The 446999-nt window shown below is 68.9% G+C and carries 421 protein-coding genes, 1 tRNA gene and 6 pseudogenes (2 of these 428 running past the window's edge); 228 read left to right on the top strand and 200 right to left on the bottom strand.

Annotated features, from left to right (window positions below):
• Positions 1–494: the final stretch of an enolase C-terminal domain-like protein gene (locus PSC72_RS17260; RefSeq protein WP_274322665.1), read on the top strand. Its footprint begins 712 nt before the window's first position; 494 of the gene's 1206 nt are visible here — the last part of the coding sequence; the start codon falls outside the window, past its left edge; it ends in the stop codon at positions 492–494.
• Positions 495–496: 2 nt separating this feature from the next.
• On the top strand, positions 497–1528 hold the full coding sequence (locus PSC72_RS17255; protein WP_274322664.1) for a TIGR03560 family F420-dependent LLM class oxidoreductase: 1032 nt from the start codon (positions 497–499) through the stop codon (positions 1526–1528).
• Positions 1529–1650: 122 nt separating this feature from the next.
• Here PSC72_RS17255 and PSC72_RS17250 read toward each other — a convergent pair whose 3' ends face one another.
• Together PSC72_RS17250 and PSC72_RS17245 are read right to left on the bottom strand one after the other, a co-directional pair.
• Entirely contained in the window at positions 1651–1908 is a 258-nt protein-coding gene (locus tag PSC72_RS17250; RefSeq protein WP_274322663.1) for a hypothetical protein, read from the bottom strand.
• Positions 1909–2014: 106 nt separating this feature from the next.
• A complete protein-coding gene (locus tag PSC72_RS17245; RefSeq protein WP_274322662.1) occupies positions 2015–2218 on the bottom strand; it encodes a hypothetical protein in 204 nt (67 codons plus the stop codon).
• A 140-nt stretch (positions 2219–2358) separates the two neighbouring features.
• On the opposite strand from PSC72_RS17245, the gene PSC72_RS17240 reads away from it, so the two are divergent.
• From PSC72_RS17240 to PSC72_RS17225, 4 genes are all read left to right on the top strand, one after another.
• A complete protein-coding gene (locus tag PSC72_RS17240) occupies positions 2359–4236 on the top strand; it encodes an ABC transporter substrate-binding protein (RefSeq protein WP_274322661.1) in 1878 nt (625 codons plus the stop codon).
• 86 nt (positions 4237–4322) lie between these two features.
• Positions 4323–5318, top strand: a complete 996-nt coding sequence (locus tag PSC72_RS17235; RefSeq protein WP_274322660.1) for an ABC transporter permease — start codon at positions 4323–4325, stop codon at positions 5316–5318.
• Positions 5305–6450, top strand: coding sequence for an ABC transporter permease (locus PSC72_RS17230; RefSeq protein WP_274322659.1), 1146 nt, complete (start codon positions 5305–5307; stop codon positions 6448–6450). The genes PSC72_RS17235 and PSC72_RS17230 overlap by 14 nt, the downstream gene beginning before the upstream one ends.
• Before the next feature lie 76 nt (positions 6451–6526).
• Positions 6527–8674 carry an ABC transporter ATP-binding protein gene (locus tag PSC72_RS17225; protein ID WP_274322658.1) on the top strand — a complete coding sequence of 716 codons (2148 nt, stop codon included), beginning with the start codon at positions 6527–6529 and terminating at the stop codon, positions 8672–8674.
• 13 nt (positions 8675–8687) lie between these two features.
• Here PSC72_RS17225 and PSC72_RS17220 read toward each other — a convergent pair whose 3' ends face one another.
• Positions 8688–8993 carry an L-rhamnose mutarotase gene (locus tag PSC72_RS17220; protein ID WP_274322657.1) on the bottom strand — a complete coding sequence of 102 codons (306 nt, stop codon included), beginning with the start codon at positions 8991–8993 and terminating at the stop codon, positions 8688–8690.
• A 494-nt stretch (positions 8994–9487) separates the two neighbouring features.
• On the opposite strand from PSC72_RS17220, the gene PSC72_RS17215 reads away from it, so the two are divergent.
• Together PSC72_RS17215 and PSC72_RS17210 are read left to right on the top strand one after the other, a co-directional pair.
• On the top strand, positions 9488–10474 hold the full coding sequence (locus PSC72_RS17215; RefSeq protein ID WP_274322656.1) for an LLM class flavin-dependent oxidoreductase: 987 nt from the start codon (positions 9488–9490) through the stop codon (positions 10472–10474).
• Positions 10475–10634: 160 nt separating this feature from the next.
• On the top strand, positions 10635–13394 hold the full coding sequence (locus tag PSC72_RS17210) for a family 78 glycoside hydrolase catalytic domain (RefSeq protein WP_274322655.1): 2760 nt from the start codon (positions 10635–10637) through the stop codon (positions 13392–13394).
• A gap of 45 nt (positions 13395–13439) precedes the next feature.
• Here PSC72_RS17210 and PSC72_RS17205 read toward each other — a convergent pair whose 3' ends face one another.
• Positions 13440–14891 (bottom strand): sulfatase family protein, encoded by a 1452-nt coding sequence (locus PSC72_RS17205; protein WP_274322654.1) that lies wholly within the window; start codon positions 14889–14891, stop codon positions 13440–13442.
• Between the two features lie 167 nt (positions 14892–15058).
• Between PSC72_RS17205 and PSC72_RS17200 the strand changes: the two genes are divergently transcribed.
• Both PSC72_RS17200 and PSC72_RS17195 read left to right on the top strand, forming a co-directional pair.
• On the top strand, positions 15059–16807 hold the full coding sequence (locus PSC72_RS17200) for an RICIN domain-containing protein (RefSeq protein ID WP_274322653.1): 1749 nt from the start codon (positions 15059–15061) through the stop codon (positions 16805–16807).
• A gap of 121 nt (positions 16808–16928) precedes the next feature.
• The gene (locus PSC72_RS17195; protein ID WP_274322652.1) at positions 16929–18437 is read left to right on the top strand and encodes a family 43 glycosylhydrolase; all 1509 of its coding nucleotides are present in this window, start codon (positions 16929–16931) and stop codon (positions 18435–18437) included.
• Positions 18438–18488: 51 nt separating this feature from the next.
• Here PSC72_RS17195 and PSC72_RS17190 read toward each other — a convergent pair whose 3' ends face one another.
• Entirely contained in the window at positions 18489–19262 is a 774-nt protein-coding gene (locus tag PSC72_RS17190) for an SDR family NAD(P)-dependent oxidoreductase (protein WP_274322651.1), read from the bottom strand.
• A gap of 139 nt (positions 19263–19401) precedes the next feature.
• On the opposite strand from PSC72_RS17190, the gene PSC72_RS17185 reads away from it, so the two are divergent.
• Positions 19402–21729, top strand: a complete 2328-nt coding sequence (locus PSC72_RS17185) for a right-handed parallel beta-helix repeat-containing protein (RefSeq protein ID WP_274322650.1) — start codon at positions 19402–19404, stop codon at positions 21727–21729.
• A gap of 231 nt (positions 21730–21960) precedes the next feature.
• On the opposite strand, the gene PSC72_RS17180 is transcribed toward PSC72_RS17185, so the two are convergent.
• On the bottom strand, positions 21961–23424 hold the full coding sequence (locus PSC72_RS17180) for a family 4 glycosyl hydrolase (RefSeq protein WP_274322649.1): 1464 nt from the start codon (positions 23422–23424) through the stop codon (positions 21961–21963).
• A 168-nt stretch (positions 23425–23592) separates the two neighbouring features.
• On the opposite strand from PSC72_RS17180, the gene PSC72_RS17175 reads away from it, so the two are divergent.
• From PSC72_RS17175 to PSC72_RS17160, 4 genes are all read left to right on the top strand, one after another.
• Entirely contained in the window at positions 23593–24594 is a 1002-nt protein-coding gene (locus PSC72_RS17175; RefSeq protein WP_274322648.1) for a Gfo/Idh/MocA family protein, read from the top strand.
• Between the two features lie 158 nt (positions 24595–24752).
• Positions 24753–25787 carry a zinc-dependent alcohol dehydrogenase gene (locus tag PSC72_RS17170; protein WP_274322647.1) on the top strand — a complete coding sequence of 345 codons (1035 nt, stop codon included), beginning with the start codon at positions 24753–24755 and terminating at the stop codon, positions 25785–25787.
• Between the two features lie 942 nt (positions 25788–26729).
• The gene (locus PSC72_RS17165; RefSeq protein WP_274322646.1) at positions 26730–27926 is read left to right on the top strand and encodes an oligogalacturonate lyase family protein; all 1197 of its coding nucleotides are present in this window, start codon (positions 26730–26732) and stop codon (positions 27924–27926) included.
• Positions 27927–28271: 345 nt separating this feature from the next.
• The gene (locus PSC72_RS17160; RefSeq protein ID WP_274322645.1) at positions 28272–28577 is read left to right on the top strand and encodes a hypothetical protein; all 306 of its coding nucleotides are present in this window, start codon (positions 28272–28274) and stop codon (positions 28575–28577) included.
• Here PSC72_RS17160 and PSC72_RS17155 read toward each other — a convergent pair.
• Positions 28574–31390 carry a sugar-binding domain-containing protein gene (locus tag PSC72_RS17155; protein WP_274322644.1) on the bottom strand — a complete coding sequence of 939 codons (2817 nt, stop codon included), beginning with the start codon at positions 31388–31390 and terminating at the stop codon, positions 28574–28576. The genes PSC72_RS17160 and PSC72_RS17155 overlap by 4 nt on opposite strands.
• 60 nt (positions 31391–31450) lie before the next feature.
• Entirely contained in the window at positions 31451–32635 is a 1185-nt protein-coding gene (locus PSC72_RS17150) for a hypothetical protein (RefSeq protein ID WP_274322643.1), read from the bottom strand.
• Between the two features lie 179 nt (positions 32636–32814).
• Between PSC72_RS17150 and PSC72_RS17145 the strand changes: the two genes are divergently transcribed.
• A complete protein-coding gene (locus PSC72_RS17145; protein ID WP_274322642.1) occupies positions 32815–33492 on the top strand; it encodes a DUF4352 domain-containing protein in 678 nt (225 codons plus the stop codon).
• Between the two features lie 21 nt (positions 33493–33513).
• Here PSC72_RS17145 and PSC72_RS17140 read toward each other — a convergent pair whose 3' ends face one another.
• The gene (locus PSC72_RS17140; protein ID WP_274322641.1) at positions 33514–34191 is read right to left on the bottom strand and encodes a DUF1961 family protein; all 678 of its coding nucleotides are present in this window, start codon (positions 34189–34191) and stop codon (positions 33514–33516) included.
• 321 nt (positions 34192–34512) lie between these two features.
• On the opposite strand from PSC72_RS17140, the gene PSC72_RS17135 reads away from it, so the two are divergent.
• Entirely contained in the window at positions 34513–34713 is a 201-nt protein-coding gene (locus tag PSC72_RS17135) for a hypothetical protein (RefSeq protein WP_274322640.1), read from the top strand.
• Between the two features lie 13 nt (positions 34714–34726).
• Here the strand turns inward: PSC72_RS17135 and PSC72_RS17130 are convergent, their stop codons facing one another.
• The 10 genes from PSC72_RS17130 to PSC72_RS17085 all read right to left on the bottom strand — a co-directional run bounded on the left by PSC72_RS17130 (position 34727) and on the right by PSC72_RS17085 (position 44723).
• Positions 34727–34990, bottom strand: a complete 264-nt coding sequence (locus PSC72_RS17130; RefSeq protein WP_274322639.1) for a hypothetical protein — start codon at positions 34988–34990, stop codon at positions 34727–34729.
• 40 nt (positions 34991–35030) lie between these two features.
• Positions 35031–36185, bottom strand: a complete 1155-nt coding sequence (locus PSC72_RS17125) for an ABC transporter ATP-binding protein (protein WP_274322638.1) — start codon at positions 36183–36185, stop codon at positions 35031–35033.
• Positions 36182–37240 carry an ABC transporter ATP-binding protein gene (locus tag PSC72_RS17120; RefSeq protein ID WP_274322637.1) on the bottom strand — a complete coding sequence of 353 codons (1059 nt, stop codon included), beginning with the start codon at positions 37238–37240 and terminating at the stop codon, positions 36182–36184. Before PSC72_RS17120 ends, PSC72_RS17125 begins: the two co-directional genes overlap by 4 nt.
• 6 nt (positions 37241–37246) lie before the next feature.
• Complete coding sequence (locus PSC72_RS17115) at positions 37247–38296, bottom strand: ABC transporter permease (protein WP_274322636.1); 1050 nt, start codon at positions 38294–38296, stop codon at positions 37247–37249.
• A gap of 6 nt (positions 38297–38302) precedes the next feature.
• Positions 38303–39322 carry an ABC transporter permease gene (locus PSC72_RS17110; RefSeq protein ID WP_274322635.1) on the bottom strand — a complete coding sequence of 340 codons (1020 nt, stop codon included), beginning with the start codon at positions 39320–39322 and terminating at the stop codon, positions 38303–38305.
• A gap of 232 nt (positions 39323–39554) precedes the next feature.
• Positions 39555–39827, bottom strand: a complete 273-nt coding sequence (locus PSC72_RS17105) for a hypothetical protein (RefSeq protein ID WP_274322634.1) — start codon at positions 39825–39827, stop codon at positions 39555–39557.
• 189 nt (positions 39828–40016) lie between these two features.
• The gene (locus PSC72_RS17100; protein ID WP_274322633.1) at positions 40017–40991 is read right to left on the bottom strand and encodes an AAA family ATPase; all 975 of its coding nucleotides are present in this window, start codon (positions 40989–40991) and stop codon (positions 40017–40019) included.
• A gap of 157 nt (positions 40992–41148) precedes the next feature.
• Positions 41149–41676: a DUF7519 family protein gene (locus PSC72_RS17095; protein ID WP_274322632.1), complete on the bottom strand. Its 528-nt coding sequence runs from the start codon at positions 41674–41676 to the stop codon at positions 41149–41151.
• A complete protein-coding gene (locus PSC72_RS17090; RefSeq protein WP_274322631.1) occupies positions 41673–43682 on the bottom strand; it encodes a DUF58 domain-containing protein in 2010 nt (669 codons plus the stop codon). Before PSC72_RS17090 ends, PSC72_RS17095 begins: the two co-directional genes overlap by 4 nt.
• Before the next feature lie 51 nt (positions 43683–43733).
• Entirely contained in the window at positions 43734–44723 is a 990-nt protein-coding gene (locus PSC72_RS17085) for a DUF4129 domain-containing protein (RefSeq protein ID WP_274322630.1), read from the bottom strand.
• A 345-nt stretch (positions 44724–45068) separates the two neighbouring features.
• On the opposite strand from PSC72_RS17085, the gene PSC72_RS17080 reads away from it, so the two are divergent.
• The gene (locus PSC72_RS17080; protein WP_274322629.1) at positions 45069–46076 is read left to right on the top strand and encodes a hypothetical protein; all 1008 of its coding nucleotides are present in this window, start codon (positions 45069–45071) and stop codon (positions 46074–46076) included.
• A 211-nt stretch (positions 46077–46287) separates the two neighbouring features.
• Here PSC72_RS17080 and PSC72_RS17075 read toward each other — a convergent pair whose 3' ends face one another.
• Both PSC72_RS17075 and PSC72_RS17070 read right to left on the bottom strand, forming a co-directional pair.
• Positions 46288–48480 (bottom strand): ABC transporter substrate-binding protein, encoded by a 2193-nt coding sequence (locus tag PSC72_RS17075; RefSeq protein ID WP_274322628.1) that lies wholly within the window; start codon positions 48478–48480, stop codon positions 46288–46290.
• Between the two features lie 82 nt (positions 48481–48562).
• The gene (locus tag PSC72_RS17070) at positions 48563–49081 is read right to left on the bottom strand and encodes a hypothetical protein (RefSeq protein WP_274322627.1); all 519 of its coding nucleotides are present in this window, start codon (positions 49079–49081) and stop codon (positions 48563–48565) included.
• A 248-nt stretch (positions 49082–49329) separates the two neighbouring features.
• Here PSC72_RS17070 and PSC72_RS17065 point away from each other — a divergent pair, with 248 nt between their 5' ends.
• Both PSC72_RS17065 and PSC72_RS17060 read left to right on the top strand, forming a co-directional pair.
• The gene (locus PSC72_RS17065) at positions 49330–50010 is read left to right on the top strand and encodes a YIP1 family protein (RefSeq protein ID WP_274322626.1); all 681 of its coding nucleotides are present in this window, start codon (positions 49330–49332) and stop codon (positions 50008–50010) included.
• A 225-nt stretch (positions 50011–50235) separates the two neighbouring features.
• Positions 50236–51270, top strand: a complete 1035-nt coding sequence (locus PSC72_RS17060; protein ID WP_382261807.1) for a zinc-dependent alcohol dehydrogenase — start codon at positions 50236–50238, stop codon at positions 51268–51270.
• 665 nt (positions 51271–51935) lie between these two features.
• On the opposite strand, the gene PSC72_RS17055 is transcribed toward PSC72_RS17060, so the two are convergent.
• Positions 51936–52808, bottom strand: a complete 873-nt coding sequence (locus tag PSC72_RS17055; protein ID WP_274322624.1) for an amidohydrolase family protein — start codon at positions 52806–52808, stop codon at positions 51936–51938.
• Here PSC72_RS17055 and PSC72_RS17050 point away from each other — a divergent pair.
• Entirely contained in the window at positions 52791–53024 is a 234-nt protein-coding gene (locus tag PSC72_RS17050) for a hypothetical protein (RefSeq protein WP_274322623.1), read from the top strand. The two genes, PSC72_RS17055 and PSC72_RS17050, sit on opposite strands and share 18 nt — an antisense overlap.
• A gap of 142 nt (positions 53025–53166) precedes the next feature.
• On the opposite strand, the gene PSC72_RS17045 is transcribed toward PSC72_RS17050, so the two are convergent.
• From PSC72_RS17045 to PSC72_RS17035, 3 genes are all read right to left on the bottom strand, one after another.
• Positions 53167–54012: a fumarylacetoacetate hydrolase family protein gene (locus PSC72_RS17045; RefSeq protein ID WP_274322622.1), complete on the bottom strand. Its 846-nt coding sequence runs from the start codon at positions 54010–54012 to the stop codon at positions 53167–53169.
• Between the two features lie 185 nt (positions 54013–54197).
• Positions 54198–54959 carry an IclR family transcriptional regulator gene (locus PSC72_RS17040; protein ID WP_274322621.1) on the bottom strand — a complete coding sequence of 254 codons (762 nt, stop codon included), beginning with the start codon at positions 54957–54959 and terminating at the stop codon, positions 54198–54200.
• Between the two features lie 147 nt (positions 54960–55106).
• Positions 55107–55892 (bottom strand): TIM barrel protein, encoded by a 786-nt coding sequence (locus PSC72_RS17035; protein WP_274322620.1) that lies wholly within the window; start codon positions 55890–55892, stop codon positions 55107–55109.
• 163 nt (positions 55893–56055) lie between these two features.
• Here PSC72_RS17035 and PSC72_RS17030 point away from each other — a divergent pair, with 163 nt between their 5' ends.
• Together PSC72_RS17030 and PSC72_RS17025 are read left to right on the top strand one after the other, a co-directional pair.
• A complete protein-coding gene (locus PSC72_RS17030; RefSeq protein WP_274322619.1) occupies positions 56056–56565 on the top strand; it encodes an LUD domain-containing protein in 510 nt (169 codons plus the stop codon).
• Positions 56566–56567: 2 nt separating this feature from the next.
• Positions 56568–58787, top strand: a complete 2220-nt coding sequence (locus PSC72_RS17025) for an LUD domain-containing protein (protein WP_274322618.1) — start codon at positions 56568–56570, stop codon at positions 58785–58787.
• A 651-nt stretch (positions 58788–59438) separates the two neighbouring features.
• On the opposite strand, the gene dgoD is transcribed toward PSC72_RS17025, so the two are convergent.
• The 4 genes from dgoD to PSC72_RS17005 form a co-directional block, all read right to left on the bottom strand.
• Positions 59439–60593, bottom strand: coding sequence for a galactonate dehydratase (gene dgoD / locus PSC72_RS17020; protein ID WP_274322617.1), 1155 nt, complete (start codon positions 60591–60593; stop codon positions 59439–59441).
• Positions 60594–60694: 101 nt separating this feature from the next.
• Positions 60695–61195 (bottom strand): TRAM domain-containing protein, encoded by a 501-nt coding sequence (locus PSC72_RS17015; protein WP_274322616.1) that lies wholly within the window; start codon positions 61193–61195, stop codon positions 60695–60697.
• A 187-nt stretch (positions 61196–61382) separates the two neighbouring features.
• Positions 61383–62264 carry an NAD-dependent epimerase/dehydratase family protein gene (locus tag PSC72_RS17010; protein ID WP_274322615.1) on the bottom strand — a complete coding sequence of 294 codons (882 nt, stop codon included), beginning with the start codon at positions 62262–62264 and terminating at the stop codon, positions 61383–61385.
• 98 nt (positions 62265–62362) lie between these two features.
• Positions 62363–62596: a DUF2249 domain-containing protein gene (locus PSC72_RS17005; RefSeq protein ID WP_274322614.1), complete on the bottom strand. Its 234-nt coding sequence runs from the start codon at positions 62594–62596 to the stop codon at positions 62363–62365.
• A 156-nt stretch (positions 62597–62752) separates the two neighbouring features.
• On the opposite strand from PSC72_RS17005, the gene PSC72_RS17000 reads away from it, so the two are divergent.
• On the top strand, positions 62753–63133 hold the full coding sequence (locus tag PSC72_RS17000) for a putative zinc-binding protein (protein ID WP_274322613.1): 381 nt from the start codon (positions 62753–62755) through the stop codon (positions 63131–63133).
• Between the two features lie 6 nt (positions 63134–63139).
• On the opposite strand, the gene PSC72_RS16995 is transcribed toward PSC72_RS17000, so the two are convergent.
• Together PSC72_RS16995 and PSC72_RS16990 are read right to left on the bottom strand one after the other, a co-directional pair.
• On the bottom strand, positions 63140–64294 hold the full coding sequence (locus PSC72_RS16995; protein WP_274322612.1) for a DUF763 domain-containing protein: 1155 nt from the start codon (positions 64292–64294) through the stop codon (positions 63140–63142).
• A 257-nt stretch (positions 64295–64551) separates the two neighbouring features.
• Positions 64552–65979 (bottom strand): annotated as a pseudogene (locus tag PSC72_RS16990) (NAD(P)H-hydrate dehydratase); the annotation flags it as partial.
• 222 nt (positions 65980–66201) lie between these two features.
• Between PSC72_RS16990 and PSC72_RS16985 the strand changes: the two are divergent.
• Positions 66202–66378: a hypothetical protein gene (locus PSC72_RS16985; RefSeq protein ID WP_274322611.1), complete on the top strand. Its 177-nt coding sequence runs from the start codon at positions 66202–66204 to the stop codon at positions 66376–66378.
• 1191 nt (positions 66379–67569) lie between these two features.
• Here PSC72_RS16985 and PSC72_RS16980 read toward each other — a convergent pair.
• Positions 67570–68631 (bottom strand): mannonate dehydratase, encoded by a 1062-nt coding sequence (locus PSC72_RS16980; RefSeq protein WP_274322610.1) that lies wholly within the window; start codon positions 68629–68631, stop codon positions 67570–67572.
• Positions 68632–69024: 393 nt separating this feature from the next.
• Here PSC72_RS16980 and PSC72_RS16975 point away from each other — a divergent pair, with 393 nt between their 5' ends.
• The 4 genes from PSC72_RS16975 (at position 69025) to PSC72_RS16960 (ending at position 75124) form a co-directional block, all read left to right on the top strand.
• Positions 69025–70875 carry an ABC transporter substrate-binding protein gene (locus PSC72_RS16975; RefSeq protein ID WP_274322609.1) on the top strand — a complete coding sequence of 617 codons (1851 nt, stop codon included), beginning with the start codon at positions 69025–69027 and terminating at the stop codon, positions 70873–70875.
• A gap of 132 nt (positions 70876–71007) precedes the next feature.
• A complete protein-coding gene (locus PSC72_RS16970) occupies positions 71008–73140 on the top strand; it encodes an ABC transporter ATP-binding protein (protein ID WP_274322608.1) in 2133 nt (710 codons plus the stop codon).
• The gene (locus PSC72_RS16965) at positions 73140–74147 is read left to right on the top strand and encodes an ABC transporter permease (protein ID WP_274322607.1); all 1008 of its coding nucleotides are present in this window, start codon (positions 73140–73142) and stop codon (positions 74145–74147) included. Before PSC72_RS16970 ends, PSC72_RS16965 begins: the two co-directional genes overlap by 1 nt.
• Complete coding sequence (locus tag PSC72_RS16960; protein WP_274322606.1) at positions 74144–75124, top strand: ABC transporter permease; 981 nt, start codon at positions 74144–74146, stop codon at positions 75122–75124. Before PSC72_RS16965 ends, PSC72_RS16960 begins: the two co-directional genes overlap by 4 nt.
• A gap of 45 nt (positions 75125–75169) precedes the next feature.
• On the opposite strand, the gene PSC72_RS16955 is transcribed toward PSC72_RS16960, so the two are convergent.
• From PSC72_RS16955 to PSC72_RS16890, 14 genes are all read right to left on the bottom strand, one after another.
• Entirely contained in the window at positions 75170–75400 is a 231-nt protein-coding gene (locus PSC72_RS16955) for a hypothetical protein (protein WP_274322605.1), read from the bottom strand.
• A 984-nt stretch (positions 75401–76384) separates the two neighbouring features.
• On the bottom strand, positions 76385–77590 hold the full coding sequence (locus PSC72_RS16950) for a sensor histidine kinase (RefSeq protein WP_274322604.1): 1206 nt from the start codon (positions 77588–77590) through the stop codon (positions 76385–76387).
• Positions 77591–77689: 99 nt separating this feature from the next.
• On the bottom strand, positions 77690–78985 hold the full coding sequence (gene gdhB / locus PSC72_RS16945) for a glutamate dehydrogenase GdhB (protein ID WP_274322603.1): 1296 nt from the start codon (positions 78983–78985) through the stop codon (positions 77690–77692).
• Between the two features lie 19 nt (positions 78986–79004).
• A complete protein-coding gene (locus tag PSC72_RS16940) occupies positions 79005–79160 on the bottom strand; it encodes a rubrerythrin-like domain-containing protein (RefSeq protein WP_274322602.1) in 156 nt (51 codons plus the stop codon).
• Between the two features lie 177 nt (positions 79161–79337).
• A complete protein-coding gene (locus tag PSC72_RS16935) occupies positions 79338–81422 on the bottom strand; it encodes a RecQ family ATP-dependent DNA helicase (protein WP_274322601.1) in 2085 nt (694 codons plus the stop codon).
• An 82-nt stretch (positions 81423–81504) separates the two neighbouring features.
• On the bottom strand, positions 81505–81657 hold the full coding sequence (locus PSC72_RS16930) for a hypothetical protein (RefSeq protein WP_274322600.1): 153 nt from the start codon (positions 81655–81657) through the stop codon (positions 81505–81507).
• Positions 81654–81809 carry a DUF7837 family putative zinc-binding protein gene (locus PSC72_RS16925; RefSeq protein WP_274322599.1) on the bottom strand — a complete coding sequence of 52 codons (156 nt, stop codon included), beginning with the start codon at positions 81807–81809 and terminating at the stop codon, positions 81654–81656. Before PSC72_RS16925 ends, PSC72_RS16930 begins: the two co-directional genes overlap by 4 nt.
• A 240-nt stretch (positions 81810–82049) precedes the next feature.
• Positions 82050–84572 (bottom strand): alpha-L-arabinofuranosidase, encoded by a 2523-nt coding sequence (locus PSC72_RS16920; RefSeq protein WP_274322598.1) that lies wholly within the window; start codon positions 84570–84572, stop codon positions 82050–82052.
• A 183-nt stretch (positions 84573–84755) separates the two neighbouring features.
• The gene (locus PSC72_RS16915) at positions 84756–85622 is read right to left on the bottom strand and encodes a GAF domain-containing protein (RefSeq protein ID WP_274322597.1); all 867 of its coding nucleotides are present in this window, start codon (positions 85620–85622) and stop codon (positions 84756–84758) included.
• 367 nt (positions 85623–85989) lie between these two features.
• On the bottom strand, positions 85990–87366 hold the full coding sequence (locus PSC72_RS16910) for a BNR-4 repeat-containing protein (protein ID WP_274322596.1): 1377 nt from the start codon (positions 87364–87366) through the stop codon (positions 85990–85992).
• A 111-nt stretch (positions 87367–87477) separates the two neighbouring features.
• Positions 87478–88632, bottom strand: coding sequence for an N-acetylglucosamine-6-phosphate deacetylase (gene nagA, locus PSC72_RS16905; protein WP_274322595.1), 1155 nt, complete (start codon positions 88630–88632; stop codon positions 87478–87480).
• Positions 88629–89648 carry an SIS domain-containing protein gene (locus PSC72_RS16900; RefSeq protein ID WP_274322594.1) on the bottom strand — a complete coding sequence of 340 codons (1020 nt, stop codon included), beginning with the start codon at positions 89646–89648 and terminating at the stop codon, positions 88629–88631. Before PSC72_RS16900 ends, nagA begins: the two co-directional genes overlap by 4 nt.
• Positions 89649–90246: 598 nt before the next feature.
• A complete protein-coding gene (locus PSC72_RS16895; RefSeq protein ID WP_274322593.1) occupies positions 90247–91467 on the bottom strand; it encodes a Gfo/Idh/MocA family protein in 1221 nt (406 codons plus the stop codon).
• A gap of 206 nt (positions 91468–91673) precedes the next feature.
• Positions 91674–92456 (bottom strand): inositol monophosphatase family protein, encoded by a 783-nt coding sequence (locus PSC72_RS16890; protein ID WP_274322592.1) that lies wholly within the window; start codon positions 92454–92456, stop codon positions 91674–91676.
• A gap of 372 nt (positions 92457–92828) precedes the next feature.
• Here PSC72_RS16890 and PSC72_RS16885 point away from each other — a divergent pair, with 372 nt between their 5' ends.
• A complete protein-coding gene (locus PSC72_RS16885; protein ID WP_274322591.1) occupies positions 92829–94823 on the top strand; it encodes an ABC transporter substrate-binding protein in 1995 nt (664 codons plus the stop codon).
• A gap of 113 nt (positions 94824–94936) precedes the next feature.
• On the opposite strand, the gene PSC72_RS16880 is transcribed toward PSC72_RS16885, so the two are convergent.
• On the bottom strand, positions 94937–95698 hold the full coding sequence (locus tag PSC72_RS16880; protein WP_274322590.1) for a metallophosphoesterase family protein: 762 nt from the start codon (positions 95696–95698) through the stop codon (positions 94937–94939).
• Between the two features lie 574 nt (positions 95699–96272).
• Here PSC72_RS16880 and PSC72_RS16875 point away from each other — a divergent pair.
• The 3 genes from PSC72_RS16875 to PSC72_RS16865 all read left to right on the top strand — a co-directional run bounded on the left by PSC72_RS16875 (position 96273) and on the right by PSC72_RS16865 (position 101028).
• Entirely contained in the window at positions 96273–98813 is a 2541-nt protein-coding gene (locus PSC72_RS16875; RefSeq protein ID WP_274322589.1) for an ABC transporter ATP-binding protein, read from the top strand.
• A gap of 165 nt (positions 98814–98978) precedes the next feature.
• Entirely contained in the window at positions 98979–99974 is a 996-nt protein-coding gene (locus PSC72_RS16870; RefSeq protein ID WP_274322588.1) for an ABC transporter permease, read from the top strand.
• Positions 99961–101028: an ABC transporter permease gene (locus PSC72_RS16865; RefSeq protein ID WP_274322587.1), complete on the top strand. Its 1068-nt coding sequence runs from the start codon at positions 99961–99963 to the stop codon at positions 101026–101028. The genes PSC72_RS16870 and PSC72_RS16865 overlap by 14 nt, the downstream gene beginning before the upstream one ends.
• Positions 101029–101041: 13 nt before the next feature.
• On the opposite strand, the gene PSC72_RS16860 is transcribed toward PSC72_RS16865, so the two are convergent.
• The gene (locus PSC72_RS16860) at positions 101042–101893 is read right to left on the bottom strand and encodes a hypothetical protein (protein ID WP_274322586.1); all 852 of its coding nucleotides are present in this window, start codon (positions 101891–101893) and stop codon (positions 101042–101044) included.
• 185 nt (positions 101894–102078) lie between these two features.
• Here PSC72_RS16860 and PSC72_RS16855 point away from each other — a divergent pair, with 185 nt between their 5' ends.
• The 3 genes from PSC72_RS16855 to PSC72_RS16845 all read left to right on the top strand — a co-directional run bounded on the left by PSC72_RS16855 (position 102079) and on the right by PSC72_RS16845 (position 103392).
• Positions 102079–102285 (top strand): hypothetical protein, encoded by a 207-nt coding sequence (locus PSC72_RS16855; protein ID WP_274322585.1) that lies wholly within the window; start codon positions 102079–102081, stop codon positions 102283–102285.
• 173 nt (positions 102286–102458) lie between these two features.
• On the top strand, positions 102459–103088 hold the full coding sequence (locus PSC72_RS16850) for a YIP1 family protein (RefSeq protein WP_274322584.1): 630 nt from the start codon (positions 102459–102461) through the stop codon (positions 103086–103088).
• 82 nt (positions 103089–103170) lie between these two features.
• Positions 103171–103392, top strand: a complete 222-nt coding sequence (locus PSC72_RS16845; RefSeq protein WP_274322583.1) for a hypothetical protein — start codon at positions 103171–103173, stop codon at positions 103390–103392.
• A gap of 126 nt (positions 103393–103518) precedes the next feature.
• Here the strand turns inward: PSC72_RS16845 and PSC72_RS16840 are convergent, their stop codons facing one another.
• Positions 103519–104607, bottom strand: coding sequence for an exonuclease/endonuclease/phosphatase family protein (locus PSC72_RS16840; RefSeq protein WP_274322582.1), 1089 nt, complete (start codon positions 104605–104607; stop codon positions 103519–103521).
• Positions 104608–104833: 226 nt separating this feature from the next.
• Between PSC72_RS16840 and PSC72_RS16835 the strand changes: the two genes are divergently transcribed.
• Positions 104834–105607, top strand: a complete 774-nt coding sequence (locus tag PSC72_RS16835) for an inositol monophosphatase family protein (RefSeq protein WP_274322581.1) — start codon at positions 104834–104836, stop codon at positions 105605–105607.
• A gap of 1077 nt (positions 105608–106684) precedes the next feature.
• Here the strand turns inward: PSC72_RS16835 and PSC72_RS16830 are convergent.
• Complete coding sequence (locus tag PSC72_RS16830; protein ID WP_274322580.1) at positions 106685–108244, bottom strand: hypothetical protein; 1560 nt, start codon at positions 108242–108244, stop codon at positions 106685–106687.
• 165 nt (positions 108245–108409) lie between these two features.
• Here PSC72_RS16830 and PSC72_RS16825 point away from each other — a divergent pair, with 165 nt between their 5' ends.
• Positions 108410–109735 (top strand): NRAMP family divalent metal transporter, encoded by a 1326-nt coding sequence (locus tag PSC72_RS16825; RefSeq protein ID WP_274322579.1) that lies wholly within the window; start codon positions 108410–108412, stop codon positions 109733–109735.
• Complete coding sequence (locus PSC72_RS16820; protein ID WP_274322578.1) at positions 109732–110292, top strand: hypothetical protein; 561 nt, start codon at positions 109732–109734, stop codon at positions 110290–110292. Before PSC72_RS16825 ends, PSC72_RS16820 begins: the two co-directional genes overlap by 4 nt.
• Before the next feature lie 418 nt (positions 110293–110710).
• Here PSC72_RS16820 and PSC72_RS16815 read toward each other — a convergent pair whose 3' ends face one another.
• On the bottom strand, positions 110711–110899 hold the full coding sequence (locus PSC72_RS16815; RefSeq protein WP_274322577.1) for a hypothetical protein: 189 nt from the start codon (positions 110897–110899) through the stop codon (positions 110711–110713).
• Between the two features lie 221 nt (positions 110900–111120).
• On the opposite strand from PSC72_RS16815, the gene PSC72_RS16810 reads away from it, so the two are divergent.
• On the top strand, positions 111121–111411 hold the full coding sequence (locus PSC72_RS16810; protein ID WP_274322576.1) for a PadR family transcriptional regulator: 291 nt from the start codon (positions 111121–111123) through the stop codon (positions 111409–111411).
• A gap of 89 nt (positions 111412–111500) precedes the next feature.
• On the opposite strand, the gene PSC72_RS16805 is transcribed toward PSC72_RS16810, so the two are convergent.
• Entirely contained in the window at positions 111501–113360 is a 1860-nt protein-coding gene (locus PSC72_RS16805) for a hybrid sensor histidine kinase/response regulator (RefSeq protein WP_274322575.1), read from the bottom strand.
• A 529-nt stretch (positions 113361–113889) separates the two neighbouring features.
• Between PSC72_RS16805 and PSC72_RS16800 the strand changes: the two genes are divergently transcribed.
• Positions 113890–114840 (top strand): hypothetical protein, encoded by a 951-nt coding sequence (locus tag PSC72_RS16800; RefSeq protein ID WP_274322574.1) that lies wholly within the window; start codon positions 113890–113892, stop codon positions 114838–114840.
• A 70-nt stretch (positions 114841–114910) separates the two neighbouring features.
• Here PSC72_RS16800 and PSC72_RS16795 read toward each other — a convergent pair whose 3' ends face one another.
• Positions 114911–117466 (bottom strand): outer membrane protein assembly factor BamB family protein, encoded by a 2556-nt coding sequence (locus PSC72_RS16795; RefSeq protein ID WP_274322573.1) that lies wholly within the window; start codon positions 117464–117466, stop codon positions 114911–114913.
• 1348 nt (positions 117467–118814) lie between these two features.
• On the opposite strand from PSC72_RS16795, the gene PSC72_RS16790 reads away from it, so the two are divergent.
• Entirely contained in the window at positions 118815–119228 is a 414-nt protein-coding gene (locus PSC72_RS16790; protein WP_274322572.1) for a hypothetical protein, read from the top strand.
• Between the two features lie 362 nt (positions 119229–119590).
• Here PSC72_RS16790 and PSC72_RS16785 read toward each other — a convergent pair.
• Positions 119591–119662: transfer RNA gene (locus PSC72_RS16785), tRNA-His, on the bottom strand.
• 138 nt (positions 119663–119800) lie between these two features.
• Positions 119801–119962, bottom strand: a complete 162-nt coding sequence (locus PSC72_RS16780) for a hypothetical protein (protein WP_274322571.1) — start codon at positions 119960–119962, stop codon at positions 119801–119803.
• A 366-nt stretch (positions 119963–120328) separates the two neighbouring features.
• Here PSC72_RS16780 and PSC72_RS16775 point away from each other — a divergent pair.
• A pseudogene (locus PSC72_RS16775) lies at positions 120329–120598 on the top strand (ABC transporter permease subunit); the annotation flags it as partial.
• A gap of 159 nt (positions 120599–120757) precedes the next feature.
• On the opposite strand, the gene ptsP reads toward PSC72_RS16775, so the two are convergent.
• The 6 genes from ptsP to PSC72_RS16745 all read right to left on the bottom strand — a co-directional run bounded on the left by ptsP (position 120758) and on the right by PSC72_RS16745 (position 128691).
• Positions 120758–122467, bottom strand: a complete 1710-nt coding sequence (gene ptsP / locus PSC72_RS16770; protein WP_274322569.1) for a phosphoenolpyruvate--protein phosphotransferase — start codon at positions 122465–122467, stop codon at positions 120758–120760.
• Between the two features lie 271 nt (positions 122468–122738).
• Complete coding sequence (locus PSC72_RS16765) at positions 122739–123872, bottom strand: ABC transporter ATP-binding protein (protein ID WP_274322568.1); 1134 nt, start codon at positions 123870–123872, stop codon at positions 122739–122741.
• 141 nt (positions 123873–124013) lie between these two features.
• Positions 124014–124853, bottom strand: a complete 840-nt coding sequence (locus PSC72_RS16760) for a carbohydrate ABC transporter permease (RefSeq protein ID WP_274322567.1) — start codon at positions 124851–124853, stop codon at positions 124014–124016.
• 2 nt (positions 124854–124855) lie between these two features.
• Positions 124856–125791, bottom strand: a complete 936-nt coding sequence (locus PSC72_RS16755) for a carbohydrate ABC transporter permease (protein WP_274322566.1) — start codon at positions 125789–125791, stop codon at positions 124856–124858.
• A 6-nt stretch (positions 125792–125797) separates the two neighbouring features.
• Complete coding sequence (locus PSC72_RS16750; protein WP_274322565.1) at positions 125798–126832, bottom strand: hypothetical protein; 1035 nt, start codon at positions 126830–126832, stop codon at positions 125798–125800.
• A gap of 296 nt (positions 126833–127128) precedes the next feature.
• A complete protein-coding gene (locus PSC72_RS16745) occupies positions 127129–128691 on the bottom strand; it encodes a substrate-binding domain-containing protein (RefSeq protein ID WP_274322564.1) in 1563 nt (520 codons plus the stop codon).
• 247 nt (positions 128692–128938) lie between these two features.
• On the opposite strand from PSC72_RS16745, the gene PSC72_RS16740 reads away from it, so the two are divergent.
• On the top strand, positions 128939–130600 hold the full coding sequence (locus PSC72_RS16740) for a TCP-1/cpn60 chaperonin family protein (protein ID WP_274322563.1): 1662 nt from the start codon (positions 128939–128941) through the stop codon (positions 130598–130600).
• A gap of 62 nt (positions 130601–130662) precedes the next feature.
• On the opposite strand, the gene PSC72_RS16735 is transcribed toward PSC72_RS16740, so the two are convergent.
• On the bottom strand, positions 130663–132213 hold the full coding sequence (locus PSC72_RS16735) for a TCP-1/cpn60 chaperonin family protein (protein ID WP_274322562.1): 1551 nt from the start codon (positions 132211–132213) through the stop codon (positions 130663–130665).
• A gap of 195 nt (positions 132214–132408) precedes the next feature.
• On the opposite strand from PSC72_RS16735, the gene PSC72_RS16730 reads away from it, so the two are divergent.
• From PSC72_RS16730 to PSC72_RS16695, 8 genes are all read left to right on the top strand, one after another.
• Positions 132409–133695 carry an extracellular solute-binding protein gene (locus tag PSC72_RS16730; protein ID WP_274322561.1) on the top strand — a complete coding sequence of 429 codons (1287 nt, stop codon included), beginning with the start codon at positions 132409–132411 and terminating at the stop codon, positions 133693–133695.
• Between the two features lie 109 nt (positions 133696–133804).
• Complete coding sequence (glpR, locus tag PSC72_RS16725) at positions 133805–134578, top strand: HTH-type transcriptional regulator GlpR (RefSeq protein ID WP_274322560.1); 774 nt, start codon at positions 133805–133807, stop codon at positions 134576–134578.
• Complete coding sequence (locus tag PSC72_RS16720) at positions 134575–135456, top strand: hexose kinase (RefSeq protein ID WP_274322559.1); 882 nt, start codon at positions 134575–134577, stop codon at positions 135454–135456. Before glpR ends, PSC72_RS16720 begins: the two co-directional genes overlap by 4 nt.
• Before the next feature lie 69 nt (positions 135457–135525).
• Positions 135526–136632: a PTS fructose transporter subunit IIC gene (locus PSC72_RS16715; RefSeq protein WP_274322558.1), complete on the top strand. Its 1107-nt coding sequence runs from the start codon at positions 135526–135528 to the stop codon at positions 136630–136632.
• Between the two features lie 6 nt (positions 136633–136638).
• A complete protein-coding gene (locus PSC72_RS16710; RefSeq protein ID WP_274322557.1) occupies positions 136639–137094 on the top strand; it encodes a PTS sugar transporter subunit IIA in 456 nt (151 codons plus the stop codon).
• Complete coding sequence (locus PSC72_RS16705; RefSeq protein WP_274322556.1) at positions 137091–137360, top strand: HPr family phosphocarrier protein; 270 nt, start codon at positions 137091–137093, stop codon at positions 137358–137360. The genes PSC72_RS16710 and PSC72_RS16705 overlap by 4 nt, the downstream gene beginning before the upstream one ends.
• Positions 137360–137773: a PTS fructose transporter subunit IIB gene (locus PSC72_RS16700; protein WP_274322555.1), complete on the top strand. Its 414-nt coding sequence runs from the start codon at positions 137360–137362 to the stop codon at positions 137771–137773. Before PSC72_RS16705 ends, PSC72_RS16700 begins: the two co-directional genes overlap by 1 nt.
• Before the next feature lie 204 nt (positions 137774–137977).
• Positions 137978–138430, top strand: coding sequence for a DUF5814 domain-containing protein (locus tag PSC72_RS16695; protein WP_274322554.1), 453 nt, complete (start codon positions 137978–137980; stop codon positions 138428–138430).
• 29 nt (positions 138431–138459) lie between these two features.
• Here PSC72_RS16695 and PSC72_RS16690 read toward each other — a convergent pair whose 3' ends face one another.
• From PSC72_RS16690 to PSC72_RS16675, 4 genes are all read right to left on the bottom strand, one after another.
• Positions 138460–139143: a haloacid dehalogenase type II gene (locus PSC72_RS16690; RefSeq protein ID WP_274322553.1), complete on the bottom strand. Its 684-nt coding sequence runs from the start codon at positions 139141–139143 to the stop codon at positions 138460–138462.
• A gap of 118 nt (positions 139144–139261) precedes the next feature.
• A complete protein-coding gene (locus tag PSC72_RS16685) occupies positions 139262–139699 on the bottom strand; it encodes a CopG family transcriptional regulator (RefSeq protein ID WP_274322552.1) in 438 nt (145 codons plus the stop codon).
• A 288-nt stretch (positions 139700–139987) separates the two neighbouring features.
• Positions 139988–140617 carry an RPA family protein gene (locus PSC72_RS16680; RefSeq protein ID WP_274322551.1) on the bottom strand — a complete coding sequence of 210 codons (630 nt, stop codon included), beginning with the start codon at positions 140615–140617 and terminating at the stop codon, positions 139988–139990.
• Positions 140618–141556: a replication factor A gene (locus tag PSC72_RS16675; protein ID WP_274326194.1), complete on the bottom strand. Its 939-nt coding sequence runs from the start codon at positions 141554–141556 to the stop codon at positions 140618–140620.
• A gap of 500 nt (positions 141557–142056) precedes the next feature.
• Between PSC72_RS16675 and PSC72_RS16670 the strand changes: the two genes are divergently transcribed.
• The 5 genes from PSC72_RS16670 to PSC72_RS16650 all read left to right on the top strand — a co-directional run bounded on the left by PSC72_RS16670 (position 142057) and on the right by PSC72_RS16650 (position 145650).
• Positions 142057–142338: a DUF7091 family protein gene (locus PSC72_RS16670; protein WP_274322550.1), complete on the top strand. Its 282-nt coding sequence runs from the start codon at positions 142057–142059 to the stop codon at positions 142336–142338.
• 51 nt (positions 142339–142389) lie between these two features.
• The gene (locus PSC72_RS16665) at positions 142390–143130 is read left to right on the top strand and encodes a helix-turn-helix domain-containing protein (RefSeq protein ID WP_274322549.1); all 741 of its coding nucleotides are present in this window, start codon (positions 142390–142392) and stop codon (positions 143128–143130) included.
• A gap of 40 nt (positions 143131–143170) precedes the next feature.
• Positions 143171–143974: an alpha/beta fold hydrolase gene (locus tag PSC72_RS16660; RefSeq protein WP_274322548.1), complete on the top strand. Its 804-nt coding sequence runs from the start codon at positions 143171–143173 to the stop codon at positions 143972–143974.
• A gap of 82 nt (positions 143975–144056) precedes the next feature.
• Positions 144057–144587: a hypothetical protein gene (locus PSC72_RS16655; protein WP_274322547.1), complete on the top strand. Its 531-nt coding sequence runs from the start codon at positions 144057–144059 to the stop codon at positions 144585–144587.
• 49 nt (positions 144588–144636) lie between these two features.
• Positions 144637–145650: a mannose-1-phosphate guanylyltransferase gene (locus PSC72_RS16650; RefSeq protein ID WP_274322546.1), complete on the top strand. Its 1014-nt coding sequence runs from the start codon at positions 144637–144639 to the stop codon at positions 145648–145650.
• A 36-nt stretch (positions 145651–145686) separates the two neighbouring features.
• Here the strand turns inward: PSC72_RS16650 and PSC72_RS16645 are convergent, their stop codons facing one another.
• Positions 145687–146826, bottom strand: coding sequence for a hypothetical protein (locus PSC72_RS16645; RefSeq protein ID WP_274322545.1), 1140 nt, complete (start codon positions 146824–146826; stop codon positions 145687–145689).
• 173 nt (positions 146827–146999) lie between these two features.
• Here PSC72_RS16645 and PSC72_RS16640 point away from each other — a divergent pair, with 173 nt between their 5' ends.
• Positions 147000–147230: a hypothetical protein gene (locus PSC72_RS16640; protein WP_274322544.1), complete on the top strand. Its 231-nt coding sequence runs from the start codon at positions 147000–147002 to the stop codon at positions 147228–147230.
• Between the two features lie 2 nt (positions 147231–147232).
• The gene (locus tag PSC72_RS16635; protein ID WP_274322543.1) at positions 147233–147694 is read left to right on the top strand and encodes a hypothetical protein; all 462 of its coding nucleotides are present in this window, start codon (positions 147233–147235) and stop codon (positions 147692–147694) included.
• A gap of 5 nt (positions 147695–147699) precedes the next feature.
• Here the strand turns inward: PSC72_RS16635 and PSC72_RS16630 are convergent, their stop codons facing one another.
• From PSC72_RS16630 to PSC72_RS16615, 4 genes are all read right to left on the bottom strand, one after another.
• Entirely contained in the window at positions 147700–148485 is a 786-nt protein-coding gene (locus tag PSC72_RS16630) for an SDR family oxidoreductase (protein ID WP_274322542.1), read from the bottom strand.
• Positions 148486–148543: 58 nt separating this feature from the next.
• On the bottom strand, positions 148544–150301 hold the full coding sequence (locus PSC72_RS16625) for a lipopolysaccharide biosynthesis protein (protein ID WP_274322541.1): 1758 nt from the start codon (positions 150299–150301) through the stop codon (positions 148544–148546).
• Between the two features lie 174 nt (positions 150302–150475).
• Complete coding sequence (locus PSC72_RS16620) at positions 150476–150931, bottom strand: TRAM domain-containing protein (protein ID WP_274322540.1); 456 nt, start codon at positions 150929–150931, stop codon at positions 150476–150478.
• 140 nt (positions 150932–151071) lie between these two features.
• On the bottom strand, positions 151072–151365 hold the full coding sequence (locus tag PSC72_RS16615; protein ID WP_274322539.1) for a hypothetical protein: 294 nt from the start codon (positions 151363–151365) through the stop codon (positions 151072–151074).
• A 200-nt stretch (positions 151366–151565) separates the two neighbouring features.
• Between PSC72_RS16615 and PSC72_RS16610 the strand changes: the two genes are divergently transcribed.
• Complete coding sequence (locus PSC72_RS16610) at positions 151566–152585, top strand: NADP-dependent oxidoreductase (protein WP_274322538.1); 1020 nt, start codon at positions 151566–151568, stop codon at positions 152583–152585.
• Between the two features lie 134 nt (positions 152586–152719).
• Here the strand turns inward: PSC72_RS16610 and PSC72_RS16605 are convergent, their stop codons facing one another.
• The gene (locus tag PSC72_RS16605) at positions 152720–154090 is read right to left on the bottom strand and encodes an ATP-binding protein (protein WP_274322537.1); all 1371 of its coding nucleotides are present in this window, start codon (positions 154088–154090) and stop codon (positions 152720–152722) included.
• Between the two features lie 134 nt (positions 154091–154224).
• Between PSC72_RS16605 and PSC72_RS16600 the strand changes: the two genes are divergently transcribed.
• A complete protein-coding gene (locus PSC72_RS16600) occupies positions 154225–154449 on the top strand; it encodes a hypothetical protein (protein WP_274322536.1) in 225 nt (74 codons plus the stop codon).
• A gap of 65 nt (positions 154450–154514) precedes the next feature.
• The gene (locus tag PSC72_RS16595) at positions 154515–155654 is read left to right on the top strand and encodes a thiolase family protein (protein WP_274322535.1); all 1140 of its coding nucleotides are present in this window, start codon (positions 154515–154517) and stop codon (positions 155652–155654) included.
• Positions 155655–155816: 162 nt separating this feature from the next.
• Here PSC72_RS16595 and PSC72_RS16590 read toward each other — a convergent pair whose 3' ends face one another.
• From PSC72_RS16590 to PSC72_RS16575, 4 genes are all read right to left on the bottom strand, one after another.
• Positions 155817–157802, bottom strand: a complete 1986-nt coding sequence (locus tag PSC72_RS16590; protein ID WP_274322534.1) for a cation:proton antiporter domain-containing protein — start codon at positions 157800–157802, stop codon at positions 155817–155819.
• 105 nt (positions 157803–157907) lie between these two features.
• Positions 157908–158210 carry a hypothetical protein gene (locus PSC72_RS16585; protein WP_274322533.1) on the bottom strand — a complete coding sequence of 101 codons (303 nt, stop codon included), beginning with the start codon at positions 158208–158210 and terminating at the stop codon, positions 157908–157910.
• Positions 158211–158423: 213 nt separating this feature from the next.
• Positions 158424–158555, bottom strand: coding sequence for a hypothetical protein (locus PSC72_RS16580; protein WP_274322532.1), 132 nt, complete (start codon positions 158553–158555; stop codon positions 158424–158426).
• 89 nt (positions 158556–158644) lie between these two features.
• Positions 158645–158980, bottom strand: coding sequence for a DUF7344 domain-containing protein (locus PSC72_RS16575; protein WP_274322531.1), 336 nt, complete (start codon positions 158978–158980; stop codon positions 158645–158647).
• A 235-nt stretch (positions 158981–159215) separates the two neighbouring features.
• Here PSC72_RS16575 and PSC72_RS16570 point away from each other — a divergent pair, with 235 nt between their 5' ends.
• Both PSC72_RS16570 and PSC72_RS16565 read left to right on the top strand, forming a co-directional pair.
• Positions 159216–160985, top strand: a complete 1770-nt coding sequence (locus tag PSC72_RS16570) for a PAS domain-containing protein (protein WP_274322530.1) — start codon at positions 159216–159218, stop codon at positions 160983–160985.
• Between the two features lie 24 nt (positions 160986–161009).
• Positions 161010–163088 carry a bacterio-opsin activator domain-containing protein gene (locus tag PSC72_RS16565; protein WP_328518195.1) on the top strand — a complete coding sequence of 693 codons (2079 nt, stop codon included), beginning with the start codon at positions 161010–161012 and terminating at the stop codon, positions 163086–163088.
• Between the two features lie 16 nt (positions 163089–163104).
• Here the strand turns inward: PSC72_RS16565 and PSC72_RS16560 are convergent, their stop codons facing one another.
• On the bottom strand, positions 163105–164016 hold the full coding sequence (locus PSC72_RS16560; protein WP_274322529.1) for an MBL fold metallo-hydrolase: 912 nt from the start codon (positions 164014–164016) through the stop codon (positions 163105–163107).
• Between the two features lie 69 nt (positions 164017–164085).
• Positions 164086–164937, bottom strand: coding sequence for an alpha/beta fold hydrolase (locus PSC72_RS16555; protein WP_274322528.1), 852 nt, complete (start codon positions 164935–164937; stop codon positions 164086–164088).
• Between the two features lie 601 nt (positions 164938–165538).
• Here PSC72_RS16555 and serS point away from each other — a divergent pair.
• Positions 165539–166921 (top strand): serine--tRNA ligase, encoded by a 1383-nt coding sequence (serS, locus tag PSC72_RS16550; RefSeq protein ID WP_274322527.1) that lies wholly within the window; start codon positions 165539–165541, stop codon positions 166919–166921.
• A gap of 61 nt (positions 166922–166982) precedes the next feature.
• Here the strand turns inward: serS and PSC72_RS16545 are convergent, their stop codons facing one another.
• From PSC72_RS16545 to PSC72_RS16535, 3 genes are all read right to left on the bottom strand, one after another.
• Positions 166983–167135 (bottom strand): DUF7557 family protein, encoded by a 153-nt coding sequence (locus tag PSC72_RS16545; RefSeq protein ID WP_274322526.1) that lies wholly within the window; start codon positions 167133–167135, stop codon positions 166983–166985.
• A 124-nt stretch (positions 167136–167259) separates the two neighbouring features.
• The gene (locus tag PSC72_RS16540) at positions 167260–167592 is read right to left on the bottom strand and encodes a nuclear transport factor 2 family protein (RefSeq protein WP_274322525.1); all 333 of its coding nucleotides are present in this window, start codon (positions 167590–167592) and stop codon (positions 167260–167262) included.
• A gap of 68 nt (positions 167593–167660) precedes the next feature.
• Complete coding sequence (locus PSC72_RS16535; protein WP_274322524.1) at positions 167661–169106, bottom strand: redoxin domain-containing protein; 1446 nt, start codon at positions 169104–169106, stop codon at positions 167661–167663.
• A gap of 171 nt (positions 169107–169277) precedes the next feature.
• On the opposite strand from PSC72_RS16535, the gene PSC72_RS16530 reads away from it, so the two are divergent.
• Positions 169278–169787: a DUF367 family protein gene (locus PSC72_RS16530; RefSeq protein WP_274322523.1), complete on the top strand. Its 510-nt coding sequence runs from the start codon at positions 169278–169280 to the stop codon at positions 169785–169787.
• 60 nt (positions 169788–169847) lie between these two features.
• Here PSC72_RS16530 and PSC72_RS16525 read toward each other — a convergent pair whose 3' ends face one another.
• Positions 169848–170699, bottom strand: a complete 852-nt coding sequence (locus PSC72_RS16525) for a hypothetical protein (protein ID WP_274322522.1) — start codon at positions 170697–170699, stop codon at positions 169848–169850.
• A 266-nt stretch (positions 170700–170965) separates the two neighbouring features.
• On the opposite strand from PSC72_RS16525, the gene PSC72_RS16520 reads away from it, so the two are divergent.
• The gene (locus PSC72_RS16520; RefSeq protein WP_274322521.1) at positions 170966–172033 is read left to right on the top strand and encodes a TrmB family transcriptional regulator; all 1068 of its coding nucleotides are present in this window, start codon (positions 170966–170968) and stop codon (positions 172031–172033) included.
• A gap of 36 nt (positions 172034–172069) precedes the next feature.
• Here PSC72_RS16520 and PSC72_RS16515 read toward each other — a convergent pair whose 3' ends face one another.
• Positions 172070–173146: an enolase-like domain-containing protein gene (locus PSC72_RS16515; protein ID WP_274322520.1), complete on the bottom strand. Its 1077-nt coding sequence runs from the start codon at positions 173144–173146 to the stop codon at positions 172070–172072.
• Between the two features lie 164 nt (positions 173147–173310).
• Here PSC72_RS16515 and PSC72_RS16510 point away from each other — a divergent pair, with 164 nt between their 5' ends.
• Entirely contained in the window at positions 173311–173460 is a 150-nt protein-coding gene (locus PSC72_RS16510) for a 50S ribosomal protein L40e (RefSeq protein WP_274322519.1), read from the top strand.
• A gap of 106 nt (positions 173461–173566) precedes the next feature.
• On the opposite strand, the gene PSC72_RS16505 is transcribed toward PSC72_RS16510, so the two are convergent.
• On the bottom strand, positions 173567–174178 hold the full coding sequence (locus tag PSC72_RS16505) for an MBL fold metallo-hydrolase (protein ID WP_274322518.1): 612 nt from the start codon (positions 174176–174178) through the stop codon (positions 173567–173569).
• 149 nt (positions 174179–174327) lie between these two features.
• Here PSC72_RS16505 and PSC72_RS16500 point away from each other — a divergent pair, with 149 nt between their 5' ends.
• From PSC72_RS16500 to PSC72_RS16475, 6 genes are all read left to right on the top strand, one after another.
• Positions 174328–175449: a BMP family lipoprotein gene (locus tag PSC72_RS16500; RefSeq protein WP_274322517.1), complete on the top strand. Its 1122-nt coding sequence runs from the start codon at positions 174328–174330 to the stop codon at positions 175447–175449.
• Positions 175450–175622: 173 nt separating this feature from the next.
• Entirely contained in the window at positions 175623–177146 is a 1524-nt protein-coding gene (locus tag PSC72_RS16495) for an ABC transporter ATP-binding protein (RefSeq protein ID WP_274326192.1), read from the top strand.
• On the top strand, positions 177143–178435 hold the full coding sequence (locus PSC72_RS16490) for an ABC transporter permease (RefSeq protein ID WP_382261806.1): 1293 nt from the start codon (positions 177143–177145) through the stop codon (positions 178433–178435). The genes PSC72_RS16495 and PSC72_RS16490 overlap by 4 nt, the downstream gene beginning before the upstream one ends.
• The gene (locus tag PSC72_RS16485; RefSeq protein WP_274322516.1) at positions 178428–179522 is read left to right on the top strand and encodes an ABC transporter permease; all 1095 of its coding nucleotides are present in this window, start codon (positions 178428–178430) and stop codon (positions 179520–179522) included. Before PSC72_RS16490 ends, PSC72_RS16485 begins: the two co-directional genes overlap by 8 nt.
• 115 nt (positions 179523–179637) lie before the next feature.
• Positions 179638–179967, top strand: coding sequence for a hypothetical protein (locus PSC72_RS16480; RefSeq protein WP_274322515.1), 330 nt, complete (start codon positions 179638–179640; stop codon positions 179965–179967).
• A 139-nt stretch (positions 179968–180106) separates the two neighbouring features.
• Positions 180107–180919 carry an aldo/keto reductase gene (locus PSC72_RS16475; RefSeq protein ID WP_274322514.1) on the top strand — a complete coding sequence of 271 codons (813 nt, stop codon included), beginning with the start codon at positions 180107–180109 and terminating at the stop codon, positions 180917–180919.
• A 31-nt stretch (positions 180920–180950) separates the two neighbouring features.
• Here PSC72_RS16475 and PSC72_RS16470 read toward each other — a convergent pair whose 3' ends face one another.
• The 4 genes from PSC72_RS16470 to PSC72_RS16455 all read right to left on the bottom strand — a co-directional run bounded on the left by PSC72_RS16470 (position 180951) and on the right by PSC72_RS16455 (position 184318).
• Positions 180951–182093: a Vms1/Ankzf1 family peptidyl-tRNA hydrolase gene (locus tag PSC72_RS16470; protein ID WP_274322513.1), complete on the bottom strand. Its 1143-nt coding sequence runs from the start codon at positions 182091–182093 to the stop codon at positions 180951–180953.
• Positions 182094–182214: 121 nt separating this feature from the next.
• The gene (locus PSC72_RS16465; protein WP_274322512.1) at positions 182215–182868 is read right to left on the bottom strand and encodes a helix-hairpin-helix domain-containing protein; all 654 of its coding nucleotides are present in this window, start codon (positions 182866–182868) and stop codon (positions 182215–182217) included.
• Between the two features lie 18 nt (positions 182869–182886).
• On the bottom strand, positions 182887–183621 hold the full coding sequence (locus PSC72_RS16460; RefSeq protein ID WP_274322511.1) for a hypothetical protein: 735 nt from the start codon (positions 183619–183621) through the stop codon (positions 182887–182889).
• A 283-nt stretch (positions 183622–183904) separates the two neighbouring features.
• Positions 183905–184318, bottom strand: coding sequence for a VanZ family protein (locus tag PSC72_RS16455; protein ID WP_274322510.1), 414 nt, complete (start codon positions 184316–184318; stop codon positions 183905–183907).
• A gap of 731 nt (positions 184319–185049) precedes the next feature.
• On the opposite strand from PSC72_RS16455, the gene PSC72_RS16450 reads away from it, so the two are divergent.
• Positions 185050–185334: a HalOD1 output domain-containing protein gene (locus tag PSC72_RS16450; RefSeq protein WP_328518164.1), complete on the top strand. Its 285-nt coding sequence runs from the start codon at positions 185050–185052 to the stop codon at positions 185332–185334.
• A gap of 75 nt (positions 185335–185409) precedes the next feature.
• Here the strand turns inward: PSC72_RS16450 and PSC72_RS16445 are convergent, their stop codons facing one another.
• Together PSC72_RS16445 and PSC72_RS16440 are read right to left on the bottom strand one after the other, a co-directional pair.
• Positions 185410–187833, bottom strand: a complete 2424-nt coding sequence (locus tag PSC72_RS16445) for a hybrid sensor histidine kinase/response regulator (RefSeq protein ID WP_274322509.1) — start codon at positions 187831–187833, stop codon at positions 185410–185412.
• A 40-nt stretch (positions 187834–187873) separates the two neighbouring features.
• Entirely contained in the window at positions 187874–188371 is a 498-nt protein-coding gene (locus PSC72_RS16440; RefSeq protein ID WP_274322508.1) for a GIY-YIG nuclease family protein, read from the bottom strand.
• Positions 188372–188459: 88 nt separating this feature from the next.
• On the opposite strand from PSC72_RS16440, the gene PSC72_RS16435 reads away from it, so the two are divergent.
• A complete protein-coding gene (locus tag PSC72_RS16435) occupies positions 188460–189029 on the top strand; it encodes a rhomboid family intramembrane serine protease (protein ID WP_274322507.1) in 570 nt (189 codons plus the stop codon).
• Between the two features lie 25 nt (positions 189030–189054).
• Here the strand turns inward: PSC72_RS16435 and PSC72_RS16430 are convergent, their stop codons facing one another.
• From PSC72_RS16430 to PSC72_RS16400, 7 genes are all read right to left on the bottom strand, one after another.
• Positions 189055–189210 carry a hypothetical protein gene (locus tag PSC72_RS16430; RefSeq protein WP_274322506.1) on the bottom strand — a complete coding sequence of 52 codons (156 nt, stop codon included), beginning with the start codon at positions 189208–189210 and terminating at the stop codon, positions 189055–189057.
• Between the two features lie 66 nt (positions 189211–189276).
• On the bottom strand, positions 189277–189519 hold the full coding sequence (locus PSC72_RS16425; protein WP_274322505.1) for a hypothetical protein: 243 nt from the start codon (positions 189517–189519) through the stop codon (positions 189277–189279).
• Between the two features lie 108 nt (positions 189520–189627).
• Positions 189628–189831 (bottom strand): hypothetical protein, encoded by a 204-nt coding sequence (locus tag PSC72_RS16420; RefSeq protein ID WP_274322504.1) that lies wholly within the window; start codon positions 189829–189831, stop codon positions 189628–189630.
• A 2-nt stretch (positions 189832–189833) separates the two neighbouring features.
• On the bottom strand, positions 189834–191036 hold the full coding sequence (locus PSC72_RS16415) for an ABC transporter ATP-binding protein (protein WP_274322503.1): 1203 nt from the start codon (positions 191034–191036) through the stop codon (positions 189834–189836).
• A 2-nt stretch (positions 191037–191038) separates the two neighbouring features.
• Positions 191039–191995, bottom strand: a complete 957-nt coding sequence (locus PSC72_RS16410; protein ID WP_274322502.1) for a carbohydrate ABC transporter permease — start codon at positions 191993–191995, stop codon at positions 191039–191041.
• A complete protein-coding gene (locus PSC72_RS16405; RefSeq protein ID WP_274322501.1) occupies positions 191995–192975 on the bottom strand; it encodes a carbohydrate ABC transporter permease in 981 nt (326 codons plus the stop codon). Before PSC72_RS16405 ends, PSC72_RS16410 begins: the two co-directional genes overlap by 1 nt.
• A gap of 1 nt (position 192976) precedes the next feature.
• Positions 192977–194590, bottom strand: coding sequence for an extracellular solute-binding protein (locus PSC72_RS16400; protein ID WP_274322500.1), 1614 nt, complete (start codon positions 194588–194590; stop codon positions 192977–192979).
• A gap of 135 nt (positions 194591–194725) precedes the next feature.
• Between PSC72_RS16400 and PSC72_RS16395 the strand changes: the two genes are divergently transcribed.
• The 3 genes from PSC72_RS16395 (at position 194726) to PSC72_RS16385 (ending at position 196955) form a co-directional block, all read left to right on the top strand.
• Positions 194726–195421: a glycerophosphodiester phosphodiesterase gene (locus PSC72_RS16395; RefSeq protein ID WP_274322499.1), complete on the top strand. Its 696-nt coding sequence runs from the start codon at positions 194726–194728 to the stop codon at positions 195419–195421.
• A gap of 160 nt (positions 195422–195581) precedes the next feature.
• The gene (locus PSC72_RS16390; RefSeq protein ID WP_274322498.1) at positions 195582–196532 is read left to right on the top strand and encodes a hypothetical protein; all 951 of its coding nucleotides are present in this window, start codon (positions 195582–195584) and stop codon (positions 196530–196532) included.
• A gap of 21 nt (positions 196533–196553) precedes the next feature.
• Positions 196554–196955, top strand: a complete 402-nt coding sequence (locus PSC72_RS16385) for a universal stress protein (protein ID WP_274322497.1) — start codon at positions 196554–196556, stop codon at positions 196953–196955.
• A 29-nt stretch (positions 196956–196984) separates the two neighbouring features.
• Here the strand turns inward: PSC72_RS16385 and PSC72_RS16380 are convergent, their stop codons facing one another.
• Positions 196985–198112: an ORC1-type DNA replication protein gene (locus tag PSC72_RS16380; protein ID WP_274322496.1), complete on the bottom strand. Its 1128-nt coding sequence runs from the start codon at positions 198110–198112 to the stop codon at positions 196985–196987.
• A 335-nt stretch (positions 198113–198447) separates the two neighbouring features.
• Between PSC72_RS16380 and PSC72_RS16375 the strand changes: the two genes are divergently transcribed.
• Positions 198448–198930 carry an 8-oxo-dGTP diphosphatase gene (locus PSC72_RS16375; RefSeq protein ID WP_274322495.1) on the top strand — a complete coding sequence of 161 codons (483 nt, stop codon included), beginning with the start codon at positions 198448–198450 and terminating at the stop codon, positions 198928–198930.
• A 67-nt stretch (positions 198931–198997) separates the two neighbouring features.
• On the opposite strand, the gene PSC72_RS16370 is transcribed toward PSC72_RS16375, so the two are convergent.
• Entirely contained in the window at positions 198998–200413 is a 1416-nt protein-coding gene (locus PSC72_RS16370; protein WP_274322494.1) for an alpha-L-fucosidase, read from the bottom strand.
• Between the two features lie 175 nt (positions 200414–200588).
• Between PSC72_RS16370 and ileS the strand changes: the two genes are divergently transcribed.
• The 4 genes from ileS to PSC72_RS16350 all read left to right on the top strand — a co-directional run bounded on the left by ileS (position 200589) and on the right by PSC72_RS16350 (position 207636).
• A complete protein-coding gene (ileS, locus tag PSC72_RS16365; RefSeq protein ID WP_274322493.1) occupies positions 200589–203918 on the top strand; it encodes an isoleucine--tRNA ligase in 3330 nt (1109 codons plus the stop codon).
• A 178-nt stretch (positions 203919–204096) separates the two neighbouring features.
• Complete coding sequence (locus tag PSC72_RS16360; RefSeq protein WP_274322492.1) at positions 204097–205341, top strand: MFS transporter; 1245 nt, start codon at positions 204097–204099, stop codon at positions 205339–205341.
• A gap of 479 nt (positions 205342–205820) precedes the next feature.
• On the top strand, positions 205821–206096 hold the full coding sequence (locus PSC72_RS16355; RefSeq protein ID WP_274322491.1) for a hypothetical protein: 276 nt from the start codon (positions 205821–205823) through the stop codon (positions 206094–206096).
• A gap of 49 nt (positions 206097–206145) precedes the next feature.
• Positions 206146–207636, top strand: a complete 1491-nt coding sequence (locus PSC72_RS16350) for a phytoene desaturase family protein (RefSeq protein WP_274322490.1) — start codon at positions 206146–206148, stop codon at positions 207634–207636.
• A 19-nt stretch (positions 207637–207655) separates the two neighbouring features.
• Here PSC72_RS16350 and rimI read toward each other — a convergent pair whose 3' ends face one another.
• The gene (gene rimI, locus PSC72_RS16345; protein ID WP_274322489.1) at positions 207656–208174 is read right to left on the bottom strand and encodes a ribosomal protein S18-alanine N-acetyltransferase; all 519 of its coding nucleotides are present in this window, start codon (positions 208172–208174) and stop codon (positions 207656–207658) included.
• A 315-nt stretch (positions 208175–208489) separates the two neighbouring features.
• Positions 208490–210466 carry an aconitate hydratase gene (locus PSC72_RS16340; RefSeq protein WP_274322488.1) on the bottom strand — a complete coding sequence of 659 codons (1977 nt, stop codon included), beginning with the start codon at positions 210464–210466 and terminating at the stop codon, positions 208490–208492.
• A gap of 281 nt (positions 210467–210747) precedes the next feature.
• On the opposite strand from PSC72_RS16340, the gene PSC72_RS16335 reads away from it, so the two are divergent.
• From PSC72_RS16335 to PSC72_RS16325, 3 genes are all read left to right on the top strand, one after another.
• Positions 210748–211224, top strand: coding sequence for a deoxyuridine 5'-triphosphate nucleotidohydrolase (locus tag PSC72_RS16335; protein ID WP_274322487.1), 477 nt, complete (start codon positions 210748–210750; stop codon positions 211222–211224).
• 370 nt (positions 211225–211594) lie between these two features.
• Entirely contained in the window at positions 211595–211882 is a 288-nt protein-coding gene (locus PSC72_RS16330; protein WP_274322486.1) for a HalOD1 output domain-containing protein, read from the top strand.
• 72 nt (positions 211883–211954) lie between these two features.
• On the top strand, positions 211955–212341 hold the full coding sequence (locus PSC72_RS16325) for a methylglyoxal synthase (RefSeq protein ID WP_274322485.1): 387 nt from the start codon (positions 211955–211957) through the stop codon (positions 212339–212341).
• 1 nt (position 212342) lies between these two features.
• Here PSC72_RS16325 and PSC72_RS16320 read toward each other — a convergent pair whose 3' ends face one another.
• Positions 212343–213962 (bottom strand): FG-GAP repeat protein, encoded by a 1620-nt coding sequence (locus PSC72_RS16320; RefSeq protein WP_274322484.1) that lies wholly within the window; start codon positions 213960–213962, stop codon positions 212343–212345.
• A 363-nt stretch (positions 213963–214325) separates the two neighbouring features.
• Between PSC72_RS16320 and PSC72_RS16315 the strand changes: the two genes are divergently transcribed.
• Positions 214326–215291 (top strand): aminopeptidase, encoded by a 966-nt coding sequence (locus tag PSC72_RS16315; RefSeq protein ID WP_274322483.1) that lies wholly within the window; start codon positions 214326–214328, stop codon positions 215289–215291.
• Between the two features lie 50 nt (positions 215292–215341).
• Here the strand turns inward: PSC72_RS16315 and PSC72_RS16310 are convergent, their stop codons facing one another.
• Complete coding sequence (locus tag PSC72_RS16310) at positions 215342–216343, bottom strand: CPBP family intramembrane glutamic endopeptidase (protein ID WP_274322482.1); 1002 nt, start codon at positions 216341–216343, stop codon at positions 215342–215344.
• A gap of 172 nt (positions 216344–216515) precedes the next feature.
• Between PSC72_RS16310 and PSC72_RS16305 the strand changes: the two genes are divergently transcribed.
• From PSC72_RS16305 to PSC72_RS16295, 3 genes are all read left to right on the top strand, one after another.
• The gene (locus tag PSC72_RS16305; protein ID WP_274322481.1) at positions 216516–217169 is read left to right on the top strand and encodes an HVO_0476 family zinc finger protein; all 654 of its coding nucleotides are present in this window, start codon (positions 216516–216518) and stop codon (positions 217167–217169) included.
• 1 nt (position 217170) lies between these two features.
• The gene (locus tag PSC72_RS16300) at positions 217171–217791 is read left to right on the top strand and encodes a protein-L-isoaspartate(D-aspartate) O-methyltransferase (protein WP_274322480.1); all 621 of its coding nucleotides are present in this window, start codon (positions 217171–217173) and stop codon (positions 217789–217791) included.
• A gap of 84 nt (positions 217792–217875) precedes the next feature.
• On the top strand, positions 217876–218622 hold the full coding sequence (locus tag PSC72_RS16295) for a protein-L-isoaspartate O-methyltransferase family protein (protein WP_274322479.1): 747 nt from the start codon (positions 217876–217878) through the stop codon (positions 218620–218622).
• A 21-nt stretch (positions 218623–218643) separates the two neighbouring features.
• Here PSC72_RS16295 and PSC72_RS16290 read toward each other — a convergent pair whose 3' ends face one another.
• Positions 218644–219093: a DUF7382 domain-containing protein gene (locus PSC72_RS16290; protein ID WP_274322478.1), complete on the bottom strand. Its 450-nt coding sequence runs from the start codon at positions 219091–219093 to the stop codon at positions 218644–218646.
• A gap of 156 nt (positions 219094–219249) precedes the next feature.
• On the opposite strand from PSC72_RS16290, the gene PSC72_RS16285 reads away from it, so the two are divergent.
• Positions 219250–219642 carry a fluoride efflux transporter FluC gene (locus PSC72_RS16285; RefSeq protein WP_274322477.1) on the top strand — a complete coding sequence of 131 codons (393 nt, stop codon included), beginning with the start codon at positions 219250–219252 and terminating at the stop codon, positions 219640–219642.
• Positions 219630–219986: a fluoride efflux transporter CrcB gene (crcB, locus tag PSC72_RS16280; RefSeq protein WP_274322476.1), complete on the top strand. Its 357-nt coding sequence runs from the start codon at positions 219630–219632 to the stop codon at positions 219984–219986. The genes PSC72_RS16285 and crcB overlap by 13 nt, the downstream gene beginning before the upstream one ends.
• Positions 219987–220028: 42 nt before the next feature.
• Here crcB and PSC72_RS16275 read toward each other — a convergent pair whose 3' ends face one another.
• Positions 220029–221357 carry an outer membrane protein assembly factor BamB family protein gene (locus tag PSC72_RS16275; protein WP_274322475.1) on the bottom strand — a complete coding sequence of 443 codons (1329 nt, stop codon included), beginning with the start codon at positions 221355–221357 and terminating at the stop codon, positions 220029–220031.
• A 158-nt stretch (positions 221358–221515) separates the two neighbouring features.
• Here PSC72_RS16275 and PSC72_RS16270 point away from each other — a divergent pair, with 158 nt between their 5' ends.
• The 5 genes from PSC72_RS16270 to PSC72_RS16250 all read left to right on the top strand — a co-directional run bounded on the left by PSC72_RS16270 (position 221516) and on the right by PSC72_RS16250 (position 225278).
• On the top strand, positions 221516–221692 hold the full coding sequence (locus PSC72_RS16270) for an HVO_0416 family zinc finger protein (protein ID WP_274322474.1): 177 nt from the start codon (positions 221516–221518) through the stop codon (positions 221690–221692).
• A 636-nt stretch (positions 221693–222328) separates the two neighbouring features.
• On the top strand, positions 222329–222679 hold the full coding sequence (locus PSC72_RS16265; protein WP_274322473.1) for a winged helix-turn-helix domain-containing protein: 351 nt from the start codon (positions 222329–222331) through the stop codon (positions 222677–222679).
• Between the two features lie 102 nt (positions 222680–222781).
• The gene (locus tag PSC72_RS16260) at positions 222782–223081 is read left to right on the top strand and encodes a DUF7521 family protein (protein WP_274322472.1); all 300 of its coding nucleotides are present in this window, start codon (positions 222782–222784) and stop codon (positions 223079–223081) included.
• Positions 223082–223189: 108 nt separating this feature from the next.
• On the top strand, positions 223190–225046 hold the full coding sequence (locus PSC72_RS16255) for a UvrD-helicase domain-containing protein (protein WP_274322471.1): 1857 nt from the start codon (positions 223190–223192) through the stop codon (positions 225044–225046).
• Positions 225047–225128: 82 nt separating this feature from the next.
• Positions 225129–225278, top strand: a complete 150-nt coding sequence (locus tag PSC72_RS16250; RefSeq protein ID WP_274322470.1) for a hypothetical protein — start codon at positions 225129–225131, stop codon at positions 225276–225278.
• An 11-nt stretch (positions 225279–225289) separates the two neighbouring features.
• On the opposite strand, the gene PSC72_RS16245 is transcribed toward PSC72_RS16250, so the two are convergent.
• Positions 225290–225496 carry a hypothetical protein gene (locus PSC72_RS16245; protein WP_274322469.1) on the bottom strand — a complete coding sequence of 69 codons (207 nt, stop codon included), beginning with the start codon at positions 225494–225496 and terminating at the stop codon, positions 225290–225292.
• A gap of 91 nt (positions 225497–225587) precedes the next feature.
• Here PSC72_RS16245 and PSC72_RS16240 point away from each other — a divergent pair, with 91 nt between their 5' ends.
• Complete coding sequence (locus PSC72_RS16240) at positions 225588–226280, top strand: SDR family oxidoreductase (RefSeq protein ID WP_274322468.1); 693 nt, start codon at positions 225588–225590, stop codon at positions 226278–226280.
• 5 nt (positions 226281–226285) lie between these two features.
• Here PSC72_RS16240 and PSC72_RS16235 read toward each other — a convergent pair whose 3' ends face one another.
• Positions 226286–227314, bottom strand: coding sequence for a lysylphosphatidylglycerol synthase transmembrane domain-containing protein (locus PSC72_RS16235; protein WP_274322467.1), 1029 nt, complete (start codon positions 227312–227314; stop codon positions 226286–226288).
• Between the two features lie 2 nt (positions 227315–227316).
• A complete protein-coding gene (locus PSC72_RS16230; RefSeq protein ID WP_274322466.1) occupies positions 227317–228870 on the bottom strand; it encodes a sulfatase in 1554 nt (517 codons plus the stop codon).
• 268 nt (positions 228871–229138) lie between these two features.
• On the opposite strand from PSC72_RS16230, the gene PSC72_RS16225 reads away from it, so the two are divergent.
• Entirely contained in the window at positions 229139–230200 is a 1062-nt protein-coding gene (locus PSC72_RS16225; protein ID WP_274322465.1) for a presenilin family intramembrane aspartyl protease PSH, read from the top strand.
• Between the two features lie 89 nt (positions 230201–230289).
• Here PSC72_RS16225 and PSC72_RS16220 read toward each other — a convergent pair whose 3' ends face one another.
• Together PSC72_RS16220 and PSC72_RS16215 are read right to left on the bottom strand one after the other, a co-directional pair.
• Positions 230290–230664 carry a NifU family protein gene (locus tag PSC72_RS16220; protein WP_274322464.1) on the bottom strand — a complete coding sequence of 125 codons (375 nt, stop codon included), beginning with the start codon at positions 230662–230664 and terminating at the stop codon, positions 230290–230292.
• 84 nt (positions 230665–230748) lie between these two features.
• Positions 230749–231087 (bottom strand): cupin domain-containing protein, encoded by a 339-nt coding sequence (locus PSC72_RS16215; RefSeq protein ID WP_274322463.1) that lies wholly within the window; start codon positions 231085–231087, stop codon positions 230749–230751.
• Positions 231088–231720: 633 nt separating this feature from the next.
• Between PSC72_RS16215 and PSC72_RS16210 the strand changes: the two genes are divergently transcribed.
• The 7 genes from PSC72_RS16210 (at position 231721) to PSC72_RS16180 (ending at position 239946) form a co-directional block, all read left to right on the top strand.
• Positions 231721–232152 (top strand): HIT family protein, encoded by a 432-nt coding sequence (locus PSC72_RS16210; protein ID WP_274322462.1) that lies wholly within the window; start codon positions 231721–231723, stop codon positions 232150–232152.
• 123 nt (positions 232153–232275) lie between these two features.
• Entirely contained in the window at positions 232276–233031 is a 756-nt protein-coding gene (locus PSC72_RS16205) for a ParA family protein (protein WP_274322461.1), read from the top strand.
• Between the two features lie 254 nt (positions 233032–233285).
• Positions 233286–235436, top strand: coding sequence for an assimilatory nitrate reductase NasA (gene nasA, locus PSC72_RS16200; RefSeq protein ID WP_274322460.1), 2151 nt, complete (start codon positions 233286–233288; stop codon positions 235434–235436).
• A 511-nt stretch (positions 235437–235947) separates the two neighbouring features.
• Complete coding sequence (locus tag PSC72_RS16195; RefSeq protein WP_382261869.1) at positions 235948–237255, top strand: MFS transporter; 1308 nt, start codon at positions 235948–235950, stop codon at positions 237253–237255.
• Position 237256: 1 nt separating this feature from the next.
• Complete coding sequence (gene mobA, locus PSC72_RS16190; RefSeq protein WP_274322458.1) at positions 237257–237820, top strand: molybdenum cofactor guanylyltransferase; 564 nt, start codon at positions 237257–237259, stop codon at positions 237818–237820.
• Positions 237821–238027: 207 nt separating this feature from the next.
• Positions 238028–239794: a nitrite/sulfite reductase gene (locus PSC72_RS16185; RefSeq protein ID WP_274322457.1), complete on the top strand. Its 1767-nt coding sequence runs from the start codon at positions 238028–238030 to the stop codon at positions 239792–239794.
• 2 nt (positions 239795–239796) lie between these two features.
• Positions 239797–239946: a hypothetical protein gene (locus PSC72_RS16180; RefSeq protein ID WP_274322456.1), complete on the top strand. Its 150-nt coding sequence runs from the start codon at positions 239797–239799 to the stop codon at positions 239944–239946.
• Between the two features lie 51 nt (positions 239947–239997).
• On the opposite strand, the gene PSC72_RS16175 is transcribed toward PSC72_RS16180, so the two are convergent.
• Positions 239998–240330, bottom strand: a complete 333-nt coding sequence (locus PSC72_RS16175) for a hypothetical protein (RefSeq protein ID WP_274322455.1) — start codon at positions 240328–240330, stop codon at positions 239998–240000.
• Between the two features lie 250 nt (positions 240331–240580).
• On the opposite strand from PSC72_RS16175, the gene PSC72_RS16170 reads away from it, so the two are divergent.
• From PSC72_RS16170 to PSC72_RS16155, 5 genes and pseudogenes are all read left to right on the top strand, one after another.
• Positions 240581–241387: an alpha/beta fold hydrolase gene (locus PSC72_RS16170; protein WP_274322454.1), complete on the top strand. Its 807-nt coding sequence runs from the start codon at positions 240581–240583 to the stop codon at positions 241385–241387.
• A gap of 66 nt (positions 241388–241453) precedes the next feature.
• On the top strand, positions 241454–241933 hold the full coding sequence (locus PSC72_RS16165) for a TM2 domain-containing protein (protein ID WP_274322453.1): 480 nt from the start codon (positions 241454–241456) through the stop codon (positions 241931–241933).
• 169 nt (positions 241934–242102) lie between these two features.
• Positions 242103–242453: pseudogene (locus PSC72_RS25630) on the top strand (hypothetical protein); the annotation flags it as partial.
• Between the two features lie 50 nt (positions 242454–242503).
• A complete protein-coding gene (locus tag PSC72_RS16160; RefSeq protein WP_274322452.1) occupies positions 242504–243247 on the top strand; it encodes a type 1 glutamine amidotransferase in 744 nt (247 codons plus the stop codon).
• Positions 243248–243334: 87 nt separating this feature from the next.
• Complete coding sequence (locus tag PSC72_RS16155) at positions 243335–243625, top strand: chorismate mutase (RefSeq protein WP_274322451.1); 291 nt, start codon at positions 243335–243337, stop codon at positions 243623–243625.
• A 10-nt stretch (positions 243626–243635) separates the two neighbouring features.
• Here the strand turns inward: PSC72_RS16155 and PSC72_RS16150 are convergent, their stop codons facing one another.
• Positions 243636–244250, bottom strand: a complete 615-nt coding sequence (locus PSC72_RS16150; RefSeq protein ID WP_274322450.1) for a hypothetical protein — start codon at positions 244248–244250, stop codon at positions 243636–243638.
• Positions 244251–244349: 99 nt separating this feature from the next.
• Here PSC72_RS16150 and PSC72_RS16145 point away from each other — a divergent pair, with 99 nt between their 5' ends.
• The 3 genes from PSC72_RS16145 to PSC72_RS16135 all read left to right on the top strand — a co-directional run bounded on the left by PSC72_RS16145 (position 244350) and on the right by PSC72_RS16135 (position 247261).
• Positions 244350–245519 carry an acyl-CoA dehydrogenase family protein gene (locus PSC72_RS16145; RefSeq protein ID WP_274322449.1) on the top strand — a complete coding sequence of 390 codons (1170 nt, stop codon included), beginning with the start codon at positions 244350–244352 and terminating at the stop codon, positions 245517–245519.
• A 94-nt stretch (positions 245520–245613) separates the two neighbouring features.
• On the top strand, positions 245614–246138 hold the full coding sequence (locus PSC72_RS16140) for a hypothetical protein (RefSeq protein WP_274322448.1): 525 nt from the start codon (positions 245614–245616) through the stop codon (positions 246136–246138).
• A gap of 148 nt (positions 246139–246286) precedes the next feature.
• Complete coding sequence (locus tag PSC72_RS16135; protein ID WP_274322447.1) at positions 246287–247261, top strand: phosphotransferase family protein; 975 nt, start codon at positions 246287–246289, stop codon at positions 247259–247261.
• Between the two features lie 62 nt (positions 247262–247323).
• Here PSC72_RS16135 and PSC72_RS16130 read toward each other — a convergent pair whose 3' ends face one another.
• The 7 genes from PSC72_RS16130 to PSC72_RS16100 form a co-directional block, all read right to left on the bottom strand.
• The gene (locus PSC72_RS16130) at positions 247324–247791 is read right to left on the bottom strand and encodes a cupin domain-containing protein (RefSeq protein ID WP_274322446.1); all 468 of its coding nucleotides are present in this window, start codon (positions 247789–247791) and stop codon (positions 247324–247326) included.
• 65 nt (positions 247792–247856) lie between these two features.
• The gene (locus tag PSC72_RS16125; RefSeq protein WP_006882760.1) at positions 247857–248021 is read right to left on the bottom strand and encodes a DUF6757 family protein; all 165 of its coding nucleotides are present in this window, start codon (positions 248019–248021) and stop codon (positions 247857–247859) included.
• A gap of 110 nt (positions 248022–248131) precedes the next feature.
• Positions 248132–248944: a PHP domain-containing protein gene (locus PSC72_RS16120; RefSeq protein ID WP_274322445.1), complete on the bottom strand. Its 813-nt coding sequence runs from the start codon at positions 248942–248944 to the stop codon at positions 248132–248134.
• Positions 248945–249016: 72 nt separating this feature from the next.
• Positions 249017–249427: a hypothetical protein gene (locus PSC72_RS16115; RefSeq protein WP_274322444.1), complete on the bottom strand. Its 411-nt coding sequence runs from the start codon at positions 249425–249427 to the stop codon at positions 249017–249019.
• A gap of 3 nt (positions 249428–249430) precedes the next feature.
• Positions 249431–250117 carry an RAD55 family ATPase gene (locus PSC72_RS16110; RefSeq protein ID WP_274322443.1) on the bottom strand — a complete coding sequence of 229 codons (687 nt, stop codon included), beginning with the start codon at positions 250115–250117 and terminating at the stop codon, positions 249431–249433.
• A 106-nt stretch (positions 250118–250223) separates the two neighbouring features.
• Positions 250224–250529, bottom strand: a complete 306-nt coding sequence (locus PSC72_RS16105; protein WP_274322442.1) for a DUF7577 domain-containing protein — start codon at positions 250527–250529, stop codon at positions 250224–250226.
• A 97-nt stretch (positions 250530–250626) separates the two neighbouring features.
• Entirely contained in the window at positions 250627–251217 is a 591-nt protein-coding gene (locus tag PSC72_RS16100; protein WP_274322441.1) for a hypothetical protein, read from the bottom strand.
• A gap of 117 nt (positions 251218–251334) precedes the next feature.
• Between PSC72_RS16100 and PSC72_RS16095 the strand changes: the two genes are divergently transcribed.
• Both PSC72_RS16095 and PSC72_RS16090 read left to right on the top strand, forming a co-directional pair.
• Entirely contained in the window at positions 251335–252498 is a 1164-nt protein-coding gene (locus tag PSC72_RS16095) for a sensor histidine kinase (protein WP_274322440.1), read from the top strand.
• A 94-nt stretch (positions 252499–252592) separates the two neighbouring features.
• The gene (locus PSC72_RS16090) at positions 252593–253444 is read left to right on the top strand and encodes a DUF4097 family beta strand repeat-containing protein (RefSeq protein ID WP_274322439.1); all 852 of its coding nucleotides are present in this window, start codon (positions 252593–252595) and stop codon (positions 253442–253444) included.
• A gap of 28 nt (positions 253445–253472) precedes the next feature.
• Here PSC72_RS16090 and PSC72_RS16085 read toward each other — a convergent pair whose 3' ends face one another.
• Positions 253473–254384 (bottom strand): acyltransferase, encoded by a 912-nt coding sequence (locus PSC72_RS16085; protein WP_274322438.1) that lies wholly within the window; start codon positions 254382–254384, stop codon positions 253473–253475.
• 186 nt (positions 254385–254570) lie between these two features.
• On the opposite strand from PSC72_RS16085, the gene PSC72_RS16080 reads away from it, so the two are divergent.
• The 3 genes from PSC72_RS16080 to PSC72_RS16070 all read left to right on the top strand — a co-directional run bounded on the left by PSC72_RS16080 (position 254571) and on the right by PSC72_RS16070 (position 257927).
• On the top strand, positions 254571–255695 hold the full coding sequence (locus tag PSC72_RS16080; protein ID WP_274322437.1) for a CPBP family intramembrane glutamic endopeptidase: 1125 nt from the start codon (positions 254571–254573) through the stop codon (positions 255693–255695).
• Positions 255696–255801: 106 nt separating this feature from the next.
• Positions 255802–256776, top strand: a complete 975-nt coding sequence (locus PSC72_RS16075; protein WP_274322436.1) for a phosphotransferase family protein — start codon at positions 255802–255804, stop codon at positions 256774–256776.
• 86 nt (positions 256777–256862) lie between these two features.
• Complete coding sequence (locus PSC72_RS16070; protein ID WP_274322435.1) at positions 256863–257927, top strand: aldo/keto reductase; 1065 nt, start codon at positions 256863–256865, stop codon at positions 257925–257927.
• Between the two features lie 373 nt (positions 257928–258300).
• Here the strand turns inward: PSC72_RS16070 and PSC72_RS16065 are convergent, their stop codons facing one another.
• On the bottom strand, positions 258301–259134 hold the full coding sequence (locus PSC72_RS16065) for a DUF7089 family protein (RefSeq protein WP_274322434.1): 834 nt from the start codon (positions 259132–259134) through the stop codon (positions 258301–258303).
• A 214-nt stretch (positions 259135–259348) separates the two neighbouring features.
• Here PSC72_RS16065 and PSC72_RS16060 point away from each other — a divergent pair, with 214 nt between their 5' ends.
• The gene (locus PSC72_RS16060) at positions 259349–260878 is read left to right on the top strand and encodes a PGF-CTERM sorting domain-containing protein (RefSeq protein ID WP_274322433.1); all 1530 of its coding nucleotides are present in this window, start codon (positions 259349–259351) and stop codon (positions 260876–260878) included.
• Positions 260879–260916: 38 nt separating this feature from the next.
• Here PSC72_RS16060 and PSC72_RS25735 read toward each other — a convergent pair whose 3' ends face one another.
• Positions 260917–261003: a hypothetical protein gene (locus PSC72_RS25735; protein ID WP_449404902.1), complete on the bottom strand. Its 87-nt coding sequence runs from the start codon at positions 261001–261003 to the stop codon at positions 260917–260919.
• Positions 261004–261142: 139 nt separating this feature from the next.
• Between PSC72_RS25735 and PSC72_RS16055 the strand changes: the two genes are divergently transcribed.
• Together PSC72_RS16055 and PSC72_RS16050 are read left to right on the top strand one after the other, a co-directional pair.
• Positions 261143–262675, top strand: coding sequence for a hypothetical protein (locus PSC72_RS16055; RefSeq protein WP_274322432.1), 1533 nt, complete (start codon positions 261143–261145; stop codon positions 262673–262675).
• A 75-nt stretch (positions 262676–262750) separates the two neighbouring features.
• Positions 262751–264307: a hypothetical protein gene (locus PSC72_RS16050; RefSeq protein WP_274322431.1), complete on the top strand. Its 1557-nt coding sequence runs from the start codon at positions 262751–262753 to the stop codon at positions 264305–264307.
• A gap of 192 nt (positions 264308–264499) precedes the next feature.
• Here the strand turns inward: PSC72_RS16050 and PSC72_RS16045 are convergent, their stop codons facing one another.
• The 5 genes from PSC72_RS16045 to PSC72_RS16025 form a co-directional block, all read right to left on the bottom strand.
• Entirely contained in the window at positions 264500–267916 is a 3417-nt protein-coding gene (locus tag PSC72_RS16045) for a fibronectin type III domain-containing protein (RefSeq protein WP_274322430.1), read from the bottom strand.
• A 162-nt stretch (positions 267917–268078) separates the two neighbouring features.
• Positions 268079–269704 carry an amidohydrolase gene (locus tag PSC72_RS16040; RefSeq protein ID WP_274322429.1) on the bottom strand — a complete coding sequence of 542 codons (1626 nt, stop codon included), beginning with the start codon at positions 269702–269704 and terminating at the stop codon, positions 268079–268081.
• 81 nt (positions 269705–269785) lie between these two features.
• Positions 269786–270556, bottom strand: coding sequence for an ABC transporter permease (locus PSC72_RS16035; RefSeq protein WP_274322428.1), 771 nt, complete (start codon positions 270554–270556; stop codon positions 269786–269788).
• Positions 270553–271368: an ABC transporter permease gene (locus PSC72_RS16030; RefSeq protein ID WP_274322427.1), complete on the bottom strand. Its 816-nt coding sequence runs from the start codon at positions 271366–271368 to the stop codon at positions 270553–270555. Before PSC72_RS16030 ends, PSC72_RS16035 begins: the two co-directional genes overlap by 4 nt.
• Complete coding sequence (locus PSC72_RS16025) at positions 271369–272181, bottom strand: ABC transporter ATP-binding protein (RefSeq protein WP_274322426.1); 813 nt, start codon at positions 272179–272181, stop codon at positions 271369–271371. It lies immediately after the preceding gene.
• Between the two features lie 54 nt (positions 272182–272235).
• Between PSC72_RS16025 and PSC72_RS16020 the strand changes: the two genes are divergently transcribed.
• The 4 genes from PSC72_RS16020 (at position 272236) to PSC72_RS16005 (ending at position 275028) form a co-directional block, all read left to right on the top strand.
• Positions 272236–272826, top strand: a complete 591-nt coding sequence (locus PSC72_RS16020) for a GbsR/MarR family transcriptional regulator (protein ID WP_274322425.1) — start codon at positions 272236–272238, stop codon at positions 272824–272826.
• A 78-nt stretch (positions 272827–272904) separates the two neighbouring features.
• On the top strand, positions 272905–274164 hold the full coding sequence (gene hmgA, locus PSC72_RS16015; RefSeq protein ID WP_274322424.1) for a hydroxymethylglutaryl-CoA reductase (NADPH): 1260 nt from the start codon (positions 272905–272907) through the stop codon (positions 274162–274164).
• A gap of 155 nt (positions 274165–274319) precedes the next feature.
• Positions 274320–274496 carry a hypothetical protein gene (locus PSC72_RS16010; RefSeq protein WP_274322423.1) on the top strand — a complete coding sequence of 59 codons (177 nt, stop codon included), beginning with the start codon at positions 274320–274322 and terminating at the stop codon, positions 274494–274496.
• Between the two features lie 148 nt (positions 274497–274644).
• Positions 274645–275028 carry a hypothetical protein gene (locus tag PSC72_RS16005; protein WP_274322422.1) on the top strand — a complete coding sequence of 128 codons (384 nt, stop codon included), beginning with the start codon at positions 274645–274647 and terminating at the stop codon, positions 275026–275028.
• A 38-nt stretch (positions 275029–275066) separates the two neighbouring features.
• On the opposite strand, the gene PSC72_RS16000 is transcribed toward PSC72_RS16005, so the two are convergent.
• Positions 275067–275441, bottom strand: a complete 375-nt coding sequence (locus tag PSC72_RS16000) for a hypothetical protein (protein WP_274322421.1) — start codon at positions 275439–275441, stop codon at positions 275067–275069.
• A 67-nt stretch (positions 275442–275508) separates the two neighbouring features.
• Positions 275509–276030, bottom strand: coding sequence for a DUF5817 domain-containing protein (locus PSC72_RS15995; protein WP_274322420.1), 522 nt, complete (start codon positions 276028–276030; stop codon positions 275509–275511).
• 116 nt (positions 276031–276146) lie between these two features.
• Between PSC72_RS15995 and PSC72_RS15990 the strand changes: the two genes are divergently transcribed.
• Positions 276147–277805 (top strand): GAF domain-containing protein, encoded by a 1659-nt coding sequence (locus tag PSC72_RS15990; RefSeq protein WP_274322419.1) that lies wholly within the window; start codon positions 276147–276149, stop codon positions 277803–277805.
• On the opposite strand, the gene PSC72_RS15985 is transcribed toward PSC72_RS15990, so the two are convergent.
• Together PSC72_RS15985 and PSC72_RS15980 are read right to left on the bottom strand one after the other, a co-directional pair.
• Complete coding sequence (locus PSC72_RS15985; protein ID WP_274322418.1) at positions 277785–278453, bottom strand: uracil-DNA glycosylase; 669 nt, start codon at positions 278451–278453, stop codon at positions 277785–277787. The two genes, PSC72_RS15990 and PSC72_RS15985, sit on opposite strands and share 21 nt — an antisense overlap.
• A gap of 6 nt (positions 278454–278459) precedes the next feature.
• Positions 278460–279029, bottom strand: a complete 570-nt coding sequence (locus PSC72_RS15980) for a metal-dependent hydrolase (RefSeq protein WP_274322417.1) — start codon at positions 279027–279029, stop codon at positions 278460–278462.
• A gap of 112 nt (positions 279030–279141) precedes the next feature.
• On the opposite strand from PSC72_RS15980, the gene PSC72_RS15975 reads away from it, so the two are divergent.
• From PSC72_RS15975 to PSC72_RS15925, 11 genes and pseudogenes are all read left to right on the top strand, one after another.
• Positions 279142–279639, top strand: coding sequence for a DUF5810 domain-containing protein (locus PSC72_RS15975; protein WP_274322416.1), 498 nt, complete (start codon positions 279142–279144; stop codon positions 279637–279639).
• Between the two features lie 24 nt (positions 279640–279663).
• On the top strand, positions 279664–280143 hold the full coding sequence (locus PSC72_RS15970) for a DUF5809 family protein (protein ID WP_274322415.1): 480 nt from the start codon (positions 279664–279666) through the stop codon (positions 280141–280143).
• Between the two features lie 69 nt (positions 280144–280212).
• Complete coding sequence (locus tag PSC72_RS15965) at positions 280213–280680, top strand: hypothetical protein (RefSeq protein WP_274322414.1); 468 nt, start codon at positions 280213–280215, stop codon at positions 280678–280680.
• On the top strand, positions 280677–281270 hold the full coding sequence (locus tag PSC72_RS15960; protein ID WP_274322413.1) for an NUDIX hydrolase: 594 nt from the start codon (positions 280677–280679) through the stop codon (positions 281268–281270). Before PSC72_RS15965 ends, PSC72_RS15960 begins: the two co-directional genes overlap by 4 nt.
• Positions 281267–281833 (top strand): NUDIX hydrolase, encoded by a 567-nt coding sequence (locus PSC72_RS15955; RefSeq protein ID WP_328518163.1) that lies wholly within the window; start codon positions 281267–281269, stop codon positions 281831–281833. Before PSC72_RS15960 ends, PSC72_RS15955 begins: the two co-directional genes overlap by 4 nt.
• A complete protein-coding gene (locus PSC72_RS15950; RefSeq protein ID WP_274322412.1) occupies positions 281830–282456 on the top strand; it encodes an NUDIX hydrolase in 627 nt (208 codons plus the stop codon). Before PSC72_RS15955 ends, PSC72_RS15950 begins: the two co-directional genes overlap by 4 nt.
• 62 nt (positions 282457–282518) lie before the next feature.
• Positions 282519–282881 carry a rhodanese-like domain-containing protein gene (locus tag PSC72_RS15945; protein ID WP_274322411.1) on the top strand — a complete coding sequence of 121 codons (363 nt, stop codon included), beginning with the start codon at positions 282519–282521 and terminating at the stop codon, positions 282879–282881.
• Between the two features lie 221 nt (positions 282882–283102).
• On the top strand, positions 283103–283792 hold the full coding sequence (locus tag PSC72_RS15940) for a nucleotidyltransferase domain-containing protein (protein WP_274322410.1): 690 nt from the start codon (positions 283103–283105) through the stop codon (positions 283790–283792).
• Positions 283785–284284: pseudogene (locus tag PSC72_RS15935) on the top strand (hypothetical protein). Before PSC72_RS15940 ends, PSC72_RS15935 begins: the two are co-directional and overlap by 8 nt.
• 244 nt (positions 284285–284528) lie before the next feature.
• Complete coding sequence (locus tag PSC72_RS15930; RefSeq protein ID WP_274322408.1) at positions 284529–287666, top strand: glycoside hydrolase family 2 TIM barrel-domain containing protein; 3138 nt, start codon at positions 284529–284531, stop codon at positions 287664–287666.
• 100 nt (positions 287667–287766) lie between these two features.
• Positions 287767–288513 carry an MBL fold metallo-hydrolase gene (locus tag PSC72_RS15925; RefSeq protein WP_274322407.1) on the top strand — a complete coding sequence of 249 codons (747 nt, stop codon included), beginning with the start codon at positions 287767–287769 and terminating at the stop codon, positions 288511–288513.
• Positions 288514–288519: 6 nt separating this feature from the next.
• Here PSC72_RS15925 and PSC72_RS15920 read toward each other — a convergent pair whose 3' ends face one another.
• A complete protein-coding gene (locus PSC72_RS15920) occupies positions 288520–288837 on the bottom strand; it encodes a hypothetical protein (RefSeq protein WP_274322406.1) in 318 nt (105 codons plus the stop codon).
• 126 nt (positions 288838–288963) lie between these two features.
• On the opposite strand from PSC72_RS15920, the gene PSC72_RS15915 reads away from it, so the two are divergent.
• Complete coding sequence (locus tag PSC72_RS15915) at positions 288964–289335, top strand: hypothetical protein (RefSeq protein WP_274322405.1); 372 nt, start codon at positions 288964–288966, stop codon at positions 289333–289335.
• A gap of 13 nt (positions 289336–289348) precedes the next feature.
• Here PSC72_RS15915 and PSC72_RS15910 read toward each other — a convergent pair whose 3' ends face one another.
• Complete coding sequence (locus PSC72_RS15910; RefSeq protein WP_274322404.1) at positions 289349–290752, bottom strand: NUDIX domain-containing protein; 1404 nt, start codon at positions 290750–290752, stop codon at positions 289349–289351.
• Between the two features lie 121 nt (positions 290753–290873).
• Between PSC72_RS15910 and PSC72_RS15905 the strand changes: the two genes are divergently transcribed.
• Entirely contained in the window at positions 290874–291362 is a 489-nt protein-coding gene (locus PSC72_RS15905) for a metallophosphoesterase family protein (protein ID WP_274322403.1), read from the top strand.
• Positions 291363–291415: 53 nt separating this feature from the next.
• Here the strand turns inward: PSC72_RS15905 and PSC72_RS15900 are convergent, their stop codons facing one another.
• The 3 genes from PSC72_RS15900 to PSC72_RS15890 all read right to left on the bottom strand — a co-directional run bounded on the left by PSC72_RS15900 (position 291416) and on the right by PSC72_RS15890 (position 293442).
• Entirely contained in the window at positions 291416–291751 is a 336-nt protein-coding gene (locus PSC72_RS15900) for a DUF7344 domain-containing protein (RefSeq protein ID WP_274322402.1), read from the bottom strand.
• Positions 291752–291811: 60 nt separating this feature from the next.
• Positions 291812–292477, bottom strand: a complete 666-nt coding sequence (locus tag PSC72_RS15895; RefSeq protein ID WP_274322401.1) for a helix-turn-helix domain-containing protein — start codon at positions 292475–292477, stop codon at positions 291812–291814.
• Between the two features lie 128 nt (positions 292478–292605).
• Positions 292606–293442, bottom strand: coding sequence for an inositol monophosphatase family protein (locus PSC72_RS15890; protein ID WP_274322400.1), 837 nt, complete (start codon positions 293440–293442; stop codon positions 292606–292608).
• Between the two features lie 184 nt (positions 293443–293626).
• Here PSC72_RS15890 and PSC72_RS15885 point away from each other — a divergent pair, with 184 nt between their 5' ends.
• Positions 293627–294451, top strand: coding sequence for a coenzyme F420-0:L-glutamate ligase (locus PSC72_RS15885; protein WP_274322399.1), 825 nt, complete (start codon positions 293627–293629; stop codon positions 294449–294451).
• On the top strand, positions 294448–295416 hold the full coding sequence (locus tag PSC72_RS15880) for a 5,10-methylenetetrahydromethanopterin reductase (RefSeq protein ID WP_274322398.1): 969 nt from the start codon (positions 294448–294450) through the stop codon (positions 295414–295416). Before PSC72_RS15885 ends, PSC72_RS15880 begins: the two co-directional genes overlap by 4 nt.
• Here the strand turns inward: PSC72_RS15880 and PSC72_RS15875 are convergent.
• The 4 genes from PSC72_RS15875 to PSC72_RS15860 form a co-directional block, all read right to left on the bottom strand.
• Positions 295413–295634 (bottom strand): hypothetical protein, encoded by a 222-nt coding sequence (locus PSC72_RS15875; protein ID WP_274322397.1) that lies wholly within the window; start codon positions 295632–295634, stop codon positions 295413–295415. The two genes, PSC72_RS15880 and PSC72_RS15875, sit on opposite strands and share 4 nt — an antisense overlap.
• A gap of 84 nt (positions 295635–295718) precedes the next feature.
• The gene (locus PSC72_RS15870; protein WP_274322396.1) at positions 295719–296288 is read right to left on the bottom strand and encodes a magnesium transporter; all 570 of its coding nucleotides are present in this window, start codon (positions 296286–296288) and stop codon (positions 295719–295721) included.
• Positions 296289–296325: 37 nt separating this feature from the next.
• Positions 296326–296886: a magnesium transporter gene (locus PSC72_RS15865; protein WP_274322395.1), complete on the bottom strand. Its 561-nt coding sequence runs from the start codon at positions 296884–296886 to the stop codon at positions 296326–296328.
• A gap of 2 nt (positions 296887–296888) precedes the next feature.
• Positions 296889–298133 (bottom strand): potassium channel family protein, encoded by a 1245-nt coding sequence (locus PSC72_RS15860; RefSeq protein ID WP_274322394.1) that lies wholly within the window; start codon positions 298131–298133, stop codon positions 296889–296891.
• Positions 298134–298261: 128 nt separating this feature from the next.
• On the opposite strand from PSC72_RS15860, the gene PSC72_RS15855 reads away from it, so the two are divergent.
• Positions 298262–299668: a signal recognition particle protein Srp54 gene (locus PSC72_RS15855; RefSeq protein ID WP_274322393.1), complete on the top strand. Its 1407-nt coding sequence runs from the start codon at positions 298262–298264 to the stop codon at positions 299666–299668.
• Positions 299669–299782: 114 nt separating this feature from the next.
• A complete protein-coding gene (locus tag PSC72_RS15850; protein WP_274322392.1) occupies positions 299783–301903 on the top strand; it encodes a CheF family chemotaxis protein in 2121 nt (706 codons plus the stop codon).
• Between the two features lie 12 nt (positions 301904–301915).
• Here the strand turns inward: PSC72_RS15850 and PSC72_RS15845 are convergent, their stop codons facing one another.
• A complete protein-coding gene (locus PSC72_RS15845; RefSeq protein WP_274322391.1) occupies positions 301916–302275 on the bottom strand; it encodes a hypothetical protein in 360 nt (119 codons plus the stop codon).
• Positions 302276–302486: 211 nt separating this feature from the next.
• On the opposite strand from PSC72_RS15845, the gene PSC72_RS15840 reads away from it, so the two are divergent.
• The 9 genes and pseudogenes from PSC72_RS15840 (at position 302487) to PSC72_RS15795 (ending at position 310307) form a co-directional block, all read left to right on the top strand.
• A complete protein-coding gene (locus PSC72_RS15840) occupies positions 302487–302831 on the top strand; it encodes a winged helix-turn-helix domain-containing protein (protein ID WP_274322390.1) in 345 nt (114 codons plus the stop codon).
• A 91-nt stretch (positions 302832–302922) separates the two neighbouring features.
• A complete protein-coding gene (locus tag PSC72_RS15835) occupies positions 302923–303189 on the top strand; it encodes a DUF7521 family protein (protein WP_382261868.1) in 267 nt (88 codons plus the stop codon).
• 112 nt (positions 303190–303301) lie between these two features.
• The gene (locus PSC72_RS15830) at positions 303302–304084 is read left to right on the top strand and encodes an MBL fold metallo-hydrolase (protein WP_274322388.1); all 783 of its coding nucleotides are present in this window, start codon (positions 303302–303304) and stop codon (positions 304082–304084) included.
• Between the two features lie 145 nt (positions 304085–304229).
• A complete protein-coding gene (sppA, locus tag PSC72_RS15825) occupies positions 304230–305219 on the top strand; it encodes a signal peptide peptidase SppA (RefSeq protein ID WP_382261867.1) in 990 nt (329 codons plus the stop codon).
• 105 nt (positions 305220–305324) lie between these two features.
• Positions 305325–306407: a mannonate dehydratase gene (locus tag PSC72_RS15820; protein ID WP_274322386.1), complete on the top strand. Its 1083-nt coding sequence runs from the start codon at positions 305325–305327 to the stop codon at positions 306405–306407.
• Between the two features lie 120 nt (positions 306408–306527).
• Positions 306528–307677 (top strand): annotated as a pseudogene (locus PSC72_RS15815) (DUF373 family protein).
• A gap of 267 nt (positions 307678–307944) precedes the next feature.
• A pseudogene (locus PSC72_RS15810) lies at positions 307945–308680 on the top strand (diphthine--ammonia ligase).
• 419 nt (positions 308681–309099) lie between these two features.
• The gene (locus tag PSC72_RS15800) at positions 309100–309366 is read left to right on the top strand and encodes a hypothetical protein (RefSeq protein ID WP_274322385.1); all 267 of its coding nucleotides are present in this window, start codon (positions 309100–309102) and stop codon (positions 309364–309366) included.
• Between the two features lie 299 nt (positions 309367–309665).
• A complete protein-coding gene (locus tag PSC72_RS15795) occupies positions 309666–310307 on the top strand; it encodes a ThuA domain-containing protein (RefSeq protein ID WP_274322384.1) in 642 nt (213 codons plus the stop codon).
• A 162-nt stretch (positions 310308–310469) separates the two neighbouring features.
• Here PSC72_RS15795 and PSC72_RS15790 read toward each other — a convergent pair whose 3' ends face one another.
• Positions 310470–311912, bottom strand: coding sequence for an MATE family efflux transporter (locus tag PSC72_RS15790; protein WP_274322383.1), 1443 nt, complete (start codon positions 311910–311912; stop codon positions 310470–310472).
• Positions 311913–312117: 205 nt separating this feature from the next.
• Between PSC72_RS15790 and PSC72_RS15785 the strand changes: the two genes are divergently transcribed.
• On the top strand, positions 312118–313095 hold the full coding sequence (locus tag PSC72_RS15785; protein WP_274322382.1) for an AEC family transporter: 978 nt from the start codon (positions 312118–312120) through the stop codon (positions 313093–313095).
• Positions 313096–313108: 13 nt separating this feature from the next.
• Here the strand turns inward: PSC72_RS15785 and PSC72_RS15780 are convergent, their stop codons facing one another.
• Positions 313109–314341: an MBL fold metallo-hydrolase gene (locus PSC72_RS15780; RefSeq protein ID WP_274322381.1), complete on the bottom strand. Its 1233-nt coding sequence runs from the start codon at positions 314339–314341 to the stop codon at positions 313109–313111.
• Positions 314342–314481: 140 nt separating this feature from the next.
• Between PSC72_RS15780 and PSC72_RS15775 the strand changes: the two genes are divergently transcribed.
• Complete coding sequence (locus PSC72_RS15775) at positions 314482–316422, top strand: sensor histidine kinase (RefSeq protein WP_274322380.1); 1941 nt, start codon at positions 314482–314484, stop codon at positions 316420–316422.
• Positions 316423–316459: 37 nt separating this feature from the next.
• On the opposite strand, the gene PSC72_RS15770 is transcribed toward PSC72_RS15775, so the two are convergent.
• On the bottom strand, positions 316460–318400 hold the full coding sequence (locus PSC72_RS15770; protein ID WP_274322379.1) for an ABC transporter ATP-binding protein: 1941 nt from the start codon (positions 318398–318400) through the stop codon (positions 316460–316462).
• 117 nt (positions 318401–318517) lie between these two features.
• On the opposite strand from PSC72_RS15770, the gene PSC72_RS15765 reads away from it, so the two are divergent.
• Together PSC72_RS15765 and PSC72_RS15760 are read left to right on the top strand one after the other, a co-directional pair.
• Positions 318518–319159 carry a TetR/AcrR family transcriptional regulator gene (locus PSC72_RS15765; RefSeq protein WP_274322378.1) on the top strand — a complete coding sequence of 214 codons (642 nt, stop codon included), beginning with the start codon at positions 318518–318520 and terminating at the stop codon, positions 319157–319159.
• 30 nt (positions 319160–319189) lie between these two features.
• Positions 319190–319495: a cupin domain-containing protein gene (locus PSC72_RS15760; RefSeq protein WP_274322377.1), complete on the top strand. Its 306-nt coding sequence runs from the start codon at positions 319190–319192 to the stop codon at positions 319493–319495.
• A gap of 399 nt (positions 319496–319894) precedes the next feature.
• Here the strand turns inward: PSC72_RS15760 and PSC72_RS15755 are convergent, their stop codons facing one another.
• A complete protein-coding gene (locus PSC72_RS15755; RefSeq protein ID WP_274322376.1) occupies positions 319895–320896 on the bottom strand; it encodes an ornithine cyclodeaminase family protein in 1002 nt (333 codons plus the stop codon).
• A 97-nt stretch (positions 320897–320993) separates the two neighbouring features.
• A complete protein-coding gene (locus PSC72_RS15750) occupies positions 320994–321209 on the bottom strand; it encodes a hypothetical protein (protein WP_274322375.1) in 216 nt (71 codons plus the stop codon).
• 505 nt (positions 321210–321714) lie between these two features.
• On the opposite strand from PSC72_RS15750, the gene PSC72_RS15745 reads away from it, so the two are divergent.
• A complete protein-coding gene (locus PSC72_RS15745) occupies positions 321715–321885 on the top strand; it encodes a DUF7331 family protein (protein ID WP_274322374.1) in 171 nt (56 codons plus the stop codon).
• 237 nt (positions 321886–322122) lie between these two features.
• Here PSC72_RS15745 and PSC72_RS15740 read toward each other — a convergent pair whose 3' ends face one another.
• Entirely contained in the window at positions 322123–322554 is a 432-nt protein-coding gene (locus PSC72_RS15740; protein ID WP_274322373.1) for a DUF3054 domain-containing protein, read from the bottom strand.
• A 148-nt stretch (positions 322555–322702) separates the two neighbouring features.
• Here PSC72_RS15740 and PSC72_RS15735 point away from each other — a divergent pair, with 148 nt between their 5' ends.
• Positions 322703–323377, top strand: a complete 675-nt coding sequence (locus tag PSC72_RS15735; RefSeq protein ID WP_274322372.1) for a GNAT family N-acetyltransferase — start codon at positions 322703–322705, stop codon at positions 323375–323377.
• A gap of 30 nt (positions 323378–323407) precedes the next feature.
• On the opposite strand, the gene PSC72_RS15730 is transcribed toward PSC72_RS15735, so the two are convergent.
• On the bottom strand, positions 323408–324334 hold the full coding sequence (locus PSC72_RS15730) for a hypothetical protein (protein ID WP_274322371.1): 927 nt from the start codon (positions 324332–324334) through the stop codon (positions 323408–323410).
• A gap of 115 nt (positions 324335–324449) precedes the next feature.
• On the opposite strand from PSC72_RS15730, the gene PSC72_RS15725 reads away from it, so the two are divergent.
• Positions 324450–325964: a glutamate--cysteine ligase family protein gene (locus tag PSC72_RS15725; RefSeq protein WP_274322370.1), complete on the top strand. Its 1515-nt coding sequence runs from the start codon at positions 324450–324452 to the stop codon at positions 325962–325964.
• 244 nt (positions 325965–326208) lie between these two features.
• Here the strand turns inward: PSC72_RS15725 and PSC72_RS15720 are convergent, their stop codons facing one another.
• The 8 genes from PSC72_RS15720 to PSC72_RS15685 all read right to left on the bottom strand — a co-directional run bounded on the left by PSC72_RS15720 (position 326209) and on the right by PSC72_RS15685 (position 336255).
• The gene (locus PSC72_RS15720; protein WP_274322369.1) at positions 326209–326907 is read right to left on the bottom strand and encodes a hypothetical protein; all 699 of its coding nucleotides are present in this window, start codon (positions 326905–326907) and stop codon (positions 326209–326211) included.
• A gap of 72 nt (positions 326908–326979) precedes the next feature.
• Positions 326980–331140, bottom strand: coding sequence for a DUF7286 family protein (locus PSC72_RS15715; protein WP_274322368.1), 4161 nt, complete (start codon positions 331138–331140; stop codon positions 326980–326982).
• The gene (locus PSC72_RS15710) at positions 331137–332117 is read right to left on the bottom strand and encodes a DUF7284 family protein (RefSeq protein ID WP_274322367.1); all 981 of its coding nucleotides are present in this window, start codon (positions 332115–332117) and stop codon (positions 331137–331139) included. The genes PSC72_RS15715 and PSC72_RS15710 overlap by 4 nt, the downstream gene beginning before the upstream one ends.
• Positions 332118–332452: 335 nt before the next feature.
• Entirely contained in the window at positions 332453–332734 is a 282-nt protein-coding gene (locus tag PSC72_RS15705; RefSeq protein ID WP_274322366.1) for a hypothetical protein, read from the bottom strand.
• A 111-nt stretch (positions 332735–332845) separates the two neighbouring features.
• Entirely contained in the window at positions 332846–333877 is a 1032-nt protein-coding gene (locus PSC72_RS15700; RefSeq protein WP_274322365.1) for a class I SAM-dependent methyltransferase, read from the bottom strand.
• A 90-nt stretch (positions 333878–333967) separates the two neighbouring features.
• Positions 333968–334546 carry an SHOCT domain-containing protein gene (locus tag PSC72_RS15695; RefSeq protein WP_274322364.1) on the bottom strand — a complete coding sequence of 193 codons (579 nt, stop codon included), beginning with the start codon at positions 334544–334546 and terminating at the stop codon, positions 333968–333970.
• A gap of 64 nt (positions 334547–334610) precedes the next feature.
• Positions 334611–335753 carry a 60S ribosomal export protein NMD3 gene (locus PSC72_RS15690; RefSeq protein WP_274322363.1) on the bottom strand — a complete coding sequence of 381 codons (1143 nt, stop codon included), beginning with the start codon at positions 335751–335753 and terminating at the stop codon, positions 334611–334613.
• 70 nt (positions 335754–335823) lie between these two features.
• Entirely contained in the window at positions 335824–336255 is a 432-nt protein-coding gene (locus PSC72_RS15685) for a hypothetical protein (RefSeq protein WP_274322362.1), read from the bottom strand.
• Between the two features lie 26 nt (positions 336256–336281).
• Here PSC72_RS15685 and PSC72_RS15680 point away from each other — a divergent pair, with 26 nt between their 5' ends.
• The 8 genes from PSC72_RS15680 to PSC72_RS15645 all read left to right on the top strand — a co-directional run bounded on the left by PSC72_RS15680 (position 336282) and on the right by PSC72_RS15645 (position 341882).
• Positions 336282–336407 (top strand): hypothetical protein, encoded by a 126-nt coding sequence (locus PSC72_RS15680; protein WP_274322361.1) that lies wholly within the window; start codon positions 336282–336284, stop codon positions 336405–336407.
• Between the two features lie 27 nt (positions 336408–336434).
• Positions 336435–337313, top strand: coding sequence for a zinc metalloprotease HtpX (htpX, locus tag PSC72_RS15675; RefSeq protein WP_274322360.1), 879 nt, complete (start codon positions 336435–336437; stop codon positions 337311–337313).
• 100 nt (positions 337314–337413) lie between these two features.
• Positions 337414–338289 (top strand): M48 family metalloprotease, encoded by an 876-nt coding sequence (locus PSC72_RS15670; protein WP_274322359.1) that lies wholly within the window; start codon positions 337414–337416, stop codon positions 338287–338289.
• Positions 338290–338350: 61 nt separating this feature from the next.
• Entirely contained in the window at positions 338351–339157 is an 807-nt protein-coding gene (locus PSC72_RS15665) for an aldo/keto reductase (protein WP_274322358.1), read from the top strand.
• A gap of 61 nt (positions 339158–339218) precedes the next feature.
• The gene (gene pspAB, locus PSC72_RS15660; RefSeq protein ID WP_274322357.1) at positions 339219–339824 is read left to right on the top strand and encodes a PspA-associated protein PspAB; all 606 of its coding nucleotides are present in this window, start codon (positions 339219–339221) and stop codon (positions 339822–339824) included.
• A 31-nt stretch (positions 339825–339855) separates the two neighbouring features.
• Positions 339856–340308, top strand: coding sequence for a hypothetical protein (locus tag PSC72_RS15655; RefSeq protein WP_274322356.1), 453 nt, complete (start codon positions 339856–339858; stop codon positions 340306–340308).
• A gap of 159 nt (positions 340309–340467) precedes the next feature.
• Positions 340468–341514: a DNA repair and recombination protein RadA gene (gene radA, locus PSC72_RS15650; protein ID WP_274322355.1), complete on the top strand. Its 1047-nt coding sequence runs from the start codon at positions 340468–340470 to the stop codon at positions 341512–341514.
• Positions 341515–341642: 128 nt separating this feature from the next.
• Positions 341643–341882, top strand: a complete 240-nt coding sequence (locus PSC72_RS15645; protein ID WP_274322354.1) for a glutaredoxin family protein — start codon at positions 341643–341645, stop codon at positions 341880–341882.
• A gap of 9 nt (positions 341883–341891) precedes the next feature.
• On the opposite strand, the gene PSC72_RS15640 is transcribed toward PSC72_RS15645, so the two are convergent.
• Positions 341892–342674: a hypothetical protein gene (locus PSC72_RS15640; RefSeq protein WP_274322353.1), complete on the bottom strand. Its 783-nt coding sequence runs from the start codon at positions 342672–342674 to the stop codon at positions 341892–341894.
• Positions 342675–342932: 258 nt separating this feature from the next.
• A complete protein-coding gene (msrB, locus tag PSC72_RS15635) occupies positions 342933–343340 on the bottom strand; it encodes a peptide-methionine (R)-S-oxide reductase MsrB (RefSeq protein WP_274322352.1) in 408 nt (135 codons plus the stop codon).
• Between the two features lie 110 nt (positions 343341–343450).
• On the opposite strand from msrB, the gene PSC72_RS15630 reads away from it, so the two are divergent.
• A complete protein-coding gene (locus PSC72_RS15630; protein WP_274322351.1) occupies positions 343451–344005 on the top strand; it encodes a CBS domain-containing protein in 555 nt (184 codons plus the stop codon).
• Positions 344006–344146: 141 nt separating this feature from the next.
• Here the strand turns inward: PSC72_RS15630 and PSC72_RS15625 are convergent, their stop codons facing one another.
• Together PSC72_RS15625 and PSC72_RS15620 are read right to left on the bottom strand one after the other, a co-directional pair.
• Positions 344147–344803: a DUF502 domain-containing protein gene (locus tag PSC72_RS15625; RefSeq protein WP_274322350.1), complete on the bottom strand. Its 657-nt coding sequence runs from the start codon at positions 344801–344803 to the stop codon at positions 344147–344149.
• A gap of 140 nt (positions 344804–344943) precedes the next feature.
• A complete protein-coding gene (locus PSC72_RS15620; RefSeq protein ID WP_274322349.1) occupies positions 344944–345780 on the bottom strand; it encodes a proline dehydrogenase family protein in 837 nt (278 codons plus the stop codon).
• A 161-nt stretch (positions 345781–345941) separates the two neighbouring features.
• Between PSC72_RS15620 and PSC72_RS15615 the strand changes: the two genes are divergently transcribed.
• The 10 genes from PSC72_RS15615 to PSC72_RS15570 all read left to right on the top strand — a co-directional run bounded on the left by PSC72_RS15615 (position 345942) and on the right by PSC72_RS15570 (position 356885).
• Positions 345942–346487 carry a CDP-2,3-bis-(O-geranylgeranyl)-sn-glycerol synthase gene (locus tag PSC72_RS15615; RefSeq protein ID WP_274322348.1) on the top strand — a complete coding sequence of 182 codons (546 nt, stop codon included), beginning with the start codon at positions 345942–345944 and terminating at the stop codon, positions 346485–346487.
• Between the two features lie 663 nt (positions 346488–347150).
• Positions 347151–348476: a hydroxymethylbilane synthase gene (gene hemC, locus PSC72_RS15610; RefSeq protein ID WP_274322347.1), complete on the top strand. Its 1326-nt coding sequence runs from the start codon at positions 347151–347153 to the stop codon at positions 348474–348476.
• Positions 348473–349306 carry a uroporphyrinogen-III C-methyltransferase gene (gene cobA / locus PSC72_RS15605; RefSeq protein ID WP_274322346.1) on the top strand — a complete coding sequence of 278 codons (834 nt, stop codon included), beginning with the start codon at positions 348473–348475 and terminating at the stop codon, positions 349304–349306. The genes hemC and cobA overlap by 4 nt, the downstream gene beginning before the upstream one ends.
• The gene (locus PSC72_RS15600; RefSeq protein WP_274322345.1) at positions 349303–350094 is read left to right on the top strand and encodes a uroporphyrinogen-III synthase; all 792 of its coding nucleotides are present in this window, start codon (positions 349303–349305) and stop codon (positions 350092–350094) included. The genes cobA and PSC72_RS15600 overlap by 4 nt, the downstream gene beginning before the upstream one ends.
• Before the next feature lie 165 nt (positions 350095–350259).
• Entirely contained in the window at positions 350260–351402 is a 1143-nt protein-coding gene (locus PSC72_RS15595) for an extracellular solute-binding protein (RefSeq protein WP_274322344.1), read from the top strand.
• Between the two features lie 4 nt (positions 351403–351406).
• The gene (locus PSC72_RS15590) at positions 351407–352384 is read left to right on the top strand and encodes an ABC transporter permease (protein ID WP_274322343.1); all 978 of its coding nucleotides are present in this window, start codon (positions 351407–351409) and stop codon (positions 352382–352384) included.
• Positions 352385–352503: 119 nt separating this feature from the next.
• Positions 352504–353331: an ABC transporter permease gene (locus PSC72_RS15585; protein WP_382261866.1), complete on the top strand. Its 828-nt coding sequence runs from the start codon at positions 352504–352506 to the stop codon at positions 353329–353331.
• 4 nt (positions 353332–353335) lie between these two features.
• Entirely contained in the window at positions 353336–354355 is a 1020-nt protein-coding gene (locus PSC72_RS15580) for an ABC transporter ATP-binding protein (protein ID WP_274322341.1), read from the top strand.
• Complete coding sequence (locus tag PSC72_RS15575) at positions 354352–355380, top strand: metallophosphoesterase family protein (RefSeq protein ID WP_274322340.1); 1029 nt, start codon at positions 354352–354354, stop codon at positions 355378–355380. Before PSC72_RS15580 ends, PSC72_RS15575 begins: the two co-directional genes overlap by 4 nt.
• A 77-nt stretch (positions 355381–355457) precedes the next feature.
• On the top strand, positions 355458–356885 hold the full coding sequence (locus PSC72_RS15570) for a single-stranded-DNA-specific exonuclease RecJ (RefSeq protein ID WP_274322339.1): 1428 nt from the start codon (positions 355458–355460) through the stop codon (positions 356883–356885).
• Positions 356886–357426: 541 nt separating this feature from the next.
• Here the strand turns inward: PSC72_RS15570 and PSC72_RS15565 are convergent.
• The gene (locus PSC72_RS15565; RefSeq protein WP_274322338.1) at positions 357427–358710 is read right to left on the bottom strand and encodes an AGE family epimerase/isomerase; all 1284 of its coding nucleotides are present in this window, start codon (positions 358708–358710) and stop codon (positions 357427–357429) included.
• A 126-nt stretch (positions 358711–358836) separates the two neighbouring features.
• Here PSC72_RS15565 and PSC72_RS15560 point away from each other — a divergent pair, with 126 nt between their 5' ends.
• Positions 358837–359910: a Gfo/Idh/MocA family protein gene (locus PSC72_RS15560; protein WP_274322337.1), complete on the top strand. Its 1074-nt coding sequence runs from the start codon at positions 358837–358839 to the stop codon at positions 359908–359910.
• Between the two features lie 42 nt (positions 359911–359952).
• Positions 359953–360750: an IclR family transcriptional regulator gene (locus PSC72_RS15555; protein ID WP_274322336.1), complete on the top strand. Its 798-nt coding sequence runs from the start codon at positions 359953–359955 to the stop codon at positions 360748–360750.
• A gap of 62 nt (positions 360751–360812) precedes the next feature.
• Here the strand turns inward: PSC72_RS15555 and PSC72_RS15550 are convergent, their stop codons facing one another.
• The 3 genes from PSC72_RS15550 to PSC72_RS15540 form a co-directional block, all read right to left on the bottom strand.
• A complete protein-coding gene (locus tag PSC72_RS15550; protein WP_274322335.1) occupies positions 360813–362819 on the bottom strand; it encodes an ABC transporter substrate-binding protein in 2007 nt (668 codons plus the stop codon).
• Positions 362820–362898: 79 nt separating this feature from the next.
• Complete coding sequence (locus tag PSC72_RS15545; RefSeq protein WP_274322334.1) at positions 362899–363687, bottom strand: ABC transporter permease; 789 nt, start codon at positions 363685–363687, stop codon at positions 362899–362901.
• A gap of 267 nt (positions 363688–363954) precedes the next feature.
• The gene (locus PSC72_RS15540) at positions 363955–364986 is read right to left on the bottom strand and encodes an ABC transporter permease (RefSeq protein ID WP_274322333.1); all 1032 of its coding nucleotides are present in this window, start codon (positions 364984–364986) and stop codon (positions 363955–363957) included.
• 139 nt (positions 364987–365125) lie between these two features.
• Between PSC72_RS15540 and PSC72_RS15535 the strand changes: the two genes are divergently transcribed.
• Positions 365126–366202, top strand: a complete 1077-nt coding sequence (locus PSC72_RS15535; RefSeq protein ID WP_274322332.1) for an ABC transporter ATP-binding protein — start codon at positions 365126–365128, stop codon at positions 366200–366202.
• Complete coding sequence (locus PSC72_RS15530) at positions 366195–367319, top strand: ABC transporter ATP-binding protein (RefSeq protein ID WP_274322331.1); 1125 nt, start codon at positions 366195–366197, stop codon at positions 367317–367319. Before PSC72_RS15535 ends, PSC72_RS15530 begins: the two co-directional genes overlap by 8 nt.
• Positions 367320–367392: 73 nt before the next feature.
• Here PSC72_RS15530 and PSC72_RS15525 read toward each other — a convergent pair whose 3' ends face one another.
• Positions 367393–369909, bottom strand: a complete 2517-nt coding sequence (locus PSC72_RS15525) for a beta-mannosidase (RefSeq protein ID WP_274322330.1) — start codon at positions 369907–369909, stop codon at positions 367393–367395.
• 303 nt (positions 369910–370212) lie between these two features.
• On the opposite strand from PSC72_RS15525, the gene PSC72_RS15520 reads away from it, so the two are divergent.
• The 8 genes from PSC72_RS15520 (at position 370213) to rio1 (ending at position 375836) form a co-directional block, all read left to right on the top strand.
• Positions 370213–370503: a hypothetical protein gene (locus PSC72_RS15520; protein WP_274322329.1), complete on the top strand. Its 291-nt coding sequence runs from the start codon at positions 370213–370215 to the stop codon at positions 370501–370503.
• A gap of 32 nt (positions 370504–370535) precedes the next feature.
• Complete coding sequence (locus tag PSC72_RS15515) at positions 370536–370766, top strand: hypothetical protein (RefSeq protein ID WP_274322328.1); 231 nt, start codon at positions 370536–370538, stop codon at positions 370764–370766.
• Between the two features lie 1423 nt (positions 370767–372189).
• Complete coding sequence (locus PSC72_RS15510; RefSeq protein WP_274322327.1) at positions 372190–372417, top strand: hypothetical protein; 228 nt, start codon at positions 372190–372192, stop codon at positions 372415–372417.
• Between the two features lie 282 nt (positions 372418–372699).
• Entirely contained in the window at positions 372700–372981 is a 282-nt protein-coding gene (locus PSC72_RS15505) for a hypothetical protein (protein WP_274322326.1), read from the top strand.
• 110 nt (positions 372982–373091) lie between these two features.
• Complete coding sequence (locus PSC72_RS15500) at positions 373092–373415, top strand: DUF5783 family protein (protein ID WP_274322325.1); 324 nt, start codon at positions 373092–373094, stop codon at positions 373413–373415.
• Between the two features lie 127 nt (positions 373416–373542).
• Positions 373543–374463: a metal-dependent hydrolase gene (locus PSC72_RS15495; protein ID WP_274322324.1), complete on the top strand. Its 921-nt coding sequence runs from the start codon at positions 373543–373545 to the stop codon at positions 374461–374463.
• A 143-nt stretch (positions 374464–374606) separates the two neighbouring features.
• Positions 374607–374894 (top strand): translation initiation factor eIF-1A, encoded by a 288-nt coding sequence (eif1A, locus tag PSC72_RS15490; protein ID WP_274322323.1) that lies wholly within the window; start codon positions 374607–374609, stop codon positions 374892–374894.
• Between the two features lie 69 nt (positions 374895–374963).
• Positions 374964–375836, top strand: coding sequence for a serine/threonine-protein kinase Rio1 (gene rio1, locus PSC72_RS15485; RefSeq protein ID WP_274322322.1), 873 nt, complete (start codon positions 374964–374966; stop codon positions 375834–375836).
• A gap of 25 nt (positions 375837–375861) precedes the next feature.
• Here rio1 and PSC72_RS15480 read toward each other — a convergent pair whose 3' ends face one another.
• The 3 genes from PSC72_RS15480 to PSC72_RS15470 all read right to left on the bottom strand — a co-directional run bounded on the left by PSC72_RS15480 (position 375862) and on the right by PSC72_RS15470 (position 378237).
• Positions 375862–376647, bottom strand: a complete 786-nt coding sequence (locus tag PSC72_RS15480) for a 23S rRNA (uridine(2552)-2'-O)-methyltransferase (RefSeq protein WP_274322321.1) — start codon at positions 376645–376647, stop codon at positions 375862–375864.
• 83 nt (positions 376648–376730) lie between these two features.
• A complete protein-coding gene (locus PSC72_RS15475) occupies positions 376731–377465 on the bottom strand; it encodes a sporulation protein (RefSeq protein ID WP_274322320.1) in 735 nt (244 codons plus the stop codon).
• Positions 377466–377535: 70 nt separating this feature from the next.
• A complete protein-coding gene (locus PSC72_RS15470) occupies positions 377536–378237 on the bottom strand; it encodes a PGF-CTERM sorting domain-containing protein (RefSeq protein WP_274322319.1) in 702 nt (233 codons plus the stop codon).
• 163 nt (positions 378238–378400) lie between these two features.
• Between PSC72_RS15470 and PSC72_RS15465 the strand changes: the two genes are divergently transcribed.
• Entirely contained in the window at positions 378401–379144 is a 744-nt protein-coding gene (locus PSC72_RS15465; RefSeq protein ID WP_274326188.1) for a DNA polymerase sliding clamp, read from the top strand.
• 313 nt (positions 379145–379457) lie between these two features.
• A complete protein-coding gene (locus tag PSC72_RS15460) occupies positions 379458–380468 on the top strand; it encodes an AI-2E family transporter (protein WP_274322318.1) in 1011 nt (336 codons plus the stop codon).
• A 97-nt stretch (positions 380469–380565) separates the two neighbouring features.
• On the opposite strand, the gene PSC72_RS15455 is transcribed toward PSC72_RS15460, so the two are convergent.
• Positions 380566–383832 carry a methyl-accepting chemotaxis protein gene (locus tag PSC72_RS15455; RefSeq protein ID WP_274322317.1) on the bottom strand — a complete coding sequence of 1089 codons (3267 nt, stop codon included), beginning with the start codon at positions 383830–383832 and terminating at the stop codon, positions 380566–380568.
• A gap of 217 nt (positions 383833–384049) precedes the next feature.
• Here PSC72_RS15455 and PSC72_RS15450 point away from each other — a divergent pair, with 217 nt between their 5' ends.
• The 8 genes from PSC72_RS15450 (at position 384050) to purM (ending at position 391620) form a co-directional block, all read left to right on the top strand.
• Entirely contained in the window at positions 384050–385858 is a 1809-nt protein-coding gene (locus tag PSC72_RS15450) for a TraB/GumN family protein (RefSeq protein WP_274322316.1), read from the top strand.
• A gap of 89 nt (positions 385859–385947) precedes the next feature.
• Positions 385948–386559: a zinc metalloprotease gene (locus tag PSC72_RS15445; protein WP_274326187.1), complete on the top strand. Its 612-nt coding sequence runs from the start codon at positions 385948–385950 to the stop codon at positions 386557–386559.
• A 50-nt stretch (positions 386560–386609) separates the two neighbouring features.
• Positions 386610–387068, top strand: a complete 459-nt coding sequence (locus PSC72_RS15440; RefSeq protein WP_274322315.1) for a pyridoxamine 5'-phosphate oxidase family protein — start codon at positions 386610–386612, stop codon at positions 387066–387068.
• Between the two features lie 69 nt (positions 387069–387137).
• A complete protein-coding gene (locus PSC72_RS15435) occupies positions 387138–388358 on the top strand; it encodes a GNAT family N-acetyltransferase (protein WP_274322314.1) in 1221 nt (406 codons plus the stop codon).
• Between the two features lie 57 nt (positions 388359–388415).
• Complete coding sequence (locus PSC72_RS15430; RefSeq protein WP_274322313.1) at positions 388416–389108, top strand: DUF502 domain-containing protein; 693 nt, start codon at positions 388416–388418, stop codon at positions 389106–389108.
• A 98-nt stretch (positions 389109–389206) separates the two neighbouring features.
• Positions 389207–389689 carry a peroxiredoxin family protein gene (locus PSC72_RS15425; RefSeq protein WP_274322312.1) on the top strand — a complete coding sequence of 161 codons (483 nt, stop codon included), beginning with the start codon at positions 389207–389209 and terminating at the stop codon, positions 389687–389689.
• An 83-nt stretch (positions 389690–389772) separates the two neighbouring features.
• On the top strand, positions 389773–390549 hold the full coding sequence (locus PSC72_RS15420; RefSeq protein ID WP_274322311.1) for an SDR family NAD(P)-dependent oxidoreductase: 777 nt from the start codon (positions 389773–389775) through the stop codon (positions 390547–390549).
• 54 nt (positions 390550–390603) lie between these two features.
• Positions 390604–391620, top strand: a complete 1017-nt coding sequence (gene purM, locus PSC72_RS15415; RefSeq protein ID WP_274322310.1) for a phosphoribosylformylglycinamidine cyclo-ligase — start codon at positions 390604–390606, stop codon at positions 391618–391620.
• Positions 391621–392060: 440 nt separating this feature from the next.
• On the opposite strand, the gene PSC72_RS15410 is transcribed toward purM, so the two are convergent.
• Positions 392061–392609 carry a hypothetical protein gene (locus tag PSC72_RS15410; RefSeq protein ID WP_274322309.1) on the bottom strand — a complete coding sequence of 183 codons (549 nt, stop codon included), beginning with the start codon at positions 392607–392609 and terminating at the stop codon, positions 392061–392063.
• Positions 392610–392699: 90 nt separating this feature from the next.
• On the opposite strand from PSC72_RS15410, the gene PSC72_RS15405 reads away from it, so the two are divergent.
• Both PSC72_RS15405 and PSC72_RS15400 read left to right on the top strand, forming a co-directional pair.
• Positions 392700–393113 (top strand): SCP2 sterol-binding domain-containing protein, encoded by a 414-nt coding sequence (locus tag PSC72_RS15405; RefSeq protein WP_274322308.1) that lies wholly within the window; start codon positions 392700–392702, stop codon positions 393111–393113.
• Positions 393114–393187: 74 nt separating this feature from the next.
• A complete protein-coding gene (locus PSC72_RS15400) occupies positions 393188–393376 on the top strand; it encodes a DUF7470 family protein (RefSeq protein ID WP_274322307.1) in 189 nt (62 codons plus the stop codon).
• Positions 393377–393415: 39 nt separating this feature from the next.
• Here PSC72_RS15400 and PSC72_RS15395 read toward each other — a convergent pair whose 3' ends face one another.
• The 4 genes from PSC72_RS15395 to PSC72_RS15380 all read right to left on the bottom strand — a co-directional run bounded on the left by PSC72_RS15395 (position 393416) and on the right by PSC72_RS15380 (position 397145).
• Positions 393416–393838: a hypothetical protein gene (locus PSC72_RS15395; protein ID WP_274322306.1), complete on the bottom strand. Its 423-nt coding sequence runs from the start codon at positions 393836–393838 to the stop codon at positions 393416–393418.
• A 63-nt stretch (positions 393839–393901) separates the two neighbouring features.
• A complete protein-coding gene (locus PSC72_RS15390) occupies positions 393902–394327 on the bottom strand; it encodes a hypothetical protein (protein ID WP_274322305.1) in 426 nt (141 codons plus the stop codon).
• Positions 394328–394404: 77 nt separating this feature from the next.
• Complete coding sequence (locus tag PSC72_RS15385) at positions 394405–396384, bottom strand: DUF460 domain-containing protein (RefSeq protein ID WP_274322304.1); 1980 nt, start codon at positions 396382–396384, stop codon at positions 394405–394407.
• A 68-nt stretch (positions 396385–396452) separates the two neighbouring features.
• A complete protein-coding gene (locus PSC72_RS15380) occupies positions 396453–397145 on the bottom strand; it encodes a class I SAM-dependent methyltransferase (protein ID WP_274322303.1) in 693 nt (230 codons plus the stop codon).
• Between the two features lie 159 nt (positions 397146–397304).
• Here PSC72_RS15380 and PSC72_RS15375 point away from each other — a divergent pair, with 159 nt between their 5' ends.
• Positions 397305–397697, top strand: a complete 393-nt coding sequence (locus PSC72_RS15375) for a VOC family protein (RefSeq protein ID WP_274322302.1) — start codon at positions 397305–397307, stop codon at positions 397695–397697.
• A 1-nt stretch (position 397698) separates the two neighbouring features.
• Here the strand turns inward: PSC72_RS15375 and PSC72_RS15370 are convergent, their stop codons facing one another.
• Complete coding sequence (locus tag PSC72_RS15370) at positions 397699–398064, bottom strand: hypothetical protein (protein ID WP_274322301.1); 366 nt, start codon at positions 398062–398064, stop codon at positions 397699–397701.
• Between the two features lie 155 nt (positions 398065–398219).
• Between PSC72_RS15370 and PSC72_RS15365 the strand changes: the two genes are divergently transcribed.
• The gene (locus PSC72_RS15365) at positions 398220–399191 is read left to right on the top strand and encodes an aldo/keto reductase (RefSeq protein WP_274322300.1); all 972 of its coding nucleotides are present in this window, start codon (positions 398220–398222) and stop codon (positions 399189–399191) included.
• Between the two features lie 28 nt (positions 399192–399219).
• Here the strand turns inward: PSC72_RS15365 and PSC72_RS15360 are convergent, their stop codons facing one another.
• Positions 399220–400674 carry an FAD-dependent oxidoreductase gene (locus tag PSC72_RS15360; RefSeq protein ID WP_274322299.1) on the bottom strand — a complete coding sequence of 485 codons (1455 nt, stop codon included), beginning with the start codon at positions 400672–400674 and terminating at the stop codon, positions 399220–399222.
• A 249-nt stretch (positions 400675–400923) separates the two neighbouring features.
• On the opposite strand from PSC72_RS15360, the gene PSC72_RS15355 reads away from it, so the two are divergent.
• The gene (locus PSC72_RS15355; protein ID WP_274322298.1) at positions 400924–401898 is read left to right on the top strand and encodes an SDR family NAD(P)-dependent oxidoreductase; all 975 of its coding nucleotides are present in this window, start codon (positions 400924–400926) and stop codon (positions 401896–401898) included.
• Between the two features lie 63 nt (positions 401899–401961).
• Here PSC72_RS15355 and PSC72_RS15350 read toward each other — a convergent pair whose 3' ends face one another.
• The 3 genes from PSC72_RS15350 to rnz form a co-directional block, all read right to left on the bottom strand.
• On the bottom strand, positions 401962–402741 hold the full coding sequence (locus tag PSC72_RS15350; RefSeq protein WP_274322297.1) for a class I SAM-dependent methyltransferase: 780 nt from the start codon (positions 402739–402741) through the stop codon (positions 401962–401964).
• 106 nt (positions 402742–402847) lie between these two features.
• Complete coding sequence (locus PSC72_RS15345) at positions 402848–403684, bottom strand: HNH endonuclease (RefSeq protein ID WP_274322296.1); 837 nt, start codon at positions 403682–403684, stop codon at positions 402848–402850.
• Positions 403685–403916: 232 nt separating this feature from the next.
• A complete protein-coding gene (rnz, locus tag PSC72_RS15340) occupies positions 403917–404849 on the bottom strand; it encodes a ribonuclease Z (protein WP_274322295.1) in 933 nt (310 codons plus the stop codon).
• Positions 404850–405208: 359 nt separating this feature from the next.
• On the opposite strand from rnz, the gene PSC72_RS15335 reads away from it, so the two are divergent.
• The 4 genes from PSC72_RS15335 to PSC72_RS15320 all read left to right on the top strand — a co-directional run bounded on the left by PSC72_RS15335 (position 405209) and on the right by PSC72_RS15320 (position 410615).
• Positions 405209–406492 carry a DUF4382 domain-containing protein gene (locus PSC72_RS15335; RefSeq protein ID WP_274322294.1) on the top strand — a complete coding sequence of 428 codons (1284 nt, stop codon included), beginning with the start codon at positions 405209–405211 and terminating at the stop codon, positions 406490–406492.
• A 192-nt stretch (positions 406493–406684) separates the two neighbouring features.
• A complete protein-coding gene (alaS, locus tag PSC72_RS15330; protein ID WP_274322293.1) occupies positions 406685–409462 on the top strand; it encodes an alanine--tRNA ligase in 2778 nt (925 codons plus the stop codon).
• 142 nt (positions 409463–409604) lie between these two features.
• Positions 409605–410300: a hypothetical protein gene (locus tag PSC72_RS15325; RefSeq protein ID WP_274322292.1), complete on the top strand. Its 696-nt coding sequence runs from the start codon at positions 409605–409607 to the stop codon at positions 410298–410300.
• A gap of 60 nt (positions 410301–410360) precedes the next feature.
• Positions 410361–410615 carry a hypothetical protein gene (locus tag PSC72_RS15320; protein WP_274322291.1) on the top strand — a complete coding sequence of 85 codons (255 nt, stop codon included), beginning with the start codon at positions 410361–410363 and terminating at the stop codon, positions 410613–410615.
• 31 nt (positions 410616–410646) lie between these two features.
• On the opposite strand, the gene PSC72_RS15315 is transcribed toward PSC72_RS15320, so the two are convergent.
• The 3 genes from PSC72_RS15315 to PSC72_RS15305 form a co-directional block, all read right to left on the bottom strand.
• Positions 410647–410925 carry a ubiquitin-like small modifier protein 1 gene (locus PSC72_RS15315; RefSeq protein ID WP_274322290.1) on the bottom strand — a complete coding sequence of 93 codons (279 nt, stop codon included), beginning with the start codon at positions 410923–410925 and terminating at the stop codon, positions 410647–410649.
• Positions 410926–411015: 90 nt separating this feature from the next.
• Positions 411016–412974 carry a TrkA C-terminal domain-containing protein gene (locus tag PSC72_RS15310; RefSeq protein WP_274322289.1) on the bottom strand — a complete coding sequence of 653 codons (1959 nt, stop codon included), beginning with the start codon at positions 412972–412974 and terminating at the stop codon, positions 411016–411018.
• Positions 412971–414218 (bottom strand): potassium channel family protein, encoded by a 1248-nt coding sequence (locus tag PSC72_RS15305; protein WP_274322288.1) that lies wholly within the window; start codon positions 414216–414218, stop codon positions 412971–412973. The genes PSC72_RS15310 and PSC72_RS15305 overlap by 4 nt, the downstream gene beginning before the upstream one ends.
• A 167-nt stretch (positions 414219–414385) precedes the next feature.
• Between PSC72_RS15305 and PSC72_RS15300 the strand changes: the two genes are divergently transcribed.
• Positions 414386–415588: an NAD-binding protein gene (locus PSC72_RS15300; protein WP_274322287.1), complete on the top strand. Its 1203-nt coding sequence runs from the start codon at positions 414386–414388 to the stop codon at positions 415586–415588.
• A 39-nt stretch (positions 415589–415627) separates the two neighbouring features.
• On the opposite strand, the gene PSC72_RS15295 is transcribed toward PSC72_RS15300, so the two are convergent.
• From PSC72_RS15295 to PSC72_RS15280, 4 genes are all read right to left on the bottom strand, one after another.
• Positions 415628–417223, bottom strand: coding sequence for an HPP family protein (locus tag PSC72_RS15295; protein ID WP_274322286.1), 1596 nt, complete (start codon positions 417221–417223; stop codon positions 415628–415630).
• Between the two features lie 92 nt (positions 417224–417315).
• Positions 417316–418041 (bottom strand): nucleoside phosphorylase, encoded by a 726-nt coding sequence (locus tag PSC72_RS15290; RefSeq protein WP_274322285.1) that lies wholly within the window; start codon positions 418039–418041, stop codon positions 417316–417318.
• A 94-nt stretch (positions 418042–418135) separates the two neighbouring features.
• Positions 418136–418312, bottom strand: coding sequence for a hypothetical protein (locus tag PSC72_RS15285; protein ID WP_274322284.1), 177 nt, complete (start codon positions 418310–418312; stop codon positions 418136–418138).
• Between the two features lie 364 nt (positions 418313–418676).
• Positions 418677–419519 (bottom strand): DUF63 family protein, encoded by an 843-nt coding sequence (locus PSC72_RS15280; RefSeq protein WP_274322283.1) that lies wholly within the window; start codon positions 419517–419519, stop codon positions 418677–418679.
• A gap of 155 nt (positions 419520–419674) precedes the next feature.
• Between PSC72_RS15280 and deoC the strand changes: the two genes are divergently transcribed.
• The 4 genes from deoC to PSC72_RS15260 all read left to right on the top strand — a co-directional run bounded on the left by deoC (position 419675) and on the right by PSC72_RS15260 (position 424251).
• A complete protein-coding gene (deoC, locus tag PSC72_RS15275) occupies positions 419675–420364 on the top strand; it encodes a deoxyribose-phosphate aldolase (RefSeq protein ID WP_274322282.1) in 690 nt (229 codons plus the stop codon).
• A 508-nt stretch (positions 420365–420872) separates the two neighbouring features.
• Entirely contained in the window at positions 420873–422072 is a 1200-nt protein-coding gene (locus PSC72_RS15270; protein ID WP_274322281.1) for an MFS transporter, read from the top strand.
• Between the two features lie 81 nt (positions 422073–422153).
• Positions 422154–423413, top strand: a complete 1260-nt coding sequence (locus PSC72_RS15265) for a tRNA (N(6)-L-threonylcarbamoyladenosine(37)-C(2))-methylthiotransferase (protein WP_274322280.1) — start codon at positions 422154–422156, stop codon at positions 423411–423413.
• Between the two features lie 46 nt (positions 423414–423459).
• A complete protein-coding gene (locus PSC72_RS15260; RefSeq protein ID WP_274322279.1) occupies positions 423460–424251 on the top strand; it encodes an alpha/beta hydrolase in 792 nt (263 codons plus the stop codon).
• An 11-nt stretch (positions 424252–424262) separates the two neighbouring features.
• On the opposite strand, the gene PSC72_RS15255 is transcribed toward PSC72_RS15260, so the two are convergent.
• The 4 genes from PSC72_RS15255 to PSC72_RS15240 form a co-directional block, all read right to left on the bottom strand.
• Entirely contained in the window at positions 424263–425696 is a 1434-nt protein-coding gene (locus tag PSC72_RS15255; RefSeq protein WP_274322278.1) for a dihydrolipoyl dehydrogenase family protein, read from the bottom strand.
• 143 nt (positions 425697–425839) lie between these two features.
• Positions 425840–427243: a carotenoid oxygenase family protein gene (locus PSC72_RS15250; RefSeq protein WP_274322277.1), complete on the bottom strand. Its 1404-nt coding sequence runs from the start codon at positions 427241–427243 to the stop codon at positions 425840–425842.
• Positions 427244–427308: 65 nt separating this feature from the next.
• Positions 427309–428241, bottom strand: a complete 933-nt coding sequence (locus tag PSC72_RS15245; RefSeq protein ID WP_274322276.1) for a cation diffusion facilitator family transporter — start codon at positions 428239–428241, stop codon at positions 427309–427311.
• A 54-nt stretch (positions 428242–428295) separates the two neighbouring features.
• A complete protein-coding gene (locus PSC72_RS15240) occupies positions 428296–428847 on the bottom strand; it encodes an HIT family protein (RefSeq protein WP_274322275.1) in 552 nt (183 codons plus the stop codon).
• 132 nt (positions 428848–428979) lie between these two features.
• Between PSC72_RS15240 and PSC72_RS15235 the strand changes: the two genes are divergently transcribed.
• The gene (locus tag PSC72_RS15235; protein WP_274322274.1) at positions 428980–429177 is read left to right on the top strand and encodes a hypothetical protein; all 198 of its coding nucleotides are present in this window, start codon (positions 428980–428982) and stop codon (positions 429175–429177) included.
• Here PSC72_RS15235 and PSC72_RS15230 read toward each other — a convergent pair.
• Positions 429172–429618: a GNAT family N-acetyltransferase gene (locus tag PSC72_RS15230; RefSeq protein ID WP_274322273.1), complete on the bottom strand. Its 447-nt coding sequence runs from the start codon at positions 429616–429618 to the stop codon at positions 429172–429174. The genes PSC72_RS15235 and PSC72_RS15230 overlap by 6 nt on opposite strands.
• Positions 429619–429730: 112 nt before the next feature.
• Between PSC72_RS15230 and PSC72_RS15225 the strand changes: the two genes are divergently transcribed.
• Positions 429731–429979 carry a hypothetical protein gene (locus PSC72_RS15225; protein ID WP_274322272.1) on the top strand — a complete coding sequence of 83 codons (249 nt, stop codon included), beginning with the start codon at positions 429731–429733 and terminating at the stop codon, positions 429977–429979.
• 32 nt (positions 429980–430011) lie between these two features.
• On the opposite strand, the gene PSC72_RS15220 is transcribed toward PSC72_RS15225, so the two are convergent.
• From PSC72_RS15220 to PSC72_RS15210, 3 genes are all read right to left on the bottom strand, one after another.
• The gene (locus PSC72_RS15220; protein WP_274322271.1) at positions 430012–431109 is read right to left on the bottom strand and encodes a glycerophosphodiester phosphodiesterase; all 1098 of its coding nucleotides are present in this window, start codon (positions 431107–431109) and stop codon (positions 430012–430014) included.
• 113 nt (positions 431110–431222) lie between these two features.
• Positions 431223–432092 (bottom strand): NAD-dependent epimerase/dehydratase family protein, encoded by an 870-nt coding sequence (locus tag PSC72_RS15215; protein WP_274322270.1) that lies wholly within the window; start codon positions 432090–432092, stop codon positions 431223–431225.
• A 44-nt stretch (positions 432093–432136) separates the two neighbouring features.
• Positions 432137–432544, bottom strand: coding sequence for a universal stress protein (locus PSC72_RS15210; protein WP_274322269.1), 408 nt, complete (start codon positions 432542–432544; stop codon positions 432137–432139).
• 158 nt (positions 432545–432702) lie between these two features.
• Here PSC72_RS15210 and PSC72_RS15205 point away from each other — a divergent pair, with 158 nt between their 5' ends.
• Positions 432703–433401, top strand: coding sequence for a DUF2270 domain-containing protein (locus PSC72_RS15205; RefSeq protein WP_274322268.1), 699 nt, complete (start codon positions 432703–432705; stop codon positions 433399–433401).
• A 241-nt stretch (positions 433402–433642) separates the two neighbouring features.
• Here the strand turns inward: PSC72_RS15205 and map are convergent, their stop codons facing one another.
• Positions 433643–434539, bottom strand: coding sequence for a type II methionyl aminopeptidase (map, locus tag PSC72_RS15200; RefSeq protein ID WP_274322267.1), 897 nt, complete (start codon positions 434537–434539; stop codon positions 433643–433645).
• Between the two features lie 238 nt (positions 434540–434777).
• Between map and PSC72_RS15195 the strand changes: the two genes are divergently transcribed.
• The 5 genes from PSC72_RS15195 to PSC72_RS15175 all read left to right on the top strand — a co-directional run bounded on the left by PSC72_RS15195 (position 434778) and on the right by PSC72_RS15175 (position 436620).
• Positions 434778–435116: a hypothetical protein gene (locus PSC72_RS15195; RefSeq protein WP_274322266.1), complete on the top strand. Its 339-nt coding sequence runs from the start codon at positions 434778–434780 to the stop codon at positions 435114–435116.
• A 123-nt stretch (positions 435117–435239) separates the two neighbouring features.
• A complete protein-coding gene (locus PSC72_RS15190) occupies positions 435240–435578 on the top strand; it encodes an ArsR/SmtB family transcription factor (protein WP_274322265.1) in 339 nt (112 codons plus the stop codon).
• The gene (locus PSC72_RS15185; protein ID WP_274322264.1) at positions 435575–435928 is read left to right on the top strand and encodes a DUF7521 family protein; all 354 of its coding nucleotides are present in this window, start codon (positions 435575–435577) and stop codon (positions 435926–435928) included. Before PSC72_RS15190 ends, PSC72_RS15185 begins: the two co-directional genes overlap by 4 nt.
• Before the next feature lie 48 nt (positions 435929–435976).
• On the top strand, positions 435977–436231 hold the full coding sequence (locus PSC72_RS15180) for an antitoxin VapB family protein (protein WP_274322263.1): 255 nt from the start codon (positions 435977–435979) through the stop codon (positions 436229–436231).
• Positions 436228–436620 carry a PIN domain-containing protein gene (locus PSC72_RS15175; RefSeq protein WP_274322262.1) on the top strand — a complete coding sequence of 131 codons (393 nt, stop codon included), beginning with the start codon at positions 436228–436230 and terminating at the stop codon, positions 436618–436620. The genes PSC72_RS15180 and PSC72_RS15175 overlap by 4 nt, the downstream gene beginning before the upstream one ends.
• A gap of 24 nt (positions 436621–436644) precedes the next feature.
• Here PSC72_RS15175 and PSC72_RS15170 read toward each other — a convergent pair whose 3' ends face one another.
• Both PSC72_RS15170 and PSC72_RS15165 read right to left on the bottom strand, forming a co-directional pair.
• Positions 436645–437559 carry an isoaspartyl peptidase/L-asparaginase gene (locus PSC72_RS15170; RefSeq protein ID WP_274322261.1) on the bottom strand — a complete coding sequence of 305 codons (915 nt, stop codon included), beginning with the start codon at positions 437557–437559 and terminating at the stop codon, positions 436645–436647.
• 68 nt (positions 437560–437627) lie between these two features.
• Positions 437628–439811 carry an ATP-binding protein gene (locus tag PSC72_RS15165; RefSeq protein ID WP_274322260.1) on the bottom strand — a complete coding sequence of 728 codons (2184 nt, stop codon included), beginning with the start codon at positions 439809–439811 and terminating at the stop codon, positions 437628–437630.
• 204 nt (positions 439812–440015) lie between these two features.
• Here PSC72_RS15165 and icd point away from each other — a divergent pair, with 204 nt between their 5' ends.
• The gene (icd, locus tag PSC72_RS15160; protein ID WP_274322259.1) at positions 440016–441293 is read left to right on the top strand and encodes an NADP-dependent isocitrate dehydrogenase; all 1278 of its coding nucleotides are present in this window, start codon (positions 440016–440018) and stop codon (positions 441291–441293) included.
• Between the two features lie 66 nt (positions 441294–441359).
• On the opposite strand, the gene PSC72_RS15155 is transcribed toward icd, so the two are convergent.
• Positions 441360–443504 carry an NHL repeat-containing protein gene (locus PSC72_RS15155; protein WP_274322258.1) on the bottom strand — a complete coding sequence of 715 codons (2145 nt, stop codon included), beginning with the start codon at positions 443502–443504 and terminating at the stop codon, positions 441360–441362.
• 162 nt (positions 443505–443666) lie between these two features.
• Between PSC72_RS15155 and PSC72_RS15150 the strand changes: the two genes are divergently transcribed.
• The 3 genes from PSC72_RS15150 (at position 443667) to PSC72_RS15140 (ending at position 446416) form a co-directional block, all read left to right on the top strand.
• Positions 443667–444881 carry a hypothetical protein gene (locus PSC72_RS15150; protein WP_274322257.1) on the top strand — a complete coding sequence of 405 codons (1215 nt, stop codon included), beginning with the start codon at positions 443667–443669 and terminating at the stop codon, positions 444879–444881.
• Positions 444882–444959: 78 nt separating this feature from the next.
• Positions 444960–445610 (top strand): PH domain-containing protein, encoded by a 651-nt coding sequence (locus tag PSC72_RS15145; protein WP_274322256.1) that lies wholly within the window; start codon positions 444960–444962, stop codon positions 445608–445610.
• Positions 445607–446416, top strand: coding sequence for a PH domain-containing protein (locus PSC72_RS15140; protein ID WP_274322255.1), 810 nt, complete (start codon positions 445607–445609; stop codon positions 446414–446416). Before PSC72_RS15145 ends, PSC72_RS15140 begins: the two co-directional genes overlap by 4 nt.
• A gap of 8 nt (positions 446417–446424) precedes the next feature.
• On the opposite strand, the gene PSC72_RS15135 is transcribed toward PSC72_RS15140, so the two are convergent.
• Complete coding sequence (locus PSC72_RS15135; RefSeq protein ID WP_274322254.1) at positions 446425–446679, bottom strand: hypothetical protein; 255 nt, start codon at positions 446677–446679, stop codon at positions 446425–446427.
• A 286-nt stretch (positions 446680–446965) separates the two neighbouring features.
• Positions 446966–446999, bottom strand: the end of a protein-coding gene (locus tag PSC72_RS15130; RefSeq protein ID WP_274322253.1) for a branched-chain amino acid transaminase. It continues 905 nt past the right edge of the window; only the last 34 of its 939 coding nucleotides appear in the window; its start codon lies off the right edge, out of view — the gene reads right to left on this strand; it ends in the stop codon at positions 446966–446968.

Below are 446999 nucleotides of genomic sequence, written 5' to 3'. Positions count from 1 at the left end.
TGGAGAAATACGACATGGAGTGGGTCGAAGAGCCGGTCATCCCCGACGACATCGACGGCTACGCCGAGGTCCGCGAGTCGACTAGCATCCCCATCTCCGGCGGCGAGCACGAGTTCACCCGCTGGGGTCACGAGGAACTGCTCGAACGCGAGGCCGTGGACATCCTCCAGCCGGACGTCCACCGCTGCGGCGGCCTGACGGAGCTCCAGAAGATCGACGCGCTCGCGAGCACGCACGACGTGCCTGTCGTCCCCCACTCGGGGACGAACCCGCACCTGCACTTCATCGCCGCGTCGACGAACGCGCCGATGGCCGAGTACTTCCCCATCCCCGAGTGGTTCCAGGAACAGCAGGAGGAGAAAGACTCCACCTACGCCGACGCCATCTACGAGCACCCGCCGGACGCCGAGGACGGCGTCATCCCGCTGCCCGACGGGGTCGGCCTCAGCTCCGAACTCAACCGCGAGGCGCTCGACAACTACGCCGTGGAGTGAGCATGTCCGACATCAGCTTCGAGTACAACGTGCCGGTGTTCGCGGGCGCCCCCGACGAGGGGAACGAACCCGTCCACCGCGACACGCCGGCGTACGAGTCGCTCGACTGGGAGACCACGCTCGAAGGCGTCCGCCGCGCGGAGGAACTGGGCTTCGACGCCGCGTGGGCGCCCGACCACCTGATGCTCGGGCGCGACAACGCCGAGTACGAGTGCTGGACGCTGCTGTCGGCGCTCGCCGGCGAGACCGACGACATCGACGTCGGCTCGCTCGTCCTCTGCAACGACTACCGCAACCCCGCGCTCGTCGCGAAGATGGCCGCCACCCTCGACGTGGTCTCGAACGGGCGGCTCCAGCTCGGCCTCGGCGCCGGGTGGCACGAGCCCGAGTACGACGCCTACGGCTGGGAGTACCGCGACGGCTTCGAGCGCCTGATGCGCCTCGACGAGAGCATCCGCCTGATGAAGCGGATGTGGGACACCGACCCCGGGGAGGGCGCCGACTTCGACGGCGACCACTACCAGATCGAAGACGCCCACTGCGAGCCCGGACCCGTGCAGGACCCCCATCCGCCGATCCTCGTCGGCGGCCAGGGCGAGGAGGTCACGCTCAAACTCGTCGCCAAGCACGCCGACGTGTGGAACACCGACGTGTTCAACGGCGACGTGCCGACGCTGGAGCACAAGATCTCGGTCATCGAGGACCACTGCGAGACGGTGGGCCGCGACCCGGCGGACATCGAGTACTCCTGGGACGGCCACGTCATCTGCACCCGCGACGAGGCGAAGTTCGACCGCCTGCTCGACCTCATGACGCCGATCCAGTTCGAGGAGGAGTACCAGGACCAGGCGCCCATCGAGACGGAGGAAGACGCCCGGGAGTACTTCGTCATGGGCACGCCAGAGGAGTGCGCCGACGCCATCGAGGACCGCGTCGACGCCGGAGTCACGAAGTTCCAGTGCTGGTTCGTCGACTACCCGGACTTCGAGGGCATGGAACTGTTCGCCGACGAAGTGATGCCCGAGTTCGCCTGAACGCGTCGCCGCCGCCGGGCGTCCGAGAAGATCGACCCTCTTTCGCGACTCTCTCCCGGGACCACCTGCTGGCGCCTGTACGTAGTCCTGCGCACCTACGTCGCTTCACCGCGCCGAGAGGGTCAGCCCTTCGACCCGCGCTGGGAGAGGTGGGTAAAGGCGTACGCGCCCAGACCGACCAGCACCATCGCGAAGCCCCAGACCGGAAGTATCCCGGCCCAGACGCCGGTGCCGAGCACGAATCCGGCCGCGATGAACGCGATCCCGGCCACCGCGAGTTGTAGCGAGAAGGACGAGCGGATCGGAGTGAGTACGCCGAGCGAGCGCTGCGGCGAGCCTGACGAGTCTGAACCGGGATTCTCGTTGGCGTCGACGGCCATAACGGAGTATCATCCGACGTCCGGATAGTTGTTTCGCCGGAACGGACGTTCGGAGCGGCCGGCACCTGGTCGGATCCTCGACAGCCGTGTGGGACCGGCGAGGCTCTCAGCCGATGTCGAAGACGTCCCATTCGAAGTAGGAGATGAGCGCGACGAGCGCCAGCATCGCGAGACAGAGGGCGGCGGTCATGACGGCGACGACGTACGACGCGGTGCCCGGTTCGAGGTACGGGTAGGAAAAACCCAGGAGGAGCAAGAAGAGGACGTTGATCCCGAACACCAGTTTCAACACGGAACGCGTGCGGTCCATCGGGGAGTGATACCGAACCGACCGTCAAATAGCTTGTCTCCGCACGTGCGTATTCTCGGATTAACCAGTCACCAATCAGTGCTGAACGGTAATAATTTTCAGCGAAATTTATTTATATTAGCCGGGGAAAGTACTTCCGAATGTCTGACGATAACAGACACCAGTCCAGGTGGCTGAGCCGACGGAGCGCCCTGAAGAGCGGTCTCGCCGGTAGTGCGGCGCTGCTCGCGGGGTGTAGCAGTAATTCCGACGGCGGGGACGGAAGCGGGGGTACCGGAACGCAAACGGGTGAGCCCGTACAGGAACGGGTCGACAAGCGATTCACCATGGCACTCCACCGCGGGACCTACAAGATGTCCAACGCCTCGTGGAACCCGTACGATCCCAACGGCTCGATGGCGAACTTCGACCCGCCGGGGCTGATCTACGATCCGACGGTCGTCTGGTATCATAGCCACAACGAGGGCCAGGGTGTCATCGCGAAAGACTGGGAGAAAGAAGACGAGACGACGTTCCTCGTCGAGTTGAGCGAGGAGTGGGAGTGGCACAACGGCGATCCGGTCACGACCGCCGACTGGAAAACCGACTGGGACCTCAACTTCCGGACGTCCGAGATCACCTCGCCGGATGCAGAGCCCCACTCCGTCGTCAGTGATTACGAGGCCGTCGACGACTACGCGATGCGGTTTCACCTCCACGACTCCTTCAGCACGCAGCACGTGCTCCAGCACGCTGTCGCCACGAACCTGATGATCAAGGAGGACGTCGGCGATCCGTCCTTCGGCGACTGGCGCGACCGGCTCATGGACGCGGACGCGGAGAGCGACGAGGCGTCGCAGATCGTCGCCGACTTCCAGGAGTGGTCGCCGAGTCTCGACCAGGTCGTCGGCAACGGCGCCTTCGAGATCAAGGAAGTCACGGACAGCACCTTCGTCACCGAGGTGTACGACGGGCATCCCAAGGCAGACGACATCAACTTCACCGAGTTCGCCTTCGAGAAACACAGCGATCAGGTCCTGGCCTTCATGGAAGAGGAGGTCGACGGGATCAGCCTCAACCTGCCCGCTTCGCCGGACGTGATGAACAAACTGCCGAAGCGACACAACATCAACCGGGACTACAACCACGTCTGGTCGCTGCTGTTCAACTTCGGGAACTACGACTGGGCCAACTCCCCCGCCGAGAACCCCTCGAACCAGCCGATCACGTCGGATCGGCGGGTCCGGCACGCTATCGCGTCCGCCGTCGACCGCGAGGAGATCTTCGCGTCGGTTCCGCAGCAGTACGAACTCTACGAGCTGCCGTCGACGTTCCTCAATCAGAGCACGGTCGACGAGGGACTGGTCGACGTCGAGGGGTACGACTACTACAAAGTGGACAACAAGGAGGCGACGGCGCTCATGGAGGAAGCCGGGTACCAGCGAGATAACGGGAAGTGGTACGGCGAGGACGGGGAACCCGCCTCGCTCAGGTTGATCGCTCAGTCCGGCACCAGCGTCCAGGTCGACGCGCTCGACTCCGCACGGCACCAGCTGAAGGAGTTCGGATTCGACGTGACCCTCGACGCCGTCGACGAGGCCACCTACGGCGAGGCCCGGCTCAACGGGGACCACGACATCATCTTCGACAACCACCCGATCTTCTCGCTCACGGGGCTGACGTACGTCGGCTTCGTCTGGGAGTGGTTCGCCAATCTGAACCACGCCGATTACGTCAACACGACCTGGGAGATCCCCGCGGAGATCGGCAACCCGGACGCGAGCGAGACGATGGAGATCAACGTCATCGACACCATCGAACAGATCCCCCTCACCGACAGCTCGAAGCCGCTGCAGAAGCTGACGTGGTTCGTCAACCAGGTGCTGCCGATGTACAACTGCGTCGTCGGCCGGGACTACGGTGCGATCAACGCAACCGAGTGGGTCGTCGACGCGCCGGAGGCGCTACTGGACAACCGCGTCGCGGAATTCAACCTGGTGCGGGTTCCGGACGCGACGCTCGCCCCGAAGCAGAAGTAAGCGGGTTCTCCCGCGCCGGTAACTGATTCAGAGAGGCAGCATGGAACGACAACAACTGTAGAAATCGACAATACGATATTAGATAAATGAACTGGAAGATACGCAGGATCGGTCAGGCCGTGTTTACCGCCCTGACGGTGTTGACCCTCTCGTTCGTGATGATACGGATGATGCCCGGCAATCCGGTCGACGCCTTCGTCGCCCGAGTCGGTCCCCAGCTCGAGAACCCCCAGGAGGCCTACGAGCGCGCGGAGATGTACATGAACGTCAACCCGCAGGAGCCGATGCACGTCGCCTACGTGAACTACATGGTGGACATGGTTCAGGGCGACATGGGCCGCTCGATGAGCCAGAACGCGCCGGTCGCCGATATCATGGCCGAGGCCATCCCGTGGACGCTGTTCGTCATGAGTTGGGCGGTTTTCCTCGGCTTCACAGTCGGCATCGCGCTGGGCGCGCTCATGGCCTACTGGGAGGGGAGCAAGTTCGACAGCGCGCTCACCGGCTACGCCACCACCATCACGTCGATCCCCTTCTACGTGCTCGCGCTCTTCCTGTTGATGACGCTGGGCTACAAATTCGGGTGGTTCCCGACGAGCGGTCGCCGACCCGAGGGCGTCGTCGTCGGGTTCAACTTGCCGTTCATGATGGGCATCATCTACCACGCGACGCTGCCCGTCCTCTCGATGTTCGTCGCGTCGGGCGCGGCCTCACTGACGATGCGCGGGAACAGCGTCCGCGTGCTCGGCGAGGACTATCTCCGCGTCGCCCGGCTACGCGGCCTCTCCGACCGGACGATCGCCATTCGATACGTCGCCCGAAACGCGATCCTCCCGATGTACACCGGACTGATGATCTCGATCGGCACGATGTTCGGCGGCGCGGTCGTCCTCGAGGAGATATTCTCCTACAGGGGGATGGGGTATTACATGATCCAGGCCGTGCGAGCGCGCGACTACCCGCTGATGATGGGCACGTTCACGGTCATCACCATCGCGGTCGTGATCGCGCTGTTGATCGCCGACCTGACCTACGGGAAAATCGATCCCCGTGCGGGAGGTGAAGACCGTGAAGCGTTCTGACGACCCCGGAGAGCGAGCGGGGGATTCGATCGACGAGTTCGTTCCGGCCCGTCCGGACGAGTCGAGCCGCGACGGCCCGGCAGACGACGACGCTGCCGGGGAAGTCCGGAGCGACGGAGGGACCGTCGGATCGGAGTCGCCGTTCGAGACGACCTCGTCCATCCAGGAGACCCGCGGTGACCGGATCAAGCGGTTCTTCGACGAGTTCGTCCGTACCCCGTGGTCGATCCTGCGCGGCGACTGGCGAGCGCTGGTCGGATTCACGATCGTCAGCATCTACGTGTTGGTCGGGACTGTCGGCGTCTCCCTGGTGGAGACGACGTCTCCCGCAGACGGGCCGAAGTTGGTCGGCGCGTTCCAGAACGGGGAGTTCCCGCTCGGGACGACGTCGGCGGGGAAGGACATCCTCTCGCTGACGGTCCACTCGACGCCGTCGATCCTCATCATGATGGCCTCGGGCGCCGTGTTCACGGTGGTCGTCGGGACCGCGTTCGGCGTCGTTACCGGCTACAAAGGGGGCCTCGTCGACACCGTGCTCAGCACGATCACCGACGTGTTCATCAACATCCCCGGGCTCCCCCTCGTGATCGTCCTGGCGACGCTCCTCGAAGAGTGGATCAACAACCCGGTCACGCTCGGCGTGCTGCTGGCGATCGCGGCGTGGGCGGGGCTCGCCCGGGCGATCCGATCGCAGGTGCTGACGATCCGCAGCGAGTCGTTCGTCGAGTCGGCTCGTGCGATGGACCTGTCGACCCGGTGGATCCTCTCGCGGGAGATCGTCCCCCACCTGATGCCGTACATCGTAGTGAACATGGTGAACGCGGCCCGGCGGACTATCTTCGCGGCCGTCGCGCTGTACTTCCTGGGCGTCCTGCCGTTCTCGGACGCCAACTGGGGCGTCATGCTGAACAACGCCTACAGCGCCGGTGCGCTCTATCGACCATCGGCCTACCACTGGCTGCTCGTCCCGATGGTCGCCATCTCTGGCATCGCGCTGGGGCTCATCCTGCTCGCGCAGTCGCTGGACCGGGTGTTCAACCCGCGGGTCAGAGCCCGACATCAGGATTCCGACGACGGCGAGCGGCTCGAACCGGACACCACGGACGACGCAAGCGACATGATGAACGTATGAGACTGATTCGACCACTGACGACGGCGATTCGCGGCGACCGCACCGAGAGACGAGCCCCCGTACCGGAGGCGTTCGAATGACGCTCTCGCAGTCCGACGCACGCGCCGCCCGGACGGCGGACGACGTCGTCATCGAGTTGCGAGACGCGTCCGTCGAGTACCGGATGGACCGCGGGACGTCGAGGGTCCTCAACGAGGTGGACTTCGAGGTCCGGCGCGACGAGATCGTCGGCGTCATCGGGGAGTCGGGGTCGGGGAAGTCGATGTTCGCGTCGGCGATGCTCGACGCGGTCCCGGAGCCGGGCGTCACGACCGGCGAGGTGATCTACCGGCCCGAGGACGGCGACCCCGTCTCCGTCACCGACCTCTCGAAGGAGGAGCTCCGGCGGTTCCGCTGGGAAGAGGTCTCGATGGTGTTCCAGGGCGCGATGAGCTCGTTCAATCCGGTCATGACGATCCGGACGCACTTCGTCGAGACGCTCAGCGCCCACGACTACGACGTCGACCGCGGGATCGAGCGGGCGCGAGAGCTGCTCGCCGACCTCTACCTCGATCCCGACCGGATGCTCGACTCGTACCCGCACGAACTCTCCGGCGGGATGAAACAGCGCGTGCTCATCGCGCTGTCGCTCGTCCTCGAACCGGAAGTGCTCGTGATGGACGAGCCGACGGCGGCGCTCGACCTGTTGATGCAGCGGTCGATCGTCTCGCTGCTCGAGGAGATAAAGGAGAAACACGACCTCACGATCGTGTTCATCACCCACGACCTGCCGCTGGTCGCCGACCTCGCGAACAGGCTGGCGGTCCTCTACGCCTTCGAGTTCGCGGAGATCGGTCCCTCCGGGGACATCCTGGAGGACCCCGCTCACCCCTACACGCGGGCGCTGTTGAACGCGACGCCCAACCTCTCGGCGCCGCTTGACGAGATGCGACCGATCGAGGGCGAGAGCCCGGACCCGGTGAACATCCCCGAGGGGTGCTCGTACCATCCCCGCTGTCCGCTGGCCGACGAGCAGTGCGTCGAGACCGATCCCGGCCCCTACGACGCGGGCCCGGACCACGACGTCCACTGTCACCACTGGGAGCAGTCTGTCGAGGACCTCGACGTCGCCTTCGCCGAGTCGGAGGAGCGGGCGTTCACCAGCGCGGCCGAGAAGGCGGCCGACGAGCCGCTGGTGTCCCTCTCCGACGTCGAGGTCACGTTCGGCTCCGAGAACGACGGGTGGCTGGACTTCGGCGAGGACGAGACGGTCTCGGCCGTCGACGGCGTCTCGCTGGACGTCTACGAGAACGACGTCCTCGTACTCGTCGGCGAGTCGGGCTGCGGCAAGACGACGCTCGGAAAGACCGCCGTCGGCCTCCAGCGACCGACAGCGGGCACGGTCGAGTACCGACAGCGGGACATCTGGGAGGGGAGCGGCAACACGAGTTCGCTCGCCGACGAGGAGATGCGCCGCGCGCTCCAGATCGTCCACCAGGACCCCGGGAGCTCGCTGAACTCCCACCAGCGCGTCCGGACGATCCTCGAACAGCCGCTGAAGCGCTGGCACCCCGAACTCGACGGCAACGACCGCCACGAGCGGATACTCGGTATGCTGGAGTACGTCGGCATCACCCCTCCAGAGGACTACGTCGAGCGGTATCCTCACCAGCTCTCCGGCGGCGAGAAACAGCGGATCGCGCTCATCCGCACGATGCTGATCAACCCCGATCTCATCCTCGCGGACGAGGCCGTCAGCGCACTCGACGTGAGCCTGCGCGTCGGGATGATGGACCTCATGATCGAACTGCAGGACGCCATCGACACGTCGTTCCTGTTCATCAGCCACGACCTCTCGAACGCGCGGTACCTCGCCGAGAAGACGGGTGGCCGGATCGGCGTCATGTACCTCGGGAAACTCGTCGAGGTCGGATCCGCCGAGCGGATCATCCAGAATCCCCAGCACCCGTACACGAAGGCGCTGCGCTGGGCGACGCCCGAACTGGGCGAAGACGAGGTGCGGGAGGAAGCGCCGATCCGGACGATCGACATCCCCGACGCGCAGGACCCGCCGTCGGGCTGTCGGTACCACACCCGCTGTCCCGAAGCGCGGGAGACCTGTGCGACCGAGTCCCCGGAGTTCGTCGACGTCGGCGACGAGTCGCAGATCCAGCGGAGCGCCTGCTTCCGCGCGCTCGACGACCACCCCTACTGGGAGAGCGACCCGATCACCGAGGGCTCGTAGCCCGGCCCTCGGGTCAGACCATCCGGTACACTTCGTCCATCCAGATGTCGCCGTCGTCGCCTTCGAGGATGCCGTCCATCACCTCGTCCCAGTCGGCCTGAGCCTCGCTCGACTCCATGACCTCCTCGATGGCCTCGGGGTTCTCGAGCTCCATGAACCCGAAGACGTGGCCGTCCTCCTCGAAGACGGAGTAGGTCTCGAGCCCGGCGTCGGAGTCGAGATAGGCCCGCTCCAGGGCCTCGGGGACGTTCTCGTGTTCCTCCCGGTACGCGTCTCGCTGGCCGTCCTCGATAGTGAGGTGGAACGCGATTCGCTCCATGTACACCACCGCGCCCGACTCCCGCATAATATTTTGGGCGCCGACAGCTGTACAGCAGTCAGTACAGCCCGCAGAGTAAACGATTGCAGTGGCGCGCGCTGGCGCGAGTTTCATCTCGCGACAGTAGTCGCGCGAGGGATGACTGAGCGAGCGCAGCGAGCGAAGGAATCGGCTGGGGAGGTTCGAGGTGCGGTGCTGTGCTGGGTGGCCGCGGTGCTGTCCCTGGCGGACTGAAAGGGCGAGGCGGGCTCGCGGTGAGCGAAGCGAACGGAATCGTCTGAGCGGGCCCTATTCGAGTGAGCGGAGCGAGCGAGAATATCCCGCTCAGCGACCGCGAGCGCGCCGAGGGCTTTCAATGCCTGCTGGCTCCTGCGGTCGTGCCCGGTTCACTTTCCTTGACGACACACCCACCAGCAGTAACCGATACTGAACAACCACGACGCCGAAACAGCACAACAGGTAAGTGACCGCCACGCACAGCATCGGGCGTAGCAATGAAATTCGGTATTTTCCCGATAGAGGGCGGTGACACCTGGGAGGGTGTCGTCGAGCAGTGCCAGGTCGCCGAGGACGTCGGTTTCGAGACGTGCTGGGTCAACGACCACCAGGCGACCGAGGGCGACAACTACTGGCCGTCGCCGCTGACGCGCCTCACCAGTATCGCCCAGGGCACGGAAGAACTCGAACTCGTCACCTCCGTGCTCATCCTGCCGCTGTACCACCCGCTGCACGTCGCCCAGCGCGCGGCGATGCTCGACAACATCTCCGACGGTCGCCTGACGCTCGGTGTCGGCCTGGGCTACGTCGAGGAAGAGTTCGAGGCCTTTGGCGTGCCGATGGACGAGCGGGCGGGCCGGATGATCGAGGGCATCCAGTTCATCGACGAGTTCCTCTCTTCGGAAGAACCGATCTCCTACGAGTGTCCGTTCTTCGAGGTCGAAGACTGGCAGCCGCTGCCCAAAACCATCCAGGAACCCCGTCCGAGCCTCTGGATCGGCGGGTGGGGTCCCAAGCAGATCCGCCGGTCGGTGCAGTTCTCCGACGCGTGGGTGCCCGGCGTCGTCGCCGACCTCGACATCGTCGAGGACCGCAAGAACCAGCAGCGCGACCACGTCGAAGACACCGACCAGGACTGGGAGTCGATGGACCACCCGCTCATGCGCGAGGCGGTCATCGCCGAGACCGAAGAAGAAGTCATGGAGCGCAAAGAGTACCTCCACACCACCTACGTCGACGAATACGGTGGCGAGTTCTCCCACCCGCTGATGACCGCAGACAGCGTCGAAGACTTCGAAGAACTCGCCGACAACCGCTTCATCTACGGCACGCCCGAGCAGATCGTCGAACAGATCGAAGCCATGCAAGAGCGCTTCGAACTCAACCAGCTCGCCCTGCGATTCCACCACTCGGGCATGCCCAAAGACCTCGTCGAAGACCAGATCCGCCTCTTCGGCGACGAGGTCATCCCCGAGTTCAACTGACCGCCGGGAACGCAGGCACCGACCCTTCACGGGATGCGACAGGTCCGTTCTCTTCGATGCGCTCGGTGGCCGACGGACTTCCCGGCTTCGAGTCATTGCCGACCGCTCTCACACCGCACTCGCCGGCTTTATTATTCGGTACGGGAAACGAGGGAGCGAGATGGCAGACGCGAGCCCACCGACAGGTCTGCGTACAGCGTACGCCGTCGATCCGATCGGGATCGGCGAGCGCGAACCGACGCTCCGCTGGCGAGCCCCGGCAGACCGTCGGGGCGCGAGCCAGACCGGGTTCCGCGTGCTCGTCGCGACGAGTCCGGACCGGCTCACGCCCGATCGGGCGGACGTCTGGGACACCGGGAAACGGCTGAGCGAGCGGCCCGCGGTCAGGTACGACGGGCCGGCGCTCGACGCCGGCGAGGCCTACCACTGGACGGTCCGCGTCTGGGACGACCGCGAGGAGGCCAGCGCGTGGAGCGAGCCGGCCTCCTTCGAGACGGCGCTATTCGACGAGGACGACTGGGCGGCCTCGTGGATCCGCCGGCCGACCGACGGGTTCGAGCGCGGGGAGTTCTCCTACGTCCGCCGCGAGTTCGAACTCGACGGCGAGGTCGAACGGGCGCGAGCGTACGTCTCCGCCAGCCACCAGTACGCGCTCTCGGTCAACGGCGAGGCGGTCGACCGCGGCCAGTCCTTTTCGTACCCCGACTTCCAGTACTACAAGACCGTCGCGCTGGACGACGCGCTCTCGGCGGGCGACAACGCCGTCGGCGCGCTCTACAACTGGAACGGCGAGGGGCAGGGTCGCCCCGAGGCGGAACCGGGGTTCATCGCCCAACTTGTCGTCGAGTTCGCCGACGGGCGCGAACGAGTGATCACGACCGACGGCGAGTGGCAGACGCGCCCGGCCGAGTGGGTGAGCGCGCCGCTGCGGAACGAGGAGATCGCCGAGCCGGTCGAGACGATCGACGGCCGCGTCGCCCCGCGGGGGTGGGACGAAGCCGGGTTCGACGACGCCGCGTGGGAACCCGCAGAAGTCGTCGGCGCCCACCCGACCGACCCGTGGGAGCGCCTCGTCGCGCAGGACCGCGAGCGCGTCCGCCACCGCGTCGACCCCGAGTCGGTCGAGCGCGTCGACGATGACACCTACGTCGTCGACTTCGGCAAGGTGTACGCGGGCGTCCCGAACGTCAGGTTCGAGAACGGGAACGACGGCCACCGCGTGAACCTGCTCGCCGGTTACCGCCTGACCGCCGACGGACGCGTCGACGACACGGAGGGGACCCAGTGGACCGACATGCGCTACGAGTACCTCCAGCGCGAGGGCGCACAGACGTTCCGGCCGTTCAACTACCTCGGGATCCGCTACCTGCAGATCGAGGACCCCGGCGAGGCCCTCGACGCCGACCAGATATCGCTCGTCGCGACGCACAACGAGGTCCCGGACGCGAACGCGGGCACCTTCGAGTGCGACGACGAGACGGTCGAGGCCGTGTTCGAACTGGCACGTCACTCCGCGCTGTACGGGAGCCAGGAGCAGTTCGTCGACACGCCCACGCGGGAGAAGGGGCAGTTCCTCGCCGACGCGTTCAACGTCTCGGCGGTGACGACCCGGGCCTTCCGCGAGCGCCGGCTGAGTCGGCAGGCGATCCGGGAGTTCCTGCGCTCGCACTACCGCTACTGGGCGCCCGAGGGGCGGTTCAATGCCGTCTATCCCAACGGCGACGGCAAGCGCGACATCCCCGATTTCACCGTCACGTTCCCCCAGTGGCTCCACGAGTACTACCGCGAGAGCGACGACCGCGCGACGCTCGAACGCGCCTACCCCGCCGTCCGCGCCGTCGCCGACTACGTCGTCGAGCACGTCGACGATGAGACCGGGCTGGTGGCCAACCTCTCCGGCGGCGAGGGCGGTCCCTACCACGAGGGCATCGTCGACTGGCCGCCGGAGATGCGCTACGGCTACGACCGCGACTGGCCCGCCCGCACGACGGTGAACGTCCTCTGCGCCAACGCGCTCGCTCGGGCGGCCGACATCGCCGCCGAACTCGACCGCCCCGACGCCGAGCGGGCGTACTACGACGAGAACCGCGCGGCCATCGAGACTGGCATCGACGACCACCTCCGCGACGGCGACCGCTACGTGGACGGTGCCGACCCCAGCGCCGGAGACGACCAGATCGGCGAAGACGAGGTCAGCGACGCACTCCCGGCCAGCGACCACAGTTCCCAGCACGCCAACGCGCTGCCGCTCGCGACCGGGCTGGTGCCCGACGAGCGGGTCGACGACGTGGCCGAGCGCGTCGCCGCAGGTGGCATGCGGATGGGGCCGATGATGGTCCGCTGGCTGCTCGACGCGCTCGACCGGACCGACCGCCCGGCAACGATGGTCGATCTCGTGACCGACGCCGACGCGGACGGCTGGGCGAACATCCTCGACGTCGGCGGCACGTTCACCTGGGAGACCTGGCACTGCCGCACGCTCGAACCGGCCGACGAGCGCCACAACCGCAGCGAGTCACACGCGATGGGCGCGACCGTCCTGACCTCCATCCAGCGGACGCTACTGGGCGTCCGTGTCACGTCGCCGGGGGCTGGGACCCTGGAAATCGCGCCGCCCGCCGACGGACTCGACGAGGCCAGCGGTCGCGTCCCGACCGAGCGCGGCCCCGTCGCTGTCGACTGGGAGCGCGACGGCGACGCGTTCGCGCTCGACGTGACCGTGCCCTGGAACGCGACGGCGACAGTCGTCCTGCCGGGCGAGCGACAGCCCGATGCCGTAACCGAGGGCGAGACGCCGCTCCTCCGCGTCGACGGGCCGGTCGCGGACCTGCCCGAGGGCATCGAGTCGGTCGAACTCGGAGAGGACGGCGTCGCGGTCGAAGTCGGCGCGGGATCGTACAGTTTCGAGCGGCGCGGATAGCGTCGATATCGGGAGAATCGTCGCGGTATCGAACTCGACCGGGACTCAGTTTTCGCCGCTCGCCTCGTCCGGTGGCCCGTACGTCCCCGGATGGTACCGACCCATCTCCAGTTGCTCGAAGGGGATCTCCAGCAGCGAGTCGCCGTCGAGGTACTCGGTCGCGCCGTGCTCGCGGAGCCACTGGACGGCGGCGCGGCGACAGCGCTCGACCACCTCCGGTTCGTCGTCGGCGCGGTCGACCGTCTCGCGGGGGTCAGCGTCGAGGTCGAACAGTTGCTCGCGGCCGCCGTTCACCGCGTAGACGTACTTCCAGTCGCCCTCGCGGACCATGCACGTGAGGTTGTGCGGGAGGGAAAACAGGCTCGTCTCGCGCGGGGTCTCGTGGGCGCCGAACAGCCGCTCGCGCGGTTCGGCCTCGCCCGTCAGCGCGCCGAGGACGTCGGACCCGTCGCGCAGGTCCGGATCGCCGGCGGCGGTCGTCGCGATGCCGAACACGTCGGTCAGCGAGACGAGCCCGTCGTACGTCTCGCCGGCGGGAAGGCGCTCGGGCCAACTGACGAGGAACGGGACGCGGGCCGACTCCTCGAAGAAGGAGCTCTTCCCCCAGCCGTGGTGGTCGCCGAGGAGTTCGCCGTGGTCGGAGACGAAGCAGATCAGGGTGTTCTCGGCGTCGTCGCGCGCCTCGACGGCGTCGAGCACCCGACCGATCTCCCGGTCGAGTTGCGTCACGAGGCCGTAGTAGTGGGCGCGGGCGATCCCGATCGTGGACTCCCCGGTGTCGTCCTCGCGGCTCTTCCAGAAGTGGTAGTTCTGGGCCGGGATCTTCTCGTCGACGTGGTCGAGGTCGCGGTCCTCGCGTATCGGTTCGGGCATGTCGTCGGGGTCGTAGTAGTCGTCGAACGGCGGCGAGGGGTTCCACGCGGGGTGGGGCTTCGAGAAGGAGACGAAGCCGAAGAACGGGTCGTCGGTGTCGCGCTCGATCTCCGCCACGGCCTCGTCGGCGATCCACGACATCCTGCGGTCGTCGGGGGGGAGCGAGCAGGACTGCGGGAGGAAGTTCATCGCGGCCAGTCGCCCGGTGTCCTCCGCGGCGTCGGCGCCCGGTTCGGCGGCGTAGTCGTCGCCAGTCAATCGGGTGTCGTAGCCGAGGTCGATGCCGCTGGGATGGGCGTGAAACTTGCCGATGCCGAATGTCCGATACCCCCTGTTCCCCATCGCTCGGGCCAGGAAGGCGCCGTGTTCGGCTTCGAGGTGTTCGGCGGACCGCTTGTCGTTGCCCAGGAAGCCGGTCGCGACGGGGTCCCGGCCCGTCCGGACGTTGTGTCGGGCGGGGACGCAGATCGGCGCGCTGCTGTAGGCGTTCGTGCAGGAGACGCCGCGGTCGGCGAGGCGGTCGAGGTTGGGCGTGTGGACGTGGTCGTGTCCGAGCGCGGCGATCGTATCGTAGCGCTGCTGGTCCGTCATCACGACGAGGACGTTCGGCTGGTCGGCAGGCATCGACTCCCGGTTCGCCGCCGCCCCCTTTCAAGATTGCCCGATCTGCGCGGCGACTGCTGGCGGACGACCGGCGAACGTCGTCCAGCAGTAAGTGTTAATAATATATCGTTTCTAAATAGATCATAAATATTTATCAATCGAGGAGTGTGTGATAACTATCCGCAGCCATGACACACGATGGCTCACCACAGAGTGGCAACGACAGTGGTATCGACGGCGAACGATCGAAATCGGCCGACGGGGCGCGGTCGGACGGTGCGCGCGACCGGCCCGCGGAGGCGGGCGATGGAGCCGGTCCGAGCGTCACGCGGCGGCGCGCGCTGAGCGTCGCGGGCTCGTCGCTGGTCGCGGGCGCGCTGGGGAGTTTCGTCGGCACCGCGTCGGCGAGCAGTCACAACGCGGTCGTGTACAACGGCGGCGCCGGGTTCGTGGCCGAGAACGTCGACAGCGGGACTGTCGTCTACGACGGCACCGACTTCATCGCGGCCATCCAGGCCGCGGTCGACAGCCTCACCGCCGGTCGGACGAGCAAGGAGAAGGTCCGCGTCGACGCGACGGGTGACACCGGGACGGCGTCGAGCACGAAGGCGGTCGACCTGCCGAGCTACACGATCCTCGACGTGCCGGGCAACATCAACGTCAACGACAGCGGGGAGCCGTGGATCATCCCCGCTCGCGCCCAGAGCGTCAACGACGTCGAGATCCAGCGGTTCAACGTCAGCGGCAATCCCCGATACGGGATCCGGATCTCCCACTGCGACGGCGTGATCCTCGACGACATCAACATGAGCCTCTCCAGCGGCCTCGGCATCCGCATCGACGGCCGCGACGGGGCCGACACGACGAACGTCACGCTCAACTCCGCGAACGTCAGCGGGTCGGGCACCCACGCCGTCGAGACCTACGGCGTCGACACCATCGACATCGGCACGGTCACCGCGACGGACAGCGGCGGCTGTGGCCTGTTGCTCAACGACACCGCCAACGCGACGGTCGACTTCGTCGACGCGACCCGCTGCGACCAGGGCGGCGGCTACGCCGGGTTCCGCTGCGCCAACGACGCCGGACCGAACATCACGGTCAACCGCGTCGACGCGGTCGACTGCGGCCGGGGCATCTTCACCGTCTCGGGGTCCAGCGGCATCGAGATCTACGACGTCTACCTCGACGGCAACGGCGGCAACCTCGTACAGGACACCCGCGACACGACGATCAGCGGCGGGACCATCACGAACACCGGGAGTTCCGGCATCAGGCTGGACTCCCGGGACAGCGACACCCACCCGTACACGCGCAACGTCACAGTCGAGAACCTCACCATCGAGAACAACGCCGGGTGGGGCGTCTACGAGACCGGGCCGGACACCGAGAGCAACGCGATCCTCAACAACGAGATCTGCGGGAACGACTCCGGCGCGGTCGAGACCTACGCGTCGAACACCACCGTCAGCGGAAACACCTACTGCAGCGGGGGCGGCGGTGGCGCCATCAGCGACGGCACCTACCGGATCACCAACGAGAACAGCGGCAAGCTCCTCGAAGTCGCGAGCGCGGGCACGGCCGCCGGCGACAACGTCCAGCAGTGGAGCGACAACGGCGGCACGCACCAGCAGTGGGACGTGACGGAGAACGGCGACGGGACGTACACCCTCACGAACGTCAACAGCGGCCTCCTGCTAGAGGTGGCGGGCGCCGGGACGGCCGACGGCGACAACGTCCAGCAGTACAGCGACACCGGCCACGCCTGCCAGGACTGGAACATCGTCGACAACGGCGACGGCACCTACCGCCTCGAAAACGCCCACAGCGGCAAGGTCGCGGACGTCGACGGCGCCTCGACCAGCGACGGCGCCAACGTCCTCCAGTGGTCATGGAACAGCGGCGCGAACCAGAAGTGGACCTTCGACTCCGTCTGATCCGCCGCGGTAGTCCGAGGTCGTAACCAGCCCGGTCCCCGTCTCCTTGCGACGTACTGGAGGTTGTGCTATCACTACACATGGAAAGAATTAACAATCATTGATTATTAACGAGGATTGCATGACAGACAGTCATGACAGCATCAAAATCAACAGGAGAAACGTGTTGAAAGCGATCGGCGCGGGGACGCTCGCGGCGGGCGGTGTGTTCGGGACGAGCGGTTCGGTGACGGCCGACCCGAGTTCGGAGCACTACCACAACCCGGTCGGGCCCGTCGGGTTCGGCGACGTCTCGATCATCGAAGACGGTGGGACTTACTACGCCTACGGGACGGAGACGCCGAACGACATCATTCCGATCGCGGAGTCGTCGGACATGGTCGAGTGGTCGTACATCGGGGCGGCGCTCTCGCAGACGCCCGGCTGGCACCCCACGGAGTCGGACCCGGGCTGCTGGGCGCCCGACATCCGCTATCACGACGGCCAGTATCACCTCTACTACTCCCTGTCGGTCTGGGGGAGCGACAACGCCGGCATCGGCCTCGCCACGTCGGACACGCCGGACGGGCCCTTCACCGACCAGGGACCGGTGATCCAGAGCAGCGACCTCGACCTGACGAACTGCATCGACGCGGACACGGTGATCGTCGACGGCCAGCCGTGGATGGTCTGGGGGAGCTACGAGGGCATCTACGCCGTCCAGCTGAACGACGCGATGGACGACATCGTCCCCGGCACCGAGTTCCACATGGCCGGTGACTCGATCGAAGGGCCGGTGATGCTCCAGGCCAACGGGTACTGGTACCTGATCTACTCGTCGGGGCAGTGCTGTGAGGGCTACGACAGCACCTACCGCCTCGAATGCGGCCGCGCGACGTCGTTCACGGGGCCGTACTACAACCAGAACGGGACGGACCTGCGGGACCTCTCGGGCTCACACGACGGCGTCCCGATTCTGGAGGGCAACAGCGAGTTCACCGGACCGGGCCACAACGACGTCTTCTGGGGCCCCCACGGGGACCTGTGGTGTTTCTACCACGTGGAGGCGACCGCCGACGACGAGACGCGCTACATGATGATGGACCGCATCGAGTGGGACGACAACGACTGGCCGGTCATCGCCTGCAACGGCGAACCCAGCAGCCAGGCGCCCGTCCCCGGCCAGCCGTCCGGTTGCGACAGCGGCGGCAGCAGCGGCGCCATCAGCGACGGCACCTACCACATCGCGAACGTCAACAGCGGCAAACTGATGGAGGTCGCCAGCGCGGGCACGGCCGACGGCGACAACGTCCAGCAGTACGCCGACACCGGCCACGCCTGCCAGGACTGGAACGTCACGTCGAACGGCGACGGGACCTACACCCTCACGAACGTCAACAGCGGCAAGCTCCTCGAAGTGGCCAGCGCGGGGACCGCCGACGGCGATAACATCCAGCAGTACGCAGACACCGGCCACGCCTGCCAGGACTGGACCATCGAGGACGCCGGGAGCGGTCAGTACCGACTCGTCAACGCCAACAGCGGCAAGGTCGCCGAGGTCGCCAGCGCGGGCACGGCCGACGGCGACAACGTCCAGCAGTGGGCGGACAACGGAGGAAACCACCAGCTCTGGACGTTCACCTCGGTGTAAGGGTTCGGTACGACGAATGCGGCACCGGTGGGACGAGCGGTGCGGTCGACCTCAGAAGACCGCGTACCCGCCGTCCGCGTAGAGCAGGTGACCGGTCACGTACGAGGCGTCCTCGCTGGCGAGGAAGAGGTACGGGCCGGCGACCTCCGCGGGCGCCGCGCGACCCATCGGCGCCGACTTGTCGATGGACGGCACCTCGGTCTCGGACTCGCCGGTGTCACCCGACCCGATGCCGGTGTCGACCGGTCCGGGCGCGACGGCGTTGACGCGGACGCCGTGTTCGGCGAGTTCGAGCGCGGCGACGCGCGTGAGCATCATCACCGCGCCCTTCGACGCGTCGTACATCGCGTGGCCGGGCTGGGCGAGTTCGGAGCTGATCGAGGCGGTGTTGACGATCGACCCCGGTTCGCCGCGGTCGATCATGTCCCGGGCGGCCGCCTGCATCCCGGCGAAGGCGCCGCGGGCGTTGACGCCGTAGACGCGGTCGAACGTCTCGGGGTCGGCGTCGAGCAGCGGCGCGCCGCGGTAGATGCCGGCGTTGTTGACCATCACGTCGACCCCGCCGAACTCGCGGGCGGCCTCGACGACCAACGCGATCTCCCCCGGGTCGGAGACGTCCGTCTCGACGAAGGTCGCCTGACCCCCGGCTTCGCGGATCGCTTCGTGCGTCGGCGCGTCGGCCCGCTTCGGTTCCTCGCGCACGTCCGCGACGACGACCGTCGCGCCGGCCGCGCCGAACCGCTCCGCTACCGCACGGCCGATCCCGGAACTCCCGCCGGTTACGATCACCGTCTCGTCCGCGTAGTCGTAGCTGACTGCGCCCATAGCCTCCACTCCACGGCTCGCCGCATCAAACTGACGGCGCAACCGATCCGCAACAGATCTGTCCGTAGCGCGGGCGTATCCGCATCGTTACGCTGAGTGAACAATAATTATAAATATGTAGTATCCGACCCGGATTGTGATGCGCGATAGCAACAGTCACGGCACACCGAGTAGCGACGCCGACGGGCTAACGATGACGCGACGGGTGGCGATGACCCTGTTGGGCGCCGGGACGCTCGCGGGGGCCAGCGGCATCGCAGCCGCTCAGGAGGGCGACGGGAACGGGAACGAACCCACCCGCAAGTGGAATCAGGACGTCGACGCCCAGGACCACGACCTGCGGAACGTCGGGGGACTCGACGCCGGGGGAGCGACGCTCGGGAACGTCAGGACGGCCGCGCGGGACGCGGACGTGTTGGTCTGGCAGGGCCCCGACGGGACCTACCACGCCGACGGCGTCGACGAGACGGTCCACAGCGGTGACGACTTCACCGCGACAGTTCAGGCGGCCCTCGACAGTCTCACCGACGGCCGGACGACCAAGGAGAAGGTCGTCGTCGCCTGCTCGGGGACGATGGGGCCCCACGAGTGGGACGGCGACGTGCTCGCCATCGACATCCCGAGTTACACCATCGTCGACTTCCGGGGGACGATCCACGTCGAGGACGAGGGCGAGGCGCTGATCCGCCCGCTTCGGGCGCTGAACGCCGAGGAGATCGAGATCCCGCGGGTCGCGATCAGCGGCAACTTCCGGTCGGCGGTCTGGTTCCGGAGCGTCTCGAACGTCCGGTTCGGGCACGTCGACATCCGGACGCCCGAAGACAGCGTCATCAGCGCCACCGGCGGCGGCGTCCGCATCGACGGGTTCGCCGAGGGGCGCGGCGACGACACGATCCGCACGACGGACGTCCAGGTCGACACCGCCTACTTCGAGAACGTCCAGGGCCACGCCTTCGAGACCTACGCCGTCGACCGGATCCAGATCGGCCAGGTCATCGCCAACGGCGGCGGACAGTGCGGCGTCCTCCTGAACGACACGAGCGACGCCACCGTGAACGCGGTCGTCGGGAAGGACCTGGACGTCGGCGGCGGGTACGCCGCCTTCCGCCTCGCCAACGGCTGCGAGGACGTCACCTGCGGACAGGTCGTCGCGCGCAACTGCGCCCGCGGCGTGTTCACGGTGTCGGCCTCGTCGAACGCGACCATCAACGGCGTCAACATCGTCGGGACCACCTCCCACGGCATCCTGATCCAGGACGGCGAGAACGTCACCGTCGACGGCGGCCTCGTGAAGAACACCGGCGCGGAGGGCGTCCGCATCGACTCGCGGTCGTCCCCCCAACACCCGCCGGCGGAGGGGGTCTCCGTGTCGAACCTGCGCGTCGTCGACGACCGCGACGACCCGCAGATGCCCTACGCGATCAGCGTCACGGAAGGGCCTCGCGACGGTCGCGACACCAACAACGTCCGCGTAGTGAACAACGACGTGCGGAACTCGGGGGCAGAGGGCGCGATCAACGTCGAACCGTCGAGCGTCGTCGTGCGCGACAACGTCGGCGACGGCGTGGCGTCGGGCACGGTCACGCTCTCGTCGGGGAGCGACCCCGCCGCTCGCGTCGAGAACGTCACGACGCAGGGGCAGGCGACGCTCGACCTGCGCGCGAAGGTGTTCGACCCGCCCGGAACGGCGTTCGCCTACGACCACCGCTTCGAGTACAACGGGTCGGGCTGGGACGTCGTCGTCGAGTGGGTCGAAGACCCCGGGGAGGACCTCGCCCTCGACTACGTGGTCGACCAACCCCAGGCCCTCGTCGGCCGCGACCCCGCCAGCGGCGGCGGGGACGACGGCGGTGGCGGTGACGACGGTGGCGAGGTGTCCTGGGACTACGACACCAGCCCCGGCGTCGTCGACGACTTCGAGGACGGCGGCATCGACGAGTACGAGGGCGCGACCGGCGACTACGAGGTCAACCAGACCAGTCCGGTCCCCTCGGGGAGCTACCGGCTGGAGGGGTCGGGCGGCGAGAACTCGAAGCTCCTGGCGGCGGACCTCGACCGCATGCCCGCCGAGGGGACGAAGTTCTCCGCGAAGATCGGCGCCACGAGCGACGCCCAGAACGCCGGCGTCGCCTTCGGGAGCGCGAAGTCGCTCGACGCCGACTCCGCGTTCCCCTTCCACTTCGCCCGCCTGTGGAAGAGCGGCGAGGACGACTGGCGGTTCCAGGTCTGGCAGCGCAACGGGACTCAGGTGATCGAGCAGTCCGTCGGCGCGGTCACGCTCGGCGAGTTCTACGAAGTCGTCATCGACTGGGCCGACGGCGAACTGACTGCAACGCTGAACGATCCGGACGGGAACGAGGTCGCCACGGGGACGACCTCCTTCGAGACCGACTACACCGAGGGCGGCGTCGGAACCCGCGGCACGGGGCTCCTCGACGAGATCCGCATCCTCGAAGACAACACCTGATCGCGGTCGAGAACGGGACCGGGACCGCGTTCGGGTGATCCCCGATCCGAACCGGTCGCATCGATCGTCGGCGTATTTTCCCACGGGACGGGTCGTTCGAATCGGTCGAGAGCCGCATTTCCGAACGCACGGACCGGCTGCGAGTTCAGTACGCGTGCGAGAACGGGACCGACGGGAGGGTCGTCGTCGATTGCGGGACGCGGGTGGTGACGGAAGGCGGTGGCGCGCCGCTCAGTCCGCGAGGACCGCCTCGCGGTCGAGTTCGTAGCCGTCGAGCACCGACGCGCCGTCGAGGTCGTAGGCGTCGAGGTAGTCGCGCTCGATGGCGACGAGGTCGGCGAACAGATCCTGTGCGGTGTCGCGCTGGACGGTGACGAGCGGTTCGTTGAGGAACGCCTGGAACGCCAGGTCGAGGTCGCCGGCGAACCCGGCCTCGATCAGCGTCTCCTGGTTGTGGATCGCTCGCGTGACCATGCTGCGGACCTGCCGGGGGAGCGTGCCCGCGTTGACGGGCGAGATGTCGTCGCCGGTGACCAGGGCGTTCGTCTCGACGACGGCGCCGTCGGGCAGGTCGGGGCACTGCCCGCGGTTCGGGAAGTTAACGTGGGTCTTCATCGGCTCGATGCCCAGCAGCGCCCGCATGATGTCGACGACCTCCTCGCCAGACTCCGAGAGGTGGAACTCGCCCTCGTCGTCGCGGAACTTGTCCATCTTCGCCGGCGCCTCGCCGTCGCTCCGGCGAGCGGAACTGGGCGTCAGGCGGATCCCCCACCGTTCGACCTCGGCGGGGGTATCCACGTCGAGGTACCACGGGACGAACTCCGCGAGGTGGCGGTCGCCGGCGGCGGCGAACACGCCGAAGCGGTCGTACAGGTCGAAGGCGACCTGGTCGTGGTTGCTCCAGTAGGACTCGTCCGCCAGTTCGCCGGGCTCGAAGCCGGGGAACGGCTTGTGCCGTTCGAGTTCGTCGTCCAGATACTGGAAGACGTCGTGGCCGCGCCAGCGCACCTCGTCGATCCACGTGAAGTGGTTGATCCCCTTCACGTTCACGGCGATCTCCGACCCCGAGACGTCCTCGGCGGCGTCGATGTGCCGTTCGGCCACGTCCGCGAGCATGTGCTGGACGTGGGTCACCTCGTGGCAGAGGCCGATGGCGTTGATGTCGGGGTACTCCTCGTAGAGCGTCCGCGTGCAGACGGTCATCGGGTTGGTGTAGTTGAACACCCACGCGTCGGGGCACTGCTCGCGGACGGTCGCCGCGATCTCGCGGTACTGCGGGACCGAGCGCAGCGACCGGAAGGCGCCCCCGGGACCGACCGTGTCGGCGACGGTCTGGTAGATGCCGTACTCCTGTGGCACGTCGATGTCGTGGACGAAGGTCTCCTCCGGGGGGTCCTGCGTGGAGCAGACGACGAAGTCCGCGCCGGCGAGCGCGTCGTCCATCTCGCGATGGGCTTCGAACGTCCACTCGCCGGGCACGCCCGGCCGGTCCATCACGTCGTTGGCCAGCTCGGCGTTCTCGACCGCGCCCTCGTAGTTCACGTCGTACAGAGCGACGGTGCCCGAGACGTCTTCGCACTGCGCGAGGTCGTTGATCAGCGTCAGCGCCCAGCCCTGGCTGCCGCCGCCGACGTACCCGATGCGCACGCCGGTCGCCGCGCCGTCGACTGGTGGCTCCGCTTGCAGCGAATGCATGTGTCTCACCCAGCGCCTCGCTACCCAAAATACCTACCGTTCACGGCGGATCGCGCCGTCACCTGCGGAGCCGCCGTCGCGGGACGGCTCCCGGGGAACCGGCCGGTCGCGGCGCGGCCGCCCCCGGATCCGTAAGACGCAAGCGATCGGCCCCAGAATCGGGGAGTCGTGCTACGAACTGCCATCATCGGGACCGGCGGCATCGGGACCCACCTCGCCCGGGAAGTGCGCGAGCACCCGGACGGGCGGGTCGCGGCCGCCGTCGACGTGAACGAGGAAGCGCTCGACGAACTCGCGGCCGAACACGACCTCGACGAGTCGGTCCTGTACACCGACGAGGCCGAGATGTACGAGGAGACGGGCCTGGACGCGGTGATCATCGCGACGCCGCCGGCGTTCCACGACGACCAGATCCACGAGGCGTTCGACCGCGGCCTGCACGTCCTCTGCGAGAAGCCGGTCGTGATCGAACAGGAGGCCGCCGAGCGGCTCCGCGACCGGGTCGCCGACTCCGATCTCGTGTTCATGGCCGGCTACCAGCGCCACCTCAACCCCGGCTTCGTCGCCGCCTACGACCGATATCACGAGGAGGGGCAGGAGCCGACGTTCATGACGGGCGAGCTGACCCAGGACTGGACCGGACACTTCGAACGCGGGACGAACTGGCGGGTCAAACCCGAGATCGGCGGGCGAGGGCACCTCTTCAGCGTCGGGACCCACGTCGTCGAGTCGGTGCTGTGGCTGTCAGGGCTGACGCCCGCGGCGGTCAGCGCGGAGATGGACTTCTACGACGACGAGCAGTACATCGACACGAAGTCCTCGCTGACGGTCCGCTTCGAGAACGGCGCGGTCGCGAGCTTCGCCGACTCCGCCGTCGCCTCGGCGACGCGCGAGCACATCCACGTCTGGGACGACGAGGGCGCGATGTACCTGGAGGGCACCGGCTGGGGCCGGCGGGAACTCACCGTCGTCGAGCCCGGCGGCGACGAGCGGGTCCCGGACCTGGCCTACGACGAGGCGCCGAGCAAGTTCGCCGCCTTCGCCGAGGCGATAGAGAACGGGGAACAGCCGCCCGCGACCGCCGAGGACGTCCTGGTCGTGACGGCGCTGCTCGACGCCGCCTACGAGAGCGCGCGGACCGGCGAACGGGTCGCGGTCGACCTGGATTGACGAGCCGGTCACGGAACTGCCCGAACTTGCACGAAGCGGGAGACCGACGGCGGCGACTCGACCGGAAACGGACCGACCACACCGGCCTCCTGGCCAGTACCTTTATTTATCGAAAGCCCCACCTGTCAGTGTCGAAGTCGAGAGGGATCTATTAGGCTATGAAGCAAATCGTCCAGACGGGCCCCGCGTCCGTCGAAGTTCAGGAAGGAGAGAGACCGTCCCCCGGTCCAGCGGAAGTTCTCGTCCGAGTACACTCGGCAGGTATCTGTGGGAGCGACGCCCACGCTTACGAGTACGAGGGCGGGTACGACTGGATCGCCATGCCCCGCATCATGGGCCACGAGTACTCCGGCGAAGTCGTCGAGGTCGGCGACGAGGTGCGGAGTTTCGACCCGGGGGACCGCGTCGTCGAGGAACCGATCCACAACTGCGGGGAGTGTTTCCAGTGTCGCAACGGCGAGGAGAACATCTGCCAGAACTTCTCGATCACCGGTATGCACCGCGACGGCGCCTACGCCGAATTCACGGTGGTCGACCCCGAGTTCCTCCACGCGGTCCCTGACGACGTTTCTCTGGCCGATGCGGCGATCACGGAACCGCTGAGTATCGCCACGCGGGCAGTCTTGACCCGCTCGTCGATCAATCCCGGCGACGACGTGCTGGTCGAAGGACCGGGACCGATCGGCGTGTTCACCGCGGCGGTCGCCGATTCGCTCGGCGCGAACGTCCTCGTCTCCGGCCTCGACCAGGACGCCGCCGCCCGGCTCCCCCTCGTCGAATCGCTCGGCATCGACACGATCAACATCTCCGAGGCGGACCTCGAAACCCACGCGAACGTCAGAACGGACGACGTCGGCTTCGACGCCGTGTTCGACGCCAGCGGCCATTACACGGGCGTCGAGACCGGCGTCGAGGTCGTCCGCAAAGGCGGGGAAGTCGTCGTCGTCGGCATCCCGCGCGAACCCAGCGAGGTGTTGATGACGCCGGTCGTCCGCGGGGAGATCGACATCGTCAGTTCCTACGGGTCGGACTGGACGAACTTCGAGCAGGCGCTGCGGCTCATGGAAAACGGCGCGATCGACGCCGAGGCCGTCGTCGACGACTCCTTTTCCACGGCGGACCCCACCGCCGCCTTCGAAGCGTTCCTCAACTCCGAAGTCGTCAAGCCCGTCTTCCGCTTCACCGACGCCTGAGACGGTCAGCCGCCGACGTGCTATCTTTCCGGACGGTTCTGGACGCTCAGTCCCTGACACCGATAGACCCGGTCAGCGACGAATCCATGCCCGTCTCGTCTCGATGGCGTAACGGGCGCACTCTGCCATTGTAGTCCGACATTCGTTCGGTAATACCGGAATGGCATTTGGTCCGTAGTTTCGGCGGCCGGATATACCGGCCCATTTCACCCAGATAGCGGACGATTACCCCGACCCTTGTTAGTAAATGGCACATTGATTTCGGTAATACCGGACAAAATAGTTCCTCGAAATCGGCCGATTACTGCCCCACCGTCGGAGCTGAAGGTGGATTCATCGCATCGGGGCCGTGGCGAATGAGGCGGCCTCAGACCGGAACGACACTACAGATTACAATCCTAATTCTGTAATATAATTCGAGGTGTCGACAACCACGGTGACGCATTCGATACGGCCTGATACGTGGTGAATGGGGTCCGGTATTGCCGGAATGTAGCCTGTCAGAAGCCTGGTGTCCCGTTAGAACGACCGAACACTACTGAAGACGGCTACGTGGGCAAACGAAACGGCCGCGAGAAACCGAAGCAACATCGAAACCGCTCCCGGTGAGTCGGGTACGGTCATCAGTAAAATAGCGTCTACCCGACGATCCGAGGAATCGAGCGGCGTAGACGGTGCTTTCGGAGACGTTCGGAGATTCCGAACACCGATCGACGCGTTCGCGGCCGAACTCGCCGATCTCCGCCTATCTGGCGTGTTCGACGCTGTCAGCGACTCGCTGTCCGCTGTAGAGTCGCGATCAGCGAAATCCAGTGCTCGGCCGCGACTTCAGCCATATCTCGCGCGGGGCCGGTCGGAGACCGATCGGGCGGAGATATCCAGCGAGAGGTTCTGCGAGGGGAAGCTATATCCGCCGCGGGGCCCAGGATTTCGGTACTCATCATGCCAGAGACTATCGAACAGGGGCCCCGAGCGGGCAGCCACTGGCCCGCCGAGGACGAGACGTTCGCGGACCCGACGAGCGGCGCGCGCGTGCGCCGGCTGACGAGCTATCCCGAGGTCGGCGACTATCACCTCTACTTCACCGAAGACGGCTGGTACGACGACGGCCGCCGCCTCCTCTTTCGCTCCGACCGGGACGGCTCCCGCCAGCTGTACTCGATCGACCTGGAGTCGGACCTGATCACGCAGATCACCGACATTGAGGGGTTCCGCGGCGGGACCTCGATCGACCACGACGCGGAACTCGTGTACTTCTGGGTTCACGACCGACTGGTGAGTCTCGACCTCCGGACGCTGCGCGTCGACGGCGTCCACTACGAGGTCCCCGACGGCTGGAACGGCGGGTCCCTCGACGTGAACGCCGACGGGAGCCGGCTCTACGTCGCCATCGGCGAGGACGTGGAGGTGCCCGAGCGCGACGACAAGCTCACCGGGACGTTCGAGGCAGCGCCGGACACGCGGATCCTGTCGGCCCCGACCGACGGCGGCGAACCGGAACGCCTCAGAGAGGTCGACGTCTGGGCCAGCAGTCACGTCAACGCCTCCCCGACGCGCCCCGAACTGTTCACCTACTGCGAGGAGGGACCGTGGGACGCCGTCGAGAACCGCATCTGGTCGGTGAACGCCGAGACGGGCGAGACGTGGAAAGTCCGGGAGGTACCCGAAGCGGGCGGCGTCGGCCACGAGTACTGGATGCGGGACGGCGAGCGCATCGGCTACCACGGCTCGCTGAAGGACCCGCAGGGCCGCGAGCGCGTCGACGACCCCGACCCGTTCATCGGGAGTTCACGCTACGACGACACGGACCGCCGCGAGACCGCTCTCCCGGACGAGGTGTACGCGCTGACACACACGCATGCCAACTCGCCCGAGTTGCTGGTCTGCGACGGCACGTTCGAGGAGGTGCCCCACAGCCTGCTGTACCGGTGGGACGACGAAGCCGGCGAGTACGAGGGGCCGCGCATCCTCGCGACGCACGACTGGGACCACCGGGGCCCACACCCCCACACGCGGTTCAGTCCCGACGGCTCGCACGTGCTGTTCGACTCCGCCCGCTACGACGGGTCGAGCAACCTCTATCTCGCCGAGGTGCCCGACTTCGAAGAGTTGCCCGAGTACGAGAGCGACAGAGTGTAACCCCGGACGGGTCCGCTGGATCCTCCGGGCGAGGTTGGAAATATTGACAGTTCCCCCCCTGCGAACGCGTCGGACTCGGACCTGAGCGGAGGCTGGGGCTGGTCCTATCCGTTCTCGGACTACGAGGGAGAACGAGTCGGCGAGGAGGGCGGCGGGCCGGCGCTCGTATTACTGCCCGTCCATCGGAACGGCCCCGTTACGACGAGTTGGGAGGGGGAGTCCACGGCGACAGCCTCCGAGACCGATGATCCGAGAGCGACAACCACCGAGAGCGAAGGCCGACGGACCGCGAGCGGCGACGTCGCACCCCGGGAACGCCTGTTCGCGTTCCACGAGCAGCCGTCGATGCCGCCGAGCCTCACCGTGATGGTCCGCGAGGGCGACTGGAAGTACGTCCACCTCGCCAACGGCGGCCGCGAGCAGCTGTTCGACGTCGCCGCCGATCCCGACGAGACCGAGCAACTCGTCGACGAGTTCCCCGAAGTGGTCGAGCGGCTCCACGACGCGGCCGTCGAGCACTGCCGACAGCGCGGGTACGACGAGGCCGTCGCGAACGGCTCGCTGGCCTCGTACCCGTTCCGTCGGCTCGACGGCGTGCGCGGCGGTGACTACCCCGCACGTCCCAGCGACCTGCTGCCGGACGACGCCTAGATCGTCAGCAGCTTTTCGAGCACTTCCTCGCTGACCCCTCGGTCGGGGTCGAACGCGTCCGACGCCGCGTACTCGACCAGTGACCGTCCGAAGGCTCGCACCGAGGGATCGTCGTCGGCCGCGAACAGGTCCGCGGCGCAGACCAGCAAGCTCCCCTCGCCGACGGCCGTCTCGAAGACGAGGCCGAGCCGCTGATTGCGTTCGATGTTGTCGATCATCGAGATTAGCGGTTCGAACTCGTCCGGCGCGTCGTCCAGTACGATCGGGCGGGCGTTCGAGAGGAGGTGCCACCACTGCCAGTCGCCGTGAGCCTCCGTCGGGAAGTCGTCGAACAGGGGGTGGTCGGAGTCGCAGAGCGGGCCCATCGTCCCAGGGGGCGCGTTGCGCTTGAACAGCGCGTACGACCAGAAACAGGGCGCGAACGCCGACTTCACGGAGTGGCGCACGTCGTCGTGGCGAGGGACGAGGATCACGTCCTCGCCCGATTCCAGCGACTCGCGAGTTTCCTCGTCGAACGCTCTGCTGACGGTCACTGGCGCGTCCGCGGATCCGCCAAAGGACTCCGAGTCCGCGTCGACCGCGGGTAGGTCGGCGGGGTACACCCACACGTCGTAGTCGGTGGCGGCATCGGTTGCCGCGACGGACACCGAGAGCGTGAGACGAACGGGCGCGTCGACGTCGGCGTTCTCCAGCGCGTTCCCGAAGCCAACCTCGACGGCCCCCAGATCGACCAGTTCCCCCTGGGGTACGTCAGCGGCGGGGAGCGTTCCGTCCGCGATCACGGCGTCCGAATCGCCGGCCCAATCGGCGGTTGTCAGCGTCCACTCGGCGGCGACGCTCTCGTGGCTCGCTGGGCCGAAGTGCGCCAGTTGCACGTCCGCGGCGAGCGATTCGTCGGCGGCGAACGTCCGCGCGTCCATCCGGACCAGCGGGACGCTCTCGGCGCAGAACTGGCGCCACTCGGCGGGCTCGATAAGCCCCTTCGATTCACGGAAGGCGTCGAGGATCCCCACGAGCGCGGTCCCCTGCCCCGGGAAATCCTCCAGTTGCAGGAGCTGGAACCCACCGAACCCGGGCGTCCGCAGGGCTGCCTCGACCTCCTCGCGGTAGCACTGCACCGAGAGGCGCCCGGAGGCATCGCTGAACGCCTCCGCGCGGTCCAGCAGACCGTGGGCCTCAAGGTGGTCGCGCTTGAGTTCGAGGTTCCGGGGGGCGAGGACGCCGCCGTAGCGCTCCAGCCCCGCGAAGTCCGGGTAGGTCTGGTACTGCCCGATCTCGTGGGCGACGACGGGGATCGGGATGTCCTCGACGGCCTCGCGGTAGTCGGTCGTCGTCGCGGGCGGCGCGTCGTCGATGGCGGCCCCGCGGACCATCTCGCGGCCCGAGTCGACGTCGGTCGGGTCCGGCGGGACCGACGCGGTCGTCCAGTAGTCGTCCGCCTCGGTCAGCGTCGAGTCGCTGAGGCCGTTGTACGAGCCGCAGGCGTAGAGGCGACGCGGGTCCCGGTCGCGGAGCGATTCGACCAGATCGCTCATCGCCGCGAAGTCGCCCGCGAGTTCGTTACCGAGCGCGAACATCACGAACGAGGGGTGGTTCCCGTACTCGTCGAGGATCCGCTCGGCCTCGGCGCGGTAGAACGCGGCCGCCTCCCGGTCCTCGAAGGCGCCGCCGTTGTTCCACAGCGGGAGTTCCGGCTGGAGGTAGATCCCCAGGTCGTCGGCGGCGCGGAACGCGGCCTCCGGGGGACACCAGCTGTGGAAGCGGTAGTGGTTGAGGCCGTACTCGCGGGCGGTCTCGAAGACCTCGCGCCACGCCGCCTCGTCGGTCGGCGGGTAGCCCGTCTCCGGGAAGATGCAACAGTCGACGTTCCCGCGGAGGAAGGTCGTCTTCCCGTTGACGGCGAAGCGCGTCCCGTCGCGCTCGAACGACCGGACGCCGAAGACCGTCTCGGTGGCGTGACGGTACGCTGCGCCGGTAGCAGCGGTCGTACCTGCGCCCTCGGCTGTCGCGTCCAGCGTCGCGGTCAGTTCGTAGTGGTCGGGATCGAACTCGTCCCACCGGAGCGGGTCGCCGAGGTCGTACTCGACCTCGACGGTCGCCGACTCGCCGTCGACCCGAAACGACGCCGTCTCGGGAGCGACGGTGTGAGTCCCGTCGGCGCTCTCGGCGGCGAGTTCGACGGATCCCTCGGCGACGCCGCCGGTCCGGTTGCCGACGGTCACCGCGACCCGCGCGGTCCCGGCCGCGGGCTCGGGAGAGACCCGACAGTCGTCGATCCAGACGGGGTCGGTGGCGACCAGTTCCAGGTCGCCGACGACGCCGTTCCAGTTGGTCTGGGTGTGTTCGGTCGCGGCGTGCGAGCGCTGGACGCCCGGGAACGCGACCGGGTCCGAGCCGGTGTCGATCCGGAGCGCGACGGCGTGTTCGCCGGGGTCGAGAGCGTCGCTGAGGTCGTACTCGTGTGGCGTCGAGAGGCTGTCCCCGCGGCCGGCGGGGTCGCCGTCGACCCAGACGCGGACCGGCCGCGTGCGTTCGAGCCGGAGGACCACCCGTCGGTCGGCCCACGCGTCCGGTATCTCGACGGTCGTGCGGTACCAGGCGGCGCCCTCGTAGCGGTAGCGGCGGGTCAGGTGTCCCGGCGTCCGCTCGGTCGTGCGCTCGCCTTTCTCGGCTTCGTCGGTCGTCCCGGGGAGCCCGATGCCGTCGTCGAGGACTGTCGGTGGAGAACACTCGGCGTCGCCCCCGTCGTCGGGGTCGAGCGCGAACTCCCAGCGATCGGCGAGGCTAATCCGGTCGGTCGAAGCGTCGGTCATCGACCCGACAGACGGCCGAGTCTGCCATAACGCTGGCGCCGGCGGAAGCGGATCCGCGGCTCACTCCCCGGCGGTTTCGAGCGGACGGGTCTCGGTGACGACGACGGCCCGTCCGGACCGCTCGTAGGACGGATCGACGAACTGGAGCGGGTCGTCGCGCTCGCCGTCGCGGATCCAGTTCGACTCGACCCAGGAGCGAGTCGCGTCGAGGGTCGCCTCTCCCTCGGGGAAGGTGGCGACGAACCGACGGTCTACCACCGGGTCCTCGAATGCCTCGGTCGGGGCCGGTGCCGTCGTCTCGGTCGGCGTCGCCGTCTCGGTCTGCGTCTCGACCGGCGTCGCCTCGGTCGCGGTCGACGGAGGCGACCCGGCCGTGGCGTCAGCGGCCGTCGCGACCGGCGTCGTAGTAGCGATCGCCTCCCGGCCCGCCCAGCGGACCGTCAGCGCGAATCCGCCCGCACGGGCACCGTCGGGCGCCCAGGAACTCCCGGAGAAGGTCCCGCCGTCGGTGCGAAAGCGCGCGAAGACGAAGTCCGCCTCGGGGAGGCGTTCGACGAGCGCACGGTCGGCCGCCGAGTAGCAGTGGCCGGGGTGGGCGTCGGCCCGGGCGGTGTCGAGGAGTCGCTCGATGCGCCCCCCCGCGTCGGCGGCGACCGGGTCGGCGGCCTTCGGCGCGACGACGACGTACTCCTCGTCGAAGGCGACGGCGTTGACCTTGTTGTCGGAGACGCCGCGGCGCTGGAACCCGCGGTAGTCCGAGGCCTTGGTGAGTTCCGCACTTCGGAAGCCGGTCCCCTGGAGCCGGGTGAGCCAGCGCCAGCGCTCCTCCGAGTAGTCGAAGACGACGTACAGCGCGGGGCGCTCGCTGGGCGGCCGGAGCGCGGTCACCCGGTCAAGGTCGGGAAACGGCATCGCGGCGGCCTCCGCGAGTTCGCGGCTGTACCACAGGTACGGCCGCAGTCCGCGGTAGAGGGCGGAGTGCGGCGTCAGGAACCGGGGCCGGGCGCTGACGAACGCGACCGTGGGCGCGTCGTAGTCGCCGGGACGGAGGCGCAGGAGCCAGTCGTCGTACAGCGCCCGGGTGCCGGTGTCGCCGGAGGCGCACGTCGACTCGCGGGGGGTCGGCGTCCCGCCGCCGAGGACGCCCCGCTGGCATCCCGCCAGCGACGTCGCCCCGACCGCGCCCCCGAGCGCCCGCAGACAGGCCCGCCGCGTGTGGTCGTCAGTCCGACCCGACTCGTCCATGCGTGCCGGTCGGCGTGGTCCGAACAAAAGGGTGCCGTTCACCTGCGACGAGCGCCAGCGCCGTCCGCCAGTTCGCCGGGAGACGGCGCCACGGGGCTGAGTGGACGGCATGGGACGGAGACGAGACCGAACAGAGCGTCCCGAAACGGATATATCACCCCTCGTGAATATGTCACTACATGACGACCTTCGATCGGCGATCGGTCCTCACAGCGCTGGGTGGCGTGGCCGGAGCGGGAGTGCTGGCCGGGTGCTCGGAGTCGTCGGGGAGCGGCACGGACGACGGGAGCAACTACGTGGGCGACACGGCGACGATCGACGGCCTCGACCTGACGCTCCTCGCCGGTGACCTCCGCCAGCGCGTGACGGTGACACCCAGACGGTTCGACGAGGGGAGTGACGGCACGCCGGAGGGAACGCAAGCGAGCCGGACTGTCCAGAGCGACGACGGCCGGCAGTTCGTCGTGGTCGTCCTCCGACTCTCGAACGGCACGGACGAACCGCTCGGCGTGCCGATGCCCGGCGGGACGGCCATCTCGGAGGGCGAGATCTACCTCCACAAGCGCGGGACGAAGAGCAATCCCACCGACGAGAACCTCACGCAGGTCCCGGCGGAAGGCGACGCCCCGCTGACCGTCGGCGGCAGGTACGCGCACGACGGAACGACCTACGACCGCCTCACGTTCGCTCTCGGCGACTATCAGGCCGAGCTCCCGGCGGGCGAGTCGGCCGCGGGGTGGATCCTCTACGAGGTCGGCGCGGACGTGACGCCCGACCGGTTGAAACTCGTCGCCGACCGCAATCCCAGGACGGTGACCCAGCGCGCCGAGTGGGAACTGGCGAACTCCGCGGAGTGAGCGGCGCCGCGACCGACGCAGTCACTCGGCCGTCTCGATGCGGTCGACCGTGAGGTTGGCGTACTCGCCGATCAGCGGCGCGGTCTGCCGGAAGCCGATCTTGCCGCCGCCGCGGACGGGCCCCGTCCGCTCGTCGTCGGTCCACGACAGCACCGGGAGGTCCTCGACCGAGAGCGTCACGTCGGGGCCGTCCTTGACGACGGTGATCCGGTAGGGCGGGTCCGCGGCCCCGACGTCGGGGATCGGATCGGCTCCCCGGGCGACGAGGTGGTCGCCGCGGCTCTTGCGGAGCGTGACGGTCCGGAGCGCGCCGTCGGCGCGGGCGCTCCCGCCGCGGCGGTAGTACGACGCGTGCAGGGCGTCGACGTCGCCCGCGGTGTACTCCTCGTAGGCGCCGGTCCGGTCGGGCAGGTCCGGGTCGAGCAGGTCCTCGCCGCCGCGGCCCTCCGCGGCGAGAAAGAACGTGCTCAGCCCGGGACCGGCGACGGGCCAGAAGTCCCAGGAGACGGCGATGCCGTCGGGGAAGGTCTTCGGGCACCAGTAGACGAACTGGGGGCCGTCCCGGCGCTCGCTCTCCAGGCGGAGGCGGCCGTGCGGAAACGTGACGGCGGCCGCGCCCTCCAAGACGAAGTCCGCGACGTCGGCGGGGCCGCCCAGTGGATTCTCGTACAGTCGGTCTCGCGTCTCGTACGCCACCATGTAACGGCCTGAGCTTCACCGCCGGCCCACAAATAATTGCAGGTTGCCAACATACACCACATTCACCCGAGTTGTTCGAGACGCGAAGGGCCGGGAGCGGACGGTAGTAACTGCTCGACACCGGCAGAACACGGACGGACGCGGACGTACACACCGGTCGCCACTCACACCGGCGCTCAGCGGATCCGTGAGGCGCCCGTACGCTGTCCGGGTGACCGGAAGACGTAGTCGCGGCGAGCCGCCTCCGCTCCGAACGGACGACCCGGTCCCCGCGGACGGCGCGTCACAGGGTTTTAGACGTATCGGGGGGTAGAGGGGGGCATGAACAGGCAGTTCTGGAAGGGGATCCTCATCGTCCTCCTGATCATGCAGGGGATCCTCGTCGCGTCGATGCTGTCGGTCGGGCGGGGAACGCCGACGTTCGTCGTGTCGGTCCTGGCGACGATTCACGTCGTCGCCGGGATGGCGATCATCGGGTCGATGCTCTACTTCGAGTGGGACCCGTTCGAACCGCTCCGGTAGGAAGAAACCGGCCTCAGCTCGCGCCCGGCCCGGTCTTGTCCCGGGCGATCGAGATGCCGCGGGACACGTACAGGACGAGGTAGCCGAACAGGCCGAGCGTTCCGGCGCCGACGCCGTAGATTGCGAACCACCCGGCCGCGATCGGCGGGACGCCCGGCACGTCGACGACGCTCAGGACGCCGGCGACGGCGAACAGGAACGCCGAGACGAGCAGCAACAGGCCGAGTATCGGGTGGTCGAAGTAGTCCGACAGCAGTGAGGCGAAGTGCCGTATCATGTGTGAATTGTTGTCGTGATCTCAGTTAGTGGTTGCGGTGCTACAGCGGGATCTCGCGGTCCCCGCCGTGGATCGACTCGCTGTCCCAGTACTCGTGGGAGGGGTCCTCGCGGAAACAGGCCGCCCGGTGCTCGCGCTCCTCGCCGCCGATGAGGTCCGGATCGACCTCGGTACAGACCTCGTGTGCCTTCGGACACGTGGTGTGGAACCGGCAGCCGCTGGGGATGTTCCGCGGGTCGGGCGCCTCCTCGGACATCATCGGCGACTCGTCGGTGATCGTCTTGCGAGCGTCGTCGGGGTCCAGCGGGAGCGACGCCCACTTGAGGATCTGCGTGTAGGGGTGGCTGGGGTCGTTGATGATCTCGTCGGCCGTCCCGACCTCGACGATCCGACCGAGGTACATCACCGCGATGCGGCCGTCGGCCTTGTCGGCGATGTAGCGGGCGTTGGTGAGGTTGTGCGAGACGAACAGGTAGGAGGTGCCGAACATCTCCTGCAGGTCGAGCAGGAGGTCCATGATCTCGATCCGCAGCGAGACGTCCAGCGCCGAGACCACCTCGTCGGCGAGGATCAGGTCCGGTTCGAGCAGCATCGCGCGGATGATCGCCACGCGCTGTTTCTCGCCGCCGCTGAGCTCGTGCGGATACCGCTCCATGTAGTCCTCGGCGGGCGTGACGCCCGTGGTCCGGAGCATGGTCGCGATGCGCTCCTGGCGGTCGTTGAGGTCCATCTCGGGGTACCACAGCTTCAGCGGTTCGGCCAGTTGCGACCGGATCGTCCGGTAGGGGTTCATCGCCGCGTCGGAGTCCTGGTGGACGATCTGCAGCGCCCGACGGACGTCCTCGGCGTACACCTCGCCCGCGTGTTCGCCGCGTTCGACGTCCTGAATGTCGTACCCGCGGTACTTGACCGACCCCGCGGTGGGCTCCTGGAGCCCGATGGCGGTCCGGCCCAGCGTCGTCTTGCCCGACCCGGACTCGCCGATCAGGACGACGACGTCCTCCTCACCGACTTCCAGTGAGACGTCGTCGACCGCGTGGACCGGCTCTTCGCCCATCCCGAGGCGCTCGGTCAGGCTGTCGGGGAGCGCCGACTCGAGCAGCGACTCGTCCTGATACTCGACGGAGACGTTCTCCATCGACAGCACCGGTTCGTCGTTGTCGATCACGTCCTCGTCCGTGTCGATCGTGCTCATTCTGAATCGTCCTCCGAGAGCTTGACGGGCAGTTCCTTCCGGGCGCGGTCCGGGTAGAAACAGGCCACGTCGTGGTCGTCTTCCAGTTCGATCAGGTCCGGGTCCTCGATGGTACAGCGGTCGTCGGCGATGGGGCACCGCGGACTGTAGGAACACCCCGAGGGGATGTTGATCGGGTCCGGGCTCGATCCCTCGATCGTGGTGATGTCGTCGACGTCCATCGCCAGGTTCGGCGTCGACCGCAAGAGCGCCCGCGTGTAGGGATGTGCGCCCTCGTGCATCACGTCCCGCGTCTCGCCGAGTTCGACGAACTCGAAGGCGTACATGACGCCGAGCCGGTCGACGAACCCCGAGACCACCGGGAGGTCGTGGCTGATGACGATCAGCGTGATGTCGTACTCCTCTTTGATGTCGTAGAGCAGCCGCAGGATCGACCGCTGCATCAGGAGATCCAGCGCCGCCGTCGGCTCGTCGAGGATCAGTACCTCGGGTTCGAGGAGCAGCCCCAGCGCGACCAGCGCCCGCTGGCGCTGGCCGCCCGAGAGCTCGTGCTGGTACTCGCCCAGGATGGCGTCGGGGTCGAGGTTGAGGTCCCGCATGATCGACCGGGCCCGCTCCATCCCTTCCTCCTTGTCGGCGTTGTGCGCCGAGAGGGTCTCCTCGAAGTGCGTCCGGATCGGCTTGGTCGGGTTGAACGAACTCATCGCCCCCTGGGAGACCAGCGCGATCTCCTCCCAGCGGAGCCGCTTGGTGTCGCCGCCTTCCAGTTCCGTGATCTCGACCGGGTCGCCCCCGTCGGGGTAGTAGGTGATGCTCCCCTGGAGGACGCCCGGTTCCTCGACGGCGTCCATCAGCGTCGAGGCGAACATCGACTTGCCCGACCCCGACTCGCCGACGATGCCGAGGGTCTCCCCGCGGTAGATGTCGAGATTGATCTCGTTCAGGACACGCGCCTGCCCGCGACCCATGTCGTAGGTGACAGTGGCGTCGCGGACCTCCAGGACGGTGTCGCGGTCCGCCTGCGGTCGTTCCGTCGCGAATTGTGATTCAGACATGTGTGATCACTGGAATCCCATCTGCGAGACGCCGCTATCTTCGATGTCAGACTCGTCGATGTCCTCTTCGACCTCGGCCTTGCGAGCCTCGTGGCGCGCCCGCACCCGCGGGTTGAAGACCTGGTCGAACGCCTGCGCGAGCAGCGTCAGCCCGAAGGTCAACAGCGCGATGGTCAGCGCCGGCACCAGCAGCCAGTGAGCGTTCTCGAACGACGCGAGGATGCTCGAGTTGTCGTAGGCGCTGTTGAGGACGACGCCCCAGTTGGCGCTGGTGTACGGCAGCAGGCCCAGGAAGTACAGGCCGACCGACGCGAAGATGACCGTGCGCGCGGTCGACATGAACCGCAGCGTCACCAGCGGGAGCAGGTCGGGGAGGACCTGCTTCATCAGCACGGTCGAGGTCGACTGTCCCATGGTCCGGGAGGCCTCGACGTACTCGACGTTCCGGAGCGGGAGGACCTGCGAGCGGATCCCGCGGGCCAGCCCCGCCCACGCCTGGACGGTCAGGATGACCCCGATCAGGTAGGGGTTGCGCGGCTCGATGATCGCCGCGAGGATCAGAAGCAGCGGGAGCCCCGGGATCGACGCCACCACGTCGGTGATCGTCATGAGGATCTTGTCGGTGTTGCCGCCGGTGTAGCCGCTGACGAGGCCGACGACGACCCCGAGCGTGTTCCCGAATATGGCGCCCGCGAGCATCATCTTCAGCATCTTCGGCGTCGCGTGGACCATCAGCGGCATGAGACCGCGCCCGACGCCGTCGGCGCCGAGCAGGTACCGCAGGTTCGTCTGCTCGAGCGGGCTCAGGAGCCGGTTGATCGGGTCGACCGCCGGCTCGGGGACGACGACGACCCCGACGGTCCCGACGAGCACGTAGAACGTCACGATGAGCAGTCCGAACCGCCCGCGGTAGTCGCTCCAGAGCACGCGAAGGGGCGCGACGACCCAGCGGTTGAACACGACCTCGTAGACGTCCATCGCGGTCGCGTCGTAGTCGGACTGCGATCTGAACGGCGATTCCTCGTCTTTCTCGGCCGGAGTTTCTCCAGTTCCCATCTCTTGTCACCCCATGCTGGACTGCTCGGCCCGCGGATCGATCAGCGAGTACGTGAAGTCGGCTATCAGCGTCCCCGCGACGAATATGATCGTCGTGAAGATCAGCGACGTCGTCATCAGCGGGAAGTCCCGCTGGACCGTCGCGTCGTACATCAGCTTGCCCATCCCCCTGTAGACGAAGATCTCTTCGAGGATGATCGACCCGCCGATCAGGCCGGCCAGCCCCAGGACGATCCCCGTGTACATCGGGAGGATCGCGTTGCGGGCGAGATAGCGCGTCGAGATAGTGTACGTCGACAGGCCCCGGAGCTCGGCGTTGCGGATGTGGCCCTCGCCGAGCAGGCGGATCGAGTTCGCGCGCAGGCTGAGCGCGTTCCCGCCGAATCCTATCGTTATCCCCGAGAGTATCGGTAACGCCGCGTGGTTGAACACCCCCGCGATGAACGGGTAGTTGAACCCGGGCGTCGTGTCGGTGTTGAACCGCCCACCCGTCGGGAACCACTCGAGGTTGTAGGAGAACAGGAACAGCAGGAGGATGGCCACGATGTAGTAGGGTATCGAACTGGCGGCCAGCATCGAGACCGTCAGCCCGACGTCCATCTTCGTCCCCTCGTAGTAGGCCATCAGCGACCCGAGGACGATCCCCGCGACGAGGCCGTAGACCAGCCCCGCCGAGGAGATGAAGATCGTCCACGGCGCCGCCTCCAGGATGAGCTGGACGTTCGACGCGCCGGGGTCGACGATCACCGACGTCCCGAAGTCGCCCTGTATCGCGCCCTGCATGTAGGAGATGTACTTCTCCCAGATCGGGCCCGGCGTGTAGTTCATCTGGGACTGCATGACCTCGTTTATCTCCTCCAGCGTCGGGTTCGGCGGCAGCCCGTAGGCGCCCGGGTTCTGCTGGATCTCCGCCCGGAGGTAGGCAGTCGGGTCCCCCGGCATCATGCGTATGAACACGAACCCCAGAGTGATGATACTGTACAGCGTGATTACTGCCTGCAGTAATCGATTCCGCAGGTATCCCATTGCTATCGAATGGCACAAGCTAGCAGGATAAAAAGGTTTGGTAACCCCTCTCAGGACCGGGAATACGGCCGCTTAGCTGTCCGGTGAGAACGGTCCGCGGTCGAGGACCGGACCCGACGCGGCGGATCCACTCCATTGCCGTGACGAACCGGCGAGATCAGCCGTCAGTGCTGGCAGCGATCGCGACGGTGGAACGGTGGACGCCGACTGTCCGGCGGGACGGCAGGCTGGCTCAGAGAGACTCGCCTTCCTCGACGATGCGCTGGCGCTTCTGGTAGATCATGTAGCCGCAACTGACGGCGATGACCGCGCCGAGGACGCCGTAGGCGAGGAGTTCGCCCACGGTCAGGACGGCCGAGAGCACGAGCACCGCGCCGATCGCCGCCCCGACGTAGTAGGGCGTGTTGCTCCGGACGTCCCGGCCGCAGTTCGGACAACTCTCGGCGTCGATCGGGAAAGTTTCACGACATCGTCGGCAGAGGATCTTGTTACCGTCGGCGCTCATACGTGCCTGATTCGACGGACCGGACTTAAATTTGTGCCCTTTTCGGGGACGGCGCGGGGACGAACGCGGTCGAGCCCCCGCGTGAACTACCGGCGGTGTCGGCGAGACAGTAGCGGAAAAGCGTCGTCTGACGGGGGAGACCGCAACGGAAAAGCGATGCCTGACGGGCGAGGCCGCGGAGCGGAGCAGTTACCTGACGGTCGGGACCGGGACCTCGTCGAGGACGTCCTGGACGACCTCGTCCTTCTCGACGTCGTTGACCTCGGCCTCGGGCGTGAGCACGAGTCGGTGGGAGAGGACGGGCTTTGCGATCTTCTTCACGTCGTCGGGGGTCGCGTAGTCGCGGCCCTCGATGACCGCGCGGGCGCGAGTGCACTCGAACAGGCGCTGGGTCCCGCGCGGGGAGACGCCCGTGCGGACGCGGTGGTCCTCCCGGGTCATCCGGCAGATCTCCTTGAGGTAGACGAGCAGGTCCTCGTCGGTCTGGACCGTCTCGACGACGTCCTGCAGGGCCTGGACCTCCTCGGGGCTGTCCATGACCCGCCCGGACTCGGGGGTCGACTGGGTGCGGCCGGCCCGGCGGCGCAGGATCTCGAGTTCGCCCTCGTCGTCGGGGTAACCGAGCGAGGTCTTGACGAAGAAGCGGTCGACCTGCGCTTCGGGGAGCGGGAACGTCCCCTCCTGCTCGACGGGGTTCTGGGTCGCGATGACGAAGAACGGCTCGGGCAGCTGCCGGGTCTCCCCCTCGATGGTGACCTGCTTCTCCTGCATCGCCTCCAGCAGCGCCGCCTGGGTCTTCGGCGGTGCGCGGTTGATCTCGTCGGCGAGGACGACGTTACCGAAGATCGGGCCCGGCTGGAACTCGAACTGGTTGTCCCGCTCGTTGTAGATGTTCGTCCCGGAGACGTCGTTCGGCAACAGATCCGGGGTGAACTGGATGCGCGAGAAGTCCAGCCCGAAGGCGTTGGAGAAGCTCATCGCCGTCAGCGTCTTCCCGGTCCCCGGCACGTCCTCCAGCAGGACGTGACCCTCCGCGAGGATGGCCAGCAGGACCTCTTCGAGGAAGTCCCGGTCCGCGATGACAGCGGACTGGATCTCTTCGATGATCTGGTCGCACCGCTCGCTGGCCTCCTGGATGGTGAACTCTCCGGTAGACGTACTCATACCATGCCAATCCCATCGATCGGACTTATGTTTGTCGGTTCTCAGAACCTCGGCCGGTCACGACACCGCCGCTGTCGGCCGGATCGTTCTCGGAACGGACTGCGTCGAGCGGCCGGCGAGTCCAAAAGGAGCGAGTGCGGCCGGATCGACGGCCGCTTCAGGTCCGGATCGCCCAGATGAGGAACACGAGCGCCAGCGAGAGCATCCCGAGCGCCGCCATCGGGCGGCCGCCGCTCCCGACGACGTAGACGCCGTAGCCGACGCCGGTCGCGACCATCGCGACGATAGTCGCGGCGGAGGCGTGGATGATCTCGTTGCGCCGGGTTCGCGAACTGGCGCCGATCTGTTCGCCGAGGCTGATCGCGTTCTGGCCGAAGTTCCAGGCCAGGATCGTCGCGGCCGCGCTGACCAGCAGTATCTCCGGGCCGGTGCCGAACAGGCCGGCGATCAGCACCGAGAGGAAGAGGCCGGCCGCGCCCATCGTCACGCGGAGACGGCTCGACCCCATGAACAGGCCCGACGCGAGGACGGCGATGCCGCCGAAGCCCAGCGGGACCGCGTACAGCGCGAAGGGAGCGCTGGTCACGCCGGCGATCACCGCGGCGACGACGGCCGCGATCGAACTGACTCTCGTCGGCGAGTGGTCGACCGTGACGGTCGAGAAGTCCTCCTGTTCGACGCTCATACGGCCCACCTCTGTCGTGCCTCGTCGAGTGCAAGTCCGAGCATGCTGTCGTATTCCCAGTCGACGACGCGGATGTCCCGCTCGCGGAGCGTCGCGATCCGCATGGTCCGTTCGATGCGGGCCAGCCGCTGGCCCACGGTCCGGTCGGCCGTCGGGTCGGGGCTGATGACCGTCACCCGGTGGCCCGACGAGTCGAGGCGGCGGGCGACCTCGACCGTGTAGTCGTCCGTCAGCGGCGAGAACAACACGAGCTGTGACTCCGGCGAGAGCTGGCTCCTGACGTGGGTCATCGGGTCCACGTAGTGGCCCTCGGTCTCCGCCTCCTCGGGCGGCGTCGAGGACATCGCCGGGTGGCTCGCGAACATCCGGCGAGCGCGTTCGAGGTGCGCGTCACCGGCGCTGGGCGCGAGCCAACAGGGCACCGTGTCGAACGCCGCGAGCCCGACCATGTTGCCCTGGTCGGAGAGTGCGCCGAAGGCCTCGACGGCCGCTTCGACGCTGCGGTCGACAGCGTGGTGTTCGCCCGGTTCCGGCGCGACGTAGGAGGCGTCGCGCGCGTCGAACAGGAACACCAGCGAGGCCGCCCGCTCCAGGCGGAAGTCGATGGTCGCCAGTTCGCCCGTGCGGGCCTGGCGCTTCCAGTCGATGCGGTTCATCGGGTCGCTCTCGCGGTACTCGCGGACCGCGAAGAACTCCAGACCGGAGCCGCCCGTGGAGGTGTTCTCCTGGCCGGAGTACAGCGAGGTCTGCTGGCGGACGGGCATCTCCGCGGTCGTCCGCAGCGAGGGGACGCACTGGATCTCCCCCTCGACGTCGACGATGGCCTCGCGCTCGAGCGCCCCGGAGAAGTCGCGGCCGATCGCGAGCAGCGGCCACTCGTGGGTGCCGCGCTCGGCGACGACCTGGTAGGTGAACGTGGCGGTGTCGCCCGATCCGAGGGCGGTCGCCAGCCGGGGCGTCCCGCTCACCACGCGCATGTTCCCGGGCACGCGGTCGACCAGCCGCAGGTCGGGGACGAACGAGCCGCCGGTGTTCTCGACGGTGACGGTCACCTCGACGACCTCGCCGGGCGTCACGTCCGACTCGTCGAACGTGCGCTCGACCTCCAGGGCCGCCAGCCTGGGGGGCACCGCCGCGCGAGCGTACGCCGAGAACGCGACGCCGAGGACGGCCACGAGGACGACGGCGGGCGTCGCGGTGATGACGCCCCAGCCGATTGCCACGAGCGCGAAGGCGGTGACGCCGCGCCACTGCCCCGTCTCGATCAGCTCGTTGTAGACGATGGAGTCGGTGATCCGCTCGGCGTTCTCGTCGACGTACTGGTCGCGGTAGCCGGCCTGGGCGCGCGGCCCCTCGTCGCCGTCGCCGCCGCGGAGCCCCGAGAGCAGTCCGCCGCTGTCGCCGTCGTCGGTCGTCACCTCGGGCTCGGTGGCCGTCTCGATGCCGGCGTACTCGGCGATCGCGTCGACGGTGGTGTCGACCCACTGCTCGTAGGGCGTCTCGTCGTCGCCGAGCCACCGGTCGAGCCGGGACTGGCTGGGCGGCGAGCCGCCGGCGAAGAACGAGGCGGCCTGGTAGTTGTCGGTCCACTCGCCTTCCTCGAGCTGGTGGACCGCCTCCGCGCGCGTGCAGTTCTCGCGCTGGCGGATGGCCGACACCGCGGCCTCGGCCAGGCGCTCCTGGATCTGGTCGCGGTACTCCGAGGTCCCCTGCCGGAGGTGGGTCAGCCGGTAGAGCGTCAGGTCCAGGTCCGACCCCGGCGCGGGGAACGACCGCGGGAGCTCGACGTCCGGGATCGCCGTCTGGTCGACCCCGCCCTTGTACGCCGTCCGGATCGCCCACAGCCCCAGCAGGAACGCCACGAGGCCCGCGAGCGCCACGACGGCGAACGTCGAGGGGAGCATGTCCGCGAACGGGTCGACGAGCAGGTACGTGGCCGCCCCGAGGATGAACACGACCGCACCGATGGCGGCAAGCGCCAACCGGACGACGTCGTCTACGTCCATCGGCACCACCCCGGACTACCCGCGTCGGTACTCGCGCCGTTCGTCGTCGTGTTACTGTGACTCATCGTTCTGGCCCTCCCGTTGGTCGCCGTCGGTCTGGTCGTCGCCGCTGTACTCCGACTCGATGTTCCGGAGGATGTCGAGCGCCTGGTCCTCGCGGTCCGCGGCGTCGCGGCCGCCGTAGCGGACCTCGTTGAACAGCCGCGTGAGCTCTCGCACGTGGTCTTCGGCCATGCCCAGCGCGATCGCCGTCTCCGCGAACTCCCCGGGGGTGTACATCTCCGGGTCGTCGACGTCGAGCAGGTCGGTCATCTCGACCCACGCGCGGTAGACCGCGTTGTCGACGTCGGCGTTGTGTTCCTCGATGCGGTCGGCCGCACGGCCCGCCGCCTCGGCGAACTGGTCGAGGTCGGGGCCGTCGTCGATCTCGTCGTCCTCGACGACGACGATCTCTTCCTCGCCCATCGAGCGGTAGAGCGCTCCGACCGCACCGACGAGGACGAGGCCGACCAGCAGCCCGATGGCCCACGAGGGGACGTTCGTCAGCGGCGAGACGGGCGCGGTGTCGCCGCCGGGGATGGGGTTACCACCGCCTCCCCCGGGCGGTCCGCTGGGCCCCGAGGACGCGCAGTTGGTCCCGAGGAAGTACACCAGCGCCACCGGCGGGAGGAGCGCCCAGCTGGTCAGCAGCGCCGCGGAGAAGTTGAACCGGTGGTAGACCAGCCCGATCACGCCCAGGAAGCCCACCACGACGAGCAGGGTCCCGAGGGTGGAACTGAGAAACTCGATACACGCCGATATCTGGAGGACGTTACGCTCGGGCGTGTCGCTCGGGTTCCCCGATCCGAACTCCCCGGGCCCGCTGGGGTTCTCCTGTCCGGGCTGTTCCCCCTGATCGGGCTGTTCGATGATCCCGCCGCCCCCGCCCCCGCCGATGGTCTGGGCGGAGTCGACCGTCGCCGCGATCATCCCGATACCCACGATACAGAGGATCGCGACGATCAGCGGCATCGCGACGTCTCGACTGACACTCTGGCTCATGCGACGCCGCCAACCCCGTGACCGAGCGTGTCGAGTCGAACGCCGGTGCCGTCCGATCCGATAATTGCACTGTCGGTAACGCGTCTCATACTACACTGAATGAGCGGTCACCTGTTTAAGTTTTTTCCGATGGCCGGGAACAGCCCGCCGAGAACCGTCGAAACGCCGTCTTCGGGGCAGCGGCTCTCGGGCGCCGCTTCGCGCCCGGATCGGCAGACCGCGTCGGGGGGAGTGCTGCGAGCCGATCGGAGCGACGGCCCCCGCCGCCGTCGCGGACGATTTATACGCGCTCCCCGGTTCTGGTTCGGCAATGAGTCGCGCTCGCACGGCGGAGGTGCCCTGGCGGTGACGGACCCCGGCCTCGCGGAGACACCGCGCTTCCGGCGCGTCCCGCGCGAGGGGATCGACCGCTATCGCCTCGTCGACCCGACCCGGAGCGTCGGCCCCCGGCGGGTGGCCCCCGTCAGCACCGACCGGTCCGTCTGGCTGTACGCCGGTGGGGAGACGCCGACGCTCGGCGTCCTCGACGCGGAGACCGGCGCCGTCCAGTCCGCGACGGCCGCGACGCCCGACGGCCCGACGCCGTTGGTCGACGCCGAATCGGGAACGGCCTACGTCCTCGACGGCCACGCCGTCGCGGCGCACGACCCGGAGCGGCCGGCGGAACCGCGGTCGGTCGGCCGGTTCGACCCCGGAACCGTTCCGGGCACGGCCGCCGCTGGGCTGACCCGCTCGGCCGACGGTGAGCAGTTCGCGGCAGTGTTCGCGACCGACGACGAGTCGCGGCTGGTGACGCTCTCCGCGGAGGAGGGGACGACGGCCGTCTGGCACACCCGCGACCGGCGCTACGACACGGTCCGGTTCAGCCCCTCGGACGCGTCGCTGGCACTGCTGGCGCGAGACGCGACCGACGGCGTCGGCGGGGAGGCGTGGCTGGCCCGCGAGGGGCTGGGCGCTCGGCCGCTCGGGCAGTTGCTTCCCGACCACCACAGCGACCTCCGGTGGAACGAGGGCGGGACGGGCCTCTGGTACGTCGAACCGCGTCGGGGCGTGGGGCTGGTACACCTCGAAGCGGGACGCCGAGAGCGGGTCTGGGCGACGTCCGCGCGGGAGGCCGACGCGACTCGCGACGGCGACCTGCTGGCGGCGACGGTCGCCGACGGTGAGTCCGTTCGCGTGTCGGTCTACGACAGGCGCGACGACCGCGAGCGGACCCTCTCGGACCCGGTTCCGGTGAGCGGCGCGTGGACGCCTCGCCCGCAGTTCGTCTGCGGCGACCGCTGGCTGCTGTACACGGCGACGATCGACGGCGTCCCGCGGGTGACGCTGGTGTCGGTCGACGCGCTCCGGTAAGCGGGTCGGTCCGGCGAGGATCGGCGTGGCTGCGGGTCGGAACGATCGAGACGAACTCCTGACGATGTGAGACGAGAACGAGCGTCGAGCGCGCCGGAACAACCAGCCGCGCCGAACGAGAATCGGGTCGGCGTGAGACGCCGACCGGCGACGGGAATCGAGTGTCGGACGTGGTCTGCTGTGCGAAGACCGCGGCGGCGGAACCGGGCCGTCAGTTACCCGACGTGGCCTGGATCTTGCCCTGCTGGATGAGCTGGAAGACGGGCAGGTTCATCTGCCACTCGGACTCGTCCTCCGGCGCGGTCCAGTTGGCCGTGTCCTGGAAGGCCATCTCGAAGCTCTGCACGAACGGCGCGATCGGCAGCTGGTAGTTGAAGACCCAGCAGAGCCGCCGCTGGTACTTGGCGCGAGTCTCCTCGTCGAGGTTCTGCCCGAGCTGGGTGTCGTAGAACCAGACGGGGTACTCTTTCAGTTCGCCGTCGGGCTTGCCGACCGGCGGCGCCTTGAGCGTGAACTCCTTCTGCTGTTCGGGCGTCGCGCCCTCGAGGTTCATCGTCCAGTCGTACTCCTTGTTCTGGACGTTGTCGTACTTGTTGGCGAACTTCTTGACGTACTCGTCACTCCAGAGGCTCCCGAACCGGTGGCGCCGGTCGCTCTGCTGGACCATGCGGAACCACATGCCGGCGGTACTCGCGAACGGCCACTCGTACATCGTCAGCTCGAAGTCGCCGTCGCCCTTCCGCTGGTCGGCGACCGTCGAGTCGACCTTCTGGAGGCTGACGTTGACGCCGAAGTCGTTGAGGAAGGCGATGACCGTCGATTCGACTTGCACCGTCGAGCCACCGGTCAACAGCGTCAGCTCGAACGGATCGCCGTCGGGCGTGATCCAGGAGCCGTTCTCCTTGGTGAAGCCGGCCTCCTTCATGAGCGCGGCCCCCTTGCTCTTGTTCTGGTCGTAGCGGGTGAACGCGTCGACCATCCCGGCGTCCTTGACGTAGCTCCGCTGAACCGGGTCGAGCAGGCCCGCCGGGTACGGCAGCTTCTCGTTGGAGTAGCGGTTGCGGACCTGAGCGATCTGCTTTTTGTTGATCGCGAAGTTGAACGCCTGCCGGACGAGCGGGTCGCCGAGGTACTCGTTGGCCTGGGCGTTCATCGACAGACCGTACTGGCCGCCACCGGTGTGGTTGACACGCCGGAACTCCTCCGGCATGTTGTCGATGGTGCTGGGGTTGGGTTTCAAGACCCGACCGTTGACGCCGTCGAGGATGCTGTTCTGCAGCGCCTGCACCTGGGACTGCTGGTTCGGGATGATGTTGACCTGGACCGTGTTCCAGTTGATCTGGTCCGAGAGGAAGTACTCGGGGTTCTTCTTGAGGATGACCTGGTCCTCGCGGACTTCCTGCAGCACGAACGGCCCGGAACACGGGATGTTCTTGGGCTTCTGGATCTCGCCTTCGCCGCGCTGGCGGAGCTTGTCGAGTTCGCCCTGGATGAGCCCCGTCCGGTAGGACGGATCCCCGCTGTTGGCCGTCGCCGTCCCCTCGGGCTGGGCCCACTCGAGCTTCTTCGCCTTGTCGTGGATCGGCTTGATGTCCTGTGCCATCGTGGCGAGGGACTCACCGAGCGACTGGTTGTTGGGGTGCGAGAGGCTGAGCATGTCGATCTGCGCAGTCTCGCTGAAGATGTCGAACCAGCCGGGTTCGCTGCGCACGGTCAGCGTGCCAGCGTCGTCGTCGAACTCGATACTGGTGATGGCCTGGAACGCGCTGAGGGGTTCGCCGTTGGGGTTCTGATCGCGGATCTCGTCGGGCGAGAGGTCGTTCCAGCGCGCCAGCCGGAGGGAGTACCCCCAGTCGGACGGCTTGACCGGCGTCCCGTTGATGTCGTTGGGGTCGTCCGGATTCGCGACCGCCCAGGCGCTGTCGTCGCGGAACTGGACCTTGATCTCCGTCTCGTCGACGATCTCCCAGTTCTTGACGATGTGCGGGATCCGCTCGGCGGTCTCCTGGTGCATCATCGTCTTCTTCGCGTACATGAACGGGTACACGAAGCGCGGCATCTGGCTCCGGTGGTAGTACTTGTTGAACCGGAGGCGGTCGCTACTGAGTTCGCCCTCGAACGTCACGTAGTTGCGGTCCGGGAACTGCTCCACATTGCCGCTCGCAGTTCCGTCACCACCGTCTCCGCCGTCGCCGCCACCGCCCGAGGTTCCGTCGCCGCCTCCGCCGCCGCCGTCGTTCCCATCGCTACTGTCGCCGCCGTCGCCGGGGGTCCCGCCGTCGCCGTCGTTGCCGCCACACCCGGCAAGTCCGGCGGTGCCGGCTGCACCCAACGCGGCCAACAGTTTCCGCCTGTACTGGTCAACCTCCGTGTCCGACCTTCGATTCTCGTTACCGCGTGTCATAAGACGGTCGCACAAACGGAATAGCAGTATTTAACGTTTTGGGACTAGAACGAAAAATGGGGAAGATTCGGACCGGACGGCGTCACTCCGGGGGATTCCCGACGTGCTCGACGGCAGAACGGAGGGCGTCGGGGCGCAATCCCACCGTCACGTCGGCGAAAAACGTCAGCTCGTCGCCGTCGCGGTCCGCCTCCACCACGAGATAGGTCCGGTCGTCCTCGTCGTCGACGTACGCCATCACGACGTTCTCGAAGGGGATCTCGAACAGCGAGTCCGAGAGGCGTCCGCCGGCGACGAACAGGAACCGCGAATCGGTGACGACCACGGCGAGCTCGCGAGTCGGCGTCTCGCGGGTCAGGGAGTCGCCGTCACTGACCATGAGCGTCCCGCCCCGGAAGAGGTACTCGGGCTGCTCGTCATCCTCGACGTACGCGACCAGCGGGTGCCGTGTGCGGTCGCCCGACGCCGTCAACGCGTCCGCGGTGATCGCCGGGTCGGCGGCGTCGGCGGCCAGTCGCGCCGCGCGCTCCTCGTCGACGTCCGGATCGGCGTCCGTATCGGGTCCGGCGGCCAGTCGATCGATCAGGTCGAGCAGTCCCATCGCCCGCACCTATCCCAGCGACGGTATTCAGACTATCGCCTGTCCGCCCGATCGAAGCCGCCCCGTCCGGGAACAGATCTCTGGGGTTGCCTTCGCGCGTACGCGTGACCGGGATCGAACAGCATCCACGCAGCCTCGAGGACAGGGGTAGACATGATACCGGCGGGACCCCATCTCGGTCCCCGGACGGGGGCCGAGATCCGCAAGACACCACCAACATTGATTAGCATTGGCAGACACGCACACATATGATTCGTCGAATCGCGACTCTTCCAGACGGGATCATCCGGCAGCGGACGCCGAAACGCGGGCTCACGCTGGAGACGATCGTGGTCCTGCTGTGCGGCCTGGCCGGCAGCGCCGGCTTCGCGTACGTGATGATAGAGGCGCTCAACGTGGTCAACACCGACAACTCGATGTTTCAGGTCCAGCTGGTCGGTCGGGTGCTCCGGCCGGTCGTGCTCATCGTCGTCGCGTGGATCCTCTACTCGGTTGTCGCGCACGTCGTCGCGAGTTCCAGCGGCGGGCGCGGTCCCATCAGCCGCCTGATGCGGGGCGCGGCGTGGGCGATGATCCCCCTCGGGATCTGGAACCTCCTGCGCTCGCTCGTCGTCGCGTACCTCTTTTTCGACGTCGACATCCCGACCGATCCGGAGGGACTGAGCGCCGCCGAGAAGGCCGCGTCGGTGTTCACCGGCACTGCCGCCGGTGGCGAGGACGTTTACGCGGGTCTGACGGATCCGCTGTACGCCGCCGTCCTGCTGGTCGGGATAGCCTTCGTGGTCTGGAGCGCGCACCTGCTGTCGATCGCCGTCGCCGAGTCCAAGAGCCTCGAGATCGATACCGCCCGCCGGGCGGCCGCAGTCCCGGCCGGGCTGCTCGCGCTGTACCTCCTGGTCACCGGTCTCGGACAGGCGGGCATCCTGTAACGCGGTCTCGTTTTCACCGTTCGGCGCCATCGGGCGAGGTCGACTACTCGCCCACTACGACGCAGATCCGCCGAGCGGAGGTCCCGGTCTGGCGCCACGACCGCGACGAGTGAACCCCGACAGGCGCCGGAGTCAACCCGGAAACGGCGGGCGGGTACCCGGTATTTTTATGTTCGGTCACGGTCCAATCGAGAGTAGCGCGGTTCGAGAAGGAGCCATTAGCGCATGAAACAGATAGTTCAGACGGGCCCAGCGTCCGTCGAAGTTCAGGAAGGAGAGCGGCCGTCCCCCGGTCCAGCGGAAGTTCTCGTCCGGGTGCACACGGCAGGTATCTGTGGGAGCGACGCCCACGCCTACGAGTACGAGGGCGGGTACGACTGGATCGCCATGCCTCGCATCATGGGCCACGAGTACTCGGGCACGGTCGAAGCCGTCGGCGAGGAGGTGACGAGTTTCGACCCGGGGGACCGCGTCGTCGAGGAACCGATCCACAACTGCGGGGAGTGTTTTCAGTGCCGCAACGGCGAGGAGAACATCTGTCAGAACTTTTCGATCACCGGCATGCACCGCGACGGCGCCTACGCCGAGTACACCGTCGTCGACCCCGAACACCTCCACGCCGTCCCCGACGCCGTTTCTCTGGCCGATGCGGCGATCACCGAACCGATGAGCATCGCGACGCGCGCGGTCCTCACTCGGTCGTCGGTAAATCCGGGTGACGACGTGCTGGTCGAAGGGCCGGGGCCGATCGGCGTGTTCACCGCGGCGGTCGCTGATTCGCTCGGCGCGAACGTCCTCGTCTCCGGCCTCGACCAGGACGCCACCTCCCGGCTCCCCCTCGTCGAATCGCTCGGCATCGACACGATCAACATCTCCGAGGCGGACCTCGAAACTCACGCGAACGTCAGAACGGACGACGTCGGCTTCGACGCCGTGTTCGACGCCAGCGGCCATTATACGGGTGTCGAGACCGGCGTCGAGGTCGTCCGCAAGGGCGGGGAAGTCGTCGTCGTCGGCATCCCGCGCGAACCCAGCGAGGTGTTGATGACGCCGGTCGTCCGCGGCGAAATCGACGTTATCAGTTCCTACGGCTCGGACTGGACGAACTTCGAGCAGGCGCTGCGGCTCATGGAAAACGGCGCGATCGACGCCGAGGCCGTCGTCGACGACTCGTTCTCTACGGCCGACCCCACCGCCGCCTTCGAAGCGTTCCTCAACTCCGAAGTCGTCAAGCCCGTCTTCACGTTCGCTGCTACCTGAGGCGGCCGGCCCCTCGGAATCCGACACGCCGTTTCTACTGCGCATCTCGATTTTCACGCGCGCTACGCCCGATCGAACGGTCACCGACCGTCTGTCGTATCGGGCCCTCGGAAGATCCCTGCCCGGTATCCGCGTTCTCAACCGGCTGCAGCCGCGCCATCTCGCGTCGGGATCGCACGATCCCTGCATTTATTTCGGTAATACCGGACATTGACTTGGGGAGAACACCGGGAGGGCCCGGGTACTGGCGGTATCTATACCTCTGAGCCCTATTCGTCGTCACCTGTGACAACCTTTCTCATATTGCTTCCGGTATTACCGTACGAACGTTACGAGACGGGCAAGACGGCCTGCTATCGACGGTCCCGCGCTGGAAGTGAATCCGCGACAGCAGACACTGCCGAGTAGTCGTAACACGGCTTACATTACATCCTTACAAACGTAATTTCTCGTCGTAGTCATCTGCGGGCCCGCCGATCGTGGGAATTCGACCACCTGTTTCAGGATCCTCCCTGCGTTCGCAAGCCGGACAGTTCCCCAGCGATGGCGGTACGGACGTGGATATATTCCGGCATTACCGGAATATCCCACCGCTCCGGACTTGCGGTCGTCTTGGAGGACCTGAGGGTACCGAGACGCGGAACGAATCCGGACGGAAGCGGTCGTTACAGGTCGACGTGCCGGCGGAACGCTCGGTCGGTGAGCCACTTGCGATCGCCGGTCGAGAGGTCGTCGACGGCGTCGACCCACGACAGCGTCTCTCCGTAGGTCGCCTCGTCGGAGACGTTCGGGAAGTCCGACCCCCACACGACGCGCTCGCGGCCGAACTCGTCGAGCAGCCACCGCACGTGGTCGTGCATGTCGGCGTAGGGGTGACCCTCGTCGGACTGGTGGACGATCTCCGAGACCTTCACTCCGACCGAGTCGTACTCGGCGAGCGCGGAGAACGTCTCGTAGACCCCCTCGCCGAGCGGTTCGTCGGGCTCGGCGTAGGCGAAGTGGTCGAAGAGGTACGTCAGGTCGGGGTAGCGCTCGACGAGTTCGAGCGCCTGGTCGAGTTGCTCGCCGCGGACGAGGATCTGGACGAGCGCGTCCGTCTCGGCGGCGGCCTCCCAGAACTCGGTCTCCTCGGCCGCGTCCCGGAGCCAGGTCACCGACCGGTCGAACGTCTCCCACATGCGGTCGTAGGGGCAGAGCCCGCCCAGTCTGAACCCGAGGACGCCGTCGACGGCCATCGCCTCGCGGAGGTCGTCGGCCGCGCCGTCGGCGAACTGGTCGAGCATCACCACGCCGTACAGCCGGTCGTGCTCGCGGGCGGCCTCGACCGTGTACCAGTTGTCCGTCCACTCGCAGATGGGATAGCCGACGACGACGGCCTCGTCGACGCCGACGGCGTCCATCTCGTCGAGCAGCTTCTCGTTCCGGAACACCGTATCGACCGAGAAGGAGTCGACCGAACCATCCACGAGCGGCCCGTTGACCCACGGGTGGTCGTCGCTCGGCGGGCCCCACGTGTGCGTATGGGAATCGAGTACCATACCAGCCGGTGGATCCGCAGCGATAGTAAAAGTTCCCACGCGGGCGACCCCGAACGACTACGGGCGTTCGGTGCACCCGGCGCCGGCCACGACTGGGACGCGCTCGAATCGCGGGCTTACTGCCCGGACTGTGACACCGAGCGGACCCACGGCGTCGACCTCGCCGGCAGTCGGTCCGAACTGACCTGCACCGAGTGCGGGAACCTTCAGGGCTAAGGGACGGCACTCGCTCGGACGGAGAGATCGGGAGCGGACGGAACAGCGCGGAAGCGAAAACGGAGAGACAGGTGAGAACGGAGAGAGAAGGACGGCAACCGGGACCGCGATCGGTCAGCCGTCGCCGGGGAACAGAGAGCGCTTATTCGGCGACGACGTGGTTCTCCAGGGTGCCGATGCCCTCGATCTCGGCCTCGCAGACGTCGCCGGGTTCGAGCAGGTCGAGGGGCTCGCGGAAGATACCGACGCCGCCCGGCGTCCCGGTGGAGATCACGTCGCCCGGACGGAGCGTCATCTGCTCGCTGATGTACGAGACCGCTTCCTGGACGTCGAAGATGAACTGCTCGGTGTTGGAGTCCTGTTTGGTGTCGCCGTTGACGCGCAGCGACACGTCGACGGCGTTGGGGTCGAGGTCGTCGCCGGCGACGAGCGACGGGCCCATCGGCGAGAACGTGTCGAAGCTCTTCCCGCGGAAGAACTGGCCGTCGTCGAACTGCGAACGCCGCCCGCTCACGTCGTTGAGGACCGTGTAGCCGGCCACGTGGTCGTCGACCTCGTCCTCGTCGATAGCCTTCGCCTGGCGGCCGATCACGACGGCGAGTTCGACCTCGTAGTCGACCTGTTCGTCGCCGCCCGGGTGGACGATCGGGTCGCCCGGATTCGTCACCGTCGTCGGCGCCTTCGAGAACAGCAGCGGCGTCTCGGGGATCTCCTCGTCCTGTTCCTCGGCGTGGTCGCGGTAGTTCAGGCCCACGCAGACGATCTTGCCGGGGACCGGCACCGGCGCGAGCAGCGAGACCTCCTCGGCGGAGCGCTGGGAGAGCGCGCCGCCCTCGACGCGGCGGCGCACCTCGTCGAGATAGCTCTGGTTGGTCAGTTCCTCGTAGGTCGGTTCGCCCGTGGGCTGGCCGTCCAGCGAGTGGATCGTGTCGCCGTCCCGGACGCCCCAGGTGGCGCTACCGCCGTCTGTGTACCGAACGAATCGCATCACCGAGAAAGGCGACCCATCGGCCCTTAAATCTTTAGAAGGGCGACGCTTCGGCGGCGGCCGGGGAAGGGCAACGAACCGCTGAGACGGCCAGTGACGCCAGTGCCGACCGGCGCCGACCGGTCCTCACCGGGGGCGATGCGCCGACAGCGCCCGTGGGAAAGCCGGGCGCGTCGATATCGCTGTTACGCGTGGGTCATGTTGACTTCGATGACGTTGGCGATGCGCAGCACCTGCCGCGGGATCTCCTCCTCGAAGCGCTCGCCCTGCATCCGGTTTTTCGGGCCGGAGACGGAGATGGCCCCCAGCACTTCGTCGTCGTCGAGCAGCGGCGCGGCGATGCAGATCATCCCGCGGACGCGCTCTTCCCGGTCGATGGCGTAGCCCCGCTCGCGGATCTCCTCGAACTGCTCGAAGAGCACGTCCTCGTCGGTGACCGTCCGGTCGGTGATCGCCGGCATGCCGTGGCGGTCGAGGATGTCGCGGACGCGATCCTCGTCCATGTGGGCCATCATCGCCTTGCCGAGCGCCGTGGTCTGGAGGTGGACGCGGTAGCCGTTGTACGTGTCGAGCTTGACCGCGTTCTCCCCCTCGGTCTTGTAGAGGAAGACGCCGCGGCCGTGCTCCTCGATCATGAGATTGGAGTGTTCGCCCGTCTGTTCGGCGAGCTTCTGTAGTTCGGGCTTGGCCACATCGAACACCTTCATGCGCTGGCGCGCGTACCCCCCGAACTCCAGGAACCTGGTCCCCGTCTTGTACGTCCCGTCCTCGTTGACGACCAGCTCCAGCTCCTCCAGCGTCCGGAGGTGGTCGTGCACTGTACTCCGCGGGAGGTCGAGCTCGTCCGCGACTTCCGTCACGCCCGCCCCGTCGAGTGCCCGGAGCACCTCGACGACGTCGAAGCTCACCCGCGTCGCCTTCACCGGAACGTCGATCTCGGTTTGCATCCTTCGGTCGCCTCTGTCCGATACTGGGAACTCGATCGTTATAAATCTGTACGGTATTACCGGAACGGCGGGTCGGCCGTTCGCGACCGGCCCGTCGACCGCTGACGCGAGAGTTTCGACCGACGTGGACGGCCGACACGCCGCCGCTCAGGCGAGTTCGAGCGTCGACCGGACGGCCTCGTCCATCGACGTGCCGTCGCTCGTCGCGAAGAACTCCAGGCCGACGTAGCCGTCGTACCCGGCGTCGTCCAGCGCGTCGAAGATCCGACCGTATGCGATCTCGCCAGTGCCGGGCTCGAGGCGGCCGGGGTTGTCGGCGACGTGGACGTGGCCCACCTGGTCGACGTTCTCCGTGAGGTTGCGGATCGCGTCGCCCTCGGTGATCTGCTGGTGGTACACGTCGAACAGCACCTGCACGCGGTCGCTCCCGACCGCGCGCGTGATGTCGAACGCTTCCCGGGAGGATTCGAGGAAGTAGCCCGGATGGTCGACGACGGTGTTGAGGGGTTCGACGACGACCGTGACGCCGACGTCTTCGGCCGTCGGCGCCACGTCCGAGAGGACGCGTTCGAGTGCACGCCGTTGCGTGTCGCGGTCGAAGCCCCCCTGATCCGGACCGACGGTGACGATGAGAGCGTCTGCACCCAGGTCGGCGGCTGCCTCCAGCGACCGTTCGACGTCGGCCACGGCGGTCTCGCGGTCGTACGGGTTGACCGCCGCGGGGGCGTCGCGGTCGTCGATGTTCGACCCCGCGCCGGCCGCGAGGATGCCCGCGACGTCGACCCCGTGCATCTCACAGGCCGACTCGACGGCGTCCAGGTCCGCGCCTTCCCAGTCGAAGAACTCGACGGCGCCGACGCCCAGGTCCGCGGCGCGCTCGATCCCGTCCGGGACCGACTCACCGACGATCCCGGCGTTGACGTCGAAGGTCACCACGGTGCCGTCACCGCCGCTTGGGCCCGGTTCGCTGCGTGTCGTCCGCGTCGTCCGCGCTCGTCAGACATGTGCCGGTCCAGTCGGCGCTGGGTCTTGAAACTACCTCTCCGTTCGGCGGGGACCCGCAAAACACAAGACCGACGAGTCCGACGTTCGTCCCATGACTTCCGGGAGTGCGGACGGCCTCAGTCAGGACCTCGAAGCGGCGGGCGTGCGGACCCGCCGCGTCCGGCCGGCGGCGTTCGCCGAGACCATCGCCGATCTGGCCGTCGGACCGGCCGTCGGCGTCGCGTTGACCGACCTCCCCGTCTCGCTGGAGGAGACGCCCGTGACCGTCGACCCCACGCCCGCGGAACTGGACGACGCGACCGTCGGCGTCACGCCCGCGTCGCTGTGCATCGCGGACTACGGGTCGCTCGTCCTCCCCGGTACCGCCGACGGCGCCGAACTTGTCAGCCTCTTCGTCGAGGACCACGTCGCCGTGCTCCGCGAGAGCGACGTCGTCGGCGAGATGGAGGCCGCCTTCGAGGCGTTCGACGCGGACCCCGAGACGGCAAGAGGGAGCCGGATCGTCGCGACGGGGCCGAGCGCCACCGCCGACATGGGCGCGCTCGTCGAGGGGGCCCACGGGCCGAAAACGGTGACCGCGGTCGTCCTGGAGGGGGAGTGACCGTGGCGAAGAAAGACGACTACCGCCGGCTCATGGACACCGAGGGGGCCGCCGTCCGCGCCAACACGACGGCGTTCAACGACGGCCGCTACGAGTCGGTCGCCAGGCTCGACGACTACGAGGAACTCAAAGAACAGGCCCGCGCGATCAAGGAAGACGCCATCGAGCGCCTCCCCGAACTCGTCGAACAGCTCCGCGAGACCGTCGAGGACAACGGCGGGACGGTCTACGTCGCCGACGACGCCGCGGACGCAAACGAGTACATCAGAGAGGTCGTCGCCGACGAGGACGCCGAGCGGGTGGTCAAGAGCAAGTCGATGACCACCGAGGAACTGGAGGTCAACGAGGCGCTGGAAGCCGACGGCGTCGACGTGGTCGAGACCGACCTCGGCGAGTGGGTTCTGCAGGTCGCGGACGAGGCCCCGAGCCACATCGTCGCGCCGGCCATCCACAAGTCCCGCGAGGGCATCGCCGACCTGCTCAACGAGCGCTTCGACCCCGACCCACCGCTGGAGACCGCCGAGGAACTCACCCAGTTCGCCCGCGAGCACCTCGGCGAACTGATCGAGGACGCCGACGTCGGCATGACCGGTGCGAACTTCATCGCCGCCGAGTCGGGGACGATGGCGCTCGTGACGAGCGAGGGCAACGCCCGCAAGTCCGTCGCCGCGACGGACACGCACGTCGCCGTCGCCGGCGTCGAGAAGATCGTCCCCTCGGTGAGCGACTTCGCTCCCTTCGTCGAACTCATCGGCCGCTCGGGCACCGGACAGGACATCACCTCCTACATCTCGCTGTTCACCCCGCCGGTCGACACGCCCACCGTCGACTTCGGCGACGACGAGACGCCCCTCTCGGAACTCGACGCGGACCGCGACTTCCACCTCGTGCTCGTCGACAACGGCCGCCTCGACATGCGCGACGACGATCAGCTGCGCGAGACGCTCTACTGCATCCGGTGTTCGGCCTGTTCGAACAGCTGTGCCAACTTCCAGAGCGTCGGCGGCCACGCCTTCGGCGGCGAGACGTACTCGGGCGGCATCGCGACGGGCTGGGAAGCCGGAATCGAGGGCGAGGACGTCGCGGCGGAGTTCAACGATCTGTGCACCGGGTGTACGCGCTGCGTGAACGCCTGTCCGGTCGGCATCGACATCCCGTGGATCAACACGGTCGTCCGCGACCGGGTCAACCGGGGCGCCGACGAGGGGAACTTCGACCCGCTCGTCGACGGTCTGACGCCCGACGCCGAGGACGACGCGAGCCCGCCGCTCGGCAAGCGCTTCTTCGGGAACTTCGAGACGGCGGCGAAGCTCGGGAGCGCGACCGCGCCGCTGTCGAACTGGCTGGCCGACGCGGGGCCGAGCCGCTGGGCGATGGAGCGCGTGCTCGGCGTCGACCGCCGCCGCGACCTCCCGACCTTCCGCCGGGAGACGTTCCGCGAGTGGGCCGAAACGCGGACGAGCGGTATCAGCGCATCCGCCGACGGCCGGAAGGTCGTCGTCTACCCCGACCTCTACACGAACCACGTCCTCACCGAGCGCGGAAAGGCGACCGTCCGCACGCTGGAAGCGCTGGGCTGCGACGTGTCCGTCCCCGACGTGCGCGCCAGCGGCCGCGCACCCTTCTCGCAGGGCATGGTCCGAACGGCGACCGACCACGCCGAAGACGTGATCGACTCGCTCTCGGAATACGTCACCGACGGCTACGACGTGGTCGTCGTCGAACCGAGCGACCTCGCGATGATCGACCGCGAGTACGAGAAGCTCCTCCCCGAGGACGACGACGCGCTGGAGACGGTCTCGGCGAACAGCTACGAGGTCCTGGAGTACGTCTACGGCCTCCTGACCCAGGAAGGTGCAGACGAGGCCCTCCTGACCGGCCCGGACGCCGACGGACCGGGCGTCGTCTACCACAGCCACTGCCAGCAGCGGACGCTCGGGCTGGAATCGCACACCGTCGCCGTCCTCGAACGGCTGGGCTACGACGTGACGACCACCGACGTGGAGTGTTGCGGGATGGCCGGAAGCTTCGGCTACAAGACCGACTACTACGAGATCAGTATGGACGTCGGCGAGCAACTCGGCGAGCAACTCGAAGCGCCCGGAAACGACGACCGGATCCCCGTCGCGAGCGGCACCTCCTGCCTCGAACAGATCGACGCGCTCCTCGCCCGCGAGCCGGCACACCCCATCGAGCTCCTCGACCCGAGGCGCGGCCGATAATCCCCGGTCTCCGCCGAGGAGTCGACGCTTTCGAACACGCAGATTAGACATCTCCCATACACTGATCGGGAAATTATATTTCGTATCGTCGCCGCGACAGACTCGAACCAGCCAGCGGCACCGAACACAGCCCAGAATCAGAGTAGAAATCCGCGAAGAAGCCTAAACGCCGCTGATTCGCGAACAAACTTCACCACCAGGAGAGAGTAACGCTTGTGGTCCTGCCGGCCATGGGCGGACCTGATCTGCAACGCGGTATTTGCGGATTAGAACACCCGTATCGTCGTCAGCGAGTTTTGACCAGAGAGCGATCGGCAACAGCGACGATCGAGCCGGTCTCATTGTTCTTTCCAGACGTATACTCACTCATACCAAGCATATTAGGTTACTATCACCATGGAGTTTCCGAGCGGGGAACACCCCTTCGTCCCGCTGGAACTGAACCGGTTCACCCGGGCCTAAGATTTGAGGCCGGACAGCTATGCCGTTGCAGGCCCTCTGATCAGATGGCTCGTGCCAGACGGGCCCCATCTTGCCACGGCACCGCCCCGCCCGATCCCACTCTGTCACTGTCACTGATTTCACGTTCGGGGCGGCTCGCCCGCTTTCACGCCGCGAAAACCACACTTCCTCAGACCGAGCAGCGGCCGCTCACCACTCGGCGACGCCGCCGTCGTCGTGGCGCCAGACCGGGTTGTGCCAGTTGACATCTTCTTCGGCCGCTTCGCGCACGTAGTCCTCGTCGATCTCGATGCCGAGTCCCGGACCGTCGGGGACGGCGACGGCGCCGTCCTCGTACTCGAACACCGACGGGTCCGCGAGGTAGGCCAGTTCGTCGGTCCCCTCGTTGTAGTGGATACCGAGGCTCTGCTCCTGGATGAGCGCGTTCGGCGCGTTCGCGTCGACCTGGAAGCACGACGCGAGGGCGATGGGACCGAGCGGGCAGTGCGGCGCCAGCGCCACGTCGTAGGCTTCGGCCATCGCCGCGATCTTCGAGACCTCGGTGATCCCGCCGGCGTGAGAGAGGTCGGGCTGGATGACGTCGACGACCCCCTGCTCGAAGACCTCCTTGAAGTCCCAGCGGGAGTACATCCGCTCGCCGGTGGCGATGGGCGTGGTGGTGTGGTTCGCGACGTGGGGGAGGGCGTCGTTGTTCTCCGGCAAGACGGGCTCCTCGACGAACATCGGCTCGTAGGGCTCGACGGCCTCGGCGATGCGCTTGGCCATCGACTTGGCGACGCGGCCGTGGAAGTCCAGCCCGATGTCCACCTCGTCGCCGACGCGCTCGCGGACCGTCCGGACGCGGTCGACGGCCGCCTCGACCGCCGCGGGGTTGTCGACGCGGCGCAGTTCCGGCGTGGCGTTCATCTTCAGCGCCGTGAGCCCCTGCTCGACGCGCTCCTCGGCGGCGTCGCCCACGTCGGCGGGTCGGTCGCCGCCGATCCACTGGTAGACGCGGACGCGGTCGCGTGCCTTCCCGCCGAGGAGTTCGTAGACGGGCGCGCCGAAGTGCTTGCCCTTGATGTCCCACAGCGCCTGGTCGATGCCGGCGATGGCGCTCATCAGGACGGGGCCGCCGCGGTAGAAGCCGCCGCGGTACATCGCCTGCCAGTGGTCCGCGATGTCCGCGGGGTCCTCGCCGAGCAGGTAGTTGTCCATCAGCTCCTCGACGGCCGTCTCGACGGTCTTCGAGCGGCCCTCGACGACGGGCTCGCCCCAGCCGACGGTTCCGTCGCTCGTCTCGACTTTCAGGAAGAGCCAGCGCGGCGGTACCTCGAACAGTTCGTAGTCGGTGATCGTCGTCACGGGTGGTTCTGTTCCGGACGTGCGATACGGGTTCGGTTAAGCGTTCTGTCCGGCGGTCAGCGACTGGCGAAACACTGCCGACGCGACCCCGAAGCCGGGCCTCACTCGTAGTAGCTCAGGCGCTCGACGACTTCGGCGAAGGCGACGTTCTCCCGAACGTCGGTGATCTCGACCTCGACGCGCTCGCCCTGTTCGGTGTCGGGGACGATGACGACGAACCCCCGCTCGACGCGCGTGATGCCGTCGCCCTGTTCGCCGATGTCCTCGATCTCGACGCGACGGGACTCGCCCTCCTCGACCGGCGGTCGCTGCCGGCCGCGGTCTCGGCTCCCGTTCGTCGACTCGTCGGCGTCGCCGCTCCCGCTCGCCCGGTCCCCGTTCGACGACTGTGACGAGTCCGAGCCAGAGGACCGAGTTCCGTTCGTCTGCCGCTGCTCGCGCTCGTTCGTTGCCGGCGACGGGACCAGCGCCACGCGATACGTCTCGTCGGATTCGATCCCGCCGCGTCGGACCTCCCGCTTCGGCACCTCGACGACGTACGATCCGTCTCGTTCCTCTACCTGTGCGGAGAAGAGACAGCGAAGTTGATCGGAGATCTCCATTCGTAGCTCTGTCTCGCACGCAGGCCCCCGGACCACTTGGTTCTATCGAGCCACGGCCGGCGACGCGCTCGATCCCCATCGCCGTCGACGACGCCTGCGACCCGGCAGCCGGGAGAACCGCTGGTGGGGGCCATCCGGAACCTGACCCGGTGGACCGATCGTCTCTTGACGCGGCCCATCCGAGAGTTCAGTAGTCGCGCCAGCTCCGTTCGGGCCTCCAGTCGAGGAGGGCCTCGGCCTTCGAGAGGTCGAACAGCGCCTCGTGGCCCTCCAGGTCCCTCCGGCGCTCGGCCTCGGGGAAGCACTCGTCGGCGAGTCGCGCGGTCGGAGCGTCGGCGGTGGTGTCGGCGGCGACCGTCCAGAAGGACTCGTGACCGTCGTAGTCGGCCTCGACGGCCTTGCGCGCGACGACCGCCGCGTCGTCGAGGTGGAGGTACGAGAACAGCACGTCGCGCCCGCTCCAGGGGTCGTCGGCAAGCGCCTCCAGCGAGCGGTCGGGCTCGACGAAGCTCTCGACGAGTTCCTCCTCGTTCGGCACCCACGGGTACCGCAGCGTGGCGATCGTCAGGTCGGAGTCGGGCCGGCGACCGAACCCGTCGGCCGTCACTTCCATCGCGTGCTTGGCGACGCCGTAGACGTCGTCGGGCGTCCGGGGGTGGGCCTCGTCGACCGGGAGGTACTCGACCTGCGGCGGCCGCTGCTGGTGCTCGGCGCCCATCGCGTTGATGCTGGAGGCGAGACAGCACGACTCCAGTCCGAGGGCCTCGCTGGCTTCCAGGACGTGCATCGCCGACATCGTGTTGCTCTCGTAGGTCCGGTACTGCGGGTTGCCGTCCGGGTTCGGGATGGTCCCCATGTGGACGACGGCGTCGGCGTCCGCCGTCGCGAGCGCCCCGTAGGTCTCCCCCGCGTCCAGGAGGTCCGTCGTGACGTACGCGTCCGAGACGTCCTCGCGCCGTTTCCCGCGCGAGACGTTCACCGTCTCGTAGCCGTGATCCGAGAGGTCCCCGAGGATCGCCCGCCCGATCTTCCCATTGCCGCCGGTCACCGCGATCGTCGAGAGCGTCATCGTCCGTTCTCTCGGCAGGGTCGGTATAAAATCACGCGGTGCCGAGAGACCGCTCGCGGCCGCTCGTCGCGGGCGGGATCGGTCACGTCGCCGGCCCGCTACTTCTTCGGTAGAGTCGCGATGAACTCGTTCGGACCGACGCGGTCGACGGTGTACCCCTCGGCGTCGAACGACTCGACTTCCGCGGCCATCTGGTGGTACAGCGGCGTCGGTTCGTGGTCGTTGACGATCGCCAGCGCCTCGCCGCTCTCCAGCGCCTCGAAGGCCTCGAATATCTTCGGGTGGCGTTCCGGCGGCGGCACCTCGCGCAGATCGAGTTGCTGTTCGGCCATTGCGTCGGGACCGACGACCGCGACCGCCGAAGGGATTCGTGCGAATACCTTCGTCCGGTCGCGAGTGTCTGCGGGGCCCCGCCGTCGGGATCCGGGCACGGAGGCGAACGACGTTCGGGGCAACCCCTTCCGCGGAAGGCGCGGTAGAGTGGGCCGATGACCGCCGACTACGACGACCTGCCGCTCGTGTACTCCTGTTCGGGCTGTTCGAGCGCGGCCCAGCTGGCCAACGACATCGCCGTCCGGCTCGACCGCGAGCGCCTGGCGGAGATGTCCTGCATCGCCGGCGTCGGCGGGGACGTGGCCCCGCTCGTCGACACCGCGACGTCCGGCCGACCCGCGGTCGTGATCGACGGCTGCCCGCTGGAGTGCGCGCGGGCCTGTCTGGACGACCACGGCGTCACGCCCGACTACCACGTCAACCTCGCCGAGGAGGGCGTGCCCAAAGAGTATCACACCGACTACGACGACGAGCAGGCCGAGCGCCTGTTCGACGAGGTCGCCGACGAGGTCGAACGCGTCGACGCCACGGGCTAACTCGTCTCACTCCAGTTCGGCGAGGCGCTGGAGCGACTGCTGTTTCGTCTCGCGGTCGAGTTCGGCGCCGTCGAGCATCGACCGCATGTACTCGATCGACCGGTCGTAGCGCTCGCGCTCGACGGGCTGGGGCGTCCCGTCCTTGCCGCCGTGGGCGTAGGCGTACTTCGCCGGGTCCTCGCGGGAGCTCTCGGCGTCGTAGACCAGTTCCGCGATCAGCGCGAGCGCCCGGATCGACCCCGGCCCGATCCCGTCGAGGTCGAGGAGTTCCTCGTAGCTGTCGGGCTGGTACTCGTAGGCCCGTTCCAGCTGGTCGAGCGCTCGCTCGGAGAGGTCGGCGTCCCGGAGTTCGTGGTGGGCGGGCATCGTCAGATCCGGGTCCTCGGCCAGCAGGTCGAGCGCTCTCGTACCGCTCCGTCCGCCCCCACCGTCGTCGACGCTCGGGGCGCCCCCGCCGAAGTCGGCGAGCGAGGTCTCGCCCCGGAGTTCGCGCTTGAGGTGGGCCGGGTCGTCCTGCACGAGGTCGACGGACGCCGCGCGCGTCTCCGCCGAGGCCTCGGCGGTGAGATCGAGCGTGTCGGCCCCGCCCTGCGAACAGATCGCCGCCTGCGGCTCCTCGACGAAGTCGTCCACGTCGTCGGAGAGCCAGTGGTATCGCCGCGCAGTCGAGTCGTTCATCCCCTGCTGGACGACGCACCACGACTCCGACTCGGTGATCGCCATCGTGTGGTGATACAGGGTGAACGAGTCCTGGACGCAGGCGTTGTCGACGGTGGCGCTCAGCCGCGAGGTGTACCGGAGGTCGTCGCGGGCCCCCGGCGGCAGGCCGAGCGGGCTGGCGTCGATCTCGTCGGGCGTCTCGCGGGAGGTCGCGCCCTTGCCGCCGACGATCTCGATCCCGTGGTCTTCGGCGGACAGCGCCTCCTTCAGCGCGCCCATGGTCGTCGTGGTGACGCCCGAGGAGTGCCAGTCGAAGCCGATGACGCAGCCCAGCGCCTGGAACCAGTAGGGGTCGGCGAGCCGTCGGAGCAGCTCCTCCCGGCCGTACTCCGCGACGACGGCCTCGGCGATGGCGCCGCTGAGGTCGACCATCCGGTCGAACAGCCAGGAGGGCGCCGATCCGGAGTGTAGCGGCAGGTCCGCGCTCGTGCGTCGAGCCATGTCGCGCGGTAGGGCCGGGACGCCCAAGAGTGAGCGCCACGGAGCGGAAGTGAAACCGCGGCGGGTTCGCGCGTTCGCACCGCTGAGCGGCCGAGCGGCCGACCGCGACGGACGACCCATTGCGCTCACCGCTGCGGACCGCGGGGCGTACCGCCTCGGGGTGGCCGATCGCCGCCCGCGGGCGGCACGTCTGCGCTCCGGTGTGGCCCGCCGCTCCCTCCGCGCGGCCCCGCACCGTCTCGGCCCGCTCCGGCCTGCCGGATCATGGGCGATATCTCGTGCAGCAGGTCCGACGCAACGAAGCCCGGGCCGACTCGCTCGGCGAGTCGCTCGCCGGCCCGGCCTTTCACGTAGGCCGCCGCGGAGGCGGCGTCGAGTGGCGCGGTGACGCCCAGGAAGGCCGCGGTCACCCCGGCGAAGACGTCGCCCGTCCCGCCGACGGTCAGGGCCTGGGTGCCGGCGCGGGAGACGCGAGTCTCCGTCCCGTCCGTGACGACCGTCTCGGCGCCCTTCACCGCGATCGCGTGGCCCAGATCGTCCGCGAACGACTCGATCTCGTCGGCCGACTCGCGGAGGTCCTCGACGGACGGCCCGCCGAGTTCTTGCAGTTCGTGCGTGTTCGGCGTCAGGACGAGCGTCGCGTCGGTCTCGACCGCGGGGACCGCCGGGATGGCGTCCGCGTCGACGACCGCGCGCCCGTCGTAGGCCGAGAGGAAGGACTCGACGGCCTCCAGAGTCTCGTCGGCGTCGCCGAGTCCCGGACCGAGGACGACGACGTCGTCGTGGGACGTCGCCGTCTGCACCAGGTCGTCGACCTGATCCGGCGTCAGGTGCGCTCCGGGGTACGGCTGGACGATGAGGTCCTCGGCGTACCCGCTGACGGGGTCCGCGACCGCCTGGGGGACCGCGACGAAGGCCAGATCGGCGCCGCCCCCGAGCGCCGCCTGCGCGCTCAGCGCGGGGGCGCCGGTGTAGGGGCCACCGCCGATCACGAAGATCCGCCCGGAGTCGTCCGCTCCGCGGTCGCCCCGCATTCGTCCGCGGATCGGCCGGAGGTCGCCGGGACCGGCGAATCGCTCCGCAGCCGACGGCACGCCGACGTCAGCGACCGTGACGCCGGCCGCGGCGTCGAGGCCGGGCTTTCTCGCGTGGAAAGCGACGACCCGGTCGGCGTCGACGGCGGCGCCCGGCGTCTCGCCCGTGTTCCCGTTCAGCCCCGACGGGACATCGACGGCGACCACCGTGGCCTCGCAGCCGTCGACCGCCTCGATCGCCGTCCGTTCGGGTTCGTCCGGCACGTCGGCGACGTCGGCGCCGAGTATCCCATCGACGACCACGTCCGCGCCGGCGAGGTCGATGGCACGCGGGTCCGCGATCGACTGCGCGTCGAGTTCCGACGCGACGACGGCGGCCCAGTTTGCCCGCCCGGTCGCGGTCGCGATCGATTCCGGACGGCCCAGCAGTGCGACCGACGGATCGAACTCGTCGAGATGTCACGCCGCGGCGAGAGCGACGCCGCCGTTGGCTCCGCGTCCGGCAACAACGGCGACACTCGCCGCCGCGTCGGCGCACCCGCGCACCTCGCGGGCGACGGCGCTCCCGCTCGCTTCCGCCAGTTGCCTCCGCGAGACGCCGAGCGCAACCGCGTTCGCTTCGACGGCTCGCATCCGGTCAGCCGTGAGCATGCCCGCGGTACGGCGCCGCGCGTAATCGGTGGCCGGGCGGATACTGCAGGGCGGCCGCGACCGGCCTGCCGGCGCCCGGGACTCGCACCAGGGGAAAACGGCGGACGATTCGTCCACCGTCCGGCGAATTCCCCCGCTGAACAGGCCCAGCGCCCGCTCCGTAAATAGCAGACGTTATTGTGTCTGCCAGAGAGAATCTGGTGCCGGGCCGGTGGAACTCGCATGGAAGAGATCTTCAAACTCGAATACCACCCCGTCGACACCGCGCCGCGACGGCTCCGTATCCTCCTGTTCCCGGGTGAGGACGATATCCATCGAGTGACCGAACAGCTGACCGACGGGACGTGGGAAGAGATCGACCGCGACCGGATCGAGTACTTCGAGTACTCCGACGAGTGAACAGCACGACGCCCGGCACCGCTCGACGGAAGCCATCCCGTCGCCAGCGGCCGCTTCGATCGGTCCTGTGACTCGGCTGCCCGGGTTCAGCGTTCCGCGTCGGAGTCCACTATTCGTAGTATTCGCCGACGGGACGCCGTTGCACGTCGTCCCGTTGTAATCAGACACCACCTCGCTTCCCTTAATTGTCGATCCACCCGATACCCCAGACCGGATTCGGGATCCGGGTCTTCCCCGCTTGACCATAATGCGATGGTGGGGGGAAATCTCCACAACGAACAGACATATAATATATAGATATATAACACCGAAATTTATCTTATAGCCCTTCGATCGGAGAGGACAGTCAGAAGAACAGCAGTATTACGGAATTAAAAGGGGAGATCCGCGACTTTCGTGATGGACGCGAAGCGGTACGGGCGGAAAACTATCCGGCAGTGACGACACATATTGCCGCACCTTAGAGTGACGCAACAGTTGCATGGGAAGGCGCATATCTTCGGCTTTTGAGGCTTTACAGGCGATCTATTCTGGTTTCACGCAGCGACCTGGAGATCGAGGTCGTTCTGTTCTATTGGTACCCGAGATCAGCTACTGGGCTGTGTTTGACTTCCAGAGATATGTTCTTAGACTCTCAAACAGATACTTTCCTCAATAAAAAGTAGAGAATTTTATTAAACGGTCGTATTAGATTGATTCTGATAATATGTGGCGGTAAAAAGGTCGATAGAATACGGCGAAAGTCGGTCGGAGTCGAAAACCAAAGTCGAGGGCGACGTGTGGTGGCTCACCAGCCTGGTGTGCCAAGTCTGAGGCCGGTCGTAGCCACCAGAATATCGGGTCGGTGCCAGCGTTCCGTTGGATTAAATTTGCGCCTCACTCGGTTACCGGGAACCTGCGTGTTGCTAATTTCCATCATCGCTGGAACCAGTCGGTCCAAATTGCAAGATTATGTTTGTAATCTCTCTCGGTTCGTCTCCCGGTGTTGCACCTCACCGAAGACGGCGCTCGTGGATCCCCTGGTACTCTCCCGGAGAATTTTACCTGATATCTCGCGAGAACACCGTTTCCAACATGAGTGGATCAATAGCAGAGCGCGAGGTAAAGTCGTAGCAGACGCTCGGACTTCGTCGGAGAGAAACGCAGAGCGTCGGCCGGTTAGTGGACCGCGAAAAGGGATGCCCGGTGTCGCTACGTCCCAGACGGCCTCTCGGCTCGCATGGCCCGGAGCATGCCGCGGATGTAGCCGATTGTGAACGCGCGGCCGCGGTGCTCCCAGTCGGTGTCGCCCTCGAGGTGGGGCGTGTGGTCGGGGATCATCAGTCCCGAGAACCCCACTTCGTCGAGGAGTTTCAACAGCGCGTACTCGTCGTAGTTGCCCCGGTCGATGAAGTCCTCGGCGAAGCGCGGGACGGTCCCCGACACGTCGCGGAAGTGGACGTAGACGATCTCCTCGCGCTCGCCGAAATAGCGGATCACGTCTTCGAGCGGCGCGCCCATCTCCGACCAGCAGCCCAGACACAGATCCAGGCCGTGATAGTCGCTGTCCCGATAGTTCATCGCCCGCTGGAAGTTCTCGAAATTCCGGAACAGCTGGGGGACCCCACCCAGTCGCTCCATCGGCGGGTCGCTCGGGTGCAACGCCAGCGTCACGCCCGCTTCTTCGGCCACGGGGAGCAGTTCGTCGAGGAAGTACTCGTAGTTGGCCCACAGTTCGGCTTCCGAGTACTCCCGGTCGTGGGTCAACTCCTCGGTGTCGATCGCGTCGCCGTCGAAGACCGAGACGTCCGCGCCGCCGCGGGTCTCCTCCCACCCGGTCCGCCAGACGCCCGCCGGCGCCCAGTGATACCCGAAGATGGGGATGCCCGCCGCACCCATGTTCCGGATGGTTTCTTTGAGGGCCGCGAGTTGCGCGTCGCGATTCGGGCCGTTCAGCATCACGTCCTCGTAGAACGAGACCGGGACGTTCTCGATGGCCGCGAGCCGCAACCCCTCGGCCTCGACGCGCTCGCGGAGTTCGCACAGTGATTCGACCGACCACGGCCCATCGCTCGACAGCGGCACCCGCTCGTCGTCGGGCATGTGGTCGTAGTCGGGATCGTCGACCTGATACATGTTCAGAAGGACGTCCGACCCGCCGAGTTGCTTCACGTACCGCAAGCGCTCGGGCGTCGGATCCATGAACTGTCCCGCCCCCACCCGCATCGGAAGCTCTTCGAGGGTGAGAGAAGACGTGCTGCTTCCCGCAGTCATAGGGCCCAGTACCGGATTCACCTATATAAAAGTACGTCCCGTCGGTCACGGATTGGTCGGCTTCGGTCAACGACCGCCCCGATGAAGTCGTCGGTCGGTCCACCGACTCTCCCGCACGACGGGCTCTCGGAACGACTGTAAGGACGAAACAGGAGTCCGTACGCCGTTAGTTCACTCATTTCGACGGCAGATGCCACCCTCACGATCGCGGGAGAACGAAAACCGCAATTGCATTGGAGAACATTCACTCGCGAGAGTACTATAAATGAAATAATAAAATGGTATAAATACACCGGTCGTAAAGGAGCGAACAGGCGTTCAGCAATGTCAAAAGATAGCGGCACTTCCAGCGGTAACCAGTGGTATAGCGGTGGGAAGATCTCGCGTCGTCGGATGCTCCAGGGGGCCGGTGGCGTCACGGCGGTGATGCTCGCCGGATGTGGGTCGAACGACCAAGACGTGACGCCGGTCAACGGCGGCGGCGACGGCGGCGACGGCGGTGGCGATGGGGGCGGTGGAGACGGTGGTGGCGACGGTGGCGGGACCAGCGGCGGGAACATGCCGGAGTTCCACACCTTCCTGCCGGGGGCGATCGAGTCCCAGTCCCAGATCGGGAACCCGTGGGGGCAGTCGGCGAACTACCACGCGCTGGCGTGGGCGGTCCACCCGCACCTCGCCCGCTGGTCGACATCGGCGGAGTTCAACAAGGAGACGACCCAGACGTACAACCAGTTCATCGAGACCGGCGTCGAGTCCCTCGACATCGACCGCGACGGCGGGACGATCACGATGAAACTGTTCGACGACTGGCAGTGGACCTCCGGCGACGAGGTGACCGCCGACGACGTCGTCCTAAACCTCAAGATCAACAAACAGCTGGGATACGACACGGTCCTGTGGGCGAACATGGACCGCATCTACGCCGACGGCGAGAAGACTGCGGTTATCGAACTCGGCCAGCTGAACACTGACTACGCCGCCAAACAGCTGTTCACGCAGGACTTCCACCTCAACCCGCCCCGCGAGGTCAACGGCGAGGAGACGGAGTTCGTCTCCTTCCTCCAGCGGCTCGAAGACGCCTCCAGCGAGGAGGAGATCAACTCGATCGACCAGGAGCTCACCGAGTTCCAGGACTTCCCCATCGACGAGACTGTCACCTGCGGGCCGTGGGAGATCGCGTCCTCGACCGAGACGGTCGCGGAACTGGTCCCGAACGAGGGGTACCACACCGACGTGAACTTCTCCGGTCGCATCGAGAACTTCGACGCGGCGGGGGGCCGCGCACAGCCGATCTCGGCGTTCCTCTCGGGCGACATCGAGGCCGGTCCGCTTCCCCAGCCCGAACACATCGAACGGATCCAGAGCGACGACAGCAAGGAAGTCGTCATCCGGGCGGGGACGGCGGTCCAGGGATTCGCCCTCAACTGGAACACCAGCGCCGAAGACGTCCCGGAGATCTACGCGAATCCGAAGTTCCGGCAGGCGATCGCGTACGTCCTCGACAACGAGGGCATCGGGCGCGCCCACCCGACCCGGACGACGGCGCTCGAACGCGCCGACGGCGTGTTCTTCAACGTCGAGGAGGCGCTCCCGAACATCCACGACCAGCTCCGAACCTACGAGGTCGACCACGAGAAGGCGACGTCGATGCTCCAGGACCTCGGGTTCTCGAAGGAGAACGGGACGTGGCAGTACGACGGCGAGACGTTCACGATCGACCACATCTCGCCGAACTACCACCACTGGCCGACGACGGGCCAGGCGACGATGAGCCAGCTGAACCAGTTCGGCTTCGAGACGAGCTTCTCGGTCAACGAGAACTTCGGCTCGATCCTGTGGGGCCGCTCGGACGACACCTGGGACTCGCTGCGGACGCACGCGAGCGCGCTGACGCCGGTGTCGTACATGAGCACGATGTTCGAGGAGAACAGCATGGTCCACTTCCCGGCCACCGTCGAGGTCCCCATGCCCGTCGGCGACTGGGAAGGGAGCACGGAGGAAGTCAACGTCCGCGAGGAAGTCAACGGCCTCGCGCAGCTCACCGGCGAAGAGTACACCAAGCAGCTCGAACGTCTCGCGTGGATCTACAACTACACGCTGCCGTCGATCCCGACGAACGTCGAGAACTGGGGCATGATGTACAGCACCTCCGACTGGAGCTGGCCGGCCAAGGACGACCCGCTGTGGGGGATCAACTTCACGAACCGGTCGTTCATGTCGATCCCCGCGATGAGCCCGAAGTGAGTGACGTGCTCACCTCGACGGCATCTCGCCACGAACGTCGACGAATCAGGGTCCGACAGCCCCGATCTCCGGTGGCCGAGTAGTACATGATTAAACGCTAAAGATAAAGCTTCGACACGAGAACTACAACACATGTCACAACAGGCGGTAACGCACGACAACGTACTCGAAATGCGGGGAGTAGACGTCAGCTTCTCGATGGATCGGGGAGAGTCCCGCGTCCTCGACGACGTCTCACTCGACGTCCGTCGCGGGGAGATCATGGGGGTCGTCGGCGAGTCCGGTTCGGGCAAATCGATGCTCGCCTCGGCGATCCTCGACGCGGTCGTCAACCCGGGGCAGACCTCCGGCGAGATAACCTACAACCGCGCCGACGGCGAACAGGTCGACGTCCTCGACCTCGACGACGACGACCTCCGCGCGCTCCGCTGGGAGGAGATCGCGATGGTCTTCCAGGGCGCGATGAGCTTCTTCAACCCGACGATGACCATCCGCGGGCACTTCGTGGAGACCCTGAAGGCCCACGACCGGGACGTCGACGAGGGGATGGAGCACGCCCGCGAACTCCTGACCGACCTCCACCTCGAACCCGAACGGGTGCTGGACACGTATCCCCACGAGCTGTCGGGCGGGATGAAACAGCGCGCGCTCGTCGCGCTTTCGCTCATCCTCGACCCGAACGTCCTCGTGATGGACGAGCCGACCGCGGCGCTCGACCTGCTGATGCAGCGGTCGATCCTCGCGCTGCTCGACGACCTGCAGGAGAAGTACGACCTGACGATCCTCTTCATCACGCACGACCTCCCGCTGGTCAAGGACCTCTGTGACCGCATCGCGGTCATGTACGCCTTCGACGTGATCGAGGTGTTCCCGACCGACGATCTGGCCAACTCCAGACACCCCTACACGCGGTCGCTGCTCAACAGCGTCCCGAACCTGGAGACGCCGCTCGACGAACTCCGGTCCATCGAGGGGTCGGCGCCCGACCCCGTCGACGTCCCGGAGGGCTGTTCGTACCACCCGCGGTGCCCGCTGGCGACGAGCGAGTGCCAGACCGACGACCCGCCGCGGGCGCAGATCGCGCCCGACCAGGAGGTCGCCTGTCACCACCACGACCAGGTCGAACGGGAACTACCGCTCGTCCTGGAGGAAGAGGCGTCCGACGCCCCGGCGGAGGTGTACGATGGCAGCCAGTCCGACGAGCCGGTGGTCACGCTCGAAGACCTCGAAGTGCACTTCGAGGAGGACACCGGCCTGCTCGACTTCTTCAGCGAACCGGACGTGGTCAAGGCGGTGGACGGCGTCGACCTCGACGTCTACGAGAACGACGTCGTCGCCGTCGTCGGCGAGTCCGGCTGCGGCAAGACGACGCTCGGCAAGACGGCCGTCGGGCTGCAGGAACCGACCGGTGGATCGGTCAACTACCGCGGCGACGACGTCTGGGCCGCCAAGCGCGGCGACAACGACGCCGACTACGGGAAGATTCGACGCGCGCTGCAGATCATTCACCAGGACCCGGGGAGTTCGCTCAACCCCAACCGCAAGGTCTCCCCGATCCTGCAGGTGCCGCTGAAACGCTGGAAACCCGATCTGGACAAGGAGGACCGACAGGCGCGCGTCCTCGCGATGCTCGAAGCCGCGGGGATGACCCCACCCGAGGACTACGCCGACCGGTATCCCCACCAGCTGAGCGGCGGCGAGCAACAGCGCGTCGCGCTCATCCGCGCACTGCTGATGAACCCGGACGTGATCCTCGCCGACGAGGCCGTCTCCGCGCTCGACGTGTCGATGCGCGTCGACATGATGGACCAGATGCTGACGCTCCAGGATCTGTTCGACACCTCGTACGTGTTCATCAGCCACAACCTCACAAACGCCCGGTACCTGGCCGGGCGCGCTGGGGGCCGGATCGCCGTCATGTACCTCGGGGAGATCATCGAGATCGGCCCCGCCGAAGAGATCGTACAGAACCCGAAACACCCCTACACCAAGGCGCTCCACTGGTCGACGACGAACATCAAGTCCGACGAGGAGACGGGCGAGGCGCCCATCGTCGACATCGACGTGCCGGACCCGATCGATCCCCCTTCGGGCTGCCGGTTCCACCCGCGGTGTCCGAAGGCCCGCGAAGCCTGTACGACGATGAAACCGGAGCTGCAGGACCCCGACCACGCGGCGGCCTGCTTCCGGGAGCGCGAGGGCCACCCCTACTGGGAGAGCGAGCCGATCCACGAGGACGCGGCGACGGTGGGAGGTGACGACTGATGCAGTGGAAGTGGGTCCTGCGCCGCCTCGGGATGGGGTTCCTGGTCACCTACATCACGATCACGCTGACGTTCTTCATGATCCGGCTGATGCCGGGCAGTCCCATCGACCGGATGCGCGCCGAGCTCTACCAGCGCTACGGCGCGACGATGTCCGACGCGGAGATCAACCGGCAGGTCCGCCTCTACCTGAACGTCAAGCCCGACGAGCCGCTCTGGCGGCAGTATATCGACTACGTCGTCACCACCTTCCAGGGGAACATGGGCTACTCGTACATCCAGGGCGTCGAGGTGTCGACCCTGCTAGCGGACGTGTTGCCGTGGACGGTGTTCCTGCTCTCGGTCGCGATCGCGTGCCAGTACGTCATCGGCATCCTGCTCGGGGCGATGATGGCCTACACCGAGGGGAGCAACTTCGACGTCGCCACCTCCTCGGTCGCCACGTTCCTCGTCTCGACGCCGTTCTACGTGTTCGCGTTCATGCTCATCTTCTTCTTCGCGTTCCAGTGGGACGTGTTCCCGCAGGGCGGGAAGTACGCCTCCGGGCTCGAACCGGGGTCGCTGGCGTTCTACAAGAGCGTCCTCTATCACGGGGCGCTCCCGATCATCTCACTCGTCGTGACCGGCTTCGGCGGCATCGCGCTGAGCATGCGCGCCAACAGCATCCAGACCCTCGGGTCGGACTACATCCGCGGCGCGCGCCTGCGCGGGCTCTCGGACTTCCGGATCTCCTACCGGTACGTCGCCCGCAACGCCATCCTCCCGCTGTACACGGGGATGCTGATCCAGATCGGCTTCCTGTTCGGCGGGTCGGTCATCCTCGAACAGATCTTCAGCTACCGCGGCGTCGGCTACCTCCTGCTGGACTCGACGCTCCGGCGGGACTACCCGGTGATGATGGGCGCGTTCCTGATCATCACCATCGCCGTCGTCATCGGCGTGTTCGTCGCCGACCTGACGTACGGGAAACTCGACCCGCGAATCGAAGCGCGAGGTGAATCCAAATGAGCGACGCGTCCATCGACAACGTCGCCGACGCGGCGATCGACGACGACGAGATCCCCCTCGAAGTCGTCTCCGACGTGGAGTACACGTGGGAAGACACGCTCCGGGACATCCTCTACGCGTACGTGGTCATCCCGGGGAAGATACTGCTGAACGACTACCGCGCGCTCGTCGGATTCGGGATCGTCCTGCTGTACCTCGCAACGGCGACGCTCGGCACGTGGCTGCTGGAGCCCACCTCGATGTGGGCCGGCGAGCGGCTCACCCAGCCGTTCCAGACGATGGCCCATCCGCTGGGGACCGACCCGCAGGGCCGCGACCTGCTCAAACTCATCGTCTACGGGACACCGCCCGTGCTGACGATGATGTTCAGCGGCGGGCTGTTCGTCGTCGTCGTCGGGACGATCGTCGGGACCCTCGCCGGATTCGCCGGCGGGCGGATCGACAGCGTGCTCTCGACGGCGACCGACGTCGCGCTGACGATCCCCGGACTGCCGCTGATCATCGTCCTCGCGGTGACGCTCAATCCCAAGAACCCGATCCTCATCGGGATACTCCTCGGGATCAACGGCTGGGGCGGTCTCGCCCGGAACCTCCGCTCGCAGGTGCTCTCGATCCGCGAGGAGGAGTACGTCGAGGCCGCCCGCGCGATGGGCGTCACGACCCGGAGCGTCCTCTCGAAGGACATCCTGCCCAACATGATGCCCTACGTCATGTACAACTTCATGAGTTCGATGCGCGGCGTGCTGTTCGCGTCGGTCGGGCTCTACTACCTGGGCGTGCTTCCCTACTCCCAGGAGAACTGGGGCGTGCTCATCGACCAGGCCTACACCAACGGCGCGCTGACGACGTGGTCGATGTTCCACTGGATCGTCTGGCCCATCCTCGCCGTCGTCACCCTGTCGCTGGGCCTCATCCTCATCTCCCAGTCGACGGACAAGCTGTTCAATCCCCGCGTCCGCGCCCGTCACGAGGACTGACGCGCCGCGGTCGCGCTCTCGTTCTCTCTCGGCCTTCGACGGCCCTCAGAGGTCCCGTGACCGGCACTTCGTGACGATCGCGGCCAGGACGACGATGTTGACCAGCAACACGGCGAACGTGAACCGGCTGATCGCCCGAGCCTCCGAACCGGGCGTCGTGTTGAGCCACGAGAACAGCGTCAACGCCAGGAGCGACGTCGATACCGCCAGCAGCACGTACGCCTGTGTCGTGAACAGGCACACCACGTCCCAGAACCGATCGCCGAACGTTTCCATGGGGGATCTGCGACGACCACCCCCAACGGTGTTTCGGTCGTCTCACCGCTCCGATTCCTCCCCTCGGCGAACCAGCGTGACCGGAATTCCGAGTGAGTGGTTCAAGCTACCTCTTCATTCTTATCAAATTTCAATATATAATTTCTATAGATGAAAACCGCAGTTCGTCGGATGGATCGGCCGCGCGTTCCAGCGACTACCGCAACTCCTCGATAGCGGTACGGCTGAGCACCGTACGTTCAGCGAGCGACCAGCGTATGGTCCAAGAGCCCCGTTCAACCCATTTCGATCGGTGAGCCGGCGGCCTGAACTCATGTCACTCGAACTGAGTCCTCGTGAATCGAAGATCGGACGTCGTGTTCTCGCGTTTAGAGAAGACCGGTGGTTTCAGCCGTTATGGGCGAGATGTGTGTCCAGAGGTGTCGGACACAGATCCGACCGCGGTGTCGACTATTCAATCGGCCGCGGGGCCGGGAATCTCCCCTGGATTGGAGAGTGACAGATTACAATTATAAGATCGGACCTCCGTGATAGAATATTTATTGTGTTTTCTAGATATCGTCTTCAGCTACACCTACGTGAGAATGGAGAGGCCGGGACACCGCCGCGAGGGCGACATCGAGAAAATTCCGCGCGATCAGCATCGATCAGCCAGGCAGGGTCGGATCCCACTCGGCCCGAACAGGTGCGGACTCACCGGGCCTCGTTCCGGACGGGCACCGATCGCCGAGGCCTGTCCGGGTACGCTCCGCCGTCCGGAGACCTGATCGATACCGGAGTGACGCAGCGTCGTCCGAAAACGCCGGGCCCCGAAGGGCCCCGCGAAAGGTGTGGTGGGTTCGGGTGGGTTTGGGAGAGCGGGACTCCCGAACGAAGTGGATGGCTTCGTTGTCCGTGTGTGCGGACAGGTTCGGATGCACGCCGTCGGGACATAAGCTTTGTCCACCAGGCGGCTCCCCTATCAGTCGTGACCGGGTGAGCGACTCACTCCGTCGTCGCGCCGGTGCCCGACGGATCCGGCGCCGTCTCCGCTCCGGCGGTGATTTCGTCCGCGTCCGGCGCGATCCTCGGGAGTTCGACGCGGAACACGCTCCCGTCCTCGCCGGTCTCCGCCAGTTCGACCGATCCGTCGTACTGCTCGGCCAGCTCTCCGATGAGGAACAGGCCCAGGCCGTGGTCGGTCGCGAACGAGTCCGGTCGGCCGAACAGGTCCGGGACCCGGTCGTCCGGGATCCCACTGCCGTTGTCGGCGACGTCGACCACGACCGACTCCTCCGATCGCGTCACCGACACGCGCACACGCGGCACGTCGCTGTCGTTGTGTTCGACCGCGTTCGCCAGCAGATTGCCGAACACGTGCTTCAGCAGCGAGTTCGCTCGCACGTACGCCTCGCCGGGGATGGACGCGGTGACCTCGATCCGCTCGTCCCTGTCTTCGAGTTTCTCGATCTCCCTCCGGAGTACCTCGCCGACGTCGACCGGTTCGAGCGGCGTCTCCTCGTGGGCCACCTTGATCAGCAACCGGACGTCGGTTATCACGTCCGTGATGTCCTCGCTCCGGCGGTAGATGACCTCGCTGTGCGCGTGGGCGTCGCTGCCGGGGTCGCTCTCCTCCATCAGTAACTTCGCGTGGCCGCTGATGACCTGGACCGTGTTGAGCCCCTCGTGGCGCAGGAAGCTGTTCAGGTAGTTGAGCAGGTCGCGCTGCCTGGTGAGGCGGGCGGACCGGTCCCTGGCGAGCTCGGCTTCGACCGACTTCTGGACGGCCCGACCCTCGGAGACGCCGATGGCGAGGCCGAGGCCGGCACCGACCGCGACGCTCCAGCGGACCCAGGCGACGAACATCGCGACCGACGTGACGCCGATGACGGCGATGAGCAGGAGATTGAACGCCAGCGACAGTACGGCCCCGCGGAGGAGCCACCGCAGTATCCGCGGATACCTCGCGGATTCGAGGTCGCTTCGGGGGAGCCAATAGCCCGCGTACCCGATGCCGGCGACGAACGGGACGGTCGTCAGGACCCCGACGAGGAACTCCCCCTCGAAGACCAGGGTCTCGCCGCTCGGCCCGACGAACACGCCGAGCGTGCGGAGGACGCCCTCGCAGATCGTCACTCCCGCGAGGACGGCCGCGATACCGACGAGATACCGCGGGATCCGGCTTCGTTCGATGCGGAGCGACGGGTTCACAGTGTACTACAGAGCGAAGGGGGCTATATAATCAGGGGCCCGATTATCGGCAGCGTTGCCGCCCGGATCCCGTCCGGTTCGGGCGCCCCGCGAACGGCGTCACGGCCAGAGGCCCCGACTCTCGTGGGCGTCGGCGATCCGCGACAGTGCGACGATGTACGCCCCGTCCCGCCAGGACGCGTCGTGCGCTTCGACCTCCCGGCGGACGGCGTTCCACGCGGCGAGCATCTCGGTCTCCAGTTCCTCGTTGACCCGCTCGCGCGACCACGCCCGCCGGTTGATGTCCTGGAGCCACTCGAAGTAACTGACCGTCACGCCGCCCGCGTTGGCCAGGATGTCCGGGATCACGTGGACGCCCCGCTCGTCGAGGATCGAGTCGGCGGCGAACGTCGTCGGCCCGTTGGCCCCTTCGACGATCAGGTCGGCCTGGATGTCGTCGACGTTGTCCTCGGTGACGACGTTCCCGACGGCCGCGGGGACGAGCAGATCGACGTCGAGTTCGAGGATGGCCTCGTTGCTGACCGTCTCGTCGGCGTACTTCGTCACGGCCTCGGGCTCCTCGTCGTGGAAGGGGATCGCTCGCGTGTCGAGGCCGTCGGGGTCGTACGCGGCGCCGTTCACGTCGCTCACGGCGACCACCGACGCGCCCCAGTCGTCGAGCAGGCGGGCCGCGTTCGCGCCGACGCTCCCGAAGCCCTGCACCGCGACGGTCGCCTCGTCGAGCGGGTAGTCGTAGTACTCGAGGGCCTCCCGGCTGATGATGGCGACACTCCGCCCGGGCGCTTCCTCGCGGCCCTTGCTCCCGCCGATGACGGGCGGTTTCCCCGTCACGACGCCGGGCGTCGTCTCGGCCTCCTGGACGCTGTAGGCGTCCATGATCCACGCCATCGTCTGCGCCCCGGTCCCCATGTCCGGCGCCGGGATGTCCGTCATCGGCCCGATGATGTTGCGGATCTCGTTGGCGAACCGGCGGGTCAACCGCTCGGTCTCGTCGTCGCTCAGGTCCTTCGGGTCGACGACGATGCCGCCTTTCGCGCCGCCGAAGGGGATGTCCATCACCGCGCACTTCCAGGTCATCCACATGGCGAGCCCGATGCACTCCTCGCGGGAGACCTCCGGGTGATAGCGGAGCCCGCCCTTGTACGGGCCGCGGACGCTGTCGTGCTGAGCGCGGTACCCCTGGTACATCTCGACCGTCCCGTCGTCGCGCTCCAGTGGGATCGTCACCTCGTGGACCGCCGCGGGGTAGTTGAGGCGCTCGACGATGTTCGGGTCGACGTCGATGATCGACGCCGCCTGGTTGAGCTGGTGGCGCGCGGTTTCGAGCGCGGTCTCCGGAAGCTCGTCGCCCTGTGACGCTGTACCCTCGGCTGTCGAGGTGGATTCTGAGGCCATTGGATAGTCCCCCGTCCGGCTATTCGAGGGACTTCGCGCGGTTCTGGAACTGGCCCCCGCAGTCGCATGCGCCGGGGTGGGACTCCGACTCGACGATGTCGCCGCAGTGCAGGCACTCGTACTTCGACGCTTCGTCCGGGGCGTTCTCGTGCTCGACGTCTTGGCCGTGTGGCATGACTCCCGCTTGTGGTGCCACGGTTAAATATTAATCGTAAGGAGAATATAATTGTGTATAAGGGCCGATCAAGTCGTCTCTGAGCGACGAGTCCCGGGATACAGTTACCGCTCGATACCAGTAGCTCTCCGGCGATCGAGCGGCTGTAATTCGCTGCGAGGACGCCGCGCCGGCCGGTTACCAGCCGGTCCGCTCGGCCAGGGCGAGCGGATAGACGGCGCCGCTGTCGGCGTCTCGGAGCATCATGCCGGCCTCCGTGAGCGCCCAGCGGGTGTCGACCGTCTCGTCGACCAGGAGGACGGGCTCCGGACGGACCGACGCCGTCGCCTCGAAGACGCCCTCGACGTCCCAGCGCTTCTGGTAGGAGTTCGCCAGGTCCCCGTCCGGGGCGGTCGGTTCGACCTTCCGGAGCGCATCCGCGAACGGGAGGCCCAGTCCGTCTGCGATCCGCTCCGCGAGGTCGGTCACCCGGTCCTCCCCGGACCGCGACGGGACGGCGGTCACCCACGCCGGCGCCGGCGTCGGATCCCACACCTCCTCGACGTGGTCGACGGCCGCGTCGACCAGCTCGTCGCTGTAGCCGCTCTCGCTCTCGCGCCCGTCGCGGACGAGTTCGCCGAGCCCGGGATCGCCGTACGTGCAGAGGACGCGGCCGTCTTCGGGTTTGCGCGATTCGGGGATCTTCGAGCGGCCGCCGCCGCGCTCGGGCACGTAGTAGCGCGCCGAGATCTCGTCCCACGACTCGGCGCGGTAGTGGTCGACGGCGGCCGCCACGAGGTCGTCGTCCCGAACGGCTGTGGGCAGGAACTCGCCGGCGCAGTTCGCGCAGCGGCCGCACGGCGCGTCCATGGAGCCGTCAAGGGCGTCGTCGATGAACTTCGTCAGGCAGGCGTCGGTCTCGACGAACTCCCGGATCTGCGCCAGCTCCTCCCAGCGGTGGTCCGTGATCGATTCGAAGCGCTCGCGGTCGTAGGTCCAGTCCCTGGCCGTCCGCTCGAACCCGTCGTCGACGCGGACCACCGCGTTGTCCACCCGCAGGATGTTCAGACACTTCGATGCGGCCTTCCACGAGACGTTCGCGCGCTTGAGGATCTCGTACTTGTACAGCGGTTCGTCGCTCGCCGCGACCGTCTCCAGGACGGTCTCGAAGTCGTCGGGGTCGGGGAACGCCTGCTCGATGAAGAACTCCGCGATCTCGTCGTCCTCCTCGCCCGAGAGCACGACGGCGAACGCCTCGTCGAGGCCGCGTCCGGCGCGGCCGATCTCCTGGTAGTACCGGATGAGGTTCGGCGGGCGCTGGAAGTGGACCACCCACCCGAGGTCGGGCTTGTTGAACCCCATCCCGAGCGCGTTCGTCGCCACCAGCCCGTCGACGTCGTTGGCCAGCAGCCGGTCTTCGAGTTCGCGCCGGCGGTCGCCGTCCATCCCGCCGTGGTACGGCGCCACCGAGAGGCCGCGCTCGGCCAGCCAGTCGGCGACGACCTCGACTTCGTCGGTGGTCAGGCAGTAGACGATGCCCGCCGAGGGCAACTCCCGGAGGTTCTCCGCGAGCCAGGCGAGGCGCTCGGCCCGCGAGTCCATCTCGACGGTCTGGATCCGCAGCGACTCCCTGACGAGGTCCCCGCGGACGACTCGCAGGTCGGGGACCTGTTCGGTCACGTCTTCGACGACGCGGTCGTTCGCCGTCGCGGTCGTCGCTGCGACCGGGATGTGGTCCGGGAGCTCCCGCAGGATGCGCTTGATCCGGCGGTAGTCCGGCCGGAAGTCGTGGCCCCAGTCGGAGATGCAGTGGGCCTCGTCGACGACGAGCAGGCCGAACTCCTCGTCCATCTCCACCAGCACGTCCTCCTGGAACTCCCGGTTGGCGAGGCGCTCCGGCGAGATCAACAGGACGTCGCAGGTCCCGTCGACGACGCTCTGTTTGGCCTCCTCCCACTCGTCGGTGTTATTGGAGTTGATCGTCCGGGCCTCGAGGCCCAGTTGCCGCTCCGCGTCCTGTATCTGGTTGTGCATCAGCGCCAGCAGCGGGCTGACGATCAGCGTCGGTCCCGCGCCTCGGTCCCGCAGCAGCTTCGTCGCGATGAAGTAGACCGTGCTCTTGCCCCAGCCGGTCCGCTGGACGAGCAACAGCCGCTCGCGCTCGTTCACGAGGCGGTCGATGGACTCCCACTGTTGCGGGCGGAACTGCGCGTCCGGGCCGATGCTCCGTTCGAGGAGTCGCCGCGCCTCCGCTCTCGTCGCTGAACCGGCGTCCGAGTTCACACCCGTTCCCTGCCGACCGCGAATATTAACTGTTCTGTGCTCGCGACGCGCGGCGCGCCTCGCCGGAGGCGGTAGTCGACTCTCAAAACTCGTAGCGGCTGAACGCCTCGCTGCCGCACTCCGGGCACTGCTCCGGGTCTTCGTCGAGCGACGTCCCGCAGCGCCGACACTCGAACACGACCGCCTTCGACGAGCCCAGCAGCCGCTTCATCCCCTCCAGGAGAGACGGGCTCATCGCGGATGAACAACTCCGCCACAGCCCGGACACTCGGTCCAGACTTCTCGATCGTCCGAGTCGGTCTCGTACCTGATCAGGACGTGGCGAGCCAGGATGTCCTCGTCACAGACCGGGCAGACGCCGAGCCGCGACGATTCTTGAGCAGTCATTCGTAGTCTCCCGCGAGAGAGGCCCGGGAGCGCGACCCGCGCCCCGGTCGCTCTCTCACTACCTCCGCTTGAGGGGCCGTTCCTACATAGAGGCCAGCCTACCGCAGTGAAAGTGAAACCGGCGTCCGGCACTCCTCCGAGCGCAGCGAGGGAGCGGAGCCGAGCGCACCCAACGCATCCGCACCCGGCCCGCGGTCGGCGAAGCGAGGCGGCGACGAACGCGCAGTCGTGGCCGTTCGACTAGTCGAGGTCCACGTCAGGTCCGGGACCGCTGTTCCGCTCGCCTCCGCGACGCGTCCCGCTGCGCTGTCCGGTGCCGTCTCCGCTCTTGCCGCCCTTTCCCTTCCCTCGCCCCGGCGAACGGTTGTTCTCGATGGGGATGTCCTCCTTGCCGTCGAGACCGTGCCAGACGCCGTTGTCGCCGATGATGTCGGCCTTGCCCCGGTCGTTGTCGACGTACAGGCGGGCGATAGACGCCGGTTCGAGGTCCAGCGTCACCGTGCCGTCGCCGCCGACCTCTTCGACGGTGTGTGCGACCGCGTGGTTCGTCGGTTCGTCCCACGAGGTCGGAAAGTCGTGGGGCAGCGGACGCTCGTCGGTGGCCGGTTCGAGGACGACCACCTCGACGGCCCTGTCGGCGTACCGCTCGCCGAGTTCGACCGTCACCTCGCTGCGCGCGCGGAGGTTCCGGTTCGTCAGGAACACGGTCAGTGCTTTCCCCCGCTTGTCCTCCATCGCGGCGGCGTCGACGTAGGGGACGTCCGACATCGGGTTGATCCGCGGGCCGGTGTCGGGGAGGTCGCGGCTCGCTCCGGACACGCTCACGTCGACGGCGTGCCACTCCGCCTTGCCCTCGAAGGCGGCCGAGTACAGCCCGGTCACGGACCCGTCGGGGCGGAGCGGGTTCGGGTCCGGCGGGTAGTCGTTGGTCTTCACCGGGACCCAGGTCTTGAGCGGGACCCACGTCTGGGCCGCCCAGTCCACGTCGGGCTCCCGGATGCACGCGTTGAGGACGCCGGCCACGTAGGAGGCGCCCGGCATCGTCTCCGGCCCGGGGTAGGGCGCGCCCTCGGCGACGGTCGGGAAGATGCCGATCTCGCTGAGGTTGACGTAGAAGTCGTCGTAGCCCTGTTCCGCGGCCAAGTCGCCGATATCACCGAGTTGCTCGCCCAGTTGCGTCGCCGCCATCACCAGCACCTCGTTGTAGTCCCAGTCGTCGGCGTCGTTCTCGCTCTTCCACGCCTCGACCGCGTCCGCGCTGTCCAGCCCCCACTGGTAGCGGTGGATGTTCAGGCCGTCCAGCACCTCGGGCGACAGCTCGTCGAACAGCGTCTCGTTCCACGGGATGCCGTTGTGCTCGGCCTCGGCCGGGTCCCACCCGCTGGCGAGCACGGTAATCGAGTCGTCGACCGCCCGCATCGCCTCGGAGTACGCCTCGAACCCGATCCGCGCGTCGGACCCGGTGGCGTACTCGGAGGGGTCGGACGTGTGACCGAACTGCCAGCTCCCCCAGACCTCGTTGCCGACGCCCCAGTGCTCGACGCCCCAGGGCTCCTCGTAGCCGTGTTCTTCCCGCAGCGCGCCCATCTGGGTGTCGTCGTCGCCGTTGCAGTACTCGACCCAGTCGGCGGCGTCCTCGGGGAGTATCTGTCGCTCGGCGGCCCACTCCGGTGGATTGCCCCACCAGCCGACCGTGATCTCCGGTTCGAGGTCGGCGACCTCGCACAGTTCGAGGTACTCGGCGGTCCCGAAGAAGTTGGGCTGCATTCCCTGCCAGGCGTGGTTGAACCGGGGCGTCCGCTCCTCCAGCGGCCCGATCCCGTCGCGCCAGTTGTACTGGCTCGTGACGTTCCCGCCTGGCCACTTCAGCCACGTGCCGTTCTGGTCCTCCAGTAGCTCCACCGTCAGCGGGTTGAACTTCCCCTCCACGGCGTCGTCGGCGGCGAACTCGACGAAGTCGATGTCGAAGTGACCGGTGCCCTGGGTCGTGAACTCGACGGCGTACTGCCCGTAGGGAGTCTCGATGTTCGCGACCGCGCCGCCGACGTACTCGTCGCCGCTCTTCTCGTCGAGTTCGAGCGTCGGTTCGTGGCGCTCCCACTCGTCGTCGACCTCCACGTCGGTCGCCGCGAGCACGTCGCCGTCGAGGGTCGTGATCGATACCGTCACCGCGTCGACGTCGCCGCGGACCGAGAACCCCAGATCGTACCCGAGCGTCCGGTAGTCGGGGAGGACGATGCGCTGCCTGAGCCCGCCCGTCGACGCCGCGTCGTCGACCGTGATCCGCGGGTAGCCCACGGTGCCGTGGGGCGTCTCCCCGCCGGCCACCCCCTCACCGTCGGAGCGGTGTTCGAAGCCCACGCCCGCGTCGGTCACCGGCTCCCACGGGAACGGCAGCGTCTCGTGGCGTTCGACCTCGTAGAAGGCGTCGATCTCCGCGCTGAACCAGTAATCGGGTACCCGCCAGAACGTCGGGTTCATCACGTGCAGCGAGTAGACGCCCGGATAGATCGTCGCGTCGCCGTAGTGCTCGTTCAGCCGGCCGAACAGCGTGTCGTGGACTTCCCCCGACCGGCTGTCGGCGTCGACCGTCACCGTGTTCTCGATCGACTCCTGGGAGTCCGCGGACGCGACGCCGGTCCCCAGCCCCGCGATCGACCCCGCCGCCAGCATCGACTGGGCGGCGAGGAACTGTCGACGCGGAAGGCCCGTTCGCTCCCCATTGCGATCCGTGTCACCGTCGCTGTCGGGTCCTGGTGTCATCGGGGTGATATACAGATACAAATATTAAATAACTAATTCAAGAATTCATGACACTGACCTGTGAAACGATTCGGGAACGCGTGACAAACACGCACGGCGAACGGGCACCGGGCGGGACGGTGGAGCCAGTGGTCGACCGGTTACGATGGCCCTATCGGGTGAACTCGACTCGGTGACTCGCCGTCATCGAGAACACCCGACCGTGTACTCCCGGAGCAGGCGGAGGAACGGTTCGATCTCTCGGAAGTTCGGACCGCGGGAGAAGCGATCCGCGGCGGGGTGCCACTCGACGTAGCCGGTCTGCTCCAGTTTCGGGAGGTGGGCGTGCCGTAACGCCACGCGCGACAGGGAATCGTCTGCCACTCGTTCGACGCCGTCGAGACTGGTCTCGACGGAATCGTCCAGCAGCGCGAGGAGGATGAGTCGCCGCGGACGCTTGGCGAGCGCGTCCATGATCGAGTCGATCTGCGGCGACCGCAGGCTGTCGTGCTCGCCGAGGTTGTGGCTGACCGTCTCGTCGGTCGGCGGTCCCGTCCACTGGTTCAGCTCGTAGGTCACCCACCGGCCGAGCATCTCGACGAGCGCCCGCTCTTCGCTCCTGATGGACTCCGCACGAGGGGCAGTGTCCGCGAAACAGAGCGTCCCGTACAGATCGCCCTCGACGGTCACTGTCGTCCCGACGTAGCTCCGGAATCCGAATCGCTCGTACGCCCGGTCCCCGTCCCACCCTTCCGCGAGGGCGTCGCTGACCGCCATCGTCCCGCCGGGGTCGGCTATCGTCTTCCGACAGTAGGTACAGGCGAGCGGGACCGAGACGCTCCGCTCCAGGCGGTCCCCGGGCCCGTGGACGATCTCGAACGTGAACCGGTCGGCCTCCCGGTCGATCCGGGAGAGGAACGCGTAGTCCAGCCCCAACTCGTCGGTCTCGTTCGCGAACTCGCGCTCCAGTTTGGTCGCCATGTCGAGGTCGGGCGCCAGCAGGCGATCCCACAGCCGCTTGAGATACGACAGTACGCCGCTCTGAGTCCCCGTGCAGACGGTATGTGGCATGTCTCTCGTCCCCAGATATCGCCGTCGGTTCGTCCGCGCCGTGCCTCCGCGCTCCCGCAAGCGTCTACTGTACGCCGCGGAATGACAAATGATTTTTCGTTACATACGCCGCGGGCGCTCGACGTGTTGCCATCATCGTCTCAGCGGGCGGACTCGTCGATCACCAACGGATCCAGCGAGTGTGAAATCCGACCACGTCCAAGGCAGATGTAGTACTCAAAATTAGTATGCTTTCCCCATATAGTGTGATTTATTACTAATAGAATCTCACGACCGATCGGCCACGTCGTTCGGAAGCAGATCCGGATCGGAGGACCCGAGTCGGCGGATCAGAAGCCGTCCGGAAGAGCCGCCGACTACCCACCAGTCACCCCGAGAACGTCCCGACAGCCCAGAGCCGCTTCGAGAACTGCGGCCGATCGCTGGCTATCCCGTTCGCCAGCGCCGCGAACTCGTCAGTCCCGTTCCTGACGGTGTTGATCCCTTCGATCGGCTCGGCCTCCAGCAGCACCTCCTGCGTCCACTCGCCGTCGGACCGCGTGAGCACGGAGTAGTCCGAGGCCCGCTCGCCACCCTCGTCGGTCTCCGTGAGGAGGTGGGCTTCCAGTCGTCCGTCGTCGCTCGTCCTGACGTGCGAGTGATTGCTCGCGGTGTAGGAGCCCGGGATCCGTTCGAACGCCCAGCCGTCGTCGTAGGTCGCGAGGACGTGCTGGGACTTCCCGTCAGGGATCCCGAAGTTGTCCGTCGACTGGAACACGACGACGACGGTGTCGTCGGTGAGCAGGTGTTTGTACACCCACCCGCTCCGAGTGGTGTACTCGTCGTCCGCCAGACGGAGGGCGCCATCGCTGTGGTCGTCCCAGGTTATCGTCGACCCGTACTGGTTCCCGGCCAGGTCGTAGAGGAGACCGTCCTCGGTGTCGTAGTACGCGTGGTAACCGCCGCGCCGCGGGCCGTCGTGACCGCGCGGCGGCTGGGAGTCGGGATCGCCGGTCGCGACGGTCCACGTAATGTGGAGCTTCCCGTCCCGCTCGTCGAAGTCCTCGACGTACGCGTCGGACTCCGGTCGTCCCCGGGCGCCCCTGGTGTCGATCACCGGCCCGATATCGTCCCACGTCTCACCCCCGTCCGTGCTCCGGAGTATCGTCGCAAAGGCGTGGGAGGGGTAAGTGATCTGGTCGCCCTGTTCCGGATCCGGACCGTGGGCGTTTGGTTCCGTTCCTGTCCGATACAGTAAATATATGTAGCTCTGGTACGTAAGCGGAAACGTGTAGGTTCCGCCGGGGACGGAAAGCAGGGCCCGGTCGGTCTCCCAGTAGTCCGAGGCGAGGATGTCGTCATCGGCCTCCGCCATCGGCTGACCCATCGGTTCCCAGGCGCTGGTGTCGTAGGGCGCCTCGCTTTTCGCGTACGAGAGCGGGTCGTTGTGGACGCCGTAGAAGACGTGTAGGAACCCCTCGTCGTCGATCGTCAGCGCGGGGGCGCCGTGGGTGTCGTCGTCCGGGATCGGGTTCGTCCCGATCCGGACTTCCGGCCCGATCTCGCCGCCCTCGTGGTCGTAGTACGTGGCGTACGGGTCGGCGCTCTCGCCGCGGAAGACGACGAAGGTCGTGTCCTCGCCCGGCGCGTAGACCGCCTGCGGGTTCTGTTTGTCGTGAGCGCTCTTGCGGCCGGCGTTCTCCGAGATCACGCGCGCCTCGGCGTCGGTTCTATCCGCTCCCGGGGGATCGGAGGCTGGAGTCACACGCGCTGGTGCGACGCACCGCTATTTGAGGTTTTTGGAACGGTCGACAGACGCCGCTCGGCCGTCGGGGTCGGGCGAGGGCTCGCGACCGGACGGATCCACCTGGACTCGTCAGCGACGATACTGGACCGTCCCCTCGACGACCGTCGCGACGACGTCCAGGTCCCCGTCGAGCACGGCGATGTCTCCCCGGTACCCCGTCGCGAGTCGACCCCGGTCGAGGAGGGACAGCTCGCGAGCCGGGTTCGCCGTCGCCATGGCCACCGCGTCCGCGAGGTCCACGCTCGTCTCGTCGACGACCGTTCGGACGGCGCCGTCGAGCGTGAGCGCACTCCCGGCGAGTGTCTCACCGTCATCTGCACGACACGCGCCGTCACTCACGACGACCCGTCGCCCTCCGATTTCGTATTCGCCGTCGGGACAGCCCGCGTAGGGCGCCGAGTCGGAGACGAGGAGGACGTTCTCTACGCCTTTGGCACGGATCGCTAGCTCCACGGCAGCGGGGTGGAGGTGGACGCCGTCGGCGATCAGTTCGACGGCGACGCCGTCGGCGACCAGCGCCCCGCCCACGAGCCCGGGCCTTCGGTGGTGGAACTGCGCCATGCCGTTGTAGAGGTGCGCCACCAGGGAGACGCCGCTGTCGAACGCCGTCCGGGTCCGCTCGTACCCCGCGTCGCTGTGTGCCGCGGAGACGACGAGTCCCCGGCGCTTCGCCGCTCGAACGAACTCGAGGGCTCCGTCGAGTTCCGGTGCTAGCGTGACCCTGGCGATACCGCCGTCGGCCGCGTCGAGGAGCTCGTCGAGTTCGTCGACGCTCGGCTCGCGAAACGTGTCTGGATCCTGCACCCCGCTGTGGCCGTCGTCGGTGAAATACGGGCCTTCGAGATGCAACCCGGGCAGGTCCGCCCCTCCCGCCGCCCGGGCCCTCGCGGCGGCGAACGCTGACGCCGCGTCCAGCAGGCGGCCGTGTGTCGCCGACATCGTGGTGGGAAACACCGTCGTCACGCCGTGTGACGGCGCCGACTCGGCTATCTCGGCGACGTCCGAGGCGTGACCCGAAGTCGCGCAGTGACCGCCGAATCCGTGCGTGTGGACATCGATCAGCCCGGGGATCGCGATCCCGTCCGGGAACGACAGGTCGGCCGATCTCTCTGGGGACTCGTTGATGCCGTCGATCCGGCCATCGACGACACTGATAACGGCCCCGCTGTACGTCTCTCCCGGTGTCAGGACGGTTCCGGCGTACACGTCGATCGTCCCGCTCATGTGCGGTTCTGCCCGGCGATCGCCGGAACTTCGACGTGCTTGGATAGCTCCGGGGGATCGTCCGGGTCCCGGCCCAGTTCGACGGCGCCCTCGTAGGCCAGCCGCTGGACGAGCTTCAGCGCCGGTAGCGCCGTCTCGACCGGTCGGCCGACCGCGATCGTCTCGGTAGCGGCGTACGATTCATCCGCCGGCCGAAATACGACCGTCTCCGCGCCGGCGTCTGTCAGGCGCTCAAGGACGTGCCTGTAGACTGCTCGGTCTCCCGTGAGCGCGAACACGAGCACCGCGCTCCCGTCGCTGTTCGCGATCGGGCCGTGCGTGATCTCCAGTGTCGACAGCGGCGTCGCGTGGTGGCGGGTCGCCTCGGCGAACTTCGTCGCGGCCTCCCCGGCGACCCCGTGGAACGGGCCTGTCCCGAGCGCGTACAGCCGGTCTGTCGCCGTGATCGCCGACACGGCCCCCGAGAGGTCCACGGTCAGCGCCTCGCGGCAGCGCTCACCGACGGCCGAGAGGTCCGGTCCGCCGTCGCGGAAGCGGTCCGCCAGGAGATACAGGGCCGCCACGGCGGCGTCGACGGTCTTCGTGGCCATGACCGCCTCCTCGCGGCCGGCGGGCGTCACGTACGTCCGTTCCGCGCGCTCGTCGAGCGTCGACCCGGCCGTGTTCGTGATCGCGGCGGTCTCGGCGCCGCGCCGTCCGGCCCGTTCGAGGGCCGCGACCGTCTCCGTCGTTTCGCCGGACTGCGAGAGGGCGACGACCAGCGTCTCCTCGTCGACCGGGGGGTCCGCGTGGCGGAACTCGGAGGCGTACTCCGCCCGCGCCGGGACACCCGCCGCTGCGAGGAGATAGCTTCCGATCTCACCGGTCCAGTACGACGAACCGCACCCGAGGAAGAACACCTCCCGGGCCGCAGCGACGGCGTCACCGAGCGGTTCGATCGCGGCCCGCGCCGAGAGCGTTCGATCGACGACGTCACAGCCCTCACTGATAGCTGCATTCGACTGCTCTCCGATCATGAAGTCGTCAATTTCGGAAACGGAATGAAAAGTCCACCGGATCGCAGTGCAGCGTCCGCCTCCCGACCGCTTCCTGCCGCTCGGTCTCTGGTACGATCACGGCATGTGCCCGTATGTCGGCTATATACTGGTACTATATCTGAGGGAGAAATACGTCGCGGGACGAACGCCGTGTTCAGCGGACGCCCCTCGGGAGAAAATATCGGGGCCGTCTCACACTGGAAGGGAATCGAGTCGGGGTCGCGAGGTCTCGCCGACTACCAAAACTCGCGTGGTAGAGTCGATCTCGTCGGTGCTGATGGGAATCGCGGTCGCAGATTTCGACCGGGTTCGCTCGGTATATAAGGCCCGATTACAACACTATGTGTGGAATATATCCCTCGGTACCGATATGCCCCCACCACGTCTTTCGGGGTGGTCCGAATCGCCGGAGGGGACTCGGGGCGCGCGCCGGAGTTCCACCGGTCGGCAGGCGTGGCTGATGCGACTCCCTCGGGCCGAAGGGACGCCTGCCCGAATCCCTCCGTCGGAGCGTGGCACTGAACGAATTATCTGGGGAGAAACGGAGCCGCCGGTAGATCGGTCGAACCGACGCGGTTCAGGAGAGCGGAGTGAACTGCTCGTACCCGGTCAGGTCCACCGGTGACGACGGCTCGGCCCACTCCGCCCCGGTGTCCGAAAGTTGCACTCGCCGCTCGAACGCTTCGTCGAGGAGTTCGTCGATCCCCTCGGCGACGCGACGGACCGTACCGTCGTCCGTTTCCTCGGTGCGGACCGCGTCGTCCGGAAGCTGAACGACGGTCCCGGACGACTCGAAGGAGCCGTTGACGGCGGTGACGAATTCGCGGGTGGTCTCCGGCGTACAGTAGAGCGCGTCGACGTCGCCCCGTTCGTACGCCGCCGTCCGACGGAACACTTCCAGACCGGGATCGACGTCCCCGTCGTCGAAACTGATCGGCTCGCCGTCGGCCGGCCGGATCGTCGTATCCCCGCTGTAGCGCCACTCGGCGATCCCCTCGGTCCCCTCGATCACTATGGACGGATCGCGGCGCTCGGGCGGCACGTGCGTGACGTAGAAGTCGATATCGACTCCCCCGTCCGTGGTCGCGGTGAGACACGCGATGTCGGCGGCCTGAATGTCCGGGTTCGCGCGGTAGCACTCGGCGGTCACCTCGGTGAGAGTTCCCGTCTCGTGGGCCTCCTCGCCGGTCAGAAACAGCATGTTCTGCAGGAAGTGCGCGAACGCGTTGTTGACGGGGCCGTCGAGGACGACGTCCCCGCGGTGGACGAGTCGTCCGGCCCAGCCGTTGCGCTCGTAGTAGGCGTTCGACCGCGGCCAGGACCCCTGGCACGCGACGGCTTCGAGGTCGCCGATCGCACCGTCGAGTAGCTCGCGTTTCAACCGCCGGATCGACGGCGCGTGGAGGTACTGGAACCCGACGGAGCAGAACCGGCCCGTCCGGTCCGCGGTCCGACTGATCGCGTCGAGTTCCCCGACGGTCGGCGCGGGGGGTTTCTCCAGGAGCACGTCGTACCCGTGAGTCATGCCCGCGATGCTCAACTCGGCGTGCGAAGCGATCGACGTCGGGAGCCCGATCACGTCGACGTGCCGGTGGCCGTTCCGCAGGAGGTCCTCGTAGGAGTCGAAGATCCGGATCCCGTCGCGCCTGAGTTCGCGAGCTCGCTCGCCTTCGGCCGTCTGGTCGGTGATCACGACGCCCGCCAGCCCAACGCCGTCGCCTCCGAGCGACCGGATGTTCGAGATGTATTCGGCGGCGAAGTTCTGTGCTCCAACGACTGCGAAGCTCGTCTCATCCATTCGTCGCGCCTCTCCGAGAGCATCTCGGAGGGCAGGTTTCAACGTTCCGGATCGTATCACTCGCGAAGGAAGTGTGGCACCAGAGATCGGCCGTGGGACCGGCGCCGGTGGTGACAGACGACGGGGGAGTCGGCGTCGCTGACGGCGGACGACGTGTGGACGGCAGGCGGCGTGCGGACGCCGTTCCTCACCGGCGGCTGTCGCCGTTACGAGGGAGTCACGAACTCCATGCGGTCCCGCAACTGCTCGTTCGTCGCGACGACGTCGCCCTCGAAGAGCTGTTCCTCGGTGGAGTTGCCGGCGAAATCGGTCACCACGCCGCCGGCCTCCTCGACGATGAGCGTTCCCGCGGCGACGTCCCACGACCCAAGGTTTCGGTGGAGGAACCCGTCGAAGGTCCCGTCGGCGGCGTAGCAGAGCTGCAGGGCGGCCGACCCGTATCGCCGCACGCCCAGCGTCTCGTCGATGAGAAACTCGAACGCCGTCCGGAGCGTCTGGCTGTTCACGTCGTTTTGCGAGAACCCGATGCCGAAGAGCGAGCGGGATAGGTCGGTCTCGTCCGAGACGGAGATCTGGTCTCCGTTGCGATATGCGCCCTCCCCCGCCACCGCCGCGTACGTCGTGTCCGACTCGGGGTGGTGTACGATACCGACGGTTCGGACGCCGTCGACGACGTAGGCGAGCGATATCGACGAGTGGGGGAGGTCGTAGACGAAGTCGGTCGTCCCGTCGATCGGGTCGATGTACCAGACCGACTCCGAGGCGCCCTCGGAGCCTTCTTCCTCTCCGACGAACGCGTGCGTCGGGAACTCCGCGGAGAGCCGCTCTTTGATCCGCTGTTCGATCCGGAAGTCGATCTCCGTGACGAGCTGTTGCGGTGACTTCAACTCCGCGCCGTCCCACTCCCGCTCCTGGTGGATCGTGGCCGCGTTATCTACCGCCTCCAGTCCGACTCGTAACGGCTTATTCTCTCTCACGAGTTGTTCCATGTTGAATGGACACCGCCTGACGGCTGGCTACGAAAAGACCTTTCTTTACCTTTTTGTTTTTTCTCTGTAATGAACGCAGCCGATAGAGGGATCTCGACACGAACAGTCTCGAACCGATCGGGGTCCCTCTATGCCCGATTTCCGGCGCTCGATTCGCCCCTGGACATTTTCTGCGGAGTCTCGAAGTCGATCACCCTCGGCGGCAGTGGTGTTTGTCGTGCCGACCCACTCCACAGTGACTCGGCCTTCCTTGCGCGGGGACCCGTGGGTGACCTACCGAGTGCCCGCGGACGAACAGGGGGACCGTCTGAATCAGATACCTGTCTGATTCGTTCCAATAACTTTTTATTGGAGTCGAATATCGATTCCCACATGCCCTCACAGGGCGACGGTACAACGGGAGCACAGATCACGGACTATCATACGAGGCGTAAAATTCTGCAGGGCATGGCCGGTGGGAGCGCGGCGCTCCTCGCGGGGTGCGGTGGCGACAGCGGTGGCGGCGGTACCGGCACGGACGGCGGTAACGGCGGCGGCAACGGCGGTGGCGGCAACGGCGGTGACAGTGGCACTGGAACCGACGAAGAGGTCGTGTACCACAGCTGGATGGGCCCGATCGAGCCCGGTTCGAACGCCCACATGAACGCCCCGTGGGGGCCGGCGGGAGCTATCACCCAGCACTGCTGCCGGTGGGGCGTACACCTGTTCGACGGCGTCGTCGGCAAGCTGTTCGGCGCTCAGGAGACGTTCCCCATCATGGCCGAGGACTGGGGAGAGGAAGACGGGACGGTCTACGTCGAACTCGACCCCGACTGGAAGTGGCACAACGGCGACCCGGTCACGACCGAGAGCATCGGGATCGCCTACGACATCAATTGGGCGATTAACGAGCACACCGGCGAACCGAACATCGACGCGCAGTTCTACAAGGACTACGAGATCGTCGACGACCACCGCGTCGAGTTCACGCTCCGCGACCGCTACCAGGACGGCGTGCTGAAGACGTTCCTGGTCGACGCGACGCTGGACCTCGACAGCCACTTCGCGTACCACCCGGACACGTGGAACGAGTGGCGCGAACGGGCCGTCAACACCGAGCCCGGCACTGACGAGTTCGACCAGTTCCTCACCGACCTCAGCGAGTTCACGCCGACCAAGCAGGCCGGCGAGAAGTTCCTCGGCTTCGGTCCCTTCCAGTTCGACAGCCTGGGCGAGTCGAGCCTCGAACTCAAGAAGTTCGAGGACCACCCTCGCGCCGACTGCATCAACATCGACCGCATCCACTACGACTTCATCGAGGACCGCTCGGTCGCCCAGTCCGCGTGGGTCGAAGGCGAACTCGACAACTGGGAGTACCCCATGGAGTCGGGCCTCGCCCAGCAGGCGCCGGACGTCGAGAAGTACAAGCGGGAGACGCGCTGGCAGATCCACGCGTTCAACGTGAACGGGTCCGGCGAACGCCCCCGGCGGCCGTCGAACTACCGCCGCATCCGCCACGCGATCGCGTTCGCGCTGGACTTCGGGCTCATCGTGCAGAACATGGGCCCCGGCTTCGAGGACTTCCCCATCCCCCAGAGTCACCTCTCGGTGGAGAACGTGCAGAACGGCATGCACGGCGACCTCTCCAGCTGGACGGACCACACGCCCCAGGACCAGGACCTGGCCGTCGAACTGATCAACGCGACCGACGACTTCGCCTACGAGGACGGCCAGGTCTACGACGACGTCGAGGGGGCGCAGGCCCACCTCGACCTGATGGTCTCCGAGGGCGACTGGGTCGCGAGCTTCGAGACGATGGAGAGCCAGCTGAGCGAGTTCGGGTTCGACGTGACGCTGGAGATCGTCGACACGGCCGTCTACGACAAGCGGCGCCACTCCGGGGAGTACGACATCTACCCCGACTCGACCGGGACGACCCAGCCTTCGATGGAGCGCTGGCGGCTCGGTCGCATGGGACCGAACTCCTCGTACCAGGAGCGGTGGGACCACCCGGCCGAGTGGGAAGTGCCCCAGCCCGTCAGCGAACCGAACCTCCTCGCCGACGGCGAGGACCTCTCGACGGTCAACGTCTACGACAAGATGAAGGGGATCCTCGCCATGCCCGAGGAGCAGGCGTTCGAGCGGACGACCGAACTCGGCTGGGCGTGGAACCAGTACCTCCCCGCGTTCATCCCCTATCTGAAGGTGTCCTCACAGGGCGTCAGGAGCCCGCCGTGGGAACTGTCGACCGACAAGAGCGTCTGGATCAACGACCTCCCGAGCCACTCGTTCCACCAGCTCGCGCAGTACGGGATCCTCCGTCACCAGGACGGCCCCGGCGGCGAGGCCTGTCTGCCCGAGTTCGACGACGTCACCATCGGTAACTGACGCGTCGGGCGCTCCCTCGTTCCCCGCTCGCACCCCGCCCTCGGGGCGCGACGGCGGGACAGTTCGTACCCCCGCGTTTCTCCACGTCTTCTCCGCTTTTCTCTGCTTCCCCGCTATCGGTATCCCCGTTCGCGGAGCGGTTCGAAGTCCCGCATCGGCGGGTCGTCGGGCAGTCGCCCCTCGGTGTAGACGAGCTTCCGGGCCTCGACGTACTCGTCCGCGAGCGGGAGTGCTTCGAGGTCCGCGATCGTCCGCTCGACGTCGTAGTCCACCGCTCCGAGGTCGACGTCGCCGTCTTCGACGACGGCGTAACACGCGAGAACCTCGCCCAGTCGGTGCTGTCCCACGCTCCCGGGATTGACGAACCGGGTCCCGCCAGCGGTCGTCTCGAACTGGACGTGCGAGTGGCCGAACAGGACGACGTCCTCGTCGTAGCGGTCGGCCAGTTCGCGGTACACCTCCGGGTCCGTGTCCGGCCATCCGCGCCGGTCCCAATCGAGGCCCTCGCGCTCGACCGCGAAGTCCCCGTGGTGTAATCGAACCGGACCGGCGGCCGTCGCCACGCGCCGCTCGTCCGCGAGACCTGCCAGGAAACGACGATTCTCCGGGGATAACTGCGCGCTCGTCCAGCGCTCGAAGTCGCGCGAGTTCGGAGGCGGTCGTTCCGGTCGCGTGTCGAGGACCGACCGGTCGTGGTTTCCGGAGACGAACCCGCCCGAAAGCCGGGACAGCGTCGTCAGTACCTCGTCCGGATGCGGCCCCGTGCCGACGGCGTCCCCGAGAAACAGGACCGCGTCCCGGTCTGACTCCCGATCCAGAACTGCTTCGAGCGCGGGGAGGTTCGCGTGAACGTCAGCGAGTACCAGGTAGTCCACACTCGACGACGAGAGCGCCCCGAGTGAAATTTCCCTCGGTCGACCGAACGCCGACGACACGATCCGGGAGCCTCCCGGGGTCGAAACGGGAGCGACGGGCCACGTGAGTCTGTTCCTACATATCTCTCGATAGTGGAACACACCGATACCCATCTAATTACAGAACTACGACTGTAATTTCTATGTAACTCTCGGTAGGGGAATTTCCCCGGCCTATAACGCGCCGACGCCACTCCCCGAGCCTTCGGCGCGGCCCGAGTCAGCGGCGAGCGTCGCAATTCGGAAAGCGAGGCCACTGCTGCACATACTCCCAGCCGATACCCGGAGTCGGGGGTCGTCCGGACGGGGCGAACCTCGCCGCGAAGAACCTCCAAAATGTTAAGTAATATGCGAGAGCAGAGCCAGCAAGCAATGTGTCCGAGTGGGAGACGTGGCGACGATCAGACTCGCGTCTGCGGCGGAACCGACCGTCTGGACGACTGTCCCCAGAGTCGAAGTGGCGCCAACGAACGCCGTCCGAACGGGCCGCAGGCCGGTCGAGGCGACAAGGAGTCCGGAGGAGAGCACCAGACAGATGTCTGAGACAGCCGGTGCGCGCGACGCGAGCGGCATCGACAGCGGCGACGACACCGTCTTCGAGCTGCGAGACGTGACGGTCCGGTTCGGGACGGATCGGGGCAACTCGCGGGTCCTCGACGAGGTGAGCGTCGACCTGAAGCGAAACGAGATATTCGGCGTCGTCGGCGAGAGCGGGAGCGGCAAGTCGATGTTCGCCTCGTCGCTGCTGGACGCGGTCGTCGAACCGGGCGTCCTCTCCGGCGACATCACCTACTACCCGCCCGACGGCGACCCCGTCGACGTGCTCGACCTGTCGAAGGCCGACCGCAACCGATACCGGTGGGAAGAGGTCTCGATGGTGTTCCAGGGCGCGATGAGTTCGTTCAATCCGGTCCGGCGCATCGAGACGCACTTCGTCGAGACGCTCTCGGCGCACGACTACCCGGTCGAAGACGGGATGGAGCGGGCGCGGCGGCTCCTCTCCGACCTGTACCTCGACCCGGACCGCGTCCTGGAGGCCTATCCGCACGAGCTGAGCGGCGGGATGCGCCAGCGCATCCTGATCGCCCTGAGCCTGTTGCTGGAGCCCGAGGTGCTCGTGATGGACGAGCCGACCGCCGCGCTCGACCTCCTCATGCAGCGCTCGATCATCTCGCTGATCGAGGAGATCAAGGAGGAGCACGACGTGACTATCGTGTTCATCACGCACGACCTATCGCTGGTCGCGAACCTCGCCGACCGGCTCGGGGTGCTGTACGCGTTCGAGTTCGTCGAGGTCGGTCCCGCCGACGAGATCCTCCGGAACGCCGCACACCCGTACACCCGCGCGCTCCTCAACTCGACGCCGAACCTGGAGACGCAGGTGGACGAGATGGAACCGATCGTGGGATCGAGCCCCGACCCGGTCAACATCCCCGAGGGCTGCTCGTATCACCCGCGGTGTCCGCTCGCCGACGAGGAGTGTCTCCAGGAGGACCCCCCGGCGTACGCCGTGGACCGCGAACACGACGTTCACTGTCACTACAGGGAGCGGGTCCCGGAGTCGATCCCGCTCAGTTGGAAGGAACGCGACGGCGACGGCGAGGTCGCCGAGGTCGCCGAGACCGGCCGGGGAGCGACGACCGACCGCCGGTCGGACGACGCGGTCGTGACGCTGACCGACGTCGAAGTCCACTTCGAACAGGAGCGGGGCAGCAAGCTGAACCCGTTCTCGGAGACGAGCACGGTGAGAGCCGTCGACGGCGTCGACCTCGACGTGTACGAGAACGACGTCGTCGTGCTGGTCGGGGAGAGCGGATCGGGCAAGACGACGCTCGGGAAGGCGGCGATCGGGGTCCAGGAGCCGACGAGCGGCACCGTGGAGTACCGGGGCCAGGACGTCTGGCAGGCGCGACGCCGGTTAGGTGACATCGACATCCCCTTCCAGGACATCCGCAAGGCGCTGCAGGTGATACACCAGGACCCGGGGAGTTCACTGAACGAGATGCGGCGGGTCAAGTCGACCCTCGAAGACCCGCTCAAGCGGTGGTACCCCGAGCTGAGTGCCGACAAGCGCCACGAACTGATCGCGAGGATGCTCGACCGGGTCGGGATGACGCCCACGGAGGAGTACGCCGAGCGGTATCCGGGTCAGTTGAGCGGCGGGGAGAAACAGCGGGTCGCGTTGATCCGGGCGATGCTGGTCAATCCGGAGCTCATCCTCGCCGACGAACCGGTGAGCGCCCTCGACGTGAGCCTGCGCGTCGAGATGATGGACCTCATGGTCGAGCTGCAGGACCTGTTCGACACGTCGTTCCTGTTCGTCTCCCACGACCTCTCGAACGCCCGCTACGTCGCCAAGAAGATGGACGGACGCATCGCGATCATGTACCTCGGCGAGATCGTCGAGATCGGGACGCCCGACGAGATCATCCACGACCCGAAACACCCCTACACGAAGGCGTTACGCTGGGCGACGACGACCCTCGACCCCGACGAGCGATCGGACGACGACACGCCTGTCCGGAGCATCGACATCCCCGAACCGACCGACCCGCCCAGGGGCTGTCGGTATCACACCCGGTGCTCCGAGGTCATCCAGCCCGACGCGTACGCGTTCGAGCAGGCGGAGTGGAACGCCGTCATGAGTCTGAAAGAGGCCGTCGAGCGCGGGGAGTTCGACGGCGGTGCCCTCGTCGACCGCGTGTTCGGTCCGGGCGCGGAGGTCGAGACCCTCCCGGAGTCGGAGTTTACCTCTCGCGTCCGCGACTACTTCGGTATTCCCGGGACGCTCGGCGACGAGAGCGCCGAACGGATCGTCGCGGACGCGCTCGACATGCTCTCCGCGGGAGATTCCGAGGGCGCACGCGCGCTGCTCGAAGACGAGTTCCCGACCGTCTGTCAGCGGCGCTCGCCCCAGGAACTCGTCGCGACCGAGGGGGACGGAGGCCCGAACTCGGCGGCCGGCGGCCACGCGGGCGACCGGGAGGTCGCGTGCTTCCGTCACTCGGAACCGGACGCCGAGCGGGAGTCCGTAGACGCGGAGGCGGAGTCCGCGAGCGGCACTCGCTCGCCGTAACACGCCGCTCTCAATCCGACTGTCGCACTTACCGTGGGAGGCCCGCTGTCCGGTACTCTTCGATGAACGCGGATCGCGCCGTCCGGGCGGACCGGGCCGGGACGGCCGGTCTATGTCAGCAGTTATCCACAACTTTGATACCGAATGCGTCTGGACGTTTTTTCAATGAGGTGGATTACTCAGCGGATACTGCAGGCGCTGATAACCGTCTGGGCGGTGGTCTCGCTCTCGTTCGTGCTCGTCCGCGTGATGCCGGGCGGGCCGGCGAACACGCTGCGAGTCCAACTCCAGCGGGAGGGGCTGTCCGACAGGCAGATCGCACGGCGGGTCGAGCAGTTCCTGAACACGCAACCGGACCGGCCGATCTACGTCGATTACTTCCACTACATGGGCAACACGCTGACCGGCGACCTCGGCGAGTCAATGTGGAACAACCAGCCCGTCGCCGAGATCATCGCACAGACCGCGCCGTGGACCATCTTCGTGTTGAGTTGGGCGACGTTCATCGGCTTCTTCGTCGGCATCGTGCTCGGCGCGCTCATGGCGTACTACGAGGGCGGGAAGCTAGACGTCGGCCTGACGTCGTACGCGATGATCGCCGGCTCCGTCCCGTACTACATCTTCGCCATCTATCTCATCCTCTTCCTGGCGGTGCGATGGGGGTGGTTCCCGTACACCGGACGGCAGTACTCTGGCGTCGACCCCGGGTTCCACTGGGAGTTCATGAAGGGCGTCATCCACCACGCCGCCCTACCGACGCTATCGCTCGTCCTGTCCGGCAGCCTCGCGTCGCTGTCGATGCGGGGCAACAGCATCCGCGTGCTCGGCGAGGACTACCTGCGCGTGGCCCGGCTCCGCGGGCTGTCGGACGCGACGATCGCGGTCCAGTACGTCGCGCGCAACGCGGTCCTGCCGCTGTACACCGGGTTCGTCATCTCGCTCGGGTCAATGGTCGGCGGCTCCGTCATCCTGGAGACCCTGTTCACGTATCGAGGGATGGGCCTCACGATGGTGAACTCGATCGACAGGCGCGACATCCCGACGATGATGGGCGTCTTCATGATCATCACGATCTGCGTCGTCGTCGCGCTGCTCGTCGCCGACCTCACGTACTCGAAGCTCGATCCGCGGACGGGGGGTGAGCAGCGTGAAGCCTTCTGAGGACCGCCGCGACGGGACGCCCGAGACCGACGGGGGGACGGAGGACGCGTCGCCGTTCGAGATACTGATGCAGTCCTCCGACGACGGGACCCAGACGACGCGCAAGTCCAGGCTGAAGGGGGCGTTCGTCCAGTACGTCTACGGCCCGCTCTCGATCATGGCCCACGACTGGCGCGCGGTGGTCGGCCTCTCCATCGTCCTGTTCTACCTCGGCGTCGGCGTCCTGGGCCCGACGCTCGTCGAGCCGACGAGCACGAACGACGGGGGGCGGTTCGTCAAACCGCTCCAGACCTGGGCGCATCCGCTCGGCACGGACAACCTCGGCCGGGACCTGCTCGCGCTGCACGTCTACGCGACCAAGCCGATACTGCAGATGATGGCGGCCGGCGGGCTGTTCACCGTCTCGATGGGGACGCTCTTCGGGACCGTTTCCGGGTACAAGGGCGGGACCGTCGACGTCGTGCTGAGCACGATCACGGACATCTTCATCAACATCCCGGGGCTGCCGCTGGTCATCGTGCTGGCGGCGATCATCCAGCCGGAGAACCCCTACGTGCTCGGACTGTTACTCACGGTCGCCGCGTGGGCCGGGCTCGCCCGGGCGATCAGGTCACAGGTGTTGAGCATCAGGACGGAAGCGTTCACCGAGGCGTCGCGGACGATCGGCGTCCCCCAGCAGAAGATCATCCTGCGGGACGTCCTCCCGCACCTGCTGCCGTACATCACCGTCAATCTCGTCCAGGCGATGCGCAACGTCCTCTTCGGCGCCGTCGGCCTCTACTTCATCGGCGTGTTGCCGATCACCGACCCCAACTGGGGGACGATCCTGAACACCGCGTACTCGAACAACGCCCACCTCCGCCCGAACGTCATCCACTGGCTGCTGATCCCGACGGCGGTCATCGTCGTCCTCTCGATCGGCATGATCCTCCTGTCGCAGTCGCTCGACCGCGTGTTCAACCCGCGCGTCAGGGCCAAGCACATCCAGCAGCTCGACGAGTCGCCGCCCGAGGAAGGCGCCGAGGACGTCGAGAACACCGACTCCTGGGTGTAGCCCCGAGTTCGCGCTATCGCTGTCGCTCGGGCTCGATTCGCTGGCGGGCTTCGAACAGTCGCGCGCCGCAGTCCTCGCACTCGATCGCGACCACGTCGGTCGACCTGCAACACGACTCGACGACCTCCTGCCCGGCGCGTAACCGCCCTCCACAGGACGGGCAGGCCTCCAGAAACGCACGAAGCCGTTGCAGGACGGTGCTCCGCTGACGGACGGTCAGGGCCGACCACCCCCGGCCCCGCGACCGGAGTTCGTCCGCGGCCGCGACGTCGGCGACGAACGCCGCGTACGACTCCCACCTGCCTATCAGCTCCTCGTCGTAGAACGCCACGAACGCGTCGCCGTGTTCGTCGTACGACAGCGCACCGGGACTGACCCCGAGGACCGCCGACAGTTCCTCCCGCGGCGTGTCGTCTTCCCGCGACCGACGGATGCGGCGCCTCCACGCGTCCCGGAACCCGTCCGTGAGACAGAGGTCGTCCGCGCGATCGCAGTCCGTCACTGCGTCGGCCCGCCGCAGCGTCGCCTCCGCGTCGAGGTCCCCGTCCTCGGTCGTCGGCGGTTCGGGCCGCTCCGCTTCGAACAGCCGCAGAATCCGGTCCGGGGCGTACCGTTTCGTCAGCACCGGAGTCTTCGGGACGAGGTACCCCCGGAAGTAGATCGCGGCGACGAACGCGGAGAGTCCGAGGGCGCTCGTCAGGACAGCCGAGAGCGGTTCGAACCGAGCCCAGGCAACGGCGGCGATTCCGGCGCTCAGCAGTACCGCGAGCGTCAGGTTCACGACCGTACAGAGGCCGCAGCGGTTCTCGCCGGTGTACTCCGGACGGCGCAGTCGGTCCACGGTCTCTCGGAGATCGACTTCCATCGCGAGAGAGTATCGGGCACTGACACAAAAACGTATGCCACGCACCCCGCCACCGCGGCCCGGAACACGCTCGGAGGCACACGAACGATTCGTGCTCGGGTCGGCGCAACCGCACCGCCCGTCCCGAACCATCGGGCGGGGACTTCTCAGGAAAGCTTATGTGTTCGGCTGATCCAGAGCCGACAATGGGTTCGTGGCAGACGTTCGTCCGGTTCGTCCTGACGAGTTCCGTACTGTTCGTCCTCATTCTCGGGTTCTCCTTCCTCGAGCTCGATCGCCAGACCGCGGCCGGCCAGGAGGCCTTCGTCGTGGGCGTGATGGCGCTGGTCCCGGCCGTACTCACCGTCTTCGGTGCCGTGGTCGTCATCTCGGTCGGCTGGGACCCCTTCTAGAAGACCCAGATTAGCCATCCGGTGGCACCACGGCAGGGCGGTACCTCCGGTCGCCGCTATCAATACGGTGACCGCGGTCCGCACCCGCTTCGCGGCCTGCGCATCTCCCTCCCGGAGAGACACCTCTTACTCCATTCATAATATATTTATAACAGGTCGTCATTTTCGGAGACATGGTCATCCGTCTGCTCACCGACTCGGAGGACTACCTGGAGCGCAAGTCTGCGGTCGGCCGTATCTACGAACCGGGGGTGATCGTCGCGCTCGTGGCGCTGAGTTTCAGCCTCCACCCGATCGCGTTCTCGTACGCGCTCGGCCCGCGGGAGAGCGAGTGGGTGCTCGACCTGCTGACGGTGCTGTGGATCGGCCACCTCGTCTGGGGACTGGCCCTGTGGGGGATCTTCACCGCCGCGCTGTACGTGCTATCGAGTCTGATCGGTGGGAGACCCCTGATGGGGCATCTCACCAGAGTCGTCGGCTGGGGAATGGCCCCGCTGATTCTGGCGTCGCTGGTCTGGGCCGGCGGGAAGTACCTCGTGTATCGGGACGCGGCCCTCTCGGAGCCGCCGTATCCCGGGATCGAACACGAGAACAAGGTCTTCAACGAGTTCACGGCGCAGGCGGCAGGCGACCCGCTCCTGATCGGGACCACGATACTGGGATGTCTGTTCGTCCTCGTCACCGGGTACCTCTGGGCGGCGGGCCTCGTGACGGCCAGCGACATCAGCAGGCGCGAGGGGGCCATCGTCTCCGGGATCACGGTCGGCGTCTACGTCCTCTGGAAGATCGTCGCGGTCGTCTGAGAAGCGGGTCAGGCCCGTCGCTCTCACCGAAAATTACATTTCACTGTCAACCGACTGCAGACACGTCTGCCGTTTGCCAGCTATGAGAACGAATCAAACGACAGGGCTCGGACTGATCCGGGAAGCGCTCTCGAACATCTGGGGGAGGTTCTCGCTCAGACTCGCTCTCTGCGGCTTCGCGTTCGTCCTCGCGGGGTACGTCATGCAGACCGGCGTGTGGGCCGGGTTGTTCCCGATCTGGGGAGCAGCGCTGATCGCAGTCGGTCTCTCCGCGTTTTGCCTCACCTGGTACACCTACCGGTGAATCCCCGGCCCGTGGCAGCAGGCCCGACTCGACGGTACCGGAAGCGAGCGCCGGCCGTCGACCGGTGGTACCGGCCGGTCTAGACCGCGTGGACGACCGATACCGGCCCGTCTCGTTCGGTCGCCGTCAGTTCGACGTCGCGCTCAGCGACAGGTCTAGGCCCACGTGGTCGGTGAGGTAGTTCGGCTCTTCCTCGTTGTCGTCGACGTAGAACTGGTCCGGCGGCGCGAGTTCCCGCCAGAACACCCGGCGCCGAACGGAGTCGACGGTGAGGTCCATGGCGTGGGCCGACTGGGACTCCTCGATGAAGACGTAGTCGATGCGTTCGCCCGCGTCGTCGTTGGGACAGTACGCGGGCGGGGCGCCGGACGGATCGAAGTTACAGCCGTCGAAGATCGCGTTGTCCTCGGTCCCGCCGTGGCCGGTGCCGTGCTCCTCCCACACGTCGTAGAGATCGCGGTCGGACGCGAAGGTCGTCAGCGCGTCGTAGGCCTCGTCGCCGGGCGCGATGTTGAAGTCGGCGGCGACCACGGTGATGGCGTCGTCGCTCGCGTGCTGGTCGACGAACCCGCCCAGTTCGTCGATCTGCTGCTCGCGCAGCGCCGGGATGTCCTCGTCGCCGCTGTCGGCCCACGGCAGGAGCGACCCGGTGACCAGGTGGGACGTGAACATGTCTATCTTGCCCGGTCCGAGGTCTAGTTCCGCGTAGTTCACTCCCTTGCCGACGTGGGCGTCGACGTAGGTGAAGTTCCCCGACGGTTCGGCCTCGTACTCCAGCGTCGCCTGATCGGTCACGCTCACGCCGGAGACCAGATCCAGCAGTCCGGCGCCCTTCTCGCCGCCGTCGGCCGCTGGCCCCGAGACGGACTCGCCGGACCCGGCCGCGCTGACGTAGTTGTCCGTGACGGTCCCGTGTTGATCGTCGAACACCTCGCACAGTCCGACGATGTCGTACCCGTCCTGGCCGAGGCGCTGCCCCAGTTCCTCCGCCCGCTGTTCGTACTGGGGTTTCGCCGCGATGTCGACGGGAATTCCGGCGACTCCTTCGGTTCCGTTGGACAGCCACGAGTTCACCCACAGGAACCGGTACGATTCGGCGGCGGCCCGGGAGGTGTCGACCAGGCCCACCGTCCCGAGAGCCCCCGCGCCGAGGGCGCCCGCGCTTGCTTTCAGAGCGGTTCGTCTGTCGACCGTGATGTCGCTTCGGTCAGTCATCTCTGACCACCGTCCGGGACGAACCGTCGTCTAAACAATCATTATAATATTAACCAATCGATACATGTGTCGAATAGAAAGCTCTTTTCGAATACCGATCGGTCATATTCCGAACGACATTCGTGGTTGGTCACCGAGCCGAACTGGCCCCTCCCGGCGCGGGGCTATAGAGCGGAACAGAGACCTCATAGCAATCTAAATCGTGTCGCGGGTGACAGCCGAGGGCATGGGGACTCACCCACAGCTCTGGACGGCGGTTCGCGCCACGCGGCGGGCGGGGGAGGCGCTCTCGTCGCACTCCCCGACCCCCGGGCAGTCGCGGGAAGAAGCGGAGGGGACGACCGAGAGCGACCTGATCGCGGAACGGGCGGTCCTGGACGTGATCGAGGAGACGTTTCCGGAGCACAACACCGTCTCCGAGGAGAGTTCGCCGGTCTACACGGCGAAGCCGCGGTGGATCATCGACCCGCTCGACGGCACCACGAACTTCCTGAACGGCGTCCCGCACTACGCCGTCTCGGTCGCCTTCGAGGGGGCCGGCACCGAAGACGTCGGCGTCGTCTACCACATCCCGACCGATACCGTGTTCACGGCTGTCGAGGGCCACGGCGCGTACGCCAACGGGGAACCGCTGTCGCTGTCGGAGACCTCCGAGCTCTCGAACGCGCTGGTCGTGACGGGGTTCGACGCCGCGTCCGTGCACGACCGGGACTTCGAGACGTTCCGCTCGCTCGTCTCCATGACACAGGGGGTCCGCCGGTTCGGATCGGCCGCCAGCGAGCTGGCGATGGTCGCGGCGGGCCGGTTCGACGCGTTCTTCGAGCGGATGCTGTCGGTCTGGGATACGACCGCAGGCGCGCTGATAGTCGAAGAGGCGGGCGGCGAAGTGACGCGCGTGGAACTGTTCACCGACGGCAACGAGGAAGTGATCCTCGCGTCGAACGCCCAGATCCACCGCGAACTCGTCGTCCTGTTCTCGTCCGGGATCACGCCCGAGTGAACGGAAAGGTGTAGCCCACAACCCGGAGGACGACCCATCCCGTGTGCCATTCTGAACACACGAGACCAGGGCGACCGCGTGCTCTCAGCCGCCCATCGTACCGTGCACCTTGCCGTCTCCACGCAATCGAGTAACTCGGCCCCGGTTCGTCGGTAGCAGTAATATAATAACTACTATAGTAACTGGATATAGTACTCATCCTGTACGTTCAATTCCTCGATCAGGATATCGATGAACGGGCAATATCACGAGATAGAGTAACAGAATTCCCGCCCGATCGAGTTACAATGTTATCGGAGTCTCGGCGGCCGCAGAAATCAGCTAAAACAGACCTGATAGCCGACAAATAGGCGTTTATCATCCGCTCTCGGCCACAACCGGTCTCACGGATCACTTCGAATAGCGGAACGCGCGAGATCGTGCGCCCAGCGCATCAAAGCTTAGAATCGCTGCGCTTTACGCGTCAGGGAGTCGAATTATTGATTTCTCGATTTCACTCTTAGTTCGGCGTTCGAGCGAGTGAAGCACATCGGACCTCGCCCGGTCCCCCGATAGTTGACTTCACCGCTTCCCAGAATAGTGTAATAATTTAGTTATACCTGTGAACTATATAATTTTACGTCTCTGGCGTCGCTCGTCACTCGTATTGGCGGTGGCACTCTCGTCTTGATTCGCGAGTCGTTCCAGTGCGACTCCGATCGCTTCGACGGGTACAGCGCGACACGTGCAGTTCGCGGACTGCCGACAGTTCGGTTGTTTCAGCGGCTGGTCGTTGAGCGTCGCCTCCAGCGGTTCGTGCGGACAGAGATTTTCGGCGGTGAGAACGTGGCGAACACCGACGAGGGGCCGAATCGGGTGCCTTGGCTCCCGCGTAGATGTCGATCGAGGAAGTCGTCCGTGAGTCGAGGGACCTCGGGGCCGTCGAAGTGGCCGTGGCCTCCACCATCGAAGGTGTAGAGCGTCGCCGTCGATCCGGCGTCGCGGAGCACCTCCCGGAGGGAGACGCTCTATTGGTTGGGAACGACGGGGTCGGTGGAGCCGTGGACGAGGAGGAACGGCGGTTCGATGACGACGCGTTCACGCGGACTGCCGTTCGATCGAGACTTCGTACGTCCCCGTTCCGCGGATCCGGAACCGCCGTCGGTCGGCGTCGTGACCGACGACCCGTTCGGCGACTCGCTCGCTCGTCCGGAGCGTCACAGTCTCGATAGCCTCCTCGACGAATCCGACGGTGTTTCGGAGCCCCCGGTATCGGCGTTGCATCACCTGCTCGGGGACGAGGGTCCGGTTCGCCTCGTCCGCACTCGTGAGCGTCAGCTCCGCCGGGGCGGAGTTGTCGGTGCGTTCCCGCCGCGGCGAGGTGACCGTCACCGTCGCGTCCGATCGCTCGGAGGTGACGTCGTCGGTCGGTTCGATCGACACCTCGTCGCCCTTGAGTTCGACGAGGGCCGCGCTCTGGTCTGCTCGCCCGCCGTAGCCGACGACAGCCGCGTACGCGCCGCCGCCGAGGAACCCGAAGCTCGCACCGTTTCCGTGCCCGATAGGGGGGAGGGCTTCGCCGCCGTCGGCGTTGAGTGTCCAGGACTTCGTCTGGCCCGGGCGGAGCTGGCGACAGTCCGCAGTGTGGACGTACGGGCCGATGTGGTACCACCGTTCGCCGTCGAGTTTGTAGAGGCTCCAGTGACCGCACCCGGTCGTCGACCGGGACTTGTTCACGACGGTGAACGCGACCTGCGCCGGCAGCCGGGCCTGTTCCCGATCCGGGCGCAGGTACGTGCCAGTCGTCGCGTCGGCGTCGTGGAACCAGGCTGTCGACGCCTCCTCCGAGATCGGAGGGAGCGTCTGTTGCTCGAACCGCGAGCCCCCCTCGGGACCGGGGCGCCCCGTCTCCCAGACGGCTATCCGGAGCGTCGAATCGGACCGCCCGCGGAACTCGTACACGCCGGGGGGCCGCCCTTCCCCGGCGCCGTCGGCATGCCCGACGACGGCGTACTCCCCGTGTACCGTCTCCCCCGGGTCCAATCGGACCCGTTCGGGGAGCCACTGGTCGACGCCGGTCGCCAGGCGCCAGTAGCCGTCGTCGTCGCGCTCGAACTCGGGCGGGTCGTCGACGAGCTCGTGGTTCGCCGTCGGCGCGAGGACGAGACCAGCGCGGTGCGTGGCGTCGGCGAGCGCGTCCGTGTCCGCGAAGGGCTCCGGGACCCTGCTGGAGAGGCGGCCGAACGGCGGCGTCCACTCGATCCGGAACGTGTTCGCGAAGTCGTTCGCGTTTTCGAGCGACGCGGAGAGGGTCGCCGGGGACTCGGCCGTGGCCGTCGAGGCGAACCGCGCCGTGATTTTCCCCTCGTCGGGGGTCCGGTACCGCGTCGGCGCCAGCGCGTACGTCCGGTCGGTCGGCTCCAGGTCGACGATACTCGCCGCTGCGACGCCCGAGTCGTCTCCCGGCGTCGTCGCCGTGCCGGCGGGCGATTCCCGAGTCGAGGTCGGGTTCGGGCTTGCCCCCTGGGCCCGCGTCGGAGTCGACGCGTCGGACTCCGCAGGCGCCGTCGCCGCGGTTTCAGTGGTCGGATCGCCGAACCCCGAGCAGCCACCGAGCCCCGCGGCGCCGACCGCCGCGAGGAACGTCCGTCGGTTCATACGGTTCCCTTCGGACGCGACTCAAAGTGTTTTCTGGAGTGTACGAGCGCGAGTCGAGCGGCGCCTTGGTCGCCACTGCGGCCGATCCGGCCTCCGCCGAAACCTACAACCGAGTGGTACTACCGTGTAGAAACCTTCATACCGCCCGTGTTCCGACCCCGTGGTATGCAAACATCGACACGCGACAGCGGGGCGGCCTCGGTCGGCCGAGTGAGGTCGTATCTCTCGAACATGGGGCCGTCGTGGGTCGCCGGTGCCATCGCCGCCGGCCCGGCGACGATGGGGTCGCTGATCACCGGCGGCGGCGCCTTCGACTACGCGCTGTTCTGGGTCGTCGTCCTCTCCGCCGTCGCCGGCGCGTTCGCCCAGTACCTCGCGATGCGCCTCGGGGTGCTCACCGAGCGCGGTATCGTGGGCGTGGTCGCGGACCGGCTCGGCGACACCTGGGCCTGGCTGCTCGTCCTCGACGTGGTGGTCGCGGCCGGCGTCGCCCAGCTGTTGATCATGAAGACCGTCGCGAGCGTCTCGGCGACCGTCACCGGCGTCGACAGCCGCGTCTGGGGCGTCGTGTGGGCCGTCGTCCTCGCCGCGGGACTCGCGACGCGGGGCTACCGATTCCTCGAAACCGTCGCCAAACTCCTCGTCAGCGTCGTCGTCGTCGCGTTCGTGGCGTCCCTGTTCGTCGTCCCGATCGATGCGAGCGCGGCCGTCGGCGGACTCGTCCCGTCGCTGCCGTCCGGGAGCGCGCTCGTCGCGGCGGGCATCCTCGGGGGCGCGGTCCACATCACCCTGATAACGATGCACTCCTACACCATGCGAGCACGCGGCTGGACCGCCGACGACTACGACCTCGCGACGTTCGACGTCGTCGCGTCGATGCTCGTCGCCTTCGGGATCTACAGCGTCGCGATCTACCTCGTCACGGCGAGCGTCCTCACCTCCGGCGACCTCTCGACCGTGGAAGCCGCACAGGCGCTCGGGCCGTTTGCCGGACGGTTCGCCGAGTGGCTCTTCCTGTTCGGTCTCCTGGGTGCGGCGGTCTCGACGCTCGGCGGGAACACGATCGTCCCGCCGTTCCTCCTCGCGGACAAACTCGGGTGGGGGACCACCGTCGAGGACGACCGGTACCGCGGACTCCTCGTCGCGGCGGCGCTCCTCTCGGCACCGGGGGCGTTCATCGGCGGGCCGGTCCTGAGCCAGTTGGCGCTCGTGCTCGCCATCGGGACCGTCGGAACCCCGTTCGCGATCGCGGTCGTCCTGTACCTGCTCAACTCGCCCGCGGTCCCCGAATCGAACTCCGCGGTCGCCAACCTCGCCGGACTGGCCCTGCTGGTCGTCTCCGGGGCGCTCGCGGCGAACTTCGTCAGGGAGCAGGTCGCCGCGGGCCTCGGTCCACTGTCGGGAGCGATCCTCGTCTTCGCGGTCGTCCTGGGTCTGGCGACGGTCGGTGTCTTCGGGAAGTACGTCCGACGGGAGGGCGCCTTCGCGTGACAGACCTCGGATTCCCGCTCGACGGGTCGACGCTGATCGTCGGCCCGTCCCAGGCCGGCAAGACGCGGCTCACCGCTCGCGCCCTGGAGGCGTGGATCGACCGGGAAGGACCGACCGGCGTCGTGCTCCTGGAGTTCGGTCCGGAGTACGAACACGAGGGGACCGTCCTCGGTCGACGGCTCGAACGGTACACGGACGTCCCGGCCGACGTCTGGGTCGGAACGGTGGACGCGCACGCCCCGCGGTCCGAAAGCGAGAGCGAACCGGAACTGCGCGAACTCGCCCGACAGAACGCGGCGGCGGTCGCGGACCGGATCGCGGCCGCACCCGCGGACCCGGCCGCCGTCTTCGTGAACGACGCTACCATCGGGTTCCAGCACGCGCCGGACGAGGTCGATCAGTTACTCGACTACTGCGACACGGCCGAAGCGGCCGTTCTCAACGCGTTCGAGAGCGACGAACTCGGCACGGACGACCCGGTGTCGGTGCGGGAACGCGGCGTCGTCCGGCGGCTGCGAGCGTGGGCCGACCGAACCGTCGCGCTCGGCCACCAGTGACGGCCGGGCGTCTAAGTCGGCTGGATCGGCGAGCGAACGAGCGGCCCCGCCGGTGATAGATACCTCCAGTCAGTCGGTGAGCGAGACGTTCTGGCGCAGGACGGTCTCGATAGCCTCGGGAGTCCGGCCCTTCGTCTCGTGACACTCGCTGGGGACGATATCGTCGCCGTTGTATTCGTCCTGTATAGCCGAGTTAGCCCTTGAACCGGATTCTCTTCGGTGCGACTGCGCGGTCCAGTGAGATCGAACTGACACCGGTACGGATCAGGTTTCAGCCCCGTCGAGCGGATCAGCGTCGCGGTAGGCGTGCCCACGGCCGTAGCAGTAGACCGTCGGCCCGGCCTGGCCGAGGAGATCGGCGCGGTGTTCTGGACACGGTCGCTGGTCCAACCCGGCGTCTGTCGTGACCGCCGCGTGGTCACTCTTCGGCGTTCTCGATTCTCCGGCAGTAGTCGGCGGCCGCGGCGGCGGCGGTCCGTCCCGTGCCTTCGACGTCGACGCCGCCCTGCGTGACGACCCACTCGTCGTCTCGCTCTTCGAGCAGGAGCGTCGTCATGTGTCTGCGCGTGTGGTCCGCCTCGGTCATCTCGTCGAGCGTCGAGCTCATACGCGCTCGAACGGTGCGGCGGGTAATAGACGCCAGCCAACACCGGAGCGAAACTGGATCCACTTTCACTGGGGGCGGTTACGTTCCTGGTCCGCACTTCGAGATACCGTCATCTCTGATCTACTATGCGACGGTGTAGTTACACAACTGTACTTTCGCCACAACTATCCCGGGATCTCGATAGAATTAACCGTCTGGCAGTCGTATCAGGAACTAGTTCAATGTTCGACTTGACCGGATTTCAACGCGACCTGCTGTACGCCATCGCTGGCCAGGACGAACCGCACGGTCTCGCAATCAAAGAAGAGCTCGAAGACTACTACGAGAAGGAGATCCACCACGGCCGGCTGTATCCGAACCTCGACACCCTCGTCGACAAGGGGCTCGTCGAGAAGGGCGAACGAGATCGGCGGACCAACTTCTACAGTCTCACCCGACGCGGGCGCCGGGAGATCGAGGCCCGACGAGACTGGGAAGCCCAGTACGTCGACGCGGACGGCAAGCCCGCGTGAGAGGGGATCTCGGTAGAGGTGGGACAGGCAGAGCCACGGCTTGACGGCCGTGGAGGCCATCGAATAGCCGGAGCCTGCCGTCGGCTCAGTCACCTCTCACTCGTCTCTGTATCGTGGATCTCGAAGCGTGCACCGCCCGTCTCGCTATCGGTGACGCGGAGGTCCCAGCCGTGAACGTCGGCGATCTCCCGGGCGATCGAGAGACCGAACCCCGTCCCGTCCCGACTCGTCGAATACCCGTAGTCGAACACGACGTCCTTGTCGGCATCTGCGATCCCGACCCCGTCGTCAGCGACGTAGAAGCCGTCTTCGAGGTCGCCGGCGGTGAGAGTCACCCCATCGCCCCCGTGTTCGACCGCGTTCCTGAAGAGATTCTCCAGTAGCTCCTGGAGGCGACTCTCGTCGGCGTGTACCGCCTGCTGAGTGTCGGTAATCAGCGTCGCTTCGCCCGTCTCGACGTGTCCCCAGCAGGTTCGACAGAGAGTCGTGAGATCGACGGGTTCGGGATCGAGCGTCGCTATCCCGGCCCGAGCGAACGCGTGGAGATCGTCGAGCAGTGTCTCCGTCCGCGTCAGCGCCTGGTCGACGTCCGCGAGATGCGGACAGTCACAGGCCTTCTGTGCCATTTCTAGACGGCCGATCGCGACGTTGAGCGGGTTTCGCAAGTCGTGGCTCACGACATCGGTGAACGTCGCGAGCCGGTCGTTCTGCCGAGTGAGTTCTCGTTCGCGTTCGACGCGTTCCAGCGCCGCCGTCGCGTGTGCGGCGACCGTTTTCGCGAGCGAGACGTCCGTCTCGTCGAACGCGGCGGGTTCGGGCGAGCCGACGAGGTGGACGCCGCGGTCGTCCAGCGGGATGGCCAACTGGCTCCGGATCGGTGTGTCCGGGTTGTACCGGCTCTCGTTGGTCGCGATATCGTCGTGTACGAGCGGCTCACCCGCCGCGAACGCCTCCCAGGCGATCCCTTCGCCGGACTCGAAGACCGGCGGCTCGCCGACGAGTTCCTCGGTCCGGTCGGTCCAGGTGACCGGCACCAGCCTGTCGTCCGACTCGTCGTAGCGGTGGACCCCGTTGGCCGGCATATCGAGGATGTCACGGACGGCTGCGACAGCGATCTCCGCGACCGCTTCGGCGGTCTCGGCCTGAATGAGTGCGCGGGCGGTGCTGTGCAGCTCCTCGATCGCCCGTTTCTGTCTCCGCTGCTCGGTCGTATCGAGCACCGTACAGACGAGTTCGCCGTGGTCGGTCGTGGCGAGGCGGTGGTCTTCGACGAACGTGCTCCCGTCTGCACGGAGACCGGTCGTTTCGCCCCGCCAGAACCCGTTCGCTCGCACAGCCGGGAGTATCGTCTCCCGGATCGATCGGGTGTCCTGGTCGGGGTAGATGAGCGACCAGTGCGCACCGATCATCTCCTCCCGGTCGTATCCATAGAGGTCCGCGTAGGCCTCGTTGACGTAGATGAACTCGCCGTCCGCGTTGAGGATGCTGATGCCCTCATGGGCGGTTTCGATCGCGCGGAGCTGCCGTTGCTCGGCCTGTTCGGCACGCGCTCGCTCGACGGCGTTGATGACGCGGTTGGCGAGGAGGGCGTACTGCTCGGTGCCCGTCTCCTTCTGGAGGTAATCGGTGACACCGGCGGAGATCGCGTCGCTCGCGATCTCCTCGCTCCCCTTGCCCGTGAACAGGATGAACGGCAGATCCGGCCGGTCCGTCCGAACGGTTTCGAGGAAGTCGAGACCGTTCCGACCGGGCATCTCGTAATCGGAGACGACGCAGTCGATATCCGCCTCGTCGAGCCGAGCGACGGCGTCGGCGACGGTCGAAGTCGTCTCGACTGTGAGTCGCTCGTCTTCGCGTTCGAGGAAGGTGGCCACGAGATCGACGAGGTCCGGCTCGTCGTCGACATGGAGTACTCGAATCGACTCCGACGTCGCTGTCGACGGGTGCATCCGAGAGACTCGGTCGAACGCTCGAATAAGAATTGGGGTGCGGCTATCAACGCTGAATCCGCGGTCGGCGTCCAGGTCTCTCACCGTGTCGTTCGGTCGGCTGCCGCCGGTCCCCCGGTATCTCGGGTTCGGCCCGCCACAGACGTGCGCGCTCGGAAGTCGTCCCCTGTATCCGCGGGAAACGAATTCTCACCGTCATCCGCTGTGGAGCGCGTTCGCGGACTGCCCGTGGACAGCATCCCGCCCAGAGGTAGCCACGCTTCGACGCACGAACCGATTCGGATATCTGTGTCCGTGATTGGGAAGTTCGCCGGCATGCAGGCGGACCGCCGATCACGAAGATATTTACATAGTTATGTTGATCGATAGTGATCTAATGGATACCGCGAACCGATTGATCGTACTTGCGGTTTGTTTGGCGCTCGCGGGGTGTGCTGGTCCTGGTGGCATCGATCTCGACCGAGGGGGACACCCTGACGACGCGGGAACGTCGCCCGGTCCGAACGAAACCACTCCGACTGGGACGAGCGTGGACTCGGACGGTGATGGCCTCGCCGACGCGCGTGAGCGCGAGGTCGGTACCGACCCGACGCTCCCGGACAGTGACGACGACGGGTTGACCGATGAGTCCGAAGTCGACCAATTCGATACGGATCCGCTCCGATTAGATACTGACGGAGATTCGGTGAACGACAGCGAGGAAGTGACCACACACGGGACGGACCCAGCGGTCAACGACTCCGACGGCGACGGGCTCGCCGACGGCCGAGAAGTCACCTCCCTCCGGACAGAGCCGACGAATCCAGACACCGACGGAGACGGCTTCGCTGATGGGGCGGAACTATCCGACTTGCAGTATCTCAACGGGTCAGATCCGCTACGCATGGACGTCTTCGTCGAGGTAGATTACGTGGAAGGCGTTCAGTTCAAACCCGGCACGCGAGAGCTCGTTACGAGACGCTACTCGGAAGCTCCAGTGACGAATCCGGACGGCACGAACGGGATCTCGCTCCACATTATTGTCGACGAGGAGGTGCCGGATGTCGGGACCGTCGACGGCCAGAAGGTAGACAAGTTGCAGTCAGAGTGGTTTGACAGGCGCGGGTACGGATACCACTACGCCGTCGCAGTCAAGGACGTCGAAAGTGACGGGAACGACGTCGGTGGGTTAGCCGGGCACGGGCCCCATGGCCCGTGGTTCGTGTTCAACGCCAGGGGGAACTACCGCGGAGCGGCGAGTGTCTTTATGCATGAACTGGGCCACTCGGTCGGCCTCAGCCCGTCCGACTACGAGGGTATCGACTCCCGATCGGTTTCTCTCTCGAAGTACCCGAGCACGATGAACTACAATTCGGGGAAATACCACACTCGATACGCCCGCAAAGGGCCGTTCGATGACTGGGCCCATATTGCCGAACAGATGGACACCCCCGAGATGTCGGCTGTCAATCCGGGCGTGAATGAAACGCGATCGAACTGACACCGTCGGTGACGACGGCCCGTAGCGGGTTCACACCTTGCCGCACCGGGGTGCCGGTTCGTCAAGACGGTTAGTTCGATTCGGAGTCTGGCGAATCGTCGTCACGGAGGCGGTGAGCGAGTCCGAGACCGCTGACCGCTGCTAGGGCGGTCCCGGCCCCGAATCCAGGCCCACTGGATGCGGTTCTATCGTCTCCTGCGTCTTCTTGAGCCGCGGTCGAACTGTTTGAGCGCTGTTCCGAATCGGTAGTCCCGCTGGCTTTCGTTTGCGTTCGGTCGGTCTCAGGCGTCGCGCTCTCAGTCGTCGGAGAGGGCGAATCGGTACTCCGCGGCGTCGGCTCTGCCGTGCGCGTTTCAGTCGGCACTGTCGTCTTGCTATCGGTCACCGTGTCGGTGCTACCGCCGTCGGTGCTACCACCGTTGGCGCTATCGTCGTCGGTAGTCGCCGGGGGTTCCGGCGCGACAGACGAAACGTCGATCGTCGTGACTGTATCGTGGCTGAGGAGCAGTGATCCGTCGTGGAGGACGAGCGGCCCGGTGATCTCTCCCGTGACGTCGAGCCAGTCCAGCAACGCTCCGGTTCTCGCGTTGACGGCGTAGATTCGCTCGTCCGCGCCGCCGAAGAACACGACGTCGTCTCTCGCAGTCGGGGTTCGCTTCACGACCGGGGACGCACGCAACCGGCCCCCAGTTTGATACCGCCATCGTTCCTCTCCGGTTTCGACGTTCAGCGCGTAGAGCGCCCCGTCTTCGCACGGGGTGAATATCGTGTCGTCGTCGACGGTCGGCCGGCCGCGAACCGCGGGCATCGTTCGGCTCCAGCGTTCACTGCGACTCGCCAACTCTAACGCGACGAATTGGGCGTCACTCCCAACCGTGTTCCCGCGAGGAACGAACAACGTCGTATCCGAGAACGCCATCGGAAGACCGCCAGTTCCGCCCGTATCACGGCCCCATATCTCGGAGCCGTTCACCGCGTCGATCGCTCGAACACGGCCGCCGTTCGCGTAAATGGTTTTCGCCCCGACGAGAAGATCGGGGTCGACGAGCCCGTTCGTACTCGAAACCGAAGTGGCCCACTTCTCCTCCCCCGATTGCCCCTCAACAGCGATGACCTCACCGCGCCGACTCCCTGTATACACCACGCCGTCGGCGGCGACTGGTCGCGAGTCTCCGCCCTCCATCTCGTAGTTCCACTGTATCTTTCCAGTGTTACGGTCCAGCGCGACGAGATCTCCGAAGAATTGTTCGACGTACACACGGTCCTCCTCGACCGCTGGTGGCCGCTGAATCGGCCCGTCGAGCGTGGTCTGCCACCGGGTCGATCCGGATGCCGCAGAGAGGGCAGAGATACGGCCGTCGAAGTTCCCGACGAATACCGTCGGATCGGACGAACCGGACGAAAATCGATAGGCCCCTCCCCCCTCTGCCGACCACTCTCTACGCATCGTCCCCGTTCCCTGCGCGGGCTGTTCGGTCGAAGTTGCATTTCGCAACGCGACGACAGTGCCCGCGCCACCCATGTACAACCGCGTATCGTCGATCGACAATCGTCCCTGGTCGACCGGAAACTGCCCGCGCAAGTGCTCGGAACCGTCTCCGCGATCGACCGCGTAGACGTAGTCGCCGTCGTCGGCGATGTATACGATTCCGTCACCGACGATAATATCGGTGACGAGGGCTTCTACAGCCGTAGACCATCTGGTATCGCCGGTTCGCGCGTCGATTGCCCAGACCGCGTTCGACGACCCGACGAAAACCGAGTCGGTAGCGACGGCCGGAGTCGCCACGAGCTGGTCACTTCTGGGCAAGTTGAACGTCCAGACATCGGACCCGTCGGCGGCGTCGAGGCAGTGAACACGGTCGAAGGTCCCCGTGTAGACTCGTCCATCACCGATGGCCGCGCCGCTCACGGTAGAGGTGCCCATTCGTCTTTCCCACCTGATGTCCCCACTCTGCGTATCGAGTGCGGTCACTTTCCCCGTGAACGAAACCACGTGGACGGCTCCATCCCCGACTGCGGGCATTCCATTACTCGCGCCAACGTCCGTCGCCCAGTCGGTGTCGCCAGTATCCGCCGATAGCGCGTATAATCTGTTGTCGTTCCCCGAAACGTAGACTGTATCGCCGTCGCTGACCGGCGGAGCAGATGCCGCGTCGTCTATCGAAGCGCTCCACACCTGCTCCCCCGACTCGGGATCCAGCGCAGTGACGAGGTCTTTCGACGAACTGACGTAGAGGCGTCCGTTTCCGATCGCTGGCGCGAAATCGCTCCCCTCCGTCTGCGAACGCCAGAGCTCGGTCCCGTCGACGGGATCGAAGGCGACTACCCCGTCGGGAGTACCTGCATAGGCCCGCTCGTTCCCGATAATCGGTGGATTCACTCCCTGGATCGCAGATGTTTGCCAGTCGACTTCGAATCCGTCCGTTACGGGCCCGGCGTGAGGGGCGACACTGGAGTTCCGGCTGTCGTGCCCGGCAACCGGCCAATTTCCATCTCCCTGAACTGGGTCCGTCCCGCCCACCGCTCGATCGCTCGCGAGCGCCGGACGTGAAAGCGATGACCCGGCCATCGACGCGGCAGCGATTCGAAGGAATTGACGCCGGTTCCCGTCCGGAAATTCCATAATGTCTAATTTGAATTACCATTGAAATATTTTTCCCACCTGCATCAATTTCCTGGTCGCATTGGTTCCGTTACCGGGATCATCTGTTGCGACACGGTCACCGTATCAACTACCGGTACCCGTACACTTTGCCCGCTGTCGGCGCTTGTTGTACAACGACTCTCTTTCCGCTTATCGGCGGTCTCGAAAGCGCTTCTTCCGGTCGCCGATCTCAGAGCGGGCCGCTATCCGGGGTCGTCTCTCACTGGGTTCTCTGAAATCAGGGCTGTGATCCCCCTCTTTCTGTCTAGCTCTTCAACTCTGTGTCGCCGATGCCGCGGTCGCATCGATGAACGGCGGCGTGGGACTACCGATGTGCGGGTAGTAAAGTTGTTGACAGAAACGGCGATGTGAACGAGCACTCCAGCAAGGAACGTGAAGAGAACTGCTGAGACTCTGGGTGGTAGACGGTTGAAAACCACGTCCATGCGCAGGGAGATGGACGAGAGGAAGAAAGTATCTGAGGTGGTTCAAACGGGACTGTCGTCAACAGGTGCCTCGGACCAGCGTATACTGTGAGTAGACAGATCCACCGATTCACGTATTGAAATGCGATTATTGAACCCAAGCCGATACGAAATTGATGTCATTTGGGCTGTAAACGATCGTAAGCCACAAGTGTTTTTGATAGATAATTTCTCATGCCCGCACAAGCGGGTGACGAAGCAATCCTGTTTCGTCCCAATCTGGCAGGTCGACGTGGTCCGTGGCTCATGAATCACCACCCCACTCGACCTCCACTCATTGTCAGTCGCTCACTGAGAGCGGAGTCAGGACTGTGGACGGTCGGGTATCACGAGATCCGGTCGGCACGCGTCCGCGGATACGACAGCGCGTGCAAACACCGCGCCGCCGTCGCGATTCGACGCGTCCACGGCGCAATCAGACTTCAAAATAGTGTCTGACCAACGTACCGACGGAGACGACTCAGCCGTAGCGACCGAGGACTGCGACGAGTGCACCGGCGAGTTCCAGTGCCGGGAGTCCGTGCTGTCCGGATGCAGGGAAATGCCCGAGTAGACTGATCTGGCTCCGTCGGAGTCCGCTTCTTCGGAGACATCGTGAAGCGGCTGTTCGTTGACGACTGCCACTGTACTGCAGATTCCACAGGCAGAGAAGGCCGAGTGCCCCGGGACTCACCCCGAGGCGGTTCATCAGGTGAGATTGTACTCGACGATGGGAATCAGTATTTCCTCCACGCGAAGTGGGCTGATGACGCACGAAAAAGTGCAGTAGGCGACCGCGTCCTATCACACTCAATTCATATGTCTGACGATGTTTTATGCTACTGCAACCCCCCTGTTTTCACATGAGCAGTAAACCGACGAACTCGAACGCAGGAGCCGAACAGGAGCAGGCCGCTGAATCCGATAGCGAGTCGTCCAGCGAGGACCCAGCAGCGTCAAACGGGCTGAAAATCGCCCTTCCGGAGGGCAGCGAGAGCGTGTCCGACGCCATCGTCACGCACAGAGAGATGCTCCGTGAGCCGGACCAACACGGGCTGGCGACGGACGAGGATATCACCCATCTCTCCGAGGCGATGGAGAAGTACTCCGAGGCCGTCGACGAGATCAACCAACAATACGACGAGACTGAGACGGACATCGCCGAGTTACAGGAGGTCATCGAGCACCAGCAAGCACAGATCGACGAATTGCAGTCGATGGTCACCTCGCTCGCGGAGATCCTCGGCACAGAAACTGAGTGGGATTCGTTCGAATAGCTCTCCCTGTGGAGGAGCGGTAGCGGCGATCGCACGGCAGTGAACTCTCGGTCTGCGGCAATTCTATTCGAATTTTACCAATTATCGCAACAAACTAACAACCACATCACGCCGGTCTGATGGTTCGAGACCTCCGACGGCCACTAACTCACCGACGCCCATCAGTTCTCGAACGTGATCGCCTTCTGTAGTAGTTGCCACCGGAAGGCCGAGCTCGACGAGGAGGAAGCACTTCGGTCCAAGATCGCTGATTCTGTCCACGAGCGCCCTATGTCAGAGATGCTTTGATCGAAATGAGATTCGGCCCTAAAATATCTCTACGCACCGTTCTATGCACTTCAACTCCAGGAGAATTGTTAAAGGTCCGGGTGCGAGAATCGAACCCGCGTCTCAGCCTCCACAAGGCTGAAGGATAACCACTACCCCAACCCGGACACGCTTCGTTGAGGCGTCTTGGGATAACCGGGTAGAATTGAAATACGTTACGACTCCCGGATCGGAGTGCGAACGGTGGTCACGGCCACGGGCCGAGTAGGGGAACTCGCGTGGAGGGGTCGTATATCCGGGAGGGCTTACCGGGTGACGTCGACGGCGTAGTTAGACTGGATCCAGGCCTGTTCGTTCTTGGTGTCGTGGAGGAGGGTCATCTGCTCGCCGCCGTCGCCGTACTGGGTGGTGATGTATCGCTGTTCGGAAGCGTCCGTCTGCATCTGGGTGGCGTTGGTCTCGTGCATGAGTTCTCAACTGTAGGAACGACCTACGGCGGGGTAAGGATCGTTGCTATGTCTGTTATCCCGGTGTGCGAGTCGACCCTATGAGTGTAGCCCCCCGGGGGGTGCGGGCGGATGCGACCGGAGAGTAGATGCCTGTGTACGAGGCCGGAGGGCTGTACTCCCGGCGTAACACGGCCTTACCGCATAGACGTAACCGCGATCGTGCCGTGGTCAGCGGTAGGGCGCGTATGCCACCAGACGACCGCGGGCAACCGACGGACACCAGCGCGCGATCGGAGAGCGATGGCCCCACCCCCGACGATGAGCAGGTCGACGCGCTGGGCGCGCTGGGCAACGAACACCGCCTGGTATCCTGCTCGCGCTGGGGGGTCCACCTCGCGCGCGACAACGCTGGCGATCGGCTTCTTCGTGGTCTTCGAGTTCCGCTGGGACGTGGTCCCGCTGGGGAACGTCTACGTCGTCAACGGCTTCTCGCTCCTCCCCGACGTCGCGGCGTCGCTCCCAACCAAGACGTTCGCCGGCGCGAGCGTCGACGCCGTTTACGCGGTCCCCGAGATCGGGCTCGTCGTACTCGCGTTCTGGATGGTGGTCCCGCTCGCGGTGGGCTACTACCGCTTCGACACCGCGGACCTCTGAGAGGAGCGTGTTCGCCGGCCGATTCCACGTCCCCGGGGTCGCCAATGGGTAGGTCCTCGGTTGTTTTCGGCTGTGAGACCGTCGATTTGTTCGAAGCCGTCGTTCCGCTCCGCTTCGACCTCGCGGACCGGCTGTTCTATCCTCGCGTCACTCCAGACCTCACTCCGAGAGCAGATCCTCGACTGCCGAGCGCGTGGGGGCGCCGAGTAGTTCCTCGACGGTGGTGTCGTTCGTGTCGACGGCCCGCACCGCGGCCTTGACGGGGGGGACGCTGACGGGGCTGACGCTCAGTTCGTCGACGCCGAGGCCCGCGAGAAACGGCGTCAGTGCGGTATCCGCGGCCAGTTCGCCGCACACTTCGAGCCGACAGTCGCGGCCGCGGGCGCTCCGGGCGACGGTGGCGATCGCGCGCAGAACCGCGGGCTGGCGGCCGTCGTGCAGGTCGGCGACAGCCTCGCAGTCGCGACCGGCGGCCATCACGTACTGGGTCAGGTCGTTCGTGCCGATCCCGAGGAAGTCAGCCTCCGCGGCGAGTTCGTCGGCGAGTAGCGTTGCGGCGGGCGTCTCGACCATCGCTCCCACGTCGGGGTCCCCGTGGGCGACGCCGTCGGCGTCGAGGTCCGCAGCGACACCCCGCAGTCGCTCGCGGGCCGTCCGGAACTCGTCCACCGTCGACACCATCGGGAACATGACGCAGAGTCCATCGCAATCCGCGCTCGCTCGCAAGAGCGCTCGCAGTTGCGTCTCGAAGGCTCCCGCGTGGTCGGCGAGCGAACGGCGGATGCCGCGTCGACCGAGCGGACCGGCAGCCGACTCGCCACCATCGAGCGTCGGCGCTCCCCCGCCACCGAGACCCGGGACCGCCTTGTCGCCCCCGACGTCGAGCGTCCGGACGACGACTCGCGACGACGGGGCGGCGTCGAGCGTCGCTCGGTAGGTCTCGTACTGCTCCGCTTCCGTCGGGGGCGCGTCCCGGCCGGCGAAACAGAACTCCGTCCGGCAGAGCCCGATCCCGTCGGCACCGTGTTCGGTCGCTCTCGCGGCGGCGGCGGGCGTGCTCGCGTTGGCCGTGACGGCGACCGAGACGCCGTCGGCGGTCTCGACCGGTGCGTCGACGACCGCTCCGGCGTCGGCGGCCGCGTCGCTCCCGGCGCTCGCCACCTCCGCGTCGCTCGGAGCGACGACGAACCGACCGGTCGTCCCGTCGACGAGCGCCCGCGTCCCGCCGCCGAGGTCGTCAAGCGAGATATCGACGCCGACGACGGCCGGGATCTCCGTAGCTCGGGCGAGGATCGCGGCGTGTGACGTGGGCGACCCACGGGCCGACACGAGCCCGGCCACGTCGTCCGCGTCCAGCGCGCCGATGTCGCTCGGGCGGAGTTCGGAGGTGACGACCACGGCGCCGGACGGGACCGACGAGAGGTCCGATGCCGTATCGGTCAGGTCGGCGAGGAGGCGCTCGCGCAGGTCCCGGAGGTCGTCGCTCCGTTCGGCGACCCGGCCGTCGTTCGCCTCGAAGGCCGCGATCACCGCGTCGAACGCCTCGTCGACGGCCGCTTGCGCCGTCCGCCCCTCGTCGATGCCGTCGAAGACGGCCCCCTCCAGCGTGGGATCGGTCAGGAACGCCCGGTGGGTGCGGAACACGTCGGCCTCGGCGTCGCCGGTCGCGTCGGCCGTCCGCGATTCGAGGGCCTCCAGGTCCGCCAGAGCCGCATCGCGGGCGGCCTGGAAGCGCTCGCGCTCGGCGGCCGGGTCGTCGGCCTCGACGGCTTCGACGGCGATCCCCGCGTCCGGTCGGTACCGGTGAATCGGTCCCGCGCCGGCGAGTGGCGTGAGCCCTTCGCCCTCGAAGACGCGCCGTCCGGTCACGCGATCACACCTCCGCGAGCGACCGGAGCGGGCGCGTCACTGCGACGGGCGCCCGGGTGGTATCGCCGCTCGACCACGAGTGACTGCCTGTGAGCATCCGATACTGGGATACCGGGTCTCCGCCACATCACGCTTTCGCCGCTCCCGGTGGACCCGCGCCGACGCGAGGTTCTACGTCGAGGATTGTCGGACCGCTCCCGCCCGGACGACCTGACCGAGGTCGGGGCCGGACCGACCGGGCCTGCGCTGTTCAGGCCCCGGCCGGGCCAGGTCACGGCGACCGGGCGGACGGCTGTGCGGTGTCGAGGTCGGCCGGGCCGTGGAACAGCGCCTCGCCGGTGTCGGCGTCGAAGAGGTGGATGTCCGAGTCGTCGAAGGTCGTCCGCACCGTCGTCCCGTGGCTGGGTTCGACGGCGGAGTCGGTACGGACCCGGTACTCCTCGCCGCCGAGGTCGAGGTAGATGACGTTGTCCGAGCCGACGACTTCGACGACCTCCACGGTGGCGGTGACGCTCCGCTCGTCGGGCGCGTCGCCGTCGACCTCGACGTCCTCCGGGCGCACGCCGAGCGTGAGGCGGTCGCCGTCGGCGACGCGCTCGCGGACGGCGTCGCCGATCGCGTACTCGAACTCGTCGGCGACGAGGCGGTCGCCGTCGACTTCGACGTCGAAGAAGTTCATCGTCGGCGACCCGATGAAGTTGGCGACGAAGCGGTTGGCTGGCTCGTTGTACACCACCTTCGGCGGGGCGACCTGCTGGAGCGTCCCCTCGTTGAGGACGACGATGCGGTCAGCGAGCGTCATCGCCTCCTCCTGGTCGTGGGTGACGTAGATGGAGGTGATCCCCAGCTCCGCGTGGATGCGCGCGAGCTCCGTCCGCATGTGTTTGCGCAGCTTCGCGTCGAGGTTCGAGAGGGGTTCGTCGAAGAGGAAGACGGCGGGCTCGCGGACGATGGCGCGACCGGTCGCGACCCGCTGGCGCTGGCCTCCCGAGAGGTCGCCCGGCTTCTTGTCGAGCAAGTCCTCGATGCCCATCATCTCGGCGGCCTCCTCGACGCGCTTGTCGATCTCCTCGTCGGTGAGGTCCGTGCTGAGCTGCAGCCCGTAGCCGATGTTGCCGCGGACGCTCTTGTGCGGGTAGAGCGCGTAGCTCTGGAACACCATCGCGATGTCGCGGTTGCGCGGCGCGACGTCGTTGACGACCTCGTCGCCGATCCGGATGTCGCCGTCGGTGACGTCTTCCAGGCCGGCGACCATCCGCAGCGTCGTCGACTTGCCACAGCCCGAGGGTCCGACGATGACCGTGAACTCCCCGTCGGGGATCTCGATGTCCAGCCCCTCGACCGCGAGGATGTCCTGGTCGCCCTGGTACACCTTCGTCACGTCGTCGAACTCAACGCGGGCCACGGCGACCACCTCCGGCGACCGCTGGAACTACTGCGCGGGCGATGCCTCGACCGTCGGAACCGAGATGTCGTTCGATCATGGTCGTGTCTGCGTCGCTCGAAAGTGCCGCCTCGCCCTGTCCGTGCCTGTGGCGCGCGTCGGTCACATCGATCCCCCCAGACCTTCGCCGACGTAGCGCTGGGAGACCCCGTAGAACAGCACCGGCGGGAGCACCAGCAGGACGACGGCGGCCATCAGGATGTTCCACTCCCGGAGCGTGTCGCTGCCGAGGATGTAGTGGATCGCCACGGTCGCGGTCCGGACGCTCTGGTCGCTGGTGAGGATGAACACCCACAGGAAGTTGTTCCAGGCGTTCAGGAACGAGAACAGCGCGGTCGCCGCGATGGCGGGCATCGACAGGGGCAACACCACCCGGAAGAACGCGCCGACCCGCGTCGTGCCGTCGATGAGCGCCGCCTCCTCGATGTTCTCCGGGATGCCCTGCCGGAAGAAGCCCTGGAGCAGCCAGAGACACAGCGGCAGGATGAAGATGGCGAGCGCGATGACGACGCCGTGCATCGTGTTCAACAGCCCGAGGTTGAAGTACACCTCGTAGACCGGGATGGTGATCACGATCCACGGGAACATGATCGTGAACACCGCGGTGTAGAACAGCAGCTTCCGGCCCGGGAAGTCCAGCCGGGCGAACGCGTAGGCGCCCGGGATGGCGAACACCAGCGAGAGCGCGGTGCTCCCGAGGGAGACGATGATGCTGTTGCGGAAGTACAGCGGGAAGTTGTAGTTCTCGAAGACGGTGACGTAGTTCTGGATCGTGAACGCCTCCGCGAGGAACGGGACGAACGGCCCCTCCGGCCTGATCGCCGCGAAGCTCGTCAGCAGCGACGTGCGGAACACCCAGTAGTAGGGCAGTAACGCGACGAGGAGGAACGTCGCGATGCCGACGTACAGTGCGACTCGGTTGCGTCTCGTTTCGTTCAACATGGTCAGACGTAGAGCTGTTGCTCGCTCTGGATCGTTTTCAGGTACACCACGGCGGCGACGATCGAGATCGCGATCATCACCATCCCGATCGTGTACGCGCGGCCGAATTCGAAGTTGACGTAGGCGACCCGGTAGGTGAGAATCGACAGCAGCATCGTCGAGGTCCCCGGCCCGCCGCCCGTCAGCTGGTAGGGCTGGGCGAACTCCGCGAGGTTCCACGTCGTCCGGATCGCGAGGATGATCGCCGTCGGCGTCAGCAGGTGGGGCAGGGTCACGTCGCGGAATCGCCGGAGGCGTCCGGCGCCGTCGAGCGCGGCCGCCTCGTACTGGTCCGGCGGGATGGACTTCAGCGCCGCCGCGTAGATGATCCCCGCGTAGGCGTAGTCGTGCCAGGCCTGCGCGACGATCAGCGAGACGAACGGCCAGACCCCCTCCGCGAGGAAGGCGATCGGCTGGAGGCCGAACTGCCGGAACAGTCTGGCGACGAACCCGTAGTTCTGCCCGAGGAAGAACATCCAGATCACGCCGCTGGCCAGCGGCGCCGCGAAGTACGGCGAGAACACGACCGCCTGCAGCCAGTCGCCGACCCCCTTGCGCACCTCGTTCAACAGGAGCGCCGCGAGGAGGCCGAGGAACAACTGCAGCGCGAGCGCGCCGAACGCGAACACGAGCGTCCAGCCCAGCGAGTAGACGAACAGGTCGTTCGAGACCAGCCAGAAGTAGTTGTCGAGCCCGATGAAGGCGTTCGACCCGTCGATCGAGAAGTTCGTGAACGTCAGCCAGACGCCCCTGAGGATCGGGAAGTAGAACAGCAGCGCGAACATCACGAACGTCGGCGCGATGAACAGGTAGCCGATCCAGTGGTCGCGGATGCGGTCCGTCAGCGACTCCTCGCCGACGTACTGTGCGATCTTCGCCGTGTCGGTTGGTTGTGACATGGGTTGCTATGGTATCGTGGCCGCCGGTGGTCGCCGCGGCGCGTGCCGGCGCTCGCCCGCGGTCGACGGGGACGCCGCGAGGCCGGTCGAGCGAGTCACGTCAGTCCGCCGCGGCGCCGCAACGCCCGACTCGTGGACGGCCTGCTCGACTTCGCGCTCCGCATCTCTGAGCGTCGACCGCACTGACGCGACTCGCTCGGGAGGCGCGTCCTCGGCGGCCAACGCGAGGAACCGCGCCGCGTCACGACGGATCTGCGCCGCCTGCCGTCGCTGGGTCCGGATCCGTTCGGTGTCGTTGCCGAGCCACCGGATCTCGACGGCCTCCTCCGCCAGCATCTCGGTGAGGACGGCGGCCTTCCGAAGGCGCGCGTCGGTCCGGCCGGCGTCGGGCGCGAGCGCCGCTTGCAAGTCGATCGAGACCAGCACCGTCCGCTCGGCCGGGTTGTACGTCGACGGCGCGTACGCGCCGCCCGTCCCCGCGACGACCGTCGCGGTGAGGAGACAGCCCAGGCACAGCCAGAGCGCGATCCGGGGCGCTCCCCTGAGCGGGATCGGGCCGCGGAGGGGGTTCGTCTGCCGCGCGGTGAACTCGGTCGCGAGGACCGCGTCGAGGGCGTCGACGACCGCGTCGACCGTCGGGTCCTCGCCGCCGACGACGACCGTGCCGTCGGCCACGTGGACGAAGGTGCCGTGGAGGCCCGTCTGCCCGACAGCCAGCCCCTCTCCGTCCGCGAAGGAGTCGCGGCTCACGTCCAGCCCGTCGACCGACGCGAGGCGCGCCTCGATCCTGTCGAGCGTCGCTTCGCGCCCGGCGGGCGCCGGCGCGGCGACGACCGCGCGGCCGCCCTGTCGCCGTCGTCGCCACCGGAACAGGCGGCGGTTCAGGCGTGCGCTCGTCCACGGGAGCGAGGCGGCGAGGGCGGCCAGCGCGCCGGCGACGAGGAAGGCGCCCCCGGCCGGCCCGTAGCGCACTCTCGCCCAGAGCGTGACTGCCAGGAGCGTGACGCCGGTCGACAGCGCGGTCGCACGTGCCCAGTTCACAGCCGTCCCTCCCGCCGTGGGCGACGGCCGACCGCGCTCGGTCGGCTCACGCCTCGCTGTTCACACGCGCCCGAACGCGAGCGCGAGCGCTGGACGTGCTGTCCTCGCCGGTACCGTCGCGAGTTGCTGTCGGTCGTGAGTCCGTGGAGCATCGGTTGCTTCGAGCGTCGGGGCAGCGCGGTTCGCCGGTCGCGATCCCGACCGCGGGCGCGGTCGGTCGCCGGTTCGGAACCGGCGGCGTCCGGGTGTCGATGCGGCGTTCGGGCGGCGGGCGAGCCGTCGTCCGAGCGGCGGGCTCAGCTGCCGCTCATCGTCTTGTTGACGTTGTCGACGATGGTCGAGACCGCCTTGTCGGGGCCGAACTTGCCGGCGATGGCCTGGCTGATCGGCTCGTTGATGTCAGTCCACCGGATCTGGGAGGTCTCCTTCAGGTCCCAGGCGGCACCGGTGACGTTGTACTGGGGCCCGTACTCCTGGGCCGCGTTGAGCATCGCCGTGAGCGGCTGGGAGAGCTGGTCGCCGTACTCCGACTTGATCGTGTCACTGAGCGGCTCGTAGGTCGGCGCGGCCGGGTAGATCGTCGCGTACAGCTCCGCCAGGTGGTCGGCGCTCGTGTTCGTGTAGTTCAGCAGGTTCCACGCCTCCTGGGGGTTGTCGCTCCCGGAGAACACCTGCTTTTGCTGCTCGAGGCCCCAGGCGTGGGCGCCGTGCTGGCCCTCCTTGCCGGCTAGTTCGTCGATGCCGAACTCCTCGCCGTAGTTCGCGTCGAGCTTCGGGATCGGCCCCTGCCAGATGTCGCCGTCCCAGCCGAACGAGACGTCGCTCTTGACCGAGCGGTACTTCGGCGCGTTCCCGACCGCGTACGTGTACGACGCCGCCCGTTGGGTGAGCAGCAACTGGGGCATGTTCTCGTCGCCGCGGGAGGCGGACTTGCTGCTCGAGAACGTGTTCGCCATGTCGATCGTGTTCTTGATCATCCCGTCGGTGCGGTCGGTCTCGCCGACTTTCAGCGTCGCCTCGTCCCCGTTGCCGTCGAACCAGGGGTCGGTCCCGTCCGTGTAGGAGGTGCGGGCCTGCCCCCAGTAGGTCTCGAGGTCGCCCGGCGTCCCGGTCTCCTCGTAGGCCCACGCGTCAGGGAACTGCTCCTGGACCTTCTTGACCGCGCGGCGGAAGCCGGTCCACGTCTCCAGTTCCTCGGGCCCGGAGACGCCGGCTTCGCGGAACATGTTGGCGTTGATGCCGAGCATCGTGTAGGTGTGGCGGGGTGAGCCACCGGCCCACCAGTTACCGCGGTACTGCGCCGCGTCGATGTTCGACTGCGTCCAGTTGTCCGGGAGCCCGTCGGTGCCTTCGATGAACGTCCCGTGGTCGGCGAGCTTGTCGTTGAAGTAGAACTGCAGCGCGGTCGTACCGCCCTGCGCCATGTCCGGGGAGTTGCCCGCCTGGACGGCCGACGTGAGCTTGCTGCCCATGTCGCCGTAGGAGATGGGCTGTAAGTCGACCGTCACGTTGGTGTGTTTGTTCTGGTAGTTCTTCATCGACTCCTGGAACCACGAGCGCGTCTCCGAGCTCTCGGCCGCGTCACCCGACCAGAACGAGATCGTCACCGATTCCATGCTCCCGCTGTCGGTCTCGGTGTCGCCGCCTCCGCCGTCGCCGGAGTCCTCGGTGCTATCGCCGCCGTCGCCGCCGTCGCCGCTCGCACCGCCGTCACCACCGGTCGTCGAGTCGCCGTCACCGCCGTCTCCTGTACAGCCTGCCAGCGATCCCAGCGCACCGACTGCGCCGAGGGCGCCGGCCGATTTCACCACGTTTCGCCTCGTGATCCGGTCTCGTTCGCCGTTGTCTTCGTCCACCATGCCTCTCCGTCACATGCACAACCACCCACAATAAATGTTTCTGTGCGTTTTTGATTGTATGGTTTCGATTGGGGCCATCTCCGGGCCCGTAAGTGAACGGTATCTAGCTACGATCGTAGTAAACAGCCCCTAATCCAGATATCGTGGACCACTCACGAAATGGGAGTCACTGATCGAGTTCCAGAGAATGATTGTTCTTGTTCGTTCCGGGGCCAGATTTATGTCGCGGGGAGCGGATCGGGTCTGCATGGACGGATCGACACGAACGGCGAGCGAGCGGGACCGGGCGGCGTGGGCGCTCGGCGGAGCGGAAGCGCGCGCGTTCGTCGGACGCCCGACGTCGCGGCTCGCGGACCTCGTCGCCAGTTCGCTGGGGCCGCACGGACTGGAGACCCAGATCGAGACGGCGGACGCGCAGGACGAGCGCGAGGTCGTCAGGACCGCAGACGCCGGGACGATGCTCGATGCCATCGAGCGGGGTGGCGGCCTCTCACACCCCGTCGCGGCGCTGTTCGTCGACGCCGTGGACGCGATGGAGCGCGCGCACGGTGACGGGACGACCAGGGCGACGCTCCTGACCGCGGCGCTCGTCGAGCGCGGGCTCGGCCTCGTCGAGCGAGGGCTCGCCCCGACGACCGTCGCGAGGGGCTACGCGTTCGCGACGAGCCGAATCGGCGAGACGTACGACGCGCTCGCCGAGCCGTGTGACCCGGACGACGACGCGCGACTCGCGGCGGTCGCGCGGACGGCGGCGACGCGCCTGGACTCGCTGCCCGACGACGACGTGTCCGCCGTCGCCGGGGCGGTCTCGCGGCTGGCGGCGGACGACGCCCTCGACACCGAGTACGCCACGGTGATCGCCGCCCGGGACGCGCCCGCCGGCATCTACCGGGGCGTCGTCGCCCGCCGGTTCGCCACGGGGACGCAGGCCGCCGAGCACGTCCCCACCGAGTTCGACCCCCGACCGGGGATCACCGACCCGATCGAGGACGCGACCGTCGCGATCGTCGACGACGAACTGGAGTTCGGGGAGTCCGTGGCCGGGGGCGGTGACGCTGTTTCGGTCGACGGGGCGGCGGGCGCGCGGCGATACGCGGAGGAGCGCGCGGCCGCGCGAGCGGACTTCGCGGACAGACTGTTCGAACTCGGCGTCGACGTGCTGGTCTCCCGTCCCGAGGTCGAGGCCGACCTCGCGGCGACCCTCGAGAGCCGCGGCGTCGCTGTCGTCGACGAAGTCGAGACGCCGGTCGAGGACGTCTACCGTATCGCGAGGGCGACCGGCGCCGACGTGGTCTCCCATCCCGACGACGTGACGGCCGGCGCGCTCGGCACCGCGGGGAGCGTGGTCGAGCGGCGCGTCGGCGACGAGTGCTGGGCGGTCTTCGACGACTGCGACGGCCCCTGCGTCTCGCTGGTCGCGACCGCCGATACGGAAGCCGGGTGCGACCGCGCCGAGGCCGCGCTCGAGACCGCCGTCGAAGCGGCGGCGACCGCCGTCCGTGACGATCAGGTGCTGCCCGGCGCCGGCGCGGCCGAGATGGCCGCTGCGGCCTCGCTCCGGGAGTACGCGCCGGGGATCGCCGACCGCGAACAGCTGGCCGTCGAGGCGTTCGCCGACGCGCTCGAACGCGTGCCCGAGCAACTCGTCCGCAACGCCGGGGGCGACCCGAACGCGGTGCTCCCGGCGCTCCGCGCGGCCCACGACACCGGCGAACCGGCCGCAGTCGGCGTCGCCGCGGACGGGAACGGAACGCGCGACGCCGTCGCGGCGGGCATCCTCGATCCGCGCCGCGTCCCGTCCGAGGCGGTCGAGACCGCCCGCTCGCTCGCGACGCAACTGCTCACCGTCGACGAAGTGCTCCACCCGGGCGTCGACCTCGCCGCCGTCCGCCCGGAGACGGAATCCTGAGTCCGCTCGCGGGTCGGCTTTCGATCCCCGGGGCCACAGAACAGATCGCCCGCCAGCCGCAGCTACGCCTCGCCGTCCGTCTCGACCGGGCCGGTCTCGGGCAGGTCCGACGCCGGGAGCCGCTCGTCGATGCGCACCGCCTGGGTCGCGAGATCGGTCGCTGCCCCCCAGACGCCGGCAACCTGCGACGGCGGCTCGAGGACAGCTTCCTCGCCGAAGCAGTCCCGTATCTCGCCGGTCCGGGCGTCGACGCCGGTCGTCGCCTGCCCGGTCGCGTGTGCGCTCGCGAGTTCGGCGAGCGCGCTCGCGGGGTCGGCGCCCGCGTTCGCGGCCAGCGTCCGCGGGACCGCGAGTAGCGCGTCGGCGTACGCCTCGACCGCCAGTCGGCGCCGGTGGTCGATGGCCCGGGCGTGCCCGCGGATCTCGCGCGCGGCGTGCATCGCCGTGGCGCCGCCGCCGGGGACGATCGTTCCCCCGCGAGCGGCCGCGTCGACCGCCGCGATGGCGCTCTCGACTGACGCCTCGAACGTCTCGACCGCTCGCGGGTCTGGAGCGCGGCAGAACAGCGTCGCCACGGCGTCGTCGGCGTCGCCCTCGACCACCGCGTAGTCCCGCCCGGCTTTCCGGACCACCCTGGCCGTCCCCCGACCCATCGCCTCGGCGGTGACGTGGTCGACGTCGGGGACGACCGTGGCGCCGGTCGCCCTGGCGAGTCGCTCCATGTCCGCCGCGTCGACCCGGTCGACGGCGAGGACCCCGTGTGCCCCCAGTATCGATTCGACCCGGTCGTTGACGGCGCGCTCGGTCGCGAGGAAGCCGCAGTCGGCCGCGACGAGGTCCGCGAGCGCCGTCCGGAACTGCTCGCGCTCGCGCTCGCCCACCGCCGCGCGGCCGTCGAACCCGTCGACGTCGAGGGAGACGTCGCGGTCGACCGACGGCACGTCGACCGTCTCCGAACAGAGGACGACGCCGTCGCGCTCCGGCCGCCGGGGCATCGACCGGTCGACGGGCCGCCTGTCGAGGACGACGCCGTCGACGATGTCGGTCGACCCCGGCGTCCCGCCGAGTCGCGAGACCACGTCGACGCCGTCGAGTCCGTCGTCGGCCGCCTCGGCCAGCCGCGCGACGCCGTCTGCGACCGTCGCCCGTGCGGTGGGGTCCCGGACCCCCGTCAGCGCCGTTCGAGCGACCGCGTCGAAGCCGACGGTCCCGGACGGTCGGCGCAGGTCTGCGACCGCCTCGACGGCGACCGCGGCGGCCTCGCGGAACCCCTCGACGACGGTCGAGCGGGCGAGGCCCAGCTCTCGGAGTTCGTCGGCCGCCCACAGGAGCTCGCCGGTGAGCAAGAGCGTCGTCGTCGCGCCGTCCCCGTGTTCTCGGACCACGTCCTCGGCCGCCGTTTCGAGCAGGCTCGCCTCGGGTCCGTCGAAGGCCAGCAGATCGACCACCCGTCGGCCAGACGGCGTCGTCGAAACGGACCCGTCCGGCGTCACGACGAGCTTGGCTGCCCCGCACGGACCGAGCGTCGACCTGACCGAGTCGCAGATCCGACGCACCTCGTCCCCGACCGTCGGCGTCGCCTCCCCGTCCCCGGGGCGTCGCGTCGTGTCCATGCCACACTGTCCCGCGGCCAGCCGCTTGTAGTTTACCCTCGAACAGTCACATTCAGTCAACTACAAACACGAACGATCGGGTTCTAGCGTTCGTCGCCGTTATACACCGGTACGAACCCGGGATCGTGAACGGTCCTGTCTGTTCTCCCACAACCGGCGGTCACGTTAAGTGTTCGCGCGCGGAACGCTCGGGTGATGGCAGGCCAGCGCGAATCGCGGCGCGCGTTCCTGGCGGCCGCGGCCGGGGCGAGCGCGAGTCTGGCGGGGTGTGCCCGGGGAGCGCTGGCGCGGCGGTCGGCCACCGCGAGTTCGCGGGACCTCGCCGACCGGATCGTCTTCTACAACGCGGGCGACCTGCAGTTCGACCCCGGCACGCGGCGAAACATCGAGCGGTTCGAGGCCGAGACGGGGATCACCGTCGAGGTGCCCGAGGTGCCGTGGCCGGACCTCAAGACCACGCTGACGACGGTCTGGAACAACCGGTCGTCCCGGATCGACGTCTGGAACGGCCCGACGTGGTGGCTGGCCGACTTCGTCCAGTCGGGGTGGCTCGAACCGCTCGACCTCCCGGCGTCGCACATGGAGAAGTTCCCGCAGAACCTCCGGGACCTCGTCACGTTCGACGGGCGGGTGTACATGGCGCCCCAGCTCGGCAAGTGGGGGACCTTCCTCTACGACAGCGACTACCTCGACCGCCTCGGCTACGACCACCCGCCGCGGACGTGGACCGAACTCCTCGAGACGGGCGAGATGCTCACCGGCGACGAGCGCGCCGGATTCGCCGTTCCGTGGGCCAACAAGGACGTGTTCACGTTCAAGCAGTTCCTCTACCAGGCGGGCGGCCAGCTGTTCGACGGGAACGAGCCCGTCTTCGTCGAGGAGGGGTCGGTCGCGCTGGAGTTCCTCCGGCGACTCGGCGACCGCGGCGTCCTGCCGGCCGACGCGATGGAGCTGGGCCAGCCGGGCGTCCGGCGCGCGTTCATCGACGGGCGGCTCGCGACCGTCGAGTCGTGGACGCCGCTGGGGGCCCGTACGCTCGACGCCGACGGGTGGGACGCCGACCGCCTCGGCACCGCGAAACCACCGGCGGGGCCGGCGTCGCGGGCCACGTTCCAGGACACCAACGGGATCGGCGTGTCGGCGTTCTCCCAGCGCAAGCGCGCGGCCAAGCTGTTCGCCGAGTTCATGACGACGACCGAGTCGGCAAAGCGAGACATGCTGGTCGAAGGGAACCCGTCGGTCGTCCCCGCCGTCTACGACGACCCGGAGGTACGCGACCAGTATCCGAACGGGCTCCTCGAAGACATGCGGTACAACCTCGAACACGCGAAAAGCGAGACCTATCTCGCCCAGTCCCGCGTCGACGCCTACCTCTCAGAACAGATCACGCCCGCGATGCGCGGCCGGAAGGGCCCGGAGACCGCGCTGGAAGACGCCGCTGCGAACATCAGACAGCTCTACAGTAGCATGGGGCTGCTGTGACGGGCACGCCGGTGAGCGAACGTGCACGGAATTCGACGCCAAGTACAGCAGAACGAAAAGGAAAAGGAGATTGCCCGTTTTCGTACGCACGTACGGCAGCACCCCAAGCATGCTCCCCGCCGAACGCAAGCGCAAGATCGTCGATACAGTCACCGAGGAGGACGGCCGCTCCGTCAGCGAACTCGCCGACCTGCTCGACGTGTCGAAAGCGACGATCCGGCGCGATCTGAACGAACTCGAGGAAGAAGGGCTCATCGAACGCTCCCACGGCGGGGCACTTCCGGTTCGGACGGTCGCGAGCGAACCGTCCTACAGCCAGCGGAACGTCCAGAACCTCGAAGCCAAGCGGGCGATCGGCGCCAGAGCGGCCAAGGAGATCCACGACGGGGAGGTCGTGTTCTTCGACTCCGGGACGACGACGATCGAGGTCGCCCGGAGCGCACCGGACGACGTGCGGTTCATCACGGCGACCAACTCCCCGGGGCTGGCGCTCGAACTGGCCGAAGACGACCGAGAGGTGAAGCTCACGGGCGGGACCCTTAGACCGCAGACGCGGGCGCTCGTCGGGCCGACGGGTGAGACGTTCATGCAGCGGACGAACTTCGACCAGGTGTTCATCGGGACGAACGCCGTCGACGTCGACGCGGGCCTCACGACGCCCAACGAGGACGAGGCGCGCATGAAACAGCTCATGTGCGAGCGCGCCCAGCGAGTGGTCCTCGTGGCCGACGCGGCGAAGTTCGGGCGGCGGAGCTTCGTCCAGTTCGCCCCGCTCGAGGACGTCGATCTCGTGATCACCGACGCTGCGCTCGACGACCGGTTCCGCGAGACCTTCGAGTCCCTCGGCGTGGACGTCGTCGAGGAGGTCGGGGTCGCGGAATGATACTGACGGTCACGCTCAACCCAGCCGTCGACCACACCATCGAGGTCGCGGGCTCGCTGCGGACCTGCGAGGTGACGCGCACCGAGCGGTCGCACTTCGACGCCGGCGGGAAGGGGATCAACGTCTCGAAGTTCCTCGCCGCGCTCGACGTCGAGACGGTCGCGACCGGCCTCGTCGGCGGCTTCACCGGCGAGTACGTCTGCGACGAACTGACGCGGGCGGGCGTCGAACACGACTTCGTCGAGACCGACCAGCCGACGCGGCTCAACACGACGCTGCTGACCGACGACGGCGAGTACAAGCTCAACCAGTCCGGCACCGACGTCGGTTCCCGGGAGATCGAGGCCGTCGTTTCGGTCGTCGCCGCCCGCGATCCGGACACCGTGGTCGTGGCCGGGAGTCTCCCGCCGGGGCTGGGCGCGTCGGCCATCGACGCCATCGCGCGGGCGGGCGACTGGCAGACGGTCGTCGACGTGACCGGGTCGGTGCTCGGCGACCTCTCGGCGGAGTACTCGTTTTGCACGCCGAACCGGCACGAACTCGCGGCCGCGACCGGGTGCGCCACCGAGTCGACCGAGGAGTGTCGGACGGCCGCTCGGCGGTTGCTCGACGACGGGTTCGACCACGTCGTCGTCACGATGGGCGAGACGGGCGCGATGCTCGTCGGCCCCGACGACGCCGTCCACATCGACCCGGCAGACGTCTCGGTCGTCGACACGGCGGGCGCGGGCGACGCGCTCCTGGCGGGACTGCTCGCCGCCGACGACGGCGGGGCCGACCTCGAGACGGCGCTCGAAACCGGCGTCTCGACCGCCGAAGCGGTCATCGGGATCCCGGGAACGGGGAACGCGACCCGGCTCGACTACGACGGGCGTTAGAAACGAACAGAAACGGACAGATTCGGAAAGCATTTTGTACGCCTCCGCCTAACTATGCTAACTAGTGGCATGAGGAAGAATGCCGTAGAGGCGGACTCGATCCACCGGGTCAGAGCCGACCTGATGACGGGGGTGACGTACATGATCCCGTTCGTCACGATCGGCGGCGTCTTCTTAGCCGTCGGCTACACGCTGGGCGACTCCACCTCCGTCGGGGGGGACGTGGGGACGATCCCCTGGTATCTGGTCACGGTCGGTTCGATAGCGCTGAGCGCGATGGTCCCGATACTCGGTGGGTTCGTCGCCTACGGCATCGCCGACCGGCCCGGCTTGGCCCCGGGGTTCATGCTGACGGCATTGATCCAGGACCCCAGGCTCGTCCAGGCGCTCGGAGCGGTCCTGGGTGTGGACACCGGTGACGCCCACGCCGGGTACATCGGGGCGCTCATCGTCGGCCTCCTGGCGGGCGTCGCGACGGAGTGGGCCAAAGATCGGGAGCCGCCTGCCCTGCTCGAACCGCTCGTCCCGGTCCTGATCCTCCCGGTGAGCGTCACGGCGGCGCTCGCGCCCGTCGTACTCGCGCTGAGCGTCCCGATAGCGCTGGCGAGTTCGATCTTCGAGGCGTTCCTGCGCAACGCGGACCCCGCGGCGCTCGTCGCCGTCGGCACGGTGCTCGGCGGGATGATGGCCGTCGACATGGGCGGGCCCGTCAACAAGGTGGCGTACGTCTTCGCTATCGGACGGCTCCCCGAACTCGTCTTCGAGCCGATGGCGGCCGTGATGCTCGGCGGGATGGTGCCGCCGCTCGGACTCGCGGCCGCGTACGCGCTCGTCCCGCACCGCTTCGCCGTCGACCGCAGCGACGCGCGGGCGGCGGTCCTCTCCTCGATGGCGTTCGTCACCGAAGGCGCCGTCCCGTTCACCGCCCGGAACAGTCGGCTCCGTCCGCCGTGCGTCCTCGGGAGCGCCATCGCCGGCGGTGCGGCCATGGGCCTCGGAATCACGATGCCGGCCCCCCACGGGGGGCTCCTCGTCGTCCCGCTCGCGAACGATCCCGCCCTGTTCGTCGGGTGCCTCCTGTTCGGAACAGTCGCGACGACGCTCACGGCCGCCGGCGTCGTGCTCGTCGGGACCGGCCGGACAGTTGACCGAAACGCGGTCTCGGAGACCGAGTGATACGCCATGCAATCGAACGTGATCCAGTCGTCGTTCGTCTCGCTGACGCCCGCAGTCGACGGGCGGTGGGACTGTATCGAGCACCTGGTCGATCTCGTCGCCGACGCGGGCCGCGTGACCGACCGAGAGCGCGCGATCACGGCGCTCCGCGATCGAGCGGCGGAATCTCCCTTCGGCGTCGGACTGGGGGTCGCCGTCCCGCACGCGCGAACGGCGGCCGTCCGCGAGCCGACGGTCGCCGTCGCCAGTCTCGCGAACGGACTGGACTTCGGGGGCCCGGACGGGACGCCGGCACGGCTGGTCGTCCTCCTGCTCGCCCCCGACGGCGCCGACGAGGCGCACCTCTCGCTCCTGTCGGCCGTCTCGCGGGGTCTCGTCGACGAGGACGTCCGCGACCGGCTCCTGACCGCCGACGACGAGTCGGCGGTCGTCGACGCCGTACAGACGGTGATCGACGCGTGACCGTCCGCCGTCGCGTCACCGTCGGTCACGACCCGGGCCTGCACGCCCGCCCAGCGCGTGAGGTCGTCGACCTCGCGTCGTCGTTCGAGGCGACCGTCGCTGTCCGGCCAACCGCCAGCGACGAGTCGGCCGCGCTCGAGAGCGTCCTCTCGCTGACGGCGCTGGGACTGCAGGCGGGCGAAGACGTCGTCGTCGCCGCAGACGGCGAGGAGGCTCGCGCGGCGGTCGAGGCCGTCGGCGACGCGATCGCCGAGGGAGCGGAGTGATGCGGTTCGTCGTCATCACCGCCTGTCCGACCGGCGTCGCCCACAGCCAGATGGCCGCCGAAGCGCTCGAACGCGTCGCGACCGACCGCGGCCACGAGATCGAGGTCGAGGTACAGAGCGCCATGGGCAGCGAGAACGAACTGTCCGACGGCGACATCGAGGCGGCGGACGCGGCGATCGTCGCCGCCGACGTGAACGTCCGGACCGAGCGGTTCGCGGGGCTCCCCCTCGTGGAAGTGCCCGTCTCGACCGGCGTCAACGACCCCGGCTCCGTCCTCGACCGCGCCGAGGCCGCGGCGACCGACGGCGACGGGCCCGAACGCGAGTCGACCGGGGATCCGGATCCCGACCCCGGCGCCGGCGCCGGTACGGGAGCAGACAGCCTCGTCCAGCGGATCCTCGACCGTTTCTGACCGCCGGCCGCGTCGATTCGCCCGTTCGGCCCGTCTCCGACCTGCCGGCCCCGGCGATGGCCGTCGGTAGGGTCTGTCCCTCCGGCGAGGCGGCGGTCGCCGTTCCGGTCGCGGTGTGCGGACGAGCGCCGAACGCCGGCGGCGGACGACGCCGGCGACGCTCCGAGAGACTTTTAGCCGCCACCGCCGTTCGTTCGGGTAGCCGTGGCCATCACGGACAAGATCTACGTCAAGAACCACCAGCAGATCGCCTCGCAGCTAGAGACGTCGTTCCCCAAGGGCGCGTTCAAGGGAGCGACGATGGACATGCTGTTCCAGGCGGAGAACCTCGCGAAGCTCGACGACGCGACCCAGGACCGCGTCCTCGACTTCGCGACGGACTTCATGGACTGCAGCTGCGAGGCCAACCCCCACTGTGGCCACCCCGAGGAGAAGTTCGTCAGCTACCTCCTCGAACTGCGCGCCCAGGGCCTGGGCCCGGACGCCATCGTCGACGTGATGGGCGACGACTACATGCTCTACGCCTATCCGGGCGACGTGCTCTCCTTCCTCGACGGCGCCGTCCGCACGCTCGAAGCGGTCGAGACGCTGGCCGACGTCGACGGCCGGGACGGCGCCGCGAGCGAGGCTCGACGGAAGCGCGAAGAACTCCTGTAATCCGGCGAATCGGCGGCTACCGACCGTCTTCAGACGCCGAGCGCGGCGACCAGTTCGTCGAACGTCTCGATCGTGAGGTCGGGTTCGGGGCCGAACGTCTCCGGCGGGTCGCCTTTGCGGTCAACGCGGACGCCCTGCATCCCGGCGTGCTGGGCGCCCATCACGTCGAACCACAGCGCGGTGACGTGTGCGAGTTCGGCCACCGGCGTGCCAGTCCGCTCGGCCGCGTGGCGGTAGAGTTCGGCGTGGGGTTTGAACAGTTCCACCTCGTCGGCGCTGATCGTGTCGGCGACCAGGCCCTCGATATCGGCGTGGGCGACCAGCGAGTCGAGCATCTCGGGATTTCCGTTCGAGAGGACGTAGCAGTCGTAGCCGGCCTCTCGGAGGCGCTCCAGCCCGTCGCGCACGTCGTCGAAGACGTCGAGTTCGTGGTAGACGGCGAGGATCTCGTCGCGTTCGTCGGCCGAGATGTCTGCACCCGTCGCGTCGAGCGCGTACTGGAGCGCGTCCCGGTTCATCTCGTAGAACGGCTGGTAAGCGCCGACGTGGTTGGCGACCATCGTGTACTCCAGCGAGCGCGAGCGCCACAGTTTCGAGACCGGCTCGGGGTCCGCGACTCGCTCGGCGAGCGCCCGTTCGGCCGCGTCGACGTCGACGAGCGTGCTGTACGAGTCGAACGTGAGCGTCGACACCCGCTCCGGGTCGAACGACATGTGTTAGCGACTATCGCAGGCACGACACAAAACGGCTCGCTCCGCGGGGTCGAGTGGACTACTCGTTTGGGAGAGAACGAAAGAGAAGAACGGAGAGGGAGAGACGCTGTCGCGGGGATCAGACGGACTCTTCGAAGTTGCCCAGGCGGTAGGACGCTTCCTCGTCGTCCTCGCCGCCGTCGAGGTCTTCGAGTTGCACGACGTCTTCCTGGTCGTGTTCGTCGAGTTGCTGGCGGAGCTTCGTCACGTATCGCTTGTGCTCTTCGAGCTGTTCGCGGAGGTGCTCGGCTTCGAGTTCGAGGCGCTCGTGCTCGCGGACGAAGCTCTTGGGCACCTCGACCTTCGGCGGGAAGCTCTCGGTGTCGCTCGTGCTCGCACTCGATTCGTTCAGCTGGTGTTCCGGCACCACCTCCACCTGCCCGTCGTGCGCGACGAGCATGTCGACGTAGTCCCGGAAGACCGCCGACAGCGACAGGTCTCGCTCGTCGGCGATTTCGCGGAGCGTCTCGAACTTGTCCTCGCTCACGCGAAAGGAGATCGTCTTGTTCTTACTCATTGTCCACCACTCGAAGCGCATCCCACTTAATCATTTGTCAGACGCTGGCTCGGGCGATCGCTGACGCGAAATAAATAGATAGAGGGCCTGAATCTTCCGTTTAGCCACCCCTTCGGAAATCAAATTTGATAATAGGGTGGCGAAGACCAGTCGGTTCAGTCCCCCGTCGGGGGATCGAGACGAGTTCCTGTTATTTCGAACGAAAAAGTCGTCGCGGAACGCCGTCCGAGTGGACGGCCGGCGTTCGACCGGTCGGAGCGAGCCGGGAGCCGCCGGAGTACGTGCGCTTCAGTCGTCGTCCGTCTCGGCAGCGACGGCTTCCTCGTCTTCGAGGCTCTCGAGGGCCTCGACGACCTGACGACGGTAGTTCTCCACCGGGAGGTCGTACTCCTCCTGGGCCATCGCGACGTACTCGTCGACGGCCGCCCCGTCGCCGTCGTCGCCGGTCTGGTCCTTGTAGTGGCGGATCCGTTCGAGCGTCCGCTCGGCCGTCTCGACGACCCAGCGGTCGCGCGTCGCGGCGTCGACCTCGGTGATCGACTCCGGCCGGACCGAGACGTTCACCTCACCGTCGTCGGTCTCGTAGGTGCGCGGCTTGCCGACGACCGAGATGTAGGCCGGCGGCTCCAGCTCGCGCAGCATCGAGGCCGCGTCGGGCTGGTACTGGCCGGCGTACATGTAGTAGCGGTCGCCGTTGGGGTCGATGACCTGGCCCTGCCAGTACTCGCTGTCGTCGCCCACGTCCTCGGTCTCCATGAGCGTCCCGACGATGAACACGCGGTTGGCCCGCGCCCCCGTCGGGAGCAGCAGGTAGACCGGCGCTCGCTCGTCGTCGCTCTCCTTGAACGTGTAGTGCGCGTCGTTGAACTCGCCCGCGAACACGCGGCGGGCGACCTCGCGAGTGGGTGTCGTCGCCATTTAGATCGACCTCGCTTTGATCAGCACGGCCTCTGCATCCGCCGGTTCGGAGAGTCGCTCCACGTCGTCCACCAGCACGTAGCGGCGGAACGTCGGCCCGGTGATCCGGTAGTACTTCCCGAGCAGGTCCGCGCGCATCTCGTCGGCGACGACGGACGTGTCCAGCGCGTCCATCGCCATCTCCTGGGCCTCTTCGAGCGTGATGCCCGTCAGCGCCTCGGTGGCCTCCTGGTTGAAGAGGACCTCGTGGACCTGCTCGCCGTCGTCGAGCACGCCCTTGATCCGGAGGTCGAACTCGCCCTCGACCTCGCCGTGCTCGTTGCAGCGGCCGTTCTGGAGGACGCGCGTGCAGTCCTCCTCGGGACAGCGCTTGATGAGCCCGGAACCGGACTGGATGTCGACGAGCGCGCCCTCGACGGTCACGTCGTCGCTCCCGACTTCCAGATCCTCGTCGAGTTCCTCGATCACCGTCGTCCGGTTGAGCTTGACCGAGAACCGGCCCTCGTACTCGTCGGTGACGACGTTCCGCAGGTGGTAGACCTTGCCCTCTTCGAGGTCTGGCAGGTCCGATTTCGACCACTTCGTGAACTTGATCGTGCCCGTCTCGTCGCCGAGCAAGCCGACCTGGGCGACCGCGTCCGAGGTCGCGTCCCAGAGTTCGGTCACCTTCGCCGTGATGTCGACCCACTCCTCTGGCGCGTCGACGTCGGCGATCTCGACCTGCTCGTTGCCGTCGGCGCCGCCACCGCCGAGCTCGTCGCGCTCCATCCCGGCCTCGTCGAGGTAGGTGTTGGTGACGCTCCGGCGGGCCTCCGAGAGGGGGACCTTGTACTCGTTGACCAGCGTGTCGAGACGCTCCTCCACGTCGTCGACCGAAATGTCGAGCTGGTCACTGAACTGTTCGTGTATCTCTGTCGCCTGTGTACGCAAATCCGTCATCTGTGTCGTTCCTGTCTCCACGTTGTTTTCGGTGGGAGACATGCGTCTCTTGGTCGCCCCCGTATTTAAACTCTCGTACGGCGCGGTGAAAGTGAAACGGCAGGATAGAACCGCCAAACAGCCGGATGCTGTCGGCGCGCGCTGTCGCGCGTACCCGAGTCTTCCGAGGGTCGCGCGACAATACCGTGCGAGGGACGAGGAGCGCAGGGAGCGAAGCGACTGAGCACCGCAATCGGCTGGGGAGGTGTGAGGCGCGGTGCTGTGCGGTCGGGTGGAATGAAAGGGGCGAGGCGTTCGAGGGACGAGACGACGCAAGCACTGCAAGAGCGAACGAAGTGAGCGACGAAGCGCGCAGCGAGTTGCAGTCCGCGAACGCCTTGGGGCTTTCACGCAGTTCGATGTGCTTTCCGCCGCTTCTGCAGTCGCGGAGTCGGTTTCGACAACTCCGCTCGGTTCAGGGCCGACGGGGCTAAGAGTCACCCACCCCAACCCACGAACAGATGGCGGACGACCGCATCGAGCGTATCCTCCGGAACAAACTCCGGTCGGCGGGCAAGCAGGTCGGCGAGGCCAAGCGCGCGTACAGACACGCCAAGCGGGCCACGCAGGCGGACCTCCCGTTCGGCGACGACGGCCGCGCGAAGATCGTCTGCCGGCGGTACGCCGAGCGCCGCGCGGTGGAACTCGACACCGAGTACAAGCCGGGCTGTTTCGACCCCCAGTCGCAGGACTGCCGGGGCTGCGTCGAGGATATCCGCGCCGGCGAGATCGAGACGTGGTGAACGGGCCGAGCGTTTCGCCGGTGATTTGACACCCCGAGCGGATCCTCGACTATGGCTCTCCGCGCCGAGTACGAGATCGGCTGCGACGCCCTCCCGCTGGTCGACGTGGCCGCGGCGGTCCCCGACGCCGACATCGAACTCGCCATCAGCCCGGGAACGAGCGAGCGGCCGCGCTTCACCGCCCGCGTGGTCGGGAGCGAGGAGACCGTCGCGGCGGTCGAGGACGAATTCGAACGGACGCCGTTCGTCGGCGAGTACACGCTCGTCACCCGCGAGGGCGAGGCGAATCGCTACACGATCCTGCCGGGCACGAGCATGGCCGAACAGCTCGGCGACCACCTCGACGATCTCGACGACCTGCGGGCGCTCTACGAGACGCCGACCCACATCGAACGGATCCGCGCGACGCCCACCGGATGGGTCCAGTGCGGCCGCTTCGCCGACCGCGCCGCGTTCGACGAACTGCGGACGTTCTGGCAGCGCAACGTCCCGTTCCGCCTCCGCAAGCTCACCCGCGTCGGCGACGACGCAGACGGACCTGCCGGTCCCGGCCTGGACTCCGACGACGGCCTCACGGACGCCCAGCGCGACGCCGTCCGGACCGCGTACGAGATGGGCTACTTCGAGATCCCGCGGACGGCATCGCTCGACGACGTCGCCGCCGAACTCGGCATCTCCGCTTCCTCGTGCTCCGAGCGACTCCGTCGCGCTCAGACCCACCTCGTCGAGGCCCACGTCGACGTAACTGACTGGCGACGCTCCCGGCAGCCACTTAAACGGCCGCACGACTGAGAGACAGACGTAGCCCGGCGGGCGTTCGACGACGAGACCCATGCCGACGACAGAGACGACAACCTCCGACGACGGCACCGAGATCAAGTACGAACGGCACGGCGACGGCCAGCCGCTGATCTGCCTCCACGGCGGGATGGCGCCCAGCGAGTACTGGCAGCCGGTGATCCCGCACTTCGAGACCTACGCGCCGGTCGTCCCGCAGCGACCGGGCTTCGGCACCTGCCGCGACGGTCTCGACGAGACCGGCCCGGACGACGTGCTGGACCGCGAGGTCAGCTACGTCCGCGCGCTCGTCGACGCCGTCGACGGCGAGCCGGTCCTGTTCGGTCACTCGTTCGGCGCGCTCACGGCGCTCGAAGCCGCGAAGGACGCGCCGGTCGAAGCGGTCGCCGCCTACGAACCGGCGGTCCTCCCCGAGGCGTTCGCCGAGCACGCCGACCTGGCCGACCGGATGCAGGAGCGACTGGACGCCGACGACCGCGCGGGGTCGATGAAACTCTACGTCGACCAGGTCGTCTGCGCCGGGGAGGTCGACGACCTGGACGCGTGGCTCGCCGAGTGGCCGGTGTGGCCCGACTGCGTCGACCTCGTCGAGGAAGTGATCCGGATGAACAGGGTGGTGGAGCGCTACGCACTCCCCGACCGTCTCGACGTCGAGGTCCCCGTGCTCGTCCTCACCGGCACCGAGGGCCCGGAGTTCCTCCGCGAGAGTGCCCGGAACGTGCACGAGGCGCTCCCGAAGGGGCACTTGGTCGACTTCGACGGCGTGAGCCACTCGGGACCCGCCGAAGCGCCCGGGCGGACCGCCGACGAAGTCCGGGCGTTCCTCGGGAGTCACTGACGACACTGCCCACTCGGCGTCCAGTTGCCAACTCGAAACTCGGGCCCCAACCGTTTTGTCGGATCACGTCCATCGGATGTCCATGTCCTCCAGACGCCAGTTTCTCGCCGCCTTCGGGACGACCGCTGCCGCCTCGGTCGCGGGCTGTTCGGGCGGCGGGTCGACGGCCGGTACCGTCGCCAGGAAAGACGTCACCGTCGCGGTTCCCCAGCAGGTCGGCGACCCCGTCGAGGCGAGCGTCGCGCTGCTCGGATTCGAACCCGACCGCAGTCTGGTACACGGCGAGTACGACCCCGAACACGCCGGAGCGGCCGTCGACGGCGCGACGCTCTCGGTCTCCGAGCAGACCCACGACGCGCTCGCGGACGCGTTCGCGTCGGTCCGGTACAGCGTGAACGTCGTCCCCGAAGACGGGACCGAGCCGGTCAACGGGGTCGTGACCCGCGAGGACTTCGGCGCACTCACCGTCGGCGGTCGGGCGACGGTCGACCCCCGCCGGGGCGAGGACGGCCTCGGCCGGGTCGGAGTCCGCGAGACGACGCCGCGCGAGTCCGATCCGACGACGGTCACGGTCAGCCGGTTCGACCTCGACGAGCGCCTCGACCGGTCCTGAGGTCGCCGGATCCCGCGCCTATTTTTCCGGTCCGCCCCACTATCCGCCTATGCCCGACAGCATCGTCGCCGTCGTCCTCGCGGGCGGCACCGGCACCCGGCTCTACCCCGCCAGCCGGAGCGACCGCCCGAAGCAGTTCCTCTCGTTCGGCGGGGACCAGTCGCTGCTCGCCGAGACGGTCGAACGCGCCGGCTTCGCCGACGAAGTGTACGTCCTCACGCGACCCGACCTGGCCGACCAGGTCCGCGAACACGCCCCGAGCGCCGCCGTCCTCACCGAACCAGAGCCGAAGGACACCGGCCCGGCGCTGGCCTACGCGGCACACCGCGTCCGCGAGCAGGTCGGCGACTGCACGCTCGTCTGCCTCCCCAGCGACCACCACGTCGAGGGGGACTTCGCCGAGACGATGACCGACGCAGCGGCCGTCGCCGCCGAGACGGACTCGCTGGTCACCGTCGGCGTCGAACCGACCCGGCCGGAGACCGGCTACGGCTACGTCAAGCCCGGCGACGAGCGACAGACCGACGCGGGCCGGACCTACTACCCCGTCGAGAAGTTCACCGAGAAACCCGACCAGGGCGCGGCGATGCGCTACCGTCACCACGGCTACTACTGGAACGCCGGGATGTTCGCCTGGACGCCCGACGCGTTCCTCCGCGAGGCGGCCGACACGGAACTGGCTCCCCTCGTCGAAGCCATGGACGACGGCGAACCCGAGCGCGGATTCGACGCCGTCGATCCGGTCAGCGTCGACTACGCGGTCATGGAAGCGACCGAGAACGCGGCGCTGGTCCCCGCGACCTTCGAGTGGGACGACCTGGGGGCGTGGGACGCCATCGAGCGCGTCCTCGACGCCGACGAGGACGGAAACGTGGTGCTCGGCGACGCGCTCACCGTCGACGCCGAGAACACCGTCGTCGCCACCGACGGCCACGTCAGCGTCGTCGGCGTCGACGACCTCGTCGTCGCCTCCTACGGCGACCGCACGCTCGTCGTCCCCAAGCGCCAGGCCCAGCGAGTGCGGGAAGTCGTCGCCGAGCTCGAAGCCGACGACCTGTTCTGAGCGAAGACAGCACCGTCGTCGACGGCCCGTCCCGAGTCAGGCCGGTTCCAGCCCGCCCACCAGCGACCGGAAGGCCGCACCGTCCAGCGCTCGCGACGCGCCAGCGATCGCGGCGTACGTGATCCCGTTCTCCTCCCAGACAGCTTCCCACGCGCCGTGGTCCTCGGTCAGCGCCGCGTAGTGGACGGTCGTCCCGCGCAACTCGACGGGTTCGCGCGCTGCGGCGGGCTGGTCGGCCGGTTCCGGCGGCAGGTCGGGCGCGAGCGCGCTGTCCGGGGCCGCCGCGGTGATCCAGAGGTGGTCGCTCCCGTTAGCTTCGTGGCGGTAGATCGCCTCCGCGGCGTCCGCCTCGGGGAACGTCACCGCCGAATCGAGGGCGAACTCTCCACCGACGTCACGCTCGCTACCGCCGCTCTCGCCGGGAACGAGCAACTGCGGTTCAGCGTCGCCGAGCGCCGCGGGCGAGCACGGGACGCACTCGTAGTACGGCCGCGCGATGCCGTGGTCCCAGAGCCCGTGGGGCACGCCGACCGACTCGTACCGGTAGCGCGCCCAGTAGCTGAGTCGGTGGAACGGGACCTGCCGGACGGCCGCCGCTCCCGAGTCCGGTGACTCCGGGTCGGTCGCCGGTTCCAGCCCGTCGAGCAGGGATTCGAGTTCGTCGTCGGTGAACTCGCCGTCGAGGACCGATACCTCGACCTGCGTGCGCGCTCGCTGGACGCAGGCGCCGCGGTTGTGCTTGTAGTCGGTGCCGAGGAAGCCCACCGCGTCGCCCGCGTCGACCGGCGTCGGGTCCTCGGTGCCCCACAGCGGCGCGATACTCGCCGCCGGCGGCGCCCAGTCGTACAGGAACTCCTTGATCCGCAACCGGCGGCCATCGCCCTCGACGACGGCGCGGAGCGCGCACGGGTTCCCGTCGCTCCATGGCGTCTGTCCCAGCTCGTCGGCGTCGACGCCCTCCGGCCGGCCAGGCGGTTGCTCCGGCCGGAACGTGGTCTCGACGACGTCGCAATCGTCGGGGAGCCAGCCCGGTTCGAAGACGACGAAGTTCGCGCCGGTCTGCGCGTCCGCGAACGTCGTCTCTCGCGGCGACAGCGCCGCCTCCGCGTCGGTCAGTCGTATCCACTCGCCCGCGGTCGTCCAGTCCGTCCCGCCGCTCGGCCGCTCGTTCGACATACCTCACTCCGCGGTCGCAGCCGACAAAACCGTTCGCTGAACCGCGTTTTGGTGACGGATCTGATATCTTCTGTCTTCACCGCTGTGCCGGCGCCGCGGGCGCGACCGACGCGCCCGGTATGGTCGGCGGCGCCGGAACGCTGATACGCCCCGGGGGCCAACCGACTGCCAGCATGGACCCCGCAGTCCGGTTCTGGTTGCTGATCCTCGCCGGGGCGGGAACGCTCTCGGGCGTCGCCCTGCTCGTCGTCTCCGCGTTCCTCCCCGGCGCGATCCTCGGCGAGGCGGGGACCGTCGGCTACGTCGTCTCCATCTTCGTCGCGCTCGCCTCGCTCGGCCTGCTGGTCTGGTCGCTGAGCGCCGGCGGCGACTCCTCGACCGGCGGGTCGCCGGGGACGCGATAGGGATGGACGGAGCGTCGCTCCGGTGGACCGCCGTCGCTGGGATCGCCTTCGCCGTCGCCAGTGCGGGCGCGCTCGCGACGCTCTCGGTCGCCACCGGCGGCGCCGCCACCAGGGACGGCCGCGCGCTCGCGCTCGTCGGCCTCGGGACGGGGGCCGTCGGCGCGTGTTGCTGGTTCGCAGTCGTCGAACGGCTGCGTCGTCCGCGGACTCGACTCCGCGGCGCGCTCGCCGGGGCGCTCGTCGGCGTCTTCGGCCCCGCCGGATTCGTCCTCGTCGCGACCCTGTTTGTCGACGTATTCGGGGGCACAGACGGACCGCTCCAGCGGGCGGGCGTCGCGCTGTTCGTCGGACTCGTCAGTCTCCTCTCCGTCGGCTGGTGGTCGCTCCCCGTCGGGACCGCGACCGGCTATCTGCTCGGTCGCTGCCGCGAGTCGCCGAGCGACGGCGAACAGAGCGCTGCGTGACCGCTTCAGCTCCGCATCGACCCGCCGTCGATGGGCAGCGCCGTCCCGGTGACGAAACTCGCTCGCGGGCTCGCCAGGAACGCCACCACGTCGCCGAGCTCCTGCGGGTCGCCGATCCGCCCCAGCGGGACGGACGACCCCTTGTCTTCCAGCCCTTCCTCGTAGCTGTCGTAGACGCCGCGCTCGACGTCGTCCTCGATGAGTTCTTCGATGCGGGCGGTCTCGTGTGCGCCGGGCAGGACCGCGTTGACCCGCACCTCCGGCGCGAACTCCCGCGCCTGCGTCTTGACCATCCCGATGACCGCCCGGCGGACCGCGTTCGAGAGGACGAGGTCGTCGATGACCTCCCGGACCGACCGCGAGGTGATCGCCGTGATCGAGCCCTGATCGGACTCCTTCAGGTAGGGATACGCGAAGCGGGTCGTCCACACCGCCGACATGACGAGCGTGTCGTAGGCGCCGTACCAGTCATCGTCGTCCATCTCCAGGAAGGCCCCGCTGGGCGGCCCGCCCGCGCTCATGACGACCTGGTCGATGCCGCCGAACGCGTCGGCGACCTCCTCGACGTACGCCTCGACTTCCGCCCGGTCCGTGAGGTCGACCTGGACCGCGAGCACGTCGCCGTCGCCCAGGGCTTCGAGTTCCGCGGCGGCGGATTCGAGGTGCGATTCGGTGCGTCCGCAGATCGCCACGTCCGCGCCCTCACGGGCGAGCGACTTCGCGCTCGCGAGGCCGAGACCGCTCGAACTAGCCGTCGTCAGTGCCGCGCTGCCGTCGAGTTGCAGGTCCATACGCGTGTGGTCGACGCCGAGGGTCAAAGAACCGGGAGGTACCGGATCGACTGTCGGGTCACGACCGGGCCAGCACGGCCCGATACCGCTCGGCCAGGGTCTCGGCGAGGCGGTGCTCGGCCGGGGTGAACCCGAGGAACCACAGCGCGGCGGCGTACGCGCTCAACCCGGCGGCCACGCCGACGACCGGCGCCGCCGGCCCCGAGAGGAGCGCCTTCGCGCTCCAGGCGATCACGCCCAGCGGGACGGCCGCCACGAGCGGCTTCCCGTGGAGCCACGTGAACGGCTGGAGGCGCTCGAAGTGATAGAGCACCGCCACTTCCAACCCGTTGTTGAGCGTCAGCATGAGCACGTAGCTCGCCACGACCCCGGCCAGTCCGAAGCGGATCGTCAGCGGCACCGCGACCGCGGCCAGCAGGAGCGTGATGCAGACGTTGACGACGAGGTACGCCCGCTGGTTGTCGGTCATCATCAGGAGGATGCCGACGCTCCCGACCGCGCAGGCGCCGAACTGCGCCAGGACGAACCCGACGAGCAGCGGCGAGTACGGCACGAACGCGGGGCCGAACAGCGACATGACGGTCTCGCGGTAGACGATCACCGGGATCGCCAGGCCGACCACGCCGACGAGGACGAGCCGGCTGGTGACGTGGTAGAACCGCGCCAGCGCCGCGCGGTGGTCGTCCTCGTGGAGCGCGGCGGCCACGGGCGGGACGAACTGGTTGAGGCCGATGAGCGGCAGGCGCACGAGCGTCCCGACGACCATCCCGACCGCGAACACGCCGCCGGCCACGTCCGTCAGGTACAGCGCGATGAGCGGGTAGAAGCCCAGCCGCTGGATCGTCGTGGCGAACCCACCGACGAACAGCGGGATCGTGTACCCGACGTAACGCCGCCAGACCGCGCGCAGGTCGAGGTCCTCGCCGCTTCCGTCGGTGGGCTCGGCGCCGTCACTCTCCGCGGTCCCGGCGTCGTCGCCCTCAGTCGCGTCGTCGAAGACGCCGCGGACGCGCAGGCCGAGGCCGCGCTCGCGGACCAGCCACGCGGTCGCTCCGAGTCCGACGAGACCGGAGACGGCGACGACGCCGATTGCGACGGCCACGAGGTCGCCGTAGACGACGGTCCCGACGACGCCGACGGCCAGCTGCGCCGCCGGGAACCCGACCCTGAGCGCGAGGTTCAGCGGAACGACTTCCTCCAGCCCGCGCAGGACCTCGGTCGCCGTAAACAGCCACACCGTCGCCGGTAGCCCCACGGCGAACACCCGCAGGGTCGCGGTGAACAGCGGTCGCTGGTCGGCGACTTCGGTCACCATCGGCGCGCCGAGAAAGAGCGCGGCGCCGAACAGCGTCGCGACGGTCCCCAGCAGCAGCGCCGCGACGGTCACGATCGCGTCGCGCTCGGCCGCCGAGTCGGCGTTCGGGAGGAAGCGACTCAGGCCGCTTCGGAAGCCGAGCGCGAGGTGCAGGAGGAACTGCTGGAGGCGGCGAGCGACCGCGAAGACGCCGTAGGTGCCGGCCGCGAACCCGTTCGTCAGCACCGCGGTGAACGCGACGGTCAGGCCGCGCTGGACGAGGATGCTCGGCACCGAGACGGTCGCGCCGTGGGCGACCCGCTCCAGCGCGTCGTCGAGGCGGGCCTCCACCGGGTCGCCACCGGGTTCATCCGCGGCGGCGTCCGCGCTCCCGGCACCGACCGCTCCGGCGGTCGCGCTCCCGTCGCTGGCCTGCCCGGCGTCCGCGTCCCCGACCTCGACGTCGCTATCGGCGTTCGTCGGGGACGACTCGTCGGAGGGCCGATCCGCGTCGGAAGCCATCCCCGGCGATTGCCGATCGGTCGGCATAAAACCGCTGAAACGCGGCAGGCGCGGTCGCCGCGGAGCGGTGCCACTGCGAGGGCGCGAGTGCGAGAGAACCCAGCGGGTGACGTACCGTGGGAGAAAACTGCGGCGTCAGGACTGTCCAGGCGGGAGCGCCGGCCGCGACTGGGGTTACGAGCCCCAGAAGTTGTCGCGGCTGCCGAGTCGCTCTCGGTCGTTCGACTCGTCGGCCTCCGCGGCGTCGGCATCGTCGCCCTCGTCCTCGGCCGCTTCGGCCTCCTCGTCGTCGGGGTCGTCGGGGAGCCGTTCGATCTCCTCGGCGCGGGCGTGGTTCGAGCGGACCTTGTTGATCTTCACCTTCGCGCGGGCCGGCGGCAGGACGCCGTCGACCATGATGATGAAGCCGTCCTCGGTGCGGCCGACGCCGGCACCGCTCTCGTGGATGTCCTCCACGGTCACCTCGACCTCCTCGCCGGGCTGGACGGGTTGGCTCTTGAGGTCCTCGATCGGCTGATTGTAATGGTTACACCACTCGGCGCCGCCGCGGTCGCCGTAGTGCGTACAGCCCATCCCCTCGATGCGTTCCTGGAAACTGGGGCACTCGTCCGCGAGTGGACAGTCGGGCATGGAGTGAGTTACCGCTGGGGCGAATTAAACGCTTGCGCTCTGCCCGCCAGCGTCCGTCGAACGCCCGAACTCCTCGACGGACCCGATCCGGCGGCCCCGACCGATCCGGGCGACTCTCGACCGCACGGCCCGCGGCCGACTCAGCCGTCCGGACGGACGTCCTCGCCGGCGCCGTCGGGGTCGAGCCCGAGCGTGTTACCCGTCTCGACGGTCTCGACGCCCTCGACCTCGCAGACCGCACCGACCCGCTCCTGGTCGACCGTCACCTTCAGCGTCCGGAACTGGAGTTCCTCCTCGACGGTCGCGCCCGCCTCGCTGACGGCCGCCTCCACGTCCTCGATACTCGCCCCGTCGGCGACCTCCAGCAGGAGCGTGACGGGCTCTCCCTCCATCGGGTCCTCCCGGATCGTCCGAACCGCCGGTGAGACGTACATCACCGCGTCCGTTCGACCGTCACCGACGAAACGCTGGCGGTCCTGGCCGATCGCGGTCCCGCGCCTCCGGCCGGTAGAAACACCCGACGAGTTTGTCAGCACGTGGGTTGGCTACGTGAGGAGGTGGTGAGAAACCCCGACCCAGTTTATTCAGCGTCGAAGTCGGGGGACTCTTCGGCCCCGCGGCCGTAGTCGACTCCATGCGAGACGACAACCGGCAGTTCCGCCTGGCGAAGCGCCCCGAGGGGAAACCGGACCGCGACACCTTCGACCTGGTCGAGACCGACGTGCCCGAGCCCGGCCCGGGCGAGGCGCTCGTCCGCACTCGCTATCTCTCGGTCGACCCGTACATGCGCGGCCGGATGAGCGCCGGCGAGTCCTACGCCGAGCCGTGGGAGGTCGGCGACCCGCTCCGGGCCGCTGCCGTCGGCGAGGTCGTCGAGTCCAACGGCGCCGGCTTCGACGAGGGCGACGTCGTCGTCGGCAACCTGGAGTGGGCCGACTACACGGCCGCCCCGGGGACCGAACTCACCGCGGTCGACCCCGACCTGGCACCCGTCTCGACGGCGCTGGGCGTGCTGGGCATGCCCGGCCGGACCGCGTACTTCGGCGTCCGCGAGGTGGCCGAACCCAAGGCCGGCGACACGTTCGTCGTCACCGGCGCAGCGGGCGCGGTCGGCTCCGTCGCCGGCCAGATCGCCGCCCTCTCGGGCGCCCGCGTCGTCGGCTTCGCCGGCTCCGACGAGAAGGTCGCGTTCCTCGAAGACCAACTTGGCTTCGACGCCGGGATCAACTACAAGGAGACCGACGACTACCGCGCCGCGCTGGACGAGGCGGCGCCCGACGGGGTCGACGCCTACTTCGACAACGTCGGCGGACCGATAACCGACGCCGTCTTCGACCGGCTGAACGTCGACGCACGCGTCGCCATCTGCGGCCAAATCGCCCACTACAACGCCACCGAGCGCCCGACCGGCCCGCGCAAACTCTCGACGGTTCTTACCAAGCGCGCCCGCGTCGAGGGGTTCCTCGTCGGCGACTTCGCGCCCCGCTTCGAGCAGGCGACGAAACAGCTCGGCGAGTGGGTGGCCAGCGGCGAGATCGAGTACCGCGAGACCGTCACGGACGGACTGGAGACCGCTCCCGACGCGTTCCTCGGGCTGTTCGAGGGCGAGAACATCGGCAAACAGCTCGTGAAAGTGAGCGACGCGAACGAATAGAAGTTCGGCGTCCGTGCGGTCTGCCCTTGTTCAGTGATCGTGACTGTGGCCGTGGCCTACCTCAGAGCAAGCTCTGATGAGGTTCGCTTCGCTCGGCTCACCGCCGTCCGAAGCGGCGCTCGACCTGCCGTCGTTCAGTGGTCGTGACTGTGGTCGTGGCCGCCGTCCGAAGCGGCGCTGGATCCGCCGTCGCTCGCGCCCGCGATGTCGCCGCCGGCGACGAGCGCGTCGTGGTCGCCGTCGATCATGTCCATGTTCTTCAGGTTGTCTCGCTCCTCGAAATCTTCCACAGCGTCGAGCAGATCCTGCTGGGTGAGCGTCGTCCGCTCCTCGGTCAGCGCGTCCAGCACCGCCTCGCGCAGGACGAGCCGGAGGTCGCTGCCGGTCAGCCCCTCGGTCTTCCGGGCCACTTCCATCGGGTCGAAGTCGAGGATCTCCATCTCCCGGGTGACGACCCGGAGGATGTCGGCGCGCATCTGGTCGTCGGGCTTCGGGAAGTTGACGATCTCGTCGAAGCGTCGCCACGCCGCGGCGTCGAGCTGGTCGGGGTGGTTGGTCGCGCCGATGAGCAACACCTCGTGCTCGATGAGGCTCACCTCGTCGATGCTCTTGAGCAGTGTGTTGACCGCCCGCTTGATGGCCGCGTGCTCGTCGCTGGCGCGGGTCTTCGCGACGAAGTCGAACTCGTCCATGAAGAGGATGCACGGCGAGAGGCGGGTGGCGACCTCGAAGACCTTCTCGACGTTCTTCGCCGTCTCGCCGAGGTACTGGGAGGTGATCATCGACAGCTTCACCTCGACGAACGGGAGGTCGAGTTCGCTCGCCAGCGCGCGGGCGATCGAGGTCTTCCCGGTGCCCGGCGGGCCGACGAACAGGAGCTTCCCGATCTCCCGCAGGCCGATCTGCGCGAGGTAGTCGCGGTGCTCGATGGCCTTGACGATCTTGTGGATCTCCCCCTCCTGGTCGGCCGTGAGCACGAGGTCGTCCATGGTCATCTCGACCTCCTCGGGCGCGCGGATGTCGACGAGGTCGAGCATCTCCTGTTCGTCCTCGTCGTCCTCGTCGAAGTACTCCGCGAGCAGGTTGTCGATCCAGACGCGGTCGGCGCGGATCGGGCGGTTGTCCTCGCGGGCGAGCTCGTAGTCGGCCCCCTCGATCTCGTCCTCGAAGACGCTCGCGAGGACGGGATTGTCGTTCAGGTGGTCGGCGTCCACGCGGTCGAGGTACCACTCCCTGGCCATGTCCTCGTCCGTGAAGGTGATCGTCCCCGAGAAGTCGTCGCGGTCGGTGAACATCAGGCCCGAGATCGCCTCCCAGGGCTGCTGGACGTCCGTCGCCTGTCGGGCGGTGGTCGTCGTGGCCGACAGCGGTCGCTCTATCTCCCCGTCGTTCCAGAAGACCGCCCGGTAGTCGGGCGGCAGATCGTCGGCGTCGAGATCGCGGTGTTCGCTGTACACCTGCGTCGTCAGCACGAACTCCACGACCGCTAGCTCCGGATCGCTCATTCCCACCTAGATTCGCCTTTCGACGGTATAAGTCTCGCGAACTAGCGGCGCGAGCACCGGCGTTCGATACGGCGATTACGGGTCGGTCCCCCACACCAAACTTATGTCGGCGCGGCAACCATACGCCGAACGACATGGACGAAGTCTTCGAGGTGGCCGAACTCGCGACCGACTTCGGACTGGGCGGTATCCTCCGGTGGCTGCTCGGCCTCGTCGGCGTCGCCCTGATCCTCGGCGGCGCCGGCCTGTGGCTGCTGACCGACATGGGGCTGCTCGTCCTCCCCGCCGCGCTGATGGCGATCGGCCTCCTCCTGGTCGTGGCACCGGTCGTCCTCTTCCTCGCCGCCGAGCTGTTCTGACAAACTCCGCACGACGCGTTCCCGGTTTGTGAGGGTTTAACAGAGTCCGGCCCCTCCCTTCACCCATGACAGAGAGGACACCGGTCATCGTTCAGGCTCGTCGGACGCCCCAGGGGAAAGAGGACGGCGTGTTCGCGGACGTGCGCAGCGAGGACCTCTCGATCCCGCTGATCAACGAGATGCTCGCCGACACCGGCCTCGCGAGCGAACAGGTCGACGACCTGCTGTGGGGTTGCGCTCAACAGCGCGGCGAGCAGGGCAACAACATGGCCCGCGTCATCGCCCTGCTCTCCGATCTGGGCGAGGAAGTGCCAGCGGCGACGATCAACCGCTGGTGCGCTTCCTCGGCGGAGGCGGTCATGCGCGGCGCCGACGCCATCGCCGCCGGCCAGCGCGACTGCGTCATCGCCGGCGGCGTCGAGTCGATGACGCGCGTCGACCTCGGCGAGAACACCCACAACGTCCACCCGCGGCTCGCCGAGCTGTACAACATCGGCGAGCTCCAGATGGGGATGACCGCCGAGAAGGTCGCCGAGGAGTTCGACGTCTCCCGCGAGGAGCAAGACGAGTACGCCCTCCGGAGCCAGCGCCGCGCCGCCGAGGCGACGGACTCGGGGAAGTTCGACGACGAGATCGTCCCCATCGAGACCGAGGAGGGGACCGTCGACGAGGACGAGGGCATCCGCCGCGACACCTCCATGGAGAAGCTGGCCCAGCTCCCAACCGTGTTCAAGAGCGACGGGACGATCACGCCGGGCAACGCCTCGCAGATCTCCGACGGCGCTTCGGGGACGATGATCACCTCCCGCGAGTTCGCCGACGACCACGGCCTCGACGTGCTCGCCGAGGTGGGCGACCACATGGTCGCCGGCGTCGATCCGACGATCATGGGCGTCGGTCCGGTGCCCGCGGTCCGCAAGCTCTGCGAGCGAACCGGCCGCGACCCCGAGGACTTCGACCTCGTGGAACTAAACGAGGCGTTCGCGAGCCAGGCGCTCTACTGCCAGCGCGAACTCGGCTTCGACGACGACATCTACAACGTCACCGGCGGCGCCATCGCCATCGGCCACCCGCTCGGGGCCTCCGGCGCGCGCCTGCCGGTGACGCTGGCGCACTCGATGAACCGCCGCGGCGACGACCTCGGACTCGCGACCGAGTGCGTCGGCTTCGGTCAAGGGGCGGCCATCGAACTGCGGGCGCCGTAGGCAGGAGAGTCAGACTTTCGTCCGCGCGCCACCGGCGCGCGCGGTTCCCCGGCCGCGAACGGAGTGAGCGGCCGGCTTTTTTTGCCCCATCTTTTTCGCCGAGTGGCGCCCGCAGCGGCGCGAAGCGCCGCGAGGACGCCCGAAGCGAAAAAGGTGGTCGGGTCAGTCCGGGTTGACGAGCTTCATCCCTTCGCGGACCGACTCGGTGCGGCCGAGCAGGGTGAGGTAGTCACCGCGCTCGATGACGGTGTCGGCGGTCGGGACGTCCGCGGACTCGGGGTCGCCCTTGCTCAGCAGGGCGATGAGGCAGGCGTCGGGGAGCATCGGGCCGACGTCGCGGACGGGCTTGCCGATGATCTCCTCGTTGGTCACTTCGACCTCCTGGACGTCGCCCGCGCGGCCCACGTCGGTCATCCAGTGGGCGATGGCCGGGCGTTCGATCTGGTTGTCGATGGCCCAGGCGGTCGCCATCGCCGAGGAGATGGTCCGCACGCCCAGGTCCTCGAAGGCGTCGACGTTGTCGGGGTTGTTAGCCCGCGCGATGACGTGTTCGACGTCGAACTTCGTGCTCGCCAGTTGCGAGACGAGCAGGTTCGCGTCGTCGTCGCCGGTGGCGGCGACGACCGTCTTGGCGTTGTTCGCGCCGGCTTCGCGCAGGACCTCCGTGTCCGTGCCGTCGCCGATGATGGCGGTGAAGCCCGTGTTTCGCACTCGTTCGGCGGTCGATTCGTTCTCTTCGATGACCACGACGTTCTCGCCGCGGTCCTCGAGGCGTTCGGCGAGCGAGCGGCCCACCTTCCCGCCTCCGACGATGATTACTCTCATGGGAATGACGTCCAGGTATTGTGCGACGTGGCGCGCGAGGCCGCCCTCGACGAGAGCGGTCGCGAAGATCGCCAGGAAGACGACTCCGAGCAGCAGTTCCGATTGGCTGACGAGCGTGCCGGCCTCCGCACACAGGGCCGCGGCCTCGCCGGTCAGATCCGGTCCGCAGACGGTCGTTGCGTTGACTCCCTCGCCGACGAGTTCTGCCGCCCTGGCCCGGCGCTCCGAGGCGACGTTCTGTAGCTCGACGGCGAACAGCGTCGCGACCGACGCCGGGATGATCCCCCGCGGGCCGATGGCGCTGATGAACAGTCGCTCGTTGAAGGTGAAGCGGTCGCCGACCGTCGAGATCATCACGAGCAGCGGGCGGATGATCAGCGCGACGGCGGCGACGACCGCCAGCCCGGGGATCCCGACTTCGAGGAGCGTCTGTGGGTTGAGCTGTGCGGCCAGCGCGATGAACACGAACGAGAGGACGAGCAGCGTCACGTCGCCCTTGAAGTTGGTTATCTCCTCCTCGTAGGGGATGTCGACGTTGCCGAGCACCATCCCCGCGGTGGCGACGGCGGCGACGCCGGCCTCGCTGGCGAGGGTGTTCGCCCCGGCGAAGGCCACCAGGGCGCCCGCGAGCACGAGGAGGCGGGCGTTGCGCGGCGCGTCGCCCGGGGAGAGGTCGACGTACCTGAGCAGGTAGAAGACGGCCGCCGCGACGACGAGGCCGACGAAGATGCCGATGCCGATGCGACTGGCGAACGACTGGACGAACCCGGTCGACCCCGCCTCGGGGTTCAGCGCGTCGAAGACGACGACGGCGATGATCGCCGCCGTCACGTCGTTGACGATCCCCTCGGTCTCCAGGACGGCCGCGACGCGGTCGCGGACGGGGACGACCTGGAGGATCGGCGTCACCACCGTCGGCCCGGTCGCGACCAGCAGGGCGCCGATGAGGAAGGACAGCTCCCAGGTCGCCTGTTCGAATGCCAGCTTGACCGCGACGGCGGTGCCGACGAGCGCGATGATGGCACCGAGGGTCACCATCCGGAACGCCTCGGCGGGCGCCTCCTTGATCCGGTCGAGGTGGAGGTGGAACGCGCCCTCGAAGACGATGATGGCGACGGCCAGGCCGACGATGGCCGGCAGCGCCTCGCCGAACGTCTCGCTGGTCACCCAGCCGAGCCCGGGGCGGCCGATGATGACGCCCACGAGCAGGTAGAAGATGATACTCGGCACTCGCAGGCGGGCCGCGAGCAACTGCGCGAGGATACCCAGTCCGATGATCCCCGCGACCAACGGGATGAGCAGTTCGCTACCGCCGGTAGCCACGGTGTCCCTCCATCTGGTCGGGCTCACGGAAGCCCGCGATATAAACGCACTCACTCGCCGCTCCGACAGAACGGAACGGGATCTGTGCTCGGTCCGGCAGTCGTGTCACTCTGTCGCCACCGAACCGTCGTCCCCGGGGCCCTCGTCGGTGGGACCGCGATCGCTCGACGCCTCGGCGGCGTCCCCGTCTCCGTCTCCGTCTCCGTCTCCGGGGGCCCGGTAGTAGGCGTAGAACTCGTGGTCCGGGCAGTGCCCGTAGACGATGCCGTCGTACGGTTCCGCCGTCCCGCCGCTGGTCGTCGCCGTCGTGACGACGACGACGCCACCGGGGACGACGACTCGCCCGTCGGCGGAACAGCCCTCGTACGGGCAGTCCGCTCGCTTGACCACCGGCTCGGCGTCAGTCACTCCGACCTCTCGAAGCCGCTGCCGTCGGCCCCACTGCGATGCTCGGTACCGTTCCGTCTCCGTCGTAACCTGGCATGTGTCTCCTGAATCCTGAAGCGCGAACGCCCGGTGTGAGTCTCCCACTCCCGGACCGCGGCCCCGGGCGAACGCACAGGTTTCCTCACCGGGTACGACGCGCTGTCTGAAAAAGGTCGTGTCCTCCCGCAGCGGGCGCTACAGCGTCACGTCCCAGTCGTGGTCGCACTCCGGACAGCAGAACTCGACCCGGAGCCCCGCTTCGGGCTCGCTGTTCCTGTCCGTCACCTCGCCCTCCGCCGACCGGCAGTTCGGGCAGAGGGCGTTCACGGGTACGTGCGCCGTCGGGACGGCAGGCGCCCGATACAGCGGGCCCGAGAGCCCGCGTCGCCGACCGTGGACGGCGTCGGCATCGGCGCTCAGGCCGGCAGGGACGTCGGCACGTCGCCGACCCGCTCGATGCGATTCGTCTGTGCGTCGTAGTCGATCACGCCCAGGTCCGCCATGCGCGGCAGGTGGGCGTGGTGGAGCGAGACGGCCGCTCGCTGGGTGTCGGTGGCGGACGGGGTAGCGCCGTCCACCTCGCGAGCGGCGACCGCGGCCGCGAGGTCGTCCAGCGCGATGGGGGCCGACCGCTCGGCGAGTTCGGCCAGCGCGAGGCGCCGTCGTTCGTCCGCCAGCAGGTCGTAGCACTCGTCGTCGGTCAGCTCTCTGTCCCCGTTTCCGTCGTCAGTCTCGCAGGTGATCCGTGACATAGATGGTGTCTCCCGGGTTCGGCTGCGTACTTGCAGAGAACACCCGACCACCGGTAAGGGATCGCTAGAAGTGATTAGGTTCGGTGCCGGCGGGAATTGGAACATATATGACATCTATCTGTCCCCGATGGCCCCGTTCGGCCGCGAGATAGATTCCAGGTAGGTACCGGTCACGTGTCGCTTGGAGACTCCGCCGGCGGAAGGTTGTAGTTGCCCCCGACCGAGCATTCTGACGATGGAATCGCACGGGTTGACCGAGAGCCTCAGGGAGACGCTCGCGGTCTTCGACGGGGACGCGGAGCCGAAGACGACGAGCGAGGTGGCCGAGGCGCTCGATCTCGGCCGGCGGAGCACGTACGACCGACTGGACAGGCTGGTCGATCGGGATCGGCTCCGGACCAAGAAAGTCGGCGCGAGCGCACGCGTTTGGTGGCGCGTGCCCGCCGACGGGGAGCGAGGGGGCGCCGATCCCGACTCGCCCGCGGCGGCCGAGTCGCTCGTCTCGGACGTGCTGGGTCGCGCCGAGGTGGGCGTGTTCGTCCTCGACGAGGACTACACGGTCGCGTGGATCAACGACGCCACCGAGCGCTACTTCGGGATCGACCGCGACCGGGTGATCGGCCGCGACAAGCGCTCGGTGGTCGAGCAGTCGATCGCCCCGTCGGTCGACGACTCCGAACGGTTCGCCGAGCGGGTGCTCGCGACCTACGACGACGCCGGGGAGGAGCGCTTCGAGTGCCGCGTCACGATCGGCGACGGCCGGACCGAACGGTGGCTGGAACACCGGAGCAAACCGATCGAGTCGGGCGCGTACGCGGGCGGCCGGGTCGAACTCTACTACGACGTGACCGACCGCAAGCGCTCGGAACAGGCCTACATCGCACAGCGCGACCAGTTCGAGTCGCTGGTCGACGCCGTCGAGGAGTACGCCATCTTCCGCCTCGACGCCGACGGCCGCGTCCGGACCTGGAACTCCGGCGCCGAGCGCCTGAAGGGCTACGAGACCGGCGATATCGTCGGCGAGCACGTCTCGACGTTCTACACGGAGGCCGACAGGGAGGCGGGCGTGCCGGAGGCGAACCTCGCGACCGCGGCGGAGGAGGGGTCGGTCGAAGACGAGGGGTGGCGGGTCCGCGCCGACGGGAGCCGGTTCTGGGCGAACGTCACGATGACCGCGATCCGCGACGACGCGGGCGAACTGGTCGGGTACGCGAAGGTGACTCGGAACATGACCGAGCGCCGCGAGTTCGAGCGGGAGCTAGAGCGCGAACGCGACCTGCTCGAGCGGACCATCGACGCCATCCCCGAGGGCGTCGCCGTCCTCGACGGGCGGGGCGACCCCCTCCGGATGAACGAGCAGGCGAAGCGGTACCTGAACGCGCCAGACGGGGTGGACTCGGATCCCTTCCCCGAGAACACGGTCTTCGACGAGGACGGCGAGCCCGTCCCGCCGGGCGAGCGCCCCTACGAGGTCGCGCTCCGGACCGGCCAGCCCGTCGAAGACTGGGTCGGGCGGTTCGACCTGCCCGGGACCGCGGAGCGGTGGTTCTCGGTCAACGCGGTCCCGCTGACGGACGCCGACGGCGACGTCGAGCGCGTCGTCGTCTCGGCCGAGGACATCACGCGGCTCAAAGAGCAGGCGCGGCTGCTCGAACGCAGCCGCGACGACCTGGAGCACGAGTTGAACGAGGTGCTCGACCGCGTCGACGACGGCTTCGTGGCGCTGGACGACGAGTGGCGGTTCACGTACGTCAACGACCAGGCGGCCGAACTGCTCGAACGGCCCCAGCAGGCGCTCGTCGGGCGGAACGTCTGGGACGAGTTCCCGGAGGCCGTCGACTCCCGGTTCCAGCGGGAGCACGAGCGCGCCCGCGAGACCAACGAGTCCGTCTCCTTCGAGGCGTACTTCCCGCCCCTGGAGACGTGGTTCGACGTGGCGGCCTACCCCTCCGAGAGCGGGCTGTCCGTCTACTTCCGCGACGTCACCGAGCGCAAGGCGCGCTAGCGCGAGCTCGAGCGGTACGAGTCGATCGTCGAGACGGTCGACGACGGCATCTACGCGCTCGACGACGACAACCGGTACGTCCTCGTGAACGACGCCTTCTGCGAGATGGTCGGCTACGACCGCGAGGAACTGCTTGGCGCGGAGGCGAACACGCTCTACGACGACGAGTACGCCCCCATCGTCGAGGAGCGCGCCGCGGCCGTCGCCGAGGGCGAGCGCGACGTCGCGACCATCGAGTTCGAACTCGTCCGCAAGGACGGGAGCCGCGTCCCCGTCGAGACGCGCTACGAACCGCTCTCCGTCGGCGATGGGTACGGCCGCTGCGGCGTCGTCCGCGACGTCTCCGAGCGCATCGAACGCGAGCGGGAGCTCCAGCGGCGGATCCGCCAGCAGCAGGTCGTCACCGACCTCGGCCAGCGCGCCCTGGAGGACCGCGATCTGGACACGCTGATGGCCGAAGCGGCCGAGCGGGTGGCGACGACGCTCGCCACCGACTACTGCGAGGTGCTCGACCTCGACGCCGACGCCGGTGAGCTCCTGTTCCGCCAGGGCGTCGGCTGGGACGAGGGCGTCGTCGGATCGGCGACCGTCCCCGCGGTCGACGACGACTCCCAGGCCGCCTACACGCTCCGCTCGGGCGACCCCGTCGTCGTCGAGGACCTGCCGTCCGACGCCCGGTTCAGCGGCCCGGACGTGTTCGCCGACCACGGCGTGCGCAGCGGGATCAGCGTCGTCATCGGGCCGCCGGAGGACCCGTGGGGGATCCTCGGTACCCACGACACCGAGGCGACCGCGTTCTCGGAGCGGGACGTCAACTTCGTCCAGTCGGTCGCGACGATCCTCGCGACGGCGATCAGCCGCCACCGCTACGAGGACACGCTCGTCCGCCAGCGCGAGCAGCTCGCGGCGCTCAACAGCCTCAACGAGGCCGTCCGCGAGATCACCGACGCGGTCCTCGACCAGTCGACCCGCGACGAGATCGAACGGACCGTCTGCGAGGAGCTCGCCGCGACCGACTCCTACGAGTTCGCCTGGATCGGCGACGTGGAATCGGCCTCCCAGACCGTCGCCGTCCGGACGCAAGCGGGCACCGAGGGATACCTCGACGACGTGAGCATCTCTATCAACCCGGACGACGAACGAAGCCGGGGACCGACCGCGCTCGCCCTCCGGACCGGAGAGGTCCAGGCGATCCAGCGGATCGGGAGCGACCCCCGCTACGAGCCGTGGCGCGAGGCGGCCGCGGAGTACGGCTTCGCCTCCTCGGCGGCGATCCCGATCCGCTACGAGGGGACGACCTACGGCGTGCTGAACGTCTACGCGGGTCGGCCGAACGCATTCGAGGGGCAGGAGCGGAGCGTTCTGCGCCAGCTCGGCGAGGTGATCGGGCACGCCATCGCCGCGACCGACCGCAAGCAGGCCCTGTTGAGCGACGAGGTCGTCGAGGTGGAGTTCGGCATCCCGAACCTCTTCGAGGCGCTCGACGTCGGCCACGCCCCGGGCGGGCGGTTCACCTTCGAGCACGTCGTCACGCTCGGCGACGACGAGTTCCTCGTCTACGGCGACGCGTCGGCCGACGCCGTCCCGACGCTGGAAGCGCTGGTCGACCGGCTCCCCCACTGGGCCGCGGTCTCGTTCACGGACGCCGACGCCGACGGCGACGGCGGTACGCGGTTCGAACTCCGGATGAACGAACCACCGGTGCTCTCGACGCTGGCGTCGCTCGGCGGGTCCGTCGAACACGCCGCCGTCGAGGACGGCGACTACCGCATGACGCTGCACATCTCGCCGAACGCGGACGTGCGGCAGGTCATCGAGGCCGTCCAGGACGCGTACCCGTCGGCGACGATGCTGCGCCGCCAGCAGGTCAACAAGGAGGAAGCGCAGTCGCGGCCGACGAGCGCGCTCCTCTCGGATCTCACCGACCGCCAGCGGACGACCCTCGAAGCCGCCTACCACGCCGGCTTCTTCGAGTGGCCCCGCGACGCCTCCGGCGAGGACGTCGCCGACTCGCTGCAGGTCTCCCCGCCCACGTTCCACCAGCACCTCCGCAAGGCCGAGGGCAAGGTCTTCGGCGCCCTCTTCGAGTCCGCGAGCGGCTGAGCGGGCCGCGCCCCCCTCACTCCTCGCGGTCGAGCGCCGTCAGGACGCCCCGGACGTTCATCGCCACTTCCGCGTCGGCCTTCTCCGCCCCCCACAGCTCCCGCTCGGCGTCGGCCTCGGCGACGAAGTGGTCGATCACCCCCTCGTCGTCGCCGCGCTCGGCCCGCTCGTCGGCGACTGCGGCGACCCACGACGAGAGCACCTCGGCGTAGCGGTCGAGCTTCTCGCCCGTCTCCGCCGGGCCGAAGTGCGGGTAACAGAGCACCTCGGGGTTGAGCGACCGGAGCATCTCGACGTCGGCCTGGCACTGGTCGGGGTCGAAGTTCGGCGGCGGGCTCGTCGGGAAAATCTCGTCGGCGGTCGGCGAGTAGATGCCCGCCGCGTCGGCGACGAACGTCGCGTCGTTCGCGGGGTCGTGGAAGACCACCTGATGTGGCGCGTGTCCCGGAGCGTGGTGCACGTCGAGCGCGTGGTCGCCCAGGTCGATGCCGTCGCCGTCTTCGATCTCGGTGATCCGCGACTTCGGGACGGGCTCGGGCTCCGTGTACGCCCGGATCTGGTCGCCGACGGCGCGCTTCGTCCCCTCCCAGAGTCGCTCGGGATCGATCAGGTGCGGCGCGCCGATCCCGTGGACGTACACCTCGGCGTTCGGACACTCGTCGACGAGGAAGCCCGCGCCGCCGGCGTGGTCGAGGTGGACGTGCGTCACCGCGATCACTTCGATATCAGCGGGCGCGAGCCCGGCCGCGTCGACGGCGTCGAGCACGTGCTCGTAGTTCGTTCCGATCCCGGTGTCGATCAGGGCGGGCCGTTCGGCGTCGAGGACGTAGACCGCGCCGTACTCGGCCACGCCGTACATCCCCGTGTCGACGTACGAGAGGTCCGTGCAGTCGCCGACCGTCACCTCGGACACGTCACCGATTGCCATACCCGATTCCCGGGCGGCGCGGACAAAATGGTTCGCGTCGCCACGGCCAGGGACCGGACGACCGCGGGGCTACCGTGCGGCCGCGTCGATGATCGCGCCGCGGTTGTTGACGTACGTCGAGTAGTGTGCGTCGTCGGAGAGGTGGAGGTCGGCCTCGGGCAGCAGGTCGCCGAACGCCCGCGCGAGGTCGACGCCGACGGTCGCGTCCGCGCGACCGTGCCACAACTCGACCGGGAGCGGGCACTCGCCGGCGTCGAACCCCCAGTCGTTGCCGACCAGCGGCAGGTCGTGGGCGGGGCCGCGCGAACCCATGCGGAAGGACTCCGCGCTGTCGTTCACGAGCGTCTCGCCGGCCGGCCCGTCGAAGACCGCGCGGTCCTGCGCCGGCGACCCGGCCACCAGCGCGGTCCGGAACTGCGGCCGCGCGTTCGCGGCCAGCCACGCCGACGACGCGAACGCCGCCTGCGAGAACCCTGGCACGAACCGCGTCGCCGACAGCACGGCCTCGTTGAACGGGTCCGCGCTCGCCCGCGTCTCCGGCGGCGTGACGGTGCTCACGAGCGAGACGCCGCGCACCCTGTCGGGGACGGCGTGGGCGCAGGCCATCGCGTGCGGCCCGCCTCCGGAGAACCCGACGACGCCGAATCGATCGATGCCCAGGTGATCGGCGAGCGCGCACACGTCCTCCGGCCAGTCCAGCAGGCGCCGGCCGGCCTGGAAGTCGGAGGCGCCGAAGCCCGGACGGTCGGGCGCGACGAGGCGGACGCCCCGATCGGCCGCGTCCTCGTCGCAGAGCGACCACATCAGTCGCGACCCGATGACGCCGTGGAAGGCGAGGACAGGCGTTCCGTCGGGGTCGCCGTACTCGGCGTACGAGAGCGCCCGGCCGTCCGGCAAGTCGATCGTCGACGGCTCGTCCATGTGTATGCGTTGTTGGACGCTGGACACTAACGCGTGTCGCTCCGGCGTGTGTGGGTTGTTATCGTAGTTCAGTGTGGAGACAAGATGAGCGCTACGGCCGAGACTGCATCGACCGAGACTGTATCGACCGAGACTGTATCGACCGAGACTGTATCGACCGAGACTGTATCGACCGAGACTGTATCGACCGAGACTGTATCGACCGCAAACAGCGTGAAAGCCCCCGCTCGCTCGTACCGCCGCGGCTCGCTGCGCGCTTCACTCGCTGCGCTCGTTCCAGTGCTTACGTCGCCGGGGCGGCAACGAGCCAGCGGCCCCTTTCATTCCCACCTGCGTAGCTTGGCCGATCCGTCTGTGTGGGAATGAAAGGGGCGAGCCGTTCGGCGAAGGTGGACGACGCAAGCACCGCAGGGAGCGAAGCGACCGAGGAGCACAGCGAGACCCCCGAGCCGAACGGGTCGGGGCTTTCACGCTGTTCGCGGTTCCGGTTCGAGTAGCGGTCGCGGTGGCGCTCACGGCACGAAGTGCCGGCTCTCCGAAGGCCGTCACGCGTTCACATCGGACCGACACGCCTACGGTCGGCCGTCGAGAACCGGCGACCATGCTAAGCAGGCAGTTCGTCCGGGAGAACCCCGAGACGGTCCGCGACGCCATCGAGCGCAAGGGCGTCACGGGCGTCGACCTGGACGAGATCCTCGAGATCGACGAGGAGTGGCGCGAACTCAAGGCCCGCGGCGACGGCCTCCGACACGAGCGCAACGAGGTCTCCAGCACGATCGGCGAACTCAAACAGGAGGGCAAAGAGGAGGAGGCCCAGGAAGCCATCGAGCGCTCCCAGGAACTCAAGGACGAACTCCAGGAGGTCGAGGACCGCGCGGACGAACTCGAAGCGGAACTCGAAAAACGACTGCTCGAACTCCCGAACGTCCCCCACGAGTCCGTCCCGACCGGCGAGGACGAGAGCGACAACGTCGAGCGCTACCGCGAGGGGTTCGACGACCTGCGGGTCGACCCCGACGACGTGGTCCCCCACTACGACCTCGGCGAGGAACTCGACATCCTCGACTTCGAGCGCGGCGCGAAGGTCTCCGGGGGCGGGTTCCAGTTCGTCAAGGGCGACGGCGCGAAACTGGAGCGGGCGCTCATCCAGTTCTTCCTCGACGTCCACGAAGAACAGGACTACGTCGAGGTCTCCCCGCCGATCCCCATCAACTCCGCGTCGATGCGCGGGACCGGACAGCTCCCGAAGTTCGCCGAGGACGCCTACCGCGTCGGCGCGCGACAGGACGACGAGTACGACGACGACGACCTGTGGCTGCTGCCCACGGCGGAGGTGCCGGTCACCAACATGTACCGCGACGAGATCCTGCTGGACGACGACCTCCCCGTGAAACACCAGGCGTTCTCGCCGAACTTCCGCCGTGAGGCCGGCGAACACGGGACGGAGACCCGCGGCTACGTCCGCGTCCACCAGTTCAACAAGGTCGAACTCGTCAACTTCGTCCGCCCGGAGGAGAGCTACGACCGCCTCGAAGGGCTCCTGAGCGAAGCCGAGGAAGTCCTCCAGCGACTGGGCCTGCCCTACCGCGTGCTCGACATGTGTACCGGCGACATGGGGTTCACCCAGGCCAAGAAGTACGACATCGAGGTGTGGGCGCCCGCCGACGACATGGAAGACGGTCCCGACGTGGGCGGGCGCTGGCTGGAGGTCTCCAGCGTCTCGAACTTCGAGGACTTCCAGGCGCGGCGGGCGGGCCTGCGCTACCGGCCCGAGCGCCACGAGGGCGCCGAGTACCTCCACACGCTCAACGGCAGCGGCGTCGCCGTCCCGCGCGTGATGGTCGCCGTCATGGAGTACTACCAGAACGACGACGGCACCGTCACCGTCCCCGAGGCGCTGCGCCCGTACATGAACGGCCAGGAAGTCATCGAGGGCCACGAACCCGTCGGCGAGAGCGCCGTCGGCGCCGGCGACAAGGAGTAACGACGCTCTCGACGCCTCCAGTCCCCGGCAACGAGCCTATCTGACGGTCCGTGGGCGGCGGTCAGGGTTCGCCCGAGTAGCCCTCGCGGAGGAACCGGCCCTCGGTCTCGTAGTGGCTGAGCACCTCGTCGAGGAACTCCTCGCGAGTCACGTCCGACTCGCAGTGCCGGTCGATGCGCTCCACGAGTTCGTCCGGGAGTTCGATCGTCGCCATCGCGCCCACTTCGGGTTCCTCGCTGAAAAGCGGATCACGCCACCGACGAGTGACAGGACGCGGCGCGGGCGTCCCCACGACGGCCGACCGCTTCGACGCCGGTCACCCCACCGCCGCGCAGGGGTCAGTCCGTGTAGGTCTCGATGCGACGGATCGCCCCATCGGCGATGGAGAACACGTCTACGAATCCGGTAATCTCGGTCCCGTCGGCGGCGAGCAGGCGCCCCTGGACGGCGACCCGGTCGGGGCCGTCGAGGACCTCCTCGACCCGGTGGCTGGTGTCCGTCTGCGGCCGCTCCTCGCGCATGAACGTCACGAAGCGCTCGCGCCCGTCGAGCGTCAGGTCCGGTCGCTCGTGGACGAACTCCGGCGCGAGCAGATCGGTGAGGCGCTCGTAGTCGTGCTCGTCGAGAGCGCGGTAGTAGGCGCGCGCCCGCTCGACGGCGCGGTCGGTCATACACGGACTTGGCGGGGCCGGGGCAAGAACGCGGTGGTCGGGACACGTCCACAGCGCGGCGTTCGAGGCTACCGCCCGGGGATGTCCCAGTCCGCCCGCTCGTCGTCTTCTTCCGCCTCGTCGTCGCCCTCCGTCGGGTCCACGAGGTCGAGTTCCTCGACCTCGTCCTCTTCGTCGCCCTCGCCTGCCGACTCACCGCCGTCGCTCGCGTCGCTCCCTCCGCCGGGCGCGTCGGCCGGATCGACCGCGCCCTCCCGCTCGGCGGACGTCTCTGCGGCGTCGCTTCGGGGGGACGACGCGGCGCCGCCGTCCGACTCGTCCCCGTCCGTCGCGTCCTCGACGACGTCCAGGTCCATCTCCAGGTCGCCCTCGACGGTGTCGCCCTCGACCGCGGACCGCTCGCCGTCGTCGTCCGCGTCGGCGGCCTCGACCGCCTCGACGTCCATCTCCAGGTCGCCTTCGACCGTGTCGGACTCGGCGCTCGCGTCGTCGTACGCGCTCTCGCCCTCCGGGACGGCGTCGAGGGCGTCGTCGGCCAGATCGAGGTCGGTGTCGACCGCGTCGGCGTCGTCGGCCCGCAAGTCGTAGCCGTCTTCGTCGGCCGAGTGGACGACGACCGACTCGCCGACTTCGACCCCGTCGTCGGTGAGCGCGAACGCGTCGGGGTCGGGCGGTTCCGAGAGGTCCTCGGCGGCGTCGAGGAGGCGCTCGGCGTCCTCGCGGTACTCCGCGCCCTGTTTGCCGCGGCCGCTCGCGAACGCGTCGGCGGAGTCCGTCAGCCACTTCGCCGCGTGCGAGAGCGTGTCCGCCTTCTCCTCGGTGCGGTCGACCACCGTCTCGAAGTCGCCCGTCTCGGCGAACCGGACCGCCGTGTCGAAGTGGTCGGCGGCGGTCGTGAACGCCGGCTCGGCCTCCTCGAACCCGTTCCGGGCGTCCATCCACTCGCGGTCCTCGTAGTCGGCCATCGCCTCCGTGAACGCCTCGCGGCCCTCGACGTAGTGGTCGTGGCCCACCCGATAGCGCTCGATAGCGGTGTCGTCGCCGCCGATGTCGCCGACCGCCCGTTTGACCGGCGCCACGTCGATCTGTGCCTCCAGGTCGTCGGTCGCCCATGCGTACTGGACGGTCCCCCGGTGGTCGACGACGAAGGCCGCCCGCTGGACCAGCCGCTCGCCCAGGTCGGTCTCCAGCGCCACGTCGTAGGCTTCCGCGGCGTCGCCGTCGCGGTCGCTCAACAGCGGCACGTGCAGGCTGTAGCGATCGGCGAACGCCTCGTGGCTGTAGGTGCTGTCCGGCGAGACCGCGAACACGGAGACGTCCTTCTGCATCGTGAAGAGGTCGAGATCGCCGAGATCGGACGCTTGCATCGTACACGCGGGGTTGAAGTCCGCCGGGTAAAAGGCGAGGACGACGATCCCCTCGCCCAGGTACTCCTGTAAGTCGATCGTTCGGCGCTCACCGTCGACGTACGCCGGCAGGCTGACCGCCGGCGCCTCGTCCCCCTCCGAAAGCATTGTCCCAACTATCCGAGTGGTCATATAAAGGTGTTCTGAGCGTTTTCACGCGCTGTATCCACCGCATGCGCCGCGGTACCGTTCGATATCCGACCGGTAGCGACGGGTTCCGGTGAGCGCTCGCCGGCGTCCTTCGAGCGGCTTTTGGCACCCCGGCGAGTACCGGACGGCGTGGAGTTACACGTCCGGTACGAGGGCGACGACGACCCCGACAAGTGCTCGGCGCGCCGGCTCGCGCAGTTCGACCACGCCGAGTTGCACCGCTCGACGCGGTCGACGCCGCCGGGCATCGTCCTCAACCCCTTCGCCGATCAGGCGCTCTCGCCCGCCGACCGCGAGGGGACGGGCAGTCGGCGGGACCGGCTGGTCGCCCTCGATTGCTCCTGGGAGACCGCCGAGCGCGAGGCGTTCGACCTGGAGGGGATCCACCGCTCGCTGCCGTTCCTCGTCGCCGGCAACCCCGTCAACTACGGCACGGCCTTCCAGTTGAACACCGTCGAGGCGTTCGCCGGCGCGCTGTGCATCCTCGGCGAGCGCGAGCAGGCCGAGGAGATCCTCTCGGTGTTCTCCTGGGGCCACACCTTCCTCGAACTCAACGAGGAACCGCTGGAGCGCTACGCCGCGTGCGCCGATTCGGCGGCCGTCCTCGCCGTGCAGGACGACTACCTCGCCGACGAGTGAGCCGGCGCCGCCGCTGTGGGTCTGCCCGGCCAGAAAATCGACGCTCCCGGCGTTCGGGAGCTAGTTCGACGCGGCGATCGGACCCAGCACCGGCAGGCCGTAGCGCTCGCCCTGGTAGGCCTTGAGGAGCAACAGCACCCAGCCGGCGAAGGCGATGAGTCCGACGGCGCCGTTCAGCGGCATCGTCAGCGCCAAGAAGAGATCGCCGACGAAGGGTATCGCCGTGAGGACGCCCATCACGATGCCGACGACGACGTAGGCGCCGATGGCGGCCGCGCCGAACCCGATGCTCTGGATCGAGTGGAACCGGACGAAGTCGTCGTCGCCCTCGAGCAACAGCATGAGGACGCCCGTCAGCGGCGCGAACACGTACGCGATCGCCGCCGCGACGTTCGGCTCCAGATCGGTTCCGCCCGCGGCCGGGCCGGTCATCGAGTCGCTCGGCTGCGCGCCGCGACCCGCCGACCCGGCGTTCTGCCCCGCCGTTCGCTGCCCGGCCTGGCCGGACCGCTGCCCCGGGCTCTGCCCGCCGGTCTGGCCGGCGCTCTGTCCACCGGTCGACTGCCCGCCCGTAGACTGGCCACCCGCGGACTGCCCGCCCGTCGACTGACCACCCGCGGACTGCCCACCCGTAGACTGGCCGCCCGTAGACTGCCCGCCGGTCGACTGCCCGCCGGTCGACTGCCCGTCCGACGATTGGCCGTCTGCCGGCTGTCCACCCGTTGACTGACCACCCGTGGATTGTCCACCCGTTGACTGACCACCCGTTGACTGTCCACCCGTTGACTGACCACCCGTCGACTGGCCGCTCTCGACAGTGGTCTCGACGGTACGCTCCTCGACGGACTCGTCGGCGGCCGACCGGCCGTTCTCGCTCGGGTCCGCCTCGTCTTCGGTGCGTCCGTCGCTCATCGCGCGACCACCTCTGCGTTCACACCGCGTTCGTGCCCAATCTCCCTGGTTCGGAGTTTCCCAACCATGTCAGCATGAGGGAAAGCACCGTTTGTAATACTTTCCACTAGAGAACAACGTCCGAGTTCCAGACAGTTCGCGTGGCCGAGCGCTCGGCCGGTGATGTCCCGCTCTCCCGTCGCAGGGGTCACGGGCGCCGGGACAGAAGCGCGGTCTCGGTCGACTGTCACGGCAACGTTTTACTCGGGCGGGCGGCACCAGTTGGCATGGAGACGGATCGACTCCGCGAGGCGCTGGAGCAGGCGGGGCTGACGGAGTACCAGGCGGCCGTCTACCTGGGACTGCTCGACCAGGGAACGGCGCCGGTGGTCGACGTCGCCGAGCGGGCCGGGGTGCCCACCTCGCAGGTGTACGACGTGGTGCGGACGCTGGAGGACCGCGGGTTCGTGGAGACCGTCGAGCGCGACCGGCTGCACGCCCGGGCGGACGAACCGGGCGAGGTGCTCGACGAACTCCGCTCGACCGGGGAGCTGCTGGCCGACGCCGCCGACGAGATCGAGGACCGCTGGGAGCGGCCGGACCCGGAGGAACACCGGGTCAGCGTCGTCAAGCGCCAGCGGACGGTGATCGAGAACGCCCGCGCGGCGATCGACGAGGCGTCGGTCTCCGTCGAGTTCGGCGGTTCGGTCGAGCAGTTCGCCGACCTGCGCCCCGCGCTTGAGACGGCGGCCGAGCGCGGCGTCGTCGTCCACGCCCTGATCGGCGGGTCGGTCGACGGGCCGGTCGAGATACCCGAGGACCTCTCCGAGAGCCCGATCACCGAGATCAGGCGCCTGGGCAAGCCCGCCTCGTTCCACACCGCCGTCGACCGCCGGCAGGGGTTCCTCTCGCCGAACGTCCACGGCGACGAGGAGTACGGCGTCCAGGTCGGCGACGACCTGATGACCTTCCACTTCCACTGGACGTTCCTCACCTGCGACTGGGTCCCCGCCGAGCGGGTCCACCTGGCCGACCCGGACGAAGCGGTCTACGTCAGCATCGAGGAGTTCATCCGCCACGCCGCGGTGCTCCGGGAGGAGGGCGCGACGCTCACGATCACCGTCCACGGCCGGGACACCGACTCCGGCGAATCGGTCACCGTCCGCGGCGAACTCGTCGACGTCCGCTTCGGCGGCCGGGAGGAGCAGGTGACCCGGCCCACCTACGACGAACTCGGCGGGACGGTCAGCATCGTCGTCGCGACCGACGACGGCGAGGTGGAGGTCGGCGGCTGGGGCGCCATCTGGGAGGACGTCGAGGCCGAGATCGTCCGCGTCGACGACTTCAGCGAGTGACGGACCGCCGGCGGCCGGACCGCACCCACCGCGGACTCACTCGCGCGACCAGCGCAGCCCCTTCGGGTCCGCGGGCGGTTCCAGCGGGCTCGCGGGCACGTCGGAGTGCGGTTCCGGCGCGTGATAGGCGCTCGGTGCGACGTCGTTCGGGTTCTCCGGGTAGAACGCCGACGCGACGGCGTGGAGGTGCTCGCGGCCGACGCCGAGTTCGTACTGTCCGCCGCCGTACAGGGAGACGTCGCGGTCGAGGCAGTAGGCTATCGTGTCGAGCAGGTCCGCGACCGTCCCGAACCGCGACGGCTTGATATTCAGCCACGAGGGCTCGATCGGGAGGGACTCGACGCTCTCGACGTCGGTGATCGGGTAGTCCCACGAGAGGCGATCCTCGTGGCCCGACAGGACCGGGCGCGTCTCGTCGGTGAACTTCGCGTCCTCGACGACGGCGTCGGGGAACGCCGCCAGGACCTGCCGGTAGCGCTCGGGGTCGGCGTCGGTGTCCACCTCGGTGCCCTCGTAGTAGCTCTTCAGGTCGAGGATGCGCACGCTGTCGGTCGCCGCGAGGTCGTCCATCAGCTCGCGCGTCCACGCCGCCGTCGGGTCGAGCTTGAACTCCATCGTCGGGTCGACGTCGAGCCACCGGTGGATCCGGTCGGTCGACGGCTCGCCCTCGGTGTCGAGACGCGTCGAGACGACGAACCGCACCGGGTCGTACTCGCGGCCGAGCGCCTCCGCGAACGTGGTGTCGGCCTGTCGCAGCGCCAGGTCCAGCGCTGCGCTCTCGACGGCCCAGCGCCGGTAGTGGCGCGACGCCGCGCGTTCGGGCGGCTCGGGAAACAGGTCGAGGTCGTCCAGCGCCGCCGAGAACTCGTCGAACGTGTACTCGCCGGCCAGATCCCAGTCGAGGGCGCCGTCGTCGCGGGCGTCCCGCAACCGGTCGTGGTCCTCGATGTCGTAGGTGACGTCCTCGCCGCGGCCGCGCTCGCCGTCGCCGCGGAGTTCGACGACGGTCGTCACCCGGGTGAACCCGGCGGAGGTGTCCATCTCGTGGCGGTCGAGGTCGAACCCGTCGACGACCAGCGGCAGATCCGCGACGCGGTCGTAGAGGTCGCTCATACTCGCCTGATAGAGCGCGACCGGGTTAACGGTGGCCACGCGGCGGGCGGTGCGGTCCAGCGGCTCCGAGCGCGGTCCAGTGGCGACGAACGCGGACCGGCCCCGCCGGAGGGCCGCCGGACGAGAGAGGCAACGCTTAAACGCGGTGACGAGGAAAGACGGGTATGCCCAAGTTCGAACCCGCGGAACGCCGCGTCCTCGAGAAACAGATCTGCATGCGCTGTAACGCCCGCAACTCCGTCGACGCCGAGAGCTGCCGCAAGTGCGGCTACAAGAAGCTCCGACGGAAGAGCAAAGAGCGACGCAACGCCTAATCCAGTCCCTTTCTCTCTGCTCTCCGGCCGGCCAGCGACTGCGCCGGTTCGACCGGACACTCCCCGCCCGCCGAGCGGCCGCGATTCGACGACTCGCGCTGGGAGGTTACTCGTCGGGGTACTTCGGCTCGCGCCGCTCGGCGCGTTCGAGCGCGCGCTCGACGACCGCGCGCACGTCCCCGTGGAAGACGCTGCCGTGGCCGCTGTACATGTGCTCGACCGAGTCGGGCATCCGGTCGAGCAGGTCGCGGATCGACTCGATGAGCCGCTCGCGGGACTGGCCGGCGTTGTCCGTGCGGCCGAAACTCCCGTCGTCGAACGCGCCGTCGTCGTGGACGACCACGTCGCCGGAGAACAGCGACGACGCCGAGACCAGCGAGACGTGATCGTCGGCGTGGCCGGGCGTGTACACCACCTCGCAGGACTCCTCGCCGACGGTCAGTGACTCGTCTGGAGTGAGTTCGTGCGTCCGGCGCGGGTGGTCGCCGTAGGCGTACAGGTCGGCGTCGAAGCGGTCGAGCACGGCGTCTAGCTGGGCGACGTGGTCGCCGTGCTGGTGGGTGAGGACCACTCTGTCGAGGTCGTCTGTGTGCTCGGCGATCACCTCGGCGACGCCGGTCATCGCGCCCGCGTCGACGAGCGTCGGCGTCTCGCCGAGCGCGAGGTAGGCGTTGCACGTGAACGTGTCCGCGTCCTCGGTGACGTTGATGACGTCCATACCCGGCGGATCGACCGCCCAGCGCTTGAGTCTGGTGCCCGCGCTGGCCGGCGCGACTGACCGCCGCCGGCGGACCTGCAGTCAAAAACCGGTCGCCGGAGGTATCGGTGGGCGCAATTTTTACCCCTACTGCGACCGTGAACAGTCACATGTCCCTCGACAGGCGGCGATTCGTCAGAGGCCTCGGGACCGTCGGAGCGCTCACACTCGCAGGCTGTACCGGGGACGGCGGCGACGGTGGTGACGGCACCGACGGCACCGACGGCGGCGATAGCACCGACGGCGGTGACGGTGGGGCCGGTGGGGGCGACGGGACGACGCACGTCGGCGTCGTGTACGCGACCGGCGGGCTGGGGGACGGGTCGTTCAACGACCAGGCCCAGAGCGGCATCGAGCGGGCCGCCGAGGAGTTCGACATCGAGTACAACGAGGCCCAGCCGGAGGGGACGACCGAGTTCTCGAACTACCAGCGGCAGTTCGCCCGCGAGACGAACCCGAACTACGACCTGGTCTGTTGCATCGGCTTCCTGCAGGCCGACGCGCTGAGCAACACCGCGAGCGAGTACCCCGACCAGCGGTTCATGATCGTCGACGAGACGGTCGACGCCGACAACGTCGCCTCCTACGTCTTCGCCGAGGAACAGGGCTCGTTCCTCGTCGGTCACCTCGCGGGCGCGCTGACGACGATGGACTTTCAGGCCGGCGCGGGGTCGACGAATCCCGACACGACCACCGTCGGGTTCGTCGGCGGCGTCGAGTCGCCGCTCATCAAGCGCTTCCAGGCCGGCTACGACGCCGGCGTCGCCCACGCGAACGAGAACGTCGACGTCCAGACGGCCTACGTCGGCGGGTTCGACGACCCCTCGGGCGGCAAGGAGGCCGCGGTCTCGATGTACGAGTCCGGCGCCGACATCGTCTACCACGCCGCCGGGAACACGGGGACCGGCGTCTTCCAGGCCGCCCAGGAGCAGGGTAAGTTCGCCATCGGCGTCGACCGCGACCAGTCGGTGACTCGCGAGGAGTACAGCGACGTGATCCTCGCGAGCATGGTCAAGCGCGTCGACACGGCGGTGTTCAACGCGGTCCAGGCCGTCGTGAACGACTCGTTCGAGGGGGGATCGACGACGGCGCTGGGACTCCAGGACGACGGCGTCGAGATCGTCTACGGCCAGCAGCTCGGTTCGGAGATCCCCCAGGACGTCAAAGACGCCATCGCGCAGGCCCGCCAGGGCATCGTCGACGGCGAGATCACCGTCCCCGAGGAACCCTGACGCGCCCCACCGATGACTGGCTTCGCCGACGCGAGTGACGACAGCGACCGAGCGGCGACGGAGGCGCCCGACAGCGGAGGGGTGCCGTGAGCGACGGTGCCGACGGCGGACGGGCCGCGACAGACAGTCCAGAGAGCACCGGGGCCGCGACGCACGCGGTCCACCTCGACGGGATCACCAAGCGGTTCCCGGGCGTCGTCGCCAACGACGAGGTGGACCTGCGGGTCGAGCGCGGCACCGTCCACGCGCTGCTCGGCGAGAACGGCGCCGGCAAGACCACGCTGATGAACGTCCTCTACGGCCTCTACGAGCCCGACGAGGGACGCGTCGTCGTCGACGGCCGACCCCGCGAGTTCGACTCGCCGCGGGACGCCATCGACGCCGGCGTCGGGATGATCCACCAGCACTTCATGCTGGTCGACCCGATGACGATCGCCGAGAACATCACGCTCGGCAACGAGCCCGAGCGGTGGTTCGGCCTCGCGGTCGACCGCGAGCGCGCCCGCGAGGAAGTCGTCGACCTCTCCGAGCGCTACGGCTTCGACGTCGACCCCGACGCCCGGATCGAGGACGTCGGCGTCGGCGTCCGCCAGCGCGTCGAGATCCTGAAGGCGCTGTACCGGGGCGCCGACGTGCTGATCCTCGACGAGCCGACGGCCGTGCTCACCCCCCAGGAGGTCGAGGACCTGTTCGGCGTCTTCGCGGAGCTGACCGACCAGGGGAAGACGATCATCTTCATCACGCACAAGCTCCGCGAGGCGATGACGGCCGCCGACGAGATCACCGTCCTCCGCGGCGGCGAGAACGTGGGGACGGTCCCGGCGGCCGACGCCTCCCGCGAGCGACTGGCCGAGCTGATGGTCGGCCGCGAGGTCCTGCTCGACGTCGACCGATCGGAGGCGACGCCCGGCGAGACAGTCCTCGACGTCCGCGACCTGGTCGTCGAGGACGCTCGCGGCGTCCGCGCGGTCGACGACGTCTCGCTGTCGGTCCGCGAGGGCGAAGTGTTCGGCATCGCCGGCGTCGACGGCAACGGCCAGGCCGAACTCGTCGAGGCGATCGCCGGCCTGCGCGCAGCGGACGCCGGCGAGATCAGCTTCCGCGGGCGCGACGTCACCGGCTGGAGCCGGCGCGACCGCATCGACGCCGGGATGGCCTACGTGCCCGAGGACCGCCAGGAACGCGGGCTCGTGATGGACTTCGACCTCGTCGGGAACGGCCTGCTCGGCAGCCAGCACGCCCGACCCTACGCGTCGAACGGGCGGATCGACTGGGACGCGGCCCGCGAGCACGCCGAGGAGATCGTCGCCGACTACGACGTCCGGCCGCCCGACGTCGACGCTCGGGCGGTGTCGCTGTCGGGCGGCAACCAGCAGAAGTTCGTCGTCGGCCGGGAGTTCGCCCGCGACCCGCGGCTGGTGGTCGCGTCCCACCCGACGCGGGGCGTCGACGTCGGCTCGACCGAGTTCATCCACGCCCGCATCAACGCCCTCCGGAGCGACGGCCGCGCCGTCCTGCTCGTCTCCTCGAAGCTCGAGGAGGTCCAGTCGCTCTCGGACCGCCTCGCCGTCATCTACGAGGGGGCGTTCGTCGACGTTGTCGACCCCGAGGCGGTGACGGAGGAACAGCTCGGCCTCCTGATGGCCGGCGAGCGGCCCGAGACCGACGTGAGCGTCGACCGGGAGGCGTCGCGATGAGCGACGACGCGGACGGGGACGGAGACAGGCCGCGCACGGGCACCGAGGACGACGACGGGTCGCGGACCGACACGGTTCTCCAGCGCACCCGCGGTTACGCGGTGGCGATGGCGGGGACCTCGGCGGGCGAGCGGGCGCTCATCGCGGTCGCCGCGCTCGCGCTGTCGATCCTCGTCGGCACCGTGATCGTGGTGGTCGGCGGCCTGCTCGCGACCTGCCGGTCGCCGGTCCTGACCGCGGGCGAGGTGACCCTCTGCTACGACCCGATCGCCGTCTGGGACCGCCTGTTCCTCGGGGCGCTCGGCGATCCGCTCTCCGCGGGGTGGTCGCCGCTGAACGCCCAGTTCGCGGTGACGCTCCGCGAGACGACCATCCTGGTCTTCACCGGGTTGTCCGTCGCGCTCGCCTTCCGCGCGGGCATCTTCAACATCGGGACGCAGGGCCAGCTCGTCGTCGGCGCGCTCGCCTCGGCGCTCGCCGTCCTCTGGGCCGCGCCGGCGTTCTCGGGGCTCGTCGGCGCGGTCGTCCTCGTCCCGCTGGGGCTCGCCGCGGGCGCTCTCGGCGGCGGGTTCTACGGCGCGATCCCCGGCGTGCTGAAGGCCTACGCCGACGCCAACGAGGTGATCACGACGATCATGCTGAACTTCGTCGCGGTGCTCGTGGTCCGCTACCTCGTCAGCGACCACTTCCAGGACCCGACGAGCCAGGCCATCCAGACGGCGTCGGTGCCGGAGTTCGCGCGGTTCCCCTCGATACTGTTCGATCCGCGGCTGGACTTCTCGCTGGTCGCGCTCGCGGTCGCACTCGCGGTCGTCGGCGGCGTCTACTACCTGCTCGAACACACGTCGTTCGGCTTCGACCTGCGGACGGCCGGGCTTCAGCCCGCAGCGGCGGAGTACGCCGGCGTCGACTCCGCCCGGACGGTCGTCGCGTCGCTGACGCTGTCTGGCGCGCTCGGCGGCGTCGGCGGCGCGGTGTACGTGCTGATGATCCTCGGCCGGTTCCAGACGGGCGTCCCCTCCTACGGGTTCGACGGCATCACCGTCTCCATCCTCGCCGGGAACCACCCCGTCGGCGCGGTGTTCGCCGCGTTCCTGTTCGGCGTGCTCCAGTCGGGCTCGTCGGTCGTCGACTTCGCCACCGACGTGCCGCCGCAGCTCGTCGGCGTCCTCCGCGGGCTGATCATCCTCTTCGTCGCGATGCCCGAGTTCTTCCGGCTGATCGGTCGCCGGATCGAACCCGAGGAGCCGGGCGTCGCCGCCTCGCCGGGAGGTGCCGCCGATGACTGACGGCACTGAAGCGTCGACCCGGTCCGACGAGGGCGGCGCGACGGCCGGGACCAGCGGACTCTCCGGACGCCTGTGGGTCGCGCTCGCCGCGGTGGCGCTGCTGGCGTTGCTGGGCGTCGCCGCGGTGGTGGCCCCCGAGTCGTCGGTTGGGCGACTGTTCGGCGTGATCGTCTCGACCTCGACGCTGGCGGCGACGCTCCGGCTATCGGTCCCGATCGTCTTCGCCGCGCTCGGGGGGATCTTCGCCGAGAAGTCCGGCGTCATCAACATCGGCCTCGAAGGGCTGCTCATCATCTCCGCGTTCGCCGCCATCTACGGCACGGACGTCACGGGCTCGCTCCTGGCGGGCTTCCTGATCGGCGTGCTCGCGTCGACGGCGCTGGCCGGGCTGTTCGCCGTCGTCTGCATCGAGTTCCGCGCCGACCAGATCATCGCCGGGCTGGCGATCTGGCTCATCGCGCTCGGGCTGGCGCCGTTCCTCTCGCAGGTCGTCTACGGCGGCCCGAACACAGACAGCGTCGACACCCTCGGGACGTGGACGGTCCCGGTCCTCGCGGACGTGCCGCTGCTGGGCGCCGTCTTCGACGCCGCGCCGCCGGTGTACCTGATGTTCGTCGCCGTCGCCGCCGCGTGGTACACCCTCAACCGGACCGCCTTCGGCCGGTGGGTGCGCGCCTCCGGCGAGAACCCCCGGGCGCTCGACACCGCCGGCGTCGACGTCTCGCGCGTCCGCTACGCCGCCGTCCTGCTCTCGGGCGTCCTCTCGGGGTTCGGCGGCGCCGCGCTCGCGTTCAACATCGGCCAGTTCACCGGCAACGGCCCGACGATGGTCAACGGGAAGGGGTTCATCGCCATCGTCGCGTACCTCTTCGGCAACTACAACCCCGTCGGCGCGCTGGGGTCGACGATGCTGTTCGCCGGGCTCGACGCCGTCCAGCTCCGACTGCAGACCCAGCAGATCCTCGGCGTCCCCGACGCGCTCGTCCAGACCATCCCCTTCGTCGCCGTCATCGTCGTGCTCGCGCTCGTCGGCCGCACCCGCATCCCCGAGGCCGCGGGCGACCACTACGAGTCCGGCGAGGAGTGACTGGACCGCGCCGGGCCCCACCGTCGAATCCCACCGACCGACCGCGCCCCGAACACGTGATGGGATGGCGCACCGAACCGGATGATTTTTCATGGCCAGGGGCCTGGTCTGTGACATGTCCACACGACGCTCTGTCGACGGGGCGGCCGGGCGCGCGGAGGGCGGGCTTCCCGACGCGGTCCCCGTCTCGCCCGAGCGAACGACGCGGCTCAGTTGGGAACTGGGCGAGCGCCTGACGCGCGGCGCGGACGCGGCGCTGTCCGGTCGGTGGGAGTGCGTGACCGCGCCGTGGGAACTGGCCGTCTTCGACGTCGCGGACCACACCGCGCTCGTCCGCGTCCGGACGCCCGTCGGGCGCGAGCTGTTCTACGAGACCGCCGCCGACGCCATCGACGCCGCCCGCGCCCGGCTGGCCGACGCGCCCGACTGGGAACTCCGCGACTGAGCGCGACCGGCCGCCTCGACCGCTATCGAGCCGGAACTCGTCGGCCGTCCTCGGCGGGTATTTCGCCGCCGAGACGGACTCTCGACCGCCCTGCGAGCACTTGCCGTTCCCTTTTCGCCGCCGGCGCCGAACCGGGCCCATGGAGTACGTCACCGTCAACGGCGTCGACGTGCCGGCACTGGGATTCGGGACCGCCCGGATGGACACCGACGAGGAGCGCCGGCGGGCCGTCGAGACGGCGCTCGACGTGGGTTACCGACACCTCGACACCGCCCAGAGCTACGGGAGCGAGGGCGCCGTCGGCGACGCGCTCGCCGCGTCCGACGTCGACCGTGAGGACGTGTTCGTCACGACCAAGCTCTCCGGTGACAACCGCGCCTACGACGACGTCATCGAGTCCACGGGCGAGAGCCTCCAGCGCCTCGGCCTCGACGCCGTCGACCTGCTGCTCATCCACTCGCCGAACGACGACGTTCCCCACGAGGAGACGCTGGACGCGATGAACGAGCTCCGCGACGACGGGTTCGTCCGCCACCTCGGCGTCTCGAACTTCTCGGTCGACCAGCTGCGCGAGGCCATGGACCTCTCCGACGCGCCGATCCTGACGAACCAGGTCGAGTACCACGTCCGCGAGCGCCGCGACGAGTTGCTGTCGCTCTGCATCGAGGAAGACGTGATGCTGACCGCCTACAGCCCGCTCGACGTGGGGGACCTGGCCGACGACCCGCTGCTCGCACAGATCGGCGAGCGCGTCGGCAAGTCGGCCGCCCAGGTCGCCATCCGATGGCTGATCCAGCAGCCCATGGTCTCGACGATCCCGATGTCGTCCTCGCCCGAGCACATCCGCGCGAACTTCGACGTCTTCGACTTCGAACTGACCGACGACGAGATGGAGGAACTGGCCGAGCAGGGCGGGGCGGTGGACGCCATCCGGTCGAAACTCGGGTGGTAACGGCGCCGTCCGCGCCCCCGCCTGCCGCCGATCACTCGATGGGGAACCGGAGGAGCGCGCCGACGCCGCCGAACGCCTCGCGGAAGCGGGCGCCCTGGTCGAACCCGTCGGGGACGACCACCGTCTCGCCACCTTCCTCGTCCGTCCGGGCTTCCCACTCGCGGATCTCCTCCGCGGGGAGCGCCGCCGAGCAGAGCGTCGTCTCGACGGCGCCGTAGTCGAGCGCTTCCTCGGTCTCCTCTGGGCCGTAGACGACCGGCTCGTCCGCGCCGAGGGCGTCGAAGAAGTCGTCGAGCGCGTCGCGCGCCGGTCGTTCGGCGGCCGCCTCCAGGTCGTCGCTCGCGCGGTCGACCAGCTGGTGGAGGCCCTGTTCGCCCGCGTACTCGACGGCGTAGTGGCCGCCGACGATGGCCTCGTCGAGCCGGTAGTCGAGGTGGTCGCCCTCCAGGAAGTCGTCGACGGTGACGGTCGTCCCGCCCACGAGCAGGCCGTCGACGGCGAGGCCGTTCCCCTCGTCGTCGCTGGCGGCGTCGGCCGCATCAGCGGCGGTTGCCCCCTCCGGCCCGGCCAGGAACGCCCGCTCGGCTTCTGCCGCGACCTCCTCGAAGAACTCCTCCTTCTGGCGCTCGCGCTCGCGGGCGAACCGCTGGGCGGACTGGCCGCCGGCGCGGGTCTTGCCCATCACCGCGCTCTCGATGGACTCGACGGGCACGACCGCGTCGCCGTCGAGTCGGCCGAGGACGGCGCCGCCGCGCTCGACGACGAGCAGGCCGTAGGTCCGCGAGTCGCCGGTCGTCCGCTCCAGCGGGGCGGTGTCGAACGAGCGGTCCAGCCGGTAGACGGACTCGGCGACCGGCGTCGGGAGGTCGTCGAAGATCCACTCCCGGGTCTCGCCGTCGACCGTCCCGACGTAGAGGACGAGGCCGTGCTCGGGCGTGCCCGACTCCTCGTAGCGGTGGAGGAGGTGGCGGGCCTGCTCCAGCGTCGAGCGGGCGGCGTCGTCGGCGTCCTCGGAGTGGATGTACTCGGCGTCGGCGTGGGCCTCCTCGACGCGTTCCAGCACCGCGCCGACCGGTTCGTCGGGCGGCACGGCCACCGTCAGCAGGCGGTCGCCGGCGGCGTCGATCCCGGACAGTTCCTCGATTCGGTCGGCGAGTTCGTACGCTGTCGTCATCGGTGAGAGAAGTCCCGACCGGCCCCGCCGTCGGGTGGTATCCGGGGTACGGGCCGTGCCGGAAAGGGGCCGGGGCCTGCAAGTGAAAGGCCGAGGGATCGGGCCCGCCGATCGAGACGGGTTACTCGGGGCCGCACAGCGCCGCGCGGATCGCCGCCGCCCGCGTCGCGCCGACGCCCTCGACGGCGAGCAACTCGGACTCGTCGGCCGCGAGGAGCGACTCGACGGTCGGGAACGCCTCGTAGAGTGCCGCGGCCGTCGTCGGCCCGACGCCGTCGATGCAGCCGTACATGCGCTTGGCGACCGGCTCGGACCGCGAGGGGACGGCGCTGGTCGGGAGCGGGCGCGTCGACGGCGCCTCGGCGTGCTTGCGGGCGAGGCGGACGGCCACGTCGACGAGGCGCTCCAGGTCGCCGCAGGGGACGACGGGGACGCCGAACCGCGCCGTGATCGAGGCGGCCGACCCCCGGATCGACGCCGCGGCGACGCCCGGCCAGTGGGTTTCAAGATCGGCCCACGTCCCTTCGACGAGCACGTAGGCGTGTTCGCAGGCCTCGTCGAGGGCGGCGACCTGCGCTTCGAGGTCGGTGCCGGTCCGCCCCAGCGCCGAGCCGAGGTAGTCGCCGACGGTCTTGCGCTCGAACCCGACCTCCCCGATGACGATGTCGCCCGCGTCGAGGCGGCGCACCTCGACCGCCGTCACGTCTGGGTGAGCGCGCACCGCCGCCCCGACCGCGTCGGGCTCCCGGTCGTCGACGACTGCGGTGACCGACATCGGCGGTGAGAACGCCGGTCAGCGCTTCGGCCGCGTTCGAGCAGACCCGCCTGACCGACTGCCCGTCCGCGACGGGCGAGCGGCGCGGTCGCCCGTCGACCGGTCGCCACCTCGGCGCCGTCGCCGCGCGGCCGCGAGGAGGACGCCTATGGCAGCGAGGGCGACGAGCGCGAGTTTCCCGCGATTGCGCCCGAGTCTGTCGGTGACGACGGTCACGTCGGGGTCGCGCTGGTCGCCCTCCGGGAGCGAGAACAGGAACCCTTGCGTGGCCGGCGGCGACCCGCCGGCCATCAGCTTCGCGTTGATCGTCGCGTACGCCTCGCGGGCCTCCTCGACCGCCTTCCGCTCGGTGATCACGTCGTGGGCCAGGTTTATCGCCAGGACGTTGGCCTCCTCTTTGTGGCAGGTCGCCACCAGTTCGCCCTCGGTCCGGTGGGCGTGGACGCTCCCGTCGAACCGGGCGAGGTCGTCGTACTTCTCCGTCGGGACCTGGTAGTCGACGTACTGGTAGAGGTGGTCGATGTGGGGGATCGGGAACCGGTGTTTCGTCCCCTCGCGGTATACCTCGGTGCGTTTCCACGGACCGTTGTCGTGCCAGACGAGTCGCTCCGCCGTCGCCTCGTCGGGCTCGCCGTACTTCGCCCGCATCTTCTCGGCGGTCTCCTTCGGATGTTGCTGCTGGCCCGGCGTCTTCGACGGCCAGTCCTCGATGATCCGGTCGACTGCCTCCGTCGACGCTGTCGCGGTACCCATTGTGAGAATCCTCCGGATACACCGTGGGCCTCGACACGCAAAGCCGTTCCCCGGAAGCTGCAGGCGTCCCGATTTCGGGCCGTTCGACGGCCGAACGGTGCGGATTCGACTCGGATCGCATCGGGCAGTCGCCGGTGGGCGCGGCGACCCCACCCAGGAGACCGTCGAACAGCCGGAACAGGCGGAACGTCCGCTTCTGGTCGGGGGCGCGCCCCGCCCCGCCGCTCGGCGGTCACTCCAGTGCACGCAGACGGAACCTTCGGTGACCGACCGCTCCGGGCGGTCAGTCTCCCGAGCGGTTCGGACCGGCCGGCAACCACCACTGGACTAGCTTCCAGGCGCCGACGGCGACGATGGTTCCGGTGACGTTGGCGATCACGTCGGCGGCCTCCTTGCTCCGCCAGGCGATAGTGCTCTGGACGAACTCGACCCCGATGCCGAGTGCGATGGCGACGGCGGCAATTCCGACGAGCGACAGGACGCTCTCGGCGAGAACGGCGTAGGCGAGGAGAAACGTGACCAGCGCGTAACTCCCGGCGTGGATCCACTTGTCGATTCCCACGTCTCCGAACATGCCGGTCTGGTCGACGAACGCAGGCGGGTGAGCGAGCGAGGCGAACACCACAGCGAGCGCGAACCCACAGGCGATGGAGAACCGCGTCGGCGCGGGAAGCGCTGACGCATCAGATAGCTCCATGTGAACGGTTGGGGAGCCGGCCGGAAAAACAGACGACTGCTACCCGATTCGGGTCGCGAACTACCGAGCACGAGCCGCCACATCCACTCCGTACCGACCCGACAGGGGCGACTTACTTCGGTGCCGCGGCCGACCGGTCGGCGAGACGGTCTGGCGAGGTCGGCGAGACGGTCTGGTGGGGGCGGCCGGTCGCCAGACCGGCCGCCGCCCCACTCCCGGTTGGTCGTCCCGCGTGCGGATACGTCCGTGTCCCTTTCCAGGGAGTTCCAGATCGATACGTAGACGTGCGTGATTCACGCCGAAACCGAGTTTCCGACCGAACCGTTCGGATCGGGCCGCTGCGGGTACGCCCACTCGTGTCGACGCCGCGAACGGCGCCTGGTGAGCGTCGAACGCCGACCGACGACGGTAATACTCAGATACCGAGTCCCGAGTCGGCGAAGGCGGTTGCCGCGCGAGGGGGTCGACCCGCTCCGGCTCGGCGGGCAGTTCGACGACGCGGTCGGCGCGGACGCTTCGGAAGCGCCCGTCGACGCCGCGAGTTCGACCCCTCGCTGCCCGGCCGGACAGTTGGTTTGGACCGCAGAACTTGTAACTTGTAAAATATTTTCCTCCAACCAATCGCTAGAACTGGAAATCGGCGAAACCTGGCGAGACAGCGGCCGTTCCTCTTAAATCTTGCAAGTGCATCGCCACAATTAAGCCGATCCGTTTCGAGGCGACGCACGGTGATGGGTGAAATGTTGAGTACCAAGGTAACCAGACAGATCGCGGCGCGCGAGGGCGTCGATCCGCTACATTTGGATAAACCGCTTTACGACGTGATAGACGTGGGTGCGCTGGAGACGATGGTCGAGTCGGCGAGCAAGCGAGAGGGGGGAACGCTCGAAGTCACGTTTACGTACTACGGTTACGAGGTCGTCGTCGACGAGACGGGTGACGTCACCGTCACGCCGACGGCCACGGCCGGTAAATCCGGCGACGGATCGGCGAACCGAACCGCGGCGGGGAAATAACTGCGCCGGCGCCCCCGGACGTGCGACCGGGACCCTGAATCGAGGCCACTACGAGTCGGGCGAGGGAGGCGACGGTCAGTCGGCGACGTCGACGTCGGTGATCTCGAAGCGGGCGCCGCCGGACTCACTCTCTGTGACAGCGACCGACCAGCCGTGGGCTTGCGCGATCTGTTCGACGATCGAGAGCCCGAAGCCCGTCCCCTCCGCGTCCGTCGAGTAGCCGCTCTCGAACACCTCCTCACGACGCCCCTCGGGAATCCCGGGACCGTCGTCGGCGACGAAAAAGCCCGACCCGTCGTCGAGCGTCCCGACCCTGACCGTCACCCCCGAACGCGCCGCGTCGCCCCGGACCGGTCCGTCCACCCGTCTCGGCGCTGATCCGGATCGTGCCTCCCCGGAGTCGTCGGGGTCGGTCCCGTTCGCGTTCTCGGGTACCTGCGAGTCGGCACCCCGACGAGCGCGCGAATCGGCAGTCGTGGAGCCGTGCTCGACCGCGTTTCCGATCAGGTTCTCGAGGAGCTGCTGGAGTCGTCGTCGGTCGGCGCGGACGCTGTCGTCGGTCTCGACGACGAGCGTGGCCGGGGACGCGCCGACGGTCTCCCAGCAGGTCCGTGCGACCGGGCCGAGGGCGACGGGTTCGATGTCGAGGACGGTCTCGCCCTCGCGGCCGAGCGTGAGGAGGTCGTCGATGAGCGCTTCCATGCGGTCGTGAGCGCGCCGGATCGAACGCAGGTGTTCGCTGTCGACCTCCTCGGCGAGTAACTCGGCGCGGGCGGACGCGATCTGGAGCGGGTTGCGCAGGTCGTGGCTGACGATGCCCGCGAACTCGTCCAGCCGTTCGTTCTGGCGTTCGAGTTCCCGGCGATGCTCGCGGGACTCCTGTTCTCGGGCCGCGCGGTCGAGCGCGGCCTCGACCGTGTTCGCCAGGATGCGAGCCAGCGAGACGTCGACCTCGTCGAAGCTCGCCAGTTCGGTCGCGCCGACGGCCATGACGCCGTACTCGCCCAGGGGGAGGATGATCTCGCTCTCCAGGGGCGTCTCGGCGTTGTAGCGGTCCGGTTCGGTCTGGAGGTCCTCGCAGACGGTGACCGCGCCGCTCCGGAACGCGTCCCACGTCAGGCTCTCGCCGCCGGTGTAGGTCGGCAGGTCGCCGATCAGGTCGAGGGCCGCGTCGGTCGCGGCGACCGGGCGGAGCGCGGACCCGTCCTCGTCGACGAACCAGAGGCCGCTGACCTCCTCGTCCAGCACCGCGGCCGCCGTCTCGACGGCGTGCTCCGCGACGGTCTCGCGGTCGGGAGCGTCCATGAACTGCCGGGTCGCGTCCGTGAGCGCGCTCAGGGCGCCCTCGCGGCGCTTACGTTCGGTCACGACGCGGGCGACGCCGACGACGCCGTCGAACTCGCCGTCGATCTCCAGTCGCGCGAGGCGATAGTCGAGGACAGCCTCGCCGTGCTCGGGGAACACCGCCTCGACTATCCCCTGGAGTTCCTCGCGGTCGCCCTCGACGAGTTCCCGATACGGGTCCTCGCCCGCCTCGGCATCGGCGCGGATCTCCGCGACGAGCGCGCTCTGCTCGCCTTCGAGCGCCTCGGGCGACGCGCCGAAGAAGTCCGCGAGGTAGTCGTTCGCGATCACGAATCGGCCGTCCGCGTCGTAGATACACGCCGCGTCGGGCATGGCGTCGACCATCGACCGGTAGCGTTCGAGCGTCTGGGCGCGCTCCCGGCGCTCGGTCACGTCCGTGATGAACCCCTCGATCCGCTCGGCGTCGTCGCCGACGGCGCGGCCCCGCTCCCACATCCAGCGGACCTCGCCGTCGGCCGTCCGGATCCGGTAGCTCACCTCGAATGGGTCGCCCGCGTCGACCGCCGACTGCACCGTCTCCCAGAGTCGTCCGCGGTCATCGGGATGGAGCACGTCCTCGCCCCAGACGACCGCGCCGCGCTCCAGTTCGGCCGCGGTGTAGCCGGTGAGCCGCTCGCACTCGCCCGCGACGAACTCCATCGGCCACCCGGGGTCGTTCCGACAGCGGTAGACGACGCCGGGGAGGTTGCTGATCAGCGTCTCGAGGCTCCGGTTGCGCTCTTCGAGCGCGCTCCGCGACCGCGCGGCGGAGACGGCGTTTTCGATCCGGTTGGCCAGCAGCGCGTACTGGTCGGTCCCCGTCCCCTTCTGGAGGTAGTCCGTCACGCCCGCCGAGATGGCCTCGCTCGCGACCTCCTCACTGCCCTTCCCGGTGTAGAGGACGAACGGGAGGTCGGGGTCGCGCTCGCGGACGGTCTCGAGGAACTCGATGCCCGTCTGTCCGGGCATGTCGTAGTCTGAGACGACGCAGTCGACTCGCTCCTCGTCGAGGAGGGTCAGTGCATCGTCGGGATCCGTCGCCGTCAGCACGTCGAAGCGGTCGTCTTCGCGTTCGAGCGCCGCCGCGACGAGTCCACCCAGGTCCCGGTCGTCGTCGACGTGGAGGACCCGTATCGCCGTCGATGTGCCGCTCATGTCTCGTGGCCGGTCTACACCCTCTTTCGTGAGGGGGACCTTAAGCCTGTGAGTTTATTTCGACCCGACTACACATAGATTTACGATACGTGCGGTGTACTCGCTCGACCGCCCGCCGGAGCGACTCGCCGCCGGCCTCGTACACCAGGTGCGACCCGCAGTCGCAGTCCGACGCGCCGAAACCCGGAACCCGTTCGCGCTCGTCCGCGCCGCCCCGGTCGTCGCTCTCCTCGCCCGCGAGTAGCCGGCTGACCTCGCATTCGACGTCCTCGTCCGGCGTGCGGCCGACCGCCTCGACGCGCACGTCGGGGTGGTCGAGCAGGTAGTCGACGTGCCAGTGGCGAGCGTCGCGCTCGCCGGCGCACAGCTCCCGGTGGCGCTCGACCCGCGCGAACCCGCCCGGACCGAACGCGCTCCCGGAGTAGGCGTACCACCCGGGCGCGAACTCGCGGGCGCCGAGGGCGCCGACCTCGATAGTCGCCGACGCGGCCAGTTCGAGGACGAGCGTGTACGTCCCCTCCGCGGTCGGTTCCGTCATCGACTCCGCGGTTCGGGGACCGGCGGCAAGTGCGTTCCGCCTCCGGGCGCCCCGACCTTTCTTGTAGCCGGTGGCCGAACCTCCGTTCGTGTCGCGAAGTCCGACGCTGACGCTGGTTGGCGTGATCGTCGTCGTCTTCCTCGTCCAGCGAGCGGTCGCGTTCCTCCAGATACCGCTCGCCTTCGCCCTCTCGGCGCCGGTCGGCCGCCAGCCCTGGACGATCGTCACCAGCGTCTACGCCCACGTCGGCGTCGGCCACCTCGTCGCGAACGTCGTCGTCCTGCTGGTCGTCGGCCTCTATCTCGAACAGCAGACCTCCCGGCTGCGCTTTCACGCCTTCTTCCTCGCCACCGGCGCACTGGCCGGCCTGACCCAGGTGTGGGTCAGCGACCTCGTCGGGCCCGGCGTGGCCGTCCTCGGCGCCAGCGGCGGCATCGCCGGCCTGGTCGGCTACCTGCTCGCCGGCAACCGCATGAGCGACACCGTCCTGGACCGCACGCCGCTCAGCCCGCGCGCGCAGCTGGTGATATTCGTGGTCGTGGCGGGCGCGATCACCGTGGTGACCGGCGGCCGCGGCGTCGCGCTGGTCGCCCACTTCACGGGCCTGTTGATCGGCCTGCTCGCCGGCCGCGCGCACCTGTTGCGGCCGTCGCGGTGACCGTTCCGCGGCCGGGTTCCGTCAGTCAGAACGGATAATTGAAGTAGAGATACGCGAGCGCGGCCAGGACGACGGCAGTCAGCGACGCCGCGACGATCGAATCGTTCGCCACACCGACGACGACGGCCGGCACCAGAAAGACGAGCAACCACAGCGGATACGAGTCCGTCCGAACGTTCATTCGTGTCCCGTTCGGCAACCGCGCCGAAAGACCTTCGCTGTCCCGCTCCACACGGTTCCGCCGGCGTTACCCGGCATCGGATACGACGCGATGGAGGACGCCGACGACGCCGCCGACGACCAGCGCGAGCCCGAGGAGGAATATCGGCCACGAGAGCACCCTGCGGACGAACCGCGGTAGGAAGGGCACCACAGCGAGCACCACGTTCGAGAGGTCCATAATCCACTGTCCGACGACGACAGCGGCGTAGAGCGCGAGCAACTCCCGCCGGAACGCGTACCTGAACGACTGGACGGCGTTCGAGAGCACGACCGGTTGAACTCTCAGGCGAGATATATGTTTTCCGATGCGAACGACTCGTCCGTTCTGTCGGACCGGTCGGGCCTGGAGAGAGCGCCGGCGCGCGAACGGACGCGCTCAGTACAGCTGCTTCTCCTTCTCGTCGCGGTCCTGCTCTCGCTCGTTCTCCGCCCGCTGCTCGCGGCGGCGGGCGAGCCAGGCCTTGAATCCCGGGACGTAGGTCTGTCGGCAGTCGCGGACGAACGCGTAGATGCCGTAGACCCAGAAGAAAAAGAGCAGGGTCCCCATCCCGAAGTACAGCAGGAGGCCGGTCGAGACCACGGTCAGCTCTCCTCCCGGGCGCCGGGGTGCCCGCCGCCCATCGCCTCCGAGCGGACGATGTCGTGGCAGAGCGCGTCGCCGGTCGCCGTGTCGAAGACGTGGATCTTCCCCCTGTCGAGGACGACCTCCAGGTCCTCGTCGGCGGCCAGATCGCTGTCGGGCTCGACGCTCATCAGGAGTTCGTCGGCCCCGTGGGCGCTGGCGGCGCCGGCGGTGCCGGTATCGCCGCCGGCGGCGTCCTCGCCCTGGAGGACGAGGTAGACGAATATCTCGTCGCCCATCGGTTCGAGGACGTCCGTCCGGGCGCGGATGCGGCGGGTCGGGTTGACGAGTTCGCCCGCCTTGCTCGCGGGGTAGACGTCCTCGGGGCGGACGCCGACGGTCACGGCGTCGCCCTCGGCGAGTTCGGCGACCTGCGCGGGGTCGAAGTCGACGTCGAACCCCTCGGTCTGGATCTCGCCGCCGCGGACGGTCCCCTCGATGAAGTTCATGCTCGGCGAGCCGATGAACCCGGCGACGAACAGGTTGGCGGGCTCGTCGTAACACACGAGCGGCGGGGCGATCTGCTGGAGGTGCCCCTCGTTCATGACGGCGATGCGGTCGCTCATGGTCATCGCCTCGGCCTGGTCGTGGGTGACGTAGATGATGGTGGTCTCCAGTTCCTTGTGGAGGCGCTGGAGCTCCGTGCGCATGTGGACGCGGAGCTTGGCGTCGAGGTTCGCGAGGGGCTCGTCCATGAGGAACACGGCGGGTTCGCGGACGATGGCGCGGCCGATGGCGACCCGCTGGCGCTGGCCGCCCGAGAGCTCGTCGGGCATCCGGTCGACCAGTTCCTCGATCTGGAGGATCTCGGCGGCGCGGGCCACCCGGCGGTCGATCTCGTCTTTCGGGTAGTCCCGGAGGCGGAGCCCGAAGCTCATGTTGTCGTGGACATCCATGTGCGGGAACAGCGCGATGTTCTGGAACACCATCGCGATGTCCCGGTCTTTCGGCGGCTTCGTCGTCACGTCGTCGCCGGCGATGGTGATCCGTCCCTCGCTGGGGATGGTGAGGCCGGCGATCGTTTCGAGCGTGGTCGACTTGCCACAGCCCGACGGGCCGACGAGCGTGACGAACTCGCCGTCGGCGATGTCGAGGTTCATGTCGTCCACTGCCGTGACGTCCGCGTACCGTTTCGTGACGTGGTCTAAGATGACGTCTCCCATTGTTACTCCTTGAGTGCTCCCGCGGTCAGTCCGCTGACGATGCGCTCCTGGGCGATGACGACGAGGATCACGACGGGGAGGACCCCGACGATGCTCGCCGCCGCCATCAGGTTGTAGAAGGCCTGGTACTGGCCCTGGTAGTTGACGACGCCCCAGACGATGGGCGCCCAGTTCTCCGCCTGCCCGTCGGTCATCAAAAAGGAGATGAAGAACTCGTTGTAGACGCCGATGAACGTCAGCACGCCGGCCGTCGCGACGCCGGGCGCCGACAGCGGGACGATCACCCGGAAGAGCGCGCCCAGTCGCGTCGCCCCCTCGACGCGGGCGGCGTCCTCGAGGCCGTCCGGGATCTGGCTGTAGAAGGTCGTGAGGATGAAGATAGAGAGGGGGAGAAAGAGCGCGCTGAACGGCGTCACCATCGCGCCGGGGGTGTTGAACCAGTCCGGGCTGTAGATGGTCCCGAACACCGGTAGCGTCAGGATCTCGACGTTGCCCGTGAAGAACTGGAACAGCGGGATGATGAACGCGGCGGGCGGGAAGTAGGAGATGGCGAGCAAGAGGAGGAGCATCGGCGTCTTGCCGCGGAAGTCCAGGCGGCCGAACGCGTAGCCGGCCAGCGTCGCGACGAGCAGGACGATGGCCGTCGTCGTCAGCGCGATGACGATGCTGTTGAACATGTAGACGTGGAACGGCAGCCGCTCGAACATCTCGACGAACGAGTAGGGGTTGAACCCGTTGGGCAACAGGCCGAGGTTACTGAACTCCCCCTGCGGCGTCAGCGCGAGCACGAGCAGCCAGTAGAAGGGGAACAGCGTCGTCACGAGGAAAAAGAGCGTGACGACGTAGAAGAGGAACTGGTAGGCGCCGCCGGGGTTGCGGATGGCCTCCCGGGTCCGGCGCTGGAGCGGACCGCCGTCGTCGCCGTCGCCGCCGTCCTCGTCCGCGGTCGCGGAGGCCATCAGGTCCCCACCTCCAGGTCGGCGAACTTGACGATGTAGATCATCGCCACGGCGGCGACGATGCCGGCGGTGATGAACGCGACGGCGGCGGCCGTGGCGTAGCGGCCCGAGCGGAAGGTGTCGACGACCATGCACGTCAGCGACGGCATCGTCGAGCACCCGCCGGTCGTCTCGATGATGCCGTAGACGCGCATCGACTGGATCGTCCGGAACAGCAGCGCCACGAGCAGCGCCGGCAGGACGAGCGGGAAGGTGATGTAGCGGAACTGCTGGACCCGCGAGGCGCCGGCGACCTTCGCCACGTCGTAGAGGCTGCGGTCGACGCTCTGGAGGCCCGCGAGGATGAGCAGCGCCATGAACGCCGAGGTCTTCCAGACGTCGGCGACGATGACGATGATCATCGTGTCGACGCTGTTGATCAGCGGGTTCTGCGAGAAGATGCCGAGCCAGTCGCGCATGATCGTCGTCCCGAACCCGACGCCCGGCTGGAAGAACAGCCAGAAGATCAGCCCCTGGATGGCGATGGGCACCGCCCACGGGATGAGGATCGCCACGCGGACCCAGCGCCGGCCGCGGAAGCTCTGGTCGAGGACGAGCGCCTGACCGAAGCCGAGGATCGTCTCGAGCGTGACGGCGATGGCCACGTAGATGAGCGTCACCGTCAGCGCACTCTGGAACGGCTGGCTGAGGTCGACGAAGGGGCTCCCGAGGACGGCGTTTCGCTGGCCGGTGAGCAACTCGACGTAGTTCTCCAGACCCACGAACTCGCCGACGTACTCCCCGCTGAACAGCGCGTCCGCGTGCAGCGACATCTGGAACGTGTTCACCAGCGGCCAGACCGCCATCGTCGAGACGAGCAGCAGGGTGGGGAGCAGGAGGACGTACGCGAACTGCTGTTCGGAGAGGCGCTCGGTCCAGTTGGCCGGGGCGACGGCTGCCGACCGCAGGCGGCTCCGGGAGTGCTCGTCGCTGGTCGCCATCTTAGACGCTCTGCTCGATCTCCTCGAGGCTCTGTGCGAGCTGGGACATCGCCTCGCTGGGGGGCTGTTGCTGGGCGATCACGCCGTTGACGCGGCTGGCGATCTGCGACGACTGGTCGGGCCAGACGACCGTCACGGGCCGGGGGATGGCGTTCTCGCCGGCGATCCGGAGCGTCTCCAGGTGGGGGCCCCAGGGCTCGACGTCGCCGACGTTCGCGGGGTCGAACAGCCGCCGGTCGCCGGTCAGGTAGCCGAGTTCGCTGAACTGGAACGACCGGAAGCTCTTCTGCATCGTCGCCTCGATCACCTGAACCGCCGCGTCGACGTTGTCGGAGTTGGGGTTGACGGTGAGGTGCCACCCGCCCAGCGCCGAGGCGGTGCCGCCGATGTTCTCGTACTGGGACTCCTCTTCGGTCACCGCGTAGGGGATCGGCATCACGCCCAGCGCGTCCGGCGAGAGGTTGTCCGACTCCTCGAAGGCCGTCGCCGCCTCGAAGATGCCGCTCGGCCAGTAGCGCAGGGCGACGGCGTTGCCGTTCGTGAACGGCTGGAGCGACGGCCCCTCGGTCCACTCCAGGACGGCGTTGGGCGAGATCTGCTGGTAGCCGTCCAGCGCGTACTGGTCGCCGGAGCCGTGGATCAGCGTCCGGACCATCCGGAGCGCCTGGATGACCTGCTCCCCGTCGACGGTGATGGGCCGCTCGCCGACGGGCCCGAAGAGGTTGTCCCGGCCGCCGAAGTACGCGCCGCCCCACGTGCTCATGAACTCGTTGAACGTACAGCAGGAGAGGCCGACGTAGTCGGTTCCCTGCCAGTTGAAGCCGTACTCCACGTCGGCGTTCTGGTGGGTCTGGGAGATGACCTCCGAGAAGCGCTGCCAGGTCATCGGCTCGGTCGCCCAGTTGTTCCCGTCCGGGTCGAAGCCGGCTTCGGTCACCAGGTCCTTCCGGTACTGGATCGTCGGGAAGCCGACCTGCCAGGGGACGCCGTAAAGCTCGCCCCGCGGACCGCCGCCTCGACCGGTTCCGGTGTCAGTCTGCGCTTGCGTGCCCACGGCGTTGGCCGGCGCGCGGGCGCTCTCCAGCGGCGCCTCGAAGTAGTACTCGTTGATCATCGAGAGCGCGTCGTCGGAGAGGTGATCGGTCAGGTCGACGAGCTGGTCGCGCACGATGAAGGGGATCGTCCACCCGCTGTCCATCCGGAAGATGTCGGGCGTCGCGCGGCCGGCGTTGAGCCAGCTACGGTACTGCGACTGGACGTCGCCCGAGATCTCGGAGGTCGAGAGGAACTCGACGGTGATGTCCTGCGAGAGCCCGGCGTCGTGCAGCGCCTCGCGGGTCTCCTCGGCCCTGTCGGTGACGTTCGAGGGCATCGCCATCTCGACGGTCGCTCCGCCGCCACCGTCACCGCCGCCACCGCCGGGCGTCCCGCCTCCACCGCCGTCGCCTGTGCCACCACCGTTCCCGTCGCCCGCCGTCCCGTCACCGCCGTCGCCGCCGCTCGGACAGCCGGCCAGCCCGACCGCCCCGGCGACGCCGACCGCTTTCACGAACCGTCGGCGCGAGCGCGACGACGTGCTCTCCGCTCCGTTCGACGACGCGGATTCGTTCGACATGTTTCAGATGATCCGCCTTGCAGACTAAGGTATAGTCCGGCATCCGCTGACACTCCGGGAGTAACACCGGGTTACCGGCTGTCACGCGTTCGAAACCGTCGACGCCGCTTTGATGACGGCGGCTCGACATAGGGCATGGACCTCGTCGGTCACCGCGGCTGCGCTGATCACGGCCCCGAGAACACCCCGTCGGCGGTCGCGGCGGCCGCTCGCCGCCTCCCGGCCGTCGAGATCGATCTGCGCCGGTGCGCCTCGGGCGAACTCGTCGCCACTCACGACGAGCGCGTCGACGAGTTCACCGACGGGAGCGGCCGCGTCGCGGCCCTCGACCTGGCGGCGCTCCGGGAGTTGCGCGTCGACGGATCGGACGAGCGGGTCGCCACCTTCGGGGAGATCCTCGACGCCGCGCCCGCCGAGACGACGCTCCACGTCGAACTCAAGGAACCCGGACTCTGGGCCGACGTGCGGCGCGAACTCGCGGAGCGTGACGACCCCCCGCCCCTGCGGGTCACCAGCTTCTCGGCGCCGGCGCTGGCCGAGATCGCCCGGTCTGACTGGGATCCGGAGACGGGCCTGCTGTTCGGCGAGTATCCCGACGCGAACCTCGACCTGGCGGCGGTGCTGGACTGCGCGAACGTCCACCCGCACGCGCGCCAGTGCCTCGATACGGACGTCGTCGAGCGGGCCCACGACGCCGGATTCGGGGTCTACGCCTGGGGACTGCTCGACGCGGCCGGCGACCCGTCGGACCGGGCCGCGACCGTCCGCGCGCTCGCCGAACGGGGCGTCGACGGCGTGACGACGGACACCTGGGACCTGCCCGAGCCGTGACTCCCGGGGCCGTAACCCAGAAGTGTAAATTACACGTCACAGCGACGGCTGTCCGGAACTGTCACCGAGACAACCGTAACGGGCGCCTAGAGGCAGTAACGCCGGCCTATTCGAGGAAACCGACGACACGCTAAAACGAGCGCCCGCCGAACTGTCGGCGATGCGACCCTCTCAGTCGACGATCCGCCGACCGGCCCACACCGGCGCGGACCGGTGCTGGCCCTGTACGGCGGTCAACCTCGCGCTGCTCGCCATCGGCTGTCTCGCCCTTGCGGTCGTCTCGCCGCCGGCGAGCGCTGTCCTCGCTTTCGCCGGGGCGGCCGCGATCTGGCTGCGCGGCTACCTGGTGCCGTACACGCCACAGTTCGCGCCCCGGTTGGTCGCCCGACTGCCGTGGACCCCCTTCCCCGCCGGCGCAGGCCACCCGCCCGGGCCGCGAGCCGCGCCGGCCGATCCTCCGTCGGGCGGCGGCCGGGCGGACTCCGAGAGCGGTCGACAGTCCGACGACGATACCGACGCAGACGCGGCCGACACCGACGCGGCCGACGCAGACTCAGACCGAACCCCGGCCACGCTGGCCGACGCGACGGTCGCCGACGGGGAGGCGGTCCTGTCCGACCTCGTCGCGGCCGGCGTCGCCGACGCGAGCGGCGACGAGGTGCGACTCGCGGCGTCCTTCGAGGAGCGCTGGCAGTCGGCGATCCGGGACCTCCGCGAGCGGTCGCCCGCGGACCTCGCCGCCGCGACGCTGGCGGCGGCGCCCGCCGCGAACGACGCGGACGCGGTGACCGAGCGCGACCGCGCCTACGTCGTCCTCTCGGACGGCTCCGGCGAACCGGCGGGCGAGGTCTGGCTCCGGCGGCCGGTCGCGGTCGCCGAGACCGCCGCCGCGCGGGCGCTGGCCGAGGCGACGGACCTCGACCCCGGCCGGCGCGCGGTCGCCGCCCACGGCCTCGCGGTGTTCCTCGACGACTGTCCGGTCTGCGAGACCCCCCTGAGCGAGGGGAAAGCCGGCGGCTGTTGCGGCCCGCCGCGCACCGACGCCGAGGGGCACCCGCTCCGGGCGCTCGTCTGCCGGGACTGCCGGACACAGTTCGCCGCCTTCGAGTGAGTCGGCGGCGATCGGGCTCGCATGACCCGTTATCTGCTCGCGACCGCGTCGGTCCACACGACCGCCGCGGCCGCCGACCACCTCGGCGACCGCCTCACCGCCGACGACGAGGTGGTCGTCGTGACCGTCGCGGAACCGGATCTCGACGCGCGCGACGCCGGCGACGCCGCCAACGTCGCCCGGACGCGTCTGCTCCCCGCGACCGTCGACGTGCTCGAACGCGAGGGCGAACCCGCCGAGGAGATCCGCGCCGTTCTCGCCGAGCGCGACGCGGACGTGGTCGTGATGGGGTCCCGACGGGGCGACCCCGAGGAGAGCGAGTCGACCGGTTCCGCGGACGGCGACGTTCCCGGCTCGACTGTCCGCGCGCTGCTGGGGAGCGTCGACGTTCCGGTGGTCGTCGTGCCGCTGCCGGCGTTGTAGAATCGCGCGCTCGTGACCGTCACGGCCCGCTACAGCCGTTCGAGGACGGCGTCGGCGTCGTAGTTGAGCGTCAGCTCGCGCGAGCGGCCGCGGCCCTCCACGTCGGCGTAGCTGGCGTCGATGATCCCGAGCTGGTCGAGCTTGTTCGTCACCTCGGAGTAGCGGGTGTACCCCAGTCCGGTCTCGTCGTTGAACACGTCGTAGATGTCGCCGGCGCGCTTGCCGTCGTGCTCGGCGATCACCTCCAGCAGCGCGCTCTCGGACTCGGAGAGCTCCTGCAGGCGCCGCGAGAGGTGGACGTACTTCGACTTGTCGTAGGCCTCCTCGACGTCCTGCCGCTCGACCTCGCGGCTGGCGCGCATCTCCGCGTTCAGGCCCGCGCGGCGCAACAGGTCGATGCCGACCCGCAGGTCCCCGCCCTGCTCCTCGGTGTACTCGGCGACCAGGTCGAGGACCGGCGCGGTCATCACGCCGTCGTGGAACCCCCGATCGACGCGCTCCTGCAGGATGTCGACGATCTCCGGCTGGTCGTACTTCGGGAAGTAGACGTCCTCGGGCCGGAAGACGCTCTGGACTCGCGTGTCCAGTTCGTCGATGACGTCGAGATCCAGGTCCGAGGAGATGCAGAGGACGCCGATCTTCGCGCCGCCCTGCTCCTCGTGGGCGCGCAGCAGCGAGTACAGCGTGTCGGAGGCCTCGTCCTCGTAGAAGAGGTAGTTCACGTCGTCGAGCGCCACGGCCAGGACGCGGTCGTCGGCCACCAGCTGGTCGGTTATCTGCGAGAACAGCTTCTTGAACGAGATGCCCGACGACGGCGGCTCGTAGTCGAACACGCCCTCGAAGAGCCGCGAGAACACCGAGTACCGCGTCGAGTTGACCTGGCAGTTCACGCGCACCGTCTTCACGTCGGTCTGGGCCCGTAGCTCGCCGAACATCTTCTGGACGGCGGTGGTCTTGCCGGTCCCCGGCGGCCCGCGCGCGACGACGTTCAGCGGCCGCGACCCCCGGACGGCGGGGCGCAGCGCGTACTTCAGCGTCTCCATCTGCGTGTCGCGGTGGAGAAACGTCTCCGGCAGGTAGTCGATCTCGAAGACGTGTTCGTCGCGGAACACCGATTCGTCCCACGACAGCATCCCCTCCTCGGGGTCCTCCGTCATTACTTTCACCACGCTCCGCGCACCACTTAACCGTTTGCCAGTCGCGGCGAAAGTGGAACGCGACCGGTAGTTTCCGGTCCGTTTCAGGGACTCGTGACGTGAAATCTGACTCGCGTCCCGCGGAACCGTCGCCAGCGGAGCGGGAAGCCGAGCCTCGCCGTCCCCCCGGAGCGGAAGTGAAACGGGGCGGATCGGTTCGGTCGCGGCGGGCGATCGGAGCCCTCGTGGCGAGCGGCGTGTTCACCGTAGACGGGATATCCGCGTCGGGTTGGCCGGCGCGCGCCCCGCCCGGTGGACTGAAGTCACCGCGGGGTGACAGTCCGTCGATCACTGACATGCAGGCGACCGAAGCGACGCTCTGTCACCCCGTCGTCGACGACGAGATGCTCCTCATCCGGAAACAGCGCGGTCTCGGGGCCGGAAAACTGGTGGGTCCCGGCGGGAAGGTCGAGTCCGGCGAGACGCCGCGCGAGGCCGCCCGTCGGGAAGTCCGCGAGGAACTGCGGGTGGACCCGGTCGGCCTGGAGAAACGCGGCGAGTTCGACTTCCACTTCCGCGACGGCACCGTCGACGACGACTCGATGTACGTCCACGTGTTCGCGGCCGACGGCGTCGACGGCGAACCCGAGGCGACCGAGGAGGCCGTGCCCGAGTTACACCCCGTGAGCGAGTTACCCTACGGCGAGATGTGGATCGACGACCGCGTGTGGCTCCCCCACCTCGTCACCGGCGAGACCTTCCGCGGGGAGTTCGTGCTGAGCGACGACGGCGAGTCACTGGTGCGCTACGAGATGGACATCGGCGTGGAGTTCGAGTAGTCGGCATCCAGATCGAGCGTGCGACCGACCAGCGGCGACAGCAGTCGATAGCGAGCCGCGAGGAGTCTCACTCCTGCCGGGGGTTGGCGACGTCCGAGAGCCGGACCGCGTAGGCGTGGTCGTGGTCGGGCCGTTCCGGGAGCGAGACGACCAGCGCGTCGTCGCGGAGCGTCGCGGACACCTCCTCGTCACCGTCGGCGGTCAGCAGCGCCGCGTCGGGCGCGTCGGCGAGCGAGACGTGGGACGGGACCGAGAGTTCGAGGGAGTCGCCGGGCCAGTCGAGGGCGACGGCGAACAGGTCGCCGTCGCGCCACGTGTACCGGACCTGGACGTCGCCGTCGCTGTCCTCCGAGACGGCCCACGGTCGGGTCCCGAAGATAGCCGGGCCGTTGACCGAGAGCCAGTCGCCCAGCGCCGCCAGCCGCTCGCGCTGGATCTCGGGGATCGCGCCGTCGGCCCTGGGACCGACGTTGAGGAGGAGGTTGCCGTTCTTCGAGACGACGTCGATGAACGAGTGGACGAGTTCGACCGGAGCCAGATGATCGTCCTCGCCCTCGATCTGATTGTACCCGAAGGAGTGACCGATGCCGCGGGTCGCCTCCCAGGGGTCGTCTCGGATCTCGTCGTACGTGTAGTACTCCGGCGTCTCGAAGTCGCCGTGGATCGCGTCGTCGCTCTCGTCCTCGGCCAGGGGGCCCCCGATCGAGTCCGTCGACGCCCGGTCGTTGACCGCCACCTCCTTGCCCCACTCGTCGGCGGCGTTGTAGTAGTCGGCGACGAGTTCCTTCGCTTCGAGGTGGTCGCTGTCGGCCTTGGGGACGTCGAACCACAGCAGGTCCGGTCGGTACTTCCGGATCAGCTCCCGGTGTTTGGCGTTCATGAAGTCGACGTACTCCGGACCGGGACCGGCGTCGTCGTCGAACGGGTGGCCCGCCGCGAAGTCGGGGTGGCCGAACCGCCCCTCGAAACCGGGCTGGTAGTAGTTGAAGTTGGCGTGGTACGACGCCGCGAACCGGAGGTCGCGCGCCCGGACCGCCTCGCAGAGGTCGCCGACGAGGTCGCGCTCCGGCCCGCTGGTCGCGGCGGTGTGACGGGCGTAATGGGAGTCCCACAGCGGGTAGCCGTCGTGGTGCTCGGCGGTCAGGACGACGTAGCCCGCGCCCACGTCGGCGAAGAAGTCCGCCCAGCGGTCGGGGTCCCAGTTCTCGGCGGTGAAGTCGTCGGCGAAGTCGAGGTACTCCAGGTCTTCGCCGTACGTCTCGCGGTGGTACTCCCGGGTCGGCGACCCGTCCTCGTACATGTAGTAGGGGTACCACTCGGCGTACGGGGAGGCGTCCTCGCCGCCGATGTCCGCGTCCGGCGGCGCCCACGCGGGGACCGAGTAGAGCCCCCAGTGGACGAAGATGCCGAGTTTCGCGTCGCGGAACCACTCGGGGACCTCGTGGGCGTCCAGCGACTCCCACGTCGGTTCGTAGTCCGGCATGCGTGTAGCCCCGTCACTCGATCGCAAATAGCTTGCCATAGATCCACACAGCCGCCCGCAATCCGAGGAAGGACCCGAACCGATGCGGCCGTCGGCCGAGAGATCAGAGTGGCCGGGCGAATCTTGCGACCACGTAATCGAAGTTTCCAAGAGCGTCGGGCGGGTCCGTGGAGGTATGAGCACGGACGACGCCGACGGAGACGGGGAACCCGCGGCCCGCACCGAGCGGTTCGCGGACGTCCCCGACCAGTACGACCCCGACGCGGTCGAGGACCGCGTCTTCGACTACTGGGACGCCGTCGACGCCTACGAGCAGACGGTCGAGCACCGATCCGACGGCGAGGACTTCTTCTTCGTCGACGGCCCGCCCTACACCTCGGGCGCGGCCCACATGGGGACGACCTGGAACAAGACGCTGAAGGACTGCTACATCCGCTATCTCCGAATGTGCGGGTACGACGTGACCGACCGGCCGGGCTACGACATGCACGGCCTGCCCATCGAGACCCGCGTCGAGGAGCGCCTGGACTTCGAGAACAAGAAGGACATCGAGGAGTTCGGCGAGCAGAACTTCATCGACGAGTGCAAGGCCTACGCGAACGAGCAGCTGGAGGGCCTGCAGGAGGACTTCAAGTCCTTCGGCGTCTGGATGGACTGGGACGACCCGTACAAGACCGTCACGCCCGAGTACATGGAAGCGGCGTGGTGGGGCTTCGAGAAGGCCCACCAGCGCGGCCTCGTCGAGCAGGGCCAGCGCTCTATCTCCCAGTGTCCGCGCTGCGAGACGGCCATCGCCAACAACGAGGTCGAGTACGAGGACGTCGAGGACCCCTCGATCTACGTCAAGTTCGACCTGCGCGAGGCCGACCACGGAGAGGCCTCGGACAGCGCGAGCGGGGACGACGGACCCGCGAGCGGCGACCGCGAGGGGAGCCTCGTCATCTGGACGACGACGCCGTGGACCATCCCCGCCAACACCTTCGTCGCCGTCGACGGCGAGGGCGAGTACGTCGGCGTCGACGCCGAGAGGGACGGCGAGACCGAGCGCCTGTACGTCGCCGCGGCGAAGGTCGACAGCGTCCTCTCGGCCGGCCGCTACGACGACTACGAGGTCGTCGAGGAACTGACCGGCGAGGACCTCGTGGGGTGGACCTACGAGCACCCGCTGCGCGAGGAAGTCCCCGACGCGCCCAGCGGCGAGGGCGCGCTCCAGGTCTACACCGGCGAGTACGTCGACACCGAGGGCGACGGCACAGGATTGGTCCACTCCGCGCCGGGCCACGGTGAGGAGGACTTCGAGCGCGGCACCGAACTCGGACTGGACATCTTCTGTCCGGTCGGCGCCGACGGCGTCTACGACGAGAGCGCGGGCGAGTACGCCGGCGAGTACGTCAAGGACGCCGACCGCGAGATCATGGACGATCTCGACGCCAACGGCGCGCTCCTCGCGGAGGAGACGACCACCCACAGCTACGGCCACTGCTGGCGCTGCGACACGGGCATCATCCAGATCGTCACCGACCAGTGGTTCATCACGGTCACCGACATCAAAGACGAGCTCCTCGACAACATCGAGGACTCGGAGTGGTACCCGCAGTGGGCGCGCGACAACCGCTTCCGCGACTTCGTCGAGGACGCGCCCGACTGGAACGTCTCCCGCCAGCGCTACTGGGGCATCCCGATCCCGATCTGGATCCCCGACGACTGGTCGGGCGAGATGGCCGACGCCATCGTGATCGGCGACCGCGAGGAACTCGCCGAGCGCGTCGACCAGGACGTCGACCCCGACAGCGTCGACCTGCACAAGGACACCGTCGACGACCTGACCATCACCGAGGACGGGACGACCTACGAGCGCGTCCCGGACGTCTTCGACGTGTGGCTGGACTCCTCGGTCGCGACGTGGGGCACGCTGAACTACCCCGAAGACCAGAGCCGCTTCGACAACCTGTGGCCCGCCGACCTCATCATGGAGGCCCACGACCAGACCCGCGGGTGGTTCTGGTCCCAGCTCGGCATGTCCACCGCCGCGACCGGCGAGATCCCCTACAAGCAGGTCCTGATGCACGGCTACGCCAACATGCCCGACGGCCGCGGCATGTCCAAGTCCAAGGGCATCTTCGTGGACCCCCACGAGGTCATCGACGAGTACGGCGTCGACCCGATGCGCCTGTTCCTGCTGTCGGTGACCGCCCAGGGCGAGGACATGAACTTCTCGTGGGACGAGACCCAGGAGATGCAGCGTCGGCTCAACATCCTCTGGAACGTCGCGCGCTTCCCGCTGCCGTACATGCGAGCCGACGACTTCGACCCCGACGCGGTCTCGCTGGCCGACGTCGAGGACGACCTCGAACTCGTCGACGAGTGGGTGCTCTCCCGGCTCCAGAGCGTCGAGGCGGAGATGACCGACGCGATGGAGGACTTCGAGAACGACCGCGCGGTGAACGCGCTCATCGACTTCGTCGTCGAGGACGTCTCCCGCTTCTACGTGCAGGTCGTCCGCGAGCGCATGTGGGACGAATCGGACTCCCCGAGCAAGCGCGCGGCCTACGCGACGCTCTACACCGTCCTCGAAGCGGTCGCGACGCTGTTCGCGCCGTTCACCCCGTTCGTCGCCGAGGAGGTCTACGGCTCCCTGACCGGCGACGCCGGCCACCCGACGGTCCACATGGCCGACTGGCCCGAGCCCGACGAACAGTGGCTCGATACGGACCTCGAACAGGACATCGAGGTCGTCCGCGCCGTCGAGGAGGCGGGATCGAACGCCCGCCAGCAGGCCGAGCGCAAGCTCCGCTGGCCGGTCCAGCGCGTCGTCGTCGACGTGGACGACGCGGGGGAAGCCGACGCCGCCGCAGTCGCCGACACGGTCGAACGCCGCGCGGACATCCTCGCCGACCGGCTCAATGCCCGCGCAGTCGAGGTCGTCGGTCCCGACGGCGAGTGGGGCGAACTCGCCTACTCCGCCGAGGCCGACATGAGCCTCCTCGGTCCGGAGTTCGGCGACGACGCCGGCCGCGTCATGGGCGCACTCAACGACGCCCGGGTCAGCGAGCCGACCGTCGAGGCGCTCGAATCGGCGGTCGCCGACGCGCTCGGCGAGTCGGTCGACCTCGACGAAGAGATGGTCGAGTTCGTCCGCCACACGCCCGACGGCGTCGCCGGCGCCGAGTTCCGGGCGCTCGACAGCGAGGGCGTCGTCTACGTCGACACCACCCTGACCGAGGACATCGAGAGCGAGGGCTACGCCCGCGAGGTCGTCCGCCGCGTCCAGGAGATGCGCAAGGAACTCGAACTCGACATGGAAGAGTCGATCCGCCTGGAGTACGAGGTGCGCGACGACCGCGTGGCCGACCTCGTTTCGGAACACGAGGACCTCATCGCCGACGAGGTGCGCGCGACCGAGGTCGGCGCGGTGTCGGACGGCCACCGCAAGACCTGGGACGTCGAGGACATCGAAGTCGAGATCGCGATAGAACCGCTCGCGACCGCCGAAGCGTCGGACTGACCGCAGCGCAGTCGCGGGGTCACCTCGCGGTCGGGCCTCGCGCCGTGCGCGCTCAACTCGGCCTCGACACAGAGGCGTCTGGCTGAGTGACGCCGACCGCGGCGAGACCTGTCGCTCGCGGAAGGGGATTCTTCGACTATCGAAATCCATTTTTACGCGTATCGCAACCGCCCGATCAGTGACTGATACGGGAAAGCAACTACGGGCGCTCTACTTCACCCGATTCGCGAGTTCGTTCGGACTCATCACGCTGCTGACGCTGCTCTCGGAGTTCATCAAAGTGCTCGGTGCGGAGGGCTTTATCCTCGGGCTGTTCGCGACCGGGCTCACCTTCGCCCAGGCGGTCGGAATCATCCCGATTTCGTGGGCGGCAGACCGCTACGACAAGCGGACGATCCTGCTCGGCGGTCTCGGGATGTCCGTGTTCGTCTATCTGGGCTTCGCCTTCGTCGAGACGAGCTGGCAGTTCATCGCTGTCCGGGCGGTCCAGGGCATCGCCGCCACAGCGGCCGGGCTCATCGGACTGGCGCTCGTCGGCGACCTCGCCCGCGAGTCCGAGCGGGCGAACACCATCGGCACCTCGAACGCCTGGCGGTTCGCGGCGGCCATCGGCGGGACCTTCTCCGCCGGGATCCTTTACGACCTGTTCGGGTTCGATGCGGTCTTCGCGCTGCTGATGGTCATGGCCGCCTCGGCGTTCGTCGTCGTCTGGATCTGGGTCGAGCCCGACGACACCCGGATCCACGGCTTCCCCTTCACCGATCTCGCGTTCAACAAGCGGATCCTCACGATGACGAGTTTCCGCGCGCAGTACGCCGTCGCGGTGACGCTCGTCCGGACGTGGGTGCCCATCTACGCCGGTCTCTCCGCCGCCGACGGCGGTCTCGGCTTCGAGGCAGCGACCGCCATCTCGGTCGTCATCGCCGCCGAGAAGTTCACGAACATGCTCTGCCAGCCCTACACGGGCGGACTCTCGGACAAGTTCGGCCGCGCCCGGTTCGTCTTCATCGGCGGCCTGTTCTACGGCACCGTCGCCGTGGTCGTCCCGTTCACCCCGGCCATCGGCGGGGCGCTCGCGCTCCCGACCACCTTCCCGTTCCTCGGGACGCTCTCCGCGGCGTTCCTGCCGCTCGTGGTGCTCAACGGCCTGCTCGGCGTCGCCGACTCGATCCGCGAGCCCGCGAGCATGGCGCTGTTCGCCGACGAGGGGAAGGGCAAGGGCGTCGCCTCCAGTTTCGGCGTGCGCGACCTCGTCTGGCGGCCCGGGTCGGTCCTCGCGCCGCTGGCCGGCGGGTGGCTCACCAGCAACGTCGGCATCGACTGGGTGTTCTTCCTCGGGGGCGCCTTCGCCTTCACCGGCGTCTTCGCCTTCCTCGGCATCCTCTCGTACAACCACGGCCGCGACGCGCTCGCCGCGTGGTGACGTGAGTTCCGGTGGTTGTGCCGGTGGCGACACCGCTACCACGACCGCCGACTGGACCGCGACCGCGGACTCGACTGGTGCCGAGAACAGCGTGAAAGCCCCGACCTGTTCGACTCGCGCGGCTCGCTGCGCGCGCTCACTTCGTTTGCGTGCTTACGTCGCCGGGCTTCGTCGAACAGGTCGCCCCTTTCATTCCCACCCGTATCGGCTTCCCAACAGTCTATGCGGGTGGGAATGAAAGGGGGCCGCTCGCTCCGGGAAGCACGACGAAGTAAGCACTGTCGGGAGCGGAGCGACCGAAGCGCGCAGCGAGTCGCGAGACCGGAGCGAGCGGGGGCTTTCACCCTGTTTGCGGTCACGAGTTCCGCTACGATCAGGTCGCTCGCTGTTCGCTCTCTACCGGGACGGATACATTCGGATTCGCCGCCTCTCACTCGCCGACCACAACGTACACCACGAACCCCGACGACGACCACACCATGTCACCGACAGTCCACGCGCTGCGCAACGAGATCCGCGTCTCGGTCGGCCGCTTCGAGCGCGAGGTGTCGAGTTCGTTCACCAAGGAGGCGCTCGCGGCGATCTGCGACGCCGTCGACGCCGATATCGACACGGACGCCCAGCCGTCAAAACCAGCGATGCGGACGGCGATCCGCGCGGCCGTCGACGGCCTCGACGGTGAGGGCGAGGACAGCGGCGATAGCTTCAGAAAGGCGGACCTGCAGGCGATCGCCGAGGCGCTCAGGGACGAATAGGGGCCCCCGACACGACGATTTAAGTCGTATGGGTGCAGTGATATGACAGATGGGTGTCGAACGGTACGACGTCGGGGTCGTGGGCGGTGGCGTGGCCGGCGCGAGTGCCGCCGCGCGGCTGCAGGCCGACGGATTCTCGACGGTGATCTTCGAACAACACGACCAGATCGGCGGCTGTGCCGGGTATTACCGGCAGGACGGGTTCGCGTTCGACGTCGGCGCGACGACGCTCGTCGACTTCGGCCCGGGCGGCGTCGGCGGGCAGTTCCTCGACCAGATTGGATTCGACCCGCCGCCGATCGACGTGCAGGACGCCTACGCGCTCCACTTGCCCGACCGGACCGTCACGCTCTATCGCGACCAGGAACGGTGGCGTCGCGAGCGGCGTGCGACGTTCGGTGACGACGAGGCCCATCGTCGGTTCTACCAGTTCCTCGACGACCTCTCCGAACGGCTCTGGGCGCTCACCAGGGCCGACGTGAAACTCCCGGTCCAGAACGTCGGCGACCTCCTGCGAAACCTCCGGGCGGTCGGGCTGGCCGACCTCGGGCTCCTGCGCTATCGCAACTGGACGATGGGCGATGCGCTCGCTCACTACGGACTCGCCGACGACGGGCCGTTGCGGTCGGCCATCGGCATCCTCCTCGAAGACACCGTCCACGCGAGCGTCGAGTCCGCGCCGCTGCTCAACGGCGTCCTCGGGATGACGATCCATCGGGCCGGGCTCGGACGCCCGCGGGGCGGGATGTACGGGTTCTGGACGGCGTTCGCGGATCACTACGACGAGATGGGCGGGACGGTGAAGACGGAGCACGCGGTCACCGAGATCCGGCGGCGGAACGGGGGGTTCCAAATCGAGACCGACCGCGGCGACTACCGGACCGACCAGGTCGTCAGCGCGGTCCCGGTCACGCTCACGGAGCGACTCGCGCCCGACGTCGTCGGCGACAGACTCGTCGACTGGACGGCGATGGTACGCGAGCACGAGGGCGGCGCGGTCGTCGTGTTCCTCGGGGTCCCCGAGGAGGAAGTCGCCGACCGCGAGTTGACCCACCACCAGGTCCTCCGGTCGTACGACGAACCGCTCGGCGACGGAACCAACATGTTCGTCTCCGTCTCGGCGCCGGGGGACACGGTGTGCGCACCGGCGGGCCACCGGGCAGTCATGCTCTCGACGCACTGCGACGTGGCAGAGTGGCAAGGGCTCGGTCCCGAGGAGTACGAACGGAAGAAGCGGGCGATCGGTGAGCGCCTGCTCACCGGTGCTCGAACGGTGTATCCGGACCTCGGGACCGACCCGGTCGTCTACGAGGTCGGGACGCCGGTCACCTACCAGGCGTTCACGGACCGGCCGCGAGGCGCGATCGGTGGCTACCGGCAGACACTGGGCAACACGAACCAGAACGCCGTCCCGCAGGACGTCGGCGTCGACGGGTTCTATCTCGCGGGCGACACCACCTGGCCGGGGCTCGGGACCGTCGCCTGTCTCGAGGGGAGCCGGATCGCAGCGGGACACGTCCGCGACGGCCGCCGACGCTGAGCGATCGAGCCGTCGCCGCTCAGAACTCGCGGACCATCACGAGGGCGTCCTCGCCGTTGGCGTAGTAGCCCGGGAGGGTGCCGTGGTGCTCGAAGCCGAACCGACGGTACAGGTCCATCGCCCCGTCGTTGGACTCCCTGACTTCGAGTTTCACCGAGGCGGCGTTCTGGGCGGCGAGCGCGGTCAGCGCGCGCTGGAGGAGGCGTCGGCCGATCCCCTCGCTGCGGCGCTCCTCGGCGACCGCGATGTCCTTGACGTGGCCGAGGTCCTCGCCGTGGTTCGGCACCACGTCCGCGACGACGTAGCCGACGACGCGGCCGTCGTCGCCGACCGTCGCGGTCTCTCTGGAGTCCTCGGCGTCGCGGACCTGCGCGACCAGAAAACCCGGTTCGTCGAGGAACCGCTCGAACGCCGAGAACGGCCACGGCTGGGGGAACGCTTCCTGTTCGATGTGGAAGACGGCGAGCAGGTCGGCGCGCTCGGCCTCGCGGATCCGTACGTCCGGTCCCGACGCCTCGTCTGGTGCGACCGTCGTCACTGTCGCCGCGTAGGTGACCGGCGTACAAATGTCTACTGCCGCGGCCGGATCGCCCGCTACGGCGGCCAATCGGCGGCCGCGGCCGGCGCGACCGGGAGACGCTGGCGCGCTCCACAAAATTCTTAACGGCGACGGTCACACCTCCGGACGCACCCCAGATGGGTGCCACTCCACCCTCCCCACCCCACTCTCTTTCCGAGCGGAATCGGACAGTCCTCGACTCGTTCGGTAGCCGGCGGCGTCGCCGTCCGACCGACGAGCGCCGCGGCTCCCGGAGCGACGGCACGTCGAAAAAACGGGAAGGTAGCGGACCGATCAGTCGTCGGCGGGCGCGCCGGAGCCCTCGGACTCGTACTGCTGTTTGACGTGGGTGAGCTTCCCGCCGTCGGCGAGGATCTCGCGCTCGCGCTCGGAGGCGTCGAGGTACGCCGAGGCCTCCCAGTCGTCGTTGACGCGGATGGTGAACTCTTCCTTGCCGGAGCGGACCGCCTCGGCGACGTCGTCGACGATCTCGACGTCGTCGCCCTGCTCGATGTCCTCGTAGGTGTCCTCGTCGATCGTCAGCGGGACGATGCCGAAGTTGAAGAGGTTCGCCTTGTGGATGCGGGCGAAGCTCTGTGCGAGGACGGCGTCGATGCCGAGGTACATCGGACAGAGTGCGGCGTGCTCGCGGGAGGAGCCCTGGCCGTAGTTCTCGCCGGCGAGCAGGATGCCGCCGTCGTTCTCGAGCGCGCGCTCGGGGAACGTCTCGTCGACGCGGGTGAGCGTGAACTCCGAGAGCTTCGGGATGTTCGACCGGTACATCAGCACGTCGGCGTTGGCCGGGCTGATGTGGTCGGTCGTGATGTTGTCCGGCATCTTCAGCAGGATCTCGCCCTGCAGGTCGGCCGGGAGCGGGTCCTTCAGCGGCACGTCGCCGATGTTCGGGCCCTTGATGAGCTCGTCGTCGACGGCCTCGTCGGGCGTGATGAGGTCCGAACCGCTGACGCCGACGTAGTTGTCGGCGAGTTCGAAGCCGGGGTCCTCGAGGTCGCCCAGCTCGTCGGCCAGGTCGCGCGGGTCGACGATCTCGCCCTTGAGGGCGGCCGCCGTGGCGACTTCCGGCGAGCAGAGGTAGACGGAGTCGTCCTCGATGCCGGAGCGGCCCTCGAAGTTGCGGTTGAAGGTGCGCACCGAGACCGAATCGGAGGCGGGCACGTGGCCGTTCCCGATGCACGCGCCGCAGGTGGCCTCGGAGAAGTTGACGCCGGCCGCCATCAGCTCCGCCGTCCAGCCCTCGCGGGCGAGCATCTCGCTGGCCTGCTTCGAGCCGGGCTGGATGATCATGTCCGTCGTCTTGGCGACTTCGCGGCCTTCGAGCATCTTCGCGGCCGGGAGCATGTCCTCGTAGCCGCCGTTCGTACAGGAGCCGATGATGACCTGGTCGACGTCGGTGCCGGCGACCTCGCTGACGGGCACGACCTTGTCGGGCATCGACGGCTCGGCGATGAGCGGTTCGAGCTCCGAGAGGTCGACCGTGATCTGGTCGCTGTACTCGGCGTCCTCGTCGGGCTCGACCTTCTCGTAGTCCTCGGGCCGGCCGACGGCTTCGAGGTAGTCCTCGGTGCGCTCGTCGGTCGGGAAGATCGACGAGGTCGCGCCGAGCTCCGTCCCCATGTTGGTGATGGTCGTCCGCTCGGGCACCGAGAGCGTCTCGACGCCGGGGCCGGTGTACTCGAAGATCTTGCCGACGCCGCCCTTCACCGAGAGGCGACGGAGCAGCTCGAGGATTACGTCCTTCGCGGTGGCCCACTCGGGGAGCTCACCTTCGAGGCGGACGTTGACGACCTCGGGCATGTCGATGTAGTAGGCGCCCCCGCCCATCGCGACGGCGACGTCGAGGCCGCCGGCGCCGATGGCGAGTTCGCCCATGCCGCCGGGGGTCGGGGTGTGGGAGTCCGACCCGAGCATCGTCTTGCCCGGCGCGGCGAAGTTCTCCTTGTGGACGTTGTGGCAGATGCCGTTGCCCGGGCGCGAGAAGTGCGCGCCGAACTTGCCCGCCGCCGAACGGAGGAAGCGGTGGTCGTCCGTGTTCTTGAAGTCGAACTGATAGGTCTGGTGGTCGCAGTACTGCGCGGCGATTTCGGTCTGGACGTTGTCCAGATCGAGCGCGTCGAACTGCAGCCACACGAGCGTTCCCGTGGTGTCCTGCGTGAGGACCTGGTCGATCTCGATCCCGATCTCCTCGCCGGGTTCGAGTTCGCCCTCGACGAGGTGCTCGTCGAGAATCTTTTCCGTGAGTGTCTGTCCCATAACGTCCGACAATGGCACACGCGCGGATATAAAACCCGCGAGTTACCGCGAGTGTTGTCAGTTACCACCCCGCCGCCGTCTTGCGATTCCGTTCGTGACACATCCGAGACAATTCTGGAAGGGGCAGATCGCGTTCGGCTTCGACGAACGCCGTCTTGCAGTTCGACGATCCACAGAACCGGGGCGACGGTCGGCGTCGAGGGCCTGCAGAGGCACGAACCGGTGCGGTCTCGGAGTTGCGAGAGCGAAACGGCTATGCCGGCGAGGGATCCACCGTCGGTATGTTCGAGAGCGGGCGGTTCGTCGCGGACGTCCTCGGTGACGTGAACGACGACCAGATCCAGCCAAACGGCGTCGACCTGCGACTCGGTGCGGTGTACGAGCAGGTCGAGCCCGGTCGCATCGGCACGGACGGCAAGACCGTCGGCGAGCGCCGTGAACGCGACCCGGAGAGCGACGGAGACGGGGACGTCTACCGCCTCGATCCGGGCGGGTACGTCGTCGAGTACGCCGACACCGTCCGGATCCCGGAGGGCCACGTCGGCTTCCTCTACCCGCGGTCGTCGCTGCTTCGCAACTCCTGCATGCTCGATACGGCCGTCTGGGACGCCGGCTACGAGGGGCGCGGCGAGGGGCTGCTGGAAGTGTACCATCCCGTCGAACTCGAACGGGGCGCGCGGATCGCGCAACTCGTCCTCGCCGAGGCCGAGCACGCCGACACCTACGACGGATCCTACCAGCGCGAGGGGATCGAGTGACCGCCGCCGCGGCCGGGGCCGCCCAGCGCCGCCGACCCTGTTAGACCAAGCCGTAAGATTAATCGAGACAGTAGTGAAAGGTACACCTGGTGTTGGGGGGGAGATCGACCGGACCGTGCCTCTGACATCCAACACCGGACGACGCCTCCAACACCGGTGTATCGGGGGTCTCCCCGATTTCTCTGACTCGCGCCGCCGAGACGCGGGTCCGTTCGACGGGCTCGACCGGGCGTGTCCGCGAGCGGCGCCGCAAAAACGCCGTCGCTGGAGCGCGCGCGAGCGAGCGAATCGACGGACGGGACCGGGTAGTTCTTTCAGAGCGTGAAACCGCACTCACGGTTCTATATACCGTTCCGGTGACGTAGAGAGTATGCCAGCCAACGGAGAACTGTACGTGCTCGCCCCCGGGGAGGGCGAGGCGGAGAGCGACGGGTGGGTGAGTCCCCGGCCGATAACCGAGGCCGTCGGCGCTGCGGTCGCCGATGCGACCGACCTGGCGGCCGACGACGTCGACGACGCCGACGCGTACGTCGACATCGACCGGGTCGAGACGCTCCTCGACGGCGAGGACGACGACGATTCGCTGACGTTCACCGTCGAGGGACACGACGTCACCATCGACGGCGGCGGCCACGTCTCGGTCGACCCCAGCGAGTGAGGGGGTCGCTCGGGGCGCGTCCGAACGGGCGTCGCGGGACAGGTCTAACAGCCCGGGGGCCGATCCGTTCGTATGACGCGCCTGGCGCTCATCGCCCACGACGACGAGAAGCCCGAGATGATAGACCTCGCGGAGAGCTACGAGTCGCTGCTCGCGACCTTCGACCTCGTCGGGACGGGCACGACCGGCAAGCGGGTCGCCGAAGAGACCGATCTGGACGTCGAACTGAAGGAGTCGGGTCCGATCGGCGGCGACGCGCAGATCGCCGCCGAAGTCGCCGAGGACCGCCTCGACGGGATCATCTTCCTGCGGGACCCGCTGACCGCCCAGCCGCACGAACCCGACATCAGCGCGCTCCTCCGGATCTGCGACGTCCACGACACGCCGCTGGCGACGACGCGAACCAGCGCCGAGTACGTCCTCGACGGACTCGCCGCCGACGCGGACCGGATGGAGTGAGCTACGTCGAGAATACGTACACGGCGCCCGTCTTGTCCGTCCCATTGCTCCCCTTGTAGATGGCGCCGACGAAGCCTCGTCCGTTCGCGACCGCCGCCGACGAACCGAACAGGTCCGGGGAATCTCCGTGGTCGGGGAGGAGTTTCGTCTGCTGGTCCCACTCGCCGCCTTCGAATCCGAACAGGTACGCCGATCCCGCGTTGTCGCCGTTGGGCTCGTCGTCGTGCTCGGCGCCGACCAAGGCGGTGTCGCCGTCCAGCGCGATCGAACTCCCGAACACGTCCTCGCGGCTCCCGTCGGCGGCGACCAGTTTCGTGTCCATGATCCACCTGCCGTCGATCCGCTCGAACGCGTAGGCCGACCCCGCGTAGAAGCCGTTGGGGTCGTCGTCGCCCCAGGACGCGACGAGGGCGGTGTCGCCGTCCAGCACGACCGAGCTCCCGAAGTAGTCCTGGTCGTCGTGGTCGGCCGTCGGCGTCAGCGTCGTCCGATGGTTCCACTCGCCGTCGGCGCGCTCGAACAGATAGGCCTTCCCGATGGTGTCCCCGTCGGGCGCCTCGAAGTCGGGGGCGCCGACCAGAGCAGTGTCGCCGTCCAGCGCGACCGAGTAACCGAACCGATCGTAGTCACCTCCGTCGGGGGGAGCGAGCGTCGCCCGTTGGGTCCACTCACCGGACGCCGGCTCGCGATCGGGCGTCGAGCGACCGCGCTCCGACCGATCGGCGGTGTCGGTCGCCGATCGACCGTCTGCAGGCGCGTACACGTACGCGACACCAGTGTCTGTCCCGTCCGCGCGGTCACCGTAGGGCGCGCCGACGAGGATCCGATCGCCGCCCAGTTCGACCGACCGACCGAATCCGTCGTACTCCTTGTCCGCGCCGGACTGCAGCACTGCCGCCCGGTGCCACTCGCCGCCCGCCCGTTCGTACACGAACGCCCCACCATCCGGGACTCGATGGGGGCCCACGTGCTGTAGCGCACCGACCACCGCGCGGTCGCCCGAGACAGACAGAGCGGTGCCAAACCTGTAGTCGAACGGGAGCGCCCCGGGCTCCGGGACGAGTTTCGCCCGCTGGGTCCATTCGCCGTCGACGCGGTCGAAGACGTACACTGACCCGGAAGCGCCCTCCAGATCCTGGTGACTGTCCCCGGGCGCGGCGACCAAGAGCGTGTCTCCATCTGCCGCGACCGACTGACCGAACTCGTCGTACTTCTGAGAATTCTCGCCGGAGAACCGGGCGATCTGTGTGCCGTCCGCCGCCGTCGGCGTATCCCAGGTCGACGCCGTCTGCGTCTGCGAGGACCCCGCGGTCGTCGGAACGGGCGAGAGTGTCGCCGTCGGCTTCGGCGACGCCGTGTTCGGCGGCGTTCCCGTCGGCGTGAGCGTCGCTGTCGAAGTGGGCGTTGCAGCGGAGGTGAGCGTTCCCGTCGGCGTGAGGGGCGCTGTCGAAGTGGGCGTTGCAGCGGGGATGAGCGTCGCCGTCGGCGTGAGGGGCGCATCTGCGGGCGTCTCTCCGTCCGGCGTGGGCGATTCGCCGTCGCTCGACGCGAACGAACACCCGGCGAGCGCGCTTCCGGTCCCGGCTAGCAGAGCGGCGAGGACGGATCTGCGAGAGGGCATACCGGATACTGTTACAAACCGGACAAATACTTTCTGGACAGACGGCCCGGGCGGGAGTCGCGCCTCCGACAGCGGCGTGACAGTGGAGCAGTGACGGCTCGGCCCGGTGTCAGCGCCGAGAGGCGGAGAAACGGACGACGACCGGAGGCGGAGATGGGGCGGGGACGGAGTGGGTGGAGGGCCGACCCGCCAGCGGACAGGGGTAGGTTCGGAAGGCACTCGGGGATACACCCGGCTCTCTTATACTCCTTGTCGAGACTCAAAGAGCGATTGTAGTTATCGCCGGTCGGCGGTTCGCCGGGGAAACGGCCCACGGCCGCCCGAGGATAACACATAACCGGCGGCCGCGCCTCGGGTTCTGACATGAGCGATTCATCGCTACGCGCGCCGGCCGAGACCGCGGTCCGGCAGTGCATGGACCTGCGCGCCGACGAGTCCTGTGCGGTCGTCACCGACGACGAGCGGCAGGCCATCGGCGAGGCGCTGTACGCCGTCGCCAGCGAGATCACCGACGACGCGGTAATCGTCCGCTACCCGCCCGGCGACCAGCACGGCGAGGAACCGCCCGAGCCAGTCGCCGCCGCGATGGCCGGCGCCGACGTGGTGCTCGCCCCGACGACCAAGAGCCTCACTCACACGCAGGCCCGCACCGACGCCAACGAGGCGGGCGCCCGCGTCGCGACGCTCCCCGGCATCACCGACGGCGTCTTCCTCATGGGGCTCGACGCCGACTACGAGTCCATCGCCGCCGAGTCCGAGCGCCTCCTCGAACAGGTCGAAGACGCCGAGGAGATCCGCGTGACGACCGAACTGGGCACCGACATCACGTTCGAACCCGGCGACCGCGAGTGGGAACTCGACACCGGCATCGTCCACGAGCCCGGTCAGATGTCGAACCTGCCGGCCGGCGAGATCTTCCACAGCCCCGAGGACGCGAACGGCCGGTTCGTCGTCGACGGGACGATGATGCCCCACGGCAAACTCGAAGACGGCCAGACCCTCGAATTCGAGGTCGAAGACGGCTACGTGACCGACATCTCCGACGACGCCGTCCGCGCCGACGTCGAGGAGGCCGCCGAGGAGGTCGGCGACGACGCCTACAACCTCGCGGAACTCGGCATCGGGACCAACCTCGCCGTCGAGGACCTCGTGGGATCGGTCCTGCTGGACGAGAAAGCCGCGGGCACCGTCCACATCGCCATCGGCGACGACCACGGCATCGGCGGCGACACCCACGCGCCGATCCACCTCGACGGGATCATCACCGGGCCGACGGTGTACGCCGACGGGGAGATCGTAGATCTCCCGTCAGTCGAACGGGAAGCGTAGCGATCCGTGAGACGGCGAAGAAGTCGACCTGCCGAGCGCGAACTGACCGCTCAGACTCGTTCTGCGCTCCGGTCCGTGCTTTCGGCCCCGTCGGGCAGCAGCCACTCCGGCCGGGCGAAGAGAGCGGCGGCGACGACGAACCAGGGGACGACGCCGATCAGTCCGACGGGCGTCGGGCCTAACACCTGGTTCGGGACGGCGGTCGCGAACAGCGTCGCCATGCCCGCGCTCCCGTTTATCATCGCGTGGCCGACGACGGCGGGGAAGACGCTCCCGCTCCGCAGGGTGACCCAGCCGAGGAACACCCCGAGCCCGACGGTCGCGACGACCATCGCGAGCATGCCGAGCCACGGCGCGCCCGCGTAGTCCAGCCCGTAGTTGTACCCCATCGCGATCACCGGCCAGTGCCACATGCCCCAGACGACGCCGTGGGCGAGCAGCGCCCGCGTCCAGCCCAGCGGGGCGAGTTTCGGCAGGAGGTACGCCCGCCAGCCGAACTCCTCGCCGAAGGTCGCGAGGCTGTTGAGCAGCGGCGCGGCGACGACCGCCTGGACGAGCTGGACGCCGAGAAACGCCGTCGGCGAGAGCGGGATCTCCCGGCCGGTCTCGGCCTCGATGGTCGCCAGCAGGTCCGCGACGGCGTCCAGCCCGCCGAAGCGGCCGGGGAAGACGAGGAAGTACAGCCCGGCACCGGCCAGGATGAGGACGAGCGGGCCGAGCCAACCCACCACCCACGGGAGCGGGCGGGTCCGGACGCGCAGGAGCATCGACTCCCGGTCGAACCCCTCGTCGGTGAGCCAGCGGGCGGCGACGTGGCCGATCGCCGGTCCCCACATGTACGGCCCGGCGAGCAGGAGGAGCCACAGCGGGATCCCCATGCCCAGCGTCGGCCCGGCGCCGATGCCCCCCAGCGCGTAGATGACCGCGGCCGTCGCCCACGAGACGCCGAACGCGACCCCGAGAAAGACCGCGATCCGGCGCCGTTCGAGCCCGTCCTCGCCGTCGGCAGACTCGAACGGGGAGTCGGCCGGCCGACCGGGAGCAGGTCCCATCGGTCCGACGTTCTCCGCCCACCCACGTGAATATTCGCCACTGGTCGGCCACGACCGCGTGACCCCGGGGAAATCTCACGGCGACGGCGCGTCTTCGCCCGGACGCGGGGCGAGCGTCGCCGAACCGGGGCGACTCAGCGGACTTTTACGCGCTCGCCGGCAACGTACGGACATGACAGAGACCACGGAGCGGGTCGCCGTCGCCTGCCCCTCGTGTTCGCCGGACCTCGAGACGGTCCACGAGGTGCTCACGACGGGCGGCGGCCACGCCACGATCCGCTGTACGGAGTGCGGCCACACCCACAAGGACCAGCTGGAATCGACGACCGAGTTCGAGCGCGAAGTCGTCGTCTCTCAGGGCGGGGAGTCGTTCACCGCCACGGCGGACGTGCCCGAAGGCGAACGACTCGCCGTCGGCGAGGAGTTCCTCCTCGACACCGAGGAGGCGATCATGACCGTCCGGATCACCAGCCTCGAACTCGACGGCGACGAGCGCGTCGAGGAGGCCGACGCCGAGGAGGTCCGGACCATCTGGACCCGCGCGGTCGGCAACGTCGGCGTCAACCTGACGCTGCACCCGAGCGACGGCCGCCACGACGAGACGCGCTCGATGACCGTGCAGGTGCCCGGCGACTACGAGTTCACCGTCGGCGAGGAGGACGAACTCGGCGGCGAGGAGTTCACCGTCGAGGGGATCCACATCCGCGACGACGCCCACGGCTACCACCAGGAGAAGCTGGACTTCGACGGCGATACCGCGTTCGCAAAGGACATCAACCGGTTGTACGCGCGCGACGAGTCTTCATCGGCCTGGTCCGCGTGGTAACATGGGCTCCGAGGCCGCCCGCCAGCGGTTAGTCGAGCGCCTCGCCGGCCGCGTCGACGACGAGCGCGTCCTCGACGCGATGGAGTCCGTTCCTCGCCACGAGTTCGTCCCCGAGGGCCAGCGCGAGGGTGCCTACCGCGACAGACCTCTCCCTATCGGTGAGGGCCAGACCATCAGCGCCCCGCACATGGTCGCGATCATGGCCGACCTGCTCGACCTGCGCCCCGGCGACGAGGTGCTGGAGATCGGCACCGGCTGCGGCTACCACGCCGCCGTCACCGCCGAACTCGTCGGCCCCGAACACGTCTACTCCGTCGAGTACCACGACCGACTCGCCGACCAGGCCCGCGAACGCCTGGAGCGACTCGGATACGAGGGCGTGTCGGTCCGCGCCGGCGACGGCAAGGGAGGGTGGCCCGGCCACGCTCCCTACGACCGGGCGTACCTGACCTGCGCCGCGCCGTCGATCCCGGATTCCGTGGTCGAGCAGGTCCGCCCCAGCGGCTACGTGCTCGCCCCGGTCGGCCGGGGCCGCCAGACGCTCGTCCGCGCCCGCCGGCGCGCCGACGGCTCCCTCGACCGCGAGGAGCACGGCGCCGTCCGCTTCGTCGAGTTGCAGTGAGCGACCGCTTCTGACTCCCCGACGGGTCGGGGGTGACCCCCACAAGTCGCGCCATTCATTACCGTCGAGGGCGGACGGAAACCCATGGACCCAGCGGTGTTGCGCGACGACATGGTCGACAGCCTGGAACACGAGAGCAAGGGCTGTCTCCGGAGCGACCGGCTGTCCGTCGCGATGCGGGAGGTCCCGCGCGAGGCGTTCGTCGGCGAGGACCGCGGCGCCTACGCCGACCGGCCGTTCGAACGCCTCGGCACGCGCGTCCTCGCGCCGAGCACCGTCGCTCGGCTCGTCGAGGCGCTCGACGTGTACGAGGGCGACTCCGTCCTCGTCGTCGGCGCCGGCGTCGGCTACACCGCGGCCGTCGTCGCGGAACTCGCCGGTGAGCACAACGTCCACGCGATCGACATCGCTCGCCGCCTCGTCGTCGAGGCGCGCGGGAACCTCGCCGAGGCGGGCTACGACGGCGTCCTCGTCGACCGGCGGAACGGCGCCGAGGGGCTCGCCGAGTACGCCCCCTACGACCGTATCCTGCTCGAAGCCGCGGCCGTCAGCCCGCCGTCGGCCCTGGTCGACCAGCTGGCCGACGACGGTCGGCTGGTCATGCCCCACGGCGCGGGCGACCAGCACCTCGTCGTCGTCGAAGACGGGGAGATAACCGAGCGGCTCGGCGGCGTGGCCTTCCAGCCGATGCTCGTCGAGGGCGAGCAGGCCGACACGGTCGAGCGCAACCGAACTCGCCGCGAGGACCGCGAGTTCGCCCGGCGCAACGCCGAAGGCCGCACCGGCTGGGAACAGGGCTGGATCGACTGGGACGACGGATCCGGCCGCTGAGCGGCGGGCGCGGCGAACCGGTCACTTCTCGCTCACGACGAGCACCTCCGTGTTCCCGCGGTCGTCGGCGTACTGCCCGCCCGCGGGCGGTTTCACGCTGAACTGTATCGTCCCCTCCGGTTGATTCGGCCCCAGCGAGGGCGATAGCGACAGCGCCGCCGTCCCGTTCGCGTTCGTCCGCGCGGTGGTCACCGAGTCGAGGGTCGCGGTACCGCCCGACGCGACGACGGTGGCGTTGGCGATGCGGTCGCCCTGCGGGCCGACCACCTCGACCGAGAGGTCGGTCGTGCTGTCGTCGATGACCTCCGGCGTCGGCCGCACGTCGAGTTCGGTCACGCCGAGGGTCTGGATCCCTCCGAGCGTGTTCATCATCACGCTCAGGCTGGCGACGCCGACGACCAGCGCGATGACGAGCCTGATCGGTAGTCCCTCGATTGCGCGTTCGTCTCCCGTGAGCGTTCGTAGCTCCATGGGCGGCCCTGGTCCGGGTCTCTCTGATAAAGGCTCGTGCGAGGGTTTACCGGCGATCGCTCGGTAATTTGCTGGTTTGGCGATCGGGTCCGGCCGGCAGTGTCGTGGCCGAACGGAAACACACGAGTATCCCCGGAGAGTCCCTCGGAGCGATAGATGTCTGCCACCCACGTCTCAGCGCGCCTGCAGCCGCTCGCACTCGTCGGCGTCGGCGGGTTCGCGGGCGCGGTCGCTCGCCATCTGGTCGCGCTCGCGCTGCCCGGCGCCGTCCCGTGGGGGACGCTCGCGGCCAACGTCCTGGGGAGCTTCGCGCTCGGGGTCGTGCTGTACGAGCAGCGCTTCGCCGGCGCGTTGAGCGGGGAGACCCGACTGATCGTCGGGACGGGATTTCTGTCGTCGTTCACGACTTACAGCACGTTCGCAGCGGAGACGGCGGGGCTGGCGGGCGGACAGGCACCGGTGCTCGCGGCGGCGAACGTCGCGGCGAACTACGGGCTGGGGTTCGCGGGCGTGCTCTGTGGCCGCCGGGTCGCGAGGTGGCTGTCGTGAACCCGCTCGTCCTCGTCGGCGTCGGCGGCGTCGCCGGCGCACTGGCCCGACACCTGCTCGGCGAGCGCATCGACGCGCGGACGGGCGACACGCTGGCGGTGAACCTGCTGGGGAGCTTCGCGCTCGGCGCGGTGCTCGCGGCGCCGGCCAGTGACTCCCTCGCGCTCGCCGTCGGTACCGGCTTCTGCGGCGCGTTCACGACGTTCTCGACGTTCGCGTTCGAGACGGTGCAGCTCTGCGAGAGAGGCGAACGGTACCGCGCCGCGGCGAACGCGCTCGTCAACCTGGTCGGCGCGCTCGCCGCGGTGTGGCTCGGGTCGGCGCTCGCGACTGCGGTGTGGTGAGTGTGCGAACGGATCGCCGGAGGGTCCCGGTCGCGCCGGCCCTCACTCGCTGAGCGCGTAGAAGGTGCCGTCCTGACTGCCGATGTAGACGCGGCCGCCGGCGACGATGGGGGCGGCCTGGTCAATGTTGTTGCCCGTCTCGAACGACCACTCCTCGTCGCCGTTCTCGGTGTCGACGGCGTAGACGGTGCCGTCGCGGCTGCCGACGTAGACGGTGCCGTCTGCGACGGCGGGCGGCGCGGTCACGCCGTCGGTCGGATCGGTGAACCGCCAGTGCTCCACGCCGTCGCTCGCGTCGACGGCGTAGAGCGTGCTGTCGCGCGTCCCGACGAACACCCGGTCTCCGGTGACCGCGGGGGTGGCGGCGATCCCGGCACCGAGCGGCCGTTCCCAGTCGACGCTGCCGCGGGTGTTGATCTGCGAGAGCGTTCCCCCCTCGGTGGCGACGTAGAGGCGGCGGTCGCGGTAGGAGACGCCGTTGACGCTCCCGTCGAGCTTCTTCTTCCACTCCACGTCGCCGCCGGGCGTGATCGCGTAGAGGCTGTGGTCGGCGCTCGGCGCGTAGATCATCTCGTCGGCGAAGACCGGCGAGGCCGTGATCGCGCCGTAGGTGTCCTGGTTCCACTTCTGAGTGCTGTCGAGGGCGTCGAAGTTGTAGACGCGACTGCCGGTCGAGCCGATGTAGACGTCCCGCTCGGCGACGACCGGGGCGGTGAACGCTTCAGTCGAGGTGAGGTCCCACTCCCAGAACTTCGAGCCGTCGGCGGGCTGGAGCGCGTAGAGCATCCCGTGGGACGTGCCGACGTAGACGAGCCCTCCGCTCACCGCGGCGGCGCTGGTGACCGGCGCCGCGGTGTCTTTCGACCACTTCGTCTCCCCGGTGATCGGGTCGAGCGCGTGGAAGGAACCGCTCGAGTCGCCCGCGCCGCCCGCGCCGACGTACAGTGTCCCGTCAGCCAGCACCGCCGTGGCGTTGATCTGGTCCTGGTCGAACGACCGCTTCCAGTCCACCGAGGCACCGTCGTGGGGCCCGCTCGCGTCCGGGTGGTGTCCCCAGTGTTCGTTGTTGCCCATGAACGCCGGCCACGACGCGAACGACGACGCGTCCGGCGTGGGCGTCGCCGTCTCGGTCGCCGTCGGCGTGTCCGTCGGCGTCTCTGTCGGCGTGTCCGTCGGTGTGCGCGTCGCCGTCGGCGCGTCCGTCGGCGTCGCAGTGTCCGTCGGCCGATCGGTCCTCGTGCCTGTCCCCGCTCGCTCGTCCCCTGTCGTCGCCGTCCCACCGTCGTCTGACCCGCATCCGCTCAGTCCGACGGTCGACGCGCCCAGCACCGTTGCCAGGTACGTGCGACGACTCACCCGCTTCCGTGCCATAGCCGACGTATCGGTGAACTGGTTGATATGCTCTGGGGTTTGTTCGAACCGCTCACGCGCCGTCTGGGCTGGTTCGGCGTCCCGGTCGACCTCGAATACTGTGCAAAGGTTTCGCATACCAATAGACCTATATGCTGGTATGGTATATCGTAGCACGTATGGCGTCCGCACCGAGCACCGACGACATGTTCGACGAGTTTCTGACCGATCGTGGGCACGACGTCGAGTCGACGGGCTGGGAAGAGAACTATAACAAAAAGCAGTGTCCCGACTGCGGGGGACTCCACGACTCGGCCGCGACAGAGTGCTCGGTATGCGGCTGGTCCCCGGCGTAACGCGCGACCACCGACCACTGATTTTTTCGGCGGCGAGTGCGGTGAGCGACCGACCGGAGAGCGGCGGCCGCGCTCGTGGGTGCGGACCGGTTCCGTCGGCGGCGTGCGGCGGATCACCGCTCGGAGCGGCGACGCTCTCGAGTGAGCGGTCTCGGCGTCCGACGCGCTGAAAGGAAAGGGGGGGAACGTTTGGGGGGAATAGGGGGGAAGTCCACCGGAAAGCGGGCAACGGAGGCCGGTAAGGGGGATAACCGGCGGGTCGGGGGACCCGTTCGTTCCCGGGCCGCGTCGGGGGGATGACGCGTTGGGGGGGGGGAAACGCCGGGAACGACCTCCGGCAACGCGCTCGTGCCGGCGAGGACCGCGTGCGAGCCCGGTGACCCCGGCCGGTCCGCGAGGGAGCACCGGGCGCCGTGACGGCGCTGTCTCGTGCTCCCGCCGCGGACCGGGTGAACCCACACCCCACCACTGGCACACACGGATGCGCACGGTGCGATTCGGGGTTCGTCGGGCCCGCACTTGGTCCGCACTCGATGCTACAGGGGGCATTCACATAATGGGGCAGGCGCGTTTTCTGAGGCTGAAAGAGCCGACGCTCGAAAGGCATATGTAAGAGGTCGAGAGATCACACCGGTAGTGGACGAAGAACGGGCTATCGAGGAGATACTCGACACCATCGGCGACGAACACGCCCGCCGGGTGCTCGCCGCGATCAGCCGCGAGCCCCAGTCGGCGAAGGACCTGAGCGAGGAGTGCGACCTGTCGCTGCCGACAGTGTACCGCCGCATCGAGATGCTCAGTCAGTACGACCTGGTCAAAGACCAGACGCTCGTCGCCGACGACGGTAACCACTACAAGGTGTACGAGTCCAACTTCGAATCGACGGTCATCTCCCTCGAGGACGACGAGTACAAGGTCCGCATCTACCGCGAGGAGAACCTCCCCGACCGGTTCAGCCAGCTCTGGGACGACCTCAACCCGGAGTGACCGGCAGCGAGCCTCCGCTCGGACCGCCCGAACCGCGAGAGGGCGTCGGCGGACCGGCGAAACTATATGGGAGACCGTGCTGTCGGACAGACGACGCGAACAATGGTAGAAGTCGTCGCGGTGATGCGGGGGATACTGGCGCTGATGCGGATGGCGGTGTTCGGGCTCTCGCTCGGGATCACTATCATCAGCTTTCAGGCGTATCGACAGCGGCCGACCGAGCGGCTGCAGTACGCGTTCATGGGGTTCGCGTTCATCAGCATGGGCGTCGCGAGCACGGTGATCGCGCAGGTCGGCGCCCGCGAGGCTACCGAGGCCGTCCGGCTGTTCTTCCGGATGACCGAGTCCGTCCCCTTTATCATCGGGTTCGCGATGCTGTACGTCTCGCTGTACCGCGACTGAACGGGCGCTCGCGGTGCTGGCGCGAGCGGTCGGCGTCCGAGTGGCCCGCGACCCCTCGTCGCCGCCAACCCACGTCGTTTATGCGTGTGTAGCCCCTTTCGTGGGCCAATGACTGAAGCGTCCACCCAGGTGACGCGCCTGTTTGGTGGTCCCGGGAGCGGGAAGACGACGGCACTGCTCGACAGGGTCGAGACCCTGCTCGAAGAGAACGACGACGTGGAGTTCCGCGACGTGCTGGTGGTCTCGTACACGCGCGCGGCGGCCGCCGAGATCCGCGAGCGCCTCGCCGAGCGACTGGGGGAGTCGCCGCGGGCGCTCAAGGGCAACGTCTGCACGATGCACGCGAAGGCCTACGAACTGCTCAACCTCTCGCGCGGCGACGTCGTCGGCGAGTCCGACAAGGAAGAGTTCTGCGACGAGTTCGGCATCGAGTACGAGGACGAGTACGAGGGGTCGCGGCGCCGGTCCGCCCGGTCGACGACCATCGGCAACAAGATCATCGCGACCAGCCAGTGGCTCCAGCGGACCCGCCGCGACGTGGCCGACTGGTACGACGTCCCGTTCAAGTGGGACGACGAGGTCGTTCGTCTCCCGCCCGACATCGACGAGAACGCCCAGACCGGCAACAAGTACACGCCGACCTGGCCCTCCGACGACGACCGCATCAGCGTCCCCGAGACGATCCGCGCCTGGCGCGAGTACAAGGGCGAGAACGACGTCGTCGGCTTCGCCGACATGCTCGAACGCGTCGCCCAGCGCTCGCTGCTCCCCAGCGTCGACTACCTCGTCATCGACGAGTTCCAGGACATCACCACCCTCCAGTACGACGTCTACCAGGAGTGGCGCCCCCACATGGAGACGGTCCTCATCGCCGGCGACGACGACCAGGTCGTCTACGCCTGGCAGGGCGCCGACCCCGACCTCCTGCTGGAGGAGCAGGTCACCGACGACAACATCCTGCCCAACTCCTACCGCCTTCCCTCCCGGATCCTCAACGTGGTCAACCGGGAGGTCAGCCACATCGAGAAGCGCCAGGAGAAAGACCTCAACCCGCGCAAGGAGGGCGGCCGCGTCGAGGGCGTCAAGAACCCCTCGATGATCGACCTCGTCCGCAACGTCCGCCGGACGATCGAACAGGACGAGGAGGGCACCGCGATGATCCTCTTCCGCGCCCGCTACCAGATGTTCCAGTTCATCGACGAGTTCATCGACGAGGGCATCCCCTTCACCTGCCTGACCGACCAGCGGATGTGGACCGACCGGCTCAGCCAGTACGTCAGCGCGATCGAATCCCTCGACGAGGACGAACCGGTGACCGGCCTGGAGGCCCGCCGGCTGGCCGACATGCTCGCCGACTCCGCGTTCGGGACGAGCGAGCGCGACGAGCTGTTCGACGAGCTCGACGAGATGGAAGAGGCCGCCGACGTCGAGGACCTGGAAGAGCTGTCGGTCGAGCCCGACACGATCCGCGACTTCGCCCCCTTCGTCCCCGAACCGCGGGCGGCCGCGGACATGCTCCGGAAGGTGACGAGCTTCCAGGAGCGCAGCGTCGAGGCGTACTTCGGCGGCGAGTACGCGGGCATGCAGACCGACCGCGTCCGCGTTGGCACCATCCACAGCGCGAAGGGCCGTGAAGCCGACCACGTCTTCGTCGCGACCGACCTCACCGAGAAGGTCGTCGAGCAGATGGCCGCGACGGTCGACCAGTCCGACCGCGAGGTGCCCGGTGACGAGGAGTTCACCAAGCACACCTCGCCGGTCCCCACCCTCACCGACAACGAGCGCCGCGTGTTCTACGTCGGAATGTCCCGCGCCCGCGAGCGCCTGATCATCATGGAGAACCTCGTCGACGGCGCCCCGACCCTGCCCATCGACGTGCTCCTCAACAACGAGCCGACGGGCGACTCCATCGACGACGTGATCGCCGACGCCCAGGAAGTCGACGACGCCGTCGCCGCGGACTGAACGAGCGGTTGGCCGACGGTCGTCGCCTCGATCGACCCTCACCTTCTTTGCGACACGTGATCAACTCACACAGAGAGCGACAGTGCCCGAGGAGTGTGGTGTCTGCGGCGAGACGGTCCCCTTCGGCGAGACCGTCCACCTGATCGTCAACACCCAGAGTGACGCGGGCACCTTCGACCGGTACGTCTGCCGGTCGTGTTACGAGGACGAACTCGAACCGCTGGTGGCGTGACGGCGGCGCCCTCACTGACCGTCCGGTGGCTCGGTCCGGTTCGACCGCCCCATCGCGGCCACGACGGCGAGCGCGGCGAACACGAGGAGCGACCCGATCGCGACGAACAGTTCTGTCTGTCGGGTCTCCCCGAGCACGAGTCCGAGCAGGAGGCTCACCGCCAGCACCGAGAGGGCGAGTATCGCGTTCAGTCGCACCAAGAGCGCGTCGTCGCGCATACGGTCATTGTCCCGCGAACTGACAAGTGTCTTGTCGTCGCCGGCCGCGCGGCGGGCCAAAGCCTATCCAGTCCCCGGACACAGCGACCCCATGGACCTGACCGACCGAGTCGCGGTCGTGACCGGCGCGTCCTCGGGCATCGGCGAGGCGACGGCGAGGGCGCTGGCCCGGGAGGGCTGTGCCGTCGCGCTGGTGGCCCGTCGCGAGGAGCGCCTGGAAGCGATCGCCGACGATATCGACGGAGAGACGCTCGTGGTCCCGACGGACGTGAGCGACGAGGACGCGGTGACGGCCATGGCGGAGACGGTCCGCGCGGAACTGGGCACCGTCGAGATCCTGGTGAACAACGCCGGGGTCGCCCGCGGCGGGCCGGTCGCCGACGCGGACCTGGCGGAACTCCGGCAGAACGTTCGGGTCAACCTGGAAGGGGTGATGAACGTCACCCACACGCTGCTGCCGGACCTGCTGGACTCCGACGGCGACGTCGTCACCGTCTCGTCGCTGAGCGCCCGCTTCCCCCAGGAGGGCGGGAGCGGCTACACGGCCTCGAAGTTCGGCGTCAACGGCTTCTGCCGCTCGCTCCGGAAGGAGCTGTCCGACGAGGACGTGCGAGTCTGCATCCTGATGCCGGGACCGGTCGTGACCGAACTGAACGACTGGGAGCACTGGGACGGCCGTGCGATGGACCCCGCGGACGTGGCCGAGACCGTCGTGTTCACGCTCACTCGGCCCGACCGCGTCGAACTGACCGACATCAGCGTCAACTCGACGGACAAGCTGTAGGGTCGCTACGACCGGAAGACCACGTAGACCGCGGCGATCCCGCCGAGCAAGATCGCGAACACGTAGCTGGCGACCCGATAGACGATGGCGATCGAGAGGCCGGTGGCGAAGGTGAACCCGCCGAGCGTCCCGAGCAGGCCGGCGAGCGCTGCCTCGACGCCGGCGAGTCCCCCCGGCGAGGGAGTCAGTCCCGCGAGCGTGCTCGCGGGGACGATGAAGAAGACGAGGAAGAGCGATATCTCGCGGCCGACGGCGCGGACGGCGAAGTAGAGGGGCATGGCGAAAAAGAGCCAGCCGACGAACGAGTAGACCAGCGCGTGGGCGAGCGCGGTCCGGTCGGCGGCGATGCGCTCGAAGGCCGTGTTGAGTTCGCGCATCCGGTCGCGGAGCCCCTCGACGCTGACGAACCGGCTTCGCCTGGCGACCGGCGCGACCACCCGGAGCGCGAAGTTCCCCACGCGGCGGCGCGAGCGCCAGCCGACGACCGCCGCGGCGGGCGCGCCGACCGCGAAGACGACGAGGACCCCCGCGACGCCGCGGATCTGGTTCGACAGCGTCGACCGCACGACGAGGACGATCGTCCCGATCGCGGCGAACGTGAAGAAGGGGAGGAGGTTGAGCAGGTCGGCCGTGACGACCGAGGCCAGCGAGTCCTCGTAGCTCGCGTCCGTGTCCCGGGAGAGCACGTAGGCGATGAAGGGCTCGCCGCCGGCCTGCCCGAGCGGCGTCACGTAGTTCGCGAACGTCGCCGCGTAGTAGGTCACCACGAGCTTGCGGAACGGGACGCGGTAGCCGACGACGCGGAGGACGACCTGCCAGGCCTTCGCCCAGGCGACCAGCCCGACGGCGGTCGAGAGACAGCCCGCGGCGAGCCAGCGAGGGTCCGCGCGGGCGAGTTCCCCCCGGATCTTCTCGATGCCGATGCCGTAGGCGATGAGCGCGAGGATCACCAGCGCGATGGCGAACCCGCCGACGATCTTGACGGCAGTCGTGCGGTCGACGAAGTCTCCCAGACCCAGCCCGGAACTGCTCACGGTTACTCGATGTACCCCAGGTCCGACAGGCGGTCTTTCGCCTCGTCGCCCATGTCGTCGAGGACGTCCTCGTCGGTCACGTCCGCCCACTCGCCGTCCATCTCCGACTCGAAGGTGACCAGCGCTTCCTCGGCCGCGGCGATCACCTCGTCGTCGGCGTCGACCACGTCCTCCAGTTCCTCGGGGTCGGTGTCGATCCGGTAGGCCTCGTCCGGGATGCGCTCGTTGCGGATGTACTTCCCGTCGGTCCGTCGCGCGGCGCGCATCCGCGAGTAGAAGCGGGAGTTCGTATCGAGTTCGATCCCCGCCGCCTCGGCCTTGCTCTCCAGCTGGTTCAGTTCGACGACGGGGCGGTGGTAGTCGACGAACGCGTAGTCGTCCAGTTCGCCGTCGTCGTGGGCCGAAAAGCGCGACTCGGCGCCGCGCGGCGCGTCGACGCCGGCGAACTCACGGTAGTCAGCGCGCAGGAGCGACCGCGCGGCGTCGAACGGTTCGCCGCCCGCCGCGACCGAGACGCCGGCGTGGTCGAGGACCGTGTGGTACAGGTCCTGCAGTTCGACCTGCGTCTCGTCGTCGCGCTCGGCGTCGAGTTCGGGATGTTTGACCATGAGCGGCACGTTGACGAGGGGGTCGTAGATGCAGAACTCGTGACCGTAGAGGCCGTGTTCGCCGAACAGCTCGCCGTGGTCGGCGCAGACGACGACGAGGGTGTCCTCCCAGCGGCCCGTGTCGCGCAGCCAGTCGAACAGGCGGCCGAGGTGGTGGTCGATGTGGGCGATCTCGGCGTCGTAGAGACCCTCGATTGCCTCCCACTCGTCGTGGTCGATGTCGCGGGCGCCGGAGTTGTACTCCTTTGAGTTCTGGCAGACCTCGGTCGAGTCGACGCCGGGGGCGAACTCCTCGGCGAACTCGTCGGGCGGGTGGTACGGCAGGTGGGCGTCCATCAGGTTGATGAACGTGAACCACTCGTCGCCCGCTCGCTCGGCGTCGGTGACGAACTCCTGGACGCGGTCGACGATCTCGGGCGTCTTCGTGTCGCCGCCGCCGCTCTCGGCGAAGTACTCGTGGGCGGTGTTGCCGAGTTCGACGAGTTTGTCGGCGACCCGCCGCAGCGCGTCGTTGTCGTTCATCGTCTTCCAGGCCTTCGACAGCGGGCCCGAGAGGAACTCGCCCGGCATGACCTGGAAGAAGTTGTCCTGGTCGTCGAAGCCGTCCGTCAGGTTGGTGTAGGGCGTGATCCAGGCGTTCGAGGAGTAACAGGCGGTGGCGTAGCCGGCCGCGTTGAGTGATTCCGCGAGCGTGGTCGCGTCCTCCAGATAGGGGTTCTCCTGGGTGGCCCCGTGCTGGGTGGGGTACAGCCCCGTGAACAGCGAGGCGTGGACGGGGAGGGTCCAGGGCGCCGGCGCGACGGCGTGCTCGAAGACCCGCGCGTCGTCGGCGAAGTCTTCCAGGTTCGGCGTCGTCGGCCGGTCGTAGCCGTACACGGAGAGGTGGCTCTTCCGGACCGTGTCCGTGACGACGAAGAGGACGTTCCCCGGACCGTCTGTCTCGCTCATGCAAAGGGAACCGCCACGCACGGAATTAAAGTCCGTGATTCCTCGTTCGAGGCACGCAGCGATCCCCGGGGCCGCGGCGCGAGGGCTTTCACACTGTGTCGGAGTTCCAGTTCGGTGCTGTGCCGTACGTAGAAGCAACGTCTCCGCGACCGTCAGCACCTGGCCGGAGTCCGAGAGGTATTTGCACGCGGTGGCCGTCCGACCCGAACATGCACCGGGTGCCGTCGCAGGGGAAGCCGACGACCGACCGCCACCGGGGGGCCGACCGATGAGCGACCACGCGGCCGCCGAGTCCCGCGACGAGACGCCGGCGATCCCCTCGGGGACGTACGCCTACGTCGGGATCGTCGCGCTCTACACCGCCACGATCGTCCTCGGGCTCTCGATGACGGACGAGGTGGCCGAGATGGGGCTGGCCATGTTCCAGAATCCCGGGAACGTCGGGAACGTGGGCGTCTTCGCCGTACTGTTGCTGGTCGCGACGGGTGTCATGGTCGCCGCGTTCCGCTACGGGTACGGCGAGGCGCTCGTCCGCGTCTTCCTCCTCGGGTCCGCGAGCACGCTCACCTCCGTGGCGTTCGTCGCCCTGACGGGGATCGGAGAGATCGCGGCGAGCGGGAGCGTGCTGATGGGGCTACCGACGAGTCCCGCCTCCATCGCCGTGGCCGCAGTCACGTTCGTCGTCCTCTGGGGCTACCCCGAGTGGTACGTCAACGACGTCGCCGCCGTGATCTTCGGCGCGGCGGCGATCCCGATGCTCGGACTCGGGTTCGGTCCGTTCCCGGTGGTCGTGCTCCTGGTCGTCTGGGCGGGCTACGACGCCTACGCCGTCTACGTCTCCGGGCACATGCAGGAACTCGCCGCCGGGCTCGGCGACCTCAAAGCGCCCATCGTCTTCGTCGTCCCGCACTCGCTCGACTTCTCGATGCGCGACCCCGACTTCGACCTGATGGGCGGTGGCGAAGAGGGAGAGGACAACGAGGAGGGCGGAGCCGGCGCGGCGTCCGCCGAAGATCAGTCCGCCGAGAGCCCGGCACGCGCCGAGATCGCCCTCCTCGGCCTCGGCGACGCGCTCATCCCGGGGATGCTCGCCGTCAGCGCCGGCCACTTCCTCGACGCACCGACCGTCGTCCCCGCGCTGAACGCCAACGCGCCAGCGATCGGCGCGCTCGTCGGCGGCCTCGTCGGGATGGCCGGACTCCTCTATCTCGTCCACCGAGTCGAGGGCGCCCACGCGGGGCTCCCGCCGCTGAACGCCGGCGTCCTCGGCGGGTACCTCCTCGGCGCGGTCGCGGCGGGAATCCCCGTCACGACGGCGCTGGGGCTATAGTCGACCGCGTTTTCGGCAATTCGAACACCACCGACAGCGTCGCGACTGGCGCGGTGGAAAAGACGAGAAGTGGACCGAGGAGGCGGCGTTCAGAACGGCGCTTCGGGGCCTTCGTCGTCGTCGCCGCCGATGTCGCCGCCGCGGGATTCGCCGGGCATCGAGGGGCCGGTGTCGGCGCCCATCATGCCTTCGCTGCCGCCCATGCCGCCGCCGGTGCGGGCGTTGACGGTCTCGATCTCCGGGATCTCCTTGGTCATTCGCGTCTTGATGGCCTGGATGGTCATCGGGGAGATGCCACAGCCCGAACACGCGCCGCCGAGCTGGATGGTGACCGAGCCTTCCTCGCGGTCGATCTCCTCGATGGCGGCCGACCCGCCGTGCATCTGGATCTGCGGGAAGTTGCGCCGCAGGAAGTTCGAAATCCGCTCCTCCAGGTCGTCGCCGCCCTCGGTTTCGGTACTCATAGTGTCTCGACGTTAGCGACGACGGGGCTTAGACCTTTGGACTCACGCGTTCGCCGCGTCCGGATCTGCGTGAGACCGGGCCGCTCAGTCCTGCCAGTCGGGGTTCGCTCGCGGCGGCGCGAACACGTCGATGCCGTCGAGCGGTTCGTCGCCGGTGTTCTCCAGACTGTGCGGTTCGTCCGCTACGAGGTGATAGGAGTCGCCGGAGCTGACGGGGAACTCCTCGCCGTCGACGACGAACACGCCCGAGCCGCCGGTGATGTACCCGACCTGCTCGTGCTCGTGGCTGTGTTCCGGGACGACCGCGCCCGGTTCCATGTGAACGTGCTGGACGCTCGTCCGCTCACCGACCGCCAACTGTGTGAGGTGGACGCCGTCCACGACTTCGACCGTCTCGTTCGCCGAGTGAGCTTCGACCTGCATGGATTGGTGATGGGCGTGCGCACACCTAAGCGTGGGTGGTACTCGGGGAACGGCGTTCAGTATCGATTGCATACAGAGTAGTTGTTTCTGGTGGAGGAGTGGCGAATAGAAGTCGAACCGGGACGACCGCAGGCGACAGCAGCCAACGAAAGCCCTCGGCGCGCTCGCGGTCGCTGAGCAGGCCCTATCCTCGCTTCGCTCGGATAGGGCCTGCTCAAGCGACTGAACTGGACGCGAGCGCGCCTCGCCCTTTCAGTCCGCCAGGAACCGCACAGCACCGCGCCTCACGCCTCCCCAGCCGATTCGCTCACTCGCTGCGCTCGTTCGCTCATCCCTCACGCGGCTTCGTCGCGCGCATAAGAGCGCGCGACAGCGCGCGCCACCACGATTGTTCACTCTCTGGGCTGTATTGAGCATCCGCGCCGAGCGAAGCGAGGCGCGGTTCTTCCGCGAGCGCCTACGGCGCTCGCGGCCTTTTTCACCTATGTTTTTGGTTAGCGAGGGACCTTCGGTCCCTCGGACCGTGCAAACGGGCGGCGAAGCCGCCCGTGAGCAGACGGGGGGTCGCCGCAGGCGACCCCCCGACGAAAAAGAGGGCTAAGCTTGATTGGGGCTCGCTCCGACCTCTCGCACATGAGCGAGGACTGCATCTTCTGTCAGATCGTGGCCGGAGAGATCCCCAGTCGCACGGTGTACGAGGACGACGACGTGTTCGCCTTCCTCGACGCGAACCCGCTGGCGCCGGGGCACACGCTGGTCATCCCGAAATCCCACCACGAACACGTCCAGGACATGCCGAACGACCTCGCGAGCGACGTGTTCGCGGTGATGCATCGACTGGTCGACCCGATCGAGTCGGCCGTCGACGCCGACGGGACGACCGTCGCGTTCAACAACGGCGAGGCGGCCGGCCAGGAGGTCCCGCACGCGCACGGCCACGTCGTCCCGCGGTTCGAGGACGACGGGGGCGGCCCCATCCACTCGATCTTCGGCCAGCGCCCGGATCTGGACGACGACGAACTCGACGACATCGCCGCGTCGATAACCGAGAACGCCGGCGACTGATTCGCTCCCGGCCTCATCGACGACCGGCGCGCCAACGCGTCGGCTCGGCGACGGCGACTCGACGCCGAACGGTTCGCCGAGCAACACGTATCTTTTTCAAGGGGTAGGTGGCAATGGCGGTACATGACCGGAACGCAGGGGAGCGGTGAGGTGTACGCGGTGGTGAGCGGGGTCGGCGGCGCCGGGGCGACGCGGCTCTCGGCGGAGTTCGCGGCGGCGCTGGCGCGGGACGGACGCGACGTGACCGTCGTGGACGCGTCGTTCACGACGCAGGGGCTGGCCGCGCTCGTACCCGAGCGGATCGACCCGGACTTGACGCGCGTCCTCACGGACGACCGGCCGCTGCAGGAGGCCGAGCGGACGCTGTCGCTAGACCTGCCTGGGACGGTGACCGTCACGCCGGCGCTGGCCTCCTTCGAGCGGCTGGCGCGGGCGAAGACGAGCGAGTGCGCCCGGCGGCTCGCCGAGCGGCTGTCCGCGGCGGCCGACCGGTACGACGCCGTCTTCGTCGACGTGCCGCCGGTCGGCGCCAACCAGGCGGTCGCCGCGGTGACCGCCGCGGACGCCGTCGCGCTGGTCGTGCCCGACAGCGAACGCGGCGTCGACGCCGTCCCGCGCCACTGCGACCGTCTCGGTGACGTCGACGCCGGCGTGGACGCAGTCGTCGCGAACCGGGGCGACCCCGAGTCGCCGACCGTCGACGCGGCCGACGCCGTGGTCCCGCCGAGCGAGGCGGCCGCCCTCTCGGAATCGCCGGCCGCCGTCGAGCCGGCGGAGTTCAGCGTCGCGGTCGGGTCGGCCGTCGAAACCGTCACCGGCGTCGAGGTCGATCTGCCCGAGCCCGACTCCTCCTCGGTGGCGGACTACCTGCCCGGATAGCGACCTGGAACGGCCGCTGCCGCCCCAGAGACGTTCCTCCCGCGTCAGCGACCGGGACGCCCGAGCGGTGGCTCCGCCGATCGGAATTGACGGACCCGGAATCCTCGTGTGGGATCACGTTTTAATTGTTCAAGGGATAGCGTTTTGTGTTCTGAATATGCGCTACAAAACGACAGAATGGTTTGCGTTCGTCTACAGAGTTCGCGATTATCAGTACGATCCAGCAACACCGCTCGACAGGCGGTGATCGGGCGATGAGCGACTGGGTGCCGACGACGTGCATGCGGTGTGCGGTCGGCTGCGGGCACCTCCAGCGCGGTGCCGATATCGGGACCGGCATCGACGTGGTACGCGGGGACGCCGCGCACCCGGTCAATCAGGGGCTGGCCTGCCAGCGCGGCGTCCGGGAGACGTCCGATCCGCAGGGGGAGTGGCTGACTCGGCCGATGGTCCGCCGCGACGGCGAACTCGTCTCCACGACCTGGGACGTGGCGCTGTCGGAGGCGCTTCGGGCGTTCCAGGGTGCGGTCGACTCGGCTGGCGAGGTCGCGGTGCTCGGGAGCGGCCAGCAGACCAACGAGGCCGCCTACGCGCTGGGGAAGCTCGCCCGCGGCGGGTTCGGGACGCGCTACTACGACGCGAACACGACGCTGTGTATGGCCAGCGCCGTCACGGCCTACTACCAGGCGTTCGGCAGCGACGCGCCCCCGTGCAGCTACGACGACATCCCCGAGGCCGAGGCCCACGTCGTCTGGGGCGCGAACCCGGCCGCGGCCCATCCGGTCATGTTCCGGTGGATCCGTCAGGCCGCGAGCGACGAAGGGGTCGAGTTGCTCGCGGTCGACCCCGTCGAGACGGAGACGGCCGAGGCCGCCGACGCGCACGTCGCGCCCGATCCCGGCCAGGACCTGGCGCTCGCGCGGGCGGTGCTCGCCCGCATCGTCGAGACCGACCGGGTCGACGAGGGGTTCGTCGCCGAGGCCACCGAGGGGTTCGACGACCTGCGGGACGCCCTGCCCGACAGCGAGTCTGCGGCAGCGCGCGCTGGCGTCTCGACCGCAGACGTCGACAGACTCGCCGACGCGTTCGAGCGCGACGCCCTCTGTTACTGGGGGATGGGCGTCAACCAGCACGTCCAGGGGACCGACATCGCGCGGGCGCTGATCGACCTGTGTCTCGCGACCGGCAACCTCCGGCCGGGGAGCGGCCCGTTCTCGCTGACGGGTCAGGCCAACTCGATGGGTACCCGCGTCTGCTCGTGCAAGGGGACCTGGCCGGGGCAGCGGCCGTTCGCCGATCCCGACGAGCGCCGGACCGTCGCCGAGCAGTGGGACATTCCGGTCGAGCGTCTGCCGCCGGATCCCGGTCCCGGACCGGTCGGCATCGCCGAGGCGCTCGGCGACGAGGTGGAGGTGGCCTACACGGTCGCGACGAACCCCGTCGCGGGCATGCCAGACGCGAGCACCGCGAAAGAGAACCTCGAAGACGTCTTCCTCGTCGCGCAGGACGCCTTCCGGACGGAGACGACCGACCTCGCCGACGTGGTCCTGCCCGCGGCGACGTGGGGCGAGTCCGAGGGGACGGCGATGAACATGGAGCGGACCGTCTCGCGGGTGCGCGCGGCGACCGAGGCGCCGAGCGGTGTCTGGAGCGACCTGCGGATCATCTCGACGGTGGGCGCGCGCCTGTTCCCCGACCTGTTCGACGACCCCGATCCCGACCCGGAGGCGCTGTTCGACGAGTTCGCGGGCCTCACCGCGGGCACCGTCGCGGACATGTCGGGGATCACCTACGACCGCCTGGAGGACCTCAAGGCGCTCCGCTGGCCGGCGCCGGACGCCGAGACCGACGCAGGCTATCGCTACTACGACGGCGACGACGGCAACCGCGGCTACGTCCCGCGCGACGAGGACGAGCCGGCCCCCGACGAGACCGGCGAGGAGTCGTGGTCGTTCCCGACCGCGAGCGGGCTGGCGGGATTCTCGACCGCCCGGCAGGAGGGGCTCCCCGAACCCGTCGACGACGAGTACCCGCTCACGCTGACGACCGCCCGTGAGTCCGACGCCTACAACACGGGCGTTCGCTCGCGTGACGTGGACGACCTCGACCCGGTCGTCGCCCGGATCAACCCCGAGACGGTCGCCGAGAGCGACGCGATCAGGGACGGCGAGGTCGTCGTCGAGTCGCGCCGGGACGCAGTCCGCGCGTCCGTCGACCCGGACGCCGCCGTTCCGGAGGGCCTCGTCTGGCTCCCCATCCACCACCCGGCGACGAACCGGCTGACTATCGATGCGCTGGATCCCCAGTCGAAGGAGCCGAACTTCAAGCAATGCGCCGTCAGGCTCGTCGCGCCGGCTGACGAAACGGCCGCGACCGCCGACGCGCCCGTCCGCGCCGACGATTGACTCCCGGCCCGGAATTCGGCCCAGTTTCGACTCGCCAGTCGTCTGCCGCTCTCGTTTTCCCACTGCTCCGAACGATCAGCATGGCCGGTCAGACGGCGATCGCTACCCGCGTCCGGCGCGCGCCTCGCGTTCCCGCCGCCTGATCGGGGAGTGTCGGACCGATCGCTCGAAGTCGACGTCCGTCCGGTTTGCCGTCCACCGATTCGACGAATTACATCCTTATATCTACAGTATCCGTCCTAATATCGTTCGTCCGTCCAGTGGCGATAGTCTGTGGTTTACAAATTAAACAACTACCGTTATGTGGTTGGACTGTCCAACACATATCCGTAGAAAGGTGGACGTTCGAAATGAGATCGAGTAAAATACTGAATGGACGGGCGGAAATTGTGACTGATCGTGGGCCGAGGCTCTGCCAGCCAGAAGAGTCGGCAGTCGTCGACGAAGTGTCGGCCGCGACGACTACGGCACCGGCGGCCGCGGCGGGGGGGCACGCATGGGACTGATCAGGATGACCAAGTGGCGGACGCTGGCGCTCGCCACGGTCGGGTTCAACTTCTCGTTCCTGATCTGGTTCTCGTTCGCCCCGTTCACGGGGCCGATGGCCGCGGAGTTCGGCCTCTCGCTGGCCGAGATCGGGATCCTGGCGAGCGCGGCGATCTGGCTGGCGCCGTTCGGCCGGATCCTGACCGGCTGGCTCTCGGACAAGTCCGGTGCGCCGGCCGTCTTCGCCATCGTGCTCACGTACGTCGGCGTGTTCTCGATCGCGAGCGCGTTCGCCCAGAGCTACGCCGTGTTCTTCGTCGAGCGGCTCATCGTCGCGACGGCGGGGATCACGTTCGTCATCGGCATCCAGCACGTCTCCGAGTGGTTCGAGGAAGAACAGCTCGGGACGGCCGAGGGCATCTACGCGGGCGTCGGGAACGCCGGCGCCGCGGGGGGCGCGCTCGTTCTCCCGCGAGTGTTCGGGTCGAACTGGAGCGGACCGCTGTTCGAGACGAACTGGCGGGCCGCGTTCTTCTACACGGGGTGCGTCTCGATCCTGCTCGCGGTCGTCTACTACGCGCTCGGCGAAGCCGCCAAGAGCGAGGAGAAGCGACAGGCGACCGCCGAGTCGGCGAGCTTCGAGGGCTGGTTCTACACGGCGACGCGCTACGGGACGGTCGTGCTCGCGCTCGCGTACGTGATGACCTTCGGCCTCGAACTGTCGATGAACGGCTGGCTCGCGACCTACTACCGCGAGGGCTTCGACACCGACAACCTCGTGCTCGCCTCGACGTTCGCGGCCACGTTCTCCGTCGCCGCGGGTCTGCTGCGGCCCATCGGCGGCTACGTCAGCGACGTGCTCGCGCGCAAGGAGAGGAACATCATCCCGCTGTTCGAGGGGCGTTACCGCGAGCAGTGGACGTTCGTGACGCTCTGTTTCGTGGTCGTCTCGATGTTCGGCATGACGCTCGCCGGCCTCTCCGGGCAGGTGCTGGTCGCGGTCGGCGCCGGCTTCGTGGTCGGAATGGCCTGCGCCTTCGCCGAGGGGTCGATCTTCGCGCAGGTGCCGGCGATGTTCCCCAACAGCTCCGGGGCCGTCGCGGGCGTCGTCGGCGGCGTCGGGACGGTCGGCGGGATCGTCTACCCGCTGGTGTACTCCGCGCCGTTCCTGGCGAACCTGCACCTGGGGTACGCCGTCGTCGCCGTCTCGATGGTCCCCATCGTCCTGCTGGCGGCGTGGGTATTCCAGCCCCACATCGCCGAGATCGCGACCGAGAGCGGGTTCGTCAACGCCAGTCCGAACTCCGAGTCGCGGGTCCCGGGGGACGACTGAGATGCGGTCGGCGCTCCTGCTGAGCGAGATCGGGAGTGCGGACCCAGAGGACGGCGAGCCGCCCCTCGACCGAGTCGCTGCGGCCGTCGGATCCGTCGTCGACGAAGTCGTCGTCGCCTGTCGCGACGACCGCCGGAGCGCGGTCGCCGACGCGCTGAGCGACGTCGACCACCGTCTGGCGGTCGACCCGGTCGCGGACGAGGGACCGGTCGCGTCTATCCGGACCGGCGTCCGCGTGGCCAGCAGCGACCGCGTCGCCGTCGTCGCCGGCGACGTGCCGACGGTCGACGCGCCGCTCCTCGAAGACCTCTTCGACGCGTGCGACGCCGCCGCGGTCCCCCGGAGCGACGGCCGGCTCCACCCGCTCCACGCGGTCTACGAGGCCGACGCCGCTCGGGTCGCCTGCGACCGCACGCTCGCTTCCGGATCGGGTCGCCTCTACGACGTGCTCTCGCGGCTCGATCCGGTCGTCGTCGACGCGGACGCGCCCGACGTCGACGCCCATCCGTTGACCGTCGGCTCGCACGCGGACCTCGTGACCGCCTCCGACCGACTGGGCACCTGACCGCCCGGTCAGTTCCGCCACGCGACCCCACCCAAATGCGTTTAAGGTCTTTGTATTTCGAGCGTTCGTCCGGATTTCGAGAGTGTATTCGAACTTTGTAAACGATTACGCTTATGTTCGTCGAACTTGGCTAGATAAAACGTAAATCAGAAGACGTGCGTTCGGATATCCGCCGAAATTGCGGACAAACACAAACGGAGGGACCCAATGCCACACAAGAAGGAAGCCTGGAAGGACGAACTGTACGGCGACGCGGTGCGCGAGAAAATAGAGGAGTTCGCGGAGAAGGGGTGGGAGTCGATCCCCGAGGAGGAGCGCGACGAGTGGTTCGCCCGCTTCAAGTTCTGGGGCGTGTTCCACCACCGCGGCGGCCAGGAGAGCTACTTCATGATGCGCCTCACCAACTGCGGGGGCGTGCTGGAGCCGGGTCAGCTACGGACCATCGGTGAAGTCGCCCGCGACTACGCCAGAGGCCCCGTCGAGAACCCCGAGTTCGGCAACGGCTGGGTCGACTTCACGACGCGGCAGTCGATCCAGCTCCACTGGCTCAAACTGGAGGACGTCCCCGAGATCTGGGACAAGCTAGAGGCCGTCGGCGTCTCCTCCCGGTCGGCGGGCGGGGACACGATGCGTAACATCTCCGGCTGTCCCGTCGCCGGCAAGGCCGAGGAGTACGTCGAGAGCCGCGAGCTCCTGGACGAGATCCAGGCGGACATCCGCGACGACGACGACCTCTGTAACATGCCCCGGAAGTTCAACATCTCGGTGACCGGGTGCAAACAGGGCTGTGCGCAGGACTCGATCAACGACATCGGGCTCGAACCCGCCCGGAAGCTCATCGACGGCGAGGAGGTCAAGGGGTTCAACGTCCGCGTCGGCGGCGGCCTCGGCGGTCGAGAGCCACGGGCGGCGCGCCCGCTGGACATGTTCGTCACCCGCGACCAGGCCAAGGAGACGGTCCGGACGTTCGTCGAGCTCTACCACGAGGAGGGCAACCGCGAGAACCGCTCGAAGAACCGCGCGCGCTTCTTCGTCGACGAGTGGGGCACCGACGAGATCCGCGAGGCGATGGACGAGCGCCTGGACTTCGAACTGGAGCGCGCGGGCACGGACTTCCGCGGCGAGTACACCTACAACGCGGGCAAGTCCGCCGAGCGCGGCGCCCACGACCACGTCGGCGTCTACGACCAGAAGGACGACAGGAACTACGTCGGCCTCTCGGTCCCGGTCGGGCGGATGCCCGCCGAGGACGCCATCGAACTCGCCGACCTGGCCGACGCGTACGGCTCCGGCGAGATCCGGCTCTCGCGCCGCCAGAACCCGCTGATCATGGACGTGCCGGACGGCCGGCTCGCGAACCTCCTCAACGAGGACCTGCTGGAGACCTACCAGCCCGAGCCCAACCCCTTCGAACAGGGCGCGATGGCCTGCACCGGGACGGAGTTCTGCTCGATCGCGCTGACCGAGACGAAGACGCGGATGGCCCGCCTGCTGCAGTGGCTCGGCGAGGAGGTCGACCTGCCCGCCGACGTCGACCGCATCAAGATGCACTACTCGGGCTGTACGGCCGACTGCGGGCAGGCGATGACCGCAGACATCGGCATGCAGGGCATGCGCGCGCGGAAGGACGGCGAGATGGTCGAGGCGATGGACGTCGGCGTCGGCGGCGGCGTCGGCGAGGACCCCTCGTTCATCGAGTGGGTGCGCCAGCGCGTGCCCGCCGACGAGGTGCCCGGAATGATCCGGAACCTCGTCGAGGCCTACGCAGCGCTGCGCGAGGAGGGCCAGACCTTCCGCGAGTGGGTCGACGCCACCGGCCACGAGACCATCGTCGAACTCGCCGAACCCGAGGAGGTCGAGGGCTACGAAGACCCGTGTCTCACCGACGCCAAGCAGTCGTGGTACCCCTTCGCCGACGGGGAGAGCCCCGCGCCCACCGACGCCGAGGGCCAACCGCTCTCGGCCGACGACTGACCATGCGCGAAGAACGCCCTCACTCTGAGCGGGCCCGGAGTCGCCGCGACGCCGACGCCGCACCTGATGCCGCCTTCGACGTCGCGCCGGAACTGTTCGGGACGAGTGCGCCCGCCGACGGACGTCGGGTCGCGGACGACACCGCCCGGTAGGGCGCCAGAAGTGTTTCGAATCGCTGTGCTACCGACCGAATCGAACGGGTATCAGTCCGCGTGAGCGGTGTAGCCGGAGGCGTCGTTCGACGACCGAGTCGTGTCGGTCGTCGCCGCGCGGGCGGCGGCGCCGTCCGTCGGGTTGAACCGGTGGGGCGACCGCATGAGCGCGATGAGCGACCACATGGTCGCCGCGGCCGTCGAGCCGACCGCCGACATGGTCATCCCGAGCGTGAAGAACGTCGTCCCGTAGACGAGGCCGATGCACGCGGAGGGGAGCGCGGTCCCCAGCGGCACGCGGGCGCTCGCGTCGCGTAGCGTCGGGAGGAGCACGCACAGCGAGAAGACGCTGCCGCAGAGGAAGACGAGGTCCTGCCAGATCATTTTCCGTCACCGTTCGAGTCGTTGGAGAGCTGCGTCGTTGTCATCGACCTACCGTAGGATAGGGCGGGGATAAAAATCTTACTCGGTCGCGAGTAAACAATTAATTACGTTTCGGGACGGTACCACACATCGCGATAGCCGGTCGCACGCTCCTGCCGCTGGACCGGCTTCTCATCCCCCGTACCGGGTCGAAAGCCGCTCTTACCGGGAACCGGGAGCCCCTTACCCCGCCCGGTCGAAGGGGATGGAAATGGCAGTCGTCACCAACGGAGGCGTCGACCTCTACTACGAGGCGAAAGGCGATCCGACTCCGCCGGAGGACGCCGACCGCGATGTGGACGCGGTCGCGTTCGTCAACCCGGCGGGCTACGGCGCGTGGGTGTGGGGCTGGCAACACGCCGCGCTGGCCTCCGGTTTCGAGACGGTCGTCTGGGACCTCCGGGGCACCGGCCGGTCGGACGCGCCCGCGGGGCCCTACACAGTCGAAACGCTCGCGGGCGACCTCGAAGCGGTGCTCGCGGACCACGGCGTCGCCGACGCGCACGTCGTGGGCGCCGGACTCGGCGGAATGGTCGCCCTGGAGTACGCCCACCGGTACGGGCGCGCGACGTCGCTGACGCTGTTCGCCAGTGCGGCGAGCGGCGACCGCGTCGACGCCGACGCCCTCGACTCGCTGTTCGTACCGCGCGAGGACCCCGCCGCGCTCCGGGCGTCGCTGCGCAACGCGTTCGCGGCGGACCTGGACGCCCACGAGGACGTGGTGTCCGATATCGTCGGCTGGCGCCGCGAGGAAGACGCCGACCGCGGGGGGTTCGAGGCCCAGGCCGCCGCGATGCGAGCCTTCGATCGGTCGGACTCGCTCTACGAGATCACGGCGCCCGCGCGGGTCTACCACGGGGTCGACGACGCGGTGGTTCCCGCGGACGCGGGTCGGGACCTGGCCGACGGTCTCCCCCGGGGCGAGTTCACGGCCGTCGAAGGGGGCCACCTCTGCTTTATCGAAGAGAGCGCGGCGGTCAACGACGCGCTCCTCGGCGCGTTCGACGGGACGGAGTGACCGCGGGCGCGGCGACGGCCGCGAGCGGTCGGTAACTTTACACTCGTGACTCCCATCGTCAGGGGTATGTCAGGTGACGAGTCCGGGAACGACGGCGATCCCGACGGCGCCGACGACAACTGGGTCAGCGACAGCGTCGACGAAGGCGACGCGTCCCCAGTCGACGACGGACAGCCGACCGACGCCGGCGGGGCCGATCAGTCGGCGGACGGCGGCCCCACCGGGAGTCCAAAGAAGGGGCCGGACGAGAAGTTCTGCGCCGAGTGCGGCGCGGTCATCAACGAGAAGGCGGAGATCTGCCCGGAGTGCGGCGTCCGCCAGCCGGGCATGGGGTCGAGCGACGACGAGCGACTCATCGCCGCGCTGCTCGCCATCTTCCTGGGCGCGTTCGGCGCCCACAAGTTCTATCTCGGTCAGACCGGTCTGGGGATCCTCTACCTGTGTTTCTTCTGGACGATGATCCCCGGACTCATCGGTATCGTGGAGGGGCTGATCTACCTCTCGAAGAGCGACGAGGAGTTTCACCGGCAGTACATGCAGGACTGAACGGGACGGCCGGCGCCGCGCTCGGCGCCGAACCGAACTCCGTCCCGGCCTCGCCCGCACTCGACGGTATCTCCTCTCGCATCACGAGCCCCACGAGTACTATCGCTGTCACTCGGTCTCGCTCGGCGATCGGACGGTCCACCTCTGCGCGCGCTGTAGCGGCGTCTACCCGGGGATTCTCGTCGCTCTCGCGCTCGTCCTGACCGGGACGGCGACGGCGGCGTGGCCCTGGCTGGTCGCCTGCGGACCGGCGCCCGCGCTGGTCGACTGGGCGGCCACGACGTTCACCGACCGCCGCGGGTCGAACGCCCTCCGGACAGTCTCGGGCGCCCTGCTCGGCCTCGGGTACGGGGTCGCGGTGCCGTGGTTTCTGATCGACCGACCGCCGTGGCTCCTCGGCGTGGCTGGGGCGTACGGGGGCGTCGCAGCCGTGTCGCTTGTCCGGGTGCGCGGAGACGAGACCACTGAACGGGCCGAGAGAGACAGCGACGACCGCGGCACCCGTTCGCACGGGCCGTAGTACTGCCCCGGTGGACAGCCTTTTACTCGGCGAGTACGTCCGTTCCGACGATGACACGGCCGCGCATCGCCCTGTTGAACGCAGCCCACGAGGCCGAGGGCAACCGGCGGAACTTCCGCCGCGAGCTGGCCGCCGACCTGACGGAGTTTCACCTCCCCGGCGGCGACCTCCCGGAGACGTACGACTTCGACGGCGTCGTCGTCACCGGCTCTCGCGCCTCCGTGTACTGGGACGAGGAGTGGATCGACCCCACGAAGGAGTGGGTCGAGGCGGCGATCGACCGCGGACTCCCCTGTCTGGGCGTGTGTTACGGCCACCAGCTGCTCGCCGACGTGCTCGGCGGGACGGTCGAGTCGATGGGCGAGTACGAGATCGGGTACCGCACCGTCGAACACACCGGCGACGACGTCCTGTTCGACGGCGTCGACCCCGCGTTCACGGTATTCACGACCCACTCGGACGCCGTCGTCGAACTCCCGCCGGGCGCCGAGCGCCTCGCTACCAACGACTACGGCGTCCACGGCTTCCGCAGAGACCGCGTCTTCGGCGTCCAGTTCCACCCCGAGTACGACATGCAGACCGCCGAAGAAGTGACGAAGGGGAAGGACCTCCCCGAGGAACGGATCCAGTCCGTCCTCGACGGGATCACCCCCGAGAACTTCGACGCCGCCTGCGAGGCCAAGCAGGTCTTCGACAACTTCGTCGCGTTCGTCCGCGAGGTCGACGTCAACGGCGTCGAGGCGCCGGGCGCCGAGGACACCGTCGGCGAGGACGCCGTCGCCGCCGACGACTGAGCAGAGACACCTCCGCCCCTGCGCTCCGGCGTTCACAGTCAGGCTTTTTTGTCGGACCCGAGACACGCTCGTACGACGGCTCTCACGATGACAGACCCAACAGCCGACCTGACGGATCTGCGGGCCGACATCGACCGGATCGACGCCGAGATCGCGGACCTGATCGCCGAGCGAGTCGAGCGGGCGGAGGCGGTCGCCGACGTGAAATCGAGCGCGGGGCGGGCCCTCGTCGACGAGGACCGCGAGGCGACCGTCGCGTCCCACCACGCGACGCTGTTCGCAGAGCGAGGGCTGGACCCCGACGACGGCCGGGCGCTCGCCGAGTTCCTGATCGACGTGGCGCTCGACCGGGAGCGGACGGTCGACGGCGAGGCCTGATAGACCCGCGTTACGTCCCGATTCCGTACTGGCTGTAGTCCAGACGGGCGGGCCCCGCCTGGGCGACCTCGCCGTCGACGAGACAAGGGGCGTCGACGCCGCGGTCGAACCGGCGGTTCCCGTTGCCGTCGGTGTAGACGACGACCTGCACCAGGTGGGGGCCAGTGAACGACCGATCGAGGTCGAACCCGAACCCATCGACGTGGTAGCGTCCGGGTCCGTAGTCCGCGTCGAAGGAGGTGCCCGCAAGTTCCCCGTCGACGTAGGCGACGAGGAAGATGCTCGTGTTCGCGGGCAGGGTGTAACTCACGCGGACGCTGCGCTGCGTCCAGCCGCCCATACTGTTCTGGGGGTCCGAGAACCCGATCCAGAGGTTCTCGTCGCACGGCTCGGCCGCCGCCCGAAGCGGGACCGGCGTGGCCGCGACCGGCGTCGGCGTCCTCGTCGGTGTCTCGGTGTCGGTGACGCTCGGTGTCAGCGTCCCATCAGGCGGAGTTGTCGAGGCGATATCTGCGGTCTCGACGGGTGACGCGGCTGTCGGCGCGGGCGAGGGCTGCGCGCTCGGCGCACTACACCCCGCGACGACCACGACCAGACAGACGGCCGCGAGGACGAGCGACCGCATCTTATCGAACGTTCGCCACGTCCGGTAAGTACTTTGTCGTGTTCGACACCCGACTGCGGGCCAGCGAGTGTTTTTCACGACTGCCTCCCAAGGTCGGTCATGCTCGATTACGTGGATCTCGAGGCGGATCTGAGCGAGGAGGAGCGGCTCATCCGCGACACCGCCCGGGAGTTCGTCGACGAGGAGGTTCGGCCGGACATCGGCGACCACTTCGAGGCCGGCACGTTCCCCGAGGGCCTGATCACCGAGATGGGCGAGTTGGGATTCTACGCGCCCAACCTCGACCACGAGTCGACGGCGAACGTCGGCGAGCGCGCCTACGGGTTGCTGATGCAGGAACTGGAGGCCGGCGACTCGGGGGTCCGATCGATGGCCTCGGTCCAGGGTGCGCTCGTGATGTACCCGATCCACGCGTTCGGCTCGGAGGCCCAGCGCGAGCGCTGGCTCCCGGATCTGGCCGACGGTTCCGCGGTGGGCTGTTTCGGCCTCACCGAACCCGACCACGGGTCGAACCCGAGCGCGATGGAGACACGCGCTGAGCGGGCCGACGACGGAGGGGGCTACGTACTGAACGGCTCGAAGACGTGGATCACGAACGCACCCATCGCCGACGTGGCGCTCGTGTGGGCGAAGGACCGCTCTGCCGAGGGGAGCCCCGTCCGGGGGTTCCTCGTCGAGACCGACCGCGACGGGATCGAGACGAACCACATCGACGGGAAGCTCTCGATGCGCGCCTCCATTACTGGCGAGATATCCCTCGCCGACTGCTACGTCCCCGCGGAGAACGTCCTCCCGGACGTGTCGGGGATGAAGGGGCCGCTCTCGTGTCTCACGCAGGCCCGGTTCGGCATCGCGTGGGGCGCCGTCGGCGCGGCGCGGGACTGCTTCGAGGCGGCCCGCGAGTACGCGACCGACCGCGAGCAGTTCGGTGGACCGATCGCGCGCTTCCAGCTCCAGCAGGAGAAGCTCGCCGACATGGCGACCGATATCACGACCGCGCAGTCGCTCGCCTATCGGCTCGCCGACCTCAAGGAACGTGGCGACCTGCGGCCCCAGCAGGTGTCGATGGCCAAGCGCAACAACGTCCGGACCTGCCGCGAGGTCGCCCGCACCGCCCGGGAGATGCTCGGCGGCAACGGCATCACGACCGACTACTCGCCGATGCGCCACCTCGCGAACGTCGAGACAGTCTACACGTACGAGGGGACCGACGACATCCATACGCTGATCCTCGGGGAGGACCTGACCGGCATCGCGGCCTTCGAGTAGTCATCGCGTCCGAATCGGCGCGATGTCGGTCAGCGACCGGCATCGCGGCCTGTCTCCCATGGAACTTATAGGGAAACACTGCGACCACCAGGCGATGGCAAACGGGTACGTCGGGCTGCTGGCGGTGTTCACCTACTTCGGGTTCGCGCTCGCGTCGCCGGTCGTCGCGCTCGTCGCGTGGGGGCTCTCGAAGCGCCGCGAGTCGTTCAGAATGGCGCTCGGGAGCGTGATGGCCGGGTCCGTCGGTCTGCTCGCCGCGGTCGCGACCGCGCTCGCGCTGTTCGTCGACCCCGGCGCCGGCCTCACGTTCGCCCTGGTTGCCGCTGCCGCGGCGCTCGTGCTGGCGGCGTTCCCGCTCCTCATCGGCCGGCAACTGCTGGACCGGTGGACGCCGCTCGGCCCCGACGAGGCCCTGGAGTACGCGACGCTCGGCTGGCCGGTCGCGATGGTCCTCAGTGCCGTGTTCTTCGTCGCGCCGGGCGGTCTCGGCCGCTACAACGTCCTGTTCCTCTCGGGAGGCGCCGCGGCCGTCGCCTGGCTGGTGCTCGCGGTCGTCGTCACGCTCGGCCCCGCGTTGGCCGGCCTCGGCTTCTACCGCGCCGTCGAGCGCTACGCCTGACCGGCCGCGTCGGGGATCGCTGGATCGTCCGGGGTTCGTCGGCGACACAAGACTTTTGCCGGACCCGAGTCCAGCCTCGATCGTCTTCTCGCCGGCCGGAGCCGCAGCACCGCTCCGGCCGGTCGCCGCCCGTCACGCGGCGAGATCCATGACACAGGACGTCCACGACGCGCTCGCGGCGAACTTCGAGCGCTACGAGATCCGCGAACAGCTCCACGACGTACCGCCCCACGCCGTCTACGAGGTCCGCGTCGACGGCCGACGGGCGGTCTGCAAGGTCGCCCGCGGTGAGGCCGCCGACCCTGAGACGGAGGCGGCCGTCGTCGACCACGTCGACCGCCGCACCGACCTGCCGGTCCCGAGCGTGCTCGCCGCCGGCGACGGCTACTTCGTCGCCTCGTGGCTCGACGGACTCCCCGCGGAAGACGAGGTCCCCGACCCCGACGAGATCGACGCGGTCTACGCTCGTGCGCTGGGCCGAGGTCTCGCCCGGCTGCACGACGCCACGGCCGAGACGTTCGCCAGGCCGGGGTTCCCACGACCCGGCGGCGGCGACGGCCGGCTCGCGGTCGACGCGCGCGACCGCTGGGTCGGCGTCGTCCGGGGCCTCCTCGACCGGTTCGCGAACTACCTCGCCGATACGGAGTGGGTCGACCCCGTCCGCGAGGCGCGAGCGCTGGTCGAGGACTGTCCCGACCTCTTCGCCGGGGCGGGCGCTCCCGTGCTCTGCCACGGGAACGCGCTACCCGACCACGTCGGATTCGAGACGGACGCGAGCGGCGATCCGACCGAGGTCGCCGCGCTCGTCGACTTCGAGCACGCGCTGGTCGCGCCGGGCGAGTACGACTTCTGGCGGACGGCGATCCCGGTGTTCGGTCGCCCGGGCGCAGACGCGCCGCGGCCCGCCCTGTCGGCGTTCCGCACCGGCTACGAGTCGGTCCGGCCGCCCCCCGGCGGCTTCGAGCGGCGGCGCGACGGCTACCGGCTCGTGAATCTCGCGTCGTACTTCGTCGCGCTCGACGTGCAGAACGGAGGGATCGGTACAGAAGAACGGCCGCAAGCAGAAGGGATGGCCGAGGCGGTCGCCGAGACGGTTCGGTCGATACGCGACCGACGGCGATAGTACGCCGCGGTCGCCGGGGGACTGCCGGCGCTCGGCCGGGTTTCGACCGGCGTCTCCTCAGCTCAGGTGAACCGCCCGGTCTCGGTCCCGCAGTCGGTACAGCGGGTCACCAGCGCCTCGCGGTCGTCGGCCATCTCGACGGCGTTTTCCGTGCGGCCGCCGCAGTCGGGGCACTCCCGGAGCATCTCGGTCCGGCGGGCGTCGCGCGGTGCGCCCATCGCGAGCGCGACGCAGCGCTCGTCGCCGGCGTTCCGACCGAGTTGCCACTCGCCGGGCGCGAAGCGGACGGCTTCGCCGGCCGAGACCTCCACGTCGCCGTCCTCGGTCTCGAAGGTCGCCGTCCCGTCGACGACGTAGAAGACCTCCTCCTGCTCGGGGTGGCGGTGGTAGCCGAACCCGAAGCTGTCGCCGGGTTCGAGTTCGTAGTAGTTGAGGGCCAGTTCCTCGGCGTCGAGCGCGGCCGAGAGCGCCCGTTTGTCGGCGGCCGGTCCCATCCGGCGCTCGCAGTCGTCGCGGGAGACGCGTTTCATGCGGGGAGGTTGCGCAGCGAGTCAGTAAAGTCTCGCGGGGACACGGGGCGGGCCGAACGGGGGCGTCACTCGGCGCGGTCGATGTCCAGATCCTCTTCGATGCCGTCGAGCCAGTCCGAGTCCGCGATCTCTTCCATCTGCTCGCGGAAGTGCGTCTTGCAGACCCCGACCTTGACGCCGTCTTTCTCGACCGCGATCTCGGCCTCGCGGTCGCAGTAGTGACACTGCATACCCGGCCTTGGAACCGAGGGGCATTGAACCCTACGACACCGGACGCCGCGCGTCTGACGCCGCCGCCAGACGGCCGTTCCCACGAGGGAACTGGCCCCGCCGGCGGCGGTCACGGATCGACGCCGAGCGCGACTGCGACCCGCTCGAACTCCCGAGCGGAGAGGCCGGCCTCCCCGAGCGATCGGTCGTGCGCGTCGCTCCCGCCGGTGACGAGACAGTCGTTGCGATCGGCGACCTCCCGGACGTGGGCCTCGTCGAGGGTTCCGGTCGAGTCGGTGTGCCCGCGGGCGCCGTAGGGGTAGACGGCTTCGAGCGCGTCGAGTCGCGGCGCCAGGTCGAGGGCGGCCTCGGGATCCGGGTAGCGCAGCGGGTGGGCGAGTCCGACGAGGTCGCACGCCTCCGCGAGCAGCTCTCGGCCGCGCTCGAACGAGGGCACGTCCCTGGCGACGTAACAGGGGTCGCCCTCGCCGATGAGGTCGTCGAAGACCTCCGGGATCGCGTCGTAGTCGGCGTCGCTGGCGACGACCGCGCGCGCGATGTCCGGCCGGCCCAGCCCCGGCCCGGGGTCGATCCCGAGGTCGACGCCCAGCCGGTCCTCGACGCACTCGACGATGGCGCGGCCGCGCTCGACGCGGTCGCGCTGGAGGCGGTCGATCTCGGCGGTGAGCGCGTCGGTCGGCCGGGCGCCGTAGCCCAGCAGGTCGACCCGCTGGTCGCCGGCGTCGACGCGGAGCTCGATCCCGTGGATCAGCGTGATGCCGTCGCGTTCGACGACGGGGGCGTCGAGGGCGGGATGGAGGCGGTCGTGGTCGGTGATCGCGACGGCGTCGAGGCCGGCGGCCCGCGCCGCGGGGGCGACCTCGTCGTAGCGGAAGGTTCCGTCGGAGTTCGTCGTGTGGACGTGGAGATCCGCGGCGACCATACCTCCGCATGTCTCCGAGGCGGCAAGCCGGTTGCGGTCCGCCCGGGCGCTGGCGCGGTCGGTGTCGCCGACCTACTTGTCGAGGAAGTCCGGGCGGTCGGTGGCGTCTATCTCGTCGGGGTTTGGCTTCTCGATGCCGCCGAACTTGTCGACCGCCTCGGGCAGGCCGTCGCGGCCGCCGGTCGGGACGTCGTCCTCGTCGATGGTGACGACGTCGCCCTCGACGAGTTCGTCCCACACCGCCTCCTCGTCGGCGTCGCCGGCGGGCGCGGCCTCGCGGCCCTCGTTTTTCCCCTCGCGGAACGCGAGTTCGACCATGCTCTTGGTGTAGGCGGTGTCCATCTCGTCGTGGACGGCCTCGAACTCCTCGCGGTTGTACTCCCCGAGGGACTCCGCGACGCCGAGCGCGTACGCCCGCTCGGTCGCCTCGTCCTGGTCGAGGGCCGACCACGCCGTGCCGTACTTCTCGTCGTACAGACCCATGGGTCAGGCCTCGACTTTCTTGTCCGGCATCACCCGCAACCCCTTGTTCGAGAAGTCGATGGCCCTGATGTCGCAGTCGATGGCGGTCCCGCGCATCTTGATCACCTGGACGCCGCGGGTCATCCCGCCGGACTCCAGGTAGTTGTGGAAGAAGATGACGCCGTGGGCGAGGTAGTGCTCGTCGGCGTACGAGGAGGGGTCGGTCATCTCCGAGATGAGGACGACCGTCGTCCCCGTCTGTTTGAGCGCGGAGAGGAAGCCGGTGATCTCGTCGGAGACGTCGTTGAAGAAGTGCTGGAGGAGCATCGTCGAGTCGATGACCGCGCGGTCGATGTCCTGCTGTTCGAGGAAGGCCACGATGCGGTTGGTCAGCCCGCCCTCGGTCCCGAACTGGGTGATGGTCCGCTTGCCGCTGTCGGTCATCAGGTTGAGGAACTGGATCTTCCCCGAGGCCATCACCTGGTCGAAGCCGAAGTCGTAGCCCGACATGTCCTGCATCAGCTCCTCCTTGGTCTCGTGCATCGTCACGTAGAGGCAGTTCTCCCCCGCTTTGGCGCCCTGGGTGATGAACTGCGAAGAGAAAGTCGTCTTCCCGCTGCCCGGAGGACCACTCACCACGTAGAGCCTGTCTTTCAGGAGGCCGCCCTGGACGATCTCGTCGAATCCAGGAACGCCGCTTGAGACGCGCATACAGAGGAATGTCCGGTCCGGGTATAGACCTTTACCCCCTATTTTTCACGGCTGATAATCGTTCCAATATGGAAACCGATCGCCCGCGGTGCCGCGTCGAGCGCACTCAGCGGAGCTGGGCGAGGCACTTCCGGCAGTAGGTGTAGGTCGGTTCGTCGGCGTTCGGTGCGCCGCAGTGCGGACAGTGGACGCCGTCTTCCCCCTCGTCCCCCTCCTCGGATTCCTCGCCCCCGAGCGGCCGGTTCGGGTCGCCGACCGAGCGACCGGGATCCCCCGACTGGGGCGGCGAGGCCTCGTTCGACTCCAGCGAGACGCCACCCAGCGACCGGTCGTCCGAGAAGTACCGAACCAGCAACAGCTGGAAGAGGGTGAACCCGACGAGGTAGACGACTATCCAACCCCAGGGTTCCATATCATGTTATTCGTTGCCACGACACTTGGGTGTTTGGCCGGCAAGGCCGTAGTCCGCCGAACGGCCTTCGGCGGCCCGTCTCCCTCGGACTCTCGTCTCATGCCACGAACCGTTCGAGGCGATCGCTGACGCGGGGGAGGAGCACCACAAGGGGGAGGCCGCCGAGAATCACTCCGTGCGCGGCGGTGTTTCCGACGACGCTCACCGACGCCCCGACGTAGCCCGCGCTCGCTTCGAACGCGAGGTACGCGACCCCTTCGAACGCCGCCTGGACGAACGCGCCCAGCGTCGCCCCGACCAGTAGCGACCGCGGCCGCCGGGGGTCGGTGCTGACCTCGTGGACGTACCAGCCGAAGGCGGTGAATCCGACGACGTAGCCGATGAACCCGACCGGGTCGTCGAGTTCGTACCCCTCGAAGACGTCGATCACGCCCTCGCCGAGCGCTGCGCCCAGTCCGACCGACAGCGTCGGGATGCCGAATCTTGCGACGGCGATCAGGAGATACGGGGCGAAAAACGGCTTCAGGTCTACGTCGACGGCGGTCTCGCCGAACGACTCCGTGATCAACAGCCCCAGGATGAACAGCACCGCGCTCGCCGCGCCCAGCATCGCGTTTCGCGCCATCGGGCCCGGCCCGCGTTCCGGTCGGTCGCTCGCCCCCGGCGGCCGGCGGGACTCTGTTGCCATCGTCTGCTCGACGGCGATTCGGTACAAAACCCCTGCTATGACCGAACCCGCTGTCTATCGGGAGATATATACCGATCATATCAACGTTGAAATTCACCACTTCCCCAGACCGGCGTAGTGACAGCCGTACTGCGGAACACAGACCGCGACCTCGCTCAGACCCTGATGACCGGTTTCTGGGTGCTGTTCACGGTCGCGTACCTCGCGTTCTTCTACCTGTTCCGGGACGCTCGGGAGATAGCCGACGCCAGCCTCGACGGCTACCTCGAAGTCATCCTGCTCGGGATACCGACAGTCGTCTTGCTCGCCGGGTCGATGTGGCTACGTGACGCGGACGTGGACCGCGAGCTGCGGCCGCGGATCGTCGGGTGGACGGTAGGGATGACGCTGTTTTTCGCGCTCGCGATGTACGCCGCGTTGTTCGTCGTGGAGACGCGCTTCGACCACGGGGAACAGTGGCTGATACTCATGCTGTCCGTCGGGTTCGGCGCGTCTTCGGGGACGGTGATGGGCGTCCTCGCGGTGCGGTCGAAACAACGCGAACGCGAGCGGAATCGTTCGCAGGCCGTGGCCCGCCGCAAGGAACGCGAACGGAGTCAGCTCGAGTACCTGAACCACTACCTCAGACACGAGGTGCTGAACGAGGCCCAGAAGATAAACGGGTACGCGACGCTCCTGGCCAGGGACGCCGAGGCGGACGGCGACGGCGCGGCGTATCTGGAGACGATCCGCGACAGCAGCGACGAGATAGCGGCGTTCGTCGGGTCGATCCGGACCGTCCTGGACGCGTCCGACCACGAACCCGACCTCACCGCGGTCGACCTCCGGGCCGTGATCGAAGCGGAAGTCGAACAGGTCCGCCGCACGCACCCGTCGGTCGCCGTCGAGACGAGCGGCCCCGAGTCGGCGGCGGCGCTGACCGGCGAGCTCGTCAACCGCGTGTTCCGGAACTTGCTCGAGAACGCCATCGAACACAACGGGTCGGACCTCTCGATCGCCGTCGACGTCTCTGTCGACGACGACTGGGTCACCGTCGGGATCCGCGACGACGGATCGGGCGTCTCGCCGGAGGAACGAGAGAGCCTCTTCGAGCCGCCCGAAGCCGGTGACCACGGCTATGGCCTCTTTCTGACGAAGAACCTCGTCCAGGTCTACGGCGGCACGATCGCGCTCGCCGAAACCGGGCCCGACGGCACGGAGTTCGCCGTCCGATTCCCCGCCGCGGGCGGCAGCTCCGACACCGCTGCGGCGAGGCGATCGAGACAGCGACTCGCCGTTTGATCAGGCGTCGATCGAACCGCGACCGAGCCCCGCGAGGAGCGGGCGTCGGCCGATCACCACGTTTTTTGCGCCAGGATCGTGTCGCCTCGATACAATGCCTGCCCCTGCAGATCGCTCCCCGTCCCGCCGCCGGTTCCTCCGTGCGAGCGGTGGTCTCGCGGCCGCACTCGGCCTGTCCGGGTGCGTCGTCTCGACCCAGCCGTACACGGAGACCTCCGACCGCGAGTTCGACCCCGGGAACGCCGAGGCGCTGGCCGTCCAGACCGACTCGGGCGACGTGTCTCTTTCGGCCACCAGCGGCGGCGTGGTCTCCGGCACAGTCCGGAAAGAGTCCCGGTCCGGCCGCGACGCGCTCGATCAGGTGACCGTCGAGGGGAACGTCGAAGACGGCACGCTGACGATCGCGCCGCAGCGCCCGGACGAGCGCGTGAACGTCACCGTCTCGCTCGACCTCTCCGTCCCGGAGGACCTGCCTGTCGTCGAGGTCGCCTCCGAGAACGGCGACGTGAACGCCGACGGCGTCGCCGGCGACGGGACCTACCGGACCGACAACGGCGACATCGAGGTGCGCTCCGTCGACGGCTTCGTCGCCGTCGAGTCGACGAACGGCGACGTCTCCGCGAGCGACGTCGCGGGCCTCGACGGCGCGCTGACCTCCAACGGCGACGTGACCGTCGACGTGCCCGCGCTCCGCGGCGACGCGACCTGCCGGTCGAACAACGGCGACGTGACCGCGGCGGTGCCCGAGGACCTGGGCGCGGCAGTCAGCCTGCGGACGAGCAACGGCGACGCCGAGACCTCGGGCGTCTCGCTGACGGTCGACGAGTCGACCGAGCACCGGATCGAAGGGGTGCTCGGCGGGAGCGAAGGCGGCGAGAGCGCCGAGCACACGCTCGAACTCCGGTCGACGAACGGGGACGTGACGCTGCTCGGACTCGGCGAATAAGCCCGTTCTCCGGACCCGCGACGGGCGGTCAGTCGCCCGGTGGCTGGCGGTCCCGGCCGAACTCGTCGAAGACGTTCAGGTTCTCGGGGAGGTCGTAGTCGAGTTTGCGCGACTCGCGGCGGTCGACGTTGGCGCCCTCCAGGTCGTCGGCCACCGGTTCCCAGCCGTCCTTGACGGCGATGGACTTGGCGGGCGTCCCCGCTGCGATGTGGTGGGCGGGGACGTCCTTCCCGGCGATCGACTTGGCGGCGAGGACGCTGTTCTCCCCGAGGCGGACGCCCGCGCGGACCATCGAGTCGTAGGTGACGCGCACGTCGTCTTCGATGACGGTGTGGTAGTTGTCGACGGCGGTCTGGTCGTTGACGTCGTGGTCGTGGCTGTAGACGTGGGCGTCGTCGGAGATGGAGACGCGGTCGCCGATGGTCAGCGTGCCGCGGTCGTCGAGGTGGACGTCGTCGTGGATGACGACGTTGTCGCCGACGGAGATGTTGTGCCCGTAGGTGAACGTGATCCCCTTGAAGAAGCGGCAGTCCTCGCCCACGTCGGCGAAGAGGTGGTCGGCGAGCATCCGGCGAAATCGCAGCGCGAACTCGACGTTGTCGGCCATGGGCGTGGCGTCGAACTGGCGCCAGAGCCACTGGAGGTACTTCGTGCGTTCGAACTCGCCGTCGTCCATCGCTTCGACCTCCGCGTAGTACTCGCTCTCCAGGGTGACGTTGCAGGGGTCGTAGCCCTGGAGGCGGACGCGCTCGGCCGGCGAGACGGACTCGCCGGACTGCCAGCGCTCGTAGGCCTCGCGGTCGCCGAACAGGTCGACCAGCACGTCCTCGACCACGTCGCAGGTGTCCTCGTCGCCGCGGAGGCGCTCGTCGACCTCCTCGATGAACGCGTGGATGCCTTCCTCGCCGCCCGGAGGGAGCGAGACGTGGCGCTTTGTCATACCCGTCGATCGGTCCGGCCGACAATAGGGGTTTCTGTACCGGACAACCGCCGTCCGGGACGGCGACTGCGCGTGACCCCGGCGCGGCCAGCCGCCGCTGCCCTGGGTCGGGCGGCGGCCGCCGGCGGTCTCGTCGCCGGTCGCGCGTCCCCGACGCTTAAGCCCCGGAGCGCCGATCTGCAGACGATGTCCGATTCTCCCAGCTTGCGCGGCCTCCTCTGGAACCGCGACGAGGGGCGACCGCGGGCGTTCTGGCGGCTCGGTCTGGCGGCGCTACTGCTGCTGGTCGGCGGGATCGGGGGGGTCGTCGTCGCGTCCGCGCTGGTGGCGCTCGCCCCGAGCACGGCGCCGCCGATCCTCGCCGCGGTCGTGACGGTCACGGCGCGGACGACCCAGGTCGCGGGGTTCGCCGCCGCGATACTGGCCGCGGCGTGGCTGATCGACCGCCGTCGCCTCGTGGACCTGGGACTGGGCTGCTCGCGGGACTGGTGGGCCGATCTGGCGTTCGGGCTCGCGCTCGGCGTCGCGCTCCCGGCGCTCGTGTTCGCGCTCGAACTCGCCGCGGGGTTCCTGCGGGTGACCGGCACGCTCGTCTCCCGGGCCGACCCCTCGCTGGCGGTCGGGCCGGGCGTTCCGGTCGCCGTCGCGGTCGCGCTCACGTTCGCGTACTTCGTCGGGGTCGGCGTCTTCGAGGAACTGCTCTTCCGCGGCTACCTGCTGACCAACGTCGCCGAGGGCCTCGACGGCTGGTTCGGCGTCGGCCGGCGCGGCGCGCTCGCGGCCGCGGTGGCGCTCTCCAGTCTCGCGTTCGCCGCCGGCCACTGGATGAACCCGAACGTGACGCCGCTGGCGGTCGCGAACATCGCGCTGTTCGGCACCCTGTTCGCCGCGAGCTACCTCCTGACCGAGCGCATCGCCGTCGCCATCGGGTTCCACGTCACCTGGAACTTCGCCATCGCGTCGGTGTTCGGCTTCCCCGTCAGCGGGTTCACGACGCCCGCGACGGTCGTCGCCGTCGAGCAGTCCGGCCCCGAACTCGTGACCGGCGGCTCGTTCGGTCCCGAGGGCGGCCTCGTCGCGCTCGTCGCGTTCGCGGTCGGCGTCGCGGCGCTGGGCTGGTGGGTGCGACTGCGAGAGGGGGCGCTCCGGTGGCGGGCCGCCGTCGCGCGACCGACGCTGCGCCGCTCCGTGGTCGCGGAACAGAGAGCCGACGAGGCCACGGAAGTCGACGGCGAGACCGCGGATACCGCCGACGGCGAAACCGTCGACGGCGACGCGACGACCGGCGGCGCCGAACCCGACACCGAGTAGCCGTCGGCTGTCCCAGCCGCGTCCGAGTGACCGCGGCGAGCTTGCCACACTCCCCCACGTCTGGGAAACTACCAAGCCGGTCGGGCGGGAACGCGACGACAGAGCGATGAACTCCGTAGACGACTCGGTGACGGCGGTCCTCGACGAGGCGGTCCCCGACCGCGAGGTGGCCGACGCGTCCGCCGCCGGCCTGTCCTGGAACGACCAGAACCGGACCGTCCGCGTCGAGTTCACAGACGGCGGGAGCGCCTTTCTGAAGGTGGCCGCGGACGGCGACGGCACCCGGATCGCACGCGAGCGGGCCGTCGTCGACTACGTTGACGCACGCCGCGACGTCGCAGTCCCGACGGTGCTCGCGAGCGGCGTCGAGGCCGCGACCCCGTACCTCCTCACAGCGCCGATGGCGGGCGAGAACTTCCACCGACCGTGGGAACACTGGGGCCTCGACCGTCGAGTCGACGAGATCGAGCGCGTGGGGGCCGCGCTCGGGGCGGTCAACGCCGAGCGGTTCGACCGGCACGGCGAGGTCGTCGGCGGCGGTGCGGACGGACTCGAACTCGACGCGGGCCCGTGGACGGACGTGCTCGTCGCGACCATCGAGCAGGCGCGGGGACTGGCGTCGTCGGACCGGTTCGACCACTACTTCGACGCGGTCGTCGACGCCGTCGAGGCGAACCGCGCCCTGCTCGACCGCGCACCGGCGGCGCTGGTCCACGGCGACCCGGCGATGCCCAACGCCTTCTGCAGCGAGCGCGCGATCGGCTTCATCGACTGGGAACTCGCCCACGTCGGCGACCCGGCCCGCGATCTCAACCGGGCACGCGAGCAGCTGATCGAAGCCAGAGACCTCCCGGACGCCGACCGCGACCGCCTCGTCGCGGCACTCCGTGAGGGGTATCGACGCGGCGCCGGGTCGCTCCCCCACGGCCTCGACGAGCGGCGGCCGGTGTACGAGGCGGTGCGGCTGGTCGGCGTCGCCGGCGCCTTCGACAAGGCCGTCGAGCACAGCGACCGGTCGCAGTCGGAGTACGCGGGGTGGCTCGAAGCGGAGATGGAGCGGCGGCTCGACGCGCTCCGGTGAGCGGCGCCGGCCGCCGTATTCGGAGCGGTCGGCGAGCGGACAGCGTAACCGCGGCGGCTAAGTGGCCCGACTCCTAATTCGCGCGTATGAACCACCGCGAACTCGGATCCTCGGGCGTCGAGGTCAGCGAAGTCGGTTTCGGTGCGTGGGTCGTCGGCACCGACTGGTGGGGCGACCGCACGCGCGAGCAGGCCGTCGACATGCTGCACCACGCGATCGACCGGGGGATCACCTACTTCGACACGGGCGACGTGTACGGCCACGGCGACAGCGAGGAACTCGTCGGCGAGGCCCTCGGCGAGTACCGCGACGAGGTCACCGTCTCGACGAAGGTGGGCTACGACTTCTACAACAACCCCCAGGCCGGCCACGGCGAACTCCCCAAGCGGGTCGACCCCGACTGGATCGAGACGGCGCTCGACCGCTCGCTCGACAGGTTGGACATGGAGTACGTCGACCACCTGATGCTCCACAACGTCAACGTTGGCGAGGTCGACCCCGACGTGCTCGAAGCCCTCGACGAACTGCAGGAGTCCGGCCGCGTCGACTCCGTCGGCTGGGCGCTCGGCCCCTCGATCGGCTGGCTCGCCGAGGCCGAGATGGCCGTCGAGGAGGGCTTCGACGCCGTCCAGCTCGTGTTCAACGTCTTCGAGCAGACGCCGGGTCGCCACACCATCGAGACGATCCGGGAACTCGACGCCGACACGAGCGTCGTCCCGCGCGTGCCCCACTCCTCGGGACTGCTCAACGAGCAGGTCACCCCCGACACCGAACTCGGCGAGGGCGACCACCGCGCCCACCGGCCCGACGAGTGGTACGAGACGGGCTGGGAGAAGGTCGACGCGCTGCGGTTCCTCGAAGACCCTGACCACGCCGAGGGCACGCGGACGATGGGTCAGGCGTCGATCCAGTGGCTGCTCGGCCACGACGAGGTGGCGTCGGTCACGCCCACGTTCCGCACGACCGACGACATCGACGAGTGGGCCGCGGCCCCCGACACGCCGGCGCTCTCCGACGCCGAGATGGAGCGCGTCGAGGAGCTCTACCGGGACAACTTCGGGATCGACCGCGACGACGGCATGGACGCCCTGCGCTCGTCCGTCGGCGGCGCGGACCTCGACGGCGTCGACAAGCAGGCCGCCGGCGACTGAGGTCGCTCCCGACCGCTCCGTCAGTGTCGCTCCAGGCCGATCGATTCTCGACCGTCGGCGCTCCCCCGCCTACCGGAGCGCCGAGACGGTCCCAGACCGCGGCAGATACGTGCGACCGGGCCTCCGTTTCGACACCAGTTCGTAACCCCTTGGTTTCCACTGAACGGGCCGCTACCGCCCGTTCTCGGACGAACCCCTCCGTTTCGACTCGAACCCCGGCCACGTCCGGGGATTTCTTCAGTATTATTCCACTTTCACTCGCGGCGTCAGACGGCCGTCATACGCATCGCGTAGTGCGATCGGCCGCTCACGGGGGTCGAGCGGGAGTTCCAGTCGAAATGACGGGTGTGTGAACGGCCCGCACGCGGGACGGTCAGTCGAGTCGCTCGAACGTCTTCTCGGCCCACTGGACGGCGTAGTCGGCGCCGTACTCGCGGTAGGCCCCGGTTCCGAGCGCGCCGAACGGCGTCGGGAGTTCGGGGCCGCCCCCGTTAGCGTGTGAGTCAGAGGTCCTGGAGTTTCGCTCCACGGTGTGCTTGACGGCGGCGCAGGCCAGTTCCGCGGCGTCGCCGAAGTCGGTCCGACCCCGCGCGAGGTCGGTCGAGAGGTCGGCGAGGCGGGGTTCGAGGCGCTCGCCGGCGTCGACCCACGTGTCGAACAGGTCTGGACGTGACTCCGCCCAGTCGGCGAAGACCTCGCGAGTGTGCAGTCCGAGATAGGCGTCGTAGAGCGCAGCGGCGAGCTGGTAGGTCCCGGTGGGGTCGAGGCGGTCCTCGGCGGCGGCCGCGAGGTCGCGGTAGCGCTCGCCGAAGAATCCCAGGAAGTGTTCGGGCAGGTCGAGGCCGACCTGGACGAGCGCCTCGGCCACGAGGAAGTCCACGAACGGACCCGGCGACCCCTCCAGCCGCGGCTTGACGAGCACCACCGGCGGATCGGTCTGGTGCGTCCAGGCCACGCCGCCGTCCCCCGGCGCGCCGACCGTCAGATCGTCGCTCGCGTAGCGCCGGAGGATCTCGGGCGCGTCCGGCGGGAGCCACTCGCTCGGGTACGACCGCGGCTCGAACGAGTCGGTGAGCAGCGAGAGGTCCTCGGCCTGCGCGGAGGGGAGCGTCTCGAAGTCTCTCGCACAGTCGAGAACGACCGCGTCGGGCGCGTGTTCGTCGCGGACGGCCGCCAGATCGGCCGACAAGTCGCGTTCGCTGAACATCAGTCGGCGCCCGCGGGCGCAGTCGGTTCGCTCGCGGCGCGTTCGACGACGGCGGGGTCGCCGCTGGGCGACGTGGTCATGTGCGTCGGGAGGGGCCGTCGGGAGTAAACCCCACCGGTCCGGGCCGGCGGTGGAGTGCCAGCCCCGGCCGGTCCGCCGTCAGTCGGTCGCGGCGCGAACGTTTATAACGGATACCGGGACCAGTCCGAGTCGTATGGTGGACGACATCTCGCGGCGCGGCGTCCTGCGATCCGCGGGCGCCGCGCTGTCGGGGGGTATCGCGACGGGGATCGGATCCAAGTCGGCGGCGGCCGCGATGGGTCGGTGGGACCAGGACGAGGCACCGCCCGTCCGCTGGCACGCGACTGTCGGTACCGACGACGTCAACGAGTCAGTCGGGATCCGGGCGGAAGACGGCCGACTCGCAGTCGGAGGGGGCAGCTGGGACGACTACGACGAGGTGGACCCGTGGTCGGTCACGGTCGACGCCACCGACGGATCGAACCCGTCGCACGCGACGCTCGACGTCGAGGGTCAGTTCCTGACCCAGGGGTCCGTGCCGGTCGCAGGAGGCGGCAGGCTCTACCTCGGGAACCGCACGCTGGAGCCGGACATCGAGGACGCGACCAGCGAACCGATGCTCGTCGCGAGCGGCGAGGACGGCGAGACGGCGTGGCAGCGGACGTACGAACCGCCGTTCGAGATGTTCTCGGCGGCGGCCCTCGCCCCCGGCCCGTCCGGCGGCGCGGTCTTCGTCGGGTACTCGGTCGACATCGACAATCCGAACACGTGGGTCGCGGCCGTCGACGCCGAGGGGAACGTCCGCTGGGAGCAGCAACTCGACGAGTTCTTCGCCACGTTCGCCACGGGTATCGAACCCACCGGAGACGGCGGCTACCTCGTCTACGGGAGCACGATGCGGGGCGAACAGTGGGACATCGACCGGCAGGACGGGTGGGCGGCGCGGATCAGCGCCGAGGGCGATCCGCAGTGGTCACAGCGCTACCGACAGCGCTCGGCGGGCGGACAGAGCGAGTACCACCGCTTCGTCGACGCGGTCGAGACAGGATCGGGGTACCTGCTCGTCGGCGACCTCGCACCGAGCGCGGACGACGCGGCGACCCGGGGCTGGGCAGTCACCGTCGACTCGGAGGGCGAACGGCTGTACACCGCCCTCGACCGCCCCGGGACGGACGGCGGCGGCAAGTTCGTCGCCGCCGTCCCGTACGGCGACGAGTTCGCACTCGTCGGGTCGGCCTACCGGAGCGACGACCGCGTGGTCGAAACGCCCTGGATCCTCGGTGTCGACGCGACGCTCTCGACGAACTGGGACGTGCTCGACCCGCTCGACCAGTCGGCGGTCGTCCGCGACGCGGTCGCGGCGGCCGGCGGCGGGATCGCGCTCGCGGGCAACCACGACACCGAAGACGGGTGGTCCGAGCCGTTCGTCGCGAAGCTCGGCGGCGACCCCGCCGAGACGCCGACGCCGTCGTCGACGCCCACACCGACGCCGTCGCCGTCACCCACGCCGACGGCCGCGCCCTCGCCGACGCCCACCGACGCGGCGACGCGGTCTTCGACGCCGGCGCAGACGCGAACGGCGGACGACGCGGCAGAGGCGGAAGACGCACCTGCCACGAGTTCCGGCGACGGACCGGGATTCGGTGTCGGAGCGACGCTGGCGGCGCTCGGGAGCGTCGGGGCGCTGCTCCGACGGAGCCAAGCGCCGACTGACGAGGAGTGATCCGGCCGCGGGAGCGGGCCGCACCTCGCCCGCCGTCCCTACGACAGGAAGACGAGGACGAGCGCGATTGCAAGGGCCGCAGCGATGCCGATCGTACCCAGGGTGAACTTCGTCGCGTAGCTCATGGACGGCAGTTCAGCGGCGAGCGACCTAAAGCCCCCGTTTCCGGGCAGACCCGTCGCACCGCCGTCGGCCGGTCTCCGGGCGGCGCGACCGACGGCGAACAGTGCTGTTTATCTCTCGCCCGCCGCAACTGGGGGGCATATGGAGCGAGAGCTGACACGTCGCGGGCTGCTCGCGTCCGGCGGGTCGCTGTTCGCGGGGAGCGCGGTCGCGTCGGTCGCGGGGGCCGCCGCCGTCGGATCCGCAGCCGATCCGCCGCCGCTTCGCTGGTCAGAGACCTACGACGGCGCGACCACGGACACCGTCCAGGACGCCCTCCGGACGGACGATGGGAACTACGTCGTCGTCGGTCAGTCGGGGGAGGGCACCGACAGCGTCCGACCGTGGGCGTTCTCTATCGACGAGCGCGGCCGCCCCCGGTGGCAGCGCCGCGTCGACACCGACGACCCCGCCGGGTTCAACGCGGTCGTCGAGACCGACGACGGCGGCTACCTCCTCGCGGGGTACCGCGGTCGACCGACGACCGGACAGGAGCCGCTGTTCGTCAAGCTGAACGCCGGCCGCGAGGTCCAGTGGCGGCGGACGGTCGAGTCGCCGCGAGAGGGCGGGAACGTCGCCTCGCTCGTGTCCGCCGGGGACGGGCAGTACGTCGCCGCCGGCCTCGCTCGCGGCGGTACCGTCCTCGACGTCTCCGGATGGATCTTCGGGATCGACGGGGCCGCCGAGCGACAGTGGAGCGAGACCTACGGCCCGCGCCACACCAACTACGTGGCGAGTCTCGCCGAGACGGGCGACGGCGGCTACGTCGTCGGCGGCGGAACGCGCGCGGAGTCGACCGAAGACGACAGCCAGCCGCCGTTTTTCGGGTGGCTGTTCGAAGTCGACGGCGAGGGAAGCCAGCGGTGGTCGACGACCTACCGCGAGTCCACCGACGGGACAGACCACCAGATGAACTTCTTCTACGGCGTCTACGCGACCGACTCCGGGTATCTGGCCGCCGGCGGGACGTCGCGGGAGCTGCTCGGCAGCCAGCGCGGGTGGGTCCTGTCGGTCGGCGGCGACGGCGAGCGCCGCGGGCAGTTACAGACGCAACCGGCGGACATGGACGTCGCGCAGTTCCAGGATATCCGACCCTTCGAGGACGGCTACGCGCTCGTCGGCGTCGCGCGGGCGAGCGCGTCCGACCCGGCGACCGTCTGGGCAGCCGGTATCGACGGCGAGCTGTCCCGCCAGTGGTCGGCGACCGAACAGTTCGCGAACGGGAGTCAGGCGATCACCGCGCTCGGGACCGAGGACGACGGACTACTGGTGGTCGGGAACGCCAACGTCGAGGGCGGCCAGACGTCGACCGACGCGCTCGCGGTGAAACTCGGCGGCGACCCCGTCCCGACGGCGACGCCGGGAGCGACGACGACCGAGACGCGATCCCCGACGGCCACGCCCTCGCCGACGCCGTCTCCGACGCCGACGCCCTCACCCACCCTCACGTCCGCACCGAGCGCGACCGAGACCGCGTCGGGGGCCGACCCTTCGCCGACCGAGGGCGGCGACGCGGAGACGACCGCGGGCGACGGAGCGGGCTTCGGGATCGGTGCCGCACTCGCAGCGCTCGGTGGCGGCGCGCTCCTGCGACAGACCCACGCGGCGAGCGGCGACGAGTCGGACGAGACGTAGCGATCGGTGGCCGGTCGGCCGTTTGCGGCGGCACACAGTGTCATTTATCCGTCGGGTATCCGAACCCGGCCTCGTATGGACAGCGATCTGACGCGACGCCGCCTGCTGGCGTCGGCCGGACTCGCCGTCTCGGCCGGCGCCGCGTCCGTCGCCGGAGCGACCGGGGCGGCCCCCGTCGAACAGCCTCGCGGTCTGGCGCTCGACCAGCCCGCGGTCCGCTGGAACCGGTCGTACGGACAGCGCAGTTACAACAGCGCGCGAGCCCTGCTCGAAACTGACGAGGGGAACCTGGTGGCGCTCGGGAACTCCCAGGAGTCCCGGACCGGTACCGGATCTGACTGGCTGTTCTCCGTCGACGGCGCGAGCGGCGCCGGCCGGTGGAGCCACCACCTGGAGCGCGGCGAGGAGTCGTTCCCGGTCCGGTCGGTCGCGGAGGCCGACGACGGATTCGTCCTCCTGGGCGGACGCCTGCAGAGCAGGCAGTTCGCCCTCCGGAAGGTGACCGCCGACGGCGAGCAGGCCTGGCGAGAGACGTTCGAGCCGTCGAGCGACGCCGAGGGCGTCAGCACTGCGGCCCTGGCGTTGCAGGCGGTCGACGACGGCTACGTCGTCGGCGGGTACGTCCTGCGGCAGGGGGAGACCACGACCGCCGATTCGGCGACCGCCCTCGCCGTCAAGGTCGACAGCGAGGGGGCCGAACAGTGGCGCCACCGGTTCCTGCGGGACCGGATCTCGGGGATCCAGTCGCTCGGCAGCGACGGCGACGGCTACGTCGCGAGCGGGATACTCCAGGACCCTCCCGAGAGTCAGAGCGACCGGCCGCCGCTGAAGAGCGTCCTCTTCCGGTTCGACGAGAGCGGCTCGGTCGACTGGCAGACCGAACTGTCCCAGACGACCGGCGGGGAGCCGAACCAGGCGAACCAGGTCGTCGACCACGCCGCGATGGCGGACGGGTACCTCCTCGCCGGAGTGACCGGGTCGAGGGCCCAGACGTCGGCCTGGGTCGTCGCGACCGACGGGTCGGGGTCGGTCCGGACGATGCGGACCGTCGACCACGGGCAGTCGAACGGGCAGCTGACCCTGACGAGCGTCTCCGGCGACGGCGATACCGCCTACGTCACCGGGTCGCTCGTGAACCGGCAGCGCCAGGAGTCCAGCGCCTGGCTGGGCGCGTTCGACGCGAACACCGAACTCGGCTGGTCGGTGAATCCGGCCCGCAAACAGACCAACGCGTTCCGCGACGTCGTCGTGACGAGCGACGGCGGTATCGCGGTGGCCGGTAGCGCGACCACGAGCGAGGAGAACGCCGAGACGCCGAGCGAGGCCTGGCTCGTCAAACTCGGCGGCGACGCCGCGCCGCCGTCGGCCACGACCGCGGAGTCGATGGACGCGTCGACGCCGACGGCCACGCCCACTGCGACGCCGACCGCTTCGCCCACCCCGACGCCGACGGCCGACCCGACCGAGGCGGCAACCGAGACGGCGACGGCGACCCCGAGCGACGACGCGGCCGAGACGACCTCCGGCGGCGGCCCCGGCTTCGGGATCGGCGCCGCGCTCGCCGCGCTCGGGGGCGGTGCGCTCCTGCGCGAGAGCGGCCTGAGATCCGGTTCCGACGCCGACGAGGAGTGAGGGGGAAGGAAGTCGCTCGTCGGTCGTGTGAAAGACGAGCGAATCGACCATTTTCGCCGGCCCCCGCCACGCAGGGCACGTCGCGGCGGCCACAGTGCCGACCGGTGAGCGGACGACGGGTCATCCACCGGTCGGCCGAAAAGCGGTCGCCCGGACGAACCGCCGTGACGGCGACGGCTCAGTTGCGGTCCGTCACTCCGAGACGGTCCGGGTGACCGTCGTCGTCCGTCCGGTCTCGTCGGTGACGGTGATCCGGACGGTGAACTGCTCGTCGTCGACGTGTTTCAGCTTGAAGCGGTTCGAACCGGACTCGCTGGCGCCGGAGACGTCCGTCGTGGCGCTGTCGACGACGCTCCCGCCGCCGTCGACGACTTCGACGCGCACGCTGTCGAGGTCGCCGTCGCCGTCGGTCACCCGCCAGTGGGTCGTGAACTCCAGGTGAGGGTTCGGCGAGCCTTTCTGGCTGATCGACGACCGATCGACCTCGGGCGCCGCGGACGCGCTCTCGGTCGTCAGCGTCCGAACGGCGCCCACGGCGCGGTCGCCGTCGCTCGTCTCGACGACGGCGCGGTACTCGTAGGTGGTCGACTCGCCGAGGCCGGAGACGACGGCGTCGAACGACCCGGTCGCGTTGACGGCCGTCGGCCCGGTAGTCCGCCACTCGTCGGCCCCCTCGGCGCGGTACTCGAAGGTGACCTGCGCGCGCTCGGCGCCGCCGAGGTCGGTCAGATCGCCGGTGAGCGTCGCCGAGGAGTCGGTCACGTCGACGGCGTCGGCCGTCGCGACCGCCGGCGGGCTGTCCGTCCGCACGGTCAGCGTCTCACCCGCGTCGGCGTCGCCGTCGCTGGCCTCACCGGCGATACGGACCTCGTACTCCGTCCCCGGATCGAGGCCGGTGATCGTCGCCGTCACCGCGCCAGCGTCGGCGAGTTTCGTCCGCTCGGCGACCGTCCACCCGGTCGCGTCCGCCCGGCGGTACTCGACGGTCGCGGTGGCGGCGTCGGCACCACCGAGATCCGCGATCGCTCCGGTCACCGTCGCGGCGGTGTCGTTGCTCGCTCGCACCGACTCGGTGACGACCGCGAACTCGGTGTCGGTCGTCAGCGTCGCGACGCCGCCGGTCGCGCGGTCGCCGTCGCTCGCCGAGAGCACGGCGCGGTACTCGTAGGTCGCGTTCGCCTGGAGGGCTCCGGCGGCGGCACGCAGGTCAGCCGGCGCCGTGACGTTGCGCGCCGCGACGGCTCGCCACTCGCTCGCGCCAGCGCGGCGCAGTTCGAACGTGACCTCGGCGCTGTCGGCCCCGCCGAGGTCGGTGACGGTCGCCGTCAGTCGCGCCGACGAGTCGGTCACCGAAGCGGCACCGGTCGTCGTCACGACCGGCGAGGGCTCCTCGCGAGTCGTGACGGTCGCAGGCGTGCCGAAGTATTCGTCGCCGTCACCGGCGACCGCGTAGATCCGGACCTCGTACTCCGTCCCCGGATCGAGGCCAGTGACGTACCCCTCGAACGTCCCGGTCGAGGAGACGCCGGTCCGCGTCGCGGTCGTCCACGAGTACGACCCCGCCTCGCGGTACTGGACGGCGACCTCGGCCGTCTGGGCGCCGGCGAAGTCGGTGACGGTCCCGTTGACGACGACCGCGGTCGCGTTGACCGCCGACGCGGCGTCCGTGCGGGCCGTGAACGGCTCCTCGGTCGTGAACCGCGTCGGCGACGCGGTCGCCGTGTCACCGTCGCTCGCCGCGACGACGACGCGGTACTCGTAGGTCGCGTTCGCCCGGAAGTCCAGGAACGTGGCGTTCACGTCCGCGGGCGCGGAGACGTTGCGCGTCTCGAAGGTCCACCAGTCGTCCGCGCCGACGCGGCGGAGCTGGAAGTCGACGGCCGCGCTGTCGGCGCCGCCGAGGTCGGTGACGGTCGCCGTCAGCGTGCCCCGGTGCTGCGTGAGGTCGGTCACTCCGGTCGTCGCCGCTTCGGGGCCGGCGTCGCCGCCGGTTGTCGCGTTCGCGACCGCGGTGTAGACCTGATCCTCGTCGGTCCCGACCGTCCGGATCCGGAACTCGTAGGCCGTGCCCGGGGCGAGTCCGGTGACGGTTCCCTCGATACCGCCGTCAGTGCCGACGCTCGCCTGCGTCTCCGCTGACCACGACGACGTCCCCGCCTCGCGGTACTGCACGAACGCGTAGGCCGAGTCCGCACCGCCGAAGTCCGTGATCTGCCCGTCGACCGCCACGGCGGTCGCGTTCACCGCAGACGCGCCGCCGATGCGGGCCGCGAACTCGGTGTCGGTCGAGAACCGCACCGGCGACGCGGTCGCCGTGTCGCCGTCGCTCGCGGCGACCACGGCGCGGTACTCGTAGGTCGCGTTCGCTCGCAGGTCGAAGTAGTCCGAACGGACGTCCCGCGGTTCCGTGAGGGTGCTCGAAGCCACGGACCGCCACTCGCTCGCGCCAGCGCGGCGCAGTTCGAACGTGACCTCGGCGCTGTCGGCGCCGCCCAGGTCCGCGACCGAGGCGGTCATCCCGACGGTGGCTTCGGTCACGTCGGCCGGCCCGGTCGTCTCCACGGTCGGCGCCGGGTCGGCGTCCGTTGCGACGGGCAGCGCCTGCCCGGCGCCGGCGTCGCCGTCGCTCCCCTCGCCGGCGACGCGGACCTCGTACTTCGTGCCCGGTTCGAGGCCGGTGATCGTCGCCGTCACGTCGCCCGCACTCGCCAGCTTCGCCCGCCGAGCGACCGTCCACTCGGTCGCGCCACCTCGGCGGTACTCCACGGTCGCGGTGGCGGCGTCGGCACCACCGAGATCCGCGATCTCGCCGACCGCCGTCACGGCCGTCTCGTTGACGGCGCGCGCCGACGTCGTGGACGCGGCGAACTCGCTGTCGGTCGTGAACCGGACCCACGAACCGGTGGCGTTGTCGCCGTCGCTGGCGCGGACGTGCAGTCGGTACTCGTAGGTCGTGTTCGGCACCAGCTGTCCGAACGTCCGGTTCACCGACCCGATGTCGGTGATCGTCTGCGCCGAGGTGGCCGTCACCTCGTCGGAGCCGACCGGGCTGACGAGGAAGACCGCCTCCGCCGAGTCGGCGCCCGCGAGCCACTCGACGGAGCCCCGCAGCGTCGCCCCGCGTTCGGTGACGCGCTCGGGATCGGTCGTGGCCACGGCCGGCGGTTCGTCCGGGACGGCGAACGTCCGGACCGTCCCCGCCGCGGAGTCGTTGCCCGCCTCCGCGCGGGCCCGGTACTCGTAGGTCTCACCCGCGGTGAGGCCGGTGAGGTACGCGTCGAACCCGCCGGCGGACGAGACCGTCTGCCGGCGCGTCGTCTGCCACGCGTTCGCGCCCTCGGCCCGGTACTCGAACCAGACCGCGGCGTCCGCGCCGTCGGCGAGGAACGTGACGTTCCCGCCGACGGAGTACGACGAATCGGTGCCCGTCTCCGCCCACGTGGTCTCGACCGACACCGCGCTCGCGGCGTCGGCCGTCCCGTCGGCGGCGGCCACCCCCTGTGAAAGCGATACCTGTGCTGCCCCGACCTGTACCGCCAGGCCGAGGAGGACCAGTACGACACCCACCGTGCGGAGCGCTGTGCGCCCCCCTGTGTCGTTCCCGTTCATGTCAACCCAACCGCGCTTCGTTCGCTGAGATTCTCCCTCCGCAGAAAATACTTTCTCTTTGATCTGTCTTCCCGCCGGGACGTATCCGGGCCTCAGCCGCGAACGACGGCGATCGGTTGTGCGCGGTCGGCGACAAAACGACCCCGGCCGAACCAGCAGGCCCTACGCGTCCCTGTCGAAGACGACGTCGCCGCCGACCAGCGTCGCTCGGACGTCGATGTCGGCGATCTCGCCGGGATCGACGGCCCACGGGGACCGGTCGAGGACGACCAGATCGGCGAGCTTCCCGGGTTCGACGGTCCCCAGCCGGTGCTCGTCGAAGCCGGCGTAGGCGGCGCCGCTGGTGTAGGCCCGGAGGGCGTCGGTGACGGAGAGCCGCTGGCGCTCGTCCGGCGCGGTCACGGCCTGTTGCACCCCGTAGAGCGGGTCGAGCGGCATGCAGTCGCTCCCGAACGCGAGGGCGGCGCCAGACGCCAGCAGTTCGCCGAAGCGGTTCGAGGCCAGTCGCCGCTCGTCGCCGAGGCGCTCGGCGTACAGCCCGCCCTCGCCCGCCCACTTCAGGAAGTTCGGCTGCATCGAGGCGACGACGTCGCTCTCCGCGATGCGGGCGAGGAGGTCGTCGGTCAGCACCTCGGCGTGTTCGATCCGGTGGCGCTCGCCGTCGGCCGACCGGAAGGCGTGCAGCGCGGCCCGGATCGCCTCGTCGCCGATGGCGTGGGCGGCGACCTGCAGGCCCGCTTCGTCCGCGCGGGCGACCAGTTCCCGGAGTTCCTCGGGGTCGACGACCCACTGGCCGCGACGGTCGTCACCCTCGCCGCCGGAACCAGAGTCACCTCCGTCGGAGCCGGTGTCGCCGCCGTCTTCGCCGCCGGAGTCGGCGGCGTCGGCGTACGGTTCGGAGAGCTTCGCGGTCCGGCCGCCGATGGAGCCGTCGGTGTAGGTCTTGATCGCCCCCGTCCGCACTCGCTCGCTCCCGTGGTTCGTCCGGAGGCCGAGTTCCTCGACCGCATCGAGGTGGTCGGCCCAGTAGTTGATCCGGACGCGCAGGGAGAGTTCGCCGACGCGATCGAGTTCGCGGTAGACGGCTGGCGCTTCCGAGCGGCGGACCATGTCGTGGACGCCGACGACGCCGAGTTCGTTCGCGCGCTCGACGGCGGCGTGGACCGCCCGGCGCATCGCGGCGCGGTCCGGTTCGATGGCGTCCCACAGGGGGTCGAGCGCGTCCTCCACGACGACGCCCGTCGGCTCACCGCCGCGCGTCTGCACGTCGGCGTCGGGCATCTCGCCGCGCAGGCGGTCGAGCGCGACCGAGTTCAGGGAAGCGAGGTGCATGTCCTCGCGGACGGCCGCGACCGGTCGCTCGTCGCTCACCTCGTCGAGGTCCTCGGCGGTCAGGTACCGGGAGTCGTCCCACGCGCTCTCGTCGTAGCCGAAGCCCAGGACCCACTCGCGGTCGGGACCCGCGGTTTCGGGGTCGGTCTCGGCGGCGTGGTTCACCAGCAGACCCACGGCGTCGGCCGGCGATTCGGCGGCGGCGAGGTCGGCGTTGACGAGCCGTCGGCCGACCATCGGCAGGTGCGTGTGCGCGTCGACGAATCCCGGGAGGACGACCCGGCCCCCGCAGTCCCGGACGGTCGTCTCGACGCCGGCGAGGTGTTCGACGTCGCGCGTCGTTCCGACGCCGGCGATCCGCCCGTCGCGGACCGCCACCGCCTCGGCCGTCTCGTCGGGATCGGCGAGCGTGTGCACCTCCGCGTTCGTGAGGACCAGATCCGCGGCCGCTGTCATGGTGGCAACTGGGAGTCGAGCGGTTGGTAAGCGTTCGGACGACGGGGCGTCCGAGGAATCGGATCGGCGAGCGACTCCACCCTACGAGACGCGCATCGTCCGGTAGAGCGCGAGCGCGGTCACCGCGCCGACTGCGAGGAGATACGCCGCGCCCTCGCCGGCGACCGACAGCGCCACGTCGGTCGAGAAGCCGGCGTCGACGGCGAGTTCGACGGGGACGTGGCCGGGCAGCAGCCGCGCGTACTCCGGCGGGTCCGCCAGCGGGTTCTGGACGAGGAAGAGGTCCATCATCGTCCCGAACAGCGCGAGGTAGACGCCGGCGAGGCGGTCGACGACGAGGCCGGCGAGCACGCCGAGCAGGCCGTAGGTCAGGGCGGCCAGCAGCGCGGCGACGCCGACGATCAGCGGCCGTTCGGGAACGTAGATGGTCGCCGCAGTGGCCACGGAGACCGCGGCGACCAGCGCGCCGACGACCGCGAGGAGACCGAAGCGCGCGAGGAGGACCGAGACGGGGCGGGCGCCGGCGACGACGAGCCGAGCGTCGGCGTCGCGGGCGGCCTGTATCAGGAACACGCCCGCCAGCGCGCCGACGAGCGCGCCGACGAGCGGGACCATCAGCACGGCGTAGAGGGCCGCCATCTCGACGGCCTGGGTGCCGCCGCCCGGCACGTCGAGCGGGGTCGTCGTCGACGGGACCAGCCGGGTGAACCCGCCGATCAGGTACGCGGGGAGGAAGACGAACAGCGCCAGCAGGACCGGCGTGCGGGCGTACTCGCGGAGGCCGCCGACGAAGGCCGCGAGCGCGGTCGACCGCCCGCCGCCGACCCTCGCCCTGGCGTCGTCGGTGCTCACGCGCCCTCACCCCCGCTGGCGAGGCGGACGTACGCGCCGAGGACGGCGACGAACAGGACGGCCAGGTACGCCAGTCCCGCCAGGACGTCCCCGGTCGGGACCGAGCCGTCGAGGACGGCGGCCCGGAAGAGGGCGTGCGGGTAGTGCAGCGGGAGGAGGTTCACGGCCGGCGAGTCCACGTCGACGACGCCGCTGGCGAGGAAGTCGTCGAAGTCGGCGAGGAACACGAGGACGAGCGACCCCTCCAGTTCCCGGGGGAGGAGCGTCCCGACGAGGACGCCGATGAGGCCGTAGGTCAGCGCGGCGAGGACGAGCGCGCCGAACGCGGCCGTGGGCGCCGCGACGTCGACCCGCCACCAGAGCGCGGCGAAGGTGACGGCGGCCGAGCAGGCGCTCACGGCGAGGACGGTGCCGAGGCGGGAGACGAACAGGTCGGCCCGGGAGAAGCCGCAGACCGCGAGGCGGCCGTCGGCCTGGACGGCACTGACGACCTGGAAGAGGCCGATCAGTCCCGCGAGGAACGCGGCGGCGAAGACCGCGCCGTTGACCCGCCCGAGCGTCGCGGGGACGGCCGTCAGGTGCGGGAGCGCCGGGAACGAGGCCATCGCACGGCCGTAGCCCTCGACGACGAGCGGCGGGAGCGCGAGGAGCAGGACGACGTGGACCGGCTCCCGCAGGAACTCGCGGACGTGCGCGGCGACCCCGACCGAGAGCCGATCGCCTCGCCCGCGCTCGGCGGTCGGCGGCGCACCGCTTCCGCCGAACGCGGCGTCGCCGTCGGCGTTCCCGCTTGCGCCCGTGCCGGCGCCCATCTACGCCACCTCCGTCGGGTCGGACACCGCGTCCCCGTCGGCGTCCGCGGCGTGGGACTCCCCGGCGGGACCGCTCTCCTCGGCGGTACCGCCGTCACCGACGCCACCGCTCTCGCCATCGGACTCGACGAGGTCGCCGTCGCGGAGCTCGTAGATCCGGTCGAATCGCTCGCGCTCGCTGACGAAGTGGGAGATGACGGCGATGGCGGTGCCGCGCTCGGTGAGCTCCTCGGTGAGCTCCCAGAACGCCAGGTACGTCTCCCAGTCGAAGCCCGTGTACGGTTCGTCGAGCAGGAGCACGTCGGGGTCGTGCAGCAGGGCGACGGCGAGGTTGACCTTCTGGCGGTTGCCGCCGCTGAGGTGGCGGACCTGGTAGTCGAGGAACCGCTCGAAGTCGAGGCGGTCGGCGAGGCGGTCGCGCGCGTCGGCGACCGCCTCCGCGGAGAGCCCGTAGGCGGCGCCGAACAGGTCGAACGTCTCCGCCACGGTCAGCCGGTCGTAGAGGAGGCTCTCCTGGGGACACCAGCCCACGCGCCCCGAGCGCGTGACCGACCCGCCGTCCGGGTCGAGCGCCCCGACGAGGATCCGCATCAGCGTCGACTTGCCGCTGCCGTTCGCGCCGACGATCCCGACGATCTCGCCCGCGCGGACCTCCAGGTCGACGCCGTCGAGCACGTCGACGCCGCGGCGCCACGGGAGCCGCGAGTCGTAGGTCTTCTCGATGCCGGCCCCGCGCAGGACGACCGCCTCGTCTCCGCCGGTCTCGTCGCCCGCGGTAGTGCCGTCTTCGTCTCCAATCGGAATATTCGGCATATACAAAATATTCTGTAGAGAACGATTTAAACGTTGGGGCGCCGAGAGACAGACGTGACGGGAGCGGTCGACGCGGACGGCGACCGTCGCGACCGAACCATGAGCGACACTGACACCCACGATCCGGTCGAATCGGCGCGCGCGGAGGTCATCGACGCCCTGGAGCGCAGTGCGGAGGTATACGGCGCCAAGCGCAGCTACGGCCGCCTGTTCGGCATCCTCCTCTTCGAGCCCGAGCCCGTCTCGCTGGACGGACTCGCCGAGCGGAGCGGCTACGCGAAGTCGACGGTGAGCACCGCGATGACCACCCTCGAACGCTTCCACCTCGTCCACCGCCGGTCGCTCCCCGGCGAGGGCAAGAAGGCGTTCTTCGAGGCCGAGACCGACCTGTGGTACGTGTTCCAGCAGTTCCTCCGCCAGGAGGTCACCCGCGAGATACGCATCATGAGCCGCGCGCTCGACGAGGCGGCCGAGGCCCTGGAGGACGCCGAGGGCGAGCGCGCCGAGTACCACCTCGAACAGGTGCGGAAACTCCAGCGGATGTACGACCGCAGCGACCGCCTCGTCTCCCTGCTGACCGGCCAGCCGCTGGACCGCCTGACCGACCTGCTCGGGCGCGTCACGGGCGGATCCGACGGGGAGTGATCGGCTGCCGGACGGCGACCCCCGAACCGCGCGACCGGGACAGCAACTGTTAGGGGCGTCGACCGCGAGCCTCCGGGCATGACCGACGACTCCGACGCCGCGGGCGCGGCCGCGAGCGGGAGCGACACCGCCGACGCCGAGACGCTCGCCGACCGCGTCGCCGACGGCGACCTGCGCCTCTACGAGCTCGAAGACCACGCCGACGCCGAGACGGCCGCGACGGCCCGACGGCTCGTCGTCGAGCGCGAGACGGGTGTCGACCTCTCGGCGACCGGCGACTACACCTTCGCCGCCGAGTCCGCCGACTCGAACATCGAGAACATGATCGGCGGCGCGCAGCTGCCGGTCGGCGTCGCCGGCCCCGTCGCCGTCCGCGGCGAGGCCGCCGACGGCGACTTCTACCTCCCCATCGCGACGACCGAGGGCGCGCTCGTCGCGAGCGTCAACCGCGGCTGCTCGGCCATCTCGGCGGCGGGCGGCGCGACCGTCCGCGTGACCAAGCGCGGGATGACCCGCGCGCCGGTGTTCCGCGTCGCCGACATCTCCGAGGGCGCCGCGGTCGCCGAGTGGGTCGAGGACAACGAGGACCGCCTCGCCGATGCCGCCGAGGAAACCACGAGCCACGGCCGCCTCCAGTCGGTCACGCCCTACCTCGTCGGCGACTCCGTCTTCCTGCGCTTCTCCTACGACACCGGCGACGCCAACGGGATGAACATGGCGACCATCGCGACGCAGGCGGCCGCCGAGGTCGTCGAGGAGGAGACCCCCGCCTCCCTCGTGGCGGTGTCGGGCAACCTCTGTACCGACAAGAAGCCCGCGGCCATCAACGCCGTCGAGGGCCGCGGCCACACCGTCACCGCCGACGTGACCATCCCCCGGGAGACCGTCGAGGAGCGCTTCGGCACGACGCCCGAGGCCATCGAGGAGGCCAACACGCGCAAGAACCTGATCGGCAGCGCCAAGGCCGGGAGCCTCGGGTTCAACGCCCAGGCCGCCAACGTCGTCGCCGGCGTCTTCATCGCCACCGGGCAGGACGAGGCCCACGTCGTCGAGGGGAGCAACTGCATCACGACCGCGGACGCGCGGGAGGACGAACTCTACGCCAGCGTCAACCTCGCCAGCCTCCCGGTCGGGACGGTCGGCGGCGGGACCGACCTGGCGACCCAGTCGGAACTGCTCGACGTGATCGGGGTCGGCGGCGGCGGCGACCCCGTCGGGTCGAACGCCGACGCGCTCGCGGAGGTTGTCGCCGCCGGCGCGCTCGCCGGCGAGCTCTCCCTGCTCTCCGCGCTCGCCTCGCAGCACCTCTCCAGCGCCCACGAGGAACTCGGCCGATAGCGCCGCACGTCCGGGACGTGTTCTCTGCACAGCATTTCGAGGCGGAGGGTACGTTTTACTTTCACTTCCACTCCGGTGTTGGCTGGCGTTTACCTTCCGTGCCCCGGTAGTCAGCGTGCGTCCGTCCGGGAGCCCCGGCGGGCGCGCCCACACCCATGCGCCCCAACGAAGTCGCGGACGCAAACGTCCGCACGACCGACACCGGTGAGAGCGAGAGCGGCGACGACGGTCGACCCGTCCGTCGAGCGACGCGGGTCATGCGCCTCGCGAAGCTGACGGTGACGACGCTGGCCGCGCTCGTCGGCGTCGCGAAGGCGCTCGGCCTGCTGTAAGGGGGAGAGCGGCACCCGACCCGGGTCACCGCCGCGGCCCAGGGAGTCGCTGCGGCCCGGGGTGTCCCCGCTACCCGAGCAGTCGCCGGTGCCCGGGGAATCGTCGCCGGAGAAAACCCTATACTGGTCGCTTCCGTCCGTTCGGACCATGGACGACAGAGCTCCGATCTACGCCGCGGCCGCGGGCGTGGTCGCGCCGGTCGCGACCGTTCGCCTCGTCGGCGTGGCGATAAACGCCGGCGTCTTGCACCCGATCGTCGGCCTCGTCGTCCTGTTTCTCGTCCCCGTGATGGGCATCCTCTGGATCGTCTCGGCGGCCTGGAACCTCGGTCTGACGGGGTGGGACCCGCTCGACCGGTTCCGCGACCGCGCGACCGTCCGCGAGGACATCCCCTCGCAGTTCCACGACGCCATCGACTACGAGACGCTCGACGAACCGAAACACGAGGGGAAGATACCCACGAACCTGTTCCTCTACGGGATCGCCTACTTCGTCGGCGTCCCGATATTCGCCCTCGTCTTCATCGTCTGAGGGCGCCGGCGCGGCGGCCGGTCTGTCCGTCGGTCAGATCAACCGCGAAGCGCCGACCAGAGGCGCTCACCGTGGTCGGCCACGACCCCGAGCGTCGATCCGACGACTGCCAGACCCATACCGCCCCAGAAGAGCGGGTCCGAGTAGTCTCGGGTGACGCCGACGGCGACGACGGCGAGTCCGGCGGCCGCGATCACCTGTCCCGCCGCGTTCAGCCGCTCGTCAAGCACCAGCGAGACGACGGCGAAGCCGACGAACAGGACCGAGAGCAGCGCGTACATCCCGACGAGCCACGCGTCGTCCGGCCCGATTATCGCGAGGGCCGCCGCGACCGCTCCGAGGCTGGCGAGCAGCGCGGCCGCCCAGGCGTACCAGAACCGCCGGCCGAGCGCTCGGAGCGCCTCCGGGTCCATGTGAGACGCGTTCGCCCAGTCGATGCAAGTGTTTTTCCCTCCGCTGGGTGCGGGAGGGCGGCGGCGCTCACAGCGGCCGATAGACGCCCCGGTTCTCCGTCGCCTCGCCCGCCCGGACGAGTCTGTCGAGCGCCGTCCGCGCGTACTCGGCGTCGACGCCTCGCTCGCTCGCGTACTCGACGACGCCGTCCTCGGTCGGTTCGTCGAGTTCCCGCAGGGCCTCCTGGACGATCTCCTTGCGGCTCTTGCTCGTCCGGGTCTCGGTCGCCCGCTCGCCCGCCTCGGTGACGGCGTCGGCGTCCAGCCCCGACCCTTCGAGGTACTCCGCGTCGGAGGGGCCGACCTCGTCGATCTGGGACTCCATCTCGGCGAACGAGTCGAGTTCGGCGAAGGCCTCGCCGTGGCCCTGCCGGTTGGCGAGCATCGACGCCCGCACCTCGCGAGCGTGGTCCCTGTCCTCGGTCGAGACGAACTTCTTGCGCTTCGCGTACTGGCGGGTCGTCCCGCAGCGCGGACACTGACTGGTCTCGGGGCGCCCCTCGACGACCCAGAGCATCGAACAGTCGCTACACCCGACGACGGCGTACATCGGCGGTGCGTTCGCCCCCCTCGGCAATGAACCCTCGGACGGCGCGGCGTCGATCGGCTATCAATCGTGGATCTCCATGCGACAATATTTATCGGCGAATCGGATTACATAGAGCAATGAGCCGCGCGTCGAACGAGGTGAGCGGCGGAGCGCTCGCGGTCGCGGCCGCCGCCCTCACCGTTTACCACCTCTCGGAACTCTACGCATTGCGGGAGGCCACTGGGCAGTTCTACGTCCAGCTTCTCCCCCCCGCTCTCTCGCTCGCGGTGATGGCCGTCGGCGTCGAACTGGCCCGCGGGCGACTCGCCGCGGACCGCTTCGCGGGCCGGTTGCTGGCGTGGACCGCCGCCGGCTCGATCGCGCTCGTCGCGCTCGGCACCTGGGTCTTCGCCGGCGTCGTCGTCAGGGGATTCCCGTTGACGGACCCGTTGGCCGCGCTGCTCGGCCTCGCGACGTTCGGCGCGCTCGCCGGCGTCCTCGTCGGCGTCTACGACGTCAGGCGACTTGAGCAAGAGCGGTTCCTCGAACGGCTCAACCGGATCAACGACACGCTCCGCATCGCCACCCAGGAACTGGTCGACGAGACGGACCGGGACAGACTCGAACAGACCGTCTGCGAGCGGCTGATCGAGTCCGACCCCTACGACGCCGTGTGGATCGGCCGCTACGACCCCGACGACGCCGAGGTCCGTCCCGTCGCGTGGGCCGGGTTCGACGACGAGTACGTCCAGTCCATCGTGGTCACCGTCGACGACAGTCCGACGGGCAGCGGCCCCGGCGGCCGCGCGATCAAGACCGGCGAGATCCAGAGCGTCCCCGACGTGTTCGCCGACCCCACGATGGAGCCGTGGTGGGACCTCCTGGAGAGTCACGGGATCACGTCGCTCGCGGTCGTTCCGATCCGCCACGGCGACAGCGTCTACGGGTTTTTCAGCATCTACACGGAGCGGGAGGACGTCTTCGACGACCGCGAGCGGGAAGTGCTCTCCGAGCTCGGCGAGACGATCGGTCACGCCATCGCCTCGATCGAGGCCCACGACCGGGTCGCCGAGCGCGAGCGCGAACTCGCCCGCCAGAACGAGCGCCTCGAGGAGTTCGCCGGCGTCGTCTCCCACGACCTGCGGAACCCGCTGAACGTCGCGGCGGGGCGCGTCGAGTTCGTCCGCCGCGAGAGCGACAGCGACCACCTCGCCGTCGCGGCCGACGCGCTGGACCGGATGGAGGAACTCATCTCGGACCTCCTGGCGCTCGCTCGACAGGGCGAGGCCGTCTACGAGCGCGAGCGGGTACAGCTCGGCGCCCTCGCCGAACAGGCGTGGTCGACGATCGACGCGCCAGCGGCGACGCTGCGGACCGAGGACGCCTCCGGGAGCGACGCGAGCGGGGACTCGTCGGAGAGCGATCGACGCGAAGGGGCCGACGGCGACCTCGGCCCGATCGAGTGCGACCCGTCGCGTGTCCGCGAGCTGCTGGAGAACCTCTTCCGGAACAGCGTCGAACACGGCGGCGCGGACGTGACCGTCACCGTCGGCCGGACCGCGAACGGGTTCTTCGTCGCCGACGACGGCCCCGGCGTCCCCGAAGGCGAGCGGGAGGAGATCTTCGACGTCGGCTTCTCGACGAACGACGGCGGGACGGGCTTCGGGCTCAACATCGTCGAGCGGATCGCCCAGGCCCACGGCTGGGACGTGTCGGTCGGCGAGAGCGCCGACGGCGGCGCCCGCTTCGAGTTCACCGGCGTCGAGTCGGACCCATCAGTCGCCGACCGCGCCTGACCCAGCGCCCGAACCCGCGGCCGCGTCGGTAAGTCGCTCCCGAAGCGCATCCACGTACTCCTCGCGGGAGTAGCCGAGTCGCCCGATCCACACCTCCTGATACGACGGGTGGACGAGCGGCACGAGCGTCGTCCCGAGGCGCTCGCAGTCGACCGGCTCCAGCACCGCGTCGAGGAAGCCGTCGAGTTCCCGGTCTTCGACAGCCAGCACTGACTTCGTCGCGTGCTTCCCGGTGGCGAGGACGGCCGCGGGGTCGACCTGCCGGATCTCCGCGAGGAGGTACGGGCGGCAGTTCGCCCGCTCCTCGGGAGCGGGTTCGCGGTTGTCGCTCGGGTCGTCGGGGTCCGGCGGGAAGCACTTCACCGCGTTCGTGTAGTAGGCGTCGCCGGCGTATCCGGCGTCGGCGACGAGTTCGCGGACCTTCCGCCCGGAGCGCCGCGAGGTGTAGGCCATCCCCGTCAGGTTGCCGCCCCGCCAGCGGTCGGCGTCGGGGTCACCCGCGGCCGGCGCCTCACCGACGACGACCAGCGCGGCGTCGTCGGGGCCGTTACCCCACGAGATGCACTGGCGGTGCTCGACGAGCGCGGGACAGCGCCGGCAGTCCTCGGCGAGGGCGTTCCGGTCGTCTGGCTCTGGAAGCGAGGGCATGCGTTCTCAGTCGGCGCCGGTGACGCCGTTCCAGGCGCGGGCCGGCCACGACGCGACGGTCGCGAGGCCGGGATAGCCGTCGGCGCGCCAGACGGCCAGCGCGACCGCGACGAGCAGGAACTCGAAGTACAGCTCCGGCGAGGGCTCGATCAGCGCGAGGTGGGCGACGAAGCTCTGCTCGACCTCGTACTCGACGGCCGGGATCGCCGGCCAGAGCAGGAAGCTGACGTCGCGGAACCGAAGGGCCGCGATCGAGTACAGGGCGTCGCCGAACAGGTGGCTGAGCGCGCCGAGCGCGAACGCGACCGCGAGCGGGCCCTCGCCCTCGCGCCTGACCCGCACGAGGCTGTAGAGGAGGGCGACGACGGGGACGACGACCAGCAGCGAGTGCGACAGCGAGCGGCCGGTCGGCAGGATCGAGAACGTCCACGCGAGGGGCTTGTCCACGAGGTCGGGGACCTGCGAGGCGACGGCGACGACGAGCGCGGTCGCGGCGGTCGGCCGGTGACCGCGCCGGAGTCGGGAGTACAGCGAGTAGAGGAGGTAGGCCAGCGCGAGGTGTCCCCAGGGCCACATCACCGGATGGAACGACCGTGGCCTCCTTACGTGTGTCGACTCGCTGGACCTCGGTCGGCCGCTCCCGGCCGCTTCTGAAAGGCATATGCGCCTCGCGGCCGTCGTGGCGGGTATGGGCTACGCGTGTCCCGTCTGCGACGACCCCCAGGCCGACGCCGAGCACCTCGCGAACCACCTCGCGTTCACCGCCATGCTCCGCGGCGCCGGCCACGAGGCCTGGCTGGACGACCACGTCGACGGCTGGGCGGACCGCTCCCCGGAAGAACTCGCCGAGCAGGTCAGCGAGTACGCCGACGAGGAGGAGTTCCCGCAGTCGGTCGAGGACGCGACCGGCGGTCACGAGTCTGGACACGGCGACGCACACGGCGGTCACGACCACGGCGCAGGCGGCCACGACCACGGCGGACAGTCGGCCGACGGCGTCGAGAGCGCGGCGCCCGGCGGCATCGCTGACTTCGACGTCGACGACGACCAGGAGGACGTGCTGGCCGAAGCGCGAGAGCTGACGCGTCGGCGCCGCGAGAACGCGGCGGCCGACAGCGAACCGGAGGGCGAGGCCGACGCGTCCGACGGCGACGAGGACGAGGACGAGGAAACCGGGAGTTCCTAAGTCCCCGCGAGCGAACCAGTGGGTATGGACACCGAGGGGACGATCGCGCCGGCGACCGCCGAGGAGGCGCGCGAGCGCTACGAGGCGCTCGGGTCGACGGCGCAGGTGGTCGTCAAGGAAGTCGCGAAGGCGATGGCGATGGACGCCGACGAGTACCGCGAGCGGGTCACGAGCGACGTCGTCGAGACCGCCCGCGACGCGCTGTTCGCCTCGATGCTCGAAGTGCACGTCGGGACGCGCGCGGAGTTCGACGACTGGACCGCCGAGAACGACGAGTTCCCGGTCACTGAGGTCGGGAGCGAACACGTCGACAACGTCGTCTGGCACGTCGCGCCCGCGGCGGAGACCGTGGTCGCCGCCACCTTCCAGGACGAGCGCGAGGCCGCCGTCGGGACGCTCCGCCGGCAGGCCTTCGGTCGCGTCTACCGCGATATCGTCGCGATCGACGGCGGCGCCGAGTCCGGAACCGACGGCGCCGGGTCCGGAACCGACGGCGACGAGTGAGCGGGCAGCCGGCGCTCGGCCGCAAGCGCGTATCCGTGGCGTTTTCACCGGTTCGACCGTAGCGCCGGTATGCGAAGGGTCACTCGCAACGTCGTCCTCCTCATTCTGGCCGTGCTCGTCGCGCTGCTCGCGCTGGGCGCCCTCCCCGCGCTCCTCGGGAGCGGCGACCCCTACTACCTGACTGCCACGCCCGTCGACGACGGGAACGTGTCGGCGAACGGGTCTTCCGCGAGCGGATCTGCTGCGAACGGACCCGCCCCGGCGAACGACTCCGCGGCCGCCGCCAACGCGAGCGCGGCGATCAACGGCTCGGCGCTCTCCGAACGGCGCTTCCCCTACACGACCGAGGCGCTGCGCAACGGGTCGTCAGAGCCCTACCGCAAGGGGCCCTGGGGACTCAAGGAGACCTTCACGCACTCGCCGTTCGACGAGCGCGACGCGCTGGCGGCGCGCAACCCGACCGCGGTCTCGCCGGAGGGCGTGCTCGTCTCGTACAACGGCACGCTTTACCGAGTCGCGGTCGGACAGCGCGTATGAGCGACCGCGACGACGCCGATGACGCACCGGCGACCGACGGCGACGGCCGGACGCGAGAACCGGCCCACGAGTGGCGAGTCGTCGACAGCGAGACCGAGTACGAGACCGGCTGGTACGACGGCGGCTACGACCGCGTCGAGCAGCCCGACGGCTCCGAGAAGGACTACTACTGGGCCGAGCTACCGGACGCGGTCGTCGTCGTCGCGCGCACCGGCGACGAACTCGTCCTCGTCGACCAGTACCGCCCCGTCATCCGTGAGCAGTGCCTGGAACTCCCCGCCGGCATCGTCGAGGACGGCGAGTCGTTCACGACCGCAGGCGCCCGCGAACTCCGCGAGGAGACCGGCTTCGACCCCGCCGGCGTCTCCCTGATCGAGGACTTCTGGTGCTCGACCGGCGTGCTCCGCCACCGCCGGGGCATCGTCTTCGCCGAGGGCCTCGAACCGGTTGAGCGCGACCTCGACGGCAACGAGTTCCTCTCGGTGACCACGGTGCCGGTCGACGACGCGCTCGATATCGCGCGGCGCCAGCCCGCCAACGACGCGACCATCGAGGGGGTGCTCCTCGCCCGCGAGGAGGGACTGCTGTGACGCTGCCGACCCCGCCCTGGGAGGACGACGACCCAGCGTGGCCGGTCCGCGAGGAGGTGGTCGCGTGGGAGACGCCGTTTTGCGAGACCGGCTACGACGTGGTCGAACGACCCGACGGCACCGAGGGCGAGTACTACTGGCTCGCCTCGGCCGACGCCGCGGCCGTGATCGCGCTCACAGAGAGCGGCGAACTCGTGCTCGTCGAACAGTACCGCCCCCGATACCGGCAGCGGTCGCTTGGCCTCCCGGGCGGGTTCGTCGAGGACGGAGAGGACCCCGCGACCGCCGCCGGGCGGGAACTGCGCGAGGAGACCGGCTTCGTCGCGGAGGACCTGTCGCACCTCGAAACCCATACGCTGTCACCGTGGACGCGCTACCTCCGCCACGTGTTCGTCGCCGACGGCCTCGAACGCGCGGAGCCTGACCCCGACGACGGAGAGTTCATCGATGTCGTGACCGTCCCGGCCGACGAAGCGATCGACCGCCTGCGCGATAGAGAGGGGCCCTCGAAGGGGATCACGCTCACCGCGCTGCTCCTCGCTCGCGAGGAGGGACTGCTGTGACCGAAAAGGAAGACGCCGCTGCGAGCGACGGAGACGGAGCGCCGACCAGGACGAGCGCGGAGGCACTGGCCGATCCGCCGGCCGACGCCGGCGCCGACTGGACGCGCCTGGACACCGAGGTCGTCTGGGAGAACCCCTACTTCACCGCCGGCTACGACGAGTACCGCCAACCCGACGGCGAACGCGGCCGCTACTACTGGATCGACCCCGGCGACTTCGTCGCCGTCGTCGCCGAGACCGACGCGGGCGAGGTCGTCCTGCTCGAACAGTACAGCGCCCGACTGGACCGGTCGCTGCTGACCTGTCCCGGCGGCGCCGTGGACGAGGGCGAGTCGTTCGTCGAGGCCGGCGTCCGCGAGTTGCGCGAGGAGACCGGCCTGCGCGCAGGCGAGGCCGAGTTCCTCGAAGCCTACCACCCGACCGCCTGGACCCGGATGACGCAGGCGGTCGTCTACGCGACGGATCTCGAACCGGGTGCGCCCGCTCTGGAGAGCGGCGAGGACATCGAGGCGTTCGCCGTCCCGGCCGACGAAGCGGTCGCGGCCGTCCGCGCCAGGGAGTATCCGTTCGGTGGCGGCCTCACGCCGCTGCTCGTCGCCCGCGACGAGGGACTGCTGGGCTGACCGGACTCGGTCGAGAGACTCCGACGAACCTATAGCGGCCGATAACCGATCGCGATCCAACGATGGACGGCGAGATCTCCGGTGACGAACTGCAGGAACTCCTGGACGAGACCGAAGACGGCGATCTCCGGATCGTGGACATCCGCAACCCCGGGTCGTTCGAGCGGGGCCACATCCCCGGGAGCGAGAACATCCCGGCGCCCGAACTGACCGACCGCGTCGAGGAACTCGACGGCGCCGAGCGCGTCGTGACGGTCTGCCCGAAGGGGAAATCCAGCGTGCAGGCCGCCCGCCTCGTCGGTTCCTACGAGGGCGTCGACGGCCCGGTCGAGAGTCTCGCGGGCGGGCTGACCGCCTGGGACGGTCCGATCGAAGCGTCTGAACCGTCCAGCGGGTCTGGCGACGGATCGGCGGCTCCGTTCTGAGGGGACTCGCATCTGCCGCACGCGCCGACGCCGTAGCGGCCGCTCCGGGGTCGGAGAGACGGTGGCTCGGGAAAACACCTCGTCACAAGGGGCTCAGTGGGGGTAACTGCTCGTCATCGCCACCGTCCCCGGATTGTCGTTCGGCGTTCAAAAGGGGCGCGTTCTGACACCGGTCCCGACTAGCGCAACTACTATTATACCTCGTTGCGCAGATTCAGACAGTGTCCGAAACGGCGAAACGAGGAATGGCGGTCTGTGTCGACGTCCGCCCGACGGGCGATAGCGACGTCTTTCGGATCGGGGCAGCCGACGAGATACTTCGGCTCCTCGCCGACGCGCACGAGACGGAGTTCACGATACCCGAACTCGTCGACGCGACGGGAGCCGCGCGGTCGACAGTCTGGCGGGCCGTCGATCTCCTCGACGGGATCGGCGTGATTCGCGTCCGCGAGACGCCACAGCGCAACTACGTCTCCATCGACCCCGAACGACTGCGCAAGGACGACCCGATACTCGCGATCGAGCAGACCCATTTCCACCGCCCAGTGCGGGCGTTCGTCGAGCACGTCAGGGACACGTTCGACGAGAGTAGCGATATCGGGTCTCTCGTGGGCGTCGTCGTCTTCGGCAGCGTCGCCCGCGGTGAGGCCGACAGACAGAGCGATATCGATCTGTTCGTGGTCGTCGACGGTGACCGGACGGTCGCGCGTCGGCTCGTGACCGACGTGGTTAGCGACCTCGCGGAAGTGCGGTTCGACGGTGACCGATTCACGTTCGAGCCCTTCGTCGAATCCGTCGAGAGCGCCGAACGAGCCGGATCGAAGCTACAGGAGATATTCACCGAAGGGATCACCGTCGTCGGAAGCGAACGGCTGTCGTCCATTCGGAAAACGGTGATGACCGATGAGTAGCACTCGCATCGAGCAACTCCTCGCCGACGCACAGGCCGCGTTCGACCGCCATCCGACCGCCATCCGACCGACATCGAGTCCGAGCTGGACGTGTCGGATCCCGCAGTACTCCAGCTCCGGAAGGCGTGTCGACTGCTCGCCGGAGCGAACGCGCTGAGCGAACAGGGGTACTACACGCTCGTGATCGAGTCCTCGTTCGTCGCGGTCGAGCGGACAGTCGAGTTCCGGCTGCTGGAACGTGGAACGACGGAACCGACTGATTTACCCGGAACGCATCCGGGCGTGTATCACGAAGCAGCGACAGCCGGTATCTTCACCGAGTCGACGGCCGACGGCCTCGCGGACCTGTGGGGCGACCACCGTGCGAAAACGTATTACCAGGACGGCCTCGCGGCAGCAGAACGCGCACAGACGATGCACGCCCTCGCCCGAGAAGTTCACGCCTTCGTCGTCGGTCGGTCCTCACAGGGACACGAGTGTCAGTGTGAGTGAGGAGGCCACCGAACCGAAGGATCTGGTAACAGCAGCCCGGTCTCAGTGGGAGTGACTGCTCGTCATCGCCGCCGGTTCGGCGGAGACGGTCCCCGGTGAAAAGCACGGGTATGTGCGGTCGCCGGTAGTACCCGAAGCCGACAGTTCCACCGCGGGAGAAGTTTACGACTGTACGCGGATGTCGGCCGCCGAGAGTCGGCCACCCGGAAGAATAAACCCCGCTCGCTCGCACACCACGCACGACATGGAAGACTGGATCGACCCCGAGACAGTGGGTCGGAATCGACTCACACCGCACACGGACGTGCTGCCCTACGCGGACGCCGGGAGCGCCCGAGACCGCGCTCGCGCGGCCTCGCCGTGGATCACGCTCCTCAACGGCGAGTGGCAGTTCGACCTGGCGCCGACGCCCTCGGACGCCCCCGAGGGGTTCGCCGACCCCTCGTTCGACGCCGCCGACTGGGACGACATCGAGGTCCCGCTGAACTGGCAGGCCGCGGGGTACGGGCGACCGCACTACACGAACGTCGACTATCCGTTCCCGGTCGACCCGCCGCACGTCCCCACGGACAACCCGACCGGGTCGTACCGCCGGACGTTCCACGTCGACGACGAGTGGGACGGCCGCCGGGTCCGCCTCCACTTCGAGGGCGTCGACTCGGCGTTTCACCTCTGGGTGAACGGCGAGCGCGTCGGCTACAGCGAAGGGGCGCGCCTCCCCGCGGAGTTCGACGTGACCGACCACGTCGAACCCGGCGAGAACACGATAGCGGTCCGCGTCTACAAGTGGACCAACGGGAGCTACATCGAGGACCAGGACATGTGGTGGCTGAGCGGCATCTTCCGGGAGGTCTACGCCTACGCCGTCCCCGAGGCTCACATCGCCGACGTCGACGTGCGCACGGACCTGGACGACGACTACGAGGACGCCCACCTGCGCACCGAGGTGGAGATCGCGAACGACGGGTCGACCGACGCCACCCGGACTGTCGCGGCGACGCTCCGCGACGAGGACGGCGCGGTCGTCACCGAACTCGGCGGGACCGCGGAGATCCCCGCGGGCGACGCGGCCACGGTAACGCTGGAGACCGCCGTCGACAACCCCGACAAGTGGACGGCGGAGACGCCCACCTGTTACACGCTCGAACTCGCCCTGAGCGACGGCGAGGGCCGGGACGCGGCCGGCGCCGACCCGACCGAGGTCGTCACGGAGACGGTCGGCTTCCGCGAGGTCGCGATCGAAGACGGGCAGTTCCTGGTCAACGGCGAGGCGGTGACGATCCGCGGCGTCAATCGCCACGACTTCCACACCGACCGCGGCCGCCACGTCCCGATAGACTCGATGCGCGAGGACGTCGAACTGATGAAGCGGCACAACGTCAACGCGGTCCGGACGGCCCACTACCCCAACGACTCGCGCTTCTACGACCTCTGTGACGAGTACGGGCTGTACGTCGTCGACGAGACCGACATCGAGTGCCACGGGATGGAGAACGCGCCGGAGACGCCACACATCAGCGACGCCCCGGAGTGGCGCGACGCCTACGTCGACCGCATGGTCCGGATGGTCGAGCGCGACAAGAACCACCCGAGCGTCGTCGTCTGGTCGCTCGGCAACGAGTCGGGCTTCGGCGAGAACCACGTCGCGATGGCCGACGAGACCCGCGAGCGCGACCCGACGCGGCCGATCCACTACGAGCCCGACACCGAACAGGAGGTCTCGGACATCGTCGGCCCGATGTACCCGCCGTGGGAGCAACTCGAAGAGTGGGCCGCCGAAGACGACTACGACCACCCCGTCATCATGTGCGAGTACGCCCACGCGATGGGCAACGGGCCCGGCAGCCTCAGCGAGTACTGGGACATGATCTACGAGCACGACCGCCTGCAGGGCGGGTACGTCTGGGACTGGCTCGACCAGGGGCTGCGCCAGCGGACCGACGACGGCGGGGAGTGGTTCGCCTACGGCGGCGACTTCGGCGACGAGCCCAACGACGCGAACTTCAACATCAACGGCCTCGTCTTCCCCGACCGCGAGCCCTCGCCCGGACTCACCGAGTACAAGAAGGTCATCGAGCCCGTGACCCTCGCCGCCGGTGACCTCGACGACGGCGAGGTCGTCGTCGAGAACCGCTACGACTTCCGCTCGCTCGACCACCTGGCCGCCTCCTGGCGCGTCGAGGCCGACGGCGAGGTCGTCGAGAGCGGCGCGCTCGACCTCCCCGAGGTCGCGTCCGGCGAGCGCGAGTCCGTCGCGGTCCCGCTCGCTGACGCCGAGCGCGGCGACGCCGAGTACCTGCTGACTATCGAGATCTCGCTCGCGGGCGCGACCGCGTGGGCGGACGCCGGCCACACCGTCTCGACCGGCCAGTTCGAACTCCCCGACAGTGGCGAGCCGGCGACCCCGCGCGTCGACGCCGGACCGCTCACCGCCGAGCGGACCGACGACGGCATCGTCGTCGGCGGCCCCGAGTTCGAACTCGCGTTCGACGACACCCACGGCGTCGTCGACTCGCTGACCTACCGCGGGCGCGAACTCGTCGCGGACGGGCCGCGCGTCGACCTCTGGCGGGCACCGACGGACAACGACCGGGGACTGCCTCTCGACGGCCAGCTCCTCTCGCGGCTCACCGCGCTCTCCGAGCAGGAAGCGACGCTGGAACCGGGCGAGTTCTGGACGATCGGCTTCGCACAGCTCTGGCGCGAGCACGGGCTCGACAGCCTCCAGTTCCGGACCGACGAGGTCACTCACGAACGCGGCGAGGACGCGGTCGAGATCACCGTCTCCGGCCGGCTCGCACCGCCGATCTACGACCACGGCTTCGCGACGGAGCAGACCTACACCGTCTCCGCCGACGGGTCGGTGACTATCGACACCCGACTCGAACCGGAGGGGGACATGTCCGTGCTGCCCTCGCTGCCGCGCGTCGGACTCGACCTGACGCTGCCCGGCGACTTCGAGACGGTCACGTGGTACGGCCGCGGCCCCGGCGAGTCCTACGCCGACAGCAAGCAGTCGTCGCTGGTCGGCCGCTACGAGCGCGACGTGACCGACCTGCACACGCCGTACGTCAGGCCGCAGGCCAATGGCAACCGGACGGACGTGCGCTGGGCGGCGTTCACCGACGAGAGCGGCGTCGGCCTCCGCGTGACCGGCGACTCGCTGCTCGACGTGACCGCCCACCGCTACACGACGGCGGACCTGGAAGCCGCCGACCACGTCCACGAACTCCCCGAGCGCGACGAGATATCCGTCTCGCTCGACCACACCCACTGCGGGCTCGGGACGGGGAGCTGCGGCCCCGCGACGCTCGAACGGTATCGCGTCGCACCCGACGCGTTCGAGTTCTCTGTCGAACTCCGCCCGTTCGTCGAAGGCTGACCGACCGTCTTCGGCCAGTACACAATTTCTGTATTCGTATACGCGTTCGGCCGGCCGACAAGCACCCGACTTATGTGCGCTCGGACGCGTACAGGGAGCAATGACCGTGCGTCACGACGGGATCACCGTCGAGTGGCTGGGCTACGCCACGCTCCGCTTCGCCGGCGAGGACACCGTGGTCTACACAGACCCCGGTCGGTACGGCGTCCTCACCGGCGAGTGGGAGCCGGACACCGAGGGCATCGGCCACCCGCCGGCGAAGGACTACCGGCCGGAGGACGCCGACGTGGTCTGTCTCACGCACGTCCACCACTACGACCCCGACGGCGTCGAGCGGGTCGCCGGCGAGGACACGACCATCGTGGCGTACGAGGCCATCGAGGAGGGCGTCGAGGACCGCGAACTCCCGCCGCTGTCGTCGCTCCCGTACGACGTCGAGACGGTGGGGGACACGGACAGCCTGACCGTGGGAGACGTGCCCATCTGGACGGTCCCGGCCTACAACGAGGAGAACGGCCCGCACACCCGCCCGGACGGCACCCCCTTCCACCCCGAGGGGTTCGGCTGCGGCTTCGTCGTCGCCGTCGAGGGGAAACGGGTGCTCTACCCCGGCGACACGGACGCGCTCGGACCGCACCAGAACGTCGACGTCTCGGTGTTCTGCCCGCCGATCGGCCCGCGGTTCACGATGAACCGCCACGAGGCCGCGGCCCTCGCCGCCGCGATGGAACCGGAACTCGTAGTCCCCGTCCACTACAACACGTTCTCGACGCTCGAGACCGACTCCCGGGCGTTCGCCGCCGACGTGGCCGAAGCGGGCGTCCCGGTCGCGCTCGACGAACACTGACGGCGGTTAGCGTCCGCCGTCCCGTGCCGGCGCGCTCTCGCCGTCTTCGCCGTCCGCCGGGACGAACGTGAACTCGGTCGCCTCCCCGACTCGGTCGCCGCTCTCGACCGCTTCGACCGTGAGCGTCACGTCGCGGGTCGCGCCGCAGCCGCGGCTGACGAAGTGCTCCCAGGCGTCGCCGGGGGCGACCGGCCCGGCCTCGGCGTTCCGGAGGTAGGCGCTGTACCGCGGCGACGCCAGTTCCTCGGTGACGCGGTCGGTCGCGGGCGCGTAGCGGAGGACGACCCGCTCGGCGACCGCGTCGGTGGGCGCGCTCGCTGTCACTACGTGGACCGAGGGGACGCTCGATGAAAAGCCGTGCGACCGGTCGGACCCGGGACCGCCGCGGGAGCGACCGGACGAGTGCCGACAGAGAGTTATATCGTGGCATCCAACGTACAGGTATTCGAGATGTCACTGGCTATCGCGCACTTCGCCGTCGGGGCGGCGTGTACGGGCGTCGCGCTGACGCTCCTCCCGCGGATTCCCTTCCAGCGGACGCTGGTCGTCCTCGGCGGGATCTGGGCCGTGATCCCCGACGCGTGGCGGTTCCTCCCCGCGTCCGCCGGCGGGTACGCCCACGACTTCCACGCGACGGCGTGGGCGAACCTGTTCTGGTTCCACAACGTCCTCGACCGGGCCGACGTCGGCGACTCCCACGCCACCGGCGTCGTCCTGCTCGGCGGCTTGCTCTGCGTGACGGCCGCCGCGGAGTACCGCGACTACCGGACGCCGGAGCCCGTCCGCGAGGCGCTCCCCGAGGCGGTCTCCGAGGACCACTGACGCCCCGCCGACCTCACTGCCAGTCGGCCAGCGCGCGGTGCTCGGCGGCGACCTCCCCGACGGCGTCGACGTCGAGGACGCCGCGCTCGGTCACGAGCGCGCCGATGCGGTCGGCCGGCGTCACGTCGAACGTCGGGTTGGCGACCCGCAGGTCGGCGTCGCCGTCGTACACCTCCGCGGGGTCGCGCTCCTCGCGGTCGACGGAGCGGGCGGCTTCGTCCGGGCGACCGCGCTCCGGCGCGATCTTGTCGCTCGCGGCGACGACGAGGCAGTCGATCCCCTCGCTCGCCGCCGCGGTCGCCGCGGCCCGGGTCCCGACCTTGTTGACGACCCGTCCGTCCGGGAGGATCGTATCGGCGCCGACGACGAGCGCGTCGGCGCCCATCGCCGCCAACCGGTCGGCCAGCGCCGCGTCCGTCGTCAGCGTCACTGCTGCGTCCGTCGTCTCGGTCAGCCGCTCGGCCGTTTCGACCCCCTCCCGGCCCGGCCGCGACTCGGCGACCAGCACCTCCGCCGGGTCCGCGCGTTCGAGCGCGCTCGCGACCGTCCCCGACCGGGAGAGGGAGGCGACGCTGTCGGGGATCTCGCCCGCGGCGAGCGCCGCCGCGTCGCCGTCTGCGGTGCTCGCTCGTTCGATACCCTCGTGGGCAGCGGCTTCGAGCGCCGCGGGCGTCGCCGATTCGCCGGCGCGGTGGACGACCCCGTTGACCCGGTTGGCGACGACGGCCATCGCCGGGCGGGCGTCGAGGAGGTCGCGGGCGACGGCCGTGAGGTCCGACCACGCCGCTCCGGGGTCGTCTCCGCGTTCGACGGCGACGGCCGCCTCGTCGCGCAGGACTTCGAGCGCCCGTACTGAGATGTACGCGGCGCCGTGCTCCCCGTCCCCCGCGATCGATTCCGGCGTCGGCCGCACCCGGTCGTAGGACGCCCACAGGTCCGGGACAGTCTCGCGTCGCAGGATCGCGGTCGGCGGCGCCCACTCGTAGGCCGCCGTCTCCTCGTTGGGGTCGACCGACCGGGTGTCGCAGTCGAAGAGGTAGGGATGGACCACCCAGCGCGTCCCGAGGTCGGCGTCAGTGACTGCGAACGGGTCGCCCCGCCGGACGAGCGCCGCGTCGGTTCCGGGGTCGAGACGGGTCTCCTCGCGGATCTCCTCTCGGGCGGCGGCGTCCGGGCCGCCCTCGGCGTGACCGGCGACGGCCCCCCATCGGCCGCTGTAGGAGCCCACCGCGTCGCTCCGTTCGAGGAGGAGCACGTCGCTGTCGTTCCGCAGAAAGACCGTGACGACGTGCGTCTCGACGAGGTCGTCGGGTGCTATCTCGGCCGCGTCGTCGGTTGCCTCGGGCGGGTCGCAGTCGGCGGTGCGCGGTTCCCCGTCGGCACGCGGTTCCCCGTCGCCGTCTGTTCGTCCGGACATCGGTCGTGTGCGTGTTCGTCGTCGGTCGACATGAGGCCCCGGGTCGCCGCGGCGCGGTGGAACGGGTGACGGCGATTCCGCAGGGCAAACCCACTTGGGGGCGCCCGTCGAAGCCCCGCGCATGGAAATCGCCCTCATCAGCGACACGCACATCCCCTCACGAGCGCGGCGGATCCCCGACGAGTTCCGCGAACGGATCCGCTCGGCCGACCACGTGGTACACGCCGGCGACTTCGACTCCGAGAGCGCGCTCGCCGACGTGCAGGACCTCGCGGGCGACCTGACGGCCGTCGCCGGGAACACGGACCCGCGAGTGGGACTGCCCGAGCGCGTGGCCGTCGAGTTCGAGGGCGTGACGTTCGTGGTGACCCACGGCGCCGGCTCCAAGCGCGGCTGGATCGACCGGGTGGCACGCGCGGTGCGCGAGGAAGCCGACGAACCCCGGGTCGGCGTCGCCGGACACACGCACGAGGTCGTCGACCGCGAGCACGGCGGGGTGCGGATCCTGAACCCCGGCAGCGCGACCGGCGCGGCTCCCGCCGACCGGGCGACGATGATGACCGCGACGGTCTCCGACGGAGACGTGGACGTGACGGTTCACGAGCGCTGAGACCCGGTATCGGCGATCCGCTCACGGTCGCGTCACGGGGCCCTCTCGGGCGCTCAGTCCTCGGTGAGGAGGACGTCGGTTCCCGGATCCGAACGGCCGTCGGAGAGCTCAGTCGCCTCGACGACCCTCTCCGTCGGGTCGTATTCGACGAGTCCCGCGTCGTCGAGTTTCGGGAGATGGACGTGGTGGAGCGCGGCGGCGACGTCGTGGCGGCGCTCGCCCGACGTAGATCCCTCCGCCGCGGCGAGTCGGTCGGCGAGTTCCGACAGCGCCATCCGAGCGCCGGGGTCGCGCGTTTCGAGGACGTCGAGCAGGCGGCGACGACGCGGGTCGGCGAGGATCGCGAACAGCGCGTCCCGTTCCGACGGGGTCCGCTGAGAGTCTTGCATGTAGTTCTCCGATCTAGGCGACGATTCCGGGTAAGCCGACCGGTGAGATACCGAAGGCGTTCAAGTACCCCCTTCGGGGTCGCCGGTGACGAGCGCGTCTTCGACGAGCCGGTCGATCCCCCGGTCGAGCCGCTGAGAGAACGCCTGCTGGGAGATGCCGAACCCCTCGGCCAGCTCCGTCGCCGTCGCGCCGCGCGGCGTCTCGAAGTAGCCGGCGTCGTAGGCGGCCAGGAGCGCGTCGCGCTGTTTCGGCGTCAGGTTGAACGTCCCGCTGTGTGGTTCGCTCGGCGAGAACAGCTGGTGGAGCGCCACGTCCCCGCTGTTCTTGAAGTGGGCGTGAAACTGCCCCAGTCGCTCGCGGTCGCCGAACCGGACTCGCAGTCGCCACTCGCCGGACTGGCCGGTCGCTTCGAGGATCGCCCCCTCGTGGTCGAGCACGAGGTCGACCACGCGAGCGACCTCCCGACACCAGGTCATCTTGTAGAGGCGCGCCCCGGGAAACGCGTCCGTCGCCTCGAACGCCTCGACCGACGGGTCGCCGGCCAACGCCTCCTCGAACGGCTCGAAGGCGTCTTCGGGCGCCGACACCCAGAGGAACGGCATGATCCAGTCGCGGCTGTGCGCGACGAGACGGTCGAACTCGACGGTGAGAGAGGGGTCGACATCCAGGGACTCGCCCAGCGCGAACGCCTCGGCGGGCACGGTGAACTCTCCGACGACACTCATTGCGGCCCGTAGATCGATCCGTGCGATGAGTCTTTCGGCCCGGTTCGCGGTCAGTGATACCGGGGACGACGGTGAGCGGCCGCCTCGCGGGTGAGATTCTCCAGTCCCCGCGACCGCGTAGAATCCGTTCAGAGCGCGCCCGTGGCGGCGTCCCACAGGGCGTCGCAGATCGCCTCGTCCGTGCCGAAGACGGTGAGCGGCCCGTCAGAGCGCTCGACGGCGCCCGCCTCGCGGGCGAGGAGCTCCCCGGCGACCTGCTCGCGTTCGGCGGGGTAGTAGCAGACGAACCCGTCGAGTTGCCCGCGGGCGAGCAGCCCCCAGTAGACCACCGGCGCCCACGACTGGATGGTCCGCTTGCAGACGGGGTCGACGGCGTCGCTGATCGCCTCCCACTCGCGGCGCTCGTCGCCGCCCGAGACCACCTCGGGCCCGACGATCAGCCCGACCGTCGCCTTCTCCGGCGGGAGCGAGACGCCGTCGGTGACCTCGACGCCGGTGCCGTTGTACCGGACGCCGCCGCCCCGCTCGGCGACGTAGGTGTCGTCCAGGACGGGCACGTGGACGGCGGTCGCGACCGGGTCGTCCTCCGGGCCGGTCGGCCCCTGCCGGTCGCAGGCGGTCGCGGCGACCCCGAACGTCGGGATGCCGACCGTGAAGTTGTTCGTGCCGTCGAGGGCGTCGACCACCCAGCGATACGCCCCGTCGCCGGGGTGGTCTCCCGACTCCTCGGCGGAGATCCGGTGGTCCGGGTACGCGTCGGTGACGGCGTCGAGGACGCGCCGCTCGGCCTCGCGGTCGGCCTCGGCTTTCACGTCCGTGGCGGTGTAGTCCGCGGGGGTCCCGCCGTCCTCGAAGGCGTCCCGGAGGTACTCGCCGGCGGACTCGACCGCTCGGACGGCGGTGTCGGCGAGCGCGGCGGCGTCGGCGGCGGCGTCGGTCACGCGACCAGCGGGGTCGTCGGTCATGCCGCATCCTGTCCCGCCGGCCCACTACCAGCGTTTCGGATCGGTGCGAGGCGAGCGGCGCGGGATGCGGCGGCGCCGGCGCGGGACGAGGCGAGCGAGGAGAGTCCCGGCGTCGCCTGTCACCGGTCCGGGCGAAGCCTGCTCGTAGCGGGGTGTTTTTGCCCGGGCGTACCGCAGGGCGGGTATGGAACTGTTCGCGGTCGAGGGCATCCCCGAAGTCCGCCCCGGCGACGACGTCGGCGAGCTGATCGCCGAGCGCGCCGACCTGCGGGAGGGCGACGTCGTCTGTGTCTCGCACTCTATCGTCTCGAAAGCGGAGGGCCGCCAGGCCGACCTGAGCGAGTTCGACCCCGGTCCGCAGGCCGAACGGATCGCCGAGCGCATCGGCGACCTGGCCGGCGAGGCGAAAGACCCCCGCTTCGCCCAGGCGGTCGTCGAGGAGAGCCGGGAGTTGCTCACCGAGGAACCGCTCATGCTCGCGGTCACCCGCTTCGGCCACATCTCCGTCAACGCGGGCATCGACCGGTCGAACGTACCCGATTCGGATCTACTCTTGCTCCCCGAGGACCCGACCGCCAGCGCCGAGCGGATCCACGAGACCCTCGGCGTCCCGGTGATCGTCACCGACACCTCGGGTCGCCCCTTCCGGCAGGGCCAGCGCGGCGTCGCTATCGGCTGGGCGGGCATGCCGGCCGCCCGCGACTGGCGCGGCGAGCGCGACCGCGACGGCCGCGAACTCGGCGTCACCGTCGAGGCGGTCGTCGACGAACTCGCCGCGGCCGCCAACCTCCTCACCGGCGAGGGCGACGACGGGCTGCCCGTCACCGTCGTCCGCGGGTTCGAGTTCGGCGACTACGAACCCCACGACGGGCTCTTCCGATCGGAGAACGCCGACTACGTCCGCGACGCGCTCCGCGAGTGGGAGTACGACCGCGACCGACTGCAGGGCGGAGACGCGGGAGACGCCGACGAGTCCGACGACGAGCGAGACGACGGGGAGGATCGATGAGAGCGGTCGAACTCACCCCGGAGCACCCGGTCTCGACGCTCGCCGAGTTCGGCGCCACCGCGGAGGACGCGGGCTTCGACGCCGCGTTCGTCAGCCACCACTACAACAACCGCGACCAGTTCGCGGCGCTGACGGCCATCGCGGGGGCGACCGAGGACGTTCTCGTCGGCCCGGGCGTCGCCAACCCCTACGAGACCCACCCGGTGACGCTCGCCTCGCGGATGGCGACCCTCGACGAGTACAGCGGCGGCCGCGGCGTCTTCGGGATCGGCCCCGGCGACCCCTCGACGCTCGCCAACCTCGGCATCGACCCCGACCGCCCGCTCCGGCGCGTGCTGGAGACGTTCAAGGTCGCCGAGCGGCTCTGGGCGGGCGAACGCGTCGACCACGACGGCACCTTCGAGGCGACCGACGCCGGCCTCAACTACGACGCCGGGGAGATCCCGGTCTACGTCGGCGCGCAGGGGCCGCACATGACCCGGATGGCGGCCAAACACGCCGACGGCGTGCTGTTCAACGGCGCCCACCCCCGCGACTACGAGTGGGCGAGCGAGCGAGTCGCCGAGGGGCTGGCCGAGCGACCGGACGACCGCGGCGACTTCGACTTCGCGGCCTACGCCTCGGTCAGCGTCGCCGAGGACGGCGCGGCGGCCCGCGAGGCCGCGCGCTTCCCGGTGGCGTTCGTCGCCGCGGGCGCGCCCGATCCGGTGCTCGACCGCCACGGCATCGACCGCGAGCGGGCGGCGGCGGTCGGCGAGTCGGTCTCGGCAGGCGAGTTCCGGGAGGCCGCCGAGCGGGTCACGGACGCGATGCTTGACGCCTTCTGCATCGCGGGGACGCCCGAGGACGTGGAACGGGAGGTCGAGGCGGTGCTCGAACGCGCGGACAGCTTCGTCGCCGCCGCGCCGCTCGGTCCGGACGTCGAGCGAGCGATCGAGTTACTCGGCGACGTCGTCCCGGCCTAGCGGGCTTCCGGCGGCGGCGAGCTCTCGATCGAGAACAGCGAGAAGAAGGCGCCAAGCGAGAGGTAGCCCATCACCGCGCTCGGGGCGAGGACGAACAGCGCACCGAGCGCCAGCAGGACGGCGCTGAGCGGGTCGTGCATCGCGACTTCCTGGAAGTGGCCGGGCATCTCGATGATACTGTTGACCAGCTCCGTCGCCGAACTTGCGAGGTCTGCCATGCGCGACTCTTTGGACCCCCCGTACTTCGAGGTTTCGTGTGCGAGTCGCCCCCGGCCCGCGGGCGGCGAGCGTTCGGTCCCGGATCAGGCCACCGCGAGCGCGAGGCGGGTCGCCACGTACAGCGCGGCCATCCCGAAGATGTCGCCGGCGGTCGTCACCGTCGGGCCGACAAGGTTGTCGGGGTTCATCCCGCGGCGGTAGCCGCCGAAGACCACGGCGACGATGACCGCGATCAGCACCACGCCGGCGAGCGCGCCGCCGACGAGTGCGATGAGCGCGAGCGTCGCCAGCGGGGCGACACGCCGGCCGAGCGCAGTGAGAATGCCGAACGCGAGCACCGCGGCGACCAGGCTGGCCGCCAGGCCGTTGAGCAGGGCCGCGGCCATCGCGCCGACGAGCCGGTCGCTGGGGGCGAAGCGGGGTTCGATCAGCCCCTGGTGGAGCGCGCTCGACAGCCGCGACCCGAGCGACCCGTAGACGCTCCCGCGGATCGCCAGGAACGCCGGCACGACCACCAGGAGGCCGGGGACCGCTTCGAGTTCGGCCTCCATCCCGCCGAGGATCCCCCCGGCCAGCAGCCCGCCGAGCGCGCTCACCAGCAGCGTCGGCAGCGCCCCCCGATACCCTTCGACGATCGTATCTCTCAGCGACACGGCGGGCAGTCACCTCCGCGCGGCCGGCGCGCCCGGATCACGCGACGATCACCTGGACGACGCCGAACAGGACGATCACGCCGAGGACGTCGCAGACGTTCGTCACCACGGGGATGACCACGTCGTCGGGGTCGGCCTCGAACCGGTAGGCGCCGTAGGCGGCGACGACCGTGACGGCGACGGCGAGCACCGCGAGGACGAGCCCGCTGGCGAACGCCACGATCACGACGGTTTCGACCGGGAGCCGGGCGCCGCCGGTCGCGCGCGCCACGGCCCACGCGCCGGCGCCGACGACCGGGAACACCGTCACCGCGAGCAGGACGGTCGTTATCGTGTTCCCGAGGAGTTCGTCGTCGGTCGGGTCGAAGGATAGTATCCCGAGGTGGAAGGCGGTCGACAGCCGCGCCGAGAGGACGCTCCCGAGGTTCCCCGCGGTCCCGATCGTCACGGGGACGAGCACGAGCAGCGACGGGTATCGCCGCAGCGTCGCCTCGAAGGAGCCGAGCGTGAGCCCGCCGACCAGTTCGAGCAGCGTCAGCACCACGAGGATCGGGAAGAGTCGCCGGGTGATTCCGGCGACCGACCAGTCGTCCGCCATGGTCAGCCGGCCAGGCCCCGCAGCCGCTCGGCGCCGGTGCGCGTCCCCTTCGCGATGAGGGTGTCGCCGCCGCGGAGCGTCGTCCCCGGGTCGGGGGTGAGCAGCCAGTCGGTCTCGCCGTCATCGCTCGACCCGCCGGCCCCGCTGGGCTCGCCGTTCTCGTCAGTCTGGCGTCGGATCGCGATGACGAGCATCCCGGTCGTGGTGCGCAGCGCCTCCTCCCTGATCGTCTGCCCGTCGAGGTCGCTCCCCGGTTCGACGGCGACGCTGACGAGTATCTCGTCGGAGTCCTCGACCGCCGCCTGGACGACGGGGTGGCTGCCCAGCCCGCGGAGGACGCCCTCGCTAATCTCCAGGGCGGCGTCGCTGATCACCTCCGTGCTCGCGGCGATGTGGAGCAGCCCGCGGATCGTCACCGGGTCGTCTACCTCGGCGGCCGCCCGGAGCGCCCACGCCTCGAAGCGCGACTGCAGCGCGTCGACCTCGACTTCGAGTTCGCTCACCTCCCGGGCGAGTTCGGGGTCGTCGAAGAGGACGCTCCCGTAGGCCAGGTCGACCGCGAGTTCGCTCATGTTCTTCATCAGGACGACCGTCTCGACCGCGCGGTCGAGGTCCTCGATCGGCGATTCCGGGGCCTCGGGGTGCTCGAAGGCCTCGCCGGTCACCGTCTCGTAGACGCCCTGGACGCCGTCGTCGGGGCCGCGCAGGAGCAGCGCGTCGCCGCCCCGCAGCGTCGTCTCCCGGTCGGGGTTGAGCACCCAGTCGTCGCCGCGGCGGATCGCTAGCACGCGGACGCCCGTCTCGGTCTCCAGGTTGATCGCGCCGAGCGTCCGGCCGGCGTACGCCGAGTCGGCGGCGAGTTCCGCGCGGGCGAGCGTCTCCACGGGGTCGGGCAGCGAGGCCCGCAGCGCCGTCGGCAGCCCCACGTCGTCGAGGACGACCTTCGCGACGTCGCCGGCCGCGTCGCTGATCTTCTCGGCGGCGCCGACGATGCCGAAGATGGGCGCCAGCTGTTCGGCCTCCTCGGGCGAGCGCCCGGCCATCACGAGGCTCATCCGCGCTCGCAACTGGAGCACGTCCATCTCCGACTCCAGTTCGAGCACCTCCGCGGCGAGCTCGCGGCTGTCGAAGAGGACCGACGAGTACGACAGGTCGATGAGCAGCTCGGCGATGTCTTTCATCTCGCCGAGCACCTCCTTGACGCTGACCGGCTCGTACTCCACGCGGTCGCCGTCGCGGCCGTTCATACCTGTACTCCGGCCGCGAGCGCCTTATGCGTGTGCGCTTCGGTGAGCCAGGTGCGCGGTCGCTGCGGGACGACCGCGCCCCCGGGAGTACAAAGCCTTTAACGGACCGGTCGCGTACTCGGCGGCAAATGGTACTCGACGATCTGGGCACGTCGCTCCGGAGCACGCTCAACGACCTCCGGGGACAGTCCCGCATCTCCGAGGAGGACGTCGAGGAGGTCGTCAAGGACATCCAGCGCTCGCTCCTGCAGGCCGACGTCGACGTCGACCTGGTAATGGAGCTGTCGGACAGCATCAAGACCCGTGCCCTGGAGGAGGAGCCGCCCGCGGGCACCTCCGCCCACGACTGGGTCCTCCGCGTCGTCTACGACGAACTCGTCGGCCTCGTCGGCGAGTCGACCGATCTCCCGCTCGAATCGCAGACGATCATGCTCGCCGGCCTCTACGGGTCGGGGAAGACCACCACCGCCGCCAAGATGGCGTGGTGGTTCTCCAAGAAGGGCCTGCGCCCGGCGATCATCCAGACCGACACCGACCGGCCCGGCGCCTACGACCAGTCCAAGGAGATGGCCGAGCGCGCCGAGGTCGACTTCTACGGCGACCCCGACGCCGACGACCCCGTGAAGATCGCCCGCGACGGCCTCGAAGAAGTCTCCGACGCCGACGTCCGCATCGTCGACACCGCCGGCCGCGACGGCCTGAACGAGGAGCTCATCGACCAGATCGAGGACATCGAGGAGGAGGTCCAGCCGGATCGGGACCTGCTCGTCCTCGACGCGGCGATGGGCCAGTCCGCCAAGGACCAGGCCCAGGAGTTCGAGGACTCCATCGGCATCGACGGCGTCGTCATCACGAAGCTCGACGGGACGGCGAAAGGTGGGGGCGCCCTCGCGGCCGTCAACGAGACCGGCTCCTCTATCGCCTTCCTCGGGACCGGCGAGACCGTCCAGGACATCGAGCGCTTCGAGCCGTCGGGGTTCATCTCCCGGCTGCTCGGGATGGGCGACCTCAAACAGCTCACCGAGCGCGTCGAACGCGCGATGGAGGAGACGGGCGAGGAGGAGGACGACTGGGAGCCCGAGGACATGATGGAGGGGAAGTTCACCCTCTACGACATGCGCAAGCAGATGGAGACGATGAACAAGATGGGGCCGCTCGACCAGGTGATGGACATGATCCCCGGCCTCGGCGGCGGGCTCATGGACCAGTTGCCCGACGACGCGATGGACGTCACCCAGGAGCGGCTCAAGGACTTCGAGGTCGTCATGGACTCGATGACCGAGGAGGAACTGGAGAACCCCCGCACCGTCGGCAAGAGCCGCATCGAGCGCATCGCTCGCGGCGCCGGTCAGCCCGAGGAGCGGGTGCGGGAACTGCTCGAACAGTACAACGCCATGCGCCAGATGCTCGACCAGTTCCAGGGCATGGGCGACGCCGACATGGAGCGGATGATGAAGCAGATGCAGGGCGGTGGCGGCGGTGGCGGGATGGGCGGCATGGGCGGTATGGGCGGCGGTGGCGGCCCGTTCGGCTAATCTCGGCCGCCCTCGGCGACGGATTCCTCGCCCGCGAGCGGCGTCGCGTCCGGTTCTCACTCCTGAAACTGCGCCGGTAACAGCTATATGTCAGCCAGGGGCACGGAGGTGCGTATGTCCGACTGGCCGCCGCTCGACCGGACGCTCGATCCGGGGGCGTTCTACTCGCTCTACCGGGGCGCGCTCGCCGCCGAGAGCGTCCAGCGGCGGCTCGGCCGGTGTTACACGGTGTTGCTGGCCGGCCGGCTCGGCCTGCGGCCCGACGAGATCGTCCACTGCCACGAGGGGTGGATCGACTGGGGGCGCGGCGAACTCCGCGTGCCGGCGCTCGACCCCTGCGCCTGTCCGACGTGCTGGGCCTCGGCCAGGGCCCGCCAGGCCACCGGCGACGAGCGCCCGCTCGAAACCGTGCTCCGCACCGAGCAGTGGTCGCCCCACGCGGAGGCCGGCGCGCGGACCGTCGCGTTCGGCTGGTCCGAGCGGATCACCGCCGTGCTGGCCACCTTCTTCGACTACGTCGACCACCTCGACGGGGACGTGACGACCGTCCGCGAGCTGGTCACCGAGACCGCGGCGGCCGCGGAGGGGATCGACCCCGACGGGCTGACGCCGCAGGTCCTGCGCGCGACCGGCGGCCGGTTCCTCGCGGAGGCGGGCTTCGACGCGACCTCGGTCCGGAACATGCTGGGGCTGGACGAGCGGGAACCGGCCGAGGCGTTCGTCCGCTACGCCGGCCAGCGGACGAGCGCGGCCGTCTACAGCGCGTTCGACCGCGGGGCCGTCGGGCCGGAGGTCCCGCCGGCCGAACCGGCGCGGACGTTCCCCATCGTCTGCGACCCCGCGCCGTTCTCCCGGGAGCCGTTCGACGCCGCCGACTACGGCCCCGACGCCCGCTTCGAGCGGGCGAAGAACGAGGCCGGCCGCCGCGTGCGGAACCCGCGGCCGGACCACGTCCCCGACGGGTTCGACTACGACCCCGACGAGCACGAGACGGCCGAGCAGGCCGACCCCGAGGGCGGGCAGTACTCCCGGTCGGCCGGCGCCGACGCGAAGGACATGGCCGCGCTCCGCGACTGGGTCAGGCGCAAGGACGCGTCGCTGCGCCCCGAGAGCGAGAGCGCCGACGGCGACGAGCCCGTCGCGCCCACCGTCGACGGCGACTGGAGCGGAGCGGCCGACCCCGGCGAGGGGCCGCCTGCCGAGCCGACGCCGCTCGATACCGCCGCCGACGGAGCCAGCGCCGAGTCCGCTGCGCGCGCTCCCGCAGGGGGAGTCGGTGCCGGCGAGGACGCCCGCTCGGCCGAGCCGACGACCGTGGAGGAGGCGGTGACCCAGCCGCTGGTCGCCCGGGTCGGGACGCACTTCGTCACGCCGGGCGTGGCAGAGGGCCACCCCGTCGAGGGGCAGGTCGTCCTCGGCCAGAACGAACTGCTGCTCGTCTCCCCGGCGACCGGCGGCGACCTCACCGGCGACGGCGTCGCCTTCGATCTGCTCTCGCTCGACAGCGTCGTCGACGTGATCCCGGACGTCGACGAGGCGACCGACGTGCCGTTCGACTCGGCGCTCGGCGTCGTCGTCCGCCGGGGCGACGACCACGAGGTGGCGGTCGTCGAACTCGACCCCGGCCGCAAGTGGGACTTCTGGCTCGCGCTGTTCCGCAACGCCCTGCACGTCTCCCGGATGAGCGTCACCCACCCGGCGCGGGTCGGCGGGCGCGTCACCGATGAGTCGGCGACGCCGGGCATGCTGTACCTCGACCGCGACCGGGTGCGGTTCACGCCCCTCGGCTCCGACGCAACCATCCTCTCGGTCGACCTCGACGACGTGCTCCACGTCGAGCGCACCAAGCAGTCCGTCGACGGGGAGCGCCGACCCGCCCTCGCCGTCCAGCAGTTCGTCGACGGCGAGGCCGTCACCTCGCTGGTCGGCAGCGACTCGACGCGGACCCTCGCGCTGTTCGAGCGGTTCGTCCGCCGCGACTACCAGGACCGCCTCGACGAGGCGCGCGCGCTGGCGATCCCCGACCGCGAGAAGGAGGTGCTCGTCGCCCTCTACTCGATCGGCGAGGGAGTCGATCTCTCGGCCGCCTTCGCCCGCGAGGAGGAGGTGCTCCGGTCCCAACTCGCCTCCCTCGACGAGAAGGGCCTGGTCACCGGGACCGACCCCGACGACACCGGGCTGACCGCCACGGGGCGCCTCGTCGTCGGCGACCGCCTGGAAGCCGTCAACGACTGAACAGCCGGGCGCTCACCCCAGGTTCGCGGCGACGACGGCGACCTGGCAGGCGCAGAGCGACGCCAGGAGCAGGTGGACGAGCGCGTCGTAGAGCCGCCTGTCGCGGGGAGTATCGAGCGAGACGAGCGCTCGGGCGGTCCGGAGGGCCGCGTAACTGGCGACCGACAGCGCCGGGAGGAGCGCGACGCCCAGCACGCGCGGACCGATCGTCCGTGAGAGGCGGCCGTCGAGCCCGACGTGCCAGCCGACGACCATCTCCGCCGGGAGCCGTGGGAGCGCCGCCGCCGCGACCGCGACGGTCAGTGCCACGAGCGCCAGCGCCGTCACGTCGGTCCAGCGCGGGCGAAGTCCGCGAGCGACGGAGGCGCTCACGGGCGGTTCACCCCCGCGTCCGTGACGAACTCCCGTCCGCGGCGTTCGGGGCGGTCAGGGCGGTCGGCGGGCGATGCGAGCGGTCGACGGAGAGCGGGGTGCGTCGTCACGATCGGACAGACGGGTCGACCACACGTCGTTCCACCAGCAGCACTTCAGCGCGTGAAGTCCCGGATGGGTTTATAAGCGCGGTGGTCGTGTAGCCGCCACCGTGAGTGAGGACCCCGATCTGGAGACCGTCGCCGGCCTCCTCGAAGACGAGACGGCGCGGGCCATCCTCACCGAGACGAGCCAACGACCCATGTCAGCCAGCACACTCGCCGAGCGCTGCGACGCGTCGGGCCCGACGATCTACCGCCGCCTGGAGCGCCTCCGGGACTGCGATCTGGTCGTCGAGCGAACCGAGCCGGATCCGGGTGACGGCCACCATCGCAAGGTGTACGCGCCGAACCTCCGGCGCGTGACTGTCGAACTCCGGGACGGATCCTTCGCTCTGGAGATCGACCGCGGGGAGGACATGGCGGACCGGTTCACCCGCCTCGTCGAGGGGATGTAGCGTGGTCGGCGTCGCATTCGCCCGACCGCTCGCGGCGGCCGGGACCGACCTCGCCCTCCAGATCGGGAGCCGCCCCGACGACACCGCCGAACTGGTCGTCCAGCTCTCGGAGTTCACCGGCGCGCTGCTGGGACTGTTCATCGCCTACCAGGCCTACCGCGGCTACCGCCGCAACGACAGCCGGCCGATGCTGTTCATCGCTGTCGGGTTCATCGTCATCATGGGCGTCCCGCTGCTGTTCTCGGTTCCCGCGCTCCTGATCCCGAGCATCCCCCTGCTCGAGGTTCAGGCGCTCGTCCAGGCGTTCGAGGTCGCCGGCCTCCTCTGTATCATCTACGCGCTCCGGATGGAACCGTGAGACCGCGCGGCGGCGCGGGACGGCGCTGCCGAGCCGACAGAGTCGGGGGGAGGGAATACGTCCGGAGAGTGACAGACGAAACGGGTTTCGGGCGGTCGGCCCAAACGTGGGCATGCGCGTTACCCTCATGGGGTCGGGAGACGCGGTCGGCGTCCCCGCCCCGCTCTGCGACTGCGAGTACTGCGCCGAGAGCGACCGCCGCCGGCGCCCGGCCGTCCTGGTCGAGGCCGCGGGGCGGACGGTGGTCCTCGACATCGGCCCCGACATCGCGTCGCAGCTCCACCGCGAGGAGGTCTACGAGGTCGACGCCTTCTTCGCGACGCACGCGCACTTCGACAACTACTGGGGCATCAACGAGCTGAACCAGGCGGCCATGGATCGCCACGTCGCCAACGAGGAGGAGTTCGACCACCCGACCTTCGGCAAGGACATCTCCGTCTACGGCAGTCGCCCCGTCCGGACGTTCACCGAGGACACCTTCCCGCACATCCTCGACCACGTCCGGTACGAGCCGCTGGACCCCGGCGAGGAGATTCGGAAGCCGGGGTTCACCGTCCGCGCCTTCGACGTCGACCACGGAACGCGCGCCTTCCCGACCCAGGGGTACGCCCTCTCCGCGGAGGGGACGACCGTCGTCTACGCGCCCGACGTGGACAGCATCGAGTCGGTCCCCGACTACTGCACCGGCGCGGACCTGCTCTTTTTCGACGGCTCCGTGCTGGGCGCGGAGTTCCACGGCGACGCCGAGACCCTGCGCGAGAGCGCCGAGCGGTTCGACGCCGACCGGGTCGTCATGACGAACGTCTCCGAGCACATGCTGGAGCGCCACACCGGCGACCTCGACGAACTGACCGACTACGAGGTCTGGAGCGACTTCGATCACGCGGCGTTCTGAGCCGGATCCGACGCCGGCGGTGTGAAAGACGACCCGCTGGCCCGCCGGCCAGCCCGCCGACAGACTTTCCCCGCGACCGGGCGAGTGCGCGCACGGAGGCACTTCAGTGAGCAGTACATCGAACGACAGCGAGTCAGTCGGGACGATCGAGGGGACCGTCGTCCCGCTCCTCGTCACCGGACTGGTCGGCGCCGTCGGCTTCGTCGGCGCGTGGTACGCGTTCGTCCGCTATCCCGGGTCGATACTCGACCTCGCGGGCGTACTGGTCGTCGCGGCCGTCACCCTCGTCGCGCTGTGGGTCGGCAGTCGGCTGGCCGGGTCGCTCGTCACGCCGTACACCGTCGCCGAGGTCGCCGTCGAGGGGCCGATCGCCCGGGAGAGCAATCGCGGCGTCCCCGGGCCTGCGGTCGGCGCGAGCGCCGACGACGTGGTCGAACAGATCGAGCGCGCCGACGCGGACCCGAACGCGCAGGCGCTGCTGGTGAAGCTGAACACCCCGGGCGGGGAGATCGTCCCCAGCGAGGACATCCGGCTGGCCGCCGAGGCCTTCGACGGGCCGACCGTCGGCTACGCGACCGACGTCTGCGCCAGCGGCGGCTACGACATCGCCGCCGGCTGCGACGAGATCTGGGCCCGCGAGGGCACGCTGGTCGGCTCCATCGGCGTCATCGGCTCGCGGGTCAACGCCAGCGACCTCGCCGACCGCCTCGGGCTCTCCTACGAGGGGTTCACCGCCGGCGAGTACAAGGACGCCGGGACGCCGCTGAAGGAACTCGACCCGCGCGAGCGCGAGTACTTGCAGGGCCTCGTCGACGACTACTACGACCAGTTCGTCGACACCGTGGCCGAGGGCCGCGACCTCGACCGCGAGGCCGTCGAGGAAACCGAGGCCAGGGTCTTCCTCGGCCCCGACGCGCTCGAACGGGACCTCGTCGACCACCTGGGGACCCGGGACGACGTGGAGGCGAGCCTCGCCGACCGCCTCGACGAGCCCGTCGTCGTCCGGGAGTTCGAGCCCACCCGTCCGCTGCGCGAGCGGGTCCGACTCGGCGCCCAGCAGGTGACCTACGCGTTCGGTGCCGGCCTCGCCGGCGCACTCGACGGCGACGCCGACGGGCTGCGCTTTCGCCGGTAGCGACTCGACTCCCGCCGCCACGTCGACGCCGATCCGACCGGCGCCGATCCGAGCGAGTTCGACCGCGGCCGGTGAGTATTTTGCCGGTCCCGTCCACGTCCGGGTATGAGCGAGCCACGCGAGCGAGACGACGAGCCCGACGGGGACGGCGCGAACGTCCGCGTCGGCGTCCGCAGCCGGAACCTCTCTGACGAGCGGCTCCGGTATCTCCGCCAGCTCGGCGCCACCGACGTGTTCGTCGACCACGCCGACACCGACGAGGAGCCCGACGAGTTCAACGACCGCGAGGCGTCCCACACTGTCGCCGTCGGCCCCGACTCGATCCCGAGCGTCGAGGAGCTCGTCGCCGCCCGCGAGCAGGTCGAGTCCCACGGCCTCCGGCTGGCCGGCATCCAGTCGCTGCCCTACTCGCTGTACGGCGACATCATGTTCGACCGCGAGGGCAAGGAGGACGCACTCGACCAGATCGAACGGCTGGTCCGCAATCTCGGCGAGGCCGACGTCCCCATCCTGGGCTACCAGTGGAACCCCCGCGGGGTGGTCCCGATGCGGACCGACCCCGTGGAGATCCGCGGCGGCGCCGTCGGCACTGCGTTCGACCTCGACGAGATCGACGACCCCCACGAACTCGCACCGGGCCTCGACCGCGAGTACACCGAGGCGGAGTTCTGGGACAACTACGAGGTCTTCCTCGAACGGATCCTCCCCGTCGCCGAGGAGGCGGGCGTCGAGTTGGCGCTGCACCCGGTCGACCCGCCGAGCCTCGAATCGCTCGGGGGGATCCCCCGCCTGTTCCGCAACGTCGAGAACTTCGAGAAAGCGATGGAGCTCGTTCCGAGCGACAGCCACGGCCTGAAACTCTGTCTCGGCTGTTTCTCGCAGATGGGCGAGGACGTGACGGAGGTCCTGCGGACGTTCGGCGAGCGCGACGACATCGTGTTCGTCCACTTCCGGGACGTCGTGGGGACGGTGCCGCAGTTCCACGAGACGTTCGTCGACGAGGGGAACTTCGACACGGTCGCGGCGGTGCGGACGCTCCACGAGGTCGGTTTCGACGGCGTGGTCGTCCCCGACCACGTCCCCGAGATGGAGGGCGACACGGACTGGCGCCACCGCGCCCGCGGGTTCACCGTCGGCTACCTCCGCGGCGTCGTCGACACCGTCCGCGACGAGCGCTCGGGGTCGTAGTCCCGGGCCGAACGCGGCGATACATCGGAGCGATCCGGCCGCCCTGCGGCGGTCCGCACGCGACGGATCCGGCGCGAACGGTCGCGAGGATTTTTATCCCGTGGTCGCTTCCCTCGAACTGTGACAACGCTGGTCGTCTGTATCGATCGCGCGGGCGACCTCGTGACGGGAACGGACCCCCCGGTCGTCGGCCGGGACGCCGTCGAGTCCCTCGTCGTCGACGTCGGCGTCGAGGACCCGGAAGACAGCCAGGTCAACTGTCTGCTCGAAGCCCTCCGCGTCGCGCGCGACCTCGATACCGGCGGTGACGAGACGGTCGTGGCGGTGCTGGCCGGCACCGACGACACCATCAGTGCCGACAGGGCCATCGCCCGCCAGGTCGAGGGGCTCATCGACGACTACGACCCCGACTCGGCCGTCGTCGTCGTCGACAGCGCCGAGGACGAGCGCCTCGTCCCCATCGTCGAGTCGCGGCTGACCGTCGACGCCGTCGACCGCGTCGTGGTCCGCCAGGCCAGGGACATCGAGTCGACGTACTACCTCCTCAAGCAGTTCCTCGCGGACGAAGAACTGCGCAAGACCGTCCTCGTCCCGCTCGGCGTCGCGCTCATCGCCTACCCGGTCCTGTGGTCCGTGACGAGCCCCGGCGTCGCCACCGGCGCCATCGTCGCCGTCGTCGGCCTGTTCCTCCTCTACAAGGGCCTCGGCGTCGACGCCTACCTCGCCGCGCTCCCCGGCCAGATACAGGAGGCGCTGTACTCCGGCCAGGTCGCCCTGGTCACCTACGTCGTCGCCGCCGGCCTCTCGCTCGTCGGCGTCTTCGCCGGCGTGATCGGCGTCTCCGCGGCCGGGGGGGTCGGCCCGTTCGTCCTCGCCAGCCGCTTCGCCTTCGACGCCATCCCCTGGCTGACCGGCGCCGCGCTCGCCGCCAGCACCGGCCGCCTCCTCGACGAACTCATCCGCCGCGAGGGCGTCCGCAGCGCCTACCTCAACCTCCCCTTCGGCGCCGTCGCCGTCGGCCTCGTCGTCCGCGGGTTCTCCGCGTACTTCCTCGAACTCGCCGAGAAGGAGAGGGCGCTGAACATCCCGGCGTTCGACGTCGGCCCCCTCGCCTTCCAGGGCGCAGAGATCACTCCCCCCGGGCGCCCGCCTCGCCCTGTTCATCCTCGCCGGCGTCCTCGTGAGCCTCGCCGGCGTCCGCTTCGCCGCCTACTTCAGCGGCACCACCGTCGAACAGGAGTTCGCTCACCAGCGCGAGGGCAGCGACTAGATGCTCCGTTCACGAAGACCTCGCGCGGCTCCGTCGCGGCACGAACGCCGCGACAGCGCGCGCCACCGCGATTGTTCACTCTGCCGGTCGTGTTGAGCATCCGGCGCCGCAGGCGCGCGGTTCCCCGAACTCGCGCGAAGCGCGAGTTCGGCCTTTTTCACCCATGTTTTTGGCCGGGGGGTGCCCGCAGGGAGCGCAGCGACCGAGGACACCCCCCGGAGAAAAAGATGGAAGGGCGTAAATGAGCGAGCGCGCCTACCGGTGGGTATGACAGACGACGCCGGCGACGCGGGGGGCTGGGTCGCGCTCTTCTCGGGGGGGGAAGGACTCCTCGTGGGCGCTGTACCGCGCGCTCGAACGCGGGCTACCCGTCGAGCGCCTCGTGACGGTCCACCCCGAGGGCGACTCGTACATGTACCACGTCCCGGCGACGCGGCTGGCGGGGCTCGCCGCCGAGAGCGTCGGGATCCCGCTCGTCGAGGTCGAGCCCGACGACTTCGCGGCGAGCGAGACGGTCGACTCCGGCGCGCAGGGCGACGCGGAACTCGAACCGCTCGAAGCGGCGCTCGACGAACTCGCCGACGAGCTTCCCGGCGGCCTCGCGGGCGTCACCGCCGGCGCCGTCGAGAGTGAGTACCAGACCTCGCGCATCGAGGCGATGGCCGACCGGCTCGACGCCGACGTGTTCGCCCCGCTCTGGCAGCGCGAGCCGCGCGACCTCGCCGACGCGATGCTCGACGCGGGCTTCGAGATCCGGATCATCCGCGTCGCCGCGGGCGGCCTCGACGAGTCGTGGCTCGGCCGCCGGCTCGACGCCGACGCGCTGGACGAACTGGAGTCCCTGAACGAGCGATACGGCGTCCACATCCTCGGTGAGGGCGGCGAGTTCGAGACGCTGGTGACCGACGGGCCGCACATGGACCGGGCGATCCGACTGGACTACGAGACCGAGTGGGACGGCACGCGCGGCACGGTGCGGATCGAGGACGCCTGGCTGGAGTGAACGGTCATTATTGAGACGAACGTTCGCGCCGCTTCGCGGCGCGATTCACGCGAGCGAACGGGGTGAGCGAGCGCCTTTTTGGTCCAGATTTTTCGAGGAGCGGTACCCGCAGGCCGCCGAAGGCGGCCGAGGATACCCGACGCTGAAAAAGGTGGTTCTGAGACGCTGGGGACCGACGGGCCGCACATGGACCGGGCGATCCGCCTCGACTACGAGACCGAGTGGGACGGTACTCGCGGGACGGTCCGGATCGAAGACGCCTGGCTGGAATGAGCATCCGCCGAGCGAAGCGAGGCGGTTCACCGAATCCGAGCGGAGCGAGGATTCGGCCTTTTTCACCCATGTTTTTGGCCCGGGGGCGCGCGCGCGGCGAAAAAGATGGTGGTGATTTCAAGGGATTCGGCGTCGATTCCTCGGGTGTGAACCGGGAACGGTTGGAACGGGAGCTCGAACGCTTCGAGGGCGACGCCGACGCGCGCCGCGTCGTCGCCCGGCAGGCCCGCGACCTGGCGGACTCGGGGTTCGTGGAGGAGGACCTGGGGTTCGAACTGGACGCCGAGACGGTGCTGGACAACCTCGACGACGCGCCCGACGACCACAGCCTCGTCGAGCGGTGGAACTGGTGGGTCGGCTCGTTAGAACTCTCTCACGGCGGCTACGAACAGTTCCAGGTCAGGATCTACTGACGCGCCGGCCCAGCCCGAACCGGCGCGCCGACTCAGAATACGCTCAGCCCGTGTGATTCCCGCGCGTGCTCGAGAAGCTCCTCTGTGGTTTCGAACTGTTTCCCACAGCTGCACGTGTGATATGTCGGAGTCGGCTCCGACGCGGACTGGCGTGTTGCCATACATATTCACAGTGGAGGCCGACCTTAATAATTGTTTACCCGGTACGTGATGGCAGGGCATACGTCCAGTGTGAACGCGTATCAGCCGCCACTTCCGCGACCGGTGGAGCTATCCGGCAGACGGTCGACCCATCGGGCATGACACGGATCCTCGTGCTCGGGGAGAACACCTTCCCGTTCCACGCTATCGACGACAAGCGCCCGCAGTTCGCGGCCGCTCTGGAGGGCTACGACCTGACAGTGACGGACGACCGCGACGCGCTCACCGGCGAGTACGACGTGCTCGTCGACTACCTGACCGACTCGACGCTCACCGACGAGCAGCTCGACGCCCTGCTCGGGCACGTCGAGGCCGGCGGCGGCTACGTCGGCGTCCACTGCGCGTCCGACCTGACCTCGATCGCGCCGGAAGACCCCGACGAGGTGATCGACCACATGGACGAGCCGTTCCCGGAACTGCGCGAACTGATCGGCGGACACTTCCTCACGCACCCAGAGGACTCGGAGTTCGGCGTCGACGTCGTCGCCGACCACCCGATCACCGAGGGCGTCGATGACTTCTCCGTCTTCGACGAGCCCTACCAGGTCGAGTGGGACGACGACCTGCAGGTCCTCGCGCGGATGGACCACCCCGACCTCGACGACTACCCGGTCGTCTGGACCAACGACTCCGCGGGTCGCGTCGCCTACATCTCGCTCGGCCACACCGACGAGGCGCTCGAACACGACTCGTTCGTCGCGCTGCTGCGCAACGCCGTCAAGTGGGCCGGCGCGAACTGACCGGGCCGGAATCCGGACGCAACGGCGCCGGCGGATCGGGGCGGCTTCGGCCCCGAGACGCCCTCAGTCCGCCGGGTTGACGTACAGGCCGTAGCGGTAGTACTCCGCTCCGAGCGCCAGCCGCAGGCCGGTCTCGGTCCGGCGGTGGCTCCGACCGAGCGCTCAGTCGCCCGGGGTCGCGTCGGGCCGGTAGTCGCGACTCACGATCTTCCAGGTACCCGAACGGTAGCGGTAGTAGGTGATGCAGGCCGGAATCGCCATCTCGGCGAGGACGGCGGCGTACAGCGCGGTCTGGCCGATCTCGGGGACCGCGACGCCGACGTAGGCGATCGGGAGCGCGAACACGTACAGTCCCGTGAGCTGGGCGTACAGCGGCCAGCGGGTGTCGCCGCTGGCGCGCAACGGCCCGGTCGACCCGCCGTAGACGCCGCTGAAGAGGACGCCGAAGCAGGCGACGCGGATGAAGGTGACGACCGTCGGGAGGATCGCGGGGTCGTCGACGAACACCTGCCCGATCGGTCGCGCGAGGGCGAACACGCCGACCGCGATGATGGCGTAGACGGCGACGGAGAAGCGGACGATGTCGTGGGCCCACGCGCCGGCGTCGTCCTCGTCGTCCTGGCCGAGCGCCTGGCCGACGAGGGACGAGGAGGCCATGCTGAAGCCCCAGTTGGGCGTGTCCATCAGCGCGCGCACCCGCATCGCGACGACGTACGCGGCGACGACGTTCGGACCGAACAGCCCGACGATGTACAGTTTCGGGAACTGCCCGCCGCTGCGGGCGAGGTTCGTCCCGATCAGCGGCGTCGCCATCTCCACGAGGTCGCCGAACAGCGAGCGGTCCAGGTGGGGACCCGACAGCGGCACCTGCACCGGGAACTCGCCGATGCCGGGGAGGCCGCCGCGGGCGAGGCCGACGCCGAACGCGACCGTCACGAGCACGTTCGACAGCGCCGTCCCGATGGCCGCACCGGCGGCACCCCAGCCGAGGCCGAAGATGAGCACCGCGTTGAGGACGATGTTGACGACGGCGCCGCCACCGCGGAGGATCATCGGCGTCCACGCGTCGTCGGCGCCGACGAGCGTGCGGCTGCCGATGAGGTTCAGCGCGGCGAAGGGGACGCCGATCGCGACCACCCGGAGGTAGTCCGCACCGAAGCGGATCGCTTCGTCGCCCGACCCGATGAGGGCGATCAGCGGTTCCGCGAACAGGGCGTAGATACCGACGAGCGGCGCGGTGATCGCGACGGTGAGGAGGGCGCTGACCTTGACCGAGAGGGCGAGTTCCTCGTAGGCGTCGGCACCGAACCGCTGTGAGACGAGACCGATGGTCCCGCCGGCGACGCCGCCGCCCAGCGAGAACGCCAGGCCCCAGAAGGGGCTGGCGAAGCCGACGCCGGCGATGGCCGCCGGGCCGAGCGCGATGCCGACCATCGCGACGTCCGCCGTCGAGCGGGACATCCGCGCGAGGCCGGTGACGATGCGCGGCCACGACAGGTCCGTCGCCCGCTCGACGCGCTCCCGGTCGATGATACCGAAACGCGCGACGAGCGTCCCTACTGCGAGGAGGAGCGCTCGAACGGGGTTGTATCGGGACCAGGACACCACGACCCGGGTTTCGTCCGGACGGTGAAAACCGTTTAGACTCCGGTCGGACGCTCCGGTTGGGGTGTGCAGGCTCGTGACAGACCGGTCGCTGCCGGCCGGTCTCCGGTCCGCACGACGACCGGCGACGGCCCGCGAACGTGGCGACGCGCGGGCCCAAGTCGTCAGGATTTTCCGGAGCGATCGCGTTCCCGTAGCCGATACCGTGCAGGCACTCGACGCGATCGGCTCGCTCCCGTCGATATTCCTCTCTTCCGTCGCGCCGCCGCTCTCGATCGCGTTCGTGGGGTACCTCCTCGGCCGCGTCCGCGAGGTCGACACGGACGGGCTGAGCGCCGCCGCCATCTACGTGCTCCTGCCGGCGCTGGTCTTCGAGACGCTCGTGACGCTCACCGCCGACCTCGGGACCGTCACCGCCGCCGTCGCCGCGATGGTCGTGTTCACGTTCGCGATGGGCGCGCTCGCGCTCGGCATGGGTCGGCTCCGGGGGCAGGACGGGCCAGTCGCCTTCGGCGCGGCGATGGCCGCCGCCGTCCCGAACGCCGGGAACTTCGGCATCCCCGTCACATCGTTCGCCTTCGGGGCTATCGGCCGCTCGACCGCGGTGCTGTTCGTCCTCGTGCAGAACGTCCTCCTGCACACCCTCGGGATCTACCTCCTCTCGACCGGCGGTGACGAGGAGGCGTACGTCGACGGACTCAGGCGCGTCCTCCGGCAACCGGTCGTCTGGGCGCTGGTCGCCGCCGGCCTGGTGACCGGTCTCGGCGTCGTCCCGCCGGAGGACGGGACCGCGATGGAGACGCTCCGGCTGCTCGGCAACGCCTCGATCCCCGTCTTCCTCCTGATCCTCGGGCTGCAGGTCGAGTCGATGGACCTGTCCGCGACGGTGCGGGAGACGCTCCCGACCGTCGGGCTGAAGCTGTTCGTCGCGCCGGTCGTCGCACTCGCGGTCGCCCTGCTGGTGAACGTCGGCGACCCGACGGTGACCGCCGCCTTCGTCGTCCTCGCGGCCGGCCCCGCCGCGGTGACGCCGCTCGTCCTCTCTCTGGAGTTCGCGGACGACGCTGGGGCGCCCGTCTCGACCGCTGACTACGTCGGTACCGTGGTGTTCCTCACGATCCTCGGCTGTCTCCCGATCGTCACCGGGCTGATCCTGCTCGCCGAACTCGGCGTCCTCGGGTGAGCGACGCGGGCGGTCAGATCTCGACCGTCTCCCCGACCGCCGGGGCCGACGCCTCGAACCCGTCTCCGTCCAGCTCGGCGGCGAAGGCCTCGCAGCGGTCGCCGTGGTTGACGAGGACCCGCGCGTCGCGGTAGGCGTCGAGGAATTCGAACAGGCCGTCGCGGTCGGCGTGCGCGGAGAAGTCGTAGGACTCGACCTGTGCGCTGACGGGCATCCGCCGGCCGTCGATCTCGGCGCTCCCGGTCTCCAGGAGGTCCCGTCCGGGCGTGCCCTCGACCTGGTAGCCCGTCATCGTGACCTTGTTCGTCGGACTCGACCGGGTCGCGGGGATGTACGTCATCGCCGGGCCGCCCGAGAGCATCCCGCTCGTGGTCACGATCACGGTGTTCTGGTCGGCGATGCGCCGGCGCTGGCCGTCGCGGCCGTCGACGAAGCGGGCCGCCGACGTCGCTCGCTGGAGCGCGTCGGCGTCGCGGACGAACTCGGGGTGGCGCCCGAGCATCCGCGTGACCTGTTTGCCCATCCCGTCGACGTAGCAGTCGATATCGTGGGCCTCGCAGACGAGCAGCATCTCCTGGGTGCGACCGATCGCGAAGGCCGGGACGACGACGGTGCCGCCCTGCCAGACCGTGGTGCGGACGCTCTCGGCGAAGCGGTCCTCGATGGCCGCGCGGTCCTCGTGTTCGACGTCCGAGTAGGTCGACTCGCAGAGCACCACGTCGGCGTCGGGGCGGGCGGTGGTTCCGGACACGAGCCGTTGATCGTCCGTGTGGAAGTCCGAGGTGTAGAGCAGCCTGGTGTCGCCGTCGTCGACGAGGACGTGGGCGCTCCCGGGGATGTGGCCGGCGTTGTAGAAGGTGACCTCGTGGCCCGCGGCCTCGAAGGACTCGCGGTAGCCGTGGGTCTCGGAGACCTGCGTGACCCGGCGGACCTCGGTCTCCGTGAACGGGCAGTCGTAGGTCCCGCCGTGGAGCTTGAGGGTGTCGCGAGCGAGCGTCAGCGCGAGTTCCCGGGTCGGCGGCGTCCAGTGGATGGGCGGCCGGCGGTCGCCCGAGCACAGCGAGGGGACGGCGCCGACGTGGTCGAGGTGGCCGTGGGAGACCACGACCGCCTCCGGCTCGACGCGTTCGACCGGAAACCGGGGCGGGTTGCCGGTCAACAGCCCGTAATCGAGGAGGAGTCGGTCGTTGACGAGGACGGCACTGCGACCGACCTCGCGCGCCCCGCCCAGGAACCGGACGTTCATCGCCCGTGTCTCGCGGCTCCGGCCGCTTGGGTTCGTCGGTCCGCCGCGAGGCCGCGCGGCGCCGTGCTGACCGGCGGGAACGCGGCGCCGTGTTAACCGGCGGGAAGGTTATTATCACGGCACCCCGTGTATGAGACATCGTGGTTTCTGAGAGCGTCTACCTCGGGCTCGTCGCCGTCTCGACGCTCGTCGCCGCGACGGTCGCCGTCTGGCTGTGGGACGACGACGGGAGCGTCCCAGGGCGTTTGTTCGCCGGTGTTGCGGCGCTCTACGCGCTGACGGGGGCGTTCGTGCTTGGCGAGCTACTGGCTGCGACGCGCGCCCTCTCGGTCGCGCTCTTCGGCGTCCACAGCGCGGTGGCGACGCTGATCCCGCTCGCGTGGTTCCTCTTCGCGCTCGCGTACACCGGGAACCTCCGGCGGATACCGCGTGCCGCGATCGCAGCGATCTGCGGGGCCTACGCCGTCTACGTCGCCTTGCAGGCCACCAACACCTACCACCACCTCGTCTGGAGCGGCTACGAGTTCACCGCCACGCCGTTCCCCTACGTCACGGCCGAGCCGACGGCGCTCGCGTTCGGGTTCTTCCTGCCGCAGACGCTGGTCTACTACGGCGTCCTCGGACTGCTCGGCGCGTACCTCCTCTTCGGCTCGGGCGTCCGGCGCACCCAGACGGCCGCGCTGTTCGTCGGCTACCTCTCGTCGTTCCTCGTCCTCAACGCCTGGTTCTTCGGCGTCCTCCCGGGACCGCTCGACGGCGCACTGGTGGTCGGGTCGACCTGGTCGCTCGCGCTGGCGTCCTGGGCGGTGTTCCGCCACCAGCTGTTCGACCTCGCGCCGCTCGCCCGCGAGACGGTCCTCGAGATCCTCGACGACGCCGTCGTCGTCGTCGACAGCGAGCGGCGCTTGCTCGACTACAACCGGAGCGCCACCGCCGCCTTCCCGGAACTGGTCGGTCACGAGGGAGGCCACATCGACGCGGTGATCCCCGAGCTCGTCGAGACCCGCGAAGCGAGTGACGACGCCGAGAACGCGACTGAGCGGGCGTCCGCCGGGACGAGCGCGGCCGCCGGGGCAAGCGTGGCCGCCGTGGCGGAGACGACCGACGAGAGCGTCGACCGAGCGGTGCCCGGGCCGTTCGTCCCGTCGTTCACCCGGTTCGAAGACGGGCGCGTCCGGGAGTACCACGTCACGGCGTCCCCGCTGACGGTCAGGGGGACGGTCGAGGGGTACACGCTCGTCCTCCGGGACGTGACCGAGGACCGCCAGCGCGTCCGCGACCTCGAACAGCAGACCACGCAGCGTGAGCGGTTCGCGAGCACGCTCAGCCACGACCTCCGGAACCCGCTCAACGTCGCCCACGGGCGGGTCCAGATCGCCAGGGAGGGAGGCGGGGACGAGCACCTGGCGAAGGCGACCGAGGCGCTCGAACGGATGGACCAGATCGTCCAGGACACGCTCACCCTGGCGCGGGAAGGCGAGACGATCGAGGACCGCGAGCGGGTCGACCTCGCCACCGTCGCCCGCGACGCCTGGGAGACGACCGAGACGGGCGAGGCGACCCTGGAGGTGACGCCCGAGGCCGAGATGCGGGTCTACGCCGACGCGACGCGGCTGCAGTCCGTCTTCGAGAACCTCTACCGGAACGCGCTCGACCACGCCGGCCCGTCGGTGACCGTCACCGTCGGCCGGACGGACGACGGCTTCTTCGTCGCCGACGACGGCCCCGGCGTCCCGCCCGCGGACCGCGAGCAGGTCTTCGAGTACGCCTACACTACCGCCGAGGACGGCACCGGCCTCGGGCTCGCCATCGTCGACGCCGTCGCCCGCGCACACGGCTGGGACGTCGCGATGACCGACAGCGACCTCGGCGTCACGGACGGCGGCGACGGGGCCGAAGTCGAGCGTGAAGGCGAAGCGCGCCAGCGGTCGCCCGGCGCGAAGGTCGTCTTCTCCGGCGTCGACGTCGTCGAGGGGGCCGCCGGGGTGAGGCGAGAGCGCGGAGACAGTCCGGAGAACGAGCAGGGAGACGACCCGGAGAACGAACACGACGACGCGGAAAACGAGCGCGCCGACGTGTGAGCGGGCGCCGTCGTGGCGGGCGCCCCCGGTCGACCGGTCAGTCGTCCAGCCCGGCCTGCTCTCGCTCGGCCGTCCGCTGGATAAACTCCTCGGGGAGCGCGTCGATCTCGCCGACCTGGACGCTCCAGAGCGTCGCGTAGAGCCCGTCTTCGGCGAGCAGGTCCTCGTGGGTGCCCTGCTCGACGAGTTCGCCGTCGTCCATGACGAGGATGGTGTCGGCGTGGCGGACGGTCGAGAGGCGATGGGCGATCGCGAAGGCGGTGCGGTCCTCGATGAGGTCGTCGAGGCTGTTCTGGATGACGGCCTCGGTCTCGTTGTCGACGTGGCTGGTCGCCTCGTCGAGGACGAGGACGTCCGGGTCCTTGAGCACCGCCCGCGCGATGGAGACGCGCTGGCGCTGGCCGCCCGAGAGCTTCACGCCGCGCTCGCCGACCTTCGTGTCGTAGCCGTCCTCCAGGTCGACGACGAACTCGTGGGCGCCGGCGACCTTCGCCGCCGCCTCGACGTCCTCGTCGTCGGCGTCGGGGATGCCGTAGGCGATGTTCTCCCGGACCGTGCCGTAGAACAGGTACGGCTCCTGGCTCACGTAGCCGATCGACTGGCGGAGGCTGCGGAGGGTCACGTCGCGCACGTCAGTCCCGTCGACGCGGACGGCCCCGTCGTCCACGTCGTAGAGGCGCAGGAGGAGTTTCATCAGGGTCGTCTTGCCGGCGCCGGTGGGGCCGACGAGGCCGACCATCTCGCCGGGGTCGACCTCGAAGGAGACGCCGTCGAGCACCTGCTCCTCGCCGTCCTCGGTGTCGTAGGCGAAGGACACGTCGTCGTACTCGACGGCCCCCTCCAGCCCGTCGAGTTCGACCGCGTCGGGGCGGTCGGTGACGCCCGAGGGCGTGTCGAGCAGGCCGACGATGCGCTCGCCGGCGGCCTCGGCGTACTGGTAGTCGTTGATGATCTGGCCGAACTGGCGCATCGGGTAGACGAACCGCCGGGAATAGGAGAGGAAGACGACGAGCGTCCCGGCCGTCAGGGCGCCGTTGAAGAAGGGGAGCGGCTCCGCGACGATGCCGCGGTTGACCATCACCCAGTAGCCGCCGACGAGGAAGGTGGCGGTGTAGCCGGCGGCGGTCACCAGCCGCAGCGTCGGCCAGAAGGCGATGCGCGTCGTGATGGCGTCCCACTGAGCGTCGAGGTACTCCCGGGAGGACGCCTCGACGCGGTCGGTCTCGAAGCGCTCGGTGGTGTAGGACTTGACGACCTCGATGCCGCCGAGGTTGTTCTCCAGCTGGGAGTTGAGCTGCCCGACAGACGAGCGGACCTCCTGGTACTTGGGGTGGATCCGCCTGACGAAGACGTAGCTCGCGTAGCCCAGCGCGGGGATGATGACCGTCGGGACGATGCCGAGTCGCCAGTTGATGAGCAACATCGCGGCGCCCATCCCGCCGACGCGGAAGACGATGCCGATGCCCTGGTTGAGGCTGTTCGTCAGGAATCCCTCCAGCTGGTTGACGTCGTTGTTCAGGATGCTCATGACCTCGCCGGTCTGCTTGTCGTCGAAAAACGAGAGCTCCCGGCGCTGCATCGCGTCGTACGCGTCGACGCGCATCTCGTGCTGGAAGTGCTGGGCGAAGCCGTTCCAGGCCCAGGAGTTCAGCCAGCCGAGCGCGGCGCCGAGGACGTGCGAGGCGGCGAGCAGGCCGATCAGGAAGGCGAACTGCTCGACGGGCGCCGACGGCAGCCACGACCGCGGGACGAACGGCAGCCGGAACGGCTGGTCGGCGGCGAGAAACGAGTCGATCGCGACCCCGAGCAGGAACGCGGGGACCAGTTCCATCAGCGTCGAGAAGACGCTCGCCAGCCCGCCGACCGCGAACCGCGTCCGCTGGCCGCGGCCGTACTCGCCGAACAGCCTGACCATCGCGTTCGACTCCTCTGCGCGCAACTCCTCGAACTCGTCGTCGTCGGGGCCACCCGGTGCCATGCCACACCATATCGGTGTACCACACATAAGACTGACTCTCCTGTTAGTCCCGGCGGATCGATCGCCCGGGATCCGGGGGCGCGGAAGATTTTTGCCCGGGCCGGATAACTCGTGGATATGGCTTCGGAGGTGGACGTGCAGGGCGACACGCACGACGCGATCATGGGCGCGACGTACCACGCGCTGTGTAAACACGGGTACGCCCACCTCACGATGCAGGACATCGCCGACGAGTTCGACAAGAGCCGCTCGCTGCTGCACTACCACTACGACACGAAAGAGGAGCTGTTGCTCGCGTTCGTCGACAACATCGTCGGCTGGATCGGCGACCGGCTGGCCGAGTCCGAGACCGAGGAACCGCTGGAGCGCCTGGAGGAGTTCATCGACCGCTTCGTGATCGAGCCCGGCGAGGAGGACCGCGAGACGTTCGCGCTCGCCCTGCTCGAACTGCGCGTCCAGGCGGTCCACAACGAGGAGTTCCGGGAGAAGCTGTCGGTCCACTACGAGAAGAACGTCGAGACGGTCGCCGACATCGTCGCCGACGGCATCGACGAGGGCGTCTTCCGCGAGGTCGACCCCGAGGCCACCGGCGAGGCCATCTACACCGCGCTCGTCGGCGCCCGGATGTACCAGGTGACGCTGGGCGCCGAGCACGCCAGCCGCCGGATGCGCGACCAGCTCGCCGCGTTCGTCGTCGACGACCTCATCACCGACGGCCGCGAGCCGGCGGCCTACGCCCGCGACGACCCGGAGAACTGACGGGGTAGGCTCACGAACCGACGGGCGAGCATGAAGCGCACCAGCCTCGACTTCGAGGGATTCTTCGACGTCCGCCTGACGACCGACGACGCCCAGGCCGCCCAGATGACGCTCTCGCCCGGCCAGTCCACGGGCGGCCCGGACAACTTCCACGCCGAGAGCGACCAGTGGTGTTACGTCGCGTCGGGGGAGGGCCGCGCGACCGTCGACGGGGGAGAGGTGCGGTTCGAGGCCGGCGACCTGCTCGTCATCGAGGCCGGGGAGACTCACGAGATCGAAAACGACGGCGACGAGCCCCTGGAGACGCTCAACCTCTACGTCCCGCCGGACTACTGAAACGATCGAACGCGACCGCACTGACGAGCGATGAAAGCCCTCGACGCGCTCGCTCGGAGTGACCGCAACCGTAGCGTCCGCTGAGAGTTGAAAGCCCTCGGCGCGCTCGCGGTCGCTGCGCGACATACCCTCGCGACCTGCGGTCGCTCGGGTAGGGGTCGCTCAGACGACTAGATGAACGCGAGCCCCCCTCGCCCTTTCAGTCCACCAGGGACGGAACAACACCGCAACAGCGACCGCCCCGCACAGCACCGCAGACGGCCACACCCCTCCCCAGCCGATTGCGATGCTCGCAGGCTGCGCTTCTCATCCCTCGCACGGCTTCGTCGCGCGCATGAAAGCGCGCGACAGCGCGCGCCACCGCAGTTAATCGTTGAGTCTGCCGTTGATCGCCCTCAGCTACGATTCGAACGCTTCGCTCGCGGGCAGGAACTCGATCTCCCGGCCGAGGCCCGCCTCGCGCGCCTGCTCGTAGCACATGTGCGCGGCGGCGACCGTCTCGATAGCCGTCCCGCCGCTGTCGAACAGGGTCACCTCGTCGGCGGCCTCGCGGCCGGGTTCGACGCCAGCGACGACCTCGCCCAGTTCGGCGTGGACGTGGTCGTCGCCGATGGCGCCCTCCTCGCGGGCGAGCAGGTAGGCGCCGGCGTCGCGCTCGACGCGCTCGCGGAGGTCGGGGACGTACTTCGCCCGCGCGACCGTCTCCGCGTCGACTTCCCGCTTCTCCGGGTCGTACTGTCCCATGCAGGTGACGTGCGCGCCGTCGGCGAGCGCGTCGCCGTCGAAGACCGGCTCGGAGGCGTTCGTCGCGGTGATCACCACGTCGGCGCCGTCGACCGCGGCGTCGCTCGACTCGACGGCGCGGACGGCGGGGTCCACTTCTCCGTCCATCTCGTCGGCGAACGCCTCGCGGTGCTCGCGGGTCGGCGAGAAGACGCGGACGGTCTCGAAGTCGCGGACGGTGACGGCCGCGCGGAGCTGGCCGCGGGCCTGCGCGCCGCTTCCGATCAGGGCGAGGTCGGTCGCGTCCTCGCGCGCGAGGGCGTCGATACCGACCGCGCCGGTCGCGCCGGTCTTGAAGGGGTTCAGGCTCGCGCCGTCGAAGACCGCCAGCGGCGCGCCGGAGTCGGCGTCGAACAGGGGGAGGACGAAGTGGGCGTCGCCGGAGCCGAAGCCGCCGGTGTACATGTACCCGCCCATCGCGCCGGTCTCCGGGAGCATCGCGGTGTAGCCGGTGAGCATCCCCGGCGGGTCGCCGCCGAACAGTCGCGTCCGCGGGCGAGCCGGCGCGCCCTCGCCGCGCTGGCGGTACCCCTCTCGAACCGCGTCGACGTACTCGGCGGGCGTCGCGAGCCCCGTCACGTCGTCGCTCGACAGAAACAGTGCGGTTCCGTCGGTCATACCCGCCGGTAGGGCGAGCGCGAGTAAAGGCGTGGGGGAATCCCATCGAGAAGCGTGAGAGAACGGAGAGAAGCGTCGTAGAGAGAAACGGAGCCGGTCAGTCGGCGGGCTGGAAGCCGCCGTCGTCGGCCGCCGGGCGGGCGTCGTCGACGGGGCCGTTGACGAACATCGCGTGGCCGATGAGACCGACGGCGACGAAGGACGCGGGCAGGACGGCGGTCGTGAGCGTGAATCCGAAGACGGTGAGGAGCGCCGCGATTCCACCGAGTGCGAGCGGGATGAGGCCGAGAACGAGGTCGTAGTATCGCGTCATAATCTATCATAAAATACAGGGCAGTAATACATAAGTGTTTCCCAAATCCATCCTCTATCATTTCTCGTCACCCCTGCATATTTGCTCTGAAGGCATTAGGAATAATTCCCATAACTTATGGATGTAATTTCAACCGATTTCGGGCGCGCGCACCCTCCGAGGATGTCGATATCGACGGAATTCGGTCCACCGCAGTCCATCGACGGCCGAACTACCGGCGGAGAAACGCTCCGGGGTCGGCCTGTCGGTTCGCGGGCGGCGTGTTGTGGGCTCCGCAACAGTCGACGTCCATCGGCGGCGACCGACGGTATCACCGCGGAGAACCGGAGCGGTCTCGCGATCGGGTCGGCCGACCAGCGAACGGACAGATCGACCACACAACGTATCGAGATGGATTCTCTCCCCCATTATACGATGTGATATTCGAGGAGGTGCGCTTATGGTATCCCACTGGAAAGAGAGGTCCGGAGGGACAGCGAGCCGGCGCGGACCGACTCGAGACACCATGACGCCAAACGCCACGGACGACAGCGACGGACGGCACGCAACGGGCGAGGAGCGGCCGCGGTACGCCGAACTCAACATCGGCGACGAGGAGTTCGTCATCTACGACCGCGAGAACCACGAAGCGTGGATCCAGTCCACGGAAGCCGTTCCAGTAGAGGAATCGTGTTGACGATGGACCGACGGACAGGTCCCGCCACGAGCGAGCGCTCCCTCCCCTATCGTGGGACAGCCTGATCGCTACCCACTCACCCCCCACCACTCCACCCACCCCCACCACTCCACCCACCCCCACGATCCCCCATCTACCCCCACCCCGATTCGGACTGCGGTCTCTCTTCCGGCGCGGCGACCCCCGTCGTCGCGCCGCTGTTTTCGACGCTCTACAGACGTGTCCGGTCCATCCCGCTCAGCCGTCCGACGCGAGAACGGCGACCGCGACGCGCCACGGAACCAGCAGGGCCAGGACGACGCCGACGGAGACGAAGAAGAAGGTCAGCGCGGCGCCGCCCGGGAAGACCGACGTCGCACGGAGCCCCTGGGCGATCACCGCCGCGCCGATCCACGCCGGAACCGCCCGAGCGACCGCGGCCTTCGGCGACGACCGCGCATCCACCGAGTAGAGTCCGCCGGCGAGCGACGTGACCGCCCAGCCGGCGGCGAACGACAGGAACGTGAGCGCGACGCGGCCCGGTCGCGCCAGCGGGTCGATGCTCTCGTGACCGACCGTCACGCCGAGGAGGACGAACGCCGCGATGCAGACCAGATCGCCCAGTGCCACCAACGCCGTGAACGCCGCCGGGTCCACGCGGTGTCGGACCGCCCTCGCCACGGATGTCATGGGTCGAACCAAGGGCTCGCCGGCCCTTCACTGGTTCGATGCCTCCCGTCGCGCAGGGGTCTACGTCGGCGACGGACAGCGGCCGGTGTGCCCGTCCGATGGGTCCTCACCGCGCCGTACAAGGGGCCACGTCCGGTAGGTTCCGGCGATGGAGTACGTACTGCTGGGGTGGCCTGCCGACGGCCCGACGCTCACGCTCGACTACCGGGAGTTCAGCTACGCCGGCAAGTTCGTGATGTCGAACACGGGGAAGGCGCTCGTCCGCGACCCCGCGGAGCGAGCGAGCGGTGCGGAGGACGAGGCGAACCCGGACGAACCCGCGGGACCGCCGGTCACCGCGGACGGGGACGCGGCCGACGACGTGGTCGCCGCCGCCGCGTTCAACGAGGACCGCACCGACAGCGGGACCTGCTGGATCCGCTACATCACCGTCCGCGAAGATCGCCGCGGCGACGGGATCGGCCCCCGGCTGGCCGCGTTCGTCGCCGAACGCGCCCGCGAACGCGGCTACGACCGCGCCCGCATCGCCGTCAACAACCCCTTCGCCTACCAGGCGCTGTACCGCGCCGGCTTCCGGTTCACCGGCGAGGAGACCGGCGTCGCCGAACTCGTCCTCGACCGACCGCTGGGCGAATCCGGGACGGACAGCGGCGGAAGCGCCGCGTCCGCCGATCGCTCGCGCGAGACCTACCAGGCGGGTCTCGACGTCTACCGCGAGCGCGACGACGACCCGGAGGCGCCGGCGCTCTCCGCGGAAGAACGGGCGTTTCTGGACGAAAAACGGGGAGCCGATCCGCCGGATCCGATCGAATCCCCGGCGTGAGCAGCCCGGAGCCGGGACGGTTCGCGCCGGTCAGGCCGCCGCCTGGTCCTCGTCGACAGGCGACTCGAAGACGCGGGCGTCGCAGTCGTTGCAGGTGACCGCCGCGACGGTCCGGCTGGAACAGCAGGACTCGACGGTCTCCGTTCCGAACGAGACGGGACCGCCGCAGCCGGGACAGGTCTCCAGGAAGATGCGCAGCCCGTTGCAGACCTGTCCGCGCGCGTGTGCGGGCAGCGACTCCCACTCGGCGACGCGGTCGGCCAGCAACGACCCCGCGGCGAGGTCCGCCTCGAAGGCCGGCCGCGACGCCCAGGTGCCCACGCGGCGGGTGTTCACGTTGACCGTGAACGCGTTACCGCGCTCGGTCGTCGCCACGTCGCCGCCCTCCAGCCCGAGTCGTTCCAGCCACGGCGACAGGTCCTCGGCCTCCCGGACGGCGTCGGTCTCCTCGCGCCAGGCCCGGGCGAACTCGTCGGTGAGACAGCGGTCGTCCCCCCGGCACGGCTCGATGGCCTCGGCGCGTTCGAGCACCGCCTCGACGTCGAGAGACTCCGCTGCCTCCGGGTCGGCCGTCGCGTCGGCCGAGCCGGCGCTCGTGGCGGCCGCGGTTTCGCTCCCGTCCGCCTGGCCCGCGCCCGCGTCGATGCCGTCGGGCGAGTCCGGCGGCGCCTTACCGAACGCCGCGAGGACGGACTCGGGGAGGTAGCGTTTCGTCAGCGTCGGCGTCCCGGGGACGAGGTACCCGCGCAACCAGATGGCCGCCAGCGAGAGGGCGAGGACGGCTGTTCCCCCCCACAGCGCGACCGTGGGGTAGCCGGCGGCGGTGAGCCACGCGACGAGCAGCGTCGTCCCGACGGAGGCGATGGCGACGTTGAGTATCGTACACGGGAGACAGCGGTTCTCCCCGGTGTACTCCGGTCGGCGGAGGCGATCCAGCGGCGATCCGGTCCTGGGCATACCCTCGCTTCGCGGAGCGGCGAGTTGAAACTGACGGCGGGTCGGGCGGTCCGGCCCGCCGGCGCGCTCGCGCGGCCCGCGGATTTCAAGTATCGTGGCGGTCGAACGAGGTGGTATGTCCGGCTCCGAACTCGCGGCGCGCGTTCGCAAGGCGCTGTCCGTCGACACCGAGGACTTCGACCGGCGCGCCGCCGAGGAGGCCGAACGGCTCAAAGACGAGGTGCGCGAGGGCACCTTCGACAACACGGAGGCCATCGTCGGCCTCGAACTCGAACTGTACGCCGTCGACGCGCGCTCGGGGTCGCTCCGGCGCGTCCCCCGAAGCCTGCTCGGGCTCATCGGCTTCGAGAAGGAACTGGGGCTGCACAACGCCGAGATGCAGACCAGCCCCCAGCCGCTCAACGAACACGGCCTCGCCGCCCAGGAGGCGGAGCTGAAAGCCAACCTCGCGCCCGCCCTGAAGCGGACCGACCGCGAGGACATCCGGCTGGTCAGCGACGGGATGTGGACGGTCCCGCCGACGGGCGAGACGGCGACCGACTACCTCTGTGACTCCGTCGAGCAGGGCGGCGTCCGCATCGCGACCAACATGTCCGACGCCGCACGCTACCACGCGATGGCCAACACCGACTACCCGACGGGCATGCGGATCGAGGCGCCCCACGTCTCCCTGCGGGCCGACACCGTCATGCCCGAGAGCCTCATCACCTCTATCCAGCCGCACTACCAGATCCCCCACGCCCCCGACCTCCCCGAGTACTTCCGCTACGCGCTCCGGGTCGCCGGCCCGCTGCTCGCGCTCGGCGTCAACGCGCCGTTCTTCCCGCCGGATCTGTACGACGACGCCGACGACGCCGAGATCGTCGAAGACGCCTGGATGGAACACCGGATCGGCGTCTTCGAGGACGTGCTCAACCCCGCGGACGACGACGCGCCCGACAAGGTCCGATTCCCCCCGGACTTCGAGAGCGTCGAGGAGGCCATCGACGACATCGTCGCCGACGAGACAATCGTCCCGATGGACGTCGAGGGCGGCGCCCGCTTCGACGACGCCTTCGCGCACCTCCGGCACAAACACGGCAGCTACTGGCGGTGGGTCCGCCCGGTCTTCGACGGCGCGAACCGCTCGTCGGCCAACGCCCGCATCGAGTTCCGCCCGCTGCCGGCCCAGCCGACCGTCCGCGACGCCGTCAGCTTCCAGGCGGCGTTCGCCGGCCTGCTGACCACGCTCACCAGCATCGAACACCCCGTCAGGAGCATGGACTGGGAGACCGCCCGCGAGAACTTCTACGCCGCCAGCCGCGACGGCCTCCGCGCCGACCTGACGTGGATCACCAGCGACGGCGCCGAGACGACGAATCACGACCGCATCTACGGCGAACTCTTCGAGGCCGCCCGGCAGGGCCTGGAGACGCAGGGGCTCTCGACCGAGGCCGCCCGTCGGTACGTCCGGCCGCTCCGCGAGCGGGCCGACCGCCGGACGACCCCCGCCCGCTGGAAACACGACCACGTCGCCGCCGCCGTCGACGAGAACGTCCCCCTCGCCGAGGCCATCTGGGGGATGCAGTCGGCCTACGTGGACAACCAGACGGAGACGCTGCTCGACGGGTCGTTCGTCGACTGGCTGTGAGCGGAATCGACGCGCAGACGCGCGTACCTCGGTCCGCCCGTCCGCTCGGGATGTTCGTGTCCGGCCAGCTTTCCAGTATCACACCCGTTGACGGATCGATCTCGTAGTGGCCGTCCGTCTCGCTCGCCGGGAATCGGTTCGACGCCGGCGCGCTGGTGTCCGCCGTCACTTCGAAGCGGGGGAACTCGCTGTCATGCTGAACCGCTCAGAAGAACATATCAATGGCGTCTCAAAATCGGTCTCATCACTCCGACGCCGAAACGTACTGCTCCGGGTCGGGGAGATCGGATTCTAAAACTTCGACGCGCTTGCCCGTGTCCGGGTCGAGACGAACAATTGCCCGACGGGCATCGTTCGGAACGATGGTTTCGGCGAGCGCACCGTCGCGAATCTCTAGTCCGGCGTTCCCGTGTCGCTGCCAGCGTAACGAGCCGTCCGTCTCGTAGCCGTAGAACGACGTGGGAGTCGTTCCCGTCTCGACGACGACGAGGTCATCAAGCTGATGAATCCGTTTGACTGTCCCGTTGAACGAGACGACACGGTCACCGATCGGAAGTTGCGTCTCGGGATAACTACCGACTATCTCACCTGTCGACGGGTCGACCTCGTAGTAATGGTCGTCCGTGTTGTTCGCCAGGAGCCGATTCGATACGAGGGACAGATCGCGAAAGTGGTCCTCGTTCGTGCCGTGGTCTGGGGTGTCGACTATCCACGTGATCTCACCCGATTCGTCGAATCCAACGAGGTTCCGGTTCGGTGAAGGAAGGGCGAATTCCGCACTCTTGACGGCATCACTGAGGTCGATACCGTAGTGTTCGTCCGGCGTAATGCTAACCGCGAGTAGATCGTCGAGTTCTTGACAGTCTCGAATTCTCCCCGGCACAGGCTGTTCAACTGAGCCGATCGTCACCGACGTGTTCGCGGCTTCATACGAAACGTCCATCGTCTATCTATCGTACGTCCGTAGAAATTACGGACGTATGAATTTTTCTCGTTCCTGAGAAACCAAGCCGCCTCACGGACTCACGTTACAGTTGTGTCCCGACGGAATAGGCGGTGAGTCACCCGGACCACTGACATCGTTCCATCGGTCGTCAAACACGGCGCCATTAGCGAGGGATTCGATTGATCCCAGAGGTACCCAATGATCGTCAGGTACCTGTCCGGGACTGCCGACGATCTCGTACTGGATCTCGCCGGCACTCAGTTCCCCACCGAAGTCGCCGTTAGCGAGCGCGTCCTCGTCCAGTGTGGGATATTCGTTGGGATGGAACCCACCGGAGTAGCTCACCCGCATCGTCACTCCCTCGGGGACGTACGCTTTCGCGAGACAACTGTAATTCCCCCACGAATCGCCCCCGTCACTAACGACACTTCCGTCCCAGAGCGCGAACCGATCGATCAGCGCAGTCGTATCGTACCCTCGGACTTCCGACGGGCGAGCCAGCCAACTCCCACTTGGGCCGTAGCTGCTCTCGTTGTCGTAGATTCGAACGAACGGGTCCGGCTCGAATTGTGTCTCGAGTTGTGTCACGATCCCTGGTTGTCTGTGCGAATCAACACCACCGTTATTGACGTACTCCACGTCGTTCGTCGCCTTCGCCGTCAGGAACTTGTCGATATCGTGTTCACGCGCGAGGGACTGGCCGTTCCCGTTTTCGTCCCGCAAGAGATAGTCGAGAGCATTCTCGACGTTCGTCAGACCGATCCGATCGATTCTGATCACGGCCCGCCACGAGTTAGCGACATTCTGGTCGTCCGAATCTCCGGGTTCGTCTCCTTTGATGAAGTCCGCATAATGCGTCTGGTACCGGTCGCTCGGGAGCCGACAGAACTGTTTCTTCCAGATCTCCGTCCGGTCCGACTCAGGTAACCCCTCGTACCAGTCCATCGCGTCGTCATCCGTCTCGAGTTTCTCGGTCAGGTCCTCCTCTTCGCAGTTGTCCGGCCCGGGCGCGTCGAACTCGAACTCGTCGTCGCTGCTGTCGTACTCCAGGGGCACGTCGCTGACCATGTCGCTTCCCGGCACGTAGTCCGCCAGCGACGCCTTGATCTGGCCGCCGTTGTCCTGAATGTTGCTACACTTGCTCGGGTCGATCGCGCCGGGATTGAACCCCGGCCCGACGTGGGGCCACGTCGCCGAGCACATGTTCTTCCACGGCTTCTTGAACGTCCCTGGTGCCTGCAGCGTCCAGTCGTCGCCCACCCCGTAGCGGGGCTTCGGATACACCGTCCCGCCGGGAACCGGGATCACGACCGCCGTCGACGCCGAGAAGTTGATCGGGTCGACCTGGCCGACGCGGCGCTTTTGGCCCGCGATCTCAAGCTCGACCGGCATCTCCTGGCGGACGTAGGTGGTCGTCTTCGGCGAGGCCGGCGCGCTGTTGTTCGCCGTCACTTCGAAGCGGCCGTACTCGCCTTTCACCTGAACTGACCAGTGGTCGACCGAGAGGTACCAGTACGTCGGCCACGGGATGATCGGCACCCCGGGATAGCCGAACGTGTTGTGCTTGCGCACCGCCATCGGCACGTGCTGGGTGTCGCCCGCCTCCGAGACCGACGCGTAACTCGGCCGGACGGCCGGCACGGTGGCCCGCGAGACGGGCGCCGTCGTCAGGTACGTCGGCGACGCGTCGACCGAGTACCGGACGTCGCCGAGCAACTCAGTGTCCGACATCGTCCCGGGACTGTAGGTCGGCCCCGACCCGTCGATCTGGTCGGAAGCGAAACTCAGTCCCTCGTTCAGTACGTCCGACGCGCCGTCGACTCGGCTAGATATCTCGCTGTTGACGTCGTTCGAGGACTGCTCGCGCGCTCCTTCCACGCGGTCGATCCACCGGTGGACCGAATCGACGTACTCCATGCGGGCCTCCGCGATGGCCTTCTCGCGGGCGCTGTCGTAGGTCCCCGACGTGTCGTAGTAGACGTGGTCGGCCGTCGTGACGTTCCGCCGGATCGGCGCGAACACCTTGTCGCCCGTCGCCATCTCGGTCGGCGAGACCTCCATGCTCGGCACGGCCTCCGGTGGCCCGGACTCGTCCCCGACGACGTGAGCGTGCAGGTCGTCGACTTCGGCTTCGAGGTCCGAACGCAGGTCCGAGCGCTCGGTCCCGGAGAAGAACGCGTCTGGGGCGATCGTCGCGCTGGAGGAGATCTGGCTCTCGACCGCCGACTCGAGGTCGCTCGCGCTCTTGATGTTCCCGGTGGAGATCGCGCTCCCGAAGTTGCTTCCGGGGTCGCTCGCATCGACGTTGAGGCCCTTCTCGATCGACCTGGCGATCGCCTCCTCGAAGTTCGGACTCGACCCCGTGTAGGCGCCGTCCGTGCCGTTGTGCGTGACGTTGATATTCGGGTGATCGCTGTAGGTACCCGACACCGTCACGTCGATCTCCCAGGTGACCTCCTCGTAGTCGGTCTGATCCTCGTACTCGTAACACGGTCCCGTGGGCGTCGGCGTCGGCGTCGAACCCGAACTGGACCCGGAACTCGAACACGTCACCTGTCTCCGGTACCGCGACGTCTCTTTCAGTCGGTTCGTCACGCTGACGGTGAACTCGTGGAGGTCGCGGGTTCTGGCCGTGGACTCGTCCCAGACCTCGTCGTGGGTGACGGAGACGTCGACGGTGCTGTCGACGTTGACCGAGCCGTCGTCGACCTCCGACCAGCCGCTCCCCGAGGGCTCGGTGGCGTCCGGGAAGCTACCGGACACCTTCGACGGACTGCCGGTGGAGGTCGACACCGAGTAAGAGAATATCCGGTCGATGAGGCGATCGAAGGTGTTTCGATCGGTGAAGTCGGTCGGCATGTCCCCGCCGACATCCGGGACGTTGTCGCTCCCGTTCGGCTGGTCTTTACCCGTATCGTCGCTGTACTCCGAGTTGAAGTCCACCGTCTCGCTGTGGACCTCGTCGAGCGCCGGTTCGGCGAACTTGTCGACCTCAACCGTGCTCTTCTTGTTGAAGGCCCGCTGGGCCTGGCCGCCGATGAACTGGTTGACCACTTCCTGCACCGAACTGGGCGGGTTCCCACTCGCGCCACCGGTGAGCATCGCCGCGGCCGCACAGAAGTCCTTGGCGTTCAGACCGGACACGGCGGAGTTGAGTCCGTATCGGTCTTTCCACCCGCTCGTCGAGCTCTCGTCGTTGAGACTGTCACCGCCGGCGCCCTGGCTGTAGTCGTCGCCGGAACTACTCGAACCGCTCCCCGACCTGCTGAACGCGCCGGCGTCGTACAGCTTCTCGACGTTCCGGAGGACCATACAGGCGTACGCCGACGCCATCACGTAATCGTGGCGCGGGTCTTTCGTCCCGAAGACGCTCTCCTGGACGGCGAAGTTGGCGCTGTTGGCGAGGACCTCCATGTCCTTTTTCATCACCATCTTCTTGAACGCGTCCGCCTTGCCGGGCGGCGCCATCCGCTCGTAGTACGCCTTCGCGTACATCAGCGGGTAGAGCCGCGCGGCGAACTGTTTGCCGAACCCGTCCGTGCCGTCGTCGAAGAAGCCCTCCGCGAGTTTGTCCTGGTACTTCTGGGTCTTGTGCTGGAGCAGCATGGTCGTCGTCGCGACCGAGACGTTGATCGAACTGGTCTCGCTCGCGCGCACCTCACCGTTCTTGACGACCTTGGTCGTGAGTCCGTCGATCGTCGCGACGACCGTCCCGTTGCTGACTTCGTCGTCGAGGTCGTCCATCCCGGCGGTCAACTCGACGCGACCGATCGCGTCCTCGATGGACGATTCGCTGTAGCTCACGTGCGGGAGCGACGTGCGCGTGACCGATCCGTCGCTCATCCGCTGGGACGACGTGTCCAGTTGCTCCTGTGCTTCGAGGTAGATCCGCAACTTCAGGTACCGGCGAAAGACCTGATCCGGGTCCGGATCGCCGCTCGACCCGGCTAGCACTCGTCCCGCAGGCGTATCGGCCGGGACCGTGACCGGTTTCTCCGCCGCTTCGTTCGCCGCGTCGGAGACCGCCTCTCTGACGGCCGACTGGGCGGCCGACTCGGCCTGATTCATCGCTTGCGCGATAGTCGTGTCCGTGTTCGGGTCCTCGCGCGACTGGATCACTCCGACGACCGTCACGCTCGTTATCAGGAGTAACACCCCCACGACCGCGAAGGGGATGCGCGCTCGATCGCTCGATGCGACAGCCAGTGTCTGCGGTCGCTTTCGGCTCATTCGTTCCAGGTGGTGACCGTGATCTTCACTTCACCGACCGACACCGCCGACGCGACCTCCTCGGGGTCCGCGCTCGACGGAGACGGGTACTTCGTCGTCAATTCCTCATGTATCGTCGACTGGAGCCGGGACTGCAACTGCGAGTTCGCCGTCGCGGCGTCGGCCTGGGTTCGGCTGACCGGTCGAGCGGTGCTCCCGCCGATAGACGGGTCCGTGTTGAACCCGCCGTGGTCGACGAGCTTCGCCATCCGCTGGTACCGGTAGACGGTGAGCGCTCGTCCGAGCCCGTTGCCTTCGAGCGCGAGTTGCGTCTCCGTGGGCGGGAAGTACCCCTCGACGATCGCGCCGGCGATCAGCCGCGAGACGCCCGTGTACTGGTCCAGTCGGAAGGCCCGCTCGATCTCTGCCTCGTCGAGCGACGGCATCTTGCTCGGGACCGTCATCGTCGCCGTGCTCGTGTCGACGCCGGCGGGGGGTTCGGCCCCCGCTTCGACGCGCCCCTCGATGTCCGAGTCCCGGTAGGGCCTCCAGACCGCGACGACGTGCGCGTCGCCGCCGGCGCTGGTCAGCGCCTGGCGGACTGCGCCGTCGACGGCGACCTCGAAGTCGTCCCCGACCTTCGTGAGGTACGTCGACGAGTCCGGCGCGTAGGCCGTCGATCCGCCGCCGTCGGGGAAGCTCGCGTTCGTCACGGCCGCGTCCGCCAGGAGTCCGGTCAACGTCCCGTGCGTCGACCGCTCGAAGTCGTAGCCGTCGTTCGTGAACTCCGGTTCGCCGTTGACCGACTCGACGCTGTAGTTCACTGACTTCGTCGCCGCCGCCAGCGTCTCCGCCGTCCGGTCGGCCTGAACCGGGTCGTGGGCCGGTTCGTCGTCCGTCAGCGTGATCGCCAGGACGCCGATCGACGCGCTCACGAGCAACAGCGCGAACGTTACGTCCACGACCGTGCTGACGCCGCGCGAACGCCGCTCGATCACGGACTCGTCCCCCGCGTTCGCGTCCGGACCACCCCGACCTCGATCACTGGCTCGCCGCTGTTCCCCCGCGGATCCCGTCGTGCGCTCCGGCGTTCCCCGGCCGGCGGCGCCCCTTCGGGCCCGGGCTCTAGACCCCACCGGGCCCGGCTAACCGCCTCGTCTGCCGACAACCGAGACTGCATACCCCCATTGGCCTCGTCATGTTATTTAAACGTAACAAGGCCGCGGCTGACGACGTAGGCTATCGCGGAGACACCGGCGAGTTGCCCCCAGCAGAACAGACCGCGAGAGGTGACACCGGCGTCGGCTTGGTCGGCCTTCCCCTCCGAGCCCGATCAGTCCTCGCCGACCTGTGCCTCGACCCGGTCCCGCAGCGCGTCGGCGTGTTCCTTGGCCGTCGCGGCGTGAGTCGAGTCCTCGGTCTCGACGAGGCGCTCGACCGCTTCGCACAGCGCGACGTAGTGGTCCGGATCGCTCTCGAAGAACTCCCCCAGTTTCGCGACGAGCTCCTCGGCCGCAGAGGCGTTGGTCTCGTTGTAACCGACCTCCAGCCCTGCCAGTCGGGCGTCCAGGTCTTCGAGCGTCTCCAACACCCGTTCGTAGGGCCCCCGCGCCATGTTCCGACCTTTCCCACCCATGGGATAAAAACTACTGTGGTGGCGTCGGCCGTCAGACCGGCAGCGTCGTGCTAATTGGTACCGTTCCACCTGCGCTCGGGACCGTGCCCGTCAGTCGACGCGGGCATCCACGACGACGTGCGCGACGCCCTCGCTGTACCCCTTCACGCGTCGCGTATCGAGCACGTCGACCGCCCGGCCGCGCTCGGCGGCGGCGTCGCGCAATCGACCGACCGGGCGGTCGGGGACCAGCCCCTCCGGCGTCGCTTCGTGCATGTGCACGAAGCCGCCGGGTTCGAGCGCCCCGAGCGCGCTGTCGAGGTACTCGTGTGCCTCGTAATATCCCATCACGACGCGGTCGGCGGTCACGTCGGTCGCGGGGTCAGTCCTGGCTAACACGTCCCGGCAGTCGGCCCGGTAGGGCTGGACGCGGTCGGCGACGCCGTTGCGCTGGACGTTCTCCAGCAGGTACCGGAACGAGTCCGGGTTGCGCTCGATCGCCGTCACCTCGGCGCCCGCGCGGGCCATCGGGAGCGTGAAGTACCCGATGCCGGCGAACATGTCGACCACGCGCTCGCCCTCGGCCACGACGTCGCCCATGCGCGCGCGCTCGGCCTTGTTCCCCGGCGAGAACATCACCTCGGCGAGGTCCATCGCGTAGACGGTGCCGTGTTCGCGGTGGACCGTCTCGGTGTCGCCGGCGCCGGCGAGCACGGTCACGTCCGGTTCGCGGTGGGCGCCCGAGATTCCGCCCCGCGAGAGGACGGTGTCGGCCGACCCGTGGAGCGCCAGCAGCGCCTCGCCGACCTCGTCGGGCCGCGGCGCGTCACCGACGTCGACCAGAACGACGGTGCCGAGGACCGCCCACGACGAGGGGGCCAGGTCGATCTCCTCGTCGGTCCAGCCGCGCTCGCGGAGGTGGTCGGCGAGGTCCCGCAGTCGGGGTTCGCCGACCTGCCGGACGACCTCGATGTACTCGACCGACTCGGGGATCGACGTCACCGGGACCGACACGCTCCCCTCGTCGAACTCGCGGACCGACCGGTCGGCGTCGTAGACCCCTTCCGCCTCCAGTTCGGCGATCACCGCCTCGGTCCGCGGCTTGTCGACGACGACCGCGAACCGCTCCTCGCTCTCGTCCATCTGCCTCCGCGAACGACCCCGACGGCCGAAACGGTTTCGAGTCGACGGCGGCCCGCGCCCGGATGGACTGCCGCTCGCGTCACCGCTCGCTCACGACGATTCGGGCTCGCGATCGCGGCGGACCGGAGGGCTCCGGTCGCTCGTTCGGCCGTCTTCCGCCCGTGTCGATCCGCGGTTCGGCGCGTCACGGCGGTCTGGCTCGCCGCGACGAGCCGAGGCGCCACGACGGCCCCCGGCCGTGGTGCCCTCGCTTTCGAGCAGCTGGTCGAGCCGACGCTCGAACTCCGCCTGGTCGATCTCGCCGCGCGCGAACCGTTCGCGCAGGACCGCGACGGCGTCGTCCCCGTCCGCGTCGGAACCGGACCCAGATCCGAGCCCGGGAGTCGCGCGGGAGCCGGAACTGGTGGCGATCGCCGGCAGGTCGATCCCGCGGTCGGCAAGCGACCCGGGCAGGTCGACCGGCGAGAGGTCGAGCACGATCCACGCGAGGAGCACGGCGACCGGCGTCAGCAGGAGCCAACCGGTCACCAGAATCTCCAGCGCCGTCACGACGCCGGCGTTCAACAGCGCCAGGAGCGCGATCGGCAGCGTCGTCACCGCGATCAACACCGGCACGAGCGCGACGAATCGGCGGAGGACGGTCCCGAACGAGCGGAGGGGCTTGCGCATGTGTCGCCTCACCGACCGCTCCGCGAAAAAAGTTGCTCTCCGACGGTCAGAAGCGGTCGCGGCGTCAGGCGTCGCCGGTTTCGCCGCCGTCGTCAGGGAGGACGTGCAGGCCGGCGCGGCTCTTCAGGACGGGGACCTCGTCGGCGTCGGGGTCGAAGTAGTCCGGGCGGGGGATGGTCTTGGCCTCGTAGGTCTCGGGGTCGAGCACCTGCACGGCGTTCTCGTCCTCGACGGTGACGACCGTCGTCCGCTGGCCGTCCTCGCGGGTGCCCAGTCGCCGGGCGTCCGGCGCGTCGCCGTCCTCGAAGCTGGCCTCGTAGTCCTCGCCAGTCGCGAGTCTGGTCCCCTTGAGGTTCCCGCGGACGCTCCGGACGAGCACCGGCCCGTCGCCGTCCTCGGGGTCGATGACCTCGCCGGGCCGGTACCGCGGTAGCCGCACGGCGAAGGTGACCCGATAGACCTCGTTGCCGTCGCCGTCCTCGGTGACGAGCGTCTCGTAGTCCTCGAAGGTGCCGCCCTGCTGCTCGACGATGCGCTTGGCGATCCCCTGGCCGAGCTGGTTCGTCGAGATCTTCATGTCCAGCCCCTCGTCGACCTCGGTGACCTCCGTGACGAACGCGTTGCGGTCGCCGGTGGCTTCGCGCTCGGCGACGAACGCCTCCGCTGTCTCCTGGGCGCGCTCTTGCTCTTCCTCGGTCGGCGTCCGCTCCTCGGCGCGGATCTGGACGATGGCGGCGTAGGAGCCGCCGGCGATCCGACCGCAGCGCTCGCAGGTCTGGCGAGCGATCTTCACCGGGACGACGACCTCCTCGGAGACGAGCGTCCCGCGGACGACGCCGGAGAACTGGCAGTGCATGCGGATGTTGTTCTCGTCGACCTGTTCGGGCGCGACCTCCCAGCTCACGTCGGTGGCGTCGAGGTGGACGCCCAGCGCCTCGGAGACCTCCTCGACGGCGATGTCGGTGTAGTCCTGGGCGCCGACGTCGACCCAGCGGTTCCCGCGGTGGACCGCGCCGCACTGCGAACAGACGCGCACGTCGATCCGGTCGGGTGCCTCCACGAGGTCGAACTCCTCGAAGTAACAGCCGTCGCAGAGCACGCTGTCGGGGTCGCGGACCCCCTCGGCCCCCGGGCGCGCCGGGCGGGCGTCGAGGTCCGCTTCGATGGCGTCCCCGCAGCGCGGACAGAACTCGCCGGAGCGACTCATTACCCCGAGGTATTGTCCTGCGGGGTATAAGGGCCGCGTTCCCGCCCGGCGGCCCCGGACGCGAACCCGCTCAGTCGTAGACGTACGGGACGATCCCGAACAGGGCGGCGAAGACGCCCACCACCGAGAGCAGCCCGCCGGCGTAGTAGAGCCACGTCTCCGGCTTCGGGCACTCGGCGGCCCGGACCTCCGTGACGTATCGGTCGCCCCCGTGAACGACAACCGCTTCGTCCAGCCGCGCGATCGATTCTCGCCGCCCGAACGACCGGTCCGACCCGCTCCGACCGGCGTCGAAGGCGTGCTGCTGGCGGTCGGTGAGGTTCCCGTAGTCGACCACCGGTTCGGGCGTGTCAGCCACGTCGTCGGCCGGCCGGACGTCGACGACGTAGTTCGTCCCGCAGGTCGAACTCAGCGATACGTACAGCCCCAGTCCCATGAGCGACAGGCCGACCAGCAGGGCGAGGGCGCCACCGCCGACGAACGCGACCGTTCGAGCCGCCATCTGCCGGAGCGTGACGCGGTGCGATAGTGAGCGTTTCGGAGGGCGAGCGACGGCTGCTCGCCGACCGACCGGCGATCGCTTACCGGCCGATCGGCGAGCAGTCCGCGGAACGCGCCGAGACTGGCCGGCGCGGCCGCGACGCGAGCCATTGATATGTCCGCCGGCCCCTATCAAGTGGTATGGAGTGGAAAACCGACTGGGGACTCCGTGGCCGGATGTTCTTCACGATGTTCCTCCTCGCGGCGCTCTACATCGTGTTTATCGGAGTGTTACTGTGGACGAGTCAGTCGTATCTACTGATCGCCGTCGTCATGAGCATCTTCCTGTTCGTCCAGTACTTCTTCAGCGACAAACTGGCGCTCAAGAGCATGGGCGCCCGGGAGGTCGACGAGAGCGAGTATCCCGAGTTGCACGGCATGGTGAGCCGGCTGTCCCAGCAGGCCGACCTGCCGAAACCCACGGTCGCCGTCGCGGACACGCGGACGCCCAACGCCTTCGCCACCGGGCGCTCGAAGAAGACCGCGACCGTCGCAGTGACGACCGGCCTCCTGCAGACGCTCGATCAGGAGGAGTTAGAGGGCGTTCTCGCGCACGAACTCGCCCACGTCAAGAACCGCGACGTGATGGTGATGACCATCGCCTCGTTCCTCTCGACCATCGCGATGCTCATCCTCCGGTGGGGCTTCCTCTTCGGCGGCGGGGGCCGCAACCGCCAGGGCGGCGCGCAGGTCCTGGTCGCCATCGTCGCCTCGCTGGTCGTCTGGATCGTCTCCTTCTTCCTGATCCGGGCGCTCTCCCGGTACCGCGAGTACGCCGCCGACCGCGGTGCCGCCGCGATCACCGGCAAGCCCGCCGCGCTCGCCTCCGCCCTGCTGACCATCGACAACCGCATGGACAAGGTCCCGAAGGAGGACATGCGCTCGCAGTCGGAGATGAACGCGTTCTTCATCATCCCCATCGACAAGGGCGTCGTCGCGCGACTGTTCAGCACCCACCCCTCCACCGAACGCCGCGTCGAGCGCCTCCAGCAGATCGCCGGCCAGCAGGAGACCGCCTGACCGCCCCGAGCGACTCGCTTCGCCGTCCGATCACCGCGACCGATCTCGTCGCCGGTTCCCCGACCGAAGGCATATTACTCGCCCGACAAGACTCCCGGCCATGGAGTGGCAGACCGACAGCCGCCTGACCCACCGGATGACCCTCGCGCTCGCCCTCGCTGCGGTGGGCTACGCCGCCCTCCTCGGCCCGGTGTACCTGCTTCTCCCGTTGCCGGCCGCGCTCGTCGTCTTCGGCGTCCTCCTGGCCGCCCTCGGCGGGCTCGTCCTCGAAGCCGACCGGCTGGCCTACGTCGCGACGCGAGCCGTCGCGATCGACCGCGAGGACCACCCCGAACTGTTCGACGCCGTCGACAGGCTCGCCGCCCAGGCCGACATGCCCCGGCCGCCGGTGGCCGTGATCCCCAGCGACGAGCCGAACGCCATGTCCGCGGGGACGGGCGACCGGGCCGTGGTCTGCGTGACGCTCGGGCTCCTGAAGGAACTCGACGACGAACACCTCGAAGCGGTGCTCGCCCACGAGCTCTCCCACCTGAAAAACGGCGACTCCTCGGTGATGACTATCGCCGGGTTCCCCGCGACGGTGGCGCTCTCGCTCCTCGGGAGCGCCCTCGATAGCATGAACGGGACGGCGATCCTGCTGGGCTACTTCGGCGCCGCAGTGTTCGTGGCCATGCTGAGCCTCCCCCTCTTGCTGGCGAGCCTGCCCGGGACGCTCGCGCTCTCGCGCTATCGCGAGTACGCCGCCGACCGCGGTGCGGTCGCCATCACCGGCAAGCCGGTCGCGCTGGCGGAGGCGCTCGCCGAGTTACACGGGCTACCGGAACCGCCGGACGAGGACATGCGCTCGATGGCCGGTTTCAACGCCTTCTGCATCGTCCCGACGCGCTATTTCGGCCTGCCGTGGACCCATCCACCGACCCACAGGCGGATCCGGAAGCTGCGCGAACTCGCCGCCGAGATGGAGAGGTCGGAGTAGCGGGAGGCTCTCACCGCTTCCCCAGCCGTTAGGGTCGCACAGCCCAACAACGAGAAGACACATGAGCGAACTCGACCTGCACGGACTCGGACTCGGAACGTGGCAGAACACCGATCCCGAGCAGTGCGCCGAGAGCGTCCGCACGGCGCTGGAACTGGGCTACCGCAGTATCGACACCGCGCAGGCATACGAGAACGAAGAGTTCGTCGGCCGCGGCGTCGCCGAGGCGGACGTGCCGCGCGAGGAAGCCTTCCTCGCGACGAAGGTCAGCACCTCGAATCTCGCCCACGACGACGTGCTGGAGACGGCGGAGGAGAGCCTCGACAAACTGGGGACCGACTACGTCGACCTGCTGTACGTCCACTGGCCGACGAAGACCTACGACCCCGAGGGCACGCTCTCGGCGTTCCAGCGGCTGTACGACGAGGGCAAGATCCGCCACGTCGGCGTCTCGAACTTCGAGCCGGAGCACCTCGACGAGGCCCGCGAGATCCTCGACGCGCCGATATTCGCGAACCAGGTCGAGATGCACCCCTATCTCCAGCAGGAAGAACTGCGCGAGTACGCCGCCGAGCACGGCCACACCGTCGTCGCCTACTCGCCGCTGGCGCGGACGGAAGTGCTCGACGACCCGGTGTTGCAGGACGTCGCCGAGAAACACGACGCGAGCGTCCCGCAGGTTACGCTGTCGTGGCTCCTGTCGCTGGAGCACGTCGCGGTCATCCCGAAGGCCACGAGCGCCGACCACATCGAAGACAACTGGCGGGCCTACGACGTGGACCTGGACGACGAAGACCTGGAACGCATCGCCGAACTCGACCGCGGCCAGCGGGAGATCGACCCCGACAACGCCCCCTGGGACGACTGAAACGAACCGGCTCGCCGTCCGGAGGGAAGCGTCTTTTACCCGCTCGCCCAAACGGAGGGACATGGGACTGCTGGACGGCCTGAAGTCCGCGCTGGGGATGAAAGCGGAGGCCGACGCGACCCGGGACGCTGACCCCGAGGATCTGTTCGGGATGAGCACGGCCTACATGACGATGGAGGCCGACCTGGGCTTCGCGCCGGCCGAGGCGGCCGCGCTGTGTTTCGCCGACGTCGACAGCACGGACTTCGAGGACGCCGTCGAGAACGTCGAGGCCATCCTCGAAGCGGGGGAGGTCGAGACGGGGACGAAAGCGCGGTTCACGACCGACGACCACGGCTACGAGTGGGTCGTCCTCGAAGACGACGACCCCGAGGATCTGGTGACGAGCATCCACTTCGCCGCCGACGAGTTCATCGAGCGGGGATACGGCTCGCGCCTGCTCGCCGCGCTGTTCGCGTTCGAAAAAGACGGACAGCGGGCCTACTGGGTGTACTCGTTCCGCCGCGGGAAGTACTACCCCTTTGCGCCGGAGGGCGACCACGAACGGCACAACCAGACGGAGATCAAACTCCAGAGCGTGCTGGACGGCGAGCTCACCGTCGAACCGGACAAGGAGTACTGGTACCCGCTCTGGCCGGACCGCCCCGGCGGCCACCCGTGGGAATAGGTTTATTTGCCGAACGGGCGACACGCCGCCAATGCCGCCGCTGCGTTCCGATATTTCGGTGTACGACCACCTCCGGTCGACAGGCGCGGGACCGGCCGACGAGGGCGTCTATCGCGTCGTCGGGACGGACGACGAGCACGTCACGCTCCTCCGGGTGGGCGACGCCGACGGCCGCAGAGTGAACACCGGCGAGGTGCTGACGGTCGACCGCGACGCACTCGACGGGTTCGAGCCGACGGACAACCCCGACGGGAACCGGCCCGCCGGCGAGACCGTCTCGGGCTTTCTCCGCGACTTCGTCTGGCAACTCCGAGCATTCGCGGGTGGCCTCCGCTCCCGTCCGCTGGCCTCGCTCGCCGCGCTCGCGCTCGTCGTCGTCGGCCACCAGGGCCACCGCGTGCTCTCGGTCCCCGAGTTGTGGCTCACCGCCGTCTACTTCCTCGGCGTCCTCGGCGTCGTCTACCTCGGCGCCCGCGGCGGCTGAGAGCCCCCGGCCACAGGCACCCGCGATCGCTCTCCGCCGCCCTCGCGTTCACCTATCAACCTTCGGATCAGTTCGATCACGAACGGTCGCTGTGCGCCGGTTTCACTTTCACTTTGGTGTTAACGAGGGTTTATATGATGGGCGGCGCAATCGATATCCATGGCGACAGACGACCTCGAAGAACTGTCGGGCGTCGGCCCGGCCACTGCGGAAAAGCTCAAAGACAACGGATTCGACTCCTACCAGGGCATCGCGGTCGCGAGCCCCGGCGAGCTCTCGAACTCCGCCGACGTCGGCGAATCGAGCGCCGCCGACATCATCAACGCCGCGCGCGAGGCCGCCGACATCGGCGGGTTCGAGTCCGGCGCCGCCGTGCTCGAACGCCGCGAACAGATCGGCAAGCTCACCTGGAACGTCGACGAGGTGGACGACCTCCTCGGCGGCGGCATCGAGACCCAGTCGATCACCGAAGTGTACGGCGAGTTCGGCGCCGGCAAGTCCCAGGTCACCCACCAGATCTCGGTGACCGTCCAGCTCCCCCGCGAACACGGCGGGCTGGAGGGCAGCGCGATGTTCATCGACTCCGAGGACACCTTCCGCCCCGAGCGGATCGACCAGATGGTCAAGGGCCTCTCCGAGGAGGTCCTCGAGGACACGATGGTCCTCCACGGCGTCGTCGAAGACGCCGAGCAGGCCGACGCCACCGACGAGGCGCTGCTCGACGACCTCGTCGAGACCATGCTCGACAACATCCACGTGGCGAAGGCGTTCAACTCCAACCACCAGATCCTGCTGGCCGAGCAGGCCCAGGAGCTCGCCAGCGAGACCCAGGAAGAGGAGTTCCCCATCCGCCTGCTCTGCGTCGACTCGCTGACCGCGCACTTCCGCGCGGAGTACGTCGGCCGCGGCGAACTCGCCGACCGCCAGCAGAAGCTCAACAAACACCTCCACGACCTGATGCGCGTCGGCGACCTCCACAACACCGCCGTCGTCGTCACCAACCAGGTCGCCTCCAACCCCGACTCGTTCTTCGGGGACCCGACCCAGCCCATCGGTGGCAACATCCTCGGCCACACCTCCACGTTCCGCATCTACCTCCGCAAGTCCAAGGGCGACAAGCGGATCGTCAAGCTCGTCGACGCGCCGAACCTCCCCGACGGCGAGGCCGTCATGCGCGTCGAGGAAGACGGCCTGATGAACGAGTAACGGCCGGGACTCGCCCGCTGTTCCGCGCCGCGACGTTTTTCGCCCTCTCGGGATCAGCGCTCCGAACGGGCCTACACAGTGACCAGCCGGCCACAACGCACTTGCCGGTCGGTTCCGAATGTGGACGTATGTCGTTCACGCTCTACCAGCTCGACGGGTGCCCGTACTGCGAGAAAGTCGCCGACCGCATGGACGAGCTCGACCTCGACTACGACTCCGTCTGGGTGGAGGCGCTCCACTCCCAGCGCAACGAGGTCAAGCGCGTCTCCGGCCAGCGCGGCGTCCCCGTCATCGTCGACGAGGACCACGGCGTCACGATGGCCGAGTCCGAGAAGATCGTCGAGTACCTCGAAGCCAGCTACGCCTGAGACGGCGCCTCAGTTCTCGCTTCTGTCCAAGTACACCAGTCCCGCACCGAGCGTCGCGAATATCGTCGGGTAGGCGAATCCGAAGACGACGAGCAGGTACCGGTCGGGCAAGACCGTGACCGCGCCGGCGATCGAACTCCGCAACACGGCGGTGAACAGCACCGACCCGACGAACAGGACGACGAGATAGCCGGCCGCGACGGCGATGCCGAACCGCGCCACGTCCACCAGCGACTCCGTCGTCGTCTCCTCCCAGTAGCTGTCGGCGAACTCGTAGCCCGCGCCGACCAGCGCGACCGGCGGCACCAGGTAGTAGACCAGCGTCGGCACGTCGGTCTCGCCGAACGCCTCGATGAGGTTCAGGTGCCCGATCCCCGCCGTCTGCCCGCCGAGGATACCGCCGGCGTGCGAGAGCGGCGCCGTGTGGCCGGTCCCGAACGTGAACAGCCCGCGCAGGAGCCGTCCGACGCCCGGGACGCCGGCCACCGGTTCGGCCACCGGGGCGAGCAGCTGCGGCACCGCGCCGACCGTCGCCGGGATGTTGTGGGCGTTGAAGACGACGATACCCAGGAGCGAGACGCGACGCTGCAGCGTCCCGGATCCGAACCCGCCGATCGCCGCGACCCCGGCCGTCAGGACGAAGGCCGCGACGAACGCGGCCGGCGCCCGCGCCATCCCCGCGCGCCACGGGAACGCCACGAACGCCTCCTCTACTACCACGTCCGCCCCGAGCACCGAGACCGTCCGGTCGCCGGACCCGTCCGCCGATTCCTCCGCGTGTTCGGGCGTCACACCTCTGCAACCGATCACGAGTTCAAAAAGGCTTCCGGCCGGTTCGATCGATTTGATAGTCGGTCCGGCCTACGTCGATTCCGGCGGTTCGGGCTCTCGCGATGCCGCGGTCCTCACTCCGATCGCGGCGCGCTGCTCGCGGGTCGCTTCGCTCCCCGCCCGGTATATCGTGGTCCTCACTCCGTTCGGACCACGCTACTCACGGTTCCCGACGGTCACCGTTCGTCATAACGTGGCTCTCCCTGCGGTCGAGCCACGCTACTCGTCGCCCTCGAAATCGAGCGCCGCCGAGTTGATGCAGTAGCGCTTGCCCGTCGGCTCGGGGCCGTCGTCGAAGACGTGCCCCAGGTGGCCGCCGCACGTCGCGCAGACGACTTCCGTCCGGCGCATCCCGTGGCTGGTGTCCAGCCGCGTCTCCACGTTGCCCTCCTCGACGACGTCGAAGAAGCTCGGCCAGCCGTGGCCCGAGTCGAACTGGTTGTCCGTCGAGAACAACTCCGTCCCGCAGCCCGCGCAGGTGAACTCCCCTTCGTCGTCGACGTCGAGGTACTCGCCGCTGAACTTCGGTTCGGTCCCCCGCTCGCGCAGGATCTTGTACTCCTCCTCTGTGAGCCGCTCTCGCCACTCCTCGTCGGAGTCCGGGAGCGTCTCCTCGCTGTCTGACATACCACCCGATAGCCGCTCCACGCGTTTATATCGACCGCTGGCGACCGCTGCCCGCGTGACCGAGCGCGTCCGGCGGTGGTTTTTTATATTACCGATGGTTATTCCGTCGCATGGACTTACCGACGCCGGCGGATCTGCGGGAGCGGCGGAACGAACTGGGGTTGACCCAGAGCGACCTGGCGGACAGGGCGGACGTGTCACAGCCGCTGATCGCCCGGATCGAGGGCGGGGACGTCGACCCGCGGCTGTCGACGCTCCGTCGGATCGTCAACGCGCTACAGGAAGCAGAGGGAGCGATCCTGCGGGCCGAAGACCTGATGAACTCACCCATCGTGAGCGTCCAGCCCGACGACTCCGTCCACCAGACGCAGGAACGGATGAACGAACGCGGGTTCTCGCAGGCCCCCGTCATCCGCGACGGGACGCCGCTGGGCCTGATCAGCCACTCCGACATTCGGCAACTGTCGGACTCGTCGGAGGCCGACAACGTCGGCGACTTACCCGTCGACGAGGTCAAACGCGAGTCCATCGCGACCGTCGAACCCGGCGCGACCATCGACGAGATCAACGACTACCTCAACCACAACGACGCCGTCCTGGTCGTCGAGGGCGGCGAGACCGTCGGCATCATCACCGAGGCCGACATCGCCGCACACATCAGCTGATCGACGCCCCGCCGGAACCCACTCGTCCCGAGTCAGCGTCGGCCACCGTTCACGACTCGCATCCGCGGTGACCCGTCGCTCGCATCCGCCGTGGGCCGCCGTCTACCTCTCTATCTCTGCCGTCGGGCGCAGTTCTCGCCGTCAGTCTTCGCCGTCGTCCGCCGACTCCGGATTCTCCTCGTCGTCGGGCGTCATCGGGATCGACGTCTGGTCGGCCTCCCCGAAGCCGGCGCTGAGGACGCGTGTCAGCGCCTCTTCGACGCGTTCGTTCGTCTCCTCGTAGGCGTCGGGATCGACTTCGACGACGAAGCCGGTAGTGATGTTCGGTGCTGTCGGGAGGAAGAGCACGTCGCGGCCGTCCTCGGTCGACTTGCCGGTCTTGAACGCGGTCATCCGCATGCCCTGCCAGGTCTCGATCTTGACGGGTTCCTGGAGTTCGTCCGCGCCGGAGACGACGGTTTCGACGGCCATCTTCGACGCGTTGTAGACCACCCGGAGCCCGGGGAGTTGGTTCATCGTTCGGTCGATGGTCCCCTCGATGAGGTCGCCGAACGTGGTCCGCATCAGGTACCCCAGCGAGAAGACGACGAGCACGAAGACGACCATCGTCAGCAGCACCCGGAGCGGAGTGCCGACGGGGACGGACCGGTCACCGACCGTGACGTTGTGGCTCTCGACCGGCAGCGGCACGCCCGCCAACGCCGTGTAGAGCCAGAGGATGATGTAGGCCGTCACCAGCAACGGTACGAGGATGACCAGCCCGCTGGCGAAGTCTCGCTTCCAGGATGCCGAACTCATCTGCGCCTATCTGTCCGCCGGAGCGTACTAAGCGTGTTCCTTCCGGACGGAGAACACGAGCGGATGTTGTTCATCTCTACCCCGAATTCCCGGCTCCGCCGCTCGCTCAACCGTGATTCTCACTTCGTTCGAATCACGCGTCACCCGCTCACGACGGCGCGGAGCGCGAAGGTCAGGTTCTCCTTGCGTTCGAGCACCCGCCGGTAGAAATAGGAGAGCCACTTCGAGCCGTACGGGGCGTACTGCCAGACCTCGCAGTCGTCGGCCAGGTCCACCTGGGCGTCCTCGCGCACGCCCATCAGCATCTGCACCTCGTAGGGCGTCCCGTACTCGCCGTGCAGATCCGCGGCCAGGTCGATCATCCCGGGGTCGTGACTCCCGACCGCGACGCCGTCGTCGAACTCACGGAACATGAACGCCAGGAGGTCCCTGTACTCCCGGTTCACCCGTGATTTCTCTCGATAGGCGACCTCCGCCGGCGGGTCGTAGGCCCCCTTGACGAGCCTGACCTTCCCCGGGAGGTCGGCCAGCCGTTCGAGGTCCTCGCGGGTCCGCCGGAGATTAGCCTGAACGCAGATGCCGACGCTTCCCCCGGTTTCGCGGGCGTGATGCTCGAACGCGTCGAGCGTCGCGTCCGTGGTCGTGTGGTCCTCCATGTCGATCCAGACGAACTCGTCGTGCTCGTCGGCGCGTTCGACCACGCTGGCGAGGTTCTCGCGGAAGACGTCTTCGCCGACGTCGAGACCGAGTTGGGACGGCTTGACCGAGACGCACGCCCGCAGACCCGCGTCGGCGATGTCGTCGATCAACTCGCAGTAGGTCGCGGCGTCCTCGTCCGCAGGCCCGCGCTCGTGGTAGTGTTCGCCCAGTAGATTGAGTATCACCCCGAGCCCGCGCTCGTTCGCCTCGCGGGCGTGTTCGAGCGCCTCCGGGGCCGTCTCGCCGGCGACGAACCGACTCGCGATCGGCGGAATCATGGTCGCAAGTATTGCCGCCAGTGTGAAAGTGGTACCGACACCGGGCGGCAGAACCCGGGCCGGACAGTGCGACCCGGGCACACAGCGGGGCCCACACCGATCCGTCGGTACGGACGCCGCGAAACACCGTGATTAAGGGGCACGGAACTGTCGGCGAGCATATGGACCTGTACCCGGCCATCGTGACGGCGCTGTGGGCGATGTTGCCCGCGTACGTGCCGAACAACGCGGCGGTGCTGGCCGGCGGCGGCCGCCCCATCGACGGCGGCCGGACCTGGGGCGGCCGGCGCGTCCTCGGCGACGGCAAGACCTGGCGGGGGACCGCCGCCGGGACCGCCGCCGGCGTCGCGCTCGCACTGGTACTCAACGCCGGATCGGACGCCATCGCCGACCTGCTCGGCGTCGCGCCCGTCGAGTTCCCGCTCCCCGCCGCCGTCGGCCTCGCGCTCGGCGCGATGTGCGGCGACATCGCCGCATCCTTCCTCAAGCGGCGGACCGGCCGCGAGCGCGGCGCCCCCTTCCCCGGCCTCGACCAGCTCGACTTCGTCGTCGGCGCGCTCGCGCTCGCCGCCCTGCTCGATTTCGACTGGGTGGTCGAGACGTTCGCGCCGACGGTGCTCGCGGTCGTCCTCGTGGCGACCCCGCTGCTCCACGTCGTCACCAACGGCATCGCCTACGTCATCGGCGCGAAAGACGAGCCCTGGTAGACCATCTTTTTCCCGGCCGGGTTTCCTCGCTCGCTGCGCTCGCTGCGGGAACCCGACCGACAAAAACATGGGTGAAAAAGGCCGAATCCTCGCTCCGCTCGGATTCGGTGTCCGCGGGAGTGAGCACCGTGAACGACCGCGGGCTCGTCAGAGCTTCGCTCTGACGGTGAACCGCCTCGCTTCGCTCGGCGGATGCTACCGATAGCCCGCAGAAGAGACAGTCACGGTGGCGCGCGCTATCGAGCGTGCCGAGCGACAGCGAGGCCGTGAGTCGAAGCCGTGCGAGGGATGAGCGAAGGAGCGGAGCGACTGAGCGAATCGGCTGGGGAGGTGTGAGGCGCGGTGCTGTGCTGTTCCTGGCGGACTGAAAGGGCGAGGTGGGTTCGCGTTCAGTTCAGTCGACTGAGTCGGCACTATCCGAGCGGTGCGAGGTCGACCGCAGGGAGACCTCGATGTGAACGGGGAGCGAAGCGAGGATATCCGACTCAGCGACCGCGAGCCCGCCGAGGGCTTTCATCGCTTGCTGTCTCCTCCGGTTGCGGTCGTTTCCGTTTCTTCCACGACCCGTCCACCAGAAACAACCGCTCAACAAGCACGCGAATTAAACAATAGCCGCGAACGGAAGTGGTGTGCTTTTCACGTCGGCGCGTCCACTGAGAGACAATGAGTACAACGTTGCGGCTGGGGACGCGCGGGTCGACGCTCGCGATGCGGCAGGCCGCCGCCGTCAAGGAGCGCCTGGAGAACCGACGGTTCGACGTGGAACTCGTCGAGGTGGAGACCACGGGGGACCAGATCACCGACGAGGCCATTCACGAACTCGGCAAGACCGGCGCGTTCGTCCGCGCGCTCGACGAGGAGGTCCTCGACGGCGACTGCGACGCCGCCGTCCACTCGATGAAGGACATGCCCACGGAGATGCCCAAGGACCTCGTCGTCGCGGGCGTCCCCGAGCGCGCGGCGCCCCGCGACGTGCTCGTCACCCGCAACGGGTCGAGCCTCGCCGGCCTGCCCGAGGGCGCGACCGTCGGTACGTCCAGCCTCCGCCGGGGCGCCCAGTTGCTCGCCGAGCGGCCGGATCTCGACGTCCAGCCGCTGCGCGGCAACGTCGACACGCGGGTCGAGAAGCTACTCGCGCCCCCGCTCGTCCGCGAACACGAGCGCCGCGTCGAGGCCGAAGCCGACGAGGAGGCCGAGTCCTTCGCCGTCTACGACGAGGCCGACGACGGCGACGCGGACGATCAGGCACGATCCACCGACTACGCCAAGTACAACAAGCCCGACGGCGCGGACGACGAGACAGCGGCCGACGCGGGCGGAAACGACAGCGAGGACGCCGACGGCGACGAGGACGACGACTCCGAGTTCGACCGCACGGTCGCGGAGTGGTTCGAGGACCTCTCGGAGCTCGAGCGACGTGCGCTCGAACGGGATCCGGACGTCGAGTACGACGCCATCGTGCTCGCCGAAGCGGGATTAGAGCGGGCGGGCCTGCTCCACCACGTCGAACACCAGCAGCTCCGACCCGACCAGTTCGTCCCCGCGCCGGGGCAAGGGACGCTCGCCGTCACCGCCCGCGACGGCGACCTCGCCGAGGACATCCGGAGCGCGCTCGACCACGCGCCGACCCGGGTCGAAGCGACCGCGGAGCGGACAGTACTAGAAGAACTCGGCGGCGGGTGCGTCGCGCCCGTCGGCATCTACGCCGTCCTCCAGGGGTCGGTCGTCCGGACGAGCGTCCGCGTGCTCGACCGCGAGGGCGACGAAGAGGTCCGCGAGACCCGCGAACTCCCCGTCGACCGTCACCCGCAGGCCGCCCGGGCGTTCGCGGCGGACCTGGCCGACGACGGCGCGGCGGCGATCATCGAACGAGCGCGACGGCGCACCGGCGAGGACTCCGGCGCGGCCAGCGCCTCCCCGGACACGCCCGACGCCATCGAGGGCGGTGACGACGGCGACGAGAGTGGGTCCGGGGGGACCGACGCGTGACCGGGACCGTCTATCTCGTCGGCTCCGGCCCCGGCGATCCGGACCTGCTGACCGTCAAAGCCCGCCGGCTCCTCGACGAAGCGGACGTGGTGCTCCACGACAAGCTCCCTGGCCCGGAGATCATCGACCTGATCCCCGAGGAGCGCCGGGAAGACGTTGGCAAACGCGCCGGCGGCGAGCGCACCCCCCAGTCGGCCATCAACGAGCGGCTGGTCGAACTCGCCCGCGAGGGCGAGGACGTCGTCCGTCTGAAGGGCGGCGACCCGTTCGTCTTCGGCCGCGGCGGGGAGGAAGCGGCGTATCTCGCCGCCCACGAGGTGCCGTTCGAGGTGGTCCCGGGAGTAACGTCGGCCATCGCCGGCCCGGCGGTCGCGGGCATCCCCGCGACCCACCGCGACCACGCCTCCTCGGTGTCGTTCGTCACCGGCCACGAGGACCCGACCAAAGACGAGTCGGCCGTCGACTGGGAGGCGCTGGCGGCGACCGGCGGGACCATCGTCGTCCTCATGGGCGTCGGCAAGCTCCCCGACTACACCGCCGCGCTCCGCGACGCCGGGATGGCCCCCGACACGCCCGTCGCGCTCGTCGAACGCGCGACCTGGCCGGACCAGCAAGTCGCGACCGGGACCCTTGACACCATCGTCGACGCCCGCGACGAGGTCGGCATCGAACCGCCGGCGATCACCGTCGTCGGCGACGTCGCCGGCGAGCGCGAGCGCGTCGTCGAATTCCTTCGAGGGTACGGCGGCGACGCGCCGGCCGGCGAGGACGGCGAGCCCGCGGCCGACGACGACACCGAAACGGCGGTCGGCGGAGGGGCCGACCGATGAGCGCGGCCGACCGCCCGCGGATCGCCGTCTTCCGCCCGCCGGACGGCCGGCTCGCGGCCGCCGCGGAACTGCTCGAATCGCTCGGCGCCGACCCCGTCGCCGACCCCATGCTGACCGTCGACCCGACCGGCGACGTCCCCCGGAGCGACGCCGACTACGTCGTGTTCACCAGCAAGACGGGCGTCGAACTCGTCGCCGGCGAGCGCGCCGAGGAGGGCGGCCCCGACGAGCGATGGGAGGCCGGCGACGCGACGGTTTGCGCCATCGGCGAGTCGACGGCCGACGCGCTGCGCGACCACGACTACCCCGTCGACCGGGTGCCCGCGGAGTTCTCCTCGGCCGGTCTCGTCGAAGCGCTCGAAGACGAGGTCGACGGCGCCCGCGTCGAGGTCGCCCGCAGCGACCACGGCTCGGCGGTGCTGCTGACCGGGCTGGAAGACGCCGGCGCGTACCTCCACGAGACGGTCCTCTACCGGCTGGAGCGGCCCGCCGACGCCGGCGAGTCGGCCGAAGTCGCCGCCGCTGGCAATCTGGACGGCGCCGTGTTCACCTCCTCGCTGACGGTCCGGCACTTCCTCGCCGCGGCCGACGAGCGGGACGTCCGCGAGGAGGCGCTGGACGGACTCGCCGACGCCGTCGTCGGCGTCATCGGCGACCCGACCGCCGAAACCGCGGCCGACGCTGGCGTCGCCGTCGACGTGATCCCCGAGACCGCCGACTTCGAGGCGCTCGCCGAGGCCGTCGTGGAGGCCGCGTCCGGTGACGACACCGTCTCCGACGGCGTCTGACCGGCGACAACTGACCGAGTCCCCGTCCGCCGGCCTCACGGAGATATATAGCGCCAATAGCCGTCGATAGCGGCGGGTACTCGCCCGGTGGCTACGTACCGCTCGATACTGCAACGAACCGGAAATATAAGCCGTCTTAACCGTCGTCCGCGCCCGTTCTCCCGTATGAACACGTCACGGCGGCGGTTTCTGACAGGAACGGGTGCGGTAGTAGCGAGCGGTCTCGCGGGCTGTACCGGCGCGCTCGGCGGCGGGGACGGGGGAGCCACCGACACCGACGCGGCCGAGGAGTACGAGGTGGGCCACGGCGACTACCAGACGACCGTGAGCGCGTCGTCGTTCCCGGAGAAGCTCTACGTCTACGCGGTCCAGTCGAACTGGTCGAACTGGCCGGCGCTGATGCAGGCCTTCGAGCAGCAGTACGGCGTCCCGCTCAACGACGACGACCGCTCGTCCGGCGAGGCGCTCAAGCACATGCGCTCGCACGCCCAGAACCCCGACCACTCGGCGTACAACGGCGGCTACACCTACGGCATCATCGCCAAGAACGAGGGCTTTCTCACCGGCTACAAGCCGAAGAACTGGGACAAGGTGCCGGAGAAGCTCAAGACCGACGACGGCCAGATGACCGCGACCCGGCGGATGACCACCGCGGTCACCTACCGCGCTGACGTCTACGAGGAGCGCGGCCTCGACGCCCCGACGACCTGGGACGACCTGCTCCACCCCGACGTCGCGAAGGACATGGCGCTCCAGACGCCGACGGCGGCCGTCGGGCTGGCCTGCGCCCTCTCGATCAACAACGCCCGCGGCGGGTCGCTCGACGACCTCCAGCCGGTGATCGACTACTACAAGCAGCTCAAGGAGAACGGCGCCGAGTTCACCGACAACTTCCAGGCGCAGTTCACCAAGGGCGAGTACGCCACGTTCGTCCGCTACGACTACTCCGGGCTGAACCTCAAGTACAACGACGAAGCCATCGCCGAGGACAAGGTCGACGTCGCGCTCCTGAAGGGCAAGAACGGCAACAAGGGCGCGTTCAACCAGCCCTACGGCTACGGGCTGATCGAGGGTGCCCCCAACCCCGAAGCGTGCAAGCTGTTCATGGACTACGTCCTCTCGAAGGAGGGCCAGCGCAAGTTCCTCGACGCGTACGTCCGCCCGATCCGCGCGCCGGAACTGGAGATGCCCGACGAGTTCCCCGACCAGTCGGTCTACGACGAGACGGAGTTCCAGGTCGACTACGGGAAACTGGTCGAGAAACAGCAGGGCATCATCGACGAGATCGAGCGCTCCGCGGGCCTGTAGGCCGATGGCGGCCGACGAAGCGACCGACGGGATCCGCGGCCGACTGGCGCCGGTCGCCGACGCGGCGGGGACGGCCGCCCGCGGCGGCGTCGAGCGGCTCCCCGACCCCGCCGAGCGACTGGTGCTGCCGCGGACAGAGCGCGACCGCGAGCGCCGGCGCATCGCCGCGCTGTGTGCCCCCTTCCTCGTACTCGCGACCGTCGCGGGACTGTACCCGCTGAGCGAGATGTTCCGTATCAGCGTCTCCGAGGCGAAGTACGTCACCGAGGGGTTCTCGCTGTCCGCGTACCGGCGACTCGTCACCGACCCCCACCTGCGGGCCTCTGCCGTCAACACGCTCTGGTTCTCGCTCGCGACGACCGTCGTCAGCCTCGGCGTCGCGACCGCGACGGCCCACGCCCTGGAGAAGTACGACCTGCCGTTCCGCGGCGCGCTGGTGACGCTCCTCTCGTTCCCGATCAGCCTGCCAGGCATCGTCGCGGCGTTCATGATCATCGTCCTCTTCGGCAACAGCGGCCTGGTGACGAACCTCGCCGCGTGGTTCACCGGCCGGAGCAACCTCGACCTGGCCATCGCGACTAGCGTCGGCGGCCTGTTCGTCGCGTACTGCTACTCGATGGTCCCCCGGGCGCTGTTGCTCCTCCGGGGGAGTTACGCCGAGGTGAACGAGCGCACCGAGGAGGCCGCCCGCTCGCTGGGCGCGACACCCGCCCGGACCTTCTATCACGTCACGCTCCCGCAGATCAAGCCGGGCCTCATCGGCGCGTTCATCCTCACGTTCCGGACGGCGCTGGCGATCTTCGGCACCGTCCTGATCCTCCGGGCGCTGCGCGTCTGGACCTACGAGATCGACTACGCGCTCTCGGCGGGCAGCGGGTTCGACATCCAGCTCGCCTCGGCGATGGCCGCGGTCTGGTTCGCCTTCGTCCTCGGGTTCACGGCGCTGGGCCTGCGCTACACCAGCGCGGAGGTGGGGCTGTGAGCGAGTGCGACGACACGGGCTCGGCCGAGACCGCACGCCCTGACGGCGGCGTCGCCGTCGAAGACGCGGAGGCTCGCTCGTGGCGCCCCTCACCGTCGGGCGTCCTCGGTCGCCCGCTCGTGACGGCCGTGTTCGCGCTGACGTTCGTGTTCCTGGTCTTCCCGGTCGTCGCGACGTTCGCGGCGTCGTTCGCCCGCGAGTGGACCGGCGTCCTTCCGTCGGGGTTCGTGACGTTCACCCACTGGAAGCAGGTGCTCGGGCTCGGCGGCGACGCGCTCTACTCGCTGCGACTCGGTGCGGTCCTGCGCACGCTGCCCGAGAACCCCCTCGCCGCGCCGGGCCAGAGCCCACTGTTCCGCAGCATGTGGCTCGCGCTCGGCGGCGTCCTCGTCAACCTCGTCGTCGGCGTGCCCATCGCCTACGCCGTCGCGCGCTACGAGTTCCCCGGCCGGGACCTGCTCAACGCCGTCGCCGTGTTGCCGCTGGCGCCGGGGATCGTCCTCGGCATCGCCTTCCTCCGGGCGTACCCCCAGCTCTCGGCGACTGACTTCGGGCTCATCGTCGGCTACTCGCTGCTGAAGGCGCCGTTCATGGTGATGGCCGTCCAGTCGAGCTTCGAGTCGATGCCCCTGCGCCAACTGGAGGAGAGCGCCCGGTCGCTGGGCGCCTCCTGGCCGCGGACCTTCATCTCCGTCATCGTCCCGAACGCCAAGCGCGGCATCGTCTCGGGGGCGATCATCTGCTGGGCGCTGGCCGCCGCGGAGTTCAACTTCTCCTACGTCGTCTTCTCGCGGGGCGCGCGGCCGCTCGCGCTCTTCCTCAAGGCGAACATCTCGAACAGCTCCTTCCTGACGACCGCCGCCGCGGTCTCCGTGTTCTTCCTCCTCATCGCGGGCGTCACGGCGGCGCTGCAGCTGCTGGGCAACCGGGGGTTCGCGACGGACTGATACCATGGCAGACATCACACTCGACAGCGTGACGAAACGGTTCGGCGAAGCGACCGCCGTCGACGACCTGTCGCTGACGGTCGGTGACGGCGAGATACTCGGGGTGGTCGGCCCCTCGGGCTGCGGCAAGACGACGACGCTGCGGACGATCGCCGGCTTCGAGACGCCCACCGAGGGCCGCGTGCTGTTCGACGACGAGGACGTGACCCGCGTGCCGCCGGAGCGGCGGAACGTCGGCCTCGTCTTCCAGTCGTACGCCCTCTTCGAGAACATGACCGTCCGGGAGAACGTCGAGTTCGGCCCGAAGATGCGCGGAGTCTCGAAGGCGGAACGCCGCGAGCGCGCCGTCGAACTCCTCAAACTGCTCGACATCGCGGAACTGGCCGACCGCGACCCGACGACGCTCTCGGGCGGCCAGCAACAGCGGGTCGGCCTCGCGCGGGCGCTCGCCATCGAGCCGACCATCCTCCTGCTCGACGAGCCGATGACCGGCCTCGACGCGCAGTTGAAGACCCGTCTCCAGCGCGAACTCGTCGAACTCCTGAACGATCTGGACGTGACCGCGCTGTACGTCACCCACGACCAGACCGAGGCGATGGCGGTCTGCACCCGCATCGCCGTCATGAACGACGGGCGCATCGAGCAAGTTGGCACGCCGGCGGAGGTGTACGAGGAGCCGGCCAACGGCTTCGTCGCCGACTTCGTCGGCACCTCCAACCGCTTGCCCGCGACCGCCCGCAACGGCCGACTCGACTTCGGCCACGCGACGACGCCCGCCCCGAACGGCGACGAGGGGGAGGTGACGGTCGTCGCCCGCCCGGAGGCGTTCGAACTCGGGGACGGCCCGTTCGAGGCGACGGTCCGCGAGCGGTTCTACCTCGGCGAACACGTCCGCTGCGTCGCCGACCTCCCGAACGAGGAGTCGGTGACGCTCCGGGTCGATCCGACCGACGCGCCGGCGGCCGGCGAGCGAGTCGCACTGACCCTCGATACCGACCGCGTTCACGTCCTCACCAACTCATGACACCACAGACCGTCGCCCCCGGACCCGTGTTCGCCCGACTCGACCGCCCCCGCAGCGATTCACCGACGACGCTCGCGGTCGTCGCCGACCCGCACGTCGCGCTGACCGCCCGCGGCACGTGGAAGGTCTACCACAGGACGCTCGAACGCCTGCGGTCGGCCGTCGCTATCGCGAACGAACACGCCGACGCCGCGCTCCTCGCGGGCGACCTGACTCGCGACGGCCACTCCGCGGAGTTCGACGCCGTCGACGACGCGCTCGGCGATCTGGACGTTCCCTGGTACGCCGTCCCAGGTAACCACGACGTGCCGAAGGCGTTCGACGACCACACGACCCCGCCGGTCGAGCGCTTCGCCGAGCGCTACGACCCGCTCCCCTTCGCGCGCGAGGTTGGCGAGTTGACCCTGCTCGGCGTCGACACCGCGACGAGCGGTGTCGCCGGGCTGGTCGACGGGCCGGCCGTCGACAGCGATTCGAAGGCGGCCGCCGGAGGGCCGACGACGACGGACGACGACCGGGAGTCGGCCGCCGAGGACGACCGCAACGACGTCGGCGACCTGCGGGACACCTGGGGCGGCCGCGTCGGCCCCGCCCAGCGGGCGTGGCTCGCCGAGCAACTGGCCGCAGCCGACCAGCCCGTGGTCGCGCTCCACCACCCCGCCGCCAGGCTCCCTGACTGCCCCGACCGCGACCGCTGGCGGAACTTCTCCCTCCGGGACGGGGACGCGGTCTCCGAACTCCTGCGCCGGCACGACGTGCCGCTCGTGCTGTCCGCCCACCACCACGTCCCCGCGCTGTGCACGCACGGGGGCACCGTCGAGGCGCTCGCTCCGGCGACCTGTTCGTTCCCGCAGGCGTCGCTCCACGTCGAAGTCGGGCCGGACGGGACTACGCTCCGGCTGGTCCCGCTGACCGACCGCGCCGGCGTCGCCGAGGCTCACGGCCTGGCCAGGGACGGGTCGCCGCTGGGCCAGACGGTCGTCGAACTCGTCGAGCGGCGGCTCTCGGAGCGTCTCGACGGCTAATTGTCCAGTCCTCCGGCGCCATCCGGCGAGCGGGAACCCCTTAGGTTTAAACCCAGTGCCGCGATAAGAAACGCTCGATGAGCACGACCGGGCCGGTCCCCGACCTCGCCGGGCGCGCAGACGCCTGCGCCGACAGACTGCTTTCCGCCGACGAACTGCTGCTGGCCTCGCACATCGACGCCGACGGCCTGACGAGCGCGGCCGTGGCGTCGACGGCGCTCGAACGGGCCGGCCTGGAGTTCGAGACCGTCTTCAAGAAACAGCTCGACGAGGCGGAGATCGCGTCTATCGCGGCCCGCGAGTACGACACCGTGTTGTTCACCGACTTCGGCAGCGGCCAGCTCGACGCCATCGCCGCCCACGAGGAGGCGGGCGACTTCGAACCGGTCATCGCCGACCACCACCAGCCGGCCGACGCCGAGACCGAGTACCACCTCAACCCGCTGCTGGAGGGCATCAACGGCGCCTCCGAGCTCTCGGGCGCTGGTGCGGCGTACGTCCTCGCCCGCGCGCTGGCCGAGCGCAGCGGCCAGTCCGAAGACAACCGCGACTTGGCCGGGCTGGCGGTCGTCGGTGCCGTCGGCGACATGCAGGCCGTCGGCGGCGAACTCGTCGGCGCCAACCGCGGCATCGTCGAGGAGGGCGTCGAGGCGGGCGTCCTCGCCGAGGGGACCGACCTCACGCTGTACGGCAAGCAGACCCGCCCGCTCCCGAAGCTCTTCGAGTACGCGACGGACGTCCAGATCCCCGGCGTCTCCGGCGACGAGGCCGGGTCGGTCCGGTTCCTCGAAGGGCTCGACGTCGACCTGAAGGAGGCCGGGGAGTGGCGAACCTGGGTCGACCTGACCGACGACGAGCGCCAGACGGTGGCGAGCGCACTGGTGAAACACGCCGTCCAGCGGGGCGTCCCGGCCTCGAAGATCGACACGCTCGTCGGGACGACGTACGAACTCGTCGACGAGCCCCACGGCACCGAACTGCGCGACGCCAGCGAGTTCTCGACGCTGTTGAACGCCACGGCGCGATACGAACGCGCGGACGTCGGCCTGGGCGTCTGTCTCGGGAACCGAGACGGCGCGCTCGATCAGGCCCAGACCCTGCTCTCGAACCACCGTCGCAACCTCTCGGAGGGCCTGGAGTACGTCCGCCAGGAGGGCGTCACCCACGAGGACAACCTCCAGTGGTTCGACGCCGGCGAGGCCATCCGCGAGACCATCGTCGGTATCGTCGCGGGGATGGCCCTGGGCACCGACGGCGTCTCGGCGGACAAGCCGATCGTCGCGTTCGCCCGGAAGAACGAGGAGGAGACGAAGGTCTCGGCCCGCGGGACCGGCGTGCTCGTCCGCGAGGGCCTCGATCTCTCGGTCGTGATGGGCGAGGCCTCCCGGTCGGTCGGCGGCGACGGCGGCGGCCACGACATCGCCGCCGGCGCGACGGTCCCCGCCGGCGAGGAACAGGCGTTCGTCGACGCCGCCGACGAGATCGTCGCCGACCAGATCGGGTGACGGCCTCCTCCCATCCTCGCTCCCTCCGCCCTCGCTCCCTCCGCCCTCGCTCCCTCCGCCCTCGCTCCCACTTTCCCTTCTCCCCGCTACGACTCCGGACGTGAATCGGACCCGCTACGGCCAGAGACGCGACCGCCACTCACGATCCGATATCGACCGACAAAATATATAAAACTCAGAATAGTTCTGCATACTACTAAGTAGACTGTCCTTTCTATCCTTCGAACCCGTCAGTCTCGTTCGTGAGATCGGATAGTCGCCTCTAAATCCCGGATGGCGACGAATCGGGCACATACAGCGCCTTCGCGGAATAATTCGTCTGTTCGTCGAACGCGAGTGAGTACCGGGACCGGCCTGTCGTCGTAGTCGGCTGTTGCTCCCCACCGAGCGTGAAATTCCGACACATTCGGCCTATGAACCGGGATTATAGCATACAGTCACCAGTCAGGCGAGCGAACGGCCAGTGCGTGGCGACGACACCGGTGTCACTGCTTTGACCGAGAGCGGACTTTTAGTCAGTTACAGATTATGAACGTGTATTTTATGTATTCGCACCGGTCGACGCGATCCGGTCGATCGCCTCGATGCACTCGACGAGCGCGCGGCCGTTGTGGTAGGCGCCCTTGTAGACGGCTCCCTTGCGGCCGACCGGTTCGAGGTCGTCGGTGACGCCGGAGTGCCACTCGCCGCGTTCGCGGTCGATCTGGTGTTCGTCCAGGAACGCCCACGTCTCCGCGAACACGTCGACGTACCGGTCGTCGCCGGTGCGTTCGTACGTCCGGAGCGCGCTGGTCATGCACTCGGCCTGCACCCACCACGCCTTCACCCGGAAGCTCGCGGGTTCGTCGAACCCGCCGTAGAAGTAGAAGCCGCCGCGTTCGTCGTCGTAGCCGTACTCCAGCGCGTAGTCCCACAGCGTCTCGAAGAGTTCGCGGTACAGGTCCGTCGACAGCCCCAGCGCGTCGGCGGCCTCCATCGCCAGCCACACTCCCTCCAGGTCGTGCCCGTAGGAGACGATCCGGAACGCCTCGTCGTCGAGTTTCGGCGTCCAGTCGGGCTCGTACTTGTCGGTGCAGAAGCGCCGGCCCGTCCGGTAGACGGTGTTCGTGACGATATCGAACAGTTCGTGGAGGCGGCAGCGGCCGGTCTCGGTCTCGAACACCTCGTAGTAGGTGGCGAACGCCTCCAGCAGGTGGAGGTGGGTGTTGGTGAGCTTCAATGTCGGGTCGAGGACGGCGTCGCCCGACTCCTTGGGCGACCAGTCCGGTTCGATGTTCTCCAGGTAGGTCTGGCCCTCGGTGATCGGGTCCCAGTCCGGCGTGAAGTACTCGACGTAGCCGCCGTGGACGTCGTCTTTGGCGTGTTCGTCGAGGAGGGAAACGAGGTCGTGGGCGTACTCGGCCGGCCGCTCGTCGTCGGTGACGCGGGCGAGTTCCGAGCAGGCGTAGAGCCCGAACGCCTGCCCGTAGAGGTGCTTGTTCGGCTTGCTCGTCGTCCCGTCGCGCTCGACCTCCCAGTAGAAGCCGCCGCGGTCGTCGTCCCACATGGCGTCGACGAGGAAGTCGAACCCGGCCTCGGCGATCGCGCGGTACTCGTCGCCGTAGCCCGCGCGGGCGACGCGGGCAGCGACCCACACCATCCGCGCCTGCGTGACGACCTGCTTGCGACCGTTGCCGGCGAACGCGCCCTCGCGGTCGTAGCTGGTGAGAAACCCGCCGTGCTCGTCGTCGACCGACCGCGGGAACCAGAAGTCGAGGACGTTGTCGGTGAGCGTCGATTCGAGCGGCTGTCGGTACTGGTCGAGCGGCGTGGCTCGGTCTGCCATTGCGTTCACGAATGCGTCGATCGACCCCATAGTCTTGCCGGAAGGCCGACCCCCGGCGCGGCGGGTCGGCCGCGGCCGATCGCCGAGAAAGCGTTAACTGGCGGCCGGGTGGAGACCCTACGAGCCATGGACGAGACTGTGACGGTGGGGATCGTCGGGCTGGGAACCCACGGTGCCAACCACGCGCGACTGCTACGGGAGATGGGCCACGAGGTGTTCGGCGTCGACGCCGACCCGAGCGCCCGCGAACAGTTCGAGCAGACGTTCGACAGACCGGCCTACGAGAGCCCGGACGACCTCTTCGGCCGGGACGTCGACGCGGTCGTCATCTCGACGCCGAACAGGTTCCACGAGCCCTCGGCGCTCGGCGCGCTCGAAGCCGGTCTGGACGTGCTCCTGGAGAAGCCGCTCGCCCACGATCTGGAGAGCGCCGAGCGCATCGCCGAGGCCGCCGAGCGGACCGGCAACGTCTGCATGGTCGGGTTCCACCACCGCTACCGGGACGTCTGCCGGGTCGCCCGGTCGTACGTCGAGAGCGGCTATCTCGGCGAGATAACGCACATCGACGCCAAGTACGTCCGCCGTCGAGGCGTCCCCGGTCGCGGGACGTGGTACACCTCCGAAGACATCGCCGGCGGCGGGGCGCTGCTCGACACCGGCGCGCACTGTCTCGACATGCTGCTGTACCTCTCCGGGTGGCCCGAACTCGAATCCGTCAGCGCCGCCGTCGACTCGTACTTCGGCCACCGGGACGACTACGCGTATCTCGAGATGTGGGGCGAGGACGACCAGGCGAAGATGTACGACGTCGAGGACACCGTCACCGCCTTCTGCGAGTTCGCCAACGGCCTGACCGCGACGGTCGAAGTCGCCTGGGCCGCCAACGACGAGGGGAGCCACTCCTACCGGATCAAGGGGACCGACGCCGGCGCGAAACTCGACATCACCAACTCGCTCGACGCGGTCGAACCCGTCCCGGACCAGCGCAACGACCTGACGCTCTACGAGGTCCGCCAGGGCGGCCGCGACCACTTCGTGGATTCGACGGTCCACGTCCGGCCGAACGACCCCTACACGGACGAACTGGAGACGTTCGTCGACGCCGTCGTCACCGGCGAGCGGCCGTCGGTGACGAACGTCCACGAGGCGCTGGACGTCCAGCGGGTCATCGACCGCATCTACGACGCCCAGTCGGAGTGACCGCCGGGACGATTTATATCCGCGGGGCACGTTCGGCGTCGTATGACCGGCACCGACGGCGAGATCGGGAAGACCGTCCAGTCCGTCGAGACCTCGCTGCGCGTCGTCGACGTCATCCGCGAGCGCGAGCGGGCCGGCGTCACCGAGATCGCGGTCGCGCTCGACTGTTCGAAGGCGTCGGTCCACCACCACGTCACGACGCTGTGCAAGCACGGTTACCTCGAACGCGACGACGGCGAGTACCGCCTCGGCCTCGGCTTCCTCTCGGTCGGCGGCCAGGTCCGCGAACACCAGCCGCTGTATCACCTCGCGAAGACCGACGTCGAGGACCTGGCCGCCGAGACCGGCGAGCAGGCGCGGCTCATCGCCGAACACGACGGGCGAGGCGTGACGATCTACCGGACGAGCGGGGACCGGACCGACCACCCGCGGATGCACCTCGGGAGCGACGAACCCCTCTACTGCACCGCGGCCGGGAAGGCGTTCCTCGCCGAACTCGCGCCCGAAGCGCGCGACCGCTACCTCGCCGAGACCGCGCTCGAACCGTACACCGACGCGACGGTCACCGACCCGGACGCGCTGCGCGAAGAGCTGTCGTCGATCGCCTCCGAGGGCGTCGCCTTCGACGACGAGGAGCGCTACGAAGGGGTCCGTTGCGTGGCGGCGGCCGTGGACTCGCCGGACGGCGAACTCCTCGGCGCGATCAGCGTCTCGGGGCCGACCGAGCGCCTCTCGGGCGAGCGGTTCCGCTCGGAGCTGCCCGACCGGCTTCGCAACGTCGTCGGCGTCGTCGAGCTCCAGAACACCTACTCGACGTGGACCGAACAGTTCTCGCAGTGACGCCGGTCCTCGACAGCGGTCGGGGAGCGGGTGGACGCGGGCAGTAACTGACGCCGCCGGACTCAGGTACCCGCGCCGTCAACGGCGCCGTGGAGCATCCACTGCCAGTGGTTGCGCAGGTAGTAGACGTCCTGGTCGGGGTTGGGGAAGACGAACTTCTGGGTGTTGCCGTAGTGGGTGAACACCTCGTCGAACAGTTCGAGGTTCGGGACCGCCCAGTTGGCGTACCACGCGAACTCGGCGGCGAGATTTTCGAGTTCCTCGCGGGAGGTCGTCCGGCGCATCGAGTCGTTGAGCACGAACGGCTCCAGGGTCTTCGTCTCCGAGACCTGCGAGAGGTCGAGCGTCTCCGTCCCGATCTCGGCCGGGTACGCCGGTCGGATCGGCTGTCCGAGCCGGTCGTCGACCTCCTTGCCTTCGGCGATCTCGAGTGGTTTCGGCTCGCAGGAGTCGGCGCTCTCGCCGGGGTTGGCGAGCATGTTCAGCCCCCACCCGCGCAGCTCCTGCCAGCCCTTCCCGTTGCGGCCGAGGCTGTACCAGATCGCCGGGTGGAGCCCCGACTGGAACCACGTCATCATGTCGAACTCGAAGGTGTTCTGCCACTTGTTCATCAGCCCCGAGTACGACAGCGACTGCACCTTCGTCTGGACGCCGAACTCGCCGAGCTTGTTGCTGAGGTAATCGGAGATGAACTTGTACTTGTTCCACGGCGGCGTGATGTGGGTGAGGTTGACGCTGCGGCCCTGGTCGTCGGTCCACGTCCCGCCCTGTTTCGTGTACCCGGCGGCCTTCATCAGCTCGGTCGCCTTGTCGAGATCCGTCGTCGACCCGTAGTCGATCATCTTTTCGAGGGTCCCGTCGGGCAGGTAGTTGTTCTCGATCTGCCGCGAGGTCATGTTCTGGGTCCGGACCGTCTTGGCGTTGACGCCGAGGCCGCTGTCGAGGGCGGTCGTGATGTCCTCGTAGTTGATCGCGTAGGCCAGCGCCCGGCGGACGCGGGGCTTGGCGAGGTGGGGGTTGGCCTTGTTGAGTTTGAGGCCGATCTGGGCGCCCGTCGGGACGCTGTGGACGATCTCCATGTCCCGATTCGGGACCGACGTGCCGGAGATGGCGCCGACGTTCCCGGCGTCGACTTCGCCGTTGGAGATGGCCTGGGTGATCTTCTGGTTGCTGCCGAGGAGGTCGATCGTGAACTGCTTGAGGTTGGTGTTGCCGGCGCGGGGGTGGTCTTCGACCTTCTCGTGGACGATCCGCTGGGTGTCCCAGTCGGTCGGTTTCCAGAGGCCGCAGCCGTAGTCCTCGTCGACGACGGTCTGCAGCGACAGGGACTCCTCGTTGAACTCCTTGGTGATGCTCTCGATCTCGGACTCGCTGGAGGCGTCGCGGTACCGCTGGAACCACGGCTCGTAGAACTCGTACCTGGGAAAGTTGAGGCTATTGCGCTGGTTCAGCAGCGCCAGGTCCGGGTTCGTCGGGCACCGGTAGTTGAACCGGATCGTCGCGGGCTGCTCCTGGACGATCTCGGCCGGGTTGTCCGGGTGTTTCTCCTGGTAGTGCTGGGTGAAGTTGGTGTACGTCCGCGTCGTGAGGAGGTCCTTCGGGCGAACCGGCGTCCCGTCCCACCACTGGTAGCCCTCTCCGAGCGTGAGCGTCGCAGACGACCCGTCGTCGGCGACCTCGAAGGAGTCGGCCATGAACTCGATCGGCGTCCCCTGGAGGTTCGCCTGGATCGTGAGATCCCCCCAGATACGGTTGAAGAACCACTCGGAGTTCGAGTTCGGGCTCTGGGGGTTGAAGTTCCCCTCGACCGGGTTGAAGTCGCTCTTGACCACCCAGTTGAAGTTGGGGTCCTGCGCCTGAACCCCCTCGTCGACCGCCGTCTGTTTCGCGACCGTCGCCGTCGCCGCGCTCGTCTCCCCGCCGCCCGACGGGTCCGTGCCGTCGCCGTTGCCGGTCGGCGTCGAACCGCCGCCGCTGCAGCCCGCGAGCGCCGACGCCCCGACGCCCATGACTGCCGACAGCCACGCCCGGCGGCTCAACTGGTCGTGTCCACCGCTATCGTCCTGCATGAGTATCTGTGTCAATTCATCGCCACTATAAAATGATTTTGGAACAAATATTATATTTCGGCGACCGACGCGGCCGCGGTCAGTCGGCGTCGACGGCCGTCTCGTCCTCGTCGCCGAGCTGGCGGGCTCGCAGGCGGACGTTCCAGAGCCGGTCGAGCGACTGGGCGGTCAGGATGAGTCCGAGGACGAGGAGGACGATGGTCAGCATGGGGAACACCAGCCAGTGGAGCTGGGAGAGCGCGGTGAGGTCGGAGTTGTTGTACGCCTCCTGCATCATGATCCCCCAGTTCTGCGTCGAGGTGGGGAGCAGGCCGAGGAAGTACAGGCCGACGGCCTCGAAGATGATGCGCCGCGAGCTGTTGGCGAAGTTGATAGAGATGTACGGCATCAGGTTCCGGACGACGTACTTCCGGACGATCCGCGCGTCGGAGAGGCCCATCACGCGGGCCGCCTCGACGACGTCGTTCTCGCGGATCGAGAGCACCTCCGAGCGGACGGTCCGGGCCAGCCCCGGCCAGTTGTTGATCCCGAGGATGAGCCCGACGACGTAGGGGTCCTCGGGCACGTAGACGGCCACGAGGACGACCACCAGCGCCAGCGCCGGGACCGTCATTACGGTGTCGGAGAACAGCATCAGGACGTAGTCCCACCGGCCGGACTTGTAGCCGGCGACCGTCCCGATGGCCGTCCCGAGGACCATCGACAGCAGCGCCCCCGAGAGGATCATCTTCAGCATCGCCGGCGTCGCGTGGACGATCTGGCGGTCGATCTGCTGGCCGAGCACGCCCGTCCCCAGCGGGTACGAAAGCGACTGGAACGGCGGCGCGAAGATCGGCGCCTCCATCGTCGTCGGCTGGGGGTAGACCACGACGCCGACGGTCCCCAGGAGGACGAACGCCGTCAGGATCGAGATGCCGACGACGCCCCGGGGGTCCTCGGCGACGATCCGCAGCGGCGCGACGACGTGCGCGCGGATCCCGTGACCGATCCTGTCCGCCAGCGTCTCCCGCTGGACCGACGTGTCTGGCGTGAACAGGTCCTCCTCGGCAGTTCCGCCGTCAGAGCGGAGCTCTGACGAGCCCCCTGCTCGCTTCGCTCGCAGGGACGCCGTCGGATCGAAGCTCCGAACCCCCCCTCAGAAGGCCTCACGGTCGCCACCTCCCTTGACGCGCGGGTCGATGATCCCGTAGGTCAGGTCCGCGACGAGGATGCCAAGCAGCGTGATGGCCGTGAAGAACATGAACGACCCCATCAACAGCGGGTAGTCGCGGTTGAGCAGGGCCTCGTAGGTCACGTAGCCCATCGCGGGGTAGCCGAAGATCGTCTCCAGGATGATGGACGAGGAGAAGACCGTCGCGATGGCCAGCGTCAGGCTCGTGTAGATGGGCAGCAGGGAGTTGCGGCCGACGTAGCGGATGGCGATGCGCGCGTCGCTGATGCCGCGGAGGTGGGCCACCCGGATGTACCCCTTCCCCAGCTCCCGGATGCAGTTGCCGCGGTAGGCGAGCGCGCCGCCGAACCCGGCGATGAACGAGGCGAACACGGGGAGGGTGGCGTGCCTGACGATGCTGACCATGAAGTCGACGTTGAGCCCCGGCGTGTAGGCGCGGTTGTAGAGCCCGCCCGAGGGGAACCAGCCGAGGTTGAACGAGAAGACGATCAGGACCACGATACCGACGATGTAGAACGGGACCGTCCGGTTGAGGATGGAGAAGCCGGTCAGCACCTTGTCGAAGCGGCTGCCCTCCTTGTAGGCCATGCCCGCCCCGAGCAGGAGCGATGTCGTCCGACCCAGCGCGATGCCGTAGACGCTGATGAAGATCGACCACTGCATCCGGGTCGCCAGCACCTCCGTCACCGGCTTGCTGAAGTGAAACGACCGGCCGAGGTCCTGGTGGACGATCACCTGTTCGAGGTAATCGACGTAGGCGAGCGGGATCGGCCGGTCCGGGTTGATGTTCGTGTACGTCTCGACCATCGTGTTGATCCGGTCGAGCTCGGCCTGGCTGAACGACCCCGAGGTGCTCATCTGCTGCATGAGCCGGAGCCGGACCATCTCGACCGGGCCGAACGGCATGAGCCGGAAGATGGCGAACGCCAGCGACGTGACGATGGCGAACACCAGCACGGCGTGGGCTGTCCGCTTGAGGAAGTAACTGGACGCCATGTGTTCGCCGTCGTAACTATCCCGTTTATGCTTTGCGGTGGTAGCGACCGAGGCCGGCCTCCGGCGACCGACACGATCGTCGGCACAGCGGCGGGATTTGGGCCATAATTTTTTATACTAGGATAGAGAACCCCGGCGCATGACAGTTGCCGAGTCAGCGGAGCGACCGGCGGGAGACGTCGTCTTCGAAGTCAGGGACGTGTCGGTCACCTTCGACATGGAAGCGGGCGAGTCGCGCGTCCTCGACGGGGTCGACTTCGACGTGTACAGGGGCGAGACGCTGGGAATCGTCGGCGAGTCGGGGTCGGGCAAGTCGATGTTCGCCTCGTCGCTGTTGAACGCCGTCGTCGAACCCGGGCGCGTCGGCGGCGAGGTCACCTACTACCCCGAGGAGGGCGAGCCGATCACCGTGACGGACATGAGCGAGTCGGAGCTCAAGGCGGGCGTCCGCTGGCAGGAGATGGCCTTCGTCGTCCAGTCGGCCGGGAGCGCGTTCAACCCGACGATGACCGTCCGCCAGCACTTCCTGGAAACGTTCGCCGCCCACGGCGTCGACGAACGCGAGGGGCTAAAGCGGGCGCACGAGATCTGTCGCGACCTCTACCTGAACCCCGAGCAGGTGCTGCCCTCCTACCCGCACGAGCTCTCCGGCGGGATGAAACAGCGCGTGCTCATCGCGCTCGGGGTCGTCCTCGACCCGGAGGTGGTCGTCCTCGACGAGCCGACGGCGGCGCTGGATCTGCTGATGCAGCGGGCCATCGTCTCCCTGCTCTCGGACATCAAGGAGAAGTACGACCTGACGCTCGTGTTCGTCACGCACGACCTGAACCTGATTTCGCTCATCGCCGACCGGCTGGCGGTCATGTACGCCTTCGAGTTCGCCGAGGTCGGCCCGACCGAGCAGATGCTGACCGAGCCCGAACACCCCTACACCCGCGCCCTGCTGAGCGCGGTGCCGAACGTCTCGGCGCCGCTGTCGACGATGGCGGCGATCCCCGGGTCGACGCCCAACCCGAACGACGTGCCCAGCGGCTGTCCCTACCACCCGCGATGTCCAGTCGCCGACGAGCGATGCGCCCGCGAAGCGCCCGCCCTCGACGTCTTCGGCGAGGAACACGCGGCTGCCTGCCACTACCCCGACGCCTCCAAACGGGAGGTCCGGATCCCGACGGCGGGACCCGCCGAGTCCGACGAGGAGCGTGGTGTCGATGAGTGACGACGTGGTCGTCTCCCTGGAGGACCTGCACGTCCACTTCGAGAACAGCCGGCTGTTCGGGCTGAAGGGCGCCGAAACGGTCAGGGCGGTCGACGGCGTCTCGCTGGACGTCCACGAGAACGAGGTCGTCGCGCTGGTCGGCGAGTCCGGCTGCGGCAAGACGACGCTGGGCAAGGCCGCCATCGGCCTCCACCGGCCGACAGCGGGGAGCGTGCGGTACCGCGGGACGGACGTCTGGGAGGCCAAGGACGCCCGCGGCCTGCTCGGCGGCGGCGACCTCGACCACGACTTCGAGGAGATCCGCCGGGCGCTCCAGATCGTCCACCAGGACCCCGAGGCGTCGCTCGACGCGAACTCCCGCATCGAGTCGATCCTCGCCGAGCCGCTGCGCCGCTGGGAACCCGAGATGAGCCGCACCGACCGGCGCGAGCACGTCTACGGCTTCCTGGAGTACGTCGGCCTGGACCCGGCGGCGGACTTCGCCGACCGGTATCCCCACCAGCTGTCGGGCGGCCAGCAACAGCGCGTCGCCCTCGTCCGCGCGCTGCTGATGAGTCCCGACCTGATCCTCGCCGACGAGGCCATCAGCGCGCTGGACGTGAGCCTCCGGATCAACATGATGGACCTGATGCTCCGGCTTCAGGAGGCCGTCGACACCGCGTACCTCTACATCACGCACGACATCTCCAACGCCCGCTACGTCGCCAAGAAGTCCGGCGGCCGCATCGGCATCATGTACCTCGGGAAGCTCGTCGAGATCGGTCCCGTCGACCGGGTCATCGAGAACCCCCAGCACCCCTACACGAAGGCGCTGCTGTGGGCGACGCCGGACCTCGCCTCGGGCGAGCGGGCGAGCGACGCCCACGGCATCGAGGACGCGCCGCTCCGCGCGATCGACGTCCCCGACGCCGCGAACCCGCCCGCGGGCTGTCCCTTCCACGACCGCTGTCCCGAGGCGCGCGAGGCCTGCACCGACGAGATGCCGCCGTCGACGTCCGTCGAGTCCGCCCACCGTACCCGCTGTTTCCGCGCCGACGACGACCACCCCTACTGGGAGAGCGCCCCCCTGCCGGACGCCGACGAGGGCTCGGCCGCAAAACGATCGGCCGGCGACTGACCGGATAGACGGGAGTGCAGAGCGATTTTGCGGCGGCTACGCTTCGGCACCAGCGGTCGCGTCGCCGAACGCGTCAGTACGTCTCGCGCAGGTGGCGGACCGAGAGTTCCTCGGCGAGGTGGGCTTCGACGAGCGCGTCCCGGCGGTCGTCGTACGCGTCGAACGAGAGCGTCCGCTCCTCGCCGGCGGCGAGGTGGACGTAGTTGTCGCCGAAGGCGCCCGGCAGCGCGCCCGGGTCGAGTTCGACGAACAGCGCCGCCCGGTCGGCGCCGACTGTCACGTCGCATCCGTCGATCTCGACGGTCAGGTCCGTCTCGGGCAGGGCGAGTCGCTTGTAGTCGGCGAAGAAGGCCGTCGCCGGGTAGGACTCTCGCGAGCCGTCGAGCGCGGCGCGGACCATCACCTCCGACGGAGCGACGCCGTCGGGTAACTCCGCGCGTTCGACAGTCGCCAGAGCGGTGCTCTCGTGGGCGTCCAGGTCGACTGCGACCGACTCCTCGCGGACGAGTTCACCGTCGAAGGTGGCGACTTCGAGGTCGACCGCCCCGGTCAGCGGCCCCGTCTCGTCGCTGGTGATCCACAGCGTCTGAGCGGTCACGTCGCCCCAGTCGGCGTCGTCCGGGTCCTCGGCCTGGACGTTGTCGACGCCGTCGCGCCCCTCGAACGCGGGGTGGAACGAGAGGAGGACGGGCGCGAACTGTCGACGGGCGGCGTACTGCTGGGCCTTCCACTTGCCGTCGTACTCGATGGACGACCAGGAGGCGACCGGCCAGAGGTCGTTGAGCTGCCAGTAGAGCGCGCCCATCGTCGTGGGTTTGCGCCGCCGCCAGTACTCGATGGCCGTCGACATGGCCTCGGCCTGGAGCAGTTGGGAGACGTAGACGAAGTCGGCGAAGTCGAAGGGGATGCGGAAGTAGTCGGCCATCCGGCGGAGGATGGTGGCGTTGCCGCCGGGATTGCGCTGGTGGTGTTCCATCGTCGGCGACGTGGGGTTGAACTCGTCGGGGTCGAGGACCGTCCGGAGCGAATCGAGCGACGGGAACGACTGGTAGCCGAACTCGGAGACGAATCGGGGCTCGGTCGTGTAGTAGTCCTCGAAGGGCTGGCCGCGGTGCCACACGTCCCAGTAGTGGATGTCGCCCTTCTCGAAGACGTACGGTTCGAGTTCGCCGGGGCCGCTGGAGGGCGAACCGGGCCAGTAGGCGCGCGAGGGGTCCTCCTCGCGACACGCCGGCTCGACGGTCTCCTCGTAGAGAGCGCGGTAGTCCTCGCGGTGAGCCTCGTGGCGCTCGTGGTCGCCGTACCAGTTCTCCAGCGCCTCCTCGTTCTCGTTGTTGGCGCACCAGACGGCGATCGAGGGGTGGCTCGCGAGGCGGCGGACCTGATAGCGGACCTCCTCCTCGACGGTGTCGAGGAACGCGTCGTCGGCGGGGTGGAGCGAGCAGGAGAACATGAAGTCCTGCCAGACCAGCAGCCCGTACTCGTCGCACAGGTCGTAGAACGCCTCGTCCTCGTAGTACCCCCCGCCCCACACGCGGAGCATGTTCATGTTCGCGTCGGCCGCGCTGCGGATCAGGTGTTCGTAGCGCTCGGCGGTCACGTCGCCGTACAGCGGCGCCGTCGGGATGGTGTTGGCCCCCTTGGCGTAGACCGGTTCGTCGTTGACCTCGAAGTAGAAGGACGTGCCCGCCTCGTCGGGTTCGACCACCAGGTCCACATCGCGGAAACCGATCCGGTCCGTGTGGGTATGGTCCCCGACAGAGACTGACAGGTCGTAGAGTGGCTGGTCACCGTACCCGTCGGGCCACCACAGTTCGACGGCGCCCTCGTCGACCGGGACGGTGAGTTCGACTTCCTGCTCGCCCGCGTCGAGCGCGACGGCCTCCGTCAGGCTCGTCTCTGCCACCTCGACGGTCAGGTCGTACGTCCCCGCGGTCGGCGCGTCGACGCCGACCCTGACCGTGAGGTCGATCCCCGCGACGGTGTGGTCCTGCTCGGTCTTCGCGTAGCGGATCCGCGGTTCGGAGTAGCCGACGAGCGAGATGTCCCGGTAGATGCCCGAGGTCGGCAGGCAGGGGCCCCAGTCCCACCCGTAGTGGCACTGGGCTTTGCGGACGAACGCGCGGCCGGGCTGGTCGACGGGATAGCGGATCGACGGGACCTCGTGGGGGTACTCGGCCGCCCGCTCTCGACCGTACTCGACGGGCGACCGAAACCGGACGGTGACCTCGTTCTCGCCCGGTTCGAGCGCCCCGGCGGCGTCGAACTCGTGGCCGACGTGCATGTTGACCGACTCGCCGACGACGCTGCCGTTGATCAGGACGGTCGCCACCGTGTCGAGTCCCTCGCATCGCAGGACGACGCGGTCGTGGTCGAGGAGCCGCTCGCCGACGTCGACGGTCCGGCGGTAGACCCAGTCCGTCGTCCCCACCCACTGCACGTCGAGTTCGTTGTCCGCGACGAAGGGGTCGGGGATCTCGCCGGCGTTCAGGAGATCCGAGTACACGCCCCCCGGCACCTCGCCGTCGAGCCAGGACTCACCGTCCGATCGACGGAACCGCCACTGTCCGTTCAGCGACTGAGTTCGCATACGGTCTACAACGCCGGCTCTGGCCCTTAACAGTGTCGCCACCAGCGACGCTCCTGCCGCCGTTCGGCGTCTTCTCGACCGGCAATTCCTCGCAAACGTCCCCGCCTTTCGTTTGTCTCTATCAAACTCATCTGGAGCCTCCCAGATCTGTTTGCCACTCGGAAACAGGACGCGATATTCCAGAAAAGCGCCGGAACTCTCAGCAGTCACAGGATTGCATCGGCCGGGAACCGGCCGATAGTGATGCTCCTGGCGGTCTCGGGCAACCCAACACTGAATACCGGTCGGGAACAGCGAGGGACTATGGCGGAGACGTTTCGACAACAGCTCCTGATGCACGTCTGTGCGAACCAGCTCGTCGTGGCGCTACTGCTCGCCGGTAGCGTGCTCGCACTGATCCTCGACGTCGCGATCCTCGTGTTCGTCAACGAACCCGGCGGAGCCGGCGCGACGGTGGGGATCATGAGCCTCCCGGGCATCCTGTTCATGATCGGCTGGACGAGCTACGCGCTCTACCGATGTCGCGACGACATGCCCTACGGTCGGTCGGGCCCGACGCTCGACGCGGACGACGGTGGGCCGCCATCGTTATAAGCCTGGATCGCGCGTTTGGGGACGTGTCCACGATGACTGACAGCCTGGACTCCGACACAGACGAGTACCACCCGCTGCTCCGGCCGCTGGTCGCGGTTCGGAGTTCGTTCCTCAACTTCGTCGTCGCCCTGGGCGTCGCGATGTTCGCGACCGCGCTCGCCGTCTCCGGCCCAATAGCCGGCATTCTCGGCGTCCTCGGCGTCAGTGCGATCGTCTACGCACTGTTCGGCGAACTGGGGTTGCGGGCCATCGGGTACAAGTGAACCCGGAGCCGCACTCCTGACCCCACGATCCGACCGATCCACCGGCGGTACCGCCTCCTGCGTGCATTTTCTCGACACTCGACACCGGAATCCACTGTCACCGTTCCGTATCGAGTTCTTCGGACGGTCGTCTCGACCAACGTTTGCTTGAATCAAACAACCGATTACGATCCTATGGCCGTAATCTTCTGCTGGACTCGTCGAGTCGAACGTCGCACACCGAACGACGACACAGCCGCACGCCGGAGCGAGAAACTCGAAGCGAGACCGAAAGTGCCGCCCTCGGATCGATAATAGCTAAAATCATACATGATCCACTACTTTCCTGTTATCTTCTATAACCGCCGTTTCTCAATGCAGTACTCAGAGAAATACATCTCACGCGCTCAAACGGAAGAATACTCGGATTTCGAAGTCCCTCACAGCCTACGACAAATCTGACCAGCTGCCTCGATACGTAAATCGGATCGGCGAAGATATTGCCATCGTATACCGTTCAGACACGAACCGACGGTAGAGGGTGCTGATCCGAACACAACAGACAGTCACTTAATATAAAAACACGAGTATGTATTCAAACGCTATCTATTCGCAGTTCAGATCCGCGGAGAGAGCCCGTCTTCACGAAAACCCCGTTCACAGGGCTGCTACCTACTCGACTGAGCGCCAATCGGCGAAAGCACAGTCGGAACTTCGTATAGCGATATACGGTGTATGCAAACAGCTCTGCGGCGTGCCGGCAGACGGCAAAAGTCGGGCGTTCGCTCCGGATAGCACCCTAAAGGCCGAATCCCGTCGATCAACCGTCCTCGAAACCCCGACCGCGAACACGACGTGGAATGAGCGGCCATCACCGGGTCGGATCGTGCGCGCGCGGACAAGTTAGGAGCAACCGGATTCACTGGCCTCGTCGATCCCGTCTGACCGCCACCATCGACGGTTGGTGATCCAAGTCCCGACTGCCTACCGTCCGGAGCCCCTCAGTTGTCGTCGGTGAAGACGTAGTCGACCGACAGCCCAAACACAGTCCGAAAGCAGCGAACGTTTCCACGGGTCACGGATCGGCGGCAGCCGGGTTTTGAACGAACAGGAACCTAGTGAGACAGGAGACAGCTATGCCCGAAGCCCCGATACTCGGCTGATGGAGATCCCCTGCCGCGAAGTGTAGAAGGCGGCGCAGAACCCATCCAGAGTGTTCCCCGTGCGGTGAACGACGGGCAAATTCCTACCGGTTCGACGGCCCTCTACGCGAGCGAAACGTGGGCGTCCGACCGGAGGTTGCACAGACCAGCGATCGGCAACGCACGCCGGTGGGCAGACATGCGGAGGTGGGCGGAGCCGATTGCGGCCGGCGAACCCCTGGTCGGACGGTCGAAACGGGCGGCCGTGGCAACTATGTGGGTCGGCCGCGAGCGATCCGACGATGGCAATCGAGGAGCGGGACGCCTTCGACCTGGCGCTGGTCGCGATAGCAGTGGCGCTCGTCGTCGGTTCGTCCGTCGAGGCGTCGAACCCGGCCGCTGTGGTCGGCTCCGCTATCGGCGCCGTGACGTCCCTCGATCCGATCGCCTACCTCGTCGTCCTCGGCGTCGGCGGCGTGTTGTTCATGGCCTACGCGCTGCTGTATCTCCCGTCCCAGAGCGGGTACTGACGACCCCGCCGTAGCAGCCCAGGCGATTCTGTACTTCGGTGGCCACCTCCGGCCCAGTTGAGGGCTCGATCGGCAGATTTCGACCGAGAGGGCGATTTCTCGCGGCCTTCCGCGAGCTCGTCGCCCGAGCGCTATTCGGCAGCGTAAACCGAATGCCGATATACCAAATGGCGGGCGCGAATCGAACCGCGGCCGTCGGGAGGCGGGGGAGACGAAGCGTAGGCGGCGGGCACCGGGTCCAGTGGCAAATATTTAAGCGAGAGGAGCCGACTGGAGAGCACGATGCACACCGAAGCGACGGATGCACTGACCGACGACGGCAAGCTACTGTTCGGGGCTGGGTTCGTCTTCGGGGTGATGGCGTCGCTGGTGCTGCTCGGCGTCGTGGTCGCGGTCGTCGCTGCGAACGGCCAGTCGGTCCCGGTGACGGTCGCGGCGACCGTCGCCGCGGGCGTCGTCTTCGCGGCGATCGTCGGCGGCGGGCTCTACCTGCTGGCGTTCCCGGAGAACCGGACGCAGATCGCGGTCGACGCCGCGGACTTCGGCCTCGGCGACGAGGAGTGAACGAGGCCCGGAAGCCGGCCGTGACGCGGCCGAGCGACGCTGTGCGTTCGCCCGTCGGCGTCGCCGCGAGACGGACGACTTTTTGTCGGTGGTCGTCCTCGGTCCGGACAATGGCCGAGTTCGACCCCGAGAAGTTCGAGGACAAGTACGCGAATTACTTCACCGAGCTCCAGCGGACCTACAAGCAGGCCTTCGAGACGATGAACGACCGCTACGACTCGGAGCTCGTCCACGCTATCGACCAGCAGATCCTCGCCGAGAGCGAACCGTTCTACGAGGGGGACGGCGAGTTCCGGATCGAACTCCCCGACGACCCCACCGACCGCCTGTCGGGCGTGCTCGTCGTCGACGACGAGAAGGTCGAGACCGTCCTCGACCGGTACGTCGAGGAGATCGAAGCGGAGATCCGTTCGGTGTTCGGTCTGAACGACTGACCGCCGCCGTCAGTTGCAGACCAGCGAATCGCCGTCTTCCCCGAACGGCCGCCCGCTCCGACGGCGGATAGAGTGTGCGACCGCGTGGCGCGAGACACTTATCTTCGCGCGCGGCGAAACGTGAGTGATGTTCGTCGGCCACGCCTGCCTCGCGTTCGCGATCGCCGCGTTCGGCGCCCATCGACTGGGCTGGAGCCGAGCGACTGCGCTCCGCGTCGCCGTACTGGCCGGCCTCTTCGCCACGCTCCCCGACGTCGACGTCGTCTACGGCCTCGCCGGACTCGTCGCGCCGTCGCCTGGCGCCGGCCCCATCCCCGTCGAATCCTTCTGGGACGCCGGCAATCGGGTCCACCGCGGCGTCACCCACGCGCTCCCCGTCGCCGCGGTGACGACCGTCGCCGTCTCCCTCGCCGCCCGTTCGGAGTCCCACTTGCGGGCAGTCGGCGGTGGCTTGCTCCTCGCACTGATCCCCGTCGTGACCCTACTCAGCGGCCTGCTCGCCGGTGCGGTCACGGTCGTGTTCGTCCTCGGCGCAGTCGCGCTGGTCGTCGCGGCCCATCGCCGGGACGTATCGCCGCGGGTCCTCGGTGGCGCCGCGCTCGTCGGCCTGGTCACCCACCCCTTCGGCGACCTGCTGACCGGGGAACCGCCCGCGTTGCTCTACCCCTTCGACCTGACGCTGGTCGCCGAGCGAGTCGTCCTCTCCGCGGACCCGACGCTGCACCTGCTGGGCGCGTTCGGGATCGAACTCGCGACCGTCTGGCTGGCGCTGGCCGCCTACTTCCGCATCTCCGGCGAGCGCCCCCACGCTCACGTCGACCGCCGCGCCGTACTCGGCGTGGCCTACGCCGGCGCCGCGCTCGCACTGCCCGCGCCGACGCTGGAGGTCTCCTATCACTTCGTCTTCAGCGTCCTCGCCGTCGGCGTCGTCGGCGTCTCGCCGCCCACCTTCGAACGGTTCCGGTCCTGGCGGGCGGCCGTGACCGCGCTCTCGGCCATCAGCCTCGCCGCCGTCGCCTACGCGATGGTGTACCTCTTCGTCGGATGAGTCGTTTCCGGCAGACGGGTTTCTGGGGACGCGACTACCAGCAAGCAGGGAAGGTGGATCTGCCGGGTCTGGCTCCGATCGGTCCCGGAACCGGTTTCGAGATTCTGCAAAACTTAAAACGTCTCCCGAGACAACGGACGAGTATGAGCGACAACGAGGGACGAACGGACCTGCGGATGCCCGACGACGACGAGGTGTTCGCCGTCGTCACGGAGATGCTCGGAGCGAATCGAGTGGAAGTGCGCTGCATGGACGGGACGACGCGGACGGCTCGCATCCCGGGCAAGATGCAGAAACGCATCTGGATCCGCGAGGACGACGTCGTCCTCGTCGAGCCGTGGGACTGGCAGGACGAGAAGGGGGACATCACGTGGCGCTACGAGAAACAGGAGGCCGACCAGCTGCGCGAGGAGGGACACATCCAGGAGTAGCATGGAGGACCACATCACCGTCGAGTGCGCCCGCTATTTCTCCTCGCGCGCTCGGTGGAGTCACTGACCATGTCGGAGTATCGCCTGCTCGACACCGACGAGGCCGACTCGCCCGGCGACGAGTGGGAAGAAGTCGACGTCCACGACACCGAGGCGGACAAGATCGCTCGCCAGCGCGACCGCGAGTTCAACGAGTTCCGCGAGCGCATCAAGAACACCGAGCAGTTCAAAGTCGAGGCGTCGGTGTTCGACGACGCGACCTTCGCCGCCCTCTACAAGCTCGTCCAGGACGACTACATCGTCGCCTTCGGCGGCCCCATCTCGACCGGCAAGGAGGCCAACGTCTACACCGCCCTCGGCGCCGAAGACACCGAGGTCGCCGTCAAGGTCTACCGCATCAACGCCTCCGACTTCACAGACATGCGGGGGTATCTCGACGGCGACCCGCGCTTCCAGGGGATCGGGTCCGACAAGAAGAAGGTCGTCCTCGCGTGGGTCCGCAAGGAGTTCGCCAACCTCAACCGCGCCCGACAGGCCGGCGTGCTCGTGCCCGAACCCATCGCCGTCGAGCGCAACGTCCTCGTCATGGAGTACCTCGGCACCGACGAAGGCCGGGGCAAGCGTCTCTCCGAAGTGAATCTCGAAAACCCCGAGACCGCCTACGAGGTCGTCCGCGAGTACATGCGCCGCCTCCACGGCGCCGGCCTCGTCCACGGCGACCTCTCGGAGTACAATCTGATCGTCCACGGCGACGAGATATACGTCATCGACCTGGGCCAGGCGGTGACGGTCCACCACCCCAACGCCGAGGAGTTCCTCGATCGGGACTGCGAGAACGTCGCCGCCTTCTTCGGCCGACAGGGCCACGACGTGACCGCCGACGAGCTGAAGGCGTACATTCTCGACCAAGACGACGACGAGGACGAAGCGGACGAGTTCTGACCGCGAACGCGCGATTCGACCGGGGTCACTCGACGGGCTGTGCGAACCCGAAGTTCGGTTTCACGTCGTCGACGCGGACTTCGAGCGTCTCGCCTTCCTCGACGCCGGAGACGAACAGCGTGTAGCCCTCTACCTTGGCGACGCCGTCGCCGTCGCTCCCGATGTCGACGATCTCGACGTCGAGCGTGTCGCCCTCGCGGACGGGGGCCGTCAGGTACCCCTTCGCGACGAGGTAGAGCTCCGAGGAGGAGTCCCGCGAGGCGTCGGGGCGGACCTGTCGGACGTACTCGAACTGCTCCTCCATGTCTTCCTGGAGGGGAGCGACGTCCTGTCCGTCGAAGACCTTCACGGCGAGGTCGCCGCCGGAGTCGAGCACCTGGTCGGCGACCTCGAAGGCCTGCCGGGCGAGGTGGACCGAGCGGGCGTGGTCGAGGTCGTAGTCGCCGGTCATGTTCGGCGCCATGTCCGAGAGGACGACGTCGACCGGACGCTCGTCGCCCGCGGCGCCGACGCGCTCGACGACCTCCTCGATAGTCGAGTCCTCGGTGATGTCGCCGCGGACGTACTCGACGTTGTCGTGCTCGTCCAGCGGGTCGATGCGCTGGCGGTCGACGCCGACGACGGTGCCGTGTTCGTCGACCTCCTCGGCGGCGACCTGGAGCCACCCGCCCGGTGCGGCGCCCAGGTCGACGACGGTGTTGCCCGACCCGAACAGCCCCGCGGTCCGGTCCAGTTGCTGGAGCTTGTACGCCGAGCGGGCGCGATAGCCCTCCTGTTTGGCCCTGTTGTAGTACTCGTCCTTGCCGCTCATTGGCCACGGATACCCCGCCGACGCGGTTAGGGGTGTCGTTCCGGCGACGGGAGAGACGCGAGCGCGCGGGCGAGGTCCGAGGGTCAGACCAGCCGGTCGATCGTCCCCTCGAGCTGCGAGCGCGCGGCGTCGGGGTCGGCTTCGGGGAGGGCGAAGCTCGTCTTCCGTTCGTCGGCGTCGGCGAGTTCGCTGAGGAGTCCGCCGCGGCGGTCGACCTCGGCGTAGACGGTCAGCGCCTCCGGCGAGGGGTCGAAGACCAGTTCGAGCTCGTCCAGTTCGCCCCGGAAGGGCCCCTCCGACGGGCGGAACTCGAACTCCTGGACGAACCGGCGGTCGGTGTAGCGGCCGTAGGGGTCGGCCTCGCAGTCGGCGGTCCGGAACGAGAGGCCCAGGTCCTCGGCGGCGTCGAAGACCGTCTGCATGCGCTCGGTGGGGCGGACCTCCAGCCGATCTTTGTCCTCGGGGTCGACGGCCATCGACACCTCCAGGTCGGTGTCGACCCACACCGACGCGTCGCCCATGGTCAGCGGCGTCGCGTAGGGGATCGAGAGGGCCGTCTCGTAGCTCGTCGACTCGCCGGGCTCGACGGTGAACCCGTCGGTGAGGTGGAAGCGATCGACGGTCGCCTCCTCGTAGCCCTCTTCGCCGCGGTAGCGGGTCTCGACGTCCAGTTCGATCCGGTCGACGGTCTGTTCGGCGTCGCCGCCCTCGACCTGTACGACGGCGTCGACCGACTCGCCCGGCCGTACCGTCTGGTCGTGGAGGACAGTGTCGACAGTCGCGTTACCGATGCCGACTGACGCGAGGATCTTCTTCATTCCATCCGATAGTTCCCGCGGCTCGATACATAAATGTACGTAACGAACGAGGCCGCGCCCGGGGCGAGGGTTACTCCTCGGCGTCGTCGCGCCACCGGAGGAGCGCGCCGCCACCGAGGAGGCCGGCCAGGGCGGCGAGCGGCCCGAATCCCGGTCCGCTACCGCCGAAACCCTCGCCGCCGCCATCTGGATCGGCCGTCGTGACGGTGCCCTGTCCGTTACCGGCGTCGTCGGGGTTGGCCCCCACGTCCGAGCGACCGATCTGTTCGAGCGTGACGCCGACGAAGCCGCTACCACAGCGGTTGAAGCGGTTGATGATGTACAGCTGTCCAGGCGCCACGTCGACCGACTCGCCGATGTACAGCGTCGTCTCCTCCTCCTCCGGCGCGCCCTCCCCTTTGGCGTTGATGATCTGGGCGTCGTACGCGAGCATCGTCTCGGGCGGCCAGGTGTCGCTGCCGGGCACGGTGCAGTCCTCGGCCACTCGGACCTGTGCCGGAGACGTCGACCCCCCGACGTGGATCATGAACCCGGCGATGTTGTCGTTCTCCCACCGCGTCACCTCCGGGATCGCCGCGGCCTCGGTGATCTGGCCAGCGGCGACGCCGCTTGCACCCCCGAGCCCGGCCGCACCGACGACCCCCGACCCCAGCGCCACGCCGGCCCCCGTCAGCACCGACCGCCGCGTCAGCCCCGATTCCCGCGCGGCGTCGCCGACAGCTCCGTCGCCCCGGTCGACCGATCGGTCGCCGTCGCTCGCTGGTGCTGGCATACGGTCGTCGTTGTGTCCTCGCGTGCCTAAGACCGGTGGGTGCATTCGCAGGCAGCGAGCGTCCGCGCTCGCTCGAACCCGGTGGCGCCTGTCACCGCGACACGCGCGCACTCGCGGGTAAAGAAGGGACTTTTTAATGGATGGGGGCGTAGCCGCGGGCAAGATGTTCAACGCTATCGTGAGCGCGGACACGCTCCGGACGACGCTGGACTCCGTGAGCGTGCTGGTGGACGAGTGCAAGATCCACCTCGAAGAGGAGGGACTGGAGATCCGGGCGGTCGACCCGGCCAACGTCGGCATGGTCGATCTCACGCTCTCGGCCTCGGCCTTCGAGTCCTACGAGACCGACGGCGGCGTCATCGGCGTCAACCTCTCGCGGCTGGAAGACATCGCCGGCATGGCCGACGCCGACCAGCTCGTCCACCTCGAACTCGACGAGGAGACCCGCAAGCTCCACATCGCCATCGACGGGCTGGAGTACACCCTGGCGCTCATCGACCCCGACTCGATCCGCCAGGAACCGGACCTGCCCGACCTCGATCTCGCCGCCGAGATCGTCATCGAGGGCCGGGACATCGACCGCGCGGTCACGGCCGCGGACATGGTCTCCGACCACATCGCGCTGGGCGTCAACGAGGCCGACGAGTACTTCTACGTCGACGCCGAGGGCGACACCGACGACGTCCACCTCGAACTCACCCGCGAGGACCTCATCGACCTGACGGCGGGCACCGCCCACTCGCTGTTCTCGCTCGACTACCTGAAGGACATGAACAAGGCCATCCCGAAGGACGCCGAGGTGCGCATGGAACTCGGCGAGGAGTTCCCCGTCAAGATGCACTTCGACATCGCCGAGGGCGAGGGGCAGGTCACGTTCATGCTCGCACCGCGCATCCAGAGCGAGTAAGCCGCCGCCTGCGTTCGCTTCCCGAACGACGCTCGGCTGCCGTTTCATCCCTTCTGTCGTCGCTTCTCTCCGCTCGATCGGTTTCTCAGACGCGGCGGTCACCGAGCACCGCCCGCGGGCCGCCGCAGTCGGTTGACCGCTGTCGCGCCTCGGCCGAACAGGGAATCGACACGTAGCCCGCAACCGATCCGGAGTAACCGGGATCAAGGCCCTTTGGGCCGGGACTCCTCCGATCGACCGTGCGAATGCGTAGCCTCTCCGAGCCGGCCGGCCCGAATCGCGCCGGGTCGGTCGCGGTCGATCGGTGGTCCTGATGGTGCGCTCGTCGACCCTCCGGGTCGGCTTCTTCGTCGCGCTCCTGACGGTGTTCGCCTACCTGCTGGTGCTGATCGTCCGCCCGTTCCTGACGGCGCTGCTGGCCGCCCTCCTGCTGGCCGTGCTGCTCGCCCCCGCCCAGCGCCGACTCGCGCCGCGGGCGGGCGAGAAGGTGGCCGCCTTCGGGCTGGTAACGCTCTCGCTCACAGCGGTCGCGGCCATCGTGGCCGTCCTGGTGGTTGCCGCGCCGTCCGGTCTGACGGACCTGTCGACGGTGCTGCAGGGGTTCCCGGCCGGGAACGCGGCCGAGCGGCGGATCGAGAACCTGCTCGGGGTCGAGGTGCCCCTGGAGTCCATCGTCGAGTCGGTACCCCGGCGCGTGGCCGAACTGCTGTTCGGCGACGTGTCGATGCTCGTCAGCGCGACGACCGACTTCTTCCTCGGCGCCGTGCTGTTCCTGTTCGTCCTCTACTACCTCCTCGTCGACGGCGACAGCCTGATCGACTGGGTCGAGGACCGGCTCCCGCTGAACGACGAGACGACCGCGGAACTCCACGAGGAGGCCTACCAGACGACCTGGGCCGTCCTGAAGGGGCACGTGTTCGTCGCCGTCGTCCAGGGGGCCGTCGCGGGCGTCGGCCTCTTCGTCGTCGGCATCCCCGACGTGCTGTTCTGGTCGTTCGTGATGATGGTCCTGGAGCTGTTCCCGGTCCTCGGCGTCGCCGGCGTCCTCGGCCCGGCGGCACTCTACCTCGGACTCCAGAACCGGCTGCTCGCGGCCGCGTTCCTCGTCGTCTACGGGATGACCGCCGTCGCCGTCGTCGACGACTACCTGCGTGCGCGCGTGGTCGACCGGGAGTCGTCGCTGCACTCGGCGACGATCCTCGTCGGCGTCTTCGGCGGCGTCTACGCCTTCGGCGTCATGGGGCTGTTCTACGGCCCGATCGTCGTCGGGCTGTTCAAGACGCTCGCCCGGGTGCTCGACGAGCGATACGTCTCCGAGTCGTAGTCCGTCGTCGAACGAGCAGCGATCGGCCCCGAAACGGCATCGAGCGGCCTCGAAACGACGGCGAGCGTCGTCGAAAGAAATAGCGGGCGGCGACGGCTTAGCGGTCGCCGGCGGCGTCCCGGCCGCCGTCGGTGCTGGCGGGCAGGTCGGTCGCCCCGTCCGCGTCGAGGCCCGTCTCGTCGTCGAGGGCGTCCAGCGCGTCGGCCCCCGAGTCGGTGTCGTCGTCGGTGTCGCCGACCGCGTCGGCCTCGCTCACCTCGAACTCGTCGACCAGTTCCTCCAGGTCGGCGGCGAGGCCGGCCATCTCCTGGACGTTCTGGGAGACGCTGTTGATCGAGGCGGCCTGCTCCTCGGAGGCCGAGGAGACGTTCGTCGCCTCGGCGGCGGTCTCCTCGCTGACCGTGCTCACCTCGTCGACCATGGCGACGACCTCCTCGGTCGAGGCGGCCTGGTCGTCGGTCGCGTCGCTGATCTCCCGGACGCCGCTCTCGGCGGCCTCGACGGCCTCGGCGATGTCGCCGAACATCTCGATGGCCTCCTCGATGGTGGCGACGCCGGACTCGACGCGCTCGCGCATGCTGTCGATGTCGTCGACCGTCTCGCCGGTCGTCGACTGGATGTCGGTGATGCGCTCCTCGACCTCGTCGGTCGCCTCGCTGGCCTCGGCGGCCAGCCCCTTGATCTCGTCGGCGACGACGGCGAACCCTTCGCCGGCCTCGCCGGCGTTGGCCGCCTCGATCGACGCGTTGAGCGCGAGCATGTTCGTCTGCTCGGCGATCTCGTTGATCATGCCGACGATCTCGCTGATCTCGTCCATCTCGGCCTGCAGCGCCGCGACCTGCTCGGCGGCCTGCTCGGTCTCGTCTTCGATGTCGCGGATCTCCGTCGAGGCCTCGGCGGCCTGGTCGCGACCGGCGTCGGCCTGCTCGGCCGCCGCGCGGGCGGTCTCGGCCACGTCGGCGGAGGAAGAGGCGATCTCCTCGACGGTCGCGGACATCTCGTTCATCTCGTCGGCGGCCTCCTCTAAGTTCTCCGCCTGTCGGTCGGCGCCGTGGGAGATCTCCTGGACCGAGCCCGCGACGTCCTCGCTGGCGGCCTCGATCTCCTCGGTGCTGGCGGCCACGTCGCCGCTCGCGGTCCGCACTTCCTCGGCGATCTCCTGGACGCGGGCGACGCTCTCGTCGACGGAGTCCAGTCCCTCGTCGATGTTCTCGAGCACGTCGCCGTAGTCGCCGGGCAGGTCCGTCTCCAGCTCCTGGGCGAGGCGGCCGTCGCGGAGGTCCGCGCTGACCGTCTCGAGTTCGTCGAAGCTCTCGGAGAGCTGTTCGAGCCCCTCGTCGAGTTCGGTCATCACCTCGCCGTACTCGCCGGGCAGGTCCGTCTCCAGGTCCTGGTCGAGCTGGCCGGCGCTGACGTTCGCGCTCGCGCGGCTGATCTCCGCGAAGCTCGTCCCGAGCGCGCTCATCCCGGCCTCGAGCGAGGTCATGATGTCGCCGAACTTGCCGGGCAGGTCCGTCTCCAGGTCGTCGTCGAGGTCGCCGCCCTGCAGCGCCTCGCCGACGGCCTCGATCTGGTCGACCTGTCGGTTCATGTTCGCCTGCATCTCGTCGAACGCGTCGACCATCTCCCCGATCTCGTCGTTCCCGGCGGAGATGTCCGTATCGTCGTCGAAGCGGCCCTGCGACATCGCGGCGGCGCGCGCTTTGATCTGGACGATCGGGCGGGAGATGTACCGCGCCGCGCCGTAGCCGGCGCCGGCGACGACGACCGCGGCGATGGCGATCAGCCCGATCATGAGGTTCCGCGCGCTGTCTGCCTTCTTCTGGAGCGACGCGCCGAGCGCGGCGATCGGCTCGTTCACGTCGGACTCGGGCACCGTCGCGACGAGCGTGAACTGCTTGTTCCCGAAGTGCAACGGCGCGTAGTCGACGTAGCGAGTGACGTTCTCGCCGTCGACGGTCTTCGTGTGGGTCGCCATGCCGGACTCCCCGGCGAGCATCCGCTCGGTGACGATGTCGCCGAGTTCGGCGCCGTACTCACCGGCCGCGGCGTCGGTCCCGGACGCGACGACGGAGTGGTCCGGGTGGCTGACGATCTTGCCGTCCTCGTTCAGGACGTAGAGGTACCCGCTGTCACCGACGGAGACCGAGTTTGTGGTCTCGGTGACGAGCGAGTAGTTGAACTGCGCCGCGACGACGCCCTTGAACTGGCCGTCGTAGTAGACGGGCGTCGAGATGGCCATCCGCTCGCTGCCGTCGACGGTCCGGACGTCGCCGAAGTACGTCTCACCGTCCGACATGGACTTCGCCTGCTTGAACCACGCCGCGTCCGCGTAGGAACCGAGTCCGGAGGTCGCGGTGTCGACCTGTCCGCCCGAGCGCTCGGTCCGGACGACGGCCTCCCCCTGGGCGTCGACGTACGTGATCGCCTCGAAGACCGGCGACTCGGTGTCGCCGACGGTCATCGTCTGGGTCTGCAGCGACCGCTCGAAGGAGGACGCGGTCCGCTGTTTCGCGTCCTTCAGCGCCGTCTGCTGGAGTTCGTAGTAGTAGACGCTCGGCGCCAGGATCCAGTCGAACGGCTCGTAGTAGGTGTAGGAGATGAACTTCGTCTCGACCGGGTTGCCCTCCTGGGTCGTGTCCTCCCAGTCGTACTGGGCGACGCCCCACTTCTCGCCGGAGCGGATCGCCTCGTCGTTCTGGATCCGCTTTTTGATGTCTTCGAACACCGTGAGCGTCCCGCCGGCGTCACGCTTCAGATTGTAGCCCTCCTCGAGGCTGTGGTGGATGATCACGTTCGACTCCAGGTCGGTGATGTACGCGTAGCCGGTGTTGCCGATGTACCCCGGCTGGAACGTCTGGTACATCGTCCCGTTGGGGGCGGTGCCGGCGCCCGCGGTACCGCCGATCTGGGCCTCGACGCGGCGCTCGACCTCGCGCTGCTCCGCTTCCGAGAGGTCCTCCCACGCGCGGCCGTCGTAGTCGGATTCGAGGATCGTCCGCCGGGCGTTCTCGATCGAGTTACGCATCTGTAGCGCCACGTACCCGACCTGGTCCTCGCTCATCTGCTGGACGAGGTCCATCTCGCCCTCGCTCGCGGCGAGGTAGTTCTCCATGGTCGCCGAGGAGGCCATCGCCCGAACGCCGACCCCGCGTTCGTCGATCTGGTTCTGGATGCCGTCCTGTCTCGCCTCGACTGTCGTGTCGAGCTGTCGCGTGATCTCCGTGCGCAGGTACTCCGAACTCTGGTTCTGCGCGTGCTGGTTGAGATCACCCATGTTCGTCGTCGCGAGCGCCCCGACCGCTGATAGCGGTATCAACGATATCGCAAGAAAGAGCGCCACAAGCTTGATTTTCAGGTCCATATCGGGAAACGATAATTGCCATATATAAAGTTTGCCGGCAAATTACGCCCGTTGATAGCTGCACTCCCGCCTGTCCGAACAGTTGGATAGGTCTATGTTTCTGTTTGATAATAGCGTCAAGCGATCAGGTGCGGGCCGGAGCGGCGGTCGGACGCCCGCTGGACGGGGCGTCGGCGTCCCGACAACGGTAAACCCGACGCCCGTGTAGCGCGGGTGAATGACCGAGCGCGTCGCTGGTGACGACCTCGGAGACGTCGACGGGGACCTGACGCTCCCGCCCTCTCGCGAGGCCGGCGAGGGCGAAGTCCACGTTCTCGGCACCGCCCACGTCTCCCAGCAGAGCGTCGAGGACGTCGAGACGACTATCGCCGAACGCAAGCCGGACGTCGTCGCCGTCGAACTCGACGAGGGTCGGTATCGCCAGCTCAAAGGCGAGGCCCCCGAGGACATCGACCCCGGCGACATGCTCCGGGGGAACACCGTCTTCCAGTTCCTGGCCTACTGGATGCTCTCGTACGTCCAGACCCGGCTGGGGAAGAAGCTCGGCGTCGACCCCGGCGCCGACATGATGGCGGCCATCGACTCCGCCGAGGAACACGGCCTGGGCGTCGCCCTCGTCGACCGGGACATCCAGATGACCGTCCAGCGCTTCTGGGCGCGGCTGAGCCCGCTACGGAAGCTCTCCATGCTCGGCACCCTGACGCTGGCCATCGGCTCGCCGATCGCCGTCGGGACCGGACTGGGCCTCGCGATGGGCGCGTTCGCCGGCTTCGCCGTCGCCATGGTCGCCGCGAGCGCGTTCGGGTTCGCGAGCGCCGACATCGTCGCGGCCCTCGGTCCGAACGTCGTCGCGCTCGTCGGCGGCCTCGTCGCCGGGGCCGTCGGCGGCGCGGTGCTGTGGTCGCTGTTCGACGGGGCGTTCGCGCGTGTGCTCGACGCGCTCCCGATACCGAACACGACCTACACGCGGATCGCCGCCGGCGTCGGGGTCGGGTCGGTCGTCGGCGTCGCCATCGCCGCGACCGGCGGCCTCGCCGTCGGTCCGCTCTCGCTGACGGTCGACCGGCTGGCCTCGATCGGCGGGTTCGTCCTCCAGGTCGGCGCCGGCGTCGCCGCCGGCGCGCTCGCCGGCGTCGCGCTGGGCGTGCTGGCCGGGGCCGTCCTCGCGCAGTTCGTCGCCGACGAGGAGGAAGACATCGAGGAGATCGACATCGAGGAACTGACCGAGGCCGACGTGGTGACGGCGATGATGGAGGAGTTCCGGCGGTTCGCGCCGGGCGCCGCCGAGGCGCTCATCGACGAGCGCGACGCGTTCATCGCCCACCGCCTCGTCGCGCTCCGCGAGGCCGGGTACAGCGTCGTCGCCGTCGTCGGCGCCGGCCACCGCGAGGGGATCGAGCGCTACCTCGACGACCCCGAGAGCCTCCCGCCGATGGAGTCGCTCGTCGGCGAGGCGTCGGGGACCGGCCTCACCGCCTACCTCTACAAGGCGCTGGGCTACGCGATGACCGTCGGCTTCCTCGTCTTCTTCGTCCTGCTGGCGCTCGGCGGGGCGAGCAACGGGTTCCTGCTCGAACTGTTCGTCGCGTGGTTCCTCGTCAACGGGATCCTCGCCGGCGGACTCGCGAAACTGGCCGGCGCGCACTGGCCGAGCGCGCTCGTCGGCGGCGGCGTCGCCTGGCTGACCAGCGTCAACCCGCTTTTGGCCCCCGGCTGGTTCGCCGGCTACGTTGAGTTGCGCTACGTCGACGTGAACGTCGCCGACATCGGCCGCCTCAACGAGATCCTCGACGACGAGGAGGCGCCCATCGCCGACATCTTCGCCCGGATGCGCGAGGTGCCGCTCTTCCGACTGATCCTCATCGCCGGCCTGACGAACGTCGGGAGCATGGTCGCGAGCCTCGTGGTCTTCCCCGCGATCCTGCCCCTGCTGTCGGCGCCCATCGGCGGCGTCGATGCCATTCCCGGCTTGCTCCTCGACGGCGCACGGAACGGCTGGGACATCGTCTGGAGGACGCTGACGTGAGCCGGTCGTCCGTCGGCGGCCGAGGGGGTGGGAGCGGCCGCGGTGGCCCGGGCCGAGGCGGTCCGGGCGCCCGCGGGAACCGCGGCGGCATCTCCTTCAGCCGCCGCGAACTCCGGGACCTCGCCGTCGCGTGGCTCGCGCTCGGCGTCGCCTTCACTATCTTCATCGACCGCACAATCGCTAACGCGGCCCTGCGCGGGATGATCAGGCCGTCGACGCTCGCGCTCGCGCTGGGCGTCTCGCTCGCCACCGTCGGCGTCGCCTTCCTCCTGCACGAACTCGCGCACAAAGTCGTCGCCGTCCGGTTCGGTCAGGTCGCCGCGTTCCAGGCCGACTACGGCATGCTGTTCCTCGCCGTCATGTCCGCGCTCGCGGGCTTCCTGTTTGCCGCCCCGGGCGCGGTCGTCCACCGCGGACGCATCACCGCGCGGGAGAACGGCCTCATCGCCCTCGCCGGCCCGGTCACGAACCTCGGGCTGGCCGTCGTCTTCCTGCCGGTCATGCTGTTCGGCCCCGGACTGCTGGAACTTATCGGCCAGCGCGGCGTCAGCATCAACCTGCTGCTCGCCGGGTTCAACATGATCCCCTACGGCCCGCTCGACGGCCGGAAGGTGATCCGCTGGAGCAAGCCGGTCTACGTCGCCGTGGCCGTCCCGAGCGTCCTGCTCGCCGTCTTCGCGCTGTTCGGCCTCGGGCTCTGAGCGGTCCGCACCGCAACAACTGACTTCCGCGTTCCGGCCGAGTGTTCGACATGGAGCAGACGGTACCCGCCGAGGTCGAAGAACTGCTCACCGGCGACCCGGTCGTCGCGCACCTCGCGACCTATTCGGACGGCCGCCCCCACGCCGCACCGGTGTGGTTCCGATACGAACCGGCCGACGAGACGCCCGACGACGAGGGTCGCCCGCCGGAACCCGCCGCGGACGCCCACGAGGGCGGCGTGATCGAGGTGATGACGACCGGGCAGAAACTCGAAAACGTTCGCGAGAACCCCCGCGTCGCGCTCTCCATCGAGGAAGACGAGGACGGCCACCCCTCGTGGATGGCCACCATCCGCGGGACCGGGACGGTCGTCGAAGACGACGACGAGAACCGGGAGGCCAACCGGCGGATCAACCGCCGCTACGGCGCCGACGACCCCGACGACTGGGAGGAGGAGAACACACTCGTCCGCATCGCCGTCGGATCGGTGTCGTACAAGACGTTTTGAAGCGGTCCGCCGAACGGGCAGGCGCTCGATTGCCGAAGCTATATCGGCTCACCGGCCCCGAACAGAGGTATGCCAGACGACGAAGCCGACGGCGTCGCCGTGCGGCCGCTCTCGGCCGACCGCTTCGCCGAGTTCCGCGCGATCACCGACTACGCCTTCCAGCCCGAGGAGGGGCCCCAGGAGTACGACGACGAGCCCGAGCGTATCGCCGACCGCTACGGCGCGTTCGACGGCGGGGACCTCGTCAGCGTCTGCGGCCACTACGACCTCACCGCGAACCTGCGCGGCGAGTGGGTCTCGATGGCCGGGCTGGCCGCCGTCGCCACCCCGCCGGAGCGTCGCCGGAAGGGGTACGTCCGCGCGCTGATCGACGACGCCCTGGAGCGGTGGCGCGGGAAGTTCCCGCTCGCCGCGCTGTGGCCGTTCTCGCGGTCGTACTACGCGCAGTTCGGCTGGGCGACGGCGAACACGTACACCGAGTACACCTGCCCGCCCGACCAACTGGCGTTCGCCCGCGGCGCGGTCGACGGGGAGGCCCGGCCCGCTTCGGCCGACGACTGGCGCGACCTGCAGGCTGTCCACGAGGCCCAGGCCGGCGAGACGTCGCTCGCGCTCCGGCGGTCGAGCGAGGCCTGGTGGCGCGAGCGGGTGCTCCGCGAGGACGACGAGGACCGGCCGTGGGCGTACGTCTACGAGCGCGACGGCGAGGCGCGAGGGTACCTCGTCTACAGCTTCGAGGACCTGGGCGGTCCGAAGCACATGAACCAGCGGCTGACGGTCGCCGACGCGGCCGCGGCGAACCACGACGCGTGGCTCGGCATGCTCGGGTTCCTCGCCGACCACGACTCCCAGGCCAGCGAGGTGCGACTCCGTTCGGACGCGCGAACCGACCTGCTCGACCTCGTCTCCGATCCCGAGGCGGTCGACTGCGAGGTGAAGACCGGACCGATGGCGCGGATCGTCGACGTGGCCGACGCCCTCTCGGCGTGTCCGTACCCCGCGGACGTGAGCGCCGAACTCACCCTGCGAGTGACAGACGAGACGGCCGCCTGGAACGACGGACAGTTCCGCCTCGCCGTTTCCGACGGGAGCGGAACCGTGACTGCGGACGCGAGCGGCGACCCCGACGCGACGGTCGGCATCGGGACGCTCTCGCAACTCGTCGTCGGCTACCACGACGTGGAGGCCGCGCGTCGAATCGGGGATCTCTCCCTCGCGGACGGGGGAATCGCCGACGCGCTCGCGGCGTTGTTCCCGCCGGAGCGGACGTACCTGCGGACGTTCTTCTGACCGGGTAGGGAGCGCCTACCCGGTAAGGCACTTCCACGTTCGACCCCAACCGTCGACATGTCCAGACCGGACGTCGACGACATCGCGCACGTGGCGGCGGAGGAGAGCCAGGCGGTCAGGCGCGACTTCCGGCAGACGATGCTCTCGGGGCTGGCGCTCACCGTCCCCTTCTTCATCACGGTGCTCGTGCTCATGTGGGTTCTCGGGACAGTCGCGAACGCGCTGACGCCCCTCGCGGACGCGATCGTCGCGCTCGGCCCCGGCCAGGAGATGAGCACGTGGCTCGTCGAGTTGCTCGCCGCAGCCATCGTGTTCGGCGTCGTCTTCCTCGTCGGGTTCGCCGCCCAGCACGGCCCGGAGACCGACATCGCCAACCGCTTCGACGTGCTGATGGAGGACCTGCCCGGGGTCGGCTCCATCTACACCAGCGTCGAGCGGATGAGCGACGTGATGGTCGACGGCGACACGGAGAGCTTCCGCGAGGTGAAGATCGTCGAGTTCCCCCGCGAGGACTGCTTCGCGCTCGCGTTCCTCACCGCGGACACGCCCCACCAGATCGAACAGGCCGCCGACGGCGCCGACATGCAGACGGTCTTCGTCCCGATGGCGCCCAACCCAGTCATGGGCGGCCACCTCATCAACCTCCCCGAAGAGCGGATCTTCGACGTCGATCTGTCCGTCGAAGAGGGGATGCAGGCCATCATGACCACCGGGATGGCCATCGACGAGAACGTCGAGGGCGGGGACTGACGGCCCGTCCGGGTGCGGTGGACCGGTGAGACGCGGTCGGGCGTCACCCGCACACTGCCGGCCGGCGACTTACCACGGTCGGGCCCCTCCCCGGAGACATGAGCCTCGAAGGCGAATCCGCTCCCGAGTTCGAACTACCCAGCACCGCCGGCGACACCGTCTCGCTGAGCGACGAACTGGAAGAGGGTCCCGCCGTCGTCCTGATCAACCGCGGCGTCTGGTGCTCCTTCTGCGCCGAGCAGCTCCAGACGTTCAGCGAGGTGTCCTACGACATGTGGTTCCACGACGACGTGAGCGTCGTCCCCGTCGTCCCCGACCCCCTTCCGAAGGTGACCGAGATGCGCGACCGCTACGACCTGCAGATCCAGCTCCTGGCGGACCCCGAGGGCGAGGTCTGCGAACGCTACAGCGGCACGGAGCAGACCAGTCACGGCCTGACCGGGAAAGCCGCGACGTACGTGATCGACGAGAGCGGGACGGTCCGATACGAAGACGTCTCCGACACCCCCGCCGACCGCACCTACGGTAACTGGGTGCGCTACTACGTCCGCAACGGCTACGAACCGCCGTTCCAGGGGTGAGGGCAGCCGCGTCCGCCTGGCGGTCGGACCCGGATCGCACCGGCCGCGCGGCTTAAGCGGCGCTGGAACCTTTTCCGAAGGGTATGAGCCAACTCGACACGGGCGGTGTGGTCGTCGTCACGGGCGCGAACGAGGGGATCGGTTACCACCTGTCGCGGGCCCTGATCGGGGACGGGTACCGAGTGGCCGCCCTCGACGTGAACCGGGACGGTCTCGACGCGCTCGCGGAGGTCGCTCCCGACCGCGTCCACGTCGTCGAGTACGACGTGACCGCGGACGAGGACGTCGAGGCGGCGGTCGACGCCGTCCTCGACCGGTGGGACCGGATCGACGTACTCGTCAACAACGCCGCTGTCTTCGACTTCGGCCTGTTCGCCGACCGGACGCTCGAAGACACCCGACGGGAGTTCGAGGTGAACTTCTTCGGCTATCTCCGGACGATCCACGCCGTCCTGCCGCACATGCGCGCCCGCGGGTCTGGAATCATTCACAACGTGAGTTCGGGCGTCGCGGCCGTCGGCCACCCCGGGCTGTCGGGGTACACCGCGACGAAGGGCGCCGTCGAAGGGCTCACGCGCACGCTCCGGGAGGAACTCCGCCACGAGGACGTCTGGTGTACGCTGCTGTACCCGCCGGCGACGCGGACCCGCTCGGCGGCCGCGCTGGACTACCCCGACGCCGCGACCCAGGAGCCTGCCGCGGTGGGCCGGAAGCTCGCCCGGAAGATCGACTCGACCGAACCGGTGATCTACGCCGACTGGCAGACGCGACTCGGGATGGCGCTCGTCGAGCGCGTCCCGTGGCTCGCCCGACGGGGGACCGAACGGTTCCTCGACCGCGACGAGACTCGTGACGAGTGAGGGCGCTCCACCCGAAACGGTGGCCTTTTGCTCGCGCTCCGCGGGGGATTCAACATGACCGACGGGGACGCGACCGACGGATCGGACGACGCGGCCGAGGACGAAGCGGAGGGACTGACCTACGCCGACGCGGGCGTCGACATCGCCGGCCAGGAAGCGGCGACGGCGGCGCTGGTCGGCGCCACCGGCGACTTCGAGGGCGACTACGCCGGCCTGCTCGACATCGGCGACCGCTACCTCGCACTGGCGGCCGACGGCGTAGGGACCAAACTCCTCGTCGCCGAGGCGCTCGACGACTACTCGACCATCGGCATCGACTGCATCGCGATGAACGCCAACGACCTCGTCGCCGCGGGCGTCGACCCCGTCGCCTTCGTCGACTACCTCGCCGTCGAGGAGCCCGACGACGCCACCGCCGAGGCCATCGGGAAAGGACTCGACGAGGGCGCCGAGCGCGCCGGCGTCGCCCTCGTCGGCGGCGAGACCGCCGTGATGCCAGACGTGATCAAGGGCCTCGACATCGCCGGCACGTGCGCGGGCCTCGCACCAAAAGACGCCATCTTCCCCGGCGAGGCCGAGGCCGGCGACGTCGTGGTGGGGTGGCCCTCCTCGGGCATCCACTCGAACGGTCTCACGCTCGCCCGCGAGGCCGTGACGCGGAACCACGAGTACACCGACCCGTTCCCGCCGAACGCGGACCGCTCCATCGGCGCGGAACTGCTCGAACCGACGCGCATCTACAGCGACCTCCTCGGCCCGCTCCGCGAGGCCGAGACCCACGCCGCCGCCCACGTCACCGGCGGCGGGTGGACGAACCTGACCCGCATGGGCGCGTTCCGCTACGAGATCGACGACCCGTTCGAGGCCCAGCCGGTCTTCGAATTCGTCCAGCAGGAGGGCGACGTGGCCGACGAGGAGATGCATCGCACGTTCAACATGGGCACCGGCTTCGTCGCCGCGATGCCCGCCGAGGACGCCGAAGCAGTCGTCGAAGCGACCGACGACGGTCGGATCATCGGCCGCGTCGAAGACGGCGAGGAGTCAGTCGCGATCCGCGGGCTGGAACTGTAACGGGCGCAGACTACTGATTTTCTGTCGTGGCGCGCGCTGTCGCGCGTCTCGTCGCGCGACGGCATCGTGCGAGGGATGAGCGAGGGAGCAAAGCGACTGAGCGAATCGGTTGGGGAGGTGTGAGGCGCGGTGCTGTGCGGTAGCGATTCCTGGCGGACTGAAAGGGCGAGGCCCGGTCGGTGGCGGCCCGGCGAAGTAAGCACGCGAACGAAGTGAGCGCGCGCAGCGAGCGCGTGGCGCGACCGACGGGAGCGCCACGGCCGCTCGAACGGTGAGCGAAGCGAACCGTGAGAGCCGCGGCGCCCCAAGCGGGCCGAGGGCTTTCATCGCTTGCTGTCGACGACGATTCCAACTGCTAGCAAGCGAGCAGAGGGCTTTCATCACCTGTAGTAGCCGTGGTCGATCCGACACTTGGCGAACACATCGAAGACGCTCGGAACTCACGAGGGGGGACACCGGATCGCGGACCCGTTCTCGATCGGATCGACGCCCTCGGTCCCAGTCGCGCGAACGACTCGCTCGTCGGTGAGGAGATAGCTGACGGTGTAGAACCCGCCGTCGGCGTGGTCCGGTGTCGTCGTCGGCGGGTGGCGATAGTTGGGCCCGATGACGCCGAACTGGACGACCCACCCGTCTCCCGAACTGCTCACGCCGGCTTCGCCGCCAGGAGACGTATCGACGTCGATCCAGACGATCTCACGACGAGTTTCCCGCAGCGTCCGTCGGACGACGAACGCGCGCTCGAACTGCTGTGCGAACTCGCCGGCCGTCTCGGCAGTGAACGAGTTCGGCCGCTCTGGCCATGGCGGGATCGATACCGATGGGTTCTCGGGCGTCTCCGGACAGGATATCGCGGGTCCTGCCGGCGTCGGCGCAGGCGAATCGGTATCTGACGAGCCAGGGGCGGCGACACACCCGCCGAAGGTGACGAGTGCGGAGGCGGACGCGAGGACCTGTCTGCGGTTCACATGACAGTCGTCCGAATGCATCGGTAAGTGCTTTGTCAGCGGAGGCGGGGCAGAGAACGACGAACCGAGACCCGAAACGCCAAAGTCGCCGAGCGAGCCACTACGGGCAAGATGACACCGACGTTGCCGGGCGACGCGGACGAGTGGGCGGACCAGTTGCAAGCGAAACTCAACGACCGGGAGGCGTTCACCGAGGCGGCGGCGGGGTTCGACGCCACCTTCCGGTTCGACATCCTCCCGGACGAGCGTTACGACGGGAACCCGATCACGCTGACCGTCGTCATCACCGACGGCGCGTGCGTGGCCGCGCGGGGCAGCGACCCGAACGCGGAGTACGACTTCGGTCTGCGGGGGCCCTACGCGGCGTGGGTCGACCTGCTGGAAGACGAGATCGAGGTCACCGAGGCGGTCATGGGCGGGGCCTTCGAGTTCGAGGGCTCGGAGATGCGACTGCTGAACCGGCGCGAAGCGGTCACGGAACTCGTCCGCGCGGCCCAGAGCGTCGACACCGAGTACGCCTACTGACGCGGGCCGCCGCCGGTCGATCCGTCGGAGCCGCGACTGAAACCGTTAAGTTCCGCCGCTGAGCACGGGGAGACGTGCTCAAGAAACTCGGCGCCGCCGGGATCGTCGGCCTACTCGTGATCGTCGGCGGCATCGGACTGCTCGCGTGGGTCGACCCGCTGATCGCCGCCGGCATCGGCCTGGTCGTCGCCGGCCTCGGTCTCGTCCTCTACGGCCTCGTCACGAACGTCCTCGCCTCGTTCGGCATGGGCGGGATGGTGTAGGGCCGTCGCGTCAGTCGCCGCGGTCGCCGACGACGCTTCTCAGGCCGCGACAGACGGCGTAGCCGACCCCGCAGACGACGAGGACGAACGCGACCGAGGTGAGCAGCTGTTCGGCGACGAATCGCGTCTCGTCCGGCGGCGCGAGCAGGCACGTCTCCGACCCGCTCGCCGCGGGAAACAGCCGGTGTGAAACGCCCAGTACTCGCTCCGGAGCGCGAGCGCCAGCCCGGGCGCGCTCGTGGCGATAGCGCCGGCCGCCGGACCGAACCCGCGGTAGCCGGCGCCCGCGGCGAGGAGACCGAGGCCGCCGGCGACGAGGTAGGGGACGAGGGCCCAGAGCCAGCCGGGCGGGAGATACAGCCAGTGGGTGACGAAGACGGCGACGCCGAGCGCGAGGAGGACGCGGACGTGCGCTCGCTCCTCGCTCGCCCTGCTCGCGCGGGTCCGGCGGCGCGGCCGCATGCCCGACACCGGGTCGCCGGACGGCAAAAAGCTGCGTGTCCGCCAGTGGTCCGGGCCGACTTCTCAGAGGAGGTCGTCGCGCTCGAACAGCACGTGGAACGCGATGACGTAGCCGAAGAACGTGAGGACCGAGTAGAGCGGGCTGATGAACAGCCCGAACCCGACGCCGAACGACGAGGACAGCAGGTCGCCGAGGATCGACTCGAAGAACGCGGCGCCGTAGACGACCGCGGAGGCCTTCGCGAGGAGTTCCTGGCTGGTGCCGCGGACGAACACCGCCATTACGGACCCGATCACGGCCGCCGTCGAGATGTGGCCGATCGCCATGCCCTGAACTCGGTGCACCGCGAACGCGCCGAAGACGTCACCGTGCAACAGCGAGTTGAGGACGCCGAGGAAAATGCCGCCGCAGACGACCGCGAGTACACCCAGCCCGGTCGCGGCGGTGATCGATTCGATCTCCACTTGCCCGTGTTGTCTCCCTGCCATGTCCCGTGTGGGTCGCCCGACACACAAAAAGCTTGACAGCACTGGCGGCGATCCGGACAGTGTCGGCCCGACGGAGCTCAGTCGCTCTCGCCGCGGTCGCCGGCGCGGTGTTCGCTGATGAGGCGGTCGACCATCTGGGCGTTGCGCTCGCGTTCGCGCTCCTCGGCGCGCTCTTCCCAGTCGGCGAGGGCCTCGTCGATCTCCCGCTCGCGGGCGACCGCCAGTTCGTCGACCTCCTGGACGGTCACCATGTCGGCGGGCGCGACGGGGACGTCGTGTTTGAAGAGGATCTCGTCGGCCACGTCGGAGAGGCCGCCGTTGCGGAGGACGATCTGCGGGTCGATATCGACGATCTTGTCGGCCGTCGACGCGCCGGCTCCGGACGCGTCGCGGAACAGGATGATGTCGTCCTCGGCGAGGCCGAACCGCTCGTCGGCGTCGTCGATGGCGTCGCTGGTGAACTGCTCGACGACCTTGACCGGCGTCAGTCCCTGTTTCTTCTCGGCGACGTCCGCGAAGTTCGAGTGGTCGAGCTTCCAGAGGGTCTTCAGCCGCTCTAACTTGCCCTCCAGTTCGTCGATGCGGTCGTCTTTCTCGTCGATCTCGCCCTTCAGGCGGCGGTTCTCCCGCTCCAGTCGGGTGACCTCGCGGTCCTTGCGGGCCTCGACGCGGGCCTCGCTGCGGGCCTCCGAGAGCTTGCGCTCGTAGTCGTCGATCTCGTCGTCCTTCTCCGCGATGGTCTCCTCCAAGTTCTCGACGTGGGACTGGAGCTGGGCGACCTGGGATTCGAGCTGGCCGATCCGCTTCTGCTCGGGCGACTGCTCGTTGTCGGGCTGCTCGGACTCCTCGGGCTGTTCGCCGCCGTCGTCGCGCAGGTCGTCGAGGACCGTCTCGACGCTCTCCTCGTTCGCGACGACGCGGGCGACGACTGGGCCGACCTCCTGGCCGGGCGGCACCTTCGCGGCGATGCGCTCGAACTGGTCCTTGTGGGCGTCGAACGCGCCGAACGCGGCGGCCATGGCGTCGCGCTCGTGGTCGTTGTCGTAACCCTCCTCGCGGGTCCGGTGCTGTTTCACGTCGACGGGCAGGTCGCGGTCGGGCGTCCACCCGGCGGCGTCGAAGCTCCGCCGGAGTTTCTCGACGGTCTCGGGCATCGGCGTCACGTCCGCGGCGACGATGACGGGTCGGCCGCGCTCGACGATCCACTCGGTCACCTCGGCGCTGTCGGCCGTGCGAGTGCTGAGCACGTCCAGCACCTCGCCGTCGAGGCCGACGATGGCGACCGCCGTGGTGGTCCCGGGGTCGACGCCGACGACGACGTGGTCCCGGCGCTTGGCGAGCGGGCGGAACTCGATGCCGTCGCGGCGGACGCGCTCGACCTCGACGCGCACGTCGCCGGCCCGCTCGTTCGAGACCGGGATGTCCCGCGGGCGGCCCTCGACGGTGAATATCGCGTTCGAGAACCCGCCGTACTTCTCGGTCTCCTCGCGCTCGAAGTCGAGACCCGCCTCCTTCAGGTCGGCCTCGACCTCGCGGGTGCGCTTCTTGACCGAGCCGTGGATGCGGCGGGTGTAGCGGTCCTCGGACCAGCCGCCGCCACCGCCCGTGGAGCGGCCGCGAGAGACCTTGATCTCCGTCTCGTCGGTGAACGCCGAGACGACCTGGCCGACGTTGCGGGCGGCGAGGCGGGCGGCGGCCTCGGCCTCTTGCATCGGGTCCTTGCCGTAGGGCACGTCGTGGCGGTTGGCGACCCTAGAGAGCGGTTCCGGGCGCTCGGCGCCGGTGACCTGCACCAGCGTCGTCTCGTCGGGGAGTTCGCCCAGGAAGTGGACCAGCGCGTCCTTGTTCTCCGCGAGTTCGTACATGTTGTCGGTGGCGACGATGGCGGGCTCCTCGTCGCGGATCAGCCGGCGGAGCTTCCGCCGGGAGACCACGTCGCGGTCGACGTGCTCGCCGTCGAACGCGACTAGCGCGTAGGAGACGTCCCCGCGCACGTCGCCGCTCTGGACGTCCACCCCGAAGACGACCGCGTCCAGCGCACTCGTTCGCGTGCTCACACGCCTGCGTAGGCAACAGTCGAATATAAACCCGGCGCGGGATCGGACCCCCACACGGCGAGTCCGTCTCACCCGGGTTCGGCCCGGATCGCGGTGACCACGCCGAGCAGCTTCGTCGACGCCTCGCGGAGCGCGAGGTCGGACCGGGAGACGAGCGTCAGCGGTTCCTGGTTCCACCGGCAGCGGTGTTTCTCGAAGTGCGCGTCCGCTCGCCAGTCCTGGAACCGACCGAGCAGTTCCACGCTGCTGCGACCGTGTTCGAGGAGCAGGACCTGCCCGCCGGGTTCGCAGACCCGGTTCATCTCGCCCAGCGCGGCGAGCGGGTCGGGGAACGTGCACGTCGAGAGCGACGATATCACCGTCTCGAAGCTGTCGTCCCGGAAGGCCAGCGCCTCGGCGTCCATCTCCGCCAGCGTCCCGCCGCGCCCCAGGCGGCGAAGCTCCGTGTCAGCCTCCCGGAGCATCGCCGGGCTGACGTCGACGCCGACGTATTCGGCGGTCTCGGGCACGTACTCGGCGTTCGTTCCCGTCCCGCAGGCGACGTCCAGGACGCGCCCGGTCGCCCGGTCGAAGAGCCGGCGCCGATACCGCCCGACGAGCAGTCGATCGAGCGGGCGCATCCGGGCCACCGTGTCGGCCTGGTCCGCGTACGTCGTCCGGATATCGTCCAGGGAGCCACGCCGACGCGCCGCGCGGTCCGGATCCGCTCCGGCGGATCCCCTCGTCCGTGTCGAGCCGTCGCGGTGGGTGGTATCTGTCATCGTGTCCCACTATCGATCCCCAGTGAAGTAGTCGTACTGCCGGCGATACCGGAGAGCGGTTTCCGCGGGCGATCCACCGCACCGCGGACGCGACGAACGACCGTCGAATCTGTCTCCGGAGACACAAGACCGAAATGACCGCGCCCGGAACCGGTCGTCATGAAAGCGACGGCGATCGACCACGTCAACGTCCGCGTCCCGGAGTCGGCGATCGAGGCCTTCGTCGGCTTCTACCGCGACGACGTGGGCTTCGACCTGGAGTACTACGACGAGTATCGCGCCGGCGAGCGCGAGTTCTTCTACGTCCGCCTCGGGCCGTCCTGTATCATCCACGTCTCCCCGCGGGAGACCGTGCCCGAGCCGACGGGCGAGACGATCGACCACTTCGCGGTGTTCGTGGACGCGTCGATGGACGAGGTGATGGAACGGGTCGAAGCGGCCGACGCCGAGGTGCTCACCGAGGCGGTCCGCGAGGGCGCGACGGGCGAGTACCCCTGCGTCTACGTCGAAGACCCCGTCGGCTACACGGTGGAGTTCAAGACCGCGGCGTGACTCAGAGGAACTCCGTGCACGTCTCCGCGAACGTCGCGAGGGGCAGGTCGGCATCGGAGTCGACGCTGACGAACAGGCCGGTGAACTCGCCGGTCGCGAAGTGGAAGGCCGTCAGCTCCTCGAAGCGGTGGATCGAACACTCCAGGCGTCCCGCCGCGAAGAGGTCTTCGAGGTGCCCCCGGCCGAGCCCCTGGAGGATCAGCTCGTCGTGGACCCGGTCGGCGTACTTCTCCGCGCGCTCGGCCGCGTCCGGTCGGGAGTAGAACACCTCGTAGCCGTCCTCGTCGTAGGTCGCGGCCAGTCGGAGATCGTCGCCGGCCGCGTCCCGAAGGGCGTCGACCAGGGCGGCCCTGTCACCGGCTACCATACCATCGCGTTCTCGGCCTCCCATTGTCAAAGTAGGGGCCGAATCGGGCGACGACCCTGGTGACCCAGGTGACGCCTGCGCCCGGGAAGGGGTCGCAGACCGTTCCGCGCTTCCGCGGTCGGTCGTTTTACGTCCGATCGCTCCGTCACTCCGCCATGGAGTACACCACGCTCGGTTCCACGGGCATGGAGGTCTCGAAGATCTGTCTCGGCTGCATGAGCTTCGGCAGCGGCGCTGACTGGATGCTCGACGAGGACGAGAGCGAGGAGCTGATCGAGCGCGCCATCGACCTGGGCGTCAACTTCTTCGACACCGCCAACACGTACTCGGCGGGCGAGTCTGAGGAGATCCTCGGCGACGTGCTGTCGCACTACGACCGCGACGAGCAGGTCGTCGCCACCAAAGTTCGCTTCTCCGGCGCCAACGACCACAGGAACGCCGAGGGCCTCTCCCGGAAGACCATCGAGCAGGAACTCGAACACTCCCTCGATAGGTTGGGAATGGACACCGTCGACCTCTACCAGATCCACCGCTGGGACTACGACACGCCCATCGAGACGACGCTGCGCGCGCTCGACGACGCCGTCCGCCGGGGGCAGGTCCGGCACATCGGCGCCTCCTCGATGTGGGCCCACCAGTTCCAGGAAGCGCTGCAGGTCAGCGACGAACGGGGGTTGGTCCGCTTCGAGACGATGCAGAACCTCTACCACCTGACCTACCGCGAGGAGGAACGGGAGATGTACCCCGTCTGTGACAAGGAGGACGTCGGCGTCCTCCCGTGGTCACCGCTGGGCGCGGGGTACCTGACGCGACCGCACGAGGAGTTCACCGCGACCGAGCGCGGCGAGCACGAACTGGACTACGGGACTCCGTATCACGAGGGGCCCGGCAGCGAGGAGATCAACGAGCGCGTGCAGGAACTCGCCGCCGACAAGGGGGTCACGATGGCGCAGATCGCGCTGGCCTGGCACTTCCAGAACGACAACGTCGACGCCCCCATCGTCGGCACGTCGAGCGTCGAGCACCTCGAAGACGCCGTGGAGGCGCTGGAGGTGTCGCTGTCGAGTTCCGACGTGGCCTACCTCGAAGAGCCCTACGAGCCCGTCCCCGTCTTCGGGCACGAGTAGGCCTCCCAGAATCGTCCGGGAGGGCTGGCTATGGGGACGGCGGCTCGACGGCGCGTTCGTCGTCCCTCGCCGAGCCGTCGCTCCCGGACGGAACTCGCGTCCTGCGCCCGGGGTCCGTGTCGACCCAGTCGCCGCCGACGGGGAGGAGCACGCGGGCGAGAACCCGCGGACTGAGCAGTGCGGTGGGGGACCGCTCCAGTCCGACGACCTCGCCGTAGGCCTCGGCGACGACGCCGTCGTCGTGGGCCTGTTTCAGCAGGCGGGTGAAGTACCAGTTGAACAGCTTCGTGCCGAGCGACGGGGAGCCGTCGGTCTGTTCGTACTGGTAGTCGGCGCCGGCGGCCATCCGCCAGGGGGTGTCGAGGACCGGCGCGACCGCGTCGAAAAAGCGGGGAGCGAGCCCCTCGCGGCCGCCGTCGGCGAGGGCGTGGTGGAGCACGAGCGCGTCGAGCGCGGCGACCGACATGCCCTGGCCGTAGACGGGGTTGAAACTCGACACGGCGTCGCCGGTGACGACCAGGCCGTCGGGGAACCGGTCGAGGGCCTCGTAGCGGCGGCGGAGACTCGCCGGGAAGGGGTAGCGGGCGACGCCGTCGGACACCCACGGCTGGGCGCGCAGGAGGTCCGCGATCAGGTCGATCGGCAGGGAGTCGGCGAATTCGAGGACCTCCGCGCGGTCGTCCGGCGCGCCGTCGCCGAACATCCCGGCGAGGATCACGTCCCACTGGCCGTCCTCGATGGGGAGGACGACGGCGCCGCGGGTCCGCGGCGCGTTGGTGGGGACGCTGACCATCCGGCGGTCGTCGGGCGGGCGCTCGATGCGCAGCGAGCTGTACTGCAGGTCGACCTCGACCCTGTCTTCGGGCGGCGCGCGGTAGCCGTTCTCGGCGAGCCACTCGGGCGTGCGACTCGCGCGACCGGTCGCGTCGACGACGAGGTCGGCGGCGAGATCCTCCGGGGGTCCGCCGCCGTCGCGGACCCGCACGCCCGTCACCGCCGTCGCGCCGTCGTCGGCCAGGTAGTCGACGAACTGGCACCCCCCGCGGAGGCGGACGGGGGCGAGTTCGCCGACGCGGCGGCGGATCACGTGCTCGAACAGCGGCCTGCTCGCGCAATAGGAGGGCGTCCGCTCCGGGCCGTCGGCGACGAAGCCGCCGTGCTGGTACTCGACGAGCTGGCGCGTGACGTCGAGTATCAGCCCGCCGGCGGCGACCAGGTCCTCGCCGAACCCGGGGAAGAAGTCCTCGAGGGCCGCCTGGCCGGCCGCGAGCAGCGCGTGGGGATGGCTGGTCTGTGGCGCGCCGTCGCGGGCGACCGGGCGGTCCGGGAGCGGGTCGCGCTCGACGACGACCACCTCGTCGAAGCCGACGGCGAGGACGCGCGCCGCGCAGAGGCCGGCGACGCTCCCGCCGACGACCACCGCGCGGTCGCCGACGGCGCCGACCCGCCGCGGTTCGTACCGGTCGACTGCGTCCAGCGTCATCCGGACCGCCCCCGCGCCGCCGAGCACCGAGCCGACCGCCGACCGCGCCGCCCGCCGACCGCGACGGCGCCGAACGCCACCGACTGACCCGTCCGTGCGACACACCCCGCCGCTGCGCTGGAGACCACGTCGTTCACGGGAGGAGTGTCAGTCCCGACCCACAAAGCTGTCTCCCCTCACCTGTCATGGAGAGTTATGTGCCCCCGCGGCGGGGCGAGAGTTTTGAGGCCGGGGCGGCAAGAGGTGTCAATGACACACGCAGAGACCGACGACGGGTCGGCGCTCGGGGACGGACACGTCGTACTCGTCACCGGATCGACAGACGGCATCGGGGCCGAGACGGCGCGCAACCTCGCCGAGACGGGCGCGACGGTCCTCGTCCACGGCCGGGACCGCCAGAAGGGCGAGCGGCTGGTCGCCTCGCTCCCCGGAACCGACCACGCGTTCTACGCCGCCGACTTCACGGACCCCGCGGCGATCCGCGACCTGGCCGAGGCGGTGTCCGCGGAGTTCGACCGACTGGACGTACTGGTCAACAACGCCGGCACGTTCCAGAGCCAGCGCCGCCTCGTCGACCTGCCCGGCAGCGACGAGGGGGTCGAGATGACCTTCGCCGTCAACCACCTCGGCCCGTTCCTGCTGACGAACCTGCTCGCCGACCGCCTCGCCGCCACCGGGGAACTGCGGGCGAGCGACGCCCCGGACGGGGAACGGGACCCCGCCCGCGTCGTGACGGTCTCGTCGGACCTGCACCGGGACGTGGTACTCGACCTCGACGGCGTCCGCGGGCCAGCGGGACCGTCCGGCATGGACGCGTACAACCACTCGAAGCTCGCGAACGTCCTGTTCACGGCCGAACTCGCGCAGCGACTGCCGGACAGCGTGACCGCCAACAGCTGCCACCCGGGCGTCTCGCCGACGACGGCGCTCACGCGGGAGAGCGCGCGGGTCTTCGGCCTCGTCTGGTCGCTCTACGGCGTCGTCGGCGGTGCCCTCGGGCGGACCGACTCGCCGGCGGAGTCCGCGGAGACCCAGACGTACCTGGCTCGCTCGCCAGACGTGACCGGCGTCACCGGCGAGTACTTCGACGACTGCGAGCCGGTCGCGCCGGGCGACGGCGCGACCGACCGCGACGCCCAGCGGCGACTCTGGCGGGCGAGCGTCGAGTGGGTCGGGCTCGCCGAGACGGAAGAAGCCGGTACCGAGCGGGCGCAGCGGGCCTGATCCTACAGCAGCGGTGCGAGCGACCAGCGCTGTCGCGCGAAAGCGGCCCCCGGCGCCGTCCCCTCACGTGACGTTCGCCGGTTTCAGGAACCGCAGACAGAGGAAGTTCGGCGGTCCCTCGCGGAACGCCGCGGCGTGGTCCGGCGCGAGTTCGGCGAAGACGTCCGTCACCTCGGGCTCGCGGACTCGCTCGACCAGCAATCCGGCGTCGGTCGCCGGTTCGAAGACCGCCTGGAGCGGACGGCGGTAGAACGGGACGACGAACGGGTCGTCCTCATCGCCCCAGTCGCGGTCGACCCGTTCGATATCGCCGTACGTAGCGCTCTCGGCGAGGACGTGGTCGCGGACGAAGAACTCCGCGTCGACGTAGTCCCGGACCGGATGGCTCGTCGAGACGACGACGTGGCCTCCCGGTCGCAGGACGCGAGCGAACGCCGCGAAGACCGCCCCCCAGTCCCGGACGTGTTCGAGCGCGAGCTGGCACAGAACGAGGTCGAACGCCGCGTCGTCGAGGAAGGCGAGCCCGTCGGTGAGGTCGGCCTCGTGGATCGGTATCTCGTCGGCGGATCCGGCGCCATCGAAGCGCTCCCGTGCGCGGCGGACCATCGCCGGACTGGCGTCGACGCCCACCGGGTCGGCACCGGCCTCCGCCAGTCGCTCCGTGTAGAAGCCGTCGCCGCAGGCCGCGTCGAGGACGCGTCGGTCTTCGAGCGGCGGGAGCAACTGCTCGACCGTCGGCCACTCGTAGTGCTCGCGGATCGCCGCGTCGGTGATGTCTTCGTACCCCGGCGCGAGTTCGTCGTACGTGCTCCGCGAGATGGGGTGGTCGTCCTCCGGAGGCATCGTCTGAATCGTGTCGGTCCTCTGTGTGATATACTTTCTCAGGATCGCCGAAATTCTGACAGTTAATCACTTCGAGACAGGCTTAGGTGTCTTATGGAACGCCGGTTTAGTTCTCGATTCGGCGAATTTTGCTCTTTAGTTTCGACCGAGAGATCGCCCCAGCGTCAGCCTTGCGGTGGTGATTTGGACACAGGACGATCAGGTTCGACCGGTCGTTTGGCCCACCTTCGCTCCGAGGTACGATATGATGGACTTCAGGCTGATCAACCTGCTCACCACACCATTCGCACTGTTGATCAGCGCGTTCGAAGTATAGGTCGTTCTTGAGCGACTCCGGTGCGGGCGGTGTCTTCTCGGTTCCATCATCGGTGTCTTTCGCTTCTGTGGACGACTCTTCAATGGTGAGAAGTTTCTCAAACCCTTCTGCAGCCGTTTCAGCCGATAAAAACGCCAATCCGATGATTCCGATCCCCCCGATGAGAAAGCCACTCCCAACGAGAAACACGATGGATCCGAATTGGATACCGCTCGTCATGATCGCTACTACACCGGTGATAACCATCACAAGCGCAACACCACCCGGCGGAAGCTCTTGTTCACTATCGTCTGTAGCAGCAGGTACCTTCGCGGTGTTGGCGCCGCTAGGCGGTTGCGAATTCTGGACACTTGGTACTCCAAATCCTCCGTTGGGAGACGTGCGACCAGGATTCGCATTCATCGAAGACGAACGGCCGTTCGCCCGTTCTTCAAAGAGGCCCTCAGCCTCAGAGTACGATTCGACGTTGTGAACGGGGACCGCCCCGATACCGTAGTTATCCATCATCCCCGGCTTATAATCTGGAGTTAAAATCCGCTCTTGTGGGTCCTTGTTGTACGTAATCTCGTAGACTCCATCTTCCCGCTTTTCTAGCCGCCAGTCGCCCTCGCGCCGAACCACTCCCATACCACAGAATTTCCATAATGATTGATAAAATATTCGGCCAGATCGAGTTTACTTACTTCTGAGCGTCAGATATGCTCAGTGGAAGTAGTGTTGCTGCGGACAGCCCACAGATTCCTAAGGAGCGAAATTCGACATATCTCTCAAAGGGAGTCTCCGATCCGGTCGCTAGTAGAAACGAGACTCGCGACAGTGCGCGCCATCACAGAAAATTGGTAGCCGAAATCGCGGAGTGTCACTCCGCGTCGGCTTCGTCGGGGAAGGGGACCTCCAACCGCTCGCCGTCGTCGGGGACCCAGGCGTCGCCGTCGAAGTGCTCGCGGGCCTCGCGCTCGATGGGCGTGTGGTCGCCGGCGTAGCGCGTCGAGATGTGGGTGAGCGCGAGCCGTTTCGCGTCCGCTCGGTCGGCGATGGCAGCGGCCTCACGGGCGGTGGAGTGTGCGGTATCCCTGGCGCGGTCGGCCCAGTCGCTGGCGAAGGTGGCGTCGTGGACGAGCAGGTCGGCGTCCTCGGCGGCGGCGGCGACGGCGTCGGTCGGTCGCGTGTCGCCGGTGTAGACGAGGCGGCGGCCCGGTCGCGGCGGGCCGACGACCTCCTCGGGTTCGACGGTTCGGCCGTCGTGTTCGACGGGTTCGCCGCGGTGGAGCTTCGAGTACTTCGGGCCGGGCGGGATGCCGAGTTCCTCCTCGGCCTTCTCGCGGTCGAAGCGGCCCTTGCGGTCGGCCTCGACGAGGGCGTAGCCGACGGCGTTGGTGCGGTGGTCGGTGCGGACGGCGCGGACCTCGTACTCGTCGCGGTCGAGGACGACGTCGCCGGCGTCGACCTGGTGGATCCGGACGGGGAAGGCGGGGTCGTTGCCGCCGGCGTGGACGAGGTTCTCGACCTGGCCGCGGGTGCCGCTGGGTGCGTGGATGGCCAGCGGGTCCTCGCGGTCGTTGAAGTCGAAGGTCTGGATCAGGCCGGGGATGCCGAGGACGTGGTCGCCGTGGAGGTGCGTGACGAATACGTGGTCGACGGCGAAGCCGGTGTTGAACCGCATCATCTGGCGCTGGGTGCCCTCGCCGCAGTCGAAGAGGAGGCGGTCGCCGTCGCGGTTGACCAGCAGCGCGCTCGTGTTGCGCTGGGTGGTCGGGACAGCGCCGCTCGTCCCGAGAAACGTCACGCGCATGTCCGCCTCTCGGCGGGCGCCCGGTAAACGCGTGTCGGATCCCGATCCGCGGACGGCGACCGACTCGCCGTCCGACCGCCCGTCGACGACGGACGGAACTCGGCCGGTGACGAACGCCGTATAAGTAGTTTTCGTCAGTTCATCCACAGCGAGGGACCGTTTCGCCGGAAATCGGCCCCACCGAGTTGGCAGCAAAGCGATCGGTAATCCGAGTTGATCGGCGTTGATCCGGCTTCGGAGTCGCCTTTATATATGGGTATTCGGGTAATAGAGAGGGATACGATGTCACAGCCAGACCGACCACGAATCGGGAGCGAATCGGCGAGCGGACACAGACCGCGACGGACGGGGGTGTCCGCATGAAGCGCGCTGTCGTCGCGCTCGCGACCGCGTTCCTGATCGTCACGGCCGGCTGTGCGGCGACGCCGGGGACGGGGACGTCGACTGTCGCCGACAGCGACGGTGACGATGGCGCCGCCGGGGACGGCACCGACGGCGACGCCGGCGGGACGGACGGCGGCACCGACACCGCCGATTCCGACTCGGGCACGGTCAACTTCTACGTGAGCGACGAGCCCAACGACATGGACGACTTCCAGCGGCTGAACGTCACGATCTCGTCCGTGCAGTTCCACCTCGTCGACGCCGCCGACAACGAGTCGGCCGACGAGGGCAACGCGTCCACGGCCACCGCGGCGGTCACGCCCGAGAACGGCACCGACGCGGGCGACGCGAACGAGACGGCGACCGCCGTCGAGACCGACGAGAACGAAACCGACGAGAACGAAACCGAAACCGACGCCGACGAACGAGACGACGACCGCGAAGACGACGAGAGCGAGGGCGAAGACGGCCGCTGGGTCACGCGCGACGTGAACGCGACCGAGGTCGACCTCTCGCAGTTGCGCGGCGCCAACGCCACGCTCCTCCAGCAGTTCGACCTGCCCGCGGGCGAGTACGACAAGGTCCACATGGAAGTGAGCGAGGTGAACGGGACGCTGACGAACGGCGACTCGGCGAACGTCAAGCTCCCGAGCGAGAAGCTCCAGCTCAACTCGGAGTTCACCGTCGAGAACGGCTCGGAAGTGGACTTCGTCTACGACGTGACCGTTCACGAGGCGGGCAAGAGCGGGAAGTACATCCTCAAGCCCGTCGTGAGCGAGTCGGGGACCGACGTGCCCATCGAGCGAGTCGACGACGAGGGGAACAACGACGACCGCGAAGAGAAGGGGGAAAGCGGCGACCGCGACGACAAGGAGAAGAACGGCGACGAAGGCCGAGACGACGCCGAGCGGACCATCGACGCGTCGTTCCTCGGGAACGTCTCCGCCGGCGAGAACGTCACCGTGCGGGTGACCGAGAACGGCAGCGCGGTCGCGAACGCGACGGTGACCGTCGACGGTGAGGTAGTCGGAACGACCGACGCCGACGGCGAGTACGTCGTCAGCGTCCCGAGCGACGCCGAGAAGCTGGAAATCGGGGTCCAGTCAGGCGACGCCGAGGCGGAACTCGAAGCCGAGTTCGAGGCGAGCGAGCGCGACGGCGAGAGGGACGGAACTAACGCTGACGGCGGGAGCGGCAACGGCAATGGCAGCGGCGCAGCGAGCCTGAGCGGTGCCGACGCGGTGTCGACCGCTCCGTAAGCCGAGCGCTCAGTCCCGGCTGGTTTTCGAAGCGGGGCGGACTCCGGATCCGGGGCGGACACCCGGATCCCACAGGCCGCCACTGGGGGCCTGTTCGCGGCGCACGCCCGCTCGTCGCGACGCGTCGCGAGAGACGGCGTCCCGTGCCTTCGGAACTGTTTTACGCGCTGCTGGGCCAAGCTAGTGCAACGAATGAGCGACCTCGAACAGGAGTATCGACTCGACTATTTCGAGGAACACGGCTTCCACAGAAAGCAGTGTTCCGAGTGTGGGGCCCACTTCTGGACGCTCGACGGGGACCGGGCGACCTGCGGGGAGCCGCCATGCGAAGAGTACGGCTTCATCGACGACCCCGGCTTCGACGAGGAGCTCTCGCTGGAGGAGATGCGCGAGCAGTTCCTCTCCTTTTTCGAGCAGCGGGGTCACGAGCGCATCGACCCCTATCCCGTCGCCGCCAACCGCTGGCGCGACGACGTCCTCCTGACGCAGGCGTCTATCTACGACTTCCAGCCGCACGTCACCAGCGGCGAGTCGCCGCCGCCGGCGAACCCGCTGGTCGTCTCCCAGCCGTGCATCCGGATGCAGGACATCGACAACGTCGGCAAGACCGGCCGGCACACGATGGCCTTCGAGATGGGCGGCCACCACGCGTTCAACGCCGACGAGGGCACCGACTACGCCTACGAGGGCGAGGTCTACTGGAAGGACCAGTGCGTCGAGCACTGCATGGATCTCCTCGCCGAGGTGGGGGCGCCCCGCGAGGACGTCACCCTCATCGAGGACCCGTGGGTCGGCGGCGGCAACGCCGGCCCCGCCTTCGAGGTCATCTACCGCGGGCTCGAACTCGCGACGCTCGTGTTCATGCAGTTCGAGCAGGACCCCGACGGCGACTTCGAGATGAAAGACGGCAACACGTACAGCCGGATGGACCGACGGGTCATCGACACCGGCTACGGCATCGAGCGCTGGACGTGGATGTCCCAGGGGACCCCGACGGTCTACGAGGCCGTCTACCCCGACATGATCGACTTCCTCAAGGACAACGCCGGGCTCGACTACTCCGAGCGCGAGGCCGAGATCGTCCACCGCGCCGCCACCCTGGCCGGCCACATGGACATCGACGAGGCCGAGGACATGGAGTCGGCCCGAGACAACATCGCCGACAAGCTCGACGTCCCCACCAGCGAACTCGTCGACCTGCTGGAACCGCTGGAGGACATCTACGCCATCGCCGACCACTGCCGGACGCTCGCGTACATGCTCGGCGACAACATCGTCCCGTCGAACGTTGGCACGGGCTACCTCGCCCGGATGGTCCTCCGCCGGACCAAGCGCCTCGTCGACAACGTCGGCGTCGACGCGCCGCTGGACGAACTCGTGGACATGCAGGCCGACCGGCTGGGCTACGAGAACCGCGATACGATCCGCGACATCGTCCGCACCGAGGTCGAGAAGTACCGCGAGACGCTCGACCAGGGCGGCCGGCGCGTCCGCCGGCTCGCCGACGACTACGCCGAGCAGGGCGAGCCCATCCCCGTCCGCGAACTCATCGAGCTGTACGACTCCCACGGCATCCAGCCGGACATGGTCGAGGAGATCGCCGCCGAGAAGGGCGTCGACGTGGAGACGCCCGACGACTTCTACGCGCTCGTCGCCGACCGCCACGGCAGCGGTCAGGCCTTCGAGGACGAGGAGGAGCGGCCCTACGCCGACCGCCTCGAAGAACTGCCCGACACCGACCGCCTGTACTACGAGAACCAGCAGCGGACGGAGTTCGAAGCGGTGGTGCTCGAAGTGTTCGAGCGCGACGACGACCGGTACGACGTCGTGCTCGACCAGACGATGTTCTACCCCGAGGGCGGTGGCCAGCCGCCGGACCACGGCACGCTGTCGACCGACGACGTGACCGCCGAGGTCTCCGACGTGCAGATCGTCGACGGCGTCATCCTCCACACCGCCGATGAGGACCCTGGCAAGGGCGAGTTCGTCCGCGGGCAGATCGACGCCACCCGGCGCCGCCGCCTGATGGCCCACCACACCGCGACGCACATCGTCGTCCACGCCGCCCGGCAGGTGCTCGGCGAGCACGTCCGCCAGGCCGGCGCCCAGAAGGGCACCGAGTCCTCGCGCATCGACGTGAGCCACTACGAATCCGTCTCCCGCGAGCAGGTCCGGGAGATCGAACACCGCGCCAACGACATCGTCCGCTCGAACGTGCAGGTCAAACAGGAGTGGCCCGACCGACACGAGGCCGAAGACGAACACGGCTTCGACCTCTACCAGGGCGGGATCCCCGCCGGCGAGAACATCCGCCTCATCCACGTCGCCGAGGACGTCCAGGCCTGCGGCGGCACCCACGTCGCCCGCACCGGCGACATCGGGACGATCAAGGTGCTCGGCACCGAGCGCGTCCAGGACGGCGTCATCCGCATCGAGTTCGCCGCCGGCGACGCGGCCGTCCAGGCCACCCAGGACACCGAGGACGCGCTCTACGAGGCCGCCGAAATCCTCGACGTCGCCCCCGACGAAGTGCCCGAGACCGCCGAGCGCTTCTTCACGGAGTGGAAGGAGCGCGGCAAGACCATCGAACAGCTCAAGGAGGAACTCGCCGAGGTCCGCGCCGCTGCCGGCGGTGACGAGGGCGAGGAAGTCGCGGTCGGCGAGGAGACCGCCGTCGTCCAGCGCCTCGACGCCGACATGGACGAACTCCGCGCGACCGCGAACGCCCTCGTCGAAGAGGGGAAGATCGCGGTGCTCGGCTCGGGCAGCGACGGCGCGACCTTCGTCGTCGCCGTCCCCGACGGCTCCGCGGTCAACGCCGGCGAAGTCGTCAGCGAACTGGCGAGCAAGGTCGGCGGCGGCGGCGGCGGCCCGCCGGACTTCGCCCAGGGCGGCGGCCCGGACGTCGACGCCCTCGACGACGCCCTCGACGACGCCCCCGACGTGCTCCAGCAGGTCGCGAACGCCTGAGTTCGCGGCGCACCGCTTCTCTTCGCCCCACGAGGCCCGTTGTTGTTGCTCGTGTGACCGCGTCCGGCAGCCACGCCTCTAATATCACTCCTGTTATGAACGACAACGTTCATGTATCGGAGCCGTCAATCAGCTATCGAACATGAGCGGGATCGAATACGACGCGCCGGGGGTCGAATCGACGGCCTCGCGGAGCGTCTCGCGGATCGCGGGGATCGGGGCGGGACTGGTTGCACTGAACATCGTGTTCATGCTGGTGTTGAGCGAGACGCCGGTCGCGCCGCTGGGCGCGGCGCTGTTCTCGAACTTCTTCATCGGCATCGCGACGTTCGCCGTCACCGTCGGGGGCGGGTACTGGCTGGCGAACACGGGCATCGAGAAGGGCAGTATGGGCCTGGCCGGCGTCGGCGTGGCGCTGTCGCAGTTCGGCTACGCGCTGATCGGTTCGGCGATCCTCGTCCGAGTCCCGTCGTCGACGAAGGTGACCGCCCTCGGCATCACCGCGGTCGTTACCGGGATCATCACGGCCGTCGTCGCCGTCGTCGTCTTCAAGACCGACCACTCCTTCGAGCGCTGGCAGATGTATTCCTGGGTGTGCTTCGGGGGCGGTTTCGTCGTCGGCGCTATCGGCTTCTTCGTGAACCCGATGCTGATGCTCGTCGCGGGCGCGCTCTTCCTGATCGGGTTCATCGTCGACCTGACCTACGAGATCTGGGCGGTCCGCGAGAGCAAGTACGGCGACCTGCGCAGCGCCATCGGCATCTACATCGCCGTCATGGGCGTGTTCATCCACATCCTCCAGCTCGTGCTGCGCGTGCTGGAGATGCTGGACGCCTGATTCGTCCACTCCCTACTCGCCGTCGGTATGCTGAAATGGTAGGAACGGCAACACTTATCTGTGAGTCCGACGCGACTCCGCCAGGCGGTCGGTAACTGGCGACACTGGTGGGACCTGGCGGAAGTCGCGTTCGCCGGCTGGTTGCTCGTCGTGTTGTTCGGCGGTCCGGTAAACGTCGGGCGACTGACCGGACTGGAGTCGATGACACCGGCGCTCCAATTCGTCGCGAACTGGGGATTTCAGGCCGCCCTCGCGTCCGTATTCGTCGGTTTTGCACTCCTTCACCTCCGCCAGGAGAGCGGTTCGACCGACTGATCGGTCGCTGCGGACGGAAACGAAGTGGATTCTATCCGCCGCTGACGGGTGGAAACAGCGCGAGTTCGTCGTCCGCTTCGAGCGCGGTCTCGAAGCCGTCTTCCTCGGTGAAGGGGTCGCGCCCCTCGTGGAGCAGTCGGACGTGCTCGTAGAGGTCGCCGTCGTCGTCGAGCACCTCGTCTTCGAGCGCGGGGTGGGCGTCGAGCAGGGCGTCGAAGGCGTCGCCGACGGTCGCGCCGGCGTCGACGTCCACCGCGACCTCGGTGTCCCCGGCCGTCTCGGCGAGCGTGGCAAAGAGCCGCCAGTGCATATCGGAGGCTGGACGCCGGGACTCAAAGAGCGTTCCGCACTCGGTGCGGGCCCGTCCGCGGTCGGCCGGCGAGCGACCCGCACACGTTCGCTAGCGGTCCGCGTCGGCGTCGCGGCGCTCGTCGACGGCCACGGTCCAGCCGCCGTCGTCTCCGCTGTCGTCCGAGTCGAACTCCTCGCCGTCCGCGTCGTCGGCCTCGCCGAACTCCTCGTCGTCCGTGGGATCGTCGGCAGCGGATTCGTCGACGGCAGGTTCGTCAACGGTGGGTTCGTCCACGGGGTCGTCGACGTCCGCTCCGTCCGCGGATTCGTTCGGCTGTTCGTCGGGTTCTCCGTCGGCGTCGACGGCGACGTCCGTGCCGGTCAGGTCGTCCACGTCGACCCCCGCGAGGTCGTCCAGGTCTTCGCGGGTCGGCTCGCCGTCGGACGGGTCGTCTCCGCTCCCCGACGCCGGAGCCGAGTCGTCTGTCGCCGCCGCCGCGCGTTCACCGTTACCGTCCGGTTGGTCGGCTTCGAGCGTCCGAATACCCGGCGCGTCCGCGTCCGAGAGGTCGTCGACGTCGGCGGACTCGCTCGGTTCGGAGGGGGCGCCGACATCGGTGGAGTCTGCCGGTTCGAAGGGGGCGTCGGCGGACTCCGCCGGGGCCGTTGCCGTCCCGGAACCCGGCGCGCCATCGGCCGGCAGGTCCGCGGACCCGTCGGGCGCGGATTCCCGGTCGTCGACCGCTCGCGTCGCCCCGTCGCGGTCCGGTGACTCGCCGGCGACGGGCGTCGTCGCGTCGACCTGTTCGTCCGGGGCGAGTTCCGCGCCGCTCCCCGCGGTCGGAACTGTCGGATCCGCCGTCGGACCGCCGACAGCGGAGCTCGCGGCCTGTTCGACCTTGCGGATGGCCTCCGGCGCGGCGACGAGGTAGAGCGCGTCGTCGGCCGTCAGGATCCGGTCGCGAGCGGGGAGCGGCTCCACTGGCCCCTCTCTGGGGCGGATCGCGACGACGGTCACGTCGATGGCGCCGACGGGTTGGCCGACCAGCGGGCTGCCGTCGGCGACGGTGACGGCGGCCATCGTCTCGTCGGCCGCCCGGAGCACCGACGCGAACTCGCGGTCGGGACGGGACTCGACTGGCATCGTCACGAGCTTGTAGCGGGTCTCGGCGTCGAGCTTCCGCGTGTCCGCGGCGTCGACGGCGAGGGTCACCACGTCGTCGACCGTCCCGCGGACCTCCGCGGTGAGCACGCGCTCGAAGGGGTCCGTCCCCCACACCTGAACGAGGTCGCCCGCGCTCGCGGCGAACGCGGGGTCGGCCTGGACGGCGACAGCGGAGGTCTCCGGGGGGAGCGTCGGGCCGATGCCGGCCGCGCGGGAGCCGACGGCGAGGAACTCGACGGTCCCGTCGTCGGCGAGTTCGATGTCGACGTGGCCGACGGCGTAGTCGGCCTTGAGGCGGGTGACCAGCCGGTCGCGGAGCTCCTCGACGGTCAGCCGGCGCGGGAAGACGAACGTCTTGCCGGCGAGGTCGTCCTTCGTCTGGTCGGGGACCGGGTCGTAGCCGACGACGTCCTCGACCTCCTCGGGGAGTTCGACGGTGATGACGCGGCCGACGGCCTGGACGAGGCGGCCGACCTCCGCCTCGACGGCGCGCTCGCCGGTGGCGACGGTGAGGTCGCTCCCGATACGGTCGCCGATGCCGGTGCCGATGCGGGTGGCGAGCAACCAGACGGCGACCGTGACGATGTGGGACAGCGCCGTCGCCGCGTCGATCGGGTCGCCGTTCCCGGTCGGCGTGATGAGTTCCTGGAGCACCTTCTGCGTGCGGAGGAGTGGGACGACCGCGCTGAGCCCGAACAGGGTCGGGAGGCCACCGGGGACGCGCTCGCGGACGTACCAGCGGTACAGGAGCGCGACGACCGCTGCCACGCCCGCGGCGATCAGCGAGAGCCCGAGTATCTGTGCCGCCCCGATGAGGGCGCGCTCGGTCAGCGGCCGGTTCTGTGCGACGGCGGTCAGCGCCGCGACGCCGTGGCCGGAGGCCAGTTCGACCGTCGCGCTCACGCGACCGCCTCCCGGAACGCGTCGAGTTGCTCGCGCGTCCCGACCGCGAAGACCTCGTCGCCGGCCGAGATCGTGGCCGAGCCCCGCGGAGCGACGACCCAGCCGCTCGCGCCCCGGACGGCCATCACGGCCACGCCGTAGGTCTCGCGGACGTTCGCGGTGCCGACGGTCGCTCCATCGAGCGGGCCGCCCGGCCCGACGGTCACCCGCTGGAAGCGCCGGCCGGCCCGGCGCAGCAGCGAGACGAGTTCGTACTCGCGGCGGACGCCGCGGGACTCGACGACGACGCGCGCCCGGTCGGCCTTCAGGAGCGGCTCGGCGTCGGTCCGCGTCACGGCGACCGTGATGCGCCCCTCGCCGCCGGTCGTCGTCGGCGCCCGCACCGGTTGCGGGGCGGCGTCTTCCTCCTCCCCGTCGGCGTCGTCGTCCTCGTCGGCGCCCTTCGAGGCCGGCTCGGGGACCGATTCCGTCGTCGGCTTCCGCGTCTTCGCGCTGACGACGGTGCCGCGGACCTGCGCGTCGGGCGTGATGAGCGTCACCTCGTCGTTGCGGGCGACGCCCGTCGGGACCAGCGCGTTCACCGACACCGCGCGCTTGCCGTCGGGGACGCGCTTGGAGAGGCCCGAAAACGGCGGCGCGGCGACGACCGAGGCCCGCCCGCGCTCGTCGACGGTCACCGCCGCGTCGCCGAGGTCGTACTCGGTCTTGAGCCGTTCCGCGAGGCGGGCTTCGAGTTCGGTGATACGGAGATCCGCGGGGAAGGTCCACTCGCTGTCGCGGATCTCCGCGCGGAGGTCGTCGGCGAGCGGCGGGTACCCCTCCATGTCGGCGACCTCGCCGACGATGCGGATCCGCGCCTCGTCGCGACCGGCGAGCGCACCGCGGACGTCGGCCGCGAGCGTCCGCTCGCGGAGCTGTTTCAGCGAGAGCCGCTTCGGGAACGTCGCGCCCATCGTGTCACCGCGGTTGTGTGCGTACAGCGAGATCATCAGGACGACCATGATCGCGGTCGTGATCGTCACGGCGTTGGCGTTCTGGGTGATCGTCGGGTCGGCCAGCGCGAGCAGCCCGCCGTTGACGCCCGCGAGCGCGACCGCGAGGACGACCACACCGAACCCGGGGATGGTGACGCCGGTGAAGTACTTGAAGAGGAAGCCCAGCGACCACGCGACGAGCCCGGGGATGATCCCCGTGAGGATGCCGAGATAGATGCCGAACAGGATCTCGACCGGAAACGCAGCCATGCACGGTGTCACGGAATCCACTCTTAAACGTGTACCGGCGCGACCCGTTCCCGCGGCGGTCGGCAGCCCCAGCGACCCCGCTGGCGCCGACCAGCGTCTGTGTCCTCGCCGACAGCTATCGCGAAGGGTCGGCAGGATTTTACCCGTTGGCCCACCTCCGAGAGGACATGGATCCGAGGCGGGCGATCGACGAGCCGCTGACGGTGTTCGTCGGGACGCGGGCAGCGATCTGGCTGCCCACGGTCGTCGCCATCCTCTCGTTCGGGACCGGCGTGGCGAACATCAGCGCCACGACGGTCAACCCGCTGCTGGAGACGTACTTCCAGATCCCCCAGGAGATCCAGCGAGCGGCCGGGTTCACGGGCGCGCTGACCGGCTTCCTGATGCTGATGAGCGCGTGGGGGATGCGCCGCCGGTTGCGCGCCGCGTGGGTCTCGACGGTCGTCCTCCTGCCGGTCACCGCCGTCCAGGGGCTCGCCCAGTCGAGCCGGTACTCGCTGCCGCTGATCGTGCTGTCGCTGCTCTCGCTGCCGACCGTCGTCGCGAACTACCGGCGGTTCGACCGCAGCGCGGACCTCTCGGCGACGCAACTGGCCGCGATCTCGGCGCTGACGGGGACGCTCGTCTACGGCACGGCCGGCGCCTACCAGCTCCGCGACGAGTTCAACGGGCTGAACACGCTGACCGACGCCGTCTACTTCACCATCGTCACCGCCAGCACCGTCGGCTACGGCGACGTGACTCCCCAGAGCCAGCAGGCGAAGCTGTTCGGCATGTCCGTCGTCGTCCTCGGCGTCGCCAGCTTCACCGTCGCGCTGGGGTCGCTGCTCGGCCCCGCCATCGAGGCCCGCCTCTCGCAAGCACTCGGCACCATGAACGACTCAGAACTCGAGCTCCTGGAGGACCACGTGGTCGTCCTGGGCTACGGCGACCTGACCGAACCGCTGCTGGAAGAACTCGCCGCCGTCGTCGACTTCGTCGTCATCACGCCCGACGCCGATCTGGCGGCCACCATGCGCACGCGGGACCTCCGCGTCGTCGTCGGCGACCCGAGCGACGAGGAACCCCAGAAACAGGCCGGGATCGAACACGCCCGCGCCATCATCGCCGCGACCAACGACGACGCCCAGGACGCGCTGGCCATCCTCACCGCCCGGCAGTTCCACCCCGACGCCCGCATCGTCGCCGGCGCCACCGACCGCGAGAACGTCGAGAAGCTCCGTCGCGCCGGCGCCGACGCCGTCATCAGCCCCGCCGTCATCGGCGGCCACCTCCTCGTCGAGTCCGCGCTCGGCGACGCCGACATGGAAGGGCTCGCCGAGCGCCTCCTCGAAGCGGACGGGCAGGCCGAGACCGCGGACGACGACTGACGCCCGCGTTCGCACCGATCCGGGCCGTCGCCGCCTCGCTCACGACCGGTCGACGATGGCGACGTCGGCGTCGAGGTCCTCGATCCGTTCGAACGTGGGCGGCGAGACGAGCCGCGAGGCGGCGCTGCGGTCGGTGCTCGCGCCCATGAACACGAGATCGAACTGGGCGGCGTTCTCCGCGAGATAGCGCTCGATCGATTGCGTCGCGACTCGCGTCTCGAAGCCCCCGTCGAACGCCTCGACCAGGTCGGCGAGCATGTCTTCGGCGCGTCGGCGCTCGCGATCGCCGGAGACGCACGAGCAGACGCTGATGTGGCCTCCCCGCCCGACGAGTCGGGTCGCGAAGTCGACCATCCCGTGGGCCACGTCGCTGGCTCGCCGGACGGGTACCATGACGCGCTCCCAGCGGGTCCGCCCGTCCGCCGACCGGTGGACGAGCACGTCGAGGTCGCCGTCGAAGAGGTCGTAGAGGTACGGCGAGAGCGCGCCGTGGCGCCGCTCGTAGGCCGCCGCGACGAGGTCGCAGTCGACCTCGTGGGCCGTCTTCAGGACGGTCGCGGCGGGCGAACGCCCGCCGACGGCGACGACCACCTGGCAGGGGACGCCCACCCGCGCCTCGATGTCGTCCGCCCGCGCTTCGAGGTGGGTCGCCGCCTCGGCGACCGCGCGTTCGGCCGCCAGATCGTCGCCGTCGTCCGCCGAGGAGGCGTCCGCGTCGCCGCCCGCACCACCGCCGTCCGCATCATCGCCGTCCGCACCGCCTCCGTCCGCACTGCCGCCGGCTGTACCGCCGCTCGACTCGCCGACTGCGCCGCTCGCGGTCGCGCCGCCGTCCGCGGTGGCGCGCCGGTCGACCCGACGGCGGTCGTCGATGAGGTCGCGTTCGGCGCTGGCGACGGCCTCGTCGTCGACCACGTCGAGGAGGACGACCTTCCCGGCGTCGTGGGCGGCGGCGAGGCGGGCGCCGAGCATCGCGGTCGCGTCGGGGTTCTCGCCGCGCATCGGAACGAGGACGCGGTCGTCGCTCCCCGTCGACTCGTAGAGGAACCGCGCGCGCCGCTCGTAGAACTGCTTGCGCCAGACGACGAACACGAGCGCGACGACGCTGCTCGCGAGCAGGACGCTCAGCGCGAACACCGGCTCGTTCCCGGGCCGGACCAGCAGTCCGAGCAGGGCCGTCGAGTACGCCGACGGCTCCTCGACGTCGAGCGCCCACGTGGCCGAGCCCGCGAGGAACACCGCGACGGCGGCCTCGAAGGCGCCGACGTTCAGGTTCCCCGGGCCGCCGGTCAGGCCCGCGACCGACGCGAGGGCGAGCGCCGCCCAGCCGCAGAGCGCCCCGACGGTGAGCCCCGTGACGAACCGCGTCGGCGAGGCGTACCGTCCCTCGGGGTCGGCGAAGAGCGTGTACGTCCCCGAGGCCAGCGGCGGGAAGAGCAGGAACGTGAGCGACGAGAAGCTGTTGAGCAGCGCCGTCACGACCGCGATGAGCAGCGGGACGAACGCGAGCGCCGAGAGGTGGACGAGGTTGCTCGTCCGCTCGACCCACCGGCGGAACGCGCGCAGCTCCCGGCGTTCGAGCCGGCGGAGCCTGGCCAGCGCCGCGAGCACCCGGTCGCCGAGCGGTCCGCGCACGGTGGCTACTACCCGGCCGCGCCACTAAAGGGCGTTCCCGGGCGGCCGCGGAGTCAGTCCGGAACGGCGGGCGGCGGTCCTCGCGCTCCCGTTCAGAGCCGCGTCGCCGCGTCGAGCGAGATGCCGATCGCCCGCTCGACGTTGTTCTTCGCCTTCTCGGGGAGTTCGTCGTCCTCGGTCTCGCCCTTCTGGGTGCCCTCGACGAGGTTGCCGTCGACGGTGCAGATAGCGCCGGCGCGGAGGCCCTTCCGCCGAGCGAGCGTGAACACGGCGGCCGCCTCCATCTCGACGGCGAGCAGGCCCGCTCGCTCCCAGTCGTCGACGTACTCGTCGGTCTCGGCGTAGAACGCGTCGTCCGTCGCGATCGGGCCGACGTGGACGTCCTCGTCCCTGGACTCCGCGCTGTCGACGAGCGCAGAGAGCGTCTCGTAGTCGGCGACGGCGGGGTACTCGACGTCCTCGTAGCGCTTCGTGGTCCCCTCGTTCTTCGCGGCGCCGGTCGCGACGACCATGTCGCCGATCTCGATGTCGGACTGGAGCGCGCCAGTCGTCCCGACGCGGACGAACGTCTCGACGCCGACGTTCGCGAGTTCCTCGACCGCGATGGTCGCCGACGGGCACCCGATCCCCGTCGAACAGATCGTCAGGTCGCGCCCCTCGTAGGTCGCGTTGACGAGCGCGTACTCGCGGTTCTCGGCGACCCGCTCGACGTCCTCGCAGTGGCCGGCGATGCGCTCGACGCGCCCGGGGTCGCCCGGGATCAGCGCGATGTCGTTGACGTCGCCCGGTTCGACCAGCAGATGCGGCTGTTTCGCCATACCGGCCCCTGCGTCCGGCGGCGGGAAAACGATATCCGTTCGGGCGGCCCGCTCCCGTTCGAGCGCGACGCTCCCGGCGGTCGGGCGCCCGCGGTCAGAACTTCGCGTCGTCCACGATGGTCTCGACGACGAACACCACCCCGAACACGGCGAACACCGCGAGCGCCTCCAGCGGCGTCGGGCGATACCAGTAGACGAACCCGCCGAGGAGGACGAGCAACGCCGCCGCGGCGAGCCCGGCGACGACGAGCGGGCGTTCCGTCCACTCCATGTTCGTGTCTACCTCCGAGGAGCTGGTAGTCCCTGTGTCTCCCGAGCGCTCCCGACGCCTCCCCTCCGCTCGGTATCCGAACGCGGGAGCGTTTCGGTAGCGATTTCGGCAGACGAAGTCGCACGACTGTGCGCCGGTTCCAGCCGAAAGGACGGGGTTGTCCGGGAGCGTCCGGCCGCGACGTGACACGCCGGGCCTGCACGGAACCGAGCGCTCCCGGGTGCTACGGAGCGGTACGTACCACTCTATCTCCGAACGGGGGAGCGTTTCACCAGCGAGCGGCGCGTTCGAAACCGCTAGACGGGGGAGCGGTTCCACGGGAAAGGAGGGGGTTCGATCCCGGTGCGGTGCGAGCGGCGGGGGCTCAGATCGCGGGGCCGAGCAGGAACAGGAAGAGGTTGTTCGCGGCGGGACCCATGCCGACGGCGGCGACGAACGCCAGCAGGACGTTCCCCTGCGTCGGGTTCTCGTCGACGATGTCTGCGAGGAGGACGACGATCACCATCGCCATGACGAGTTTGACGACCGCGAACAGCCAGCCCTTGCCGAGGTAGGGGTAGGTCGGCAGCGTCTCGGCGAAGTCCATGATCTGCCGGGGGATGGGCGAGCGCTCGCCGGTGCCGATCACGTCGACGCCGATGGCCGTCGAGAGCCCGTCGAGCGCGTGGGCGAAGACGACCAGCGGACCGCCCCAGCCCGCGCGGTCGACCGCTCCCGACCACCCGATCGCGAGCAGGTAGTAACACGGCGCCGTGATCAGGGCGGCACCGAGGAACCCCAGCGGCAGCCAGACCAGGGCGACGTTCGCCTGAATGCGGCCGGCGGCGTAGGTGTAGCTGAACACGGTCAGCCCGATGACGAGCAGCCCGCCGGCGACGCCGAGGTTGCGGGCGATACGGCCGACGTCGTCGACCGTCCGCGCCTGGATGACCGACGGCAGCCACACCGCCGCGGCGAGGAGGAACGTCGTCACGTACACCGCCGGCGCGGCGAAGAAGGGCTCGGCGACCGCCGGGATCAACTCCGCCTGGTAGAGCGCGTGGAAGGCGCCGCCGGCGACCATCCACGGCGCGAAGGCGATCACCTGTCTCGTCGTGACCGGCGGATCGAGCAGGTACAGCGCGGCGAGAGACGCCGCCGTCAACACGACCAGGACGATCACGTACGGCAGCGGTGGGATCGCCAGCCCGCTCGGGAGGAACTGCATACCCTGTGGCGGTGCGCGGACCGCCGAAAGGGTTCCGGTCGATACGGCGCGCTATCGCCGGCGCGACTCGGGGACCGGCCGCGGCGGGGACCGTCGGTCCGAGACACCCCGACGGATCCGAACGGGCTTTTAGGCGGGGGTGAGACGGGTGAGCCATGAACACGGACGCGGCGGAGGTGACGGGCCGTATCGAACACACGGTCCTCGGGCCGGAGACGACGCCGGACGACGTGATAGCGGTGCTCGACGCCGCCATCGAGTACGGGCTACGGGCGTGCATCCCGCCCTGCTACCTCGAACTCGCCGACGGCTACGCCCCGACGGTCCCGCTGTCGACGGTCGTCGGCTTCCCCCACGGCCAGCACACCACCGCGACCAAGTGCGCCGAGGCCACCGACGCCTGGGACGAGGGCGCCGACGAACTCGACGTGGTGATCAACGTCGGCCGACTCAAGGCCGGCGAGGACGACGCCGTCACCGAGGAGATCGAGGAGGTGGTCGCCGCCGTCCCGATCCCGGTCAAGGTCATCGTCGAGACCCCGCTGCTGGCCGACGAGGCCGAGAAGCGCCGCGCCGCGGAGTGCGCGCTCGAAGCCGACGCCGATTACCTGAAGACCGCGACCGGGTTCTCCGACGGCGGCGCGACCGTCCCCGACGTGGAACTGCTGGCCGAGTACTTGCCTGTGAAGGCCTCCGGCGGCATCGGTTCGTGGGAAGCGATGGAGGCGATGCTGGACGCGGGTGCGGAGCGGATCGGCGCTTCGAGCGGCGACGTCATCGCCCGCGAGTATCTGGACCAGCACGAGACGGCGACTCGCGAGGACGTGAGCGGCTGGGACGACTGAGCGAAGTTTCGAGTCGGTTCTGACGACGGCGAGTTCTGTGTGTGTTCTGGGAGGACGACCGTTGCGGACGCCAACAGGCGACGAAAGCCCTCGACCCGCTCGCGGTCGCTGGTCGGGATATCCTCACTCGCTTCGCTCGCTCGGATAGGGCCCGACCAGCGACTCCCCGCTGGCGCGACCTGATCTCGCCCTTTCAGTCCACCAGGAACAGCAGCACAGCGACCGCACACTACCGCGCCACCCGCCTCCCCAACCGACTGCGATGCTCCCTCGCTCCGCAGGCTCCGCTCGGTGCGCTTCTCATCCACCGGAAGACTCGCTCCGCTCGTCTTCCGAGCCCTCGTTCGCTTCGCTCACGAAGACCTCGCACGATGCTGTCGCGGGATGAAACCCGCGACAGCGCGCGCCACTGAGAAAGAGTCGGGTCCGAAATTGACGTGACGCCGGATCTACAATAATCGGCTTCAGAGAACAGTTACGTGGCGTGCGCCGAGACAGTCGACAGAGAATGTCGGTGCGCGAACGCCTGCCGGCGCGGCCGGTCGCCAAGTACTACCTGTACATGGCGACGAACACGATGGGGCTGGCGCTGCCGATCTGGGTCGTCTTCCTCCGGGCGCAGGGCCTCTCGTACACGGAGATCATGGTCCTCGACGCCATCTGGTGGCTCGGCCTGACCGCGGGGGAGATCCCGACGGGCTTCGTCGGCGACCGGATCGGCTGGCGCAACAGCCTCGTCCTCGGGAACGCCCTGCGGTCGGTCGCCGTCGTCGCGATGGGGCTGTCGAGCACGTTCTGGGTGCTGGCGGCGGTCTACCTGCTGTGGGCGGTCGGCACGACGCTGCAGTCCGGCAGCACCGACGCCTGGCTGTACGAACTGCTGGAACGGCGCATCGGCGACGAGACGTTCGAGCACGTCCGCGGCCGGGGGGAGTCGGTGACGCTCGCGGTCGGGGCTGTAGCGGCAATCGCCGGCGGGTACGTGGGCGACGTGAGCCTCCGGTGGCCGTTCTACGCGACGGGCGCGCTCTGGGCGGCGGGGACGCTCGTCCTCGTGACCTTCCCGTCGATCGCGGTCGACGCCGACGACCGGGTCGGCCCGCTCGAAGTCCTGCCGCTGTTGCGCGAGCGGATCCTCGGGTCGGACCTGCGGCGGTTCGTCCTGTGGGTCGGCGTCCTGCTCGGCGTCGCGCAGGCCGTCTCGCGGTTCACCCAGCCGGTGAGCGTCGATCTCGGCGTCCCCGTCGCGTCGCTGGGCTGGCTCTACGCGGGGTTCACGCTGCTGGCGGCGCTGGCCAGCGCCCGCGCGGAGTGGATCCGCGAGCGCGTTGGCCTCGACGGCTGGTTCCTGCTCACCCCCGCACTGCTGGGAACGCTGTTCGTCGGCGCGTGGGTCGTCCCGCTCGTGGCGATCCCGGGGTTCGTGGCGATCCGCGCCATGCGGGCGGTGACGCGGCCGCTCTCGAAGGGGTACGTCAACGACCGCGTCGCCACGGCCGGCCGGGCGACCGTCCTCAGCGGCGTCTCGATGGCGTACTCGCTGATCAAGCTCCCGTTCTCGGTCGCCGGGGGCGTCCTCGCGGACGCCCTGTCGCCGCTGGTCGCGATGGCGGCGCTCGGGGTCGGCCTGCTCGCGGTGACGCTGGTCGTCCACCGCGGGGGTTCGCCCGTGGGACTGCGGACCGGGTCCGAGGTCGGCGCCGACTGAGCGACTGCGACCTGCGGCGCCGACCCAGCGGCGCCGATCCGTCGCGCTTTTGGCCGCGAGCGCCAAGAGAGAACTAACGAGATGGCCCGCTATCACATCGAGACCTACGGTTGCACGGCCAACCGGGGCGAGAGCCGCCAGATCGAGCGGGCGCTCCGGGACGGCGGCCACCACCCCGCCGACGGCCCCGAGGAGGCCGACGTGGCGATCCTCAACACCTGCACCGTGGTCGAGAAGACGGAGCGAAACATGCTCCGGCGGGCCGAGGAACTCGACGCCGAGACGCCCGCGGACCTCGTCGTGACCGGCTGTATGGCCCTCGCGCAGGGCGAGGAGTTCGAGTCGGCCGACGTCGACGCCGAGATCCTCCACTGGGACGAGGTGCCCGAGTACGTCCGCAACGGCGAGTGCCCGACGACGACGCCCGACACCGAACCGGTGCTGGACGGCGTCGTCGGCATCCTCCCCATCGCCCGCGGGTGCATGAGCGACTGCTCGTACTGCATCACCAAGCGGGCGACCGGCCGGATCGACTCCCCCTCCGTCGAGGAGAACGTCGAGAAGGCCCGCGCGCTGGTCCACGCCGGCGCCAGGGAGATCCGCATCACCGGCCAGGACACCGGCGTCTACGGCTGGGACCGCAACCGGGGCGAGAGCCTCCTGCCCGAACTGCTCGACCGCATCTGCGACATCGACGGCGAGTTCCGCGTCCGCGTCGGGATGGCCAACCCGAAGGGCGTCCACGGCGTCCGCGAGGAGCTCGCGGGGGTCTTCGCCGCCAACGAGGAGATCTACAACTTCCTGCACGCGCCGGTCCAGTCCGGCAGCGACGACGTGCTCGCGGACATGCGCCGCCAGCACGAGGTCGGCGAGTACGTCGAAGTCGTCGAGACGTTCGACGAGTACCTCGACGAGTGGACCCTCTCGACGGACTTCATCGTCGGCTTCCCGACGGAGACCGACCACGACTTCCAGCAGACGATGGCGCTGCTCCGGGAGACGCGCCCCGAGAAGATCAACGTGACCCGGTTCTCGAAGCGGCCGGGCACCGACGCGGCCGACATGAAGGGCCTCGGCGGCACCGTCAAGAAGGAGCGCTCCTCGGCGATGACCGACCTGAAGATGGAGGTCATGGACGAGGTGTACGGGTCGATGGTCGGCGACACCCGCTCCGTGCTGGTGACCGAGGACGGCACCGACGACTCGCTGGTGGGCTACGACCGCGCCTACCGCCAGGTCGCGATCCCCGGCGCGCAGACGCAGGGCGTCGAGGTCGGCGAGACGGTGGACGTGGAAATCACGGGTCACAACACCGTCTACGCGCTCGGCGAACTGGCCTGACTGCCGCGACCGAAAGCCGTTTTCCGACACCGGGCGACCACCGGCTATGACCGACGTGACTGTCGACCGGGACGTCGTCTTTCACCGTCCGCCAGAGCGAGAGTCGCCGCTGGAACTCGACGTGTACCGGCCCGACGACGGCGGGACGGACCGCCCGGCCGTCGTCGTCTACCACGGCGGCGGCTGGATCGAGGGCGAGAAGGGACAGCTCGAAGCGCTCGAACGCGGGCTGGCCGAGCGCGGCTACGTCTGCTTCGACGCGAACTACCGCCTGAGCGGCGAGGCGACGTTCCCGACGCCGGTCGAGGACGGCGCCGCGGCGGTCCGCTTCGCGAAGGAGCACGCCGACGAGTACGGGATCGACCCCGACCGGGTCGCGACGACGGGCCACTCCGCCGGGGGCCACCTCGCGGCGCTGGTCGCCGCCGCCGACGGCGACTTCGACCCCGAAGACGCGACCGTCTCCTCGAAAGTGGCGGCGAGCGCGCCCATCAGCGGGGCCTACGACATGCGCGACCGCACCCCGGAGGCGGCCAACGACCTCGAACGGCAGTTCCTCGGCGGCGGCCCCGACGAGGTGCCCGAGCGCTACGAGCGCGTGTCGCCGGCAGCTCACGTCGACAGCGCGACGCCGCCGACGCTCGTCCTGCACGGCGACGACGACGACCTCCTGCCCGCCGACGGCGCCCGCGAGTACGCGCAGGCGCTCGCCGAAGCGGGGCGACCGGTCGAACTCGGAATCCTCCCCGGAGGCGGCCACGGCATCGTCGTCGAACCCGAGGACTGGCAGGACCGGGGCATCGAGACGGTCGCGGACTTCCTCGACCGCCGCCTCTGAGCGAGACCGGCTTAGATCCGCGACGGCGCCACGTCGCACACCTCGCGGAAGGCGCCCTGGACGACCTCCGAGAGTGCGGGGTGGACGTGGATCGTCTCGGCGACCGTCGCCGCGTCGGCGCCGGCCGCGACCGCGGTGCTCACCTCGTGGATCAGCGTCGAGGCCTCGGGGCCGACGACGTGACAGCCCAGCACCTCGCCGTCCGCGCCGACGAGGACCTTCGCGAACCCGCCCTCGTCGTCCAGCGCCGAACCGAGCGCGGTGTCGTCGTACGCGAAGGTCCCGACCTCGTACTCGTCGTCGGCGAAGTCCTCGTCCTCCTCGAGTTCGCCCTCTGTCTTTCCGAGGCTGGCGACCTGGGGAGAGCCGAACACGGCGTGGGCCATCCCGGGGTATTCGACCGGCGTCTCGGCCCCTCGAACGGCGTTCTCGACGGCGTACTCGGCCTCTTTGTCGCCGGAGTGTTTGAACATGTAGTTCCCCGCGATGTCGCCGATGGCGTAGACCCCGTCGGCCGACGTGCGGAGGTACTCGTCGGTCTCGACCAAGCCCTCCTCGGTCGTCTCGATCCCGGCCGCCGAGACGTTCCAGGTGTCGGTGTTCGGTCGCCGCCCGGTCGCCAAGAGGAGACGGTCGCCCGCGACCTCGATCTCGTCGCCGTCCTCGTCCTCCGCGGTGACGCGCTTCTCGCCGTCGCTCTCCGCTATTTCTGTCGCGCTGTAGCCGAGGTGGAGTTCGTGTTTCTCCCGGTAGACCTCGGTGAGTCGCTCGGCGACGTCGGAGTCCTCGCGGTCGACGAGGAGTTCGGCGTGGCCGACGATCACGACGTCGGCGCCCATCTGCGAGAAGAAGTGGCTCAACTCGGCGGCGATGTAGCCGCCGCCGACGACCACGAGGCGGTCCGGGCACTCGGACAGCCACAGCGCCTCGTCGCTCGTGAGAAACTCCGTCTCCGCGGTGCCGTCGATGGCGTCGGGGACCATCGGGCGGGAACCGCCCGCCAGAACGACCCTCTCGGCGGTGAGCCGCTCGCCGTCGTCCGCTCCGCCGCCGCTGTCCGCTCCCCCGCCGGCGTCGACCTCGACCGTCCGCTCGTCGACGAATCGGCCCTCGCGCTGGTAGAAGGCGATGTTGTCGTGCCCCCGCGCTCGTTCGGCCTTGGCCTCGGCCGTCTCTCGTATCGTCGCGCGCACGTCGTCGACGATGCCCTCGAAGTCGACGCTCTCGACCGACGCCTCGACGCCGAGCGCGTCGGCACCGCGCACCGTCTCGGCGACGTTCGCGCGGTGGATGAGCTTCTTCGAGGGGTTGCACCCGCGGTTGAGGCAGGTGCCCCCGAGCCGACCGCGCTCGACGAGCGCCACGTCCGTCCCCTCGTCGGCGGCCGCTGCGGCGACTCTGTTCCCGGTACCACCGCCGAGGACGATGAGGTCGAACTCGGGCATGTGAACGTACAGACGTTAGGTGACGGGCGCGTTTGTCCCTTGTGCGCAAGACGACCCGCCACCGATGGGTCTTCGACTCGGCGATCCGGTCGAAGCGAACCGGTCGTGAGCGGCGCGTCGGAGCGAGCGAGCGCCTGCCCCCGTCACCACTCAGGGAAGTACCGACCGTGGAAGCCGAACGGGACCGCGTGCGGGAGCGGCGCTCGCGCCCGTTCGTCCAGCGTCTCGCCGTCGAGGACGAGCAGGTCGGTCCGCCCCTCGTCGGTGTTCAGCGCCGTCGCCAGCACGACTCCCCGGTCGCTCGGTCGCTCGGCGTCGGGCGCGCGGACGAAGACCGGTTCCTCGACGAAGACGCCCGGCTCTTCCCAGCGCCGTGACTCGCCGGTCGTCACGTCCACTTTCGCGACGTGGTTGCCGTCCCGGTCGGCCGCGCCCTGCGCGTAGACGTAGCGGTACTCCCTGGTGCGGTCGCCGCGGGCGATCCGGGGGAGTTCACAGCCCTCGTACAGCGTCTCGCTCCCGACGGCCTGTCCGTCCAGTTGGACGCGAAAGCGCCGGAGGTGACCGTCCCGTCCGTGCTCGAACCAGTCGCTGGCTTCGGACAGGTAGAGCCCGTCGACCACGTCGGCGTTCGGGTAGGCGACGAGGTCGACCACGAGTTCGCCGTCGGCCTCGAAGGCGTTGGCGTGGTGGAAGACGAACCACGGGTCGGCCGTCGCGGTCGCGATCCGTTCACCCGTCTCGCGGTCGAGAACGTGGAATCTCGTCCCGTGCTCGGGCTTCCAGTCGTAGTGGTCGACGAAGGTGTCCCGACCGGGCAACAGGAACGACGCGGGAGTCGTCACGAACGGGTGTTCCGTGAGGACGACGAATCGCTCGGTGAGCCCGAAGCTGTGGAGGTACGCGGGGTCGCCGGTCGCGACCGAGCCGATCCGTTCGCGCGAGCGCGAGCCGTCGGGGAGCCGGTAGAGTGTGTACTCGCTGGGGCGACCGAACGTGGTCAGGAGGCCCACCGTCTCCCCGCGGTGGGGGTCGGGGAGGACGTGCGCGCAACTGAGGTGTCCGGTGAGCGCGTCGGCGAAGGCGAACTCGCCGAGCGTGTCCAGCGTCTCCGGGTTCACGCCGACGTAGCGGGGAACCTCGGTCATCGCGACGAGCGCGTCGCCGACGCGGGCGACGTGGACGTTGCAGTTGTCGGTCGGCTCGTCGAACAGCAGTCGGCGGATCCGCCGGAGATAGCCGCCGCCACCGGTCGCGAACTGGCCGTCGATCTCACCGTCCCGCATCGCTTCGCGGTACGTGTCGGACCGGAGCGAGCGGTTGGTGTACCTGACCGCGTCCTCGCGCCCGCCGAACGCGAAGCGGTGGAGCATCGCCAGGCCGTCGAACCAGTGTTCGACTCGGTCGCCGCCCACCTCGAACGTCGCGGGCCCGTTGCGGACCAGCGCGCCGGCGAGCCAGTCCGGCAGCGACCCCTCGACCGCGAGCGACCGGTCGGCGACCTCGTTCGAGAGCGAGGCGAACCCCAGTTCGAACCCGGTCTCCATCGACATGTCCGCAGTTGGGCTGCGACAGGGGAGTCACTGGCGGTGGGTCGCCCCGCGGACGACTCCTATCGAGACCGCCAGCGGTCGCCGGCGAGCTGGTCGACCTGCTCGTCGGCCTTCCACTCGTCGAGTTCGCGCGGGTCGACGTGGACGAACACGTCGTCGACCTCGGGGAGGTCGCGGATCGACTCGACGACGGCCGACTCGATGTCGTGGGCCTCGAACAGCGTGCGGTCGCCCTCGACCTCGATGTGGAGCGAGACGTCGATCTCGGGGCCGACGTAGTGGGCGATCACGTCGTGGGCGCCCTCTACCTCCGGGTGAGAGAGCGCCCGGCGGATGATCTCGCGGCGGAGTTCCTCGGGCGGCGCGCGGCCGAGGAGGTAGCCGAGGTTGTCGCGGACGACCTCGATCCCGGTGTAGACGATACCGACCGCGACGACGACCGCGGCCAGCGGGTCGAGGATGGGGTAGCCGGCGCCGGCGCCGAGGACGCCGACGATAGCGGCTGACGCGGTGAGGATGTCGTTGCGGTTGTCCAGCGCGGTCGCGGTCAGCGCCGGCGAGTTGTGCCGGTCGCTCGCGGCCAGCACGTAGCGATAGAGCCCGTACTTCACGACGGCGGCGACGGCGAGCACCGCGACCGCGGTCGGTCCCCGCGAGACCGACACGTCGCCGGAGAGGAGCGACGTCGCCGACTGATAGAGGACGGTGCCGCCGGCGGCGAAGATGCCGAGCGCGACGAACAGGCCGACGAACGGCTCGATGCGCTCGTGGCCGTGGGGGTGCTCGAAGTCCGGCGGCCGCGTCGTCAGGTAGAGGCCAGCGACGGTCACCAGCGAGTAGACCGAGTCGGCGGCGCTGTTGACCGCCTCGGACTCGACCGCGAGGCTGCCGGTGGCGAGCCACGCGGCGCCCTTGAGCGCGACGAGGCCGAGGTTGACCGCCAGCAGGAGCAGGCCCACCTTGCGGAGCACCCGCGGCCGGTCGTCTGTCATCGTCGGAGGTTGACGGTCCCGGGCCAAAGCCGTGTCGACCTGCGGGACGGAGACTCACTCCGAGAAGACGACGGCGCGGTCCTCGCCGGTCACCTCTGCGCCGTCCTGTTCGGCGAAGGCCTCGCGCAGGCGGTCGTAGGAGTCGTCGACCGCCTCGACGATGACCTGCGTGTCCGAGATGACGGGCATGAAGTTGGTGTCGCCCTCCCAGCGCGGGACGACGTGGGTGTGGAGGTGGTCGTCGATGGAACCGCCGGCGGCGCCCCCGCCGAGGTTGAGGCCGGCGTTGTAGGCGTCGGGGCCGAGGCCGTCGTCGAGCGCGTCGAAGGTGCGCTGTTTCAGGCGGGCGTGGTCGAGCAGGGCCTCGTCGTCGAGATCGCGGTAGTCGCCGGTGTGAGCGTGCGGGATGACCATGACGTGGCCGGGACTGTAGGGATAGTTGTTCATGAGGACGAACGAGCGCTCCGAGCGGGCGACGACCCACCGGTCGCGGTCGCGATCACGGTCGCCCTCGGCGAAGGCGCAGAAGACGCAGCCGTCGACGTCGTCGTTGCCGCCCTCGCGCTCGACCCACTCGATGCGCCACGGGGCGAAGACCTGGTCCATGCCCCCTCTGTGGCGCGGACGCACTAAATCCCGGCGGGCGCCAGGTGGCGACAGGCCGGTCGGCGCCCGCCGGCGGCCGGCCGCTAGACGAGAGAGAAAAAGGTTTCCACCCGGGCGAGAGATGCCGAAGGTATGGCACCCGCCCTCCACGCGACCCCCCTCCGCGCGGCCGCGATGGCGTTCGTCGCCGGCGTGCTCGCCGTGACGGCGTTCGGCATCGTCGTCGCCGGCGACTCCCCCGAGCGAGCGGCGCTTGGCAGCCTCGGCTACGCCGTCGGCGGCGCCATCGGCGTCTACATCGCCTACGCAGCCCCCGGCGTCGACCTATAGCCCGCGCTCCATCACCTGTCCCCACGCCTCCAGCCCCTCCGCCTCGTAGAACGCCCGTCCGGCGTCGTTGCCGTCGCGACACGCCAGCGCCAGGTTCTCGCAGTCGCGGTCCCGGGCCCACTCGCCGAGCCACTCCAGCAACTCGCGGCCGAAGCCCTCGCCGCGGCGAGGGTCGTCGACGACGAAGTCGTGGACCCAGAGGTGGCGCTCGTGGTGGAGCACCCGCTGGATCGAGACGCCCGCCACCGCGACGAGCGTTCCCGGTTCCGGGGCGTCAGTCGCATCGCCGTCGCGTTCGTACAGCCCGAACAGCCGGTAATCCTCCTCGTCACGCCACCCGCGGACGAACTCCTCGTCGGCGTCGCTCCACAACTGGCGGATGATCGGGACGGCCTCGTCCCACCCCTCGTCGGTCGTCACCTCGCGGACGCGCGTCGGCATGTGCGCCCGCTCGGGGCGTCGCCGGAAAACGGTTTCCGCGGCGTGAGAGCGCCTCGCAGGCCCGCCGCCGTCGGCGGAACGGCTTTGGCCGCCGCGCGCGTCCGAACGGGACATGGGGCTACTCGAAGCCGTCCTGGTGTTCGTCGTCGGCTACGTCTGCGGTGCGGTCACGCGCGTCTTCGCGGGGATCGCCGCCGTGGGCGCGCTGGTCCTCGCGGTCCTCGGCGTCGCGCTCCCCGAGTCCGTCGTCGGCATCGTCGACCCGGTCCTCGGGGTGTACCTCGGCAACGAACTGCTGTTCCTCTCGGGCTTCCTGTTCGCCATCGCGCACGACCCTGCCGGGGAGAGCGACGAGGACTGAAAGCGGAGCCGGGACCCCTCGACCGTCGGTGCTTACCGGTCGCCGCGCTCCGCGCCGAACCGCAGCAGGCCGGGGTAGTCGGCGATCAGGCCGTCGACGCCGGCGGCCGACAGCCGCTCGGCCTGGTACCAGGTGCCGACGGTGTAGACGTTCACGTCGCGGCCGGCGTCGTGCGCTTCGGCGAGCAGGTCGGTGTCGGCCCACTCCGAGCCCTCCGTGTAGTACTCGTCGGCGTAGAAGGGCGTCCCCTGGACCATGTTGTACGGCGGGTGGATCGCCTCGGCGTCGTACTCCTCGGCGATGGCCAGTCCGTCCTCGACGGAGTCCCACAGCAGCGGCGCCACGGGGTACTCGGATGCCTCGCGCGTCGTCGCCAGCGCGGCCTCGTAGAACGACGAGAACAGGAAGTCGTTGTGGTAGTCGTCGACGACGTCGAGGACGTCGTTCACGAACGGCCGCCAGATCTCGGACTGGGTCTCCAGGTCCGACCCCGAGAGGTTCGCGGCGAACCGGAGGTCGGACGAGCCGGGGTTCTTGAGTTCGACGTTCACGCCGACGTGGCGCGGGATCGCGTCGAGCACGGCCGACAGCAGCGGGACGGTCTCGCCGCTCTGTAGCACCTCCGCATCGGTGACGGTCTCGGTGTCGGTCTCCCAGACCAGGCCCTCCGCGTCGGTGAGCCCCCGTTCGCCCCCGTCGCGGCCGGCGAGGCGGTCGTCGTGGAACACGACGACGTCGCCGTCCCCGGTCGGCATGACGTCGATCTCGACGCTGTCGGCCGCCCGGGACCGAGAGCGCGGCGACTTCCCCCCGCGGGCCGCCCGTTCCACCGCACCGACGGTGTTCTCGGGGTACATCCCCGCGAACCCGCGGTGGGCGATGAGATCCGGGAACTCCCCCTTCTGCTTCCGGCCGCGACCGCCGTCGCTGTCGTCCCCCTCGTCGTCTCCCCGTTCGTCGTCCTCCTGTTCGTCCCCCTCGTCGGTGCCGGGCGCGCCGCGGCCCGAGACCACGCCGGCCAGCCCCGCGGCCGAGGCGCCCACGCCGCTCACGAACGTTCGCCGCCGAAGACCCGCCGCTGTCGTGTCCGGATGATCTGTACTCCCGTCGTTCCCCTCGGTATCGGACATCGCAGGTGAACGGTCCGACGGAGGTCTCAAGACAGTGTATAATTGGTATCAATACGGCTACAGGCTGGTAGGTAAACGACGTAGTCGTACGGAACCAGGGGCCGAACGGTCGGTCAGATCACGGGTTCGTCCACGTCCTCGTCGGCGGCCTCGCGCCACGAGTGAACGGGTTCCCAGTCAAGCAGATCCGCGGCCTTCGCGTTCGAGATGGCCGCGTCGTCGCCCGAGAGGTCGCAGGGTTCGGGGACCTCGCCGAATCGCTCCTCGAACAGCTCCGCGGTCGGGCGGTCAGCGTAGTTCTCGTCGGCGACGGCGAAGACGGCCTCGTGGCCGTCCACGTCGGCCGAAAGCGCGGCCGCAGCGATGGACGCGATGTCCCGCACGTCGACGTAGCTCCAGAAGTTCCCGACGCCCTCTGCCGGCGGGTCGTTGTCGAGACAGACGTATTCGCCGGGGTACTGGATCCACGACGGCCGGATCGAGACGACGGGGACGCCGTGGCGGCGAGCGGTCGTCCGCGCGAGCGCCTCGCCGGCCTCCTTCGAGACGCCGTAGGGGTCCTCCGGGCGGAGCGGGTGGTCCTCGTCGACGGGGAGGTAGTCGGGCGCGGCCGCCTCCGCGGCGAAGGGGAACCCGAGCGCGCTCTCGGAGGAGGCCCAGACGACGCGGGCGTCGGCGCGGCCCGCCGCTTCGAGGACGTTGTACGTCGAGACGACGTTGTTCTCGAAGACCTCGCCGCCGGGGTGGTCGAGCGGGTCGGGGATGGCGCCCCAGTGGACGACCGCGTCGGGGTCGAACTCGCCGACCAGATCGAACACGTCGCCGCGGTCGGTGAGGTCGGCGACGCGGACGTCGACGGTTCCGCGCTCGCTCTCGGCGAAGCGCTGGTCGACGCACGTGACGGCGTGGCCGTCGCTCGCGAGCCGGTCGACGATCCAGCGGCCCGAGGCTCCGAGTCCGCCGGTGACGAGTACGCGTGACATACCCCGACGTGGGGTTCAGTGGGCATAAAGCCGGAGAAAGCGGATCAGACGGGGACGAGCAGGACGGGGACTTCCCGCGTCTCCAAGACGGCCTCGGTCATGCTCGGCAGGACGAAGCTCTCGACGGCGGAGTGTTCCACGTCCCCCATGACGACGTAGACGAACTCCCGGTCGGCGTCGACGATCGCGTCGGTCAGTCGCTTCTGCGCCGAGACGTTCGTCTGGTCGGACTCGCCTTTCCCCGTCTCGACGGTGATCTCCACGGGGACCTCGGCGCCTACTCGCTCCAGCACGGACTCGATCTCCGTGCGGACCGCCGCGGCCTCCTCGTCGGCGATGTCCTTCGTGTGGTAGACGTACAACCCGTGGCCGCCGTCGGTGGCGCGTTCGACCGCGAATTCGAGTACCGATTCCCGGCCCTCGGCGCCGTAGGCGACGAAGATCGTTCCCATGGCGACCGGTTGTACCGCGGGTCCCTTCAGTTCACCGACGACCGATCCGGTCGCGCAACCGGGTCCGACGCGGGCGGCCGGTTCCCGCGGCGCGTTGCGACGCGGCGCCTTGACCTGCGCGGGGAAGACCCACGTCCGCAGCGGCCGTACCGACGCACATGTCGGACCGCTCCGATTCGGACGACGGAAACGCCGAGACCGACCTGCTCGCGAAGTTCGAGGAGAGCATGCCGTCGCTGTTGGGCCACTTCTACCGGGCCGAGATGGACCGGTCGACCGCGTGGCGCGGCCGCCTCGACAACACGACCAACTGGGCGGTGACGATCATGGCCGCGCTGCTGACGTTCGTCTTCTCCAGCAGCGACAACCCCCACTACCTGCTGCTGATCGGGATGGTGACGGTGGCGGTCTTCCACGTCATCGAGACGCGCCGGTACCGCGCCTACGACGTGTGGCGGTCGCGCGTCCGGCTGCTCGAAGAAGACGTGTTCGCGCCCACCGTCGACCCCGACGGCGGGTTCGAACACGGCGACTGGCGCCGCGCTCTCGGGGAAGACCTCCGCCGTCCGGCGCTCAAGACCTCGTTCTTCGAGGCCTATCGGCGACGACTCCGGCGGATGTATCTACCGCTGCTCCTGGTGTTGCTCGCCTCGTGGGTCGCGCGCGTCACCGTGTTCGCGCCCAAGGGCAGCGTCTTCGAGAACGCGTCTATCGTCAACGTCCCCGGGACGGTCGTCGTCGGCGCCGTCGCGCTCTTCTACGCGGCCGCCGTCGTCGTCGCCCTCTGGCCGCAGGACCGCGAGTCGAAAGGCGAGTTCTACGAGCGCAACCAGGAAGGGGAGTGGAAAGACGACTGAGAGCGAACCGCTCGCTTCGGTCGACCTCGCTACTCGCGGGTCACTGCGTTCCCCGCTCGCAATAACGTGGTTCTCGCTATGCTCGAACCACGCTATCGGCTCCGCGTCGTCACTTCCGCGCCGTCGCTCCCACCTTTTTCCCGGTGGGATTCCTCGCTCACTCCGTTCGCTTCGGAACCCACCCGGCAAAAATCTGGACCAAAAAGCGGCGTCCTCGCTCCGCTCGGACGCCGTCGGTGGCTTAGCGGCTCCGCGTCGTCACTTCCGCGCCGTCCTCGGTCACGATGACCGTGTGCTCCTTCTGGCTGACCAGGAAGCCGTCCTCCTCCTTGAGGACGGGGTAGCCGTGGACGATGTCCTGGCGTTCGAGACGGCGCAGGGCCATCGAGGCGCGCGAGTTGTCGAGCCAGCGGGTCGCGAAGGGGAGCGTCTTGAACTCCTCGGTGACCTGTTCGAGCACCTGGCGAGCGTTGCGGTCGCGCACCGACCCCTCCCGTTCGAGTCCCCATATCTCCTCGTCGCTGCCTTCCTGGACCTTGCCGCCGCCGTCGGTGGCGAACGGTTCGATGGCGACGACGTCGCCGGCTTCGAGTTCGACGCTCTGGGCGACCTCGCGGTTGGGGATGTTCGGCGTCGTGTGCTGCTCCCAGTGGCCCAGGCCGTGGCCGGTGAGGTTGACGACCGGGTTGTAACCGTAGCCGTCGATGACCTCCTCGATGGCGGCGCCGATCTCGCCGGTCTCGACGCCCGGTTCTATCAGGTCGATGGCGGCGTCGAGGGCCTCCGCGGGCGCCTCGGCGAGTTCCGGGTTCCCGGAGAGGTCGACGGTGACGGCGGTGTCGGCGAGCCAGCCGTCGACGTGGACCCCGATGTCCAGGTTGATCATCTCCTCGCCGAAGGTCTCCTCGTCGTCGACGCTGGGAGTCGCGTGCGCGGCCTCCTCGTCGATGCTGATGTTGACGGGGAAGGCGGGCTTGCCGCCGAGTTCGCGGATACGGTCTTCCGTCCACTCGGCGAGTTCGAGGTGGCTCCCGCCGACCTCGACGCGCTCGGCGGCCTCGTCGCGCACCTGCGCGAGGATCTCGCCGGCCTCCCGACACTTCTCGTACTGCTCGGACTCGAAGTCCACGTCGCTCATGGCAGGCGGTTTGCGCCCTGCGGTCAAAGGGTTTCTGTGTCGCGGAGGACGGCGCCGCAGATCGGAGGCGGGTTGGTCAGGGAACGCTCGGAGCGCAGGCGGGTTGGTCCGGGAACCGATCGGAGCGCAGGCGGGAGACGACCGGACCGGCCCGAACTGATTGAAATAATTTTCGGCCAGCCGCACGGCCTGCGGTCGAACTCGCCGGCTTTTGCCCGATCGGTGCGTACCGCCGCACATGACGCCCGCACTCTCGAACGGCGCGGTATCGATCGCGACCGGCGTCGCGCTCGTCGTCGTCGGATACCTCGTGCGGTTCCACGGCTGGACGTTCCTGATCGCCGGGTTCGACCGCACGTCGGCGGCCGACCCCGACGCCGTCGGCGACGTGGTCGGGAGCGCGGTCATCCGAGTCGGCGTCGCCGTCGGCGTCGTCGGCGGGCTGACGGTCGCCGGTCACGGGTCTGACGTCCTCGACCTGGCGCTGACCGCCGCCGTCGTGCTCGTGGTCGCGCGGACGCTCTACCGCGTGAACGTCGTGTTACCGCGGCAGTCGACGGAGGCGAACGGCGCGTGAGCGGCGGCGACCCGACGGACCATCGCCGAGCGGGACCGGAGGCGCCGCAGCGGCCCACACGGGCGGGCCGAGTAGCCCGCGGCACCGATCAGATTTAAGCGATCACACACGCACGCACCGACAGTGAATGCGGAGGACGACGTCGAATCGGTCGCCGAACTCCTCGCGGACGACACCGTCCGGTGCATCCTGCTCGCGACCAGGGAGGGGCCGATGTCCGTCGCCGAACTGAGCGAGCGCTGCGGCGTCTCCGAGACGACCGTCTACCGCCGGATCGAGGACCTCCAGACCCACGACCTCGTCGCCGAGCGGACCGAAATCGACGAGGGCGGGCACCACGGCACCTACGAGGCGACGCTCGACCGGGTGACGGTCGACGTCACCGACGACGGCTTCGACCTCACCGTCGACCGCCGCGACACCATGGCCGACGCGTTCACCAGACTCATCGACGAGCTATGACTCCGATCCCCCCTCTCCCGACGGCACTCGCCCCGCTCCAGAGCGACCTGTTCGGCCCCGCTGAACTCGCGCTCGTCGGCGTCGACCTCCTCTCGGCGCTCGTCGGCGTCGTCATCAGCTACATCGCTTACCGCGGGTACCGCCGCAGCGGCAACCGGGCGATGCTGTTCGTCGCCGCGGGGTTCGTTCTGATCATGGTCGTCCCCTGGCTATCGTTTCTGGTCGGCCTGGTCGCGGGATCGGAGGGGGCGGTCGGCCTCGCCCTCGGCGCTGTCTCCGAGGTGAGCCAGCTGCTCGGGACGCTCGCTATCCTGTACGCGATCCGGCTGGAGACCGAGGCCGGTGGCTGAGACGACGGCGGAACAACACTTTTCCGCATCTGTAAACGACGTATACACATGGGAACGAAGACGGTCCGCCTCGACGACGACGTCTACGAGCGCATCAAGAGCCGCAAGCGGGCGGACGAGACGTTTTCCGAGGCCATCGATCGGCTCACGAGCGAGTGGACGCTCCTCGACTTCGCCGACGGAGACTCGCCGACCGACCCCGACCGCCACAGAGAGCTTGTCGAACGGTCGGAACGAGCCGGCACCGAAGAAAGCGAAGACCGTCTAGACCGACTCGGTATCGATACCGACGGCGACGGATGATTCTCGACACGGACTTTCTCGTCGCGCTTGACGAAGGCGACGGCGCCAGAGAGAAAGCGCTCGAACTCGAAACTGCGGACGTTCCGCTACGAGTCCCGACCGTCGTCTTGCAAGAACTCTACGTCGCCGTCGGCGCCGGTGAAAACGCGAATAGCAACGCACGGAAGTTCGAGGCGCTGGTCGCGAACAAACCGATCGTGGAAATCGACCAAAACATCGCTCGCCGCGCCGGTGTGGTAGAAGGCCAGCATCTCGCTAGTGACCGGAAACCGACGCTCGGACCGGGCGACGCGCTCGTCGCCGCGACAGGGCTGCAGTTCAACGAACCCGTCGTCACGTCCGACGGAGACTTCGAGGCCGTCGACGGACTCGCCGTCGAATCGTTCTAACAGGACGGCCGCCCACGGTCGCGTCTACTCGGTCCTCGCCCACGCCGTCTGCATCGCCGGGCTGTTGAACGCTTCGCCGACGGTCCCGTCGGCACCGACGACGATGATCCCCGCGTCCCCGTCGGCCGCGTCGTCGAACTCCTCGATCGCGATGCACGCCGCCGTCTCGGCGTCGGCCCCCCGTTCGAGCAGTGCGACGGCCCGCCGGGCCAGTCCCTCCCGGGCGATGTCCTCGCCGGCGCCCGTCGCACTCGCGCCGCCGGCCTCGGAGGCGTAGAAGCCGGCACCGACCTGCGGTACGTCGCCGACGCGGCCCGACAGGGCGTACCAGCGGCCGCCCGTGGACGTGGCGGCCGCGATCTCGTCGCCGTCTCGCGCGACCGCGCCGACGGTGTCGTGGTCGCGCGCGTCGGTCACCGCCCGGTCGGCTGCCGTCGCTCGCTCCGGGTCCTCCTCGTCGCTGGCGAAGCGCTCGCGGACCCACCGGAGGTGCGCCGCGGGGTCGTCGACGGGCGGGTCGGCGTCGGTCCACTGCTCGCGCGTGCGGTCGGCCCAGAGGTCGATCCCCGTCTCGACGCCGACCGCGTCGGCGAAGGAGACGGCGCGCTCGCCGGCGAGCATGACGTGCGGGGTCTCCTCCATGACGGCGCGGGCGACCTCGACGGCGTGGCAGACGCCTGGCATCGCGCCCGCGGCGCCGACCGCGCCGTCGGCGGTCATCAGCCCCGCGTCGGTGCGGACGACGCCGTCGCTCTGGACGGCGCCGCCGACGCCCGCGTTGAACGCCGGGTCGACTTCGAGGACGCGGATCGCCGCGCAGACGGCCGCAATCGGGTCCTCGGTCTCGGCGCCGCAGGCGAGGGCCTCCTCGAGCACTGCCTGGCGGTCGGCGGGCTCGTCGGGGGGCGATCCCGCGCCGCCGTGGGCGATGATCTGCATACCTCTCCGTGCCCCCGCCGACGGCATAAGTTCGGTGTCACGGCGACGACGGACCGCGGCCCCGTCGGTCACTCGCCGGGGAGTTCGGCGGCGGTCACGTCCTCGAACGCGGCCTCGCAGTAGGCGCCGATCATGGTGCTACAGGCGGCGAGGCCGACGCAGACGGATTCGCCGAGCGCGACCGGGCGCTGGTCGACGGCGTGCCACTCCTCGCCGTCGGCCGAGAGGAAGGCGGTCACGCGGTCGCCGGTCCGCTCCAGCGCGAACCACTCGAAGCTGCGGTCGCCGCTCTCCAGCAGTTGCCGGCGCGTCGGCCTGCCGCCCTCGGCGCGCCAGAGCACTTCCGTGCGGCCGTTGCCGGTGACGCCGACGTAGCCGAACGGCGCGCGCTCGGTCGCGGTGTCGCGGATCATGACGCCGGCCTTGCTCCAGTCGGCCGGCGGGTCGAACTCGGCCAGGCGCGCCTCGACGCGACAGGGGCCGCGGATCGCCGCCCAGCGGAAGTGGAACTCGTCCGTCTGCCCGATCAGGTTGTCGCCCGCTGCGCTGAGCGTCCAGCGACCGGTCGCCGCGTCGTGGGAGGACTCGCCCGTGTTGAGGGCGTCACCGACGTCGGTGCCGGTCGTGAGCGGGCGGGACGGACCGATCTCCCCGGCCGGTTCCGGGTCGGCGACCAGCAGCACGTTTCCGAACTCGAAGCGAACGCCCGGGGACGCGGAGTCGCCGATCGCCGCCGCGTCGCCCCCGTCTGCGGTCCCCTCGTCTCCGCCTGTGGACCCCTCGTCCGGAACGCCCCCGTCGGCGGCCCCGCCGTCCCCAGGCTCGCGGATGCGGAAGTCCCAGCCGTGCGTGTCCGCGATCTCGGAGACGATCGCCAGCCCCGTTCCGGCGCCGGTCGGCGTGGACGTGAAGCCGTCTTCGAGCACCGCCTCGCGCTCCTCCTCCGGGATCCCGGGGCCGTCGTCCTCGACGAAGAAGCCGTCGCCGGTGAGCCCGACGCGGACGGTCACGTCCGGGCCGGCGTGTTCGACCGAGTTCTCGAAGAGGCGCTCGAACAGCGGCTTGAGCTGGAGCCGGTTCGTGTACAGCCGCGTCTCCGCCGGCATCTCGATCTCGAGGGTCGCCCGCGCGGTCGCGACCTCGTCCCACGCCACCTGGAGGAAGGTGGGGAACTCGACGCCGCCGACGGGCGCCGGCGCCGTCTCGCCGGAGGTGGCGAGTTCGCTCAGGCTCTCGATCTGCTCCTCCATGCGTTCGAGCGCGTCGGCGACGGTCTCGGCGGCGCCCTCCTCGCCCTCCCGGGCGAACTCGTGGTACGCCATCGCGACGTGCAGCGGGTTGCGCAGGTCCCGGGCGACGAAGGTGGCGAAGTCGTCGAGCCGGCGGTTGCGCGCCCGCAGGTCGCGGATCGTGCGCTTCTCGTCGGAGACGTCCTGGGTGATCCCGACAAGCCCGCGGACCTCGTCGCCGTCGCGCCAGGGGACCTTCGTCGTCTTGAGCCAGCGGGCGGCATCCGGCGGCCCGTGGCGCTCCTCGCGCTCGCGGATCGGCTCGCCCTCGTCGATGACCAGCCGGTCGTCGCCAAGCGCCTCGACCTTCGACTCGTCGTCCCACGAGTACAGCTCCCAGTCCGTCTTCCCGATGGAGTCGACGGGGTCGGGCGCGCCGTGGACGTCGGCCATCTTCAGGTGGCGAGCCTCGTCGTCTTTGACGTACAGCGGGACCCCCAGGTCGTCGAACATCGCGTCGAGCATGTCGCTCTGGACCGCAGCGCGGTAGCGCCGGTCGTGGACTGCCAGCGCCTCGCCGACGGTGTCGAGTAGGTCCCCGTGGTCGGGGACCGCCGCCGCGTCGGCGGGTTGAGGGACGTACGCGAACGCGCCCGCCCGCGTCGTCTCGCTCGCGAGCCCCTCGTCGCCGTCGGCCGCGTAGACGACCACCGGCAGGTCCGGATGCTCGTTCACGATCGACGCGACGCAGTCGGCGACCGACCGGTCCGCGAGCGCGTCGTCGACGACGACGCACCCGACTCCCTCGGTCGATTCGAGTCTCGCCAGCGCCTCGGCGCAGGTCGAACAGGCGACCGAATCGACGGTCTGGTCGTGGTCCGTCGCCTCCGCTGCGCGGACCTCCGCGCTGGTGACCGGCGAAGGGAACGACCGTCGCTCGATCGCGCTCGCGACCGACTCGCCCAGCGCGGGGGCGCCGGCGACGATCAGCACTGCCGATGGCCCCCCGAGGAACTTCCCCATCACGAAACCCTGATCGCCACCGTTGTTCTCCAGTCTCGTTGATAAGTGTTCTCCCGTCTGCGGGGATCGTCGACACACCGCTCGGCCATCGTCGAAATTCGTTCGGTGATTCCGAACAGATTCGGGTCTCAGGGGCGACCGAGCAACGGAAAATCGTTCACGGAAAACGGCAGTCCTTTAGGCCCGAACGCAGAAGGGCGGCGTATGGGATACGAGTACGACAAGGTCGAGGTTCCGTCTGACGGAACGGCGATCGAGGTCATCGACGAGGAGGCCGACGAGCTGGATGTGCCCGAGAATCCGATCGTCCCCATCATCCACGGGGACGGTATCGGGAAGGACGTCGGACCTGCCGCCCAGAAAGTGCTGGAGGCCGCCGCGAACGCCACGGGCCGGGACGTCTCGTGGATGCGCGTCTACGCCGGCGAGTCCGGCCGGGAGAAGTACGACGAGAACCTGCCCGACGACACGGTCAACGCCATCGACGAGCACCGCGTCGCCATCAAGGGCCCGCTGACGACGCCCGTCGGCGCCGGCTTCCGCTCGCTGAACGTCGCCCTGCGCCAGACGCTGGACTTCTACGCGAACGTCCGCCCGACCTACTACCTCGACGGCGTCCCGTCGCCGATGAAGGCGCCCGAGGAGATGGACATGGTCACCTTCCGTGAGAACACGGAAGACGTCTACGCGGGCATCGAGTGGGAAGAGGGTACCGAGGAAGTCGAGCAGGTCCGCGAGTTCATCGAGGAGGACATGGGCTTCGACGAGACGATGCACGACGGACCCATCGGCATCGGCATCAAGCCGATCACCGAGAAGGGCTCCAAGCGCCTCGTCCGCAAGGCCATCGACTACGCCATCGAGCACGACCGCGACAAGGTCACGCTCGTCCACAAGGGGAACATCATGAAGTTCACCGAGGGGCAGTTCTCCGAGTGGGGCATGGAGGTCGCCGACGAGGAGTACCCCGACGACGAGGTCTTCGCCGCCCCCGACTCGCTGTGGGAAGAGCAGGACGAGATCGACGTCCCCGAGGGCGCCGTCATGGTCGAGGAGCGCCTCGCCGACGCGATGCTCCAGTGGATGCAGCTGCGCACCGACGAGTTCTCCGTGCTCGCCATGCCGAACCTCAACGGCGACTACCTCTCCGACGCCGCCGGCGCCCAGATCGGCGGCCTCGGCATCGCGCCCGGCGCCAACTTCGGTGACGCGCGCGTGCTCGCCGAACCCGTCCACGGCTCCGCGCCCAAGCGCGCCGGCCAGAACATGGCCAACCCGACCGCGATGATCCTCTCCGGCCGCCTCATGTTCGACTACATGGGCTGGAAGGACGCCGCCGACCTCGTGCGTGACGCCGTCGAGGAGACCATCTCCTCCGGCACCGTGACCTACGACCTCGCGCGCCAGCGCGAGGACGCCGAGAAGGTCGGCACCGACGAGTACGCCGAGGCCATCGTCGATAATATCGAGCAGCTGTCGTAACCACGTCGCCGACACCGACTCGTTTTTTCGCGCCGTCGCGACGACCGCCGACCGGCTCTCGCCGGGTCACTCCTCACTGGACCACGTGTAGTGGTGCGCCACGTGGAGCGTCGAGTCGGGGACGACCGCGTCGACGCCCGCCGCGTCGGAGACGTCGCCCACCGAGAGCAGGTAGGGGAGCCACAGGTCGCCCGACGCCGCGTCGCCTCCGAACGCCCGCATCGAGTCGACCGGCCGCAGGCCGCCGTCGGCGTCGCCGTCCTCCGCGAAGACGCAGACGGCCCGGGTGACCAGGTCGAGGACGAAGAGGTACCCGTCGTGGGTATCGACGGAGATGGGGAGCAGGAACTCGTGGCCCGAACCGTATCCCGGTGCGCCGACGGCGTGCCACTCGTCGCCGTCGTAGCGCTGGACCCGGTGGTTGTTCTCGTCGGCGACGTAGAGGCCTCGCCGGCCGACCGCCACGTCGGACGGGTTCCAGAATCCGCCCTCGATGTACCCGAAGCAGCCCCGGTCCCCGAGCGGCGTGGCCGCGTCGCTCACCCAGTCGTACTCCCAGACGCCGATCCGGCCGTTGCCCGAGTCCGCCGCGTAGACGCGGGCTCGCTGGCCGCCGACCGGCTCGACGGCCACGCCGCGCGGGAGCTTGACCTCGCCCTCGCCCAGTCCCCACGAGCCGAACGAGTGGACCAGCGAGAGGTCGACCGCGCCGCGCTCGCCGCTGGCGTCCTCGTCGACCGCGTAGACGTGGATCTGCCCGCGGTCGTCCTCGCGGTAGCGCGCGGTGTAGTCGGTCACGAACAGCCGACCGCCGCCTCCCACCGACGGCCAGAACGCGAGCCCGAACGGGAACCGCGTCGCCGGGAGCGCGACCGGGGCGAGCGCGTCCGCGCCGTCGTCAGGAGCGGAGTCGCCGCTCGACACCGTGCCGTCGAGCGGGAACCGCTGGAGGCGGCCGTTGGCGCCGTCTGCGACGAGGCCGCTCCCCGAGAGCGGCCCGCCGTCGGCACCGACGACCGCCGAGCCCGTCGGGACCGAGAACTGGCCGGGGTCGTCGCGCACGCCGCCGACCGTCCCGAAGCGACGGCCGGTCTCTCGGTGGACGTCGACGGCGTACGCGCCGACCCGCTGGGACATCGCCTCCGAGACGAGGAGGGCGAGCGTCGGGTCGTCGGCGTCGCTGTCCGGGGCGGAGACGCCGTCGAACGGGCGGATCCCGACAGGGCCCTCGAAGCGGCGCTGTTCGCCGGGGTCGCCGTCGCCGGGCTCGTCGAGTCTGCCGTCCCGAGGGATCCCGACCCCGTCTTCGAGGCCCGCGTGGGCCCGCAGGTCCTCGTCGCTCTCGGGGACGACGCCGTCGGGGATGCCGACGCTGGTGTAGACGTGGACCCGGCCGGTCCCCGCGTCGGGCACGAATATCTGCGCGTCGCGGCCCGAGCCGACGACGGCCACGTCCCGCGGCATCGGCAGGTCGTCCAGCACCGCGTCGGCGCACCCCTCGAAGGGGGCCGGCTCGCCCCACCGGTCGCAGCGGACGATAGAGGCGAGCTTCGGGGGCCCGGTCGGGCCGTCGTGGAGCACGCCGTAACCCGTGTTGGCGACGTAGAGGCGTCCCGCGTCGTCGACGTCGAGGCCCTGCGGCCAGTACAGCGGGACCGGGTCTTCCGCGCCGATCGAGCGGATCGAGCGCAGTTCGGTCCCGTCCTCGTCGAAGACGACCAGCCGGCCGCGCAGGTCGTCTCCCTCGCGGTAGAACTCGTCGGCCGCGACGACCCGGACGCCGTCCCGGTACTCGTGGGCGACGACCCCGTTCGGATGGAACTCGCCGGTGGCGGCGAACGCGTCGACACCGGAGACCCGCGGCACCTCGCCGTCGTACTCGTAGTCGAGCCGCTGGACGCGCCCGTTCCCCGTGTCGGCGACGTAGACGGCCGCCGCGGTCGGATGATGGGCGAGTCGGAGCGGCAGGTCGAACGATCCCGGTTCGTCGCCGGCCGTGCCGACCTGGCCGAGCAGCCGCTCCAGCGTGTCGTCGACGACGAGCAGTCGGTTGTGGCCGGCGTCGGCGATCCAGACGTTCCCGCGGCGGTCCTGTGCGAGGCCGACCGGCGACGCCAGCTGCAGGTCGCACTCGGTCAGCGGCGTCGGCGGGCGCGGCGAGCAGACTGGCGACCGCGATCCGTACGACCTCCGGAACGTGAACCCACCCATACAGACCAATTGACATCTATGCTCATGTCGTTTACTCTCCCGATCGATCGGCCCCACCCCGGTCAGCACGGCCGTATCGACCGCTCGGACCGCCGCTCCGACGGCCGCGATTCCGGCGGCGAACCGAAATCGACTATACGGACGGGCGCGGCCGGTCGGTGTATGCGACGTGACTGGGGGATGACACTGGTCGTGGCGGCGCTCGTGGTCCTGTCGGGCTGTGCGGCCATCGGCGGCGGGACCGGGACGCCGGACGCGACGGCGACGGAGCGGACAGAACAGTCGGGTGACGGAGCGCCGACCGACAATCCGACGGCGACCGACGGACAGGCCGCCGACTCGGGCGACGGATCGGCGGACGGGACCGAAGCGACCGGGCCGACGCCCACGACCGAACCGACGACCGGGCCGACGGCGACGCAGACGCCGATGCCGACGCTCACGCCCGAGGCGCTCGCGACGCCGAGCGACGGGACGTCGCTCCCGCCGGGGATCGGTGCGAACGGCCGGGTCAACGAGACCGCCCTGCTGGTCGCCCACCTCGAAGCGGCCAACTCGTCGGGCTGGCGGCTCGACCACCGCAACGGCAACGACACGCGAGTGAACTACCACGCCGACGGCGTGAGTTACGCGCGGACGGCCGAGGGCGTCACCTGGTACAGCGACGGCGTCGCGGTGACCAACCGGACGTACTTCGGGCCGCCCTACGAGATGTCGGCGACGCACAACGCGTCGGCCGGACGGGGCGACCCGACGGGGACCGTCGTCTTCGCGCTCGCCGTCCGGCTGTCGACGGGCAACTACGAGTGGACCGGGACGACCGACGTCGACGGGCGGACGCTGCACGAGCTTCAGATGACCGGAACCAGCAGTGCCGGGTCGACGCTCGACCACTACACAGGTCGCATGCTCGTCGACGACAGCGGCCGCATTCACCGCCTGGTCGGCGAGGTCGGCGAGAACGAATCGGCGGCCGACACCTACGACTACGACTACGAGTGGGGAGTCGAGACGGTCCCGCGGCCGTCGTGGTTCGACAGCGTCCCCCGCGGTGTCGCCGAGAAGACCCCCAACGGCACCGCGCTCAACGTGACGATGACCGGCGGACCGGCCGTCCCCGCCGACGCCGAGTTCCGGTTCACCCACAACGGGACCACGGAGACCGTCACGCTGGACGAGCCGCTCGAACCGGGCGACTCGCTGTACGTCGGCCTCCGCGAGGGAGAGGGCGATCAGTCGGTGGTCGTCGCGCGCGAACCCCTCGACGGGGAGGGCCTCCGCGACCTGCGCGGCAAGCAGACGGACCTCTCCGGGACGGTGACCGTCGACGGGACGGAGGTCGACCTGTCGTTCACGGTCGGCCAGTGGGACATCTGAGGGGGCCCGGGTCGGCGTGATCGCACCACCGACGCCCGTCCCGTGGTTTTATCCCCCCGACAGTGCCACCCACGCGGTATGACAGCCGAACACGAGTGGCTCTCGCTCGACCCGGGCGAGGAGGTCGTCTGGACCGGCCAGCCCCGGGTGTGGCGCATCGCGGGTACGGTCGCCGGCGGCGTGGTCATCACGCTGCTGGCGTTCGGCGGCGCGATAGCCGCCAGTATGGGTTTCCTACCCGGTATCGGCGGCCTCACGGGGAGTTCGAGCGCGCTCGTCTGGGGGATCGCCGTGCTGGTCGCCCTCTCGCAGGTCGGGTCGGTGACGCTCGCCTACCTCAGAGTGGAACACACCGACTACGTGCTGACCGACCGCCGGATCTACCGGAAGACAGGCATCTTCTCGGAGACCGTCACCAGCGTCGGCGTCGACCGCGTCCAGAACACGACGCTGCACAAGGATATCACTGGCAACTTCTTCGACTACGGGACGGTGTCGCTCAGCACCGCCGGCAGCGGCGGCGCCGACCTCTCGGTCAGCGACCTCGACGACCCCGAGACGTTCCGCGACCGACTGCAGGAACAGGTCCGCGCGGCCGGCGAAGCGCGCGAAGACGACCCAGCGCCGAGCGCCGAAACCGCCGCACTCGACGGGGAGGCGATGGACGCGCTCCTGACGGAGGCGCGGCGACTCCGCGCCGTCGCCGAGCGGATGGAGGAGAACGTATGAGTCGAGACGGGCCGCGAGGCGCGGACGGAGCGGGCGACGGTGAGGACAGCGAGGGACAGCCGACGAGCGACGCGTCGGTCGTCGACCGCGCGGCGGCCGCGGCCGACTCGGACGTCTCGGAGTGGCTCTCGCTGGAACCTGGTGAAGAGATCGTCTGGACCGGCGAGCCGACGAAGCTCAGGATGATCGGGACCGTCGTCACGGGGATCGTCCTGATCCCGTTCCTGATAGGGTTCGTCGTCCTGCTCGCCGCGCCGGCGTCGTACCTGTCCATCACGCACACCGACTACGTGGTCACCAACCGCTCGCTGTACGTCAAGCGGGGGATCCTCTCGAGGAACATCGAGAGCGTCGACCTCGACCGGATCCAGAACACGGAGTTCACACAGTCGTTCTGGGGGAAACAGCTGGGCTTCGGGACGATCGAGATCAGCACCGCCGGCAGTTCCGGCGCGGACATCTCGTTCGACGACGTGGAAGACGCCCGCGAGGTGCGCGAGCAGATCTCCAGAGTCCAGCGGGAGTTCGGGGGCGGCCGCGGCGCCCGCGACGGCACCGGCGGCGACGGCGCCGCGGCGGACCGACGGGTCGCCGGCGCCGACCAGCTGGACGAACTCGTCGCCGAACTCCAGGCGACCCGGGAAGCGCTGGAGCGGGTCGAAGCGCGGCTGGCCGCGGACGATTCCGCTGGCGCGGCGGAGGTCCCGTCGGACCCGTTGGCCACGGCCAGTGACGACCGGGGAGCCGACGAACGGGACGGCCGCGGGGCTGACCGGGACGAGAGCGACTGGCCGCCGGAGAACTGATCGGGTGGTTACTCGCGGGACAGCGTTGCGGAGACTTCCTCGACGGCGTTCCCGCAGGTCGAGCACGTCGACTTCTCTTCGGCCACGTAGACGGTGTCGCACGTGGCGCACTCGTAGAGGTTCGTCTCCGGGACGTCCCGCGACTCGCCGCGGTCGGTGGCGCCCGGTTCGTCCGGTCGGGCCGCGTCGTCGGAGCCCTCGCCGCGACCCGCTCGCTCGCGCGCGTCGCTCAGCACGGAGCGAAGTCGGGCAGTCAGTGCCATCGTCGGGTCACCCCCGGCGCCGGGTCGTCATCAGCGATCCGTACGCGCCGGCCGTGACTACTGGGCTGACTCGTCGGTTGCATCTACCGGATATCAGGTGAGAAGACCCCTGACCGTTACCCCTAACTGTTTAGCCTGTGCGCGGGGTCCCGTGATATCACGGTGGAACGACCGTGCGTAACGGCCGAATCGCGGCCGTTACGCACGAGACAACTTGCGAATTCAAGCAACGGGCGAACGAGCGACGTCATCACGGGGGCGTTGCCGAATTCGACCGCGAGAGTCGTCAGACGTAGGTGAACCAGTCGTCGTAGCCGTCG

It is taken from the genome of Halosimplex aquaticum (genome assembly GCF_028747785.1).
Lineage (GTDB): Archaea > Halobacteriota > Halobacteria > Halobacteriales > Haloarculaceae > Halosimplex > Halosimplex aquaticum.
The sequence above is the reverse complement of the archived record's forward strand: the minus strand, read 5'-3'. Positions and strand labels throughout refer to the sequence as shown.

What these genes read in the sequence shown, in the direction of transcription:
- PSC72_RS16485 (WP_274322516.1), top strand. Translation starts at nt 178,428, where the DNA reads ATGACTGACGGCACTGAAGCGTCGACCCGGTCCGACGAGGGCGGCGCG.
- PSC72_RS16560 (WP_274322529.1), bottom strand. Translation starts at nt 164,016, where the DNA reads ATGGCAATCGGTGACGTGTCCGAGGTGACGGTCGGCGACTGCACGGAC.
- PSC72_RS15915 (WP_274322405.1), top strand. Translation starts at nt 288,964, where the DNA reads ATGTCACTGGCTATCGCGCACTTCGCCGTCGGGGCGGCGTGTACGGGC.
- PSC72_RS17255 (WP_274322664.1), top strand. Translation starts at nt 497, where the DNA reads ATGTCCGACATCAGCTTCGAGTACAACGTGCCGGTGTTCGCGGGCGCC.
- PSC72_RS16855 (WP_274322585.1), top strand. Translation starts at nt 102,079, where the DNA reads ATGGGTTCGTGGCAGACGTTCGTCCGGTTCGTCCTGACGAGTTCCGTA.
- ileS (WP_274322493.1), top strand. Translation starts at nt 200,589, where the DNA reads ATGAGCACGGACGACGCCGACGGAGACGGGGAACCCGCGGCCCGCACC.
- PSC72_RS16205 (WP_274322461.1), top strand. Translation starts at nt 232,276, where the DNA reads ATGACCGGAACGCAGGGGAGCGGTGAGGTGTACGCGGTGGTGAGCGGG.
- deoC (WP_274322282.1), top strand. Translation starts at nt 419,675, where the DNA reads ATGAACACGGACGCGGCGGAGGTGACGGGCCGTATCGAACACACGGTC.
- PSC72_RS17060 (WP_382261807.1), top strand. Translation starts at nt 50,236, where the DNA reads ATGAAACAGATAGTTCAGACGGGCCCAGCGTCCGTCGAAGTTCAGGAA.
- PSC72_RS15380 (WP_274322303.1), bottom strand. Translation starts at nt 397,145, where the DNA reads ATGACAGATACCACCCACCGCGACGGCTCGACACGGACGAGGGGATCC.
- PSC72_RS16540 (WP_274322525.1), bottom strand. Translation starts at nt 167,592, where the DNA reads ATGACCGACCGCGCCGTCGAGCGGGCGCGCGCCTACTACCGCGCTCTC.
- PSC72_RS15470 (WP_274322319.1), bottom strand. Translation starts at nt 378,237, where the DNA reads ATGCCAGCACCAGCGAGCGACGGCGACCGATCGGTCGACCGGGGCGAC.
- PSC72_RS15335 (WP_274322294.1), top strand. Translation starts at nt 405,209, where the DNA reads ATGAAGCGCGCTGTCGTCGCGCTCGCGACCGCGTTCCTGATCGTCACG.
- PSC72_RS17000 (WP_274322613.1), top strand. Translation starts at nt 62,753, where the DNA reads ATGACCGCCGACTACGACGACCTGCCGCTCGTGTACTCCTGTTCGGGC.
- PSC72_RS15535 (WP_274322332.1), top strand. Translation starts at nt 365,126, where the DNA reads ATGACAGTTGCCGAGTCAGCGGAGCGACCGGCGGGAGACGTCGTCTTC.
- PSC72_RS15970 (WP_274322415.1), top strand. Translation starts at nt 279,664, where the DNA reads ATGGACACCGAGGGGACGATCGCGCCGGCGACCGCCGAGGAGGCGCGC.
- PSC72_RS17225 (WP_274322658.1), top strand. Translation starts at nt 6,527, where the DNA reads ATGACGCTCTCGCAGTCCGACGCACGCGCCGCCCGGACGGCGGACGAC.
- PSC72_RS17150 (WP_274322643.1), bottom strand. Translation starts at nt 32,635, where the DNA reads ATGGACGAGTCGGGTCGGACTGACGACCACACGCGGCGGGCCTGTCTG.
- PSC72_RS15510 (WP_274322327.1), top strand. Translation starts at nt 372,190, where the DNA reads ATGGCAATCGAGGAGCGGGACGCCTTCGACCTGGCGCTGGTCGCGATA.
- PSC72_RS15655 (WP_274322356.1), top strand. Translation starts at nt 339,856, where the DNA reads ATGCCGCCGCTGCGTTCCGATATTTCGGTGTACGACCACCTCCGGTCG.
- hemC (WP_274322347.1), top strand. Translation starts at nt 347,151, where the DNA reads ATGAGTACAACGTTGCGGCTGGGGACGCGCGGGTCGACGCTCGCGATG.
- PSC72_RS17245 (WP_274322662.1), bottom strand. Translation starts at nt 2,218, where the DNA reads ATGGACCGCACGCGTTCCGTGTTGAAACTGGTGTTCGGGATCAACGTC.
- PSC72_RS16260 (WP_274322472.1), top strand. Translation starts at nt 222,782, where the DNA reads ATGGTAGAAGTCGTCGCGGTGATGCGGGGGATACTGGCGCTGATGCGG.
- PSC72_RS15600 (WP_274322345.1), top strand. Translation starts at nt 349,303, where the DNA reads ATGAGCGCGGCCGACCGCCCGCGGATCGCCGTCTTCCGCCCGCCGGAC.
- PSC72_RS15135 (WP_274322254.1), bottom strand. Translation starts at nt 446,679, where the DNA reads ATGGCACTGACTGCCCGACTTCGCTCCGTGCTGAGCGACGCGCGCGAG.
- PSC72_RS16330 (WP_274322486.1), top strand. Translation starts at nt 211,595, where the DNA reads ATGCCAGCCAACGGAGAACTGTACGTGCTCGCCCCCGGGGAGGGCGAG.
- PSC72_RS15590 (WP_274322343.1), top strand. Translation starts at nt 351,407, where the DNA reads ATGGCGGCCGACGAAGCGACCGACGGGATCCGCGGCCGACTGGCGCCG.
- serS (WP_274322527.1), top strand. Translation starts at nt 165,539, where the DNA reads ATGCTAAGCAGGCAGTTCGTCCGGGAGAACCCCGAGACGGTCCGCGAC.
- PSC72_RS15225 (WP_274322272.1), top strand. Translation starts at nt 429,731, where the DNA reads ATGGGGCTACTCGAAGCCGTCCTGGTGTTCGTCGTCGGCTACGTCTGC.
- PSC72_RS16275 (WP_274322475.1), bottom strand. Translation starts at nt 221,357, where the DNA reads ATGGCACGGAAGCGGGTGAGTCGTCGCACGTACCTGGCAACGGTGCTG.
- rio1 (WP_274322322.1), top strand. Translation starts at nt 374,964, where the DNA reads ATGTCGGAGTATCGCCTGCTCGACACCGACGAGGCCGACTCGCCCGGC.
- PSC72_RS16430 (WP_274322506.1), bottom strand. Translation starts at nt 189,210, where the DNA reads ATGAACGTTCGGACGGACTCGTATCCGCTGTGGTTGCTCGTCTTTCTG.
- PSC72_RS15165 (WP_274322260.1), bottom strand. Translation starts at nt 439,811, where the DNA reads ATGGGGAAGTTCCTCGGGGGGCCATCGGCAGTGCTGATCGTCGCCGGC.
- PSC72_RS15580 (WP_274322341.1), top strand. Translation starts at nt 353,336, where the DNA reads ATGGCAGACATCACACTCGACAGCGTGACGAAACGGTTCGGCGAAGCG.
- PSC72_RS17095 (WP_274322632.1), bottom strand. Translation starts at nt 41,676, where the DNA reads ATGAGCGTCGAACAGGAGGACTTCTCGACCGTCACGGTCGACCACTCG.
- PSC72_RS15255 (WP_274322278.1), bottom strand. Translation starts at nt 425,696, where the DNA reads ATGCCCGAGTTCGACCTCATCGTCCTCGGCGGTGGTACCGGGAACAGA.
- PSC72_RS15290 (WP_274322285.1), bottom strand. Translation starts at nt 418,041, where the DNA reads ATGGCGAAACAGCCGCATCTGCTGGTCGAACCGGGCGACGTCAACGAC.
- PSC72_RS16130 (WP_274322446.1), bottom strand. Translation starts at nt 247,791, where the DNA reads ATGAAACGCGTCTCCCGCGACGACTGCGAGCGCCGGATGGGACCGGCC.
- PSC72_RS16980 (WP_274322610.1), bottom strand. Translation starts at nt 68,631, where the DNA reads ATGACTGCGGGAAGCAGCACGTCTTCTCTCACCCTCGAAGAGCTTCCG.
- PSC72_RS15885 (WP_274322399.1), top strand. Translation starts at nt 293,627, where the DNA reads ATGGAACTGTTCGCGGTCGAGGGCATCCCCGAAGTCCGCCCCGGCGAC.
- PSC72_RS16385 (WP_274322497.1), top strand. Translation starts at nt 196,554, where the DNA reads ATGACCCGTTATCTGCTCGCGACCGCGTCGGTCCACACGACCGCCGCG.
- PSC72_RS15925 (WP_274322407.1), top strand. Translation starts at nt 287,767, where the DNA reads ATGACCGTGCGTCACGACGGGATCACCGTCGAGTGGCTGGGCTACGCC.
- PSC72_RS16805 (WP_274322575.1), bottom strand. Translation starts at nt 113,360, where the DNA reads ATGCACCCGTCGACAGCGACGTCGGAGTCGATTCGAGTACTCCATGTC.
- PSC72_RS17215 (WP_274322656.1), top strand. Translation starts at nt 9,488, where the DNA reads ATGAAATTCGGTATTTTCCCGATAGAGGGCGGTGACACCTGGGAGGGT.
- PSC72_RS16830 (WP_274322580.1), bottom strand. Translation starts at nt 108,244, where the DNA reads ATGAACCGACGGACGTTCCTCGCGGCGGTCGGCGCCGCGGGGCTCGGT.
- PSC72_RS16490 (WP_382261806.1), top strand. Translation starts at nt 177,143, where the DNA reads ATGAGCGACGACGCGGACGGGGACGGAGACAGGCCGCGCACGGGCACC.
- PSC72_RS16700 (WP_274322555.1), top strand. Translation starts at nt 137,360, where the DNA reads ATGCGGTTCGTCGTCATCACCGCCTGTCCGACCGGCGTCGCCCACAGC.
- PSC72_RS16320 (WP_274322484.1), bottom strand. Translation starts at nt 213,962, where the DNA reads ATGCCCTCTCGCAGATCCGTCCTCGCCGCTCTGCTAGCCGGGACCGGA.
- PSC72_RS15345 (WP_274322296.1), bottom strand. Translation starts at nt 403,684, where the DNA reads ATGGGAGTGGTTCGGCGCGAGGGCGACTGGCGGCTAGAAAAGCGGGAA.
- PSC72_RS16500 (WP_274322517.1), top strand. Translation starts at nt 174,328, where the DNA reads ATGTCCCTCGACAGGCGGCGATTCGTCAGAGGCCTCGGGACCGTCGGA.
- PSC72_RS15145 (WP_274322256.1), top strand. Translation starts at nt 444,960, where the DNA reads ATGACAGCCGAACACGAGTGGCTCTCGCTCGACCCGGGCGAGGAGGTC.
- PSC72_RS16295 (WP_274322479.1), top strand. Translation starts at nt 217,876, where the DNA reads ATGGACCCAGCGGTGTTGCGCGACGACATGGTCGACAGCCTGGAACAC.
- PSC72_RS16185 (WP_274322457.1), top strand. Translation starts at nt 238,028, where the DNA reads ATGCCACACAAGAAGGAAGCCTGGAAGGACGAACTGTACGGCGACGCG.
- PSC72_RS17065 (WP_274322626.1), top strand. Translation starts at nt 49,330, where the DNA reads ATGATTCGTCGAATCGCGACTCTTCCAGACGGGATCATCCGGCAGCGG.
- PSC72_RS16825 (WP_274322579.1), top strand. Translation starts at nt 108,410, where the DNA reads ATGCAAACATCGACACGCGACAGCGGGGCGGCCTCGGTCGGCCGAGTG.
- PSC72_RS16215 (WP_274322463.1), bottom strand. Translation starts at nt 231,087, where the DNA reads ATGCAGGTCGAAGCTCACTCGGCGAACGAGACGGTCGAAGTCGTGGAC.
- PSC72_RS16915 (WP_274322597.1), bottom strand. Translation starts at nt 85,622, where the DNA reads ATGCCACATACCGTCTGCACGGGGACTCAGAGCGGCGTACTGTCGTAT.
- PSC72_RS16640 (WP_274322544.1), top strand. Translation starts at nt 147,000, where the DNA reads ATGGACCCCGCAGTCCGGTTCTGGTTGCTGATCCTCGCCGGGGCGGGA.
- PSC72_RS16410 (WP_274322502.1), bottom strand. Translation starts at nt 191,995, where the DNA reads ATGGCCTCCGCGACCGCGGACGAGGACGGCGGCGACGGCGACGACGGC.
- PSC72_RS16760 (WP_274322567.1), bottom strand. Translation starts at nt 124,853, where the DNA reads ATGTTGAACGAAACGAGACGCAACCGAGTCGCACTGTACGTCGGCATC.
- PSC72_RS15495 (WP_274322324.1), top strand. Translation starts at nt 373,543, where the DNA reads ATGTTCGTCGGCCACGCCTGCCTCGCGTTCGCGATCGCCGCGTTCGGC.
- PSC72_RS15690 (WP_274322363.1), bottom strand. Translation starts at nt 335,753, where the DNA reads ATGAGTCGCTCCGGCGAGTTCTGTCCGCGCTGCGGGGACGCCATCGAA.
- rnz (WP_274322295.1), bottom strand. Translation starts at nt 404,849, where the DNA reads ATGCGCGTGACGTTTCTCGGGACGAGCGGCGCTGTCCCGACCACCCAG.
- PSC72_RS16045 (WP_274322430.1), bottom strand. Translation starts at nt 267,916, where the DNA reads ATGAACGGGAACGACACAGGGGGGCGCACAGCGCTCCGCACGGTGGGT.
- PSC72_RS16670 (WP_274322550.1), top strand. Translation starts at nt 142,057, where the DNA reads ATGGCGGACGACCGCATCGAGCGTATCCTCCGGAACAAACTCCGGTCG.
- PSC72_RS15530 (WP_274322331.1), top strand. Translation starts at nt 366,195, where the DNA reads ATGAGTGACGACGTGGTCGTCTCCCTGGAGGACCTGCACGTCCACTTC.
- PSC72_RS16535 (WP_274322524.1), bottom strand. Translation starts at nt 169,106, where the DNA reads ATGCTTTCGGAGGGGGACGAGGCGCCGGCGGTCAGCCTGCCGGCGTAC.
- nasA (WP_274322460.1), top strand. Translation starts at nt 233,286, where the DNA reads ATGAGCGACTGGGTGCCGACGACGTGCATGCGGTGTGCGGTCGGCTGC.
- PSC72_RS15880 (WP_274322398.1), top strand. Translation starts at nt 294,448, where the DNA reads ATGAGAGCGGTCGAACTCACCCCGGAGCACCCGGTCTCGACGCTCGCC.
- icd (WP_274322259.1), top strand. Translation starts at nt 440,016, where the DNA reads ATGGGATACGAGTACGACAAGGTCGAGGTTCCGTCTGACGGAACGGCG.
- PSC72_RS15220 (WP_274322271.1), bottom strand. Translation starts at nt 431,109, where the DNA reads ATGTCCGATACCGAGGGGAACGACGGGAGTACAGATCATCCGGACACG.
- PSC72_RS16850 (WP_274322584.1), top strand. Translation starts at nt 102,459, where the DNA reads ATGGTCATCCGTCTGCTCACCGACTCGGAGGACTACCTGGAGCGCAAG.
- PSC72_RS15235 (WP_274322274.1), top strand. Translation starts at nt 428,980, where the DNA reads ATGGCACCCGCCCTCCACGCGACCCCCCTCCGCGCGGCCGCGATGGCG.
- PSC72_RS17090 (WP_274322631.1), bottom strand. Translation starts at nt 43,682, where the DNA reads ATGGACGTAGACGACGTCGTCCGGTTGGCGCTTGCCGCCATCGGTGCG.
- PSC72_RS15850 (WP_274322392.1), top strand. Translation starts at nt 299,783, where the DNA reads ATGTCCGACTGGCCGCCGCTCGACCGGACGCTCGATCCGGGGGCGTTC.
- PSC72_RS16875 (WP_274322589.1), top strand. Translation starts at nt 96,273, where the DNA reads ATGTCTGAGACAGCCGGTGCGCGCGACGCGAGCGGCATCGACAGCGGC.
- PSC72_RS17235 (WP_274322660.1), top strand. Translation starts at nt 4,323, where the DNA reads ATGAACTGGAAGATACGCAGGATCGGTCAGGCCGTGTTTACCGCCCTG.
- PSC72_RS15960 (WP_274322413.1), top strand. Translation starts at nt 280,677, where the DNA reads ATGAGCGACCGCGACGACGCCGATGACGCACCGGCGACCGACGGCGAC.
- PSC72_RS16595 (WP_274322535.1), top strand. Translation starts at nt 154,515, where the DNA reads ATGACAGAGAGGACACCGGTCATCGTTCAGGCTCGTCGGACGCCCCAG.
- PSC72_RS15480 (WP_274322321.1), bottom strand. Translation starts at nt 376,647, where the DNA reads ATGAGCGGCAAGGACGAGTACTACAACAGGGCCAAACAGGAGGGCTAT.
- PSC72_RS15150 (WP_274322257.1), top strand. Translation starts at nt 443,667, where the DNA reads ATGCGACGTGACTGGGGGATGACACTGGTCGTGGCGGCGCTCGTGGTC.
- PSC72_RS15140 (WP_274322255.1), top strand. Translation starts at nt 445,607, where the DNA reads ATGAGTCGAGACGGGCCGCGAGGCGCGGACGGAGCGGGCGACGGTGAG.
- PSC72_RS16100 (WP_274322441.1), bottom strand. Translation starts at nt 251,217, where the DNA reads ATGGCAACAGAGTCCCGCCGGCCGCCGGGGGCGAGCGACCGACCGGAA.
- PSC72_RS17160 (WP_274322645.1), top strand. Translation starts at nt 28,272, where the DNA reads ATGCCGCCGAGCCTCACCGTGATGGTCCGCGAGGGCGACTGGAAGTAC.
- PSC72_RS16965 (WP_274322607.1), top strand. Translation starts at nt 73,140, where the DNA reads ATGCAGTGGAAGTGGGTCCTGCGCCGCCTCGGGATGGGGTTCCTGGTC.
- PSC72_RS15905 (WP_274322403.1), top strand. Translation starts at nt 290,874, where the DNA reads ATGGAAATCGCCCTCATCAGCGACACGCACATCCCCTCACGAGCGCGG.
- PSC72_RS16115 (WP_274322444.1), bottom strand. Translation starts at nt 249,427, where the DNA reads ATGGGTCTGTACGACGAGAAGTACGGCACGGCGTGGTCGGCCCTCGAC.
- eif1A (WP_274322323.1), top strand. Translation starts at nt 374,607, where the DNA reads ATGAGCGACAACGAGGGACGAACGGACCTGCGGATGCCCGACGACGAC.
- PSC72_RS16795 (WP_274322573.1), bottom strand. Translation starts at nt 117,466, where the DNA reads ATGGAATTTCCGGACGGGAACCGGCGTCAATTCCTTCGAATCGCTGCC.
- PSC72_RS15570 (WP_274322339.1), top strand. Translation starts at nt 355,458, where the DNA reads ATGAGCACGACCGGGCCGGTCCCCGACCTCGCCGGGCGCGCAGACGCC.
- PSC72_RS15895 (WP_274322401.1), bottom strand. Translation starts at nt 292,477, where the DNA reads ATGAGTGTCGTCGGAGAGTTCACCGTGCCCGCCGAGGCGTTCGCGCTG.
- PSC72_RS16400 (WP_274322500.1), bottom strand. Translation starts at nt 194,590, where the DNA reads ATGTCGAACGAATCCGCGTCGTCGAACGGAGCGGAGAGCACGTCGTCG.
- PSC72_RS15980 (WP_274322417.1), bottom strand. Translation starts at nt 279,029, where the DNA reads ATGTGGCCCTGGGGACACCTCGCGCTGGCCTACCTCCTCTACTCGCTG.
- PSC72_RS15745 (WP_274322374.1), top strand. Translation starts at nt 321,715, where the DNA reads ATGACGCCAAACGCCACGGACGACAGCGACGGACGGCACGCAACGGGC.
- PSC72_RS16355 (WP_274322491.1), top strand. Translation starts at nt 205,821, where the DNA reads ATGTCACCGACAGTCCACGCGCTGCGCAACGAGATCCGCGTCTCGGTC.
- PSC72_RS16240 (WP_274322468.1), top strand. Translation starts at nt 225,588, where the DNA reads ATGGACCTGACCGACCGAGTCGCGGTCGTGACCGGCGCGTCCTCGGGC.
- PSC72_RS15795 (WP_274322384.1), top strand. Translation starts at nt 309,666, where the DNA reads ATGACACGGATCCTCGTGCTCGGGGAGAACACCTTCCCGTTCCACGCT.
- PSC72_RS16475 (WP_274322514.1), top strand. Translation starts at nt 180,107, where the DNA reads ATGGAGTACGTCACCGTCAACGGCGTCGACGTGCCGGCACTGGGATTC.
- PSC72_RS17135 (WP_274322640.1), top strand. Translation starts at nt 34,513, where the DNA reads ATGAACAGGCAGTTCTGGAAGGGGATCCTCATCGTCCTCCTGATCATG.
- PSC72_RS17200 (WP_274322653.1), top strand. Translation starts at nt 15,059, where the DNA reads ATGACACACGATGGCTCACCACAGAGTGGCAACGACAGTGGTATCGAC.
- PSC72_RS17050 (WP_274322623.1), top strand. Translation starts at nt 52,791, where the DNA reads ATGGGAATCGAGTACCATACCAGCCGGTGGATCCGCAGCGATAGTAAA.
- PSC72_RS16470 (WP_274322513.1), bottom strand. Translation starts at nt 182,093, where the DNA reads ATGACGACAGCGTACGAACTCGCCGACCGAATCGAGGAACTGTCCGGG.
- PSC72_RS15540 (WP_274322333.1), bottom strand. Translation starts at nt 364,986, where the DNA reads ATGGCGTCCAGTTACTTCCTCAAGCGGACAGCCCACGCCGTGCTGGTG.
- PSC72_RS15865 (WP_274322395.1), bottom strand. Translation starts at nt 296,886, where the DNA reads ATGGCGGACGACTGGTCGGTCGCCGGAATCACCCGGCGACTCTTCCCG.
- PSC72_RS15430 (WP_274322313.1), top strand. Translation starts at nt 388,416, where the DNA reads ATGTCCAGACCGGACGTCGACGACATCGCGCACGTGGCGGCGGAGGAG.
- PSC72_RS16515 (WP_274322520.1), bottom strand. Translation starts at nt 173,146, where the DNA reads ATGAGCGACCTCTACGACCGCGTCGCGGATCTGCCGCTGGTCGTCGAC.
- PSC72_RS16650 (WP_274322546.1), top strand. Translation starts at nt 144,637, where the DNA reads ATGCCCGACAGCATCGTCGCCGTCGTCCTCGCGGGCGGCACCGGCACC.
- PSC72_RS16790 (WP_274322572.1), top strand. Translation starts at nt 118,815, where the DNA reads ATGAGCAGTAAACCGACGAACTCGAACGCAGGAGCCGAACAGGAGCAG.
- PSC72_RS16370 (WP_274322494.1), bottom strand. Translation starts at nt 200,413, where the DNA reads ATGCCGGACTACGAACCGACGTGGGAGTCGCTGGACGCCCACGAGGTC.
- PSC72_RS16230 (WP_274322466.1), bottom strand. Translation starts at nt 228,870, where the DNA reads ATGAGCGAGACAGACGGTCCGGGGAACGTCCTCTTCGTCGTCACGGAC.
- PSC72_RS15325 (WP_274322292.1), top strand. Translation starts at nt 409,605, where the DNA reads ATGAGCGGGATCGAATACGACGCGCCGGGGGTCGAATCGACGGCCTCG.
- PSC72_RS15350 (WP_274322297.1), bottom strand. Translation starts at nt 402,741, where the DNA reads ATGCCTCCGGAGGACGACCACCCCATCTCGCGGAGCACGTACGACGAA.
- PSC72_RS15440 (WP_274322315.1), top strand. Translation starts at nt 386,610, where the DNA reads ATGGAGCAGACGGTACCCGCCGAGGTCGAAGAACTGCTCACCGGCGAC.
- PSC72_RS16620 (WP_274322540.1), bottom strand. Translation starts at nt 150,931, where the DNA reads ATGCCCGACTGTCCACTCGCGGACGAGTGCCCCAGTTTCCAGGAACGC.
- PSC72_RS16840 (WP_274322582.1), bottom strand. Translation starts at nt 104,607, where the DNA reads ATGACTGACCGAAGCGACATCACGGTCGACAGACGAACCGCTCTGAAA.
- PSC72_RS16180 (WP_274322456.1), top strand. Translation starts at nt 239,797, where the DNA reads ATGCGCGAAGAACGCCCTCACTCTGAGCGGGCCCGGAGTCGCCGCGAC.
- PSC72_RS15575 (WP_274322340.1), top strand. Translation starts at nt 354,352, where the DNA reads ATGACACCACAGACCGTCGCCCCCGGACCCGTGTTCGCCCGACTCGAC.
- PSC72_RS15735 (WP_274322372.1), top strand. Translation starts at nt 322,703, where the DNA reads ATGGAGTACGTACTGCTGGGGTGGCCTGCCGACGGCCCGACGCTCACG.
- PSC72_RS16080 (WP_274322437.1), top strand. Translation starts at nt 254,571, where the DNA reads ATGTCCGATTCTCCCAGCTTGCGCGGCCTCCTCTGGAACCGCGACGAG.
- PSC72_RS17180 (WP_274322649.1), bottom strand. Translation starts at nt 23,424, where the DNA reads ATGCATTCGCTGCAAGCGGAGCCACCAGTCGACGGCGCGGCGACCGGC.
- PSC72_RS15205 (WP_274322268.1), top strand. Translation starts at nt 432,703, where the DNA reads ATGTCGGACCGCTCCGATTCGGACGACGGAAACGCCGAGACCGACCTG.
- PSC72_RS15700 (WP_274322365.1), bottom strand. Translation starts at nt 333,877, where the DNA reads ATGGACGAGAGCGAGGAGCGGTTCGCGGTCGTCGTCGACAAGCCGCGG.
- PSC72_RS16090 (WP_274322439.1), top strand. Translation starts at nt 252,593, where the DNA reads ATGCCTGCCCCTGCAGATCGCTCCCCGTCCCGCCGCCGGTTCCTCCGT.
- PSC72_RS17170 (WP_274322647.1), top strand. Translation starts at nt 24,753, where the DNA reads ATGAAGCAAATCGTCCAGACGGGCCCCGCGTCCGTCGAAGTTCAGGAA.
- PSC72_RS16225 (WP_274322465.1), top strand. Translation starts at nt 229,139, where the DNA reads ATGAGCGACCACGCGGCCGCCGAGTCCCGCGACGAGACGCCGGCGATC.
- PSC72_RS15230 (WP_274322273.1), bottom strand. Translation starts at nt 429,618, where the DNA reads ATGCCGACGCGCGTCCGCGAGGTGACGACCGACGAGGGGTGGGACGAG.
- PSC72_RS15750 (WP_274322375.1), bottom strand. Translation starts at nt 321,209, where the DNA reads ATGACGCGATACTACGACCTCGTTCTCGGCCTCATCCCGCTCGCACTC.
- PSC72_RS16105 (WP_274322442.1), bottom strand. Translation starts at nt 250,529, where the DNA reads ATGGAACCCTGGGGTTGGATAGTCGTCTACCTCGTCGGGTTCACCCTC.
- PSC72_RS17185 (WP_274322650.1), top strand. Translation starts at nt 19,402, where the DNA reads ATGCGCGATAGCAACAGTCACGGCACACCGAGTAGCGACGCCGACGGG.
- PSC72_RS17125 (WP_274322638.1), bottom strand. Translation starts at nt 36,185, where the DNA reads ATGAGCACGATCGACACGGACGAGGACGTGATCGACAACGACGAACCG.
- PSC72_RS16110 (WP_274322443.1), bottom strand. Translation starts at nt 250,117, where the DNA reads ATGCGCGTCTCAAGCGGCGTTCCTGGATTCGACGAGATCGTCCAGGGC.
- PSC72_RS16375 (WP_274322495.1), top strand. Translation starts at nt 198,448, where the DNA reads ATGCAGGCGACCGAAGCGACGCTCTGTCACCCCGTCGTCGACGACGAG.
- PSC72_RS16415 (WP_274322503.1), bottom strand. Translation starts at nt 191,036, where the DNA reads ATGGGAGACGTCATCTTAGACCACGTCACGAAACGGTACGCGGACGTC.
- PSC72_RS16810 (WP_274322576.1), top strand. Translation starts at nt 111,121, where the DNA reads ATGTTCGACTTGACCGGATTTCAACGCGACCTGCTGTACGCCATCGCT.
- PSC72_RS17240 (WP_274322661.1), top strand. Translation starts at nt 2,359, where the DNA reads ATGTCTGACGATAACAGACACCAGTCCAGGTGGCTGAGCCGACGGAGC.
- PSC72_RS15405 (WP_274322308.1), top strand. Translation starts at nt 392,700, where the DNA reads ATGACACCGACGTTGCCGGGCGACGCGGACGAGTGGGCGGACCAGTTG.
- PSC72_RS15560 (WP_274322337.1), top strand. Translation starts at nt 358,837, where the DNA reads ATGGACGAGACTGTGACGGTGGGGATCGTCGGGCTGGGAACCCACGGT.
- glpR (WP_274322560.1), top strand. Translation starts at nt 133,805, where the DNA reads ATGCTCCCCGCCGAACGCAAGCGCAAGATCGTCGATACAGTCACCGAG.
- PSC72_RS15965 (WP_274322414.1), top strand. Translation starts at nt 280,213, where the DNA reads ATGCGAAGGGTCACTCGCAACGTCGTCCTCCTCATTCTGGCCGTGCTC.
- PSC72_RS16895 (WP_274322593.1), bottom strand. Translation starts at nt 91,467, where the DNA reads ATGGATGAGACGAGCTTCGCAGTCGTTGGAGCACAGAACTTCGCCGCC.
- PSC72_RS17010 (WP_274322615.1), bottom strand. Translation starts at nt 62,264, where the DNA reads ATGACGCTCTCGACGATCGCGGTGACCGGCGGCAATGGGAAGATCGGG.
- PSC72_RS16065 (WP_274322434.1), bottom strand. Translation starts at nt 259,134, where the DNA reads ATGTTCAGCGAACGCGACTTGTCGGCCGATCTGGCGGCCGTCCGCGAC.
- PSC72_RS16210 (WP_274322462.1), top strand. Translation starts at nt 231,721, where the DNA reads ATGAGCGAGGACTGCATCTTCTGTCAGATCGTGGCCGGAGAGATCCCC.
- PSC72_RS17220 (WP_274322657.1), bottom strand. Translation starts at nt 8,993, where the DNA reads ATGGAGCGAATCGCGTTCCACCTCACTATCGAGGACGGCCAGCGAGAC.
- PSC72_RS16380 (WP_274322496.1), bottom strand. Translation starts at nt 198,112, where the DNA reads ATGACGGAGGACCCCGAGGAGGGGATGCTGTCGTGGGACGAATCGGTG.
- PSC72_RS15245 (WP_274322276.1), bottom strand. Translation starts at nt 428,241, where the DNA reads ATGACAGACGACCGGCCGCGGGTGCTCCGCAAGGTGGGCCTGCTCCTG.
- PSC72_RS15505 (WP_274322326.1), top strand. Translation starts at nt 372,700, where the DNA reads ATGCACACCGAAGCGACGGATGCACTGACCGACGACGGCAAGCTACTG.
- PSC72_RS25735 (WP_449404902.1), bottom strand. Translation starts at nt 261,003, where the DNA reads ATGAGCTACGCGACGAAGTTCACCCTGGGTACGATCGGCATCGCTGCG.
- PSC72_RS15765 (WP_274322378.1), top strand. Translation starts at nt 318,518, where the DNA reads ATGGCTTCGGAGGTGGACGTGCAGGGCGACACGCACGACGCGATCATG.
- htpX (WP_274322360.1), top strand. Translation starts at nt 336,435, where the DNA reads ATGGAGTGGAAAACCGACTGGGGACTCCGTGGCCGGATGTTCTTCACG.
- map (WP_274322267.1), bottom strand. Translation starts at nt 434,539, where the DNA reads ATGAGCGACGTGGACTTCGAGTCCGAGCAGTACGAGAAGTGTCGGGAG.
- PSC72_RS17085 (WP_274322630.1), bottom strand. Translation starts at nt 44,723, where the DNA reads ATGAGCCAGAGTGTCAGTCGAGACGTCGCGATGCCGCTGATCGTCGCG.
- PSC72_RS16070 (WP_274322435.1), top strand. Translation starts at nt 256,863, where the DNA reads ATGAACCACCGCGAACTCGGATCCTCGGGCGTCGAGGTCAGCGAAGTC.
- PSC72_RS16960 (WP_274322606.1), top strand. Translation starts at nt 74,144, where the DNA reads ATGAGCGACGCGTCCATCGACAACGTCGCCGACGCGGCGATCGACGAC.
- PSC72_RS17165 (WP_274322646.1), top strand. Translation starts at nt 26,730, where the DNA reads ATGCCAGAGACTATCGAACAGGGGCCCCGAGCGGGCAGCCACTGGCCC.
- gdhB (WP_274322603.1), bottom strand. Translation starts at nt 78,985, where the DNA reads ATGGCCTCAGAATCCACCTCGACAGCCGAGGGTACAGCGTCACAGGGC.
- PSC72_RS15315 (WP_274322290.1), bottom strand. Translation starts at nt 410,925, where the DNA reads ATGCACTGGCGGCTCTTTGCCACGCTCGCCGAGACGGCCGGGGACACC.
- PSC72_RS16740 (WP_274322563.1), top strand. Translation starts at nt 128,939, where the DNA reads ATGGACGGATCGACACGAACGGCGAGCGAGCGGGACCGGGCGGCGTGG.
- purM (WP_274322310.1), top strand. Translation starts at nt 390,604, where the DNA reads ATGACCGACGGGGACGCGACCGACGGATCGGACGACGCGGCCGAGGAC.
- mobA (WP_274322458.1), top strand. Translation starts at nt 237,257, where the DNA reads ATGCGGTCGGCGCTCCTGCTGAGCGAGATCGGGAGTGCGGACCCAGAG.
- PSC72_RS15740 (WP_274322373.1), bottom strand. Translation starts at nt 322,554, where the DNA reads ATGACATCCGTGGCGAGGGCGGTCCGACACCGCGTGGACCCGGCGGCG.
- PSC72_RS16300 (WP_274322480.1), top strand. Translation starts at nt 217,171, where the DNA reads ATGGGCTCCGAGGCCGCCCGCCAGCGGTTAGTCGAGCGCCTCGCCGGC.
- PSC72_RS16970 (WP_274322608.1), top strand. Translation starts at nt 71,008, where the DNA reads ATGTCACAACAGGCGGTAACGCACGACAACGTACTCGAAATGCGGGGA.
- PSC72_RS16440 (WP_274322508.1), bottom strand. Translation starts at nt 188,371, where the DNA reads ATGACGGAACCGACCGCGGAGGGGACGTACACGCTCGTCCTCGAACTG.
- PSC72_RS16930 (WP_274322600.1), bottom strand. Translation starts at nt 81,657, where the DNA reads ATGAGCCCGTCTCTCCTGGAGGGGATGAAGCGGCTGCTGGGCTCGTCG.
- PSC72_RS15155 (WP_274322258.1), bottom strand. Translation starts at nt 443,504, where the DNA reads ATGGGTGGGTTCACGTTCCGGAGGTCGTACGGATCGCGGTCGCCAGTC.
- PSC72_RS15620 (WP_274322349.1), bottom strand. Translation starts at nt 345,780, where the DNA reads ATGATTCCGCCGATCGCGAGTCGGTTCGTCGCCGGCGAGACGGCCCCG.
- PSC72_RS15375 (WP_274322302.1), top strand. Translation starts at nt 397,305, where the DNA reads ATGAAAGCGACGGCGATCGACCACGTCAACGTCCGCGTCCCGGAGTCG.
- PSC72_RS16285 (WP_274322477.1), top strand. Translation starts at nt 219,250, where the DNA reads ATGTCTGCCACCCACGTCTCAGCGCGCCTGCAGCCGCTCGCACTCGTC.
- PSC72_RS15910 (WP_274322404.1), bottom strand. Translation starts at nt 290,752, where the DNA reads ATGTCCGGACGAACAGACGGCGACGGGGAACCGCGTGCCGACGGGGAA.
- PSC72_RS16605 (WP_274322537.1), bottom strand. Translation starts at nt 154,090, where the DNA reads ATGAGCGATCCGGAGCTAGCGGTCGTGGAGTTCGTGCTGACGACGCAG.
- PSC72_RS16030 (WP_274322427.1), bottom strand. Translation starts at nt 271,368, where the DNA reads ATGGGCGCCGGCACGGGCGCAAGCGGGAACGCCGACGGCGACGCCGCG.
- PSC72_RS15645 (WP_274322354.1), top strand. Translation starts at nt 341,643, where the DNA reads ATGTCGTTCACGCTCTACCAGCTCGACGGGTGCCCGTACTGCGAGAAA.
- PSC72_RS16815 (WP_274322577.1), bottom strand. Translation starts at nt 110,899, where the DNA reads ATGAGCTCGACGCTCGACGAGATGACCGAGGCGGACCACACGCGCAGA.
- PSC72_RS16125 (WP_006882760.1), bottom strand. Translation starts at nt 248,021, where the DNA reads ATGCAGTGTCACTACTGCGACCGCGAGGCCGAGATCGCGGTCGAGAAA.
- PSC72_RS15855 (WP_274322393.1), top strand. Translation starts at nt 298,262, where the DNA reads ATGGTACTCGACGATCTGGGCACGTCGCTCCGGAGCACGCTCAACGAC.
- PSC72_RS16010 (WP_274322423.1), top strand. Translation starts at nt 274,320, where the DNA reads ATGCGCCCCAACGAAGTCGCGGACGCAAACGTCCGCACGACCGACACC.
- PSC72_RS16120 (WP_274322445.1), bottom strand. Translation starts at nt 248,944, where the DNA reads ATGGTCGCCGCGGATCTCCACGTCCACACGACGAACTCCGACGGAACC.
- PSC72_RS16995 (WP_274322612.1), bottom strand. Translation starts at nt 64,294, where the DNA reads ATGGCTCGACGCACGAGCGCGGACCTGCCGCTACACTCCGGATCGGCG.
- PSC72_RS15990 (WP_274322419.1), top strand. Translation starts at nt 276,147, where the DNA reads ATGAGCCGCGCGTCGAACGAGGTGAGCGGCGGAGCGCTCGCGGTCGCG.
- PSC72_RS17015 (WP_274322616.1), bottom strand. Translation starts at nt 61,195, where the DNA reads ATGGAGATCTCCGATCAACTTCGCTGTCTCTTCTCCGCACAGGTAGAG.
- PSC72_RS16445 (WP_274322509.1), bottom strand. Translation starts at nt 187,833, where the DNA reads ATGAGCGGCACATCGACGGCGATACGGGTCCTCCACGTCGACGACGAC.
- PSC72_RS16635 (WP_274322543.1), top strand. Translation starts at nt 147,233, where the DNA reads ATGGACGGAGCGTCGCTCCGGTGGACCGCCGTCGCTGGGATCGCCTTC.
- PSC72_RS15565 (WP_274322338.1), bottom strand. Translation starts at nt 358,710, where the DNA reads ATGGCAGACCGAGCCACGCCGCTCGACCAGTACCGACAGCCGCTCGAA.
- PSC72_RS15760 (WP_274322377.1), top strand. Translation starts at nt 319,190, where the DNA reads ATGAAGCGCACCAGCCTCGACTTCGAGGGATTCTTCGACGTCCGCCTG.
- PSC72_RS16460 (WP_274322511.1), bottom strand. Translation starts at nt 183,621, where the DNA reads ATGGGTACCGCGACAGCGTCGACGGAGGCAGTCGACCGGATCATCGAG.
- PSC72_RS15820 (WP_274322386.1), top strand. Translation starts at nt 305,325, where the DNA reads ATGAGCGAGCCACGCGAGCGAGACGACGAGCCCGACGGGGACGGCGCG.
- PSC72_RS15860 (WP_274322394.1), bottom strand. Translation starts at nt 298,133, where the DNA reads ATGAACGGCCGCGACGGCGACCGCGTGGAGTACGAGCCGGTCAGCGTC.
- PSC72_RS16680 (WP_274322551.1), bottom strand. Translation starts at nt 140,617, where the DNA reads ATGGCGACGACACCCACTCGCGAGGTCGCCCGCCGCGTGTTCGCGGGC.
- PSC72_RS15770 (WP_274322379.1), bottom strand. Translation starts at nt 318,400, where the DNA reads ATGGCACCGGGTGGCCCCGACGACGACGAGTTCGAGGAGTTGCGCGCA.
- PSC72_RS15410 (WP_274322309.1), bottom strand. Translation starts at nt 392,609, where the DNA reads ATGCATTCGGACGACTGTCATGTGAACCGCAGACAGGTCCTCGCGTCC.
- PSC72_RS16570 (WP_274322530.1), top strand. Translation starts at nt 159,216, where the DNA reads ATGGAATCGCACGGGTTGACCGAGAGCCTCAGGGAGACGCTCGCGGTC.
- PSC72_RS17100 (WP_274322633.1), bottom strand. Translation starts at nt 40,991, where the DNA reads ATGAGTACGTCTACCGGAGAGTTCACCATCCAGGAGGCCAGCGAGCGG.
- PSC72_RS15525 (WP_274322330.1), bottom strand. Translation starts at nt 369,909, where the DNA reads ATGCGAACTCAGTCGCTGAACGGACAGTGGCGGTTCCGTCGATCGGAC.
- PSC72_RS16160 (WP_274322452.1), top strand. Translation starts at nt 242,504, where the DNA reads ATGACACGGCCGCGCATCGCCCTGTTGAACGCAGCCCACGAGGCCGAG.
- PSC72_RS16925 (WP_274322599.1), bottom strand. Translation starts at nt 81,809, where the DNA reads ATGACTGCTCAAGAATCGTCGCGGCTCGGCGTCTGCCCGGTCTGTGAC.
- PSC72_RS15550 (WP_274322335.1), bottom strand. Translation starts at nt 362,819, where the DNA reads ATGCAGGACGATAGCGGTGGACACGACCAGTTGAGCCGCCGGGCGTGG.
- PSC72_RS17190 (WP_274322651.1), bottom strand. Translation starts at nt 19,262, where the DNA reads ATGGGCGCAGTCAGCTACGACTACGCGGACGAGACGGTGATCGTAACC.
- PSC72_RS15180 (WP_274322263.1), top strand. Translation starts at nt 435,977, where the DNA reads ATGGGAACGAAGACGGTCCGCCTCGACGACGACGTCTACGAGCGCATC.
- PSC72_RS17205 (WP_274322654.1), bottom strand. Translation starts at nt 14,891, where the DNA reads ATGCCTGCCGACCAGCCGAACGTCCTCGTCGTGATGACGGACCAGCAG.
- PSC72_RS15875 (WP_274322397.1), bottom strand. Translation starts at nt 295,634, where the DNA reads ATGGCAGACCTCGCAAGTTCGGCGACGGAGCTGGTCAACAGTATCATC.
- PSC72_RS15265 (WP_274322280.1), top strand. Translation starts at nt 422,154, where the DNA reads ATGGCCCGCTATCACATCGAGACCTACGGTTGCACGGCCAACCGGGGC.
- PSC72_RS15355 (WP_274322298.1), top strand. Translation starts at nt 400,924, where the DNA reads ATGACACACGCAGAGACCGACGACGGGTCGGCGCTCGGGGACGGACAC.
- PSC72_RS17005 (WP_274322614.1), bottom strand. Translation starts at nt 62,596, where the DNA reads ATGGCCGAACAGCAACTCGATCTGCGCGAGGTGCCGCCGCCGGAACGC.
- PSC72_RS16310 (WP_274322482.1), bottom strand. Translation starts at nt 216,343, where the DNA reads ATGGGACCTGCTCCCGGTCGGCCGGCCGACTCCCCGTTCGAGTCTGCC.
- PSC72_RS16720 (WP_274322559.1), top strand. Translation starts at nt 134,575, where the DNA reads ATGATACTGACGGTCACGCTCAACCCAGCCGTCGACCACACCATCGAG.
- PSC72_RS15665 (WP_274322358.1), top strand. Translation starts at nt 338,351, where the DNA reads ATGAGCGAACTCGACCTGCACGGACTCGGACTCGGAACGTGGCAGAAC.
- PSC72_RS16525 (WP_274322522.1), bottom strand. Translation starts at nt 170,699, where the DNA reads ATGAGCGACGGACGCACCGAAGACGAGGCGGACCCGAGCGAGAACGGC.
- PSC72_RS16060 (WP_274322433.1), top strand. Translation starts at nt 259,349, where the DNA reads ATGGTGGACGACATCTCGCGGCGCGGCGTCCTGCGATCCGCGGGCGCC.
- PSC72_RS15630 (WP_274322351.1), top strand. Translation starts at nt 343,451, where the DNA reads ATGGACTTACCGACGCCGGCGGATCTGCGGGAGCGGCGGAACGAACTG.
- PSC72_RS16350 (WP_274322490.1), top strand. Translation starts at nt 206,146, where the DNA reads ATGGGTGTCGAACGGTACGACGTCGGGGTCGTGGGCGGTGGCGTGGCC.
- PSC72_RS16450 (WP_328518164.1), top strand. Translation starts at nt 185,050, where the DNA reads ATGGGTGAAATGTTGAGTACCAAGGTAACCAGACAGATCGCGGCGCGC.
- PSC72_RS15945 (WP_274322411.1), top strand. Translation starts at nt 282,519, where the DNA reads ATGGACGGCGAGATCTCCGGTGACGAACTGCAGGAACTCCTGGACGAG.
- PSC72_RS16505 (WP_274322518.1), bottom strand. Translation starts at nt 174,178, where the DNA reads ATGGACGTCATCAACGTCACCGAGGACGCGGACACGTTCACGTGCAAC.
- PSC72_RS17140 (WP_274322641.1), bottom strand. Translation starts at nt 34,191, where the DNA reads ATGGTGGCGTACGAGACGCGAGACCGACTGTACGAGAATCCACTGGGC.
- PSC72_RS16835 (WP_274322581.1), top strand. Translation starts at nt 104,834, where the DNA reads ATGGGGACTCACCCACAGCTCTGGACGGCGGTTCGCGCCACGCGGCGG.
- PSC72_RS16730 (WP_274322561.1), top strand. Translation starts at nt 132,409, where the DNA reads ATGGCAGGCCAGCGCGAATCGCGGCGCGCGTTCCTGGCGGCCGCGGCC.
- PSC72_RS15420 (WP_274322311.1), top strand. Translation starts at nt 389,773, where the DNA reads ATGAGCCAACTCGACACGGGCGGTGTGGTCGTCGTCACGGGCGCGAAC.
- PSC72_RS16600 (WP_274322536.1), top strand. Translation starts at nt 154,225, where the DNA reads ATGGACGAAGTCTTCGAGGTGGCCGAACTCGCGACCGACTTCGGACTG.
- PSC72_RS16630 (WP_274322542.1), bottom strand. Translation starts at nt 148,485, where the DNA reads ATGGACCTGCAACTCGACGGCAGCGCGGCACTGACGACGGCTAGTTCG.
- PSC72_RS15460 (WP_274322318.1), top strand. Translation starts at nt 379,458, where the DNA reads ATGGTGCGCTCGTCGACCCTCCGGGTCGGCTTCTTCGTCGCGCTCCTG.
- PSC72_RS17055 (WP_274322624.1), bottom strand. Translation starts at nt 52,808, where the DNA reads ATGGTACTCGATTCCCATACGCACACGTGGGGCCCGCCGAGCGACGAC.
- PSC72_RS16985 (WP_274322611.1), top strand. Translation starts at nt 66,202, where the DNA reads ATGGAAGAGATCTTCAAACTCGAATACCACCCCGTCGACACCGCGCCG.
- PSC72_RS16085 (WP_274322438.1), bottom strand. Translation starts at nt 254,384, where the DNA reads ATGACAAAGCGCCACGTCTCGCTCCCTCCGGGCGGCGAGGAAGGCATC.
- PSC72_RS15465 (WP_274326188.1), top strand. Translation starts at nt 378,401, where the DNA reads ATGTTCAACGCTATCGTGAGCGCGGACACGCTCCGGACGACGCTGGAC.
- PSC72_RS16755 (WP_274322566.1), bottom strand. Translation starts at nt 125,791, where the DNA reads ATGTCACAACCAACCGACACGGCGAAGATCGCACAGTACGTCGGCGAG.
- PSC72_RS15615 (WP_274322348.1), top strand. Translation starts at nt 345,942, where the DNA reads ATGGACCTGTACCCGGCCATCGTGACGGCGCTGTGGGCGATGTTGCCC.
- PSC72_RS16780 (WP_274322571.1), bottom strand. Translation starts at nt 119,962, where the DNA reads ATGCACGAGACCAACGCCACCCAGATGCAGACGGACGCTTCCGAACAG.
- PSC72_RS15780 (WP_274322381.1), bottom strand. Translation starts at nt 314,341, where the DNA reads ATGAACGTCCGGTTCCTGGGCGGGGCGCGCGAGGTCGGTCGCAGTGCC.
- PSC72_RS16685 (WP_274322552.1), bottom strand. Translation starts at nt 139,699, where the DNA reads ATGAGTAAGAACAAGACGATCTCCTTTCGCGTGAGCGAGGACAAGTTC.
- PSC72_RS16135 (WP_274322447.1), top strand. Translation starts at nt 246,287, where the DNA reads ATGACACAGGACGTCCACGACGCGCTCGCGGCGAACTTCGAGCGCTAC.
- PSC72_RS16920 (WP_274322598.1), bottom strand. Translation starts at nt 84,572, where the DNA reads ATGACACCAGGACCCGACAGCGACGGTGACACGGATCGCAATGGGGAG.
- msrB (WP_274322352.1), bottom strand. Translation starts at nt 343,340, where the DNA reads ATGTCAGACAGCGAGGAGACGCTCCCGGACTCCGACGAGGAGTGGCGA.
- PSC72_RS17210 (WP_274322655.1), top strand. Translation starts at nt 10,635, where the DNA reads ATGGCAGACGCGAGCCCACCGACAGGTCTGCGTACAGCGTACGCCGTC.
- PSC72_RS16890 (WP_274322592.1), bottom strand. Translation starts at nt 92,456, where the DNA reads ATGGAACAACTCGTGAGAGAGAATAAGCCGTTACGAGTCGGACTGGAG.
- PSC72_RS15725 (WP_274322370.1), top strand. Translation starts at nt 324,450, where the DNA reads ATGTCCGGCTCCGAACTCGCGGCGCGCGTTCGCAAGGCGCTGTCCGTC.
- PSC72_RS15715 (WP_274322368.1), bottom strand. Translation starts at nt 331,140, where the DNA reads ATGAGCCGAAAGCGACCGCAGACACTGGCTGTCGCATCGAGCGATCGA.
- PSC72_RS17250 (WP_274322663.1), bottom strand. Translation starts at nt 1,908, where the DNA reads ATGGCCGTCGACGCCAACGAGAATCCCGGTTCAGACTCGTCAGGCTCG.
- PSC72_RS16165 (WP_274322453.1), top strand. Translation starts at nt 241,454, where the DNA reads ATGTCAGGTGACGAGTCCGGGAACGACGGCGATCCCGACGGCGCCGAC.
- PSC72_RS16555 (WP_274322528.1), bottom strand. Translation starts at nt 164,937, where the DNA reads ATGGACGAGCCGTCGACGATCGACTTGCCGGACGGCCGGGCGCTCTCG.
- PSC72_RS16860 (WP_274322586.1), bottom strand. Translation starts at nt 101,893, where the DNA reads ATGGAAGTCGATCTCCGAGAGACCGTGGACCGACTGCGCCGTCCGGAG.
- PSC72_RS15175 (WP_274322262.1), top strand. Translation starts at nt 436,228, where the DNA reads ATGATTCTCGACACGGACTTTCTCGTCGCGCTTGACGAAGGCGACGGC.
- PSC72_RS15215 (WP_274322270.1), bottom strand. Translation starts at nt 432,092, where the DNA reads ATGTCACGCGTACTCGTCACCGGCGGACTCGGAGCCTCGGGCCGCTGG.
- PSC72_RS15830 (WP_274322388.1), top strand. Translation starts at nt 303,302, where the DNA reads ATGCGCGTTACCCTCATGGGGTCGGGAGACGCGGTCGGCGTCCCCGCC.
- PSC72_RS16675 (WP_274326194.1), bottom strand. Translation starts at nt 141,556, where the DNA reads ATGACGGATTTGCGTACACAGGCGACAGAGATACACGAACAGTTCAGT.
- PSC72_RS17105 (WP_274322634.1), bottom strand. Translation starts at nt 39,827, where the DNA reads ATGAGCGCCGACGGTAACAAGATCCTCTGCCGACGATGTCGTGAAACT.
- alaS (WP_274322293.1), top strand. Translation starts at nt 406,685, where the DNA reads ATGAGCGACCTCGAACAGGAGTATCGACTCGACTATTTCGAGGAACAC.
- PSC72_RS16455 (WP_274322510.1), bottom strand. Translation starts at nt 184,318, where the DNA reads ATGGAGCTATCTGATGCGTCAGCGCTTCCCGCGCCGACGCGGTTCTCC.
- PSC72_RS15365 (WP_274322300.1), top strand. Translation starts at nt 398,220, where the DNA reads ATGGAGTACACCACGCTCGGTTCCACGGGCATGGAGGTCTCGAAGATC.
- PSC72_RS16545 (WP_274322526.1), bottom strand. Translation starts at nt 167,135, where the DNA reads ATGGCGACGATCGAACTCCCGGACGAACTCGTGGAGCGCATCGACCGG.
- PSC72_RS17040 (WP_274322621.1), bottom strand. Translation starts at nt 54,959, where the DNA reads ATGCAAACCGAGATCGACGTTCCGGTGAAGGCGACGCGGGTGAGCTTC.
- radA (WP_274322355.1), top strand. Translation starts at nt 340,468, where the DNA reads ATGGCGACAGACGACCTCGAAGAACTGTCGGGCGTCGGCCCGGCCACT.
- PSC72_RS15500 (WP_274322325.1), top strand. Translation starts at nt 373,092, where the DNA reads ATGGCCGAGTTCGACCCCGAGAAGTTCGAGGACAAGTACGCGAATTAC.
- PSC72_RS15705 (WP_274322366.1), bottom strand. Translation starts at nt 332,734, where the DNA reads ATGGCGCGGGGGCCCTACGAACGGGTGTTGGAGACGCTCGAAGACCTG.
- PSC72_RS15250 (WP_274322277.1), bottom strand. Translation starts at nt 427,243, where the DNA reads ATGGAGACCGGGTTCGAACTGGGGTTCGCCTCGCTCTCGAACGAGGTC.
- PSC72_RS16710 (WP_274322557.1), top strand. Translation starts at nt 136,639, where the DNA reads ATGCAATCGAACGTGATCCAGTCGTCGTTCGTCTCGCTGACGCCCGCA.
- PSC72_RS16975 (WP_274322609.1), top strand. Translation starts at nt 69,025, where the DNA reads ATGCTCCAGGGGGCCGGTGGCGTCACGGCGGTGATGCTCGCCGGATGT.
- PSC72_RS15995 (WP_274322420.1), bottom strand. Translation starts at nt 276,030, where the DNA reads ATGTACGCCGTCGTCGGGTGTAGCGACTGTTCGATGCTCTGGGTCGTC.
- PSC72_RS16395 (WP_274322499.1), top strand. Translation starts at nt 194,726, where the DNA reads ATGGACCTCGTCGGTCACCGCGGCTGCGCTGATCACGGCCCCGAGAAC.
- PSC72_RS15595 (WP_274322344.1), top strand. Translation starts at nt 350,260, where the DNA reads ATGAACACGTCACGGCGGCGGTTTCTGACAGGAACGGGTGCGGTAGTA.
- PSC72_RS15475 (WP_274322320.1), bottom strand. Translation starts at nt 377,465, where the DNA reads ATGAAGAAGATCCTCGCGTCAGTCGGCATCGGTAACGCGACTGTCGAC.
- PSC72_RS16255 (WP_274322471.1), top strand. Translation starts at nt 223,190, where the DNA reads ATGACTGAAGCGTCCACCCAGGTGACGCGCCTGTTTGGTGGTCCCGGG.
- PSC72_RS15900 (WP_274322402.1), bottom strand. Translation starts at nt 291,751, where the DNA reads ATGCAAGACTCTCAGCGGACCCCGTCGGAACGGGACGCGCTGTTCGCG.
- PSC72_RS16655 (WP_274322547.1), top strand. Translation starts at nt 144,057, where the DNA reads ATGTCCTCCAGACGCCAGTTTCTCGCCGCCTTCGGGACGACCGCTGCC.
- PSC72_RS16390 (WP_274322498.1), top strand. Translation starts at nt 195,582, where the DNA reads ATGCGACCCTCTCAGTCGACGATCCGCCGACCGGCCCACACCGGCGCG.
- PSC72_RS16025 (WP_274322426.1), bottom strand. Translation starts at nt 272,181, where the DNA reads ATGCCGAATATTCCGATTGGAGACGAAGACGGCACTACCGCGGGCGAC.
- PSC72_RS16055 (WP_274322432.1), top strand. Translation starts at nt 261,143, where the DNA reads ATGGAGCGAGAGCTGACACGTCGCGGGCTGCTCGCGTCCGGCGGGTCG.
- PSC72_RS15730 (WP_274322371.1), bottom strand. Translation starts at nt 324,334, where the DNA reads ATGCCCAGGACCGGATCGCCGCTGGATCGCCTCCGCCGACCGGAGTAC.
- PSC72_RS15260 (WP_274322279.1), top strand. Translation starts at nt 423,460, where the DNA reads ATGACCGACGTGACTGTCGACCGGGACGTCGTCTTTCACCGTCCGCCA.
- PSC72_RS15395 (WP_274322306.1), bottom strand. Translation starts at nt 393,838, where the DNA reads ATGCGGCCGCGCCGCCGGACCCGCGCGAGCAGGGCGAGCGAGGAGCGA.
- PSC72_RS16610 (WP_274322538.1), top strand. Translation starts at nt 151,566, where the DNA reads ATGCGAGACGACAACCGGCAGTTCCGCCTGGCGAAGCGCCCCGAGGGG.
- PSC72_RS15285 (WP_274322284.1), bottom strand. Translation starts at nt 418,312, where the DNA reads ATGGAGTGGACGGAACGCCCGCTCGTCGTCGCCGGGCTCGCCGCGGCG.
- PSC72_RS16940 (WP_274322602.1), bottom strand. Translation starts at nt 79,160, where the DNA reads ATGCCACACGGCCAAGACGTCGAGCACGAGAACGCCCCGGACGAAGCG.
- PSC72_RS16480 (WP_274322515.1), top strand. Translation starts at nt 179,638, where the DNA reads ATGTCCACACGACGCTCTGTCGACGGGGCGGCCGGGCGCGCGGAGGGC.
- PSC72_RS17195 (WP_274322652.1), top strand. Translation starts at nt 16,929, where the DNA reads ATGACAGACAGTCATGACAGCATCAAAATCAACAGGAGAAACGTGTTG.
- PSC72_RS17120 (WP_274322637.1), bottom strand. Translation starts at nt 37,240, where the DNA reads ATGTCTGAATCACAATTCGCGACGGAACGACCGCAGGCGGACCGCGAC.
- PSC72_RS15930 (WP_274322408.1), top strand. Translation starts at nt 284,529, where the DNA reads ATGGAAGACTGGATCGACCCCGAGACAGTGGGTCGGAATCGACTCACA.
- PSC72_RS16520 (WP_274322521.1), top strand. Translation starts at nt 170,966, where the DNA reads ATGGAGACGGATCGACTCCGCGAGGCGCTGGAGCAGGCGGGGCTGACG.
- PSC72_RS16245 (WP_274322469.1), bottom strand. Translation starts at nt 225,496, where the DNA reads ATGCGCGACGACGCGCTCTTGGTGCGACTGAACGCGATACTCGCCCTC.
- PSC72_RS17030 (WP_274322619.1), top strand. Translation starts at nt 56,056, where the DNA reads ATGACTTCCGGGAGTGCGGACGGCCTCAGTCAGGACCTCGAAGCGGCG.
- PSC72_RS15360 (WP_274322299.1), bottom strand. Translation starts at nt 400,674, where the DNA reads ATGACGCTGGACGCAGTCGACCGGTACGAACCGCGGCGGGTCGGCGCC.
- PSC72_RS16405 (WP_274322501.1), bottom strand. Translation starts at nt 192,975, where the DNA reads ATGGCGACCAGCGACGAGCACTCCCGGAGCCGCCTGCGGTCGGCAGCC.
- PSC72_RS17110 (WP_274322635.1), bottom strand. Translation starts at nt 39,322, where the DNA reads ATGGGATACCTGCGGAATCGATTACTGCAGGCAGTAATCACGCTGTAC.
- PSC72_RS16615 (WP_274322539.1), bottom strand. Translation starts at nt 151,365, where the DNA reads ATGTACGTCTCACCGGCGGTTCGGACGATCCGGGAGGACCCGATGGAG.
- PSC72_RS16040 (WP_274322429.1), bottom strand. Translation starts at nt 269,704, where the DNA reads ATGACAGCGGCCGCGGATCTGGTCCTCACGAACGCGGAGGTGCACACG.
- PSC72_RS16690 (WP_274322553.1), bottom strand. Translation starts at nt 139,143, where the DNA reads ATGTCGTTCGACCCGGAGCGGGTGTCGACGCTCACGTTCGACTCGTAC.
- PSC72_RS17155 (WP_274322644.1), bottom strand. Translation starts at nt 31,390, where the DNA reads ATGACCGACGCTTCGACCGACCGGATTAGCCTCGCCGATCGCTGGGAG.
- PSC72_RS16195 (WP_382261869.1), top strand. Translation starts at nt 235,948, where the DNA reads ATGACCAAGTGGCGGACGCTGGCGCTCGCCACGGTCGGGTTCAACTTC.
- PSC72_RS16625 (WP_274322541.1), bottom strand. Translation starts at nt 150,301, where the DNA reads ATGGCTTCCGACGCGGATCGGCCCTCCGACGAGTCGTCCCCGACGAAC.
- PSC72_RS15985 (WP_274322418.1), bottom strand. Translation starts at nt 278,453, where the DNA reads ATGCCCTCGCTTCCAGAGCCAGACGACCGGAACGCCCTCGCCGAGGAC.
- PSC72_RS16170 (WP_274322454.1), top strand. Translation starts at nt 240,581, where the DNA reads ATGGCAGTCGTCACCAACGGAGGCGTCGACCTCTACTACGAGGCGAAA.
- PSC72_RS17145 (WP_274322642.1), top strand. Translation starts at nt 32,815, where the DNA reads ATGACGACCTTCGATCGGCGATCGGTCCTCACAGCGCTGGGTGGCGTG.
- PSC72_RS15195 (WP_274322266.1), top strand. Translation starts at nt 434,778, where the DNA reads ATGACGCCCGCACTCTCGAACGGCGCGGTATCGATCGCGACCGGCGTC.
- nagA (WP_274322595.1), bottom strand. Translation starts at nt 88,632, where the DNA reads ATGAGCGGGACGATCGACGTGTACGCCGGAACCGTCCTGACACCGGGA.
- PSC72_RS15625 (WP_274322350.1), bottom strand. Translation starts at nt 344,803, where the DNA reads ATGAGTTCGGCATCCTGGAAGCGAGACTTCGCCAGCGGGCTGGTCATC.
- PSC72_RS16845 (WP_274322583.1), top strand. Translation starts at nt 103,171, where the DNA reads ATGAGAACGAATCAAACGACAGGGCTCGGACTGATCCGGGAAGCGCTC.
- PSC72_RS15455 (WP_274322317.1), bottom strand. Translation starts at nt 383,832, where the DNA reads ATGGACCTGAAAATCAAGCTTGTGGCGCTCTTTCTTGCGATATCGTTG.
- PSC72_RS16745 (WP_274322564.1), bottom strand. Translation starts at nt 128,691, where the DNA reads ATGGTGGACGAAGACAACGGCGAACGAGACCGGATCACGAGGCGAAAC.
- PSC72_RS16305 (WP_274322481.1), top strand. Translation starts at nt 216,516, where the DNA reads ATGACAGAGACCACGGAGCGGGTCGCCGTCGCCTGCCCCTCGTGTTCG.
- PSC72_RS16340 (WP_274322488.1), bottom strand. Translation starts at nt 210,466, where the DNA reads ATGGGACAGACACTCACGGAAAAGATTCTCGACGAGCACCTCGTCGAG.
- PSC72_RS16005 (WP_274322422.1), top strand. Translation starts at nt 274,645, where the DNA reads ATGGACGACAGAGCTCCGATCTACGCCGCGGCCGCGGGCGTGGTCGCG.
- PSC72_RS16735 (WP_274322562.1), bottom strand. Translation starts at nt 132,213, where the DNA reads ATGGACACGACGCGACGCCCCGGGGACGGGGAGGCGACGCCGACGGTC.
- PSC72_RS15240 (WP_274322275.1), bottom strand. Translation starts at nt 428,847, where the DNA reads ATGGACCAGGTCTTCGCCCCGTGGCGCATCGAGTGGGTCGAGCGCGAG.
- PSC72_RS16000 (WP_274322421.1), bottom strand. Translation starts at nt 275,441, where the DNA reads ATGGACCCGGAGGCGCTCCGAGCGCTCGGCCGGCGGTTCTGGTACGCC.
- PSC72_RS15720 (WP_274322369.1), bottom strand. Translation starts at nt 326,907, where the DNA reads ATGGACGTTTCGTATGAAGCCGCGAACACGTCGGTGACGATCGGCTCA.
- PSC72_RS15450 (WP_274322316.1), top strand. Translation starts at nt 384,050, where the DNA reads ATGACCGAGCGCGTCGCTGGTGACGACCTCGGAGACGTCGACGGGGAC.
- PSC72_RS15520 (WP_274322329.1), top strand. Translation starts at nt 370,213, where the DNA reads ATGGCGGAGACGTTTCGACAACAGCTCCTGATGCACGTCTGTGCGAAC.
- PSC72_RS15670 (WP_274322359.1), top strand. Translation starts at nt 337,414, where the DNA reads ATGGAGTGGCAGACCGACAGCCGCCTGACCCACCGGATGACCCTCGCG.
- hmgA (WP_274322424.1), top strand. Translation starts at nt 272,905, where the DNA reads ATGACCGACGACTCCGACGCCGCGGGCGCGGCCGCGAGCGGGAGCGAC.
- PSC72_RS15300 (WP_274322287.1), top strand. Translation starts at nt 414,386, where the DNA reads ATGGATCCGAGGCGGGCGATCGACGAGCCGCTGACGGTGTTCGTCGGG.
- PSC72_RS17115 (WP_274322636.1), bottom strand. Translation starts at nt 38,296, where the DNA reads ATGGGAACTGGAGAAACTCCGGCCGAGAAAGACGAGGAATCGCCGTTC.
- PSC72_RS16270 (WP_274322474.1), top strand. Translation starts at nt 221,516, where the DNA reads ATGGCGTCCGCACCGAGCACCGACGACATGTTCGACGAGTTTCTGACC.
- PSC72_RS16075 (WP_274322436.1), top strand. Translation starts at nt 255,802, where the DNA reads ATGAACTCCGTAGACGACTCGGTGACGGCGGTCCTCGACGAGGCGGTC.
- PSC72_RS17075 (WP_274322628.1), bottom strand. Translation starts at nt 48,480, where the DNA reads ATGACACGCGGTAACGAGAATCGAAGGTCGGACACGGAGGTTGACCAG.
- PSC72_RS16155 (WP_274322451.1), top strand. Translation starts at nt 243,335, where the DNA reads ATGACAGACCCAACAGCCGACCTGACGGATCTGCGGGCCGACATCGAC.
- PSC72_RS15890 (WP_274322400.1), bottom strand. Translation starts at nt 293,442, where the DNA reads ATGACCGACGACCCCGCTGGTCGCGTGACCGACGCCGCCGCCGACGCC.
- PSC72_RS16660 (WP_274322548.1), top strand. Translation starts at nt 143,171, where the DNA reads ATGCCGACGACAGAGACGACAACCTCCGACGACGGCACCGAGATCAAG.
- PSC72_RS15555 (WP_274322336.1), top strand. Translation starts at nt 359,953, where the DNA reads ATGACCGGCACCGACGGCGAGATCGGGAAGACCGTCCAGTCCGTCGAG.
- PSC72_RS15280 (WP_274322283.1), bottom strand. Translation starts at nt 419,519, where the DNA reads ATGCAGTTCCTCCCGAGCGGGCTGGCGATCCCACCGCTGCCGTACGTG.
- PSC72_RS16900 (WP_274322594.1), bottom strand. Translation starts at nt 89,648, where the DNA reads ATGATCGGAGAGCAGTCGAATGCAGCTATCAGTGAGGGCTGTGACGTC.
- PSC72_RS16050 (WP_274322431.1), top strand. Translation starts at nt 262,751, where the DNA reads ATGGACAGCGATCTGACGCGACGCCGCCTGCTGGCGTCGGCCGGACTC.
- PSC72_RS16870 (WP_274322588.1), top strand. Translation starts at nt 98,979, where the DNA reads ATGAGGTGGATTACTCAGCGGATACTGCAGGCGCTGATAACCGTCTGG.
- PSC72_RS16175 (WP_274322455.1), bottom strand. Translation starts at nt 240,330, where the DNA reads ATGATCTGGCAGGACCTCGTCTTCCTCTGCGGCAGCGTCTTCTCGCTG.
- PSC72_RS15270 (WP_274322281.1), top strand. Translation starts at nt 420,873, where the DNA reads ATGTCGGTGCGCGAACGCCTGCCGGCGCGGCCGGTCGCCAAGTACTAC.
- PSC72_RS16465 (WP_274322512.1), bottom strand. Translation starts at nt 182,868, where the DNA reads ATGTCGGTCACCGCAGTCGTCGACGACCGGGAGCCCGACGCGGTCGGG.
- PSC72_RS16140 (WP_274322448.1), top strand. Translation starts at nt 245,614, where the DNA reads ATGGCAAACGGGTACGTCGGGCTGCTGGCGGTGTTCACCTACTTCGGG.
- PSC72_RS15685 (WP_274322362.1), bottom strand. Translation starts at nt 336,255, where the DNA reads ATGGCGGCTCGAACGGTCGCGTTCGTCGGCGGTGGCGCCCTCGCCCTG.
- PSC72_RS15515 (WP_274322328.1), top strand. Translation starts at nt 370,536, where the DNA reads ATGACTGACAGCCTGGACTCCGACACAGACGAGTACCACCCGCTGCTC.
- PSC72_RS15425 (WP_274322312.1), top strand. Translation starts at nt 389,207, where the DNA reads ATGAGCCTCGAAGGCGAATCCGCTCCCGAGTTCGAACTACCCAGCACC.
- PSC72_RS15975 (WP_274322416.1), top strand. Translation starts at nt 279,142, where the DNA reads ATGGGCTACGCGTGTCCCGTCTGCGACGACCCCCAGGCCGACGCCGAG.
- PSC72_RS15695 (WP_274322364.1), bottom strand. Translation starts at nt 334,546, where the DNA reads ATGCGCAAGCCCCTCCGCTCGTTCGGGACCGTCCTCCGCCGATTCGTC.
- PSC72_RS16645 (WP_274322545.1), bottom strand. Translation starts at nt 146,826, where the DNA reads ATGTCGAACGAGCGGCCGAGCGGCGGGACGGACTGGACGACCGCGGGC.
- PSC72_RS16220 (WP_274322464.1), bottom strand. Translation starts at nt 230,664, where the DNA reads ATGAGTACCGAAACCGAGGGCGGCGACGACCTGGAGGAGCGGATTTCG.
- pspAB (WP_274322357.1), top strand. Translation starts at nt 339,219, where the DNA reads ATGGGACTGCTGGACGGCCTGAAGTCCGCGCTGGGGATGAAAGCGGAG.
- PSC72_RS15755 (WP_274322376.1), bottom strand. Translation starts at nt 320,896, where the DNA reads ATGACCGACGGAACCGCACTGTTTCTGTCGAGCGACGACGTGACGGGG.
- PSC72_RS16315 (WP_274322483.1), top strand. Translation starts at nt 214,326, where the DNA reads ATGAGCGATTCATCGCTACGCGCGCCGGCCGAGACCGCGGTCCGGCAG.
- PSC72_RS15370 (WP_274322301.1), bottom strand. Translation starts at nt 398,064, where the DNA reads ATGGTAGCCGGTGACAGGGCCGCCCTGGTCGACGCCCTTCGGGACGCG.
- PSC72_RS16325 (WP_274322485.1), top strand. Translation starts at nt 211,955, where the DNA reads ATGACGCGCCTGGCGCTCATCGCCCACGACGACGAGAAGCCCGAGATG.
- PSC72_RS17070 (WP_274322627.1), bottom strand. Translation starts at nt 49,081, where the DNA reads ATGGGACTGCTCGACCTGATCGATCGACTGGCCGCCGGACCCGATACG.
- PSC72_RS15390 (WP_274322305.1), bottom strand. Translation starts at nt 394,327, where the DNA reads ATGGCAGGGAGACAACACGGGCAAGTGGAGATCGAATCGATCACCGCC.
- PSC72_RS15305 (WP_274322288.1), bottom strand. Translation starts at nt 414,218, where the DNA reads ATGGCTGCGTTTCCGGTCGAGATCCTGTTCGGCATCTATCTCGGCATC.
- PSC72_RS16665 (WP_274322549.1), top strand. Translation starts at nt 142,390, where the DNA reads ATGGCTCTCCGCGCCGAGTACGAGATCGGCTGCGACGCCCTCCCGCTG.
- PSC72_RS16885 (WP_274322591.1), top strand. Translation starts at nt 92,829, where the DNA reads ATGCCCTCACAGGGCGACGGTACAACGGGAGCACAGATCACGGACTAT.
- PSC72_RS17045 (WP_274322622.1), bottom strand. Translation starts at nt 54,012, where the DNA reads ATGCGATTCGTTCGGTACACAGACGGCGGTAGCGCCACCTGGGGCGTC.
- PSC72_RS15170 (WP_274322261.1), bottom strand. Translation starts at nt 437,559, where the DNA reads ATGCAGATCATCGCCCACGGCGGCGCGGGATCGCCCCCCGACGAGCCC.
- PSC72_RS16290 (WP_274322478.1), bottom strand. Translation starts at nt 219,093, where the DNA reads ATGGAGCTACGAACGCTCACGGGAGACGAACGCGCAATCGAGGGACTA.
- PSC72_RS16510 (WP_274322519.1), top strand. Translation starts at nt 173,311, where the DNA reads ATGCCCAAGTTCGAACCCGCGGAACGCCGCGTCCTCGAGAAACAGATC.
- PSC72_RS16150 (WP_274322450.1), bottom strand. Translation starts at nt 244,250, where the DNA reads ATGCGGTCGCTCGTCCTCGCGGCCGTCTGTCTGGTCGTGGTCGTCGCG.
- PSC72_RS16335 (WP_274322487.1), top strand. Translation starts at nt 210,748, where the DNA reads ATGTTCGAGAGCGGGCGGTTCGTCGCGGACGTCCTCGGTGACGTGAAC.
- PSC72_RS15435 (WP_274322314.1), top strand. Translation starts at nt 387,138, where the DNA reads ATGCCAGACGACGAAGCCGACGGCGTCGCCGTGCGGCCGCTCTCGGCC.
- PSC72_RS16145 (WP_274322449.1), top strand. Translation starts at nt 244,350, where the DNA reads ATGCTCGATTACGTGGATCTCGAGGCGGATCTGAGCGAGGAGGAGCGG.
- PSC72_RS17130 (WP_274322639.1), bottom strand. Translation starts at nt 34,990, where the DNA reads ATGATACGGCACTTCGCCTCACTGCTGTCGGACTACTTCGACCACCCG.
- PSC72_RS15210 (WP_274322269.1), bottom strand. Translation starts at nt 432,544, where the DNA reads ATGGGAACGATCTTCGTCGCCTACGGCGCCGAGGGCCGGGAATCGGTA.
- PSC72_RS16955 (WP_274322605.1), bottom strand. Translation starts at nt 75,400, where the DNA reads ATGGAAACGTTCGGCGATCGGTTCTGGGACGTGGTGTGCCTGTTCACG.
- PSC72_RS15185 (WP_274322264.1), top strand. Translation starts at nt 435,575, where the DNA reads ATGACTCCGATCCCCCCTCTCCCGACGGCACTCGCCCCGCTCCAGAGC.
- PSC72_RS16575 (WP_274322531.1), bottom strand. Translation starts at nt 158,980, where the DNA reads ATGTCACGGATCACCTGCGAGACTGACGACGGAAACGGGGACAGAGAG.
- PSC72_RS16715 (WP_274322558.1), top strand. Translation starts at nt 135,526, where the DNA reads ATGAGGAAGAATGCCGTAGAGGCGGACTCGATCCACCGGGTCAGAGCC.